Origin of the sequence: Pseudomonas asplenii, from assembly GCF_900105475.1 — a bacterium.
Lineage (GTDB): Bacteria > Pseudomonadota > Gammaproteobacteria > Pseudomonadales > Pseudomonadaceae > Aquipseudomonas > Aquipseudomonas asplenii.
This window is the reverse complement of the sequence record NZ_LT629777.1, coordinates 3210373-3671745: the sequence shown is the minus strand read 5'-3', so window position 1 is coordinate 3671745 and position 461373 is coordinate 3210373. Positions and strand designations below refer to the sequence as shown.

At 59.8% G+C, this 461373-nt stretch carries 419 protein-coding genes, 2 tRNA genes, 1 other RNA gene and 13 pseudogenes (2 of these 435 cut by a window edge); 183 read left to right on the top strand and 252 right to left on the bottom strand.

Going from position 1 to position 461373, the window contains the following annotated elements:
- A protein-coding gene (locus tag BLU37_RS16880) for an ATP-binding cassette domain-containing protein (RefSeq protein ID WP_090206789.1) crosses the window boundary here: on the bottom strand, positions 1-512 show its 5' end (the start). The gene continues 1408 nt to the left of window position 1, outside the view; 512 of the gene's 1920 nt are visible here — the first part of the coding sequence; the start codon lies at positions 510-512; its stop codon lies beyond the left edge, outside the window.
- A gap of 226 nt (positions 513-738) precedes the next feature.
- Here BLU37_RS16880 and BLU37_RS16875 point away from each other — a divergent pair, with 226 nt between their 5' ends.
- Positions 739-2667, top strand: coding sequence for a transglycosylase SLT domain-containing protein (locus BLU37_RS16875; protein ID WP_090206786.1), 1929 nt, complete (start codon positions 739-741; stop codon positions 2665-2667).
- Positions 2668-2703: 36 nt separating this feature from the next.
- Here the strand turns inward: BLU37_RS16875 and BLU37_RS16870 are convergent, their stop codons facing one another.
- Both BLU37_RS16870 and BLU37_RS16865 read right to left on the bottom strand, forming a co-directional pair.
- Positions 2704-3510, bottom strand: coding sequence for an MOSC domain-containing protein (locus BLU37_RS16870; protein ID WP_090206783.1), 807 nt, complete (start codon positions 3508-3510; stop codon positions 2704-2706).
- A 113-nt stretch (positions 3511-3623) separates the two neighbouring features.
- Entirely contained in the window at positions 3624-4559 is a 936-nt protein-coding gene (locus BLU37_RS16865) for a chemotaxis protein CheV (RefSeq protein WP_010449630.1), read from the bottom strand.
- Between the two features lie 574 nt (positions 4560-5133).
- Between BLU37_RS16865 and BLU37_RS16860 the strand changes: the two genes are divergently transcribed.
- The 3 genes from BLU37_RS16860 (at position 5134) to BLU37_RS16850 (ending at position 7625) form a co-directional block, all read left to right on the top strand.
- The gene (locus tag BLU37_RS16860; RefSeq protein ID WP_090206780.1) at positions 5134-5598 is read left to right on the top strand and encodes a hypothetical protein; all 465 of its coding nucleotides are present in this window, start codon (positions 5134-5136) and stop codon (positions 5596-5598) included.
- Positions 5599-6078: 480 nt separating this feature from the next.
- Complete coding sequence (locus tag BLU37_RS16855) at positions 6079-6969, top strand: sensor histidine kinase (RefSeq protein ID WP_090206778.1); 891 nt, start codon at positions 6079-6081, stop codon at positions 6967-6969.
- Positions 6966-7625 carry a response regulator gene (locus BLU37_RS16850; RefSeq protein ID WP_010449636.1) on the top strand — a complete coding sequence of 220 codons (660 nt, stop codon included), beginning with the start codon at positions 6966-6968 and terminating at the stop codon, positions 7623-7625. Before BLU37_RS16855 ends, BLU37_RS16850 begins: the two co-directional genes overlap by 4 nt.
- On the opposite strand, the gene yegS is transcribed toward BLU37_RS16850, so the two are convergent.
- On the bottom strand, positions 7609-8508 hold the full coding sequence (yegS, locus tag BLU37_RS16845) for a lipid kinase YegS (protein WP_019362014.1): 900 nt from the start codon (positions 8506-8508) through the stop codon (positions 7609-7611). The two genes, BLU37_RS16850 and yegS, sit on opposite strands and share 17 nt — an antisense overlap.
- Positions 8509-8946: 438 nt before the next feature.
- Here yegS and BLU37_RS16840 point away from each other — a divergent pair, with 438 nt between their 5' ends.
- The 12 genes from BLU37_RS16840 to BLU37_RS16785 all read left to right on the top strand — a co-directional run bounded on the left by BLU37_RS16840 (position 8947) and on the right by BLU37_RS16785 (position 24090).
- The gene (locus tag BLU37_RS16840; RefSeq protein ID WP_010449639.1) at positions 8947-10383 is read left to right on the top strand and encodes an undecaprenyl-phosphate glucose phosphotransferase; all 1437 of its coding nucleotides are present in this window, start codon (positions 8947-8949) and stop codon (positions 10381-10383) included.
- A gap of 1 nt (position 10384) precedes the next feature.
- Entirely contained in the window at positions 10385-11842 is a 1458-nt protein-coding gene (locus BLU37_RS16835) for a mannose-1-phosphate guanylyltransferase/mannose-6-phosphate isomerase (protein ID WP_090206775.1), read from the top strand.
- 69 nt (positions 11843-11911) lie between these two features.
- Positions 11912-12685, top strand: coding sequence for a polysaccharide biosynthesis/export family protein (locus BLU37_RS16830; RefSeq protein WP_090206773.1), 774 nt, complete (start codon positions 11912-11914; stop codon positions 12683-12685).
- 18 nt (positions 12686-12703) lie between these two features.
- Positions 12704-14698, top strand: coding sequence for a GumC family protein (locus tag BLU37_RS16825; RefSeq protein ID WP_090206770.1), 1995 nt, complete (start codon positions 12704-12706; stop codon positions 14696-14698).
- A complete protein-coding gene (locus tag BLU37_RS16820) occupies positions 14698-15888 on the top strand; it encodes a glycosyltransferase (protein ID WP_010449647.1) in 1191 nt (396 codons plus the stop codon). Before BLU37_RS16825 ends, BLU37_RS16820 begins: the two co-directional genes overlap by 1 nt.
- The gene (locus tag BLU37_RS16815; protein WP_408003678.1) at positions 15878-17212 is read left to right on the top strand and encodes a beta-galactosidase; all 1335 of its coding nucleotides are present in this window, start codon (positions 15878-15880) and stop codon (positions 17210-17212) included. Before BLU37_RS16820 ends, BLU37_RS16815 begins: the two co-directional genes overlap by 11 nt.
- Entirely contained in the window at positions 17209-18429 is a 1221-nt protein-coding gene (locus BLU37_RS16810) for a glycosyltransferase family 4 protein (RefSeq protein ID WP_010449653.1), read from the top strand. The genes BLU37_RS16815 and BLU37_RS16810 overlap by 4 nt, the downstream gene beginning before the upstream one ends.
- Positions 18420-19520 carry a glycosyltransferase family 4 protein gene (locus tag BLU37_RS16805; RefSeq protein WP_090206763.1) on the top strand — a complete coding sequence of 367 codons (1101 nt, stop codon included), beginning with the start codon at positions 18420-18422 and terminating at the stop codon, positions 19518-19520. The genes BLU37_RS16810 and BLU37_RS16805 overlap by 10 nt, the downstream gene beginning before the upstream one ends.
- Positions 19520-20908 (top strand): O-antigen ligase family protein, encoded by a 1389-nt coding sequence (locus BLU37_RS16800; RefSeq protein WP_090206760.1) that lies wholly within the window; start codon positions 19520-19522, stop codon positions 20906-20908. The genes BLU37_RS16805 and BLU37_RS16800 overlap by 1 nt, the downstream gene beginning before the upstream one ends.
- On the top strand, positions 20905-21726 hold the full coding sequence (locus BLU37_RS16795) for an acyltransferase (protein WP_010449660.1): 822 nt from the start codon (positions 20905-20907) through the stop codon (positions 21724-21726). Before BLU37_RS16800 ends, BLU37_RS16795 begins: the two co-directional genes overlap by 4 nt.
- A 9-nt stretch (positions 21727-21735) precedes the next feature.
- Positions 21736-23160 (top strand): lipid II flippase MurJ, encoded by a 1425-nt coding sequence (locus BLU37_RS16790; protein WP_010449662.1) that lies wholly within the window; start codon positions 21736-21738, stop codon positions 23158-23160.
- Positions 23161-23163: 3 nt separating this feature from the next.
- Positions 23164-24090, top strand: coding sequence for a glycosyltransferase family 2 protein (locus BLU37_RS16785; RefSeq protein ID WP_090206757.1), 927 nt, complete (start codon positions 23164-23166; stop codon positions 24088-24090).
- Between the two features lie 86 nt (positions 24091-24176).
- Here the strand turns inward: BLU37_RS16785 and recR are convergent, their stop codons facing one another.
- The 4 genes from recR to BLU37_RS16765 all read right to left on the bottom strand — a co-directional run bounded on the left by recR (position 24177) and on the right by BLU37_RS16765 (position 29318).
- Positions 24177-24779, bottom strand: a complete 603-nt coding sequence (recR, locus tag BLU37_RS16780; RefSeq protein ID WP_010449667.1) for a recombination mediator RecR — start codon at positions 24777-24779, stop codon at positions 24177-24179.
- Positions 24780-24913: 134 nt separating this feature from the next.
- Complete coding sequence (locus BLU37_RS16775) at positions 24914-25252, bottom strand: YbaB/EbfC family nucleoid-associated protein (RefSeq protein WP_010449669.1); 339 nt, start codon at positions 25250-25252, stop codon at positions 24914-24916.
- Positions 25253-25314: 62 nt separating this feature from the next.
- Positions 25315-27441: a DNA polymerase III subunit gamma/tau gene (dnaX, locus tag BLU37_RS16770; protein WP_090206754.1), complete on the bottom strand. Its 2127-nt coding sequence runs from the start codon at positions 27439-27441 to the stop codon at positions 25315-25317.
- Positions 27442-27599: 158 nt separating this feature from the next.
- Positions 27600-29318 carry a putative bifunctional diguanylate cyclase/phosphodiesterase gene (locus BLU37_RS16765; RefSeq protein WP_090206752.1) on the bottom strand — a complete coding sequence of 573 codons (1719 nt, stop codon included), beginning with the start codon at positions 29316-29318 and terminating at the stop codon, positions 27600-27602.
- 439 nt (positions 29319-29757) lie between these two features.
- Here BLU37_RS16765 and BLU37_RS16760 point away from each other — a divergent pair, with 439 nt between their 5' ends.
- From BLU37_RS16760 to BLU37_RS16745, 4 genes are all read left to right on the top strand, one after another.
- Positions 29758-30072, top strand: a complete 315-nt coding sequence (locus BLU37_RS16760; RefSeq protein WP_010449674.1) for a helix-turn-helix domain-containing protein — start codon at positions 29758-29760, stop codon at positions 30070-30072.
- A 172-nt stretch (positions 30073-30244) separates the two neighbouring features.
- Positions 30245-31147, top strand: a complete 903-nt coding sequence (locus BLU37_RS16755; protein WP_010449675.1) for a DUF2167 domain-containing protein — start codon at positions 30245-30247, stop codon at positions 31145-31147.
- Between the two features lie 308 nt (positions 31148-31455).
- On the top strand, positions 31456-32001 hold the full coding sequence (locus BLU37_RS16750) for a kinase inhibitor (protein WP_090206750.1): 546 nt from the start codon (positions 31456-31458) through the stop codon (positions 31999-32001).
- 1 nt (position 32002) lies between these two features.
- Positions 32003-32824 carry a helix-turn-helix transcriptional regulator gene (locus tag BLU37_RS16745; protein ID WP_090206747.1) on the top strand — a complete coding sequence of 274 codons (822 nt, stop codon included), beginning with the start codon at positions 32003-32005 and terminating at the stop codon, positions 32822-32824.
- Here BLU37_RS16745 and BLU37_RS16740 read toward each other — a convergent pair.
- The 3 genes from BLU37_RS16740 to BLU37_RS16730 are packed head-to-tail and all read right to left on the bottom strand — an operon-like array spanning position 32821 to position 34674.
- Positions 32821-33129, bottom strand: coding sequence for a YciI family protein (locus BLU37_RS16740; RefSeq protein WP_090206744.1), 309 nt, complete (start codon positions 33127-33129; stop codon positions 32821-32823). The genes BLU37_RS16745 and BLU37_RS16740 overlap by 4 nt on opposite strands.
- Positions 33130-33155: 26 nt before the next feature.
- Positions 33156-33785: an FMN-dependent NADH-azoreductase gene (locus BLU37_RS16735; RefSeq protein WP_029533050.1), complete on the bottom strand. Its 630-nt coding sequence runs from the start codon at positions 33783-33785 to the stop codon at positions 33156-33158.
- Positions 33786-33813: 28 nt separating this feature from the next.
- Positions 33814-34674, bottom strand: coding sequence for an alpha/beta fold hydrolase (locus BLU37_RS16730; RefSeq protein ID WP_090206740.1), 861 nt, complete (start codon positions 34672-34674; stop codon positions 33814-33816).
- Between the two features lie 128 nt (positions 34675-34802).
- Here BLU37_RS16730 and BLU37_RS16725 point away from each other — a divergent pair, with 128 nt between their 5' ends.
- The gene (locus BLU37_RS16725) at positions 34803-35801 is read left to right on the top strand and encodes a GlxA family transcriptional regulator (protein WP_090206737.1); all 999 of its coding nucleotides are present in this window, start codon (positions 34803-34805) and stop codon (positions 35799-35801) included.
- 241 nt (positions 35802-36042) lie between these two features.
- Here the strand turns inward: BLU37_RS16725 and BLU37_RS16720 are convergent, their stop codons facing one another.
- From BLU37_RS16720 to BLU37_RS16700, 5 genes are all read right to left on the bottom strand, one after another.
- Entirely contained in the window at positions 36043-36570 is a 528-nt protein-coding gene (locus BLU37_RS16720) for a hypothetical protein (RefSeq protein ID WP_090206734.1), read from the bottom strand.
- Positions 36571-36602: 32 nt separating this feature from the next.
- On the bottom strand, positions 36603-38114 hold the full coding sequence (gene tnpC / locus BLU37_RS16715) for an IS66 family transposase (protein ID WP_090202057.1): 1512 nt from the start codon (positions 38112-38114) through the stop codon (positions 36603-36605).
- Between the two features lie 18 nt (positions 38115-38132).
- Entirely contained in the window at positions 38133-38492 is a 360-nt protein-coding gene (gene tnpB / locus BLU37_RS16710) for an IS66 family insertion sequence element accessory protein TnpB (RefSeq protein ID WP_004883347.1), read from the bottom strand.
- 69 nt (positions 38493-38561) lie between these two features.
- Entirely contained in the window at positions 38562-38876 is a 315-nt protein-coding gene (locus tag BLU37_RS16705) for a hypothetical protein (RefSeq protein ID WP_090206731.1), read from the bottom strand.
- A 461-nt stretch (positions 38877-39337) separates the two neighbouring features.
- On the bottom strand, positions 39338-42097 hold the full coding sequence (locus BLU37_RS16700; RefSeq protein ID WP_090206728.1) for a TrlF family AAA-like ATPase: 2760 nt from the start codon (positions 42095-42097) through the stop codon (positions 39338-39340).
- A gap of 282 nt (positions 42098-42379) precedes the next feature.
- Here BLU37_RS16700 and tnpB (BLU37_RS16695) point away from each other — a divergent pair, with 282 nt between their 5' ends.
- The 3 genes from tnpB (BLU37_RS16695) to BLU37_RS16680 all read left to right on the top strand — a co-directional run bounded on the left by tnpB (BLU37_RS16695) (position 42380) and on the right by BLU37_RS16680 (position 45026).
- Positions 42380-42739 (top strand): IS66 family insertion sequence element accessory protein TnpB, encoded by a 360-nt coding sequence (tnpB, locus tag BLU37_RS16695; RefSeq protein ID WP_004883347.1) that lies wholly within the window; start codon positions 42380-42382, stop codon positions 42737-42739.
- A gap of 18 nt (positions 42740-42757) precedes the next feature.
- Positions 42758-44269 carry an IS66 family transposase gene (tnpC, locus tag BLU37_RS16690; RefSeq protein WP_090202057.1) on the top strand — a complete coding sequence of 504 codons (1512 nt, stop codon included), beginning with the start codon at positions 42758-42760 and terminating at the stop codon, positions 44267-44269.
- Positions 44270-44645: 376 nt separating this feature from the next.
- On the top strand, positions 44646-45026 hold the full coding sequence (locus BLU37_RS16680; RefSeq protein ID WP_090206725.1) for a type II toxin-antitoxin system Phd/YefM family antitoxin: 381 nt from the start codon (positions 44646-44648) through the stop codon (positions 45024-45026).
- Here BLU37_RS16680 and BLU37_RS16675 read toward each other — a convergent pair.
- From BLU37_RS16675 to BLU37_RS16635, 8 genes are all read right to left on the bottom strand, one after another.
- A complete protein-coding gene (locus tag BLU37_RS16675; RefSeq protein WP_090206722.1) occupies positions 45023-45562 on the bottom strand; it encodes a hypothetical protein in 540 nt (179 codons plus the stop codon). The genes BLU37_RS16680 and BLU37_RS16675 overlap by 4 nt on opposite strands.
- A gap of 411 nt (positions 45563-45973) precedes the next feature.
- Complete coding sequence (locus BLU37_RS16665) at positions 45974-47674, bottom strand: AIPR family protein (RefSeq protein ID WP_090206719.1); 1701 nt, start codon at positions 47672-47674, stop codon at positions 45974-45976.
- A 331-nt stretch (positions 47675-48005) separates the two neighbouring features.
- An RNA gene (gene ffs / locus BLU37_RS16660) (signal recognition particle sRNA small type) lies at positions 48006-48102 on the bottom strand.
- Positions 48103-48487: 385 nt separating this feature from the next.
- Positions 48488-48802, bottom strand: coding sequence for a DUF6124 family protein (locus BLU37_RS16655; RefSeq protein WP_090206716.1), 315 nt, complete (start codon positions 48800-48802; stop codon positions 48488-48490).
- 628 nt (positions 48803-49430) lie between these two features.
- Complete coding sequence (ligA, locus tag BLU37_RS16650; RefSeq protein WP_090206713.1) at positions 49431-51788, bottom strand: NAD-dependent DNA ligase LigA; 2358 nt, start codon at positions 51786-51788, stop codon at positions 49431-49433.
- A gap of 187 nt (positions 51789-51975) precedes the next feature.
- Entirely contained in the window at positions 51976-52833 is an 858-nt protein-coding gene (gene zipA, locus BLU37_RS16645; protein ID WP_090206695.1) for a cell division protein ZipA, read from the bottom strand.
- Between the two features lie 261 nt (positions 52834-53094).
- The gene (smc, locus tag BLU37_RS16640) at positions 53095-56583 is read right to left on the bottom strand and encodes a chromosome segregation protein SMC (protein ID WP_090206693.1); all 3489 of its coding nucleotides are present in this window, start codon (positions 56581-56583) and stop codon (positions 53095-53097) included.
- Positions 56584-56585: 2 nt separating this feature from the next.
- Positions 56586-57245 carry a GntR family transcriptional regulator gene (locus BLU37_RS16635; protein WP_090206690.1) on the bottom strand — a complete coding sequence of 220 codons (660 nt, stop codon included), beginning with the start codon at positions 57243-57245 and terminating at the stop codon, positions 56586-56588.
- Positions 57246-57646: 401 nt separating this feature from the next.
- Between BLU37_RS16635 and BLU37_RS16630 the strand changes: the two genes are divergently transcribed.
- The 6 genes from BLU37_RS16630 (at position 57647) to guaD (ending at position 65746) form a co-directional block, all read left to right on the top strand.
- The gene (locus tag BLU37_RS16630; protein WP_090206687.1) at positions 57647-58651 is read left to right on the top strand and encodes a terpene synthase family protein; all 1005 of its coding nucleotides are present in this window, start codon (positions 57647-57649) and stop codon (positions 58649-58651) included.
- A gap of 19 nt (positions 58652-58670) precedes the next feature.
- On the top strand, positions 58671-59522 hold the full coding sequence (locus BLU37_RS16625) for a geranyl diphosphate 2-C-methyltransferase (protein ID WP_090206672.1): 852 nt from the start codon (positions 58671-58673) through the stop codon (positions 59520-59522).
- Positions 59523-59766: 244 nt separating this feature from the next.
- Positions 59767-61221, top strand: a complete 1455-nt coding sequence (gene xdhA, locus BLU37_RS16620; protein WP_090206670.1) for a xanthine dehydrogenase small subunit — start codon at positions 59767-59769, stop codon at positions 61219-61221.
- Positions 61214-63598 (top strand): xanthine dehydrogenase molybdopterin binding subunit, encoded by a 2385-nt coding sequence (gene xdhB / locus BLU37_RS16615; protein WP_090206667.1) that lies wholly within the window; start codon positions 61214-61216, stop codon positions 63596-63598. Before xdhA ends, xdhB begins: the two co-directional genes overlap by 8 nt.
- Entirely contained in the window at positions 63591-64433 is an 843-nt protein-coding gene (gene xdhC / locus BLU37_RS16610) for a xanthine dehydrogenase accessory protein XdhC (protein ID WP_090206665.1), read from the top strand. Before xdhB ends, xdhC begins: the two co-directional genes overlap by 8 nt.
- Before the next feature lie 8 nt (positions 64434-64441).
- Complete coding sequence (gene guaD, locus BLU37_RS16605; RefSeq protein WP_090206663.1) at positions 64442-65746, top strand: guanine deaminase; 1305 nt, start codon at positions 64442-64444, stop codon at positions 65744-65746.
- Between the two features lie 141 nt (positions 65747-65887).
- Here guaD and BLU37_RS16600 read toward each other — a convergent pair whose 3' ends face one another.
- Positions 65888-66643 carry a GntR family transcriptional regulator gene (locus BLU37_RS16600; protein WP_010449708.1) on the bottom strand — a complete coding sequence of 252 codons (756 nt, stop codon included), beginning with the start codon at positions 66641-66643 and terminating at the stop codon, positions 65888-65890.
- Positions 66644-66860: 217 nt separating this feature from the next.
- Here BLU37_RS16600 and BLU37_RS16595 point away from each other — a divergent pair, with 217 nt between their 5' ends.
- Positions 66861-68051, top strand: a complete 1191-nt coding sequence (locus BLU37_RS16595; protein ID WP_090206660.1) for a benzoate/H(+) symporter BenE family transporter — start codon at positions 66861-66863, stop codon at positions 68049-68051.
- 240 nt (positions 68052-68291) lie between these two features.
- Here BLU37_RS16595 and BLU37_RS29945 read toward each other — a convergent pair whose 3' ends face one another.
- From BLU37_RS29945 to BLU37_RS16580, 4 genes and pseudogenes are all read right to left on the bottom strand, one after another.
- Positions 68292-68996, bottom strand: coding sequence for a methyl-accepting chemotaxis protein (locus tag BLU37_RS29945; RefSeq protein ID WP_397428755.1), 705 nt, complete (start codon positions 68994-68996; stop codon positions 68292-68294).
- A 204-nt stretch (positions 68997-69200) separates the two neighbouring features.
- Positions 69201-70097 (bottom strand): annotated as a pseudogene (locus BLU37_RS29940) (HAMP domain-containing protein); the annotation flags it as partial.
- 270 nt (positions 70098-70367) lie between these two features.
- Positions 70368-71792, bottom strand: coding sequence for an aminotransferase-like domain-containing protein (locus tag BLU37_RS16585; RefSeq protein WP_010449715.1), 1425 nt, complete (start codon positions 71790-71792; stop codon positions 70368-70370).
- 250 nt (positions 71793-72042) lie between these two features.
- On the bottom strand, positions 72043-72804 hold the full coding sequence (locus BLU37_RS16580) for an SDR family oxidoreductase (protein ID WP_090206657.1): 762 nt from the start codon (positions 72802-72804) through the stop codon (positions 72043-72045).
- Positions 72805-73054: 250 nt separating this feature from the next.
- Between BLU37_RS16580 and BLU37_RS16575 the strand changes: the two genes are divergently transcribed.
- The gene (locus tag BLU37_RS16575) at positions 73055-74059 is read left to right on the top strand and encodes an NADP-dependent oxidoreductase (RefSeq protein ID WP_090206654.1); all 1005 of its coding nucleotides are present in this window, start codon (positions 73055-73057) and stop codon (positions 74057-74059) included.
- A gap of 54 nt (positions 74060-74113) precedes the next feature.
- Here the strand turns inward: BLU37_RS16575 and pyrF are convergent, their stop codons facing one another.
- On the bottom strand, positions 74114-74812 hold the full coding sequence (gene pyrF / locus BLU37_RS16570) for an orotidine-5'-phosphate decarboxylase (protein ID WP_172833029.1): 699 nt from the start codon (positions 74810-74812) through the stop codon (positions 74114-74116).
- Positions 74813-75075: 263 nt separating this feature from the next.
- On the opposite strand from pyrF, the gene eat reads away from it, so the two are divergent.
- From eat to BLU37_RS16555, 3 genes are all read left to right on the top strand, one after another.
- Positions 75076-76440, top strand: a complete 1365-nt coding sequence (gene eat / locus BLU37_RS16565) for an ethanolamine permease (RefSeq protein WP_090206647.1) — start codon at positions 75076-75078, stop codon at positions 76438-76440.
- 121 nt (positions 76441-76561) lie between these two features.
- Positions 76562-76729 carry a DUF2897 family protein gene (locus BLU37_RS16560; RefSeq protein WP_010449721.1) on the top strand — a complete coding sequence of 56 codons (168 nt, stop codon included), beginning with the start codon at positions 76562-76564 and terminating at the stop codon, positions 76727-76729.
- Positions 76730-76828: 99 nt separating this feature from the next.
- Positions 76829-77389: a TetR/AcrR family transcriptional regulator gene (locus BLU37_RS16555; RefSeq protein WP_029533765.1), complete on the top strand. Its 561-nt coding sequence runs from the start codon at positions 76829-76831 to the stop codon at positions 77387-77389.
- A gap of 58 nt (positions 77390-77447) precedes the next feature.
- On the opposite strand, the gene BLU37_RS16550 is transcribed toward BLU37_RS16555, so the two are convergent.
- From BLU37_RS16550 to mtnA, 13 genes and pseudogenes are all read right to left on the bottom strand, one after another.
- Complete coding sequence (locus BLU37_RS16550; protein WP_010449725.1) at positions 77448-77774, bottom strand: ComEA family DNA-binding protein; 327 nt, start codon at positions 77772-77774, stop codon at positions 77448-77450.
- A 111-nt stretch (positions 77775-77885) separates the two neighbouring features.
- Complete coding sequence (locus tag BLU37_RS16545; protein WP_090206644.1) at positions 77886-79880, bottom strand: polysaccharide biosynthesis protein; 1995 nt, start codon at positions 79878-79880, stop codon at positions 77886-77888.
- Positions 79881-79960: 80 nt separating this feature from the next.
- Positions 79961-80980: an MraY family glycosyltransferase gene (locus BLU37_RS16540; protein WP_090206641.1), complete on the bottom strand. Its 1020-nt coding sequence runs from the start codon at positions 80978-80980 to the stop codon at positions 79961-79963.
- A 646-nt stretch (positions 80981-81626) separates the two neighbouring features.
- Positions 81627-81923, bottom strand: a complete 297-nt coding sequence (gene ihfB, locus BLU37_RS16535; RefSeq protein WP_010449731.1) for an integration host factor subunit beta — start codon at positions 81921-81923, stop codon at positions 81627-81629.
- Between the two features lie 130 nt (positions 81924-82053).
- Entirely contained in the window at positions 82054-82335 is a 282-nt protein-coding gene (locus tag BLU37_RS16530; protein ID WP_090206639.1) for a hypothetical protein, read from the bottom strand.
- Between the two features lie 172 nt (positions 82336-82507).
- Positions 82508-84193 carry a 30S ribosomal protein S1 gene (gene rpsA, locus BLU37_RS16525; protein WP_090206636.1) on the bottom strand — a complete coding sequence of 562 codons (1686 nt, stop codon included), beginning with the start codon at positions 84191-84193 and terminating at the stop codon, positions 82508-82510.
- A gap of 120 nt (positions 84194-84313) precedes the next feature.
- Entirely contained in the window at positions 84314-85003 is a 690-nt protein-coding gene (cmk, locus tag BLU37_RS16520; protein WP_010449737.1) for a (d)CMP kinase, read from the bottom strand.
- Between the two features lie 20 nt (positions 85004-85023).
- Positions 85024-85959: pseudogene (locus BLU37_RS16515) on the bottom strand (prephenate dehydrogenase/arogenate dehydrogenase family protein); the annotation flags it as partial.
- Positions 85952-87064 carry a histidinol-phosphate transaminase gene (gene hisC, locus BLU37_RS16510; protein WP_090206633.1) on the bottom strand — a complete coding sequence of 371 codons (1113 nt, stop codon included), beginning with the start codon at positions 87062-87064 and terminating at the stop codon, positions 85952-85954. The pseudogene BLU37_RS16515 and the gene hisC, both read right to left, overlap by 8 nt.
- An 11-nt stretch (positions 87065-87075) precedes the next feature.
- Entirely contained in the window at positions 87076-88170 is a 1095-nt protein-coding gene (pheA, locus tag BLU37_RS16505; protein ID WP_010449743.1) for a prephenate dehydratase, read from the bottom strand.
- 1 nt (position 88171) lies between these two features.
- Positions 88172-89257: a 3-phosphoserine/phosphohydroxythreonine transaminase gene (gene serC, locus BLU37_RS16500; RefSeq protein ID WP_090210956.1), complete on the bottom strand. Its 1086-nt coding sequence runs from the start codon at positions 89255-89257 to the stop codon at positions 88172-88174.
- 203 nt (positions 89258-89460) lie between these two features.
- The gene (gyrA, locus tag BLU37_RS16495) at positions 89461-92259 is read right to left on the bottom strand and encodes a DNA gyrase subunit A (RefSeq protein WP_010449747.1); all 2799 of its coding nucleotides are present in this window, start codon (positions 92257-92259) and stop codon (positions 89461-89463) included.
- A 325-nt stretch (positions 92260-92584) separates the two neighbouring features.
- Complete coding sequence (gene mtnA, locus BLU37_RS16490) at positions 92585-93661, bottom strand: S-methyl-5-thioribose-1-phosphate isomerase (RefSeq protein WP_090206630.1); 1077 nt, start codon at positions 93659-93661, stop codon at positions 92585-92587.
- A 112-nt stretch (positions 93662-93773) separates the two neighbouring features.
- On the opposite strand from mtnA, the gene BLU37_RS16485 reads away from it, so the two are divergent.
- From BLU37_RS16485 to BLU37_RS16465, 5 genes are all read left to right on the top strand, one after another.
- On the top strand, positions 93774-95105 hold the full coding sequence (locus BLU37_RS16485) for a TRZ/ATZ family hydrolase (protein WP_090206627.1): 1332 nt from the start codon (positions 93774-93776) through the stop codon (positions 95103-95105).
- A 65-nt stretch (positions 95106-95170) separates the two neighbouring features.
- Positions 95171-95869 (top strand): bifunctional 2-polyprenyl-6-hydroxyphenol methylase/3-demethylubiquinol 3-O-methyltransferase UbiG, encoded by a 699-nt coding sequence (ubiG, locus tag BLU37_RS16480; protein WP_090206624.1) that lies wholly within the window; start codon positions 95171-95173, stop codon positions 95867-95869.
- A gap of 3 nt (positions 95870-95872) precedes the next feature.
- Positions 95873-96544 (top strand): N-acetylmuramic acid 6-phosphate phosphatase MupP, encoded by a 672-nt coding sequence (gene mupP, locus BLU37_RS16475; RefSeq protein WP_010449754.1) that lies wholly within the window; start codon positions 95873-95875, stop codon positions 96542-96544.
- 141 nt (positions 96545-96685) lie between these two features.
- On the top strand, positions 96686-97426 hold the full coding sequence (locus BLU37_RS16470; RefSeq protein WP_090206621.1) for a YciK family oxidoreductase: 741 nt from the start codon (positions 96686-96688) through the stop codon (positions 97424-97426).
- A gap of 360 nt (positions 97427-97786) precedes the next feature.
- Entirely contained in the window at positions 97787-98713 is a 927-nt protein-coding gene (locus BLU37_RS16465; RefSeq protein WP_090206618.1) for a GGDEF domain-containing protein, read from the top strand.
- Between the two features lie 36 nt (positions 98714-98749).
- Here the strand turns inward: BLU37_RS16465 and BLU37_RS16460 are convergent, their stop codons facing one another.
- From BLU37_RS16460 to BLU37_RS16430, 7 genes are all read right to left on the bottom strand, one after another.
- Positions 98750-99505, bottom strand: coding sequence for a TenA family transcriptional regulator (locus BLU37_RS16460; RefSeq protein WP_397459802.1), 756 nt, complete (start codon positions 99503-99505; stop codon positions 98750-98752).
- An 83-nt stretch (positions 99506-99588) separates the two neighbouring features.
- A complete protein-coding gene (locus tag BLU37_RS16455; RefSeq protein WP_090206616.1) occupies positions 99589-102048 on the bottom strand; it encodes an EAL domain-containing protein in 2460 nt (819 codons plus the stop codon).
- 211 nt (positions 102049-102259) lie between these two features.
- Positions 102260-104059, bottom strand: a complete 1800-nt coding sequence (locus BLU37_RS16450; RefSeq protein ID WP_090206613.1) for an ABC transporter ATP-binding protein — start codon at positions 104057-104059, stop codon at positions 102260-102262.
- Entirely contained in the window at positions 104052-104654 is a 603-nt protein-coding gene (locus tag BLU37_RS16445; RefSeq protein ID WP_172833115.1) for a DsbA family protein, read from the bottom strand. The genes BLU37_RS16450 and BLU37_RS16445 overlap by 8 nt, the downstream gene beginning before the upstream one ends.
- A 36-nt stretch (positions 104655-104690) precedes the next feature.
- Positions 104691-105629, bottom strand: a complete 939-nt coding sequence (trhO, locus tag BLU37_RS16440) for an oxygen-dependent tRNA uridine(34) hydroxylase TrhO (protein WP_090206606.1) — start codon at positions 105627-105629, stop codon at positions 104691-104693.
- Between the two features lie 109 nt (positions 105630-105738).
- A complete protein-coding gene (locus BLU37_RS16435) occupies positions 105739-106038 on the bottom strand; it encodes a BolA family protein (RefSeq protein ID WP_010449767.1) in 300 nt (99 codons plus the stop codon).
- A 12-nt stretch (positions 106039-106050) separates the two neighbouring features.
- The gene (locus BLU37_RS16430; RefSeq protein ID WP_010449768.1) at positions 106051-106572 is read right to left on the bottom strand and encodes a DUF2059 domain-containing protein; all 522 of its coding nucleotides are present in this window, start codon (positions 106570-106572) and stop codon (positions 106051-106053) included.
- A gap of 202 nt (positions 106573-106774) precedes the next feature.
- Here BLU37_RS16430 and BLU37_RS16425 point away from each other — a divergent pair, with 202 nt between their 5' ends.
- Positions 106775-108169, top strand: coding sequence for a class II fumarate hydratase (locus tag BLU37_RS16425; RefSeq protein ID WP_010449769.1), 1395 nt, complete (start codon positions 106775-106777; stop codon positions 108167-108169).
- 97 nt (positions 108170-108266) lie between these two features.
- On the opposite strand, the gene BLU37_RS16420 is transcribed toward BLU37_RS16425, so the two are convergent.
- Positions 108267-109220 (bottom strand): DMT family transporter, encoded by a 954-nt coding sequence (locus BLU37_RS16420; RefSeq protein WP_090206603.1) that lies wholly within the window; start codon positions 109218-109220, stop codon positions 108267-108269.
- 212 nt (positions 109221-109432) lie between these two features.
- Between BLU37_RS16420 and BLU37_RS16415 the strand changes: the two genes are divergently transcribed.
- Entirely contained in the window at positions 109433-109636 is a 204-nt protein-coding gene (locus tag BLU37_RS16415; RefSeq protein WP_090206600.1) for a DUF6316 family protein, read from the top strand.
- A 167-nt stretch (positions 109637-109803) separates the two neighbouring features.
- Here the strand turns inward: BLU37_RS16415 and BLU37_RS16410 are convergent, their stop codons facing one another.
- Together BLU37_RS16410 and pap are read right to left on the bottom strand one after the other, a co-directional pair.
- Complete coding sequence (locus BLU37_RS16410) at positions 109804-110988, bottom strand: thiolase family protein (protein WP_090206598.1); 1185 nt, start codon at positions 110986-110988, stop codon at positions 109804-109806.
- A 102-nt stretch (positions 110989-111090) separates the two neighbouring features.
- Positions 111091-112617 (bottom strand): polyphosphate:AMP phosphotransferase, encoded by a 1527-nt coding sequence (gene pap, locus BLU37_RS16405; RefSeq protein WP_090206595.1) that lies wholly within the window; start codon positions 112615-112617, stop codon positions 111091-111093.
- 139 nt (positions 112618-112756) lie between these two features.
- Between pap and mnmC the strand changes: the two genes are divergently transcribed.
- The gene (mnmC, locus tag BLU37_RS16400) at positions 112757-114757 is read left to right on the top strand and encodes a bifunctional tRNA (5-methylaminomethyl-2-thiouridine)(34)-methyltransferase MnmD/FAD-dependent 5-carboxymethylaminomethyl-2-thiouridine(34) oxidoreductase MnmC (protein WP_090206591.1); all 2001 of its coding nucleotides are present in this window, start codon (positions 112757-112759) and stop codon (positions 114755-114757) included.
- Between the two features lies 1 nt (position 114758).
- Here the strand turns inward: mnmC and BLU37_RS16395 are convergent, their stop codons facing one another.
- Positions 114759-119615, bottom strand: a complete 4857-nt coding sequence (locus BLU37_RS16395; protein WP_232000324.1) for an NEL-type E3 ubiquitin ligase domain-containing protein — start codon at positions 119613-119615, stop codon at positions 114759-114761.
- A 272-nt stretch (positions 119616-119887) separates the two neighbouring features.
- Between BLU37_RS16395 and BLU37_RS16390 the strand changes: the two genes are divergently transcribed.
- The 4 genes from BLU37_RS16390 to BLU37_RS16375 all read left to right on the top strand — a co-directional run bounded on the left by BLU37_RS16390 (position 119888) and on the right by BLU37_RS16375 (position 125082).
- Positions 119888-121660, top strand: coding sequence for an N-acetylglutaminylglutamine amidotransferase (locus tag BLU37_RS16390; RefSeq protein WP_090206588.1), 1773 nt, complete (start codon positions 119888-119890; stop codon positions 121658-121660).
- 4 nt (positions 121661-121664) lie between these two features.
- Positions 121665-123410, top strand: a complete 1746-nt coding sequence (gene ngg / locus BLU37_RS16385; RefSeq protein WP_090206584.1) for an N-acetylglutaminylglutamine synthetase — start codon at positions 121665-121667, stop codon at positions 123408-123410.
- A 136-nt stretch (positions 123411-123546) separates the two neighbouring features.
- The gene (locus BLU37_RS16380; protein ID WP_090206581.1) at positions 123547-124740 is read left to right on the top strand and encodes an osmoprotectant NAGGN system M42 family peptidase; all 1194 of its coding nucleotides are present in this window, start codon (positions 123547-123549) and stop codon (positions 124738-124740) included.
- A gap of 114 nt (positions 124741-124854) precedes the next feature.
- Positions 124855-125082 carry a YheU family protein gene (locus BLU37_RS16375; protein ID WP_010449781.1) on the top strand — a complete coding sequence of 76 codons (228 nt, stop codon included), beginning with the start codon at positions 124855-124857 and terminating at the stop codon, positions 125080-125082.
- A 3-nt stretch (positions 125083-125085) separates the two neighbouring features.
- On the opposite strand, the gene csrA is transcribed toward BLU37_RS16375, so the two are convergent.
- From csrA to BLU37_RS29050, 3 genes are all read right to left on the bottom strand, one after another.
- On the bottom strand, positions 125086-125277 hold the full coding sequence (gene csrA / locus BLU37_RS16370; protein ID WP_010449782.1) for a carbon storage regulator CsrA: 192 nt from the start codon (positions 125275-125277) through the stop codon (positions 125086-125088).
- Positions 125278-125462: 185 nt separating this feature from the next.
- Positions 125463-126278 (bottom strand): SDR family oxidoreductase, encoded by an 816-nt coding sequence (locus BLU37_RS16365; protein ID WP_090206577.1) that lies wholly within the window; start codon positions 126276-126278, stop codon positions 125463-125465.
- A 71-nt stretch (positions 126279-126349) separates the two neighbouring features.
- The gene (locus BLU37_RS29050) at positions 126350-126526 is read right to left on the bottom strand and encodes a hypothetical protein (RefSeq protein WP_157696383.1); all 177 of its coding nucleotides are present in this window, start codon (positions 126524-126526) and stop codon (positions 126350-126352) included.
- Positions 126527-126596: 70 nt separating this feature from the next.
- Between BLU37_RS29050 and BLU37_RS16360 the strand changes: the two genes are divergently transcribed.
- Entirely contained in the window at positions 126597-126749 is a 153-nt protein-coding gene (locus BLU37_RS16360) for a DUF3309 family protein (protein WP_010449786.1), read from the top strand.
- A 113-nt stretch (positions 126750-126862) separates the two neighbouring features.
- On the opposite strand, the gene BLU37_RS16355 is transcribed toward BLU37_RS16360, so the two are convergent.
- From BLU37_RS16355 to BLU37_RS16335, 5 genes are all read right to left on the bottom strand, one after another.
- Entirely contained in the window at positions 126863-128947 is a 2085-nt protein-coding gene (locus tag BLU37_RS16355) for an LTA synthase family protein (protein ID WP_090206575.1), read from the bottom strand.
- A gap of 327 nt (positions 128948-129274) precedes the next feature.
- Entirely contained in the window at positions 129275-129466 is a 192-nt protein-coding gene (locus BLU37_RS16350; protein ID WP_010449788.1) for a PLDc N-terminal domain-containing protein, read from the bottom strand.
- A gap of 73 nt (positions 129467-129539) precedes the next feature.
- On the bottom strand, positions 129540-130070 hold the full coding sequence (locus tag BLU37_RS16345; protein WP_090206573.1) for a hypothetical protein: 531 nt from the start codon (positions 130068-130070) through the stop codon (positions 129540-129542).
- A 92-nt stretch (positions 130071-130162) separates the two neighbouring features.
- Positions 130163-130681 (bottom strand): ankyrin repeat domain-containing protein, encoded by a 519-nt coding sequence (locus BLU37_RS16340; RefSeq protein ID WP_090206570.1) that lies wholly within the window; start codon positions 130679-130681, stop codon positions 130163-130165.
- Between the two features lie 107 nt (positions 130682-130788).
- The gene (locus BLU37_RS16335; RefSeq protein WP_090206568.1) at positions 130789-132627 is read right to left on the bottom strand and encodes a long-chain-acyl-CoA synthetase; all 1839 of its coding nucleotides are present in this window, start codon (positions 132625-132627) and stop codon (positions 130789-130791) included.
- Positions 132628-133045: 418 nt separating this feature from the next.
- On the opposite strand from BLU37_RS16335, the gene BLU37_RS16330 reads away from it, so the two are divergent.
- The gene (locus BLU37_RS16330) at positions 133046-133318 is read left to right on the top strand and encodes a DUF3509 domain-containing protein (RefSeq protein ID WP_090206565.1); all 273 of its coding nucleotides are present in this window, start codon (positions 133046-133048) and stop codon (positions 133316-133318) included.
- Positions 133319-133407: 89 nt separating this feature from the next.
- On the opposite strand, the pseudogene BLU37_RS29750 reads toward BLU37_RS16330, so the two are convergent.
- The 4 genes and pseudogenes from BLU37_RS29750 to aroC all read right to left on the bottom strand — a co-directional run.
- A pseudogene (locus BLU37_RS29750) lies at positions 133408-133587 on the bottom strand (response regulator transcription factor); the annotation flags it as partial.
- 397 nt (positions 133588-133984) lie between these two features.
- Positions 133985-134530 carry an acireductone dioxygenase gene (locus BLU37_RS16320; protein ID WP_090206562.1) on the bottom strand — a complete coding sequence of 182 codons (546 nt, stop codon included), beginning with the start codon at positions 134528-134530 and terminating at the stop codon, positions 133985-133987.
- 25 nt (positions 134531-134555) lie between these two features.
- Positions 134556-135710 (bottom strand): MFS transporter, encoded by a 1155-nt coding sequence (locus BLU37_RS16315; protein WP_090206559.1) that lies wholly within the window; start codon positions 135708-135710, stop codon positions 134556-134558.
- Positions 135710-136801, bottom strand: coding sequence for a chorismate synthase (gene aroC, locus BLU37_RS16310; protein WP_019360559.1), 1092 nt, complete (start codon positions 136799-136801; stop codon positions 135710-135712). Before aroC ends, BLU37_RS16315 begins: the two co-directional genes overlap by 1 nt.
- Before the next feature lie 128 nt (positions 136802-136929).
- On the opposite strand from aroC, the gene BLU37_RS16305 reads away from it, so the two are divergent.
- Together BLU37_RS16305 and BLU37_RS16300 are read left to right on the top strand one after the other, a co-directional pair.
- Complete coding sequence (locus BLU37_RS16305; protein ID WP_090206555.1) at positions 136930-137886, top strand: alpha/beta hydrolase; 957 nt, start codon at positions 136930-136932, stop codon at positions 137884-137886.
- Positions 137887-137985: 99 nt separating this feature from the next.
- Entirely contained in the window at positions 137986-138777 is a 792-nt protein-coding gene (locus BLU37_RS16300) for a hypothetical protein (RefSeq protein ID WP_010449804.1), read from the top strand.
- Between the two features lie 41 nt (positions 138778-138818).
- Here BLU37_RS16300 and prmB read toward each other — a convergent pair whose 3' ends face one another.
- Complete coding sequence (gene prmB, locus BLU37_RS16295) at positions 138819-139727, bottom strand: 50S ribosomal protein L3 N(5)-glutamine methyltransferase (RefSeq protein ID WP_090206553.1); 909 nt, start codon at positions 139725-139727, stop codon at positions 138819-138821.
- A 219-nt stretch (positions 139728-139946) separates the two neighbouring features.
- On the opposite strand from prmB, the gene BLU37_RS16290 reads away from it, so the two are divergent.
- The 5 genes from BLU37_RS16290 (at position 139947) to BLU37_RS16270 (ending at position 142765) form a co-directional block, all read left to right on the top strand.
- On the top strand, positions 139947-140537 hold the full coding sequence (locus tag BLU37_RS16290) for a cysteine hydrolase family protein (RefSeq protein ID WP_090206550.1): 591 nt from the start codon (positions 139947-139949) through the stop codon (positions 140535-140537).
- Between the two features lie 172 nt (positions 140538-140709).
- Positions 140710-141033, top strand: a complete 324-nt coding sequence (locus tag BLU37_RS16285; protein ID WP_090206547.1) for a hypothetical protein — start codon at positions 140710-140712, stop codon at positions 141031-141033.
- A gap of 76 nt (positions 141034-141109) precedes the next feature.
- Positions 141110-141667 carry a Smr/MutS family protein gene (locus BLU37_RS16280; protein ID WP_029534068.1) on the top strand — a complete coding sequence of 186 codons (558 nt, stop codon included), beginning with the start codon at positions 141110-141112 and terminating at the stop codon, positions 141665-141667.
- Positions 141668-141746: 79 nt separating this feature from the next.
- Complete coding sequence (gene folE, locus BLU37_RS16275; RefSeq protein ID WP_010449813.1) at positions 141747-142292, top strand: GTP cyclohydrolase I FolE; 546 nt, start codon at positions 141747-141749, stop codon at positions 142290-142292.
- Positions 142293-142393: 101 nt separating this feature from the next.
- Positions 142394-142765, top strand: coding sequence for a glutathione S-transferase N-terminal domain-containing protein (locus BLU37_RS16270; RefSeq protein ID WP_010449814.1), 372 nt, complete (start codon positions 142394-142396; stop codon positions 142763-142765).
- Between the two features lie 90 nt (positions 142766-142855).
- Here the strand turns inward: BLU37_RS16270 and BLU37_RS16265 are convergent, their stop codons facing one another.
- Positions 142856-143458: a glutathione S-transferase family protein gene (locus BLU37_RS16265; RefSeq protein WP_010449815.1), complete on the bottom strand. Its 603-nt coding sequence runs from the start codon at positions 143456-143458 to the stop codon at positions 142856-142858.
- A gap of 10 nt (positions 143459-143468) precedes the next feature.
- Complete coding sequence (locus BLU37_RS16260) at positions 143469-144635, bottom strand: aminotransferase-like domain-containing protein (RefSeq protein ID WP_090206544.1); 1167 nt, start codon at positions 144633-144635, stop codon at positions 143469-143471.
- An 83-nt stretch (positions 144636-144718) separates the two neighbouring features.
- On the opposite strand from BLU37_RS16260, the gene BLU37_RS16255 reads away from it, so the two are divergent.
- The 3 genes from BLU37_RS16255 (at position 144719) to BLU37_RS16245 (ending at position 147453) form a co-directional block, all read left to right on the top strand.
- Positions 144719-145159, top strand: coding sequence for a MarR family winged helix-turn-helix transcriptional regulator (locus BLU37_RS16255; protein WP_172833028.1), 441 nt, complete (start codon positions 144719-144721; stop codon positions 145157-145159).
- Between the two features lie 256 nt (positions 145160-145415).
- The gene (locus BLU37_RS16250) at positions 145416-146765 is read left to right on the top strand and encodes an NCS2 family permease (RefSeq protein ID WP_090206541.1); all 1350 of its coding nucleotides are present in this window, start codon (positions 145416-145418) and stop codon (positions 146763-146765) included.
- Between the two features lie 61 nt (positions 146766-146826).
- On the top strand, positions 146827-147453 hold the full coding sequence (locus BLU37_RS16245; protein ID WP_090206539.1) for a LysE family translocator: 627 nt from the start codon (positions 146827-146829) through the stop codon (positions 147451-147453).
- Between the two features lie 142 nt (positions 147454-147595).
- On the opposite strand, the gene uraH is transcribed toward BLU37_RS16245, so the two are convergent.
- A complete protein-coding gene (gene uraH / locus BLU37_RS16240; RefSeq protein WP_090206536.1) occupies positions 147596-147949 on the bottom strand; it encodes a hydroxyisourate hydrolase in 354 nt (117 codons plus the stop codon).
- Positions 147950-148353: 404 nt separating this feature from the next.
- Here uraH and puuE point away from each other — a divergent pair, with 404 nt between their 5' ends.
- From puuE to BLU37_RS16165, 15 genes are all read left to right on the top strand, one after another.
- Positions 148354-149280 carry an allantoinase PuuE gene (gene puuE, locus BLU37_RS16235; protein WP_090206533.1) on the top strand — a complete coding sequence of 309 codons (927 nt, stop codon included), beginning with the start codon at positions 148354-148356 and terminating at the stop codon, positions 149278-149280.
- The gene (gene uraD / locus BLU37_RS16230) at positions 149277-149792 is read left to right on the top strand and encodes a 2-oxo-4-hydroxy-4-carboxy-5-ureidoimidazoline decarboxylase (protein ID WP_019362753.1); all 516 of its coding nucleotides are present in this window, start codon (positions 149277-149279) and stop codon (positions 149790-149792) included. The genes puuE and uraD overlap by 4 nt, the downstream gene beginning before the upstream one ends.
- A 78-nt stretch (positions 149793-149870) precedes the next feature.
- The gene (gene alc, locus BLU37_RS16225; protein ID WP_010449825.1) at positions 149871-150866 is read left to right on the top strand and encodes an allantoicase; all 996 of its coding nucleotides are present in this window, start codon (positions 149871-149873) and stop codon (positions 150864-150866) included.
- A 100-nt stretch (positions 150867-150966) separates the two neighbouring features.
- Positions 150967-151479, top strand: a complete 513-nt coding sequence (locus BLU37_RS16220) for an ureidoglycolate lyase (RefSeq protein WP_010449826.1) — start codon at positions 150967-150969, stop codon at positions 151477-151479.
- A gap of 183 nt (positions 151480-151662) precedes the next feature.
- Positions 151663-152973: a urate hydroxylase PuuD gene (locus tag BLU37_RS16215; protein WP_090206529.1), complete on the top strand. Its 1311-nt coding sequence runs from the start codon at positions 151663-151665 to the stop codon at positions 152971-152973.
- 231 nt (positions 152974-153204) lie between these two features.
- Entirely contained in the window at positions 153205-154560 is a 1356-nt protein-coding gene (locus tag BLU37_RS16210; protein ID WP_090206525.1) for a nucleobase:cation symporter-2 family protein, read from the top strand.
- Positions 154561-154742: 182 nt separating this feature from the next.
- Positions 154743-155528: an outer membrane protein OmpK gene (locus BLU37_RS16205; RefSeq protein WP_026007752.1), complete on the top strand. Its 786-nt coding sequence runs from the start codon at positions 154743-154745 to the stop codon at positions 155526-155528.
- Between the two features lie 266 nt (positions 155529-155794).
- Positions 155795-157048, top strand: a complete 1254-nt coding sequence (locus tag BLU37_RS16200; protein ID WP_026007753.1) for an OprD family porin — start codon at positions 155795-155797, stop codon at positions 157046-157048.
- A 200-nt stretch (positions 157049-157248) separates the two neighbouring features.
- Positions 157249-158073 carry an NAD-dependent epimerase/dehydratase family protein gene (locus BLU37_RS16195; RefSeq protein WP_090206522.1) on the top strand — a complete coding sequence of 275 codons (825 nt, stop codon included), beginning with the start codon at positions 157249-157251 and terminating at the stop codon, positions 158071-158073.
- Between the two features lie 33 nt (positions 158074-158106).
- A complete protein-coding gene (locus BLU37_RS16190) occupies positions 158107-158994 on the top strand; it encodes a glucurono-1,5-lactonase (protein ID WP_090206518.1) in 888 nt (295 codons plus the stop codon).
- A gap of 79 nt (positions 158995-159073) precedes the next feature.
- Positions 159074-160045 (top strand): TRAP transporter substrate-binding protein, encoded by a 972-nt coding sequence (locus tag BLU37_RS16185; RefSeq protein ID WP_010449835.1) that lies wholly within the window; start codon positions 159074-159076, stop codon positions 160043-160045.
- Positions 160046-160117: 72 nt separating this feature from the next.
- Positions 160118-160645, top strand: coding sequence for a TRAP transporter small permease (locus BLU37_RS16180; RefSeq protein WP_010449837.1), 528 nt, complete (start codon positions 160118-160120; stop codon positions 160643-160645).
- A complete protein-coding gene (locus tag BLU37_RS16175) occupies positions 160645-161925 on the top strand; it encodes a TRAP transporter large permease (RefSeq protein ID WP_010449839.1) in 1281 nt (426 codons plus the stop codon). Before BLU37_RS16180 ends, BLU37_RS16175 begins: the two co-directional genes overlap by 1 nt.
- A 67-nt stretch (positions 161926-161992) precedes the next feature.
- Complete coding sequence (locus BLU37_RS16170; protein WP_090206515.1) at positions 161993-162904, top strand: EamA family transporter; 912 nt, start codon at positions 161993-161995, stop codon at positions 162902-162904.
- Positions 162905-163070: 166 nt separating this feature from the next.
- Positions 163071-163679 carry a TetR/AcrR family transcriptional regulator gene (locus tag BLU37_RS16165; RefSeq protein ID WP_010449844.1) on the top strand — a complete coding sequence of 203 codons (609 nt, stop codon included), beginning with the start codon at positions 163071-163073 and terminating at the stop codon, positions 163677-163679.
- Between the two features lie 35 nt (positions 163680-163714).
- Here the strand turns inward: BLU37_RS16165 and BLU37_RS16160 are convergent, their stop codons facing one another.
- The gene (locus BLU37_RS16160) at positions 163715-164155 is read right to left on the bottom strand and encodes a GlcG/HbpS family heme-binding protein (RefSeq protein WP_090206513.1); all 441 of its coding nucleotides are present in this window, start codon (positions 164153-164155) and stop codon (positions 163715-163717) included.
- 264 nt (positions 164156-164419) lie between these two features.
- Here BLU37_RS16160 and gcl point away from each other — a divergent pair, with 264 nt between their 5' ends.
- From gcl to BLU37_RS16135, 5 genes are all read left to right on the top strand, one after another.
- Positions 164420-166195 (top strand): glyoxylate carboligase, encoded by a 1776-nt coding sequence (gene gcl, locus BLU37_RS16155; protein ID WP_090206510.1) that lies wholly within the window; start codon positions 164420-164422, stop codon positions 166193-166195.
- Between the two features lie 29 nt (positions 166196-166224).
- Positions 166225-167007: a hydroxypyruvate isomerase gene (hyi, locus tag BLU37_RS16150; protein ID WP_090206506.1), complete on the top strand. Its 783-nt coding sequence runs from the start codon at positions 166225-166227 to the stop codon at positions 167005-167007.
- Positions 167008-167049: 42 nt separating this feature from the next.
- The gene (locus tag BLU37_RS16145) at positions 167050-167940 is read left to right on the top strand and encodes a 2-hydroxy-3-oxopropionate reductase (RefSeq protein ID WP_090206503.1); all 891 of its coding nucleotides are present in this window, start codon (positions 167050-167052) and stop codon (positions 167938-167940) included.
- A 139-nt stretch (positions 167941-168079) separates the two neighbouring features.
- Positions 168080-168904: an ion transporter gene (locus BLU37_RS16140; protein WP_010449854.1), complete on the top strand. Its 825-nt coding sequence runs from the start codon at positions 168080-168082 to the stop codon at positions 168902-168904.
- 92 nt (positions 168905-168996) lie between these two features.
- Complete coding sequence (locus tag BLU37_RS16135; protein ID WP_010449856.1) at positions 168997-169992, top strand: sulfate ABC transporter substrate-binding protein; 996 nt, start codon at positions 168997-168999, stop codon at positions 169990-169992.
- A 251-nt stretch (positions 169993-170243) separates the two neighbouring features.
- Here the strand turns inward: BLU37_RS16135 and BLU37_RS16130 are convergent, their stop codons facing one another.
- The 10 genes from BLU37_RS16130 to ccmA are packed head-to-tail and all read right to left on the bottom strand — an operon-like array spanning position 170244 to position 177518.
- Entirely contained in the window at positions 170244-170645 is a 402-nt protein-coding gene (locus BLU37_RS16130) for a hypothetical protein (RefSeq protein ID WP_090206500.1), read from the bottom strand.
- 10 nt (positions 170646-170655) lie between these two features.
- Positions 170656-171870 (bottom strand): c-type cytochrome biogenesis protein CcmI, encoded by a 1215-nt coding sequence (ccmI, locus tag BLU37_RS16125; RefSeq protein WP_090206495.1) that lies wholly within the window; start codon positions 171868-171870, stop codon positions 170656-170658.
- Complete coding sequence (locus BLU37_RS16120; RefSeq protein ID WP_090206492.1) at positions 171867-172337, bottom strand: cytochrome c-type biogenesis protein; 471 nt, start codon at positions 172335-172337, stop codon at positions 171867-171869. The genes ccmI and BLU37_RS16120 overlap by 4 nt, the downstream gene beginning before the upstream one ends.
- Complete coding sequence (locus BLU37_RS16115; protein WP_010449865.1) at positions 172334-172870, bottom strand: DsbE family thiol:disulfide interchange protein; 537 nt, start codon at positions 172868-172870, stop codon at positions 172334-172336. The genes BLU37_RS16120 and BLU37_RS16115 overlap by 4 nt, the downstream gene beginning before the upstream one ends.
- The gene (locus tag BLU37_RS16110; protein ID WP_090206488.1) at positions 172867-174840 is read right to left on the bottom strand and encodes a heme lyase CcmF/NrfE family subunit; all 1974 of its coding nucleotides are present in this window, start codon (positions 174838-174840) and stop codon (positions 172867-172869) included. Before BLU37_RS16110 ends, BLU37_RS16115 begins: the two co-directional genes overlap by 4 nt.
- Positions 174841-174842: 2 nt before the next feature.
- Positions 174843-175298 carry a cytochrome c maturation protein CcmE gene (gene ccmE, locus BLU37_RS16105; RefSeq protein WP_010449868.1) on the bottom strand — a complete coding sequence of 152 codons (456 nt, stop codon included), beginning with the start codon at positions 175296-175298 and terminating at the stop codon, positions 174843-174845.
- On the bottom strand, positions 175295-175471 hold the full coding sequence (gene ccmD, locus BLU37_RS16100) for a heme exporter protein CcmD (protein ID WP_010449870.1): 177 nt from the start codon (positions 175469-175471) through the stop codon (positions 175295-175297). Before ccmD ends, ccmE begins: the two co-directional genes overlap by 4 nt.
- Complete coding sequence (locus tag BLU37_RS16095) at positions 175468-176226, bottom strand: heme ABC transporter permease (protein ID WP_172833027.1); 759 nt, start codon at positions 176224-176226, stop codon at positions 175468-175470. The genes ccmD and BLU37_RS16095 overlap by 4 nt, the downstream gene beginning before the upstream one ends.
- A gap of 45 nt (positions 176227-176271) precedes the next feature.
- Positions 176272-176940, bottom strand: a complete 669-nt coding sequence (ccmB, locus tag BLU37_RS16090; protein WP_010449874.1) for a heme exporter protein CcmB — start codon at positions 176938-176940, stop codon at positions 176272-176274.
- Positions 176937-177518: a cytochrome c biogenesis heme-transporting ATPase CcmA gene (ccmA, locus tag BLU37_RS16085; RefSeq protein WP_019361184.1), complete on the bottom strand. Its 582-nt coding sequence runs from the start codon at positions 177516-177518 to the stop codon at positions 176937-176939. Before ccmA ends, ccmB begins: the two co-directional genes overlap by 4 nt.
- A 252-nt stretch (positions 177519-177770) precedes the next feature.
- Between ccmA and fliK the strand changes: the two genes are divergently transcribed.
- Together fliK and BLU37_RS16075 are read left to right on the top strand one after the other, a co-directional pair.
- Entirely contained in the window at positions 177771-179342 is a 1572-nt protein-coding gene (gene fliK, locus BLU37_RS16080) for a flagellar hook-length control protein FliK (RefSeq protein ID WP_090206485.1), read from the top strand.
- Positions 179339-179668: an EscU/YscU/HrcU family type III secretion system export apparatus switch protein gene (locus tag BLU37_RS16075; RefSeq protein WP_010449880.1), complete on the top strand. Its 330-nt coding sequence runs from the start codon at positions 179339-179341 to the stop codon at positions 179666-179668. Before fliK ends, BLU37_RS16075 begins: the two co-directional genes overlap by 4 nt.
- 57 nt (positions 179669-179725) lie before the next feature.
- Here the strand turns inward: BLU37_RS16075 and BLU37_RS16070 are convergent, their stop codons facing one another.
- The 63 genes from BLU37_RS16070 to BLU37_RS15760 all read right to left on the bottom strand — a co-directional run bounded on the left by BLU37_RS16070 (position 179726) and on the right by BLU37_RS15760 (position 247776).
- Positions 179726-180118: a DUF2802 domain-containing protein gene (locus BLU37_RS16070; RefSeq protein ID WP_090206482.1), complete on the bottom strand. Its 393-nt coding sequence runs from the start codon at positions 180116-180118 to the stop codon at positions 179726-179728.
- Positions 180119-180601, bottom strand: coding sequence for a chemotaxis protein CheW (locus BLU37_RS16065; RefSeq protein WP_090206479.1), 483 nt, complete (start codon positions 180599-180601; stop codon positions 180119-180121).
- A gap of 81 nt (positions 180602-180682) precedes the next feature.
- A complete protein-coding gene (locus BLU37_RS16060) occupies positions 180683-181549 on the bottom strand; it encodes a CheW domain-containing protein (RefSeq protein ID WP_029379523.1) in 867 nt (288 codons plus the stop codon).
- Between the two features lie 81 nt (positions 181550-181630).
- On the bottom strand, positions 181631-182419 hold the full coding sequence (locus tag BLU37_RS16055; RefSeq protein WP_090206476.1) for a ParA family protein: 789 nt from the start codon (positions 182417-182419) through the stop codon (positions 181631-181633).
- A gap of 52 nt (positions 182420-182471) precedes the next feature.
- Positions 182472-183359: a flagellar motor protein MotD gene (gene motD, locus BLU37_RS16050; protein ID WP_090206473.1), complete on the bottom strand. Its 888-nt coding sequence runs from the start codon at positions 183357-183359 to the stop codon at positions 182472-182474.
- A gap of 10 nt (positions 183360-183369) precedes the next feature.
- Entirely contained in the window at positions 183370-184110 is a 741-nt protein-coding gene (locus tag BLU37_RS16045) for a flagellar motor protein (RefSeq protein ID WP_010449892.1), read from the bottom strand.
- Positions 184110-185252 carry a protein-glutamate methylesterase/protein-glutamine glutaminase gene (locus BLU37_RS16040; RefSeq protein WP_090206469.1) on the bottom strand — a complete coding sequence of 381 codons (1143 nt, stop codon included), beginning with the start codon at positions 185250-185252 and terminating at the stop codon, positions 184110-184112. Before BLU37_RS16040 ends, BLU37_RS16045 begins: the two co-directional genes overlap by 1 nt.
- A 52-nt stretch (positions 185253-185304) precedes the next feature.
- Entirely contained in the window at positions 185305-187578 is a 2274-nt protein-coding gene (locus BLU37_RS16035) for a chemotaxis protein CheA (protein WP_090206467.1), read from the bottom strand.
- A 14-nt stretch (positions 187579-187592) separates the two neighbouring features.
- Positions 187593-188381, bottom strand: coding sequence for a protein phosphatase CheZ (locus BLU37_RS16030; protein ID WP_010449896.1), 789 nt, complete (start codon positions 188379-188381; stop codon positions 187593-187595).
- 22 nt (positions 188382-188403) lie between these two features.
- Positions 188404-188775 (bottom strand): chemotaxis response regulator CheY, encoded by a 372-nt coding sequence (locus BLU37_RS16025; protein ID WP_008006721.1) that lies wholly within the window; start codon positions 188773-188775, stop codon positions 188404-188406.
- A 191-nt stretch (positions 188776-188966) separates the two neighbouring features.
- Positions 188967-189707, bottom strand: a complete 741-nt coding sequence (gene fliA / locus BLU37_RS16020) for an RNA polymerase sigma factor FliA (protein WP_010449901.1) — start codon at positions 189705-189707, stop codon at positions 188967-188969.
- On the bottom strand, positions 189704-190537 hold the full coding sequence (gene fleN / locus BLU37_RS16015; RefSeq protein WP_010449902.1) for a flagellar synthesis regulator FleN: 834 nt from the start codon (positions 190535-190537) through the stop codon (positions 189704-189706). Before fleN ends, fliA begins: the two co-directional genes overlap by 4 nt.
- Positions 190538-190658: 121 nt before the next feature.
- Positions 190659-191987, bottom strand: coding sequence for a flagellar biosynthesis protein FlhF (gene flhF, locus BLU37_RS16010; RefSeq protein ID WP_010449903.1), 1329 nt, complete (start codon positions 191985-191987; stop codon positions 190659-190661).
- A gap of 11 nt (positions 191988-191998) precedes the next feature.
- A complete protein-coding gene (flhA, locus tag BLU37_RS16005) occupies positions 191999-194128 on the bottom strand; it encodes a flagellar biosynthesis protein FlhA (protein ID WP_010449904.1) in 2130 nt (709 codons plus the stop codon).
- Between the two features lie 230 nt (positions 194129-194358).
- On the bottom strand, positions 194359-195498 hold the full coding sequence (gene flhB / locus BLU37_RS16000; RefSeq protein ID WP_090206464.1) for a flagellar biosynthesis protein FlhB: 1140 nt from the start codon (positions 195496-195498) through the stop codon (positions 194359-194361).
- A 2-nt stretch (positions 195499-195500) separates the two neighbouring features.
- Entirely contained in the window at positions 195501-196283 is a 783-nt protein-coding gene (fliR, locus tag BLU37_RS15995; RefSeq protein WP_010449906.1) for a flagellar biosynthetic protein FliR, read from the bottom strand.
- A gap of 1 nt (position 196284) precedes the next feature.
- Positions 196285-196554, bottom strand: a complete 270-nt coding sequence (gene fliQ / locus BLU37_RS15990; RefSeq protein ID WP_010449907.1) for a flagellar biosynthesis protein FliQ — start codon at positions 196552-196554, stop codon at positions 196285-196287.
- A 20-nt stretch (positions 196555-196574) separates the two neighbouring features.
- Positions 196575-197327 carry a flagellar type III secretion system pore protein FliP gene (fliP, locus tag BLU37_RS15985; protein ID WP_010449908.1) on the bottom strand — a complete coding sequence of 251 codons (753 nt, stop codon included), beginning with the start codon at positions 197325-197327 and terminating at the stop codon, positions 196575-196577.
- Positions 197327-197755 (bottom strand): flagellar biosynthetic protein FliO, encoded by a 429-nt coding sequence (gene fliO / locus BLU37_RS15980; protein ID WP_090206461.1) that lies wholly within the window; start codon positions 197753-197755, stop codon positions 197327-197329. The genes fliP and fliO overlap by 1 nt, the downstream gene beginning before the upstream one ends.
- The gene (fliN, locus tag BLU37_RS15975; RefSeq protein ID WP_090206460.1) at positions 197756-198214 is read right to left on the bottom strand and encodes a flagellar motor switch protein FliN; all 459 of its coding nucleotides are present in this window, start codon (positions 198212-198214) and stop codon (positions 197756-197758) included.
- Between the two features lie 56 nt (positions 198215-198270).
- On the bottom strand, positions 198271-199239 hold the full coding sequence (fliM, locus tag BLU37_RS15970; protein WP_090206457.1) for a flagellar motor switch protein FliM: 969 nt from the start codon (positions 199237-199239) through the stop codon (positions 198271-198273).
- A gap of 9 nt (positions 199240-199248) precedes the next feature.
- A complete protein-coding gene (fliL, locus tag BLU37_RS15965; RefSeq protein ID WP_010449912.1) occupies positions 199249-199761 on the bottom strand; it encodes a flagellar basal body-associated protein FliL in 513 nt (170 codons plus the stop codon).
- A 184-nt stretch (positions 199762-199945) separates the two neighbouring features.
- Positions 199946-201370 carry a flagellar hook-length control protein FliK gene (locus BLU37_RS15960; RefSeq protein WP_090206454.1) on the bottom strand — a complete coding sequence of 475 codons (1425 nt, stop codon included), beginning with the start codon at positions 201368-201370 and terminating at the stop codon, positions 199946-199948.
- Positions 201371-201458: 88 nt separating this feature from the next.
- Positions 201459-201818: an Hpt domain-containing protein gene (locus tag BLU37_RS15955; RefSeq protein ID WP_090206451.1), complete on the bottom strand. Its 360-nt coding sequence runs from the start codon at positions 201816-201818 to the stop codon at positions 201459-201461.
- Between the two features lie 29 nt (positions 201819-201847).
- Positions 201848-203554 carry an ATP-binding SpoIIE family protein phosphatase gene (locus BLU37_RS15950; RefSeq protein WP_090206448.1) on the bottom strand — a complete coding sequence of 569 codons (1707 nt, stop codon included), beginning with the start codon at positions 203552-203554 and terminating at the stop codon, positions 201848-201850.
- A 5-nt stretch (positions 203555-203559) separates the two neighbouring features.
- The gene (locus BLU37_RS15945; protein WP_010449917.1) at positions 203560-203865 is read right to left on the bottom strand and encodes an STAS domain-containing protein; all 306 of its coding nucleotides are present in this window, start codon (positions 203863-203865) and stop codon (positions 203560-203562) included.
- Between the two features lie 88 nt (positions 203866-203953).
- Positions 203954-204403, bottom strand: coding sequence for a flagellar export protein FliJ (gene fliJ, locus BLU37_RS15940; protein WP_010449919.1), 450 nt, complete (start codon positions 204401-204403; stop codon positions 203954-203956).
- A 7-nt stretch (positions 204404-204410) separates the two neighbouring features.
- On the bottom strand, positions 204411-205769 hold the full coding sequence (gene fliI / locus BLU37_RS15935) for a flagellar protein export ATPase FliI (RefSeq protein ID WP_090206445.1): 1359 nt from the start codon (positions 205767-205769) through the stop codon (positions 204411-204413).
- The gene (fliH, locus tag BLU37_RS15930) at positions 205759-206541 is read right to left on the bottom strand and encodes a flagellar assembly protein FliH (protein ID WP_010449923.1); all 783 of its coding nucleotides are present in this window, start codon (positions 206539-206541) and stop codon (positions 205759-205761) included. The genes fliI and fliH overlap by 11 nt, the downstream gene beginning before the upstream one ends.
- A gap of 10 nt (positions 206542-206551) precedes the next feature.
- On the bottom strand, positions 206552-207571 hold the full coding sequence (fliG, locus tag BLU37_RS15925) for a flagellar motor switch protein FliG (RefSeq protein WP_010449926.1): 1020 nt from the start codon (positions 207569-207571) through the stop codon (positions 206552-206554).
- The gene (gene fliF / locus BLU37_RS15920) at positions 207564-209351 is read right to left on the bottom strand and encodes a flagellar basal-body MS-ring/collar protein FliF (RefSeq protein WP_090206442.1); all 1788 of its coding nucleotides are present in this window, start codon (positions 209349-209351) and stop codon (positions 207564-207566) included. Before fliF ends, fliG begins: the two co-directional genes overlap by 8 nt.
- 15 nt (positions 209352-209366) lie before the next feature.
- Positions 209367-209696: a flagellar hook-basal body complex protein FliE gene (fliE, locus tag BLU37_RS15915; protein ID WP_010449930.1), complete on the bottom strand. Its 330-nt coding sequence runs from the start codon at positions 209694-209696 to the stop codon at positions 209367-209369.
- Positions 209697-209831: 135 nt separating this feature from the next.
- Entirely contained in the window at positions 209832-211232 is a 1401-nt protein-coding gene (fleR, locus tag BLU37_RS15910; protein WP_090206439.1) for a sigma-54-dependent response regulator transcription factor FleR, read from the bottom strand.
- A 2-nt stretch (positions 211233-211234) separates the two neighbouring features.
- Positions 211235-212425 (bottom strand): sensor histidine kinase, encoded by a 1191-nt coding sequence (locus tag BLU37_RS15905; protein ID WP_172833113.1) that lies wholly within the window; start codon positions 212423-212425, stop codon positions 211235-211237.
- Positions 212426-212554: 129 nt separating this feature from the next.
- Positions 212555-214030, bottom strand: coding sequence for a sigma-54 dependent transcriptional regulator (locus BLU37_RS15900; protein WP_010449935.1), 1476 nt, complete (start codon positions 214028-214030; stop codon positions 212555-212557).
- A gap of 171 nt (positions 214031-214201) precedes the next feature.
- Complete coding sequence (locus tag BLU37_RS15895; RefSeq protein ID WP_090206434.1) at positions 214202-214498, bottom strand: flagellar protein FliT; 297 nt, start codon at positions 214496-214498, stop codon at positions 214202-214204.
- Between the two features lie 13 nt (positions 214499-214511).
- The gene (gene fliS / locus BLU37_RS15890) at positions 214512-214907 is read right to left on the bottom strand and encodes a flagellar export chaperone FliS (RefSeq protein WP_090206430.1); all 396 of its coding nucleotides are present in this window, start codon (positions 214905-214907) and stop codon (positions 214512-214514) included.
- A gap of 131 nt (positions 214908-215038) precedes the next feature.
- Complete coding sequence (gene fliD / locus BLU37_RS15885; protein ID WP_090206428.1) at positions 215039-216520, bottom strand: flagellar filament capping protein FliD; 1482 nt, start codon at positions 216518-216520, stop codon at positions 215039-215041.
- Between the two features lie 82 nt (positions 216521-216602).
- Positions 216603-216989 carry a flagellar protein FlaG gene (locus tag BLU37_RS15880; protein ID WP_029379524.1) on the bottom strand — a complete coding sequence of 129 codons (387 nt, stop codon included), beginning with the start codon at positions 216987-216989 and terminating at the stop codon, positions 216603-216605.
- Positions 216990-217063: 74 nt separating this feature from the next.
- Positions 217064-217924 (bottom strand): flagellin domain-containing protein, encoded by an 861-nt coding sequence (locus tag BLU37_RS15875; protein WP_090206425.1) that lies wholly within the window; start codon positions 217922-217924, stop codon positions 217064-217066.
- A 232-nt stretch (positions 217925-218156) separates the two neighbouring features.
- Positions 218157-218429 carry a hypothetical protein gene (locus tag BLU37_RS15870; RefSeq protein WP_090206421.1) on the bottom strand — a complete coding sequence of 91 codons (273 nt, stop codon included), beginning with the start codon at positions 218427-218429 and terminating at the stop codon, positions 218157-218159.
- Positions 218426-219718, bottom strand: coding sequence for a motility associated factor glycosyltransferase family protein (locus BLU37_RS15865; RefSeq protein ID WP_090206418.1), 1293 nt, complete (start codon positions 219716-219718; stop codon positions 218426-218428). Before BLU37_RS15865 ends, BLU37_RS15870 begins: the two co-directional genes overlap by 4 nt.
- A gap of 74 nt (positions 219719-219792) precedes the next feature.
- Positions 219793-220719 (bottom strand): ketoacyl-ACP synthase III, encoded by a 927-nt coding sequence (locus BLU37_RS15860; protein ID WP_090206415.1) that lies wholly within the window; start codon positions 220717-220719, stop codon positions 219793-219795.
- Positions 220720-220950: 231 nt separating this feature from the next.
- Positions 220951-222003: a pseudaminic acid synthase gene (pseI, locus tag BLU37_RS15855; RefSeq protein WP_090206413.1), complete on the bottom strand. Its 1053-nt coding sequence runs from the start codon at positions 222001-222003 to the stop codon at positions 220951-220953.
- Entirely contained in the window at positions 221996-223501 is a 1506-nt protein-coding gene (gene pseG / locus BLU37_RS15850; RefSeq protein WP_090206410.1) for a UDP-2,4-diacetamido-2,4,6-trideoxy-beta-L-altropyranose hydrolase, read from the bottom strand. The genes pseI and pseG overlap by 8 nt, the downstream gene beginning before the upstream one ends.
- Positions 223498-224208 carry a pseudaminic acid cytidylyltransferase gene (pseF, locus tag BLU37_RS15845; protein WP_090206407.1) on the bottom strand — a complete coding sequence of 237 codons (711 nt, stop codon included), beginning with the start codon at positions 224206-224208 and terminating at the stop codon, positions 223498-223500. Before pseF ends, pseG begins: the two co-directional genes overlap by 4 nt.
- Positions 224205-224825, bottom strand: a complete 621-nt coding sequence (locus BLU37_RS15840; RefSeq protein ID WP_090206404.1) for a pseudaminic acid biosynthesis-associated methylase — start codon at positions 224823-224825, stop codon at positions 224205-224207. The genes pseF and BLU37_RS15840 overlap by 4 nt, the downstream gene beginning before the upstream one ends.
- A 35-nt stretch (positions 224826-224860) precedes the next feature.
- Positions 224861-226030, bottom strand: coding sequence for a UDP-4-amino-4,6-dideoxy-N-acetyl-beta-L-altrosamine transaminase (gene pseC, locus BLU37_RS15835; RefSeq protein WP_090206401.1), 1170 nt, complete (start codon positions 226028-226030; stop codon positions 224861-224863).
- Between the two features lie 130 nt (positions 226031-226160).
- Positions 226161-229103 carry a TIGR00180 family glycosyltransferase gene (locus BLU37_RS15830; RefSeq protein WP_090206398.1) on the bottom strand — a complete coding sequence of 981 codons (2943 nt, stop codon included), beginning with the start codon at positions 229101-229103 and terminating at the stop codon, positions 226161-226163.
- Between the two features lie 97 nt (positions 229104-229200).
- Positions 229201-230058 carry an NAD-dependent epimerase/dehydratase family protein gene (locus tag BLU37_RS15825; protein ID WP_090210953.1) on the bottom strand — a complete coding sequence of 286 codons (858 nt, stop codon included), beginning with the start codon at positions 230056-230058 and terminating at the stop codon, positions 229201-229203.
- 5 nt (positions 230059-230063) lie between these two features.
- Positions 230064-231290 (bottom strand): class I SAM-dependent methyltransferase, encoded by a 1227-nt coding sequence (locus tag BLU37_RS15820; RefSeq protein WP_090206395.1) that lies wholly within the window; start codon positions 231288-231290, stop codon positions 230064-230066.
- Positions 231287-231847, bottom strand: coding sequence for a dTDP-4-dehydrorhamnose 3,5-epimerase family protein (locus BLU37_RS15815; protein ID WP_010449964.1), 561 nt, complete (start codon positions 231845-231847; stop codon positions 231287-231289). The genes BLU37_RS15820 and BLU37_RS15815 overlap by 4 nt, the downstream gene beginning before the upstream one ends.
- Positions 231844-232926 (bottom strand): CDP-glucose 4,6-dehydratase, encoded by a 1083-nt coding sequence (rfbG, locus tag BLU37_RS15810; protein WP_090206392.1) that lies wholly within the window; start codon positions 232924-232926, stop codon positions 231844-231846. Before rfbG ends, BLU37_RS15815 begins: the two co-directional genes overlap by 4 nt.
- On the bottom strand, positions 232908-233681 hold the full coding sequence (rfbF, locus tag BLU37_RS15805; protein ID WP_090206389.1) for a glucose-1-phosphate cytidylyltransferase: 774 nt from the start codon (positions 233679-233681) through the stop codon (positions 232908-232910). The genes rfbG and rfbF overlap by 19 nt, the downstream gene beginning before the upstream one ends.
- Positions 233682-233871: 190 nt before the next feature.
- Positions 233872-237468, bottom strand: coding sequence for a glycosyltransferase (locus BLU37_RS15800; RefSeq protein WP_172833026.1), 3597 nt, complete (start codon positions 237466-237468; stop codon positions 233872-233874).
- A gap of 115 nt (positions 237469-237583) precedes the next feature.
- Positions 237584-239161: a flagellar hook-associated protein 3 gene (locus BLU37_RS15795; protein ID WP_090206384.1), complete on the bottom strand. Its 1578-nt coding sequence runs from the start codon at positions 239159-239161 to the stop codon at positions 237584-237586.
- A gap of 13 nt (positions 239162-239174) precedes the next feature.
- Complete coding sequence (gene flgK, locus BLU37_RS15790) at positions 239175-241235, bottom strand: flagellar hook-associated protein FlgK (protein WP_090206382.1); 2061 nt, start codon at positions 241233-241235, stop codon at positions 239175-239177.
- Positions 241236-241245: 10 nt separating this feature from the next.
- Positions 241246-242547 (bottom strand): flagellar assembly peptidoglycan hydrolase FlgJ, encoded by a 1302-nt coding sequence (gene flgJ / locus BLU37_RS15785; RefSeq protein ID WP_090206380.1) that lies wholly within the window; start codon positions 242545-242547, stop codon positions 241246-241248.
- Between the two features lie 10 nt (positions 242548-242557).
- Positions 242558-243667 carry a flagellar basal body P-ring protein FlgI gene (locus BLU37_RS15780; RefSeq protein WP_010449979.1) on the bottom strand — a complete coding sequence of 370 codons (1110 nt, stop codon included), beginning with the start codon at positions 243665-243667 and terminating at the stop codon, positions 242558-242560.
- 12 nt (positions 243668-243679) lie between these two features.
- Positions 243680-244375: a flagellar basal body L-ring protein FlgH gene (gene flgH, locus BLU37_RS15775; RefSeq protein ID WP_090206376.1), complete on the bottom strand. Its 696-nt coding sequence runs from the start codon at positions 244373-244375 to the stop codon at positions 243680-243682.
- Positions 244376-244428: 53 nt separating this feature from the next.
- Positions 244429-245214: a flagellar basal-body rod protein FlgG gene (gene flgG / locus BLU37_RS15770; protein ID WP_090206372.1), complete on the bottom strand. Its 786-nt coding sequence runs from the start codon at positions 245212-245214 to the stop codon at positions 244429-244431.
- 46 nt (positions 245215-245260) lie between these two features.
- On the bottom strand, positions 245261-246001 hold the full coding sequence (locus BLU37_RS15765; RefSeq protein ID WP_090206370.1) for a flagellar basal body rod protein FlgF: 741 nt from the start codon (positions 245999-246001) through the stop codon (positions 245261-245263).
- Between the two features lie 218 nt (positions 246002-246219).
- Positions 246220-247776 (bottom strand): sigma-54-dependent transcriptional regulator, encoded by a 1557-nt coding sequence (locus BLU37_RS15760; protein WP_090206367.1) that lies wholly within the window; start codon positions 247774-247776, stop codon positions 246220-246222.
- A 321-nt stretch (positions 247777-248097) separates the two neighbouring features.
- On the opposite strand from BLU37_RS15760, the gene phhA reads away from it, so the two are divergent.
- The 6 genes from phhA to BLU37_RS15735 all read left to right on the top strand — a co-directional run bounded on the left by phhA (position 248098) and on the right by BLU37_RS15735 (position 252426).
- On the top strand, positions 248098-248883 hold the full coding sequence (gene phhA, locus BLU37_RS15755) for a phenylalanine 4-monooxygenase (protein WP_090206364.1): 786 nt from the start codon (positions 248098-248100) through the stop codon (positions 248881-248883).
- Between the two features lie 100 nt (positions 248884-248983).
- The gene (locus BLU37_RS15750; protein WP_090206361.1) at positions 248984-249340 is read left to right on the top strand and encodes a 4a-hydroxytetrahydrobiopterin dehydratase; all 357 of its coding nucleotides are present in this window, start codon (positions 248984-248986) and stop codon (positions 249338-249340) included.
- Positions 249340-250533, top strand: a complete 1194-nt coding sequence (locus tag BLU37_RS15745) for an amino acid aminotransferase (protein ID WP_090206358.1) — start codon at positions 249340-249342, stop codon at positions 250531-250533. The genes BLU37_RS15750 and BLU37_RS15745 overlap by 1 nt, the downstream gene beginning before the upstream one ends.
- Before the next feature lie 187 nt (positions 250534-250720).
- A complete protein-coding gene (locus BLU37_RS29695) occupies positions 250721-250852 on the top strand; it encodes a hypothetical protein (protein ID WP_019363465.1) in 132 nt (43 codons plus the stop codon).
- Between the two features lie 85 nt (positions 250853-250937).
- Positions 250938-251120 (top strand): hypothetical protein, encoded by a 183-nt coding sequence (locus BLU37_RS15740; protein ID WP_010449996.1) that lies wholly within the window; start codon positions 250938-250940, stop codon positions 251118-251120.
- 100 nt (positions 251121-251220) lie between these two features.
- On the top strand, positions 251221-252426 hold the full coding sequence (locus BLU37_RS15735; protein WP_090206355.1) for an MFS transporter: 1206 nt from the start codon (positions 251221-251223) through the stop codon (positions 252424-252426).
- 78 nt (positions 252427-252504) lie between these two features.
- Here BLU37_RS15735 and arfB read toward each other — a convergent pair whose 3' ends face one another.
- The 7 genes from arfB to BLU37_RS15700 all read right to left on the bottom strand — a co-directional run bounded on the left by arfB (position 252505) and on the right by BLU37_RS15700 (position 259831).
- Positions 252505-252918 carry an alternative ribosome rescue aminoacyl-tRNA hydrolase ArfB gene (gene arfB / locus BLU37_RS15730; protein WP_090206352.1) on the bottom strand — a complete coding sequence of 138 codons (414 nt, stop codon included), beginning with the start codon at positions 252916-252918 and terminating at the stop codon, positions 252505-252507.
- 86 nt (positions 252919-253004) lie between these two features.
- Positions 253005-254426, bottom strand: a complete 1422-nt coding sequence (locus tag BLU37_RS15725; RefSeq protein WP_090206349.1) for an amino acid permease — start codon at positions 254424-254426, stop codon at positions 253005-253007.
- Between the two features lie 608 nt (positions 254427-255034).
- Complete coding sequence (rluB, locus tag BLU37_RS15720; RefSeq protein WP_029530343.1) at positions 255035-256249, bottom strand: 23S rRNA pseudouridine(2605) synthase RluB; 1215 nt, start codon at positions 256247-256249, stop codon at positions 255035-255037.
- 158 nt (positions 256250-256407) lie between these two features.
- A complete protein-coding gene (scpB, locus tag BLU37_RS15715) occupies positions 256408-257490 on the bottom strand; it encodes an SMC-Scp complex subunit ScpB (protein ID WP_090206346.1) in 1083 nt (360 codons plus the stop codon).
- A gap of 12 nt (positions 257491-257502) precedes the next feature.
- Positions 257503-258201 carry a segregation and condensation protein A gene (locus BLU37_RS15710; protein ID WP_172833111.1) on the bottom strand — a complete coding sequence of 233 codons (699 nt, stop codon included), beginning with the start codon at positions 258199-258201 and terminating at the stop codon, positions 257503-257505.
- A 120-nt stretch (positions 258202-258321) separates the two neighbouring features.
- On the bottom strand, positions 258322-258951 hold the full coding sequence (locus BLU37_RS15705; RefSeq protein WP_026007875.1) for an L-threonylcarbamoyladenylate synthase: 630 nt from the start codon (positions 258949-258951) through the stop codon (positions 258322-258324).
- A 13-nt stretch (positions 258952-258964) separates the two neighbouring features.
- On the bottom strand, positions 258965-259831 hold the full coding sequence (locus tag BLU37_RS15700; RefSeq protein WP_010450011.1) for a PHP domain-containing protein: 867 nt from the start codon (positions 259829-259831) through the stop codon (positions 258965-258967).
- 84 nt (positions 259832-259915) lie between these two features.
- On the opposite strand from BLU37_RS15700, the gene BLU37_RS15695 reads away from it, so the two are divergent.
- The 6 genes from BLU37_RS15695 (at position 259916) to BLU37_RS15670 (ending at position 264077) form a co-directional block, all read left to right on the top strand.
- Positions 259916-260512 carry a septation protein A gene (locus tag BLU37_RS15695; RefSeq protein WP_090206339.1) on the top strand — a complete coding sequence of 199 codons (597 nt, stop codon included), beginning with the start codon at positions 259916-259918 and terminating at the stop codon, positions 260510-260512.
- A 1-nt stretch (position 260513) separates the two neighbouring features.
- Positions 260514-260813 carry a YciI family protein gene (locus BLU37_RS15690; protein ID WP_010450014.1) on the top strand — a complete coding sequence of 100 codons (300 nt, stop codon included), beginning with the start codon at positions 260514-260516 and terminating at the stop codon, positions 260811-260813.
- A 115-nt stretch (positions 260814-260928) separates the two neighbouring features.
- Positions 260929-261336 carry a translation initiation factor 2 gene (locus tag BLU37_RS15685; RefSeq protein WP_010450016.1) on the top strand — a complete coding sequence of 136 codons (408 nt, stop codon included), beginning with the start codon at positions 260929-260931 and terminating at the stop codon, positions 261334-261336.
- 34 nt (positions 261337-261370) lie between these two features.
- On the top strand, positions 261371-262048 hold the full coding sequence (locus BLU37_RS15680; protein WP_010450018.1) for a response regulator transcription factor: 678 nt from the start codon (positions 261371-261373) through the stop codon (positions 262046-262048).
- 159 nt (positions 262049-262207) lie between these two features.
- A complete protein-coding gene (locus BLU37_RS15675; protein WP_090206336.1) occupies positions 262208-262663 on the top strand; it encodes a Spy/CpxP family protein refolding chaperone in 456 nt (151 codons plus the stop codon).
- Between the two features lie 76 nt (positions 262664-262739).
- Entirely contained in the window at positions 262740-264077 is a 1338-nt protein-coding gene (locus BLU37_RS15670; protein WP_010450022.1) for a sensor histidine kinase, read from the top strand.
- Between the two features lie 111 nt (positions 264078-264188).
- Here the strand turns inward: BLU37_RS15670 and BLU37_RS15665 are convergent, their stop codons facing one another.
- Positions 264189-264749, bottom strand: coding sequence for an NAD(P)H nitroreductase (locus tag BLU37_RS15665; RefSeq protein WP_010450024.1), 561 nt, complete (start codon positions 264747-264749; stop codon positions 264189-264191).
- A gap of 119 nt (positions 264750-264868) precedes the next feature.
- On the opposite strand from BLU37_RS15665, the gene BLU37_RS15660 reads away from it, so the two are divergent.
- Positions 264869-266323 carry a TrkH family potassium uptake protein gene (locus BLU37_RS15660; RefSeq protein ID WP_010450026.1) on the top strand — a complete coding sequence of 485 codons (1455 nt, stop codon included), beginning with the start codon at positions 264869-264871 and terminating at the stop codon, positions 266321-266323.
- Here BLU37_RS15660 and BLU37_RS15655 read toward each other — a convergent pair.
- Positions 266280-267341 (bottom strand): AraC family transcriptional regulator, encoded by a 1062-nt coding sequence (locus BLU37_RS15655; protein ID WP_026007890.1) that lies wholly within the window; start codon positions 267339-267341, stop codon positions 266280-266282. The genes BLU37_RS15660 and BLU37_RS15655 overlap by 44 nt on opposite strands.
- Before the next feature lie 160 nt (positions 267342-267501).
- On the opposite strand from BLU37_RS15655, the gene BLU37_RS15650 reads away from it, so the two are divergent.
- Positions 267502-267813, top strand: coding sequence for a DUF962 domain-containing protein (locus tag BLU37_RS15650; RefSeq protein WP_010450030.1), 312 nt, complete (start codon positions 267502-267504; stop codon positions 267811-267813).
- 34 nt (positions 267814-267847) lie between these two features.
- Here BLU37_RS15650 and BLU37_RS15645 read toward each other — a convergent pair whose 3' ends face one another.
- Positions 267848-268669 carry a UDP-2,3-diacylglucosamine diphosphatase gene (locus BLU37_RS15645; RefSeq protein ID WP_090206334.1) on the bottom strand — a complete coding sequence of 274 codons (822 nt, stop codon included), beginning with the start codon at positions 268667-268669 and terminating at the stop codon, positions 267848-267850.
- A gap of 144 nt (positions 268670-268813) precedes the next feature.
- Here BLU37_RS15645 and BLU37_RS15640 point away from each other — a divergent pair, with 144 nt between their 5' ends.
- The 3 genes from BLU37_RS15640 (at position 268814) to BLU37_RS15630 (ending at position 270985) form a co-directional block, all read left to right on the top strand.
- Positions 268814-269572, top strand: a complete 759-nt coding sequence (locus tag BLU37_RS15640; protein WP_090206331.1) for a helix-turn-helix transcriptional regulator — start codon at positions 268814-268816, stop codon at positions 269570-269572.
- A gap of 78 nt (positions 269573-269650) precedes the next feature.
- Positions 269651-270541 carry a DMT family transporter gene (locus BLU37_RS15635; RefSeq protein WP_090206328.1) on the top strand — a complete coding sequence of 297 codons (891 nt, stop codon included), beginning with the start codon at positions 269651-269653 and terminating at the stop codon, positions 270539-270541.
- A 147-nt stretch (positions 270542-270688) separates the two neighbouring features.
- On the top strand, positions 270689-270985 hold the full coding sequence (locus BLU37_RS15630) for a hypothetical protein (RefSeq protein WP_010450038.1): 297 nt from the start codon (positions 270689-270691) through the stop codon (positions 270983-270985).
- A 52-nt stretch (positions 270986-271037) separates the two neighbouring features.
- Here BLU37_RS15630 and BLU37_RS15625 read toward each other — a convergent pair whose 3' ends face one another.
- From BLU37_RS15625 to recQ, 4 genes are all read right to left on the bottom strand, one after another.
- On the bottom strand, positions 271038-271322 hold the full coding sequence (locus tag BLU37_RS15625) for a SelT/SelW/SelH family protein (protein ID WP_010450040.1): 285 nt from the start codon (positions 271320-271322) through the stop codon (positions 271038-271040).
- Positions 271323-271342: 20 nt separating this feature from the next.
- Positions 271343-273568, bottom strand: coding sequence for a FimV/HubP family polar landmark protein (locus BLU37_RS29045; RefSeq protein ID WP_172833025.1), 2226 nt, complete (start codon positions 273566-273568; stop codon positions 271343-271345).
- A gap of 128 nt (positions 273569-273696) precedes the next feature.
- A complete protein-coding gene (locus BLU37_RS15610; RefSeq protein WP_010450047.1) occupies positions 273697-274131 on the bottom strand; it encodes a MarR family transcriptional regulator in 435 nt (144 codons plus the stop codon).
- Between the two features lie 152 nt (positions 274132-274283).
- Complete coding sequence (gene recQ / locus BLU37_RS15605; RefSeq protein ID WP_090206323.1) at positions 274284-276413, bottom strand: DNA helicase RecQ; 2130 nt, start codon at positions 276411-276413, stop codon at positions 274284-274286.
- 421 nt (positions 276414-276834) lie between these two features.
- Between recQ and BLU37_RS15600 the strand changes: the two genes are divergently transcribed.
- Together BLU37_RS15600 and BLU37_RS15595 are read left to right on the top strand one after the other, a co-directional pair.
- Complete coding sequence (locus BLU37_RS15600) at positions 276835-277422, top strand: UPF0149 family protein (RefSeq protein ID WP_010450051.1); 588 nt, start codon at positions 276835-276837, stop codon at positions 277420-277422.
- A 15-nt stretch (positions 277423-277437) separates the two neighbouring features.
- Positions 277438-277833 (top strand): YbaN family protein, encoded by a 396-nt coding sequence (locus BLU37_RS15595; RefSeq protein ID WP_010450053.1) that lies wholly within the window; start codon positions 277438-277440, stop codon positions 277831-277833.
- A 12-nt stretch (positions 277834-277845) separates the two neighbouring features.
- Here the strand turns inward: BLU37_RS15595 and BLU37_RS15590 are convergent, their stop codons facing one another.
- Together BLU37_RS15590 and BLU37_RS15585 are read right to left on the bottom strand one after the other, a co-directional pair.
- A complete protein-coding gene (locus BLU37_RS15590; protein WP_090206319.1) occupies positions 277846-278445 on the bottom strand; it encodes a tRNA-uridine aminocarboxypropyltransferase in 600 nt (199 codons plus the stop codon).
- A 14-nt stretch (positions 278446-278459) separates the two neighbouring features.
- Positions 278460-279353, bottom strand: coding sequence for a LysR family transcriptional regulator (locus BLU37_RS15585; protein ID WP_010450056.1), 894 nt, complete (start codon positions 279351-279353; stop codon positions 278460-278462).
- A 223-nt stretch (positions 279354-279576) separates the two neighbouring features.
- Between BLU37_RS15585 and speB the strand changes: the two genes are divergently transcribed.
- Both speB and BLU37_RS15575 read left to right on the top strand, forming a co-directional pair.
- On the top strand, positions 279577-280527 hold the full coding sequence (gene speB / locus BLU37_RS15580; RefSeq protein ID WP_090206316.1) for an agmatinase: 951 nt from the start codon (positions 279577-279579) through the stop codon (positions 280525-280527).
- A 65-nt stretch (positions 280528-280592) separates the two neighbouring features.
- Positions 280593-281972: a sodium:solute symporter gene (locus tag BLU37_RS15575; protein WP_010450059.1), complete on the top strand. Its 1380-nt coding sequence runs from the start codon at positions 280593-280595 to the stop codon at positions 281970-281972.
- Between the two features lie 202 nt (positions 281973-282174).
- On the opposite strand, the gene BLU37_RS29690 is transcribed toward BLU37_RS15575, so the two are convergent.
- The 4 genes and pseudogenes from BLU37_RS29690 to BLU37_RS15565 all read right to left on the bottom strand — a co-directional run bounded on the left by BLU37_RS29690 (position 282175) and on the right by BLU37_RS15565 (position 284914).
- A complete protein-coding gene (locus tag BLU37_RS29690) occupies positions 282175-282306 on the bottom strand; it encodes a PA1414 family protein (protein ID WP_010450061.1) in 132 nt (43 codons plus the stop codon).
- Positions 282307-282482: 176 nt separating this feature from the next.
- Positions 282483-282914 (bottom strand): annotated as a pseudogene (locus BLU37_RS29935) (methyl-accepting chemotaxis protein); the annotation flags it as partial.
- 108 nt (positions 282915-283022) lie between these two features.
- A pseudogene (locus tag BLU37_RS29930) lies at positions 283023-283796 on the bottom strand (PAS domain-containing protein); the annotation flags it as partial.
- Positions 283797-284077: 281 nt separating this feature from the next.
- Positions 284078-284914, bottom strand: a complete 837-nt coding sequence (locus BLU37_RS15565; RefSeq protein WP_010450063.1) for a CvfB family protein — start codon at positions 284912-284914, stop codon at positions 284078-284080.
- A 132-nt stretch (positions 284915-285046) separates the two neighbouring features.
- On the opposite strand from BLU37_RS15565, the gene BLU37_RS15560 reads away from it, so the two are divergent.
- The gene (locus tag BLU37_RS15560; RefSeq protein ID WP_090206310.1) at positions 285047-285907 is read left to right on the top strand and encodes a DUF6279 family lipoprotein; all 861 of its coding nucleotides are present in this window, start codon (positions 285047-285049) and stop codon (positions 285905-285907) included.
- Between the two features lie 70 nt (positions 285908-285977).
- Here BLU37_RS15560 and BLU37_RS15555 read toward each other — a convergent pair whose 3' ends face one another.
- Both BLU37_RS15555 and BLU37_RS15550 read right to left on the bottom strand, forming a co-directional pair.
- Entirely contained in the window at positions 285978-286370 is a 393-nt protein-coding gene (locus tag BLU37_RS15555) for a hypothetical protein (RefSeq protein WP_010450066.1), read from the bottom strand.
- Between the two features lie 368 nt (positions 286371-286738).
- Positions 286739-288085, bottom strand: a complete 1347-nt coding sequence (locus BLU37_RS15550; protein WP_010450071.1) for a DEAD/DEAH box helicase — start codon at positions 288083-288085, stop codon at positions 286739-286741.
- Positions 288086-288281: 196 nt separating this feature from the next.
- On the opposite strand from BLU37_RS15550, the pseudogene BLU37_RS15545 reads away from it, so the two are divergent.
- From BLU37_RS15545 to BLU37_RS15525, 5 genes and pseudogenes are all read left to right on the top strand, one after another.
- Positions 288282-288983, top strand: a pseudogene (locus BLU37_RS15545) (mechanosensitive ion channel domain-containing protein); the annotation flags it as partial.
- Between the two features lie 1168 nt (positions 288984-290151).
- The gene (locus tag BLU37_RS15540; protein WP_090210951.1) at positions 290152-291522 is read left to right on the top strand and encodes a site-specific integrase; all 1371 of its coding nucleotides are present in this window, start codon (positions 290152-290154) and stop codon (positions 291520-291522) included.
- A gap of 61 nt (positions 291523-291583) precedes the next feature.
- Positions 291584-293416, top strand: a complete 1833-nt coding sequence (locus tag BLU37_RS15535; RefSeq protein ID WP_232000322.1) for an integrase — start codon at positions 291584-291586, stop codon at positions 293414-293416.
- The gene (locus BLU37_RS15530) at positions 293413-295338 is read left to right on the top strand and encodes an integrase (protein ID WP_090206304.1); all 1926 of its coding nucleotides are present in this window, start codon (positions 293413-293415) and stop codon (positions 295336-295338) included. Before BLU37_RS15535 ends, BLU37_RS15530 begins: the two co-directional genes overlap by 4 nt.
- Complete coding sequence (locus BLU37_RS15525; RefSeq protein WP_090206301.1) at positions 295335-295727, top strand: hypothetical protein; 393 nt, start codon at positions 295335-295337, stop codon at positions 295725-295727. Before BLU37_RS15530 ends, BLU37_RS15525 begins: the two co-directional genes overlap by 4 nt.
- A gap of 653 nt (positions 295728-296380) precedes the next feature.
- On the opposite strand, the gene BLU37_RS15520 is transcribed toward BLU37_RS15525, so the two are convergent.
- The gene (locus BLU37_RS15520) at positions 296381-297733 is read right to left on the bottom strand and encodes a HEPN domain-containing protein (RefSeq protein WP_090206297.1); all 1353 of its coding nucleotides are present in this window, start codon (positions 297731-297733) and stop codon (positions 296381-296383) included.
- Positions 297734-298311: 578 nt separating this feature from the next.
- On the opposite strand from BLU37_RS15520, the gene BLU37_RS15515 reads away from it, so the two are divergent.
- The 6 genes from BLU37_RS15515 (at position 298312) to BLU37_RS15480 (ending at position 303728) form a co-directional block, all read left to right on the top strand.
- Positions 298312-299298: a tyrosine-type recombinase/integrase gene (locus tag BLU37_RS15515; RefSeq protein ID WP_090206294.1), complete on the top strand. Its 987-nt coding sequence runs from the start codon at positions 298312-298314 to the stop codon at positions 299296-299298.
- 755 nt (positions 299299-300053) lie between these two features.
- Positions 300054-300371 (top strand): hypothetical protein, encoded by a 318-nt coding sequence (locus BLU37_RS15505; RefSeq protein ID WP_232000321.1) that lies wholly within the window; start codon positions 300054-300056, stop codon positions 300369-300371.
- Positions 300372-300386: 15 nt separating this feature from the next.
- On the top strand, positions 300387-300989 hold the full coding sequence (locus BLU37_RS15500) for a hypothetical protein (protein ID WP_090206288.1): 603 nt from the start codon (positions 300387-300389) through the stop codon (positions 300987-300989).
- A gap of 226 nt (positions 300990-301215) precedes the next feature.
- A complete protein-coding gene (locus BLU37_RS15495) occupies positions 301216-301407 on the top strand; it encodes a hypothetical protein (RefSeq protein ID WP_090206285.1) in 192 nt (63 codons plus the stop codon).
- A gap of 306 nt (positions 301408-301713) precedes the next feature.
- Positions 301714-302640, top strand: a complete 927-nt coding sequence (locus tag BLU37_RS15490) for a DUF6685 family protein (RefSeq protein WP_232000320.1) — start codon at positions 301714-301716, stop codon at positions 302638-302640.
- A 317-nt stretch (positions 302641-302957) separates the two neighbouring features.
- A complete protein-coding gene (locus BLU37_RS15480) occupies positions 302958-303728 on the top strand; it encodes a hypothetical protein (protein ID WP_232000319.1) in 771 nt (256 codons plus the stop codon).
- 137 nt (positions 303729-303865) lie between these two features.
- On the opposite strand, the gene BLU37_RS15475 is transcribed toward BLU37_RS15480, so the two are convergent.
- The gene (locus BLU37_RS15475; protein ID WP_090206282.1) at positions 303866-304084 is read right to left on the bottom strand and encodes a hypothetical protein; all 219 of its coding nucleotides are present in this window, start codon (positions 304082-304084) and stop codon (positions 303866-303868) included.
- Positions 304085-304541: 457 nt separating this feature from the next.
- Between BLU37_RS15475 and BLU37_RS15470 the strand changes: the two genes are divergently transcribed.
- Entirely contained in the window at positions 304542-306638 is a 2097-nt protein-coding gene (locus BLU37_RS15470) for a RecQ family ATP-dependent DNA helicase (RefSeq protein WP_090206279.1), read from the top strand.
- Entirely contained in the window at positions 306635-308002 is a 1368-nt protein-coding gene (locus BLU37_RS15465; protein ID WP_090206276.1) for a DNA-processing protein DprA, read from the top strand. The genes BLU37_RS15470 and BLU37_RS15465 overlap by 4 nt, the downstream gene beginning before the upstream one ends.
- 278 nt (positions 308003-308280) lie before the next feature.
- Here BLU37_RS15465 and BLU37_RS15460 read toward each other — a convergent pair whose 3' ends face one another.
- The 4 genes from BLU37_RS15460 to BLU37_RS15445 form a co-directional block, all read right to left on the bottom strand.
- Positions 308281-308649, bottom strand: coding sequence for a histone-like nucleoid-structuring protein, MvaT/MvaU family (locus BLU37_RS15460; protein WP_090206273.1), 369 nt, complete (start codon positions 308647-308649; stop codon positions 308281-308283).
- 91 nt (positions 308650-308740) lie between these two features.
- A complete protein-coding gene (locus BLU37_RS15455; protein ID WP_090206270.1) occupies positions 308741-309127 on the bottom strand; it encodes a hypothetical protein in 387 nt (128 codons plus the stop codon).
- On the bottom strand, positions 309120-309623 hold the full coding sequence (locus tag BLU37_RS15450; protein WP_090206267.1) for a 3'-5' exoribonuclease: 504 nt from the start codon (positions 309621-309623) through the stop codon (positions 309120-309122). Before BLU37_RS15450 ends, BLU37_RS15455 begins: the two co-directional genes overlap by 8 nt.
- Before the next feature lie 34 nt (positions 309624-309657).
- Complete coding sequence (locus BLU37_RS15445) at positions 309658-311916, bottom strand: nSTAND3 domain-containing NTPase (protein ID WP_090206264.1); 2259 nt, start codon at positions 311914-311916, stop codon at positions 309658-309660.
- A gap of 138 nt (positions 311917-312054) precedes the next feature.
- Here BLU37_RS15445 and BLU37_RS15440 point away from each other — a divergent pair.
- The 4 genes and pseudogenes from BLU37_RS15440 to BLU37_RS15425 all read left to right on the top strand — a co-directional run.
- Positions 312055-312662, top strand: a pseudogene (locus tag BLU37_RS15440) (histidine phosphatase family protein); the annotation flags it as partial.
- A 293-nt stretch (positions 312663-312955) separates the two neighbouring features.
- Positions 312956-313102 carry a DUF7693 family protein gene (locus BLU37_RS30130; RefSeq protein ID WP_456239027.1) on the top strand — a complete coding sequence of 49 codons (147 nt, stop codon included), beginning with the start codon at positions 312956-312958 and terminating at the stop codon, positions 313100-313102.
- Between the two features lie 140 nt (positions 313103-313242).
- The gene (locus BLU37_RS29335) at positions 313243-313773 is read left to right on the top strand and encodes a hypothetical protein (RefSeq protein WP_191626835.1); all 531 of its coding nucleotides are present in this window, start codon (positions 313243-313245) and stop codon (positions 313771-313773) included.
- 64 nt (positions 313774-313837) lie between these two features.
- Entirely contained in the window at positions 313838-314875 is a 1038-nt protein-coding gene (locus BLU37_RS15425; protein WP_157696382.1) for a hypothetical protein, read from the top strand.
- 188 nt (positions 314876-315063) lie between these two features.
- Here the strand turns inward: BLU37_RS15425 and BLU37_RS15420 are convergent, their stop codons facing one another.
- From BLU37_RS15420 to BLU37_RS15410, 3 genes are all read right to left on the bottom strand, one after another.
- Positions 315064-315924, bottom strand: a complete 861-nt coding sequence (locus BLU37_RS15420; protein ID WP_090206255.1) for a DUF5677 domain-containing protein — start codon at positions 315922-315924, stop codon at positions 315064-315066.
- A 67-nt stretch (positions 315925-315991) separates the two neighbouring features.
- The gene (locus BLU37_RS15415; protein ID WP_090206252.1) at positions 315992-317026 is read right to left on the bottom strand and encodes a hypothetical protein; all 1035 of its coding nucleotides are present in this window, start codon (positions 317024-317026) and stop codon (positions 315992-315994) included.
- A 50-nt stretch (positions 317027-317076) separates the two neighbouring features.
- Entirely contained in the window at positions 317077-318207 is a 1131-nt protein-coding gene (locus BLU37_RS15410; RefSeq protein WP_090206249.1) for a hypothetical protein, read from the bottom strand.
- Between the two features lie 171 nt (positions 318208-318378).
- Between BLU37_RS15410 and BLU37_RS15405 the strand changes: the two genes are divergently transcribed.
- Together BLU37_RS15405 and BLU37_RS15400 are read left to right on the top strand one after the other, a co-directional pair.
- On the top strand, positions 318379-319173 hold the full coding sequence (locus BLU37_RS15405) for an NYN domain-containing protein (protein ID WP_090206246.1): 795 nt from the start codon (positions 318379-318381) through the stop codon (positions 319171-319173).
- A gap of 89 nt (positions 319174-319262) precedes the next feature.
- Positions 319263-320384, top strand: a complete 1122-nt coding sequence (locus BLU37_RS15400) for a hypothetical protein (RefSeq protein WP_232000318.1) — start codon at positions 319263-319265, stop codon at positions 320382-320384.
- Positions 320385-320429: 45 nt separating this feature from the next.
- On the opposite strand, the gene BLU37_RS29240 is transcribed toward BLU37_RS15400, so the two are convergent.
- Together BLU37_RS29240 and BLU37_RS29680 are read right to left on the bottom strand one after the other, a co-directional pair.
- Positions 320430-320582, bottom strand: coding sequence for a hypothetical protein (locus BLU37_RS29240; protein ID WP_172833024.1), 153 nt, complete (start codon positions 320580-320582; stop codon positions 320430-320432).
- A gap of 1 nt (position 320583) precedes the next feature.
- Positions 320584-320712, bottom strand: a complete 129-nt coding sequence (locus BLU37_RS29680) for a hypothetical protein (RefSeq protein WP_256898782.1) — start codon at positions 320710-320712, stop codon at positions 320584-320586.
- A 247-nt stretch (positions 320713-320959) separates the two neighbouring features.
- Between BLU37_RS29680 and BLU37_RS15395 the strand changes: the two genes are divergently transcribed.
- The 5 genes from BLU37_RS15395 to BLU37_RS29040 all read left to right on the top strand — a co-directional run bounded on the left by BLU37_RS15395 (position 320960) and on the right by BLU37_RS29040 (position 327911).
- Positions 320960-321292, top strand: a complete 333-nt coding sequence (locus BLU37_RS15395; RefSeq protein ID WP_090206240.1) for a hypothetical protein — start codon at positions 320960-320962, stop codon at positions 321290-321292.
- 179 nt (positions 321293-321471) lie between these two features.
- On the top strand, positions 321472-322452 hold the full coding sequence (locus tag BLU37_RS15390) for a HamA C-terminal domain-containing protein (protein ID WP_090206237.1): 981 nt from the start codon (positions 321472-321474) through the stop codon (positions 322450-322452).
- A 90-nt stretch (positions 322453-322542) separates the two neighbouring features.
- The gene (locus BLU37_RS15385) at positions 322543-325119 is read left to right on the top strand and encodes a DEAD/DEAH box helicase (RefSeq protein ID WP_172833023.1); all 2577 of its coding nucleotides are present in this window, start codon (positions 322543-322545) and stop codon (positions 325117-325119) included.
- A 243-nt stretch (positions 325120-325362) separates the two neighbouring features.
- Complete coding sequence (locus BLU37_RS15380) at positions 325363-327075, top strand: ATP-binding protein (RefSeq protein WP_090206230.1); 1713 nt, start codon at positions 325363-325365, stop codon at positions 327073-327075.
- Positions 327076-327104: 29 nt separating this feature from the next.
- Complete coding sequence (locus tag BLU37_RS29040; RefSeq protein ID WP_154972624.1) at positions 327105-327911, top strand: hypothetical protein; 807 nt, start codon at positions 327105-327107, stop codon at positions 327909-327911.
- A gap of 61 nt (positions 327912-327972) precedes the next feature.
- Here the strand turns inward: BLU37_RS29040 and BLU37_RS29465 are convergent, their stop codons facing one another.
- The 3 genes from BLU37_RS29465 to BLU37_RS15360 form a co-directional block, all read right to left on the bottom strand.
- On the bottom strand, positions 327973-328356 hold the full coding sequence (locus tag BLU37_RS29465; protein ID WP_090206222.1) for a hypothetical protein: 384 nt from the start codon (positions 328354-328356) through the stop codon (positions 327973-327975).
- A 90-nt stretch (positions 328357-328446) separates the two neighbouring features.
- Positions 328447-328737 (bottom strand): hypothetical protein, encoded by a 291-nt coding sequence (locus BLU37_RS15365; protein ID WP_232000316.1) that lies wholly within the window; start codon positions 328735-328737, stop codon positions 328447-328449.
- Between the two features lie 209 nt (positions 328738-328946).
- Complete coding sequence (locus BLU37_RS15360) at positions 328947-329342, bottom strand: DUF6957 family protein (protein WP_090206216.1); 396 nt, start codon at positions 329340-329342, stop codon at positions 328947-328949.
- Between the two features lie 130 nt (positions 329343-329472).
- Between BLU37_RS15360 and BLU37_RS15355 the strand changes: the two genes are divergently transcribed.
- The 6 genes and pseudogenes from BLU37_RS15355 to BLU37_RS15330 all read left to right on the top strand — a co-directional run bounded on the left by BLU37_RS15355 (position 329473) and on the right by BLU37_RS15330 (position 333699).
- Positions 329473-329934 (top strand): helix-turn-helix domain-containing protein, encoded by a 462-nt coding sequence (locus BLU37_RS15355; protein ID WP_090206214.1) that lies wholly within the window; start codon positions 329473-329475, stop codon positions 329932-329934.
- Between the two features lie 303 nt (positions 329935-330237).
- Positions 330238-330846 (top strand): annotated as a pseudogene (locus BLU37_RS15350) (mechanosensitive ion channel family protein); the annotation flags it as partial.
- 382 nt (positions 330847-331228) lie between these two features.
- Entirely contained in the window at positions 331229-331492 is a 264-nt protein-coding gene (locus BLU37_RS15345) for a hypothetical protein (RefSeq protein WP_157696381.1), read from the top strand.
- On the top strand, positions 331489-332055 hold the full coding sequence (locus tag BLU37_RS15340) for a Fic family protein (RefSeq protein ID WP_090206204.1): 567 nt from the start codon (positions 331489-331491) through the stop codon (positions 332053-332055). The genes BLU37_RS15345 and BLU37_RS15340 overlap by 4 nt, the downstream gene beginning before the upstream one ends.
- A gap of 150 nt (positions 332056-332205) precedes the next feature.
- Positions 332206-332574 (top strand): annotated as a pseudogene (locus tag BLU37_RS15335) (IS21 family transposase); the annotation flags it as partial.
- A gap of 216 nt (positions 332575-332790) precedes the next feature.
- Positions 332791-333699: a LysR family transcriptional regulator gene (locus BLU37_RS15330; protein WP_084918785.1), complete on the top strand. Its 909-nt coding sequence runs from the start codon at positions 332791-332793 to the stop codon at positions 333697-333699.
- Positions 333700-333733: 34 nt separating this feature from the next.
- Here BLU37_RS15330 and BLU37_RS15325 read toward each other — a convergent pair whose 3' ends face one another.
- Complete coding sequence (locus tag BLU37_RS15325; protein WP_090206201.1) at positions 333734-334675, bottom strand: cupin domain-containing protein; 942 nt, start codon at positions 334673-334675, stop codon at positions 333734-333736.
- A gap of 184 nt (positions 334676-334859) precedes the next feature.
- Here BLU37_RS15325 and tnpC (BLU37_RS15320) point away from each other — a divergent pair.
- Together tnpC (BLU37_RS15320) and BLU37_RS15315 are read left to right on the top strand one after the other, a co-directional pair.
- Positions 334860-335408: pseudogene (tnpC, locus tag BLU37_RS15320) on the top strand (IS66 family transposase); the annotation flags it as partial.
- A 130-nt stretch (positions 335409-335538) separates the two neighbouring features.
- A complete protein-coding gene (locus BLU37_RS15315) occupies positions 335539-336483 on the top strand; it encodes an asparaginase (RefSeq protein ID WP_232000314.1) in 945 nt (314 codons plus the stop codon).
- Here BLU37_RS15315 and BLU37_RS15310 read toward each other — a convergent pair.
- The 3 genes and pseudogenes from BLU37_RS15310 to BLU37_RS15300 all read right to left on the bottom strand — a co-directional run.
- Positions 336476-337378: pseudogene (locus tag BLU37_RS15310) on the bottom strand (IS3 family transposase); the annotation flags it as partial. The gene BLU37_RS15315 and the pseudogene BLU37_RS15310 overlap by 8 nt on opposite strands.
- Positions 337379-338689, bottom strand: a complete 1311-nt coding sequence (locus BLU37_RS15305; RefSeq protein ID WP_172833110.1) for an IS110 family RNA-guided transposase — start codon at positions 338687-338689, stop codon at positions 337379-337381.
- Between the two features lie 261 nt (positions 338690-338950).
- Positions 338951-339211 (bottom strand): annotated as a pseudogene (locus BLU37_RS15300) (transposase); the annotation flags it as partial.
- Between the two features lie 663 nt (positions 339212-339874).
- Here BLU37_RS15300 and BLU37_RS15295 point away from each other — a divergent pair.
- A pseudogene (locus BLU37_RS15295) lies at positions 339875-340012 on the top strand (mechanosensitive ion channel family protein); the annotation flags it as partial.
- 11 nt (positions 340013-340023) lie between these two features.
- On the opposite strand, the gene BLU37_RS15290 reads toward BLU37_RS15295, so the two are convergent.
- Positions 340024-340413 (bottom strand): NUDIX domain-containing protein, encoded by a 390-nt coding sequence (locus BLU37_RS15290; RefSeq protein ID WP_090206194.1) that lies wholly within the window; start codon positions 340411-340413, stop codon positions 340024-340026.
- Between the two features lie 330 nt (positions 340414-340743).
- Here BLU37_RS15290 and BLU37_RS15285 point away from each other — a divergent pair, with 330 nt between their 5' ends.
- Positions 340744-341394, top strand: coding sequence for an LbetaH domain-containing protein (locus tag BLU37_RS15285; RefSeq protein WP_090206191.1), 651 nt, complete (start codon positions 340744-340746; stop codon positions 341392-341394).
- A gap of 250 nt (positions 341395-341644) precedes the next feature.
- On the opposite strand, the gene BLU37_RS15280 is transcribed toward BLU37_RS15285, so the two are convergent.
- Complete coding sequence (locus BLU37_RS15280) at positions 341645-342994, bottom strand: MFS transporter (protein ID WP_090206188.1); 1350 nt, start codon at positions 342992-342994, stop codon at positions 341645-341647.
- 185 nt (positions 342995-343179) lie between these two features.
- Positions 343180-344217, bottom strand: a complete 1038-nt coding sequence (locus BLU37_RS15275; RefSeq protein ID WP_010450087.1) for a LacI family DNA-binding transcriptional regulator — start codon at positions 344215-344217, stop codon at positions 343180-343182.
- Between the two features lie 295 nt (positions 344218-344512).
- Here BLU37_RS15275 and BLU37_RS15270 point away from each other — a divergent pair, with 295 nt between their 5' ends.
- From BLU37_RS15270 to BLU37_RS15260, 3 genes are read left to right on the top strand one after another with little or no spacing between them, the layout of a single operon-like run.
- Positions 344513-346297, top strand: a complete 1785-nt coding sequence (locus BLU37_RS15270) for an IlvD/Edd family dehydratase (RefSeq protein ID WP_019361653.1) — start codon at positions 344513-344515, stop codon at positions 346295-346297.
- Positions 346298-346327: 30 nt separating this feature from the next.
- Positions 346328-347545: a fumarylacetoacetate hydrolase family protein gene (locus BLU37_RS15265; protein WP_090206185.1), complete on the top strand. Its 1218-nt coding sequence runs from the start codon at positions 346328-346330 to the stop codon at positions 347543-347545.
- A 17-nt stretch (positions 347546-347562) separates the two neighbouring features.
- Positions 347563-349152: an aldehyde dehydrogenase (NADP(+)) gene (locus BLU37_RS15260; protein WP_090206182.1), complete on the top strand. Its 1590-nt coding sequence runs from the start codon at positions 347563-347565 to the stop codon at positions 349150-349152.
- Between the two features lie 83 nt (positions 349153-349235).
- Here the strand turns inward: BLU37_RS15260 and BLU37_RS15255 are convergent, their stop codons facing one another.
- From BLU37_RS15255 to BLU37_RS15245, 3 genes are all read right to left on the bottom strand, one after another.
- A complete protein-coding gene (locus tag BLU37_RS15255) occupies positions 349236-350090 on the bottom strand; it encodes a carboxylate/amino acid/amine transporter (RefSeq protein ID WP_090206179.1) in 855 nt (284 codons plus the stop codon).
- A gap of 287 nt (positions 350091-350377) precedes the next feature.
- Entirely contained in the window at positions 350378-350977 is a 600-nt protein-coding gene (locus tag BLU37_RS15250) for an FMN-dependent NADH-azoreductase (RefSeq protein WP_090206175.1), read from the bottom strand.
- 146 nt (positions 350978-351123) lie between these two features.
- Positions 351124-351438 carry a hypothetical protein gene (locus tag BLU37_RS15245; RefSeq protein WP_010450096.1) on the bottom strand — a complete coding sequence of 105 codons (315 nt, stop codon included), beginning with the start codon at positions 351436-351438 and terminating at the stop codon, positions 351124-351126.
- Positions 351439-351487: 49 nt separating this feature from the next.
- Between BLU37_RS15245 and BLU37_RS15240 the strand changes: the two genes are divergently transcribed.
- The 4 genes from BLU37_RS15240 (at position 351488) to BLU37_RS15225 (ending at position 355716) form a co-directional block, all read left to right on the top strand.
- A complete protein-coding gene (locus BLU37_RS15240) occupies positions 351488-352411 on the top strand; it encodes a LysR family transcriptional regulator (RefSeq protein WP_029530326.1) in 924 nt (307 codons plus the stop codon).
- A 14-nt stretch (positions 352412-352425) separates the two neighbouring features.
- Positions 352426-353229 carry an alpha/beta fold hydrolase gene (locus tag BLU37_RS15235; protein WP_090206171.1) on the top strand — a complete coding sequence of 268 codons (804 nt, stop codon included), beginning with the start codon at positions 352426-352428 and terminating at the stop codon, positions 353227-353229.
- Between the two features lie 3 nt (positions 353230-353232).
- Positions 353233-353799 (top strand): peptidylprolyl isomerase A, encoded by a 567-nt coding sequence (locus BLU37_RS15230; RefSeq protein ID WP_010450102.1) that lies wholly within the window; start codon positions 353233-353235, stop codon positions 353797-353799.
- 84 nt (positions 353800-353883) lie between these two features.
- The gene (locus BLU37_RS15225; protein WP_090206168.1) at positions 353884-355716 is read left to right on the top strand and encodes an ABC transporter ATP-binding protein; all 1833 of its coding nucleotides are present in this window, start codon (positions 353884-353886) and stop codon (positions 355714-355716) included.
- Positions 355717-355821: 105 nt separating this feature from the next.
- Here the strand turns inward: BLU37_RS15225 and BLU37_RS15220 are convergent, their stop codons facing one another.
- The 5 genes from BLU37_RS15220 to aceK form a co-directional block, all read right to left on the bottom strand.
- Positions 355822-356946 (bottom strand): GNAT family N-acetyltransferase, encoded by a 1125-nt coding sequence (locus BLU37_RS15220; protein WP_090206164.1) that lies wholly within the window; start codon positions 356944-356946, stop codon positions 355822-355824.
- Between the two features lie 247 nt (positions 356947-357193).
- On the bottom strand, positions 357194-358558 hold the full coding sequence (locus tag BLU37_RS15215) for an OprD family porin (protein WP_010450107.1): 1365 nt from the start codon (positions 358556-358558) through the stop codon (positions 357194-357196).
- Between the two features lie 294 nt (positions 358559-358852).
- Positions 358853-359974 carry a beta-ketoacyl-ACP synthase III gene (locus tag BLU37_RS15210; protein WP_010450109.1) on the bottom strand — a complete coding sequence of 374 codons (1122 nt, stop codon included), beginning with the start codon at positions 359972-359974 and terminating at the stop codon, positions 358853-358855.
- A gap of 201 nt (positions 359975-360175) precedes the next feature.
- Entirely contained in the window at positions 360176-364087 is a 3912-nt protein-coding gene (gene hrpA, locus BLU37_RS15205; RefSeq protein ID WP_090206161.1) for an ATP-dependent RNA helicase HrpA, read from the bottom strand.
- A gap of 96 nt (positions 364088-364183) precedes the next feature.
- Positions 364184-365905 carry a bifunctional isocitrate dehydrogenase kinase/phosphatase gene (gene aceK / locus BLU37_RS15200; protein ID WP_090206158.1) on the bottom strand — a complete coding sequence of 574 codons (1722 nt, stop codon included), beginning with the start codon at positions 365903-365905 and terminating at the stop codon, positions 364184-364186.
- Positions 365906-366050: 145 nt separating this feature from the next.
- On the opposite strand from aceK, the gene BLU37_RS15195 reads away from it, so the two are divergent.
- Positions 366051-366959, top strand: coding sequence for a DMT family transporter (locus BLU37_RS15195; RefSeq protein WP_090206155.1), 909 nt, complete (start codon positions 366051-366053; stop codon positions 366957-366959).
- 136 nt (positions 366960-367095) lie between these two features.
- On the opposite strand, the gene BLU37_RS15190 is transcribed toward BLU37_RS15195, so the two are convergent.
- From BLU37_RS15190 to cysK, 3 genes are all read right to left on the bottom strand, one after another.
- Positions 367096-367959, bottom strand: a complete 864-nt coding sequence (locus BLU37_RS15190; protein WP_010450117.1) for a DMT family transporter — start codon at positions 367957-367959, stop codon at positions 367096-367098.
- A 361-nt stretch (positions 367960-368320) separates the two neighbouring features.
- Positions 368321-369259 (bottom strand): aspartyl/asparaginyl beta-hydroxylase domain-containing protein, encoded by a 939-nt coding sequence (locus BLU37_RS15185; protein WP_010450119.1) that lies wholly within the window; start codon positions 369257-369259, stop codon positions 368321-368323.
- A gap of 258 nt (positions 369260-369517) precedes the next feature.
- The gene (gene cysK / locus BLU37_RS15180) at positions 369518-370492 is read right to left on the bottom strand and encodes a cysteine synthase A (RefSeq protein WP_090206151.1); all 975 of its coding nucleotides are present in this window, start codon (positions 370490-370492) and stop codon (positions 369518-369520) included.
- 129 nt (positions 370493-370621) lie between these two features.
- Between cysK and BLU37_RS15175 the strand changes: the two genes are divergently transcribed.
- The 5 genes from BLU37_RS15175 to BLU37_RS15155 all read left to right on the top strand — a co-directional run bounded on the left by BLU37_RS15175 (position 370622) and on the right by BLU37_RS15155 (position 374786).
- Positions 370622-371704, top strand: coding sequence for a DUF748 domain-containing protein (locus tag BLU37_RS15175; protein WP_019363744.1), 1083 nt, complete (start codon positions 370622-370624; stop codon positions 371702-371704).
- Positions 371705-372039: 335 nt separating this feature from the next.
- Positions 372040-372309: a hypothetical protein gene (locus BLU37_RS15170; protein WP_090206147.1), complete on the top strand. Its 270-nt coding sequence runs from the start codon at positions 372040-372042 to the stop codon at positions 372307-372309.
- Between the two features lie 294 nt (positions 372310-372603).
- Positions 372604-373323, top strand: coding sequence for a recombinase family protein (locus BLU37_RS15165; protein WP_090210947.1), 720 nt, complete (start codon positions 372604-372606; stop codon positions 373321-373323).
- 448 nt (positions 373324-373771) lie between these two features.
- On the top strand, positions 373772-374215 hold the full coding sequence (locus BLU37_RS15160; protein ID WP_131672176.1) for a hypothetical protein: 444 nt from the start codon (positions 373772-373774) through the stop codon (positions 374213-374215).
- A 148-nt stretch (positions 374216-374363) separates the two neighbouring features.
- Positions 374364-374786, top strand: a complete 423-nt coding sequence (locus BLU37_RS15155; RefSeq protein ID WP_090206141.1) for a hypothetical protein — start codon at positions 374364-374366, stop codon at positions 374784-374786.
- Positions 374787-374827: 41 nt separating this feature from the next.
- Here the strand turns inward: BLU37_RS15155 and tnpC (BLU37_RS15150) are convergent, their stop codons facing one another.
- Both tnpC (BLU37_RS15150) and tnpB (BLU37_RS15145) read right to left on the bottom strand, forming a co-directional pair.
- On the bottom strand, positions 374828-376339 hold the full coding sequence (gene tnpC, locus BLU37_RS15150) for an IS66 family transposase (RefSeq protein ID WP_090202057.1): 1512 nt from the start codon (positions 376337-376339) through the stop codon (positions 374828-374830).
- Positions 376340-376357: 18 nt separating this feature from the next.
- Positions 376358-376717, bottom strand: coding sequence for an IS66 family insertion sequence element accessory protein TnpB (gene tnpB / locus BLU37_RS15145; RefSeq protein ID WP_004883347.1), 360 nt, complete (start codon positions 376715-376717; stop codon positions 376358-376360).
- Between the two features lie 60 nt (positions 376718-376777).
- Here tnpB (BLU37_RS15145) and BLU37_RS29035 point away from each other — a divergent pair, with 60 nt between their 5' ends.
- The 4 genes from BLU37_RS29035 (at position 376778) to BLU37_RS15130 (ending at position 379174) form a co-directional block, all read left to right on the top strand.
- Positions 376778-377086 (top strand): hypothetical protein, encoded by a 309-nt coding sequence (locus BLU37_RS29035; RefSeq protein ID WP_157696380.1) that lies wholly within the window; start codon positions 376778-376780, stop codon positions 377084-377086.
- A 414-nt stretch (positions 377087-377500) separates the two neighbouring features.
- Positions 377501-377821 carry a hypothetical protein gene (locus tag BLU37_RS29030; RefSeq protein ID WP_157696379.1) on the top strand — a complete coding sequence of 107 codons (321 nt, stop codon included), beginning with the start codon at positions 377501-377503 and terminating at the stop codon, positions 377819-377821.
- The gene (locus BLU37_RS15135; RefSeq protein WP_090206135.1) at positions 377818-378186 is read left to right on the top strand and encodes a hypothetical protein; all 369 of its coding nucleotides are present in this window, start codon (positions 377818-377820) and stop codon (positions 378184-378186) included. Before BLU37_RS29030 ends, BLU37_RS15135 begins: the two co-directional genes overlap by 4 nt.
- 13 nt (positions 378187-378199) lie before the next feature.
- The gene (locus tag BLU37_RS15130) at positions 378200-379174 is read left to right on the top strand and encodes a hypothetical protein (protein WP_090206132.1); all 975 of its coding nucleotides are present in this window, start codon (positions 378200-378202) and stop codon (positions 379172-379174) included.
- A 16-nt stretch (positions 379175-379190) separates the two neighbouring features.
- Here the strand turns inward: BLU37_RS15130 and BLU37_RS15125 are convergent, their stop codons facing one another.
- Positions 379191-380651, bottom strand: coding sequence for a DUF6538 domain-containing protein (locus BLU37_RS15125; protein ID WP_090206129.1), 1461 nt, complete (start codon positions 380649-380651; stop codon positions 379191-379193).
- A gap of 275 nt (positions 380652-380926) precedes the next feature.
- Here BLU37_RS15125 and BLU37_RS15120 point away from each other — a divergent pair, with 275 nt between their 5' ends.
- Positions 380927-381772 carry an AAA family ATPase gene (locus BLU37_RS15120; RefSeq protein WP_090206126.1) on the top strand — a complete coding sequence of 282 codons (846 nt, stop codon included), beginning with the start codon at positions 380927-380929 and terminating at the stop codon, positions 381770-381772.
- A gap of 163 nt (positions 381773-381935) precedes the next feature.
- On the top strand, positions 381936-383114 hold the full coding sequence (locus BLU37_RS15115) for a vWA domain-containing protein (RefSeq protein ID WP_090206123.1): 1179 nt from the start codon (positions 381936-381938) through the stop codon (positions 383112-383114).
- A gap of 52 nt (positions 383115-383166) precedes the next feature.
- Here BLU37_RS15115 and BLU37_RS15110 read toward each other — a convergent pair whose 3' ends face one another.
- Genes BLU37_RS15110 through BLU37_RS15085 form a run of 6 tightly spaced genes read right to left on the bottom strand, consistent with a single transcriptional unit; the run spans position 383167 to position 387430 of the window.
- Positions 383167-384084 (bottom strand): 5-oxoprolinase subunit C family protein, encoded by a 918-nt coding sequence (locus BLU37_RS15110; protein WP_090206120.1) that lies wholly within the window; start codon positions 384082-384084, stop codon positions 383167-383169.
- Positions 384081-384800, bottom strand: a complete 720-nt coding sequence (locus BLU37_RS15105; RefSeq protein ID WP_090206116.1) for a 5-oxoprolinase subunit B family protein — start codon at positions 384798-384800, stop codon at positions 384081-384083. Before BLU37_RS15105 ends, BLU37_RS15110 begins: the two co-directional genes overlap by 4 nt.
- The gene (locus BLU37_RS15100; RefSeq protein ID WP_090206113.1) at positions 384797-385549 is read right to left on the bottom strand and encodes a 5-oxoprolinase subunit PxpA; all 753 of its coding nucleotides are present in this window, start codon (positions 385547-385549) and stop codon (positions 384797-384799) included. Before BLU37_RS15100 ends, BLU37_RS15105 begins: the two co-directional genes overlap by 4 nt.
- A gap of 25 nt (positions 385550-385574) precedes the next feature.
- Positions 385575-386108 carry a DUF2937 family protein gene (locus BLU37_RS15095; RefSeq protein WP_010450135.1) on the bottom strand — a complete coding sequence of 178 codons (534 nt, stop codon included), beginning with the start codon at positions 386106-386108 and terminating at the stop codon, positions 385575-385577.
- A 12-nt stretch (positions 386109-386120) separates the two neighbouring features.
- Positions 386121-386897: a class II glutamine amidotransferase gene (locus BLU37_RS15090; protein ID WP_090206110.1), complete on the bottom strand. Its 777-nt coding sequence runs from the start codon at positions 386895-386897 to the stop codon at positions 386121-386123.
- Positions 386898-386929: 32 nt separating this feature from the next.
- The gene (locus BLU37_RS15085) at positions 386930-387430 is read right to left on the bottom strand and encodes a hypothetical protein (protein ID WP_029379529.1); all 501 of its coding nucleotides are present in this window, start codon (positions 387428-387430) and stop codon (positions 386930-386932) included.
- A gap of 90 nt (positions 387431-387520) precedes the next feature.
- Between BLU37_RS15085 and BLU37_RS15080 the strand changes: the two genes are divergently transcribed.
- Together BLU37_RS15080 and BLU37_RS15075 are read left to right on the top strand one after the other, a co-directional pair.
- Positions 387521-389572: a S9 family peptidase gene (locus BLU37_RS15080; protein WP_090206107.1), complete on the top strand. Its 2052-nt coding sequence runs from the start codon at positions 387521-387523 to the stop codon at positions 389570-389572.
- Positions 389573-389656: 84 nt separating this feature from the next.
- Positions 389657-390130 carry a cyclic nucleotide-binding domain-containing protein gene (locus BLU37_RS15075; protein ID WP_029532659.1) on the top strand — a complete coding sequence of 158 codons (474 nt, stop codon included), beginning with the start codon at positions 389657-389659 and terminating at the stop codon, positions 390128-390130.
- Here the strand turns inward: BLU37_RS15075 and BLU37_RS15070 are convergent.
- The gene (locus tag BLU37_RS15070) at positions 390127-390399 is read right to left on the bottom strand and encodes a hypothetical protein (protein ID WP_010450146.1); all 273 of its coding nucleotides are present in this window, start codon (positions 390397-390399) and stop codon (positions 390127-390129) included. The genes BLU37_RS15075 and BLU37_RS15070 overlap by 4 nt on opposite strands.
- A 189-nt stretch (positions 390400-390588) precedes the next feature.
- On the opposite strand from BLU37_RS15070, the gene BLU37_RS15065 reads away from it, so the two are divergent.
- The 3 genes from BLU37_RS15065 (at position 390589) to BLU37_RS15055 (ending at position 391994) form a co-directional block, all read left to right on the top strand.
- The gene (locus BLU37_RS15065) at positions 390589-390963 is read left to right on the top strand and encodes a YajD family HNH nuclease (protein WP_010450148.1); all 375 of its coding nucleotides are present in this window, start codon (positions 390589-390591) and stop codon (positions 390961-390963) included.
- Positions 390964-391083: 120 nt separating this feature from the next.
- Positions 391084-391551, top strand: a complete 468-nt coding sequence (locus tag BLU37_RS15060) for an RNA methyltransferase (protein WP_010450151.1) — start codon at positions 391084-391086, stop codon at positions 391549-391551.
- A 68-nt stretch (positions 391552-391619) separates the two neighbouring features.
- Entirely contained in the window at positions 391620-391994 is a 375-nt protein-coding gene (locus BLU37_RS15055; protein ID WP_090206104.1) for a YgaP family membrane protein, read from the top strand.
- A 141-nt stretch (positions 391995-392135) separates the two neighbouring features.
- Here the strand turns inward: BLU37_RS15055 and BLU37_RS15050 are convergent, their stop codons facing one another.
- Both BLU37_RS15050 and BLU37_RS15045 read right to left on the bottom strand, forming a co-directional pair.
- Positions 392136-393374 carry a hypothetical protein gene (locus BLU37_RS15050; RefSeq protein ID WP_090206101.1) on the bottom strand — a complete coding sequence of 413 codons (1239 nt, stop codon included), beginning with the start codon at positions 393372-393374 and terminating at the stop codon, positions 392136-392138.
- 25 nt (positions 393375-393399) lie between these two features.
- The gene (locus tag BLU37_RS15045; RefSeq protein WP_090206098.1) at positions 393400-393849 is read right to left on the bottom strand and encodes a YcgN family cysteine cluster protein; all 450 of its coding nucleotides are present in this window, start codon (positions 393847-393849) and stop codon (positions 393400-393402) included.
- Positions 393850-394127: 278 nt separating this feature from the next.
- On the opposite strand from BLU37_RS15045, the gene BLU37_RS15040 reads away from it, so the two are divergent.
- A complete protein-coding gene (locus BLU37_RS15040; RefSeq protein WP_090206096.1) occupies positions 394128-394721 on the top strand; it encodes a nitroreductase family protein in 594 nt (197 codons plus the stop codon).
- A gap of 156 nt (positions 394722-394877) precedes the next feature.
- Here the strand turns inward: BLU37_RS15040 and BLU37_RS15035 are convergent, their stop codons facing one another.
- The 10 genes from BLU37_RS15035 to BLU37_RS14990 form a co-directional block, all read right to left on the bottom strand.
- A complete protein-coding gene (locus BLU37_RS15035; protein WP_090206093.1) occupies positions 394878-395810 on the bottom strand; it encodes a D-2-hydroxyacid dehydrogenase in 933 nt (310 codons plus the stop codon).
- Positions 395811-395936: 126 nt separating this feature from the next.
- Complete coding sequence (locus BLU37_RS15030) at positions 395937-396230, bottom strand: YcgL domain-containing protein (RefSeq protein ID WP_019360809.1); 294 nt, start codon at positions 396228-396230, stop codon at positions 395937-395939.
- Positions 396227-397360 carry a ribonuclease D gene (rnd, locus tag BLU37_RS15025; RefSeq protein WP_090206090.1) on the bottom strand — a complete coding sequence of 378 codons (1134 nt, stop codon included), beginning with the start codon at positions 397358-397360 and terminating at the stop codon, positions 396227-396229. The genes BLU37_RS15030 and rnd overlap by 4 nt, the downstream gene beginning before the upstream one ends.
- A 139-nt stretch (positions 397361-397499) precedes the next feature.
- Positions 397500-398174: a class I SAM-dependent methyltransferase gene (locus BLU37_RS15020; RefSeq protein ID WP_090206087.1), complete on the bottom strand. Its 675-nt coding sequence runs from the start codon at positions 398172-398174 to the stop codon at positions 397500-397502.
- Between the two features lie 244 nt (positions 398175-398418).
- Entirely contained in the window at positions 398419-398928 is a 510-nt protein-coding gene (locus tag BLU37_RS15015) for a glycoside hydrolase family 24 protein (protein ID WP_090206085.1), read from the bottom strand.
- Positions 398929-399050: 122 nt separating this feature from the next.
- Positions 399051-401900 carry a hypothetical protein gene (locus tag BLU37_RS15010; protein WP_090206082.1) on the bottom strand — a complete coding sequence of 950 codons (2850 nt, stop codon included), beginning with the start codon at positions 401898-401900 and terminating at the stop codon, positions 399051-399053.
- Between the two features lie 104 nt (positions 401901-402004).
- A complete protein-coding gene (locus tag BLU37_RS15005) occupies positions 402005-402574 on the bottom strand; it encodes a hypothetical protein (RefSeq protein ID WP_090206079.1) in 570 nt (189 codons plus the stop codon).
- Between the two features lie 13 nt (positions 402575-402587).
- Positions 402588-403613 carry a papain-like cysteine protease family protein gene (locus BLU37_RS29330; RefSeq protein WP_090206076.1) on the bottom strand — a complete coding sequence of 342 codons (1026 nt, stop codon included), beginning with the start codon at positions 403611-403613 and terminating at the stop codon, positions 402588-402590.
- 35 nt (positions 403614-403648) lie between these two features.
- A complete protein-coding gene (locus BLU37_RS14995; protein ID WP_090206075.1) occupies positions 403649-404230 on the bottom strand; it encodes a hypothetical protein in 582 nt (193 codons plus the stop codon).
- Between the two features lie 65 nt (positions 404231-404295).
- Positions 404296-404841, bottom strand: a complete 546-nt coding sequence (locus tag BLU37_RS14990; RefSeq protein ID WP_090206072.1) for a hypothetical protein — start codon at positions 404839-404841, stop codon at positions 404296-404298.
- A gap of 313 nt (positions 404842-405154) precedes the next feature.
- Between BLU37_RS14990 and BLU37_RS14985 the strand changes: the two genes are divergently transcribed.
- Both BLU37_RS14985 and BLU37_RS14980 read left to right on the top strand, forming a co-directional pair.
- Positions 405155-407713, top strand: a complete 2559-nt coding sequence (locus BLU37_RS14985; RefSeq protein ID WP_090206069.1) for an ATP-binding protein — start codon at positions 405155-405157, stop codon at positions 407711-407713.
- A gap of 83 nt (positions 407714-407796) precedes the next feature.
- Entirely contained in the window at positions 407797-408363 is a 567-nt protein-coding gene (locus BLU37_RS14980; RefSeq protein ID WP_090206067.1) for a tail fiber protein, read from the top strand.
- Between the two features lie 80 nt (positions 408364-408443).
- Here BLU37_RS14980 and BLU37_RS14975 read toward each other — a convergent pair whose 3' ends face one another.
- The 5 genes from BLU37_RS14975 to BLU37_RS14955 form a co-directional block, all read right to left on the bottom strand.
- Positions 408444-409355, bottom strand: coding sequence for a LysR family transcriptional regulator (locus BLU37_RS14975; protein ID WP_090206064.1), 912 nt, complete (start codon positions 409353-409355; stop codon positions 408444-408446).
- A gap of 154 nt (positions 409356-409509) precedes the next feature.
- Positions 409510-412611 (bottom strand): autotransporter domain-containing protein, encoded by a 3102-nt coding sequence (locus tag BLU37_RS14970; RefSeq protein WP_090206061.1) that lies wholly within the window; start codon positions 412609-412611, stop codon positions 409510-409512.
- Between the two features lie 46 nt (positions 412612-412657).
- The gene (locus tag BLU37_RS14965) at positions 412658-413476 is read right to left on the bottom strand and encodes a sulfotransferase family protein (RefSeq protein WP_090206059.1); all 819 of its coding nucleotides are present in this window, start codon (positions 413474-413476) and stop codon (positions 412658-412660) included.
- Positions 413473-413985, bottom strand: a complete 513-nt coding sequence (locus BLU37_RS14960) for a hypothetical protein (protein ID WP_157696378.1) — start codon at positions 413983-413985, stop codon at positions 413473-413475. The genes BLU37_RS14965 and BLU37_RS14960 overlap by 4 nt, the downstream gene beginning before the upstream one ends.
- A 14-nt stretch (positions 413986-413999) precedes the next feature.
- On the bottom strand, positions 414000-415109 hold the full coding sequence (locus BLU37_RS14955) for a radical SAM protein (protein WP_090206052.1): 1110 nt from the start codon (positions 415107-415109) through the stop codon (positions 414000-414002).
- Positions 415110-415599: 490 nt separating this feature from the next.
- On the opposite strand from BLU37_RS14955, the gene BLU37_RS14950 reads away from it, so the two are divergent.
- From BLU37_RS14950 to BLU37_RS14935, 4 genes are all read left to right on the top strand, one after another.
- Positions 415600-415956 carry an addiction module antidote protein gene (locus tag BLU37_RS14950; RefSeq protein WP_090206051.1) on the top strand — a complete coding sequence of 119 codons (357 nt, stop codon included), beginning with the start codon at positions 415600-415602 and terminating at the stop codon, positions 415954-415956.
- A 595-nt stretch (positions 415957-416551) separates the two neighbouring features.
- Complete coding sequence (locus BLU37_RS14945; protein ID WP_090206048.1) at positions 416552-417037, top strand: LasR-specific antiactivator QslA; 486 nt, start codon at positions 416552-416554, stop codon at positions 417035-417037.
- 337 nt (positions 417038-417374) lie between these two features.
- Entirely contained in the window at positions 417375-417677 is a 303-nt protein-coding gene (locus tag BLU37_RS14940; RefSeq protein WP_090206045.1) for a type II toxin-antitoxin system HigB family toxin, read from the top strand.
- Between the two features lie 3 nt (positions 417678-417680).
- Positions 417681-418052, top strand: a complete 372-nt coding sequence (locus BLU37_RS14935; RefSeq protein ID WP_010450178.1) for a helix-turn-helix domain-containing protein — start codon at positions 417681-417683, stop codon at positions 418050-418052.
- Positions 418053-418180: 128 nt separating this feature from the next.
- On the opposite strand, the gene BLU37_RS14930 is transcribed toward BLU37_RS14935, so the two are convergent.
- From BLU37_RS14930 to dapA, 5 genes are all read right to left on the bottom strand, one after another.
- Positions 418181-418270: transfer RNA gene (locus BLU37_RS14930), tRNA-Ser, on the bottom strand.
- Between the two features lie 84 nt (positions 418271-418354).
- Entirely contained in the window at positions 418355-419068 is a 714-nt protein-coding gene (purC, locus tag BLU37_RS14925; protein ID WP_010450180.1) for a phosphoribosylaminoimidazolesuccinocarboxamide synthase, read from the bottom strand.
- Positions 419055-419855 (bottom strand): MBL fold metallo-hydrolase, encoded by an 801-nt coding sequence (locus BLU37_RS14920; protein WP_090206042.1) that lies wholly within the window; start codon positions 419853-419855, stop codon positions 419055-419057. The genes purC and BLU37_RS14920 overlap by 14 nt, the downstream gene beginning before the upstream one ends.
- Positions 419856-419861: 6 nt before the next feature.
- Positions 419862-420974 carry an outer membrane protein assembly factor BamC gene (gene bamC, locus BLU37_RS14915; protein ID WP_090206039.1) on the bottom strand — a complete coding sequence of 371 codons (1113 nt, stop codon included), beginning with the start codon at positions 420972-420974 and terminating at the stop codon, positions 419862-419864.
- A 17-nt stretch (positions 420975-420991) separates the two neighbouring features.
- A complete protein-coding gene (gene dapA, locus BLU37_RS14910; RefSeq protein ID WP_090206037.1) occupies positions 420992-421870 on the bottom strand; it encodes a 4-hydroxy-tetrahydrodipicolinate synthase in 879 nt (292 codons plus the stop codon).
- 327 nt (positions 421871-422197) lie between these two features.
- Between dapA and BLU37_RS14905 the strand changes: the two genes are divergently transcribed.
- Both BLU37_RS14905 and BLU37_RS14900 read left to right on the top strand, forming a co-directional pair.
- The gene (locus BLU37_RS14905) at positions 422198-422758 is read left to right on the top strand and encodes a glycine cleavage system protein R (RefSeq protein WP_090206034.1); all 561 of its coding nucleotides are present in this window, start codon (positions 422198-422200) and stop codon (positions 422756-422758) included.
- A 9-nt stretch (positions 422759-422767) separates the two neighbouring features.
- Complete coding sequence (locus BLU37_RS14900) at positions 422768-423241, top strand: peroxiredoxin (protein ID WP_090206030.1); 474 nt, start codon at positions 422768-422770, stop codon at positions 423239-423241.
- Between the two features lie 78 nt (positions 423242-423319).
- Here the strand turns inward: BLU37_RS14900 and BLU37_RS14895 are convergent, their stop codons facing one another.
- Positions 423320-424390 (bottom strand): AI-2E family transporter, encoded by a 1071-nt coding sequence (locus tag BLU37_RS14895; protein ID WP_010450192.1) that lies wholly within the window; start codon positions 424388-424390, stop codon positions 423320-423322.
- A 32-nt stretch (positions 424391-424422) separates the two neighbouring features.
- Positions 424423-424662, bottom strand: coding sequence for a sulfurtransferase TusA family protein (locus tag BLU37_RS14890; RefSeq protein ID WP_090206028.1), 240 nt, complete (start codon positions 424660-424662; stop codon positions 424423-424425).
- 129 nt (positions 424663-424791) lie between these two features.
- Between BLU37_RS14890 and BLU37_RS14885 the strand changes: the two genes are divergently transcribed.
- Complete coding sequence (locus tag BLU37_RS14885; protein WP_090206025.1) at positions 424792-426225, top strand: M48 family metalloprotease; 1434 nt, start codon at positions 424792-424794, stop codon at positions 426223-426225.
- Positions 426226-426237: 12 nt separating this feature from the next.
- On the opposite strand, the gene nadA is transcribed toward BLU37_RS14885, so the two are convergent.
- Complete coding sequence (nadA, locus tag BLU37_RS14880) at positions 426238-427296, bottom strand: quinolinate synthase NadA (protein ID WP_090206023.1); 1059 nt, start codon at positions 427294-427296, stop codon at positions 426238-426240.
- Between the two features lie 246 nt (positions 427297-427542).
- Here nadA and coaA point away from each other — a divergent pair, with 246 nt between their 5' ends.
- Positions 427543-428469 (top strand): type I pantothenate kinase, encoded by a 927-nt coding sequence (coaA, locus tag BLU37_RS14875; protein ID WP_010450198.1) that lies wholly within the window; start codon positions 427543-427545, stop codon positions 428467-428469.
- 140 nt (positions 428470-428609) lie between these two features.
- Here coaA and BLU37_RS14870 read toward each other — a convergent pair whose 3' ends face one another.
- The gene (locus tag BLU37_RS14870; protein ID WP_090206019.1) at positions 428610-429152 is read right to left on the bottom strand and encodes a hypothetical protein; all 543 of its coding nucleotides are present in this window, start codon (positions 429150-429152) and stop codon (positions 428610-428612) included.
- 272 nt (positions 429153-429424) lie between these two features.
- On the opposite strand from BLU37_RS14870, the gene gspE reads away from it, so the two are divergent.
- From gspE to gspD, 11 genes are read left to right on the top strand one after another with little or no spacing between them, the layout of a single operon-like run.
- Positions 429425-431128, top strand: a complete 1704-nt coding sequence (gspE, locus tag BLU37_RS14865) for a type II secretion system ATPase GspE (RefSeq protein ID WP_090206017.1) — start codon at positions 429425-429427, stop codon at positions 431126-431128.
- A gap of 2 nt (positions 431129-431130) precedes the next feature.
- Positions 431131-432339 carry a type II secretion system inner membrane protein GspF gene (gene gspF / locus BLU37_RS14860; protein ID WP_090206014.1) on the top strand — a complete coding sequence of 403 codons (1209 nt, stop codon included), beginning with the start codon at positions 431131-431133 and terminating at the stop codon, positions 432337-432339.
- A gap of 12 nt (positions 432340-432351) precedes the next feature.
- Positions 432352-432774 carry a type II secretion system major pseudopilin GspG gene (gene gspG / locus BLU37_RS14855; RefSeq protein ID WP_090206011.1) on the top strand — a complete coding sequence of 141 codons (423 nt, stop codon included), beginning with the start codon at positions 432352-432354 and terminating at the stop codon, positions 432772-432774.
- A gap of 2 nt (positions 432775-432776) precedes the next feature.
- On the top strand, positions 432777-433232 hold the full coding sequence (locus tag BLU37_RS14850; RefSeq protein ID WP_090206008.1) for a GspH/FimT family pseudopilin: 456 nt from the start codon (positions 432777-432779) through the stop codon (positions 433230-433232).
- Entirely contained in the window at positions 433229-433615 is a 387-nt protein-coding gene (locus BLU37_RS14845; RefSeq protein WP_090206006.1) for a type IV pilus modification PilV family protein, read from the top strand. Before BLU37_RS14850 ends, BLU37_RS14845 begins: the two co-directional genes overlap by 4 nt.
- Positions 433612-434235: a prepilin-type N-terminal cleavage/methylation domain-containing protein gene (locus tag BLU37_RS14840; RefSeq protein WP_090206003.1), complete on the top strand. Its 624-nt coding sequence runs from the start codon at positions 433612-433614 to the stop codon at positions 434233-434235. The genes BLU37_RS14845 and BLU37_RS14840 overlap by 4 nt, the downstream gene beginning before the upstream one ends.
- Positions 434232-434957, top strand: coding sequence for a general secretion pathway protein GspK (locus tag BLU37_RS14835; RefSeq protein ID WP_090206001.1), 726 nt, complete (start codon positions 434232-434234; stop codon positions 434955-434957). The genes BLU37_RS14840 and BLU37_RS14835 overlap by 4 nt, the downstream gene beginning before the upstream one ends.
- Positions 434954-436042 carry a PilN domain-containing protein gene (locus BLU37_RS14830; protein ID WP_090205998.1) on the top strand — a complete coding sequence of 363 codons (1089 nt, stop codon included), beginning with the start codon at positions 434954-434956 and terminating at the stop codon, positions 436040-436042. Before BLU37_RS14835 ends, BLU37_RS14830 begins: the two co-directional genes overlap by 4 nt.
- Positions 436017-436640, top strand: coding sequence for a type II secretion system protein GspM (gene gspM / locus BLU37_RS14825; protein ID WP_090205996.1), 624 nt, complete (start codon positions 436017-436019; stop codon positions 436638-436640). The genes BLU37_RS14830 and gspM overlap by 26 nt, the downstream gene beginning before the upstream one ends.
- Positions 436637-437137 (top strand): general secretion pathway protein GspN, encoded by a 501-nt coding sequence (locus tag BLU37_RS14820; RefSeq protein WP_090205994.1) that lies wholly within the window; start codon positions 436637-436639, stop codon positions 437135-437137. The genes gspM and BLU37_RS14820 overlap by 4 nt, the downstream gene beginning before the upstream one ends.
- 23 nt (positions 437138-437160) lie before the next feature.
- Complete coding sequence (gene gspD, locus BLU37_RS14815; protein WP_090205991.1) at positions 437161-439401, top strand: type II secretion system secretin GspD; 2241 nt, start codon at positions 437161-437163, stop codon at positions 439399-439401.
- Between the two features lie 39 nt (positions 439402-439440).
- Here the strand turns inward: gspD and BLU37_RS14810 are convergent, their stop codons facing one another.
- The 18 genes from BLU37_RS14810 to ruvA all read right to left on the bottom strand — a co-directional run.
- Positions 439441-439899 (bottom strand): hypothetical protein, encoded by a 459-nt coding sequence (locus tag BLU37_RS14810; RefSeq protein ID WP_090205988.1) that lies wholly within the window; start codon positions 439897-439899, stop codon positions 439441-439443.
- 238 nt (positions 439900-440137) lie between these two features.
- Positions 440138-440485, bottom strand: a complete 348-nt coding sequence (locus tag BLU37_RS14805; protein WP_232000502.1) for a hypothetical protein — start codon at positions 440483-440485, stop codon at positions 440138-440140.
- Positions 440486-440966: 481 nt separating this feature from the next.
- Complete coding sequence (locus BLU37_RS29025) at positions 440967-441362, bottom strand: DUF6911 family protein (RefSeq protein WP_069665395.1); 396 nt, start codon at positions 441360-441362, stop codon at positions 440967-440969.
- Between the two features lie 2 nt (positions 441363-441364).
- Positions 441365-441799 (bottom strand): cytidine deaminase-like fold-containing protein, encoded by a 435-nt coding sequence (locus BLU37_RS30125; protein ID WP_090205982.1) that lies wholly within the window; start codon positions 441797-441799, stop codon positions 441365-441367.
- Positions 441796-442185, bottom strand: coding sequence for a hypothetical protein (locus tag BLU37_RS29020; protein ID WP_157696377.1), 390 nt, complete (start codon positions 442183-442185; stop codon positions 441796-441798). Before BLU37_RS29020 ends, BLU37_RS30125 begins: the two co-directional genes overlap by 4 nt.
- Positions 442185-452582 carry a two-partner secretion domain-containing protein gene (locus BLU37_RS14790; protein ID WP_090205979.1) on the bottom strand — a complete coding sequence of 3466 codons (10398 nt, stop codon included), beginning with the start codon at positions 452580-452582 and terminating at the stop codon, positions 442185-442187. Before BLU37_RS14790 ends, BLU37_RS29020 begins: the two co-directional genes overlap by 1 nt.
- Positions 452583-452937: 355 nt before the next feature.
- Positions 452938-453013 (bottom strand) — tRNA-Lys (locus BLU37_RS14785).
- A 63-nt stretch (positions 453014-453076) separates the two neighbouring features.
- On the bottom strand, positions 453077-453766 hold the full coding sequence (gene queC, locus BLU37_RS14780) for a 7-cyano-7-deazaguanine synthase QueC (protein ID WP_090205976.1): 690 nt from the start codon (positions 453764-453766) through the stop codon (positions 453077-453079).
- Position 453767: 1 nt separating this feature from the next.
- Complete coding sequence (gene queE / locus BLU37_RS14775) at positions 453768-454415, bottom strand: 7-carboxy-7-deazaguanine synthase QueE (RefSeq protein WP_090210946.1); 648 nt, start codon at positions 454413-454415, stop codon at positions 453768-453770.
- Positions 454416-454579: 164 nt separating this feature from the next.
- Positions 454580-455404 carry a tol-pal system protein YbgF gene (gene ybgF / locus BLU37_RS14770; protein WP_026007631.1) on the bottom strand — a complete coding sequence of 275 codons (825 nt, stop codon included), beginning with the start codon at positions 455402-455404 and terminating at the stop codon, positions 454580-454582.
- 6 nt (positions 455405-455410) lie between these two features.
- Positions 455411-455908: a peptidoglycan-associated lipoprotein Pal gene (gene pal / locus BLU37_RS14765; RefSeq protein WP_010444246.1), complete on the bottom strand. Its 498-nt coding sequence runs from the start codon at positions 455906-455908 to the stop codon at positions 455411-455413.
- Between the two features lie 52 nt (positions 455909-455960).
- Positions 455961-457211, bottom strand: coding sequence for a Tol-Pal system beta propeller repeat protein TolB (gene tolB, locus BLU37_RS14760; RefSeq protein WP_397428638.1), 1251 nt, complete (start codon positions 457209-457211; stop codon positions 455961-455963).
- A 47-nt stretch (positions 457212-457258) separates the two neighbouring features.
- Positions 457259-458335: a cell envelope integrity protein TolA gene (tolA, locus tag BLU37_RS14755; RefSeq protein ID WP_090205973.1), complete on the bottom strand. Its 1077-nt coding sequence runs from the start codon at positions 458333-458335 to the stop codon at positions 457259-457261.
- Complete coding sequence (tolR, locus tag BLU37_RS14750; RefSeq protein ID WP_010444249.1) at positions 458335-458787, bottom strand: protein TolR; 453 nt, start codon at positions 458785-458787, stop codon at positions 458335-458337. The genes tolA and tolR overlap by 1 nt, the downstream gene beginning before the upstream one ends.
- Before the next feature lie 14 nt (positions 458788-458801).
- Positions 458802-459497, bottom strand: coding sequence for a protein TolQ (gene tolQ, locus BLU37_RS14745; protein ID WP_010444250.1), 696 nt, complete (start codon positions 459495-459497; stop codon positions 458802-458804).
- Positions 459487-459954, bottom strand: a complete 468-nt coding sequence (gene ybgC / locus BLU37_RS14740; protein WP_010444251.1) for a tol-pal system-associated acyl-CoA thioesterase — start codon at positions 459952-459954, stop codon at positions 459487-459489. The genes tolQ and ybgC overlap by 11 nt, the downstream gene beginning before the upstream one ends.
- Positions 459955-460092: 138 nt before the next feature.
- Positions 460093-461151, bottom strand: a complete 1059-nt coding sequence (gene ruvB, locus BLU37_RS14735) for a Holliday junction branch migration DNA helicase RuvB (protein ID WP_010444252.1) — start codon at positions 461149-461151, stop codon at positions 460093-460095.
- Positions 461152-461373 carry the final stretch of a Holliday junction branch migration protein RuvA gene (ruvA, locus tag BLU37_RS14730; RefSeq protein WP_019362041.1) on the bottom strand. 393 nt of this gene lie beyond the right edge of the window, so the window shows 222 of its 615 coding nt (coding positions 394-615); its start codon lies off the right edge, out of view; it ends in the stop codon at positions 461152-461154.

Genomic DNA, 461373 nt, shown 5'->3' with positions numbered 1-461373 from the left:
TCGGCCACCAGCGCCTGGGCCAGCAACACACGCCGACGCCAGCCACCGGACAATTCGGCCAGGGTCTTGTCGGCGGGCAGCTGCAGGCGACTCAGCGTGCTGTCGACCAGGGTCTGCAGGCGCCAGCCGTCGCGGGCCTCGAGGTCATGCTGGACGTGCATCAGCTTGTCCAGGTCGGCATCGGTGACGATGTTCTGACTCAGGTGGTGATATTGAGCGAGCAGCTCACCCACACCATCGAGGCCCTGGGCCACCACGTCGAACACGGTGCGGCCGTCGGCCACCGGCAGCTCTTGCGGCAATTCGCCGATCTTGAGCGCGGGGGCACGCCAGACAGAGCCGTCGTCGGGCTTCTGATCGCCCTTGACCAGCTTCAACATGCTGGACTTGCCTGTGCCGTTGCGGCCGATGATGCACACCCGCTCTCCACGGGCGATCTGCCAGGACACCTTGTCCAACAGCGGCATGGCGCCGAAAGCAAGGGACACATCGCTGAATTTGAGCAGGGTCATGAGCTTCTCCAAAAACCGGGCGCGTATTCTACCTGATGTTGAGCGGCGAGACCGCCGCGATTTTTGCCGGTGGTCGAAGCCTGCGATGCCCATTCAGATGACATTTGGTATCAAGTTGCGTACGAGGGCCGGCAAAACTTTCGCCCCGCGCCGGCAAAAGGCTAAGCTACCCGACAATCAGCGCCGGTCTTGCCGGCGCTTGTCTGTTTTTTTGCCCGGAAGTCTCATGCGCAGCCGTCTTTTCAACTTTTTATCGTGCCTGCTTTTTTCCACCTGCGCCGTTCATGCTGCCCAGGCCGCCGACCTCGCCCAGCAACGTCAACTCTACGATGACGCCAAGCGTGCCCTGGCCAAGGGCGATTCAGGCCCCTACTTCCAGAATCGCAGTGCCCTGCTGAGCTATCCGCTGGAGCCCTACCTGGCCTACGACGAGCTGACCGCTCGACTGAAGACCGCCAGCAACGCCGAAATCGAGCAGTTCCTGGCCGAACATGGCGACCTGCCCCAGGCCAACTGGATGAAACTGCGCTGGTTGCGCTGGCTCGCCGAGCGCGGTGAATGGGCGCCCTTCGTCAAGTACTACGACCCGAAACTGAACTTCACCGAACTGGACTGCCTCAACGGCCAGTACCAGCTCAGCCACAACCTGCTCGCCGAGGGCTACGCCACGGCGGAAAAACTCTGGCTGACCGGCAAGACCCAACCCAGCGCCTGCGACGCCTTGTTCGACAGCTGGGCAGCACAAGGCCAACTGACCGAACAAAAACGCTGGCAGCGCGTCAAGCTGGCCGCCGAGGCCCGCAACTACGGATTGGCCACGGCACTCGTCAAGGGCCTCACCACCCTCGGCCCGCAAGGCAGGATGATGATCGAGGTGGCGCAGAAACCCGATCTGCTGAGCCAGCCGGAACGCTTCGTGCCGGCGGATGAGGCGATGTCCGACGTGGTTGGCCTGGGCCTGCGCCGCCTGGCACGCCAGGACCCGGACAAGGCCATGGCGCTGCTCGACGGTTACGCCGCGAGCATGCGCTTCTCCCGTGACGAGAAAGTGTCCATCGCCCGCGAAATCGGCCTGACCCTGGCCCGCCGTTACGACGGTCGCGCCCTGGACATCATGACCCAGTACGATCCGGAACTGCGCGACAACACCGTCACCGAATGGCGCCTGCGCCTGCTGCTGCGCCTGGGTCGCTGGGAAGACGCCTATCAGTTGACCCGCCGCCTGCCCCAGGACCTGGCCACGACCAACCGCTGGCGCTACTGGCAGGCCCGCAGCCTGGAGCTGGCCCAACCGCAGAACCCGCAGGCGCAGGTGCTGCTCAAGAGTGTCGCCCGCGAACGCGACTTCTACGGATTCCTCGCCGCCGATCGCGCGCAGACCCCCTACCAGCTCACCAACCGGCCGCTGGTACTCAGCCAGCAGTTGATCAACAAGGTTCGCAACACGCCCGGCATACGCCGGGCCCTGGAACTGCACGATCGCGGCCAGATCGTCGACGGTCGCCGCGAGTGGTACCACGCCAGCCGCCACCTCAGCCGCGACGAAATGGTCGCCCAGGCCAAGCTGGCCTACGACCTGAAGTGGTATTTCCCGGCAATCCGCACCATCAGCCAGGCACAGTACTGGGACGATCTGGACATCCGCTTCCCCATGGCCCACCGCGACACGCTGGTGCGCGAGGCCCAGGTACGCGGCCTGCATTCGAGCTGGGTATTTGCAATTACCCGCCAGGAAAGTGCCTTCATGGACGACGCCCGCTCCAACGCCGGCGCCACCGGCCTGATGCAACTGATGCCCGGCACCGCCAAGGAAACCGCACGCAAGTTCAGCATCCCGCTGGCCTCGCCGCAGCAGGTGCTGGATCCGGACAAGAACGTCCAGTTGGGCGCCGCCTACCTGAGCCAGGTGCAGAGTCAGTTCAACGGCAACCGCGTGCTCGCCACCGCCGCCTATAACGCAGGCCCGGGCCGGGTACGGCAGTGGCTCAAGGGCGCGAACCACCTGAGTTTCGATGTCTGGGTGGAAAGCATTCCGTTCGACGAGACGCGCCAATACGTGCAGAACGTGCTGTCGTATGCGGTGATCTACGGCCAGAAACTCAACGCGCCGCAGACACTGGTGGACTGGAACGAACGTTTCTTCGACGACCAGTGATCCCTGGAGGGGGAGCCTTCCGCACGGTTCAGTGGGTCATTCCAGAACCGTCACCGGCATCCCCACTTCCAACCGACCCACGCCATCATTGACCAGGTTCTGCCCGAACAGCACATCCCCGCCCTGCTGCCGATAGGTCTTGAGCGTAGTCAGTGGCTCACGGTCATCACTGCGCTGCCCGGACTGCGGGTCGATTGTGGTCAGGATGCACCGCGAGCAGGGCTTGACCAGTCGGAACTCGACTTCGCCAATGCGGATCCGCTTCCACTGGTCCTCGGCAAACGCCGCACTGCCCTCGATGACCAGGTTGGGTCGAAACCGCAGCATCTCCAGCGGACGGCCGACCCTGTGGGAAAGATCGTCCAGCGATGCCTGGCCAATCAGCAGCAACGGAAAACCATCGGCAAACGCCACGCGATCATCTTCCTTGCCATAACCGGCCTGGGTGATCCGCGCCCGCTCCAGCGGCACATGAACCAGGCGCACCGATTTGCCGATGAACTCGCTCAACCAGGCCGCAGCTTCGTCGCCAGCATCCGGCACACGCAAGGTGTCGTTCCAGATGCTCACGCCGCGCAATGATTCATCGGCCGAGGGCACTGCCACATCCAGCGCCGAATACCCGCGGGCGCTCAAGGTCAGACCACCAGTTGTATTCCACAAGGCCGACAACTGGCTCATGCTGGCCACGGCACGCTGGGTCAGGAAACGGCCGCTGTCCTGGTCCACTATCATCCAGCGCCGATCCCCCGTCAGCCCCAACGCATCGAGCGTGACCTGTGACAGCGGTTCGCCCTTCGCGGACTTGACGGGATAACGATACAGCGCACTCAGACGCATCATGGGGATCGGCTCCGGGATAAAAGATCACCCTACACCAGCCGTTCGCACAGTCAAAGATCACATCACGACGACCGGCAGCGGAGCAGGCATTGCACCTGCCCCGTGAAGCGGCATCAGGCCTCGGGATGATCCAGCAGCAGGCGCTGACGAACCACGTCGACGAGCTTGTCCGGCTGGAACTTGGAAAGGAAGTTGTCGCAACCGACCTTCTTCACCATCGCTTCGTTGAAACTGCCGGACAGCGACGTATGCAGCACCACATAGAGGCCACGCAGACGTGGGTCGTTGCGGATCTCGGTCGTCAGGCGATAACCATCCATCTCCGGCATCTCGGCATCGGTGAACACCATCAGCAACTTGTCGGTCATCACCGCACCGGAATCGGCCCAACCCTTGAGCATGTTCAGCGCCTTCAAGCCATCGCTGGCGATGTGCAACTTCACCCCCAACTGGCCCAGGGTATCGCGCAACTGCGACAAGGCCACCTTCGAGTCGTCGACCAGCAGCACTTCGCGCCCGCGAGCATGCTCCATCACCGGATCTTCGAGTTTTTCCCGGGAAACCTTGGCGTTGTACGGCACGATTTCGGCGAGAACCTTTTCCACGTCGATGATTTCCACCAACTGGTCATCAACCTTGCTGATCGCCGTCAGGTAATGCTGACGCCCGGCACTGGTCGGCGGCGGCATGATCGCGTCCCAGTTCATGTTGACGATGCGGTCCACGCCACCGACCAGGAACGCCTGCACCGAACGGTTGTACTCGGTGACGATAATGGTGCTGTCCGGTCCGGGAACCAGCGGTCGCATGCCGATCGCCTGGGACAGATCGATCACCGGCAAGGTCTGCCCTCGCAGGTTGACGACCCCACAGACAAAGGGATGACGCTGAGGCATGAGGGTCAGTTTGGGCAGTTGCAGGACTTCCTGCACCTTGAACACGTTGATTGCGAACAACTGACGACCCGCCAGGCGGAACATGAGAATCTCCAGACGATTCTCGCCCACCAGTTGTGTACGTTGGTCTACCGTGTCGAGAATGCCGGCCATCAATCACTCCAGAGGCGTTGATACAAAAAAACTTCATTGAAAGAGTTATCGGCCGAATCCACCAGACCTTGACCCTCTTGCGTAACATCCGCAAAACAGTTGATGTCACAATAACATCATGCTTTACTGAGTGCACTGTCTGGACTGGCTCCGCCTCGCGCAAGGCGACCACCGGATCTTCCTTTTGTTCCCCTCTATAGGGGAATCCCCTAGTAACAATCAGGCACAACCTGATATTCGCAATATCCAATAGCCATTAATGTGACGCCATTCTCACAAAATGAATGGAGTCGGGCTTTTGCTTTCAATCGCGGGACGGTGGCCACAAAGCCAGACAAGAGACCTCAAAGCTCTGGTTAAAGCGCTCTGGATCGGCCCTTTTCAGCGGTTTTTGCAATCGTCGCGAACGACCTTCTCGAACATCGTCTGCCTGTGTCTGATACTCCCGTGCAATCGGTCAACACCGACACAATCGGAAACAGACTACAGACACTCCCTGTGGGCCGACATTAACTTACCGCCGTTCGCCAAGCGCGACCTTCTATCGCCTGCCGATGTTTCATGGAGATAAAGCATGCTGAACGGTAAAGAACGGCAGACCCACCTGCCGCAATTTCTGGTGGAAGCAGAGGCCCTGCAAGCGAAGATGCGCGAATGTTGCCTGCATCTGGCGCTGATCCGTAACGACCAGGATGCCATCGATTGCCTGCTCGGCGCCCTGCATAAGCTCGGTGGACGTGCCGATGTACTCGGCGTGCGCTGCATGGCGAGCTTTTCGAGACATATTCACGACGTTTTGACGCACGCACCCACTCCGCTCAACCTTCACGACGGAGCGTTGCACGCTCTGCAGAACTGCCTGACACTGCTGGCCTGGCAACTGGAACTGATCGACCCACACACCGGCCAACTGGGCCTCGACGATAGCGAACAGGCCGAACTGATTGCCGCCCTGGCGGCACAGACTGAACTGTCCACCAGTCTGCTCGCCGAGTCGAAGGCCTTCACGCTGATCACCTTTCCCGGGCCCTGCGCCTGACCCTTGGCCCTGACATAGGCATCCGTACCCGATACCCGCACACACCCTGTGTGCAAACCAGCCCATGAGCAAGATGACAAGATCAACTAATGAACAACTTTGGGTGTTTTGAGCAAGCTTTCTTAGTATAGAAAGAATAATGTGTTAAACGGCGAGGACTTCAAAAACAAACGACTTTCTAAACGCCAACCACCTGATTTCCATCAGCTTCGCACAAAAAAACTGACCACTCGGACATATATAAACAGGGACGACCAACCTTAAACCAAGTGCTACTATGCTGGCCGTTTGCTTATGCACTTGATGGTAAAATGAATTGCCTGTGATCCCTACCAGGTTCAACAAAGATACTAGCACTTAGCCAGCTATCACTATATCCAGCTGTATATGAACATTGAACCGTAACCGTTTTTCCAACAGAGTCCTGTCAGCGGTTACGTTCAGACTCTCCGTACCGGACACTCATTGGCTCCACACGCTATGTACGCCAGCCTCAAGTCACTAAAGCCTTGGCTCTCCTCACGAAAGAATGCTCGTCGGCTGACCGTCCTGCTTTGCATTGCCTCGGCCATCACCAGCCTGGTGTTCTATGTCAGAGGCTCGTCTGCGTCCCTGGGATTGCTGTTGCTCAACCTTGCCACCCTGGCCTGCCTCTGGTTGCAGCATCACGACGCGAAAACCTCGATCAACTTCCAGCCCCAGGAACTGGCCGATCGACTGCTGCAGGTGCAGGAGAATGAGCGGCACCGCCTGAGCCGCGAACTGCACGACGACATCGGCCAACTGCTGACCGCCGCCAAGCTGCAGACCCAGTGGTTGCGGGGACGCCTACCGGAAGATCTGCACAGCCACTGCACGGACCTGAACAATACCCTGGACGAAACCCTGGCGAAGGTGCGCGACGTCTCGGCTATCCTCAATCCACGCCAGTTGAGTAGCCTGGGCCTGGAAGCCAGCTTGCGCGCGCATCTGCTCAAGACCCTGGGCAACACCTCGCTGCACTGGAGCCTGGAATGTCATCAGCAACTGGCAGGGTTGTCCGAGGAAATGGCGGTGACCGCGTTCCGCGTGACACAGGAAGCCGTCACCAACGTCCTGCGCCATGCCAAGGCCGGCAACCTGCTGATACGCCTCAAGCGCCTGCCTGAAGGTCTGTCGCTGTACATCGCCGATGACGGCCAGGGCTTTTCCCCAGCGGCCAATCCGGCTGAACAGGGCCAACGTGGCATGGCCGGCATGGCTGAACGCGCCGAACAGTTGGGCGGCCGATTGACAGTCACCAGCGCACCCGGCAAAGGTACACAAATCGAAGCCCTTCTTCCCTGGGCCCCCCGCGCCCTCGAACGAGCCAGTACGAATAAGGTTCCATGACCTGCAATTTACTTCTGGTGGATGACCACTCACTGATCAGGGCCGGTGTACGCGCCCTGGTGCTGGAAATTCCGGGCTATGCCGTGATTGGCGAAGCCAGCGATGGCACCCAGTTGCTCGAAGCCGTCGAACGACTGAACCCGGATATCATCCTGCTCGACCTGTCGATGCGCGATATCGGCGGGCTCGATGCCCTGCGCCAGTTGCAGGCCGTACGCCCGCACAGCAAGGTACTGATCCTGTCGATGCACACCGATCCGCAACTGATCATGCAGGCCCTGGAAGTCGGTGCCCATGGCTACCTGCTCAAGGACACCACCGCCACCGAACTGGCCCAGGCACTGGATGCCTTGCGCAACGACGAACGCTACCTCAGCCCGGCAATTGCCCACACGGTGATCAATCAGGCACTGACCCAGGCTCAACGCCAGGCGCCGACACAGGCCCAGACGCACAACCTGACCGGACGCCAACTGGAAATCCTCAGGTTGATCGTACGCGGCAAGTCCACCCGGGAAATCGCCAACGGCCTGGGCCTTAGCGTCAAGACCGTGGAGACTCATCGCGCGCAGATCATGAAGCGCCTGCAGATTTTCGATGTCGCGGGGCTGGTGCTGTTCGCGGTTCGCGAACGCATCATCAGCCTGGACGACTGAGCAGCGGCGAATCGGTCGGCAGGTGCACCCGCAATGCGCCCGGACGCGCCTCGAAACGCAAGCTGTCACTCTCCAAGGGTTCACCGTCGAGGTTCAGGTACAGGCCCTCGGCGACCTTGATCTCGACCCAGGGCAGGCGTGCCCGGACGAACAGGTTGTCCAGCCCCCAGCCATCGCTCATCAACTGGCGCAAGGTGCCGACCACCTCCTGCGGCGCGGGCAGGATGCTGATATCGAGCAGACCGTCATCGACCAGCGCCTGCGGACACAGCAGATGCCCGCCACCGGCCTGGCGCCCGTTGCCGATACCCAGCGCCAGCAGGTCGCCCTGCCAATGGAAGTCGGGGCCCTGCAACTCGCCATAAGCTGCATGCAACTCACCGAAACGTGTCAGCCCGGTGAACAGATAAGCCGCTCCACCGAGCACTTTTTTCAGGTCTTCAGACGTATTGGCCGTCACCTGGCTGCCAAAACCGCCCGTGGCCATGTTCAAAAATACCTGTTCCCCCACCACGCCAAGGTCGATGGGCCGGGCCGGGGCGTCCAACAGCTGCAACGCTGCGGCCGGTTCCAGCGGCACGCCGGCGGCGCGCGCAAAATCGTTGGCGGTCCCCAGCGGCATCAACACCAGGCTTGCCTGGGTATCGGCCACGGCGAGTGCCTCGGCAATATCGCGCAAGGTGCCGTCGCCACCGCCGGCGATCAACTGCCGGTACCCCATCGCCAGCGCCTCCTGCACCAGGCGTTGCGCATCCCCCGCTTCCCAGGTCAGACGCACGGCCAGCTCCCAGCCCTCTCGGCGCTTGTCCTCGACCGCTACCCTGACGTCCTCGTTGAGAGCCTGCTTGCCATGCAGAATCAGCAATGCCTTGCGCTCGCTCATCGGCGTTTTCTCCTGTGTCGATGGCCTTGCGATATGTGGACCGCGACCGAATGGAAACGACTTGCGTCCCATCGATTTATTTCTTCGCCGTCACCGCCCCCCTCTACGCCGGGCTCAGGCAACAAAACAGACTCCGCGAAATTTTTTTTGGCTACAGACTGTCATTCCATTAGCGACCGACAGTTTCATGAGCTTTACTCAAGCACATGTCAGGCTCACAAGAGGAAAAATATGCACAGAAACGCAGGTTAAATCCATGAAAAAAGTAGGATTTTTCTCTGCCAATGTGCCAGCCGCCTGTAGTTTCAGACGGTGAAAAAACCAGCTGCCAGGGATGGGGTCAGCGCAAAAAAGCCCTGGAAATGCTGCCATAGGAATTACCTACCGAAGTGTTTCGTAGTTGCCATTTTGCAATGGTAGAAAGGGAAGGGGGTCTCAATGCGCTTGCAGCCAGTCGACAGCATGCTGCTTACTCGGCCGAGCATGGTCGAGTACTTTTTGTTCGGCATTCGCCTGGTCCACGGGCTGACCGCTATTCTGCCCGGTCTGTTGATGCTGATTTACCTGCGCGGACAAACCCCGCAAATCACCGAAGGTTATCTGACCATCCTGCTGTTCTTCGGCGTTATCAGTGTGCTGATTTTCCAGGCGCTGGGGATCTATGCCGAGACGATTTTCAGCAACCTGCTGCGCTTTCAGATCACCCTCTTCGCCTGGTCCTCGGCCTTTTGCCTGTTACTGTTCATGCACCATGGCCTGCAACTGTTCAACTACCTGGACAATACCCAACTGCTGGTCTGGTTCGTCGCCAGCCTGACGCTGTTCGGCGTCGAACGGCTGATCCTGCTGGCGTTGTTCCAGCAATTGATGCAACGCGGGATCTTCCTGCAGAACGCAGTGATTCTCGGCGCGACCGAGAACGGCCAGCGCCTGGCCGACTATCTGTCGCAACACCAGGACATTCGCTCCGGGGTGATCGGTTTCATCGACGACCGCATCAGCCGACTGCCGAAAACCATGGTCAACCTGCCACTGCTGGGCAACTCCGACGATCTGGAACGGCTGATCCGCGAAGAGAAGGTCACCCAGGTCCTGGTGGCCCTGCCCTGGTCGGCGGAAAACCGCATGGACTACATCATTCGCGAACTGCGCCGGTTGCCGGTCAATGTGTTGCTGGTGCCGGACATGATCGCCTTCCGGCATGCCCACAACCGCATCACCGAAGTCGCCAACCTGCCGATGTTCAACGCCTCCGAGGTGCCCCTGCGGGGCTGGTCGCCGATGTTCAAGCGTCTGGAGGACATGGTGCTGTCGAGCCTCGCGCTGATTCTGCTGTCGCCGATCATGCTGCTGGTGGCGCTGGCGATCAAACTCGACTCACCAGGGCCGGTGCTGTTTCGGCAGAAACGCTATGGCTACAACAACCGACTGATCGAAGTGTTCAAGTTCCGCTCGATGCATCAACACCAGGCCGACGCCACCGCCGAGAAACAGACCACCCGCGGCGACCCGCGCATCACCCGGGTCGGACGCTTCATCCGCAAGACCAGCCTCGACGAGTTGCCCCAACTGTTCAATGTCTTCGCCGGCAGCATGTCGATGGTCGGTCCGCGCCCCCATGCCACGGCGACCAAGGCCGCCGGCATCCTGTTCGAGGAAGCCGTCAAGGAATACACCTCGCGCCATCGGGTAAAGCCGGGGATCACCGGGCTTGCGCAGATCAATGGGTATCGTGGTGAAACCGACACCCTGGAAAAAATCGAAAAACGCGTGGAGTTCGACCTGGAGTACATCGAGAACTGGTCGATCTGGTTCGATCTCTACATTCTTTTGCGCACTGTCCCGGCAGTGCTCCTGACTCGCGAGGCCTTCTGACATGAGCCTGCTCATTCCCTGCATCATCGCTGGCGGTGCCGGCACCCGACTCTGGCCAGTGTCCCGCGAAGCCATGCCCAAACCGTTCATGCGCCTGCCCGATGGCGAAAGCCTGCTGCAGAAAACCTTCCGCCGGGCCACCGGTCTGGCGGACGTACAGCGCCTGCTGACCGTGACCAACCGCGAGGTGTTCTTTCGCACGCTCGATGACTACCGTCTGCTGAACAAGACCGGGGCAGCCCTGGATTTCATCCTCGAACCCTTCGGTCGCAATACCGCGCCGGCGATCGCCGCCGCCGCCCTGCATGTCGCCCACCTCTATGGCGAGGATGCACAGTTGCTGGTACTTCCGGCGGACCATCTGATCAAGGACCTGGACGCCTTCGCCCAGGCGGTGCAAAGCGCACGCAAACTGGCTGACCAGGGTTGGCTGGTGACCTTCGGCCTGATCCCGACCCGGGCCGAAACCGGCTTTGGCTATATCGAAAAAGGCCAGTCCCTGGGCAACGACAGCTTCCAGATCGCGCGCTTCGTCGAGAAGCCCGACACGGCCACCGCCCAGGGCTATCTCGACGGCGGCCTGCACCTGTGGAACGCCGGCATGTTCTGCATGCGCGCCGACGTGGTACTGCGCGAACTGCAGGAACATGCCCCGGACGTGCTGGCAACCATGACCGAATGCCTGGCCCACAGCCATAGCCGCGAGGGCAAGCAGGAACTGCAACTGGAACTCGACAGCAAGACCCTGGCCCTGGCACCGGATATTTCCATCGACTATGCGTTGATGGAGCGTTCCCACAAGGTCGCGGTGGTGCCCTGCCAGCTGGGCTGGAGCGATATCGGCTCCTGGGCGGCGGTACGCGAACTGAGCCCGGCCGATGCCAACGGCAACCAGTGCAACGGCGAAACCGTGCTGCACGATGTGAGCAACTGCTACATCGATTCGCCCAAGCGTCTGGTCGGTGGTGTCGGTCTCAAGGACCTGATCATCATCGACACGCCCGACGCCCTGCTGATCGCCGATGGCAAGCGCAGCCAGGACGTGAAACTCATCGCCCAGGAACTCAAGCGCCAGGGCCACGATGCCTATCGCCTGCACCGCACGGTAACCCGGCCCTGGGGCACCTATACCGTGCTCGAGGAAGGCAAGCGTTTCAAGATCAAGCGCATCGTGGTCAAGCCCGACGCATCGCTGTCGCTGCAGATGCACCACCACCGCAGCGAACACTGGATCGTCGTCAGCGGCATGGCCCGGGTCACCAACGGCGAGAACGAATTCCTGCTCGACACCAATGAATCGACCTTCATCAAGCCAGGCAAGACCCATCGCCTGGTCAATCCGGGGGTGATCGACCTGGTGATGATCGAGGTGCAGAGCGGCGAATACCTGGGCGAGGACGACATTGTGCGTTTCACCGATATCTACGGAAGGGTTCCCGTCGAAACCGCCAAGTCCTGAAACACCGCCAGTCCAGTACCACCGAACCCGTCAGGAAGCTGTAAACATGCACGACAGGAAGAGCGACCAATGAAAACCCCCTTGCTGATCTTCAGTGTTCTATTACTCAGCGCCTGCAGCATCCCGGCCAAAGTGGTGCTGCCGCAAAAAAACGTGCTGCAGGAAGGTCACAGGGCTGGCGAGGCATTGGCCGGCAAACCCCTGCCTGCCCAACGGATTCGGCCTGGCGATACCTTGCGTATCGTGCGCAACACCGGCGAGGCGCCGTCGATCTCGGCGTTCACCGCCAACTCCATCTATGAGCTGACGTTGTTCACGGTGATGAACGACGGCAGCTTCGCCTACCCCTACATCGGCAACGTCAAGGCCGCTGGCCTGACTCCACAGGAACTGACGCTGTTTCTGCAGGACAAGCTCAAGAACATCTACCAGGACTCGGCCCTGACCGTGAACATTTCCGCGGCGCCGGGCAATACCGTGTTCGTCGGCGGCTCGGTGCGCAACCCGGCCAACCTGCCGGTGACCGTCACCACCACCCTGGAACAGGCCCTGATCGGTGCTGGCGGCCTGCTGCCGGTGGGTGACAGCCGCAACGTCGCGCTGCTGCGTCAGGAAGACGACGGCCGCTACAAGACCTACTTCTTCGACTACCGCGACACCATGCTCGCCGGCGTCAGCAACCGGCCGCCGGTGCTGCTGCAACGCGGCGACGTGGTGTTCGTGCCCAAGTCCCACGTGGGCAATGGCATCGAGTGGGTCGACCTGTACCTGAACCAACTGATTCCGTTCCAGAAATCGATTGGTTTCGGGGTGAACTACAACTTGCGTGAAAACAGCAACTGATCGTTAAGGACAACAGACATGATCAATATCCGCTCCTTCCGCGATTTGTTGCGCCTGTTCTTCATCTTCAAGCGCGAAGTGAAAATCACCGTCCTGGTGACGCTCGCCATCATCCTGCTGGGTGCGTTCCTGCTGCCCAACCGCTACGAATCCACGGCCTTGCTGCTGGTCAAGCCGGGCCGCGACACCAGTACCCTGCCGATCGAGATTTCCGACCGCCAGGCGACCATCATTCCCAGTGCCCAGCGCGATCCGATCCTCGATGAGGAGCGCATGCTCAGCGGACGCCCGATTGCCCGCCTGGTGGCCGAACAGTACCTCAACGAACTGTCCAAGGTACCGCCACAGGAAGGCTTCCTCGGCAGTGTGAAGACCCTGGTCAAGAGCACCCTGCAAGCGCTGGTCGACGCCGGTCGCGGGCTCCTGCAACTGCTCGGGCTGGTGGAAAAACAGACCCCGGTCGAACGCCTCGCCGACCAGTTGCTGAAGAACTTCAACGTGACCCACGCCGCCGGCTCCTCGGTCATGGAAATCAGCTTCACCTGGAACAATCCGGCGGTGGCGCAGATCATCGTCCAGAGCTGGATCGAACAGTACGAACAGGAGCGCACCCGCAGCCTGGGGCGCAAAAGTCTCTACACCTTCTATGAAGCCGAGAGCAAGGCGACCCAGGCACGCATCCTCGACTACAAGAAAAAAATCGAAACGCACCTCAACGAACTGGGCGCGGTGAGCATCGGCGAGCGCCTGAACGATATCTCGCGCAACCTCAACAACCTGCGCGGCGAACACCTGAACACCACCCGCGCCGTGGCCTCGACCCGCAGCGGCCTGGAGCGCATCCAGGCGCAGCTCAACAGCATGCGCAAAGAGATCAGTATCGGCCGGCAGATGAGCATCAACCCCGACCGCCAGGACCTGCAACAGCGGATCAACTCCAAGCAGATCGAGCGCCAGGAAATGCTGCGCACCTTCAAGGAAGGCGCACCGCCGGTGAAGGCCATGGACACCGCCATCGCCAATCTGGAGAAACTGCTCAAGTCGCAGAATGCGGTGGTCCAGCGCTCCGACAACCTGGCACCGAACCCGGTCTACACCCGTCTGCAAAACAGCTTCGCCGACCAGCAGGCCAGCCTCAGCCGCCTGCAGACCCAGGCTGCGCAACAGAAGAGCCAGCTTGAACAACTGGAACAGGACCGCCGCCAGGCCCTGGCCATCGAACCCGAGATGGCGCGCCTGCAACGCGAACTCGACGCCGCCGAGAAGAGCTTCGCGCTGTACAGCGACAGCACCGAGAAAGCGCGGATCGACCGGGAACTGGACAAGAGCCGGATCAGCAACATCGCGGTGATCGAACAGGCCACCCTCAATGAGGGCCGGATCTTCCCCAAGAGCCTGAGCATGATCCTGCTGGCGATTCCGCTGAGCCTGGCAGTCGGCCTGCTGGCGCTGTACTTCTTCTATCTGCTGGACCAGCGCATCCACGACGGCGACAAGATCGAGTCGCGCTTCGGAGTCAAGGTCTGGAGCAGCCTGCAGGACATCAGCGACGGCCAGCCACAGCGGCGCACCGCCTTCACCGCCAGCATGTACCGGCTATACGGGGTACTGCCGCTGGAGCGGGTCGCCGAACATGGCCTGACCATCGGCCTGACCTCGTCCCGTCGTGGCGAAGGGGTCAGCTTCGTCATCGAGCATCTCAGTGAACTGCTACGCCAGCGCGGTCACAACGTGCGTGTCGAAGGTTCCGGCCCCGCTCAACCCGGGGAGATCGTGCTGCTCAACGCCGGCGCCTTCTTCTCCAACCAGGAAGCCTTCGTGATTCTGCGCCAGGCCGACCTGATCACCCTGATCATCGAAGCGGAAAGCACCACCGTACCGATTCTGGAAAATGCCCTGACGACCCTCACCACCGCATTCAAGCGAGTCGACGGCATCATCCTCAATCGTCGGCGCTTCGAGATTCCGGAGCGGGTCCTCCACACCCTGGCACGGTTGCGGAGTCATCCCTGATGCATATCGCCCTGCTCGCCCCGCTGCCACCGGAACAGAATGGCATCGCCGATTATGCCGGCCATCTCAAGGCGGCCCTGGAAAGCCAGGGTGTGCGCGTCAGCACGCCACTGGCCGGCCTGGGCAACGATCCACAGCAGGCGGTTCAGGCGGTGGCCGGTTACGACTGGCAGGGGATCGATCTGGTGCATGCGGAAATCGGCGGCGGCCGCCTCGCCGAATTCCATGCCCTGAAAGCCTTGCGCACGCGCTTTGCGCGGTTACCGCTGACGGCCACCATCCATGATCCGGAGCGCCTGGTCTGGCGCCGCGAGCGCCTGCCCTGGCCGCTGTCGCTGGCCAGCAAACTACCGTCGCCGCTACCGCAAGTGGCCACGGTACTGGCCGATCCCCTGTGTCTGCATGAAGAACGGCAACTGGCCCGCAGCCTGACCCGGCTGATCACCCTGACGCAATCGGGCAGCCACTGCCTGCGCCAGCGCATGGGCCTGCGCGGCGAGCAGATGGCGGTGATCCCCCACGGCAACCTGACAATCGCCCCCGCACCGCTGCCACCGCTGGAGCCGCTGAAACTGCTGTACTTCGGCTTTATCTACCGTGGCAAGGGCATCGAGGACCTGCTCGACGCCCTGGCGATGACCTTCACCCAACACCCGACACTGCGCGGGCAATTGCGCCTGACCCTGGCCGGTGGCAGCGAGCCGGAAATGGCCTTCGGCCCGGCCGGCAGCTACCTCGATCAATTGCGCCAGCACATCCAGCGGCTCGGCCTGCAGGACAGCATCGACTGGCAACTCGACCTGCCGGCCGCCGACATTCCCCTGGTGATCCAGGCACACCACGTGATGGTGTTGCCCTACCGCGAGTCGAGCAAACTCAAACTGCTGGGACAACTGCGTGGCACCAGCGGCGCGCTGTCCTGGGCCGCCGCCTGCGGACGCGGCGTGATCACCTCGGACGCCCGCTCGTTTGCCGAAGAGGTCGCCCACGGCAACGGCGTGATCTTTCCCCAAGGCAATGTCAGTGCCCTGGCGGCCGAGATCAGTCATCTGTGTGCGACGCCCGAACGAGCGATCCGCTGGGCCGAACACGCCAGCATGATCGGCAACCAGCGCGTCTGGAGCCAGACCGCCAACCGTTTCCTGCAGGTGTTCGAGCAGGCGTGTCGAGGGCATGAACATGTGGCGTAAACCGCTGGTCTGGATCCCCCTGTTGGCCATGCTGGCCGGTGTCATCAGCGCCTTGCAGTGGCGGACCACCGACGCCCAGCCCACCTCCCAGACCCTGCTCAAGGCACCACGGGCCATCGAGTGGAAAGATTTCCTCGGGGTCAACGTGCAGTTCCAGTATTTCGAGCCGGACATCTACCAGAAACAGATGAGCCGCCTCGACGAACTGGGCCTGAACTGGGTACGCCTGACCATTCACTGGCCAATGATCGAGCCGCAACAGGGGGTCTATGACGTCACGACCCTCGACGCGGCGATGCAACAGATGCAGGCCCACCGCTACAACGTCATTGCCTACCTGGTGGGCTCGCCGGCCTTCGCCAGCAGTGCGCCGCAAGGCGCTACCGGCATCGACCAGTACCCGCCCAAGGACTTCGACCTGTTCGCCAACCGCATGGCGACCCTGGCCGAACGCTATCCCCAGGTGAACACCTGGCAGGTGTGGAACGAACCGAACATCATCTGGCTGCCCAAGGAAGACCCGGTCGCCTACTACCGGCTGTTGACCACCACCGCCCAGGCGATCCGCGCGAAGGTGCCGAACAAGCCGGTAGCCACCGCCGGGCTGGCCTACTACAGCCAGATGCACAGCACCCCGGGGCTGATGCTCGACAAACTGGTGAGCCAGGGCCTGGCCAGCCAGAACCTGATCGCCGCCTATCACCCCTATTCCGAGCTGCCCGAAGGCGACAGCGCCAAGGACCGCGACTTCCTCGTCAAGGGCAATAGCCTCAACCAATCCCTGCACAGCGCCGGGGTCTCCCAGGTATGGGCCACCGAATGGGGCTGGTCAAGCTACGAAGGCCCCCGGGAAATGCAGGCACTGATCGGCACCGCCGGCCAGCAGGACTACACCCTGCGACGCCTGGCGCTGATGAGTGCCATGGACTACCAGCGGATCTTCCTGTTCAACCTCAGCGACCTCGACGCCCGGGCCACTCCGCGTGACCAGTTCTATGGTCTGGTCGACCTCGATGGTGACCCCAAGCCGGTCTACACGGCGCTGAAGAATTTCTTCGAGGTGACCGGCCCGAAACTGCAACCGGCCGATACTCCCAGCCTGCGCAATGCCCCCGACGACCTGTTCAGTGTCACCTGGACCCGCAACGACGGAGCCCGCGTCTGGATGTTCTGGAGCGCCAGCGGCCGCAGCCTGCAACTGCCCGGGGTGACGAAGGCCGCTCTGTTCGACCCGCTGTCCGGCAGCCGTACCGACCTGAGCGATGCCCAAGCCGTTACCGTCCCGCTGAAAACCAGCCTGCAACTGTTGGTGTGGACGCCATGAAGATACTCTGGACCCTGCCCTACCTGCCCTGGCCCACTACCAGCGGCGGCAAGACCCGACAATTCCATCTGCTGCGCAGCCTGGCCGCCCGTGGGCACAGGATTACCCTGCTGGTGCAGTCCAAGAGCGCGCTCGACGAAGCCACCCGCCAGACCCTGCTGCCGCACCTGGAGCGCCTGATCGTGGTGCCACGGCGTTCGCTGCGTAGCCTGCGCACCCTGTCCACGGTGCTGTTTTCGCCCTATCCGATGCTGGCCGCCGTCAACGGCTCGGCACCCTCGTTGCAACAGCAGTTTCGCAGCCTGCTGGAAGAGCACTGGGACGTGATCCAGATCGAGCACAGCTACAGCTTCCAACCGTTCGAACAGCCGCTGATCGAGGCCCGGCGCGATTTCATTCTCACCGAACACAACGTCGAATCGGCCCTCGGCGCGGCCAGCTACGACCGCCTGCCGGGCTGGTTGAAACCCTTCACCCTGTACGACCAATGGCGCTATCGACGCTGGGAAGCCCGAGTATTCAGCCAGGCCACCGAACTGGTCGCCGTGACCCGCGCCGATGCCGACGTCCTGCACCAGCAGACCGGCAAGCCGGTGGCCGTGGTGGTCAACGGCGTCGACACCGGCCATTACGCCGGCGTGACGCCCGACCTGCACGCCCAACGCCTGCTGTTCATCGGCAACTACGAATACAGCCCGAACCTGGACGCGGTGGAGTGGGCCCTGGAGGAAATTCTCCCGGCGCTCTGGCAGCTCAATCCCCAGGTGCGTTTCGCCATTGCCGGCTACGGCCTGCCGGATGCCTGGCGCGAACGCTGGAGCGATCCGCGCATCGAGTGGCAAGGTTTTGTGCCCGACCTGCGCACCCTGCAAAGCCGTGCCTCGGTGTTCTTTGCGCCATTGCGCCAGGGCGGCGGTTCCAAGCTCAAGGTGCTGGAAGCCATGGCCGCCGGCCTGCCGGTGGTGACCACCGAACAGGGCAGTTCGGGCCTGAAAGTCGAGAACGGTCACCACTACCTGGGCAGCGAAGACCCGCAAGCCCTGGTGCAGCTACTCGCCGACGCCCTCGCACAACCGGAGCGCCTGCAACAGATCGCCGAGGCCGGTCGCGCCTACGTCAAGGCCGAGCACGACTGGTCCGTGGCGGCCGCACAGCTCGAAGCGGTCTACACCCGACTCCCACAGCTCAAAAAAGAAGAAGTGCCCGTATGCGCATAGGACTGGATTACCGCCCGACGGCGGGCTACACCCAAACCGGCATCGGCCGTCAGAACCTGGCACTGGAAGAGGCACTGCGAGCCCATCCCGAGGTACAGTTGCAACTGTTCGGCGTAGCGCCGGAGGACCACCCGCTGCGGCGCCGCGTTCATTGCCCGCGCTGGGAGGCACCGCTGCAATCCATTCACCGCCTGCCCCTGCGCCTGAAGTTCGAAGCCGGCTTCCTGCCCGGCGCGCTGCGCGCGGCCGGGGTGCAGATCTATCTCTGCAACTTCAACATGGGCCTGCCGCTGGGGCGCAAACCGGCCGATATGCGCTATGTGCTGCAACTGCACGACCTGTTCCAACTGACGCTGAAGAACAGCCACGGTTCACGCATCAAGGAGCGGGTCTATCGCATCACCGACCGCCTGTCGATCGGTCACTCGGTCAAGGTCGCCGACCGGATCTGGACCCCGTCGCAGTACACCGCCGACGAAGTGGTCAAACTGTTCCCGCAAGCCCGCGACAAGATCCGCGTGTTGCCCAATCTGGTCGAGGGCTTCAGCGGCGAACCGGCCGATATCAGCGACCTGCAGTTGCCGCCGCGCTACTGGCTGGTGGTCGGCACCCGCGAACCGCGCAAGAACATCCCCTGGTTCGTCAGCGCCTGGCAGACCGCCCGCCAGCAATCGGACCAGGTGCCGGAGCTGGTGCTGATCGGCGTCCCCGAGCATCTGCCCTCGCCGCTACGGCACCTGCCGGGCCTGCACTATCTCAGCGGTATCAGCGATGCCCAACTGCATGCGGTCTACCAACAGGCGCAGCGCCTGTGGCAGCCGTCCTACGCCGAAGGCTTCGGTCTGCCGGTGGTCGAGGCCCTGAGCGTCGGCACGCCGGTGGCGGTCGCCAGTGGCTCGTCGCTGGATGAAATCACCCCGCCGGACAGCCCACGCTTCTCGCCAACCGACAGCCCGGCGCTGACCGCACTGATGCTCGGCCTCGCCCAAGCCCCGGCCGAAGATCCCGCCGTCTTGCGCGCCTGGGCCACCCGGTACGCCACGGCGGCGTACCGGGAACGCTTCAACCAATTGCTCGAGGAACTGCGATAATGCCGATCGCGATGCCCATAGCCCTGCTGCTCAGCCTGGTCTTCGGTGTCCTGGTCTGGCTGTTGCCGGCCGTCAAGGTGCTGGTGCTGCTGTTCGGTATCGCCGGGATCGTGACGATCATCCGTCAGCCGCTCTGGGGTCTGTTGCTGTTCACCGTGCTCGCCACTTTCCTGCCCTACTCGACGGTCCAGATCGGCCTGCGCACCACGGTGTCCGAAGCCTTGATCCTGCTGGTCTGGGGCAGCGTGCTGGTGCAGAGCCTGTTCAACAACCTGCCGCCAAAGCCGCCACTGCTACGCACCGAACGCTTTCTGGTGGCATTGATGCTGTTCAGCGCCTTCCCGTTCATCATCGGCCAGTTGACGGTGAACGCCGAAGGCAACGGCCCGGTGAACTGGGTTCGCTGGCTGCTCAATCTCTCGGTGCTGTTCCTGGTGCCGCGCCTGCTCAATACCCCTCGGGCGCGCGAACAGGCAGTGATCGGACTGCTGCTCGGGACCCTGTTGATGTTGCTGCTGTCGATCCCGGTGTTCCTCAAGAACGGCACGGCCACCAGCATGACACCGATCCTGGAACGCCTGGGCTATGGCGGCATCACGGTACTGGGCGACAGCCTGAGCGCCATGGCCAACCGCATGGGCTCGCCGTGGATGCACCCCAACGTCACGGGCGGCGCCATGGCCCTGCTGATGCCCCTGGCGTTCTGCTTCGGCCTGACACGCCAGAGCTGGCCACGGATGCTGGGTTTTGCCGTTGCCGGCCTGGGCGCGGTCGCCCTGCTGCTGAGCGGCTCGCGCGGTGCGCTGCTGAGCCTGATCGTGGTGCTGGTCTGGCTGGCCCGCAAGCGCGTGCCCTATACCGGCCGCCTGTTGGTGGCCGGCGCGGCCTTCGGCGCCCTGCTGCTGATGTTCTATCCGCCGCTGCAGGATCGCCTGCTGACCATCTTCTCCACCAATGACGCCAGTACCAGCGTGCGTTTCGACGAGTATTCGCACTTCCCGCAGGCCGTCGCGATGTTCCCCTTCGGCATCGGCTTCAAGACTGAACCGCCGGTGCCCGGTACCGGCCTCTGGGGGATCTCCAACCTGTGGCTGAACTTCATCTACAAGCTCGGTATTCCCGGCATGCTGCTGTTCGTGACGGTGATCTGGAGCTGGTGGCGGGAAACCCGCCCCAACCAGGAAAGCATCCGCCTGAGCGCTGACAACGCCCTCTGGCTCGGCACCACCGCAGGTCTCATGGCCGCCCTGCTCAGCGGTATCTTCGACCACTATTTCAGTTTCACCCAGGTGCTGATCGCCCTGTTCTGGCTGTTGCTCGGCCTGAACCTGCACGAAGCCCGACGCCTCAAGCCCAAAGCCTCGAGCCTTTCTGGAGTCCAACCATGAAACACCGTCTGATGCACTCGTTGAACCTGCGAGAGGCCCTGCCCGAATACGCGCAAAAAATGGCCGTCAGCCTGGAAGAGTTGCAGGCTACGTATCAGTGGATGCTGGAGAATGATGTCTGCTTCGAGCAGCCGCTCAAGGGTAACGTGCTGTGTTTCATCAGTTACCTGAACATCGAAACCCGCATCGAACCACCGCTGGCCCGGCGCTTCTATGCCCTGCTCGCCAGCGAACTCAAGGGCGCATTGATTCCGCTCTACGGCATCAACTGGCCGACGCTGCGCGACCGCCTGCTGCGCTGGTGGGAACTGGCCTACAACATCCTCATCTGCAAGATCCCCAGCCACACCCTGCGCCTGCTCTGGCTGCGCATCGGCGGGGCGAAGATCGGCAAGGGTTCGACGGTCTGGCGCAACACCGAGGTGCTGGGCGTCGACAGTCTGCGCATCGGCAACGACAGCACGGTCGGCTGGCACTGCCAGCTGGATGCCAGGGGCGGGCTGATCATCGGCGACCACGTGACCATCGCCTCCCACGTGCTGATCATCGCGGGCGGGCATGATGTCCAGGCGCCGGAGTTCTGGGCCGTGGGCGGCCCGGTGTATATCCGTGACTACGCCTGGATCGCCAGCCGGGCACTGCTGTCCTTCGGTGCCGACATCGGCGAGGGCGCGGTGGTCGGCGGCCAGTGCGTGGTGTCCAAGCCGGTCCCTGCCTATGCGATCGTCGGTGGCCCGGACGCGGCGATCAAGGGCGAACGCTGCCGTGGCCTGAACTACAAGGTGGGCGGCAAAGGCCTGTTCACTTTGTTCCACTGAGTCAGGCCGATGTTCGGTTCGACACTCTGGCTGACCCTGGCGACCCTCACCGGCCTGGCCGCCGGCTTCGCCCGCGAATGGCTGCTGGTTGCCGCGTGGGGCGCGGGCGGGCGCAGCGACAGCTTCCTGGTGGCGCTGTTCCTGCCGGAAGCCTTGCGCATGGCCCTGGCCGCCGGCCTGCTCAGTGCCGCGGCGCTACCGCTGTACCAGCAACGCTCGGCCAGCGAACAGGCCAACTGGCTCGGCGCATTGGCCCCGCGCCTGCTGCTCTGCGGCCTGTTGCTGGGCAGTCTGCTGAGCCTGGGTGCGCCGCTGTGGGTGCGGCTGATCGGCCCCGGTCTCGACAGCCAGGGTTATCAATTGGCCAGCGGCAGCCTCTACTGGCTGGCCTGGTGCGCGCCCGGTTTCATCCTCCATGCGCTGCTCTGCATACCGTTGCAGGCCCGTTCGCGGTTCGTCCTGGCGGGGCTCGGCTCGCTGCTGTTCAACCTGCCGCCGGTGCTGTACCTGGCCCTTCTACGGCATGAGGCCACGCCGACCGGCCTGGCCTGCGCCTGCGTGCTCGGCAGCCTGCTGATGCCGACAGTGCTGTTGCCATCGTTGTTGCGCAGCGGCTGGAAACCCTGGCAGCCGGCGCGCGCTCCCGGGGCCGGACGCGAGTTGCTCAAGCAGATCGGCCCCCTGCTCAGCAGCAATCTGGCGAGCCAGGGCCTGGCCCTGCTGGAGCGGATGGTCGCCTCGCTGCTGGGGGAAGGCGCGGTGACCTGGATCAACCTGGCGCGCAAACTGATCAACTTGCCGCTGATCGCCCTGATGAGCCTTAACCAGGTGCTGCTCGGGCTGATGAGCGGCAGTGCCGGCAGCGAACGCCTGTCGCTATTGCGCAAGGGTCTGGCCAGCGCCACCCTGCTGACCCTGCCGGCCGTTGCCGGGCTGATCGGCGCCGCCGCCGCGCTGGTCAGCCTGCTGTTGCCCAGCCAGGCGGTCGGTAGCCCGTTGCCGGAACTGCTGGCCTGGTTCTGCGTACCACTGCTGTTCGGCGCCTGGAACGCCCTGCTCGCCCGCTATGCCTACGCCGCTGGCGATACGCGTATGCCGCTCAACTGCGAACTGGCCGGCAGCCTGCTCAATGCCCTGCTGCTGGCAGTCTTGCCGTACGTGTTCGGGCTGGTCGGGATCGCCCTGGCGGCCATCTGTGGGGTGATTCTCACCGGTCTGCTGCTGATGCGCCGGCAAGGGTTGCTGAACGAAGTGCCCTGGCGCAGCCACTGGCTGCTCGGGGTCGGCGTGATGCTCATCGCCGCGCTGTTGCTGCACCCTCTCCCGGGTACCTGGCTGCAACTGGGCCTGAGCACCCTCTACGGCCTGGCGTTGCTGATCGCCCTGGCACTCTGGCTGCGCCCGTGGCGGCCGACGGCAATCTCTGGAGGCTGAAGCATGTCGACCCTCAACGTGGCCTGTGTGATCCCCACCTACAACGGCCGTCGGGATCTGGAACGCCTGCTCGACTCCCTGGATCGCCAGACGGCGGTGTTCGACACGCTGATCGTCGACTCCAGCTCCAGCGACGGCACGTTCGAACTGGCCACTTCGCGCTGCCCCAATGTACTGCGGATCGACAGCAAGGACTTCAACCACGGCGGCACCCGCCAGATGATGGTCGAGCGTCATCCCGAATATGACGTCTACGTGTTCATGACCCAGGACGCCTACCTGGAGGACCCCGAGGCACTGGCCAACATCGTCTGGCCCTTTACCGACGACAGCATCGGCGCGGTCTGCGGTCGGCAGTTGGCACATCTCGACGCCAGCCCGCTGGCCGAACACGCGCGACTGTTCAATTACCCGCCCACCTCGCAGGTCAAGAGTATGGAGGACGCCCCCCGGCTGGGCATCAAGACCGCGTTCGCCTCCAACTCCTTCTGTGCCTACCGGCGCCAGGCCTTGATGCAGATCGGGGGGTTCCCGCAGCACGTGATCCTCTCGGAAGACATGTACGTGGCGGCGAAGATGCTACTGGCCGGCTGGAAAGTCGCCTATGAGGGCAGCGCCTGCTGCCGACACTCGCACAACTACACGCTCTGGGAAGAGTTTCGCCGCTACTTCGATATCGGCGTGTTCCACGCACGCGAGCCGTGGATCCGCCAGGCATTCGGCGGTGCTGGCGGCGAAGGCTTGCGCTATGTGCTGTCCGAACTGAAGTTTCTCGGCCCCAGTCGGCTCTCGGCCTGGCCCGGCTCGTTCCTGCGCAATGCAGTGAAACTGTTCGCCTACAAACTCAGCCAGCAGGAGCGCTATCTGCCCAAGGGCCTGAAGAAACGCCTGGGCATGTACAAGCGTTACTGGGACAGCCCGTACGCTTAGTGACCGATGTGGTGACAGGAGCAGAGCATACTGTGTGACGCCTTGAACGCTGGCGGGAACACCCGGCACAGCGCCCCTGACAAGGGTTACAAGGCGATCGGCTTGCGGCCGGCAAACGAGTGCGCGAGGGTACCGCCGTCCACCAACTCCAGCTCACCGCCCAACGGCACGCCATGGGCAATACGCGAGGTGATCAGGCCCTTGTTGGTCAGCAACTGGGCAATGTAATGCGCCGTGGCTTCGCCCTCGACCGTCGGGTTGGTCGCCAGGATCACTTCGGTGAAGCTGCCCTGCTCCTCGATCCGTGCCAGCAATTGCGGAATACCGATGGCCTCCGGCCCCAGACCATCGAGCGGCGACAGATGGCCCTTGAGCACAAAGTAACGGCCGCGATAACCGGTCTGCTCCACCGCATAGACATCCATCGGCCCCTCGACCACACACAACAGGGTGTCGTCACGTCGCGTGTCGGCACATTGCGGGCACAGGTCGTCCTCGGTCAGGGTGCGGCACTGGCGACAGTGCCCAACCCCGTCCATGGCCTGGGCCAACGCCTGGGACAGGCGTGCGCCGCCACTGCGATCACGTTCGAGCAGTTGCAAGGCCATGCGCTGGGCGGTTTTCTGGCCGACCCCGGGCAGTACCCGAAAGGCGTCGATCAGTTGGCGAATCAGGGGGCTGAAGCTCATGGGCGATAGGTCCGACAAAACTGCGAGAGGCGGTTTATACCCGCGGCTTTGGCCAGCGTCAAATGCGCAGGTCCGCAGCCCCGGAAACAACAATGCCAGGCCTGGGGCCTGGCATTGTTCAACAGCAAGCGGCCTTAGAAAGGCATCTTGAAGCCCGGTGGCAATTGCATGCCAGAGGTCATGCCGGACATCTTGTCGGCGCTGTTGGCTTCGATCTTGCGCACGGCATCGTTGACCGCAGCGGCAAACAGATCTTCCAGCACTTCACGGTCATCTTCGCTGACGCCTTCGAGCAGGCTGGGGTCGATGCTCACACGCTTGAGGTCGTGACGCCCGGTCATGACCACGGTGACCATGTCGCCGCCGGCCTTGCCGGTGACTTCGGCGTTGGCCAGTTCTTCCTGCATCTTGGCCATTTTTTCCTGCATCTGCTGCGCCTGCTTCATCAGGCCGGCCATGCCACCCTTCATCATGGGAATCACCTCAAAGTTGCTTGGACAATAGGCGCAAGGCACACACCTCGCGTCTTCAGTTATTAACCCTGGGTCACCAGGGCGTCGACGGGTTCAATAGTACCGTCACGGATCACCGCGCCGAACTGTTGCATCATTTGCTGGATGAACGGATCGGCATGAATCGACGCCACGGCTTCGTTCTGACGCTCGTGACGTCGACGTGCTGCTGCCTGGGCCGGTGTTTCCTGCTCGGGCTTGATCAGCTCGATGGTCACCGTCAGCGTCCGTCCGTGATACTGGTTAAGCGCCTCATTGAGACGCCGTTGTTGCGTCGGATTGAACAGCGCACTGTGGGCCGGGTCCAGGTGCAGCAGCCATTCGTCACCCTTCACCGAGATCAGGGTGCAGTTGGCGGCGATACTGCCGGTCATGCCGGAAATCGGCAGTTTCGGGAACAGTTGCAGCCACTCCAGGGCCAGACCGGTGGCCGGTTGCGCCGCCGGCAACGGCTCGGGTTCAGGCTGCGGCTCCAGCTCGGCGGCATGTTCGGTCGCCAGTTCATCCAGGTAACTGTAGGCCGAATCCATGTCCGGCTCGATGTAATCCTCGTCCAGCGGTGGCTCATCGTCGCGATCGGGGCCGATGGCCGAGCTGAAACCCTGGGTCGGAGTCGGCTCGGGGATGGCCGCTGCGGCCCACTCGGGGGCGGCCGCTGCCACGCTCTCGAGCTTCGGCGCCGGCGTCTCGACGACAGCCGCCGGTACGGGCTCTTCAACCGGCTCCTGAGCCGGTTCTGGCGCCAACTCCTGGGCGGGAACCGGGGCAGGCTCGTTCCATGGCAGGTCGATGTCCTCGACCGCCGCCGCGACCGGCTCAGGTTCAGGCTCCGGCGCCAACTCGACAAGCGGTTCAGGCACCGCCTCGCTCACCGGAGCCGGAGTGGCCACGGGCGCAGCCGGCGGCACCACAGGAGCAGCAGGTGGCACCACCATGGCGGCAGGCGCCGCAGCCACCGGGGCCACCGGCGCTGCGGCGGCCGGACCGGCCACCTTGTTCGCGGAATCAACCGTGGCCTGGCTGATCCCCACTGGCTTTAGTGGCTGCCTGGGGGCCTCTGCACTGTCGGCCGGGCGGAAGGCGAGCATGCGCAGCAACACCATCTCGAAACCGCCACGCGGGTCCGGTGCCAGTGGCAGGTCGCGCCGACCGATCAGGCCCATCTGGTAATAAAACTGTACGTCCTCGGCCGGCAGTGCCTGGGCCAGGGCCAACACCCGGTCACGGTCGCCATGGCCATTATCGACTCCCTCCGGCAGCGCCTGGGCAATGGCCACGCGGTGCAGCACGTTGAGGATTTCCGAGAGCACGCCGTTCCAGTCCGGCCCCTGTTCGGCCAGGTGCCGCACGGCCTCGAGCAGCGCCTTGGCGTCCCCCTCGATCAGTGCATGCAACACATCGTAGACCTGGCCGTGGTCCAGCGTGCCGAGCATCGCCCGCACATCACTGGCCATAACCTTGCCTTCACCGAAGGCAATGGCCTGGTCGGTCAGGCTCATCGCATCACGCATCGAACCGTCCGCCGCGCGCCCGAGCAGCCACAGCGCATCATCTTCAAACGGTACGTTCTCGACCCCGAGGACGTGGGTCAGGTGTTCAACCACCCGCTCCGGCGTCATGTTCTTCAGGGAGAACTGCAGGCAACGCGACAAAATCGTTGCCGGGAGTTTCTGCGGATCAGTGGTCGCCAGGATGAACTTGACGTAGGGCGGCGGCTCTTCCAGGGTTTTCAGCAGGGCGTTGAACGAGTGACTGGAGAGCATGTGCACTTCGTCGATCAGGTAGACCTTGAAGCGCCCACGGCTCGGCGCGTACTGCACGTTGTCCAGCAGTTCGCGGGTATCCTCGACCTTGGTGCGGCTCGCGGCGTCGATCTCGATCAGGTCGACAAAACGCCCTTCGTCGATCTCGCGGCATACCGAACAGGTCCCGCAGGGCGAGGAGGTGATGCCGGTCTCGCAGTTCAGGCACTTGGCGATGATCCGCGCAATGGTGGTCTTGCCCACGCCGCGCGTGCCGGTAAAGAGATAGGCATGGTGCAGCCGCTGGCTGTCCAGAGCGTTGATCAGCGCCTTGAGCACATGGGTCTGGCCGACCATTTCGCGGAACGAGCGCGGGCGCCATTTACGTGCAAGAACCTGATAACTCATCGATAACCGTCGCATCTGGAAAGCGGAAGACCGCTAATGCTAGCGGAGCAGGGGCGAAATTGCATCCGGCGTGTTTCGCGGCACCCGCAGCGCAGCGTTATCCAATGGGATGGACCGAGGCTTCGAGCCGCCGCGAAGCCTTTGACACTCTCAAAGAGCTATTCGCAGACAAATCCTGCCACGGGATCGGGTGGCGCATGCCATAACGGCGAGGGGACAAATGACGCGACCCAGGCCGGCACCGCCTGCGCCGCCATCGGACGAGCAACGAAGCTGCCCTGCGCCACGTCACACCCCAGACTGATCAGCAGCCGTCCCTGCTCAGCGGTCTCCAGCCCTTCGGCGATCACCTCCCGGCCAAAGGCCCGGGCCAGGCCGATCACCGCCTTGGTCAGGGCCAAATCGTCCTGATCGTGGAGAATATCGCGAATAAAGGAACGATCGATCTTGATGGTCTGGGTCCGCAGACGCTTGAGGTAGCTCAGCGAGGAATAACCGGTACCGAAATCATCCAGGGAAAACCGTACCCCCAGCGCCTGGCAGTCTTGCAGACACTGGCTCACCCGCTGAATATTTTCGATGGCCACCGACTCGACGATCTCCAGGTCCAGCATCTGCGCCGGAACCTCGGCATAACGGGCCAGCAACGCCTGTAGCCGAGGGACAAAGTCCGCGCGCTGGAAGTGCCGCGCGGCGATATTCAGGCTCACCGGCCAGTTGTACCCCGTCCGCCGCCAGGCCTGTATCTGCGCCAGGACCCGGTCGATGACCCACTCGCCGATCTCGCCGATGACATCCGTCTGCGCCACCAGCGGCAGGAACTCGTGGGGTTCGAGCAAGCCCCGTTGCGGGCTTTGCCAGTGCACCAGCGCCTCGAAACCGACCACCTGGCCGGTACGCAGGTTGACCTTGGGCTGATAGACCAGACGCAGTTCGTCCGCCTCCAGTGCCCGACGCATGGACGCCACACTCTGGTAAGTCGCCCTGACCTCCCGGTCCAGGGACACATCGAACAGATGGAAACGATTGCGCCCACCCTGCTTGGCCAGGTACATCGCCTGGTCGGCGTGACGCAACAAGGTGTCGGGGTCTTCGTCGTCGTCCGGAAACACGGTCACGCCGATGCTGGCACAGACATGAATGTCCTGTTCATGAATCGCATACGGCGCCGAAACCGCCCATAACACCCGCTGCAATGTGGCCTGCAATTCCTGGCTGTCGCGCACGTAACGCAAAATCAGCACGAACTCGTCGCCCGACAGGCGTGCGACCACATCCTCGCCCCGCATGATGCCGCGCAACCGCGCGGCCACCTCCACCAACAGCGCATCGCCACAAGCATGCCCGTAACTGTCGTTGACCGCCTTGAAGCCATCGAGATCCAGCATACACACCGCCAATGGAATGTGCTCACGCCGGGCAAAGTCCAGGGACTGATTCAACAGTTCGGAGAGAAAGGCCCGGTTGGGCAGGCCGGTCAGCACGTCATGCCCGACCCGCCACTGCAAGGTATGCAGCAGACGCAGCTTTTCACTGACATCGAAGCGGATCGACAGGTACTTGCGCACCTGCCCCGTCGCCTCGTCCAACAGGGGCACCATGGTGCTGTCAAGCCAGTACCGCGAACCGTCCTTGGCGCGGTTGCACACCTCGCCCCTCCAGACCTGCCCAAGGGACAGCGTGCGCCACATCTCGCCAAAAAATTCGGGGGGGTGAAAACCGGAATTGAGCAGTCGATGGTTCTGTCCCAACAACTCCTCACGGCTGTAGCCGGAAATCGCACAGAACCGATCATTGACGTAGGTGATCCGCCCGTTCAGATCCGTCTCGGAAAAAATCGCTGCTGCATCCACTACCTTGCGATACGTTTCGTCCATGAGCTCAGTTCACTTGGGCAGTTACCGGTTGAAGCGCTCGACCAGGGCAGCCCTCCCCAGGGAAACAAGCGTCCGTTCGCCTCGACAACCCGCAACACGCCCAGTCCACGACCGGGCAACGCCACGCTGTTCGGCAGAACTTCGACGAAGATCAACTAGAATTAAACCGAGGTTACCGGCAAATCGAAACATGGCTCGCCGTTAACCCGCGAAATAGACGCCTGAAGGCGCGATCAGGTGCTGGCTGCATAAATTTCCGGGAAATACCAGCATTTCCCGCCTCATAAAAACCGCCATCTGAAACCCGATCACCAAATACCTGTCCGACCCGTCGATTCTACGAATTGCATCACATTATGCAATAGAAGGTGATGAATCATGGTGTTGCGTAATGCAAAGATTTATCGTTAAGTTCTTGATTCTAAATGGGAATCGAGCGATGGAAATTTCAAGTTTGGGTATGGCCATTAGACGCTATCGCAAGGTAGCGGGGCTGACTCAGGCTGAACTTGGCGAGAGAACCGGTTTTGACCCCAAAACCATCAGCCGTTTCGAAACCGGCAGCTACACCCCCAGCGTCGAAACTCTGTTTCTGTTTGCTGATGTATTGGGAGTGAAGCTGAAAACGTTTTTCGCGGACATGGGCGATGAAGACGAACAGCGTGCCTATCTGTTCGGAGTCATCCACAAAACACCCTCAAAGGACTTGGGAAAACTGATCGCCGCGATTGACCTCGCCTTGTCCAAGCCCTGAATCACCTCACCCCAGGTCCACCCCACAAGGTCGGACCCGCGGGTGCTGGGCTCTCGGCCCGACACTTATCAATCCACGACGCCCCGCCAGGGTCAGACACGAAAATCTGGCGATTGACCAGTCCTTTCGGTTATTCTTCCGAACAAATTAATTCAAAATGTAAGGGACTACGATGAAACACCTGCGCCAGTTGTTGGTGGCCGTGTTGCTCAGCGCAACCACTTTGCCCGCCATTGCCGCCACCTCCCCAGCGCCTGCGCCAGCTGCCAGTGAACAACCGCACCAGAGCGCCGAGCAGTGGCTCGCCACGCTCAAGCAGCAACATGGCACCATCACCCTGCCCAGCGGCATTGCCACCCTGCAACTGAACAACGAGTTCTATTACCTGTCGCCGGCTGACACCGAACGCCTGTTGACCGAAGCCTGGGGCAACCCGCCAGGCAACAAGACCTTGGGCATGATCATCCCCACCGCCGTCAGCCCGCTGGCGGACAATGGCTGGGGGGTCATTATCAGCTACAAGAACGACGGCCATATTTCCGACGATGACGCGGCCAAGATCGACTACGCCGACCTGCTCAAGCAGATGCAGGCCGATGACGAGGAAGACAACAAGGAACGTCGCAAGCAGGGTTACGCCGGCCTGCAACTGCTGGGCTGGGCCGAGCCACCGAGCTACGACCAGGCCACCCACAAGATGTACTGGGCCCGCGAGCTGAAGGCCGACGACGCCCAGCAGACCACCCTGAACTACAGCATCCGCGTGCTGGGCCGCGAGGGCGTCCTTGAACTCAACGCCGTGGCGGCCATGGCCGACCTGCAGACCATCAAGCAGGAAACGCCGAAGATCCTCGCTTTCACCAACTTCACCGACGGCAACCGCTACGCCGACTACGACTCCAAGACCGACAAGCTGGCACCGTACGGCCTGGCTGCCCTGGTCGCGGGGGGGATTGCGGCCAAAGCCGGCCTGTTCGCCAAGATCGGCGTCGCCCTGCTGGCGTTCAAGAAGTTCATCATCCTCGGCCTGGTGGCCATCGCCGGCCTCTTCGGCAAGCTGTTCAAGCGCAAATGATCCACCCAGAGCCTGGCCCTGCGCCAGGCTCTCCCCTCCCCAGCCTGACTCCAGCACTGGATGGCAAGCGAGCCAACCTGCGCCATCATGCCAAGACCTCCCCGGTGATCAATGAGCCTGCCACTCCCCTGCGGCGATTGGGCTTGCCCACGCTCGATTGCGCAGCAGTCGCAAACCCAGCCACCCCAATAACCCTGAGTCCGCCCACAAACCTCCGAGCGTTTCGGCACAATCACCGAGCACCCCGGCACAACATGCCTCCCTGCCAGCCCATAGACTCGCCTTATCCCCCCAAAGACGAGCGCACCATGAAAACTCCACTCCTCCTCGCCGCCCTCGGCCTGAGCTTCACCGCCCAGGCCGCCGACTTCACTGTCACCAGCCACGACATCAGCAACGGCAAGCCGCTGACCAGTCGTGAAGTCTTCCAGGGCTTCGGCTGCACCGGCGGTAACACTTCTCCACAGTTGTCCTGGCAGAACGCCCCGACGGGCACCCAAAGCTTCGCCATCACCGCCTACGACCCCGATGCCCCGACCGGCAGCGGCTGGTGGCACTGGACCGTGGCCAACCTCCCCGCCACCACCCACGAACTGCCTTCCGGTGCCGGCAGTGTTGGCGGCCAGTTGCCCGCCGGCGCCGTGCAGGGTCGCACCGACTACGGCCAACCCGGTTTCGGCGGTGCCTGCCCACCGCCGGGTGACAAGCCGCACCGTTACCAATTCACCGTCTGGGCCCTGAAGACGGATAAACTGCCGGTCGACGAACAGTCCAGCGGCGCTCTGGTTGGCTACCTGCTCAATGCCAATGCCCTGGGCAAAGCCACACTCACCGCCACCTACGGACGCCCTTGAGATGAACGCACCTGCCGGCCCCCAACATCACGAAAGCCGCCTCGGCACCAGCGTGATCCAGGCCCGGCAGCCCCATGCGCTGAAACGGGTGCCGGTTTTCGTCACCACCCTGTGCCGGATTCGACAGGGTGAAAAACTGATGAGCTGGGATGACCGGCAGATGCGTGTGGGCTCGAAACACCTGATCTTGCTGCCGGCAGGGCGTGAACTGACGATCAGTAACTTTCCCGGTACGCAGGGCTACTACATTGCCGATACGGTGAGCTTCCCGACGGAACTGCTGCGCGCCTTCAGCGCCCGTCACAGCCAGCAGGTCAATGCCCAACACACCAGGACGGCACCACAGGAACTCTGCGTGCCGCTGGACCGGCACACCAGCCGTGCCTGGGAAAGTCTGCTGGAGGCCATCAACACCGATGCGCCGCAGGCCTTGCGTATTCATTACGCGGAGGCGGTGCTGCTGGCGTTGACGTTGGGTGGTTGGGCCGCCCCGGTGCTGCTGGACCGCCACGATCCGCTGTGCGAACGCGTGCAGCAGATCGTCATGAGCGCACCAGCACGGGACTGGACGGTGGCGGATGTCGCCGAACGCCTGCACCTGGGCGCCTCGACCTTGCGACGCCAGTTGGCGAATGAGGACGACAGCTTCAGCCATATCCTGGAGAACGTCCGCCTGGGCATGGCGCTGCAGTGGTTGCAGACCACGACCAGACCGATTGGCGAGATTGCTGCGGCCTGCGGGTATGCCTCGGCGTCACGCTTTGCCGTGCGGTTTCGCAAGCATTACGGATTGTCGCCGAGGGAGTTACGGGCAGCGATCTAGATCGCCTTCGCCCCCGGCGCCCATTGCTCGGGAAAAGCACTGGAACGGATCGCCGGCTCACAACGCTGGATATCGAACGTCACCAGTTGGTAAACCGCGAAGGGATCCTCGTCCAGTATTTTCTGGATATCGGCAAGGTGCTCCCCTTGCGCGAGAATGAATCCACCGCTCTGCTGCTCAAGAGGCCCGGCGAACAGGATAGTGCCCGCCTGGATATGCTGGACCAGCCACGCCTTGTGGGCATCCAGATGAACCTTGACCTGATCCACAGGGCGGATATAGCTCAGCGTAATGGCAAATATCATGGGGAAATCCTCGTTATCGTGGGAAATCAGGCAGAAACCGACACACCATTGACCACCTCGGCAATCGCGGCCCTGGCCTGTTCGATGCCCTGCTGCCGCACCTGGTCGCCTTTCGACGCCCCTTCGGCGCGGACGAACTGCACATCGCCAATCCCCAGGAAACCGAAGAACGCCTTGAGGTAGTTCTCCTGGAAATCCATGTGGGCAAAAGGACTCTGGGCGTAGAAACCGCCACGCGCCGAAACGACGATCACACGTTTGCCCGCCGACAGGCCGACCGGGCCCTTTTCCGTGTATTTGAAGGTCCGCCCCACTTGAGCGATGCGGTCCAGCCAGGCTTTCAACTGGCTCGATACCGAGAAGTTGTACATCGGCGCACCGATCACCAGCAGATCGCTGTGCAGAAACTCGGTCACCAGCGTTTCGGAAACCTGGTGCTCATGCACCGTAGCCTCATCCCACTCGCCGCCCCCAGGCTGGCGGAAGCCTGCGGCGATGGCGCCGCTCAGATGGCGGATTTCATTTTCGGCCAGGTCGCGGTACGTCACTTTGGCCTCGGGATGGCGGGCACTCAGTTGCGCGACAACGGCGGCAGACAGGTCCCGCGTTACGGAACCGCCACCCAGGATGCTGGAATCGATATGCAGAATATTCATGTAAACCTCACGTTCAGGGACTGATCAATTACTGAAACAGGCTATTTCCAGGCTTTGCGGCTTCCCGTGCCGCTTTATCTATCAACATCGCCACCTCATCGGGATGCGAGAGCAACGACAGGTGACTGGAATCGATCGAAGTGACCTTGGCGCCTATTCGCTGGGCGATGGCCTTTTGCACCGCCGGCCGTAGCGCATGGTCACTCTCCGTTTGCAAATACCAACTGGGCTTGTCGTGCCACGCCGCGTGCTGGATCTTTCCGGAAAAACTGGCAGCAGCGATGGGTTGCTGAATCGAGGCCAATACGTTCACCTGAGCCATGGGCAGGTCTGCGGCCATCACCTGATGAAACGCCTGGGGATCGTCCAGCCAGACCAGGCCCTGGGCATCCGGCACCAGGCCATCCATGGGCGCGTTGAGCGAAGACAGCAGATCCGCCACCGACTCGCCGCTATCGGGCGCCAGCGCACTGAGGTAGACCAGGCCTTTGACCTGCGCGCCGTTGCCCGCCTGAGTGATCACCGCACCTGCCCAGGAATGCCCCACCAACAACACATCGCCCTTCTGCCGACGCAACACCCGTTCGGTAGCGCTGACGTCATCGGCCAACGAGGTCAGCGGATTCTGTACGGCGGTAACGTGGTAGCCCATGGCCTGCAGCCGGCTAATCACCTGCGCCCAACTGGAACCATCGGTAAAGGCCCCATGCACCAGGACGATATTGCGCACAGTCGTGGGAGCGAGAGCTGGAGCGGCAACAGCCGGAACGCTGCCGACCAGGGTCGCCAACCCGACAGCGGCTGCCAGTTGACTCAACCATTTGAAGGCAGAAAAACCATGCTTGGCCTGAAACCCAGCGGAGTGGTGCGAACGAGTGAATGAATTCATGCCAAATTGCTCTGATCTACTGATGGGACAAAGTCTATAGAGCCCCCGGCAATGGCATCAGATGGCAAACAAGACATGTTTCATGTAAAACTCGCCAAACCTGCCACCCTCACCGAGCCAACCTTCCCATGCGCATTGCGATCATCGCGGTAGAAGGCAGCCTGCTGTCTGCGATCACCGGCCTGGCCGACCTCTTCTGGATCACCAATCAGGCGCTGCGCTCGCCGCCGGAAGGAACGGTGGCGAGCCTGCCGGATCCCGACCGGGTGTCCTTCCAGACGAACATCGTCAGCGCGGATGGCCGCCCGCTGCGCGACCCTCAGGGCCGCTTGATTCCGGTGGATGGTTCTTTTCATGAACTGGCCGAGTGCGAGGTCGCCCTGGTGACCGGCATGGCGCTGGGCGCGGATAAATTGCCGCCACTCTCGGATTCGATACGCCAGGCGGCGCTCTGGCTCCAGGAGCAGCACAAGCACGGCGTATTGGTGGGTGCCGCCTGTGCCGGCACCTTCGTGCTGGGCGAAGCCGGACTGCTCGATGGCCGACGCTGCACCACCACCTGGTGGCTGCACCATGCCTTCAAACAGCGTTTTCCCAGGGCACAGACCGTCTGGGGCACGGCGGTTGAAGAACAGGATGGCGTCATCACCACCGGCGGCCCGTTGTCGTGGGTCGACCTGGCCCTGCATGTCATCCGCCGCCAGGCCGGCCCTGCGGTTGCCAAGTTGGCGGCCGATGTCTCGGTGGCCGACAGCCTGCCGCTGCCGCAGGCAATCTATGCGCCCCGGGGGTTTATCAACGCGGCCGATCCCTTGTTGCTGCAGGCCGAACAGATCATCCGCCACATCAACCCGGGCGTGACTGCCGAAGGCTTGGCCGGCGCGTTGAACCTGAGCGAAAGAACCTTGCACCGACGCCTCAAGGAACTGAGCAACGAGTCGCCCAAGACCTTTATCACCCGCGTGCGGATCGAAACGGCGTGCGTGCTGCTGGAGACCCCGGGCGCCAGCGTCAAGCAGGTGGCGCTCAAGTGTGGGTACAGTGAAGAAACCTCGTTCCGACGGGCGTTTATCCAACTGACAGGGATGACGCCGGCGGATTACAAGCGCTGGGCGAGTGCTCGTTAAAACACCCCGATGACGCTGCCCCACCCTGTGGCGAGTGGGCTTGCCCATGCTCGGGTGCGTAGCAGTCGTAGACCGGATCACGCCGAAACCGCAGGGACAGCAGGGACAGCATCACCTTGAAATCCAGAACGCGGAAGCAGCCATGATCGGTGGCTTTATTGTCGACCAAACGGGAACGGATTTATTTCCCAGCAAAAGTAGAAAATAAATCCGTCCCCGTTTCTCCTGAGTAGCATGCTGGTCATTGCCTGGAGCTGGAGACGGCAATAATCTGCTTCACTTTGTTTTGGCTCTCGCCCAGTAGGACGGCTATTTCCTTGTGATCCTTGCCTTGAACCACCATATCCATGATTTTGGAGGGTAGGATTTCCATTTTGTAGATTGAAGCTGATTCCCGCGCAATGCTACCCAAGTCTGATCCGGTAAACTCGTCACCAAATTTCTTAATAGCGAGGCTCGCTCGATCACTAAGATTCTTGGCGAGATAAAAATCATCATCCTCTGCTAGCTTGCGAGAATAGCCAGCTAATTCTTCTCGGGTTTTGTATACATCAGTGAAACCGTGATCCTCATCTAGATCTTCGTCCTCGGGTTCATAAATCGAACAGAGCATCCTGAGCTTCGATTGCGTGACATGCTCGACAATCAATGGCGGATTGTTGAAGATCGCGTACGTGATGAACTCGATATTCTTCCCTGCCGCTTCTGATTGGAGCTTTTTGACCTCTTCCAGACGGTTCTGGCTCTCGGAATATCGTAAGCGCTCCATAAACCCCACTTGGCTAAAGATAGGTAAAGCGCTTAGCTGTGAAGTCGAGGTTCGCAGTTCCACGGCAGCAAGGCTTCGTAATCCTCAACCGAAGTCGCCGTTGGCAGGCGTTCCAGTGCGTGGCGCAGCCACGCATAAGGCTCTTGGCCGTTGGCTTTGGCAGTCTCGACCAAGCTGTAAAGTTGAGCACTGGCCGTCGCGCCCTTGGGCGTGTCGCTAAACAGCCAGTTCTTTCTTCCGATCACGAAGGGGCGGATCGCGCGTTCTGCCGCGTTGTTGTCCATCGGCAAATACCCTTCCTCGACGTATCGCTCCAGCTTGCTCCAGTTACTTGCGAGGTAACTGATGGCTTTGCCCAAGGCATTCTGAGCGGTGACCTGGGGCTGCGTCTTTTCGATCCAGCTTTTCAACTGAGCCAGTATCGGCAGGCTATGTTCGTGACGGCCGATTTTACGATCAGCGTCGCTACTGGCCTTCAAGTCGCGTTCGATCCCATACAGCTTGTTGATCAGATTCAGCGCGATATCCGCACGTCCCGTTTTACCTTTGGGCTGCACTTTCTGTGCTTCAACAAACTTGCGTCGCGCATGCGCCCAGCAGCCTAGACGCTCAACTCCGTCCTGCGCGCCCAAGGCATTGTAACCGGCGTAGTCATCGGTCATCACGTAACCGCGATAACCTTCGAGCAGGCGCGTTGGCACCTCCTGCGCACGGCTGGTGGAGTAGTCAAAAAGGATGACCGGCCTATCCGGTGGGCCGCCGGTTTGCACCCACATCCAGGATTGGCTGCTCGGTTCTCGATCTGGTTCTTTCAGCACTTGCACGCGCGTTTCGTCGCAGTGGATGACGCGGCTTTCCAGTAGCCGGTCGCGCATCAAATTCAGCAGCGGCTGAAAGTGTTCGCCGCACTGGATCACCCAGCGAGCCAAAGTCTGGCGCGGGATATCAATACCGTAGCGACCCAACACTTTTTCAAATCGATGAAGCGGTAAACCGTCAACGTATTTGGTAGTCAGCAACATCGCCAAAACGCTGGGGCTGGCCATGCTTTTTTCAATCAGTTGAGCAGGCTTGTCCGCAGTGACTGGGGCGGCTTCGCATTCACGGCAACCGTAGATCTTGCGCACATGCTTGATCACGCGGATCTGCATTGGCACGATCTCAAGCTGCTCGCTGATTTCCTCACCAATGCTGTGTTTACGGCAACCGCAGGCGCAGGTCAGTTCGTGCTCGGGCAGTTCGTGGATGACTTCGATGCGCGGCAGATCGGCAGGCAGCGGCTTGCGCTTGCCACGGCGCTTGGCGGGGGCGACAACCTCTTCTTCAGCGTTTTCGTCGATAGCTTCGACGACGCTTTCGGCTTCGTTGAAGAGCGCCAACTGCGGTGTGGCCGGATCGGCTGTTTGCTCGGACTTGCGTCCGAACAAGCGCTGGCGCAGCAATGCGTTCTCTTCTTCTAGAAAACCGACCCGCGACTGCATCTTCGCAAGCATTTGCTTGAGCAGTTGGAGATCGTCGGGAAGGTTGTCGGGCATGGATTTCATGCCCTGGATTATACCGAATCAGGCCACGAATCGCGGCGTCAAAACCTGATGGGGACGGTTACGCCAGAGGTCAAAACCGTCGAGCAGCCAGTTCAGTTCCTGGACGGTGAGGACAATCGCCTCGTCGGTGGCATCGGGCGATGTTTTGAATCGCTCTGATTCCAGGCGTTTGAGCCAAAGGCAGAAGCCGTTGCGCTCCCAGTACAAGATTTTCACTCGGTTGCGCGGCTTGTTGAGGAAAACGAAAAGTACCGGGTCGAATACGGCAACCTTGATATCCAGTTCGACCAGCGCAGCCAGTCCGTCGATGGATTTTCGAAAGTCTACAGGTTTGGGGTAGAGGTACACTTTTTCGACTTTGGCGTCGGGTCGCATCATGGCGCACGGGCTCCTGAGAGTATCGGGAGCCCAGCATCCCGCGTTAGCTTAGTGCTTTGAATGTGGGGTTTATGGAGCGCTTACGGAATATCCAATCATAAAATCTAGGATCATTCCCTCCGTCGCGTTGGTGGTTCCTGTGACCAGCTCGACAACCACGAAGGATGGAACGTTAGTTTTGATCCATTCGTGCAGGTCGCCGGTTATGTCCATATCAACTCTCAGATGATTCTTAGAATTGCGCAGCGATCCCATCGTGAACGGAACCTTACCTTCTAGGCAAAAGGCTTCGATAGCCTTGTATGAAGCGGTCAGGGCACTCACCTCAGTCTCAACGTCAAGCGCCAAAATTGTGTCCAGTATTGAATCTAAATCTTTGCTCATATCATTCCCTGACAGTTAGTTAAATTTCCGCATGTATTCCCGCAGAAGCTCGCTGGTCGTTAGGCTTTTCATCGCTACAAGCATGAACACACCGATCATTCGAGCTTCGACCAAACGGGGATGGATTTATTTCCCAGCAAAAGTAGAAAATAAATTCGTCCCAGTTTCTCCTCTCAGCAAGCGGGGCCATTCAAATCAAAAGCACTCTCAAATTCGGTTCTTCACGTCACGCTGGCGGATGTGAATTTGGCTGTATTGTAAGACGAGTGCGGGGCAGTCTAGCAAGACCTTTGTACCATCTAAGTTCCTCACTTTAGTACCACCCGAAAGCCTTCTCGATAATTTCGCCCCTTGACCTCAATGTAAGCCACAACCAACTAGTCCGGTTGAAAGGGCTGTCCCATTTGGTTTGCCATAATCCATTGCACCTTAGCCAGATGACCATTTGTCACACTCATACACTAGATATTCACCATGCGACGATACCGTTGCAGCAAAGCAGCTTCCCCTCCCTCCATGATTTCACACACTTGCCTGCGCACGTCGAGATCCTGAAGGCTTCCACTCGCTGTCAGCTCAATCTGCCCACGATCCTGCAACGCGATGACGTATTCCGAGTCGGCGTTTACTACAATATTTGGGTTATGAGTAACGACGATGACCTGTCTCTCTGCTTTATTTTTCTGAAGTTTACTCACAATCAAGGATGTAATGAGACCGTTATCCAAGTCGTCCTCTGGCTGATCTAGAACTAACGGTTCATCCCCATAAGAAAGCAGAAAAGAAAGAACTGTCGCTGCCTTTTGACCAGCGGAGCCTTGAGATATATCCTTCATCCTCTTACCGTCGTTATATTTCACAACCAACTTATCACCTGGAAACCAAGCTACAATCTGATTCATAACCTCAGGACGTAACAGTCCGACAAAATCAATAAATCGCCTACCAAGCTGAACACCCAGTACCGCACCCTCCTTAAATCTTACAAAATCAACCTTAAATTTATGAACAGCGTCCATTCTCAAGTTCAAAGCAGAATCATCATCTGTGCGAGCGATAGCTAAGACACTTTTGTTAAGTGCATTTAGAATACCAGTCTCTCGCTCAGAATCGAAAATATCACCCGCAAATGCGCCATCGTGCCGTGATATTAGACTCCTAAACTCATAGTCTAGATCCACATCATCCGCCAAGGGCTCAACCTTCAACTCTATAGAGTTATTCCCCTCTATATGCTCCTTGATAAAACCATTACGACGCCGAGTGAGTTCTTTTCTTAGTTCAATCATACGCGCATAAGCAGAGAGGCTTTCAGCGTGAAGCTCATCAACTTTACTTTTGAGCAAATCAAGCGCATCTATACTTGCTTTTAGAGCATCCCGCTGCTTTATCAATTCGTGGTAAATCCCGGGATTAGACACCCCTTTTTCAGTAAGACTCTGTACCAACTCTCCATACTTACTCTTAACATCATTTTGCTTAGCTTGGTACGCACTACCAACCAGCCAATCTTTGAGCGCACCGATCTTACTTTCTGCGTCTCTAACGCAAGCAAGCGCATTTTGCTTGGATAACTCCAGGTCGGACGAAAGGGCGTGAAACTCTTTCAAAACCTCCAACTCGTCTTCCTCCTCCTCCGAAAACCCTTGCAAATTAAAATCATCAAACTGCAAGTCTTCAACTATCTGAAGCGCGCCTGCCCACCCGCCTTCAAGGTTATTAAAGTGCTCTTTAAGCACAGACTGCTGAACAGTAAATTTTTGGAAATTAGAAAGTATCTGTGTATGCCCTGACTTCTCAATAACATCAATCTTTTGATTTACATCAGAAAGTTGCCCAACAAGAGCCGCTCTATTTGTGATTTTTGCTTGAAACTCTCTTTTTTGTACATTCAAGCGAAGGAATTTATTTGTTTCCTCTTCGTACTCCATCTTCCAGGCCAAATGATTAACTTGTTCGGACGAGTCAATCAGACGAAGTAGCGCATTGGGATTTTTCGCAAAATCAAATATTTGCTTCTGGCTAAACACCTTAATTGGAAAGCGGCTAGATGCATCACCCTCTTCAGCGATCCACTCACCGTCAACCAGCTTATCAATTTCAACAATTTCAGATCCGTAGCGCCAACTCAGCTTATATCGCGCACCTTGCTTCATCACTTCGACTTCAAGCAGAGTACTATCCTGCATCACTCCATCGTCATCCCGGCTGAGTGACTTTTTTACAAATCTTTCAAAATTGTTTTTTATTTCATTTCCTTTCGGCAACGAAATCAAATCATTCCCTCTACCAGTCGCCAGTCGTAGAAACTCAAGCAATGAAGATTTGCCGCTACCCCTGCCACCTATAACTGAGTTCAGCCATGGATTAAATTCCACGAAGAACTTCTTGCCACGCCCACAGTATTTAGCATCTGTCACACATAGACTCAGAATCAAGGATTCTGAAGTAGCATTTGGATCTCCGGTGCAATTATCGGAGCGCTTAATTGAGGATTCACCATCAATCAAGGCTAACCGGAGGCCATCAATTGTCGGGGAGGACATTTTCACCCAGGTGAAAGCGCGGCCCACTGTATCCGGCGCATGGGAATCAGAACCTATAACTTCAGGCAAATTGAAATTCAGACTTTTGTAAGGACCAAGCGCTGCCCTATGAGTTTCCGGCGGCTTACCATTAGGGAAAATTATCTCGACAGCTGACGACTTGCTACATAGCTGACTAATCGTGTGAGAAGAATTTATCTGACACATACCTGCTGCCATATCAATGTGAGCGGGTATAGCTACACCACCTGACTTTATAATTTCCTCTACGATTGCTTCAGCACTATCCTCAGCTACAGCATCACTATCCCCTCTGGTTCCTCGATAGTGCGTCGCACCCACTACCCCATTAACGAATTGAGTATCTTTTGAAGGATCAAATATCGCAAGTATGTGAATATTAGAGTTAGCTGTGATTTCTACCCCAGGAAATATAAATATTGAGAAACCTTCTGCTCGCAGCTCTTCAGCCGCCTCTTTCAACCTATCAACCCAATCACCTGAGTTGTGATCCGTAATCGCAACGCACTCGATACCGTTTTCAATGTAAGGCAAGAGCCAATCTCTTGGCGTCATATTTTCTTTTAAGTGAGGTTGGCTTTTCGCATAATCCATCGAGGCAGGGGTATGAGTGTGGAAATCAAATTTCCACCAACGAGCACCAACAAATTCCATTTTTAGCTCCTACCGCAAATTTTGAAAATTCGACAAACATCAAGCTAGCCATTCGCCATCAACATGTCTACTACAGAAATCAACGCCGCTAAAAATGAGCAAAAATTTGTCTGAAGTTAATAGTATTGGGTTCCCAGCCTCTCCCCCCTTCCCCCGCCTCCTTCACGTAATCCACTCGCTATGAACCCCGGTTTAAGGGTAAGCGCTCCATAAACCCCACATTCAAAGCACTAAGCTAACGCGGGATGCTGGGCTCCCGATACTCTCAGGAGCCCGTGCGCCATGATGCGACCCGACGCCAAAGTCGAAAAAGTGTACCTCTACCCCAAACCTGTAGACTTTCGAAAATCCATCGACGGACTGGCTGCGCTGGTCGAACTGGATATCAAGGTTGCCGTATTCGACCCGGTACTTTTCGTTTTCCTCAACAAGCCGCGCAACCGAGTGAAAATCTTGTACTGGGAGCGCAACGGCTTCTGCCTTTGGCTCAAACGCCTGGAATCAGAGCGATTCAAAACATCGCCCGATGCCACCGACGAGGCGATTGTCCTCACCGTCCAGGAACTGAACTGGCTGCTCGACGGTTTTGACCTCTGGCGTAACCGTCCCCATCAGGTTTTGACGCCGCGATTCGTGGCCTGATTCGGTATAATCCAGGGCATGAAATCCATGCCCGACAACCTTCCCGACGATCTCCAACTGCTCAAGCAAATGCTTGCGAAGATGCAGTCGCGGGTCGGTTTTCTAGAAGAAGAGAACGCATTGCTGCGCCAGCGCTTGTTCGGACGCAAGTCCGAGCAAACAGCCGATCCGGCCACACCGCAGTTGGCGCTCTTCAACGAAGCCGAAAGCGTCGTCGAAGCTATCGACGAAAACGCTGAAGAAGAGGTTGTCGCCCCCGCCAAGCGCCGTGGCAAGCGCAAGCCGCTGCCTGCCGATCTGCCGCGCATCGAAGTCATCCACGAACTGCCCGAGCACGAACTGACCTGCGCCTGCGGTTGCCGTAAACACAGCATTGGTGAGGAAATCAGCGAGCAGCTTGAGATCGTGCCAATGCAGATCCGCGTGATCAAGCATGTGCGCAAGATCTACGGTTGCCGTGAATGCGAAGCCGCCCCAGTCACTGCGGACAAGCCTGCTCAACTGATTGAAAAAAGCATGGCCAGCCCCAGCGTTTTGGCGATGTTGCTGACTACCAAATACGTTGACGGTTTACCGCTTCATCGATTTGAAAAAGTGTTGGGTCGCTACGGTATTGATATCCCGCGCCAGACTTTGGCTCGCTGGGTGATCCAGTGCGGCGAACACTTTCAGCCGCTGCTGAATTTGATGCGCGACCGGCTACTGGAAAGCCGCGTCATCCACTGCGACGAAACGCGCGTGCAAGTGCTGAAAGAACCAGATCGAGAACCGAGCAGCCAATCCTGGATGTGGGTGCAAACCGGCGGCCCACCGGATAGGCCGGTCATCCTTTTTGACTACTCCACCAGCCGTGCGCAGGAGGTGCCAACGCGCCTGCTCGAAGGTTATCGCGGTTACGTGATGACCGATGACTACGCCGGTTACAATGCCTTGGGCGCGCAGGACGGAGTTGAGCGTCTAGGCTGCTGGGCGCATGCGCGACGCAAGTTTGTTGAAGCACAGAAAGTGCAGCCCAAAGGTAAAACGGGACGTGCGGATATCGCGCTGAATCTGATCAACAAGCTGTATGGGATCGAACGCGACTTGAAGGCCAGTAGCGACGCTGATCGTAAAATCGGCCGTCACGAACATAGCCTGCCGATACTGGCTCAGTTGAAAAGCTGGATCGAAAAGACGCAGCCCCAGGTCACCGCTCAGAATGCCTTGGGCAAAGCCATCAGTTACCTCGCAAGTAACTGGAGCAAGCTGGAGCGATACGTCGAGGAAGGGTATTTGCCGATGGACAACAACGCGGCAGAACGCGCGATCCGCCCCTTCGTGATCGGAAGAAAGAACTGGCTGTTTAGCGACACGCCCAAGGGCGCGACGGCCAGTGCTCAACTTTACAGCTTGGTCGAGACTGCCAAAGCCAACGGCCAAGAGCCTTATGCGTGGCTGCGCCACGCACTGGAACGCCTGCCAACGGCGACTTCGGTTGAGGATTACGAAGCCTTGCTGCCGTGGAACTGCGAACCTCGACTTCACAGCTAAGCGCTTTACCTATCTTTAGCCAAGTGGGGTTTATGGAGCGCTTACGTTTAAGGCCTCGGTGGTAAAAATTAAAACGGCGACTAATTGGAGATAGGTATCCGGCAGCAATATGCGCAATCAGGTTCTTCACGTAGTTGTTGAACGTCGTGGCGCTGATGGTACTGGTCGCCTCCGCGATGGACTGCTCCAGTGGTTGGTCCGGCACCTGATGCAGGCACGGGGGAAGCTTCAGCGCCGTCTCTCGAAATAGGTGGGCGTCCTTGCGGGTTATCTGGTCGATGGGCATGCCACCGATGATTCTGGTCAACAGCACGGCTACCGCACGCTTGTCGTCTCGGGACTTGACCGCGACGCCCTCGCAGCGCTGGTGGGTTAGTTGTTCATCGAGCACCGCAAGGAAGCCAGACGATTGCTGGGACCAAACGGGGACGGATTTATTTCCCACGTCTCCGTTTCTCGCTTCATTGACAGCACGGAGCTGGAGAGCAATTTCGAACAGTACGTCGAGCAGGCGCACAACGGCGAGGAATTCGTCATCATCCGCAATGGCAAGCCGCTGCCGAGGCTGGTCACGTACCAACCCGAGCTGCGACGCGTTGGGTTCTGTAAGCTGCAAACCGGCGGCGCTGATTTTAACTTTGACGAGTTCCAAGCGGCGGACAAAGGAATCGAAGACCTATTCTTTGCCGGAGAGATATTCCCCGAAGACAGCTCCACCGATGAGCCAGGACCAAATAAGTTAGGAAATAAGGTCTAGCCCCCTATCAACGACGTACATTGGGACTTCAAATATGAATCAAATGGCATATCGGCCGGCCAATGCGCAAGATTCACAACAACACCACCATATTTACTGACCACCCTACCCAGCACCTTCTTCGTATCCGAAGTCAGGATCGCTGAATGGGCCGACCTCGCTGCAAGCGATACGTCAGCTTCATTTTTGTACAGCCCCGTAGGTCGTAGTGTGTCTTTAACGACACCACTCTCTGAACTTAAAATCTTGCTTTCTGCCAAACCAATGAACCTTCCGCAATCAAAACCTCCGACCCGAGACTCACCATCTGAATTTGCTTCAGCAAAACCAAAGTATGTGTCGGTAGTCACTACCCCGCAGGTGACCCATTTCAAGACATAGCTCTTCAAATCCTCGGGCAATGTTCGTATCTCGAACTCAGCTTCGCGAGTAATGGCAAAGACAAAGTCATTCGCAGAAATGTCGACCGCTAAGTCTACTTTTCGAGCAAACAGGTAATCCCAAGCGTTGTTGTCGATGAAAACACTGACGGCCATGTACTGAATCCCTCTAAAGAAGATGGCAATACTGCTCCTGCTACACAAAGTATTCTAGACTTATCAGCCCCACTACGGGCGTCAATACATCCGGCCTGAAGCTCTTACTATACCGTCCAAACGTGATGCCCCCTGTCTGATGCCCCAGCAGCCCACCGACCAGTGACTCAGTAACGCCCTTTTTTTTCAGGTAGTCGGCCAAGGTGTGGCGGAAGCTGGACCAAACGGGGACGGATTTATTTCCCAGAAAAAGTAGAAAATAAATCAGAAAATAAATCCGTCCCCGTTTCTGCTGACCGACACTGTAATGAGTTGGCAGTATCCATCACGGCAGTCGTTATGGCTTCAATTTTCGCCAAATAGAATGCCCTCGCATTTCAGTTCTCCAACTGACACGAGGGCAACTCCACATTAACTAGAAATATTATGAAGCTTTGGTAATTTCCAACGAGCGGAGTTATTTAGCTTCAGAGCAAGTGTTCTCTTCAACTTATCTAGAAAAGGCTTTACACGAATTTCGTTTCGAACACTCGCAGCTTCATCATCCGAACTTACAATACTAACCGCAATTTCGGAGTACAACTCCATCGCCTTTCTAGAATACTTGCCTACTGCATTTTTGAAATCATCACCTACCATCTTGCTTAAGGTCAGTTTCGAAACGTCAGTACCAAGACGGTCAATTAGGAAATTAGTAACAAAAATCCCCCACGGAGTACCATGTATACCTAAAATAACCTTCATCACTTTATCGTCAGGCACACCGGCTGCATTAAGCAATACAGCTCGCTCCACTTCAACTTCGTGAGCTATCAACCACGCAAGAAAAACTTTTTCTGCTGTTAACCCTCGCGGAAATACCATTTTATAAAAACGATCAAACAGCTCCATCTTTCTCGTAACAGCTTCGAGAATGGTATCATCGGACATAGCAGCCAAATACTGAGCGGCTTTATCCAGCTCTATCCTCTTCGAATTTTTCATTACCCTTGCACCCTCTTGCTTGGGCGCATACGTATAGTCGATAGTGGAAAATGTGGTGCGCAAACTTTCTTGAATAGGATCAAGTAATCGAACAGCAGCAAGCTTAACCGGGTTTTGCGTGTTGTTGTACCTAACAATATCTGTAAGCAATGCTTTCTTAGCCGCCACCACCCGCACTAACACCTGCGATTGCCCCGCACTGGGGCTATTTTCAATAGCTTTAGATAGGCTAACTGTGGTTTGACAACCATTGACAATTGAGAAGCTTCTGATTGTGTATTTATTCTCAGCGATCTCCTCAAATGAATCGGCAACTATTGTGATGCCATTATTCAAAGCCCAAAAATCACCATGCCTATTTTCTGCGGTCTCGACTATCTTCTCGTTAATACCGCCCTTTCGCTGACCGATAAAAAGCCGGACATTACCCTCAAATAGTTGATTATCATACTGGCCATATAGGCGAAATAGCTCTCCAGCATATACAGAACCAACTATTGAATACCCAAACTCCCCGCGCAGCTCAGCGATACCACCATTAAACTGCAAGCTATCTTGCGGAACATTACGATCAGCAGCTTTTACTACTAAATATTTATCATATAAAGTATCTTGATATTCATAGAAGAATGAGACATCCCCATAACTTCTGGAACGAACAGTTGCCTCTCTATTTCTTGATATAAGGTCAGATTTAGCTGCGAGCGTTACCAAGCCAAAGACCATACTATAACCGTCTATATCTCCTTCAGTCAATCTATCATATATGTCATTTCGACCCGCATACTGAAACATAATAGGGTCTTTAACGCTAGCGACAGCACCAATTAGCGCATTCCATTTCTTCAAACCAGCACTTTTATCTGCTCTCTCGGAAACATATCCTTGAAGCACATAAATAGTCTGCTGGTCATCGTCGATGTAAATAAAATCACAACCAGCATCTTCCGGGCCGTCTACCGAGGCGGCATCAATTGCCTCGTCTTCGTCAATACCCAAAAGAGTGGACGCGTACCATGCAGCCAGGGCTCTATCACGACTTATACCGCCCCTTTTAGCTAGCGAGTCAATCGCAGCAAGCAGTTCCTTACGTTGGGCAGGAGTTTTTTGAGTGGGTGACAGAGCCATTTGCGTAAGTCCTTTTACAATGTTTGAAAGGCGTTTTCTTTGATATCGCAATGCTATCATGCGTCCTCACGAGGCAGCCAATACAACCGGCTAACCACCCAGCTAGAGCACGCAAAAATGAGTCAGCGAAGCTCGCAGAGCCTCATAGCAGCTATTGGTAGTGGCGCCTCACAGGCGAAACCGCCCACTGAGTGGCTACATTGGTGTGAACAAAATTAACAAAGTAAGATTGCCAGCTCAGTGCACCACTTAGGTGTACCTAAACGCTGTCATACTTCGAAACTTTTTACTGATAAATCCTTTAAAATCAAGGACTTAGAAATGGAGGCAACCCCACCAGCCACACCCCGGCACACAATGTTCCCGCTGTGGCTGCTCCCTTCCGGGCCTGACCAGGTTAACGGGTAATCGTTGCGGGGGGACCGATGGGGTCACCATAACAACACTCGCCTGGCAGCGAGCCGCGCCATTGTACCTAGATAACGGGAAGTTACAACCGCTAGGTGGCGTAAAAATTCGATGAGGGTCAAGCACTTGTCGGCGCGGGGATGTGCTGTCGGACCTTGCGGGGCAGGAAGAACGTAGATGCATGGAGCGCTGCTGGGCCTGTGGGAGCCGGCTTGCTGGCGATGGCGGCCTCGCTGGCGCCGCAAAAGGGGGTGGATGGCCGCCTTTGGCGGATCGCCAGCAAGCCGGCTCCCACAGTGGGGGGATAGGCGTATGACGCAAGCTCGGCAGGAGCAGGCGATGCGGCGATCCGGCTTACGAATAGGCCCCAAGCGCTGCTCGCAGCCATGAGGCCTACCGTCGGGGTCAGGTGGTTACTTGTTTGGCATCCAGAAGCTCATCGACCTGGACCTGGGCCAGGTCGACCAGGTGGACGACGGCCAACGCCAGTTTGCGGGTGGTGCCTTGCAGGTGGTCCGCGCATTCGTAGGCAGTCGCGGAGGCGGATTGGAGGATTTCGTGGATCTGGGCCAGGGTGTCTTCAGCCGTGGGCGTTTCGCGTCGTGAACGTCGTTTGGTCAGGGAAGAAAGTTCGTAGTGGGAGAACGCTCTGTCGACGGCTCGTTGGCCGGCTGGGGATGACAGGTCTTCGGTTGGGGGATTGGGAGTGATCTTGAACATGATTGTGAGCCTCTTTCACGCTGTTTAGGGAAAGACTGTCACCGTTAGCTTGCACGCAAAGAGGGTGGCAGCTGTACGCAGGTGTGCAAGACCGGGGGCGAAGAGGCGCACAAATAACCCGGCAGATCCCGAAGATCTCCCGCGTACAGCCGCCATAACACAGGATTCCAGACACGAAGGTGCTGAAAGTGCATGACATTGATGCGCCTTCTATCGCTTTGCGGACTTGCACGTCCGTATCACCGATTTTGCGGTGACAAGACGCAGACTAGTCCCCAGCTGGAACAGGCGCAACGGGTTGGGATTTTCTAGGAAACTTCACTCAAATTAAAGAGATCTTTCGATAATTGGGGAGATGGCAGAAGGCTTTGCGGCGGCCCTCTCCTGTCAAATGAACCTGAAGCATCGGCAATGCCAAGGAACAGAAATATCAGTCGAAGTTTGGGGGTTTTCTGACTGACACAGGGTGAAAAAGCAATTCGGCAGATGGGTGCCAGGTGGTTCACGTAGCGCTTGTGAGGCCGTCTTCGCGGATGAAGCCGGCTCCCACAGGTCGGCGTCAAGCGTACAGACTGCGTACGCCGCAGTAGCTGCTGGGGCCGACTTGCGGCCCCAGCAGCTATCCGTGTCAGGCTTCGATACCGTGGGTTTTCAGGAAAGCGACGAACGCCTCTTCATCCAGCACCTTGAGGCCCAGTTCGTTGGCCTTCGCCAGTTTTGAGCCAGCGCCCGGGCCTGCGACCACGCAATGGGTCTTGGCCGAAACGGAACCCGCCACCTTGGCGCCCAGGCTTTCCAGTTTGTCCTTGGCCACATCGCGGCTCATCAGTTCCAGCGAGCCGGTCAGCACCCAGGTCTGGCCGGTCAGCGGCAGGCCTTCCACGGTCTTTTTCTCGCTCTGCCAATGCATGCCGAAATCACGCAGTTGCGCTTCGATCGCCAGCGCCCGTTCGGCATTGGCCGGTACATCGAAGAACTCCCGTACCGCCTTCGCCGGCTTTTCGTTCAGCGCCTGGCGCAGGTCCAGCCAGTCGGCGTTGATGATGCCTTCGACCGAGCCGAACTTGGCCGCCAGTTTTTCCGCCGCCGTCGGGCCCACCGAGCTGATGTCGAGCTTGGCGATCAATCCACCCAGGGTGGTGCTGGCAGCGAATTCGGCGCCCAGTTCGCCCTGGTCCTGCAGCACCAGGCCGCGTTCGAGCAGTTGGCCGATAACCGTGCGGTTGTGTTCGTCTTCGAAGAAGCTGTGGATCTCGTGGGCCACTTCCAGGCCGATGTCCGGCAGGTAGGTCAGCACGGCCGGCAACGCCTGCATCACCCGCTCCAGCGAGCCCAGGGAACGCGCCAGGACCTTGGCGGTCTCCTCGCCCACATCGGGAATGCCCAGGGCGTAGATGAAGCGCGCCAGGCTCGGCTGTTTGCTGTCGGCGATGGCTTGCAGCAGGTTGCTGGTCGACAGTTCGGCAAAGCCTTCGAGGTCGACGATGTCTTCGCGCTTGAGGGTGTAGAGGTCGGCCGGCGAGGCGATCAGGTTTTCATCCACCAGTTGTTCGATGGTCTTGTCACCCAGGCCTTCGATGTCCATCGCGCGGCGGGAGACGAAGTGGATGATCGCCTGCTTGAGTTGCGCGCCGCAGGCCAGGCGGCCGACGCAGCGGTACACCGCGCCTTCGCTGACGGTTTCACGGCCCTTGCTGCGCTTGATCAGTTGGGTGCGTTCGACGTGGGAGCCGCACACCGGGCAGCTCTCGGGAATCTGCACAGCGCGGGCGTTTTCCGGGCGGCGCTCGGTGACCACCTGGACCACTTGCGGAATCACGTCACCGGCGCGGCGGATGATCACGCTGTCGCCGATCATCAGCCCCAGGCGCGCCACTTCGTCCATGTTGTGCAGGGTGGCGTTGGAGACGGTGACGCCAGCGACCTTGACCGGCTTGAGGCGGGCCACCGGAGTGACCGCGCCGGTACGGCCGACCTGGAACTCCACGTCGAGCAGTTCGGTGAGTTCTTCCATCGCCGGGAACTTGTGGGCAATCGCCCAGCGCGGCTCGCGGGCACGGAAGCCCAGTTCGCGCTGGGACGCCAGGCTGTTGACCTTGAACACCACGCCGTCGATTTCATAGGGCAGCGCGTTGCGGCGCTCGCCGATAGCGCGGTAGTAGTCCAGGCATTCGTCGATGCCCTTGGCCAGTTTCAGTTCATGGCTGATGGGCATGCCCCAGGCCTTGAGTTGCTGCAGGTTGCCGATGTGGCTGTCGGCGATGTCGGCCGAGACCTGGCCCAGCCCGTAGCAGCAGAATTCCAGCGGGCGGCTGGCGGTGATCTTCGAGTCGAGCTGGCGCAGGCTGCCCGCTGCGGCGTTGCGCGGGTTGGCGAAGGTCTTGCCGCCCGCCTCCAGTTGCGCCTCGTTGAGGCGTTCGAAGCCGGCCTTGGACATGAACACTTCGCCGCGCACTTCGAGGGTCGCCGGCCAACCGCTGCCCTGCAGCTTGAGCGGAATGTTGCGCACGGTACGCACGTTGACGCTGATGTCTTCGCCGGTGGTGCCGTCGCCACGGGTAGCGCCGCGCACCAGCAGGCCATCCTGGTACAGCAGGCTGACCGCCAGGCCATCGAGTTTCGGTTCGCAGCTGTATTCGACGGCGGCGCCACCCCCGAACAGGTCGCCGGCCGGCAGGTCGAGGCCTTCGGTGACGCGGCGATCGAATTCGCGCATGTCGATTTCTTCGAAGGCGTTGCCCAGGCTCAGCATCGGGATTTCATGGCGGACCTGGGTGAACGCGGTCAACGCTGCGCTGCCGACGCGCTGGGTCGGCGAGTCGGCGGTGACCAGTTCCGGGTGTTCGGCTTCCAGGGCCTTGAGCTCGTGGTACAAGCGATCGTATTCGGCGTCCGGGATGCTCGGTTCGTCGAGCACGTGGTAGCGGTAGTTGTGCTGATCCAGTTCAGCACGCAGCTCTAGAATACGGGTCTGGGCGACGGTCATGGGGTCTCTCGGAAAGCAAAAGAGCAGCCGGGGCTGCTCAATATGTTAGTGCGTTTTCGGCGGTGAAGCGTAGGGCCTCTTCGCGGGCAAGCCCGGCGCCTACAGGATCTGCGATGTTCGACTGAGGTCTGCAGGAGCAGGGCTTGCCCGCGAAAGCGGCTTCAAGCCCATCCACAACATTCGCCAATCAGCGCTTCTGGGTCAGGGCGCGACGTTCGAATTCGACGATGCGCTGACGGTAGTGCTCGATGGTCTGGGCGGTCAGTACGCTGCGCTGGTCGTCCTTGAGCTCACCGTTGAGTTCCTGGGACAGCTTGCGCGCGGCGGCCACCATCACGTCGAAAGCCTGCTTGGGATAACGCGGGCCTGGCAGGCCGAGGAAGAAGCTAACGGCCGGGGTGGTGAAGTGGTCGATGTCGTCGAGATCGAACACGCCGGGCTTGACCGCGTTGGCCATGGAGAACAGCACTTCGCCATTGCCGGCCATGCTTTCGTGGCGATGGAAGATGTCCATCTCGCCGAAACGCAGGCCGCTTTCGAGGATGTTCTGCAGTAGGGCCGGGCCCTTGAAGCCGTTGACGTCGCGGCTGATCACGCTGATCACCAGCACTTCCTCGGCAGCCGGCTGCTCTTTGTCCTGACGGTCCTTGTCCTGGCGCGCGGCCGGCTTGTGGTCGTCGGCAAAGTCGTCATCACGGCTGCTGAAGCTCGGACCTTCATCCAGGTCGAGATTCAGGTCACCCTGGCTCGGCTCGCTGGCGCGCTTGCCACGCTTGGACGGCTTTTCCCGTGGCTCACGCGCCGACATGCTCACCGATGGCAGGTCATGCTCATCCAGCTCGGGCTCTTTATGGTTGTCCAGCACGCGGGACGGACCCAGCAGCTCGGCATTGGCATCGTCGTCCGGCAGGTTCGAGAGGCTGCGGTCCAGACGAAACTTGAGCTTGCCCTTGCCGCCGCGCATGCGGCGCCAGCCATCAAAAAGAATACCGGCGATGACAATGATGCCGATGACGATCAGCCACTCGCGCAGACCGATTTCCATGTAATCCCGTGCCTCTAATAATGGTTCTATGAAAAAAGGGCGGAAAACCCTTTAAAGCGTGGCGCCAACTCTATGTTCTGACAGGCGTTTTTCCCCACGCACAAGAAAATTGGACATTAAATTAACACGACCAAAGGTAACTTTACACCGTCTGTCGTACAGGGTACGCATTAATAAGTCCCCAAGGATCGGTGCGAGTTCCCGCAAGACCTTCGGAAAGCACCTTGCGTCTTGAATTCGGGCCATTGGCTGGCCGCCTTTTCAGGCGTCGACCATCGCCATGGCCTCCTCGACATCCACCGCCACCAGCCGCGAACAGCCGGGTTCGTGCATCGTCACCCCCATCAGTTGATCAGCCATTTCCATGGCGATCTTGTTGTGGGTGATATAGATAAATTGCACCGACTCGGACATTTCCTTGACCAACCGGGCATAACGTCCAACGTTAGCGTCATCCAGCGGGGCGTCAACTTCGTCGAGCATACAGAACGGTGCCGGGTTCAACTTGAAGATGGAGAACACCAGGGCCAGGGCCGTCAGGGCCTTTTCGCCACCGGAGAGCAAATGGATGGTGCTGTTCTTTTTCCCCGGGGGCCGCGCCATGATGGTCACGCCGGTATCGAGCAGGTCATCGCCCGTCAGATCGAGATAGGCACTGCCGCCACCAAACACTTTTGGAAACAATGCTTGCAGGCCACCGTTGACCTGGTCGAAGGTGTCCTTGAAGCGATTGCGGGTTTCCTTGTCGATCTTGCGAATGACGTTTTCCAGGGTTTCCAGGGCTTCGACCAGGTCGGCGTTCTGCGCATCCAGGTAATGTTTACGCTCCGATTGTTGCCGGTATTCGTCGATGGCCGCGAGGTTGATCGCGCCCAGGCGCTGGATGCGTCCGGCAATGCGCTCGAGTTCTTCCTCGGCGTCCTTTTCGCTGGCCCCGGCCTCCAGGGTGGCGAGCACGCCGTGCAGGTCGTAGCCGTCTTCCAGCAACTGGTCCTGCAAGGCCTTGCGGCGCACCGTGAGGGCCTGCCATTCCATGCGTTGCTGTTCGAGCTGGCCCCGAATCAGTTGGGCCTGCTGCTCGGCCTGGCTGCGGCGCTTCTCGGCATCGCGCAGTTCGCGGTCGGCATCTTCCAGGGCGATTTGCGCGGTCTTGAGTTCAACGTCGACGCTCATGCGCTTGTCGAGCAGTTCCTCAAGCTTGAGGCGCAACTCTTCGAGCGGGGCTTCACCCTCCTCCAGGTTCAGGCTCAACTGCTCGCGTTTTTCCGTCAGACGCTCGGACTGCATCTCCAGCCGTTCGAGGGCCTGGCGGGTGGAATCGTGCTGGGCCTTCAGCGAACCCAGGCGTACCGCCAGTTGGTGGGCGTGGTCCTTGTGCTGGCGGGCTTCCTGGCGCACGCGATCGAGGCGTTCACGCAAGCTGTCCCGTTCGGCCAGCAGCAGCTCGCGTTGCTCGGCATCGACGGCCATCGCATCGAGCGCGTCCTGCAGTTGCAGGCGCGCCTCGCCGACGTCTTCGTGTTCCTGGGCGCGCTGTACGGCCAGCTCCTCGACTTCTTCGTCGAGCCGGGTACGGCGCAGTTGCAGTTGTTCGACCTTGGCCTTGGCGGCGGACAGCTTGGCTTTCAGTTCGCCCTGCTGGCGGGCCTCGTCCTGCAGCAACCGACGCAGGTGTTCACGGCCGGTTTCCTGCTGGCGCTGGGTGGCGCGCAGGGTTTGCAGTTGGGTTTCGAGCGTCGCCAGGGTTTCTTCCAGCGCTTCGCGATCGAGCTGCAATTGCTCGATTTCCTGCCCACGGGCCAGCACGCCGCTTTCCGCTTCGCTGGCGCGGCGTACCCGCAGGAAATGCCGACCGACCCAGTAACCGTCACGGCTGATCAGGCTTTCGCCGACCGCCAGTTGCCCGCGCAACGCCAGCGCCTGTTCCAGGCTGTCGACCGGTTTGACCTGACCCAGCCAGGGTGACAAGTCGATATCCGCCTCGACCTTTTCCAGCAGGCTGCCGGAAATCCGCGTGCCTTGCGCCGTGGGGGTGAGCAGGCGCAGGTCGCCTTGCTGGAAACCGTTCAGGTCGAGGCCGGCGAAGTTATCCACCAGTACCGCCTGCAAGTCGGCACCGAGCACGGTTTCCACCGCCAGTTCCCAGCCGGGCTGGACCTTCAGGCCCTGGGCCAGCCGTGGACGTTCGGCCAGCTGTTGTTCACGCAGCCATTCGGCGGTGCCGGTACCGGGGTCGAGCGCCGCCTGCTGCAAGGCCTCCAGGGAAGCAAGACGGCCAACCAGCCGTTGCAGATCGCCCTGGGCCTGTTGTTGTTCCTGGGTGGCCTTTTGCAAATCCTGGCGCAGTTGTTCCAGGCGCTCGACCTGGCCCTCTTCGCTGGCCTGCAGGTCTTCCAGGGTCTGCTCGCTCTCGGCCAATTGCTCGGTGAGCTCGAGGATCGCTTCGTCTTCCGGGTCTGCAGCGAGCAAGGCACGCTCGTCGGCCAGGCGCCGCTGACGCTCGGCCAGGCGCTCCATGCTCGCTTCCAGTTGCTGGATGCGCGACTGCTGGACTTCCGCCTGGCGCCGGGGTTCGGCGGAACTCAGGTTGAACGTGTCCCACTGCTCCTGCCAGCCGTGCATGGTGGTCTCGGACTCTTCCAGCGCGGCGGCGGCTTCTTCGGCGGCAGCGCTGGTCAGCTCCTGCTCGGGTTCGAGCATCGCCAGCTCTTCGCCGAGGGTCGCCAGCAGGGTGCGGTCATGCCCCAGGTGCGACTCGGTTTCCAACCGTGCCCGCTCGGCTTCACGCAAGTCGTCCTGCAACTGGCGCAGGCGCTGCTGGCCGTGCTGGATGCTCTGCTCGACCCGGGCGATATCGCCACCCACCGAGTAGAAGCGCCCCTGCACCTGGTTGAAACGCTCCGACAGCTCATGATGGCCGTCACGCAGGCGCTCGATGCTGGCATCGGCGTTGCGCTGTTCGGCCACCAGGGCTTCGAAGCTGATTTCCTGGTTGCCGATGACCGACTCGCGCTGGCCGACCTGATCGTTCAGGGCCTGCCAGCGCAGGGCCGACAGTTGCGCCTTGAGCTGACGCTCCTCGGCCTTGTATTCCTGGTATTTCTCGGCGGCCTGGGCCTGGCGGTGCAGGCGTTCGAGCTGGCGTTCCAGCTCTTCGCGCAGGTCGGTCAGGCGGGCCAGGTTCTCGTGGGTGCGGCGGATACGGTTTTCCGTTTCGCGCCGGCGCTCCTTGTACTTGGAGATGCCCGCGGCTTCTTCGATGAAGTTGCGCAGGTCTTCCGGCTTGGCCTCGATCAGCTTGGAGATCATCCCCTGCTCGATGATCGAGTAGCTGCGCGGCCCCAGGCCGGTGCCGAGGAAGATGTCGGTGATGTCCTTGCGCCGGCATTTGGTGCCGTTGAGGAAATAGCTGTTCTGGCTGTCGCGGGTCACCTTGCGACGAATGGAAATTTCCGCATAGGCCGCGTACTCGCCGACCAGGGTGCCATCGGAGTTGTCGAACACCAGTTCGATGCTCGCCTGGCTGACCGGCTTGCGGCTGGTGGAGCCGTTGAAGATGACGTCGGTCATCGACTCGCCGCGCAGGTTCTTCGCCGAACTCTCGCCCATCACCCAACGCACGGCGTCGATGATGTTCGACTTGCCGCAACCATTGGGGCCGACCACCGCTGCCATGTTACTGGGGAAGCTCACCGTGGTCGGGTCGACGAAGGACTTGAACCCGGCCAACTTGATGCACTTGAGCCGCACGTTTAATCGACCGCCAGGGCAGACAGCACGATGTCACAACTGCGCTGGGCGTAGCTGATCAGCACCGAGCGGATCAGCGGCAGGTCGCGGGCCAGCACCGCCGCCAGCAGCCGGGAGAACAGTTCCAGGTACTCGCTCATTTCCGCCTTGCGCCGCTCCAGTGCCAGGTAGTAGGCGCGGCTCATGGCCGGCTGGAGGTTCTCGACGGTTTCCTGCAGGTACGGGTTGTCGGCAAACGGATACGCGGCACGCATCACGTTGAAGCTGTCTTCGACGAAGGTGCGGATGTCCTGGCGCTCGTAGCTGGCGCTCAGGCGCTGCTGCAGTTGCAGGAAGGGTGCAAGGTCGGCCTGCACCTGCCAGCGCTGGGCCACGGCGTTACCGAGCAGGATGTACAGCTCGCTCATCAGGGTGCACAGGCTCTGCACCTTGTGGGCGGTCAGCTCGGTCACGTGGGCGCCACGGCGCGGCAGGATGGCGATCAGATGGCGGCGTTCGAGGATCAGCAAGGCTTCGCGCACGGAGCCACGGCTGACATTGAGCGCCAGCGTGACCTTCTGTTCCTGGATGCGCTCCCCGGGTTTGAGTTCACCGCGAATGATGCGTTCGGCGAGGTGGTGAGCGATTTGCTCGGCGAGGCTGTCCGGCGCCTTGAACGTCATGGTTTACCTTCAAAAATCTTGGCTCAGTGCAAGCCGTGCAGTGTAACGCAATTGCTACGTGATGGCGCAGGGCCAAGTGTCTGGATGTGGCGGATTCCGGGTGATCGGCACGGTTTGTTGACAGGCGCATTTTCGCCATGCTATGAAATTCCCCTCTCACACCGCCGCACGGTGTCGATGGGTCCATGTGGTCGATCGAACGTTGCGCCCAGAGGATGCTCGCAAGCTTCTCAGGTAGTGTCTGGTGCTGGAGGGTCCTGCATCCGCCGCTCGATGAACGATCCCCCTCCCGCCCTGTGGACCACCATTCGTCCGGTCCGTCGTAGTCGTCAAGCCCTTCGCCTCTTGAGTGCCCGTTGGAAAGTCCGTGATATCGGCTTTTGCAAGGGAGGCAACTGCTCATGCCATGGGTTCCCCAGCCATACCTGCAACAGTCATGGGGCGACGGTACCGCACCACGGCTCTACTGCCCCACCCGCCAACGGCACGACGAAGTGCTGGCGGACGCAATCGACGAGCGCCTGGTTGCGTGGATGCGGCAGGTGGGCTTTGGCAATGAAGCCTTGAATGCGGTGTGCCGGATGAGCCTTGGGCGCTTCGTCGCCTCGTGTTATGTCGGCGCTGGCGACCTCGACCGCCTGCTGCTGTGCGCCCAGTTGAACGCGGCCTGGTGGATGGCCGACGACTACTACGCCGACGACGAAAGCCTGGGGGCGCGGCCCGAATTCCTCTGCGAGAGACTGTCCCGGGCCATGGCAGCCATGAGCCAGCTGGCACCGGCGGGCGATTACACGCGCCAGCTCGAAGAACAGTGGACCGACGACCCGGTACTGATGGCCCTCCGCTCGGCCACCGAGCAGTTGCGCCGACTGGCCTCGCCGGCCCAGGTGGGACGGGTCTGCCACACCGCATTTGGCATGTTCATGAGCTGGACGGTCTATGGCGAATGGAAACGCCGGGGCGTTTGCCCGTCGACCTGGGAATACCTCGCCACCCGGCAGTTCGACAGCTTCCAGACCTCACAGATGCTGATCGACATCGCCGGCGGCTATGAGCTGCCGGCGAATATCTTCTACTCGCCACGGGTACGCCAGGCCCTGCTCCAGGCCGGCCTGGCGGCGGTGATCGTCAATGACCTGTATTCGGCCGGCAAGGAAGCGGCGGACGGGATGCCCATGGGCAACCTGGTGCTGGTAATGGCCGCCGAGCACCACTGTTCGCAAAGCGAGGCCGTCGCCATGGCGGTGGCCCTGCACAATAATCTCGCCCGCGATTTCGAGGTCGCATGCCAAGGGCTCGAAAGCGAGCCGTCGGTAGAGCTGCAACGTTATCTGCAGGAAGTCCGAGCGTGGATGGGAGGTTCACTCGCGTGGCACGACTGGTGCCCGCGCTATCACCAACCGTGACACCGCAAGGAACCGGCACATGACCAGAGATCACGCCATCCAGACGCCCTACCAGCAATCGATCGCCGATTACTGGAACCGCGAGCAGAACCCCGTCAATCTCCTGCTGGGCGATATCGACGGGCTCTATCACCACCACTACGGCATCGGTGACGTCGACACCACGGCCATCGGCGCCGACACGACCGACGGCTACCAGCAACGCGTGACCGCCGAACTGCATCGACTGGAGACCGCGCAGGCCGATTTCCTGCTCGATCACCTCGGGACCATCAGGCCTGGCGATCATCTGCTCGACTCCGGCTCAGGCCGGGGTGGCAGCAGCCTGATGGCCAACCGGCGATTCAGTTGCCAGGTCGATGGCATTTCCATTTCGCAGAAGCAGGTGGATTTCGCCAATCAGTGCGCCACCGAGCGCGGCGTGGCGGACCGGGTGCATTTCCACCTGCGCAACATGCTCGACACGTACTTCGAGGATGCCCGGTTCCAGGCGGTCTGGAACAACGAGTCGACCATGTATGTCGACCTGGCTCCCCTGTTCACCGAATACCGGCGCATCCTTCGCCGGGGTGGACGCTATGTGACAATCACCGGGGCCTGGAGCGAGCGCTTTGGCATGCCGTCGGCGGCGGTCAGCATCATCAATGCACGCTATGGTTGCAACGTACACTCCTACAACGAGTACCTGCGCGAATTGAAGGCACAGGGCTTCCAGGTGGTCGAGGTGGCGGACCTGACAGCCCAGACCCTGCCGTACTGGAAACTGCGGCGAACCTCCTCGCTGGCCACCGGCGTGGAGGACGCCTTTATCGAGGCCTATGAAGAAGGCAGCTTCCATTACCTGTTGATCGCGGCCGACAGGCTGCCGTGAATACCGACCTGGCACGCAATACGCATCTAGACTCTCGGTAGAAGCCGGGTTTGACCGTGAATAGGCGCTCAAACCCGGCCCACGAACCCAGCTTCTCCCTACGCCCGAAACCCAATCGAATAGAACAGGGTTCATCTGCCCCAAAAAACCTGACCTTTAAGTCAGAAATTTATTGACCGAAAAGTCAGACCCCACTAGATTCTGCTCATCGGTCAATAACAATAATGAGTCTGCGAGGCTTTCCGTGATCCAGTTTCTACTCAATCAGGAACTCCGTAGCGAGCACACCCTGGACCCGAACCTGACGGTGCTCAATTACCTGCGTGAACATCTGGGTCGCCCCGGCACCAAAGAGGGCTGCGCCAGCGGCGACTGCGGCGCCTGCACCGTGGTGGTCGGCGAGTTGCACTGCGATGAAACCGGCACCGAGCGCATCCGTTATCGCAGCCTCAATTCGTGCCTGACCTTCGTCGCGACACTGCACGGCAAGCAACTGCTCAGCGTCGAGGACCTCAAGCACCAGGGCCAGTTGCACAGCGTGCAAAAGGCCATGGTCGACTGTCACGGTTCGCAATGCGGCTTCTGCACACCGGGCTTCGTCATGTCGTTGTTCGCCCTGCAGAAGAACAGCCAGGCTCCGGACAGCCACCAGGCCCACGAGGCCCTGGCGGGCAACCTGTGCCGCTGCACCGGCTACCGGCCGATCCTCGCCGCTGCCGAACAGGCCTGCTGCAACAAGCCCGTCGACCAGTTCGACGCCCATGAAGCGCAGACCATCGCCCGCCTGAAAGGCATCGCCCCCCGCGACACCGGCGAACTGAACAGTGGCGACAAGCGTTGCCTGGTGCCGCTGACCGTCGCCGACCTGGCCGAGCTGTACGAATCCTATCCACAGGCCCGGCTGCTGGCCGGCGGCACCGACCTGGCCCTGGAGGTCACCCAGTTCCACCGCCCGCTGCCGGTGATGATCCATGTTGGCCAGGTGGCCGAACTCAAGCGTATCGAGCGTTTCGACGACCGCCTGGAAATCGGCGCGGCCGTGCCGCTGTCCGATTGCCATGCCGTACTGCAAGCCGAATACCCGGATTTCGGCGAGTTGCTGCAACGCTTCGCCTCGCTGCAGATCCGCAACCAGGGCACCCTCGGCGGCAATATCGGCAACGCCTCGCCCATCGGTGACTCGCCGCCCCTGCTGATCGCCCTGAACGCCCAACTGGTCCTGCGCAAGGGCGCCGAAAGCCGCACCCTGGCGCTGGAAGACTATTTCATCGACTACCGGGTGACCGCCCGCCAGGACAGCGAATTCATCGAGAAGGTCATCCTGCCCCGCGCCAGCGCCGACTGGCAGTTCCGCGCCTACAAGGTGTCCAAGCGGCTGGACGACGATATTTCCGCGGTCTGTGCCGCGTTCAACCTGCGGATCGACAAGGGTGTGGTGGCCGAGGCGCGGATCGCCTTCGGGGGCATGGCGGCGATTCCAAAACGGGCCCGGGCCTGCGAAACCGCACTGGTCGGCCAGCCCTGGAGCCAGGCCAGCGTCGAACGCGCCTGCGCGGCACTGGCCGAGGATTTCACCCCGCTGTCGGACTTTCGCGCCAGCAAAGAATACCGCCTGCTCAGTGCCCAGAACCTGCTGCGCAAATACTTCATCGAACTGCAAACGCCGCATATCGAGACTCGGGTGACCGCTTATGTCTAACCATCGTGTTGCGGAAAAAAACCAGGCCGAACTCGCCGAGCTGTTTGCCCGGGACCTGACCACCGGCGTCGGTCGTAGCGTCAGGCACGAGAGCGCCGACAAGCACGTGACCGGCGAAGCGGTGTATATCGACGACCGCCTGGAGTTCCCCAACCAGTTGCATGTCTATGCGCGGCTGTCCGACCGCGCCCATGCGCGCATCCTGCGGATCGACACCACGCCCTGCCTGGCCTTCGACGGTGTACGTATTGTCATCACCCATGAGGATATCCCCGGCCTCAAGGACATCGGCCCGCTGCTGCCCGGCGACCCGTTGCTGGCCATCGACAAGGTCGAGTTCGTCGGCCAGCCGGTGCTCGCCGTTGCCGCTCGGGACATGGAAACCGCACGCCAGGCCGCCATGGCCGCCCTTGTCGAGTACGAGGACCTGGAGCCGGTGCTGGATGTGGTCGAGGCCCTGCGCAAGCGGCACTTCGTCCTCGACAGCCATACCCACCGGCGTGGCGACTCGGCCGCCGCGCTGGCCAGCGCCGAACAGCGGATCCAGGGCAGCCTGCATATCGGCGGCCAGGAGCACTTCTACCTGGAAACCCAGATTTCCTCGGTGATGCCCACCGAAGACGGCGGGATGATCGTCTACTGCTCGACGCAGAACCCCACCGAAGTGCAGAAGCTGGTGGCCGAAGTGCTCGATGTGTCGATGAACAAGGTGGTGGTCGACATGCGCCGCATGGGCGGCGGCTTCGGCGGCAAGGAAACCCAGGCAGCCAGCCCGGCGTGCCTGTGCGCGGTGATTGCGCACCTGACCGGACAACCGACCAAGATGCGCCTGCCTCGGGTCGAAGACATGCTGATGACCGGCAAGCGCCATCCGTTCTACATCGAGTACGACGTCGGCTTCGACAGCCGTGGCCGACTGCACGGGATCAACCTGGAGCTGGCCGGCAACTGCGGTTACTCGCCGGACCTCTCGGCCTCCATCGTCGACCGGGCGATGTTCCACGCCGACAACGCCTATTACCTGGGCGACGCGACGATCAACGGCCATCGCTGCAAGACCCACACCGCCTCGAACACCGCCTACCGCGGCTTCGGCGGCCCGCAGGGGATGGTTGCCATCGAGGAAGTGATGGATCACATCGCCCGCCACCTCGGCCTCGATCCACTGGCGGTACGCAAGATCAACTACTACGGCAAGACCGAGCGTAACGTCACCCATTACTACCAGACCGTCGAACACAACCTGCTCGAAGAAATGACCGCCGAACTGGAAGCCAGCAGCCAGTACGCCGAACGCCGGGAGACCATTCGCCGTTACAACGCCCACAGCCCGATCCTGAAAAAGGGCCTGGCGCTGACCCCGGTGAAATTCGGTATTTCCTTCACCGCCAGCTTCCTCAACCAGGCTGGCGCGCTGGTACACGTCTACACCGATGGCAGTATCCACCTGAACCACGGCGGCACGGAGATGGGTCAGGGCCTGAACACCAAGGTCGCCCAGGTGGTGGCCGAAGTGTTTCAGGTGGAAATCGATCGGGTGCAGATCACCGCGACCAACACCGACAAGGTCCCGAACACCTCGCCCACCGCCGCCTCCAGTGGCGCCGACCTGAACGGCAAGGCGGCGCAGAATGCTGCCGAGATCATCCGGCAACGGCTGGTGGAGTTTGCCGCGCGGCACTACCAGGTCAGCGAGGAGGATGTCGAATTCCGCAGCGGTCATGTGCGGGCCCGCGACCGGATCCTGACCTTCGAGGCACTGGTCCAGCAGGCCTATTTAGCCCAGGTGTCGCTGTCCAGCACCGGTTTCTACAAGACCCCGAAGATCTACTACGACCGCAGCCAGGCCCGTGGCCGACCGTTCTACTACTACGCCTATGGCGCGGCCTGCGCCGAGGTGATCGTCGACACCCTGACCGGCGAGTACAAGATGCTGCGCACCGACATCCTGCATGACGTCGGCGCTTCGCTGAACCCGGCCATCGACATCGGCCAGGTCGAGGGTGGTTTCATCCAGGGCATGGGCTGGCTGACCATGGAGGAACTGGTGTGGAACGCCAAGGGCAAGCTGATGACCAACGGCCCGGCCAGCTACAAGATCCCGGCGGTGGCGGACATGCCGAGCGACCTGCGGGTCAAGCTGGTGGAGAACCGCAAGAATCCAGAGGACACGGTGTTCCATTCCAAGGCCGTGGGTGAACCGCCGTTCATGCTCGGGATTGCCGTATGGTGTGCCTTGAAGGATGCGGTGGCGAGTATCGCCGACTATCGGCTGCAGCCGAAGATCGACGCGCCGGCGACGCCGGAGCGGGTGCTGTGGGGCTGCGAGCAGATGCGCCAGGCCAAGGCTGAACAATCAGGAGGTGCCCATGAATGACTGGCTCAGCGCCCTCGCCGACCTGCAGCACCAGGGGCAACCCTGCGTGCTGGTGACCATCATCGAGGAACAGGGTTCGACCCCTCGCAACGCCGGCTCGAAGATGGTCGTCAGTGCGACCGCCACCTTCGACACCATCGGCGGCGGCCACCTGGAATACAAGGCCACGCAGATCGCCCGCGACCTGCTCGCCAGCGGCCAGCAGAGCACCCGCCTGGAGCGCTTCAGCCTCGGCGCCAGCCTCGGCCAGTGCTGTGGCGGCGCGACGGTGCTGCTGTTCGAACCGATGGGTCGGGTGCAGGCGGAAATCGCCGTGTTCGGCGCGGGCCATGTCGGCCGCGCGCTGGTCCCGCTGCTCGCCAGCCTGCCTTGCCGGGTGCGCTGGATCGATTCCCGTGAGCAGGAGTTTCCCGCGCTGATTCCCGACGGTGTGCGCAAGATCGTCAGTGACGAGCCGCTGGAAGAGATCGACCACCTGCCCGCCGGCAGCTACTGCGTGATCATGACCCATAACCACCCGCTCGACCTCGAGCTCAGCGCCGCCCTGCTCAAGCGCAACGACTTCATCTACTTCGGCCTGATCGGCTCGAAGACCAAGCGGGTGAAATTCGAACACCGCCTGCGCGAACGCGGTTTCGACAACGCGGCGCTGCAACGCATGCGCTGCCCGATGGGGCTGGCCGAAGTCAAAGGCAAGCTGCCGGTGGAAATTGCCATCTCCATCGCCGGCGAGATCATCGCCACCTACAACGCGAATTTCGGCCAGCACAGCGCGAGTGCCGAACCCATTGCCAAACTGCTGCCCGCCTCGCGCCGCAGCCAAGCCACACACTGAGAAAGACCATGCCTGCTACCTGCAAAGCCTACCGCGCCGCCCTGCTGCACAGCCTCGCCGACCCGGCCGAGGTCGGCATCGAAGCCTCCTACGAATATTTCGAGGACGGCCTGCTGGTGGTCGAGGGCGGCAAGATCAGCGCCATCGGCCACGCCAGCGAGTTGCTGCCGACCCTGGCAGCCGACGTCGAGATCAACCACTACCCCGATGCCCTGATCACCCCCGGCTTCATCGACACCCACATCCACCTGCCGCAGACCGGCATGGTCGGCGCCTATGGCGAGCAACTGCTCGACTGGCTGAACACCTACACCTTCCCCTGCGAAAGCCAGTTCACCGACCCGGCCCATGCCGCCCAGGTCGCGGATATCTTCATCAAGGAGCTGCTACGCAACGGCACCACCACCGCGCTGGTATTCGCCAGCGTGCATCCGGAGTCGGTCGAGGCGTTTTTCGAGGCGGCGCACAAACTCGACCTGCGGATGATCGCCGGCAAGGTGATGATGGATCGCAACGCGCCGGATTATCTGACCGACACTGCCGAATCAAGCTACACGCAAAGCAAGGCGCTGATCGAGCGCTGGCACGGCAAGGGCCGCCTGCACTATGCGGTGACCCCGCGTTTCGCACCGACCTCGACCCCGGAACAACTGACCCTCGCCGGCCAGTTGCTCGGCGAGTATCCAGACCTGTACCTGCAGACCCACATCAGCGAGAACCTGCAGGAAATCGAATGGGTCAAGCAGCTGTTCCCGGAGCGCAAGGGCTACCTGGACGTATATGACCATTACCGGTTGCTGGGCGAACGCTCGGTGTTCGCCCACGGCGTGCACCTGTGCGACGACGAATGCGCCCGGCTGGCCGAAACCGGCTCGGCTGTGGCGTTCTGCCCGACGTCGAACTTCTTCCTCGGCAGCGGCCTGTTCAACCTGCCGATGGCCGAGAAGCACAAGCTCAATGTGGGGATCGGTACGGATGTCGGCGCGGGCACCAGCTTCTCGATCCTGCATACGCTGAACGAGGCCTACAAGGTGATGCAGTTGCAGGGGGCGCGGTTGAGCCCGTTCAAGTCGCTGTACCTGGCGACCCTCGGCGGCGCCCGGGCGTTGCGCCTGGAACAGCGGATCGGCGACCTGCAGCCGGGCAGCGATGCCGACTTCCTGGTGCTCGATTATCACGCCACGCCGCTGCTGAGCTATCGCCTGCAGCAAGCCCGCGACATTGCCGAGAAGCTGTTCGTGTTGATGACCCTGGGGGATGACCGCACCGTGCTGCAGACCTATGCGGCGGGAAATCGGGTGCACCAGCGCTGATTACCCATCCAGACTCTCACCCATCTCCCTGTGGGAGCCGGCTTGCTGGCGATTGCGATCAGGCAACCCCATCTCTGTTGCCTGACACGCCGCTATCGCCAGCAAGCCGACTCCCACAAGGGAATGGCGTGGAACGCAAAGTCAGAGCTTGGCTGCTGGCCGCTTGGTCTGCAGCAGGTGCGAGAACACCGCATGCAGATCATCCGACGCACTTTCCTCGTCCAGATTGAGCTTGCTGTCGATATGGTCCATGTGGTGCATCATCAGTTCCACCGCCAACGCCGCATCCCGTGCCTCGATGGCATCTATCAACTGGGTGTGCTCGTCATAGGAGCAGTGCGAGCGATTGCCGCTTTCATACTGGGCAATGATCAACGATGTCTGCGACACCAGGCTGCGCTGGAAGCTGATCAGCGGGGCATTCGTTGCCGCTTCCGCCAGCTTCAGGTGGAACTCGCCGGACAGACGAATCCCTGCCCCGCGATCACCACGGGAAAAACTCTCGCGCTCCTCGCGAACCATCTGCCGCAACTCGGCCAACTGCTCGGCCGTCGCATGCTGCACCGCCAGCTCGGTGATTGCCTTCTCCACCATGCGCCGGGCAAAGAATACCTGGCGGGCTTCCTCGACACTCGGGCTGGCGACCACCGCGCCACGATTGGGCCGCAGCAGCACCACGCCCTCATGGGCCAGGCGCGACAGGGCACGGCGAATGATGGTCCGGCTGACCCCGAAGATTTCCCCCAACGCCTCTTCACTCAGTTTGGTGCCGGGCGCCAGGCGCTGCTCGAGAATCGCCTCGAAGATATGCGCATAGACGATATCGTCCTGGGTCACGCTGCGGCCGGCCTTGCCTGCTCGCGGTTGTTTCTTGAGGGGCTGCAACTGTTCGTTCATGGGCACTCGAGTCGGGAACGGGGCAAGGGACTGTCATAAGCCACAATGGATCGCTGACAAGTATCGCGTAAAGTCATGGCACATTGTACACAACCTCTAGCACCAACACGACTGTACGGCTGTTTGCGGTCACGGCTGTATTGCAATAAACAGTTACCTTTGCGTTTAGGCTGCAAGCGCCATCAACGCCCTGTTTTTTCAGTACAAGGAAAGCTCCATGACCGACCTCACTCAAGCGCGATTGCGCCCCTTGGCCGACACTTCGCCTTCGGCGGTGGTCGCCGGGTTCATCGCGATGATGACCGGCTACACCAGTTCGCTGGTGCTGATGTTCCAGGCCGGGCAAGCCGCCGGCCTGAGCAGCGGACAGATTTCCTCATGGATCTGGGCCCTGTCGATCGGCATGGCGATCTGCAGTATCGGGCTGTCCCTGCGCTACCGTACGCCGATCACTGTTGCCTGGTCGACACCCGGTGCGGCGCTGCTGATCACCAGCCTGTCCGGGGTCAGCTATGGCGAAGCGATCGGCGCCTATATCACCTGCGCCGTGCTGGTCACGATCTGCGGCCTGACCGGCAGCTTCGAGCGTCTGGTCAAGCGCCTGCCCTCCTCGCTGGCTGCGGCGCTGCTGGCCGGCATCCTGTTCAAGATCGGCAGCGAGATCTTCGTCGCGGCCCAGCATCGTACCGGCCTGGTGCTGGGGATGTTCTTCACCTACCTGCTGGCCAAGCGTCTGTCACCACGTTATGCGGTGCTCACCGCACTGCTGGTCGGCACCCTGCTGTCCGGGTTGCTTGGCCTGCTGGACTTCAGCGCCTTCCATCTGGAGGTCGCGATTCCGCTGTGGACCACGCCGTCGTTCTCGCTGGCGGCGACCATCAGCATCGGCATTCCGTTGTTCGTGGTGGCGATGACCTCACAGAACATGCCCGGCATCGCCGTGCTGCGGGCCGACGGCTACAACGTGCCGGCCTCGCCGCTGATCAGCGTGACCGGTATCGCCTCGCTGCTGCTGGCGCCGTTCGGTTCCCATGGGGTCAACCTGGCGGCCATCAGCGCGGCGATCTGCACCGGGCCGCACGCCCATGAAGACAAGAACAAGCGCTACACCGCAGCGGTATGGTGCGGGATTTTCTACGGCATCGCCGGGATCTTCGGCGCCACGCTGGCGGCGCTGTTCGCCGCACTGCCCAAGGAGCTGGTGCTGTCGATTGCCGCGCTGGCGCTGTTCGGTTCGATCATCAACGGCCTGAGCATTGCCATGAACCAGCCCAAGGAACGTGAAGCGGCGCTGATCACCTTCATGGTCACCGCTTCGGGTTTCACCCTGTTCTCGGTAGGCTCGGCGTTCTGGGGCATCGTTGCCGGGGTGCTGACATTGCTGATTCTCAACTGGCGCAAGGCCTGATAGCACAAGGCTTCGCGGGCAAGCCGCGCTCCTGCGGGCCTGCGGTGTACGCCCCCCTGGACTGCCCCACAGGGGTTGGATTAGTGTCCAACCTCTTGGGGGCAGTCCACCCTGGAGCAGGCGGTGCGGCGATCCGACTTGCCGGCGAACAGGCCCTTCAGGCCGCCAGAAGCTTCGCGGGCAAGCCCGCTCCCAGAAAAGCCCGCTGTCACGGAAACAGTCCTTGCAGACAGCATACTGCTAGATTCGGAAGTGCCCGACCATGCCCTTCAACTCCATCCCCAAATGCGCCAGCTCGGTACTCGATGCCGCATTGCCCTGCATCGCCACCGCCGACTGATCGGCGCTCGCGCGAATGCTGGTCACGCTGCGGTTGATCTCTTCCGCCACCGAACTCTGCTCTTCAGCCGCTGCCGCGATCTGCTGGTTCATCTGCTGGATCAACGATACTGCCGAGGCAATGCTGCCCAGCGCGCTTTCGGTCTGCAGCGCATCGCTGACCGCCAGCTTGACCAGGTCGCCACTGCTGCGGATCTGCTCCACCGATGACTGCGCGGCCGAACGCAAGGCGCTGACCAACCGCTCGATTTCTTCAGTCGACTGCTGGGTACGCTTGGCCAAGGCCCGCACTTCATCGGCCACCACGGCGAACCCTCGCCCCTGTTCTCCGGCACGGGCCGCCTCGATCGCGGCATTCAACGCCAGCAGATTGGTCTGTTCGGCGACGCTCTTGATCACACTGAGTACGGTGCCGATATTCTGGATTTCCGCGCTGAGGCTTTCGATGCTTACGCTGGCGGAGTTGGCCGAGTCGGCCAGTTGCTCGATGCGCTGCATGCTCTGACGTACCACCTGCTGGCCGCTGTCGACCTTCTCGTCGGCGGTCTGCGCCGCCAGTGCCGCTTCTTCGGCGTTACGCGCAACATCGTGGACGGTAGCGGTCATCTGGTTCATCGCCGTCGCCACCTGCTCGGTTTCTTCCTTCTGGGTGCTGACTTCCAGGTTGGTCTGTTCGGTCACCGCCGACAAGGAATGAGCCGAACTCGCCAACTGTTCGATCCCGGCCTGCAAACCACTGACGATGCCACTCAAACCGGCAGCCATCTGTTGCATCGCCTGCATCAGTTGACCGATTTCGTCATGGCGCCGAACCTCGATCGTCGCCGTCAGGTCGCCGGCGGCAATCTGCTGGGCCACCCGAATCACGCTCCGCAGCGGCGCAACGATCAGGCGACTGATCACCAGCGCGGCCACCAGGCCAACCAGCAAGGCCAGGGCCGAGGAGCCGATGATCAACAGCGAATTCTTCTTCAGTTCAGCCTGCATCGACTGGTCCTCGGCCCCATAGGCCTGATTGACCCGCTCGACCACCTGGGCCGCGCGTTCATGCAGTTGCTGATAGACCTGCTTTTCCTGCTCCAGCAGGCCGGTGTACTCGGTGAGCTTGTCATTGAAGCTGGCGATATGACCACCGACTTCATTGAGCACCGTCTGGTAGCCGGCGTCCTTGACCGAGGTCTTGAGTTGCTCGACGCCGGCCAGCGCCTGGTCGGCCTGCTCGATCTTGCCCTGACTCTCCTCATCGCCCTTGCGGCTCTGGTCGAGACGCACGCGCGCCTCGTTCATCGCCTGCAGCATCAGTTGCGAGACATGGCTGACCTGCGCGGCCTGTTCGAGGAATTCATTGCCTTCCTGGCCCTGGGACTGCTTGAGGGTGTAGCTGCCGTCATCGGCCAGTCCGGCCTGCAGCACATCCAGATTGTTGGCTACGCTGGACACCGACCAACTGGCCATTTCCAGCGCCAGGTCCTTGGCCTGGGTGATCCCGACGAACTCGTCGAAAGCCTTGCGATAAGCCGCCAGGGCCTGCTCGACATCATTCATGATCGCGACGTTGGCCGGCGATTGCGCCTTGAGTGTCTGCGCCAACGCTGTCAGGCCATCCACGCCCTCATGTAGGGCATCCACGGTCTTGGGGTTCGAATGCAAGGCATAATCCTGCTCCAGCAAGCGCACCTTGAGCAGGCTGCTGTTGAGCGAAGACATTTGCTTGAGCCCGTCGAAACGCAGACTGATAGCCTGCAAGGACCAGACGCCGATTGCCGCCACCAGCCCGGTGAGCAGCAATACCAGGGTAAAACCGATACCCATCTTTTTCGCCATGCCGAGGCTGGCGAAACGTCCTTGCACGGCAGAAATCATGGGGGATTATCTCCAATCGAATGCTGAAGGCGCGCAAGCCATTCAAGATTCATGCAGATTCGCAACCACGACCGGTGTAACACAAGCCTTTGACGCCGGAATAATGGCCTAAAGCTATATCTGCGTCGTTTTCAGAATCGTCGAGGTCGATTCGGCACCTCCCAGCAACCGGAAGAACTTCTGCGCCCGCGAGTCCGTCGCATAGGCCACATTGATCCGCAACCAGCCAGCAGAGGTAGCCCTCGGAGTGAAGGCCGAGTCCTGGGCCAGCAACACCCCGAGCTGCCGGGCACCGGCCTGGACCTGAGCCGCGTTGTACCGCCGACTGCGGGCCCAGACGAACATGCCGGCGGACGGCTCGCTGAATACTTCCCAGCCGCTTTCCTCGAGCATGTCCAGGGTTGCGGCCATCTCCGTCCCCAGACGCTGACGCAGGCGCTGGACCAGCTTTCGATAGGCACCGTTGGCCAACAGCGTGGCAACGACGCACTCGGCAAACCGCGAAGCGCCGAGACTGGTGATCATCTTCACTTCAGCCAGGCGCTGGATGAGCCCGGCATGAGCCCGGATAAACCCGACTTTCAAGGAACTGCTCAGGGTTTTCGAGAAACCACCGAGATAGATCACCCGCTGCTCGCCATCCAGCGCTGCCAATTGCACCCCCGGCCCGCCCTGCAGATCGCTGCAGACACCGTTCTCGATGATCAGAAAGTCCTCAGAACGGGCCAACTGCAGCAACTGCGTGGCGACCGGCAGGGTCAAGCTGCTGCCCGTAGGGTTGTGGCACAGGCTGTTGACGAACAGGCATTTGGGCCGATGGGTGCGCAGGAGGTTGCACAATACCTCGACATCGGGCCCCGACCGCGTTCGGGGTACTTCCAGCAACTCGATACCCTGCAATTGCAGGAGCCGGTAGAGATTCCCATAGCCGGGCGTTTCGACCATGACGCAATCACCCGGCTTGAGTAGCGTGCGTACCAGCAGATCGAGGCCCTGAGTCACGCCCAGGGTGGTCAGCACCTCGCCATCCACCGACTGGATGCCTTTCTGGGTCAGGCACTTGTGCAACTGCTGACGCAAGGCTGGCAACCCCAGCGGCGTGCTGTAGTGGAACAGGCCCTGCATCTGCGTACGACTGACCTCACGCACCGCATAGCCAATATCGTCACTCTCGCGCCAACCCTGGGGGATCCAGCCGCACCCCAGTTTCAACTCGCCCAGCGGGTGTTCGTCGAACTCGCCCCACTTCGCCTCAAGGCCCTCGTACCACTCCTGTTCACAGACCGCCCGGGAAGCGCCCGTGGTTTGCGCCACGATGAACACCGAGCCATTCCGCGACGCCAGCACGCCCTGCATCACCAGACGCTCATAAGCCTCGGTCACATTGGTCTGACTGAGGCAGTTTTCCTTGGCCAACTGCCGTACCGACGGCAGGCGAGTCCCCGGGCAGGCCCGGCTAAGGCGGATCCATTCGACGATAGCGTTGACGATTTGCTGCACGACAGGCACCAGGGCCTGCCGATCAATTTCCAGATCCATTGTATGTGACGCTCCAACGCACGGTTATTTCCCGTTAAACAGTTAAACATACAAAGCCATCCCTTCCGCTTGCACAAAAAGCCTATCCGGCCATCGCTACAAGCCACGCCAACCGTGGCCTGTAGCATTTACCCCACAGAAACAAACGAATACTCCGACTGTATTCGCAACATGGGCGGACATAAAAAAACCCGCCTATGCGGGTTCTTTTTATGTTGGAACTACAGCCCTCGACGAAGAGTGCGACAGATCAAATGGCCGTGGCTCCACCGTCCACGGTCAGTGCATGACCGGTAGTGAAGGCCGCGCCGTCGCTGCACAGATAGAGGACCGCGCTGGCAATCTCCTCGACCTTGCCGATACGCCCGACCGGATGCATCGCCGCAGCGAACTCGGCCTTCCTCGGGTCGGCCTCGTAGGCCCGCCGGAACATGTCGGTATCGATGACGGCCGGGCATACCGCGTTGACCCGAATCCCCCGTTTCGCATACTCGATCGCCGCCGACTTGGTCAGGCCGATCACCGCATGTTTGGAAGCGGCATAGATGCTCATCTTGGGCGCAGCACCGAGACCGGCCACCGACGCGGTGTTGACGATGACGCCACCGCCCTGAGCCTGCATCAGCGGCAACTGGTACTTCATGCACAGCCAGACGCCCTTGACGTTGACTCCCATGATCGCATCGAACTCGTCCAGGGTGCCGTCGGCCAGCTTGCCCTTCTCGATCTCGATCCCGGCATTGTTGAAGGCATAGTCGAGCCGACCGTAGGTACCGACAGCCTGCTCCATCAGCTTCTGCACCTCGGCTTCGCGGGTGACGTCACAGCGAACGAAAATCGCCTCGCCGCCGGCGGCACGAATCGACTCGACAGTACCCTCGCCGCCTGCCACGTCCAGGTCGGCTACCACCACCTTCAAACCTTCGGCTGCAAAAGCCTGGGCGGTTGCCCGGCCAATTCCAGCAGCGGCGCCGGTCACCAGGGCCACCTGGCCGGAAAACGTCATGCTCATGGTGCTTGTCCTCGCTGAGTGCGTGAGTGATCGTCCGGCCTGAGTCTAGCCAGAGGCATGCATGACCGGGCAGCACTATCAGAAGGCCGGTTATCGTCTTATGCGCCAGAGTGATAAGTTAGGGTGATAACCGCCTATGGACTACCATCACCCAATTGGATCGATGCCTATTCGCCCGACCGGCAAGACTTGCCGTGAGTTCGATCAGGGTCTATCTACAAGGCTTCATTGACCGCTTCGAGTATCTGCCATGACCACCCAGAACAACCGTCAATTCCTGCTGGCCAAACGCCCGGTCGGTGCCGCCACCCGCGAAACCTTTACCTACCAGGAAGTCCCCGTGGGTGAGCCGGGCGCCAATCAGATCCTGGTCAGGAACGAATACCTGTCCCTGGACCCGGCCATGCGGGGCTGGATGAACGAAGGCAAGTCCTACATCCCGCCCGTGGGCTTGGGCGAAGTGATGCGGGCTCTGGGTGTCGGCCAGGTGGTCGCCTCGAACCACCCGGGGTTCGCGGTCGGCGACTATGTCAACGGCGCCCTGGGGGTGCAGGACTACTTCCTGGGCGAGCCCCGTGGTTTCTACAAGGTCGACCCGAAACTGGCGCCGCTGCCGCGTTATCTGTCGGCACTGGGCATGACCGGCATGACCGCCTACTTCGCTCTGCTGGAGGTCGGCGCACCGCAGGAAGGTGAAACCGTGGTGATCTCCGGCGCTGCCGGGGCAGTGGGCAGCATCGCCGGCCAGATCGCCAAGCTCAAGGGCTGCCGAGTGGTCGGGATCGCGGGCGGCGCCGATAAATGCCGCTTCCTGATCGATGAGCTGGGCTTTGACGGCACCATCGACTACAAGAACGAGGACGTTCTCGCCGGGCTGAAACGCGAATGCCCCAAGGGCGTCGATGTGTATTTCGACAACGTCGGCGGCGACATTCTCGATGCCGTACTGACCCGCCTGAACCTCAAGGCCCGCGTGGTGATCTGCGGCGCAATCAGCCAGTACAACAACAAGGAAGCGGTCAAGGGCCCGGCGAACTACCTGGCGCTGCTGGTCAATCGCGCGCGCATGGAAGGTTTTGTGGTCATGGACCACGCCGCGAAATTCGCCGCCGCCGGGCAGGAAATGGCCGGCTGGATGGCCAAAGGGCAGCTCAAGAGCAAGGAAGATATCGTCGACGGGCTGGAAACGTTCCCCGAGACGCTGGCGAAGCTGTTCAGCGGCGAGAACTTTGGCAAGCTGGTGCTGAAGGTCTGAAACGCTGCGCAGTAGCGTCGCCTAGGGCGGCGCTACTCGCATCTGACTGCAGAATCAGGCCAGTTCGGCGACCACTGCCGCCAGCGCCTGCGCCGGATCGGTAGCCTTGCTGATCGGCCGGCCGATCACCAGGTAGTCGGAACCGGCGTCCAGGGCCTCGCGCGGCGTCAGGATACGGCGTTGGTCATCCACCGCGCTGCCTGCCGGACGAATTCCCGGCGTTACCAGTTGCAGGCCAGGATGCGCGCTCTTGAGGGCCGAAGCTTCCAGTGCCGAGCACACCAGGCCATCCAGCCCGGCCTTCTCGGCCAGGGCAGCCAGTCGCAGCACCTGTACTTGCGGCTCGACATCCAGGCCGATACCGGCCAGGTCTTCACGCTCCATGCTGGTCAAGACGGTCACGCCGATCAACAGCGGCTTGGGTCCGCTGCGCTGCTCAAGCACTTCGCGGCAGGCCGCCATCATGCGCAGGCCACCGGAGCAATGCACGTTGACCATCCACACGCCCATTTCCGCCGCAGCCTTGACGGCCATCGCGGTGGTGTTGGGAATGTCGTGGAACTTGAGGTCCAGGAACACTTCGAAGCCCTTGTCACGCAGGGTCCCGACAATTTCCGAAGCGCAGCTGGTGAACAATTCCTTGCCGACTTTGACCCGGCACAGTTTCGGGTCCAACTGATCGGCCAGCTTCAGGGCGGCGTCACGGGTAGGGTAATCCAGGGCGACGATGATGGGAGTCTGGCAGGCGGACATGAATGGGCTCTCAGGCAAGTCGAAATCGGCGCGCATTGTAGCGGAACGCGGGAGCGTTCGGGACCCGGTGATCGGCAAATGTAGCGGGCACGCGCCATAAACGCTCGTACTTGCACCAATTAAAGTCGAAATCCGGTGCAACCTCGGCGAAATGTCCTCGATACGACCCTCTTTCCCTCCTTTGCGACACACTCTCCCGCTCTGGCACGCGCGCTGCACTCGCCTGCACCGAGCAGTTATTCAAATGGTTCAGGGAGAAAGACATGAACACTCAACTCAAGCCCACGCTGGGCACATTGCATTTGTGGGGCATCGCGGTCGGCCTGGTGATTTCCGGTGAATATTTCGGCTGGAGCTATGGCTGGGGCGTTGCCGGTACCCTCGGGTTCCTGGTGACCTCGTTGATGGTCGCGGCGATGTACACCTGCTTTATCTTCAGCTTCACCGAACTGACCACCGCCATTCCCCATGCCGGCGGTCCGTTTGCCTACAGCCGACGGGCGTTTGGCGAAAAAGGCGGGTTGATCGCCGGCCTGGCGACCCTGATCGAGTTCGTCTTCGCCCCGCCAGCCATTGCGCTGGCGATCGGTGCCTACCTGAACGTGCAGTTTCCGGCGCTCGATCCCAAGCACGCGGCCGTGGGTGCCTACATTGTGTTCATGGGGCTGAATATTCTCGGCGTGAAACTGGCGGCCACATTCGAACTGGTGGTCTGCGTCCTCGCGGTAGCCGAGTTGCTGGTGTTCATGGGCGTGGTCGCGCCGGCCTTCAGTTTCAGTCATTTTGCCCTGAACGGCTGGGCTGGTGCCGACAGCTTCGGCGCACCGGCGATTGCCGGCATGTTCGCGGCCATTCCGTTCGCCATCTGGTTCTTCCTCGCTATCGAAGGCGCCGCCATGGCTGCCGAAGAAGCCAAGGATCCGAAACGGACCATTCCCAAGGCCTATATCAGCGGCATTCTGACCCTGGTACTGCTGGCCATGGGCGTGATGTTCTTCGCTGGCGGCGTCGGTGACTGGCGAACCTTGTCGAATATCAACGACCCCCTGCCCCAGGCAATGAAAGCCGTGGTCGGCGACAGCTCCGGCTGGCTGCACATGCTGGTCTGGATTGGCCTGTTCGGCCTGGTGGCGAGCTTCCACGGGATCATTCTCGGCTACTCGCGACAGTTCTTCGCCCTGGCCCGCGCCGGCTACCTGCCCGTATCCCTGGCCAAGCTGTCACGCTTCCAGACCCCGCACCGCGCGATCATCGCCGGCGGCCTGATCGGCATCGCCGCCATCTACAGCGACGGCCTGATCAACCTCAGCGGCATGACCCTCACGGCGGCCATGATCACCATGGCGGTGTTCGGCGCCATCGTCATGTACATCATGAGCATGCTCAGCCTGTTCAAGCTACGCAAGACCGAGCCGAACCTGGAGCGCACCTTCCGCGCGCCGGGCTATCCCTTCGTACCGGCCATCGCGCTGTTGCTGGCAGTGGTCTGCCTCGTCGCCATGGCCTGGTTCAATGCCCTGATCGGCCTGATCTTCGTCGGCTTCATGGCCGCAGGCTTTCTCTACTTCCTGCTCACCGGCCAACTGCGGGCGGCAGCCCCGGCGGATGCGATGCTGACCGGGCTGTAAGCACCCTCGGGGCAGAACCGGTTTACAATTGAACCACTGAGAGCGCACTTCACTCAAAGTGGCAAGGACCGACCTCCCGCGCGAATCATTCGCCCGGGCTCGGTCCATCGAGGAGAACCCTATGCCCTGGTATGCCTGGTTGATCCTGCTGGTCGCGATCGGCTCCATCGTTGGCGGCCTGATGATGCTGCGAGACACCGCCAGCAAGGTGGAACTGACGGATGAGCAGCGTCAACGCGTCCAGCAACGCAATGCCGAAGCGGATGCCAAGGACGCTCAGGATCGCTGACTGGCGACACTTGAACGAAATTGAACGACGCCACAAAAAAATCTGGCTAATCACCTCCAAGTCATAGTTATCATTGGCTACAGATTTGGAGGCCCCGCCATGCGCTATTCGCACGACCACAAAGCCCAGACCCACGAGCGCATCATCAAGGAAGCAGCAGCGCGTTTTCGCCGCGACGGCATCGGTGCCACCGGCCTGCAACCCTTGATGAAAGCCCTGGGACTGACCCATGGCGGCTTCTACGCACACTTCAAATCCAAGGATGAGCTGGTCGAAAAGGCCTTGCAGGAAGCGGCGGCGGAACTGGATGTGCATTGCGACATGCTGTTCAGCCAGGACAAGCCCCTGCAGTCGTTCATCGACAGCTATCTCTCCGAATGGCACCAGACCACTCCCGAAAACGGCTGCCCGATTCCGACCATGTGCTCGGAGCTGGGCCAGCGCGGCGAACCGAGCCCGACGACGGATAGAGTGATCGAATCGCGGCTCAAGCAGGTGGAAACGGCGCTGGGCTCGGGGCCGGATGCGCAAGAGCAAAGCATCGTCATGCTGGCGACCCTGGTCGGGGCACTAGTGATGTCGCGCAGTGCGGAAGATCCGGAACTGGCGAGGAAGATCCTGGAAGTGACCAAGGCGCATCTGAAGGATCAGGTCGAGTAAGGCTCATCGAGAAAGGAGGCCGATCCCTTGACCGGCCTCGAGGGTCAGTCAGATCGCGTCAATTGATATCCAACTGATCACGGTTCTTGTCGAGAATCGACTTGCCGATCCCCTTTACCTCAAGCAATTCCTCCACCGAGGAAAAAGGTCCGTTCGCTTCGCGATAGGCAACGATAGCCTGGGCCTTGGCTTCGCCGATGCCGGACAGCTCACGCTGGATAGTCAGGGCATCGGCGGTATTGAGGTTGACCTTGCCAGCCTTGGTCGTAGCCATGGCCTGGCTGGGCGCCGAGGTTTGCGACTGCACGGCTGGTGCGGCATTGACGGCGACAGCAGCACCGAGCAGGAAAGTGAACAACAAGGAAGGAAGAACGCCTGTACGCATAAGTGACACTCCATGACATCGTAGGGGAAAAGCAGCTTTTCCGAAGCTGCCTTTCAAACCTAGGTGATGCCTGGGCCTTGTCAAAAGCGTGGCCGTTACCGGGTGTGTAGCTCAGGGATCCATGCGGCGCTGTTGGTAGATCCAGTCGACGATCTCACCATCTGGCGCATAACCACTCACCGTTTCACGCAACAGTTGCCGGACACGCGCGTAATCATCACTCTCCACGGCCTTGAGCAATTCGGCCAGGCGCAACTTGAGCACATCCCAAGGCAGCATGTCTTCATTGGCAGTCATGATCATGGGATGGCGGGTTGCCGCTACGTTGTCGCCAATCAGCAACTCCTCGTAAAGCTTTTCTCCCGGACGCAGGCCGGAAAACTCAATGGCAATATCGCCATGGGGGTTCTTGTCAGAACGAACGCTCAAGCCGGAAAGGTGAATCATCTTCTCCGCCAGCTCGATAATTCTCACCGGCTCGCCCATGTCCAGGACAAACACATCGCCACCCTGCCCCATGGAGCCAGCCTGAATGACCAGTTGAGCGGCCTCGGGGATGGTCATGAAATAGCGCGTGATCTTCGGGTGAGTCACGGTAAGCGGCCCACCCGCCTTGATCTGCTTGTGGAACAAGGGGATGACCGAACCCGACGAGCCCAGCACGTTGCCAAAACGAACCATGGTGAAACGGGTCTTGTTGACACGCGACACATTCCCCGGCTCCCCAAAAAGCACGGGGGCCTGCTCGCGACTGAGGGCCTGCAAGGTCAGTTCGGCCAGACGCTTGGTACTGCCCATGACGTTGGTCGGGCGCACGGCCTTGTCGGTGGAAATAAGCACGAAATTCGCCACGCCAGCCTGCAATGCCGCCTGCGCGGTATTGAGCGTACCGATCACATTGTTCAGCACACCCTCGGCAATGTTGTGCTCGACCATGGGTACATGCTTGTAGGCGGCGGCGTGATAAACCGTCTCGACTTGCCAGGTCTTCATGACCGACAGCAACTTGCCCTGGTCGCGCACCGAGCCCAGGATAGGCAGCAACCGCACGGACAGCGACTCGCGCGACACACGCCGCTCAAGTTCGGACAAGATCGTGTAGAGATTGAATTCGCTGTGCTCGAAGAGCAGCAGTGTCGTCGGACGCTGGGCCAGAATCTGTCGGCAGAGCTCCGAACCGATCGAGCCCCCCGCCCCCGTCACCAGCACCGAACGCCCCTTGATGCAGTGCTCGAGCAGTTCGGCCTGGGCAGGCACCGCGTCACGTCCCAGGAGGTCGGCGATATCGACCTCCTGGATGTCGTCGACCTTGACCCGTCCGCTGGCCAGGTCCATGAAACCCGGTACGCTTCGTACGTGCAGCGGGTAGCCTTCGAGCAGACCGAGGATCTCACGCCGCCGGGCGCGCGAAGAGGACGGAATCGCCAGGAGAATCTCCTGAGCCCCGGTGGCGTCGATCATCTGCTGGATGTGCCTGGGCTTGTAGACCTGCAAACCCGAGATACTTCGGTCGCAGATACTGCTGTCGTCGTCGATAAAGGCCACTGGCTGCATGACTCGGCCCATTCGCAACGCGGCGACCAGTTGGTTGCCCGCCGCTCCCGCGCCATATACCGCAACTTTCGTCAGGCCATTGTCACGGTTGGCAAAGGGCATGTGCTGGGAGGCGCCGAACCAATCGCCGAGAAAATACTGGCGCATGGCCAAGCGCAGGCCACCGATCATGATCAGGCTCAACCACCAGTAGTTGAACATGATGGAGCGCGGCACCACCGTCTGGTGATTGCTGTAGAGATAAACGACCACCCCGAGAATCAATGAGGACAGGCTGACCGCCTTGATGATCGCTATCAGTGCATCGTTGCCGAAATAACGCATCACCGCCCGGTAAAGACCGAACCGAATGAACAGAGGAATGGCGACAATCGGCGCAGAAACGAACAACCAGCGATGCTGGGTAAAGGGGTTGATCAGATCGTCGACCCCCAGGCGGACGACAAACGACATCCACAGGGCGAACCAGACCAGAAACGTGTCGGCGACCAGTTGCAAAATGCGTTTTTTCCGACGCGGGAGACCCAACAAGCAGGTTCGTATCTTATCCATAACCCCTCTAAAGCCGATATCCGAAAAAGCTGCACGTACCGCCATCAATGCATTTGCCCACAATCTGGGAACGCAGTGGCTCAGCTCGCTTTCTCCAACTCACCCGCATGAAATTTTAATCCCAGAAAAACCAGGGGCACGTAAGCAAGCAGCAGGCCGGTCACACCCTCCAATATCGATAGACCGACACACAAGGCGATTGGCAGCAACCAGCAAAGATTGATCACTGCCACTGCCACTGTCACGGGCAAATGGCTGCCCAACTGCCGTGATGCATACTGATAAGCATGACTGCGATGGGCCTCATAGACCTTGTCGCCGCGCAAAAGACGTCGTGTCAGGGTGAACGTGGCATCGACAACAAACACTCCCAACAGAATGAGCCAGACCCACAGCAGTTGGGGTTTGCTCGATGCGGCATGAATGGAAAGTCCGCCAAGTATCACACCCAGAAAACCGCTGCCGGCGTCACCCATGAAGATGCGCGCAGGTGGAAAGTTCCAGTATAGAAAACCACAGACAGCCATTGCCAACAGCAGAGACGGCCAGACCAGGTCCAAGTCACCGCTGAGTCCGTAGACGAGACAGGCACCCAGACACACCGTGACCGCCTCGATACTGGCGATCCCGTCTATTCCATCCATGAAGTTGTAGAGGTTGAGCATCCAGACCAGATAGAACGCTGCCAGAATCGACCCTGGCACTCCCAACCTGACTTGCATACCCATCACATCAAGCGCAGGCAAACCGCCGAGCCAGAAAAGCAGCCAGGCTGCGCTAGAAAAATGTGCCAGCAAACGCCAGCGGGCAGCGATATGCCCATGATCATCGAGAAAACCGACCAGGGCGACCGCCCCTCCAGCGCCCAGTAACCCCCAGACTGCTGACCAGGACAAAAGATTCATTACTGCCAAAATGGGCAAAACCGCCAGGAAGCTGATGACGATGGCTACACCACCACCACGAGGGGTCGCAACAGAATGAGAGCTACGCTCGTTGGGCACATCCATCAAACTGCGCGCCAATGCATAACGCCGAAGAACACCTGTCAACAAAAACGACACCGTCAAAACGATCAGGCAGCACAAAAAAATCATCATCAGACTCAAGATCCCAACCGCACTCAAAATACGATATTCATGAAAAGCTTGTAGCCCGCTCAGCCCGGCGAGCGCTGGGCAAACCCAGGAAAAAATGAAGTCATGCCCAGAAGACAGCCACCTTGACACCTGCAACCGGCAGCGGGAGCCGGGTGAAGTTGGCCCTGTAGAGACGCGTGCTGGCCACAGTCGCAGTCTCAAGATCTGAGCCGCACGGACCGAACTCGGAGCAACGTGCATTCTACGCAACAACGCAGTGCTTGCCATCACGAACAGGGAAAGCGGCATATAAAAGAAGGAACGGCGGGGGATGCGCATGGACATTCCGAACCACTGTGGCCCCAGCAATACAACTATCACCAGACACCAGCCAAGCCGGAAAAACAATCCAATCAATAACCGCGGGGCAGAAAAGAAAATTCCATCAATATAGAAACTTAATAGAGCGCCAGCAGCGTGAGAACATGAGTAAGGCGAATTGCTTACCAAGCTGGGAGCCCTGTCTCAGGCGCTACTGCAAGATCAGCCACCTGATTTCGATCGAAATATGGCCAATGCCCCCAGAAGACACTTCAGGGAAAGCACCACGACGAGACGTAGCAAAAGGAAAGACGCAAATGAACAGATCGCCTGCTTTGGCAGTTGATCAGCTATCGTCTTCCTCCTCTTCATTCACGCGATCACGCAGCTCCTTGCCCGGCTTGAAATGCGGCACGAATTTGCCATCCAGGCTCACCGATTGACCCGTCTTCGGGTTACGCCCCACCCTCGGTGCACGATAATGCAGGGAAAAGCTACCGAATCCACGAATCTCGATCCGATCCCCAGTCGCGAGGCACTGGGACATCTGCTCAAGCATGGTCTTGATGGCCAGCTCGACATCCTTTGATGAGAGCAAGCCCTGATGGGTGACAATTCGCTCGATCAACTCCGACTTCGTCATATTTTTCCCTTCTTTTTCAAGCAGCTAGGAAAAGCATTTCGAAGGTTTTAGCACGGCTTGCAAGTTTTGAACAGCCCATCCATTGACTATCTGCATACCAGATACGTCAACGTTTGAAGAGAGCCATTGGCTAGTTACAGGTAACCAACAGGGTGCGGGTGACAGCCCCTGCAGGGTTCCAGCCAAACAGGTAATCGCCTTCCTCGTCCCGGGCATCGCTGGACTTGGCGAGCACCCTGTAGCCCTGAGCCTTGCACTCGCGAGCCGCACGCTTGTAGCACTTATCCCATCCGGAGCCGAGCCCCGAGCAGTCTATCTCGATGCCACTGACCCCATGCGTGACATGGGTCTTGGTGTTCGTGGTACACCCTGCGAGCAGTGCCAGGATGATTACCGCCATGAGCTTGCCCATTTACGTCCTTAGTTGGCCTCAAGTGCAAACAACGACTAGGCCAGACGCCTGTATCTTTACACTTTTAAATATGACAACCGCAAGACGGATTTTGTTTCGCGCCTGAAACAGACGAATTCCATCCACAAAAAAGGGCGACCGAAGTCGCCCTTTTTCAACAGTCAGACAGAACTCAGTTCTGTTTGGCCATTGCTTGACGCAGCAGAGCAGCCATGGTGGTGTCAGCTGCTTCACCTTCCGGAGCGGCTTTCAGGCTCTGGATGGCTTCTTTCTCGTCTTCAACGTCTTTCGACTTGATCGAGAGCTGGATTACGCGGCTCTTGCGATCAACGCTGATGATCTTGGCTTCTACTTCTTCGCCTTCTTTCAGGACGTTACGCGCGTCTTCAACGCGGTCACGGCTGATTTCGGAGGCTTTCAGAGTCGCTTCGATATCGTCGGCCAGAACGATGATGGCGCCTTTGGCGTCAACTTCTTTCACAGTGCCTTTAACGATGGCGCCTTTGTCGTTGACCGAGACGTACTCGGAGAACGGATCGCTTTCCAGCTGCTTGATACCCAGGGAGATGCGCTCGCGCTCTGGGTCAACCGACAGAATGACGGTGTCCAGCTCGTCGCCCTTTTTGAAGCGACGTACGGCTTCTTCGCCGACTTCGTTCCAGGAGATGTCCGACAGGTGAACCAGACCGTCGATGCCGCCGTCCAGACCAATGAAGATACCGAAATCGGTGATCGACTTGATGGTGCCGGAGATCTTGTCGCCCTTGTTGAACTGACCAGAGAAGTCTTCCCATGGGTTCGACTTGCACTGCTTGATGCCCAGGGAGATACGACGACGCTCTTCGTCGATGTCCAGAACCATGACTTCCACTTCGTCGCCGACTTGTACGACTTTCGAAGGGTGGATGTTCTTGTTGGTCCAGTCCATTTCCGAAACGTGTACCAGACCTTCAACGCCTTCTTCCAGCTCAGCGAAGCAGCCGTAGTCGGTCAGGTTGGTAACACGAGCGGTCACGCGGGTGCTTTCTGGGTAACGAGCCTTGATAGCGACCCATGGATCTTCGCCCAGTTGCTTCAGGCCCAGGGAAACACGATTGCGCTCGCGATCGTACTTCAGAACCTTGACATCGATCTCGTCGCCAACGTTGACGATTTCCGATGGGTGCTTGATGCGCTTCCAAGCCATGTCGGTGATGTGCAGCAGGCCATCGACGCCGCCCAGATCAACGAATGCGCCGTAGTCAGTGAGGTTCTTGACGATACCCTTGACTTGCTGGCCTTCCTGCAGGGATTCCAGCAGAGCTTCACGCTCGGCGGAGTTCTCGGCTTCCAGGACGCTGCGGCGGGAAACGACAACGTTGTTGCGTTTCTGGTCGAGCTTGATGACCTTGAACTCGAGCTCTTTGCCTTCCAGGTGCGTGGTGTCGCGCACTGGACGGACGTCAACCAGGGAACCTGGCAGGAACGCACGGATGCCGTTAACGTCGACAGTGAAGCCGCCCTTAACCTTACCGTTGATAACGCCCTTGACCACTTCCTCGGCTGCGAAGGCTGCTTCCAGAACGATCCAGCATTCAGCGCGCTTGGCTTTTTCACGGGACAGCTTGGTTTCACCAAAGCCATCTTCAACCGAATCCAGCGCCACGTGAACTTCGTCACCGACGTTGATGTTCAGTTCGCCAGCATCGGTGTAGAACTGTTCCAGCGGGATCAGAGCTTCAGACTTCAGACCAGCGTGGACAGTTACCCAACGAGCTTGGTAATCGATATCAACGATAACGCCGGTGATGATCGAACCAGCTTGAAGATTCAGGGTCTTCAAGCTCTCTTCAAAGAGTTCCGCAAAGCTTTCGCTCATTTTAATTCCTGTTGATGAGGGCGAAGAATACGCCCATCTGCCACACCCCAGACGGTGTGGGTTACGTTCATGTAAAAGAGGCCGTGCAGGACTATGACTGGTCCCCTGCACCCCTCTTGGTCACCCGGCGATATCGCGAATGGCGATCTCGCTCATGATGCGTTCCAGCACCTGCTCGATGGACAACTCCGTGGAATCCAGCTGTATGGCGTCGGCCGCCGGTTTGAGCGGGGCCACCGCACGCTGGGTATCGCGCTCATCACGCGCACGTATCTCATCCAGCAGACTCGACAGACTAACATCATCGCCCTTGGCCTTCAACTGCAAGTAGCGTCGGCGAGCACGCTCCTCGGAGCTGGCGGTCAGGAAAATCTTCAATGGCGCATCGGGAAACACGACGGTCCCCATGTCGCGACCATCGGCCACCAGTCCCGGCGCTTCGCGAAATGCCCGCTGGCGCTGCAGCAGCGCATCGCGCACCGCCGGCAGGGACGCAACCTGAGAAGCACCGGCACCGATGGACTCGTTACGGATATCCTGGGTGACGTCATCACCTTCCAGGATGATGCGCTGCGACTGACCATCGGTCGCGCCGATGAACTGCACGTCGAGATGCGCCGCCAGCAGCTTGAGGGATTCCTCGTTGGTCAGGTCGACGCCATGGTTGCGCGCAGCGAAGGCCAGCAACCGGTACAACGCACCGGAGTCCAGCAGGCACCAGCCCAGACGCTTGGCCAGCAAGCCGGCGATGGTGCCCTTGCCCGAGCCGCTAGGTCCGTCGATCGCAATGACGGGAGCTTGAATATTCACGACTGAGCCTCTTTATGATCATCGTTGGCGTTGATTGTGTCCTTGCTGGCCCGTCGGGCCAAGATCCTGCCGAAATGCTCACGCGCCGCCTGCGCACGCTTGAACACATCCAGCAGTTGATGCCCATCCCCTGCATCGACGGCATCACGCAGGACATCCAGGTCACTGCGGAAGGTATCCAGTGCACGCAGAACCGCCTCGCGGTTGGCCAGGAAGATGTCGTGCCACATGACCGGGTCGCTGCCGGCGATGCGCGTGAAATCACGGAATCCACCTGCGGCGTAACGGAAAATCTCCAGGTTCTCGTTGCGCTTGGCCAACGAATCGACCAGACCGAAAGCCAACAGGTGCGGCAGATGACTGGTAGCCGCCAGCACTTCGTCGTGGCGTTCGACGTCCATCTGCTCGACATCCGCCCCCAGCGCACGCCAAAGCGCATCAACCGTTGCCACGGCATCCGCATCGGTCCCGGCCAGCGGCGTCAGGATCACCTTGTGCCGCCGGAACAACCGGGCATTGGAGGCCTCGACACCGCTCTGCTCGGAACCGGCAATCGGATGCCCGGGCACGAACCGCGCCGGCATGGCACCAAACGCCTCGCCCGCGGCACGCACCACGTTACCCTTGGCACTGCCGACATCCGTCAGAATAGCCCGACCGAGATCCATGCCCGCCAACAGGCCAAGCATCTTTTCCATGGCCAGGATCGGCACTGCCAGCTGGATCACGTCGGCGCCCTGACACGCAACGGCCAGGTCTTCCTCGCAGCGATCGACCACCCCCAACTCCACCGCCAACCGGCGCGACTGCGGATTGAGATCGACCCCCACCACTTCCCGGCACAGCCCGCTTTCACGCAGGCCCTTGGCAAAGGAACCACCAATAAGCCCCAGACCGACCACCACCAGGCGGCCGATCATAGGCGTCACAGATTGCATCGACATGACATCAACCACGAGCCAGAACCTTGCCCAGAGCCTCGAGCAACCGGCTGTTTTCACTGGCCAGGCCGATACTGATCCGCAGATGCCGCGGCAGCCCGTAGCCACCAATCGGCCGCACGATCACACCTTCGCGCAATAGCCCCTGATAGACCGGCGCAGCATCGCGACCGACATCGACGGCAATGAAATTGGCACGCGAAGGAATCCAGTCCAGGCCCAACTGACGGAAACCGGCCTCCAACTGCTGCATGCCCGCCTCGTTCAGTTCGCGACTGCGAGCCACATAGTCGGCGTCATCCAGAGCGGCACGGGCCGCCACCAGGGCCAGGCTGTTGACGTTGAACGGCTGGCGTACGCGATTGAGGATATCCGCCACCGCCGGCGACGACAGCCCGTAACCGACCCGCAACGCCGCCAGGCCATAGGCCTTGGAAAAGGTGCGCGAAACCAGCAGGTTCGGGTAGCTCACCAGGTAGTTCAAGCCATTCGGCAGGTCATCACCCTGGGCATACTCGATGTACGCCTCGTCCAACACCACCAGCACGCGCTCGGGCACCGCGGCGAGGAAAGCCTCCAGCGCCTGCGGCCCGAACCAGGTTCCGGTCGGGTTGTTCGGGTTGGCGATGAACACCACACGCGTGTTCTCGTCGATTGCCGCCAGCATCGCCGGCAGGTCGTGGCCAAAATCCTTGGCCGGCGTCACGCGAGCGTCAGCCGCCACGGCCTGAGTCACAATCGGGTAGATCGCAAAGGCATGCTCGCTGAACACTGCGTTCAGGCCGGGTGCCAGGTAAGCCCGGGCGACCAGCTCAAGAATGTCGTTGGAACCATTGCCCAGGGTTACCTGGCTGGCCTGCACACCGCACAGCTCGGACAGACGCTGTTTCAGTTCAAAGCCATTGCCATCCGGGTAACGGGTCAGTTCCGCCAGTTCGCCGGCAATCGCCGCCAATGCCTTTGGGCTGGCACCCAGCGGGTTTTCGTTACTGGCCAGCTTGATGATATGTGCGGGATCGATATCCAGCTCACGCGCTAACTCGTCCACGGGCTTGCCCGGAACGTAAGGCGATAGTTTTTGCACGCCCGGCTGCGCCAGGGCGAGGAAGTCACCACTCATGCTCAACGCCCTTAGAGAACCGCTTTCGGGTAGGAGCCCAGCACCTTGAGGGCTACCGCTTCCTGGCTGATTTTCTCCAACACGCCCTTGACCAGCGGATCCCGGTGGTGGCCGACGAAATCGATGAAGAAGACATAGGTCCACTTGCCACTACGCGAAGGTCGGGTTTCGATGCGTGTCAGGTCGATGCCGTTATCGTGGAACGGCACCAACAGCTCATGCAGCGCCCCCGGCTTGTTGCTCATGGAAACGATGATCGAGGTCTTGTCGTCGCCGGTCGGCGGCACTTCCTGGCTACCAATCATCAGGAAGCGCGTGGAGTTGTCCGGGCGATCTTCGATTTTCTCGGCAAGACGGACCAGACCATAAAGGCCTGCCGCCATATCACCGGCAATCGCCGCCGAGTTCCACTCACCCTTGACCCGCTTGGCCGCCTCGGCGTTGCTGGACACCGCCACGCGCTCGACATTCGGGTAGTGAGCGTCCAGCCACTTGCGGCACTGGGCCAGGGACTGGGCATGGGAGTAGATGCGGGTGATGCTGTCGGTCTTGGTATTCTCGCCCACCAGCAGATGATGGTGAATACGCAGCTCGACTTCGCCACAGATCACCATGTCGTGCTCGAGGAAACTGTCGAGGGTGTGGTTGACCGCACCCTCGGTCGAGTTTTCCACCGGCACCACGCCGAAGTTCACCGCACCGGCAGCGACCTCGCGGAACACCTCGTCGATGGCTGCCATCGGCTTGCTGATCACCGCATGACCGAAGTGCTTCATTGCCGCGGCCTGGGTGAAGGTACCCTCAGGCCCCAGATAAGCCACTTTCAGCGGCTGCTCCAGCGCCAGGCAGGAAGACATGATTTCGCGGAACAAGCGCGCCATGTCCTCACTGCCCAACGGCCCCTGGTTACGCTCCATCACGCGCTTGAGCACCTGGGCTTCACGCTCGGGGCGATAGAAAACCGGCACTTCGCCTTCAGCCAGCGAGGCCATCTTCACCCGCGCGACTTCCTGGGCACAGCGCGCACGCTCACTGATCAGTTCGAGAATCTTTTCATCGAGACTGTCGATGCGCAGACGCAGCGCCTTGAGTTCCTGTTCAGCCATATCAGCCGTGCTCCTTCTCGAATTCCGCCATGTAGGCCACCAGCGCGTTGACCGCATCGAGGCCCACGGCGTTATAGATGGAGGCACGCATGCCGCCCACGGAACGATGCCCCTTGAGGTTCAGCAGGCCACGCGCCTCGGCGCCCACCAGGAACGGTTTGTCCAGGCGATCATCAGCCAGGCGGAACGGCACGTTCATCCACGAGCGGTTGCTCTGGTTGACCGGGTTGCTGTACAGGCCGCTGGCATCGATGAAGTCATACAGCGTGCGCTGCTTGAGGTCGTTGACCTTGCCGATGGCCTCGACACCGCCCTGCTCCTTGAGCCACTGGAACACCAGACCGGAAAGGTACCAGGCCAGGGTCGGCGGGGTGTTGTACATCGAACCGTTATCGGCCGCGACCTTGTAGTCGAGCATGGTCGGGCAAATCGAGCGGGCACGACCCAGCAGGTCTTCGCGAATGATGTTGACGACGATACCGCTCGGGCCGATGTTCTTTTGCGCACCGGCGTAGATCATGCCGAACCGGGAAACGTCGACCGCACGCGAGAGGATGTTCGAGGACATGTCGGTCACCAGCGGTACGTCGCCGGCTTCCGGAATCCAGTCGAACTCCAGACCACCGATGGTCTCGTTCGAGACATAGTGGACATAAGCCGCGTCTTTCGACAGCTTCCATTCGTTCTGACCCGGAATGGCGAAATAGTCGTAGGGCTTGGCGCTGGCGGCGACATTGACGTTACCGAAACGCGAAGCTTCCTCGATGGCTTTCTTCGACCAGATACCGGTCTCGATGTAGTCGGCCTTGCCACTCTCCGGCAGCAGGTTCAACGCCACCTGGGCAAACTGCTGGCTGGCACCGCCCTGCAGAAACAGCACTTTGTAGTTGGAGGGGATATCCAGCAGATCGCGCAGATCCTGCTCGGCCTGCTCGGCGATGGAGACGAATTCATCGCTGCGATGGCTCATTTCCATGACCGACAGTCCCTTGCCGTGCCAATCCAGCAACTCCGACTGGGCACGCAACAGGACAGCTTCAGGCAGCGCAGCAGGACCTGCGCAGAAGTTATAGGCTCGTTTGCTCACATCCACTCTCGCTATGCTTGAAGATATACACGCCGCCAGGCCTGCCCGGCACCCCGCAGGAACGCATCGCCGAGAACAGGAGAATCTCGATACTCCTGACACGACGAAGCGGCCCGACAACGACCGCTCCACGTTCGATCACAACCCACCGTACAACGATCGGCCGCCCTACAGTAGCTACAACGTCAGGCGCAGGCGTTTAATTAATCCTGCTGTTCAACTTCATCGGCCGCATCGTTCGACGATGAATCGCCGACGACACCGTCGATAGGCATTTCGCCATCGAACTCGCCGCCCACGACACCTTCCAACTCTTCACCCTCGACCTCCGAAGGCTCCTGGACCCGCTCCAGACCCACCAGCGTCTCGTCGGTGACCAGCTTGATCAGGGTCACGCCCTGGGTATTACGACCCAGACTGGAAACTTCGTCGACACGGGTACGAACCAGGGTGCCCTGGTCGGAAATCAGCATGATTTCCTCGCCTTCCTGCACCTGGATCGCACCGATCAGTTGGCCGTTGCGGTCCTTGGTGACCATGGCGATCACGCCCTGGCCGCCGCGCCCACGGCGTGGGAACTTGCTCAGCGGCGTACGCTTGCCAAAACCACGCTCGGAGGCGGTGAGAATCTGTGCGCCCGATTCAGGGATCAGCATGGAAATCAGCTTCTGCCCCTTGCCGATACGCATGCCGCGGATACCACGGGCACCACGACCCATTTCGCGAACCACGCTTTCGGCGAAACGAATCACCTTGCCGGCATTGGAGAACAGCATGACTTCCTTGGCACCGTCGGTGATCGCAGCGGCGATCAGGGTGTCGCCTTCCTTCAGTTTCAGGGCGATCAGGCCACTGGTACGCGGACGACTGAACTGGGCCAGCGGGGTTTTCTTGACCGTACCGAAAGCGGTAGCCATGAAGATATAGGCACCGGTCGGCTCAGCCACCAGCTCGGGAGTATCACCCTCGACCTCTTCGGCGCTGTCGACAGCCTCATCGGCTTCGATCACTTCGCCTTCGATCACCGAATCATCGGCATCGTCCAGTTCATCATCGGCACCGGCACTCTGCTGCAGAGCCTCCAGGTCGATCTGCAGCATGGTGGTGATGTATTCACCCTCATCCAGCGGCAGCAGGTTGACCAGCGGACGACCGCGCGCAGCACGGGACGCCTCGGGAATTTCGTAGGTCTTGAGCCAGTAGACCTTGCCCTTGCTGGAGAACAGCAGGAGCGTGGCATGGCTGTTGGCAACCAGCAGGTGGGAGATGTAGTCCTCATCCTTGACGCCGGTCGCCGACTTGCCTTTACCACCACGGCGCTGGGCCTGATAAGCCGAGAGCGGCTGGGTCTTGGCGTAGCCGCTGTGGGAAATGGTCACCACGCGCTCTTCTTCCGGGATCATGTCGCCCAGGGTCAGGTCGAGGCGCGCATCGAGGATCTCGGTACGACGTGCATCGCCGTACTCGGCGCGGATCACTTCCAGTTCTTCGCGAATCACTTCCATCAGACGCGTGGAGCTGTTGAGGATACGGATCAGCTCGCCGATCTGATTGAGAATCTCCTGGTACTCGGCCAGCAGCTTCTCGTGCTCCAGGCCAGTCAGGCGGTGCAGGCGCAGTTCCAGAATGGCTTGTGCCTGTTCCGGCGAAAGGAAGTACTTGCCGTCACGCAGGCCGTATTGCGGATCGAGGTTTTCCGGACGGCAGGAGTCTGCCCCGGCACGCTCGACCATGGTCATCACCGCGCTGGATTCCCAAGGCGTGCTGATCAACGCTTCCTTGGCTTCCGACGGGGTTGGCGACGCCTTGATCAGGGCAATCACCGGGTCGATGTTCGACAGGGCAACAGCCTGGCCTTCGAGGATATGACCGCGCTCGCGGGCCTTGCGCAGCTCGAACACGGTACGCCGGGTCACGACTTCGCGACGGTGACGGACGAAGGCCTCCAGCAGGTCCTTGAGGTTCAGGATCCGCGGGCGACCGTCGATCAGCGCAACGATGTTGATACCGAACACGCTCTGCAACTGGGTCTGTGCATAGAGGTTGTTGAGGATCACCTCAGGCACTTCGCCACGACGCAGCTCGATCACTACGCGCATACCATCCTTGTCGGACTCGTCACGCAGCTCGGTGATGCCTTCAAGCTTCTTCTCTTTCACCAGCTCGGCGATCTTCTCGATCAGGCGAGCCTTGTTCAGCTGGTACGGCAGTTCGGTGATGACGATCTGCTGGCGACCACCGACCTTGTCGATATCCTCGACAGTCGAGCGGGCACGCATGTAGATGCGCCCGCGCCCGGTGCGATAGGCCTCGATGATCCCGGCGCGGCCGTTGATGATCGCTGCGGTCGGGAAATCCGGCCCCGGAATGAACTGCATCAGTTCGTCGACGGTCAGCTCGGGGTTGTCGATCAGCGCCAGGCAACCGTCGATCACTTCACCGAGGTTGTGCGGCGGAATGTTGGTCGCCATGCCCACGGCAATACCGCTGGAGCCGTTGACCAGCAGGTTGGGAATGCGCGTCGGCATGACCGCCGGGATCTGCTCGGTGCCGTCATAGTTCGGCACCCAGTCCACGGTTTCCTTGTGCAGGTCGGCCAGCAGCTCGTGTGCCAGCTTGGTCATGCGCACTTCGGTGTATCGCATGGCCGCAGCGTTGTCGCCGTCGACGGAACCGAAGTTGCCTTGGCCGTCGACCAGCAGGTAGCGCAGGGAGAATGGCTGCGCCATCCGAACGATGGTGTCGTATACAGCGGTGTCACCGTGCGGGTGATATTTACCGATCACGTCACCGACCACACGGGCAGATTTCTTGTACGGTTTGTTCCAGTCGTTACCCAGCTCGCTCATGGCGAACAGGACACGCCGGTGCACGGGCTTCAAGCCATCACGCGCATCGGGCAGTGCCCGCCCGACGATCACGCTCATCGCGTAGTCGAGGTAGGACTGTTTCAGCTCGTCTTCGATATTGACCGGGAGGATTTCTTTGGCCAGTTCGCCCATGAGAAGCCTGATTCCTTTTTCTGGTGAAACTTCGTCACATCCATATGGGACGAACGAAGCTTGTCGCTGCCGACCTGATGCCTGGCAGCGACTTACGACAAATCAACGAGTTATGCCATGAATCTGCGCAGTAAGGGCAGCCGATTCGGGCCGCGCTGGAAACCGCCGGATGTTATCACAATCGCCGCCACGCACCTATCCCCGGATACACAAGGAACCTGACAGGCGACCAATGAAACTCTTCGAGAGCGCATCTGGAGGGGCTTAAAAGCAAAATGCCGCCATTGGCGCCGCAAAAAACCCACCTGGCCAGAAAAAAACCGGATCAGTGCAAACGCTTGCGACACATCAATTGCGTCAGCTTCGCAGCATCGGGCCGTTCGACAATGCCCTTTTCAGTCACGATGACATCGATCAGATCCGCCGGGGTCACGTCGAAAACCGGATTAAAAGCATCGATCCCGACATCGAGCCGCTTGCCGCCGGCATTCAACAACTCGTCGCCATCACGCTCTTCCTGCACGATATCGTCGCCACTGGCCAGATCCAGATCGATGGCCGAACTCGCCGCCACCACCATGAAGCGCACCCCGTGATGCATGGCGCAGACAGCCAGTTGATAGGTGCCGATCCGGCTGGCCACATCGCCATTGGCGGCAATGCGGTCGGCACCGATGACGACCCAGGTCACGCCTTTGGTCTTCATGACCTGGGCAGCGGCGGCATCGGCGCTGACCGTCACCGCAATGCCCTCGCTGGCCAGTGCCCAGGCCGTCAGGCGCGACCCCGGCAGCCAGGGCCGCGTCTCGTCGACATAGACCCGCTCGACCATGCCCTCGACAAAAGCACCACGAATCACGCCGAGCGCGGTACCGAAACCGCCGGAGGCCAACACCCCGGCATCGCATTGGGTGAAGATCGCCTGGGCATTGCCCTGGTGCTTGCGAATCAGTTCGACGCCCAGTTGCGCCATGGTCAGGTTGGCTTCGCGATCGCTTTCATGAATGGCGATGGCCTCGGCCTCCAGCGCCGCCAGCGGATCGGCCGCCTCACGCACCCGCTCCAGTCGTTCACGCATGCGCCCGAGCGCCCACGCCAGGCTCGGCGCACTCGGGCGTGAGGCGCCCAACAGGGCGAAGTCCGCAGTCAGCGCAGTCACCCAGTCACCGCCTGCGGCAAGCCGCACCCGCGCCGCCAGCACTACACCATATGCCGCGCAGATGCCGATGGCCGGCGCACCGCGCACGACCATCGCGCGAATCGCCTCGGCGACTTCCACGACGCTGTCACAGGACAGCCAGCTCTGCTCGAACGGCAGGACGCGCTGATCGAGCAGGCACAAGGTCCCCTGGCGCCAATCGATGGCCTTGACCTTTTCCGCTGCCAACAACCGATTGCGCATGACTCACTCCGCACTCAAGGAAACAAAAGCCACCGATTATAGCGATCCCCCCGCCTGGACGCTCGGGTATACTTCACCGTCTTATCTGCATGAAGCCTGGAAGCCGTCCTCGATGCCAAACATCGCCGCCCCGCTCGACTTGCTGTTGTTGCCCACCTGGCTGGTGCCTGTCGAGCCCGCCGGCGTGATCTTCAAGGAGCATGGACTGGGCATTCGTGACGGACGTATCGCCTTTATCGGCCCCCGGACCGAGGCCTTGAAACTCAAGGCCGGCGAGGTCCGCGAATTGCCGGGGACGCTGCTCGCCCCCGGCCTGGTCAACGCCCATGGCCATGCCGCCATGACCCTGTTTCGCGGCCTGGCCGATGACCTGCCGCTGATGACCTGGCTGGAAAAACACATCTGGCCGGCCGAAGGCAAATGGGTCAACGAGGACTTCGTCCGTGACGGCACCGACCTGGCCATCGCCGAGCAGCTCAAGGGCGGCATCAGCTGTTTTGCGGATATGTACTTCTATCCGAAAATCGCCAGCGAGTGCGTGCACGAGAGCGGTATCCGCGCACAGATCGCCATGCCGATCCTCGACTTCCCGATCCCCGGAGCCGCCAACGCCGACGAAGCCTTGCGTCAGGCCATCGAACTGTTCGGCGACCTCAAGCATCACCCCCGGATAAAGATAGCCTTCGGCCCGCATGCTCCGTACACCGTGGGTGACGAAAACCTGGAAAAAATCCGTGTCATCGCCGAAGAACTCGATGCGGCGATCCACATGCACGTGCATGAAACCGCCTTCGAGGTCCAACAGGCGCTCGAGCAGCACGGCGAACGCCCACTGGCCCGCCTGGCCCGGCTTGGCCTGTTGGGGCCACGCCTGCAAGCCGTGCACATGACCCAAATCAGCGATGACGACCTGGCTTTGCTGGTAGAAAGCAACACCAGCGTGATTCACTGCCCGGAATCGAACCTGAAACTGGCCAGCGGCTTCTGCCCAGTAGAGCGTCTGTGGCAGGCCGGCGTCAATGTGGCCATAGGTACCGATGGCGCGGCGAGCAACAATGATCTCGACCTGTTGGGAGAAACCCGTACCGCCGCCCTGCTGGCCAAGGCCGTGGCCGGTTCCGCCAGCGCCCTGGATGCCCATCGCGCCCTGCGCATGGCTACACTGAACGGTGCCCGGGCCCTGGGCCTGGACAGCGAAATCGGCACACTGGAACTGGGCAAGGCCGCGGACATCGTCGCGTTCGACCTGAGCGGCATGGCCCAGCAACCGGTCTACGATCCGATTTCCAGCCTGATCTACGCCGGCGGACGCGACTGCGTGCAACACCTGTGGGTCGGTGGCAAACAACTGCTGGACGACCGGCGCCTGACCCGCCTGGATGAACAACGACTGAGCGCCACGGCCCGGGCCTGGGGCCAGCGCATTGGCGGACACGCCCACTGAATTGATCGTCCCGGACGCCAACCGTCCGGGATGCCCCTGATTTTCAAGCTTTAGAGGATACACCCATGAGCAACGTCGACCACGCCGAAATCGCCAAGTTCGAAGCCCTGGCCCACCGCTGGTGGGACCGTGAGAGCGAGTTCAAGCCGCTGCACGACATCAACCCGCTGCGGGTCAACTGGATCGACGAGCGGGTCAAGCTCGCCGGCAAGAAGGTCCTCGACGTCGGCTGCGGCGGCGGTATCCTCAGCGAAGCCATGGCCCAGCGCGGCGCCACGGTAACGGGAATCGACATGGGTGAAGCACCGCTTGCCGTAGCCCGGCTGCACCAACTGGAATCGGGTGTCGAGGTCGAGTACCGGCAGATCACCGCCGAAGCCCTGGCCGAGGAAATGCCCGAGCAGTTCGATGTGGTCACCTGCCTGGAAATGCTCGAACACGTGCCCGACCCGTCGTCGGTGATCCGCGCCTGCTTCCGCATGGTCAAGCCGGGCGGCCAGGTGTTCTTCTCCACCATCAACCGCAACCCCAAGGCCTATCTGTTCGCCATCATCGGCGCGGAGTACATCATGGGCCTGCTGCCACGCGGTACCCATGACTTCAAGAAGTTCATCCGCCCCTCCGAGCTGGGGGCCTGGAGCCGCGACGCGGGTCTGTCGGTCAAGGACATCATCGGCCTCACCTACAACCCGTTGACCAAGCATTACAAGCTGGCGCCTGACGTGGCCGTGAACTACATGATCCAGACCCTGCGCGAGGAGTAACCCATGCGCTTGAGAGCGGTTCTTTTCGACATGGACGGCACGCTGCTCGATACCGCGCCGGACTTCATCGCCATCTGCCAGGCCATGCTGGCTGATCGCGGGCTGCCGCCGATTGCCGACAAGCTGATCCGCGACGAAATTTCCGGCGGTGCCCGGGCGATGGTCGCGGTGACCTTCATGATGGACCCCGAGTCACCTGGCTTCGAGGCCCTGCGCCAGGAGTTCCTCGAACGCTACCTCAAGGCCTGCGCGGTACACAGCAAACTGTTCGACGGCATGGCCGAACTGCTCGAGGATATCGAGAAGGCGCGACTGATCTGGGGCGTGGTCACCAACAAGCCGCTGCGCTTCGCCGAACCGATCATGCAGCAACTCGGTCTGGCCGAACGCTCGGCGCTGCTGATCTGCCCCGACCACGTCAGCAAAAGCAAGCCGGATCCCGAACCGCTGATTCTCGCCTGCAAGATGCTGGATCTGGATCCGGCCAGCGTCCTGTTCGTTGGCGACGACCTGCGTGATATCGAGTCGGGCCGCGATGCCGGAACCCGCACCGCCGCCGTGCGCTACGGCTACATCCACCCCGACGACAACCCCGATCACTGGGGCGCCGACGTGGTTGTCGACCATCCGCTGGAACTGCGCCGGGTGCTGGATAACGCACTGTGCAGTTGCTGAACAACCCGGCGCTAACAACACAGCAACCTGTAGGAGCCGGGCTTGCCCGCGGATGCGTATTGGAGAACGCCAAAAAGCTTCGCGGGCAAGCCCGGCTCCTACAGGGAATGCGCTGCCGATTGAATCTGTTGAGGTTTAGCCATGTTTGATTACTCCGCCCGCCCCGAACTGCTCAAGGACCGGGTAATTCTGGTCACCGGCGCCGGTCGCGGCATCGGCGCGGCCGCCGCCAAGAGCTATGCCGCCCATGGGGCCACTGTGCTGCTGTTGGGCAAGACCGAAGCCAACCTGACCCAGGTCTACGACGAGATCGAAGCCGCCGGCCACCCACAACCGGCCGTGATTCCGTTCAACCTGGAAACCGCCCTGCCCCACCAGTACGACGAGCTGGCGGCGATGATCGAAAACGAATTCGGCCATCTCGACGGTCTGCTGCACAACGCCTCGATCATCGGCCCGCGCACGCCACTGGAACAGCTCTCGGGGGAAAACTTCATGCGGGTCATGCAGGTCAACGTCAACGCGATGTTCATGCTCACCAGCACCCTGCTGCCGCTGCTCAAGCTGTCCCAGGATGCCTCCGTGATCTTCACCTCCAGTAGTGTTGGCCGCAAAGGCCGCGCCTACTGGGGCGCCTATGGGGTGTCGAAGTTCGCCACCGAAGGCCTGATGCAGACCCTCGCCGATGAACTGGACAACGTCGCCCCTGTACGCGCCAACAGCATCAACCCAGGCGCCACCCGCACCAGCATGCGTGCCCAGGCCTACCCCGGGGAGAACCCGCTGAACAATCCGACACCGGAGGAGATCATGCCGGTCTACCTCTACCTGATGGGCCCGGACAGTAGCGGCATCAACGGTCAGGCCTTCAACGCCCAGTAATTTCCCGCCTCTCGCACCGTGCCGGAATACCGGCACGGCCAGCAAAAAATCTCATAAAGCCACTACGGCAAGTCAAACAATTGCCGCCCCTACGTTCTCTTTCCGCCTTCAAAAAAACAAGCCACTGAATTTTAAAGGTTTTTATTTAAATGAACGGATTGGCATGACTTTCGCTCTAACTTCTTTCAAACACGTTGTGTGAGAGCAATGTGCGCTCCATCGGCCAGGCAGCAAAGCCTGGCCAAGGCGGCTAGACTGAAACCCATGGTCCTACAGGACTGAGGACCAGTACGATGCGCAGCCCAACGTCGCTCTCGCCAGCCTGTAAGATTGCATGCTGCGCCCAGGGGGCCCGTCACCATGAAGACACCGATCCAGACCAACACCATCGATTTCGATAGCGCCAAGTTGCAGCGCCTGGGTTTCGGTCAAGCCCCCTCCCTGTTCCATCGCCCGACCACGCTGACCCAATTGCGCCAGCAGTTGGTGCTGCAATTGCAGACCAGCCTGGAGCCGGAGCGCATCCTCGGCCTGTTCTTTCGTGAAGTTCAACGGCTGGTGCCCCTGCATTCACTGAGCTACAGCCATCAACCCAGCGACCTGCGCCTGGAGTTCGGTCAGCGCGGCCATCATTCGGCGGTCTATAGCCTCAGCCATGAAGGCGAACACATGGGGGAACTGCTGTTTCGCCGTAACCAGCGCTTTACCGAACAGGAGCTGGGCAATCTGGAATCCCTGCTGTCCTGCCTGCTCTATCCGATGCGTAATGCCCTGCTCTATCGCGCCGCGACCCAGAGCGCCCTGCGTGACCCGCTGACCGAAACCGGCAACCGCATCGCCATGGAGCAGACCCTGCAACGGGAAATCGAACTGGCAAGACGCCACAACCAGCCACTGTCGCTGCTGATGCTGGATATCGATCACTTCAAGCGCATCAACGACAGCTACGGCCACAGCGCCGGCGACCAGGTACTCAAGGCCGTGGCTGCGGCGATCAAGGAGCAGTTGCGCAATATCGACATGGTCTTTCGTTACGGCGGAGAGGAATTCCTCGTCGTCTTGTCCAACACTGGCCGCGAAGCGGCGGCCCTGGTCGGTGAGCGTCTGCGCCAAGCCACGCATTCACGGGAATATGCCGCGAACGAGCAGAGCGTCACCCTGACCATGAGCCTGGGCTGCGCCACGCTGCTGGCCGGGGAGTCATTGCAGAGCGTGCTGCGACGCGCCGACAGCGCGCTGTATGTCGCCAAACGCGAAGGTCGCAACCGACTGGCAATGGCGGGATAGTCCGAGGGGGACCGTTCCCGCCCTGTTCTTGCCGACTCAGCTTTCAGCGAATTCCGCTTGGCGCTCACGGGCCACCGGTGCCTTCTCCAACTGCATGCAACGCTCCAGAAACAGGAACATGTAGTCGTAGCTCTTGCAGACGGCCTGGCGCAATTCGGTCTGCAGTGCCTCGCTCGGATTCATCCCAGCCAGGGTGCAGACGATCTCCAGGGCCTCCCAGGGATGAGCGTCGTCATACTGGGCATGCATCTTCAGCCACTTCATCGCCCGCTTGCGCTCTTCCTCGGGGAAAGCGGCGGCATACACGCCGCTCGAACAAACCAGTGCCGACCACTCGCCGGTGGCACCTTCGATGGCATAGTTGGTCGCGGCGACAGCCACCACCAGCGAGTCGGCCGAACTGGTATGCCAGCACCAATGGCTCAAGGCATGCAGCTCGGGAGGAACCTGCTGCGCCTGCAGGTCTTCCAGTGTGACCCCATGGGCACGGCTCCAGTGCACCCAATAGTCAGCATGATTGAGTTCCACGCGAATGTTGCGCATCAGCCAACGCCGCGCCATGTCTTCGCCAGGGTGGCGGGCAAAGCGGGTCTTGGTGAGGTTCTGGGCCATGTACAACGCAAACTGCTCTACCACCGGCCAGCCGCCAATCAGGTACTGACGCATGGTTTTCGCGCTCAGTTTGTTGTCGCGCATCCGCTGGTAAAGTTCGTGTTCGACAACGCGGCGCTTGCTCTCGCTGCAATCGCGGATGAGCTGTTGTGCCCAGGCGGGATAGCTGGTGGCTTCCATAAGCGGGCCGGTTCGGCTGAATGTGTCGATCACTGTTGAGCTCCTTTCCTTTTGAGTGGTGATTGTGCAGACCTGGAAGGGTTTCAGCGGAACGTGCCGGGCGCCTTGAACAACAGCGAATGAGGCCGATCAGGGCGACGCAGCAGGCTGTCGCACGTGAACAGTTGCGGGCGTTCGATCACATAACCCTGGGCGTAGTCGACACCGATCTCCCGCAATGCCTGCTCGATCTGCGGCGTCTCGACAAACTCTGCAATTGTTCTTTTCCCCATCACATGGCCGATGTGGTTGATCACTTCGACCATGGCGCGGTTAATCGGGTCGTCCAGCATATCCTTTACAAAACTTCCATCGATCTTCAGGAAGTCTACAGGCAAATGTTTGAGATAAGCGAATGAAGACATACCCGCACAGAAGTCATCCAGAGAGAAGTGACAACCCAAGCCCTTGAGCTCATTGATAAAACGAATCGCGCTACCGAGATTGGAGATAGCGCTGGTCTCGGTGATTTCGAAACAGATCAGCCTCGGCGAAATACCGTGCAACGCAAATTGTTGGTGGAGGAAACCCAGAAAATCCTCGTCGCCAATGGTGGTGCCTGACAGATTGATCGCACACATGGCCATCGAGGCCTCATGCCCCTGGGCACTACACTCGGCTACCACCTTGAACACATTCTGCACCACCCAGCGATCCAACTGGCTCATCAGGCCATAGCGTTCGGCGGCCGGAATAAAGCTGTCGGGCAAAATCATGCGACCCGCCTCATCATGCAGGCGCAGCAGGATCTCTACGTGTCCCTGCGCATGATCGGTCTGACCCAGCGCGGAAATTTCCTGCGAATACAGACAAAAACGGTTCTCTTCCAGGGCCATGTGCAAACGCTGCACCCAGGCCATTTCACCAAACCGCAGGGACAATTCGGAATCGTCAGCGTGATACACCTGAATCCGATTGCGCCCTTTTTCCTTGGCCATGTAACAGGCCATATCGGCCGCACGCAGGGAGGCTTCGAGGGTCGCAGGCATCTGGTGCAGGTGCACCAGGCCGATGCTGACCGTGGTGACGAAAGGCCGGCCCTTCCAGACAAAGTGCAGATTCTGCACAGTCTGGCGTAATCCTTCCGCGATTTTCTCAGCCGCGTCCGACGGACAATTCTCAAGCAAAATTCCGAATTCATCCCCACCCAGCCGCGCAAGAGTATCGCCCTCACGCAGACCGGACTGCAGCAACGCGCAAATATGACGCAGCAACTCGTCGCCAGCCGCATGCCCGCACGTGTCATTGACCAGCTTGAACTGGTCCAGATCGAGGAACATCAGCACATGCCGCGCGGGCTGATGCGCCAGGTCGTGCAATGCCTGCTCCAGTCGATATTCGAACTCGCGACGGTTGGCCAGCCCGGTCAGGGCATCATGGGTGGCCTGCCAAGAGAGATTGGCGATGTACTGGCGCTCCTGGGTCATGTCATGCAGCACCAGCACCGCGCCACTGACCTGACCGGCATTAAGGATCGGCGCCCCGACCAGGGTTACCGACACCGTGCTGCCGTCAAGCCGCTGAATCAGCTTGGAATGCTCGCTGCCACCGCCCAATTGCCCGGTCAGAATATGCTCGATCAGCGTGAAACCTTCCTCCAGCGCATTTTCGTCGAGCAAGTTGAACAGCGCCGCCAGCGGCAAGCCATAAGCCTGTCCGGCCTTCCAGTGAGTCAGTTGCTCTGCAGCGGGGTTCATGTAGACGATGACGCCATCCACATCGGTGGTGATCACACCGTCGCCGATGGACTCCAGGGTGATCTGCGCCCGCTCCTTTTCCACCTGCAACGCATCGGCAAAGGCATGGCGCTGGGCCAACAGCTTATGGGTGCGCAACAAGGCCAGGACGATCAGCACCAGCGCCGTGGTGACGTTGGTCGCCAGCAGCAGGCGCAGAATCACCCGCGAACCTTCGCCCAGGGCATCGCTGAAGGCCTTCGCCGCCGGCGTCACACCGTCGTTGATGGCAAAGATATGGTTTTTCCATCGCTGGATATCGGCAGCGGTGGCTGCGTTGATGGAAATCGCCTGATGCATCTGCCGGGCGACCTCATCCAGTTGCACAAGATAGCTGTCACCCACCGTCCACTTCTCAATAGCCCGCTCGAGGTAACTGAAATGACGGAAATTCAGGTACAGCCAGATGATGCTGGGAACATCGTCAGGATGATTGCCGCCCTGCAGGATGCCCCGGCGCGCCGCCTCGAGGTCCGGCGTCGGGGCATCCAGGGCAATGCGCAATTCATGCCCACCCTGGGGCACGGCGATGGCCTCCTGGTACTTGAGGAATATCGCCTCGTCACGGCTGTCGGCATAGAGGTTGAGGTAATAGATCGCGTCTTTCTGGGCTTTCGACCAGAGACTCTCGCCGGCCACATAGCCGCGCACCGCCGACAGCACATAGAGGCTGAGACATCCCAGCAAGGCCTGAAACAGGACGACGGCGATAAACGGCCAGACGATGCCCAACAGCCGTGGCGTTCCGAGAGTCTGCTTGCGCTTCATGAGTACCCTTGCACCCGTAGAGCCAGATGAACAGCCGAGAGATTTTCGCCCCTGACAGCAGAGCCTAGGCTAATTTCCACAACCTCGGATGGATCGTTGATCGGTGGGAAATCAATGCATTTGGCCCGTTGCATGTCCCTACGGGGGAAAACTCATTACTTGTAATTAATTCAACGACCAAGCACAGAAAATCAAGTGAAACCCAAGCGCGTCAAATTTTTTGCAAATGCCCGTACAGCTTGGCATAGAGACCGCCGTCGGCAATCAGTTGCTGGTGGTCGCCATCTTCGGCAATTCGGCCACCATCGAAGACGAGCACGCGGTCGGCCTGTTTCACCGCCGATAGCCGATGCGCAATGATCAAGGTGGTACGACCGTTGAGAAAACGGCCAAGCGCCTGGTGCAGGTTGTATTCGGTCGCCGCGTCCAGCGCCGAAGTCGCTTCGTCGAGGATCACCACCTTGGGCTCGGCCAGCACCATCCGTGCGATCGCCAGGCGCTGGCGCTGCCCACCGGACAAACGTACACCGGAGCGTCCGACAATGCTGTCCAGTCCCAGTGGCAGGCCGCGGATGGTGCTGTCCAACTGGGCGATCTCCAGCGCCCGCCAGCAGGCTTCATCGCTACGCTCGCGCCCCATGGTCAGGTTGGCACGCACCGTGTCATTGAACAGGGCCGGATGTTGCAACACCACGGCCACCTGCTCGCGCACGGTTTCCAGGCCGATTTCGGCCTGGGACGCACCGCCAAAACGAATGGTGCCGGCTTGCGGCACATAGAGCCCGAGAAGCAACTGCACCAGGGTACTCTTGCCACCACCACTGGCACCGACGATCGCCACCTTTTCACCCGGCGCGATAGACAGGTCGAGCTGGTCGAGTATCGGCTCATCGGCGTAGGCGAAGCTCAGACCGCGCACCTCGATCCCGACCGTTTCACGCCCGACAAACGGATCGATGCCGCCCGGATACGAGGGCTCATCGGCCCGTGCCAACAACTCGTTGATGCGCCTCAGCGCACCACCCGCAGCGTAATAGGCGTACTGCAGGTTCAACAGTTGCTCGACCGGACCGATCATGAACCACAGGTAACTGAAAACCGCGAGCATCTGGCCGATCGACAGGTCCGAGAACAAGACGGTGAGCATCGCCGCCGCCCGGAAAATATCGATACCGAACTGGAACAGCAACGCGCTGGCCCGGCCCGACGCGTCGCTTTTCCATTGCGAGGCCACGGCATAGTCACGCACCTCCCGCGCCCGCTGACCGAGACGACCGAGGAAAAAGCCCTGGCGATTGCCGGCACGGACCTCCTGGATCGCATCAAGGGTTTCCGTCAGCGCCTGGGTGAATCGCGAGGTGCTGTCGTTCTCCAGCTTCTTCAGGTGTTTGACGCGCTTGCCCAACTGCACCGTGAAATAGATCACCAGCGGGTTGAACAGCAGAATCAGCAGCGCCAGCTGCCAGTGCATCCAGACCAGGATGGCGGAAGTTCCCAGCAACGTCAGTATGGCCACCAGAAACCGGCTGAGGGTTTCGCCGACAAACTTGTCGAGGGTGTCCAGGTCGGTGACCAGGTGCGTAGTCACCGTGCCACTGCCCAGGCTTTCATATTCGCCCAGGGAAATCCGCTTCAGGCGTTCGATCAGGCGGATACGAATACGATAGACGATGTCCTTGGCCAACCCGGCGAACAACCGCGCCTGCAGGACGTTGAACAACAGCGCACCACAACGCAGGCTCAACGTGACCAGCAACATCAGGCCAATGTAGCCGAGCGCCGTCTGCCAGGGGCCAGGCAACAGATGGTTCATTACCTGCAGCGCCGCATCGCCGTGCTTGAGCAGCACCTCGTCGACCAACAGCGGCAGCAGCAACGGGATGGGGACGCTGCACAGGGTTGCCAGTACCGCGACAGCATTGGCGACCCACAGGGTTTTGCGATGCTGCAGCGCCAGGCGACGAATTTCCGCCCAGCTCAGGCGGTCCGGCAAGGAGGCCGCCTCAGGCACAGGCCGCGCGCTCCAGCCAGCGGCCGAGCAACGGCGACAACTCGGAAAGCGGCTGGTAGCCATTGGTCAGCAGTGCCAGTTGCCCGTTACGCTCGGCCAACAGGGTCGGAAAGCCTGCGATTCCCAGGTCCTGAACCCAGGTGAAATCGGCGGCGGTTGCCACATGCTGCTCGGCGGTATCGAAGGCGCCAGCAAACTCGATGCGCGGCAAACCGGCTTTTTCCGCCAATTCCACCAGCACCGAGGCTTGCGTGACATCGCGTCCCTCGACATAAAAAGCCCGCTGGATCAGCCCCACCAGGGTCCATGCACAGTCGGGCGCCAGGCTGCGGGCGGTGACCACCGCCCGACACGCAGGCTCCGTGTCGTAGACAAATCCGTCGGGCAAGGCACCCTCAAGCCGGAACGCCTGGCCGGTGGTCTCGGTGACCGCCTGCCAGTGCTCCAGGATGTAGCGCCGGGTGGTGGGCTCCAGCGCAGCACCGCTGCCGGTGCGCAAGCCGCCCATCACCAGGTGCAGTTCGACACCCGCGGCCTGCGCCTGCTTGACCAGCGCCTCGGCCACCGGCGCAAAGCCCCAGCACCAGGAACACATCGGATCCATCACATAGAGCAGGCGCGCGGACATGGCTCAGGCCTCGGAATCTTGACGGTAGTTATAGCCGATCGGGTGCGGTTGGTTGCGCAACTTGGCCAGTTCGATCTGTTTCTGCCGGTCGATAGCGCTACGGCGCGTCTTCTCGCTCAGCGTGTCCCAACAGTGCGGGCAACTGATGCCCGGCACATAGTGCTCCGATGTACGATCCTCGACGCTGACCGGCGTACGGCAGGCGTGGCATTGATCGTAGTCGCCCTCGGTCAGGTCATGACGAACGGTGACCCGGTTATCGAACACGAAACAGTCGCCACGCCACCGGCTTTGTTCCTGGGGCACTTCCTCAAGGTACTTCAGGATGCCGCCCTTGAGGTGATAAACCTCCTCGAAACCCTCGCCGAGCATGTAGCTCGACGCCTTCTCGCAACGAATGCCGCCGGTGCAGAACATGGCGACCTTCTTGTGCCGCGTCGGGTCGAAGTGGGCCTTGATGTAATCGGGGAACTCGCGAAAGCTGGTGGTTTTCGGGTCGATGGCGCCTTCGAAGGTGCCAATCGAGACTTCATAGTCGTTCCGGGTATCGATCAGCAACACCTCGGGATCGGCGATCAGGGCGTTCCAGTCCTGCGGCTCGACATAGGTGCCGACTTTCTTGTTCGGGTCCACGCCTTCGACACCGAGGGTGACGATTTCCTTCTTCAGCTTGACCTTGGTCCGATAGAACGGCTGCTCGTCGCAGTAGGACTCCTTGTGGTCCAGGTCCACCATGCGTGGATCGTTCTTCAGCCAGGCCAGCAGGCCATCGATGCCTTCGCGACTGCCGGAAACAGTACCGTTGATGCCTTCTTCGGCAATCAGCAGCGTGCCCTTGATACCGTTGGCGAGCATCGCCTGCAGCAGCGGCTCGCGCAGGGCGACGTAATCTTCGAGGGTGACGAACTTGTACAGTGCCGCCACGACGACAGGTTGGGTCATGGGTATTTCTCTCCAGGTGGCTGCCCTCGCAAAGGGCGAACCGGATGCAAAAAAAACGCGCCGACTGAGCGGCGCGTTGCGGATTCTAGCAAAAGGCCAGCCAACAGGCCTAGTGCTTGCTACCGCCGGCGCAGGTCGGCGATGCCGGCGCTGCACCGATTTTTACCCACTCTTCAGGGGTGTAGGTATGCAGGGCCAACGCATGGAACTGCCCCATCAGGTCACCCAGCGTGGCATAGACTTTCTGGTGACGCTTGACACTGTTCAGCCCGGCAAACTGCTCGCTGACCAGCACCGCCTTGAAATGGGTCTGCAACCCACGGCTGTGCATGTGGCTTTCATCCAGTACGTCCAGGTGCTCAGGCTGCAAGGCACCCAAGGCAGTCTCGATACGTTGTTGCATGCTCATCTCGCGCCCCGCTTACTTCTTCTTCGCCGGGGCAGCGGCCTTGGCCGGTGCCAGCTCGTTGGTCATGTCTTCCAGCAGCTTGTTGACCACCGGTACCGCGCTTTCCAGCTTGGCCTGGGTCAACTGGGCCGATTGCTGGGTCAGTTGTGGCATTTTCTCCAGGACTTTCTTGCCCAGCGGCGACTGGTAGAACGCAACCAGGTCCTTGAGCTCGCTCTCACTGAAATTGTCGGTGTAGAGCTTGACCATGTCAGGCTTGAGCTTGTCCCAGCCGATGGCCTGGTCCAGGGCGGCGTTGGCCTTGGCCTGGTAGGTATCGAGCAGTGGTTTTTTCGACGCAGGCGCCTGGGTCTGCTCGAAGCGCTGGGCGAACATCTGCTGCACTTGCATGTAGACCGGAGTTCCGAGCTTGTCGGCATGGGCCAGCTTCAGGAAAGTTTCGGCACTGGCGTTGTGGCTGGCGGTATCGGCGAAAACCTGGCCGCTGGCGCATACCAGAGCAACCGCGGTACAGATGGCGCGAAGACGGGTCATCGAATGTCCTTTATAGCAGGCGAGGTAAAACCCCAAGAACGCCCATTCTGCGCCTAACAAAGTGTGTCACTCAACCCCGACACCGATTGTGACAGTTTCAGGCTCGCCCCAGCGGCAAAAAACTGCAAGGGGAACCTCGCCGGTGGATCAGGGCCTAAACTGCACGAGTCAGCCCTTTAAACCTCGAGGAGGAACGCGTCCGATGAGTCGCATCGAAACCGACAGTCTTGGCCAGGTGAATGTCCCGGAAGAAGCCTACTGGGGCGCGCAGACCCAGCGTTCGCTGATCAATTTCGCCATCGGCAACGAAAAGATGCCACTGGCGGTCATGCATGCCCTGGCCTTGATCAAGAAGGCTGCGGCCCGCGTCAACGACCGTAATGGCGACCTGCCCGCCGATATCGCCCGACTGATCGAACAGGCCGCTGACGAAGTGCTGGACGGCAAACATGACCAGCAGTTTCCGCTGGCAGTCTGGCAAACCGGTAGCGGCACCCAGAGCAACATGAACGCCAACGAAGTCATCGCCGGGCGCGCCAACGAGCTGGCCGGCAAGGGCCGCGGCGGTAAATCGCCGGTGCACCCGAACGACCACGTCAATCGCTCGCAGAGCTCCAACGACTGCTTCCCCACCGCCATGCATATCGCGGCGGTCCAGGCGGTGCATCAGCAACTGCTGCCGGCGATCGGCGAGCTGTCCGGCGGTCTCGCTGAATTGGCCGCGCGGCATATGAAACTGGTCAAGACCGGGCGCACCCACATGATGGATGCAACGCCGATCACCTTCGGCCAGGAAGTTTCCGCCTTCATCGCACAACTCGACTATGCCGAGCGGGCGATTCGTGCGGCCTTGCCGGCCGTCTGCGAACTGGCCCAGGGCGGCACGGCGGTGGGCACCGGGCTCAATGCGCCCCAGGGTTTCTCCGAGGCGATCGCGGCAGAAATCGCTGCGCTGGCTGGCCTGCCGTTTGTCAGCGCACCGAACAAGTTTGCCGCCCTCGCCGGACATGAACCATTGACCAGTCTGTCCGGGGCACTCAAGACCCTGGCCGTGGCCCTGATGAAAATCGCCAACGACCTGCGCCTGCTCGGCTCGGGCCCTCGCGCCGGGTTTGCCGAGGTCAGACTGCCAGCCAACGAGCCGGGCAGCTCGATCATGCCCGGCAAGGTCAACCCGACCCAGTGCGAGGCGCTGTCGATGCTGGCCTGCCAGGTGCTGGGCAATGACGTGACCATCGGTTTCGCCGCCAGCCAGGGACATTTGCAACTCAACGTCTACAAGCCGGTGATCATTCACAACCTGCTGCAATCGATCCGTCTGCTGGCCGACGGCTGCAGCAACTTCCAGGCCCATTGCATTGCCGGCCTGGAGCCAGACCCGCAACAGATGGCCGCGCACCTGGAACGCGGACTGATGCTGGTCACCGCACTGAACCCGCATATCGGCTATGACAAGGCAGCGGAAATAGCCAAGAAGGCCTACGCCGAAAACCTCACCCTGCGCGAATCGGCGCTGGAACTGGGCTACCTCACCGACGAAGAGTTCGACGCCTGGGTCCGCCCGGAAAACATGCTGGAGTCGGGCAAGAACGGCTGAGGGACAAACACAGGCCTGCCCTGACAAGCAGGCCTTGCAAGAGGCAAATGGCTGAAGACAAACCTTGTGACGAGTGGACTTCAAGCACTCAAACGGATCAGGCCAACCGTGCGCGCCGGGCCTTGAGCCCGGCGATCAGCGACGGCCCCAGGGCCACCAGCGCCGAACCGAACACCACCACCAGCGCCCCGCCATAGCCCAGGCCATTGATCTCTTCGGCCTGCACGTAGTCTGGCCAGATCCAGGCGGCCACGGCGACCGAACCGAAGGTCACCAGCGGCGTGATCGCCAGGGTCGCACTGACCCGCGAAGCCTCCCAGTGCGCCAGCGCCTCGGCAAACGCACCATAGGCCACCAGGGTGTTCAGGCAGCAGCCCAACAACAGCCAACCCTGCAACGGGCTCAGTTGCAATATTTCCGCCGGATGCGCCCAGGGGCTCAGCAGCAAGGCACAGAACAGATAGATCACCATCATCACCTGCAACGAATTCCAGGCCGTCAGCAGCTGTTTCTGGCTCAGGGCATAGAAGGTCCAGACCGTCGAGGCCAGCAGTACCAGCAGCACCCCGGCGGTGTAATTGCCCAGGGAGGTCAGCAACTCCTCCAGCCGCTGGTTGAAGAACAGCCCGAAACCCAACAGCAGCACCACCAGCCCGATCCCCTGGCCCAGGCTGAAGCGCTCCTTGAATACGAACAGGCTGGCGATCAACAGGAAGATCGGCCCCATCTGCACCACCAGTTGCGCAGTACCCGGGCTCAGCAGTTTGAGGCCCATGAGGTACAGGACGTAGTTGCCCACCAGCCCGAACACCGCCAGCAGCACCAGCCAGCCACCCCGTGGTCCCAACGCACGCCAGCTCGGCAGTCGTTTGCTGAGGGCCAGGTAGAAGAACAGAAAACCACCGGAAACCATCAACCGGCACCAGGTCACGCTGACCGGGTCCATCACCTGCAACACCTGCTTGAGCTTGATCGGCAGGATGCCCCAGAGCACAGCGGTGAGCAGGGCAAGAAACAGCCCGTAGCCCCAACGGCCGGATGAAATATGCATGGAACGTCCCGGGGAGCGATGAATTCAAGGCGCCATTCTAAGCGGCTCACCGCCCACCCTACAGCCGCCCTTGCCTATTAAAAACGACATCGAGCAACGTTCGAACGCCGTCAATAAATTGGCCAATACCACTGGTCGACGAATCGAACAGCGTATCTGCTCAAGATTTATGATGTTTATCTGACATCCCACCCACTCTGGAGCTTTTCTCCATGTTCGGCAAACGCGCCCAGGACAGCACCGAAGCCACGCACTTTCGCAGCGACCGCGTGAGTACAATCAATGGCCAGTATTTTTTCTGCACCCGGGAAAACACCCTGGAAGGACCCTTTTTCAGCCGGGTCGATGCGGAGCAGGGAAGCCAGCTCTACATCAAACGCATGCAGTTGGCCCAGGATATTCAGAATTTTCTCTGACCTTGGCACGCACATCGACCATCGACCTATGGTGGGAGCCGGCTTGCTGGCGATAACGATGTTGTTAACGCCACAGAAGGTGCAGGATGGCCGCCGCTCGCGGATCGCCAGCAAGCCGGCTCCCACAAGGGCGGTGTCGTATACCGATTAGAGGTACGACAGAACCATCAGCGCACGGCTTCGAACAACCCTGTCGCGCCCATCCCGCCACCCACGCACATGGTCACGATGCCATAGCGCAGGTTACGCCGCTGCAGCTCGCGCACCAGGTGCCCGACCTGGCGTGAACCGGTCATGCCGAACGGATGGCCAATGGAAATAGAACCGCCATTGACGTTGTATTTCGCGTTGTCGATTTCCAGCCGATCACGGCTGTACAGGCACTGCGAGGCAAAGGCCTCGTTGAGCTCCCACAAGTCGATATCCGCCACCGTCAGCCCCTTGGCCTTGAGCAGCCTGGGCACCGAGAACACCGGGCCGATGCCCATTTCGTCCGGTTCGCAGCCGGCCACGGTGAAACCCCGGAAAAACGCCTTGGGCTTGAGCCCCAGCGCCAGCGCCCGCTCCAGGCTCATGACCAGAGTCATCGAAGCGCCATCGGACAGTTGCGACGAGTTGCCCGCCGTCACCGAACCGTCCTCGGCGAACACCGGCTTCAGGCCGGCCAGGCTTTCCAGGCTGGTATCCGGGCGGTTGCAGTCATCCCGGTCGACAACACCCTGCAACTGCCGGACCTGCCCGCTGGCCTTGTCCTCGACCGCATAGGTCACCGTCATCGGCACGATCTCGTCGGCGAACAGTCCGGCCGCCTGGGCTGCGGCGGTGCGCTGCTGGCTTTGCAGGGCATAGAGGTCCTGCTGCTCGCGACTGACCTGATAACGCCGGGCGACGATTTCCGCCGTCTGCCCCATCGGGAAGTAGATGCCCGGCACCTGCTCCTTGAGCAATGGATTGATCAGGTTATCGGTGTTGACGCTTTTCATCGTCAGGCTGATGGACTCGACACCACCGGCGACGATGATGTCGCTGCAACCGGAGGCGATCTGGTTGGCGGCAATGGCGATCGCCTGCAGGCCCGAAGAACAGAAACGGTTGAGGGTCATGCCCGCCGTGCCGGTTCCCAGTTGCGACAGTACCGCGACGTTACGTCCGATGTTGTAGCCCTGCGCGCCTTCGTTGGAGCCGGCACCGACGATGCAATCCTCGACGCTGGCCGGATCGATGCCATTGCGTACCAGCAACGCGTTGACGCAATGGGCGGCCATGTCGTCGGGCCGGGTCTGGTTGAACTTGCCGCGAAACGACTTGGCCAGGCCGGTACGTACGCTATCGACGATCACCACTTCACGCATGGGACACCTCATTGTCATTGTCGGTCCAGGAAAGCCTGAGCATAGGCTCGACTGATTCAGGACCGCGATGATCATTCACTCGGCGTATGCGGGGTCATCGTCCTACTTCACCTTGCCAGCCTTCTTGCCTTTCTTGTCCTGCTTGTCGTGCTGGGCGAAGGCCTTCTCGATGGCCTGATTGATCGTGCGCAGCACCTTGACCCGCGCCCAGCGCTTGTCGTTGGCTTCCACCAGCGTCCAGGGTGAAATCTCGGTGCTGGTGCGGTCGACCATGTCGCCCACTGCCGCGCGATAAAGGTCCCACTTGTCGCGATTGCGCCAGTCGTCCTCGGTGATCTTGAAGCGTTTGAAGGGAATGTCCTCGCGCTGCTGGAAGCGCTCCAGTTGGGTCTCTTTGTCGATGGCCAGCCAGAACTTGACCACGATCACCCCGGCATCGCTCAGTTGCTCCTCGAAGTCGTTGATTTCGCCATAGGCGCGCATCCAGTCGTCGGTGCTGCAGAAGCCCTCGACCCGTTCCACCAGCACCCGGCCATACCAGGAGCGATCGAACACGGTGAACTTGCCACGCGCCGGGATCTGTCGCCAGAAACGCCACAGATAAGGCTGGGCCCGCTCGTCCTCGCTGGGCGCGGCAATCGGTACAATGCTGTACTGGCGCGGATCCAGCGCTGCAGCCAGGCGGCGAATCGCCCCGCCCTTGCCAGCCGCGTCGTTACCTTCGAAGACCGCGACCAGGGCGTGCTTGCGCATGCGCTTGTCGCGCATCAGCCCCGACAGTCGTGCCTGTTCGGTGATCAGTTGTTCCTCATAGTAGGCCTTGTCCAGTGCCAGGCTCATGTCCAGGCTGTCGAGCAGGCTCATCTGGTCAACTGCCGATGGCAACGGCGCGGTATTCGGCGCGGAGGTGTTGCGGGATTTTTTCAACGCGGCCTGCAAGCCTTCCAGCAGGATCTTGCCGACGGTCAGGCTGCGGTAGTGCGGGTCGACGCCCTCGATCACATGCCAGGGCGCGTAGTCGCGGCTGGTGCGGCGCAGCACCCGCTCACCGAAATGCACGAAGGTGTCGTAGGTCTGCGACTGCTGCCAATCCAGCGGGCTGATGCGCCAGCTGTGCAGCGGATCGTCCTTGAGGGCCTTGAGCCGAGCCTTCATCTGCTTCTTGGAAAGGTGGAACCAGAACTTGAAGATCAACGCACCTTCGTCGCAGAGCATCTTCTCCAGCCGCTCGGCACCGGCAATCGCCTGATCCAGCACCGCGTCCTTGAACAGGCCGTGTACCCGTCCCTGCAGCATCTGGCTGTACCAGTTACCGAAAAACACCCCCATCCGGCCCTTGGCCGGCAGCAGGCGCCAGTAGCGCCAGGCCGGGGGATGAGCCAGTTCCTCGTCAGTCTGCTGGTCGAAGGTACGCACCTCGATCAGGCGCGGGTCCATCCATTCATTGAGCAGCTTGACGGTTTCGCCCTTGCCAGCGCCCTCGATGCCGTTGATCAGCACGATCACCGGGAAACGCTTCTGCTGCTGCAATTCGAACTGGGCTTCGAGCAAGGCCTCGCGCAGGGCGGGCACTTCGGCTTCGAAGGTGTCTTTATCGATGGCGTGACCGATTTCAGCGGATTCGAACATGGATGGCTCCTTCCAGAATTGAGCAAGGTTAACGGATCGGACCACAGTGTGGGCAGCGAAGTCCCTGACATTTGTCGTGGATCAATCCGACTCGGGCCAATCGGCTAGAATGGCCGACTGTTTGCCGATGAGTTGCTCCATGAACCGCGTACCACCGCACGCCCAGATCGACTGGGACGACCAGGGACGGCCCCGTTCCCGGGCGTTCGATGATGTGTATTTTTCCGATGGCTCGGGCCTGGAAGAAACCCGCTATGTCTTCATCGAACAGAATCGTCTGAAAGAGCGGTTCCAGGCCCTGCCGCCCGGTGGCCGGCTGGTGATCGGCGAGACCGGTTTCGGCACCGGTCTGAATTTTCTCTGCGCCTGGCAACTGTTCGACCAGCATGCGCCGGCGGGTACGCGGCTGCATTTCGTCAGCGTCGAAAAGTACCCGCTGAGCCACGCCGACCTGCAACGCGCCCTGGCGCTATGGCCGGAGCTGGCGCCCTTCGCCGCTGCCCTGCTCAAGCAGTATGTGGCGATCCATGCGGGCTTCCAGCGCCTGCTGCTGGACGACGGGCGGGTCAGCCTGACCCTGCTGATCGGCGATGCCCTGGAACAGTTGCCCCTGCTGGACGCGCAGATCGATGCCTGGTTTCTCGACGGTTTCGCCCCGGCGAAGAACCCCGAGATGTGGACTCCCGAACTGTTCGCCGAACTGGCACGACTGGCGGCCCCCGGTTCGACTCTCAGCACCTTTACCAGCACCGGCTGGGTACGGCGCTCGCTGAACGCCGCCGGCTTCAAGATGAAACGGACACCCGGCATCGGCCACAAGTGGGAGATCCTGCGGGGCGAGTTTATCGGCTGGCCGCAAGACGTGGCGGCGCCCGCGCCGGTGCGCCCCTGGTTTGCCCACCCCGGGCAGGTTGTCGAAACGCGGCGGGCCCTGGTCATCGGCGGCGGCCTGGCCGGGTGTGCCAGCGCCGCGAGCCTGGCCGCGCGAGGCTGGCAGGTAACGCTGCTGGAGCGCCGCGATGCCCTGGCCCAGGAGGCCTCGGGCAACCCCCAGGGCGTGCTCTATCTCAAACTGTCGGCCCACGGCACCGCATTGTCGCAGCTGATTCTCAGCGGCTTCGGTCATACCCGACGCCTGCTCGAACACTTGCACAAGGGCCTCGACTGGGACGGTTGCGGTGTCCTGCAACTGGCCTTCGATGAGAAGGAAGCCGCACGCCAGGCTCAGTTGGCCGCGGCCTTCAGCCCCGACCTGGTGCATCTGCTGGATCGCGAGACAGCCCAGGCACAAGCCGGCGTCGGCCTCGAACACGGCGGGCTGTTCTTTCCCGAGGGTGGCTGGGTGCATCCGCCGGCACTATGCGTCTGGCAGGCCAAGCATCCGCACATCGATGTCCGCCTGCACAGCGACGCCCTGGACCTGCGCCGAGTCGACGGCCAGTGGCAGGCGTGGGATGCCGAGACCCTGCTGGCTAGCGCCCCGGTGGCGATTCTGGCCGGCGCCGCCGAGGTGAAGCGCTTTGCCGCCGCAGCGTCATTGCCGCTCAAGCGCATTCGCGGGCAGATCACCCGCCTGGCCCAGACCGCCGACAGCCGTGCCTTGAGGACCGTGGTCTGTGCCGAAGGCTACGTCGCCCCGGCGCGTCTCGGCGAACATACCCTGGGCGCCAGCTTCGACTTCAACAGCGAGGACCTGACCCCGACCACCGCCGAACACCTCGGCAACCTGGCGCTGCTGGAAGAAGTTTCCGCCGACCTGTCCCGGCGTCTGCATGCCGCCGAGCAGGACCCGCAACAGTTGCAGGGGCGAGCCGCCTACCGTTGCACCAGCCCGGACTACCTGCCGATCATCGGTCCCCTGGCCGACGCCGCGCAGTTCGCCGACACCTACGAGGTGCTGGCCAAGGATGCACGCCAGGTACCACAACTGCCCTGCCCCTGGCTGGAGGGGCTGTACATCAACAGCGGCCATGGCTCACGCGGCCTGATCACCGCGCCGCTGTCGGGCGAACTGCTCGCCGCCTGGCTGGAAAACGAGCCGTTGCCGCTGCCCCGTGCGGTCGCCGAAGCCTGTCACCCGAATCGTTTCGCCTGGCGCGCCCTCACCCGTGGCAAGGCACGCCCCGGCAACAGCGGTTGAATCAGGTGCCAGGTGCTGGCGTGGGATGCTTGTCCAGCTCCAGGCGGGTCAAGCGGGTCAGAAACTGCTGTTCCTCGACCTTGTGGGTGTCCATCAGGGTCGACAGCCGCCGGAAATACTTCTCGCTGAGCATGTCGGGAGACTGGCGCAGCATCAGCTCCTCCTGATCATGGAACGGCTGGTTGAACCGGGAAAACTCACGCGGGTGCTGCTTTTTCAGGTAGTCGATCCAGAAATCGCGCCCGGCGATGAACGCCGTCAGGCTCGGCGTCTGCTCGGCCGCCAGGATGCGCTGTTGCGCCGCCAGGAGCTGCGCCTCGGAAACCGAGGCAAGGGAACTGAACAGCATGTCCTTTGGCTGCCCGGGTAAATGCATCAGGCGCCCCAAGCCTACCCGGTACGCCAGGTGCACCTCGACTTCGTCGACCGAACGGGTCGTGGGCACCTCCGGCTGTTCCTTCAACGCCCGCACATGCTCGCGGGCGATGTCATCGATCTGCTCCAGCCGAAACAGGCCCCGCGCCAACTTGAGCAACTGGCTCGGTTCTTCCTCCTGTGTCGCCTGCGCCCGGGCCTTGGCCTGTAGCACGCGGACTTCCAGATGGCTGAAATTTTGCGCGGCGCTGTCGACACAGGTCATCGGATTGGCCGTCAGCTCGAACAGCTCGCGGCGCAACGCCCCGTCTTCGGCCGCCGCCTCCAGCACCTCCCAGACCCGCCGCACGAGGTCGGCACGGGTCTTGAGGTAGTCCGCACTGCCGCTCAGGCGCCCGAGCAGATCGAACAGTTCCTGGCTACCCGGCTCATGCCACAGGTCCTGCCACAGCGCTTGCAGGCGCGTCCGTCGCTCACCTTCGATATCGGCCAGCCAGCGCAGGCGCGAGCTGTATTCGTCCAGTGCCAGTTCGGACTCGGGTATGCCGAAGGTGATACCGGTGCGCAAGCGGTAGGCGGCCAACGGACTCTGGTTGGCCTGCCCCAGTGGGTTGTAACGCAGGATGATACGCCGAGTGATGGGCCACGGCGCCTCATAGAGTTCACTGGGCAAGGCCTGGATCAGATTGCCGCGCAGGTCCGCCACGGACAGGCTGGTACGCGTCAACAGGCCCGTCGGCAGGTGATCGATGCCCGTCCCGCGCAACAGCAAACGACGCAAATGCGGCAACCGACCGACATCCAGCAGGCCGACATCAGGGTTGCCGTTCAGATTCAGGACCTCCAGGTGGCGCAGATTGGCGATACGGTCGGCCGAGGCCTGGTCGAGAACGATGCGGTTATCCTGCAGGTGCAGTTCCCGTAGTTCGCTCATCTCGGCAATCTCCACCGGCAACGACTCCAGTCGATTGTTGCCCAGCTCGAGCTTGCGCAACTTGGGAAAGCGCCCGAGGAAGCCGCCAGGAAGACTCTGCAGGTCCATGCTTTTCAACGACAGTTCAGTGACATGCTCGAAACTGATGCCTTCGGGCAGATCCGGCAGGCTCGCGACCCGCAGCCCCTCCAGACTCAGGCCATGACCGATCACCACGCCATTGTCGTCATAGGTCTTGGGCGTTTGCCGCCGCCAACAGCGCTCGAGGATCTGCGCGGCCTGCCTGCGGTTTTCCTGCATGCCGCCGAGCCAGATGTAGCGCTCCGGTTGGTCGACGGCGCCACCGTGCCAGTCGCTCAAGGTCGAACAGAGCTGGCGCAGTTCCAATTCCAGCGTGCGGATCCGGTTGTGGACCCGTGCCGAATCGTCGCCCAGCAACAGCAGGAAAGCCTGTGCCTCGGCCTCGCAGAAATCAGGGTACAGCCAGGTCACCCGACGTAGCCTGCGCCGGCTACTCTCGCCCGCTCCGCGCCTGACGCGCGTGCAATCGGCCCGCTCGGCGCGCCGCCAAAAGGCCGGCTGAGCACCTGGTTTTCTCGGGGACAGGCCAAGAGCCTCTTCCTGTGCCGCCTGCGGATGTGCCATTGCCAGGTTGATCAGCGTTTTGTGCAACTGGTCCTCCTCTTCCAGCCTGAACCCCATGGCCATGCGTTCAGCCACGCTCAGCGTGTTCAGCACCACGGCACTCAGGGCATCGGTACCGGAAACCGCTGAGCCAAGCTCCCGGCCTACCCCGTCGAAGGCCTGATAACCGCGCTGAGTCCTGACCAATACCCGCCGCCTGGGCAGCTCAACCTTGCCCATCTCGGCCAGCAACGGACCGGCGACACTGCCTTGGCGTACCTCCAGGCGCAGATCGGCGGGCCAACCCGACAGGTCAGCGAACCGGGGTAACTGCAACCTGGCGGTATCCGGATTGCTCGCCGAACGCAGGAAGCCGCCCTCCAGCGCCCGGTCGACGCGCAGCGTGCAGGCGATGCCGCTGACATCTTCAACCAGTTGCAGGGGCAGCCGTGCGCTGAGCAACAGACGGTCCCGAACGCTGACATCGGACTGCGCGATGGCCTCTCGCAGCACTCCATCCGGCAACTCGGGGAAGCGCTGACGCAAACTTTCCGGTACCCCGCTGTCGATCAGCCAACGCAGCCGGTAGAGCCGCTCGAACAGCGCCTGGCGATGGGTACCGACATGCGCCTGCAACGCACGCTCCAAGTGTGCCACCTCCTGACCGGGCGGCACTGACGTCCCGAGCAGCGTCGCGCACCTGGAAGGCCCTAACTCATCGATGATCACCTGCAACCCGTCAGCCTCGAGCGCCGGGGCCGAAACCCGCATCGGCAATGGTCGCGAGGTCAGGTCCGCGCCGTACTCGTGGATCGACGCGCCGGAACCATCCACCAGCAGGATCGTGCCACTGCGGGGCCAACCCGGCAGGTCCGGCAGGATCTGCAACTGCACGTCCAGCAGCGCACGGGCCGCCGCCGGCGGGGCATCGGCGGGAGCGGCCAGCCAGCTCAATTCGCGGTCCAACCGAAAGCGCCGGATCGAATCGAGCAACGCTGCCGGGATGCCGCGCCGCTCGATGTGCAAACGCCGCAGCAACGGTTCATCGAGCCGATGGATCGCCAGGACCCGTTCGATATCCTCGTCCTCCAGCAAACCGAGCTCCGGTCCGAGTCGACGCATCAGATAGAGCGGGTCCTGCCATTGCCCTGGCCATTCATGAACCAGTTTCCAACCGCCGGCACCGTTGTGTTCCAACAACGGCTCATAGGCTGCCTTACGGCTGCGATGGCGCAGGCGCCAGCCGCCGGCGGCGTCATCCCGATAGGCGCGATACGGTCGACCGGCGATCGCCAGATAACGATGCCCGTCATCGGCGACATCCCCGCGATAGAAGCCCTGGCGATCCGGCTCATGCCGGGTGAAACGCGGCTCGTCGTGCACATAGGGTTCGAGACTTGCCTGCCACAGCCGGTAGCGTCCATCGCTCGAACGCACCGGCACCAGTTCGTCGAAAAACGCCGAGGTCCGCTTAAACAGGTTACCGACCAGCTTGCCGCCCACGTGCAGCGCTGCGCCCAGGGCGAGCATCGTCGCGATGTCCTCGGCGACGGACATCATGTGGGCAATCGCCTCGTCGTGCTCGCCATCCTGCCAATCCTGATACCCCTCATACACCTCGGCCAGCAGTTCGCCGACCGCCACGCCCATCATCAACAGGCCGAGCCAGGGATTGGCGAAGGCGGCCAGGTTGAGCACGGTCAGGCCCACGCCCAGGCGGGCCTGGTAGCGGGCCGTACGGGCCGCCTGATCGACGTCCTCGGTCGGGACCGCGACGTGGCGGGCATCGTCCTGCAAGCGCTGTATCTGCTGCCGACAAAGCAGGGAGAACAGCCCTTCAGTCGTCACCAACAACTTCAATTGCAGGTCGGCCTGTGGGTCCAACACGCTGCTGGGCTTGCCATCGGCACCGGTGACAGGGCGAGCCAGGCATTTGCGCAACGCCGACAAAAACCCTGGCAGTTCGACTTGCCCGACCAGTCCGCTGAAAAACGCCTCATAGGAAGGTTCCCAGAGACGCTGACACAACTCGGCGCGAAAGGCCTCAAGCGAAGGATAATGTTTGAAACGACAGCGCGGATCGTTGGGAACATGCACCAACAGTCCGCGATCGGCGCCCACACCACCGTCCGACGACCCGGCCTGCAGCGTGAACAGGCGGACGCCCGAGAGTTTGATCCCGAGCATGCGCAACTCGTTGACCTGAATCCGCGAACCGTCGGCGGCAACACGGGTGTTGGATTCGATCAGTGCGCACAGCTGTTGATAGGCGTCGGTGTCGATGTCCTTCTTCATACAGGCGCTGCAGGCATCCACCAGCAGGTCGGCCTTGCGTTGCTGCGCCAGGGCGAACTCGATTCGCTGTCCGTCTTCATCCGACTGCTGCCCAGGCTGTATTGGCAGGTGGAAGACGTTGCACAGATGCTGTTGATACAGTCCACCGAGGTCCAACTCGCGTACCAACTCGACCAACGCAGCCGGAGTCAGCGTCGGTTTCGGTTCGCCTGACAGGTGGATATACGATTGCGGAGCAAGCACTTCACCCGCCTCGAAGTTCTGCAACGCCGCCTCCAGCAGGCTGTGACGGGTATACGTTATCGGAACGGCCCCCTGAGGGACGAACGGTGCTGGCAAGTGCGGCCAGCGATCAGCCACGAACAACGCATCCTTGTGCACATCCAGCCCCGGCCCGAAGCGCTTCAGCAGCGCCTGTTCGAGCATCGGCTCGCAGAAGGCACGAACTGGCTTCAGCGCCTTGAGCCGGAACAGTACCTCTTCCTTGAACAACTGACTGTTGCGCAGGTATTCGCGCAATTGCCCGATGTCCTCGGTGCGTGCCTGCAACAACCAGTCGGGGGCGTTTGCCCGGATCACTTCCTCATTTTCGCTGTGCTCGTCGAGCGCGGGCGGGGTCACTGCTGACATTTCCAAGATCCTCATCATCCATGTGCCTTGAGGGTATCAACCCACGCGTCCGGGAAAATCTCAAAAATCTGTTACCTATCAGTTAGTTGAATCAAAAATCCAGGTCCTTCGAATAACCCGCTGGCACCCTTTTTCAGCAACCCCCACCACATCGATCCCACGCCTGCGGCCATGCTCGGCGAAACCCTTATAACGTATTGATATAAAACTCCCCCGTCCTCAGCGAGTCAGTTTCAGGGTCACCCTCCCCAACGGATAACCGGTAAGGACTTATGTGCGGAATTGCTGGAGAACTACGTTTCGATCAACACCCTGCGGACATGGCCGCCCTTGAGCGGATCACCCATCACATGGCGCCGCGTGGCCCCGATGCCTGGGGTTTCTATAGCCAGGGGCCGCTTGCCCTGGGCCATCGTCGCCTGAAAATCATGGACCTGTCGGATGCCTCGGCGCAGCCGATGATCGACCCCGATCTGGGTCTGTCCCTGGCCTTCAACGGGGCGGTCTACAACTTCCCGGAACTGCGCCAGGAACTGGAACAACTGGGCTATACCTTCTATTCCGGTGGCGACACCGAAGTGCTGCTCAAGGGCTATCACGCCTGGGGCGAGGCCCTGCTGCCCAAGCTCAACGGCATGTTCGCGCTGGCGATCTGGGAGCGCGATGCGCAACGGCTGTTCATCGCCCGCGACCGCCTCGGGGTCAAGCCTCTGTACCTGTCGCGTACCGACCAGCGCCTGCGCTTCGCTTCGAGCCTGCCGGCGTTGCTGCAAGGCGGCGATATCAGCACGCTGCTGGATCCGGTCGCGCTCAATCACTACCTGAACTTCCATGCCGTGGTGCCGGCGCCACGTACCTTGCTGGCCGGCATCGAGAAACTGCCACCGGCAACCTGGCTGCGCATCGACACCAATGGCCAGCGCGAACAGCAGACCTGGTGGACACTGAACTACGGTCCGCAGGCCGACGAACTCGACCTGAGCCTGGAGGACTGGCGCGACCGGGTACTCGCCAGCACCCGCGAGGCCGTGGCGATTCGCCAACGGGCAGCGGTGGATGTCGGCGTGCTGCTGTCCGGCGGCGTCGACTCGAGCCTGCTGGTCGGGCTGCTGCGCGAGGTCGGCGTGGAACAGCTGTCGACCTTCTCCATCGGTTTCCAGGATGCCGGAGGCGAACGCGGCGATGAGTTCCAGTACTCGGATCTGATCGCCCGCCACTACGGCACGCAGCATCACCAGTTGCGCATCGACGAACGGGAAATCATCGAGCAGTTGCCAGCGGCGTTCCGCGCCATGAGCGAGCCGATGGTCAGCCACGACTGTATTGCTTTCTACCTGCTGTCGCGCGAAGTGGCCAAGCACTGCAAGGTGGTGCAGAGCGGCCAGGGTGCCGACGAGCTGTTCGCCGGCTACCACTGGTACCCACAGGTCGACGGTGCCGCCGATCCCTGGGCCGCGTACCGCGAGGCGTTCTTCGACCGCAGCTACGACGACTACGCCGCCACCGTGCAGCCGCAATGGCGGGTCGCGGAAGATGCCGCCGGTGAGTTCGTGCGCGAACACTTCAATCGCCCCGGCGCCTCTGCCGCAGTGGACAAGGCGCTGCGCCTGGACAGCACGGTGATGCTGGTGGACGACCCGGTCAAACGCGTCGACAACATGACCATGGCCTGGGGCCTGGAAGCCCGCACACCCTTTCTCGACTACCGGCTGGCGGAACTCTCGGCACGCATACCCGCGCGGTTCAAGCTGCCGGACGGCGGCAAGCAGGTACTCAAGGAAGCCGCCCGGCTGGTGATCCCCAGCGAGGTCATCGACCGCAAGAAGGGTTACTTCCCGGTGCCCGGCCTCAAGCACCTACAGGGCGACACGCTGGAATGGGTACGCGACCTGCTGCTCGATCCGAGCCAGGACCGTGGTCTCTTCAACCCGGCGATGCTCGACCGCCTGCTGACCGATCCACAAGGACAACTCACCCCGCTGCGCGGCTCCAAGCTGTGGCAATTGGCAGCCCTGAACCTGTGGCTCAGCGAACAAGGAATCTGACCCGATGAAAGCTCACGCCACGACCTACAGCCAACGCCTGCTGCGCGGCCAACCGCCGTCCTACGAGCGCCTGCAGGCACGCCTGGCCGAAGACGGCAATGACCCCGCCCCGCAGCCGGTGGCCGTGCATTGCGGCTGGGGCCGGTTGCTGGTCGGCCATACCTTCGCCGACCCTGCCGCTCTGGCGGATGAGTTGCTCAACGAACGGGACGGCGAGCGCGACATCGCCCTGTATGTCGCCGCGCCCCAACAGGTGCTTGCCCAGGCCCCGCAGCAGTTGTTTCTCGACCCGTCAGATACCCTGCGGCTGTGGTTCAGCGATTACCGCCCGGCCACCCGAGTGTTTCGCGGGTTCCGGATTCGCCGGGCGCAGAGCCGCGAGGACTGGCTGGCGATCAACCAGTTGTATGTCGCCCGCGGCATGCTGCCGATCGACCCCGAGCGGCTGACCCCACGTCATCAGGGCGGGCCGGTCTATTGGCTGGCGGAAGACGAAGACAGCGGCGCGCTGATCGGCAGCGTCATGGGGCTCAATCACCACAAGGCGTTTCATGACCCGGAAAACGGTTGCAGCCTCTGGTGCCTGGCGGTCGATCCACAGTGCAGCCGGCCGGGGGTCGGCGAGGTACTGGTGCGCCACCTGATCGAGCACTTCATGAGCCGAGGCCTGAACCATCTCGATCTGTCGGTGCTGCATGACAACCGGCAGGCCAAGAACCTGTACGCCAAGCTGGGGTTTCGCACCCTCAGCACCTTTGCCATCAAGCGCAAGAACGGTATCAACCAACCGCTGTTCCTCGGACCGGGACCGCAAGCCGAGTTCAATCCCTATGCGCGGATCCTGGTGGAAGAAGCCCACCGACGCGGCATCGACGTGCAGGTCGACGATGCCGCCGCCGGGATGTTCACCTTGACCCATGGCGGGCGCCGGGTACGTTGCCGCGAATCGCTGACCGACCTGACCAGCGCCATCAGCATGAGCCTGTGCCAGGACAAGAGCCTGACCCACCGCGTGCTCCGGGACGCGGGCCTGAACGTGCCGCATCAACAACTCGCCGCGACCGCCGAGGACAACCGGGCATTTCTGCGCACGCACCAGCGGATTGTCGTCAAACCGCTGGATGGCGAGCAGGGACAAGGCGTGGCGGTGGACCTGCGCACCCCCGAGGACGTCGAGCAAGCCATCGATGCCGCCCGCGCCTTCGACAAGCGGGTGCTGCTGGAGAGTTTCCACGAAGGGCTGGATCTGCGCATCGTGGTGATCGGCTTCCAGGTGGTGGCTGCCGCGCTGCGCCACCCGGCCCAGGTGATCGGCGACGGCCAGCACAGCATCGGCGCCCTGATCGAAGCCCAGAGCCGCCGACGCCAGGCCGCCACCGACGGTGAGAGCCGGATTCCGCTCGATGGGGAAACCCAGCGCACGCTGCACGCCGCCGGTTATGACTACAACACCATTCTGGCCCAAGGCGAGCAACTGGCGGTGCGACGGACCGCCAATCTGCACACCGGAGGCAGACTTGAGGACGTCACCGGGATCCTCCATGCGACACTGGCCGAAGCGGCCATCCAGGCAGCCCGGGCGCTGGATATCCCGGTGGTCGGCCTGGACCTGATGGTCCCGGCGGCCGACCAGCCGGAGTATGTGTTCATCGAAGCCAACGAGCGCTGCGGGTTGGCCAACCACGAACCCCAACCGACGGCGGAGCGTTTCATCGACCTGCTGTTTCCCCATAGCCGGCCCCTGCAATAAGCGCCTCGGCCGCTGACTCAACTCGAATAATTGTGGGAGCCGTCTTGCTGGCGATTGCAACCCGAGAGTTGGCCTCTGCGCAGGTTGACCCAGCGCTATCGCCAGCACGCCGACGCCCACAGGAACAGGAGTAGCCATGACCACCCCAATCCCCACTCCCGACCTCGACTACCTGCAACGGGTACTGCTGGAAATGCTCGCCATTCCCAGCCCGACCGGATTCACCGACACCATCGTGCGTTATGTCGCCGAACGCCTCGAAGAGCTTGGCATTCCCTTCGAACTGACCCGCCGCGGGACCATCCGCGCCACGCTCAAGGGCCGCCAAAGCAGCCCCGACCGCGCCGTGTCGGCGCACCTGGATACCATCGGCGCCGCCGTGCGGGCGATCAAGGACAATGGCCGCTTGAGCCTGGCGCCGGTCGGCTGCTGGTCCAGCCGTTTTGCCGAAGGCAGCCGGGTCAGCCTGTTCACCGATACCGGGGTGATTCGTGGCAGCGTGTTGCCACTGATGGCGTCCGGGCACGCCTTCAATACTGCCGTGGACGAACTGCCGGTCAGCTGGGACCACATCGAACTGCGCCTGGACGCCTATTGCGCGACCCGTGCCGACTGCGACTCGCTGGGCATCGGCATCGGTGACTTCGTCGCCTTCGACCCGTTACCGGAATTCACCGAGAGCGGCCATATCAGCGCCCGTCATCTGGACGACAAAGCCGGCGTCGCAGCCCTGCTCGCGGCACTCAAGGCCATCGTCGAAAGCGGTGTGCAACCGCTGATCGACTGTCACCCGCTGTTCACCATTACCGAGGAAATCGGCAGCGGTGCGGCGGCGGCCCTGCCCTGGGATGTCAGCGAGTTCGTCGGCATCGATATCGCGCCGGTCGCGCCCGGCCAGCATTCGAACGAACATGCGGTCAGCGTGGCGATGCAGGACTCCGGCGGCCCCTACGACTATCACCTGTCACGCCATCTGCTGAACCTGGCGGCCGCCAATGAACTGCCGGTACGCCGCGACCTGTTCCGCTACTACTTCAGCGATGCCCATTCGGCGGTCACCGCCGGACACGACAGTCGCATGGCGCTGCTGGCGTTCGGCTGCGATGCCACCCATGGTTATGAACGTACCCATATCGACAGCCTCGCGGCGTTGAGCCGCCTGCTCAGCGCCTACCTGCTCAGCCCACCGGTGTTCGCCAGCGATGCGCAACCGGCCACCGGCTCTCTTGAGCGCTTCAGCCGGCAACTGGAGCATGGTACCCAGATGGAAAGCGATACCCGGGTGCCTGCGGTCGACAGCCTGATTGGTCAACGCAGCCCGCTCGACTGAAGCCCGTCGCGCAAGCGCCGGCCCATGGCCGGTTACCCGACTATTGGCCGATTAGCGGTAGCCGGGACCGGCCAGGCGCAGTAGCATCACGCCGATTCCCGAAGAGAGCCTTTCATGCTGATTCCCTACGACCAACTCGAACCCGATACCCTGACCCGGCTGATCGAGGATTTCGTCAGCCGCGACGGTACCGACAATGGCGACGATACCCCCCAGGAAACCCGCGTACTCAGGGTCCGGCAGGCGCTGAGCAAAGGCCAGGCGGTGATTTTCTTCGACCTGGAAAGCCAGCAGTGCCAACTGTTGCCCAAGCATGCGGTGCCCAAGGAGTTCTTCGATTGAAGGTCAGGCCACCGGTTCGCGGACAGGCTCGACCTGGGTCAGGATCCGCCGGTAGATTTCGGCACGATGGACATTGACGTTCTTCGGCGCTTCCACGCCAAAACGCACGTGGTTGCCATTGACGGCGAGAATCCGCACGGTGATGTTGTCGCCGATGGAAATCCTCTCGCCCACGACACGGCTCAATACAAGCATGGCACTCATCCTCAAGGGTTTATGAGTGCCCAAGACTGCCCGGCCAGGTCGGTACCTTCAATGCAGTAGCGGCAAATCAGCCTGCCCTTACCGACACAGCCGATTCGCCCTACAGAATCAGATTTCATACCTTTACCCAGTCAGATCTTTCGCTACCGCCAGAGCTGACCGGGACGTGCCGCCCACTACTGGGCCGACTGCCTGGCCTTGGCCCGCATCTTGTTGGCCATCACGGTCATTTCGTCATAGAGCAACTGCGGATTTTTCTGTTTCAGCGCCCAGGCCATACGGCCCTGCTCATGGGGCAGAATCATGAATTCGCCTTGTACGACACGCTCGAAGATGTAGTCGGCGATATCGCTGGCTGTGATCGGCGAACTTTCCAGCAACTTGCCGACCTGAGCCTTCATGGCCGGTGTCGGCCCCCGGAAGGAGTCCAGCAGGTTGGTCTGGAAAAACGATGGGCAAACCACATGCACAGCGATTTCCTCTTGCGCCAGCTCGGCCAGCAGGCTTTCGGACAAGGCCACCACGCCCGCCTTGGCAACGTTGTAGTTGCTCATGGCCGGGCCCTGCATCAGGGCGGCCATGGAGGCGATATTGATGATCTTGCCCTTGCTCTGCTCCAGCAGCGGCAGGAAAGCCTTGCACCCCTTGACCACGCCCATCAGGTTGATCGCGATCTGCCACTCCCAATCTTCCAGGGACAATTCACTGAAGAAGCCACCGGAGGCCACGCCAGCATTGTTGACGATCACATCGATACCGCCGAACTTGTCCTCACAGGCCTGGGCCAGGGCCGTCAACTGGCTGTAGTCACGCACATCGCAGCGCTGGGTGAAACCATCGCCGCCCGCCTCGCGGACCAGCCCGAGAGTTTCCTGCAACCCGGCTTCGCTGACGTCGGACAAGGCCAGTCGCCAGCCCTCACGCGCCCAACGCAGTGCGATTTCGCGGCCCAGGCCAGAGCCGGCGCCAGTGATCATGATGCGATTTTGCATAGGAGAATGCCTTGTGCGTTCGGAGGAATGAGCCGCAGTGTAGCGAAGGAAGATCACCCGCCCATGCACCATCAGATTGCTGAATAGTTGAGGCAAAGTTGCGCCCGAGAACGACTGTCGCAACCCCGGCGAGTTCCGCCGATAACACTGGAGAAGCGAATCAGCAGCCATTGGGTAAAGGAAATAAACACCCGGAAAAATACCTGGATAAAAAACTGAATTTTCCCGATGACGCTCCAGTCGGACATTTAAAGCGGCTCGTTATCAAACCCACGAAACGAACGCTTTACCGATGGAATAACTCATAAGGAAAACACCATGACCACTATTCTGATTGTCATCCTGATCCTGTTGTTGATTGGCGGCCTGCCAGTCTTTCCACACTCCAGAAGTTGGGGTTATGGCCCTTCGGGTATTCTCGGCACGATCCTGGTGGTGCTGCTGATTCTGCTGTTGCTCGGGAAGATATGACCGCAGGCCGCTTGCGTCGGCCTGCATCGAAAGACACGGCCTGGTAAAGTGCGGCCGGATAATGAAAAACGCCCCGACAGATCGGGGCGTTTTTTCAGGCTATGACGTAACGGTTATTTCTGAACCGGTGCGACACCCGCCGTGTTATCGAGCAGGCTCTTGGTCGCGGTCTGGATGAACGAACCCAGCTTCTGCTTCAACGCAGCCTCGTCCGGCGATTCGGTAATCACCTCGCCGCCCGGGTTGGCGCCCAAGTGGTAGCGCCAGAGCTTGGCCGGCATGTCCTTGGGTTGAACCAGCATGTGATCACCGTTGATGATCGCCACGGTCGGTTCGTTACCCGACGGTTTGATCATGCCGATGCCCTGGTCGCCTTCCGGCAGATTGAGCAGGTCACGTCCCCAGCACTGCTGGCGGAATTCGCCTCCCAGACGGCCCATGATGGTCGGCACGATATCGATCTGGGTGCCAACGGTATCGCGGCGCGCACCGAACTTCTCCTGAATGCCAGGGCCGATCAGCAGCAGCGGGACGTTGAAACGACCCAGATCCATTTCAGTGATCTGCTCGTCATTGCCGAAGCCATGATCGCCCACCACCACGAACAGGGTGTCCTTGAAGTAAGGCTCCTGGCGGGCCTTCTCGAAGAACTGGCCCAGTGCCCAGTCGGCATAACGCATGGCGGTGAGGTGCTCGCTGAGCGTACCGCGATCGGTGACAGGTTCGACCGGCAACGGCGTCGGCAACGCATACGGTGTGTGGTTGGACAGCGTCTGCAGCAAGGCATAGAACGGCTTGCCGCTCGCTTCACGGGCCTTCAGCTCTTCGAGGCTGCGGTTGAACATGTCCTGGTCGGACACACCCCAGGTCGGATCGGAGAACACCGGATTGACGAAGTCGTTGCGGCCAATGAAGGTGGTCATGCCCTGGCTGCCGAAGAAGCCCGACTGGTTGTCCCAGGCAAAATCGCCGTTGTAGACATACACGTCGTCATACTTGCGGGCACTGAGCAGTTGCGGCAGGCCGGACAGTTTGTGGCTGCCCTCCGGCGTCTGCATCAGGTACTCGAAACCAGGCAGGTTCGGAAAGCACGCCATGGTGGCGAACATGCCCTGGTGGGTGTGGGTGCCGTTGGAGAAGAAGCGCTCGAACAACAGGCCTTCCTTCGACAGCTTGTCGAAGTACGGGGTGATGTTGCCGGGACGACCGAGGGCACCGACCGAGTGACCGGCGAAGCTCTCCATCAGGATCACCACCACGTTCTTGATCGGCAGGGTGTTCTGCGCCGGTGGCGTGGTGTCACGGCGGATCGCGGCGATATCGCTGTCGACCAGTTTGTCATTGCTGGTCAGCAGCATGTCGCGAACGGTCTGTTGAGCCAGAGGCTGATCGAGGGTGGCCTTCCAGATGTTGCCGCGATCATCGGACAGACGACTCTGGGCCGCCGAGATCAGCGTCAACGAGCCATTGAGACCCAACTGGTTGGCGAAGTTCGAGCTGGTGGTATAGGCATCACCCCAGCGCAGCGGTGGCCCTTGGCGCAGGGTACCGCGAGCGGCAACGACGCAGATCAGCAACAGCACCACGAACAGCGCGGTGCGCGCATACCACGGCGCAACGGCACGGGCGCCAACGCTGGCACCAAAACCGCTACGGGGACGAGTGATACGGTCGGCACCGCGGAACAACAGGCTCAGGACCACGGTCCCCACGGCCCAGGCCAGCAGGTAGCGGACCACCGGGAAACCGTACCAGAGCATGCTCATGACGGTTTTCGGGTCTTCCTTCACGTACTGGAACACCAGGCCGTTGAGGCGCTGGTGAAACTCGCGGTAGAAGTCCATCTCCATCAGGCCGAAGAACAGCGCCAGACTCGAGGTCAGCGTCAGCCAGAAACGGAACAGGCCACGTGCGGCCATCGCCCGCGCGCTGAGGAAAGCCAGCGTCAGCGGAATGCAGAGGTAGACCACGATGCGGATATCGAAACGCAGACCATTGCCGAACGCTTCGAGGAAGGTAGAGGCCGGTGTGTCAAGAATCATCTCGCGGTTGTAGACCAGCAACGCCACCCGCAGCAGGGTGAACATCACCATCATGATCAATGCGCACAACAGCGTGTAGGCCAGGTGAGACTTAACTGTCGGTTGCGGCAAGCGCGTTGAGGGGCGCTGCTTGCTCAGGGCGTCCGGGTTTGCCATGTCGATTGGGGACTCGTTGGATTCAGTTGAAAAGTCGGGTGCGGCAGCGCCCTGCCCTCAAAATGAATCACGAGGGGGACGCGAAGCCGGCAAATGTTGCACGATCATCGATGGTTTACCACCCCATGTATCGCCATTAGCCGTGGAAATCCGCCCGCCTCCAGACAAAAAATCGTTGCCGGGCAACCATTTTCAGCAGGAAAGGGCCAAATCACAGGGAAGAATTGTCTTAAAGAGAATGTGAAAATTTCGTTTTGAGCATGTTTTGACATACAAAAAAGAATCACTTGCCGAAGCGCCATGCAACGCCTCGGCAAGCCACACCGACTATATCCGCACGTTACCTCGCGGCCCGGCGATCGCCCAGATGATCAGCCCCAATACCGGCAACAGGGCGATCAGCAGCACCCAGAGGATTTTCATCCCGGTTTCGGCACCGCTTTTCAGTACGTTGAGAATGGCCCAGATATCCAGGGCCAGAATAATCAGGCCAACGAGGCCATTGAAGGTTGAACCCATGGTGCTGCTCCGAGTGAGGACTGGCCTTATCTAGGATAGCTGGCCGCGACCAGGGTTCCTTTCATTGCACACCTCAGACGTGCAAGGCGACCCGCAAGGCCTCCAGGGACGGCGCGGCGGCAATACCGACCTGCTCACACAGTTTCAGTACTCGCGGCAGGTCGTTACCGTAGACCAGTACGACCTGCAACTCGTCATCCAGCAGTTGGCTGAAGTTCAGCAGCACATAGCCGCCCATCTCCGGGTTCATGCTGGAAAGCTGGATCTGGATGCGGTTCAGCGCCGTCAGCGCCTCGACCTTGGCCAGTTGCCTGGGCTTGATGTTGAACGTCACGTCCTTGCCAAAGGACTCGACGATCTGGGCAAACAGGTCCATGTAGGTGTCCGCCTGGAACAGCACCGTCTCCGGCAGGCTGCCCACCACCACCCATTCCCCAAGGGGAATCGGGAAACTGTCGTCGTAGTTGATATCCGGATTGGCCGCCAGGAAGCCGGCCTCGTCCGCGTAGGCCTGAACCGCCTCGTCGGCGATCCGCAGGATCTCGGCCTCGCCCATGCAGCCGGAGCTGATTTTAGTGATGAGTTCGATAAGGGCGGTTTTCATGGGGATCCTGCGACCTGGAGCTGTTCGGGGCGAGAAGGATAGCGCAAATGCAGGCGCCGCGCAGGTGCCAGACCTGCGCGGCGCCTGTGGCATCAGGCCTGGAGTTGCTGCAACTGCGCAGCCGTGTCCGTCGCCCCCATGGTCTGGGCCGCCGCCAGTGCCGTGACGCCATTGGCGTCCGTGGCGTGCGGATCGGCGCCCTGACCGAGCAGATACTCGACGATCGCGGTGCGGTTGAACATCGCCGCCATCATCAAGGCCGTGCGGCCGTCCGCCGAAGCCCCCTCGACCTGGGCACCGCCTTCGATCAGCAACTTGACCATCGCCAAGTCACCCTTGAAGGCAGCACCGGCAATCGGGCTCTGGCCATTGGCGTTGCGAATCTCCGGATCGGCCTTGTATTCGAGCAGCACCCGCACCGCATCGGCATGGCCGTGATAGCTGGCGAGCATCAGCAGCGTGTCACCCTTGTGATTGCGCAGGTTGGCCGGCAGCCCCTTGCTCAGCAGGGCCGCGAGCATCGCCGCATCGCCTTTGCGCGCTACGTCGAATACCTGTTCGGCAAATTCGGCGGCTTCTTCTTCGGTCATTTGTCGGGGTTGATCGGACATTTCGGACTCCCTGTGGCTAAACGAGAAACGGCTCATCTATTGAGCCAGTTTCCCGAGCTTGAGTTTCCCTGTCATGCCTTATTTTTCAAGTGTTTCCATAGCCAGAATCAATAACGAAACTTACCGGCATGAATGTCTTCATGGATCTGCCCCGTCACCTGTACATAGGTATCGGAACCCGGCAGCCAGGCATAGATCGGATCATTGCCCGACTTGCCGGGGTCAAAAGCCTCATCCCTGAGCCGCCCCTTCTGATACTTGAACGTCCCGGTGGTTTCCATCTTCAGTTTCACCCGCAGAAACAGCGGGATCGCGTAGGTCGGCATCTGCTGGCGGGCGAAACTCAGCAACTCGGCGAAATCCAGGGTCGCCAGCGATTCGGCCGGGGTGATCGCCGCCATTCCGGCCCGCCCGTTGGTGTTGCTGATCTCAACGCCGTAGGACACCACTTCGGCAATGTGCGGGTGCTGCAACAGGATGTTCTCCACTTCGGTGGTGGAGACGTTCTCGCCCTTCCAGCGGTAGGAGTCACCCAGGCGGTCGACGAATTGCGCATGCCCGAAGCCGATATCGCGCAACAGGTCGCCCGTGTTGAAATAACGGTCGCCCTTTTCGAACACATCACACAACACCACCTTCTGGGTCTTGGCCGACTCGGTGTAGCCATCGAGCGGCGCCTTGTCGTCGATCCGGGCCAGCAGCAGCCCCTGGCCGCCCTTGGGCACCTTGCGCATGAAACCGTCGGTATCACGCAAGGGTGTACCGCAATCCGGGGCATATTCCACCAGCGCCCAGGACATCAGGGAAAAACCGATGGTGTTGTTGAAGTTGAGCGCGTTGGTGAAACCGATGTTGCCATCGCTGGCCGCATAGAATTCGCTGATGTGATCGATGTCGAAACGCTGCTTGAACTCCCGCCAGACGCTGGGGCGCAAACCGTTGCCGATCATTTTCACCACCTTGTTGTGCCTGTCGTTGGGACTGGGCGGCTGGTCCAGCAGGTAACGGCACAGCTCGCCCACATAACCCAGGGTCGTGGCGTTGAAACGCCGCGCCTCGTCCCAGAACTGGCTGGCGCTGAACTTGCGCCGGAAGGCGAATCCCGAGGCGCCGGCAATCGCCGAACCCCAGCACACGCACAGGCCCGTGGCGTGATACAGCGGCAGGGTGCAATAAAGGACGTCCTGCGGGCTCATGTCGAGGGCGATCAGGCCAAAGCTGGCGTAGGTCTTCATCCAGCGACCGTGGCGGAAGATCCCGGCCTTGGGCAGGCCGGTGGTACCGGAGGTATAGATATAGAAGCACGGGTCATCACAGAAGATCTGCTGGCTGCTGGCCGGGTTGGCCTGGTCCTGGCCGACACTCGCTGCCATCAGGTTGATCCAGCCCGCTGGCGCCTCACCCGGGTCGACATCGGTCTCCTGGTCCGCCACGAAGTAGTGCCGGGACGGGTCGACGGATACCTGCTCACGTACCGCCGAATACCCGTCGAGCAACTCTGCACCCACCACCATCGCCACCGGGGACACCAGGGTAATGCTGTGGACCAGGGCGCCCTGGGTCTGGGATGTGTTGAGCATCGCGCAGACGCCGCCGACCTTGGCCACCGCCAACACCGTGATCAGCAACTCGATCCGGTTGTCGACCAGGACACCCACCACATCGCCTTTGCCAAGACCCTGGCCGGTCAGGTAATGGGCAATCCGGTTGGCCCACTGGTTGGCCTGCAGATAGCTCAGGGAGCGATTGCCATACAACAGCGCTGGCCCCGAAGGGTTGCGCGCCACTGCCTGCTCGAAACTCCAGGCAAGCCCGCAAGGCTGGTCGGGCGCCTTCACCTTGGACAGCTTGAGCCCGCGGATGACACGCGGCAGCGCCTTGGCCAAGGTGGGTAGCTTGCGGAGCATCATGCCCCAGGTGATCACGTCATCAGTTTGAACGTTCATGGGTCACATCCTGTCTTTTATTATTATCGAGCGAACGTCGTCCGGGCCGACAACCTCGCAAACCATCCTTGTCGTTGCGGCCCAGGGTGTCGCACCCGGGTTCGAATGATCGCCTGGAGCCCGCCTCGCTTCGAAAAATACGGCAAGCCTGGCGAAGCTGTACATGAAGGTTTTGCAAAGTTTTGTATCCTCGAAGCCCGCGGTAAACGCGGCGGTGGAGGCAACGAAGCGGCGGCATCGATCATTCGGCAAAATGCAGGATGCACGACAGCCTATCTTGCATTTTGCACGACCCCATAAAATCCAAAAAACAGCAAATTATTGATTTTATTGGATTTTATAAAAGTCAGATACTGGCACAATCACTGCAACTATCACTCCATACCTAGCCATCCACGCGCTGACGGAGTTGATAGACATGGACCTGATCCAGGAAAAATTCTCTTCTGTATTCTCCAACTACGAAGTCACCACTCAGCCACGTCCCGACGGCGGAGTGCTGCTGACGCTGCGTGACAGCGACGGCAAGCAGCTCAAACGCTCGATCTCCTACGCCCAGTTGCATACTGCTGAACAACTGACCTGGGTGATCAGCGCGATTCGACGCGACCTCGCCGGCCAGCCCAGCGAACTGCCGTCCATTGCCCTGCTGCAAAGCCAGAACCGTTTCGCCCTGCCGTCCTATCACTGAGCCACGCACTGGGTTATTCACTTAGCTCCTGAATGAGCTTCTGAATGAGTGCCTAACTGAACAGCAGCAGACCGGACCACGCCCGTGCGTCAGACCAGGCCGCGATTGACGGCCTCACCCACGGCGTGGGCCCGGTTGCTCACACCCAACTTGTGATAGATGTTGCGCAGATGGAACTTCACCGTGGCTTCGGATACGTTGCGGATCACGCTGATTTCCCAGACTGTCTTGCCCGCCCTCGCCCACTTGAGCACTTCCAGTTCCTTTTCGCTGAGCGTCTGGGTCTTGGAAAGACGGTTTCGACGATTCTTCTTCAACCCCGGCAGAAGTACCACTTGAACAACATCCTGTTTAAGCGGCTCCCTCTCATCCTTGATATCCACCGACCGATGCCGGGCCGCATGCGCGACAGCGGCCACCCGTCTATCGGGAATGCTCATGTCTGTTTCTCCCTGTGACTTTCAACAGTTCGTACAGTCGTTGTCTGAACAACCGTCGAAAACAGAGAGTTGCACAGAAGCGGGAATTAACAACCAACTACAAACATAAACAGGGATTGCCGACATTTCATTCGGCAGCATCCTACAATTTAAAACATTCACTTCCGACTCAAGTTTTAATCACTCATGCCGTCGGGCACTTGTTTAATGTCGGCAACCTGCCTATTCAGTCGTCAAGACCGGGGAAACGACCGGCCAGATCTTCCTCGACAAAGGTGCTCACCCGCCCTTCAGCCTTGTCGAACAGACGAATCGCCACGCAACGCGGCTCCTCGCCCAGGTCGAACCAGTGCGCGGTACCCGCCGGTATCGAGATCACATCGTTGCGTTCGCACAACACGGCATAAACATAGTCGCCGATGTGCAAGCTGAGCAGGCCCCGTCCGCCCAGAAAGAACCGTACTTCATGGGCATTCTGGTGCTGCGCGCGCAAGAACGCTGCACAGTGCTCGACTCTCTGCGGGTGAGAAGGATCGAGGCTGATGACCTCGCTCGCCACAACACCGAGCCGGCTCATCAACGGCTCGAGTTGTGTCCGACAGGCCTCGAGCACCTGCTCTGCGTCGGTCCCGGGGCGGATCGGCGTGGCCACCGGCAAGCGCTCGAAACGAACGCCCTGCTCCGCCAGCGTCGAGGCAATGTCATCGATGTGGGTCAGCACCTTGTTGGGAAGTTCCGGGCTGCTGACAGGGTAAACGAACAGAATGCTCATGGGCTTCTATTTCCTCGGGAAGGGCTCAGGGCCGGTCCTCTTGCATGCGTGTGGCAATGATCATCGCGGCGGCCAGGGCGGCCAGGCTGGCGATACTGAAGGTCAGGGTCGGCCCCAGGGCATTCCAGCTATAGCCGGCATACAAGGCCCCCAAGGCGCCACCGGTCCCGGACAACGCGGCGTACAGGGCCTGACCCTGGCCTTGCTGACGTGAACCGAAGCTGCGTTGGACGAAATGAATGGCCGAGGCATGAAAACTGCCAAAGGTAGCCGCGTGGAGCAGTTGGGCGAACAGCAACGCCCACAGGTGTTCGGCCAAAGACCCCAGCAGCAGCCAGCGCAAGGCCGCCAGCAGAAAGCTCACCAACAGTACCCGGCGCACGGAAAACCGCGCAAGAATCCGGCTCATGGCCAGGAACATCAGGACTTCGGCTACCACCCCCACGGCCCAGAGCAGTCCGATCAGGCCGCGACTGTAGCCGAGGCTGTCAAGATGCAGGGTCAGGAAGGTGTAGTAGGGACCATGGCTCAGTTGCATCAACGCGACGCAAGCGTAAAAAGCCAGTACGCCGGGTCTGCGCAACTGTTCGAGAAAGCCCTCTCCCGCCGAGCGATTGCCGTGGCTCACGGGTTGCGCAGGGGGGACCCAGGCGGTACTCAGGGCAATACCGGCCATGATCACCACGATCGTCACCGGATAGATGTCCAGGCTCAGCCATTCGAACAACCGCCCCAACAGCACCACGGCCAGGATGAAGCCGATCGATCCCCACAGGCGGATCTGGCTGTAGCGTCCGGGCTGGCCTTGCAGGTGCGCCAGGGTAATGACTTCGAACTGCGGCAGCACGGCATGCCAGAAGAAGGCGTGCAAGGCCATGACCAGCGCCAGCCAGGCATAGCTCTTGTCGAAGATGATCAGCGAAAACGCCAGCAGCGTACAGGCGGCGCCGCACCGAACGATCAGCAGACGCCGGCCGGTGTAATCACCCAGCCAGCCCCAGATATTCGGCGCCACGCAACGCATCAGCATCGGAATCGCCACCAGTTCGCCAATCCGCGCCGGGGCGAACCCCAGGTGGTGGAAGTACAGCGCCAGATACGGCGCCGTGGCGCCGAGCAGGGCGAAGTAGAACAGGTAGAAACCGGACAGCCGCCAGTAAGGGAGCGGCGCTCCCGACATTACAGCTGGCCCAGCACCGGTGTCCCGACACGCACATCCGCATTCTGCGCACGGTGACGCAGCAGGTGATCCGTCAGCACGATTGCCATCATCGCTTCGGCAATTGGCGTGGCGCGGATACCGACGCACGGATCGTGGCGGCCCTTGGTGATGACGTCCACCGGGTTGCCATGGATATCGATGGAGCGGCCCGGGGTGGTGATGCTGGAGGTCGGCTTGAGCGCCAGGTGCGCGACGATCGGCTGCCCCGAGGAGATCCCGCCGAGAATGCCGCCAGCGTTGTTACTGAGGAAACCTTCGGGGGTCAGTTCATCGCGGTGCTCGGTGCCACGCTGGGCCACACTGGCGAAACCAGCGCCGATCTCCACACCCTTGACCGCATTGATGCTCATCAGCGCATGGGCCAGTTCGGCATCCAGGCGATCGAAGATCGGCTCGCCCAGACCGGGCATCACGCCTTCGGCGACGACGGTGATCTTCGCACCGACCGAGTCCTGATCACGGCGCAACTGGTCCATGTAGGCTTCCAGTTCCGGCACCTTGTCCGGGTCGGGGCTGAAGAAGGCGTTCTGCTCGACCGAATCCCAGGTCTTGAACGGAATCTCGATAGGGCCCAACTGGCTCATGTAGCCACGGATGACGATCCCCTGGCTGGCGAGGAACTTCTTGGCGATGGCGCCCGCAGCCACGCGCATGGCGGTTTCCCGAGCCGAGCTGCGGCCACCGCCGCGGTAGTCGCGCTCACCATACTTGTGGTGGTAGGTGTAGTCGGCATGGGCCGGTCGGAACAGGTCCTTGATCGCCGAGTAGTCCTTGGACTTCTGGTCGGTGTTGCGGATCAGCAGGCCGATGGCGCAGCCGGTGGTGCGGCCTTCGAAGACCCCCGAAAGGATCTCCACCTCGTCGGGTTCCTGACGCTGGGTGGTGTGCCGGCTGGTGCCGGGCTTACGCCGGTCGAGGTCACGCTGCAGGTCATCCAGCGACAGCTCCAGGCCTGGCGGGCAGCCATCGACAATGGCGACCAACGCCGGCCCATGGCTTTCGCCAGCGGTGGTGACAGTGAACAGCTTGCCGTAGGTATTGCCGGACATGCAGGGTGCTCCGCGAATCAGATCTAGATAACCGAGTGGCCCAGTATACGCAGGCTGCCCAACTAGTTCATCCTCGAACCTTATCGACGGTTGCGAGTCCAACCGGCACCTTACTCGATGATGGCGTGATGATGCTGCGTGTTCTACTGCTGACCTTGACCCTGTTCAGCGGCCTTGCCCAGGCCGGCGTCGTACTGCAACGGCCAATCGAGCTGGACACCGGCAACGGCCAACTGTTCGGCTCGCTGTTGCTGCCCAAAGCCGACCAGCCAGTGCCGGTGGTCCTGATCGTGGCCGGCTCAGGTCCCACCGACCGCGACGGCAACAATCCGGACGGCGGGCGCAATGACAGCCTCAAGCGCCTGGCCTGGATGCTGGCCCGACATGGCATCGCCAGCGTGCGCTACGACAAACGCGGTGTGGCGGCCAGCCTGGCGGCAACGCCCGACGAGCGCAACCTGAGTGTCGACGCCTACGTGGCCGACACCGTAGCCTGGGGTGAAAAGCTCAAGACCGACCCGCGCCTGGGGCCGCTGATCCTGCTCGGGCACAGTGAAGGTGCGCTGATCGCCACCCTCGCCGCCCCGAAACTGCAGGCTGCGGGTGTCATCTCCCTGTCGGGCAGTGGTCGCCCGGTCGACCAGGTGCTGCGCCAGCAGTTGGCCAAGCGCCTGCCGCCAGCGCTGATGCTGCGCAGTAACGAACTACTCGACAGCCTCAAGGCCGGGCGCCAGGACAACGCCATCCCGCCCCCCCTGGAGCCGATCTTCCGGCCCAGCGTCCAACCCTACCTGATCAGTCTGTTCCGCCAGGACCCGGCGGCGGCCTTCAGCCGCCTGCGAATGCCGGCCCTGATCGTCCAGGGACGCAACGACATCCAGGTCAGCGTCGACGACGCCAAGGCCCTGAAGGCCGCCAAGCCGGATGCGCAACTGGTGATCATCGACGGCATGAATCACATCCTGCGCATCGTGCCCGACGACATCCCGCAACAGCTGGCCTCCTACAACAACCCGCAATTACCACTCGCTGCGGCTCTGGAGCAGCCGATTACGCGCTTTATCGACGGACTTGCTCGCCATTGAGATGATTTTTCCCTCCAGTCCTGGCAGAAACGGCCGATAAGGCCATTGCCGGTATCTATATTGATACCGGCAAGCTGGACACGGACAGGATCTCGCCGAATGACAGAAACTCAAGCGTCACCCGAAAGCACCACCGAAGCCGTCGAACCCGCGCCGGTGGAATTGCCGTGGGCCGATGTGCAACCCGAGCACTTCAAGATGCTGCGTCTGGCCCCGCTGGCCACCGACCGCAACACCGGCGGGCGGCCGTTGCGCTTTGTCCAGTTCGGCTATGCCGAGCGCAACAGCAAGGAACGCAGCCTGCTGCGCATGAACATCCAGTTGCCGGCGCAACGGGTGCGCAAGGAGCAGAACCATCTCGACGTCTGGGTCGACCACAGTACCAAGCGCGTGCACTTCGGGCCCGAGGGCGGCCTGCAGGTGGAGCCGTGGAACCGTGGGATCGGGCGTTTCCTGGTGGCTCAGGCGGCGATCTGGGCGCAGAAGAAATGGTCGCACTATCGCATCGACGGTGCCGCCCTGCAGAACAAGGACGCGCTGAACGAAGACACCCGCCTGCGCCGCGACCATTTCCTGCGGGTCCAGGGGTTCGACGTGGTCTATGCCGATCCCCAGCACCTCAAGGGTAGCTACAAGGACATGCAGGTCGGCGAAATGCTGTCCCAGTGGAACACCGAGAAAGTGCAGTTCGTGGAGATTCTCGAAGCCTCGCAAATGCTCCAGCAGGCCGAGCAGAACCTGCAGGAACAGGAAGTGAAACTGCGCCAGCAGGAAGAACGGGTCAGCAAGTTCAAGCGTGAAGACAGCGGTCTGCGCTTCACCATCACCTGCCTGGTGGCTTTCGCAGTCTTCCAGGCCGGCTTGCTGATCTGGATCGCCACCCACCGCTAACATGGCGCCCCCCACAAAACCTGCGGGGGGCACCCACAGAATCAGACCTTCGAGGCAAACAGCGCCTGGTGCTCGCGGCACTGCTGCGCCGTCAGCATGAACACGCCGTGCCCGCCGCGCTCGAAGTCCAGCCAGGCAAAGTCCACACCCGGATACAACGCTTCGACGTGAACCTGGCTGTTGCCCACCTCGACGATCAGCAAGCCCTTCTCGGTCAGGTGATCCGCCGCTTCGGCCAGCATCCGCCGCACCAGGTTCAAGCCATCGTCGCCGCAGGCCAGGCCCAGCTCCGGCTCATGCTGGTACTCGGCCGGCATGTCGGCGAAGTCCTCGGCATCGACATACGGCGGGTTGGACACGATCAGGTCGAAGCGCTGCCCCGGCAAGCCGTCGAATCCATCACCCTGGACCGTGAACACCCGCTCGTCGACGCCATGGCGCTCGATATTTCGGTTCGCCACTTCCAGCGCATCGAAGGACAGGTCCGCCAGCACCACCTCGGCCTGTTCAAACTCGTAGGCACAGGCAATGCCGATACAACCCGAGCCGGTGCACAGGTCGAGAATTCGTGCAGGTTCGCTCGCCAACCAGGGGGTAAAGCGGCTTTCGATCAGTTCGCCGATCGGCGAGCGCGGAATCAGCACCCGCTCGTCGACGATGAACGGCAGCCCGCAGAACCAGGCCTCGCCGAGCAGATACGCAGTCGGCACGCGATCCTCGATACGGCGCTTGAGCAGATGCTGCAGATGCGTCAGTTCATCGTCTTCCAGGCGGCAATCGAGGTAGCTGTCGGCGATCTCCCAAGGCAGATGCAATGCCCCCAGCACCAGTTGCCGAGCCTCGTCCCAGGCGTTGTCGGTGCCATGACCGAAAAACAGCTCCGCGCCATGAAAACGGCTGACAGCCCAACGGATATGGTCGCGCAGAGTGCGCAGGCGGGAAGTGATCACGGGTAGACTCCTGAAAAAACGACGGACGATTCTAACAGCCAAACGGATGCCGGGTGGAAACAAGGCAAAAAGACATCATTGCGCGCTTTTTCGACCCTCGGCGGTCACCTATTGACACGGCTGCAGGCCAGTAACCACGGTGCTTACGTCGGTAGCGATTCACATAAACGCTCAGCCGGAGGACAATGGGTAAAAGCCCCATGCACAGGAGCCCCCCGAATGTCCGTTCCAAAGACGATGTTTCAACTCAGTGGCCGAGGTTATGCAGCGGCCAATCTGCACCACGCCACCCTGTTGATCATCGATGCCCAGAAAGAATATCTCAGCGGCCCGCTCGCGCTGTCCGGCATGCAGGAAGCTGTCGCCAACATCAAGCAACTGGTCGCTGCCGCCCGCACGGCCGGTCGGCCGATCGTGCATATCCGCCACCTGGGCACCGTCGGCGGTCTGTTCGATCCGCAGGGTGAGCGTGGCGAGTTCATTCCGGGCCTGGAGCCCCAGGGCGACGAAACGCTGATCGGCAAACTGTTGCCCAGCGCCTTCCACGGTACCGGCCTGGAAAAGCACCTGCAGGACTTGGGGCCGCTGGACCTGATCGTCTGCGGTTTCATGAGCCACTCCAGCGTCAGCACCACCGTGCGTGCCGCCAAGAACCTGGGCTTCCGTTGCACCCTGGTGGAAGATGCCTGCGCCACCCGCGACCTCTCCCACAAGGGCCAGATCATCAGTGCCGAGCAGGTCCAGCGGACCGAAATGGCAATCATGGCCGACAATTTCGCTACCCTTGCACTGACCCGGGACCTGATCTGAGCAGGCTGGCCCATGTACGTATCCACCGTACAGGCCACTAGCCTTCACGGGCGGTTCTGACGACCGCCCATCCGCTGGCGCCCCGCTCATTTTCCGATTTCCCCTGCCTGTCCGGAACAAGCCGACCATCTCTCGGTCGAACGGCCGATAATCAAAGAGGAAAATCGGAATAATGAAGATATCCGATGATGGATTCGACGCTCGCCGGCTGCGCCCCAAGGGGCAAAGCAACTGGCGTTCGCGTCTGGGTGCCGGTTTCGCCGCACTGTTGGCGACTTTTGGGGTACTGCTGGCGATGGCCGGCACTGCAAGCCTATTGGGGCATGCCCCGGCCATGGGCGAGTTGAATACCAGCACGGGCGGCTCGGCGACCATTTTGGTGGTTGGCCTGCTGGTGCTGTACGTCGGCGTGTGGCTATGGCGGCGCTGCCGCCGTCGGATGCGCCGTGGCCAGGCGCTGAACATCGCCCCGCACCTGATGAAAAAGCACGACTGACCGCTGTTCTTCCGGGAATCGCCTGTGACTTGAAGCCCGCCACTTGGGTAAACTGGTGATTCCTGCGGAGACTGACATGCAAGACGACGATTTTTCCCTGTTCCAAAGCGAAATCCGCGGTGTAAAGCCGATCAAGCACGATCGTGCCGATACCGGCAAACCCAAGTCTGATCGTACCCAACTGGCCAAGCTGCGCCAGGCGGCAACCGTGCGCAGCGAAGTCACCACGGTGGACGGCCTGTCTGACCAGTTCGTGATCGATGTCGGCCCCGAAGACGATCTGCATTGGTCCCGTGACGGCGTGCAGGAAAGCCAGATGCGCAAGCTCAAGGTCGGCCAGATTCCGTTCGAAGGCAGCCTCGACCTGCACGGCATGACCGTGGAAAAGGCCCGGGAGACCCTCTGGGCATTCCTCGCCGAAGCAACGAAGTTCGAAATCCGCTGCGTGCGCGTCACCCACGGCAAGGCCGTGCGCCTGGACGGCAAGCGTCCGATGATCAAGAGCCACGTCAATACCTGGCTGCGCCAACACGCCCAGGTCCTCGGCTTCACCTCCTGCCAGGCCCGGCACGGCGGCGCCGGAGCGGTGTATGTAATGCTCAAGCGGACGATGATGGAAGGTCGCGACGAGTAACCGGACTGTCATCGAGTTTGCAGGCGGCTGCCAGCCACCGTATCCTTACTCTTTGCGTAAACTCCCCACAGGTAGCTTCATGTCCCTGGAACAGAATTACACCGCGATCCTCGGCCAACTCGGCGAGGACGTCTCCCGCGAGGGTTTGCTCGACACGCCCAAGCGTGCCGCCAAAGCCATGCAGTACCTTTGCCGCGGTTACCAACAGACCCTGGAAGAAGTCACCAACGGTGCCTTGTTCAGTTCCGATAACAGCGAAATGGTGCTGGTCAAGGACATCGAGCTCTACTCGTTGTGCGAACACCACTTGCTGCCATTCATCGGCAAGGCCCACGTGGCCTACATTCCGAGCGGCAAGGTGCTGGGCCTGTCGAAGGTCGCGCGGATCGTCGACATGTACGCCCGACGCCTGCAGATCCAGGAAAACCTCAGCCGCCAGATCGCCGACGCGGTCCAGCAGGTCACCGGCGCCCTGGGCGTTGCCGTGGTGATCGAGGCCAAGCACATGTGCATGATGATGCGCGGCGTCGAGAAGCAGAACTCGTCAATGATCACTTCGGTGATGCTCGGTGAATTCCGCGAAAACGCGGCGACCCGCAGCGAGTTCCTCGCCCTGATCAAGTAGGATCGGGCAACAGAAAAAACCGGCGCTCATCGCCGGTTTTTTTCTGCCTGGGCAAAATCAGGTAAGCTGCACGCCTTCTCCACCGCCCACGAGGCTATCGCGTGTTAGTCAAAGCCCTTCGAGTCGGCCTGGGCCAGCTCATCATCCTCATCGACTTCCTCACCCGCCCGCGCAAGCAGCAACGCAGCGCCCAGGACCAGGCCAAGGTCGATGCCGCCGCCAAGGGACTGACCCTGTATCAGTTCCACGCCTGTCCGTTCTGTGTGAAGACCCGGCGTACCCTGCACCGTCTGAACGTGCCAGTGGCCCTGCGCGATGCAAAGCACAACGAACAGGATCGCCAGACCCTGCTCGAGCAAGGCGGCAAGATCAAGGTTCCGTGCCTGCGCATCGAGGAAAACGGCCAGACCACCTGGATGTACGAATCCAAGGTGATCATCGACTACCTCGACAAGCGCTTTGCCGCAGCCTGAAGCCGTTGCCTGAGCTGAGCACCTGAGAGTCCGACGCCTATCGCAGATAAACCGACACCTCGGTCTATCCGCAAAGCGCCTGCCGCTGGATCAGTCCAGCATACCGACATGCTTGGGATGGCTCGCCACCCGCTGCAGCCAGGCCTGGATGGCCGGGTAGACGCTCAGGTCAAAACCGCCCTGATGTGCGACATGGGTGTAGGCGTACAGCGCAATATCGGCGATCGAATACTGGTCGCCCACCAGATAGGGCGTCTGCTGGAGCTGCTTCTCCATCACCTTCAAGGCCTTGTGCCCACGTTTCTGCAGTTTGAGGTACTCCTCGCGCCGCTCCTCCGGCAAGCCCAGGTAGAACTCGATGAAACGGGCCACCGCGATATACGGCTCATGGCTGTACTGCTCGAAAAACTGCCATTGCAGCACCTGGGTACGCAGCCGCGGCTCGGTCGGCAAAAACTCGCTGCCGTCGGCAAGGAAGTTGAGAATCGCATTGGACTCCCACAGGCAGGTGCCGTCCTCCAGTTCCAGCACCGGCACCTTGCCGTTGGGGTTCTTCGCCAGGAACTCCGGGGTCTCGGTGTCACCCTTGAGGATATCCACCGGGTGCCAGCGATATTCCTGGCCCAACAGGTGCAGCATCAGTTTGATCTTGTAGCAGTTGCCCGACTGGTAATCACCGTAAACCTTGTACATGGCCCTCCCCTTAAGCCGCGTGCGCGGCCTGTGCGTGACGTATGACAGTTGCCAGTCGCTCCAGACCTTCGTCCAGGCGCTGCGGCGCGATATGGCTGAAATTCAGACGCAGATTACCCGGATTACGCTCCGGCTCGGCAAAAAAAGGTTCGCCCGGCATGAAGGCGACATCCCGGGCCAGCGCGGCATCGAGCAGGGTGCGGGTATCCAGCGGCTGCTTGAGGGTCAACCAGAAAAACAAGCCGCCCTGGGGCACCTGCCAATCGGCCAGGTCACAGAAATGCCGATCCAGCGCCTCGGCGAAGGCGTCACGGCGAGCCCGGTAGAAATCCCGCAATTGCAGCAGGTGCTGACGGTATTTTTCCGTACCGATCCACTGCAACGCCTGCCATTGCCCCACACGGTTGGTGTGCAGGTCCGCCGACTGTTTGAGTTTGAGCAGATGCGGGAACAGATCAGGACTGGCGATCAGATAACCGACCCGCAGGCCGGGCGCCAGGGTCTTGGACACCGTGCCGGTATAGATCCAGCTCGCCCGTTTCAGGCGGGCAACGATCGGTACGGCGTCCACGCCATCGTAGCTCAGCTCACGATAGGGCTCGTCTTCGATCAGGGTCACGCCGAACTCATCCAGCAACGCCGCGACGGCCGCGCGCTTGGCCTCGCTGTAGCAGACGCCCGAGGGATTCTGGAAGGTCGGGATCAGGTAGACGAACGCCGGTCGATGTTGTTCCAGGCGAGTGCGCAACTGCTGCAGGTCAGGCCCATCCTGTTCCTGGGCAATAGTCAGGCAATCGGCGCCAAACAACTGGAAGATCTGCAAGGCCGCCAGGTAGGTCGGCCCTTCCAGCAAAATCTCGGTGCCCTGGTCGATATACAGCTTGGCGGCCAGGTCGAGGACCTGCTGGGAACCGCTGACCACCAGCACCTGACTGGCCTGGCAGTCGACCCCCAGGGCCCGTGCCTCGGCCGCCAGCGCTTCACGCAAGGCCGGCTCGCCCTCACTCATGCCGTACTGGCCCATGGCACGCGGCATCTGCTCCCACGCCAACGTCGGCAACATGGCCTCGGCCGGTAGCCCACCGGCAAACGACATCACTTCGGGGCGCTGGGCAGCAGCGAGAATTTCACGAATCAACGAGCTTTTGAGACGCGTAACACGTTCGGAAAAGGCCATGGCAGGTCACCGGTAGCGAAGTCAGAGAAAAATACGTCAAACTGGTTGACCGAAATTACGACGACACGGATCAATACGTCAATATGCTTGACCTTAAAAACTCCAATACCCAGCAGGACGCCATGGAGGCATTCTTCTTCGGCTATCAGGCGTTCACCGCCAAGGCCGACGAAATGCTCGAACGTCGCGGCCTGAGTCGGGTGCACCAGCGGATCGTGTTTTTTATCGGCCGTTACCCGGACCTGAGCGTCAAGGAACTGCTGGATCGGCTGGGCGTCAGCAAGCAGGCGCTGAACATGCCGTTGCGCCAGTTGACCGAGATGGGCCTGGTGCAGAGCCTTGCCTCGCCAACCGACAAGCGCAAACGCCTGCTGTGCCTGACCGTCGAGGGGGCCAGCCTGGAGGAGTCGCTGCGCCGTGAGCAGGTCAAGCTGCTGCAGAAAGCCTTTGCCCAGGCTGGCGAGGCGGCGGTGGATGGCTGGATGGCGGTCAATCGGGCCTTGGGCGACAGTCGCCAGGCCTGATAGCGCTAGAAGCTTGGCGATCCGACTTGCCCGCGAAGCTTCCAGCAATAGAGCAGCAATCCATATAGCCCGTCCCGACGAAATATCGCACACACCATCAAAAACATTATTTGCTTTCTTTGTATACAAAAGCATAATTCACCTCGTGCAAATTCCTGACCTTATGGTCAAAAAACCGCACTCCCTCAAAGAGCCGCTGCCCACGGCAACGTGCCCGGCCCTGGAAATAACAATAAAACTCCCGAGGAGTACTGCTGTGGAAAGCCGCAAATCCGAAGCACCCACGCTGGATCTCTCGCCGCCCGCAAGCACGGGTCTGCTGGAACGCCTGTTCCGCCTCAGACTGCATGGCACCACGGTGAAAACCGAACTGATCGCCGGGGTGACCACATTCATCACCATGGCCTACATCATCTTCGTCAACCCCAACATCATGGCCGATGCCGGTATCGACCATGGAGCGGCCTTCGTCGCCACCTGCATCGCCGCCGCCCTCGGCTGCCTGCTGATGGGCCTCTACGCCAACTGGCCAGTGGGCCTGGCACCCGGCATGGGGCTCAATGCCTTCTTCACCTACACCGTGGTCGGCACCATGGGCTACCACTGGGAAGCCGCCCTCGGAGCGGTGTTCATTTCCGGCGTGCTGTTCATGGCTCTGACCCTGTCGCGGGTCCGTGAATGGTTGCTCAACAGCATTCCGGTCAGCCTGCGTCATGCCATGGGCGCCGGGGTCGGACTGTTCCTCGGTCTCATCGGCCTGAAAACCGCCGGTATCGTCGTCGCCAGCACTGCCACCCTGATCCGCCTCGGCGCACTGCACGAGCCTGGGCCGCTGCTGGCCGCCGTGTGTTTCCTGATGATCGCGATCCTCAGCTACCACCGGGTATTCGGCGCCATCCTGATCAGCATCATCAGCGTCACCCTGATCGGCTGGAGTCTGGGCCTGGTGCAATACCACGGGATCTTTTCCACCCCACCGAGCCTTGCGCCGACCTGGATGGCCATGGATCTGGCGGGCGTATTCAATGTCAGCATGATCAGCGTGGTCCTGGCCTTTCTCTTCGTGCACATGTTCGACACCGCCGGGACGTTGATGGGCGTCGCCCAGCGGGCCGGTCTGGCCAACGCCGACGGTCGCATCGAAAACCTGTCGCGCGCCATGAAGGCCGACAGCGTTTCCAGTGTCTTCGGTGCGGTGGTGGGTGTTCCGCCGGTCACCAGTTACGTGGAAAGTGCTGCGGGGGTAGCCGCAGGTGGTCGGACTGGTCTGACCGCTGTTACTGTAGGCATACTGTTCGTGGCAGCGATGTTCTTTGCCCCGCTGGCTGGCATGATCCCTGCGTACGCGACTGCGGGTGCACTGATTTACGTGGCGATGCTGATGATGGGCAGCCTGGCGCATATCGAGTGGGAAGAGGCGACGGAGAGCATTCCGGCGATCATCACCGCGATCATGATGCCACTGACGTTCTCGGTCGCCGACGGGATCGCCCTGGGCTTCATCACCTACGTGGCGCTCAAGGCAGGGACCGGCAAGTTCAAGGACATCTCCGTCAGCCTGTGGGTACTGTGCGTCATTTTCATCGCCAAGTTCATCTTCCTGTAAGAGAACCCGGCTACTAGCGGCCCCGTTCCGATGGGGCTTTTGCACACAAGGGAAAAACCTGATGAGTCTGGAAACCTGGTTGTTGTTCAGCGCCGCCGCGCTGGTGGTGATCCTTATCCCCGGACCGCTGTCGCTGCTGATGATCAGCAACAGCCTGAACTACGGATTGCGCCGTTCGTATTCGGCCTTTCTCGGCGGTGTCAGTGCCTCGATCTGCCTGCTCAGCGCTTCGGCACTGGGCCTGGGCGCCCTGCTGCTGGCCTCGGAGCAACTGTTCAGCACGCTGAAGGTCGTCGGCGCACTGTACCTGTTCTACCTCGCCTGGCAGAGCTGGCAGCAGTCGCGACAGCCGGCCAGGGCGGCCAATGTGCCCGATGCTGCACCGGCGCCACGCTTTCGTGCCCTGTTTGGGCGCGCTTTCGTGCTGGGCGCGAGCAATCCCAAGGACATCCTGTTCTTTGCCGCCTTCCTGCCGCAGTTTCTCAAGGCCGACCAGCCGTTCCTCGGCCAGTTGCTGGTGATGATCGCCACCTGGACCGTGCTCGACCTGCTGTGCAAGCTGACCTACGGCCTGGGCGCCCATGGAGCGGCGAAGTACCTGCGCAGTGGCAAGGGGCATAGCTGGTTCAACCGGGTCAGTGCCGGGTTGTTCAGTGGGGCGGGAGCGGCGTCCCTGCTGAGCCGGTAGAGCGCGCATCAAGTGATGGCCCTTTCGCGGCGGTTCGGCGCGAAAGGGCCCGAGAGCCCTACACAACAACCGGGCAAAAAAAGGCCCGCAGTGTGAGCGGGCAAGAGAAACGAAGAAGTGCTTGCGCAGTACCCGGGAGGATCTAACTTCCTCTATAGGTCGAATAGCTGTAGGGCGAAATCAGCAAGGGAACGTGATAGTGCTCCTGCTCGGCGCTGATGCCGAAACGCAGCACCACCACATCGAGAAAAGCCGGCTCCGGCAGCGTCACGCCACGGGCCCGATAGTAGTCACCGGCATGAAATTGCAACTGATAGACCCCGGAGCGGTAGTCATCCCCTTGCAGCAGCGGCGTGTCGCAGCGGCCATCGCTATTGGTCAAGACCTCGGCAACCAGCTCCAACGCGGCACCCTCGACCCGATACAACTCGATCCTGATCGAGCTGCCGGGGCAGCCATGCGCGGCATCCAAAACATGCGTAGTCAAACGTCCCATTGCGTCTGCGCACCCGCCCACCTTGTGGCAGACCGGGTTTCGCGCCTCCCGGAGTCAGTGAATGAGAAATCGAACCGCCTGGAAACACCTAGGCAGTGCGACGATGAAATGATTAAGACACTTCCATTGAAAATTGTACACAATAAATTTTACGTTTTTCCGGGTAGGGAGCAGTCCTCTTGAATCTTGACAGAACCTTGTTGATAGACGACCTTGAGTCAATTAGCTGACCAACTGGACAATTTTTAAACCACCCGTATAACCGACGAAATTCGAATGAGATGGGAAAAATCCGGATTACAAATATCCGATAAAGTTGTATACAATTAACTTATCATCGTGATGCTGCCCGACCTGGCCGGGACGCCACGTAACCGCCAACTCGAACAAGAAGGAAGACTGCAGTGAGCGCTGACTACCCACGCGACCTGATCGGTTACGGCAGTAACCCTCCTCATCCCCACTGGCCGGGCAACGCCCGTATCGCCTTGTCCTTCGTGCTCAACTACGAGGAAGGCGGCGAGCGCAATATCCTGCACGGCGACAAGGAGTCCGAAGCCTTCCTCTCGGAAATGGTCGCGGCGCAGCCCCTGCAGGGCCAGCGCAACATGAGCATGGAGTCGCTCTATGAGTATGGCAGCCGCGCCGGCGTCTGGCGGATTCTCAAGCTGTTCAAGCAATTCGATATCCCGCTGACGATCTTCGCCGTGGCCATGGCCGCCCAACGCCACCCGGATGTCATCCGCGCCATGGTCGAGGCCGGCCACGAAATCTGCAGCCACGGCTACCGCTGGATCGACTACCAGTACATGGACGAGGCAAAAGAGCGCGAGCACATGCTCGAGGCCATCCGCATCCTCACCGAGATCAGCGGCGAACGCCCACTGGGCTGGTACACCGGCCGCACCGGTCCGAACACCCGTCGGCTGGTGATGGAAGAAGGCGGCTTCCTCTACGACTGCGACACCTACGACGACGACCTGCCCTACTGGGAACCGAACAACCCGACCGGCAAGCCGCACCTGGTGATCCCCTACACCCTCGACACCAACGACATGCGTTTCACCCAGGTGCAGGGTTTCAACCAGGGCGATGACTTCTACCAGTACCTCAAGGACGCGTTCGACGTGCTCTACGCCGAGGGTGCCGAGGCACCGAAAATGCTTTCCATCGGCCTGCACTGCCGACTGATCGGCCGCCCGGCGCGCCTGGCCTCGCTGCAGCGTTTCCTCGAATACGTGAAGGGTTTCGACCAGGTCTGGTTCACTCGCCGGGTGGATATCGCCCGCCACTGGCACGCCACCCACCCTTACCAGGAGCCGGCACAATGACCGTGTTCCAGACCCTCACGCCATCGACCCTGGATCGCGCAGCCTTCGTCGCAGCGTTCGCCGATATCTACGAACACTCGCCCTGGGTCGCCGAAAAGGCCTTCGACCTGGGCCAGGACACGACGATCGACCAGGTCGAAACGCTGCACCAGCGCATGAGCGATATCCTGTTGAGCGCCGATCATGCCAGCCAGTTGGCGCTGATCAACGCCCACCCGGACCTGGCCGGCAAAGCCGCGATCCAGGGCCAACTGACCGAAGCCAGCACCCATGAACAGGCCGGCGCCGGTATTCATCAATGCACGGCCGAAGAGTTCCAGCGCTTCACCGAGTTGAACGAAGCCTACAAGGCCAAGTTCAAGTTTCCCTTCATCATGGCGGTCAAAGGCAGCGACCGGCAGCAGATCCTCGCTGCGTTCGAAGCGCGCATCCACAACCCGGTGGACACCGAGTTCAAGTGCGCGCTGGCCGAAATCAACAAGATCGCCCTGTTCCGCTTAATGACCCTATAGCGCGCCAGGTCCCGGCGCCGCGGGTGTCCAGGACCAGGTGAATATCCCCAGCCACTTGCTCAAAGGCAGACAAGAAAAATGAAAGCTTACGCCGCACCTTTCGAAAAATTCGTCAACCTGGCCGACGCCCGCCTGGGCACCCGAATCATTTCCGTCACCGACGACTGGTTCGCCGATGCCAACCGCCTGTTCCAGCCGACTCCGGCGGTCTGGAAGGAAGGCGTGTTCGATGACAACGGCAAGTGGATGGATGGCTGGGAGTCGCGCCGCAAGCGTTTCGAAGGCTATGACAGCGCAGTGATCCGCCTGGGCGTGCCCGGCTCGATCAAGGGCGTGGACATCGACACCTCGTTCTTCACCGGCAACTACCCGCCATCGGCGTCGCTGGAGGCCTGCTTCCTGAGCGAAGGCGAGCCGGATGACAATACCCAGTGGGTCGAGGTGCTGCCAGCCGTCGAGCTGCAGGGCAACAGCCACCACTACCATGAAATCAGCAACGAGCAACACTTCAGCCACCTGCGTTTCAACATCTACCCGGACGGCGGCGTGGCCCGCCTGCGGGTGCATGGCATTCCGTACCGCGACTGGTCGGCGGTGGGCGACAACGAGCAGATCGACCTCGCTGCCGCGCTGAACGGCGGCCGGGCCCTGGCCTGCTCCGACGAACACTTCGGGCGCATGAGCAACATCCTCAACCCGGGCCGTGGCGTCAACATGGGCGACGGTTGGGAAACTGCCCGTCGGCGTACACCGGGCAATGACTGGGTGATCGTCGCCCTCGGGCATCCGGGCGAGATCGAGAAGATCATCGTCGACACCCTGCACTTCAAGGGTAACTACCCTGACAGTTGCTCGATCCAGGCCGCCTTCGTCAAGGGCGGCACCGACAGCCAGATCGAAACCCAGAGTCTGTTCTGGCGCGAACTGCTGCCGAGCCAGAAGCTGGAGATGCACGCCGAACATACCTTCGCCGAGCAGATCAAGGCATTGGGTCCGATCACCCACATCCGCCTGAATGTGTTCCCGGATGGTGGCGTGAGCCGCCTGCGGTTGCTGGGCAAGGTCGCGAAGTAACGCACGCGCCCTTGTGTAGGAGCTGGCGATGCGGCGATCCGACTTGCCAGCTCCTACAAGATCACGCCATAACCAAAAATTTCGAGAACAGAAGAACAGCATGCGCACACTGACGATTGAACCGTTGACCAAAGAAGCCTTCGCCCCTTTCGGTGATGTGATCGAAACCGACGGCAGCGATCACTTCATGATCAACAACGGTTCGACCCAGCGCTTCCATCGACTGGCCACGGTAGAAACCGCGACGCCCGACGACAAGGCGATCATCAGCATCTTCCGCGCCGATGCGCTGGAGATGCCGCTGACCGTGTGCATGCTCGAACGCCATCCGCTGGGCAGCCAGGCTTTCATCCCGCTGCTCGGCAACCCCTTTCTGATCGTGGTCGCGCCACTTGGCGATGCACCGGTATCGGGTCTGGTCCGCGCCTTCATCACCAATGGCAGGCAGGGCATCAATTACCATCGCGGCGTCTGGCACCATCCGGTGCTGACGATCGAAAAGCGGGATGACTTCCTGGTGGTTGATCGCAGTGGCAGCGGTAACAACTGCGATGAGCATTTTTTCCAAGAGGATGAGCGGTTGATCCTCGCCCCCCACCAGCGGACGGAGTGAAAACCCTTGTGCCAGACAAGGCCGCACTGAAACCGACTCGGGATACCCGGTGACCCTATTCACCCCGGACATCACGGCGGTTTTCGTTCAGTCCTGCCATCGCTGGCTACGTTTTCACACCGTCTTTCAATAAGAAGAAGCCTGATCGTTCTGCAAAAGAGCGACAGGAGAGAGGTAAAGACTGTGGAAGCACATCTGTTGGAATGGCTGAACCTGAGCGTGCGCTGGGTTCACATGATCACCGGCGTCGCCTGGATCGGCGCGTCGTTCTATTTCGTCTGGCTGGAAAACAACCTCAACCGGGTCAACCCTCGAAGCGGCCTGGCCGGCGACCTCTGGGCCATCCACGGCGGTGGTATCTACCACCTGGAAAAATACAAGCTGGCCCCACCGAGCATGCCGGAGAACCTGCACTGGTTCAAATGGGAAGCCTACTTCACCTGGATGTCAGGTGTCGCCCTGCTGTGCGTGGTGTTCTACTCCAATCCCCTGCTCTACCTGGTCGCTCCCGGCAGCGGCCTGAGCGGTGCCGAAGGCATCGCCATCGGCATCGGCGCCCTGGTCGTCGGCTGGTTCGTCTATGACTTTCTCTGCGACTCACCACTGGGCAAGCGCCCGGTCCTGCTCGGCCTGCTCCTGTTCATACTGCTGATCGCGGCGGCGTATGGATTGAGCAAGGTATTCAGCGGCCGTGGCGCCTACCTGCACGTCGGGGCGATCATCGGCACCATCATGGTCGGCAATGTGTTCCGCATCATCATGCCGGCCCAACGCGCCCTGGTGGCAGCCATCGCCGAGAATCGCACGCCGGACCCGTCCCTGCCGGCCAAGGGCCTGCTGCGCTCGCGACACAACAACTACTTCACCCTGCCTGTGCTGTTCATCATGATCAGCAACCACTTCCCCAGCACCTACGGCAGCCCGTACAACTGGCTGATCCTGGCCGGGATCGCGGTACTGGCGGTGCTGGTACGGCATTATTTCAACACCCGCCACAACAGCCAGAAGTTCGCCTGGACCTTGCCGGTCGCAGCGCTGGGCATGATCTGCCTGGCTTATGTCACTGGCCCGGCACCGATGCCTGCCACGCCCGAAACGGCCAAGGCGGCAACGAAGATCGAGTACCAGCCGCTGCCGGAAACCGCCCTCGGCGGCGGCCTCAAGCCAGCTCCGGCCACTGAGGCCAGTGCACCGGCGCCCCAACCGACGGCAGCGGCTGCAGCGGCCAATGAGGTCGCCTTCGACAAGGTTCACAGCGTTATTCAGGAACGTTGTGCGGTCTGCCACTCGGCCAAACCCACCAGCCCGCTGTTCAGCAGCGCCCCGGCCGGGATCATGTTCGACACCCCGCAGCAGATCCAGCAACTGGCCCCGCGCATCCAGGCCCAGGCCGTCACGACCCAGATCATGCCACTGGGCAACATCACCCAGATGACCCAACAGGAACGTGACCTGATCGGTGCCTGGATCAACCAGGGGGCACGTACCCCCTAAGGGACACCAAGGCCCAGCAGGAGCAGGCGATGCGGCGATCCGACTGGCCCGCGAAAGGGCCCTCAAGGGCGTCAAAGGCTTCGCGAGCAAGCTCGCTCCCACAGGTGGTCAGCGGGCGAACGCGAGATCAGCGACCCGCAGTGAAACGCTTGCGTTACCCGGCAACCCGAAGCGCTGTCCGCAACCACACAGCGCCAAGGCCACAAGAATAAAAAACCTCCGAGGTGTTGCATGTCCGAGCTATCCGAACCGCGCATACCTGAAGCCCCCGCTATTGCGCGCCTGCCCCTGTTGCAACTGCTGCTGGTGGGCCTGCAACACGTCCTGCTGATGTACGGCGGAGCCGTTGCCGTGCCGCTGATCATCGGACAGGCCGCTGGCCTGGGTCGTGAAGAGATCGCCTTTCTGATCAACGCCGACCTGCTGGTTGCCGGCATCGCCACCCTGGTGCAGTCCTTGGGCATCGGTCCGTTGGGCATCCGCATGCCGGTGATGATGGGCGCCAGCTTCGCCGCCGTCGGCAGCATGGTAGCCATGGCTGGCATGCCCGGCATCGGCCTGCCCGGAATCTTCGGTGCGACCATCGCCGCCGGTTTCTTCGGCATGCTGATTGCGCCGTTCATGTCCAAGGTGGTGCGCTTTTTTCCGCCGCTGGTTACCGGCACGGTGATCACCGCCATCGGCCTCTCGCTGTTTCCCGTGGCGGTCAACTGGGCCGGCGGTGGCAGCAGCGTCGCGCAGTTCGGCTCACCGATCTACCTGATGGTCGCGGGCCTGGTGCTGCTCAGCATCCTGCTGATCAACCGCTTCATGCGCGGTTTCTGGGTCAATATCTCGGTACTGATCGGCATGGCCCTGGGCTACCTGCTGTCCGGCGCCATCGGCATGGTCGACCTCAGCGGCCTGGCTCAGGCGCCCTGGGTCAAAGTGGTCACGCCCATGCACTTCGGCATGCCGCAATTCCACCTCGCACCGATCCTCTCGATGTGCCTGGTGGTGGTGATCATCTTCGTCGAATCCACCGGCATGTTCCTCGCCCTGGGGAAAATCACCGGCCAGGAAGTCACCCCACGGATGCTCCGCCGCGGCTTGCTGTGCGATGCCGGCGCTTCGTTCCTCGCCGGTTTCTTCAATACGTTCACCCACTCCTCGTTCGCCCAGAACATCGGTCTGGTGCAGATGACCGGCGTACGTTGCCGTTCGGTGACCCTGGTTGCCGGCGGCTTGTTGATCGTGCTCAGCCTGCTGCCCAAGGCGGCCTTCCTGGTGGCCTCGATTCCACCCACGGTCCTCGGTGGCGCGGCCATCGCAATGTTCGGCATGGTGGCTGCCACCGGCATCAAGATCCTTCAGGAAGCCGACATCTCTGACCGCCGCAACCAGTTGCTGGTGGCCGTGAGCATCGGCATGGGTCTGATCCCCGTGGTCCGCCCAGAGTTCTTCGCCCACCTGCCACAGTGGATGGGGCCGATCACCCACAGCGGGATCGCCATGGCGACTCTCTGCGCAGTAGCCCTGAACCTGCTGTTCAACGTATTCGGCGGTGCCGAACGGGCCGCCCTCAGCGGTCACGTGCCCCCGCACTGAAGACCGGCAATGCCCCACTGCAATGCCTGACGGGTTGCCAGCGACGTACTGTCGCTGGCACTTGAGGCCGGGTGCACGCCTCTGTATCCTGCGCGCCCTCTCGTTTACAGCCGAAAAAAGGCGCCATCTCAGAGCGCCGGACGACCTCAACGTCGAACCTTCTTAACTTTGGGAGCAACCAAATGAAACGTACTTGCACGAGCCTGATGCTCGCGGGGACACTGCTGGCCAGCGGAACGTCTGCGGCCGACGACCTGCTGCAGTGGCAGAACAACAGCCTGACCTACCTGTGGGGCAAGAATTTCGCGGTCAACCCGCAGATTCAGCAGACCGTGACCTTTGAGCACGCCGACGCCTGGAAGTACGGCGACAACTTCTTCTTCCTCGACCGAATCTTCTACAACGGCAAGGCAGACGGCAACGTCGGCCCCAACACCTATTACGGTGAGTTCAGCCCCCGCCTGTCGTTCGGCAAGATCCTCGACCAGAAGCTCGAATTCGGCCCGATCAAGGACGTCCTGCTGGCCATGACCTATGAGTTCGGCGAAGGCGACAACGAGTCCTACCTGATCGGCCCGGGTTTTGACCTGGCGATCCCCGGTTTCGATTATTTCCAGCTGAACTTCTACCAGCGGCAGACCGAAGGCAACCGCCCTGGCGACAACGTCTGGCAGATCACTCCGGTCTGGTCCTATACCATCCCGGTGGGCGACTCCAATGTGCTGATCGACGGGTTCATGGACTGGGTAGTCGACAACGACCAGACCGCACGCGGCACCTACCACGCCAACCTGCATTTCAACCCGCAGATCAAGTACGACCTGGGCAAGGCTCTGCATTGGAGCGCCAAGCAGTTGTACGTCGGTGTCGAGTACGACTACTGGAAAAACAAGTACGGCATCGAAGACTCCGGTGCCTTCAAGACCAACCAGGACACCGCGAGCCTGCTGGTCAAGTATCACTTCTGATGACGAACGGGAGCCCGATGGGCTCCCCATTCGCAGCGCCGCCCAAAGCCTCATCGCCCAAGCGCAAAAAACTCATCCCGGCACAAACACTCCCGACCGCTCTAACTCAAGGGTTCAAGCCGGATCACCGATATTCTCCGGATCTTCCTGCATTTTTCATGTGGCAGCACATTGACAAAGCTTTTTTCAACTGTCGATAATCCGCCCAATGTTGTACGACAACGTATAACGAAAATAACAATAAAAACCGCAGGAGCTTCACCCTCATGATGATTCGTCCCTCTCGATCATTGTTGCTGTCCGGCACCACCAGTCTCGCCCTGATCCTACCGTCCCTGGCCTGCGCCGAAGGTTTCGTCGACGATGCCAGCGCCAACCTGAATCTGCGCAACGCCTACTTCAACCGCAACTTCACCAACCCTGCCTTTACTCAGGGCAAAGCCGAGGAATGGACACAAAGCTTCATCCTCGACGCCAAGTCCGGATTCACCCAGGGCACCGTCGGTTTTGGTGCCGATGTGCTCGGCACCTTTTCCCAGAAGCTCGATGGCGGCAAGGGCACCGGCGGCACGCAACTGTTGCCACTGGACCATGACGGGCGTCCGGCCGACAACTTCGGCCGCCTGGGCGTGGCCCTCAAGGCGAAAATCTCCAAGACCGAGCTGAAGGTCGGCGAATGGATGCCGGTACTGCCGATCCTCCGTTCCGACGACGGGCGCTCGCTGCCGCAGACCTTCCAGGGTGGCCAGATCACCTCGAAGGAAATCGATGGCCTGACGCTGTACGGCGGCCAGTTCCAGAAGAACAGCCCGCGCAACGATTCGAGCATGAGCGACATGTTCATGAACGGCCGGCCCGGCATCACTTCCGACCGTTTCAACTTTGCCGGCGGCGAATACACCTTCAACGACAAGCGCACGATGGTCGGCCTGTGGAATGCCCAGCTCAAGGACATCTACCGCCAGCAGTACGTCAACCTCGTCCATAGCCAACCGCTGGGCGACTGGACCCTCGGTGCCAACCTCGGCTACTTCTACGGCAAGGAAGACGGCAGTGCGCTGGCCGGCGACCTGGAGAACAAGACCTGGTCGGGCCTGTTCTCGGCCAAGTACGGCGGCAACACCTTCTATGTCGGCCTGCAGAAGCTCACCGGCCAGAGTGCCTGGATGCGGGTCAACGGCACCAGCGGCGGCACCCTGGCCAACGACAGCTACAACAACAGCTACGACAACGCCCAGGAAAAATCCTGGCAACTGCGCCACGACTACAACTTCGCCGCGCTGGGGATTCCGGGGCTGACCCTGATGAACCGCTACATCAGCGGTGACAACGTGCACATCGGCGCAATCACCGACGGCAAGGAATGGGGCCGCGAGTCGGAACTGGCCTACACCATCCAGAGCGGCACCTTGCGCAATCTGAACATCCGCTGGCGCAACTCGAGCATCCGCAAGAACTTCAGCACCAACGAATTCGACGAAAACCGTCTGTTCATCAGCTATCCGATTTCGTTGTTGTAACGCGGCTTGGGGGGAGCCCGTTTACGGGCTCCCCCACTGCACCATCCCGACACATCTTGCAAAATCTATACAGCGTAATCACCGCGAATCACCCACCCAGCTGCATTGACAAAGCCGTTTCACGCTGACGATAATCCAGACAGTTGTCGTACGACAACGGACGACAAATACAACAACAAACCTCCGATCAGAGCCAAGCCATGACCTCAGCAACGCCGACCCCGCAACTCTTCAACCGTCTTCTGCTCACTGGCGCGGCCGGTGGTCTGGGCAAGGTATTGCGCGAAAGCCTGCGACCCTATGCACGGGTCCTGCGCCTGTCCGATATCACCGAGATGGCGCCGGCAGTCGACGATCGCGAGGAAATCCAGCTTTGCGACCTCTCCGACAAACAGGCGGTACACCAACTGGTCGAAGGCGTGGACGCCATCCTGCATTTCGGTGGTGTCTCGGTGGAGCGTTCGTTCGAAGAGATCCTCGGCGCCAACATCTGCGGCGTGTTCCATGTCTACGAGGCCGCTCGCCGCCACGGCGTCAAACGCGTGATCTTCGCCAGCTCCAACCATGTGATCGGCTTCTACAAGCAGAGCGAAACCATCGACGCCCGCGTGCCGCACCGCCCGGACAGCTACTACGGCCTGTCCAAGTCCTACGGCGAAGACATGGCCAGTTTCTACTTCGATCGTTATGGCATCGAAACCGTCAGCATCCGTATCGGCTCGTCGTTCGCCCAGCCCCAGAACCGTCGCATGCTCAGCAGTTGGTTGAGCTTCGACGACCTGACCCAACTGATCGAGCGCGCCCTGTATACACCGAACGTTGGACACACCGTGGTCTACGGCGTCTCCGGCAACCGCTATATCTGGTGGGACAACCATCTCGCCGCGCACCTCGGCTACCAGCCCAAGGACAGCTCCGAGCCGTTCCGCGCCGAGGTCGAAGCCCAACCGGCACCACCAGCGGACGACCCGACGCTGGTCTATCAGGGCGGTGCCTTTGCCGTAGCCGGCCCCTTCGGCGACTGAGTACGCCCCCACCCTTCGGGCAATGGAACCGCCATGAACGCTGAATTGATTCTCGACGCGCGCAACGCCACCGGCGAAAGTCCGGTGTGGAGCGTGCATGAGCAGGCACTCTACTGGGTCGACATCCCGGCCCGCCGCCTGCACCGCTGGAGTGCCGATAGCCGTCAGAGCCGCAGCTGGGAAGCGCCAGAAATGCTCGCCTGCATCGCCCGAAACCGGGATGGCAGCTGGATCGCCGGCCTGGAGAGCGGACTGTTCCGCCTGCAGACCGGCGACGATGATATGTTGCACAGCCAGTTGCTGAGCACGGTGCCCCACGCCGTCCCCGGCATGCGCTTCAACGATGGCCGTTGCGACCGCCAGGGCCGTTTCTGGGCCGGCACCATGCTGATGGACATGGGCCCTGGCCGCGCGGTAGGTGCCCTGTATCGCTACGAGGCCGGGCAGACCACCCCGCTCAAGGCGCAGCTGGACGAGTTGGTCGTGCCCAACGGCCTGGCCTTCAGCCCGGACGGCAAGACGATGTACCTCTCCGATTCGCACCCCAGCGTGCAAGCGATCTGGGCCTTCGACTACGACCCTGACAGCGGTACACCGCACAACCGCAGGCTGTTCGTCGACATGCGGCAACACCCCGGGCGCCCCGACGGCGCCGCCATGGATGTCGATGGCGGCTACTGGATCTGCGGCAACGACGACGGCCTGATCCATCGCTTCACCCCCGACGGTCGCCTCGACCGCTCCCTCGCGGTGCCAGTGAAAAAACCTGCGATGTGCGCCTTCGGCGGCAGCGACCTGAGCACCTTGTTCGTCACTTCGATCCGCCCCACCGGCGACCTGCACGACCAGCCTCTGGCTGGCGGCGTATTCGCCCTGCGGCCCGGCGCCCAAGGCCTGGAGGAACCTTTTTTCAACGCCTGACTCCCGGCGCCCGCAGGCGCCTGCAGCGAACTTCTGAACGAAGCAGCCAGACAATAACAACAAGACGGAGATTCACCCCATGGACTTCAAACGCAAGCTTCTTGTCGCCGCACTCCCCCTCGCTCTCGGCTTCGGCCATCTGGCCCAGGCGCTGGAAATCAAGTTCGCCGATGTTCACCCGGCCGGCTACCCGACCGTGGTCGCCGAAGAAAACATGGGCAAGGCCCTGGTCCAGCAGAGCAACGGTCAACTGACCTTCAAGATGTTCTCCGGCGGCGTGCTCGGCTCGGAAAAGGAAGTGGTCGAACAGACCCAGATCGGCGCAATCCAGATGGCCCGGGTCAGCCTCGGCATCGTCGGTCCGGTGGTGCCGGACGTGAACGTGTTCAACATGCCGTTCGTGTTCCGCGACCAGGCGCACATGCGCAAGATCATCGACGGCGAGATCGGCCAGGAGATTCTCGACAAGATCACCCAGTCCGAATTCAACCTGGTCGCCCTGGCCTGGATGGACGGCGGCACGCGCAACCTCTATACCAAGAAACCGGTGCGCAGCCTGGCCGACCTCAAGGGCATGAAAATCCGCGTACAGGGCAACCCGCTGTTCATCGAAACCATCAATGCCATGGGCGGCAATGGCATCGCCATGGACACCGGCGAGATCTTCAGCGCGCTGCAGACCGGGGTGATCGACGGCGCGGAAAACAACCCGCCGACCCTGCTCGAACACAACCACTATCAGAACGCCAAGTACTACGCCCTGACCGGTCACCTGATCCTGCCGGAACCGCTGGTGATGTCCAAGACCACCTGGGAAAAACTCACGCCAGAACAGCAGGCGCTGGTGCGCACGGTCGCGCGCCAGGCCCAGCTGGAACAGCGCGCCCTGTGGGATGCCAAATCGGCCAGCAGCGAAGAGAAGCTCAAGGCCGCCGGCGTCGAGTTCGTCGACATCGACAAGAAGCCCTTCTATGAGGCCACCGCCCCGATCCGCCAGAAATACGGTGCTCCCTACGCCGAGCTGATGACCCGTATCGAAGCGGTCGAGTAACGCCCCCACCCACATGGAAGGTCCGACCGGCGTGCGCCCCCAGCGCGGGCCGGCGGGTAACGGTGAAATCCGATGAAGAATATCGTCCTGCTGATCAATGATCGGCTCTACATGACCTGTGTCTGGGTCGCGGGCCTGGCGATCCTCGCCATCAGCCTGATCATCCCCTGGGGCATTTTCGCCCGCTACATCCTCGGCACCGGCTCCAGCTGGCCGGAGCCGACCGCCATCCTGCTGATGATGGTTTTCACCTTCATCGGCGCGGCCGCCAGTTACCGTGCCGGGGCGCACATGGCGGTAGCCATGCTGACCGACCGCATGAGCCCGGCCCTGCGCTCGGCCGCCGCACTGCTCGCCCAGGTATTGATGGCGACCATCTGTCTGTTCATGACCATTTGGGGCGCAAAGCTCTGTGCCTCGACCTGGAACCAGTTCATGAGCGCGCTGCCGACCTTGCGGGTGGGCATCACCTACATGCCGATTCCCGTGGGCGGTTTCCTGACCCTGGTGTTCGTCCTGGAAAAACTCCTGCTGGGTGACCAGAGCCAGCGCCGCGTGGTGCGTTTCGACCTGGTCGAAGAAAACGAGGAAGCCGCGTGATGGATGCCTTTATTCTGTTGGGCAGTTTTATCGCCCTGATCCTGATCGGCATGCCGGTGGCCTATGCCCTCGGACTTTCCGCGCTGATCGGCGCCTGGTGGATCGACATCCCGTTCCAGGCCCTGATGATCCAGGTCGCCGGTGGGGTGAACAAGTTTTCGCTGATGGCGATTCCGTTCTTCGTCCTCGCCGGCGCGATCATGGCCGAAGGCGGCATGTCGCGGCGTCTGGTGGCGTTCGCCGGGGTGCTAGTGGGCTTCGTCCGCGGCGGCCTGTCGCTGGTGAACATCATGGCCTCGACCTTCTTCGGCGCGATTTCCGGCTCGTCGGTGGCCGACACCGCCTCGGTCGGCTCGGTGCTGATTCCGGAAATGGAGCGGCGTGGCTACCCCCGCGACTTCTCCACGGCGGTCACGGTCAGTGGCTCGGTCCAGGCCCTGTTGACGCCCCCCAGCCACAACTCGGTGCTCTACTCGCTGGCGGCCGGCGGCACGGTGTCCATTGCCTCGCTGTTCATGGCCGGGGTGGTCCCGGGCCTGCTGATGAGCGCCTGCCTGATGGTGCTGTGTCTGATCTTCGCGAAAAAGCGCAATTACCCCAAAGGCGAAGTCATTCCCCTGCGCCAGGCCCTGAAGATCTGTGCCGATGCGCTGTGGGGCCTGATGGCCATGGTGATCATCCTCGGCGGGATTCTCTCGGGGATCTTCACCGCCACCGAGTCGGCGGCGATCGCCGTGCTCTGGTCGTTCTTCGTGACCATGTTCATCTACCGCGACTACAAATGGCGCGAACTGCCCAAGCTGATGCATCGCACCGTGCGGACCATCTCCATCGTGATGATCCTGATCGGCTTCGCCGCCAGCTTCGGCTACATCATGACCCTGATGCAGATTCCGGCGAAGATCACCACGCTGTTCCTGACCCTGTCGGACAACCGCTACGTGATCCTGATGTGCATCAACGCCATGCTGCTGTTGCTCGGCACGGTGATGGACATGGCACCGCTGATCCTGATCCTCACGCCGATCCTGATGCCGGTGATTCTCGGTATCGGCGTCGATCCGGTGCACTTCGGCATGATCATGCTGGTCAACCTGGGGATCGGCCTGATCACGCCGCCGGTGGGCGCGGTACTGTTCGTCGGTTCGGCAGTGGGCAAGGTCAGTATCGAGAAGACCGTGAGCGCGCTGTTGCCGTTCTACGGCGTGCTGTTTCTGGTACTGATGGCGGTGACGTATATCCCCGCGCTGTCGCTCTGGCTGCCGCACCTGGTGCTGTAGCCCCGCTGTTTCCAAGAGCCGCCGAGGTTGGCGGCTCTGCATTTTCGGTGAAGGAAAACCGTCTGCCATGTCCACTTCCCCTGCCTTGCCGCGCCCACTCGCGGTGCTGATTCTCGCCACCCTCGCCTGTGCCTTCGCTGGCAATCACATCGCCGCAAGGATTGCCTTCGACCACGACACCGGCCTGTTGCTGGCGATCCTCTGTCGCTCCGGCATCACCTTGCTGGTCCTCGTCGGCGTGGTGTTCTGGCAACGCGAAAGCCTCAGGCTGAATGCCGGCACCTGGCGCTGGCAGTTGCTGATGGGGGTGCTGATCGCGACCCAGAGTTTCTGTATCTATTCAGCCGTGGCGCGGATTCCGGTGGCCCTGGCCTTGCTGGTGGGCAACACCGCGCCGATTCTGCTGGTGCTGCTCAACTGGGCGTTGGGCGGCCGTGCGCCGAGCCGACAGGCCATGCTGTTGATGGGCATGATTCTGCTCGGTCTGCTGTTCGCCCTGGATGTGCCACACCGCCTGGGCGGCGAGAACACCGATCAAACCCACTGGCTGGAAGGCGTACTGTTCGGCTTCGCCGGCGCCACAGTGTTTGCCTGCGCCCTGTGGATAACCGAGCACAAGCTGGCCCAGGTCCGGGGCAGCGTGCGCAGCCTGCTGACCTTGCTGGTGGTGTTCAGCACCACCGCCCTGCTCGGCCTGAGCGGGCTATTGCCCGGTGGCGTCAGCCTGCCCAATGCGCCATCCGGCTGGCTGGCCCTGGGTTGCCTGGTACTCCTCTACGGCATGGCGTTTTCATTGCTGTTCATTTGCGTGAGCCGCCTGGACATCGTGCGCAATGCGCCAGTGATGAACGTCGAACCGATTGCCAGCCTGCTGTTCGGCTGGCTCATTCTCGACCAGTTGCTGAGCCATATGCAGATCATTGGCGGCCTGCTCGTGGTCAGCGGGATCGTCCTGCTGGCCGTGCGCAAACCGCGCTGAGCCCATCGATCACGACAACCTTGAGGGAAGCTCTCGCTGCCCACCAAGGATTGAAGAAAACCGTTGTGGCGCGCGCCGCAGAGCCTGCGACAGGGCAATCTTGGCCTGTCGCAGACCCGGTGCTACCATGCCGAACCGCCCGGACAGGCAAGGAAAAACCTGGTTTATGAGCACCATCCGCGAACGCAATAAAGAACTGATTCTGCGCGCAGCCAGTGAAGAGTTCGCCGACAAGGGCTTCGCTGCCACCAAGACCAGCGACATCGCTGCCCGGGCCGGACTGCCCAAGCCCAACGTCTACTACTACTTCAAGTCCAAGGACAACCTCTATCGCGAGGTGCTGGAAAGCATCATCGAACCGATCCTGCAGGCGTCGACGCCCTTCAATCCCGACGGCGTGCCCGCGCAGGTGTTGGCCGGCTACATCCGCTCGAAGATTCGCATCTCCCGCGATCTGCCGGCGGCATCCAAGGTGTTCGCCAGCGAGATCATGCACGGTGCCCCGCACCTGAGCCCTGATCTGGTCGAGCAACTCAACGCCCAGGCGCGGCACAATATCGCGTGCATCCAGAGCTGGATCGACCGTGGCCAGATTGCCCCGGTCGACCCCCACCACCTGATGTTCACCATCTGGGCCGCGACCCAGACCTATGCCGACTTCGACTGGCAGATCTCAGCGATCACCGGCAAGGCCAAGCTCGATGAAACCGACTACGAAGCCGCGACACAGACCATCGTGCGCCTGGTGCTCAAGGGCTGCGAGCCCGACCGGTAAATCGAGGCGCTCCTGTTCGCGGGCAAGCCCCCCAATCAGGCTGACACCCCGGCATCCGCCATCAGCCCCAGCGCCTCGATCGCACGGATCGCACACTGCTCGTCGATATCCGAGGTATCACCACTGATACCCATCGCCCCCAGCACCTGTCCGGCCTGATCGCGAATCAGCACTCCACCCGGTGCCGGCACCACGCTGCCCTGCCGCAGACTATTCAAGGCCGCGATGAACGCCGGTCGCTGCTGTGCATCCAGCGCGAGCAGGCGTGAACCCTTGCCGAGGGCAATCGCCCCCCAGGCCTTGCCGATGGCAATCTGCGGACGCAGCAGGCTGGCGCCGTCCTCACGCTGCAAGGTCACCAGATGACCACCACCATCAAGCACCGCAATGGCCAGCGGCGCCGCCGAAATCGTCCGTCCCGCAGCAATCGCCTGGCCGGCCAGGCTGACCGCGACTTGCAAGGTTAAAGCGCCCATGGGGGCCGTCCTCATTATTGTTTTGAAGCGTTTTTGCGCCCCTCGCGAGAGAATTTTCGCACAAATAATAGAACACAATAATTAATATTTTTGTATACATTAAAAACATAAAACGACCGATAAACTGGAAAAACCCCGATTTTACTCGGCCCACCCGAAACCCGGATCGATTCAAGAAAATGGATTGACCTCCGCCATTCGCCATGAATACACTCAGACAAGCTAAACTTGTATACAATTACAAAAATTAATAGGCGCAAAAAAATGAGCAAAATGAGAGCAATTGAAGCAGCAGTGCTGGTGATGCGTCGCGAAGGCGTCGATACCGCGTTCGGCATACCCGGGGCCGCAATCAACCCGCTTTATTCGGCACTGCAAAAGGTCGGCGGCATCGATCATGTCCTCGCTCGTCACGTTGAAGGTGCCTCGCACATGGCCGAGGGTTATACCCGGACCCGGGCCGGCAACATCGGCGTCTGTATCGGCACCTCGGGACCGGCCGGGACTGACATGGTCACCGGTCTGTACAGTGCCAGCGCCGACTCGATTCCGACCCTCTGCATCACCGGCCAGGCGCCGCGCGCTCGACTGCACAAGGAAGACTTCCAGGCCGTGGACATCACCAGCATCGTCAAGCCGGTGACCAAATGGGCGACCACCGTGCTGGAGCCGGGCCAGGTGCCCTACGCCTTTCAGAAAGCCTTTCATGAAATGCGCTCGGGCCGCCCTGGCCCGGTGCTGATCGATCTGCCGTTCGACGTGCAGATGGCCGAGATCGAGTTCGATATCGACGCCTACCAGCCACTACCGCTGGTCAAGCCCAGCGCTACCCGGATTCAGGTGGAAAAGGCCCTGGCCCTGCTCGACCAGGCCGAACGACCGCTGCTGGTGGCCGGCGGCGGGATCATCAATGCCGACGCCAGTGAACTGCTGGTGGAGTTCGCCGAACTGACTGGCATCCCGGTGATCCCGACCCTGATGGGCTGGGGTAGCCTGCCCGACGATCACCCGTTGATGGTCGGCATGGTCGGCCTGCAGACCTCGCACCGCTATGGCAATGCCACCTTGCTCAAATCCGACCTGGTACTGGGCATCGGCAACCGCTGGGCCAACCGCCACACCGGTTCGGTCGAGGTCTACACCGAGGGCCGCAAGTTCATTCATGTCGATATCGAACCGACCCAGATCGGCCGGGTATTCACCCCGGACCTGGGCATCGTCTCCGACGCGGCCTCGGCACTGACGGTGTTCATCGACGTGGCTCGCGAATGGCAGGCCGCCGGCAAACTGAAGAATCGCAGCGCCTGGCTCCAGGATTGCCAGCAGCGCAAGGCCAGCCTGCAGCGCAAGACCCACTTCGACAACGTGCCGGTCAAGCCGCAGCGCGTCTACGAAGAGATGAACCAGGTGTTCGGCAAGGACACCTGCTACGTCAGCACCATCGGTCTGTCACAGATCGCCGGTGCACAGTTCCTGCACGTCTACAAACCGCGCCACTGGATCAACTGCGGCCAGGCCGGCCCCCTGGGCTGGACCATTCCGGCCGCGCTCGGGGTGGTCAAGGCCGACCCGCAGCGCAAGGTGGTGGCGCTGTCGGGCGACTATGACTTCCAGTTCATGATCGAGGAGCTGGCAGTGGGGGCGCAGTTCAAGCTGCCATACATCCACGTGGTGGTGAACAACGCCTACCTGGGGCTGATCCGCCAGGCCCAGCGCGGCTTCGACATGGACTATTGCGTGCAGTTGTCCTTCGACAACCTCAACGCGCCGCAGCTCAACGGCTACGGCGTGGACCATGTGGCCGTCGCCGAAGGCCTGGGCTGCAAGGCCCTGCGCGTATTCGAGCCGGACCAGATCCAGCCGGCGCTGCGCCAGGCTCAGGAACTGATGGAAATGTTCAAGGTACCGGTCGTCGTCGAAATCATCCTCGAACGCGTGACCAACATTTCCATGGGCACCGAGATCAACGCCATCAACGAGTTCGAGGACCTGGCCCTGGTCGGCAACGACGCCCCCACCGCCATCTCGCTGCTCGACTGACACCTGCCATATTTCCACCGGAGACCGCCATGCCACGTTTTGCCGCCAACCTCTCCATGCTGTTCACCGAACAGGATTTCCTCGCCCGCTTCAAGGCTGCTGCCGATGCCGGGTTCACGGGCGTGGAATACCTGTTCCCGTATGACTTCAGCTCTGCCGAGATCAAGGCACAACTCGACACCCATGGCCTCACGCAGGTGCTGTTCAACCTGCCTGCCGGCGACTGGGCCAAGGGTGAGCGTGGCATCGCCTGCCACCCGGACCGCGTCGCGGAATTCCGTGGTGGGGTCGAGCTGGCCATCGCCTATGCGCAGGTACTGGGCAATACCCAGATCAACTGCCTGGCCGGGATTCGCCCGCCGGGTTTCGATGAGGCCTTCCTGGAGGAGACCCTGGTCGAGAACCTCAGGTACGCCGCCGACAAGCTCCAGGCCGCCGGCATCAGAATGGTGATGGAAGCGATCAACACCCGTGACATTCCCGGTTTCTACCTGAACACCACAGCCCAGGCCCTGTCGATTCGCGAGCAGGTCGGCAGGGCCAACCTGTTCCTGCAATACGACATCTACCACATGCAAATCATGGAGGGCGATCTGGCCCGGACCCTGAGCGATCACCTGGGCGAAATCAATCATGTCCAACTCGCCGACAACCCGGGCCGCCACGAGCCGGGCACCGGCGAAATCAACTACCGCTTCCTGTTCGAGCACCTGGACCGCATTGGCTATCCGGGCTGGATCGGCTGCGAATACAAGCCGCTGACCACTACCGAGGCCGGGCTGAGCTGGTTGAAAAGCCACAACGCGATCTGAACACATCCCCTCCTTTGACACATGCGACAAGAGGATCTTCTCATGGCTAAAATCGGTTTCATCGGCACCGGCATCATGGGCCACCCCATGGCTGCGAACCTGCAGAAGGCAGGCCACAGCCTGTTCCTCTCCGAGCACCACGCCAACGCCCCGGCCGACCTGGTCGACGCCGGTGCCGTGGCCCTGGGCAGCCCGAGGGAAGTCGCCCAGGAAGCCGAGTTCATCATCGTCATGGTGCCCGACACGCCGCAGGTGGAAGATGTGCTGTTTCGCGCCGACGGGATTGCCGCCGGCGTCGGCCCGGGCAAGATCGTCATCGACATGAGTTCGATCTCACCGACCGCCACCAAGGCCTTCGCCGCGAAGATCAGCGAAAAAGGCGCGCAGTACCTCGATGCGCCGGTGTCCGGTGGCGAAGTCGGGGCCAAGGCCGCGACGCTGAGTATCATGGTCGGCGGCGACAGCCAGGCCTTCGCCCGCGCCTTGCCGCTGTTCCAGAGCATGGGCAGGAACATCACCCTGGTCGGTGCCAATGGCGATGGCCAGACCGCCAAGGTGGCGAACCAGATCATCGTCGCCCTGAATATCCAGGCAGTGGCCGAAGCGCTGCTGTTTGCGGCGAAGAACGGCGCCGACCCGGCCAAGGTCCGCGAAGCACTGATGGGCGGTTTTGCCTCGTCGAAAATCCTCGAGGTTCACGGCGAGCGCATGATCAAGGGCACTTTCGACCCGGGCTTTCGCATCAACCTGCACCAGAAGGACCTCAACCTGGCGCTGGCCGGTGCCCGTGAACTGGGCATCAACCTGCCCAATACCGCCAACACCCAACAGGTGTTCAGCACCTGCGCGGCCATCGGTGGCGGCAACTGGGACCATTCGGCGCTGATCCGGGGGCTGGAACATATGGCCAACTTCTCGATTCGCGATCAGTGATACCGCTTTCCCGGCAGGCGCCCTGCGAGAGCAGGCCCCTGCCCCCCAGGCACGACTGAAATCTCATGCGCTCGCCCCAGCTTGCGGATTGCTCGCCCTTGCCCCACGCTGACGCCATCCATCACTTGGGCAACACCTCATGAACAGCAACAACGACTGGCGCCAACGGCTCTATGTCATGGTTTTTCAAACCGACACCGCCGCCGGCCGGCGTTTCGACAAGATCCTCCTGCTGATCATCCTCGCCAGCCTGATAACGGTGGTCCTGGACAGCATCGAAAGCATCCACCAGAACTTCGCTGGCCTGCTGGCCGGGATCGAATGGGGCTTCACCCTGATCTTCGCGGTCGAGTACCTGGTACGCCTCTACTGCTCGCCACGCCCGTTGCGTTATGCCTTCAGCTTTTACGGGCTGGTGGACCTGCTGGCGATCGTCCCCGGGATCCTCGCGCTGTACTACAGCGATGCCCAGTACCTGCTGATCATCCGCATCATCCGCATGTTGCGGATCTTCCGCGTGCTCAAGCTCGCGCCCTATCTCAAGCAGGCCCACTACCTGCTCGATGCCCTGCGGGGCAGCAAACAGAAGATCCTGGTGTTCCTGTTTGGCGTCTGCACCCTGGTGACCGTGTTCGGCACCCTGATGTATGTGATCGAAGGGCCCGAACATGGCTTTACCAGCATTCCCAAGGGGATCTACTGGGCGATCGTCACCCTGACCACGGTCGGCTATGGCGATATCGTGCCCAAGACCGTGCTGGGGCAGATCATTTCATCGCTGGTGATGATCACCGGCTACTCGATCATCGCCGTGCCCACCGGGATCTTCACCGCCGAACTGGCCACCGCCATGCGCGGTGAACAGCTCAGGCACCCGTGCCCGGTGTGCCAGAAAAACAACCATGAGTCCGAGGCCTCTTTTTGCTCGCGTTGTGGCAATGCGCTTTTCAAAAAACAGGAATAAGCAAAGTACTTTTTAATCTTTTAGCGACTATGCCCGCACCGTTATAGTTGCTGGCAAATTGCCCTCTCTCTAACTCGAACAAGGAATGCGCAGTGAAAAAACTCTTTGGCGCCTCGCTCCTGGCCGCTGGCCTGGCCTTTGCCGGTATCGCCCAGGCCGCCCCGACCCTGCTGAACGTTTCCTATGACGTCATGCGTGACTTCTACAAGGACTACAACAGCGCCTTCCAGAAGCACTGGCAGGCCGAGCACAACGAAAACGTCACCCTCCAGATGTCCTTCGGCGGTTCCAGCAAACAGGCCCGCGCGGTTATCGACGGTCTGCCGGCGGACGTGATCACCATGAACATGGCGACCGACATCAATGCCCTGGCGGACAACGGCAAGCTGGTGCCGGACAACTGGGTCACCCGACTGCCGAACAACAGCGCGCCATTCACCTCGGCCACCGTGTTCATCGTGCGCAAGGGCAACCCCAAGGCGCTGAAGGACTGGCCGGATCTGCTCAAGGAAGGCGTGCAGGTGGTCGTGCCGAACCCCAAGACCTCGGGTAACGGTCGCTACACCTACCTGTCGGCGTGGGGCTATGTGCTGAAGAACGGCGGCGACGAGAACAAGGCCAAGGACTTTGTCGGCAAGCTGTTCAAGCAGGTGCCAGTCCTGGATACCGGTGGCCGCGCCGCGACCACCACGTTCATGACCAACCAGATCGGCGACGTGCTGGTGACCTTCGAGAACGAAGCGGAAATGATTGCCCGCGAGTTCGGTCGCGACCAGTTCGAAGTGATCTACCCAAGCGTTTCCGCCGAGGCCGAGCCGCCGGTGAGCGTGGTCGACAAGGTGGTCGACAAGAAAGGCAGCCGTGCAGTAGCCGAGGAATACCTGAAGTACCTGTGGTCGCCTGAAGGCCAGGAAATCGCTGCGGCGAACTACCTGCGTCCGCGTGATCCGAAGGTGCTGGCCAAGTTCACCGACCGTTTCCCGAAAGTCGACTTCCTCTCGGTCGAGAAGACCTTCGGCGACTGGCGCACCGTGCAGAAGACCCACTTCAATGACGGTGGCGTGTTCGACCAGATCTACGGCAAGTAAACAGAAATCTCCTCGGTGGGAGACGCCCGTCTACCACCGATCGTTCCCAAGCTCCGCATGCCTCTCTGGAGGCTCAGCGTCCGCACTTGTGACGCAGAGCGTCATGGGCTGCGTTCCCAAGCAGAGCGTGGGAACGATCAAGAATCAGATCCTCAGCCCTGTAGGAACCTGACTCGCCCGCGAAGGCGTACTCACTGACGCCCTCCGGCGGTGAATGGCCGCCTTTGGCGGTTCGCCGGCAAGCCGCGCTCCTACTGGAACTGCTTGCCCAACCCTGGGGGCACGCCGTGGATGTCGGTTTCTTCCCACGGCCCGTTGGGGCTGATCGAGCGACTCCAGCCGTTGTCCCAGCGATAGTAGGTACGTTGGCGGTAGAAGGTGTTCGGCTGGCTATCGAGCACATACACACCCATCTGTCCGTCCCAGTGGCTGCTACCGCCTGGCGGTGGGGCGAAGGTCGCCGAGGTACTCGGGCGAGGCTTGGCCGGCGGGATCGGCTTGCCCGGTGTAGTCGGCGTGCTCGGGGGATAGGGTTGGGTCGCTGGACCGGACGGTGGGATCGTCGGGCCCGTCGGTGTCGACGGGCGATGGACCGTACAGGCGCTCAACCCCAGGACCAGCGTTAACAGGGTGAGGCGAGCGATGGCGGTCATGGCGAGTTCTCTATTTGTCCGGGCTGTCGATGGTCAGGTTCTGTTGCACGGCGGTACTGCTGGCCAGGGGTTGGCTGCGCCCGATCCACTCACCCGCCATCGGCTGGCCGGCGCGGGAGATCCGTGCAACCAGTTGGACTTCAGGAAAGTTCGACAGTTTCAACTGCGGCATCATTGCATCGGCATCCCCCAGCTCGACCGTGGCCGGCAGGTCAGCCACCGTCAGGCGCTTGGCCGCCAGCGGAGCCGGCGGCCCCTGGGTGGCGCGGGCGAAGATGAACACGCTGTCGCCCGGCTGGACCTTGGCCTTGAGATCTGCCGCCAGATCGACCCGCACCTTGAGCACCGCACCCTTCTCGACAGGAGCCTTCTCGACAGGCGCTTTAGCAACCTTGCCACCACCTTCCAGCAACTTCTCGCTGGCGCGATCGATACCGCCCTGCAACGCGATACGCGACTGATCGTCTTCCGGCAGTTGCGCCAACAGACGTTGCCAGTAATCGATCGCCTCCTGGTAACGCTGAGCTTCGAACGCGGCGATCCCCAGCAGACCCAGGCTGGTGACTTCCTTGGGATCGGCCTTGAGTGCCTCGTCGGTCAGCGCCTGGACCTGCGGCGACCACTGCTTGCCGTCAGCGAAGTAGCGCGCCTGCGCCCATTGCCCGAGCAACTCGGGCTGACGCCCGGCGAGCTTGACGGTGCGCTCGAAAATCTTCGCCGCATCCGCTGGCCGGTCCTGGGCCATGTAGGCACGACCGAGAAAGTACAGGCCTTCGGCCGAGTCAGGCTGGGCTGCGACCGCCCGCTCCAGACGCAGGGTCATGTCCTCCATCGACTGCGGTGCCTGGGCGAACTCGCGGGTCAGCTCGACCTTGTCACTGGCGCCGAAATGCAGGTAGAGCCCCAAACCGAGTACCGGCACCAGCAACGCCGCCAGCAACGGCAAGGGCTTGCCCAAGCGTGAGACCGGTGTCGGCGCCACACCCTCGGTATCGGCCAGCAATTCGCGCGCCGCTTCGGCACGGGCGCTCTCCATCTGCTGCGCGGTCAGCACCCCCTCATCATGCTGAGCCTGCAGCACCGCCACACGCTCCTGGTACAGCGCCACGTTCAGCGCGGTTCGATCCTCCTCCTGCTGAACGCGGCGATCACCCAGGATCGGGATCAGCAGGAAACTCAGGGCAATCAGTAACAACAGACCGGTAGCAAGCCAGAAATCAATCATTCGTGGTTTTTATCCAGCAGGTGGTCGAGGCGCTCGCGCTCCTCGGCGGAAAGCACGTCCGGGGTTTCGCTACGCTGGGCGCGGCGACGGCGGACGATCACGGCGATGACGACCAGGCCGCCCAGCAGCAATCCGGCCGGGCCGAACCAGAGCAGTGCGGTCTTGCCGGTCAGGGCCGGCTTGTAGCGGACGAAATCACCATAGCGGTCGACCATGAAGCCGATGATCTGCTGATTGTCCTTGCCTTCGCCAAGCATGCGAAAAATCTCCCGGCGCAGGTCGGCGGCAATCGGCGCGTTGGAGTCGGCGATGTCCTGGTTCTGGCACTTGGGGCAGCGCAGTTCCTTGGTCAATTCGCGAAAACGCTCGCGCTCGGCATCGTTGGCAAACTCGTAGGTGTCGATGGCGGCATGGGCCACGCCGGCCAGGCTCAGCCCCAGAGCGACGGCAGCCAACCAGCGCTTCATGGCCGGGCCTCGTCGACCAGTGCCTGGTAGACCGGCGCCAGTTGCTCACGCCAGACCACTTCGTCGATCACGCCGACGTGCTTGTAGCGAATTACACCCTTGGCATCGATGAAAAAGGTTTCTGGCGCGCCGTACACCCCCAGATCCAGGCCCAGGGTGCCCTGCTCGTCGCGGATATCGAGCTGGTACGGATTGTGGAAATCCTTCAGCCACTTCAGCGCCTCGGCATTGTCATCCTTGTAGTTCACGCCATAGATCCGTACGCCCTGCTGCGCCAGCTTGTTCAGCACCGGGTGCTCGACCCGGCAGGAAATGCACCAGGTGCCCCAGACATTGACCAGCGCCGGCTGGCCGTGCAGGTCGAGCTGGGTCAGGGTTTTCTCGCCCTGCACATCCGGCAGGGAGAACGCCGGGAACGGTTTGCCGATCATCGCCGACGGCAACTCGGCCGGGTCCAGGTACAACCCGCGATAGAGAAACACCGCCACCAGCAGGAACACCGCCAGCGGCATTACCATCATCCAACGCTTCATGCCGTTGCTCCACTCATGCCCAGGGCTTCCTTGACGCGGCTCTTGACCTTGCCCCGGTAACGCCGGTCCAGCGCTGCCAGCGCACCACCCAGGGCGGTCAGCAGGCCGCCGAACCAGATCCAGCGCACGAATGGCTTGACGTGCACGCGCACCGCCCAGGCGCCATCGCCCAGCGGTTCGCCGAGGGCAACATACAGGTCACGGGTGAACCCGGCATCGATCCCTGCCTCGGTCATCATCGATTGCTGCACCGTGTAGAGGCGTTTTTCCGGATGCAGCACGGCCACTTCGCGGCCCTTGTCGATGACCCGGATGGTGCCCCGATCCGAAGTGAAATTCGGTCCTTCGAAGTGCTTGGCGCCTTCGAAGACGAATTGATAACCGGCCAGTTCCATCGACTCGCCAGGTGCCAGGCGCAGGTCGCGCTCGGCGCTTTCCTGGCTCGACAACACCACGCCCAGGGCGCAGACCGCGATACCCAGGTGCGCCAGGTGCATGCCCCAGTAGCTGCGGGTCAGGCTCGGCAATCCCTTGAGCAGGCCCTTGTGACGGGTCTTGTCGAGGATGTCGCGCACGCCCGCCAGCACCACCCAGGCCGCCAGCAGGAACGTCGCCAGCACCGCACAGTTGAAATCGCCATAGACCAGCCCGGCCACCACCGCAAGGGCCACGCTGCCCAGCAGTACCGGCGCGAGCATGCCCACCAGCCATTTCACCGGCGTGTCTTTCCAGCGCACCAGCACACCGACCGCCATCACCAACATCAGCACCGCCATCAGCGGGATGAACAGTGCGTTGAAGTACGGCGGGCCAACCGACAGCTTGGCCCCGCTCAATGCATCGAGCACCAGCGGATACAGGGTGCCCAGCAGGATCATCGAAGCGGCCACCACCAGCACCAGGTTGTTGCCCAGCAGCAGGGTCTCGCGGGACCACAGGTTGAAGCCGACCTGGCTCTTCACCACCGGCGCGCGCAGGGCGAACAGGGTCAGCGAACCACCGACCACGAACAGCAGGAAGATCAGGATGAACACACCACGGGCCGGGTCGGAAGCGAACGCATGCACCGAGGTCAGTACACCCGAACGCACCAGGAACGTCCCCAGCAGACTGAGGGAGAACGCGGCGATGGCCAGCAACACCGTCCAGCTCTTGAATACGCCGCGCTTTTCCGTGACCGCCAGGGAATGGATCAGCGCCGTGCCCACCAGCCAGGGCATGAACGAGGCGTTTTCCACCGGATCCCAGAACCACCAGCCGCCCCAACCGAGTTCGTAGTAGGCCCACCACGACCCCAGGGTAATACCCAGGCCGAGGAAGGCCCAGGCAACAATGGTCCACGGCCGCGACCAGCGCGCCCAGGCGGCGTCGAGGCGACCGCCGAGCAATGCGGCGATGGCGAAGGCGAAGGCCACGGAGAAACCGACATAACCCATGTACAGCATCGGCGGATGGACGATCAGGCCGATGTCCTGCAACAACGGGTTGAGATCGCGACCGTCGGCCGGAATCTGCGGCAGGATGCGCGAGAACGGGTTGGAGGTGAGGATCAGGAACATCAGGAAGCCAGCACTGATCATGCCCATCACTGCCAGCACCCGCGCCAGCATCACCTGCGGCAACTGACGCGAGAACACCGACACAGCAAAGGTCCAGCCGCCGAGGATCATGGCCCAGAGCAGCAGCGAACCTTCGTGGGCACCCCACACGGCACTGAACTTGTAGTACCAGGGCAAGGCGCTATTGGAGTTGTTGGCGACATAGGTGACGGAAAAGTCGTCGGTCATGAACGCGTAGGTCAACACGCCAAAAGCGAAGGCGAGAAAGGTGAACTGCCCCCAGGCGGCAGGCCGCGCCAGACTCATCCACAGGCGATCGCCACGCCAGGCGCCGAGCAGTGGGACGCTGGCCTGCACGAGGGCAAAGCACAGCGCCAGGATCATGGCCAGGTGGCCAAGCTCGGGAATCATGATCAACCCTCCTTCGCGGGCGTCGGTGCGGACTGGCCGCTGTCCTTGAGTGCCTTGGTCACTTCCGGCGGCATGTACTTTTCATCGTGTTTGGCCAGTACCTCGTCGGCCACCACCACGCCCTCGGCATTCAGCTTGCCCAGGGCGACGATGCCCTGCCCTTCGCGAAACAGGTCGGGAAGAATGCCGCGGTAGCTGATGGTCACGGACTTGTTGAAATCGGTGACCACGAATTTCACGTCAAGTGAGTCGCCGGAGCGCACCAGCGAACCTTTCTCGACCATACCGCCCGCACGAATGCGCGTGTCCAGCGGTGCTTCGCCATTGGCGATCTGGGTCGGCGTGTAGAACAGGTTGATGTTCTCCTGCAACGCGCTCAGGGCCAGGCCGACGGCGGCGCCGACCCCGACCAGGATCGCCAGGATGATGATCAGACGCTTCTTGCGCAGCGGGTTCACTTGCTATTCTCCCGGCGCAGACGACGCGCCTCCTGTTGCAGGTAACGCCGGCGGGCCAGCAGCGGCGACGCGACGTTGATGAGCAGTACCGCCAGGCAGATGCCATAGGCCGACCAGACATACAGGCCATGATGGCCCATGGCGAGAAAATCGCCGAATGAAGCAAAACTCATCGCGCCGCCTCCAGTTCCTTCAGAACTTCGGCCTTGACCCAACTGGCCCGGGCCTCGCGCTTGAGCACTTCAAGGCGCATGCGCAAGAGCACTACGGCACCGAAGAAACAGTAGAAACCGAGCACGCTCAGCAGCAGCGGCAACCACATTTCCACCGGCATCGCCGGTTTCTCGGTCAGGGTGAAGGTCGCGCCCTGGTGCAGGGTGTTCCACCACTCCACCGAGTACTTGATGATCGGAATGTTGATCACCCCGACAATCGCCAGCACCGCGCAGGCCTTGGCCGCACTGTCGCGATTGGTGATGGCGTTGCCCAGGGCGATCAGCCCGAAATAGAGGAACAGCAGGATCAGCATCGACGTCAGGCGCGCGTCCCAGACCCACCACGCGCCCCAGGTCGGCTTGCCCCAGATGGCTCCGGTGACCAGGGCCACGGCGGTCATCCAGGCACCGACAGGCGCCGCACACTGCAACGCGACATCGGCCAGCTTCATCTTCCAGACCAGCCCGACCACACCGCAGACAGCCAGCATCACGTAACAGGATTGCGCCAGCATGGCGGCTGGCACGTGGATATAGATGATCCGAAAGCTATTGCCCTGCTGGTAGTCCGGCGGTGCAAAGGCCAGCCCCCAGACCATCGCGCTGCCGATCAGCAGTACGGCGGCGACACTCAGCCAGGGCAGCAGTCGCCCACTGATGCCATAAAACCATTTGGGCGAGCCCAACTTGTGAAACCAGGTCCAGTTCATCACGGTACATCCAAGGGTCTTTGCTGACCGGAAACCGGCCAGACCTCATTATTCGCCGACGCTGATCTTCAGGCCGGCCGCTATTGCAAAAGGTGCCAGGGTCACCGCCAGGGCGGCCAGGCTGCCGAGCCAAAGCAGATAGCCCGTGGCCGGCATGCCCTGCAGCGCGGCCTGCAAGGCCCCGCTGCCAAGAATCAGTACCGGGATATACAGGGGCAGGATCAGCAATGCCAGCAACAGGCCGCCTCGCTTGAGCCCCACCGTCAACGCCGCGCCCACCGCACCGAGCAGGCTCAGCACCGGTGTCCCCAACAGCAGCGATAACAGCAGTACCGGCAGACAGGCGCTCGGCAAACCGAGCATCAATGCCAGCAACGGCGCCAGCAACACCAGCGCCAGGCCGGAAAACACCCAGTGTGCCAGCACCTTGGCCAGAACCAGAAGGGCCAGGGGGTGCGACGAAAGGACCCACTGCTCCAGGGAACCATCCTCGAAATCACTGCGGAAAAGCCCGTCCAGCGAGAGCAGGACGGACAAAAGCGCAGCGACCCAGACCAGTCCCGGAGACAAGGTTTGCAACATATTTGTCTCGGGACCGACCGCCAGCGGGAACAGTGCGATGACAATCGCAAAGAACACCAGCGGGTTGGCCAGTTCGGCCGGACGCCGGAACAGCAACCGCGCCTCGCGGGCGAACAGCAGACCGAAGACACTCATACCGCCCACCGTCCGAGATCGAGGTCGCGGTAGCCGACAGGCACGCGCGTCAGGCTGTGGTGGGTGGTCAGCACGATCATCCCGCCGCGCTCGCAATGACCGGCCAGATGCTCTTCCAACTGCGCCACACCTTGCTTGTCGAGAGCGGTGAAGGGTTCATCGAGGATCCACAGCGGTGGGCTGTCCAGATACAACCGGGCCAGGGCCACACGACGTTGCTGGCCGGCGGACAGCGTGTGACACGGCACGTCCTCGAAACCGCACAGGCCGACCGCCGCCAGCGCCTGCCAGATCGCCTCGCGTTCGGCTGGCCGGTGCAACGCGCAGAGCCAGCGCAGGTTTTCCTCGGCACTGAGCAGATCCTTGATTCCGGCGGCATGGCCGATCCACAGTAGCGTGCGCGCCAACTCGCTACGGTGGCTGTTCAGCGGTTCGCCATTGAGGCGGATCTCGCCGCTGGTGGGCTGCATCAGGCCGGCCAGCAGGCGCAACAGGCTGGTCTTGCCGCTGCCGTTGGGACCACTGATCTGCAACATGTCGCCGGGACTCAAACGCAGTTCAAGATTTTCGAAAAGCATTCGCCAATCACGCTCGCAGGCGAGCGCTACGGCTTCTAGAAGAGGGCTGGTCAAATGATTGAAGCCTTGTTTGCGGTTCTCAAGTCGGCCATGGCGCGGCCGTTAACGTAAGGCAGAATAAATGCTTTTGCGGCTTGTGCCAGAGAGCTGCGTCAATTTATGCGATAGTTTGAGCACGCTTTTGGGTACGGCGCGGCATTATACATGTATCGCCCTACTCCAAAGAGGGCTATTTCCACAGGTTGCGACCCGATGACAGGCGAACTGAACATACCTCCTCTGGCCCAATTGATACCGGCGGCCAGCCGGCCTGCGGTGCTCGCCGGCGAGTTGCTGAAGCTGACGCTGCCGCAGGAAGGGCTGATCGCTGCGGGGCAAAGCGCCAAGGTCGATGTGCTGTCGCTGAAACAGACCGACCAGACTTTCCAACTGCTGCTCAAGCTGACCACCGACAACGGTCGCCAGACTACTGTCCAGGCCACCAGCACCCAGCCACTGCCCCAGGGCGCCCAATTGACGGTTACCCAACCGTCGGCCGGCAACCTGGCGATCACCGTGCAGCAGGCGCTCAGCGCCAGCGCCGCCGCCCTGACCCGCCTGGACACCACGCAACTGCCCGTCGGCACGCTATTGCAGGGCAAGGTCCTGACCAGCCAGGCATTGCCGCAGGTGCCGGGGCAACCGCAGGTCTATCGGTCACTGGTCAGTCTGCTCAACACGTCCCTGAGCGGCACTACCCTGACCCTCGACAGCCCACAGCCACTGCGCATCGGCAGCCTGCTCAGCGCCCTGGTAGACAGCGCGCAGAGCCTGAGTTTCGTGCCACTGGGAGGCCGCCAGGACCAGTTGGCGGTGACCCAGCAACTGCTGGCCCAACAAGGTCGCCAGGGCTCACTGGACAGCCTGGTCAACAGCCTGCTGAACCTGCCGAAAACCGCCGACCTGCCGGCCGAACTGCGTAGCGCCATCGCCACCTTGCTTGACGACCTGCCCGACATCGGCCAACTGAGCAACCCCAAGACCCTGGCCCAGGCCCTGCAAAACAGCGGTCTGTTCCTCGAAGCCAGGTTGCTGCTGGGCCAGAACCCGGCCATGGTCCCCGACCTCAAGGGCAATCTGCTGCGCCTGATCGCCCAACTCACGCCGCAATTGCCGGACACCGCCGTCAGCAACCCGGGAGCCTCGGCCGCCGTACTCGCCCAGGTCATGCCGGGTTTTATCCGCAGTGCCCTGGGGGCTCTCGGCCAGGTCGGCGGCAAGTCCCAGCCGATCAGCTTTCCATTGCCCTCGCGCCTGCTGCAGAGCCTGGCCGGTGAAGGTGATCTGGAAAACCTGCTGCGCCTCGCCGCCGCCGCCGTATCGCGTTTGCAAAGCCATCAGTTGTCGAGCCTGGAACAGACCGGCCGCACGCCCGACGGCGCCCTGCAGACCACCTGGCAACTGGAAATCCCCATGCGCAACCTGCAGGACATCGTGCCCTTGCAGGTCAGGATCCAGCGGGAGGACAGCGAAGAAAGGGCATCGGGCGAAAAGACCGAACAACGCGAGCAGAAAGCCCAGTTGTGGCGGGTGGAGCTGGCCTTCGACCTCGCCCCGTTGGGCCCGCTGCACGTCCAGGCACAGTTGCTGAGCGGCAGCCTATCCGGCCACCTCTGGGCCGAACGTGAGCAAACCGCCAGCCTGATCGAAAGCCAACTGGACGCCCTGCGCGAGCGTCTGCTCGAAGCGGGCCTCAGTATCAGCGAACTCGATTGTCATCAAGGCACACCGCCGCAAGGCAAGCAAACCCGACTGGAACAACGCTGGGTCGACGAAACCGCATGAGAAACCCGAACACCCCACGTCAGGCCATCGCCCTCAAGTACGACGGCCAGCAGGCCCCTACCCTGACCGCCAAGGGCGATGAAGAATTGGCCGAAGCCATCCTCAAGCTGGCCCGCGACTACGAAGTGCCGATCTACGAGAACGCCGAACTGGTGAAACTGCTGGCGCGCCTGGAACTGGGCGACAGTATTCCCGAAGAGTTGTACCGGACCATTGCCGTGATCATCGCCTTCGCCTGGAACCTCAAGGGCAAGATGCCCCAGGGGTTCGAGCCGTTGCCAGGGCCGGTGGAAAAGGACGTGACCGACCGGGGCGACGATTACTGAACGCGCAAGGCAGGCGTTTCAGCCTGCCTGAAACGTGACACCTGCCAACGCCGTGAATCAGCTGCGATGCAGCTTGCTCATCAATTCAGCCTCGGCCTGAGTCAGTCCGCAGGCTTGCGTCAGTTCGTCGATGCTGGCTCCCATGCCGACCAGTCGGGCGGCCTGAGCGAAGGACAGGGTCGAAGGATCGCGCTGCTCCAGTTGGGCCAGCTTGTCCGGCAGGGGCGCGACCACGGCCCGCAACTCGTGCAGATCCTCGCCCATGCGGACCGTGCCGTTCTGGAAGTTGTCGACCCTGCGGGCCAGTTCCTTGATGCGCTGGTCACGCAACGCATCCCCCTCGGCCTGCTGTGCGGCAATTTTCTGCTGGTTGCGCACATGGACCACGAACACTCCCAGCGTCCCGATCCACAACAGGACCAGGAGGATGACTACAACCTCAAGAATCAATCAGATGCTCTCCAGCTCGGACCATTCTTCTTCAGTCATCATTTTGTCCAGCTCGACCAGGATCAACAGTTCGCCGTTCTTGTTGCAGACGTCCTGGATGAACTTGGCCGACTCTTCGTTGCCGACGTTCGGCGCGGTCTCGACTTCCGACTGACGCAGATAAACCACTTCCGCCACGCTGTCGACCATGATCCCGACCACTTGCTTGTCGGCTTCGATGATGACGATACGGGTATTGTCGTTGACTTCGGTCGGCATCAAGCCAAAACGCTGACGGGTGTCGATCACGGTGACGACGTTGCCGCGCAGGTTGATGATCCCCAGCACATAGCTCGGCGCGCCGGGTACCGGAGCGATTTCGGTGTAACGCAGGACTTCCTGGACCCGCATCACATTGATGCCGTAGGACTCATTGTCCAGTTTGAACGTCACCCACTGCAGGATTGGATCATCGGAACCCTGTGAAGACGCTGACTTATTCATACTCCTGCCCCTCGATTACCGTTGATACGGTGTGTGTGCTCTCTGACGCCCTGGCGTACAAACCCGCCGTGACGCTGTTGTTTATGTCGGCTTGTTCAATTGCATTTGCTTGACGGCACCGCTGGCGATCAACTCGGCCAGCTCGGAGACGTCGAGCAATGCACACATGTGTTCGATGACCGTGCCGGCCAACCACGGTCGCTGCCCACGCTGGGTGCGCCATTTGATCTCGTTGGGGTCCAGGCGTAACGAGCGGCTGACCTGGTGTACCGCCAACCCCCACTCATACCCCTGAACCGAAATAACGTATTGCAGCCCCTGCCGGAAGTCGTCGCGATAGCGATCAGGCATCACCCAGCGCGCGGTATCCAGCACCTTCAGGTTGCCGGCCTGGCTCGGCAAGATGCCAAGGAACCACTCCGGCTGCCCGAACAGCGGCGTCAACTCCTGTCCGGCCAGGGCATAAATCGACCCCAGGCAAACCAGCGGCACCGCCAGGGTCAACCCGGCGACGTCGAACAACAGACACTCGAACGGCTCCGCCGCCCAATGCGGGCGCCCATCGCCCTCGACCGGCGGCACCGGCGGACTGCCGACGGGTGGCAGATGCACCTCGACCACCGGCTCCACCAGCACTGCAGCGACCGGCTCGGCCACAGGCACCTCGACCCGGGCCACAGGCACTTCGGCCTTGACCACCGGCGCCGGCGCAACCGCCAGCGCCTGAGCGGCCAAGGCATCGCGGGCCTGCTCTTCCAGAACCGCAGCCTGGAAGTCGTCCAGTTCGCCAACCGCCTCTGGCTCGGGCTCGACCGGTAACGGCACTGCAATCGCCGGTTCTACCGCGAGCTCCACCGGCAAGTCTTCCGTCGCCTCCTGAAGCAATGCATCCAGATAGGACTGCAGTGCCAGTTGCGGACGAGTGGGGATGTCGACGGGACGGATCATCTGAATGCCCATGAAAATGTCCCGCTACAGTGTTCTGTAGGAGTTATCGGCTGAAACAGCGGGTGACTTGAATGCAACACGTCAGGCCACCTGCGGTACGAGCTGCTGGGCCAGCAAATGCTTGAGCAAGGCGCGGTAGGCCAGCACGCCACGGCTCTTGCCGTCGAACTGCGAAGGCGTGACGCCCGCCCGGCTGGCATCGCGCAAGCGCGTATCAACCGGGATATAACCTTGCCAGATGGCCTCGGGGAACTTGTCGCGCAGCACCCGCAAGGTACCCATGGACGCCTGGGTGCGTCGGTCGAACAGGGTCGGCACGATGGTGAAAGGCAAAGCCTGGCGGCGCGAACGGTTGATCATCGCCAAGGTATTGACCATGCGCTCCAACCCCTTCACCGCCAGGTGTTCGGTCTGCACCGGCACTACCAGTTGCTGGCTGGCCGCGAGGGCGTTGACCATCAGTACACCGAGCAGTGGCGGGCTGTCGATCACCGCGTAGTCGAACTCCTGCCACAATTGCGCCAGGCTCTTGGCGATCACCAGCCCCAGACCACTCTGGCCCGGCGAGAGACGCTCGAGGGTCGCCAGCGCGGTGCTCGAAGGCAGCAGCGAAATACGTTCGTCACTGGTCGACAGCAGCAACTGGCCCGGCAAGCCGTCAGGCACCTGGCCCTTGTGCTGGAACAGATCGAAATTGCTGTGCTCCAGGGTGTCGGGATCGTAACCGAAGTAGCTGGTCATCGAACCATGCGGATCGAGATCGACAACGACCACACGCTTGCCCGCCTCAGCCAGTAGACCGGCTAAAGCGATGGAGGAAGTGGTCTTACCGACGCCACCTTTTTGATTGGCTACTGCCCAGACTCTCATTCAGTGTGTTCCTCCCGGCAAGGCATCAGGCCCACCGAGAAATAGCGCTAAGTTATAGAGCAGGTGCCGGAGATTTGACGGAGCTCTCGCGTACCGCTTGCTTTACCGCTGGCGGTGCAGTTTGTGTGCCAGCCCGCTTCAATGCCGCATCGGGTGTTGCATTGGCCGTACCGGTACCGGTCAGGCTGCGCCGGACATCGAGGTTGCGCGACACCACCAGCACCACACGGCGGTTGCGTGCGCGGCCCTCGGCCGTGGCGTTATTGGCCACCGGTTGAAACTCGCCATAACCGACCGACGCCATACGCTGCGGGTTGACTCCTTCCATCGCCATCATCCGCACGATACTCGACGAGCGCGCCGAGGACAGCTCCCAGTTGGTCGGGTACTGCGCCGTGCGGATCGGTTGGTCATCGGTGAAGCCTTCGACATGGATCGGGTTATCGAACGGTTTCAGGATCTTCGCCACCTTGGAGATGATGTCGAATGCCTTGTCGCTGGGCAAGGCATCGCCACTGCCGAACAACAGGCCTGAGTTGAGCTCGATCTCGACCCACAATTCATTGCCACGCACGGTCATCTGATTGGAACTGATGAGGTCGCCGAACGCTGCGCTGATATCGTCGGCGATGCTCTTGAGCGGGTCAGCCGCGCCCTGGCCGAAGGCCGCATCGGTCTGGTCGGCGTCCTTGATCAGCGGGTCGGCCGGCTTGACCGTCACCGGCCGCTCATCACCGATGGGAATCGGCTTGAGACTGCGGTCGGCATCGGTGAACACGCCAACCAGCGCCTGGGAAATGATCTTGTACTTGCCTTCATTGATCGAGGAGATCGAGTACATGACCACAAAGAAGGCGAACAGCAAGGTGATGAAGTCGGCGTAGGAAACCAGCCAACGCTCGTGGTTCACATGCTCTTCCTGGTGGCGACGCCTGGCCATGTCTACTCCATCAGTCCATGAAGCCCTGAAGCTTCAATTCGATGGAACGCGGGTTCTCGCCTTCGGCAATCGACAGGATGCCTTCGAGCAACATCTCGCGATAACGCGACTGACGCACGGCAATCGACTTCAGCTTGCTGGCGATCGGCAGCAGCACCAGGTTGGCACTGGCCACGCCGTAGATGGTCGCGACGAACGCCACGGCAATACCGCTACCCAACTGCGACGGGTCGGCAAGGTTGCCCATGACATGGATCAAGCCCATGACCGCACCGATGATACCGATGGTCGGCGCGTAGCCCCCCATGCTCTCGAAGACCTTGGCGGCTTCGATATCGCGGCTTTCCTGGGTGAAGAAGTCAACTTCGAGAATACTGCGAATGGCTTCCGGCTCGGCGCCGTCGACCAGCAGTTGCAGGCCCTTGCGCGAATAGGTGTCGGGCTCGGTATCGGCCACGCTTTCCAGACCCAGCAGACCTTCCTTGCGAGCGGTCAGGCTCCAGTTGACCACGCGATCGACACCGCCGGCCAGATCGACCCGGGGCGGAAAAAAGATCCAGATGAGAATCTGCATGGCACGCTTGAAAGCACTCATCGGCGACTGCAGCAATGCAGCGCCGATGGTCCCGCCGAGCACGATCAGCGCGGCCGGACCGTTGGCCAGGGCGCCGAGATGACCGCCTTCAAGGAAATTGCCGCCGATAATGGCGACAAACGCCATGATGATGCCAATGAGGCTCAACACATCCATCAGAGACAGGCCTCGACCAGGTGCTTGCCGATATCGTCGAGGCTGTACACGGCGTCGGCCAAGTCAGCCTTGACGATCGCCATCGGCATACCATAGATCACACAGCTTGCTTCATCCTGGGCCCAGACCGCGCTGCCGCCCTGCTTGAGCAGGCGTGCGCCCTCACGACCATCGGCGCCCATACCGGTCAGAACCACCGCCAGAACTTTGTCACCGTAGGATTTGGCTGCGGAGCCAAAGGTGATATCCACACAGGGCTTGTAGTTGAGGCGCTCGTCACCCGGCAGGATTTTCACCGTCCCGCGAGCGTCGACCATCATCTGCTTACCACCCGGCGCCAGCAGGGCCAGGCCCGGACGCAGGATATCGCCATCCTCGGCTTCCTTGACGCTGATCTGGCACAGCTTGTCCAGACGCTCGGCAAATGCCTTGGTAAAGGCTGCCGGCATATGCTGGATCAGCACGATCGGCGCCGGGAAGTTCGCCGGCAGTTGCGTCAGCACCCGCTGCAAGGCCACCGGGCCGCCGGTGGAGGTACCAATCGCCACCAGCTTGTAGGCCTTGCGTTTCGGAGTGCCCGAAGTCGTCGCCGTGGCTGCGGGCGCACGGCTGGGTACCGGCGTACTGCGAACAGGAGCCGGTGCCGGGCTTGGAGCATGGCTGCTGGAGAAACTGCTGGTGCTCGACGGTGCCGGTGCAGCGGTGGGTGCCGCCGCCGGGGAGCTATAGCTGCTGAACCGCCGGTTGCTGCGCGAGATGCTGTGAACCTTCTCGCACAGCATCTGCTTGACCTTCTCGGGGTTGCGCGAGATGTCTTCGAAGTTCTTCGGCAGGAAGTCCACGGCCCCGGCATCCAGCGCATCAAGGGTAACGCGGGCGCCTTCGTGGGTCAGGGAGGAAAACATCAACACCGGAGTCGGGCAGCGCTGCATGATGTGCCGCACCGCCGTGATGCCATCCATCATTGGCATCTCGTAGTCCATGGTGATCACGTCCGGCTTGAGCGCCAGGGCCTGATCAATGGCTTCCTTACCGTTGGTCGCCGTACCGACGACCTTGATGCTCGTATCCGCTGAAAGGATTTCCGAAACACGGCGGCGGAAAAAACCCGAGTCATCCACCACCAGGACCTTGACTACCATAAACACTCCGTTAGGCCCGGCGACGGGCTCACGCCCCACCGCCGTACCAGAATCAAATACGCCGCGCGGCGTAACGCTTGAGCATGCTCGGCACATCGAGAATCAGCGCGATGCGACCGTCACCGGTGATGGTGGCGCCCGACATGCCCGGGGTTCCCTGAAGCATTTTGCCCAGCGGCTTGATGACCACTTCCTCCTGACCAACCAGTTGATCGACGACAAAGCCGATGCGCTGGGTGCCAACCGACAGGATCACCACATGGCCTTCGTGCTGCTCTTCATGAGCGGCGGAGCTGACCAGCCAGCGCTTGAGGTAGAACAACGGCAACGCCTTGTCCCGCACGATCACCACTTCCTGACCGTCGACCACGTTGGTGCGCGACAGGTCGAGGTGGAAGATCTCGTTGACGTTGACCAGCGGGAACGCAAAAGCCTGGTTGCCGAGCATGACCATCAGGGTCGGCATGATCGCCAGGGTCAACGGGACCTTGATGACGATCTTCGAGCCCTTGCCCTTGGTCGAATAGATATTGATGGTGCCGTTGAGCTGGGCGATCTTGGTTTTCACCACGTCCATGCCCACACCACGACCGGACACATCGGAGATCTCGGTCTTGGTCGAGAACCCCGGAGCGAAGATCAGGTTGAAGCAGTCGGTCTCGCTCAGACGATCCGCCGCATCCTTGTCCATCAGGCCCTTCTTCACGGCGATGCTGCGCAGTACGTCGGCATCCATGCCCTTGCCGTCATCGGAGATCGACAGCAGGATGTGGTCGCCTTCCTGTTCGGCCGAGAGCACGACCCGACCGCTGCGTGACTTGCCCATCGCCTCGCGATCGGCCGGCTCTTCGATACCGTGGTCGACCGAGTTGCGCACCAAGTGGACCAGTGGGTCGGCCAGGGCCTCGACAAGGTTCTTGTCGAGGTCGGTTTCTTCACCCACCAGTTCCAGGTTGATCTCTTTCTTCAACTGCCGGGCCAGGTCGCGAACCAGGCGCGGGAAGCGGCCGAAGACTTTCTTGATCGGCTGCATGCGGGTTTTCATCACCGCGGTCTGCAGGTCGGCAGTCACCACGTCCAGGTTGGACACTGCCTTGGACATGGCCTCGTCGCCACTGTTGAGCCCCAGACGCACCAGGCGGTTACGCACCAGCACCAGTTCGCCGACCATGTTCATGATCTCGTCCAGGCGTGCGGTATCGACCCGTACGGTGGTTTCCGCCTCACTGGCAACCGGCTTTTCTCCAGCACCGGCGGCGGCGGCAGGCGCACGCGCCGGGGCTGGAGCGGCAGCCGCAGGGGCCGCTGCCGGGGCAGCCTTGGCCGCTGGTGCAGGGGTTGCCGCCGCAGCCTTGGCAGCAGGAGCGGCAGCTGGCTTGGCTGCCGCTGGCGCAGCGGCAGTCGCCGTTGCAGCCACCTCGGTGAACTTGCCCTTGCCGTGCAATTCGTCGAGCAGGGATTCGAATTCCTGATCGGTGATCAGGTCACCCTCGGCCGCTCCGGTTTTTTCCGCGGCCTGGGCTGCGGCGGCAGTGGTATCAATGGCTTCGACCTTGAACGAACCCTTGCCATGCAACTGATCGAGCAAGGCTTCGAATTCGTCGTCGGTAATATCGCCGTTATCAGGTTCCGCCTTGGCTGCCTTGGCTGACTCGGCGGCCGGCGGTTGGGTCGGGGCTGCCACGGCGTCGGCGGCGAACTGGCCCTTGCCGTGCAGTTGGTCGAGCAGGGACTCGAACTCGGCGTCGGTGATTTCATCACTGTCAGCCCCGCCCTGCGTCTCGGTCGCCTCAGGCGCGCTGGCCTCGGCACCGTCGAGCGAGTCGAGCAGCAGTTCGAATTCGTTGTCGGTGATGTCACCGGATGAGCTTTCGGCAACCGGCTCGGCCACCGGCTCAGGGGCCGCGACCTCGGCCACCGGCTCCGCTTGCGCCCCGGCGGGTTCCGCCAAGCGCGCCAGAGCCGCCAGCAGTTCAGGGGTCGCGGGGGTGATCGGACCACGCTCGCGCACTTCGCTGAACATGCCATTGACGGCATCCAGTGCTTCCAGGACCACGTCCATCAGCTCCGAGTCGACGCGACGTTCACCCTTGCGCAGGATGTCGAACACGTTCTCGGCGATGTGGCAGCACTCCACCAGCTCGTTGAGCTGGAGGAAGCCGGCGCCCCCTTTTACAGTGTGAAAACCGCGAAAAATGGCATTGAGCAGATCTGCGTCGTCTGGTCGGCTTTCCAGCTCAACCAGTTGTTCGGACAGTTGCTCAAGAATTTCGCCGGCCTCAACCAGGAAATCCTGAAGGATCTCTTCATCGGCGCCGAAGCTCATGTGTATGGGTGCTCCTAGAATCCAAGGCTGGAAAGCAAATCGTCGACATCGTCCTGGCCGGACACAACGTCTTCACGTTTATCGGCATGAATCTGCGGACCTTCACCCTTTTCCATTTGTTTTTGTGGATCTTTTTGCGCGAGGATCTCTTCGCGGTCATGTTCGATACCGGCAAAGCGATCCACCTGGCTGGCCATCAACACCAGTTTGAGCAGGTTGCTTTCGACTTCGGTGACCATTTGCGTGACACGCTTGATCACCTGACCGGTCAGATCCTGATAATCCTGGGCCAGCAGAATGTCATTGAGGTCGCTCGAAACGGCCCGGGTTTCCTGCTCGCTACGCGTCAGGAAAACGTCGACCCGCCGAGCCAGTGCGCGAAATTCCTCGGCACCGACCTCACGTCGCATGAACCGCCCCCAATCGGCGCTGAGCGCCTTGGCTTCGTCGCTCAGGCCATTGACCCGAGGCGTCGCACTTTCCACCAGGTCCATGGTGCGATTGGCCGCCGCCTCGGTCAGCCTGACCACATAGGACAGGCGTTCGGTAGCATCGGTGATCTGCGAGACTTCCTCGGCTTGCGGCATCGTGGGATCAATCTGGAAATTGACGATCGCACTGTGCAACTCGCGGGTCAGCTTGCCGACTTCCAGATACAAGCCGCGGTCACGGGTCTGGTTCAGCTCATGGATCATTTGCACCGCGTCGCCGAAGCGGCCTTTTTCAAGGCTTTCAACAAGCTCGCGAGCATGTTTTTTCAGGGTCGATTCAAAATCGCCGAGAGAATATTCGTTGTGCTCCATAGCGCCCCCGTGGCGGACTTCATCAACCGATGCGTTCGAAGATTTTTTCGATCTTCTCTTTCAACGCCTGGGCCGTGAATGGTTTGACCACATAGCCGTTCACACCCGCCTGGGCAGCCTCGATGATCTGCTCGCGCTTGGCTTCGGCCGTGACCATCAGGACCGGCAGGTGCTTGAGCTTTTCGTCGGCACGGACATGGCGCAGCAGATCGATGCCGGTCATACCGGGCATGTTCCAGTCGGTGACCAGAAAATCGATGCTGCCACTATTGAGCACCGGGATAGCGGTAATGCCATCGTCGGCCTCGACAGTGTTGGTGAACCCGAGGTCACGCAACAGGTTTTTGATGATCCGCCGCATCGTTGAGAAGTCATCAACAATGAGGATTTTCATGTTCTTGTTCAATTCGACCTCCAAGCAGTCTTAAACGCGTCTCAGCACCTGGACGCGCTGTTAAATCAATTCGGCACAACACTCGACAAGGCTCTGTACCCTACTGCATGGAAACCCCCACCGGCCGAGTCGCCAATACACCGTCACACGCTGCATCGGTCTCATTCGCAGTGCCCCCCACACACTGCCTGTCAACGCGCTCGCCACTCCCCCAAACGCCCCCGCAAACGGGCTGCGCACTGGCTATGCAACTGGCTGACTCGCGATTCGCTGACCCCCAGCACCTCACCGATTTCCTTGAGGTTCAGTTCCTCGTCGTAGTACAGCGACAACACCAGCCGCTCACGCTCCGGCAAATTGGCAATCGCATCCGCCAGTGCGCTCTGGAAGCGTTCATCCTCCAGATCGCGCGACGGTTCAAGATGAGCACTCGCGCCATCCTCATGCAACCCTTCATGCTCGCCGTCCTGTAACAGGTCGTCGAAACTGAACAATCGGCTGCCCAAGGTATCGTTCAAAATCCCGTAATAATCATCGAGACTCAATTGGAGTTCGGCTGCAACTTCATGATCTTTAGCGTCACGACCGGTTTTCGCTTCAATTGAGCGAATTGCGTCACTGACCATGCGCGTATTGCGGTGAACCGAACGCGGTGCCCAGTCCCCCTTGCGCACCTCATCGAGCATCGCCCCACGGATACGGATACCGGCATAAGTCTCGAAACTCGCGCCCTTGCCTGAATCGTATTTGGTCGAAACCTCGAGCAGGCCGATCATCCCCGCCTGGATCAGATCCTCGACCTGGACGCTGGCCGGCAGCCGCGCCAGCAGGTGATAAGCGATCCGCTTGACCAGGGGCGCGTAGCGCTCGATCAATTCATATTGGCTGTCACGCGACGACTTGGAATACATGCGATAGCCACTTGCAGTCATAGTACCGGTCCCGCACTCGTTTGAAGCACCAAACGTTCGACAAAGAATTCCAGATGTCCGCGTGGGTTGGCGGGCAACGGCCAAGTGTCGACCTTCTGCGCGATAGCCTTGAACGCCAGGGCACATTTCGAACGAGGGAACGCTTCGTAGACCGCACGCTGCTTTTGCACAGCCTTGCGAACGCATTCGTCGTACGGAACGGCACCTACGTATTGTAGAGCGACATCCAGGAAACGATCCGTGACCTTGGTCAATTTGGCAAACAGGTTGCGACCTTCCTGCGGGCTCTGGGCCATGTTGGCCAGCACGCGGAAACGATTCATGCCGTAATCGCGGTTGAGCAACTTGATCAGCGCATAGGCATCGGTGATCGAGGTGGGTTCGTCGCAGACCACCAGCAGCACTTCCTGGGCCGCGCGAACGAAACTGACGACCGAATCACCAATACCCGCAGCGGTATCGATAACCAGCACATCCAGGTTGTCGCCGATATCGCTGAACGCCTGGATCAGCCCGGCATGCTGGGCCGGATTGAGGTTGACCATGCTCTGGGTCCCGGAGGCCGCAGGCACGATACGGATTCCGCCAGGGCCTTGCAGCATCACATCGCGCAGCTCGCAGCGGCCCTCGACCACATCGGCCAGGGTCCGTTTAGGGGTCAGTCCCAGCAGAACGTCGACATTCGCCAGCCCCAGATCGGCATCCAGCAACATGACACGCCGGCCAAGCTCAGCCAGCGCCAGCGACAAGTTCACTGACACGTTAGTCTTTCCGACGCCACCCTTGCCGCCGGTCACCGCAATCACCTGTACGGGATGCATGCTGCCCATGTTCTCTTCTTACCTTGTCTTGCTTAGACGGAAGGCCACATAACTGGCTGCGCGTTCCCCAAGGAACCTAATGCCTGGCAGACCATCGATGTAGATGCATTGCAACGTCTTCATGATTACCTCACCCCACTCGCTTGGACGGGCTGTGGTAGATGTCAGCGAACATATCGGCCATGGCCTCTTCGCTGGGTTCTTCCTGCATTTGCACACTGACCGCGCGGCTCACCAACTGGTGGCGACGGGGCAAATGCAGATCGTCCGGAATCCTCGGCCCATCGGTCAGATAGGCCACCGGCAGTTCATGGCTGATGGCCAGGCTCAGCACTTCGCCAAGGCTTGCCGTCTCGTCCAGCTTGGTCAGGATGCAACCGGCCAGGCCACAACGCTTGTAGCTGTGGTAGGCAGCGGTGAGCACCTGCTTCTGACTGGTCGTGGCCAGCACCAGGTAATTCTTCGCCTTGATCCCGCGACCGGCGAGGCTTTCCAACTGCATGCGCAAGGCCGGGTCGCTGGCCTGCAGGCCGGCGGTATCGATCAGCACCACACGCTTGCGCAGCAACGGATCCAGCGCCTGCGCCAGGGACTGGCCGGGGTCGACGTGGGTCACGGAGACATTGAGAATACGGCCCAGCGTCTTGAGTTGTTCCTGAGCGCCAATGCGGAAGCTGTCCATGCTGACCAGCGCGATGTTCTGTGCGCCATACTTGAGGACGTAGCGCGCCGCCAGTTTGGCCAGCGTGGTGGTCTTGCCCATTCCGGCAGGGCCGACCATGGCGATCACGCCGCCCTCCTCCAGAGGCTCGACCTCGGGGGTAACGATCATTCGGGCCAGGTGCGCCAACAGCATGCGCCAGGCTTGGCGAGGTTCCTTGATATCAGTGATCAGCGCCAGCAGATCCCGCGACAGCGGACCGGACAGACCGATACGTTGCAGGCGCCGCCAGAGATTGGCCTGCTCCGGCTGGCGACCTTGCAACTGGTTCCAGGCCAGCGAGCCGAGCTGTACTTCCAACAGTTCGCGCAGGCCGTTGAGTTCAGAACGCATCGAGTCGAAGACCCGCTGGTCCACCGCTGGAGCCGCCGCAGCGGGAGCTGGAGCGGGACGGCGTGGCTCATCGAACGTCGGCTCGATGAGCGGTTCGGCCGCAGTCAACGGCAGGCCGGCAAACAGTTGGCGGTTGGTGCTCGCATCGCTGTCACCTTCGCTGCGCAGACTCAGTTCGGCCTGGGCAGTGACAATACGCGACTGGGTCTTGCGCAGCTCATCCTCGAGCTCCATGTTGGGAACCCGTGGTGCCAGTGCCGAGAGCTTGTAGTCCAGCGCAGCCGTCAGCTCGACACCGCCCGCGATCCGGCGGTTGCCGATGATGGCTGCGTCCGAGCCCAATTCGTCACGAACCAGCTTCATGGCCTGACGCATATCGGCGGCGAAAAAACGCTTAACTTGCATAACCCACTACCTCAGCCATTGGGCCCTACTGTCGCAACGATGGTCACTTGCTTGTTGTCCGGAATTTCCTGGTAAGCCAGCACATGCAGGCTGGGTACCGCCAGACGCCCGAACCGCGAAAGCATCGCGCGAACCGGACCGGCCACCAGCAGGATCACCGGCTGCCCTTGCATCTCTTGACGCTGGGCAGCTTCAATCAGTGAACGCTGGAGCTTTTCAGCCATGCTCGGTTCCAGGAGAACACCCTCTTCCGAGCCTTGTCCGGCCTTCTGCAGACTATTGAGCAATATTTGTTCCAACCTGGGTTCCAACGTGATCACAGGCAGCTCAGAGTCAAGCCCTACAATGCTTTGGACGATTGCACGAGATAATCCGACGCGCACCGCGGCGACCAAAGCGGCAGTATCTTGACTCTTGGAGGCATTGTTGGCGATGGCTTCGGCAATGGTGCGGATATCGCGTACCGGCACGTGTTCGGCCAGCAGCGCCTGCAACACCTTGAGCAGATGCGACAGGGAAATGATCCCCGGCACCAGTTCCTCGGCCAACTTTGGCGATCCCTTGGCCAGCAACTGCATGAGTTGCTGGACTTCTTCGTGACCAATCAGCTCGCTGGAGTGCTTGTACAGGATCTGGTTGAGGTGGGTTGCCACCACGGTACTCGCATCGACCACGGTATAGCCCAGAGATTGCGCCTGCGAACGCTGGCTGATCTCGATCCAGACCGCCTCCAGACCAAAAGCCGGGTCCTTGGCGGTAATGCCGTTGAGAGTGCCGTAGACCTGCCCCGGGTTGATCGCCAGCTCGCGATCCGGGTAAATCTCGGCCTCGGCCAGGATTACCCCCATCAGTGTCAGGCGGTAGGCACTGGGTGCCAGGTCGAGGTTGTCACGAATATGCACGGTGGGCATCAGGAAACCGAGGTCCTGGGAAAGCTTCTTGCGCACCCCCTTGATCCGCGCCAGCAATTGCCCACCCTGGTTGCGATCGACCAGCGGAATCAGGCGATAACCCACTTCCAGGCCGATCATATCGATCGGGGTCACGTCGTCCCAGCCCAGTTCCTTGGTTTCCATGGCACGGGCCGGCGACGGCAGCAGTTCCTGCTGGCGTTGGACTTCGGCCAGGGCCTGAACCTTGGCGACATTCTGTTTCTTCCAGAGCAGATAGGCACCACCACCCGCTACCAGCGCCAGGCTGAGGAACGAAAAGTGCGGCATGCCCGGCACCAGTCCCATCACCGCCATCAGGCCAGCAGCCACGGCGAGGGCCTTGGGCGAAGCGAACATCTGCCGATTGATCTGCTTGCCCATGTCTTCCGAGCCGGAAGCACGGGTCACCATGATGGCAGCCGCTGTGGATAACAACAGTGATGGCAATTGCGCCACTAAACCGTCACCGATAGTCAGCAGGGCGTAGACCCTGCCTGCGTCGGCGAAGGTCATGTTGTGCTGGAAGATACCGACGGCCATACCGCCGATCAGGTTGATGAACAGGATCAGCAGACCGGCGATGGCGTCACCGCGAACGAATTTGCTGGCACCGTCCATCGAACCGTAGAACTCGGCCTCCTGGGCCACTTCCGCCCGACGCGCCTTGGCCTGCGCCTGATCGATCAGGCCGGCGTTGAGATCGGCGTCGATCGCCATCTGCTTGCCGGGCATCGCATCGAGGGTAAACCGTGCGCTCACTTCGGAAATCCGCCCGGCACCCTTGGTCACCACGACGAAGTTGATGATCATCAGAATCGCGAAGACCACGATACCGACCACGTAGTTACCGCCGATCACCACTTCACCGAATGCCTGGATCACCTTACCAGCGGCGGCATGGCCCTCCTGGCCGTGGAGCATGACCACCCGGGTCGAGGCCACGTTCAGGGCCAGGCGCAACAGCGTGGCGACCAGCAGGATGGTCGGGAAAACTGCGAAATCCAGCGGCCGCAGTGCATAGACGCAGACCAGCAGGACGACGATAGACAGGGCAATGTTGAAGGTGAAGAACACGTCCAGCAGAAACGCCGGCACCGGCAACATCATCATCGCCAGCATGACCAACAGCAACAGCGGCACACCCAGGTTGCCCCGACCGAGGCCTACCAGGTTACTGCGCGCCGTGTTGATAAGTTGAGAGCGATCCACCGGTTTTCCTCGTCACCTTGAAGCAAACTTTTGACGCCAGCGGGCGCCGTGGAGCTGCTTGTGCAAAAAGCTCTCCAACTATGACGAGGATGTTGAAAATGCGGCGGTAGCCGGAGTTTGGCAGCCCATGTGGGAGCCGGCTTGCTGGCGATTCGATCTTCCTGTCGAAATCATTGTTGCCTGGCAAGTCGCTATCGCCCGCAAGCCGGGCCCAACAAGATCCATGGCGATCAGGAATCGCGGCGCAGCTCCGGCGGAATCGGCAGGTCTTCCTTGAGTGGGTCTGGTCGGCGGCCCTTGCCTGCGCGGTACTGACGGATCTGGTAGACATAGGCCAGCACCTGCGCCACCGCCAGGTAAAGACCGGCCGGAATCTCCTGCTCAAGCTCGGTGGAGTAGTAGATCGAACGCGCCAGGGCCGGCGATTCGAGCAACATGATCTCGTGCTCGACCGCGATCTCGCGAATTTTCAGGGCCAGGAAGTCATTACCCTTGGCCAGCAGCATCGGCGCCCCACCCTTTTCAGAATCGTATTTGAGCGCGACCGCATAGTGGGTCGGGTTGGTGATGACCACGTCCGCCTGAGGAATGGCTGCCATCATCCGGCGCTGGGACATTTCACGCTGCAACTGGCGAATCCGCTGCTTGACCTCGGGACGACCTTCCTGGTCCTTGTGCTCGTCACGGACTTCCTGTTTGGTCATCAGCAGTTTCTTGTGGCTTTCCCACAACTGCACCGGTACGTCGACCGCCGCGATCAGCAGCAGGCCGAGGGACATCCACAAAGCGCTCCAGCCCACCAATTGCAGACTGTGAATAATGGCCATTTCCAGAGGTTCATGGGCAATCCGCACCAGATCGTCGATATCCGACGACAGCACAGACAGCGCCACCAGCAGGACGATGACGAATTTCGCCAGGGCCTTGAGCAGTTCCACCAGCGACTTGGTCGAGAACATGCGCTTGAGCCCGGACAAGGGGTTCATCCGGCTGAACTTGGGTGCCATGCTGCCAGCAGCGAACAACCAGCCGCCGAGGGAAATCGGTCCGACGAAGGCGGCGATCAGCAAGGTCAACAGAATCGGCTGAACCGCCAGGATCGCCAGCTTGCCCGACTGCAGCAGGAAGATCGCCATGTAGCGCTGATCGAGCACCACTTCTCGCGACAGGGTGAAATTGAGGCGCATCAGCTCGCCCATTTCCTGCGCCAGAGCCCCGCCAAAGACCAGCAGCCCACCCGCCCCGGCCAGCATCACCACGAGCGTATTGAGTTCCTTGGAGCGGGCAATCTCGCCCTTTTCCCGGGAGTCCTTTTTGCGTTTCTCCGTGGGGTCCTCTGTCTTGTCCTGACCGCTCTCGCTCTCTGCCATGCTCAGCGCGCCCGTGCAAGTTCACGTAAAAACTGCAAGGCCTCGACGACCAGCGGTTGATACTGATTGAGAATGTCCCCCAGGCTGATCCAGAGGATCAACATCCCCAGCGACAGCGTCATCGGGAGACCAATGGAGAAAATGTTCAACTGCGGCGCAGCCCGGGTCATGATGCCCATCCCCACGTTGACCACCAGCAGTGCGGTGATCGCCGGCAACACCAGCATCAACGCCGCGGCGAGCACCCAGCCGAGCTTGCCGGCGATCTCCCAGAAATCCGTGGTCGACAGGCCGCTGCCCACCGGCAGGGTGGTAAAACTTTCGGTCAGTACCTCGAACACCACCAGGTGGCCGTTCATCGCAAGAAACATCAGGGTCACCAACATGGTGAAAAACTGCCCGATGACCGCTGTCGAGACACCGTTGACCGGATCGACCATGGAGGCGAACGCCATACCCATCTGGATCGCGACGATCTGCCCGGCCACCACAAAGGCCTGGAAGAACAACTGCAGGGAGAAACCGAGCAAGGCACCGATGATGATCTGCTCGGCGATCAGCATCAATCCGCTCAGATCAAGCGGATGGACCTCGGGCATCGGCGGCAGGCCCGGCGCGATCGCTACGGTAATGGCCACGACGAAATACAGGCGTATACGCCGCGAAACCATAGCGGTGCTGAAAATCGGCATGGTCATCAACACCGCACCGACCCGGAACAGCGGCAGCATGAAGCTCGCGACCCAGGTACTGATCTGCGTATCGGTCAGCGCAAGCAGCGACATGTCAGCCGATGACCTGCGGAATGCTGCCGTACAGTGACTGGATGTACTCCATGAACTTCTGTACCAGCCACGGCCCGGCGACGATCAGGGTAATCAGCATCACCAACAGGCGCGGCAGGAAGCCCAGGGTCTGTTCGTTGATCTGGGTGGCGGCCTGGAACATCGCCACTATCAACCCGACCACCAGGCTCGGGACCACCAGGATCGAAACCATCAGCGTGGTCAGCCAGAGGGCATCGCGAAAAATATCAACGGCTACTTCAGGCGTCATGGTGTGCTACCCGTAAATATCTAGACACCGCCGAAACTGCTGGCCAGGGTACCGATGATCAGCGCCCAACCGTCCACCAGCACGAACAGCATGATCTTGAACGGCAGGGAAATGATCAGCGGTGACAGCATCATCATCCCCATCGCCATCAACACACTGGCAACCACCAGGTCGATGACCAGGAACGGGATGAAGATCATGAAACCGATCTGGAACGCGGTCTTCAGCTCGGAGGTGACGAAGGCTGGCACGATGATGGTCAGTGGCGCCTGGTCGGGCGTGGCGATGTCGGTGCGCTTGGACAGGCGCATGAACAGCTCCAGGTCACTGCTGCGGGTCTGTGCCAGCATGAAATCCTTGATCGGTCCCTGGGCCTTGAGCACTGCGTCCTGGGCCGTGAGTTTCTCGGAGAGATAAGGCTGCAGGGCCTGCTGATTGATCTTGTCGAACACCGGCGCCATGATGAACATCGTCAGGAACAGCGCCATGCCGGTGAGAATCTGGTTCGACGGGGTCTGTTGCAGGCCCAGGGCCTGACGCAGAATCGAGAAGACAATGATGATCCGCGTGAAGCTGGTCATCAGGATGACAAACGCCGGGATGAAACTCAGCGCCGTCATGATCAGCAGGATCTGCAGGCTGACCGAATATTCCTGCTGGCCGTTGGCCCCCGTACCGAGAGTGATCGCCGGAATCGACAGCGGATCGGCGGCCAATGCCAGCGGCGCGGCCAGGACCAGCGCCAGGGTCAGGATGAAACGCAACGCAACCATCACTTCTTGTCCTTACCCAGCAATTCCATCAGGCGTTGAGCGAACTCAGGCGTCGCCGGCTCGCCACTCGTCACCTTGACCGGCTCCTTGAGCACATGCAGCGGGGTAATCGTGCCCGGCGTCAGCCCCAGCAGAATCTGCTCGTTACCCACCTGCACCAGCACCAGCCGGTCACGCGGCCCGAGCACCCGGGAGCCAACCAGTTCGATCACCTGCCCCTTGCCTGTCGGCCCCGCCTGCTGCACACGCCGAATCAGCCAGGCGAGAACGAAAATCACCCCCAGCACCAGCAACAGCCCCAGCACCACTTGCGTCAATTGTCCGACCATCACGCCACCGGCCGCAGGTGCAGCCGCTGCCGTGACTGCCGGCTCGGCCGCCAGCGCAGAAAGCGGCAACAACAGGAGAGCGCCGAGAAGCCTGCTCATTCAGCGCAACTTCTTGATGCGTTCGCTCGGGCTGATCACGTCCGTCAGACGGATACCGAACTTTTCGTTCACCACCACCACCTCGCCATGGGCGATCAGCGTGCCGTTGACCAGCACGTCCAGTGGCTCGCCGGCCAGACGGTCCAGCTCGATCACCGAACCCTGGTTCAGTTGCAGCAGGTTGCGGATGTTGATATCGGTGCTGCCGACTTCCATGGAAATCGACACCGGAATATCGAGGATCACGTCCAGGTTAGGCCCATCGAGCGTGACCGGATCATGATTCTTCGGCACGCTGCCGAACTCTTCCATCGGCAGGCGGCTGGAGCCCGACCCGGACGCGGCATCAGCCGCCAGCAAGGCGTCGATATCAGCCTGACCGGATTCGCCGGACTCTTCCAGAGCGGCTGCCCATTCGTCAGCCAGAGCCTGGTCGTTCATATCTTGTTCGTCAGCCATCAGTCATCCTCGGCGAGCAGAAATTCAGTTAACACAACACATGCCTGATCGAACGTTCAACGACGCACAATCGGCTCAATCACTTGCAGCGCCAGGTTGCCCTTGTGGGAACCGAGCTTGACCTTGAACGACGGCACGCCGTTGGCACGCATGACCATTTCTTCGGGCAATTCCACCGGAATCACGTCGCCCGGCTGCATGTGCAGGATGTCCCGCAGGCGCAATTGACGACGAGCCACGGTGGCGCTGAGCGGTACCGCCACATCCAGCACGTCCTCGCGCAAGGCCTTGACCCAGCGCTCGTCCTGGTCGTCGAGGTCCGACTGGAAACCGGCATCGAGCATCTCGCGCACCGGCTCGATCATCGAATACGGCATGGTCACATGCAGGTCGCCGCCGCCGCCGTCGAGTTCGATATGGAACGTGGACACCACCACCGCTTCGCTCGGGCCAACGATGTTGGCCATGGCCGGGTTCACTTCCGAGTTGATGTACTCGAAATTGACTTCCATGATCGCCTGCCAGGCTTCCTTCAGATCGATGAAGGCCTGCTCGAGCACCATGCGTACCACGCGCAGTTCGGTCGGGGTGAACTCCCGACCTTCGATCTTGGCGTGACGTCCGTCGCCGCCGAAGAAGTTGTCCACCAGCTTGAACACCAGCTTGGCATCGAGGATGAACAACGCGGTGCCACGCAAAGGCTTGAGCTTGACCAGGTTGAGACTGGTCGGCACATACAGCGAGTGCACGTATTCGCCGAACTTCATCACCTGCACACCGCCTACCGCGACATCGGCGGAGCGACGCAACATGTTGAACATGCTGATGCGGGTATAGCGGGCAAAACGCTCGTTGATCATTTCCAGGGTCGGCATGCGTCCACGAACGATGCGATCCTGGCTGGTCAGGTCATAACTTTTGATACTGCCAGGGTCGGCAGAGCTTTCGGTCTGCACCAGACCGTCATCGACGCCATGCAAGAGGGCATCGATCTCATCCTGGGACAGCAGGTCTTGCACGGCCATGGGGAGATCCTACTGCAGTACGTAGTTAGTGAAGAGCAACTGTTCGACCACGACCTTGCCGACTTCTTTCTGGGCTACTTCCTGCACGCTGGCGGTAGCTTTCTGGCGCAACAGTTCCTGACCGACCGGAGTGGCAAGGGTTTCGTAGGTCTGCCCGGCGAACAGCATGACCAGGTTGTTGCGAATCACCGGCATGTGGACCCGCAAGGCCTCAAGGTCAGCTTGATTGCGTCCCAGCAGGGTGATGCTCACCTGCATGTAGCGCTGGCGACCGCTGGCGTCCTTGAAGTTGGCGACGAAGGCTGGCGCCATCGGCTCGTAGATCGCCGGCTGCTTGCCGGTTGGGGCCGCCTCGGCATGTTCCTGCGCTGCGGGCTTGCTCTGGGCACTGTGCATGAAGTACCAGGTCGCCCCCACGGACGCACCAATGGCCAATAGCAAGGCCACCACGATCACGATAATCAGCTTGAGTTTGCTTTTTCCACCGGGTTCTTTTGTCGCTGCCGCTTCGCTCTTCGCCATGCCAATAATCCGTCACTATTCAATTTTTCATAGTCGTACGGCAAGGCAGGAGCAAGTGTTATGCCAGAGTTGAGACAAAACAACCAAGAGGGTGGCATCGAGCCACAAGAGAGATTCGCCTGATGCCTTGTGGGAAGCCGCTTGCCGGCTCCCACAAGGCTACCCGTCTAGAGGACGGGAAGGGTCAGGCGTAGTAATCGACGGCGCTGGAGCCCACGACCACACTGGTGCTGGCCGCTGCTGCAGCGGCGTCGGTCACGGCAGCGACAGACAGATCGTCATCGGCGCCATCGACGCGACCACCGCCGTTGTTGCTGCCTTTCTGCGCCTGCTGTTGCTGCTGTTGCGGGTCTTGCCCCTGGCCGGTCCAGCCACGCGCCTGATCGGACACACTGACATCGGCCTGACCCAACCCTTGCTGCTGGAGCATGTCGCGCAAACGGAACATGTTGCCTTCCAGCGCTTCTCGAACACCGGCATGGCCGCTGATGAAACTGATCTGGGTGGCCTGGTCGGCCGACATGTTGACCTTGATGTCCAGACGCCCCAGCTCAGCCGGCTCCAACTGGATATCGGCAGACTTGAGACTGGCGCTCGACAGGTACATCACCCGATTGACCACTTCTTCGGTCCAGCCGTTCTGGTGCATGGCCAGCGGCTGATTGACCGGCAGGGCATTGGCGGTCTTGGGCACTGCCGCCTGGGTCAGTGCCGCCAGACGATTGGCGAAATCATCGACGCGCGTGTCGCTGGAGGCACTTTTCAGATCCTTCAGGCCATCCTCGATCAAGCCCTTGAAGGCCTTTTCGCCACCCTGTTCAGTGGTGCCAGCGTCAGTTTTCTGGTCGACCAGCATGGCGACACTGCTGGCCTGGTTCTGCGCCAGGGTCGGATCCTGTTGGTCGGTGCCGCCAGTCTTGGTGGTCGACTGGCTGGAGGCCGAGACATGCCCCCCCTGCTCCATCGCCAGACGCACGGCCGGCAGGTTGTCCAGCGGATCGGCGGCCGGATCGAAGTCGCCATCGGGAGCCGACGACGTCTTCGCAGACTGTGCAGCCTGTGCAGCCGTCGCGCTCTCCAAGGGTGTCTGCGCCACCGGCAGCGTGGCAGGTGCAGGCGTCGACGGCGGCGTCTCGATGACCGGCGCCGGTGGGGTGGCAGCGGCCTGGATCAGCGCCGGATCCACCGCTGGGGGCTGCGCAGCCGCATCGGCTACGGGCGGGGTATCGCCGGTATCCTTGCCACTGTCATCGGCCGCCGCCTGGTCACTACTGCCCGCTGGCGTGCTATCGCTGCCGGCGGTCTTGTCGCCGGCCTTGTCGGCAGGCAAGGAATTGCCGCTATCGGCAACCGCCGGCTTTGCCGCATCGTCCTTATTGCTGGCAACGGTATCCTTTTTTGCCGGTACCGCAGAGGTGCCTTCGCGGGTCGATTTGACCGGCGCTTCGGCTACCTTCGCAGGTTTGCTCTGGCTGTCCTTGTAGACCTGGGCAAAGCTCGCGGCGTTGTCCCTGGGCTGCGCAGCCGGCGTCGGCTGGCTGCTCGCGAGGTCCATCTTGGACTTGGGCGCAGCGCTGGCCTGAAGGAAAGGATTGGGAGCGAGGGGCATAAACACAGTCTCCGCTGCACAGGGATCGTAAATTCAATGCAGAGAGAGCAAGCAAGGTTCAGGCCAGCTTTTCAGAAGCGTTTGCGGATTACTGTTTGACCGGGAATCGCTCGCGCTCGCACGCATACAGATGCCGCACCTGCTCATACTCCCGATCAATGCGCCCGAGCAGTTCCTCGACTTCAATCAACGGCAGCTGCATGGCCTGCTCTTCCAGTTGCCGACAAAGATCCGCCAGGTAAAGGGCTCCCATGTTGCTGCTGCTGCCCTTGAAACTGTGCGCAAGCAATCCCAGCTCAACCCGGTTGTCGGCCTGATGCAACTGGCCCAGGCGTTTTTCCGAATCATTGAGAAAGGTCTCCAGCAGCACCGGATACTCGTCCTCCATGACCTCCTGCAATGCGCTGAGTACCTCGTAGTCGAGGTGTTTTTCCTGATTGAAGTTCACTGATTCGCTCCCTGATCAACACCCGTGAATTATGCCTGAGGCCCCCACGAGAACTCCACGTGGGCACACCGGCCGCCCTTCGACCAACGGGCGCAGTGACTGAGCTGGCGAATCAGGCCAACCCCTCTTCCCGACAACCGCCCGACTTCCAGCGGACGCGCCATGACCCGTTCGAAATCGAAACCGACACCACTGTCCTCGACCTCGATGAACAATCGCCCACCCGCGCCTTCCGGAATAACCCGCAGGCTCACGCGGACAAACCCCTCATCCAGCTCGAACAGACGCTGGCTGCGCTGTTCATAGTATTGCGCAAATCCGCTGACATCCCGCTTGAGACTCGAATCCAGGCCCAGCACGCCATGCTCCAGGGCATTGGAGTAGAGCTCAGCGAGCACGCTGTACAACGCGCCGCTGAGGGCGCGCAAGCCATGCACTTCCATCAGCAATTGCAGCAGGTAGGGCAAGGGGTTGAAGCGCTGCAGGGTCGTGGCGCGGAATTCGAAGTTCACCGACCAGTCCAACGGGCAGGATTCGCCGCTGTCGGAGTAAACCATCGCCACGGGCAACTGCGCGCCCACTTCGGGCAAACCGATTTCGACCAGGCTGATATCGTCGCGCGCCACGCCACCGAACTGCCTGAGCGCTTCCTGAATCTCCTCGAACAGCCGATCCGGGTTCAGGTTGCGTTCGAACACCTGATGCAGGCGCTCCACGCCAAACAATTGCTCCTCGAAATTGCAGGTATCGATCACCCCGTCCGACAGCAGGATAATCCGATCACCCTGGGCCATGGGGTAGACTTCGGTGCGATCGTCGAACGCCTTTACCCCGAGCACCCCCAGCGGCAGATGCCGCGCGATCAGCGGGCGGCGCTCACCCGAGGCAATATCGTGCAGGTAGCCGTCGGGCATGCCGCCATTCCACACCTCGACCACCCGCCGCTGTGGACTCAAGCGCAGCAACGTGGCGCAGCAGAACATGTCCACCGGCAGGATACGCTTGAGCTTGGCGTTCATTTCCCGCAGGGTTTCCGCAAGCCCGTAACCCTTGGAGGTCATGCCATAGAAGACCTCTGCCAGCGGCATCGCACCGACGGCGGCAGGAAGGCCGTGTCCGGTGAAGTCGCCGAGCAGGACCTGCATGTCACCACCCGGGGTGTAGGCCGCCAGCAACAGGTCGCCATTGAATAGTGCGTAGGGCGATTGCAGGTAACGGATATTCGGTGCCCGCAAGCAGCCGGAGTGCGCGACCTTGTCGAACACCGCCTTGGCGACCCGTTGCTCGTTGAGCAGGTAGTCGTGGTGCTGGGCAATCAGGTCTCGTTGCTGCAGTACGGTAGCCTGCAAGCGACGCAGACGATCCATGGCCTTGATCTTGGCCGCAAGGATGACCTGGTTGTAAGGCTTTGCCAGAAAGTCATCACCGCCGGCCTCAAGGCAGCGTACCAAGGCACTGCTTTCGGTCAGAGAGGTGAGAAAAATGATCGGCACCAGCGACTCACCCGCCAGTTGCTTGATCCGACGGGCAGCCTCGAAACCGTCCATCACCGGCATCAGGGCATCCATCAGCACCAACTGCGGGCGCTGCGTCTGGAAGACCTCGACCGCTTCGGCGCCGTTGCTGGCCGTCAGCACCGCATGCCCCTGACGTCGCACGATGCTCGACAACAATAACCGATCAGCCGCGCCATCTTCGGCGATCAGGACCGTCAGCGGCTCGTCTTCAGACTGCATGATGATCAAGCGATGTCGAAAAGCTTGTCGAAATTGGAAATCGCGAGGATCTTGCGCACATCGGAGTTGCTGTTGATCACACGAATGTCGGCGGTATCGCCACCCGCATGATCACGCAACAGCAACAGCATGCCCAGAGCCGAGCTGTCGAGGTAGGTGGCATCCTTCAGATCGACGATAACCGAATCAGGCCTGGTGGGGACCCGCTCGTAGGAATCGCGAAACTCCTGATGTTTGCCAAAATCGAAGCGCCCCTTGATGGCGATCGTCAATTTCTTGCCGTTGTCAGTTACTGCAGACACTACAGCCATGATCCAGCTTCCTTGTCAGAGGCAACGTTTACAAGGTTTAGCACTCCACTGACGGCAGGGCAACCAAGCACGTCAAAATACCTGTGGATCAGTCGATGTTCTGGCGCGGAAGGCGCTGGGACAACTCATCCAGAAGTTTCTGTTCGCGCTTGTCCTCAAGCATGCGGGCCTCCTCGATGTAACGCTGGACCAGCTTGCGCAAGCCTTCGACACGAGCAAAAGCCTCCTGCCAGGTGACCCGCCCCTTGTCGAGGTTGTTCTGGTGCCAGGCCAGACTCTGGCGCTGCTGGGCCACCGCGGTATCCAACTGGCTGAGAAACTGTTGGTAACCCAACAGCCACTGGCTGGAAACCCCGTGCCGGCCACGCTCGATCCACTGCTCCTGGTATTGCAGGCGGAACCCTTCAAGGTCGGCCAGCTTGTTCTGTGCCAGTTGCACCTGCCCCTGGAAATAACCCAGCCGCTGGGCAGCCGTGCGCTCCTTGCTCTCGGCCATCTCGACCACGGGCGCCAGGCGCGCGGCACGACTCTGGGCCATGAGCGGATCAGCCGCCCGCCGCCGGGGCGAAGATGGTCGACAGATGCGCGTCGCTCTCGCCGAGGCTGACGTTGTCGTTGAGGCCCTGGCGCAGGTACTGGACCATCGCCGGCTGCAAGGCGATCGCAGTGTCGGTTTCGCGGTCACCACCGGGCACATAGGCACCCACGCTGATCAGGTCACGGGCCTGTTGGTAGCGCGACCACAGCTGCTTGAAATATTGCGCACGCTTCATGTGCTCGGGGCTGATCACTGCGGGCATGACCCGGCTGATGGAAGCCTCGATATCGATCGCCGGATAATGTCCTTCCTCGGCCAACCGCCGGGACAGCACGATATGACCGTCGAGCACGCCCCGCGCCGAGTCGGCGATCGGGTCCTGCTGGTCGTCACCTTCCGACAGCACGGTATAGAACGCGGTGATCGAACCACCGCCGGCCTCGGCATTACCCGCCCGCTCCACCAGTTTCGGCAGTTTGGCGAACACCGAGGGCGGATAACCCTTGGTCGCCGGTGGCTCACCGATAGCCAGGGCGATTTCCCGCTGGGCCTGGGCAAAACGCGTCAGCGAGTCCATCAGCAGCAGGACATTCTTGCCCTTGTCGCGGAAATACTCGGCGATCCGTGTGCAGTACATCGCCGCGCGCAGACGCATCAGCGGGGCATCGTCGGCGGGCGAAGCGACCACCACCGAACGCTTGAGCCCTTCCTCGCCGAGGATATGCTCGATGAACTCCTTCACCTCACGGCCCCGTTCACCGATCAGTCCGACAACGATGATGTCGGCCTCGGTAAAGCGGGTCATCATGCCCAGCAGCACACTCTTGCCGACGCCGGTACCGGCGAATAACCCGAGACGCTGACCGCGACCGACCGTCAATAAGCCGTTGATGCAACGAATGCCCACATCCAGCGGCTGGTGGATCGGGTCGCGGTTGAGCGGGTTGATGGTCGGTCCGTCCAGCGGCACCCAATCCTCGGCCTTCATTGCGCCTTTGCCATCCAGCGCCCGTCCGGCACCGTCCAGCACCCGACCCAGCATGCCCATGCCCATCGGCAGGCGGCCGGTTTCGGCCAACGGCACAACCCGAGCCCCCGGGGCAATACCGGCAACGCTGCCCACTGGCATCAGAAACACTTTATTGCCGGAGAAACCCATGACTTCGGCTTCGACCTGCACCGGGTGATAACTGTCGTCGTTGATCACCACGCAGCGCGCCCCCATCGCGGCACGCAACCCCTCGGCTTCGAGCGTGAGGCCGACCATGCGTAACAGGCGCCCTTCGAGAATCGGTTGTCCCGGCAGACTGATCGCATCGGCATAAGTGCTCAAGCGCTTGCCGAAGCTGGTTCGATCAAGACGCATCGGCGGGTTCCGGACTGTCGATCGGTATCTGGAACTCCCCCAGATCGACCGCCAGGTCGGGCTGGGCCGGATGCAGCGATTGCTCGTGAAGCTGATCGAACAGCTGCGTAATGGCCTGCTCGATGCGCGTTTCGACGCTGGCGTCGATTCGACTGTGCGCGGTCTCGACCCGACAGCCACCGGCCATCAATGCCTCGTCCTCGACGATGCGCCAACTGGCCTCATGACGTTCGCGCAAAGCCTTGACCTGCTCGAAGTCCTGGGGATTGATGTACAGGCGCACGTTATCGGCATCCAGCGGCAACAGCTTCAGCGCTTCGCGCAGCACGTGTTCGATCTGGCTGGAATCAGTCTTGAGTTCGCGCTGGATGACCTGTCGGGTGATATGCCCGACCAGCCCCACCAAGGTTTTCTCGATCTGCTGGTCCTGGTCGGCGATGGGCTGGAACAGGTTGCTCATCAGCCGCTCGAGATTGGCCAGCTTGACGCCCAAGGCCACCTCGGCCTCCTGACGGACCTTGATCTGGGTACTGTGGAAACCTTCCCGCTCACCCACCGCAAAGCCTTCGTTGTAGGCTTCCTGGCGAATAGTCTCGAGCTCCTCGAGGGTCAGCGGCTGGACTTCCTCCAGCGGCACTTCCTCGATCTCGGCCGGCAGCTCTTCCTCAGGCTCCGGCTCAGGCTCTTCGACGTGCGGGTCGAAACTGGGCAACGACCACAGGTCGAAGCCGCTCACGTCCCGCGCGCGGATCAGATCGGTTGGATCAGTCATGGCTTGATCCTTAGATCATCTCTTCGCCGCCCTTGCCGCCGAGCACGATTTCTCCGGCTTCGGCCATACGGCGGGCGATGGTGAGGATTTCCTTCTGCGCGGTTTCCACGTCGCTGACGCGCACCGGCCCCTTGGCCTCGAGGTCGTCGCGCAACAGTTCGGCCGCACGCTTGGACATGTTCTTGAAAATCTTTTCCTTGACGCCCTCGTCGGACCCCTTGAGCGCCAGCACCAGCACGTCCGAGGACACTTCGCGCAGCAGCGCCTGGATGCCACGGTCGTCGACATCGGACAGGTTGTTGAAGACGAACATGAGGTCTTCGATCTGGGTCGACAGGTCCTCGTCCACCTCGCGGATCGAATCCATGAGTTGGCCTTCGATCGAGCTGTCGAGGAAGTTCATGATATCTGCGGCACGCTTGATACCGCCCAAGGTGGTACGGGCAGCATTGGAGTTGCCGGAGAACTGCTTCTCGAGAATCTGGTTGAGCTCCTTGAGGGCCGCCGGCTGAACGGTGTTCAGCGAGGAAACCCGCAGGATGATGTCCAGGCGCACCTTGTGGTCGAAGTTGTTCAGCACTTCACCGGCCTGGTCAGGATCGAGGTAGGCCACGACGATCGCCTGGATCTGCGGGTGCTCATAGCGAATGACGTCGGCCACGGCACGTGGCTCCATCCACTTGAGGCTGTCCAGGCCGCTGGTGTTGCCACCGAGCAGGATGCGGTCGATCAGGCCGTTGGCCTTGTCTTCGCCCAGGGCCTGGGTCAGCATCTTGCGTACGTAATCGTCGGAGCCAACGCCCAGGCTGGTCTGGTCGCCGACGATATCGACGAACTCGCTCATGACCTGCTCGACCTGCTCGCGATGCACATTGCGCATCTGCGCCATGGCCACGCCGACACGCTGGACCTCCTTGGGCCCCATGTGGCGCAACACCTGTGCGGCATCGGCCGAACCCAGCGACAGCAGCAAAATCGCGGCTTTATCGACCCGGGTCAACTTCTGGGTGACGGCGGCGTTATTACTCATCAGCGTTAATCCACTCTTTGACGACCTGTGCCACACGGCCCGGATCTTCGGCTACCAGACTCTTGATGGCATTCAACTGCGCGTCATAACCTTCGCTCGGGCTCGGCAGGAGAATGCTCTGCGGACCACCCAGGCTTACACGGTCATTCGCCAGTTCGCCATCCAGACCGCCCATGCCACCGAGTTCGACATCGCTGCCGAGACCGGCCAGTTGCTTGTTCCTGCCACCGTTGGTGATGTTGTTGAGCACCGGACGCAGTACCCCGAACACCAGGACCAGGATGAACAACACACCCAATACCTGTTTGACCACATCCCAGAACCAGGGTTGCGAGTAGAACGGGATATCGGCGATCACTTCTCCGCGCTCGGCGGAGAACGGCACGTTGATCACACTCACGCTGTCGCCGCGGCTGGCATCGAAACCGACGGCATCCTGGACCAGACGAGTGAAGCGCGCCAATTCGTCGGCACTCCAGGGGGCCCGGGTGGTTTCGCCGTTGGCCGCGTTGACCTTGACCTGATCGTCGACCACCACGGCCACCGACAGGCGGGTCAGGCGACCCTGCTGCTGCCGGGTATGGCTGATGGAGCGATCAAGCTCGAAGTTCTTGGTCGACTGCTGACGCTTGTCCGATGGATACGGCGCCAGCATTGGCTGGCCGGTCGCCGGGTCCATGATCTGCTGACCATTGGCATCGAGCAGCGGCTGGCCCGGTTGCACGGCACTGGCCGAAGCGCCAGCGCCACCGGTGGTCTGCGGAGCCGAAGCCGGCGCCGGAGGCTGGTTGCTCAACGCGCCAGGAACGCCCTGCGGACCGTTGCTGGCGGTGCGTTGCTCACTGGTCGACTGCTCGCTGCGCAGCGCCGGCTGATCCGGGTTGAACTGCTCGGAGGTCGATTCGACCGCGCTGAAATCGACATCCGCCGAAACCTCGGCCTTGTAGCGATCGTTACCCAGGACCGGTTGCAGGATGTTGTGCACCCGCTGGGTCAACATGCTTTCCATTCGACGGCTGTAGTCGAACTGTTTGCCGGCCATGGTCAATTCGGTGTTCTGCGCCTGGTCGGAGAGCAGGTTGCCCTTCTGGTCGACCACAGTGATCTGCGACTTGCTCAGTTCAGGAACGCTGGTCGCTACCAGGTTGATGATCGCCAACACCTGACCCGGCTCCAGCGAGCGGCCCGGATAGAGTTCAACCAATACCGAGGCGCTTGGCTTGCGCTCGTCACGGACGAACACCGAGCTTTTCGGAATCGCCAGGTGCACGCGCGCGGCCTTGACGTTGTTCAGACTGGAAATGGTCCGTGCCAGTTCGCCTTCAAGACCACGCCGGTAACGGGTCGCCTCCATGAACTGACTGGTACCCAGGCCCTGGTCCTTGTCGAGAATTTCAAAACCGATATTGCCATCGGTCGGGGTCACGCCCGCGGCCGCCAGTTTCAGGCGCGCACGGGACACGTCTTCGGCCTTGACCAACAGTGCGCCAGAGTTCGGTTCAACGGTGTAGGGAATGTCCGCCGCCGCCAGGGTTTCGGTGACCTGTTTGGCATCCATACCGGCCAGGCTGCCATACAGCGGCCGGTAGTCAGGTTGCTGGGACCACAATACCACGGCAAAACCAATCGCCACGCTGGCTGCCAGACCGACCATGAGGCCGACCTGACGCAGCATGGTCATCTCGGAAAGGTTTTCCAGAAAGGACAAACCAAACAGCGGAGGTTTGCTCTCTGCCGCACCGGCCTTGGCCGGGACGTTATCAGCGACTGCTTCTGCCATGACTCAATCTCGCCCTTAAACCGGCATCTGCATGATGTCTTGATACGCCTGGACCAACTTGTTGCGGACCTGGGTCAACGCCTGGAACGAGACACTGGCTTTTTGCGAGGAAATCATCACATCCGTCAGATCGACGCCACTCTTGCCGATTTCGAAGGCATTGGCCAACTGGCTCGAAGCCTGCTGGGTCTCGTTGACCTTGCCGACAGCCTGGCCGAGCAGGTCGGCAAAGCTGCTACCAGCGACTTCCGGCGCGGCCACCGCCGACTTCGGCTGGGCCATGGCGTCCATTTGCATGGCCCGCATGTCCAGCATCAACCGATTAAATTCAATACCCTGGCTCATGAACGACCCTCTCCGGCGACCTGCAATTTTTTGACACTCATACAGCGATTACTGATGGTGTTAGCAACAAGGGTGCCATCTCCTTGTCGCCTCCGAATAAAATCCGATACATCAGCGTAAAGCGGGTAAAGCGACTCAAGTGGCGAACAGATAGGCCTCAACGTCCATACCGGCATCGCGCATCTGCGCCAATTTGTAGCGCAGCGTACGCGGACTGATACCCAGTCGCTGCGCCGCTTCCTTGCGACGCCCACGCTCGGCGCGCAGGGTGTCGATGATCATCTGGAACTCGCGCCGACGCAGATCGTCGCCGAGCGCACCTGCGGATTCGGCCACCGCCATTTCGCTGGCGTCCGCTTCCACCAAAGGTACCCGCATCGCTGGCAATGGCGCACATGCGATCGGCCCGGCCAGACAGAAGTCCTCGGCCTGGATCAAACCGCCCTGTTGCAAAATCAACGCACGCTGGATCGCATTGTCGAGTTCACGCACATTGCCCGGCCAGGCATAACCGACCAGACAGGCCTGAGCCCCAGGCGACAATCTGACGGCAGCATGTTTCATTTTCACGCTGTGCTTGGCCAGCAGGCGCTCGGCCAGCGGCAGGATATCGGCGGTACGCTCGCGCAGCGGGCGCCAGGCCAGCGGAAAAACCGACAGCCGATAATAGAGATCCTCACGGAACCGCCCCGCAGCCACCTCGGCGGCCAGATCGCGGTTGGTGGTCGCCACCACCCGGATATCCAGGGCAATCGGCTTGCGCGCACCCACCCGTTCGACTTCACGCTCCTGCAACACCCGCAGCAACTTTGCCTGCAGCCCCAGGGGCATTTCCGATATCTCGTCCAGCAAGAGGGTGCCGCCGTCGGCCTGCTCGAACTTGCCCGCCTGGGCCGCGATCGCCCCCGTAAAGGAACCCTTCTCATGACCAAATAGCGTAGCTTCGAGCATGTTGTCAGGGATGGCTGCGCAGTTGATTGCGACAAACGGCTGGCTGGCACGCTGGGACTGCTGGTGAATGTAGCGTGCCAGCACCTCCTTGCCGGTCCCCGACTCCCCGGAAATCAGCACCGTCGAATCACTGCGGGCGACACGCGAGGCCAACTCCAGCAATTGCGCACTGGCCGGTTCGGCAGCAATCGGCCCTTCGCTCTCCACCACCCCGGACCGGCCCAGCGCATGGCGCTCCACCAGTTCCATCAGGGCCCTGGGCTCGAAGGGTTTGACCAGGTAATCGGCGGCGCCCTGGCGCATCGCTTCCACCGCACGCTCGACGGCGCCATGAGCGGTCATCAGCAGGACCGGCAACAACGGCTGACGGGCACGCAACAACCCCAGCAACTGATGCCCGTCCATGCCTGGCATGTTCACATCACTGACCACGAGGCTGAACGACTGACGTGCCACCGCCTCCAGGGCCTCCTCGGCACAACTCACCGCGTGGAATTCATACCCGGCCAACAGCAGGGTATCGGCCAGCGCTTCGCGCAATGCCCGATCATCCTCGACCAGCAGGACCTTGATCTGTACAGCCATCACTATGCCTCCGTGGCTCCGGGAATCAGCGGCAGACACAACATCGCGCAGGTGCCGCGCCCCAACCGTGAACGCAATTGCATATCGCCCTGGTGCGCCCGGACGACAGCCTTGACCACCGCCAGGCCAAGGCCGGTACCGGTGGTCTTGGTGGTAAAGAAAGGCTCGCCCAGGCGCGCCAGTACCTGCGGCTCGATGCCACTGCCATTATCACTGACACTCAGACGCAGGGTATTACCACGATTGTAGAGGTGTACCTTCAAACGCAGGTCGGCACCGCTGGCCTGAATGGCGTTTTCGATCAGATTGAGCAGCGCACCGACCAGGGTGTCGCGATTGCACAGCAACTCGCCGTCATGACTGTCGCACTGCCAACGGATCGCTACACCCTGCACATGGGTCTGCGCGGCCGCCTGCAAAGTTTGCAGCAGGGTCGCGGGCGTAAGGCGATCGGTCAGCGGCAGTTCGCCACGGGCGAATACCAGCATGTCGCGCACCTGATGTTCGAGCTCATGCAGACGCTCTTTCAGACGCCCGGCGAACCGCTGCTGGGTTTCCACCGACAGGGTCTGCTCGTTCAGATGGCTGGCATACAACAACGCCGCCGACAGGGGCGTACGGATCTGGTGAGCCAGGGAAGCAACCATTCGTCCCAGGGAGGACAAACGCTCGTGACGGGCCAGTTGATCCTGGAGGCGACGGGTTTCAGTCAGATCATTGAGCAGCACCAACTGGCCCGGCTCGCCTTCCAGCGAACGCGTGGCAATCGACAGGCGGCGACCGTCCTTGAGCGAGATTTCATGACCGTCATCCTCACGCGGCGCGAAGCACCGCGCAATTACCTGCCGCCACAACTCGCCTTCCAGCGGCTCACCGAGCAACTCACGGGCAGCGGGATTGGCCTCGCAGACAAAACCATGGGAATCGATCACGATGACGCCGCCGGGCAACAGGTCCAGAAGATTCTGCAGCCGATTGGCCAAGCGCTCCTTTTCCGCCAGTTCAGCCATGCGCTGGGCGCTGACCACGGCCAGTTCACCCTTGAGTTCGGTGACCCGGGCCTCAAGCATGCTGTAGGAATCGGTGAGCTGCGTAGACATCTGGCTGAACAGTGCAAACGCCTGCTCAAGACCCAGCCGGCTCGTCTGCTCTACGGAAGATGGTTGCCCCCCGGCGTCGGGGACAGGAGACATCTGGGCGGCTTGGGGCATCGTAATCTCTCGCATGACTGACCGTCATTTAAACGGAACGTTGCGGGAGACTTAGCAATACCCGTGCCTAAAAAAAACCGCCTGACTTTTCAGCGACTTGAGAAATAGGCGTCAATCATCTGCCTGTTCATCACCCTCACGACGGCTCATGCCGTACTTGCGCATCTTCTCAACCAGGGTGGTACGGCGAATCCGCAGACGCTCGGCCGCTCGCGCAACGATACCGTTCGCATCGTCCAGCGCCTGCTGGATCAGCCCCTGCTCCAGGCCACCCAGGTAGTCCTTGAGATCGAGCCCCTCGGGCGGAAGCATCGCCGAGGTACTGAAGTCTGGCGTATGGCCATTGATCGCTACGCGCTCCTCAAGGTCGCTGCGCAGGCTATCGACCATCTGCTCGTCTTCATCGTCGACATAACGGAATTTCTTCGGCAACTCCGCCACACCAATCACGCCGTAGGGATGCATGATCGCCATGCGCTCCACCAGGTTGGCCAGCTCGCGGACGTTACCCGGCCAGGCATGACGACACAGCGACATGATCGCGGCCGAGTTGAAGCGGATCGAACCGCGCTTCTCATGCTCCATGCGCGAGATCAGCTCGTTCATCAGCAACGGAATATCCTCGACCCGCTCACGCAACGGCGCCATCTCGATCGGGAAGACGTTCAGACGGTAGTAGAGGTCTTCGCGGAAACTGCCCACCTCGATCATGCTTTCGAGATTCTTGTGGGTAGCCGCAATGATCCGCACGTCGATGCTCTGGGTCTTGTTGCTGCCCACACGTTCGAAAGTACGCTCCTGCAGCACACGCAACAGCTTGACCTGCATTGGCAACGGCATGTCGCCGATTTCATCGAGGAACAGCGTACCGCCATTGGCCAGCTCGAAACGACCGGCCCGACTGGTGATAGCGCCGGTGAAGGCACCTTTTTCGTGCCCGAACAGTTCACTTTCCAGCAGCTCTGCCGGAATCGCCCCACAGTTGACCGGAACAAAGGGCGCATCACGCCGCTTGGAATGGTAATGCAGGTTGCGCGCGACCACTTCCTTGCCGGTGCCGGACTCACCGAGGATCAGCACACTGGCGTCGGTATCGGCCACTTGCTGCATCATCTGGCGCACGTGCTGAATGGCCCGACTGGTGCCGACAAGACTGCGGAACAGGTTCGGCTCGCGCTGACGACCGCGCTCGCGGGCCTGGTCGTACATCTCGCGGTAGACCTGGGCACGGTGCAGGGAATCGAGCAATTTGCTGTAGCTGGGCGGCAGTTCCAGATTGGAAAGCACCCGGCGACGCAAGTCCTCCGACAGCTCGGAGGAACTATTTTCGCCTAAAAGCATGACAGGAAGGAACTCATCCCAGGTTCCCAGTGTCTTAAGCAGGCCCGATAGTCCCGTGGGTGAGTTGAGCGCTCCGATCAGGACACACAACACCTCACGACTGGACGTCAGAGAGTCGACCGCCTGCTGCCAGTCATTACTGCTGCAGGCCAGGTTATCTTCGCCGAGAAAATTTAGAATCACCGCCAGGTCACGGCGGCGAACGCTATCGTCATCGATCAGCAGAATTTTGGTTTCACGCCACATGCAATAGCAACTTCCCTAGTCAACTCGATGCCCCGGATGGGCGGGCAATCTTGACGCCCGAGGTGGGCTATCACCTTCTAGGACGACTGAAATCTGGAAAACAGCACTAGTTAAGTCAAAAAATCGTACACAGTCAAATTTATGGCGCAAGACGGTCAAATTAACTCGATGTCAACCAAATAAATGGTATACCTTCGCCGCATTCTGCGCGTGCTGAAGATGCTGCATCTCCTCAACTATAGCCTGTCTTTCCGCCATTGCCGTCTCCAGTAACTGACGATAGACGTGCAACAGCTCTTCCAGGTTACTGCGCAAGGCGTCCTCATCAACCGAGGCCTCGTTGAGCACGTCCTCCATACAGGCACGACAGGCAAGGTCCAGCTCGGCAATGCTCCCCCAGTCACGTTCGGCCAGGGCCTTCACCAGAGCTTCACGGGTTTCCTGGATACGCTGCAGTACGAGGCTCATGACGCTGTACTCCTTAGAACTGTGGAACGGGCGCGCCGATGGCGTCCCAGCCCTCTTTGACCGTGCTGAGCAGACCAGCGACTTCATCAAGGATCTTCGGATCGGACTTGATGTTGGCCTCGGCCAGACGCTTCATCATGTAGGTATAGAGACTGTCCAGGTCTGCCAGGGCATCAGCCTGCTTCTCCAGATCCAGCCCCTCACGCAGACCACCGACGATACCGATGGCCTTGCTGATCGCCACGCACTTGGCTGCGATATCCTTGCGCTCGATGGCACCCTTGGCCTGAGCAATGCGATCCAGGCCACCTTCCATCAGCATTTGCACCAGACGGTGAGGAGTCGCCTCGGAGGTCTGTGCCTGAGCCCCCACTTTCTGATACTGCCGAAGGGCTAACATCGGGTTCATGTCGTACCTCGCTGCAACTCTAAAAGTTCGTATGACCAGTGTATCGCCTTTAAGTCAAAAAACTTTAACCCAAAAAGGCAAAAACCCGGCGCGCCATAAAGCGTAGCCGGGTTTTTGGCGTCAGCCCAGATTTACTTGGAGGACTGCTGCGCGTTCAGCGAACTGAAGAACGAGGTGATACTGTTCGCCGTCGCCTTCATCTGCCCGACCAGCAGGTCCATGGCGTTGTACTTGGCCGTCAGGGTCTTGGTCATGTTGGCGACACGCAGATCCAACGCAGCTTGCTGGCTGGTCAGGTTCTTGGCCAGAGACTGCAGACTGGTGTTGCGATCATCGAGCACTCCACCCGTGCGCACGCCGCTCGACCCGACCGGCTTGCCCAGGTAGGTGTTGAGCGCACTACCCATGCGCGAGAACAGACCGTTGGTCGAGTTGGTGCCGTTGAACAACTGCTGCACCTGACCACTCATGCCCGGAGCGGCTATCGCCTTGCTGAACGCTGCGGTATCGAAAGACAGGTTCCCGGAGTTGCTGGCGTCATTACCGGCCACCGTCAACACACCCAACTGCGACAGCACCGACAAGGGCCCACCCGCCCCTGTCGCCGTGAGCTGTTCACGCAGATCGGAGATCAGCGAACGCGGCAGCGAGTCGCCGGTGAACGCCGCCGATACTGTCAGATTGCCATCCGCATCCGCCGTCGCTTTGGACAGGGAGGTAATGGTATTCATCAGGGTGTTATAGGAGTCGACAAACGACTGGATAGAAGTCTGCAGACCGGTGGTATTGGTCGCCACGGTGACCGTCGAACTGGCACCGACACCCGCAGAGCCCGCCGACAACAGGTTCAAGGTCAGGCCGCTGATCGCGCCGGTCACGGTATTGCTTTTACTGGTCACCTGCAGACCATCGATAGTCAACGAGGCATCCTTGGCGACAGCACTGACGGCACCGGAATCCGACGCCGAAGGGCTGCTGCTCATGACGTGAGTGCCGTCGATTTCCAGGCCTGCGATACCACTGACCTGCAGGTCCGAACCTGCACCCGTCGCCGTCGAACCGATCACCATGCGTGATGCGCCGGTACTGTCGGTCACGATGTTGGCCGAGATGCCATTGCTACCCAGCTTGCTGTTGATCAGATCCCGGGTGCTCTGCAAGGTGGCATTCGCCGGGATGTCAACGTTATAGCTAGCACCATTTTGACTGCTGATCGTCAGGGTACCCTGCGCAATAGCACTGCTAGCACCACCGGAAAACGAGGCGCTGGCCACTTTCGAACTGGTGGCAAGGCTAGACACGACAACGTTATAGGTACCTGGAACGGCTGTATTGTCGGACGTCGCGGTCAGTGTGGTCGCGGTGCCCGACGTCGCCGTGTAGCCGGCAAATGCAGTGCTGGTCGTAGCACTGAGGTCGGTCATGGTCTTCTGGAACGCCGCAAGGGCACTCTTGAGCGACGCTATGCCGGAAATCTTCAGCGTATTGGTTTTTGTCGCAGTATCGATCTGCGTCTGTTTGGCCGATTTGTCGGCGTTCACCAGCGCAGTAACGATAGAACCGATATCCAGGCCCGAGCCGAGGCCCGTACCCGGTAAAATTGGACTTGCCATGTGCTTCTCCCGTCAGGTTGCTGCCGATCTTTTGACCTTCAAGAGCAGCCAAAGATCCTGCAAACACTATTCATGCCAGCTGTCAGGCTTTCCCATCGAACAGTACGCTACTCGCCGAACTCAGGCTATCGGCCAATTTCATGGCCTCAGCGGTAGGAATCTGCCTGACCACCTCACCCGTATCACTGGCAATCACCTTGACGATGACTTTCCCGGAATGCTCATCAATCGAGAACTCCAGGTTGCGCTTGATCGACTGCACGAACTTCTCGATGTCCTGCACAGCCCGCTTGAGTCTTTCGGAGGAACCTGAATCCTTGTTGTTGGCATCGGTTGCATCGGTAGCCTCTACAGGCTTCACCGTATCAGCCTGAGGCGCCGCAGCCGGCTTATCGACCACTGGGGTATTGCTGGATGTGGCCGGTAGAACAGCTGGGTAAGACAGATTAAGTTTTACACTCATGTCCATCTTTCATCACCTCTCAACGTAAAAAGGCGAGAGAGTGCAACCATCGCACCCCCTCGCCAAAGCTCATCCCGGAATTACTGAAGCAGCTTCAGTACAGCGGAAGGCAGTTGGTTAGCCTGGGCCAGAACAGAGGTGGAAGCTTGTTGCAAGGTCTGTTGCTTGGTCAGGTTAGCAGTTTCTGCGGCGAAGTCGGTATCTTGTACGCGACCCTGTGCAGCAGTGGTGTTCTCGTTGATGTTCTGCAAGTTGGAGATGGTGCTGGTCAGACGGTTTTGCGAAGCACCGAGGCTGGCACGGGTAGCACCGATGGCAGCGATTGCAGCGTCGATCGCGGTGATCGCGTTGTCGATGTTCGATGCGGCCGAACCTGCACCAGTACCGGTGGTACCAGTCAGAACCACGGTGCCGCTACCTACCGACAGGCTGACGGCGTCGAATTTCGAGCTCAGAACCAGGTCGATGTGGTTGGCGCTGCCGGTGTTGGCACCGACTTGCAGGGTCACAGTACCAGCCGAACCGTCCAGCAGGTTTTTGCCGTTCAGGTTGGTGGAAGCCGAGATACGGGTCAATTCGTCAGACATCTGAGCGAATTCAGCGTTGGTAGCGGTCTGGTCGGCGGTGCCGTTGGTGCCGTTACGAGCTTTAACAGCCAGTTCACGCATACGCTGCAGGATGTCGGTCGAAGCTTGCAGAGCGCCTTCAGCGGTCTGGGCAACGGAGATACCGTCGTTGGCGTTCTGGATAGCCTGGGTACCACCACGGATCTGCGAGCTCATGCGAGTAGCGATCTGCAGGCCAGCGGCGTCATCTTTGGCGCTGTTGATTTTCAGACCGGAAGACAGGCGCTGCATGGAGGTAGACAGGGCATCGGAAGCACGGTTCAGGTTCTTCTGAACGTTCAGCGACGTAGTGTTGGTGTTTACTGTTAAAGCCATGACGAATTCCTCGTTGGGTGGTGTACTACGGCTTCCGGCCCTGGCAACCGCCGGGTGTGGCCTAGAGAACCTTCGTAATAGTTATCGTCGGAATAGCAGGTTGCTTGAGGGCTTTTTTCAAAAAATTTGCTAGCAACCTGCCACCCTTAGAAAAACAAGGGCTTAGCGCACGCCCACCCAGGAAAAATGGCGCCAGAGAACCGCACCCTGTCTACCGTTCGTCACCAATATCTCAATGGCTGGCTTCAACCCACTGCAGTAATTGCACCACTTCGTACTCCAGGGTGTCCGCCAAGCCCAACCAATCCTGGCGCTCCTGACAACCAAACATCTGCACCAGCAGTTGCGCCCACACCTGATGCTGCTCGGCAGAGGCCTGGAGCAAACGGGCCTGTATGCCGTCGAACAACTCGACCATCAACAACGCCGCCTCGACCTCACGACCAAAGCGGAACAATGCCGAACAGCGCCGCGCCTCGGCAATGCTGGAATCGAAGACGGTCATTGCACGAACTCCTGATCGAAGGTGCTGCCGATGATTCGCGCACCGGCCCGGCTGCTGTTGAGAAAGCTCACCTGGGGATGTGCGGCGATATAACGTTCCAGCTCACAGAGGTAACGACGAAAGTTCAGTTGCGTCCTGACCTTGTGGCCACGACCGTCCAGCACCCAGTGCCGGGCCTCGTTGACGCCAGGACCGAGTTCTCCGTCCTTCCAGCCGGCATGGGTCTTGTTCATCGGGAAGGCAAAATCGGCGCCGAACAGGGTAATGGTCGCGGCGCCCATCTTCACCGCCAGATCCACCGCCGGGTGCAGAACACTGCCGCCGACATATAGCATGCCTCGCTTGAACTGCTGGCGAACCGCACCATAGACCGGGCTGGCGGAGTACCCTCCATAACGCGGCCCCTGCCAGGCCTGAAGCACTTCAGGATCGCTCATGGGCATGTAGACCAGCGGAATACCTTCGGAAGCCTCGGGTGGCAGATGCCTGAAGCCAATACGCTGATCGATAGTTACCACCAGATCGGGCTTGATGCCCTGCTCATGCAGCGGCCGATAGGCAGTATCGACACTGATGAACAGCGGTCGCTGCGTCTGGGAGCGAACCGCACGCAACTTGTCGAACTGCTGCTCAAGGCTCGGTCCCGTGCCGATCACGTAGATGTGCTGCCCCGTCTGCGTGGCAAACAGCTCGGCAACATCGAGATCGGCGGCAAAGATCTCGGCACTCTCCTGCAGGCGCTGGAGAATTGCCGGAGACTGCGGATCGAATTCGCGGTTGTTGAAGCTGAAGTGCACTTCACCCACCAGCCGATCGCGCATCCGTGCATTGAAATCATCGGCCAGGACCAACTCGGCCGGCAGCGCGAAGAACGGAAAGAGGATTTCCGGATGATCGGCGGCAAAACTCAGTTCGACCCGCGGATCGGTCAGCCAACCGTCCTGTTCCAAGAGTCCGAGCACCCGCTTGAACAACGCGCCATTGAGGATATGCACATTCAGGCGCTGCAACTGCGGCGACTCCAAGAGCACCTGCTGCAAGTCCCCAAGCCCCGTGCCATAGAGATGCAGGACAGCACTGCCAGGCGGCAGGCTGGAAGCCTGCAGCCTGGCCTCGGCGACACGATCATGCCGACTGGTCAACTGCACGCCGCCGACGCCCAGCGTCGAACCCTGCCCTTCGACCAGTTCGACAGCCAGCCCATCGCAATCCTCGGCCAACAGGCGCTGCCACACCATTGGCCAGCGTGCCTCGATGATGCGTGCATTCAGCTCAAGGCTCTCGCTCATCCCGCTTTGCTCCGCGCAAAAAAATAGCGCTCAAGGTTAACCTACCCGGAGCGCTACTTTGCAACCCTGTTGGATCAGGCGCGATGAATGATCGCCGACCCCCACGAAAGGCCAACGCCAAAGCCGCTCAACGCAACGCGTTTCCAGCTCGAGTTCAGCACGTGCTTTTCCAGCAGCAGTGGAATGCTCGAAGACACGGTGTTGCCGGTCTCGACCATATCCTTGATGAACTTCTCGGGTTCACCCTCGAAGCGACGTGCCACGGCGTCGACAATCGCCGCACTGCCCTGGTGAATGCAGAAGGCGTCGATATCGCTCGGCTGCAGGCCCGAGTCGCCAAGCAACTCGTGCAGGTGCGCCGGGACCTTGAGCAAGGCGAAGTTGAACACCTGACGGCCGTTCATGAAGAACACCCCATCGCTGACCTTCAGGTGCGGCGCACCGGAACCGTCGGTGCCGAACTTCGACTTGCCCAGTTGCCAGGGTGCGTCTTCCCCCATCCAGGTCGCAGTCGCGGCATCGCCGAACAGCATGGTGGTGTTGCGGTCTTCCGGATCGACGATCTTCGAGTACGGATCGGCGGTCACCAGCAGGCCGTTCTTCAGACCAGCGGCCTCCATGAAGCCCTTCATGGCATAAATGCCATAAACGTAGCCGGAACAGCCCAGGGAAATATCGAACGCCGCCACGTGGGTCGGCAGGCCGAGCTTGTCCTGAACGATCGCCGCGGTATGCGGCAAGCCTTCCTCGTCACCGTTCTGGGTGACGACGATCAGCGCATCGATACTCTCGCGCTTGAGTTGCGGATTACTGGCGAACAAGGCGTTCACCGCTTCGACACACAGGTCCGAGGTTTCCTGTCCGGCGTCTTTGCGCGGCAGGAAGGCTGAACCGATCTTGCCCAGGATGAACTCTTCATCCTTGGCGAATTTGGCGCCCTGAGCGTAGTTATCCACGCCGGCTGTCGGCACGTAACTGGCAATGCTTTTTATGCCAATCATTATGGCTTCCCAATAATAAACAGCTGAATAACGCCGCTCGCAGGAATCGAGGGGCGTCGACCAACAGGGATTTTCCGTCACCTCAACACGGGGTGAAAACGGCGGATTCAAGGGGCAATCACCGACCGAAAAGGCTCAGGCGCCCGCATCCCCGGCAAATACAATACAGTGAAGATGCGCGTTATGACCCGCAGGTCACGCTTATTTTGCCCGAATCACTGCCAAAGGGGTTTATTCGATTGCCGACCAGACCAGAGGCGTACCGCGTTTCAGGGCCACGCGGGCATTGCGTCCGAGCACAGCGTCGACATGTTTCGGCGCCAGCCCCAGCCCGGGACGGATCGCTCGCACGTTCTGCGCGGTGAACGGTTCGCCCTTGGCCACGTCCTGCACCACATACAACGAACGCCGATAGACCAGGGATTTCTGCTCGGCCTCGGTCGCGCCATACCGCACCTGGCCCAACGCCTGCCAGGCCCGCTCGGTCTCTACCACAAGGCTGGCCAGCTCGGCCGGTTCCAGTGAAAAACTGGCGTCAACACCACCGGCGGCACGATCCAGGGTGAAGTGTTTCTCCACCACGGTCGCACCCAAGGCCACCGCTGCCACCGCGACCCCCACACCCATGGAATGATCGGACAACCCTACCTGGCAGCCGAACAACTGCTGCAGATGGGCAATGGTGCGGATATGGCTGTTGAGCGGCGAGGCCGGATAGGTACTGGTGCACTTGAGCAGCACCAGGTCTCGACAACCGGCCGCGCGGGCGGCACGTACCGTTTCGTCCAGCTCGGCAACGCTGGCCATGCCGGTGGAAATGATCAGTGGCTTGCCCGTCGCCGCCACCCGGCGAATCAGCGGCAGGTCGGTATTTTCGAAGCTGGCGATCTTGTAGGCCGGTACATCGAGACTTTCCAGGAAGTCCACGGCCGTTTCGTCGAACGGCGTGGAGAACGCCAGCATGCCCAACGCCTTCGCCCTGGCGAAGATCGGCGCATGCCATTCCCAGGGTGTGTGGGCCTTCTCGTAGAGTTCATACAACGATGAACCGGCCCACAGGCTGCCGGGGTCCTTGATGAAAAATTCGCCCTCGGCCAGATCCAGGGTCATGGTGTCGGCGGTGTAGGTCTGCAATTTCAGCGCATGGGCGCCGGCCTTGGCCGCCGCCTCGACGATCTGCAGCGCCACCTCCAGCGACTGGTTGTGGTTGCCGCTCATTTCGGCGATGACGAACGGCGGTGCATCCGGGCCAATCACGCGCTGGCCGATCTTGAAGCTAGTCATGGAACTGATCCTTCACTACGCGCTCGAAACGGCTGGCCGACTGGACATAGCCGCTGCTGCGAAACAATTCGATCGAAGCCGGATTATCCGGCAGTACCTGGGCGTCAATTGCCACCACCCCTGGCCAATGTTCACCCATGGCCTGCTCGCCACGGGCCAGCAACGCCCTGCCCCAGCCAAGGCCCATACGGCCTTCGAACAGATACAACGACACCTCGGCACGTTCGCCCGCACGGTCGTAGCGCAGCACACCTATCGGCCCATCCGTCGCTTCGGCAATCAGCAGCAGGCAGTCACGATCCTGCAGCTTCGCCGCCAGCCAGGCTTGGTGGGCCGGCCACTCGATCGGCTCACTGTCAAGCGATGCGCGGCGGACCGGCTCGTGGTTGCGGCCGTCGAACAACCGCTGCGAATCCTCAGGTGTCACCCGTCGCACCCGCAGGCTCGCGCCCAGCAGTGCGACGGCGAAACGCCGGGCGCCGAGCCCGTCGACCAGGCTGCGCGAGCGCTTGGCCAGACTCTGGCGCAGCCCCGGATTGCCCAGCAAGAAACCCACGGCCTGACGCAATTGATCGACATCCACCGACTGGCTAGCCCCAAGGTAGATATGCGCCCCCGCTTCCGCCAGCCGCTCGGCATTGGCCTGCTGATTCTCGGCCACAGCGATGCACAGGGTCGGCAGCCCCAGTGCAGCACGCTCCCAACTGGTACCGCCGCCAGCACCGATGAACAGATCAGCCTCGGCCATCCGTTCGGCAAAATCCTTGACGAAGGTCTGCACCCGCCACAACGGGCGATCCGCCGCCAACGCCTGCAGTTGTGCCAACCGGGGATTGGCGGTACCCGCGATGAAGTCCACCTGCAGATCCTTGAAACCCTCCAGCGCCAGCATGGCCTTCCAGGTTTCCCCGGCGCCGTCGAGCCCGCCGAAGTTCACCAGCACCCGCCCCGCCTGGGCGTTGATCGGCACCGGAGCGCGCCGGAACTCATCGCGAATCAGCGCATAACGCGGACCGAGCAGTTGTCGACAAGGCCCCAGCGCCCGACCGGCATATTCCGGATCGCCCGCGGTGAAGTTCTGGTCGAAGAGGAGATCCACCGCATGCTGGCGGTTGTTCAAGTCATCGATTGCCGCGAGCCGCCGTGCCCAGCGACGCGCTGCAGTCTGCCAGCGATGATCGAGCCCATAGTGATCGACGACAATCCAGTCGAATTCGGCTTCACCCGCCAGGCAATGCTCCAGGGCATCGATATCAGCCTGCCAAGGCAACGGCGCCTCGATGCCCTGCGCCGGATCTTCGCCCGGATAAGCCCCCGGCAGCACCAGACTGCGCACACCGTCATCTGCCAGACGCGCCAATGCGTTACCGGGCAACTCACGGCAGGCGAACAGCACGTCGGCACCGCAGGCCCGCAGGACCGCAGCCAGTGTCAGGCAACGGGCAACATGCCCGCTGCCAATGGCGGCCGAGGCATCGGCACGAAACAACACCCTCACGATTGCAATTCTCCTGCGGCCTGCAGCGCTGAATACAGGTACTCCGCCCGACGCCAGTCTTCGGGCGTATCGATATCCTGGACCAGATGACGCGGCAGCAACACCGGCAGGCTCTTCTCGGAAAACAGCACATCGCCACGCAACCAGGCGGCACTGCGTCCCCAGTAGAACTGCCCGGCGTCCTGGAATGCTGGCGGCAAGTCCTGCGAGCGGGTCTGGCGGTGCTCCGGGTAGAGCGCGGTCAAGGCACCATCGCCTGTCAGGGTCAGGGCCCGTTGGATCGGAAAGCCGAACTCGCAGACGGAGAAGGCGAAGGAACGTTCGGGATGCCGCTCCAGCAACTCGAATCCTTCACGCAGGAAACGCGCTTGCAGCAGCGGCGCGGTGGCGTAGATGCAACAGGCATAGTCGAACACCTGCCCCTGTTGCGCCAACGCGTCGACAGCATGGGCGATCACCGCTGCGGTACCGGTGAAGTCATCGGCCAGCGCCACAGGCCGCATGAACGGCACCTGGGCGCCCTGCTGACGCGCCACCTCGGCGATCTGCGCGTCGTCGGTGCTGACCACCACCTGATCGAACAGACCGCTGTTCAAGGCCATCCGGATCGAGCGCGCGATCATCGGCTCACCATGAAACAGCTTGAGATTCTTGCCTGGGATCCGTTGGCTGCCACCACGCGCCGGAATGATCGCGACAGCGCTCAAGGACGTTTTTCCAGCAGGAACCAGTTCACATCGTCGATGGGAAACTGCCGGTCGCGGTGATAACCGAAGCCATAATCGAGCAACTGCAGGTCGCTGTAGCGATCGAGCATCTCGCCAGCAAAGTCGCGTTTGAACAACTTGCCGCTGTTGCCGCGATAGGACACCTCGACCGGCACCGGGTTGTAGTATTCGGCCAGCAGGATATAACGCCCGCTCAACTGGTAGAGCTGCTCATAGGCCGCCACCAGCAGCTCGGGGGCCAGGTGGATCAATACCCCCTTGCTCAGGGTCAGATCGAAGCAGCGCTCGCGCGGATAATCGAACAACGAGCCGTGCCAGATTTCGGCGATCCCCAAGGCGCTCGCCTGTTCACAGGCCTTGGCATTGATCTCCACGCCCCGCAACAGGCAGCCGGGCAATAACTGGTGCAAAGCCTGCAGGTTGTTACCGGTATTGGTCCCCAATTCCAGCAAACTGCCGATCCGCGCGGTGCGCGCCAGCGCCTTGGTGAACAACGCCAGGTTCGCGGCGACCAGTCTCTGGCCCTGATTACGGCCCACATAGTGATCGCCGAAGTCGCCGCGCCAGAAATGCTCTTGTTCGCTCAGCTCGCGCATGACTGATCCTTCATCCTCGAAGCACTGAACATCGTTTAACCGACCAGGTTTCGCAACTGCTCGACCACGTAATCCTGCTGTTCTTCGGTGAGTAACGGGAACAACGGCAAACTGATCGCCTCACCGAAGTAACGCTCGGCTTCGGGAAAATCACCATCCTTGAAACCCTGCTCACGGTAATACGGCTGCAGATGGACAGGGATGTAATGCAGATTCACCCCGATACCCGCTGCCCGCAAGGCCTCGAAAACCTCGCGTTGGCTTTTGTTGATACGCTCCAGTTGCAAACGCACCACATAAAGGTGCCAGGCCGATTCGGCGCCCGGCTGCGCGACCGGCAGGGTCAATGGCAGGTCGGCCAACAAGCGATTGTAACGCTGCGCCAGTTCGCGCCGCCTGGTGACAAAACTCCCGAGTCGGGCCGTTTGCGATAATCCCAACGCCGCGTGCAAATCGGTCATCCGGTAGTTGCAGCCCAGTTCCAACTGCTGGTAATACCAGAGGCCGTGCTCGGGTACGTTCATCTGTGCCGGATCACTCGTGATGCCATGGCTACGAAGGCGTCGCAAACGCTCGGCCAGCTCGGGGTTGTTGGTCAGCACCATCCCGCCTTCGGCCGAAGTGATGATCTTCACCGGATGGAAACTGAAGATCGTCATCGCCGCATAGGCACCACACCCCACAGGCCGGCCGAGATAAGAAGCCCCCACCGCATGGGACGCGTCCTCGATCAGGGTAAATCCATACTGCTCGGCCAACCTGGCAATCGCACGCATATCGCAACTCTGGCCGGCGAAGGCCACGGCCACCACCACCTTGGGTAGACGGCCGGTCGTCGCGGCGATTTCCAGATTGCGCTCCAATAGTCCGGCGTCAAGGTTCAGGGTCTGCGGATCGATGTCGACAAAGTCCACGTCGGCCCCGCAATAACGACCACAGTTGGCGGAAGCAACGAAGGTATTCGGGCTGGTCCACAACCAGTCCCCCGGCCCCAACCCCGCCGCCAGACAGGCGATGTGCAGGGCCGCAGTGGCATTGCAGACCGCCACCGCGAAGTCGGCCTGGCAATGTTCCGCCAGCGCCGCCTCGAAACGTGGAATCGTCGGCCCCTGTGTCAACCAGGGCGACTTGAGTACCTCGACCACCGCATCGATATCGGCCTGTTCGATACTCTGATGACCATAGGGAATCTGATAAGGCATCATGATTGCACCTCTGGCCGAAATGGCTCGAACAGGCGATCAGGAAGATTGCCAGCGAAAGATTCGCCGGCTGCGGCGATGAGCATCGATTTGCCTTTGCACATACCCTGAGGTCCTTTCTCTGAAAGCCGATCTACACCAGCAACTGCGCCCAATCCACGTGACAGGCTGCGCCCAGGGCGAAGCCTTTGCCACGTAATGCCAGGTTCGAGTTGTACGCCGGGTCGGCCTGGAAGTTCGCCGACCATTTCTCGCGCAAGGCCGCCAGTGCGCCCGGCACCTCGGGCAGTACGCCCGGATGCAGGACCTGCACTTGCGGCGTCCACGACACCAGGTACCCGGCCTGGCCGATACTCAGGCACAGGTCGACTTCGCTGAAGGCCTCGGCGAAATCGCCTTCGTCCAAGCCACCGAGCGCATCGAAGAGTGCCCTGCGCACCATCAGGCACACCGCCGAGACAGCCGAGTAGTTCTGCTCGACCGCCAGACGTTGCATATAGCCCTTGGCATCCTTCTTCTCGCCCACGAACGGTGAATCGATACCTTCATTCAGACCGAGAATCAGACCGGCCTGGGAGATCTTGCCGTCGCGGCTGTAGAACTTGGCACCGACCACTCCGACTTCCGGGCGCAATGCCTGATTGAGCAGGGATTCGATCCAGTTGGGGTTGACCACTTCGCTGTCAGCCGCCAGCAACACCAGGTATTCGCCGCTAGCCTGACGCGCCGCAGCATTGCAGAACGCGGCGGTGCTCGGCCAGTCCGATTGCAACACGCTGACCTTGCTCGCCTGCGGCTGACTCTGCAACCAGTTCGACAGGGCCTCGGTACGGCTCGGGTGATCGGCCACCAGCACTTCGTATTTCAGGTAGCGCGTACGCTGCAGCAATGCACTCAGGCAGCGCTCCAGTTCGTCAAAATCCGCCGCGCCGTGCAGGATGATCGAAACCAGCGGACGTTCGGTGTGGCGGTAGTCGATCATATAGGTCCCCGGCTCCTGCGAACTGACCTGGGCCTTGTAGCCGCGCACGCCAAGGTGACGCAACAGGGTCGAGCGCTCGTGAGCGTTCTCCGCCAGTTCCGACTTCGCACAGATCAGCAGTGGCTCATCCAGGTGTGCCAGCCCGGCCAGGCCATCCTGCTCGATCAATCGCAGCAGCAGGTCGAACTCCAGGGCATTGCTGTAGTCGGCGCTGTAGCCACCGGCATCAACCAGCACTTCACGTCGGATCAACCAGTGCCGCGCCATCAGAACCGGCACGCTCAGCAGCAGATCGGGGTTGAAAGCCGGGCGGAAAACATCGCTCAATGCGCCATTTTCGTCGCGCTGGATTTCATCGATGCACACCGCCCGGCAACCTTCGGCATGGCGCAGCTCCAGACCGGCCTTCAACAGGCCGCTGGCGGTAAACTCGTCACCGACCTGTGCCAGCAGCAACCAGTCGCAGGACGACTGACGGGCGAACTGGTTGAGCTTGTCGACGTAGTTGCCCTCGGTCACCCGAACAAAGTGCAGGGTGTTCTGAACAGTCGTCGCCGCCTGCGGTTCACCAGTGGTGAAGACCACGATGCGGAAGGCCTTGCTGTGGCCCTCCAACAGACTATCGAGGGTTACCTGCAACTTCTCGACATCGTCCGCCAGGTCCAGCAACATCAGGCCGAACAGCGGACCGTTGCCTTGCGCGGCCTGGTAATCGGCAATCGCCTGGCGCTCGCCGGCATCCGGCTCACGCGCCTCCAGCCAATGCAGCAGGCGCCCCGACAGCATGGCATCGAAAGTCGAACGGTTGTCTTCGGTCGACACCGCATCCAGACGCTCACTCCAGGCGGCAATACGCTGCGCCTCGACCTCTTCGCCGACGGTTTCGAGTTGCCGCGCCAGGGCCTTGAGCACCCGACGATTGAACACGTTGCAATCGTGAGCCTGCCACAACCGGTCGAGCACGCTTTCCGCGGTGTCGTTGTTGTGTGGGCGCATCAGCGCCTCCTGGCGGGCCCAGACCGCTTCCAGTCGCTGCAACTGCAGGCGGCCGGCAGGCATGGCATGCAACAGAAACTCGAACTCGGTCAACTTATCGAAGAAAGCCTGATTGTAGAACGGCATTTCCACGTACTGCTTTGGCCCGAAACGTCGCTGTGGCGACTCCTCGATACTGTTCCAGGTCGAGTCGAAAATCATCTCGGCGGTCAATGCCCGACCGCTGCGCAAGCTGTCGACCATCGCTTCGAAACTTGTCAGGGCGAAGGCCTTGGTCTGCGCCTGGTCCAGGCCCTCGATGCCAGTGGGCAGTGTTGCAAGGAAGCCGGCGAACGCCTCGCGCTCGGCGGTCGACTTGGCATCGGTATAGGACACGGCGTGGTAGATCTCGGTGCCATGCTCCGAATCCCCGTAGTTGATCTCCCGAACCACATAGGGAATCGGCAGAATACGCGCCTTGGCCCGCGCCAGCATGTAGTAGACATGGCCGACTTCCTGCCACTGGAAGCTGGTACCCCGCGGCATCGCCGAGTACCAGTCCTGCATCAGTTGGGTACGGTGCACCGCATAGAACGGCGGCACGTATTGGCCCATATAGCTGAGCACGCGATCCTGAGCACTCTCGCTGGAATAGTCTTCGCAGACTTTCTTGTCGCGACGGTAGTAAAGAACATTGTTGGCCAGCGTCAGGTACATCAGGCAATAGCCGTGACACATGCCATAGTCGGGGTGGTCTTCAAGGAAGGCCACCGACTGGTCAAGTGCATCATGGACGAGGAAGTCGTCGTCAGGAGCAAACGTCATATACGGCGTTTTCACGCTCATCACGCCGTGGGTAAACTTGTCCTGCATCTTCCAGTAGTCGTACTGCGGCACGTGCAGGTACTCGACCCGCTCACGTCCCTCGGCGATACCGGCACAGGGCTCGGCCGACGAATCGAGTATCAGCAGCTTGCAAGGCAAGGCACTGTAGTAGACCACCGCGCGGCGCAGGAAAGCCGGCCGATTGTGGGTAACGATCACCACAGTCAACAGATCGCCCAGAGACTCTGCATCCCTCAGGAACCGTGCTTGTTCAGAAACGTACTTGTCTTGCATAACCTATCCCCAAACTGCCAATTCGATCGATGAACTCAGGATGATGTCGCTGCATCGCACTATCCGGCACACCGGCAGACCACCTGCCCGATCACACTCATACGCCATGTTCGACTCCCAGCAACTGCTGCAGCCGATCCGCCACGCCCCAGAACGCCATGGGCTCGTGACTGGGATAACCATAGTGCCCCAGGTTCAGGGCAATCGACGCACCACGCTCGCGCAGGCGCTGTTCGACCAGTGTCCTGACCGCTATAGGCCGGCCGCTGGCACAATTGACCACCCCGGAAAAATCCCGCTGTTCCAGCAGCCGCGCCAGATACCCGGCCGCGACTTCGATCGGCAGGTAATCGCGCAGTTGCTCGCCCGCCGACATGTCGAAGCGCTCGGCACCGGCATCAATGGCCCGATCCAGGCTGGCCAGCAGGCTGTTGGGGTTCTGCCCCTCACCATACAGGTAGAACAGCCGGGCCCATTGCAGGTTGAATGGCAGTTGCTGACGCAGCGTCTCCAGGAACAACCGCAGGGTATTCTTTGCCAGCCCGTAGGGATTGCCCGGTTGCGGTGGCGCCGTCTCGCCTAGCGGACCACTCTGCATGCCATATTCGAAACAGGTGCCCGTGACCAGTACCTGGGACACCCCGGCCTCGACCATCTGTTTGATGAAACGGTAATCGGCGAACAGGTTGTGTTCGAAGTGGAACAGTGCCTGGTAATTCGGCAGCCCAGGCCAGGCCAGATGCGCCAGCACATCGATACCCGCACTCAGGGCGCCGACATCGAGGTCCTCGGCATGCACATCGGCGGCGACGAACTCCACCTGGTCGATCCAGGGCAAAGCTTGCGCCTTGCGGGCATCGCGGGCCACCGCCCGCACCGAATGCCCACGGGCCAGCAGCGCCGCGACCAGGTGACGCCCGACAAAGCCGGTCGCCCCCGTGACCAATACCTTCAGGCCACTCACAGGACGGTCAACTCGGGCACGGCGACGACAAAACGGCCGCCCCACTCACGGACCTGCGCCTGCTGCTGGCTGACTTCCTGCAACAGGTTCCATGGCAGCACCAGCACATAGTCCGGTTGCTCGACAGCGATACGCTCGGGCGAGACCACCGGGATCCGGCTGCCGGGCAGAAACTTGCCCTGTTTGTGCGGGTTGGCATCGGCGACCCAGGCCAACAGGTCCGGACGTACTCCGGCATAGTTGAGCAAGGTGTTGCCCTTGGCCGCTGCGCCATACCCCACCACGCGCTTGCCTTCGGCCTTGGCCTGGAGCAGAAAGCGCAGCAAGTCGTGCTTGATGCGCTCGGCAGCCGGTGCCAGGGTGGCGTAGAACGCTGCAGTCTTGACCCCGGCGGCCAACTCGGCGTCCAGCACCTGGCGTACCACCGGCAGCACGTCGCGCCGCTCACCGTCGGCACGCTGCACGAACACCCGCAGCGAGCCACCGTGGGTTGGCAGGCCACCGACGTCGAAGACCTCCAGACCGTTGCGCTCGCAGAGCGTCTGCACGGCCGTCAGCGACAGGTAGGAGTAATGTTCGTGGTAGAGCGTATCGAACTGGTGCCCGGCCATCAGCGCCAGCAGGTGCGGAAATTCGAAGGTCGCCACGCCCGTCGGCTTGAGCAGGGTAGCGAAGCCTCGGAGGAAATCGTTGATGTCCGGCACATGGGCCAGCACATTGTTGGCCGCCATCAGGTCGGCGGCCCAGCCCTCCTCACGCAACTGCAAGGCGGTATCCCGGCCGAAAAACAGCTCGCGGATCTCCAGGCCCTTGCCCCGTGCCGCCTGGGCGGTGCTGCGGGTCGGCTCGACACCCAGGCAGGGAATGCCACGGCCAGCCACGTACTGCAGCAGGTAGCCATCGTTGGCCGCCACTTCCACCACCCGGCTGCTGCTGTCCAGACCGAAGCGCTCGATCATCTGCGCCACATAATGCTCGGCGTGGGCCAGCCAGGTGCTGGAGAACGAACTGAAATAGGCGTAGTCGGCGTCGAACAGCGTATCGGCGCGGGTGTAGTCCTCGGTCTGCACCAGCCAGCAAGTCTGGCACACCGCGACCTTCAACGGCACCCAGGCCTCGGCCTGCTCCAATTGGTCGGCACGCAGGTAGGCGTTGGACGGCGGCGATGTGCCGAGATCGATCAACGGCAGGACCAGAGGGGTGCCGCAACCTCGGCAATTCATAAACGCACTCCAGGGAAAGACACGTCGATCAGCGGATGGCTGGCATCCCTGGCCGACAGATTTTTGACAGCCTCGGGCCAGGTGATTGCCAGACGCGGATCGAGCACCGACAACCCGCCTTCGCTCTGCGGCGTGTAGTCGGCACTGTGCAGATACAGCAGCTCGGCGTCGTCACTCAGGGCCTGAAAGCCATGGGCGAAACCGGCCGGCAACAGCAGGCTGCGGCCATCGCCGGCACGCAGGTGCTCGGCATGCCAGTGCAGGAAGGTCGGCGAATCCGGCCGCAGGTCCACCGCGACATCCCAGACCTCGCCGCGCAGGCAGGTGATCAGCTTGGCCTCCGGGGCCTGCGCATTCTGATAATGCAGGCCGCGCACACTGCCACGCTCGCGGGTGCAGGAATGGTTGATCTGGCGGATATGAAAAGGCGTGCCAAAGGCCGTCAGGCTACCTTCGCAGAACAGCCGGGAGAATTGCCCGCGCTGGTCGGCGTGATGCTTGTGCTGCACGTTGAACAGCCCCTCGAGGGGCAGGGCCTGGATCAGGAACTCGCTCACTGCGCCCCCCGATAGAGGTCCAGTTGGGCCAGAGTCATGGCACGCATGTCGGCACCTCGTTGCCAGGCCAGATGCCAGTCGAGGGTGTGTTCCAGGCATTGCGGCAATGACCAGCGCGGTTGCCAGCCCAGCAGTTGCCGGGCACGACTGCTGTCCAGGCGCAACAGCCCGGCCTCGTGCAATTCGCTGGGCTCGACCCGCAGCCCCGGAGCCTGCGGCCAACGCGCGGCCAGTCGGCTGACCACGTCACCGACGCTGCACATGTCGTCCTCGCCAGGACCGAAGTTCCAGGCGCCCGCCAGATCCGGCCCGCGCTCATAGAGCGCCGCGGCCAATTGCAGATAGCCCGCCAGCGGCTCCAGTGCATGCTGCCAGGGGCGCACGGCCTGTGGATAACGCAAGGTCACCGGCTCGTTCGCCGACCAGGCGCGCAGCACATCGGGAATCAAGCGCTCCGGCGAAAAGTCGCCGCCGCCAAGGACATTCCCGGCCCGCGCAGTCGCCACGGCCAGGCCATGGACATCGTAGCGCTCGGGCGGAAAAAACGACGCCACGTAGGACTGTGCCAGCAGTTCGCAGCAGGCCTTGCTGCTGCTGTAGGGATCATGACCGCCGAGGGCTTCGTTCTCGCGATAGGGCCAGGCCCACTCCTGGTTGGCGTAGACCTTGTCGGTGGTCACCAGCACACAGGCACTCACGCCGCCGACCTGGCGAATCGCCTCAAGCAGGTTGAGCGTACCCATGACATTGCTTGAATAAGTGCCCAGCGGATCTCGATACGCCTCGCGTACCAGCGGCTGGGCCGCCAGGTGCAGGACGATTTCCGGTTCGGTTTCGGCAATCAGTTCCAGCAGCGCGCCGAGGTCGCGCAGGTCGCCACGGCGATCGTCCATGCCCTCGCCGACCCGCGCCAGCTCGAACAGGTTCGGTTCGGTCGCCGGTGCCAGGGCAAAGCCACTGACCTGCGCCCCGAGGCTCTGCAGCCAGAGCGCCAGCCAACTGCCCTTGAACCCGGTGTGGCCGGTCAGCAGGACCCGCTTGCCATTCCAGAAAGTCGGGCTCAGTCCCATTGTTTCCATGGGGCCTCCCCGCTCTGCCAGAGCTGCTCCAGGTGATTCTTGTCACGCAGGGTGTCCATCGGGTGCCAGAAGCCATCATGCTGAAAGGCATTGAGTTGCCCCTCGGCGGCCAGGCCCATCAGCGGCTCGGCTTCCCAGATGGTCGAGTCGCCGCTGATCAGCGACAGGACCTTGGGTGACAGGACGAAGAAGCCACCGTTGATCCAGCCGCCATCGCCCCGGGGTTTTTCGATGAACCCGCGAACCAGGTCGCCGTCGCGCTCCAGCGCGCCATAGCGACCTGGCGGTTGCACGGCAGTGACCGTTGCCAGTTTGCCGCCGGCCCGGTGGAAGTTCACCAGTGCGCTGATATCAAGGTCCGAAACGCCGTCACCGTAGGTGAAACAGAACGCCTCCTCGTCTTGCAGGTAACGGCCGGCGCGGCGCAGGCGGCCACCGGTCATGGTTTCCTCGCCGGTGTCGATCAGGGTCACGCGCCATGGCTCGCTGTAGTTCTGGTGAACGTCCATGCGATTGTTGCTCATGTCGAAGGTGACATCGGAGGTATGCAGGAAGTAGTTGGCGAAGAAATCCTTGATGGCGTAGCCCTTGTACCCCAGGCAAATCACGAAATCGTGGATACCGTGGGCCGAGTACTGCTTCATGATGTGCCAGAGAATTGGCTTGCCACCGATCTCGATCATCGGCTTGGGCTTGAGGTGCGATTCCTCGCTGATGCGCGTGCCCAGGCCACCCGCCAGAATAACTGCCTTCATCAACGTCCCCTTATTCTTCAGCACAGGACCTACTCAGGCCCTGTGGGGCTTCCCAGACTGCCGGATCCAATCGCGAGCAGTGGCTCAAGGCCAATCGACCTTGGCGCCAAATGCACGATTTATGGCGATATGAAGGGGGACTTGCAGGAAACGCGCCAGCTCCGCGTGGGCATGGGAGCCGGCGTTCACATCAATCGGCCAGCCAGCCCTGCTCCCAGTAACGGACGTTATCGCCGCGCAGCATGTAGTCACGCAGGACAATTTCGCGCAACTCGTCACCCATGCGGTAGCTGGCATCGGGATCGGCCAGGTGCATGCGGATGGCCTGGAGCCACTCCTCGGTGGTGTTGGTCCTGATCCGCGTGCACGGCAGGTAGCCGGCGTAGGCCTTGGTGTCGGTGCAAATCACCGGATAGCCACAGGCCCCGTACTCCAAGAGGCGCAGATTGCTCTTGCAGTCATTGAAGGGGTGGAACTCCAGCGGCGCGAGCGCCAGGTCCAGGTTCAGGCTCGCCAGCTTCATCGGGTAATCCTTGAGGTCGATGACACCATGGAACTGGTGCATATACGGCCGCAGTTCTTCGGGGCACATGCCGAAGAATACCCAATCCACCTCGTTGGCCAGCTCACGCACGACATCGGCAATGACCGCCAGGTCGCCAGCGTGACTGGTACCGCCGCCCCAACCCACCCGAGGTTTTTTCGTGGTCCGGCGCTGACTCTGCAGGCCGGTCCACATGCGTGGCGCCAACATGTTCGGCACCACACGGATATCCTGGTGCATCGACGACAACGCATCGGCCAGTGGCTGGGTCGACACCACCACCCGATCGCACAAACTGATACCGCGGCGGATCAGGCGCTCCATCTCATCGCGTTTCGGCAGGTTGCGGATATGACCGTTCTTGCGCGGTGGATCGATGACATAGTCGTCAAGCTCATAGATGCGCCGGGCATTGCTGTAACTCATCAACACCGCGATTTCTTCAATCGGCAGCGCCGTGTAGCGTCCCTGCTGGACGATAACGTCAGGAGACTGGCGCTCGACCTCGATTATCGACGGCAAGGTGTAATAGGTACGGCCAGTTGCCCGCCCGGAGGCTTCCAGTTCGATCAGCGGCTGGGTGATCCGATAATGGCCGACGGCCGAGGCATTGATCGGCAAGGCCATGATCTTCGGCAGATGCCGGGCGGAAAACGGGCTCCAGCCCTCACGCAAGCCCGGCTCCAGACTGAAGCTCGAGCCGTTCAGGCTGTCCAGCGTCAAGCTCGGGTTATAGGCCGGGTCGCGGGCGACAATCGGCAGCCAGCGCTGATAGAAACTCTTTTCCTCATTCTGGCGCAGCACCTGCTCCTCGACGCCAAGCACCACGCCGGGAACGGCTCCCAGAGCCAACTGCGCGAACGGCGTCCACACCACCAGGTGATTGCTCTGGCCGACACGCAGGCAGAAGTCCACCTCGTTGAGGGTGTGGGCAAAACTCTCCTCATCCAAACCGCCGAGACTGTCGAACAGCGACTTGCGCACCAGCATGCAATCGGCACCGACGGCGCTGAGGTCGTGCACTGCTTGCAGCCGGTACATGTAACCGGCCGACTGCATCACCTCGCCGTAGAACGGTAGACCGGCCGGGCCGCGCAGACCGAGAATCACCCCGGCGTGCAGCACGCGCCCTTCAGGACTGAACAGCTTGGCACCGACCACACCGACTTCCGGACGCTGAGCCTGGGCCAGCATTTCATCCAGCCACTGGCCGTTGGTGATCACCGCATAGGGATTGAGCAGCAGCAGGTATTCGCCACGAGCCTGCTGTGCGGCGAAGTTGCGCACCGCCGCCGCATTGCCCTGCTGTGGATAAGACAGCACTCGCAGACGCTCACCGCCCAACTGAGCCATCCCGTCAAACCAGGCCCGGGCCTCGGCACTCTCACTGCCGTTGTCCACCAGCAGCAGCTCGTACTCGGCATAGGCGGTACGCTCCAGCAAGGTATCGATGCAGCGTTGCAAGGCCGCGCATTGATCCTTGCTGACCAGAATGATCGACACCAGCGGGCGATTGGCATGCAGGTACTCGACGCGCGTGAGCGGCGAGTCATCGCCCGAATCGATCCGATGGGCGATGCCCAGGCGATTCAGATGAGCCTCGGTCACCCGCGCAGCGAGCGCCCGCACCTCGGGCGACGACAGCCATTGGGAGAACGAGGACACCGACTCCAGCTGGACCTCGGCAATATGATGCACAACGCAGGTGCCATCGCTTTCCACCATACGCCAGAGCAGATCCTGGGGTGCCAGTTCACCTTGCACGACATCGAATCCGCCCAACTCGACGAAACCCTTGCGCTGAAAAGCCAGCGCCCGCCCGACGTAGGGGTAGCTGCGCATCAGGTCAAGGTTGAAATCCGGCCTGAACACCGGTGCCGCGGACTCACCATCGCGCAAGGCACCTTCATCGCTGTAGGCGCAACGTATCGCCGGCTGAGCGACGATACGCTCGGCCAGCACCAGCAGCGCCGGCTCACGCAAACGATCGCCGGCCCTTAACAGATAGAACCAGTCGCCACCCTCGAGCTGCGGCAACAGCCCATTCAACTGCTCGCGCCAGTCATCCGCCAGTGGCAGGTGGAACACCTTGCCGTCCAGACTCGCTTCGGTACAGGCGGCAGATAGCACCAGTGTCAGCTCTGGCGCATAGAGCTGCTCGTCCAGGCTGCGCAGGGTGATTCCCAGCATGGCACTGCTGCCTTGCTCGTCGATCACCACCGGCACGATCTTCGGCTGCCAGGCCCAACCCGCCAGGGTATCGGCCAGCAACTTCTTCTGCGGTTCAGGCAGGGTCCGGCAGGACAACCACTCGGTATACAACTGGGTGAAGCTGTCGCTGGCGATACCCACCCGCCAAGGCTGGGTGGTCTGCTTGTTGCCCAAGGTACGGCTCAGCGGCAGCTCATCCCATTCGCGTGGCAGACCACAGGCTTTATCCAGTGGCAGGTAGCGCACCCAGCCGGGGGCCGGCGCCGATTCGCCACTGCGCGCCTTGAGCATCTGCACCAGCCACTCCATTTCGGCTTCAGCGGCGTCCTTCATCGCCTGCTGGCGGTTCATGCGCTCCGGGTACAGACGCTCGATGCTCAATACATTGTTCAGCATCGCCAGGCTGCCGCGGCGGAATAGACAGATATACAAGGCCAGGTCGAGCGAGGCGACAAAACAGTGTCCCGGCTGGGTCAGCGCCGGCAGCAGTTCGAGCAGATCGGAACGCCGAAACATCGCACTGGAGAACCCGCCGAAGAAGTTCACCGGAAAGTTCTCGCAGATGGCGAGCAGGTCTTCGCCCTTGAACAACCCGGAGGCCGGCGACAACGCCGTGTTTTCCAGGCGTGATGGCAGTTGCAGGTCGTCGGCATCCCAGAACAGCCGCTGGGCGAGCACCAGGTTGACGTCCGGTTGCTCGATGAAGACCTGAGTCTGCTGCGCGAGGATATCGGGCAACAACTGATCGTCTTCCATCAGGAACTTGATGTACTCGCCCCGGGCTTGCGCCAGACAGGCCTGCAGGTTACCGATATAACCCAACGGCTGCGGGTTGCGGACATAACGCACGGCCTTGCCACTGCGCTCGCTCAGCGTCAGCACCGCCTGCTCGATCTCGTCACCACGGCTATCGTCGCAGACGATGACCTCGAAGTTGCCATACGCCTGAGTCAACAGCCCACCGAGGGCCCTGGAGAAAAACCGTGGATGGGAGGCGGGAATGACGACACTGACAAGCGGCATAGGGTTCACGGCAGGACTCTCGAGCGGAGGGCACCCTTCCGGCCGGAAGGGCCCCTGAAGCCGCTTAATGCAGCGGCTGACAGACAATACTCAAAAACAGGGGACGCTGGCGCGCCCGCCGTCTTCAGATCTTGTTGAACAGACCCAGCTGGCTGATCTTGCTGAAGGCCAGTTGAGCGGCCTGCAACATGGTCTGCTGCAAGGTCAGGCGGGTCATCACTTCGGCGGGGTCGGAGTCGCGGATCGCCTGCTGGCTGCTGGTGTTGGCCAGGGTCAGGCTTTCGTTGGTAGCCAACTGGTTGTCCAGCGCAGACTGACGCGCACCGACAGTCGTGATTGCCCCACCGGTCTTGTCGAACGCACTGTCAATGTTGCTGATCCCGGCGTTCATCGTCGCCAGTTGCTTCTGCTGAGCCACCGGATCGCCATCGACCGGCGTGTTCAGGGCAGTGATCATCGACGTCAGGGTATCGAGGATATTCTGAGTCTGGTGATTGTTGGACTGGACCATGAATTGGTCGCCCGATGCTGCCGCGCCGCTGAACGTGAAGGTGACCCCGGCCGCAGTGATCGTCTGCGCAGCCGGTGGTGCGGCCATGGTGCCCGAGGAGATCGGCTGGCTGTCCGAGGAAACCGGCGTGGCATACACGTCATAGGCACCAGCAGCGCCGAACTTGATCGTCGCACCGCCGTTGGGGAAGGTGCTGGTGTAGGCGGCCTGGTTGGTCGTGGTTGCCCCGGTGACCACCGTGGTCGACGGATTGCCCGCACTGCGGGTCGTGTTGAAGGTGTCCGGCTGCGCGGTCAGCGTAAAGGTATGACCGGCGATCACGGTGTCCGGCACATCACCCGACTTCAGGTTGATGTTCAATGCCAGGTCGATACCCCGGAAGTTTACCGTCTGGTTGGCACCGTTGCTGTTGCTGACGACCCCGTTCTGGGTCGCCTCCGAGGTCACGTCATTACCGGCGCCATCCGTGATCTTCAGCTGCGTGCTGCTGAGGAAGGTCACGGTGTATGGCTGGCCGGCGGTGAACTTGGCGTCGTAGGTCGCGCTGTTGCTGACCAGGCCATTGGACAGGCTGACGCGACCGTCATCCACTGCCGGCGAGGTCAGGGTGGATTGAGTACGCGCGGTATTGATCGACTGCTGGAAAGCATCCCAGCCATTGATATTGCTACCCAGCGACAGGTTGTCTCCGACTTGCAGGCTCAAGGTCGACTGGTCGCCGTTATAGCTGTAGGTGCCATCGGCATTGGCGGTGTACGGCACGCTGCTGGTCTTCGAACCGGCAAACAGGTAGTTGCCGTTGGAGTCCTGGCTGTTCATCAGGCCGAGGATCGCCTGCTGCAGTTGGCCCAGTTCCTGAGCCGCAGCCTTGCGGTCGGCGTCGGTCTTGGTCCCGGTGTTGGCCGCCAGTGCCAGCTCGCGCGCGCGCTGCATCCCGTCCTGGATCGAACTCAGCGCGGTTTCGCTCTGGCTGTACTGGGTTTTCAGTGCATTGGAGTTGGTGCTGTACTGCGTCAGCGCCGCACTCTGCTGGCCCAATTGCAGCAGGCGAGCGGCACCGACCGGATCGTCGGCGGCGGTGTTGACCTTGGTCAGACTGCTGGCTTCGGCCGCACTCTTGAGCGTGTCGTTGTAGCCACGCTGATAGTTGGCGGCGGTCGTTTCGTAATACTGGGCGGTGGAAATGCGCATGAATTACGACTCCTTAAAGACTGTTGATCAGCACGCTGAAGGTTTCCTGAGCCGCCTTGATGATCTGCGACGAGGCGGTGTAGTACTGCTGGTACTTGACCAGGTTGCCGGTTTCCTCGTCGAGGTTGACCCCCGATAACGAGTCCCGGGCGCCCTTGGCGGTGGTCAGCACGGTAGTGGTCGCATCGCTGTCCGACTTGGCCTGGGAAGCCTTGGTGCCGACATTGGAAACCAGCTTGCCGTAGGCATCCGAAAGGCTGATGCCCTTGCTCGAAGTACCGGTATCGACCGTCTGCTTGGTCTGCAGGGCAATCAGGGCCGCGCTGTTGCGGTTGTCCGAGGACGCCGCACCGGTCATCGAAATGGTGTAGCTTTCGCCGGTTTTAGGGTTGCCGCCCACGGTGGTCTGTACCGTGAAGGTCTTCTGCACGGCTGGCGTGACGGTGTTGTCCATCACCGGGTTACCCGACGAGTCGACCATATTGATCTTCAGGTTCAGGGTATTGTTCTGGCCCGGGACGATGGTGCCGGTGCCCATGAGGTTGCCCTTGGCGTCGGTCAGTGTGTAGCTCTGGGTACCGGCCGCCGCGCCAGTACCGGCGGCGGAGAACACGAGTTTGGCTGGCGTGCCGTACTTGATGGCGTCCTGCAACTGCGCGTTGTTGGTCGCGTTGGGGGTGCCCAACTGGTCGACCAGGATCGGCTGGGTATAGGTCCCGCCATTGCTGGCACTGGTCACACCGGTCAGCGGCGCCGCAGCAGCGATGCTCTTGGAGTCGGTCATGACCATCTGGATATCGCTGGCACCACTGCGGGTCGGGGTGACCTTGAAGCTGTCACCGGCGGTCATCGCCGTGGCACTGCTCGGGCTCAGCGTAAAACCGTCAATGACCGGTGCCGGGGTGGTCGTGGTACTGAAAGACCCCATGCTGGTGCCGTCGGAACGATTGACGGTGTAGTCCGTCCCGTTGATGAAAGTCACCTGGTAGTCATAGGTGGTCAGCGCGCCGGTATCACTGATGTTCACGTTCAGATTGCCGGAAGCCGGGTTGTTGGTCGACTTGGCAATGCTGCGCTGGCTGACCAGAGTGGCGCTGTTGATATCGTTGAAGATGGCCGTGCCGAAGTTGCCGTTCTTGTCGATGCCTTGAGTGTTCTGCTTGTTCATCTGGTCGGCAACGACCATCGCAACACGCCCCAGCTCGTTGAGCGAAGGGTTCAGCACTTCGGTGCGATAACGCAGCAGACCACCGATCTCACCACTGCTCACCGTATCGGTGATATCGATGGTGCTGGAGGCACGGTTCAGTTGCAACGCGTAACGGCTCGGATCGTCCTTGCTCGGTACGGCAGCCAGGGTGTTGGTCGAGTTGCCCATGACCAGCGGCTGACCGTTGGCCAGGTAGACGTCATAGTTGGAACCGCGTTCGGTCACCGAGGTACCGACCAGTTCGGACAACTGGCGCACGGCGTCGTTACGTTTGTCCATCAGGTCGTTGGGCGCACCGGCGGACGGAGAAATCTTGGTGATCTGATCATTGAGCTGGGCAATGCTGGTCGCCAGCTTGTTCACCTGGTCGGTCATGTCCGACAGATTGGTGTTGATCCCGGTGTTCTGATCATTGAGCTGCTTGGCAATGGAGTTGAAGCGATCGCTCAAGGCCTTGGCACTGCTCAGGGTGTTCTGGCGGGAAGCGTCATCGGTCGGCGCGGCCGAAACCGACTGCAGGGCGGTGAAGAAGCTCTGCAGGGACGCAGTCATGCCGGTATTGGTGTCGGACAGCATCGAGTCGGTCGGTGTGACCTGGGCCAGGTACGACGAGGCATCGCTGTTGAGCGAGGTCGCGGTGTGCAGTTGCGATTCCAGGTAGGAACTGTAGACCCGGCGCACATCCGCCAGGGTGGTCCCGGTACCGATGAACACGTTGCCATAGCGCTGCGAGGCCGCGGTGGTCTGCACGGTTTGCTGACGCGAGTAACCGGCCGTGTCAACGTTGGCAATGTTGTTACCCGTGGTCGTCAGGGCCGAGCTGGCAGCGTTCAACCCCGTCATCCCGATATTGAGCAGACTCATGATTCAGACCTTATAAATTCGTGGAAGCGCTCGTCGCAGCAGCGTAGTTCTGGTAGCTCTTCATCTGTTTTGCTATTTGCGTGATCTTGCTGGCGTAATCCGGGTCGGTTGCGTACCCGGCCTTTTGCAGCTCACGCACAAACTGTTCTGGTTTATCGGCCGACTTCAGCACATCTTGATAGCGATTATTGCTCTGCAGCAGCGTCACCAGGTCATGGAAACTGTCCTGATAGGAATCATAGGAACGGAATTCCGCTGTTTCCTTGACCATCTGTCCATCGCGGAACTCACTGGTAATTGCCCGCGCCTGAGGTCCCTGCCAACTGCTGCCGGTCTTGATGCCGAACAGGTTGTGGCTGCTGCTGCCGTCCTGCTGGCGCATGACCGACTTGCCCCAGCCGGTTTCCAGCGCAGCCTGGGCCACTAGGTAACGCGGATCGATACCGATACGCTTGGCGGCCTGTTCGGCCATCGGCAGCATGGTTGCGACGAAGTCGTCCGCCGAACTGAACGCACGCTTGGCCGGTGCCAGCGGCGGCTGAGCCACGGCGCGTCCGAAGACCTGCATGCGCGAGGCCGGCACGGCAAGGCTGCGGGCGGCCATGTTGTCGCTCTTGAGCTGCGCATCGGCAGACGCGCTGTTGCGTTCCGGTACGGCATAACCCGCCGCAGCGACCTGACTGGCATCGGCAGACGGTACCAGGCCGGCCAACAGCCGGTCAGTGAGTTTGCTCGGCAGCGAAAGGCGCCGGGCGTTGAGCTTGGCCACATCGTTGTGCACCGTACCGTCGCTTGCGTTGCCGTGAGCAACCCGCGAAGCCCACAAGGCATGCTGGCCATTGGAGCGAGTGAAAGGCGAGCCCGGCGTCGAGGTAACGGTGCCGGCAGCGATCGGGGTTTCCACTGGTGCTGCGGCCGGAGCGTCGGTCGTCCCAGCGGGCGGCCCGACAGTGAGCCCGCTGTCAGATGGACGGGAATGCTTTTCCTTCGACATCTGACGCATCAGCACATCGGCCAGGCCGATACCACCGCCCTGGCGAGACATGGTCACCGCCAGTTGCTGGTCGTACATTTCCTGATACTGCTTGGCCGCCGGGGTATTGAGCGGGTTGTCCTGCCCCAGCACTTCGGTGGCCGAACGCATCGACTTGAGCATCTGGCTGAGAAACAGCGACTCGAATTCCTGGGCAACCTTGCGCAGGTTACCGTCGCTGGTGCGATCGCCGACCTTCAGGTTGTTCAGGCGATTGAGGTCGGTATAGGCCCCCGAGTCGCTGACATTGACGATCCCGCTGTTACGAATATCAACCATGGAATCGACCTCAGATCACGATCAGATCGGCTTGCAGGGCGCCGGCCTGTTTCAAGGCTTCGAGAATCGCCATCAAGTCGCCTGGCGCAGCGCCCACCTGATTCACCGCACGGACGATTTCGTCCAGCGTGGTCCCCGGGCCGAACTTGAACATCGGCTTGGCTTCCTGCTGGGCATTGATCTTCGAGCGCGGCACGACCGCCGTGGTGCCATTGGACAACGGCCCCGGCTGGCTGACGATCGGATCCTCGGTGATGGTCACGGTCAGACTGCCGTGGGTCACCGCCGCTGGCGAAACCTTGACGTTCTGGCCAATCACGATGGTGCCGGTACGCGAGTTGATGATGACTTTCGCCACCGCCTGACCCGGATCGACCTCAAGATTTTCCAGGATCGAGATGTAGTCGACGCGCTGGCTCGGGTCCAGAGGCGCAGTGACTCGCACCGAACCGCCGTCGATGGCCTGGGCCACGCCTGGGCCGAGCATGTCATTGACCTTATCAACAATACGCTTGGCCGTGGTGAAGTCGGAACGGTTGAGGTTCAAGGTCAGGCTGTTGCCCTGATTGAAACCACTCGGCACCGCTCGCTCGACGGAGGCACCACCGGGAATACGACCCGCCGACGGAACGTTGACGGTGATCTTCGAACCGTCACGGCCCTCGGCATCGAAGCCGCCCACCACCAGGTTGCCCTGGGCGATGGCGTAGACGTTGCCATCGATACCTTTGAGCGGCGTCAGCAGCAGCGTACCGCCGCGCAGGCTTTTGGAGTTACCGATGGAGGAAACGGTGATATCGACCACCTGACCCGGCTTGGCGAACGCTGGCAGATCGGCACTGACCGACACCGCTGCAACGTTCTTCAACTGGACGCTGCCGGAGTTGGCCGGCACCTTGATGCCGAACTGCGACAGCATGTTGTTGAAGGTCTGCAGGGTGAACGGGGTCTGGGTGGTCTGGTCACCCGTACCGTTCAGACCGACCACCAGGCCGTAACCGATCAACTGGTTGGAACGTACGCCGGAAATACTGGCGATGTCCTTCAACCGTTCGGCCTGGACACTGAAGGCGGTCGACATCAGCAGCACAGCCGCCATCAGATGCTTGAAATTGAACATGATGGTCGGCACCTAGAAAGGCCAGAGTGGGCTGAGGAAGAAACGGTCGAACCAGCCTGGCTGACTCGTATCGGCGAACGAGCCGGTACCCGAATAGGTGATGCGCGCATCGGCCACCCGGGTAGACGATACGGTGTTATCGGTAGCGATATCGTCAGCGCGCACCAGGCCGGCAATCCGCACCAGTTCGTCGCCGGTATTGAGGGTCATCCACTTCTCGCCACGGACCGCGATGATGCCATTGGGCAACACATCGGCCACGGTGACGGTGATCGAACCGGTCAGGCTGTTGCTCTGGCCGGCCTTGGAAGTACCGTCGGTGGCACGGTTGCCGCTGTAGCCGGCGTTCAGGCTCAGGTCACCACTGCCCAACGGGTTGTTGGTGTTCGGCACGCTGCCAAACAGCGAAGTCAGGCCAATGCTGGTGGTGCTTTTCTTCGACAGGTTGGAGTTGGCGTTCTTGCTGGCCTGGGTGGCTTCGTTCAAGGTGATGGTGATGATATCACCGACCCGGAACGCCTTGCGGTCGCCATACAGGTTCTGTTCGAAACCGGCCTGGTAGATCGAGCCATTGTTCGCCGCAGCAGGCAGCGGAGTGCGTGGCAACACCGGTGCATAGTAGGGGTCATTAGGCTTGGGCGGCGGGCTCACGCAACCCGCCAGCGCAGCCATCCCACTCAGCGCGAGAACAGAAAACAACCGATTCATGACCCTTCCCTCACGGTGTTGCAGGCGGCCCCGAGGCCGCCACATAGACTTGATTACAGATTCTGCGCGACGAACGAGAGCATCTGGTCGGCGGTGGAAATCACCTTGGAGTTCATTTCGTAGGCACGCTGGGTGGTGATCATGTTGACCATCTCCTCCACGGTGCTGACGTTCGAGGTTTCCAGAGTGCTCTGCTCGGTGGTACCGAATCCATTGAGACCTGGCGTGCTGACCTGTGGTGCACCGCTGGCGGCGGTTTCCAGGAACAGGTTGCCACCCACGGCTTGCAGGCCGGCCGGGTTGATGAAATCGGCGGTCTGCAGGTTGCCGATCACTTGCGAGGCCGGGTTGCCGGCGGTGGTGATCGAGACGGTGCCGTCCTTGCCGACGGTGAAAGTCTGGGCGTTGTTCGGGATCACGATGGCCGGCTGCAGGGCAAAACCTGAGGCGGTGACGATCTGGCCGGTGTTGTCCAGGTGGAAGGTACCGTCACGGGTATAGGCCGTGGTCCCGTCCGGTTGCAGGATCTGGAAGAAACCACGACCGTTGACCGCGATGTCCAGCGGCTGGTCAGTGGTCTGCAGGCTACCGGCGGCGAAGTTCTTCTGGGTGCCGACGATACGCACACCGGTACCCAGCTGCAGGCCCGATGGCAGTTCGCTGTCCTGGGTCGACTGGGCACCCGGCTGACGCTTGATCTGGTACAGCAGGTCCTGGAATTCGGCACGATCACGCTTGAAGCCGGTGGTCGAGACGTTGGCCAGGTTGTTGGAAATGGTGGTCAGGTTGGTGTCTTGCGCCGCCAAACCTGTTTTTGCAACCCATAGAGCCGGAAGCATTCTGTTCTCCTTCGTGCGCCTGTTTTACGGCGCTACGTTGTGGTGATTAGCTGATCTGCAAGACCCGAGCCATTGCCTGGTCATCGTCTTTAGCGGTGTTCATCATTTTGATATGCAGCTCGAACTGCTTGGACAAAGCCAGCACCGCAGTCATCTCTTCGACAGCATTGACGTTGCTAGCCTCGAGGAAACCCGACTCCAGCTTGACGTTGGCATCGGCGACCGCCGGCTTCCCGTCCTTGGTGTGGATCATGCCGTCCAGACCCTTGGTCATGTTCTTGGGATCGGGACTGACCAGCTTGATGCGGTCGACCACGGCCACCACACGCGGCCCCTCGCCCATCGAGCGGATGCTGATGGTGCCGTCCTGGCCGACTTCGATCTTCGACTCGGGCGGCACGGCAATCGGACCGGCGTTGCCGATCACCGGCATGCCGTTGCCCGCACGCAGCACGCCCACCGCGTCAATATTCATGCTCGCGGTGCGCACATAGCCTTCACCACCGTCAGGCGTCTGCACCGCCATCCAGCCATTGCCGCCGACGGCCACATCGAGATCACGGCCGGTCTGCTGCAGCGCGCCCGGCGAGAAATCGGTTGCCGGCCGTTCGGACATGGCAAACGCACGCGCCGGAAAGACGTCACCGAACACCGGCATCGAACGGGCCTGTTCCAGGTCACGCTGAAAACCGCTGGTAGAGATGTTCGCCAGATTGTTGGCATGAGCCTTTTGCGCCAGGGCGTTCTGGCTGGCGCCGGTCATTGCCACGTAAAGGTACTTGTCCACAGTCTTTCCTCTTGCTGACGGACGTTTGCCGCCCACCGCTGTACGGCCAGAGCCTTAGCAATTTCTGCACCAACATTTCATTACACCCCTCAGAACCCCGGCCAGCCGGGACCTGGGTGAGCAGGGGCGGTTTCCCAGTGCGCAGACAAAGACGAAAAAACGGCGCGGTTATGCCGCTAGCGGCAACTATCGGTCAGACAGCCCGCTTCACCCAGCCTTCATTCGCTCTTGCCCATGTCGTAGGCCTTGAGCTTGTTGGCGATGGTGGTATGGGAAACCCCCAGGCGCTTGCCCAGCAAGCGGCTACTCGGATGCTCGGAATACAGTCGCTCCAGCACGGCCTTCTCGAACCGCCCGACAATCTCGTCCAGCCCACCCTCAAGGGAAAAATCCCCCAACGGCTGACGCACGCCGTAATCCGGCAGACGGATATGCTCAGCCTTGACCAGACCGCCATCGCACAACGACACCGCCTGGAACAGCACGTTTTCCAACTGGCGAACATTGCCCGGCCAGTGGTAATGGCTCAACCGCTCCATCGCCGCCGGCGCCAGCTTGGGCAGCGGGCAGCCAATCTGCCGGCTGGCCTGATCGAGAAAATGCTCGACCAGCGGACTCAGGCCATCCAGGCATTCGCGCAAGGGCGGAATGTGCAGCGACAGCACGTTGAGCCGGTGGTACAGGTCCTGGCGAAACTCACCGCGACCACACAACTCCGAGAGGTCGACCTGGGTCGCACAGATCACCCGTACATCGAGATAGACTTCTTCATCACTGCCGACCCGACGGAACCCGCCATCCTGCAGGAAGCGCAGCAGCTTGGCCTGCAGCCTCGGGCTCATCTCCCCGACGCCATCGAGAAACAACGTGCCGCCTGCCGTCAGTTCCAGCAAGCCGAGCTTGCCCTCGGCCCGTGCGCCCTCGAAAGCACCAGGGCCGTAGCCGAACAGTTCGGTCTCGGCCATCGATTCCGGCAAGCCGGCACAGTTGAGCGCCATTAACGGCGCCTGTCCGCGCGGGCTGGCAAGGTGGCAGGCGCGCGCCAGCAACTCCTTGCCGGTACCGGTTTCCCCTTCGATCAGCAACGGCGCATCCAGGGGCGCCATGCGCCGGGCCTCGCGGACCACCGCCGCCATCACCCGGGAGCTCTGGAAAATGCTGTCGAAACCGCGCAACTCCTGCTTGCGCACGTTGTAGATCCGCTCACCAACCTGATCGGCGCGGTGCAGCGTCAACACCGCGCCAGCCATCGCCTCGCTGTCCTCATGCTCGGGCTGCAGCGGGGCGATGTCCGCCAGAAACACGTCACCCTTGACCTTGACCCGCAAACCATTGATGCGCGATTTATTGCTGCGCACCAACTCCGGCAGATCGAAGTCCGATGCATAACGCGACAGGGCAATCCCTGGCACCTCATCGACCCGCACCCCGAGCAACTGCGCCGCTGCCCGGTTCGCCGCGACGATGCAACCCGCCATGTCGATGGACAACACCGGAAACTCCAGCGCCCCCAGCAACGCATTGAGCTCCATATGCCGACGCTCGCTGGGCATCAGCCCGACCCGCTTTACCCCAAAAACCCCGGCGATCGTCTCGAAACGGGGCCGCAGGGCCTGGAATTGCAGATTGATCAGATTGGGACAATGCAGGTAGATCGCGTTGCCCTGGTCGCCGCCAACCTCGCCCCGGGCCACGTTGATACCGTAATCCACCAGCAGGTTGAGGATGTCGCGAAGGATGCCGATGCGGTTCTGGCAGTGCACTTTGATACGCATGGAAAAGCCCGGAAAGGTGAACGAGACGGCTCGGTGGGGGTCAGGACGCCCAACCTCACAGGTTTCGCGGCCCCATCCGACAACTTTTTAAGGGACACCGCAGTTTTTCGTAAAGATTACGTGACAGATATCCACAAAACCATCCCGTAAAAATACCGAATACAGAGCAACTCATGAAATCCGTAACGAATACTTTACATATTCGACCCGCATACCGACCAACTGACGCAGGCATCCCCCGTGCATTCCCTGCCCGCCCGGATCAACATCTGGACACGACGCTGCACATAACAAGAATGATCCCTCTAGCAGGAGAGCAGTATGAAGCAGACGCACTACGTGGCTCGCGAGCCCGATGCGCAAGGGTTTATCGACTACCCGCCCGCCGAGCATGCGGTGTGGAACACCTTGATCACCCGCCAGATGAAAGTGATCGAGGGCCGCGCCTGCCAGGAATACCTGGACGGCATCGAAAAGCTCGGCCTGCCCCATGACCGGATCCCGCAACTGGGCGAAATCAACACCGTGCTGGCCAAGACCACCGGCTGGCAGGTCGCCCGGGTGCCTGCGCTGATTCCCTTCCAGACCTTCTTCGAACTGCTGGCCAACAAACAGTTTCCGGTAGCAACCTTCATCCGCACCGAAGAAGAACTGGACTACCTGCAGGAACCGGACATTTTCCACGAGATCTTCGGCCACTGCCCGCTGCTGACCAACCCCTGGTTCGCCGAATTCACCCACACCTACGGCAAGCTCGGCCTCAAGGCCACCAAGGAACAACGGGTGTACCTGGCGCGACTGTACTGGATGACCATCGAATTCGGCCTGGTGGATACCCCGCATGGCCGGCGCATCTACGGTGGCGGCATCCTTTCCTCACCCAGGGAAACGGTCTACAGCCTGTCCAGCGAGCCCGAACACCAGCCGTTCGATCCGCTGGAAGCGATGCGCACTCCTTATCGCATCGACATCCTGCAGCCGGTCTACTTCGCGCTGCCGGACCTCAAGCGCTTGTTCGACCTGGCCCACGAAGACATCATGGGGCTGGTCGAGCAGGCTTTGCAGTTGGGCCTGCGAGCCCCGAAATTCCCGCCCAGGGCCGCCTGACCGGCGACTTTCGGCTACACCAGGAACCCTCGCGCCAATGCCCGCAACCGGCAGGGCCGAGGGGCGTGCGACGAACAAGAACGACAGACAGGAAGACACCATGAGCACCCTCACCCAAGCCCACTGCGAAGCCTGCCGCGCCGATGCCCCACAGGTCAGTGATGAAGAACTGCCGGCCCTGCTCAAGCAGATTCCGGACTGGAATATCGAAGTTCGCGACGGCATCATGCAATTGGAGAAGGTATATCGCTTCAAGAACTTCAAGTTCGCGCTGGCCTTCACCAATGCCGTCGGCGCCATCTCCGAAGCCGAGGGCCATCATCCGGGCCTGTTGACCGAGTGGGGCAAAGTCACCGTGACCTGGTGGAGCCACTCCATCAAGGGCCTGCACCGTAACGATTTCATCATGGCGGCACGTACCGACGAGGTCGGCAAAACCGCCGAGGGCCTTAAATAATGCATTTCACCGCCATCGCGCGCGTACCCGGCGACCCGATCCTCGGCTTGCTGGAGGCTTATGCCCAGGACCCGAATCCGCACAAGTTCGATCTCGGGGTCGGCGTCTACAAGGACGCCCAGGGCCTGACGCCGATCCTGCGGTCGGTCAAGCTGGCCGAGCAGAAGCTGGTGGACGGCCAACCGAGCAAGTCCTATATCGGCGGCCATGGCGACCTGCGTTTCGGCAGCCTGTTGTGCGAACTGGTGATGGGCACTGACTCACCCCTGATCGCCGAGCGTCGGGTCGGGGCGACCCAGACCCCGGGCGGCACCGGCGCCCTGCGCCTGAGCGCGGATTTCATCGCCCAGTGCCTGCCGGGGCGCGGTATCTGGCTCAGCGATCCGACCTGGCCGATCCACGAGACCATCTTCAACGCCGCCGGCCTGAAAATCAGCCATTACCCTTACGTTGGCGCGGACAACCGCCTGAATGTCGACGGCATGCTCGCCGCACTGGAGCAGGCCCCCAAAGGTGATGTGGTGCTGCTGCATGCCTGCTGCCACAACCCGACCGGCTTCGACCTGTCCCATGCCGAATGGCAGCGGGTGCTGGAGGTCGTGCGTCGACGCGAACTGTTGCCGCTGATCGACTTCGCCTACCAGGGCTTTGGCGATGGCGTCGAGGAAGATGCCTGGGCGGTCCGCCTGTTCGCCCAGGAACTGCCGGAAGTGCTGATTACCAGTTCCTGCTCGAAGAACTTCGGCCTGTACCGCGAGCGTACCGGTGCCCTGTTGGTCTGCAGCGCCGACGCTGAAAAACTGCTGGATGTACGCAGCCAACTGGCGGCCGTGGCCCGTAACCTCTGGTCCAACCCGCCGGATCACGGTGCGGCGGTGGTACTGACCATCCTTGGCGATGCGCAATTGAAAAGCCTGTGGGCCGAGGAAGTCGAAGCCATGCGCGCACGCATCGCGCAACTGCGCAGCGGTCTGGTCGCGGCGCTCAAGCCTCATGGTCTGGCGGAGCGCTTCGCCCATATCGGCGTGCAACGCGGGATGTTCTCCTATACCGGCCTGTCGCCGGCCCAGGTACAACGCCTGCGTGACGACTACAGCGTCTACATGGTCAGTTCGGGCCGAGCCAACGTTGCTGGCATTGACGCAACCCGTCTGGATGCCCTGGCCGAAGCGATTGCCGCAGTCTGCAAGTAAACCGCCGGTGACCACGGACCTGTGCCCGGCAGGTCCGTGGTGAGCAAGCCCGCTCACCACATGACTGTCCCACCTGAGCGATAAAAAATCTTTCTGTCATGTCCAGTGCTGTATCCTGCCCAGGCTTTTTTAAAAGCGCGGATCTACCCAGCGATTTAAAAAACAGACTTTGCAAGGAGCGACGACGATGCACGAAATACCCAACTTCCCCTTCCCGAGCCTGCACGAAACTGAGCAGAAAACTCCGCAACAAGCCAGTGCTGAACAGCCTGAAACAAAAGAGGCTGCGGACAGCCTGAAGGCCGATAGCAAAGACTGAAGCCTGCAATAGCTGACCGTGTGAAAAAACCACTCTTGATGTTTTTTCACACGGCCAGGCAAGCGCGACTCAACAGGAATACACCGTGACCGACACCTTCGACGAATCCCAGGCCAACCGGTTGATCGGTACCGCCGAACAGATGATCACGCTGTGGAACAACCTTTCCGAAGAAAAACAGGCCGCCCTGCTCGCCCGCTTCGGCAGCCAGGAAAACGCTCTCGCCGCCCTGGTGACCACCCGCTTGCTGACACAGCCCCAATCCTGACGCCCTGCCCAACGTTTTTTCGATGGAACACCCCACAACACCCTTAGCAGCGTTATCATAAGCAGCCTATCTTTACCCTTTCCGCTGCCATGGTGAGCCTTTGCCCACGCCAGATTCCCAACGCCCCCTCACGGTCACGTTGCAAGTCGTCTCCATTGTCCTCTTCACTTTCATCGGTTATCTGAACATTGGCATCCCACTGGCGGTCCTGCCGGGTTATGTCCATAGCGAACTGGGCTTCGGCACGGTCATCGCCGGCCTGGTGATCAGCGTGCAGTACCTGGCCACCCTGCTCAGCCGCCCTTATGCCAGTCGGATCATCGACAACCTGGGTGCCAAGCGCGCCGTCATGTATGGCCTGGCGGGCTGCGGCCTGAGCGGAGTCTTCATGCTGCTGCCGAGCTTCCTCCACGCGGCGCCAAGCCTGAGCCTGGCCAGCCTGTTCATTGGCCGGATGATCCTCGGCAGTGCCGAAAGCCTGGTCGGCTCCGGGTCCATCGGCTGGGGTATCGGTCGGGTCGGTGCACAGAATACCGCCAAGGTGATCTCCTGGAATGGCATCGCCAGTTATGGCGCCCTCGCCATCGGTGCGCCGCTGGGCGTATGGCTGGTCCACCAGTTGGGCCTGTGGAGCATGGGCGTCAGCATCCTGCTCCTGGCAGGCCTCGGGCTGTTGCTGGCCTGGCCCAAGCAGGCGGCACCGATCGTTTCCGGCGAGCGCCTGCCGTTCCTGCATGTACTCGGCCGGGTCCTGCCCCACGGTACCGGGTTGGCACTGGGCTCGATCGGCTTTGGCACCATCGCGACCTTCATCACCCTCTACTACGCCACCCAGCACTGGGACAATGCCGTACTGTGCCTGAGCCTGTTCGGCGCAAGCTTCATCGGTGCCCGCCTGCTGTTCGGTAACATGATCAACCGTCTCGGCGGTTTCCGCGTGGCCATCGCCTGCCTGTCGGTGGAAACTCTCGGCCTGTTGCTGCTGTGGCTTGCCCCTGATGCCCAATGGGCAGTAGCCGGTGCGGCGCTGAGCGGTTTTGGTTTCTCGCTGGTGTTCCCGGCGCTGGGCGTGGAAGCGGTCAATCTGGTGCCCGCCTCCAGTCGCGGCGCGGCGGTGGGCGCCTATTCGCTGTTCATCGACTTGTCGCTGGGCATCACCGGCCCACTGGTAGGCGCGGTCGCCGCCGGTTTCGGCTTTGCCTCGATCTTCCTGTTCGCCGCGCTCGCGGCGGTTTCCGGGCTGTGCCTGAGCCTCTACCTGTATCGCCAGGCACCCAAGCGTCGTGAACAACGCGACCACGCCTGAACCTGAATACCTGTGGCGAGCGGGCCCACTCACCACAGGTCTGCTCGCCACAGGTAGTCTTTGACAGGCCACTCAGGCTCAGAAATCGATCTTGCCGCGCCCGGCCTTGATCGCCCCGCGCTGTGACTTGCCGTCCAGGCGGCGCTTTTTCGAGCCCAGCGTCGGCTTGGTCGGCCGGCGCTTCTTCTCGACCCTGGTCGCCACCTGGATCAGTTCCACCAGGCGCAACAGGGCATCGGCGCGGTTCTGCTCCTGGGTCCGATATTGCTGGGCCTTGATCACAACCACCCCGTCACTGGTGATGCGGCTGTCACTCAGCGCCAGCAAACGCTCCTTGTAGAACGGTGGCAGCGACGACGCCGGAATGTCGAAACGCAGGTGCACCGCACTGGAGACCTTGTTGACGTTCTGCCCACCCGCCCCCTGGGCACGGATGGCCGTCCATTCGATCTCGTTGTCCGGCAGTTGCACGTTGTTGGAAATGACCAGCATGGGAAAAACGTCCGACCTCGGGAATATTCAGCATACCGAAATGACAAACCCGGCGCAGGGCCGGGTTTGTCCGTTGCAAACGGCGGTTACTTCAGCGCGGAGCTGGCAGTCGGCAAACCCTGCTGGCTGCTGCGACGGTTTTTGATGCCGTAGCAGATCCACATGAACAGCAACCACACCGGGATCGCATACACCGAGATCTGGATACCCGGGATCATCAGCATGATACCCAGGATGAACACCACGAACGCCAGGCAGAAGTAATTACCGTAGGGGTACCAGAGCGCCTTGAACAATGGCGTCTGTTGCGTGCGGTTCATGTGCTGGCGGAACTTGAAGTGCGAGTAGCTGATCATCGCCCAGTTGATCACCAGGGTCGCGACCACCAGCGACATCAGCAACTCCAGCGCATGTTGTGGAATCAGGTAGTTCATCACCACCGCAATGAACGTCACCAGCGCCGAGGCGAGGATCGAAAGCACCGGCACCCCGCGCTTGTCGATTCGTGCCAGCACCTTCGGCGCATCACCCTGCTCGGCCATGCCCAGCAGCATGCGACTGTTGCAGTAGGTGCCGCTGTTGTACACCGACAGCGCGGCAGTCAGGACCACGAAGTTGAGGATATGCGCGGCGGTGTTGCTGCCCAGCATCGAGAACACCTGCACGAACGGGCTGCCGCTGTAGGCATCGCCGGAGGCATTCAGGGTGCTGAGCAGGCTGTCCCACGGCGTTAGCGACAACAGCACGACCAACGCGCCGATGTAGAAAATCAGGATCCGGTAGATCACCTGGTTGATGGCCTTGGGAATCACGGTCTTCGGCTTGTCGGCTTCCGCTGCGGTGAAACCGAGCATTTCCAGGCCGCCGAAGGAGAACATGATGATCGCCATCGCCATCACCAGACCGCTGACCCCGTTGGGGAAGAATCCACCGTGCTGCCACAGATTGCTCACGGAGGCCTGCGAGCCACCATGACCGCTGACCAGCAGGTAGCTGCCCAGGGCAATCATGCCGACGATGGCAACCACCTTGATGATCGCGAACCAGAATTCAGCCTCGCCGAAGACCTTCACATTCGCCAGGTTGACCAGGTTGATCAGCACGAAGAAGGCCGCCGCCGACGCCCAGGTCGGGACATCCGGCCACCAGTAGTGAACGTACTTGCCGACCGCAGTCAGTTCCGACATGCCCACCAGGATGTACAGGATCCAGCAGTTCCAGCCCGACAGGAAGCCGGCGAAACCGCCCCAGTACTTGTGGGCAAAGTGACTGAAGGAGCCGGCGACCGGCTCCTCGACGATCATCTCGCCCAGTTGGCGCATGATCATGAAAGCGATGAAGCCACAGATCGCATAACCGAGAATCATCGACGGGCCGGCAGACTTGAGCACCCCGGCCGAACCGAGGAACAGGCCCGTACCGATGGCGCCACCCAGGGCGATCAACTGGATATGACGATTTTTCAGGCCGCGTTTCAGCTCGCCCGAAGGGGGGATGTTTCCACTCATTGAAAAAAGTCTCACGCAAGGTTTGATGAGGTTCGTGGAGCGTCGAGGTATCAGCGATAAGCGATAGACGAAACCCTGGAGCCAAACATCAGGCCGATGCATGGACGCCACGTATTCAGAGGGCAGCGATTGCGAGGATTGTTACAAGTCATGCGTCACCTGTTTGTTTTTATCTGTGACGAAATCGAACCCATCGTGCTTGTGACAAGATGGAGTGAACAAGGCGGATAACCTTGAGGGTATTGGCCTTCGGGGCGTCGCAAAGCGGCCACCGGACAGCCAAAATGCGCGATTACGCAAGGAGGTCACAGTTCAAACGGCGCGCATTGTACACCGCCAGACCACGACCGGCAGGTAGGCGGCTATCACACAGGCAGCAGCCCGATGGGGCAAGAGGGCTGGTCGCAGCCAAAGCAGCGACCCGCCGCGCACTCGGCAATTATTCCTTACAGGGCGGCAGAGCCAATGAATCCAGGGTGTTCAGCCGAAAAATCCGTAAGGTTTTCCTGACAGGATGTAACGAAAATTTTCCACCCTGCATGCACTAAAATTTGTGCAAAAAAAAACGCCAATCCGTGGATTGGCGTTTCTTTCAGGGCACGAAGCGCTTATTCAGGCTTGCGCCGTCCAAAGCCTGGACGCTGGCCGGAACCGGACGGTGCACCACGACGCTTGCCCGAAGGCGTACCGTTGTCCACCAGACCGATACCCGGACGCTTGGACTTCGGCGCCGGCTTGGCCGGGCGCTTGCTGTCCACCGGGCGATCTGCCACGGGCGTGCCACGGCTCGATTCGCCACGACCCGCAGCCGGGCGCGGCGCACGTGGAGCACGTTCGCCGTCCTGACGGCCAGCCGGTTTGCGGGCCGGACGCTCGCCCTCAATATGCGGCTCGCGAGCCGGGCGTTCGGCCACGGCCGGTTCGCCCTGGGCTGGACGCAAGGTACGCACGCGCTCGCTACGGGCCATCGGACGCGAGGATTTACGCTGCATCCGCTCCAGCTTGTCCTTGCTCTTGGCGTTCAGTTGCGGCATGGCCACCGGCGTCAGGCCAACCTCGGCACTGAGGACATCGACCTCGTACTGGCTCATTTCACGCCAGCGGCCCATCGGCAGGTCGGAATTGAGGAATACCGGACCGAAACGCACGCGCTTCAGGCGGCTGACCACCAGGCCCTGGGATTCCCACAGGCGCCGTACTTCGCGGTTACGACCTTCCATCACCACGCAGTGGTACCAGTGGTTGAAGCCTTCACCGCCTGGCGCCTGCTGGATATCGGTGAACTTGGCCGGACCGTCTTCGAGGACCACGCCGGCCTTGAGCCGCTCGATCATCTCGTCGTCGACCTCGCCACGAACGCGCACCGCATACTCGCGGTCCATCTCGTAGGATGGGTGCATCAGGCGGTTGGCCAACTCACCGTCGGTGGTGAACATCAGCAGGCCAGTGGTGTTGATGTCCAGGCGACCGATATTGATCCAGCGGCCGTCTTTGGGACGAGGCAGCTTGTCGAATACGGTCGGGCGGCCTTCCGGGTCATCGCGGGTGCAGATTTCGCCGTCGGGCTTGTTGTAGATGATCACCCGGCGCACCGACTCGGCGGCCTCTTCGCGCTTGATGACCTTGCCATCAATGGTGATGGCGTCGTGCAGGTCGACGCGCTGGCCGAGGGTGGCATTGCTGCCATTGACCTTGATCCGGCCCTGGCTGATCCAGCCTTCCACGTCACGGCGCGAGCCTACGCCGATACGGGCGAGGACTTTCTGCAGTTTTTCGCCTGCTGGGCGGATGGGTTGGCTGTCTTGCTGATCGTTGTCACTCATCTGGGCACCTCCCGGTGTGTCGATTCAGGCCTGGCCTGATAGAGATAAAAAACTGTTCTGGACGAATGGGATCGTCGAAGGGCCGCGAATCATACGCGGATCTTCAACGTTGCGCATCAGAGAGTAGCAGTTGTCTGTCGGATAGAGGTCCTGAAACCTCAATCTTCCCACTGACGCCGCTCGTTCTCTATGGCTTCGGCCAACGCCTGGGCCTCGGCCTCTTCTTCGCTCAGTTCAGGCTCCGGATCGGACTTGGCCTTGGCCTTGGCCTGGGTGTCCAGCGCAGCAACTGCGGCCAGCAGGCGCTCGCGGGCTTCGGCGGCGCCGACCCGGTCTTCCTCCGGCTCGTGCGCAGCCTCGTCAGGTTCGGGCTCCGGCTCGAATTCAGGCGCAAACTCAAGCTCGGAGTCCAGTTCAGGCTCCACCTCATCCTCAAACTCGGGCAAATCGAACGCCCCAGGCAGCGGCAATCCAGGCTCTTCCTGAAACTCGCCGACAGGCGCCGGAACATCAGCATCGCGGAGCAAATCGTCGAAGTCGGTCTTGATCCCCTCTTCCATGGAGTCCAACTCCAGCAGCAGGGTGTGGAAGCTGGTCTCCTCCTTCTTAGGCTCGTCCTCCGCCTCCGGGTCGCCACTGGCATCGGCCAGGGCCTGTAGGCCTGCGGGCACCGGTGCGTCGTCGAAGTCGAGCACCGGGTCCGGCTCCAGCTCGCGCAGTTCCGCCAGCGGCGGCAGGTCGTCGAGGTTCTTCAGGTTGAAGTAGTCGAGAAAGGCCTTGGTGGTGGCGAACATCGCCGGCTTGCCCGGCACCTCGCGATAGCCCACGACGCGGATCCACTCGCGCTCCAGCAGAGTCTTGACGATCTGGCTGTTGACCGCCACGCCGCGCACGTCCTCGATCTCGCCCCGGGTGATCGGCTGGCGATAGGCAATCAGCGCCAGGGTCTCCAGCATCGCCCGCGAATAGCGCTGCGGACGCTCCTCCCAGAGCCGGCCGACCCAGGGCGCGAACTTCTCGCGAATCTGCAGGCGATAGCCGGAAGCCACTTCCTTGAGTTCGAAGGCACGGCCCTCGCAGGACTTGGCGAGGATCGTCAGGGCTTTCTTGAAGACCGCTGGCTCAGGCCGCTCGGCCTCCTCGAACAATTCGTACAGGCGTTCCATCGATTGCGGCTTTCCCGAAGCCAACAGAAAGGCTTCAAGCAGCGGGGCCAGCTCGCGGGGTTCAGTCAGGTTCATTGATTAAGCTCGTTATTCGGCTCGGGCACGCACATGGATCGCCGCGAAGGGCTCATTCTGCACCAGCTCGATCAGGGATTCCTTGACCAGTTCGAGGATCGCCATGAAGGTCACCACCACGCCGAGCTTGCCTTCCTCGGCGGTGAACAGCTCGACGAAGGGCACAAAACCACCGCCCTTGAGACGTTCGAGCACATCGCTCATGCGTTCGCGGGTCGACAGTTGCTCACGGCTGACCTGATGGCTTTCGAACATGTCGCCACGGCGCAACACTTCGGCCATGGACATCAGCACTTCCTCCAGGCCGACGTCCGGCAGCAACTTGCGCGCGCGGGCCTCGGGGGCGTCCAACTGCGGCACGATGATCTCGCGGCCGACCCGGCTCAGGCCATCGATGCCTTCGGCAGCGGTCTTGAAGCGCTCGTACTCCTGCAGCCGACGAATCAGCTCGGCCCGTGGGTCGTCTTCCTCCTCCTCGACCTCGGCCGAACGCGGCAGCAGCATGCGCGACTTGATCTCGGCGAGCATGGCCGCCATCACCAGGTATTCGGCGGCCAGCTCCAGGCGCACCGATTGCATCAGCTCGACATAGCCCATGTACTGGCGGGTGATTTCCGCCACGGGGATGTCGAGGATGTCGATGTTCTGCTTGCGGATCAGGTACAGCAGCAGGTCCAGCGGGCCTTCGAAAGCTTCGAGGAAGACTTCCAGGGCATCCGGCGGGATATACAGGTCCACCGGCATTTCCCTGACCGCCTGGCCATAGACCATGGCGAACGGCAGTTCCTGCTGCGCTCCGGCCTGGCTGTCGACCGTTTCAACGGCGGACATTCAGGCCTCGACCATGAAGGGCGCCGGATCGCCACAACCGACCCGCACCACTTGTGGCTCACCATCGGCCAGGTTGATCACGGTGGACGCCTTGAGCCCGCCAAAACCGCCATCGATGATCAGGTCGACCTGATGCTCCAGCAACTGGCGAATCTCGTAGGGATCGATCATCGGCTCGCTCTCGCCCGGCATGATCAGGCTCACACTCATCAGCGGCTCACCGAGTTCGGCCAGCAGCGCCAGGGCGATCGGATGGCTGGGAATGCGCAGGCCGATGGTGCGTTTCTTCGGGTGCATCAACAGCCGCGGGACTTCCCGGGTAGCGTTCAGGATGAAGGTGTAGGGCCCCGGCGTATGCGCCTTGAGCAGGCGAAACAGGCCGGTGTCGACCTTGGCGAACAGGCCGAGTTGCGACAGATCGGCGCAAATCAGCGCGAAGTTGTGCTTGTCGTCCAGTTGCCGCAGACGGCGCACGCGCTCGACCGCATTCTTGTCGCCGATCTGGCAACCGATGGCGTACGAAGAGTCGGTCGGGTAGATCACCACCCCGCCCTTGCGGATAATATCCACCGCCTGCTTGATCAGGCGCGCCTGGGGGTTTTCCGGATGTATCTGGAAAAATTGACTCACGTTGTCTTCCTGTTCAGGCGCGTGTGGTGGATGGCTGATCATGTTTGAACCGACGCCAGAGGGGTGGCAGATCTTCTGGAAGTGGGCGGTACTCACCGATCTCGGACCAGCCCCCGGGGCCATGGAAATCGCTGCCGGCACTGACCAGCAGCCCGAATTCACGGGCCAGGATCGCCAGGCTGCCGACCTGCTCGGCCGGCTGATAACCGTTGACCACTTCGATGGCCTGGCCTCCTGCTTGAATATAGTCGGCAATCAACTTGCGGCGCTTGCTGCGGGTGAAATCATAGTGCCAGGGATGCGCCAGGCTAACCCAGGCCCCCGCCGCGCGCAGGGTGCCGACGGTGTCCTCGAGGGACGGCCAGTGCAACTTGACGTCGCCCAGCTTACCGGCGCCCAGCCACTTGCGAAAAGCCTCGGCCCGATCCTTGACGAAACCCGCGCGCACCAGGAAATCGGCGAAATGCGGACGGGCCGGTGCGTTGCCGCTGTCGCCCAACTCCTGCTGGATCGCCCGCGCGCCCTCCAAGGCCCCGGGCATGCCCTTGAGCGCCAGCTTGCGGGCAATTTCCTCGGAGCGCAGCCAGCGTCCCTCGTGCAACCGGGCCACCGCCTCGACCAGCGGCGGCGCCTCGACATCGAAGCCGTAGCCCAGCACATGGATGGTCGCGCCGCCCCAGGTACAGGACAACTCGACTCCATTGACCAGTTGCATGCCCAAGGCCTGCGCGGCTTCACGGGCCTCGGCCAGGCCTTCGAGGGTGTCGTGGTCGGTCAGGGCCAGGACTCGCACGCCTTTCTCGTGCGCACGGGCAACCAGGGCCGCTGGCGCCAGGGCGCCGTCGGAGGCCGTGCTATGGCAGTGCAGGTCGATTTCCACGGGAACTGAATAACCTCTGGGTGGCGCTTTCGCTGACAAGTATGTTTGTTATTATGCCGCTACATCCTGCTTCTGGCTGCCACTGTGAAACAATTCATCGATTTCATCCCGCTGTTCCTGTTTTTCATCGTCTACAAAATCGAACCCCGTCTGGTCGACATTGCCGGCCAAAGCGTCACGGTCGGCGGTATCTACAGCGCCACGGCGGTGTTGATCATCAGTTCGCTGGTGGTCTATGGCGCGCTGTTCATCAGCCAGCGCAAACTGGAGAAAAGCCAGTGGCTGACCCTGATCGCCTGCCTGGTGTTCGGCAGCCTGACCCTGGCCTTCCACAGCGAAACCTTCCTCAAGTGGAAAGCCCCGGTGGTCAACTGGCTGTTCGCCCTGGCCTTCGCCGGCAGTCACTTCATCGGCGACCGCCTGCTGATCAAGCGCATCATGGGCCATGCCCTGAGCCTGCCGGAGCCGGTCTGGACGCGCCTGAACCTGGCGTGGATCGTATTCTTCGTGTTCTGCGGCGCCGCCAACCTGTTCGTCGCCTTCACCTTCCAGCAGTACTGGGTCGACTTCAAGGTATTCGGCAGCCTGGGCATGACCCTGCTGTTCCTGGTGGGCCAGGGCATCTACCTGTCCCGTCACCTGCACGACGCCGACTCGACTACACCAAAAACCGAGGACTGACATGCTCTACGCGATCATTGCCACAGACGTTGAAAACTCCCTGGAAAAACGCCTGGCGGCACGCCCGGCCCACCTTGAGCGCCTGCAGCAGCTCAACGCCGAAGGCCGCGTGATCCTCGCCGGCCCACACCCGGCCATCGACAGCAACGACCCGGGCGCCGCAGGTTTCACCGGCAGCCTGATCGTCGCCGAGTTCGACTCCCTGGCTGCCGCCCAGGCCTGGGCCGACGCCGATCCGTTCGTCGCCGCGGGTGTCTACGGCAACGTCGTGGTCAAGCCATTTCGCCAAACCCTGCCCTGACCGCCGTCTGCGCGACGCCTCCCCCTCTTGAGAAGACGTCGCGCAGGCAATCGCTCATTATTCCGAACCGACAGCCGACAACATCCTGAATGCCGATTGGAATCAGGAGTTTCCGATGCGTAAAGGTCTGTTGTGTCTACTGTGGGTCACCTTGTCGATGGGGCCACTCGCCCAGGCCGAGGAAGGTGGCGCAGGCAATGCCGTTCCCCTGTCACTGAGTGCCGCGAGCCAGATCAACGATCTGCAGCAACGCCTGAAGGAAAGCGAACGGCTGCGCGAAGACTTGAGCAAGCAACTGGCCAATGCCGAGGCCGGACGCGAAAGCGCCCAGTTGAGCCGCTTGCGCCAGGAGAACCAACGCCTCAATCTGCAACTCAAAGATGCGCAGGCCAACCCGGGCTCACGCCTGCTGACCGATCAGCAGCAATGGTTCGTTACCGGCGCGGGAGTTGCACTTCTGGCCCTGCTCTGCGGTATCTTCGCCAGTGGCGGGCGCAGACAGCGTCGGCAATGGTTGAATTGAGAGCGCCAGAAGGCGATCTGTTATCGAGAATTTCATGAGCGACCTGTTACTGATTGATGATGACCAGGAGCTGTGCGAGCTGCTGAGTAGCTGGCTGAGCCAGGAAGGTTTTCAGGTGCGTGCCTGCCACGATGGTCTCACCGCCCGCAAGGCGCTGGCCGACAGCGCACCGGCAGCGGTGGTGCTGGACGTGATGCTGCCCGATGGCAGCGGCCTGGAACTGCTCAAGCAACTGCGTAGCGACCACCCGGAACTGCCAGTGGTGATGCTGTCGGCCCGCGGCGAGCCGCTGGACCGGATTCTCGGCCTGGAACTGGGCGCCGACGACTACCTGGCCAAACCGTGCGATCCACGGGAGCTGACCGCCCGCTTGCGCGCCGTCCTGCGCCGTAGCCATCCGACTGCGACCTCGAGCCAGTTGGAACTGGGCGACCTGTGCTTCAGCCCGGTGCGCGGCGTGGTCACCATCGACGAGCAGGACTTCACCCTCACCGTTTCCGAGAGCCGTCTGCTCGAAGCCTTGCTGCAACAACCGGGCGAGCCGCTGGACAAGCAGGAACTGGCGCAGATTGCCCTGGGCCGCAAGCTGACCCTCTACGATCGCAGTCTGGACATGCATGTCAGCAACCTGCGCAAGAAGATCGGCCCGCACCCGGATGGCCGGCCACGGATCGTGGCGCTGCGCAGCCGCGGGTACTATTACGCGCCCTGAGATCGTGGATGGCCGCCTTTGACGGCCATCCACCCCCAATGTCAGCTCCCTGGCAAAACCTCTTTACCCAAGCTTTACCCTCCGCTGACCGCCGCTGACCTTGAACTCCTTAATCTGTACTCATCCGGACTGACCGGAATCGAGACAAGGAGAGACACCATGCGCAAGACCCTTATCGCCCTGATGTTCGCTGCTGCACTGCCAACCGTCGCCATGGCCCAGCCTGAGGTCGGCCCGATGGGTGGCCCTGGCGCTCCCGGACTTCATGGAGTCCACGGTGGTCCTGGCGGCGAGCACCACTGGCGCAGCCCTTATGCCAAACTGGATCTGAGCCCCGAGCAGCGCCATCAGATCGGCAGGTTGATGGGCGAGCAGATGCATGCCCGCAAGGCGTTGGCCGAAAAGTACCTGGCCAAGCTTTCGCCAGCCGATCAGACCGCGTTCCAGAACGAAAAGAATGCCGCACGCCAGAAGACCGACGGCGAAATCCGTGCCCTGCTCAAACCTGAGCAGCAGAAGACCTTCGACGACATTCAGAAAAAACGTGCCGAACGTCGCGCCGAATGGGCTGAATTCAAGGCCTGGAAAGCACAGCAGGCGCAAAAAGCGCAATAATCCGCTGCAAACCCCAGCCCGACGGCCTAGGCCGCCGGGCTTTCTCCATGTGTATCCGATTGATTGAGGAACTGCTGTGCGATCACTGTTCTGGCGCATCCTGGCCAGCTTCTGGCTGGCCATTGCCCTTGTTGCGGGGTTGTCGATTCTGCTGGGGCACATGCTCAACCAGGACGCCTGGATCCTCAGCCGCCACCCGGGCCTGACCACCCTGGCCGAGGACTGGACCCAAACCTATGAAAGCCAAGGCGAGGAAGCGGCCCAGGAGATCCTCGAACAACGCAAGAAGCAGTACCACATCGATGTCCAGGTGCTTAACGAAAACGGCGACCCGGTCGTGCGCGGCACCTTCCCGCGTCGTGCGGCCGCCCTGGAGGCACGCCAGCACAACGATGATCGCCGCCTGCCCTGGCGCCGCCTGACGACCGAGTACACCAGCCCGAAAAGCGGCGACACCTACTTGCTGATCTACCGTATTCCCCATCCGGAACTGGATGCCTGGCACCGTGAAAACCTGCTCTGGCCCCTCAGCGCCCTGGGCATCGCCCTGGTGGTCCTGACACTGTTCAGCCTGTTGGTAACGCTGTCGATCACTCGTCCACTGAGTCGCCTGCGTGGTGCCGTGCATGACCTGGGCCAGACCGCCTATCAACAGAACAGCCTGGCCAAGCTGGCTTCGCGCCGCGATGAATTCGGCGTACTGGCCAAGGACTTCAACCTGATGGGCGCGCGCCTGCAAAGCCTGATCGGCAGCCAGCGGCAGTTGCTCCGCGACGTGTCCCACGAACTGCGTTCGCCGCTGGCGCGCCTGAAGATCGCCCTGGCCCTGGCGGAACGCTCGTCGCCCGAAGAGCGCGAGCGGCTATGGCCGCGCCTGACCCGCGAGTGCGATCGTCTGGAATCACTGATCAGCGAGATTCTCGCCCTGGCCCGGGTCGATGCAGACCAGGCCAGCGCCGAACCGGTCGACCTCAATCAGATGCTGACTTCCCTGCAACGCGAAGCCCTGCTCGGCGAACCGCAACATCCCATGCAACTGCAAGCCGAGCCGGAACTGCACCTGCGTGGCTGGCCGACCATGATCGAGCGGGCTGTGGATAACCTGCTGCGTAACGCCCAGCGTTTCAGCCCCGAAGGTCAGGCCATTGAAATATTGGCCCGACGCCAGGGTGAACGGATCGAAATCAGCGTACGCGACCACGGCCCCGGCGCCGAAGCCGAGCACCTGGCGCAACTGGGCGAACCCTTCTTCCGCGCTCCGGGCCAGAGCGCCGCAGGCCACGGCCTGGGCCTGGCGATTGCCCGCCGGGCGGCGGAACGCCATGGCGGCAGCCTGATTCTGGCGAACCATCCGCAGGGTGGCTTCATCGCGACGCTGGATTTGCCGCTGGAGCCGGAAGCAGCAACGGCCTGAAGCCAGACGTTGTGGGGTGTTGGCGGCCCCCTTCGCGGGCAAGCCCTGCGCCTACAGGAGGCGTACACAAGCCATGTGGACGACACGCCTGTGCGAAGAGGCCTGAATATTTCAAGCCGACCAGGCGCTGACGAACTTTTCCAGTTCTACCTTCGGCGCCGCCCGCAGTTCATTCTGCGGCGTGCCCAGGTAGAGGAACGCAATCACTTCCTCGTCGTCGCTCAAGCCCAGGCCTTTGGCCACGTGTCGAGAGTAGGACAACTCACCCGTACGCCAGACCGCGCCAATACCCTGGGCGTGCGCCGCCAACAGAATGCCATGAGCCGCGCAGCCCGCAGCCAGCAGTTGTTCGGACTTCGGCACCTTGAAATGTTCTTGCAAACGCGCGACCACGACCACCACCAGCGGTGCCCGCAGAGGCATCGCGTGGGCCTTGTCGAGCGCGGCCTGAGACACTTCGCCCGCTGTTTGCTCGACCGCTTCGGCCAGCAGTTGACCCAACTGCTCGCGAGCAGCCCCCTCCACCGTCAGGAAACGCCAAGGCTGCAGTTGCCCGTGATCCGGTGCGCGCATGGCCGCCCGGAACAACACTTCGCGCTGGGCCGCCGTGGGGGCTGGATCCAGCAGACGCGGAGCGGAAACACGGTTGAGCAAGTTGTCGAGAGCCTCCATCGGCCACCTCCTGAGGAAAAAAGTGCAGCTATTCTAGCCATATCCGTGTGGCCCCAGGCGGTTTACATGGGCATACCCGCAGGTAGAATGACCGCCCTCCCTTGCCCAGAGCTTATTTCATGGCGTTGCCGACCCTGCGCATCATCGGTTTCATCATCGGCATCTTCCTGATCACCCTGGCCATCAGCATGATCGTGCCCATGCTGACCCTGGTGATTTTCGACCGAACCAACGACCTGCCGTCATTCCTCTGGGCCAGCACCATCACCTTCATTGCCGGCCTGGCCCTGGTCATCCCGGGCCGTCCCGAACAGGTGCACCTGCGCCCAAGGGACATGTACCTGCTCACCGTCTCGAGCTGGGTGGTGGTGTGCATCTTCGCCGCCCTGCCGTTCCTGCTGACCCTGCACACCAGCGTCGCCGACGCCTTCTTCGAAAGCATGTCGGGCATCACCGCCACCGGTTCGACGGTACTCAGCGGCCTGGACGACATGTCCCCCGGCATCCTGATCTGGCGTTCGCTGCTGCACTGGCTCGGCGGCATCGGCTTCATCGGCATGGCCGTGGCGATCCTGCCGCTCCTGCGTATCGGCGGCATGCGCCTGTTCCAGACCGAATCCTCGGACCGCTCGCAGAAAGTCATGCCGCGCTCGCATATGGTGGCCAGACTGATCGTCACCGCCTACGTCGGCATCACCATCCTCGGCACCCTGGCCTTCTGGTGGGCCGGCATGAGCCTGTTCGATGCGGTCAACCACGCGATGTCGGCGATTTCCACCGGCGGCTTCTCGACCTCCGACCAATCCCTGGCCAAATGGCACCAGCCGGCGGTGCACTGGGTCGCGGTGGTGGTGATGATTCTCGGCAGCCTGCCGTTCACCCTGTATGTCGCAACCCTGCGAGGACACCGCAAGGCACTGCTCAAGGATCAGCAGGTGCAAGGGTTGCTGGGGCTGCTGCTGGTGACCTGGCTGGTCCTCGGCACCTGGTACTGGTGGACCACCGACCTGCACTGGCTAGAAGCCCTGCGTCACGTGGCCCTGAACGTCACCTCGGTGGTCACCACCACCGGCTTCGCGCTGGGTGACTACAGCCTGTGGGGCAATTTCTCCCTGATGCTGTTTTTCTATCTGGGTTTCATCGGCGGCTGCTCCGGCTCGACGGCGGGCGGGATCAAGATTTTCCGCTTCCAGGTCGCCTACATCCTGCTCAAGGCCAGCCTCAACCAGTTGATTCACCCCAGGGCGGTGATCAAGCAGAAGTACAACGGCCATCGGCTCGACGAGGAAATTGTCCGCTCGATCCTGACCTTTTCCTTTTTCTTCGCGATCACCATCTGCGCCATTGCCCTGGCCTTGTCGCTGATCGGGCTGGACTGGATGACTGCGCTGACCGGTGCCGCCAGCACCGTGTCCGGGGTCGGACCGGGGCTGGGGGAAGTGATCGGCCCATCCGGCAACTTCGCCAGCCTGCCCGATGGCGCCAAGTGGATCCTCTCCGTGGGCATGCTGCTGGGCCGCCTGGAGATCATCACAGTGTTCGTGTTGTGTATTCCGGCGTTCTGGCGTCACTGACCGCTACCACCGAGCCCTGCAGACGCGCCCGGTATTCGCCGGGCGTGACCTCGAACCAGCGGCGAAATGCCCGGAAAAAATTGCTCGGATCGGCAAACCCCAGCAGGTAGGCAACCTCCAGCAGGGCCATGCGCGGTTGCGCCAGGTACTGCTCGGCCAGTTCGCGACGGGTGTCATCGAGCAGAGTCTGGAAGCTGGTGCCCTCCTCCTGCAAACGCCGTTGCAGGGTACGCTGGGAAAGATGCAGGGTCTGCGCGACGGTCTCACGCTTGGGCTCGCCCTGGGGCAACAGCCGACACAAGACCTGACGAGCCTTGTGGGTCACCCGGCTGCCGGAAAAACGAGCCAGGTACTCCCCCGCGAAACGATCGTGCAGCAGCGCCATGGCTTCATTGGCGGTCGGCAACGGTGCTTCCATGTCGGCTTTCTCGAAAATCAGCGCATCGTAGGGCGCATCGAATACCAGCGGCGCATGGAATGCCTGCTTGTAGGGAGCGACATCCTGCGGCTGCGAGCCCTGGACCAGTACCTTGCGCGGCTGCAAGGTCCGACCGGTCAACCAGCCACACAATGCCAGGGCACACGCCAGCGAGGCCTCGGCACTCTGCCGGGTCGGCGGCAGATGATCGCCGTGCACGGTCAGGATCAGGGCATAACCTTCGGGCAAAAGGCGAAAACTCAGGTCCGCGCTTTCGGCAATGATCCGCTGGTAACGCACCAGACGCATGAACCCTTCGGCCAGGGTGCGACTGGACATCAGCGCATAGCCGGCCACATGGAACGAGGCCGGACGTACCACCTTGCCCATGTTCAGACCGATTGCCGGGTTGCCGGACAGCTCCACCGCACGCTGCCAGAGACGCGTCATCGAGTCCTGGGCAAAGCGCGCATCGGGATCGTCCAGCGCGGCGTAGTCAAGCCCCAACTGCTGGAACAGGGCGCGACAATCCAGCCCCTCCATTTCCAACGTCTTGACTATCCCCATCGCCCAGCTTGCAGAAGTCGTTCTCTCGCCCATGGCCTTTTCTTTACAGGGTATGTCTCATATTACGACTAATGGCTTAAGGATACTAACGTGGCGCATAGTGTCACTGCTGATGAACAATAATGACACTAGACTGGAACAGACTCCCTGTGGAACAGTCCCAGGCGCCCATCCGAAGTACGGAGTGTACTCAATGGAAAACGTCAGAAAATTCAGCAATTTTGCCGAGTTTTACCCGTATTACCTGAACGAGCATGCCGACAGCACCTGTCGCCGCCTGCATTTCGTCGGAACCACCCTGGTGATTTTCATTCTCGCCCTGATCATCGGGCGTTCGGCCTGGGGCCTGCTACCGCTGCTGCCGCTGGCCGGCTACGGGTTCGCCTGGGTCGGGCACTTTTTCTTCGAGAAGAATCGCCCGGCAACCTTTCAGCATCCTTTCTACAGCCTGCTGGGCGATTTCGTCATGTACCGCGACATGCTGCTGGGCCGGGTGCCGTTCTAGCAGCCGGCCGCGGCACGGGAAGGATTGGCCGGTTTCAGCCGGGCTGCGTGACCTTGTGCAGGTCCAGCTTGAGCTGAGCCTCTTTGGCCTGGGCATCGGCCAGTCGATACAACTCGACAGTGCCATCCCAGTGCTCGATCAGCGCAGTGCAGGATTCGACCCAGTCGCCGCAGTTCAAGTATTCCACTTCACCGACCCGACGAATCTCGGCATGGTGGATATGCCCGCAAACCACGCCATCGAGCCCGCGCTTGACGCATTCGTGGGCGATGGCCTCCTCGAAGTCGCTGATGAAGCTGACGGCGGTCTTGACCTTGTGCTTGAGGTAAGCCGACAGCGACCAGTAGCCATAACCGTAGCGAGCCCGCCAATGGTTCAGCCAGCGGTTGAGGGTCAGGGTGAACTCGTAGGCCGAATCGCCGAGAAACGCCAGCCAACGGTGATAACGGGTGATGACATCGAACTGGTCACCATGGATCACCAGCAGCTTGCGTCCATCGGCGGTCACGTGCACGGCTTCATCCACCAACTGGATGTTGCCGAGGATCAGCTTCGAGTAGCGACGCAGGAATTCGTCATGGTTGCCGGTGACGTAGATCACCTCGGTACCGCGCTTGCTCATGGTCAGCAGGCGGCGGATCACGTTGGTATGTGCCTGGGGCCAGTACATGCCGCCGCGCATCTTCCAGCCGTCGATGATATCGCCCACCAGATAGATGCGGTCGGCTTGATAACCCTTGAGAAACTGCGACAGATGCTCGGCCTGACAATCGCGGGTGCCAAGGTGCACATCGGAAATCCACAGGGTTCGCACACGCTGCTTGCGACTGGGTTTGGCGAGCTCCGCACGGGTCATGGGCATTCTCCGGATTTTTCCTGAGCTTGCACTGCGGCGGTGAAATGACCATGACAGTCACACGACACTCTTGTGACAACGATCGATGACAACCGTCGGGCGCAATCATCCGGTGTAGACTGGCAACCTGCCGAGGAGACCGCCATGGGACCGTTCCTGACCCTGCGCCACTACAGCGACGAGTTGATTGTCCACAGCCACGCACACGCTCAACTGGTGTTCGGGCTGTCCGGGCGGCTCGACTTCGAAATCGAGGGGCGCGGCAGCCAAGTCGTGGAGCAGAGCGTCGCGGTCGTCCCCTACGACGCCCATCACACCTGCGGCAGCCCGGATGGCAGCCGCTGTCTGGTGCTGGATGTGCCGGATGAACACTGGCTCGTCCAGTCGCTGGGCGAGCATGCCGATGCCAGCCGGCGCCTGATCGACCGGGCCGGGCCACTGACCCTCAATGCCAGCCAGGGCCGTCTGGTCGACTGGCTCGCCAACGGCCCGGTGGACGACCCGTTGATCGCCCGGCAAGGCGCGGTACTGCTGCTGGCCAGCCTGAATACACCGGCCTCGACCGTCAGCGTGGGCAAACGCCTGCCCATGGCGGCCCTGGACGCCCATATCGACCGTTACGCCGCGCGCCCACTGCAAGTGGCCGATCTGGCACGCGTGGCCGGCTTATCCAACGCGCGGTTACATGCGCGCTTTCTGGCCGAGTGCGGACGGACACCGATGGATTACCTGCGCCATCGCCGTCTACGAATGGCCCTGAGCCTGCTGCGCGAGTCCGGGCTGCCAGTCGGTGAGATCGCCCTGCGTGTCGGCTACAGCTCCCAGAGCGCGTTCTGTGCCGCCATCCTGCGTGAATTCGGCGCCTCGCCCACAGCCCTGCGCCGCGAGCCTGGCGACAACTGACGCGAGTCCCGCGACAGACAGCGCCGTGTCCCACGCCCTAGACTGCCGGCTTGTGCATCACTGTTTTCAAGGATCGCGATGACTCCCCGCTCCGCCCTCGGCGCCCTGCATATCGGCGCACTGATGTTCGGCCTGACTGGCGTATTCGGCAAACTCGCCGCTGCTTCCCCCGCCATCATCGTCTTTGGTCGTGCAACCTTCGCCGTGCTCGCCCTCGCGGTGTTTGCCGGCATCACCCGCAACCACCGCTGGCAACGCCTGCAGACGCAGGACTGGGGCCGCCTGGTGGGCAGTGGCCTGCTGCTGGCCGGTCACTGGGTCAGTTTCTTCCTCGCGGTGAAAGTCGCCGGCGTCGCCATCGCCACCCTGGGGTTCGCCAGCTTCCCGGCCTTTACCGTGATCCTCGAAGGGGTGATTTTTCGTGAGCGCATCCGCCTGAACGAAATCCTTCTGGTGCTGCTGGTCAGTGTCGGCCTGGTGCTGGTCACCCCCGATTTCGACCTTGCCAGCCAAGCCACCAGCGGGCTGCTCTGGTCCGTGTTGTCCGGATTGCTGTTCGCTCTGCTGTCGCTGAACAATCGGGCCGGCTCAGGGCGGGTCGGCGCAGTCCAGGCGGCGCTGTGCCAGAACCTGGTGGTCGCCGCGTGCCTGCTGCCCTGGGCGGCGCCAGACCTCGGCGAAGTCCGCGCACTGGACTGGCTATGGCTGGGGCTGCTCGGCGTGTTCTGCACCGCAGTCGCCCACAGCCTGTTCGTTGCCAGCCTGGCGGTGATCAAGGCGCGCACCGCCGCCGTGGTCTTCGCCCTGGAGCCGGTGTATGGGATTACCGCCGCATGGCTGCTGTTCGACGAAAGCCCAAGCTCACGCATGTTGCTCGGCGGCGCGCTGATCATCGTCGCGATCGTACTGTCGAGTCTGCTGGGCACCAAAAGCCCGCGAAAAAAACTGGAAATCGTCGCAGTCCCTTGATTATCGGCGTCTGTCCTATACTGGATGCATCCGCAACAGCTCAGCCGTCGTTTCCCGGATAGCAGGGCTGCTCGGCGACGGCGGCAGTGATCCAGGTAGTAGCTCGATGCCAGTTGCCCTCCAACTCAAACTGTGGAGGGTTCATCCATGGAATTCATCAGTCTCCTGATTCAACTGGTCAGCGGTGCGGTGGGCGGCAATATCGCCGGCGCAGCCACCGACAAGTACACCCTGGGTCCCTGGTTCAACTCACTGGCCGGTGGTATCGGTGGGGTGGTGCTCAGCCAGGTGCTCTCGGCGGTGACCAACGGCAGTCTCGGCGGTGCGGTCGGCGACATGGACCTGGGTTCGATTGTCAGCGGGATCGCCAGTGGCGGGATCGGTGGCGCGGTGTTGAGCCTGGTCGCCGGTTTTATCAAGGCCAAGCTCACCCGCACTGAGTGAACCGATCCGCCGGGGTCAGGTCGCCAGCCGGCGGCCCTGATCCCGGCGTCGCTCAACGGACCTCGTTATGGCCCAGGTCGCGCTGCGGATCGATCCGGTCGCGTACCCGTTGCTTGAGCACCTTGGCCTCGGGAAAACCGCCATCGAGCTTGCGCTCCCAGATCTGCACCGTGTCGCAGGTGATGCGAAACACGCCGCCAGTCCCGGGTTCCAGCGAAACCTTGCCCAAGTCGTCAGCAAAGGTGCTCAGCAACTCCTGGGCCAGCCAGGCAGCACGCAGCAGCCACTGGCATTGAGTGCAGTAGGTAATGACGATTTCCGGTTTGACGGGGCTCATGACGGACTCGGACTCCACGGCTAGCGGATGCTGGCAAGCAGGGTACGGGCTGTCTGCTTCAATGGCTCGTCCCCCTCCCTGAGCAGTTCGTGCAACAACTGGCTGGCATGGTCCAGGTCACCGACATTGATCAGCGTCTGCGCCTGCTCCAGCTTGCTGGCCGAAGCCTGCTCACGCTCCAGGCTGTCGAAATCCACTTCCAGCGGCTCGATATCCAGGGGCTGACTGTCATCCATGAAACCATCGAGGAACTCGTCATCCAGAGTATCGTCGGCCAGCGGCAGGCTCAGTTCGGTTTCAACCGGCCGCTCGGGCTCAGGGTCGGCGAAGTCGCTGAGAAACTGCTCGTCGGGCATCTCGAACACATGCGGCAGTTCGTTGAGGTTGCTGGCGAACTGCGGATCGCTGCCGGACAACGTCGGCGGCTCTGGCTCTGGCTCGGCCTTGCCGCGCTGCGGCAGTGCATGGTCGAACGGGCTGACCAGATCCCAGTCGGAGTCCATCGACAGGTCATCAAGATTGAGCTGGAATTCGTCATCCAGCGGCGTGGCCTCGGTTTCAGCCTTTGACGCCTCGTTCATCCACTCGGCCGCCAGTACCGGTGTGGCCAGCGTCGCAGCGCCAGCCACGGCGACGGGAGTGCTGACAGGCGCAGGGGCTGGTGCCGGTGCGGGAGCGACGATTGGGGCTGGAGCGGACACCGGAGCAACGGCCTTGGCAATGGCCGTCGGTGCCGGTGCCGTGTGCAGTTTCGGATGCTTGGCCCGCAGGTCACGCAATGTCGACTCGCTGAAACCGGTGTCCAGCAGGTGCTGCTCTTCAACCGTGTAGCCCGCGTTATCACCCTGCTGGGCCAGCACATCCATCAGGCGCAGACGCAAGTCGGTGCGCTGCGGCTCCTTGAGTATGGCTTCGCGCAGGATCCCGGCAGCCTCGTTGAAGCGACCATAGGCGATATAGATACTGACCCCTTCCAGGGCATCCGGGACTTCGCTGGTCTCGCGGCGCGACTCAACCACCGGCTCGACCCGTGGCGCCGGAACGCTGGGCACCACCGTCGGTATGACACGACTGACCAGTGGCGGGTCCTGGAACAGTGGCGCCGGTTCGACCGCCACCTCGGGCAAACGGCGCCGACGGCGCACGATCAAGGCTGCCGCCAACGACAGAAGCAGTACGGCCAGCGCGGCCAGTAGCAGCAAATTCGTCCCTTCGGACGGCTCGGCAACCACCGGCGCCGGAGCCGGAGCTGCAGAAGGAACCACCGGAGCCGGGCTGACGACCGGGGCAGCAGCCTTGGTCTTGAACTCCGCCAACTGCGCCTCCAGCTCGCCCAGATGCTTCTGGTCGCTGGCGATCTGCTCGTCCTGGGACTTCAGGCGAGCCTGCAAATCGTCGACGGTTTTTTGCAACTGCTGGTTTTCCAGCGTCGCTGCAGCCAGTTGTTCGGCGCTACGCTCGGCTTCGACCACTGGGGCCGCTGAGGCCGTGGGGGCCTGAGCAACGGCCGCCGGGGCACTGCCCGGCACCACGGCAACATCCGGCAGCAACAGGCTCTGCCCGACGGTCAGGCGCTCGCTGCCAGGATTGAGGGCACGAATCCCCTGGGACAATTCATTGACACTGGCCTTGCTGCCCGCTTCGTTCAGGCGCTTGGCGATCGTCCAGAGGTTATCGCCCCTGGTCACGGTATAGCGTTTACCTTGCGTCGCCGGCGGCGGCGCCACATCAGCGCTGGGGAGCGGCTGCTCGGCCTGGACCGCACGCGTCGACGGGCTATAGCTGCCGCTGCCCGGCGGATCGAGCAATACCGTGTATTCGCGCAGCAGACGACCGTTAGGCCGGTTGACTTGCACCAGGAAATTCAGGAACGGCTCGCTCACCGGCTTGTTCGACTGCACCCGAATGAAGCTGCGACTGCCTTGCAGGACCGGCGTGAACCGCAGGTCGTTGAGAAAGAACAGCCGCTCGACCCCCGCCTGAGCAAACTCCTCGGGCGTCGCCAGACTGACCGAGAGCTCGCCATCGGCCAGGTCGCCGGGATCGACCAGAGCGATTTGCGCATCGAGCGGCTGGCTGAGCGCCGAATGCAGCGTGATGTCTCCCAAGCCCATGGCCGAAGCCAGTGCCGGATGCAGCGCTGCCAGCGCTGCCAGCGCTGCCAGCGCCATCCAATGCCGACGAACCGGAGTCACCTGGGGCTTTTCAGTGGAACACCGCAACGCGGACTGCAAACTCTCGAGCATGAGTATCCCTTAAGGCCCGACATCCCCCCGCTGCACGCAGGGTCGAAATGCCAACACAATACACAGAACCAGTAGATCTTATAGTCTGCCGGCCAGGGATTCTCCAAATCCGGCAGAGCGGGAATGCCTCAGGACTTTTCCAGGTTCGCCAGGATCCGGCTGTGAACCCGCATGCTGATACGCAACTCCTCCTCGTCGACCCCTGCGAACAACTCATGGCGCAGGGCGGTGGCAATGGTCTCGATCTGCTCGATCAAGGGGCGCGCCGGGGCACAGAGTTCGATCTTCTTGGCGCGGCGGTCCTCGACCACCGCGTGGCGCTGCACCAATCCCTGGGTTTCCAGGCTGTCGAGCAGGCGCGCCAGGGTTGGCCCTTCCACACCGACGCTTTGCGCAAGTTCACGCTGGGTTGGCGCTTCGGAAAAACGTGCCAGGTGCAGCAATACCAGCCAACGGGCCTGGGACAAGCCCAGACCGGCCAGGCGGCGATCCAACTCGGCACGCCAGCCACGGGACATTTGCGCCAGTTGCATGCCAAAACGGTGTTCATCGGTTAACGACATAAAAAACTCATGGTCAGACTGAAAATAGACAAAACTAATTATTAGTCAGCTAAGCATGCCTGACCGATTGGAGGCAAGACTTGAGCTGCGTGTAAACATGACTTGTCGCAAATAAAACAGAGATAGACCGGGGGATATCCATTTCCCATTCCTCAGAGTTCGAATTCGGCTTGCAGGGCTGCCCGCACGCAATACAGCACACCTTCGGGCACGCGCCCGACGAACCGTTCGGCGATCTCGCTCACGGCCGGTAACTCGCCCTCGCCATCGAGAAAGGTATCCTGAATTTCGCCCAGCAGATCCTCGGGCAGATCCAATGCCTGCTCCAGGGACAACTGCTGGCGACCGATGGCCTCGGCCAGCAGCGTGTAGACATTCTTCTCCGAGCACTGCAACTGGCCGGCGATCTGCAACGGGGTCATGCCGGCACGCGCCAGGCTGATCAGTTCGTGGCGGATATCGGCGACCGCCTTGGGCGTCTCCGCCTCGCCCCCCAGGACCTCGAGGAAGGCCTCGCCATAACGCTCCAGCTTGCGTGCGCCGACACCGCTGACCTTGGCCATATGCGCCATGGTCGTCGGTTGGCTGCGGAGCATTTCCAGCAATGTGGAGTCGGGGAAGATGACATAGGGCGGCACGGCATGTTCCTGGGCCAGCTTGCGGCGCAGGGCACGCAGGGCTTCCCATTGTTCGCGCTCCTCGCCACGTACCAGTTGGCTGGCCGGGCTGGCGGAGACACTCTTGGCGGCGGTCTGCGGCTTGAGGTCGCGACGCAGTTCCAGAGTGACCTCGCCCCGCAGCAGAGCCCTGCAGTTGTCACTCAGGCGCAGGCCGCCATAGCCTTCGAGGTCGATATCGGCCAAGCCCCGCGCCACCAGTTGGCGGAACAGCGAACGCCACTCGCCCTCGCTGAGCGCCTTGCCCACGCCGAACACCGCCAGGTGCTGGTGACCGAAGCTGCGAACCTTGTCGTTCTCCTTGCCCAGCAGCACATCGACCAGGTGGCCGACACCATAACGCTGTCCGGTCCGGTAGATCGCCGACAGCGCCTGTCGTGCGGGCTCGGTGGCGTCCCAGGTCTGCACGCCATCGACACAGTTGTCACAGTGACCACAGGGCTGCGGCATGTCCTCGTCGAAATAGGCCAGCAGCGTCTGGCGACGGCAGCGGGTCTCTTCGCACAGTGCCAGCATCGCGTCGAGCTTGTGATGCTCCAGACGCTTGTGGCGTTCGTCACCCTCGGAGTTCTGCAACATCTGCTTGAGCATCACCACATCCTGCAGGCCGTAAGCCATCCAGGCATCTGCCGGCAAGCCATCGCGACCGGCCCGACCGGTCTCCTGGTAATAGGCTTCCAGGGACTTGGGCAGGTCGAGGTGAGCAACGAACCGCACGTTGGACTTGTCGATACCCATGCCGAAGGCAATGGTCGCGACCATGATCAACCCTTCCTCGTTGAGGAAACGCCTCTGGTTGTCCGCCCGGGTTTCAGAAGGCAGCCCGGCGTGATACGGCAAGGCCGGAAAGCCCTGCTCGCAGAGCAGCACGGCAACTTCATCGACCTTCTTGCGCGACAGGCAGTAGACGATCCCCGAGTCGGCACGGCGCTGCGACAGGAACGCCAGCAACTGCTTGCGTGGCTGCTCCTTGGGAACGATGCGGTAGAAGATGTTCGGCCGATCGAAACTAGAGAGAAACCGTTCGGCGTTCTGCAGGTGCAGGCGATTGACGATTTCTTCGCGGGTACGCTTGTCGGCGGTGGCGGTCAGCGCGATACGCGGCACATGGGGAAACAGCTCGGCCAGTTGACCGAGCTGCAGGTATTCGGGCCGGAAGTCATGGCCCCATTGCGAAACGCAATGCGCCTCGTCGATGGCGAACAGGGCAATATCGAGGTTCTGCAGGAACGCCAGCATGCGCGGCTGAACCAGGCGCTCGGGCGCCAGGTAGAGCATTTTCACTTCGCCACGGCGAATGCGCGCCGCCAGCTCGCGCTGCTGCTCGGCGCTCAGCGTCGAGTTCAGTGCCGCCGCTGCAACGCCGAGTTCTTCCAGCGTCGCGACCTGATCGTCCATCAACGCGATCAACGGCGATACCACCACCGCCAAGCCGTCACGCAGCAGGGCCGGAACCTGGAAACACAAGGATTTGCCGCCGCCGGTCGGCATCAGCACCAAGGCATCGCCGCCGCTGGCCACGCGCTCAATAATGGCACCCTGGCGACCGCGAAAGCTGTCGTAACCGAAGATGTCCTTGAGGACGCGTTGAGCCTGTTCGAGCATAGCCACTCCAAAATCACCGGGATACCCTGGGTCAAGGCTGGTCGAAAACTCGCCGCTTTCACGTAAAAAAACGTAAGCGAGGATGTCCGTACCGGCAGGGCACCACAAAACGCGGCAGTATACCCGAGCGTCAGGTGGGTCAGGGGGATGTCGGTCGGTTTGCCATTTGTCCCGAGGAAAATTCGCGGCAGACCAGGACGCCGTACATCCGCGCCGGATCGCAAGATGGCCGTAAACCCGGGGGCTGCGCTCGCTTGGCAGGCCGCACCAAACGGTTTTTTGGGCTCTGCCTACCCCAACGCGGGCAAGCCCGTCCGTCACCTGGAACAGCGCCTCATCCGCAGGAAAGTGTTGCGTTTGCTGGCCTGCGGGCTCAAGAACGCCTAGAATTCAGCATCGTTTATTCCCAAGGTAGCCCCTCATGTCCTTCGCTGAGCAACTCACCCGCCTGCAAGCCTTCCTCGACGCCGACGAGCTGCACGAAGAAGCGCTGGACTACGTGGCCGCCCACGGTTACCTGACTGCGCTGTCGATCTGTGCCGACGTGGTCCCGGATCGCGAATGGATCGACGCACTGTTCGCCGAGGAGCCGCGCTACAAGGATGCTGCCCAGCGCGAAGAGATCGAAGCCACGCTGATCCAGCTCAAGGCCCATATCGCCCGCCAGTTGGCCTCCGACGAGGAGTTCGAGCTGCCGTGTGACCTCGACCTGGGCGACGACCCGGATGACTCCGAACTGCGCGGCTGGTGCATCGGCTTCATGGAAGGGGTGTTCCTGCGCGAGGAAGCCTGGTTTGAAACCGCCGAGGAAGAAGTCAGCGAAATGCTTCTGCCGATCATGGTCGGCTCGGGCCTGTTCGATGAGCAACCGGAGTTCTCCGACATCGCCGCCGATGCCAACTTGATGGACGACATGATCGTGCAGATCCCGGAAGCGCTGACCGCCCTCTACCTGCTGTGCAATGCGCCCGACGAGAAGCCGGCAATCCTCAAGCCTCGCCACCACTGAGTCACGGCGGTGGCGATGAGCCCCACGGGCAGTCGCTCGCCGCTCCTGCGCTACGCACTGCTGGCCATCGGCTGGCTGAGCGTGGCGCTGGGGGTGCTCGGGATTTTCCTGCCGGTCTTGCCGACCACACCTTTCCTGCTGCTGGCGGCCGCCTGCTTCGCCCGCAGTTCGCCACGGTTCTACCGCTGGCTGGTGGAACACCCGCGCCTGGGACCATGGATCGGCGATTACCTGGACGGTAATGGTATTCCGCTCAAGGGCAAAGTCTACGCCATCGGCCTGATGTGGCTGAGCATCGGCTTTTCCTGCTACCTGGTGCCGCTGTTCTGGGCGCGCCTGTTCATGCTGACCAGCGCAGTGCTGGTGACCGTCTACATCCTGCGCCAGAAAACCCTGGAGCCACGGCGCTAGCGCCCCTTGCCCTCAATCGCCGTGATTGCGCCGGTAGGTATCGTTACCCATGGCCTGGATCTGCCCGTCGATCAACGCCTCGAACGGTTTGAGCAGCGCCTCGAACGAAGCCGGCCGTTCGAGCGTCTCCAGCGCCCGGGCAATCGCTTCTACCGTCGACAAGGCCCCCGGCTCCGGTGCCTTGCGCAAGCGATAACGCGAGACCGCACCCGGTCCCAGGGTCACCCTTGGCAAACTGGCCAACAGTGGGTTGAGGTACAGCAGCTTGCGCGCCTTGCGCCAGGTGCCATCGGGGACCACCAGCAACAGCGGCTGCGCCTCTGCTCTCTCTGTGTAGGGTTGCAGCAACTGGGCATCGTCCGCCGGGAACAAGAGCCGCGCCTGATAACCCGGTGGGCTGAGCAGTGTCGACAGGTCATCGAACACCTCCCCCACCCGCAGCTCGGCATTGGTCAGACCAAGGGTCGCCAGCCGCGCGGTATTCAAGGCATGGCCGACTTCGCTCGGGTGTTGCAGGACCAATACCCGGGTGCGGCTGTCGAGCTGTGGGATCAGCGGGCAAAGGCAATGGGTCTGGGGACGCAGGCAGCGTTCGCAGCAGGCTCTGGACATACAGGTCGTTCCGATCAGGGCTGGTTGAGCTGCGCTTTGAGCAGGTCACGGAAGGTCTGGATCAACGGTTCGCGGCTACGGCCACGGCGCAGGATCATCGAAAAGGGTGCCTGGTAACCAAAGGTCGCCGGTAGCAGCACCCGCAAGTCGCCCTTGTCCGCCCAGGGCTGGGCGTAGTGCTCCGGCAGGTAGCCGATGTAGGCGCCGGACAGCACCAGGATCAACTGCGCCTCCATACTCTCCACGGTTGCCGCGCTGTGCTTGAAGCCGTGTCGGGCCAGTTCCGCCTGGCTCCAGTAGCCACGGCCAACCATGCGCTGCTGAGTGATGACCTGTTCGGGAATCCGCCGCTCGTGATACAGCGGGTGACGGTTGCTGCAGTACAGCCAGTGCTGCTCGCGATACAGCGGCTGGTAGACCAGCCCGCTCATGCGCGTGGAAAAGGCACCGATGGCCAGGTCCAGGCGGTTGTCCTGGACGCCGAGCTGCAACTCATAGGGACTCATGACCGACAGATGCAAATGCACCCCCGGATGCTCCTGACTATAGGCACCGATGGTTTCGGCCAGCGGCAAGGCCGGCTCGCTGACGGTGGAGTCGATGACGCCGAGGTTCAGCGTGCCACGCAATTCACCCTTGAGGGCGGCGGCGTACTGTTCGAAACCTTCGAGTTCGCCGAGCAGGCGCAGGGTTTCCTGGTGGAACAGCTCACCCTTGCTGGTCAGGCTGAAACCACCCCGGCCCCGATGACACAGCACCAGCCCCAGCGCCGACTCGAGCTGGCTCATGTAGGTGCTGATGGCTGAAGTCGACAGGTTCAGTTCCTGCTGAGCGTTGGCGAAACCCTGGTGGCGCACCACGCTGACAAAGATGCGCAAGAGTTTCAGGTCGGGTAAAGCGCTGGCCATGGGTACTCCGGAGGCATGAGCATGAGAGTCCGCCGTCCCTGGGCTGGTGATACACCGCCCTGTGGCTGTGACGCCCCCCTTGTGGCGAGCGGGCAGTCTAACGCCAGGAGCCCCCTTAGTTTAGAAAAATCTGAACTAAGTATTTACCGGCAGCGATTTTTCCCGGCCGGCGGGTTTCGCAGAATCGGTCCCCTGATAACAGAACACATGATGAGGCTTACCCGTGGACAAGATTCTTCACCAACCACTGGGCGGTAACGAAATGCCGCGTTTCGGCGGCATCGCCACCATGATGCGCCTCCCCCACCTGCAATCGCCCGCCGGCCTCAACGCCGCGTTCGTTGGCGTACCGCTGGATATCGGGACCTCACTGCGCTCCGGGACCCGTTTCGGCCCACGGGAAATCCGTGCCGAGTCGGTGATGATCCGCCCCTACAACATGGCCACTGGCGCCGCGCCGTTCGACTCGCTGTCGGTCGCCGACATCGGTGACGTGGCGATCAACACATTCAATCTGCTCGACGCCGTGCGCATTATCGAGGAGTCCTACGACGCGATCCTCGAACACAATGTCATCCCGCTGACCCTGGGCGGCGACCACACCATCACCCTGCCGATCCTGCGAGCGATCCACAAGAAACACGGCAAGGTCGGCCTGGTGCATATCGATGCCCACGCGGATGTCAACGATCACATGTTCGGCGAGAAAATCGCCCACGGCACCACCTTCCGCCGCGCCGTCGAAGAAGGTCTGCTGGACTGCGACCGCGTCGTGCAGATCGGCCTGCGCGCCCAGGGTTATACCGCCGAAGACTTCAACTGGAGCCGCAAGCAAGGCTTTCGCGTGGTCCAGGCCGAAGAATGTTGGCACAAGTCCCTCGCGCCGCTGATGGCCGAAGTCCGTGAAAAGGTCGGCAACGGCCCGGTCTACCTGAGCTTCGACATCGACGGCATCGACCCGGCCTGGGCACCGGGCACCGGCACGCCGGAAATCGGCGGCCTGACCACCATCCAGGCCCTGGAGATCGTCCGCGGCTGCCAGGGCCTCGACCTGGTCGGCTGCGACCTGGTGGAAGTCTCACCGCCCTACGACACCACCGGCAACACCTCGCTGCTGGGCGCCAACCTGCTGTACGAAATGCTCTGTGTACTTCCAGGCGTGGCTCACCGCTGAGCCGCCCACAGGCCCCTGAAAACCAACTGTTTCACCATAAAAACTACAATTGGAGACACGCCGTCATGGCCCTGGATATAGTGGTTGTACTCTTTTATGCCGCTGGCATGCTGCTGCTCGGTTACTACGGCATGCGCAAGGCCAAGACCCACGAAGACTACCTGGTGGCCGGCCGCAACCTCGGCCCGACCCTGTACATGGGCACCATGGCCGCCACGGTGCTGGGCGGTGCCTCCACCGTCGGTACCGTGCGCCTGGGTTATGTCCACGGCATTTCAGGTTTCTGGCTGTGTGCGGCACTGGGCCTGGGGATCATCGCGCTGAACCTGTTCCTCGCCAAACCGCTGCTCAAACTGAAGATCTTCACCGTCACCCAGGTGCTGGAAAAGCGCTACACCCCCCTGGCTCGCCAGGCCAGCGCGGTGATCATGCTCGCCTATGCATTGATGATCGGGGTGACCTCGACCCTCGCCATCGGCACCGTGCTGCAAGTGCTGTTCGATCTGCCGTTCTGGATCTCGGTACTGCTCGGCGGCGGCGTGGTGGTGGTCTACTCGACTATCGGTGGCATGTGGTCGCTGACCCTGACCGACATCGTCCAGTTCATCATCAAGACCGTCGGTCTGATGTTCATCCTGTTGCCGATCTGCCTGTACCGCGTCGGTGGCTGGGACGAACTGGTGAGCAAGCTGCCGTCCAGCAGCTTCAGCTTCACCACCATCGGCTGGGACACCATCATCACCTACTTCATGATCTACTTCTTCGGCATTCTGATCGGCCAGGACATCTGGCAACGGGTATTCACCGCCAAGGATGAGCAGGTCGCGAAGTACGCCGGCAGCGTCGCCGGGGTCTACTGCATCGTCTACGGTCTGGCCTGCGCGCTGATCGGCATGGCCGCCCACGTACTGATTCCGCACCTGGATAACGTCAACAACGCCTTTGCCGCGATCGTCAAACTGTCGCTGCCGGACGGCATTCGCGGTCTGGTGATCGCCGCCGCCCTGGCGGCAATGATGTCCACCGCCAGCGCTGGCCTGCTGGCGGCATCCACCGTTCTGACCGAAGACCTGTTGCCCAAGCTGCGCGGCGGCAAGCAGTCGAGCCTGGCGCTCAACCGCCTGTTCACCTGCCTGACCGGCCTGGTAGTGCTGGGTATCGCCCTGGTGGTGAGTGATGTGATCAGTGCCCTGACCCTGGCCTACAACCTGTTGGTGGGCGGCATGCTGATCCCGCTGATCGGTGCCATCTACTGGAAACGCGCCACCACCGCCGGCGCGATCAGCAGCATGACGCTGGGCTTCATCACCGCACTGGTATTCATGTTCAAGGATGGCCTGGATTCCAACACGCCGATCTACTACAGCCTGGCCATCGGCCTGGTCAGCTTCATCGTCATCAGCCTGTTGTCACGGCGCCCGGCAACCCTGGCCAGCGCTATCTGATACGGCGTTTGCTTCAGCGGATGCGGCGTCGATTGTCGCATCCGTTGTTTATCACACCACTCTGCGCCCATGGTTGGGGGATAGGGCAGCGGGTCCATGGAAGCATCGCAAATGTCGAACGGGGCTCGACAACCGTCGTGCCCCTGCGCCAGCGAACGGCATCGATTGCCCCAGCCAATAGGATGTGGTGAGCCTTCGGCGCTTAGCGGCGTGGCTGCTGTTGCCGGCGACGGCGGTCGTCGTCAGTGCGGATCGGCACCGGTTGCAGCGGAGGTTCGATCAGACCGAGGGCCACCCCGAGGTCGTGGAGCCAGGTTTGCAGTTTATCTTTCATAAAGCCCCCTTCAGGGTAATGCGAGCGAGGTGGTTCTTGGCCGCCTCACACAGATCATAGCTCCAAGTCCTGGCGAATGCTTCCTTTACAGAGCTTTCATTACGCTAAATCATGGCAAAAAGCTACAAGCCGACGCGCGAACACCGATCAACCGCGCGCTGGCTTGTCCACGGCACTCATTTCAGCTGATTGGCGAAGCGCCCTACCGCGCCCACCACCTGCTTGGCACCGTCCTGGATCTCGACAATCACCTCGCCCGCCTGGTTGGCCAGGGACAGGCCCTGCTCAGCCTTGACGCGGCTGGTGGACATGTCCCGTACCGCTTCGTCCACCAACTTCTGGTTCTGCTGGACGACCGTGACAATTTCCTCCGTGGCGGCGCTGGTGCGCCCGGCAAGTTGCCGAACCTCATCGGCCACCACCGCAAACCCGCGCCCCTGCTCGCCGGCCCTGGCCGCCTCGATAGCGGCGTTGAGCGCCAGCAGGTTGGTCTGAGCGGCGATGCTGCCAATGGTCTGGACCATCGAGGTGATCAACATCGATTGCTTGCCCAGCGCCTCGATACCTTCAGAGGCCGACTGCATCTCCTCGGAAATTTCCTGCATGGTCGATACCGTGTTCTTCACTACCGTGGCGCCGCGCTGTGCAGTGGTGTCAGTCTGCTGCGAAATGCCATAGGCGATGCCTGCCGCCTCGCTGACCTCTCTCTCGCGTACCACCTGGTCGGTCACCACGCTGGCGAACTTGACCACCTTGTAGAGCTGGCCCTGGGCATCGTGCACCGGGTTGTAGGTGGCCTCAAGCCAGACTTCGCGCCCATGGCTGTCGACACGCATGAAGCGATCGGCGACGTACTCACCACGGTTGAGTCGGCCCCAGAATGCCTGGTACTGACTGGAGGCCGCCTCTTCGCTCGAACAGAACATCCGGTGGTGCTTGCCGACGATCTGCGCCAGCGAATAGCCCATGGCCCGCAGGAACTGGTCATTGGCGGTGATCACTTCGCCGTCCAGAGTGAATTCGATCACCGCAGTAGAGCGCAGCAGCGCCTGGATGAAGGCCTCGTTCTCCTTCATGGTTTCGACCGTATGAGTGACATCGCGGGCAAAGCACCGGATGTGCAGCAGCTCGCCCTTCTCGCTCTTCACGGGCTGCCAACTGCCGTGCATCCAGGACAGGCTGCCATCGGCGCGCAGGAACCGGTAGTTGTCGCTGACCGATACGCCCTTGGCCACCGCCGCTTGCAGGTTATGGAAACAAGGCAGGTTCTTGACGTAGGCCGGGACGAAGTTGTCCAGCGGACGATCCTTGACCTGCTCGGCCTTGTAGCCCAGCAGGTCAAGGAAACGCTGGTTGAAGTCGATAATGCGAAACTGCGGATCAAGCACCACCGAGACCATCTCAGCCGTCATGCCATGGAACAGCTGCTTCAGTTCGAAAAGCTCTTCTTCTTTGCTCTCTAGAATCTTCTTCAGATTAGAATTGAACATGACTGCAAGAATCCCTTTTTGCCTCGCTATTCCAAGGCTATCGGTACCTTCAGGCAATCACTGAGACCATCCGTCGCCTGGACGCCGGCGGCGCAGATTGCTTGAAAGACCGACAGTCCCCTGTCACCGCCCCCGAAGCGTTCAGGCGTAGTAACGAAAACATAGCTGAGTTCGGCAAGACTTGCTGACAGAGAGTGAACACGAAGTTTATTCAGCCGCCCAGGCACGGCAAAAAACCGCCAAGGCCCCGTGCCAGGTGTCGGGGCCTTGGCGGTCAGAGTTCAGCTCAGCTCGATACGATCGGCATGAATGACGATCTGGCCATTCTTGTAGAGGGTGCCGATGGCTTTCTTGAAGTTGCCCTTGCTGACACCGAAGAGGTCGCTGATCAACGCCGGATCACTCTTGTCGCTGACCGGCAACACGCCATTGTTGTCGCGCAGCTTGGCAAGGATCTTCGAGTTCAGGCTGCCGGCGGCTTCTTCGCCGACGGGTTGCAGGCTCAGGCTGATCTTGCCGTCGGCACGGATCTGCTTGATGTAGCCCTTTTCCCGCTTGCCAGACCGCAGGAACTTGAACACCTCATTCTTGTGAATCAGGCCCCAGTGCTTGTTATTGATGATCGCCTTGAAACCCATGTCGGTGGTTTCGGCCACCAGCAGATCGACTTCCTGGCCGACCTTGTAGTTGGCCGGCGTCTTGTCCAGGTAACGATCCAGACGCGCAGTAGCCGTGATACGGCGGGTGTGCTTGTCGAGATAGACGTGCACCACGCAGTAGTCACCGGCATTCAACTGGCGCTTTTCTTCGGAATACGGCAGCAGCAGGTCCTTGGGCAGCCCCCAGTCGAGGAACACGCCAATGCTGTTGACCTCCTTGACCTTGAGGCTGGCGAACTCGCCGACCTGGACTTTCGGGGTCTCGGTGGTGGCGATCAGCTTGTCGTCACTGTCCAGATAGACAAAAACATTCAGCCAGTCTTCGTCTTCGCTGGGGACATCCTTGGGGATATAGCGATTGGGCAGAAGAATCTCGCCATCCTGCGCACCATCAAGGTACAAACCGAAGTGAGTGTGCTTGACCACTTGCAAGCTGTTGTAGCGCCCGATTAAAGCCATTTCCGATACCCTCATTGCGTGGCCGCCATTCTACCCGAGTTTGGATGGGGTGTTTCACGCCGTGCATCTTTGCATTGAACCGCCAGGCCATCCGGTGTTCTATGGGGGTAACGCCCCAGCAAGGATCCGCTCATGTCGTGTCGACGCGCCTTATTGCTCTGCTGCCTGATCCTGAGCCTGGCAGTCGCCGCCTGTAGCCGGGTCGGCCTGGCCTATCGCAATCTCGATGTGATCATCCCCTGGACCCTCGGCGACTACATCGACATGCACCGCGAGCAGAAAGGCTGGCTCAACGAACGCCTCAAGGAACATCTGCAATGGCACTGCACCACGCAACTGCCCGGCTACCTGCAATGGCTGGACCGGGTACAGGGCATGGTCGAGAACGGCCAGGTCAACGACGCCCAACTGCAGGCGCGCACCGCCGAAGCCAGGGCGGCGATTGCCCAGGTGGCCCGGCAAATCACCCCATCGGCCAGCGAACTGCTCAAGGGTCTGGATGACCGGCAAGTTGCGGAGATGAACGCGGCCTTCGCCAAGGAACAGCGCGAACGCCAGGCCGAGTACGTCGCGCCCCCACTGGCTGAGCAGATCCGCGACCGCGGTGAACGGATGAGCAAACGCCTGAAGGCCTGGATCGGCCCGCTGAGCCTGGGCCAACAGCAACGCGTCATCGCCTGGTCGACCGCCCTCGGCGAGCAGAACCGCTTGTGGATCGCCAACCGGGCGTACTGGCAGACGCAATTAAGCGAAGCGGTTGCCGAGCGCCAAAGTGCTGATTTCGAGCAACGGATCGGGCAACTGCTGCAACATCAGAACAGTCTGTGGACCGCCGAGTACCGCCAAGCCTACGAGCATACCGAGCGGGAGACCCGCAGCCTGATCGTCGACCTCATGGCCGAAAGCAGCCCGACCCAGCGGCAGTTGTTGCTCAAGCGCATTGCGGATCTGCGACGGGACTTCAGTGAGATGAAGTGCCTGAAGGACAGTTGAGTGCATGACCTGAGGGCCTCTTCGCGAAAAGGCCCTCACAGCCAACAATCAATGCATTTCAAGCCTTTCGTCAGGCAATCTGGGCCTTGGACGCCAGTTCATCGAACACCTGCGGGTCCAGCGCATCCTGTTGCTCATCCAGGACCCACCGCGGATGCTCGTGACCGGGAATACTGCTGTCGATCAGACTCAACAGGCTGGAGCCACGCGGCGTCAGGACAAAATTCTCGCCATTGCCACCCTCCTCTTCCGGCCGCGGAGCGATAAAGCCGTTCTTGAGCAACAACCGCTCGTAATCGGCGGCCTGGGCCTTGAGTTCATCCAGATTACCCGGCGGCTGACCGGCCGCCGCCTGGGCCGTGGCATGTTGTTCGGCATAGGCCCGCGGAGCGAAGTTATGGCCGGCGCTGTTCTGCACCTCATGGAGCAGACGCTCGATCAGCTCCCAGTTATAAGTCGTCATCCTGATGCTACCTCCCACTGTGGATAGGAAAAGTCTCCCTTATCTGTAGTGACAGGCGACGATCATGGCCGTTCAGCCGGATTGCCCCAGTGCCATGACCGTCGGGCGGAAACGACAAGGGGCAGCCCACGCTGCCCCTTGTCGAATACCGCACCCACAGCCCGACCTCAATTGCGCTTGGCGCGGGACGAACGGCTCGAACTGAAGCTGCGGCTACGGATCTAGCAGGCACCGCCCTCGGCAGCCTTGCGATGCTGCTCTACCTGCTGCTTATCAGGTCCATGGAGACGCCGCCCGGCCTGAAACCAGCCGTCAACTTCGGCCCCCACGACCTGCCCAGCTATCCGCTTCACTCAGCCAGTTGAGCGTTACTCGTCGGCCGAAGCCTGCGGCTTGCGCCGCTTGAGCGGCGCCAGGCCGTCCTGGCTGACGAGTGCGGGAGCATCACTCTTGGGACGGTTGGCGCTCTTGCGCTTGGTCGGTGTCTTGGCCAACGACTTTTTCTTGTCGCCCTTGGCATCGGTCTTTTTCTTCTTGGCGCCCACGGCCTTGCCCGAAGCCTTGACCTTCTTCGGCCCAGCGTAGGTGCCCTTGACCTCCTTGATGACCCGACGCTCGAAACGCTGCTTGAGGTAGCGCTCGATACTCGACATCAGGTTCCAGTCGCCATGGCAGATCAGCGAGATCGCCAGGCCATCGTTACCGGCACGCCCGGTACGGCCGATGCGGTGCACATACTCGTCGCCGCTGCGCGGCATGTCGAAGTTGATCACCAGGTCGAGGCCATCCACGTCCAGGCCACGGGCGGCCACGTCGGTGGCGACGAGAATCTTCACCGCGCCCTGCTTGAGGCGGTCGATCGCCAGCTTGCGATCCTTCTGGTCCTTCTCGCCGTGCAACACGAAAGCCTTGTATTCCTGAGCCACCAGACGGCCGTAGATACGGTCGGCCATGGCCCTGGTATTGGTGAACACGATAGCCTTCTGATAGGTCTCGTTGGCCAGCAGCCAGTTGATGATCTGTTCCTTGTGCTGGTCGTGGTCGGCGGTGATGATCTGCTGACGGGTCGTCTCGTTCATCTGGCTGACGGCGTTGAGCTGCAAGTGCTCAGGGTTGTTCAGCACCTTGGCGATCATCTCGCGCAGGCCGGAGCCGCCGGTGGTGGCGGAAAACAGCATGGTCTGCTGGCGATTCGGACACTCCTCGACCAGGCGCTGCACGTCTTCGGCAAAGCCCATGTCGAGCATGCGGTCGGCTTCGTCGAGCACCAGCACTTCGACGTCCTTGAGGTCCAGGTTGCCAGCGTTCAGTTGCTCGATCATCCGCCCCGGCGTGCCGATCAGGATATCCGGCACCTTGCGCAGCATGGCGGCCTGGACCTTGAAGTCTTCGCCGCCGGTGATCAGGCCGGACTTGATGAAAGTGAACTGCGAGAAGCGCTCGACTTCCTTCAGCGTCTGCTGGGCCAACTCGCGGGTTGGCAGCAGGATCAGGGTCTTGATGCTGACCCGGACCTTCGCCGGACCGATCAGGCGGTTGAGGATCGGCAGGACGAATGCGGCGGTCTTGCCGCTGCCGGTTTGCGCCGTCACCCGCAGGTCACGCCCTTCGAGCGCGAGCGGAATGGCCGCTGCCTGCACCGGAGTGGGCTCGACAAATTTAAGCTCGGCCACGGCTTTGAGCAGGCGTTCGTGCAGGGCGAATTGGGAAAACACGGGAGCTGACCTCGAAGAAATGCAAAATATCAGCTGCATAGGTTAACGGTTTCCAGCGCCGAGGCCGAGTTTCTTTGCACAACGGCCGATAAACAGTGACGTTTTTGTGAACGGGCGTGTCTTCAACGGTCATCTTCACCCGCTTAAATGCTCTAATCCCTTTCGGCCATTTCCTGCAGAAGAATCCTCACCCCCCATGGATATGAAAAAGCTCTGGATCGGCGCCCAGGACCTCTGGGGTGCCCTCGACCAACATCCGCTGCTGCACACCGGGCTGGCCCTGGCACTGCTGCTGATCGTCGCGCTGCTGCTCGGCCGCGTGGCACGCTACCTGATCCTGCACGCCACCCGCCTGCTGGGGCGGCAACCGGCGATGCACTGGCTCAACGACCTGCGCCAGAACAAGGTGTTTCACCGCTTGGCACAGATGACACCGTCGCTGGTGATCCAGTTCGGCCTGTACCTGGTGCCGAATCTGGGCAAGACCGGCCTGCTGTTCCTCGGCAACCTGGCGCTGGCGGTGACCATCCTGTTCCAGATACTGGTCATGAGCGCCTTGCTCAATGCCCTGCTGGACATCTACGCACGGACCGAGCACGCCCGCACCCGCTCGATCAAGGGTTATGTGCAACTGGCGAAAATGGTGTTGTTCGTGCTCGGTGCCATCGTCATCGTCGCCACCCTGATTGACCGTTCGCCGCTGTTGCTGCTGTCCGGTCTGGGTGCCATGTCGGCGGTGATCCTGTTGGTCTACAAGGACACCCTGCTGTCGTTCGTCGCCAGCGTGCAACTGACCAGCAACGACATGCTGCGGGTCGGCGACTGGATCGAAATGCCGCAGGTCGGTGCCGACGGCGACGTGGTGGACATCACCCTGCACACGGTCAAGGTGCAGAACCACCCGTGAGTTATGAAAAACTGACTATGACCCGTAGATAATCTAAAAAATGGACATGCCATTTCACTAGACTCTCTCCTACTCCCTCCCCTTCTTCGCATCCCTTCCGAGCAAAACAGAGCCTGGTAGCATCCCTCCTTTTCAATGCCATCAGCAGAGTGCTGCCCTCACCTACAGTTTCAAGTCCTCACTCACCCAGATTGTCAGCAGGGGCTTCGGTGCAGCCATCGCCTACCAACACCGCCTGCTGCACCCAGTCCGTAAACCCACAGGTGCCTCTAATGACTTAGGGAGGGTAGCCAACCGGTCTCAGCCTACCGATAGCCTCAGCTAATAGTCTGGTAGCAGACTCCCTTAGACCGGTGGGCTTCAGAATGCCGCTTGGAATAAAGCTACTACTGCTTCAGGCAGATGCGAGGTAAGAGGTAAGAGATCAACGATACTCAACCATGCTGCATTGCTCATGATTAGTAGTGTGGAGCGTGCTGACGAGCGAAAAGCTGCACTAGGCCCCCGCCGCCTACCATGCTGCTGGAGCCGTCATCCACGCTTTTAGAGTCGCAACTGCTGCGAGCACAAGCGAACCTAAAACAATCAGTCCCGTGATAAACGCTCCGCCGCCATTGTAGCTAGCCATAGACACCGGTTGAGCTGAGCGTAGGTGGCTACCAGCTTCAGGCGTGAGGTGACCAGAAACCTGAACCTGCCATCAGGGCTTCCAAACTCCCTCCAAGCATCAGGGCAGTAACGTCCAACATGAGGCAGGCCATCAACCGTTCGTCAGCGGTACGACTAATTTCAAGCACGAAAAAAAAAATCCAGAAATGTGTTTATCCAAACATTTAATAATATCCATCCGCACAAAAACTTTTTTGTATGAATACCGCCCTCGCTAACGAGGCCCGCAGGGTTCAAGGCCTGGCAGATAACTCGACAAAGGCAATAGTCAGGCGCGTACAACAAACCAACTTGTCAATTTATCAATAAATTATTATGTATAAACAATCGCACAACTAAGAGTGTACTTTCCGCATACTCTAAATACCTCTTGACAGAGCCTGACAATGAAAACTTAAATCACCCCACATATTTCATGATCGCGCTATTGAGCATGCCGTCAATCGTCAATAAAACCCCGAGAAAATTGCCAGTTAGAAAATACCGGTACGTGACTTTGCCGCTCGTGTCGTTGTTCAGAAAGTCGAACATCGCTGACGATGAGGATGGCTCGGAGCTCAAAGCTACCTTGGTGGGTAAGTATTTCATCACACCGTTCAAGGGTAGTGGTGGAGCTGCAGAAGCCAGGAACGTCCCGGTAATCCTTAACCCCGACGGTTCCATCTGGAAACATGGAACGCTTTACATACTGGCAAGGGCGACGGATTTTGACGCGCCATCAGATCAAACATTGAAAGGCTATGCCAAGGGTCTTGTCGACTATATGAATACGCTTGCACAAGACGGCGTAGATTATCTTGCGACGCCCAAACGAATAGGCGCGCGCCCGACATACCATTACAAGGCAGAGTTAAGCCTTAAGGTCAACCTGAATGAAATTGCAGCCAGCACTGCAAACGGACGAATTTCTGCAGTCGTTAACTTTTATCGCTGGATGCAAGGTCGGTACGACTACCACCCCACCGAAGCATTGTGGCAAGAAGTTGTCCGTAAAATCCCCTATCAGGACAAGAGGGGATTCTATCGAAACAAGCCAGTAGTTACTACTGATCTAAGAATCAAAAAAACTACCGAAGAGTCAACCGGTGAGTATGTCGTTGATGAAGGAAAGCTCTATCCGTATAGCCAAGAGCAGCAAACTGCACTAATCCAAGCATTGGTGGTGAGCGGTAATACCGAAATGTTTTTGACCTTCCTTCTTTCTATATTTACAGGATCAAGACTCAGCACAACTTACACAATACGCTGCTCCAACATTATGGATCCCGAAAACGTAAAAACCAACGAAACCGCAGTAAAGGTAGGTCGTGGGACGCTGGTTGATAACAAACTAGAAAAATCCATGGTCATATATATTCCAGCTTGGTTAAACGCCCTTCTTTACGCTTACATAAACTCGGAGAGACATAAAAGACGAGCAGCCAAGGCTTCAATTAAAAATGATGGCGAGCAGTATGTATTTCTAACTCAACATGGCAACCCATACTACATCTCTAAGAAGGATACTGAGAGGGGTCAAGGCAGGCCAATCCAGGAAGGATATTCAGTCCGTCAATTTTCCTCAAAAAAATTACAGCCTTTAATAAACCAAACAGAGACACCATTCAAATTTAGATTCCATAATCTAAGAGCGTGCTTCTGCATGAATGAAATCGACCAAAAAATGAAAGGGATTCCTAACGGTGATGCCGACCGGATTTATGCTGTGTTAACTCACGTACAAGGAAGAATGGGGCATAGCGACATTACTACAACGCAACGCTACTTCCGCTACCGCGAAATGAAAAATATCGCAATACAGGCGCAGAGCGACTTCGAACTCCATCTTCAGTCCTTGGCGGAAAGCTATGTTTTCTCATAAAGTCCGCTCAATACTACGCAGCAACCCAAACATCGTGCTCATTGACATTATTAATACGTCCATGATCGAAATTCACAGAATCATCGACGTATCAGGGATTCAAAACGTTGCCTTCTTAGCAGTTGACGAAGAAATTTTCCATGTGGGATCACACTGCTTTACACAGAGACATCGGATCAGCGGAAGTTCACTTTATAGCTGTGACTCGAACGACTTTTGCCTTGATAAAGCTAAAGCGCTTGATGGATGGGCCAGAGCCATAATTGACGAAGTCAAAACTGGAGAAATCAGACCTATAACATTAATGGCCAGATCTCGCCAACTGAATCAACATTTCGAATGGGCGTACAGTAATGGTTATCAAAACCTCTTAAAGAGTGATCAAATTTATTACGAATGCTACTCATCATATTCCAATATCGTCTACAACCAGTGGGCATCTGGAAAGTGCGCAGACACAACGGCAGCCGGGAAGCAGGTCTACGCATTCAGCATCATAAAGTCACTTTTTCCCGACACAGAGAGACATTTCAAGCAGGCGCTTCCCAGAGTTTACGTCAACACTAACGCCCCTCCCAAGAATGAGACAAAAGTCCCCAAGGAGGATGAGTTATCGCATGCCCTGGCGATTTCTTCTGAAATCTTTAGCGGAATCACAAATTCACTAACAAACCTCCGGAGATACCCATTTCAAATTAAATTGTTTGGCAAAATGAATTGGATAGTGCCTCACGAAAATTTCTGCCAACCCAGAAATTTCGCTCCGCTCTGGGGGACAAATGAAATCTGGGACTATAACACTGGCACGTTGATTCCAAACCAACCGAAGGTTCGTAAAAAGCGCTACAGAAAAGGTCTAGAATCGCTCGAGATAGAGAATACAAACCCTGCCGTTTTGACCCAACATAGGCACCGACTCGCCAAATGGGCACACGACTGCTTTCTTCTCTTATTCGAGGCCAACACCGCAATTAATGAAAAGCAAATAGCTGACCTTGAGTGGCACACTGGCAAATACGATGTTGTGCCAGCCCAACAAGGATTCAGGACTGTGAAATGGCGGGCAGGAAATAAGCGTCAGAGCTTTACCATCGCTACGCAGTTTATCAAGCAATTTGAAGAGTACCTTGACCTGAGAGCACTAATCACCAGCAACTACCCTTCTAAATACCTCTTCCTGCATGTCCCAGTGATGCCAGAAGATCGGGTCAGACCCTTACAGAGGGGCTGCCTGTCAAAGCTGGTGTCTGCGATGCGGTTATTTATCGACAAAGAGTTTCCAAAAATCGGCTACCGTCAACTGCGCCATTACAAGTCCAACTATCTACTCAAAGAATACGGGCTTATTGTGACAAGTCAACTTCTACAAAGCCGAATTGGCACTATCGCCAAGGCATACTCATCAGCTGAAGATGATGTAGCCACTAAAGAAATCAGCGCGTTCTACAATCTGCTATCGAAGGCCATCAAGGCTGCAACTCGAAAGCGTCAACAAAGCATCCCTTCTGGCCACTGCGTTAAACCCGGCCATTCCATACCTGTGGCGGAGATCGATTCGGAGATTAGCCAACCTGCTTGCAACAACTTTATAACATGTCTTTTTTGCAATAACTTCGTTGTGCACGCTACGGACAATGATCTTAAGAAGCTTTTGAGCCTAAAATATTTTTTGAACGAGATCCGCCAGCAATCCACTACGGTTGAAGAATTCAACAAATTAAATGGCCCCACTGCTGCACGAATTGAATCAATCTTGACAAGCATTAGCAACATATCTCCAGAGCTGGACGACAGAGTCTCGACCATCCAGGCCTCAGTATTCGACCATGAAGATCTCTCTGAATACTGGGCAGCTTTACTTAATCAATTAGTCCATTTCGGAGCCATTCAATGAAACTCTCTTCCACCGTACCACTCCAGCACGACCTCGATGCATACATGGGTATCCCCGCTTGCCTGATCACACCAGCAACCGTGATTAGCAGGGACATACATGGAAATATTCTGAGCATTGTCGGGGATATCGAATGGCAGACGCCGACACTAAGAAGCCACCAGAACCGAAAGGCTTACATCAGCTACCGCAAGTTCAGGCAAACTACCGAACTTGAGATTAAAAATCTGGAGCATGCGCGAAAGATTGTAGCAGTTTGGATCAATCGACCCTCCTCCAGAACCGGTTCCTATCCTAGTATCGATACGGTACGCTCATTCTTAACTGATCTTCGCATGCTCTGCAATCACGCCACGAAAAAAGGCATCACGCTATCTGAACTGCTAGAACATCCTATCCACTTCGAGTCATTTCTTTCCAAAGTAAAATCCTACACTACTCTTAGAACTCTTCAGATGATCATCAACAAGGTGATTTCCGAAGATATATTCTCCGTATCTACAACTGTAACCAAAATACTCGACCGTGCAATTCGCGATTCAGAGGACGAGTCCGAGCAATTCCCCGTTATTCCTGGGCGTATTTTGTTCGAGAAAATCTCCCACTACACCTCTTTGCTTCAAGAGTATCAAGCCAACGAGTCGAACCTCGCTGAACTGAACCGCCGCGTAGGATTAAACCGGTTCTACGGTCGGTTCAAACGAAAGTCTGGAGACCCGAACAAACCTAACGTTCAATTTAAGGTAGCAATGGAAGAATGTGGCCTATCTGAAATTCGTGACAAGTATGAAATGAGGCAGCTTTCAAATGTAAGCAATTTCATCAGCAGGTGTAACTATGCCGCCAAGATGCTGATTCATGTATTCACCGCAATGCGAGAGCGCGAAGCCTACTTATTAAAAGAGGGGTGCATAAAAAAAATCGGGCCTAATACTTATACCGTGTCGGGGCTGACAATCAAGCTAACAAAAGAGCCGCGTCCTGCCAAATGGATTACGTCTAAGTCAATTCTACTCCCTTATCAATGCGCCCTAAGCATAACTCGACTTATAAAAACATACATGCCAGCTTGCATTAACACCGAAAACCGGCTATTCCTTTCAGTATCATATCTCCCGGTAGCCAATGAATATGAAAAAAAACAAAAAGACACTGAGCTATATCAAGGAGCTCTAAACCCCAACCGTATGGAGGAGACCTTCCCCGAGGTAATAATTACAGATAGTGATTACGAGGAACTCGTAATGCTCGACCCACTCAGAAATTGGGCTGCCAACCCAGATTTCCAAGTAGGACAGAACTGGAACCTGACGACCCATCAGTTCAGGCGATCAATGGCCGTATATGCAGCACAGAGCGGCTTGGTATCGCTGCCTTCGTTGAAGCGGATGCTTCATCACACCCTCCTGCAGATGTCCATCTATTACACAAAAGGCTTCACTACTGCCAAGTTCCTTTTCTCCGAGCAAAATCCTGACTTGGCCGAATTCTTCCAAGCCCAGACGGTTAATGCCGAAGCTAGCCTTTTCCTTAAAGACGTTATAATGGAAAAATCTAGATTATACGGTGCTGCTGGCACCTGGTATGAACGCAACGTCAAAAAAGAATATACCACTAACATCGTTACAAACTTCCAAGAAACCCTAACCAAGGTTAAAAAAGGACTCCTTTCATATAAAGAGACGATCCTGGGGGGCTGCTTTAAGATCGGGGAGTGCAAAGAGCGAGCGCACCACAACTACGTTACCTGTGTAGATTGTAATAGCGCCTGCATTAAAGAAAAAAAGCTCGACCAAACCATTCTTATTCAAGCAAAAATCATCGAGAGCACCGCTGAGGGCACATTTGCCCACAACACCGAGCAAACAAAACTCAACATGCTCCTGTTCTTCAAAAATAAAATCTCAAAGGTTGCGGCATGATTTCCGACATCATTAAGCATTACGAAGCAGCTCTTCAACGGTTGATCGACAATGTGCCTATTAAGGTTTCACCGGGGACGAAAATCACCAACGACTCTGTCGCCGTAGAGGCTGGTCGCAACAAAGGCTCAATCAAAAAAACACGGAGCTGCTTTGATCAGCTAATTCCGAAGATCAAGGCCGCTAGGGCCAAGCAGCAACAAGAAGATAGCGCAAAACCTAACAGGGGCGCTCAAAAGCTGTTCAAAGATCTTTATCACGAGAGCTTGGCCAGGGAATTGATGCTTATTTCTCAGATTGATGAGTTGGAGAAAGATCTTTCTGCGTTGAGCAACGTGACGAACATCGCTACGAAGAAGGAAAAGAACAGAAATGCTGCGGAAAAATGAGCTCCCTGGACAAGATCTTCAATTTTTTGTGGCCAGGTAAACGGAGTGGCTGGGAGAAGAAGCAAGAGTGTTCATTCATCGATGCCGTCAACAAAATGGACAACTACTATGTGACTGACCGAGGTGGGCTTTCGATGAATCCTTAGTAAATCCTGGATTAAATCATTGCTCGCCGGCACGAGCTCAACCATCTGATTGGCCCTAGGCATAGAGAAGTACCCGCAGATGACACTACAAGTTATGCATTTGGGGCGTGTGTTGAGCCTGGTTTCCTAGAGACGCCGCAGGAGCCCGAGCGAAACAGATCAGCTCCGCCTGGTTGAACATCGCTGACGAGATCGCCGACACCTAGCAGTTAGTGAATGCTCTCCATGGATTAAGCCTTCTATCTGGGGGCGCCGCTCGGCAAAATTGGAAGGTATGAAGGTGCAGTATGCTGGCACACCTACTGGTAACCCACTCGCTCGAGTATTTGGAACAGCTGTTGAATAACTGAAAAACTGGCATGACATTACAAAATGGCTCGCTCTAGCTGGCCAACCAAGAAGGCCACACGGCTGGTATGCCGTGCCCCGGTGAACGGCCCAGATAACTACCGTGTAAGCCTAAATATCAATCCGAATGCAAAGCACTAGGAGCAACCTAGAGAAGAATCACATATCGCTAAACGCCTTCGCTGAGTCAGACCCTGAATAGGTTAAAAATGCTAGAGCCGACTTAATAAGCGCAATTTTTGAAAAAAACTCCGAAATCCCCCTTAGCGCCTCAAAAGAAGTCATTCTATCAACTTTATTCCCATGTAGAATCTCAGACCGCCCATACTCATATATCTTGGTTATAGTCTCATAGAGAGTCAAATCCCCATCATAATTAGCAACAATCTTATCTTCAGGGATTTTCGTGAGATTTGAAACCATTTTTGATATAGCGCGTGTCTTGCCACCTCCACTGCTCAACACATCCAGGCATGTTCCAAACTTTGCAATCGCTATCTGATCACTTACCTCTCGACATGCCTCACCATGCCAATCAAGTGCGGTTGACCATCTCTGACAAAGGCCCGGGCATCCATCGCTATTACCGATAAGGCCTGTCAAAATTTTGGATACAGCCTCGAAAAATTTAATGTGACTTTGATCCAAATCCTGGGGTCGAAGCAGGAATGGATTTACTTCATCCGACAATGCGAGCCCCGTATTCCAAAGAAATCCATTTGTCTCTACTATGCTATGCGTCAAAATAGGAGGCCTTCTTTCCGTATAAAGAGTGAAGCTCCTAAAATACTTGGGATTACCACTAATCAGTGATGCCGAATCAAGCGCAGTTCGTGCCAGAATCGTAGAGAGCTTACGAGAGAGCGCTTTGCCATAACCTGCAGTAGTCACACTAATCATGCATTTTGACTTAGTCACCACCTCATAAAGCGAAGCACTCAAAGGCTTTAGCTGCAAGTCTTTATCCACTAAAGCCGCTTTTAGATTCTCACGCCAATCAGAATTATCCACTCCCATGTAATCGAGCGCAGAGGGCGGAAAATCAATAGAATCGATCCAGTCTGAACTTTTGGAAATCGTAACAGGGCCAATAACAAAAGGCCCATGACCCTCCAGCCCAGTAAGCGCAGCGGGCAAATGACATGTAAAGTCTCTGGGCAGAGTAGATGAAAACTCTGCTACCAGCTGCTTTATCTCCCCTTTCAAGTAAGCAGGCAGCAGGTATCTGATTGTACACGGCAATGTACCGAAATTCAAAAAGTTGTCATACCTTTCAACGACTGCCTTCTTGACTAAATTATGATGCTCTTTCAAATCAAGTTTAATAGAGCCCGGCCAGTTCAGTTTTAGAAGAGCTGACGATACAAGCTTAATTTTATTCTCGGTAGCGCCACTAACGCTCATTTGCCTGCCACTTTTTGCCGTATCAAAATTCGGCGAAAATGCTTCCTCACGAGTATGCGCCTTGCTAAGTGAGACTAACGCGTCGTAGATTAATATTTCCAGCTTCACAATTACTCCTTGTATAAGACTTTTTGAGATCCTTTCGCCTTTAGGGGATTTTCACTCACGTTGTGATAGGCAGACTGGTGTCGATGACGGCGACTTGATGCCTTTCTACACCAAGATCATCGGACTCACCTGGAAACCAGCTCAGCGGCTCGTAGCCCATCATAGGCCTTCATGCACGACATCTGGATAACACGCAACAGCACCTTCAAATGCGGAGCAATCCGACCTGGGAATCAGCACTGGTAGGTCAGGGTCGTACTTCCCAAGCTCTTCAATAAGCTCGTCCACGTTCACACCTATGTCTTCGAGTAGCAACCTCGTCGAGGCCGATAGCGACCCTTTCAAGGTATACACATGGAAGTGCTCTTTTCTAGTAATGAACGCCAGAGTGGCTACTTATACCCCTCACTGGACAGCTCAAAGATCGACGTGATAGCTTTCGTCGACCGATGTATCTGGATCGGGCGGTCGGCTCGCGAAGGCCTCAGTGCCACAGGTTTGCTACACCCTTCTTCACGCACGCATTTCGACAATAGTCAGCGGGCAGCCGACGCCTCGACGTTATTGGAGAACTGCCAATGCGCGTTCCAGTACATCCAAAAGACCTCATCCGCAACAGTAGCCTGAAGAAGCTCGCCAAGAATCTGCAGAAGCAGTGGTGTGGCCCAAGCCCACTCACCCACACATCAGCCCTGGAGCTCCTTGCCCAGGGTCTTGGTTATAAGGACTACAAGGATCTAGCAGTTTCCACGAGTGAGCAGATGCCAGCAGGTACCTTTCCAAGCCAATCTGCGGTGAGGCAGGCACTGATGCTCGCAATCAAAGCGGCGATGACACCCAGCGAGTGGTTTGCCTCAGACCAGGCGGCACTGGCGCAGATGATCGAGTCGCTGCACCTTAACGCTCTTTCAGCATTCAAGATCCCGAAAAAGATTCATCAACCGCCACGTCATGGTGAACAGTCCACTGGGTCGAATATGTCCGCTTTGAGAACTCAGATGGCGAAGTCTGCACGGAAGCTCTCCTCCCACTTATCAGAGGAAGAACTTGAGTCTCTCAGTCGGGCCGTTGAGACCACGGAGAGCCTGCGAGATCAGGCACTGATGAGCTGCATGATGGCCGGCCTTCGAAAAGGGGAATACTTAAGCGCTAGGCCCAGCGACTTTTCTGGAAATGATGAACGCATCCTCTTTGTGTCTCGGGGCCCCAAAAAAGCGCGAGTCACATTGCCTCGCAAATACTGGACACCCATCAGCCGCTTCATCATCACCGCGAATCTGGCGGGAAACGCCCTTCTGTTCCAATCCAAAAGGAGCCCAGAAATTCCTATGTCGCCTTCGGCGCTTAAAAAACTATGCGAGGCTTGGGCACACAAAGCTGGCATTGATCCTGCCAAAGTCAGTCCACTCACGATTCGCATGTCCTTAAAGTTGAACGCGGCTATGCAGATGGCCACTGTGAGTAGTCCGCTCCCAATCGTGGCAAAACGAATGGGCCACTGGCCAACGGAGTCGATGACGAAGTATTACCTGAGTAGCAGCTTGGACTCCAAACTCAGCGATTGAGACGAGACGTTCAGGGTGGGAGTGACGGTGACCAAGACGGCAATTTTTGACGCGTTCGGGATGGTTGTGCGGATAGGTCGAAGAACAAACCCATACCGCCAATTGCTGCGGGAAGGCATCAAGCAAGGCCGGCGCCCTCACCCTGGTGATGCACACGTCATCATGACGCTAAACTTGGAGCTGCATAAGCTCGCCGAGCACGTCGGCATCCTGCTTTCAGAATCCTGGCGAGTCGAGATGGAGTGCGCTCTGCAGGCCGAACTCAACTCCATCGAGGCATATCCCGAGGCATCGAGGCGGTCGCTATGCTCCGGGAGCGGAGCGTTGCTCTCGGTATCAGCAGCAACCTTGCCAAGCCCTATGGCGCAGCGGTGGAGCAGCTTTTCCCGAGCATGAATACCCAAGCATTTAGCTTCGAGATCGACGCTGCCAAACCCGATCCTCGTATCTACCAAGCCCTACTGGGGAGGCTTGATCCCAGGTCAGGAACGCCTGTCAGAACAGATGCACCTGAAGTTTGGATTGTAGGCGACTCAGCGAGGTGTGATCGGGATGGTGCCCGAGCCAGTGCGCTAGTAACGCCGACTGTATTGAACCAGGCCCGTCGATGCTCGCCGTTGTCCTAACACTGCCGGACTTTCATCCTTACGCCTGCGCGCTCGGCTTGCTGGTTGCGATGAGCCTTCAACCTGGACTGCAGACAAAATCTTCCGCACCAGCTCAAGATTTTCCAAAACCAACCGTTTGTCATAGGTATGTATCCCTTCGAGCGAATCGCTTTGATCCCACCAACAGATGACTACGCACAGCGTTTGAGTGCCGCCATTTCGTTCCCCAAGACGATCCTAGGCAACCGCCAGCGCGGTGCCTGGCAAAGTCTGATCAGCGTCATCAAATCGTCCGACACCCTTTCTGCATTTGATAACGCAGCAGCCTACGTAGAGGGCTACGCACATGCGCTGGTCGACAGCGACCAGATCGACATTTCCATCGAACGAGATGTGTTGATCATCGAGACTGTCGACGCATGGCGGTGCGCCCGTGTTGGCTCCAGCACCTCTACCTATTTGTAGCCACCAGTGAGTACCATGACTTCTATTTTTCAACGCTATGCCGACGACGAACCGTCTGAATTACGCATCCAGATGCCGCAGCGGGTTCTGGCTACAACCGTCAGTCATTACCCAATTGATGTTCTGGTAGGTCACTGGGAAAAGTACCTGGTAGACCCCTCCTCCGCTCGCGACAGATTTCCGTGGGCTGAGCGGTTTGTCATGGGCATGCCAATGCCCAAGTGGGCGCGCGGCGTGAAGTGGAACGCTGGCCAGCAGGCTCGTTTCATTACCGCTGTGTGGTCAGGGAGAGACCTGGGAAGCTACCTTACAAACGACTGGTCGGAGCCGGCGAGCACTGGCAGGGCATTGGCGGAGAACAGCGAGATTCTGGTCGATGGCCAGCAACGGCTCCACAGCCTTGAAGAGTATTTCCTTGATCGTCTTGCGGTGCCAGATGCACAAGGTCAGCCGAGGGTCTGGTCTGAGCTTCGGAACGTTGAACGGAAGCGGTTCCTCTCGACGATCTTTGCCCATTCGAGGGTTTGTTCGGGTGACGAGGCAGCATTACGCAAAACGTATGATCTTTGCGCACAGGGCGTTGTGCCTAGGTCATTCGATCAGCGCACCTTTAGGTAGTCATTGACGCCACAGTTGTCGTGGCATGCCCCTGCGGGGACGACTGTCGTTAACCAAGCCCTGTCTTCGACAGGTCTTGGCCCTTCGGGCTTCCATACTCATGCCTTTCGACCCTCCTGGTCTGCGCGCTCCGCTTGCATAATGACCGAAGGCATCACCTAGCTTGGACATTCCCTGCGGCTACCACATACTAGCTTCCATCCATCGTGGAGTGAGGCTAGGCGAAATGGCATGGTCATTTTGGAAGGACAAACGCCCTGAATGGGTTCAAGCAGAAGAGCGAGATTTCATCAAAGCTGCGAACGGCTTGAAGACACTGCAGGTGACACCACGAGGCGGTATGCGAATTGACCCAGAGGAGATTCGAGACCAGATTGTTTCCGCCCGAGAGCTCTATAAAGGTTTGGTTAAAAAATAGCTTTCGCTAGGGATCATCCACCTTACGGTGAAGATAAAGGCCTGCGAGTCAGGTATAAAACGTCCACGGCCTAAGGCCATACCACGACAGGAGCAGCTAGGCGGCTTTCCGAGAAATGGTCTGCCTTCCCCGCCTGTTTACACAGAGATTTGATCATATCCCCTAGACACGCCCTTCGTGCTCTAGGTCGTATCAGCTTATCCGGAATTTGCAGCTATGTTTCGGTTAGCCTTCCATATCGCAGTGCTGCATCCTGTACTGAGGCATTTCGTGCATCGCGCCGGGGTAGACATATAGGAAGCGCCAATGCTTAAGAAAGCGATCAAATTTCTACGCGACTCTCTACTGGAGGACTTCGGCCAGCCGGCGACCCTCATAAACTTGCTTCGTGCAGACGTCGGCCTGAACAGGCATTTGGTCGAACATGAGAAGGGTATCAGCGCAAGCGAAGTAGTGCGTTGGAACGACTTTGGCGACTTGGGGTATGAGACCAGTCGGATGTACCGCCGGAGGCTCAATGGATGGACACGTTCCCCTGGCTCCTATCAAAACTACGGCTCCACCAGCTTAATCCGAGAGGATCTTCTCAGCTTGGGTACGGTTAGGGAGATCCATCGCTGGAACTGTGACATTCAGCAGGTCGACGGCTTTTCCGCATCGAAGTCAGAGCTGCGCAAGTTCAAAAGCATGGACGCGATGGTTGAGCGCAACTCCCAGCCGATGATCACACCTGTTACCCAAGAAAAGCTTGAAGAGAATCTCCGATGGGACGAGATCCGGATCATCTCTAGAGAAGATCACGATTACTTCTCCACTTGGGAATGGGACGGACGAGTGTTCTTGATCAACAGCGGAGGCTCCCACCACTTCGCTGCGGCTAAGTACATCGCGAAACGGATCGGGGTCAACGTCCCCCTCACAGGTCGGTATAAGGTTTACGGAATTAATCAGGTCGCCTTGGCGAGCCTAAGACGCGATTTCGACATGTTTGTATTGTCGTGGCACTGCAAACAGCAAATGGACTTTCACAGAGCCATGCAGAGATTTGAGGCAACCTATTACTGGAAGGATCTCCCACGTCCATACACTGACCAGGCGGCGATTTTCCTGCCTAAAGCGGAGAAGCGCGCTGGGAAGGTATCTGAGGTACTGCGTGAGGCTGGATTTCAGGATTTAGGCCTTTATCTCCTGAAGCTGGCTAATGCTACGGCTCATCATGTCTCGGTCGTCTAGCAGCCCTATGTGCATTTAAACGCCGCATTTCAGCCTGCCATTGAGTCAGAAATTTGTCCCAGTTATAGGCGTACGGGCCATCGAAACAGACGCGTCGAGCCGGTGCTCGCTTGCAGAAAGCGCTCACGCCATGGCTGGGGAATACCTGCCTTGCGCACAATGCTGATACCGGAGCTGTGGCGCTCAATCAGAACTGCTTTGCGGGCAGCATCCAATCGTCGCATGGATGATTCTGGTTGCCGAGCGCTTGGTCATGTCGGATAGCGGGAAGCCGCTGGATTGGTTTAGCTCTCTCCCGTCTGCCATGGATGGTTGGGATGCAAGCCTCTGACACGCCGCTGGCTTGTCTTGATGACCACCTATTTGATCCTTCCTGCGTCAGCGACTCGCTATCGCAAAATAAGTCTGACCAGTTATGCTGCGGTAGGAACCTGCCAGGGATCGGAGCTGCTATGGCCATGAACGATTATCCAAAGCGTGTCTGGGACAACATCATTCCGCTTTCTGTAGGCGATACCTTGCCAAAAGCCTTTGAGGAATGGTCTTTCACTGAGGTCATCCGCGATCATGAGCATCCTACTGAGACGTGCGAGCTATGTGATCAGGAGTCGCTCCGGTACCAATTTGAGATCCGGAATGCTCTTACGACGCAGACGCTTTGGGTCGGCTCGCAATGCATACTTAGATTCGGCGTATCGGTATTTGAAGCGGGTCAGCGTCTCTCTGCATCCGACACCAAGAAAAAGCTGGAGCGACTCACCGAAAAAATGCGGGGGGAGTCATGCGTGAAGGCGCTACAGCGCTTGGCGATATCGGAACAAAATCCAATTCTCTCTAAGGCACTGGCCTACTACCAGCTCAATAAAAACCTGTCACCGAAGTTTGCGTTCGTGGTCTTCTGGAGGCTCAAGGCCAATCAAATCGATCACAGCCCTTCTTTCTTCAAGGTCAATCTGAAGCGCCTCAAATACCAGCAAGATCTTCAGGCGATGGAGCTACAGCGCGTGCAAATGATCTGGCCAGCGCTGTCATCCTCTCAAAGAAACATGGCAATCCGGATGGGGCATAAAGCACCTGCAGTGCAGTGAGTTGCCCACGGTGAGCCGCTCACTGCCTGCGCATAGCGCTGATCGCGAATATCGATGCCATGCAATCGGTGTTAGCTTTGACTTGATTATGGTCAGACAGGGGTACGGCGCTGCACACCCGAGGGTGACTCGACGAGTCATGGTAAGCGGCGACCTATCCCGCCAGAGCCCTGAAGCATTTCCTCAACGAACTCAATCGAGCTCTCCAGTTCGCTCTGGATCTCGTCGAATACCGGCTCAAGTGCTGGATGGGAACCTGAAGCTCTCAGCTCGGAGATGAGCCGCAGGAATTCTTGCCCCTGGGCCATTGGCATCTGGATGTTGCAGTAGACAGTGTCTTTGGTATCGCGACTCATATGTCCTCCGTTTTCCAAGTCGTACGTTAGCCGAATCGAGAGCAAAAGCGACACAACTGGCTGGGAGCACCCTACGGGACGGCTGTCGTGAACAAAGCCGCTTTCGCGTCTCTGCCCTGCGGGCTTCCATCCTTGCTTCTGTTGCTGCACCGGCGCGCTCCGCTTACATTTAGATCGGTCATGTAGCTAGCGCAACCTCGGAGACTGAAATTTTTAGGGTGCTATGCCTCCGTGTCGAAGTCATCTGCACGCATCAGGCCGGTATCATTCAACATATCTAATGCTGCGCCGCATTTCCAATCAGTGGCGCCAAGAGGCAAAGCCATAGGGTGTTCCTAATGCCGGAGTTTCGTAAACTGCGCTGCAGACGTCATCCAAACCTCTTCGAGGGCTAACCCTCTCCCGTAGGAAATCTTGACCCGATTCTTGTGAAGGGTTGATCAAAAGGACTTAAGCTATGCAACGGAACGATGCAGAGAAATTACTGAAAGTCGCCATCAACAACGGAGCCGCTGCGTTTAGGGATGGGCAATGGGAGGCGATTGATGCTCTGGTCAACCATCGCAAGAAACTGTTGGTCGTTCAACGCACTGGTTGGGGTAAGAGCTCTGTTTACTTTATCAGCACGCGAATTCTGCGTGATCGAGGGCAAGGCCCAACTATAATCATATCGCCACTACTAGCCCTGATGCGCAACCAGATCGACGCGGCTCGGCGGCTCGGGATCAACGCCGTTACCATCAACTCTACCAATACTCACGAGTGGGAAAATGCCCGCCGGGATGTGCAAGCCAACCGAGTAGATTGCCTACTAATCTCGCCAGAGCGGCTAGCGAATGACGGCTTCATGGAAAGCTTTCTGCAGCCCATAGCAGATCGCATTGGCTTGATGGTCATCGATGAGGCGCACTGCATTTCCGATTGGGGGCATGATTTCCGGCCCGACTACCGGCGTATTGTCAACATTCTGCGCTTTCTCCCCGCTAATACGCCCGTTTTGGGAACAACTGCGACTGCAAACACACGGGTGGTGGACGATATTCAGGCTCAGTTTGGAAATATAAACATTATCCGTGGCGCCCTGACTCGCGAAAGTTTGGCGTTACAAAATTTGATCATGCCTGATCAAGCTAGCCGTCTGGCATGGTTAGCGCAAACCATCCCAACCTTAGCTGGAACGGGCATCGTTTATGCGCTCACCCAGCGCGATAGTGAGCAGGTCGCCCGCTGGCTTCGAGCTAACGGAATCGACGCTGCTTCCTACCATAGTGATGTGGCCCACCCCGACTTTGGCAATAGCGATCAATATCGCCAGCACCTAGAAGATGAACTGCTGGCAAACAAGCTCAAAGTGCTTGTGGCGACCACCGCGTTAGGTATGGGCTATGACAAGCCCGACCTCGGCTTCGTAATTCACTATCAGGCACCTAGCTCGATTGTTGCCTACTACCAGCAGGTCGGTCGAGCAGGACGGGCAATCGATTACTCACTCGGCTTGCTCATGTCTGGGGAGGAGGACGAGAAAATTCATGCGTTTTTTAGACGCGCTGCTTTTCCGCCCGCAGGTCAGGTCAATCATTTGCTCAGTGTCCTAGCGAAATCCAATGGGCTGACGATTCGTGAGCTAGAAGAGCACAGCAACCTCTCCCATGGGCAGATTGAGAAAATTCTCAAGCTCCTGAGCGTGGAAAGCCCAGCGCCACTCATCAAGCACCAAAGCAAATGGCTACGCACCCCAATCCATTACGAGCTGGATCAGAATCGTGTTAACAGGCTTACGGAGCTACGCGAGCATGAATGGCAGCAGGTTCTGGCATACTTAAATGAACCAAGGTGCCTTATGGCGTTCCTACGACATGCATTGGATGACGCGGAAAATGATGCTTGCGGGAAATGCGTGCGCTGCCTAGAGAGGGAGTTGGTATCAAGTAAAGTAGACGGTAGATTGGTGCATCAAGCCGCTACCTTTATTCGCCATGCCGAGCTTCCAATCAAGCCCAAGAAGCAAATCGCCAAGGGAGGCTTTGAGCATTACGGCTTCCCGACCAACCTCCCTCTCAACATACAGGCGGCTGAAGGTAGAGTCCTTTCACAATGGCGTGATGGAGGCTGGGGAGAATTAGCTGCCAACGGCAAGGAGCTTGGCCATTTTGACGATGCTCTGGTTTCAGCCATGGCAGAAATGATTCAATCGCGCTGGCAACCGAATCCTAAACCTACGTGGTTGTGCTGCGTGCCTTCTCTAGGACATCCAACGTTAGTACCTAACTTTGCTCAGCGCTTGGCGAATGCATTAGGGGTTCCCTTCGTCAATTGTGTGATCAAGGTAAGGCAAAACGAGCCACAAAAGTGGCAAAACAATCGCTTCCACCAGTGTCGGAATCTAGATGGTGTGTTCGCCGTCAATGCACATATTCCTCCTGGCCCGGTGCTGCTGGTTGATGACATGATCGATTCAGGCTGGACAATGACTGTCATTGCCGCACTGCTCAAACAAGCGGGCAGCGAACACGTCTACCCGCTGGCAATCTCATCTACGGCAAGCAACGCATGATAAATACCAATACTCAGTCGATCCTCCTACTAACGTCTTATTTTTCAAAATCTGTAGGTAATGCCAAACCGCTATCTCCGACGGAATGGGGACGATTTGCCCAATGGTTAAACGCGCAAGGGAAGACGCCTGCGGACTTAGTGACTGCTGAGCCACATGCTGTCCTTGAGGGCTGGCATGATGAAAAAATACCCTTGCTGCGTATTGAGCAGTTGCTCGAGCGAGGCCATGCGCTGGCCTTGGCTTTGGAGAAGTGGAGCCGGGCTGGATTGTGGGTGCTGACTCGATCAGATGCTGACTATCCTAAGGCGCTCAAGCATCACCTACGTAACAGCGCGCCACCGATACTCTTCGGCTGTGGAAATCCGCGACTGCTGAATCAACGTGGAATTGGTGTTGTCGGTGCACGTAAGGCGGATAATGCCGACCTTGCATACGCCACATCTTTAGGTAAGCGCATCGCGATGGCCGGCATGACCGTAGTCTCGGGTGGCGCTCGGGGCGTCGATGAAGCTGCGATGCAGGGCGGATTGAACGAAGAAGGAACTGTAATCGGTATTATGGCTGATAGCCTTTTGTCTGCAGCGCTAGCCAGCAAATGGCGGAATGGGTTGATGAACAACAACCTGGTACTGGTTTCACCATTTTTTCCCGAGGCCGGATTCAACGCCGGCAATGCGATGGCTAGGAACAAATACATTTACTGCCTGAGTCAAGCTGCAGTGGTCGTTCGCTCCGAAACCAAAGGCGGAACCTGGAACGGTGCCATCGAAAACTTGAAAAAAGCTTGGGTGCCCCTGTGGGTTAAGCGAGATACGAAACCGGAATCCGGAAATTACGCGTTGGTAGTACAAGGTGCGCAATGGCTGGAATCAGCAGCGGAGCATGTGGATGTGCACACGCTGAGTGCCCAAGCTAAGCTAGGGGCTGACCCAGAGATGGTGCCGGAGCTAGCACCAACTGACCAAGATGCGTCTATCTCTGAAGAAGAATCCGTCAGATCGGATCCTCCTCGAGAGGAGGCGACACACGAACTCTCCCAAGATAATGGTAGGAGTAGTCAGAATGTTAATTCTGCTTCGACTCACGCTATAGCTATTGGCGACCTGAGTTTTTATCAATTTTTTCTAAGGAAGATGGCATTCCGGGATAGTCCAGCAACCGCTGAGGAGCTAAGCGAGCAATGGGGTATTTCAAAGAAACAGCTGACTGAATGGCTCAAGCAATCAGTCGATGAAAGACACGTTCAAAAGCTGAAAAACCCTGTTCGGTTCCAGTCGTTGGATGTCGGAAAATTCGAGGGCAGCACAGGGAAGAACTTAGACCCTTCATCCGATGGGCAGATGGGGTTCAAGCTGGATTGATGGCTCATGACCGTATCGTTGGGCGAGTGATCCGATGAGCAGTCGGATTACTTCGAGTAGACATGATGACGTACCTTGAATCGCCACTGATCCACGGAACACCTCGAGCCCAATCAGTAATGCATTTAGCATCCAACAAAACGGACTTTAAGAAATTCCGAACAAGTCGTTTTGAACTGTCCAGCCCCCTGTAAAACTAAGGGTTCCAGCGGGCTCTCCGAACGAAAAGTAGACTTGTCCGGAGGATTCCTAGAGAGCTCGATTTGTATTCAAAAGCTTTACTGGGCCAGCCAGCTCTCGACCGTATCGGAGCCATGTTCGGCTTTCCATTCCTTCAAGACTTTGTGGTTCCCACCCTTGGTCTCAACCACTTCACCCGAATGAGGATTCTTGTAGACCTTAACTGCGCGAGCCTTGCGGGTGCTCTTAGTCTCAGCAGCAACTGGGGCGCGGTGGTTATTGGGCTGAGGATCCAGGATGGCGATGATGTTGCGCAAGCTGTAACCATACTCACCTAGCAGATCACGGAGCTTCGTTTCGAACTCCATCTCGCGCTTCAGGCCATCATCGTTTTTTAGTGTTTCAAGCTCGGCCAATTGGGCAGCAAGCTGCTGTTCAAGCGCACGGAATTCAGCAAGACGGGACATGGAGCACCTCGGATATCCAGTGGTGGCAGTATAGTCAGTGCCGTCAAATGTGGACAATCGAAGGTTCGTCTGATGCTAAACGCTGAAGCGCTCACCTTGCATACCTGTGAGCATCCAGGTGCCGCATTTCAACCTGCCACTGAGCCAGAAATTTGTCCCAGTCATGGGCGTATGGGCCATCGACCAAGCGCGTCGATCCGATGCTCGCTTGCAGAAAGCGCTCACGCCAAGGCTGCGGAATACTAGCCTCGTTCACAATGTTGATGCCTGAGCTATGACGCTCAATCTGAACTGCTTTACGAGCAGCATCGATAACAAGGCCTGGATGACTATGGTTCAGGTCGACGCGCTCCTGGCCTTCGATGCCGTCTAGAACATCCAAAATCGCGGCGGCCTTCGGATCGCCTGGCATCAGGTGCGACAGCGTCCACAGCGCTTTGCGCCTGACAGACTCACGCGCACGAAGATCATCAGCCATTTTCAGTGCCTCGATTTGAACCGGCAGTGAGTCGGCGATAACGGTTGGATAAGAGGCGAGCATCCAGCAGCGCGTGATGTGGAAGTTCTGGCAGCGTCAGGCTGGCGATATCATCCGCTTCTAGATGCCTGAATAGCAGGGTCAGGTTGGTTGAGCGATTGGTGACGTGAGCTGGCCAACGGTGATTTACGTACGCCAACTGGCAAAAGAAATCCCAGTCCCAATCCGGAGCGTCCGAGCAAATCTCGAGCGGGCCTTCAAGGTCGGTCAGAAAAGCAAGCAGTGATGCTTGAGCTTCGGACAGAGTTTGCCCATGCAGTGACAGGTCAAGCTGTGGCAGGACGTTTTGAATTACAAAGTCGCTACAGTCCTGAGTCACGTACGTGTCTGTGAGCTCGACGTAGTATTCATGGCCGGCTTCAGAGACTAGGGCCAAGGAAATCACCTTCGTGTCTCGGTTGAGCTGAGTGAACTCACAGTCCAGGAATAGCTTCATCCTCTCCTCCGTAGCCCTTACCTTTTTACCTAGTTTAGAGATCTACATCGTCAAAGATGTCACGTCCTCCACCCGTTGCAGATGGCCGAATCAAATCGCTCCGTCCGACTGCTGGCTCCTCATACCGCTCTTGCGAGACCTCACTCACCCAATCGTCAACTCGACGCCGTTGGGTATCGAGCACATCCTCGATACCGGGCCATTCCGGAAAGGCCGCGTAAATACCCTCTAGCTCATCAATAAAATCACAAAAGTGGTTATCAGGATCGTTTTCGTAGCAATACGATTCCTGCAGGGATTTGCGAACCCTGTCCAGGTCAGGCAGCACATATTTCTGTATATCGCTGTAGAATTCTTCACGCTCGTGGCTAGTGAAAAACTCATGCATCTCGTTATCGTAGATGTGCCCGAGTTCATCATGATCAAAGACAAAGTCCCGAATCTTGGTGGAAATCGCTTCTCGTGCTGACTCAGGTAAAAGCCCTTGCCGTAGCAGGCGGAGCGCTAGATCAGACGACCTCGTGAACAGGTTTATCGCGAAGTCACGAACCAAGCTGGAGTGCAGCTTTTCATCAGTTTTCGAGTAGATATCCAAGAACACGTCATTTGTCCTGCGCTGCAGAAAAGAATACAGCCTTCCCCGCCTGGTGCGCTCCATGTCGCCCTCGCATGCAACGTATTCACAGCACCGGTTCGCGATTTCTGCGAACATACTTGAAGGCAAAATTGTAGCGTTTTGAACCCCTACGTTGCCGCATGTCACCAGTTCCATCAACCGCTCAATCGGTGTTCCATCCACAAAGATCTGCAGATGTTCAGGACTCTGGGCGAGTATCAACGCAAACGCATCCCCAATCGTAGGATGCTTATATCGCCAGAAACGTCCATCAGCTGTATCTGCCATCTGAAGAAAACTTCCCCGGAGGCTCTCAAGAGCTCGGATACACCCGGCCTGGCTACCGCCCAACCTCTCAATTGTCTGCATCTCGCCGCTAGACAGACTCACCGGGCTTTCGATTGCTCCATGCTTCATGTAGAGAAGAGCAAGTGCGGCCTGGCTCTCGTCATCCATTCCCTGCATCGTCTCGACGAGCCATCGCTCCTGCTTCGCGACAAATTCGTCGATATTTTTCTGGTCAATTTTTAGCGCTTTTGTGAATTCAATGCTCCCCAAGCGCCGAGCAGTCTCGGGAGCGAACCGACTGTGAGCTGCCACTGCAGGAAGAAACTCCTTCAAGACCGTCCGAACCCGCTGTGGTTGGTTTCCAAGCTTCACATGGTTGTAGAGGATTTCTGACCTTTCCTGGGAGGTCAGCTCTTTCACGTCGATGACAACCTGGCTCTCTTCCATCAGAGGAAATGCTGTTTTCTTGAGGTCACGTCGTGCGCTGTTGTAAATGTAGTCACGGCTGGTCAGAACTATCCGATGCCCACCTCGGATCATGGTCGTGAGAGCCGGAAGAATCCGGTTCCACTCCATCACCAAGTCTGCCTCGTACTGCATGGCCCCGAAGGCGTCATCAACCCATACCAGCTGCGATGCTTCTTCAGTATTCCAGTGATCTCTTATCTGCTCAGGCCTCTCCAGCTTCAATACTAGGCTTTCCCATTTGTCCATCGCACACATGGCCATGAGTGAGGCAATCGTTGTCTTACCTGCTGCGGGCTCTCCAACCAACAGAACAAAGCCATGCTGCTGAAGGGCTTGAAGCGCTTTGCGATAGGTGCCCGTCACCACGAGCTTTGAAAGGTCGGGAAGCTCCGTCAGCAACGCCTTCGTCTGCTTGTACCGTCTCTCATCCAAGATCTGGCTAAGGTCGCCAAGACCATAGAGTCGGGGCACATTCATGCGCAGATCACTGTTCAGCTGGATCTTCTCGCAGATCCAGGTAGAGCCCAGCAAAAGCACGTGCTTGGCCCCAGCATCCTCAAACGCCAACCGTATTTTGAGGTTGCTATCCCCTGTCCAGCTTGCGTTTGTCATCAGGACATAGACATCACACTTTCCTTTGGCGACGAGTCTGCGCACCTTGACAATCTCACCAGTCACATCAGATAGAGTGAGATTGTGATCACGGCGCGATGTGAACTTGCACTGGATGACGAATTCGCCTGCATACACTTCGTTTGGCTGAGGAGACCACGTTCCCTTGAACCCACCATCGCGGCCTCCGTCATTTCCTTCAAGGAACGTCTCGACTGTTTGACCCAAAACTGTTGAGGCTACTGCCATGCACAGTTGCTGAAAACTATGCCAACCTAAGAGATGAAGGTCGTATCTTGGGGGCGTCATGGGCATTCGATCCTTGCAGCAAAATCCAGAGGTAGGACAGAAAGCCATCATAGCGGAACTGCAATAATGCCGGGGTTGTGGTAGCAGAAACCGCACCTACTCACCTACGGGCGAGATTGAATTGGAGGATATTTGGTTATGAGACAGGTCAGGCTGATCCGCCATGGAGAAAGCGCTGCCAACGCTGGCGATGCCAGCCTGGATCACGCCACAATTCCTCTTACGCCGAAAGGGGTTGAGCAAGCGTACTTGGTGGCCTGCTCCTTTCGCACTGCTCCGATCTGATCGTTACCTCTCCCTTCTCTTGAGCTGCGTCAACAGCTATGGCTACGGTGGCAAAGTTCATAGCCGTCCCGCTTGAGACTTGGCCTACTCAGGAGTTCACGTATCTCGAGCCAGGTAGGTGTGTGGATACGACAGTCGCCCAACGGCGTGAGTGGGTCGACGCGTACTGGTCGAGATCCGATCCTGCATTCAGGGATGGGCTGGGTGCAGAATCGTTTCTGGACTTCATATCCCGAGCTCAGTCTCTGCTGGATCGCCTTTCGGATCATCCTGCTCAAGACATCGTGGTATTTTCACACGGGCAACTGATCAATGCAGTGGCTTGGCTGATTGAATGCACTCCGCAGAGAATCGATGGCCGTGCGATGGCCGACTGGCGTGAGTATGAAATCGCTAACCACGTGCCCAACTGTTCTGGTTACACGCTATCCAAGTATCGCGAGGATACCGGCTGGAAAATATGCCGTAGTGAGCAGCAAATTGAAGTCACCCATCGCGTACCTGGCAGATCCTACCAAGCGGTTCGTGATCTCGAGCGCTTGCTAGTTGAAGAGCGGGCCCAGGAGTTCTCGGCTAAAGGCTATCCACTGCAACTGGATGATGACTCGGCTATGTACACTGAGCAAAGGCTGAATGGGGTCAGGGGGCAGCTCCTTCACCCCAAGTAGATAGCGATAGTGGAAGCACTGCGGGAGAGCTCTCAGCAAGAGAGGTGTGCCAGGTACTACGCGATGCCATCTTCGGGCGACGCGCGATGGTCAGAGTATGCGCTCAAACTTGGGACAAGCTTCATGCCGGGATGTTCACGGTCGACATCGACGGATGGAGCGTGACGATCTTCAACGACTGTGATGAGCTTGATTACTGCGAAGGGTGCGTGAGCCCGGATGGACGGCATTAGTCGTTCGACTCGGGAAATCGATACACACTGACCCTATAGCTCTGCTTAGCACGTGGGAGCATCAAACTCTAGAACGGATGCTGAAACGCCTTCAAATAGCGTGGGGAGCTGAGGGCGCGTCCTAACAGGGGCCGGCTGTCGTGAACCAAGCTGCTGAACCGCCGCGTCTTGGCCCTCCGGGCTTCCATCCGCGCGCCTGCGCGCTCCGCTTGCGATCAGTGGACGTCCATGAGGACATCGATGGCACGCAATCCGGTCACAGAGAGGAATGCCCAGCTTGTCACTCCCCAGGGCTGCTGAACGGTGACCCAATTGGAACCGTCGACGCGCCAATCGGGGATGACGAGGTGATTCAACGTCAAGGCATGCTGCCCTCCACGTTTGAATGTGTAGTTTGTCAGTTGACCATCAGCGGGTTCTCCAGGCTTTCAGCATGCGGAATGGGCAACGTTTTCACCGAGACTTCATCCTACACAGCTACTGAGTATTTCAACCTCTATACAGAGGATGATCTTGAAGACGCTAGGAGGGGCGGACAGGGCTACGAGATGGACAATAACGAGAAAGAGGATCTCAAGATCCAATGGAGATGGTATGGTCAGTGGCCCAATGTGATCAGCCGCAAGGGTGCGAGGAGTGACTACCAGTTTTTGCGTAACGTCAAAAAATAAAGTTTTTTTGCCAACATAAAGCGGGCTTAACCATCCGAAATTTTTACGCCAAACTGGGCTAGCAATGGATTTTTCAAAATTTATGAAGCCGCACTCTCTTGAGGAAGCCAATCCTGACCAGCCCCTGCTTGGATTCGGCATCCATGAGTCCATTACCCACTTTAACAATAGCTTCTTGCAAAGCGGTGCAAAGCTTCTTGACGACTTCATAAAAGAACATGAAGAAACTAAAAAGTGGATTCTATCGTCAGACTATGCCTTTTATGACTCAAAAAAAAATAGCGATGTAGTAACATTCTCTCTTTTCCCGCATCTAGCATCCTTTGAGACAATGTCAGACTGCATAAACATAATGGCTCCATCAGACCTTAAAAAAGTAAGGTCAGTAAATGATACGTTCATTTCATTCCTTAAAGAAGGGCCGGTCTTCAATATCACCTTGATACTAGACCGTGAGCGCCGAATGCACAGTGATGAAAAGCTCTATCACATAAGCCGAATTGACGCCATGATTGACATGCTTGAATGCTGGTGCACATCAACACCAAATGGAAAAGAGAAATATAAAAAAACCATAAAAGAGCTAAAGCAGCTCAAGCAACTTGTCAAGTCATCAAAATTAAATTTACGCATACTCCGAGATATTGAGATTATCGCAAGCCTAGCTGCTTACTTGCTTACAGAAATAAGCGAAAGGGCCAATGTTGAAATTATAGCCTGGCTGTCAGACCGTGACAGCATGCTTACGTTCAAGCATAAATTTATAGGCGACTACTTGCTTGAGCAAGTCAGCAACCTTTACCACATTTTTTGTGTAAACAGTAACATAGACCCTAAAGGAAAATTAATTCTAACAAAGCCCGAAGCCGCAGGAGAACTCGCTTACGATAGCTTCGTTAGAGTTCCTGACTACATTGCCGGAACCTTGGCGGACTTTGATTTTAACAAACAAGAAGCATCACATCCAAAATTCGATACGATCCGCGACGGAGTATTTGCTGCAGAAAAAAGAAACATATTCTACAAGGTATTTTTCCATCCAAACTTTCGAGCCCACAGACTGATGTGGGGAGCGCAAGAGGGCAACACTTCAAACCCTTAAGGCACTGATTATTCTTTCGCAGATTGTAACAAGCCCTTTGTTAAAGGGCTTTCGTAGCAAGCGGAGCGCGCCGGCCAGGAAGGCCGAAGGCGTAAAGAATGTCAGCTCGAAAGTGGCCGAGACGATTCGGAACGCAGAGGCTCCGTTTACGACAGTCCGGCCGCGAAGCGGCATTGCCCTCCCCACTATCACTCGTCAAAAAGGTGATCCATATCTTCACTCGTGAAGCCCCAGAAGTAGACCGCCTTCTGAGCCTCTGCCGGCGCCGACTCCAAGATAGCCCGGCCTCTTGAGAACAGCTCCGCATAGAACGCCACCGTTCTCGCCATGACGTGCACGGAGGTCTGCAAGGCTACTATAGCCAGCATCCGCTGATCCTCCAACGACTGCGCTTCCCCCATCTGCATGGAACTGATGTAGGAGCTATGGGCATACCCGCAGAAATGGGAGTACACGTTCTGGAAATACTTCTTATTGAAGCCCGCCCTCACCGCCTCGTCCGTCCACGACCATCCTACCCTCCACTCCCCCTTAAGCAGCCGCTTTGCTTGCTCCGGCTTGTAGTCTCCAAGGTACGGTGAGGCCTCGATCTCAGCGACTTGCTGTGCAACCTGTAGTCGTGTGGCATCAATCGTTTCCTTGGCCTGCTCTGTTGACGGGTGCAGCCTCAGCCGATCTCTGAGACCACCCAACCGCCAAACCCCCTGCCGGAATTTCCTCAGGCCGGGATCCTGGCTCTGGAAAATCCAATGGAACACAATGAAGGTTTCGAGGCAGGCCCGGGCAAGGATCGTAGCGGAGGAATGATCCACGAAGATGATCTCTTTACCATCCTGGAAATTCAGCTGAGTCGTGTTGATGAGCACTCTGACCGAGCACGCCTGCTTGAACAGCTTCACCGCCAGAATCTGGGCATAGTTGACCCAGGCGTCATCCGGTGTCAGGGGTTGGCCGTACTGTGATTCAATCATCGCCGCAAACAGCTCAGTAAGGGCGGCGAAGTCTTGTTCTGGATCGCGCTGAGACGGAGTGCGGCCAGTCGATGGCATTGGATATCCTCAAATGAAATGAGTTAAGGTTCTTGATCCTGAGGAAGTTTGTACTTGACTACCGTCATCAAGAGCCACTGAACAATTTAGCCAGACCCTCTTGAGTCGTTGGAAATCGATACTCCCAATACACTTCACCTTTTCTTTCAAACCGCTTTAGCTCCTCCTTTGAAATATTTGCCTTTCGCTTATCAAACTGGAGACTCATCGAACCAAGCTCGAACTTAGTATCAACAGGATTGTGATAAACTTTCTTACTTCCTTGCCACGTCCAACTGCGCATAGGTTTACCACAAGTAGAAACCAGAAGCTGCGACCCACGGAGATCGGGGATCGAAAAAATCTTCCCACTGACATCCTCCCAAGTGCGGAACTCCAAACGACCAGTAATCGAATAAGCACCAGTTACTAAGTCTTTTGTGAGCGGAAAGGGCTTTGGCATAAAGTTATCTGCACGCAAATCGCCCAACCCCTTACCGAAATGGTTTATAGGATGATAATCAGAGGCTTCGATAGGATCTTTAAAAAACACAAAACGATAGCACAGGGGAAATACCATTGAGCTTATCTTCTTGCCATCCTTAGTAGAAGGATAATATTTACCACCGGGCTCAACCTCAACGTAGGATGGTCGATAGCCATCTTCTTTCTGCCCAATTCCAAATGGAGCGGAAATATCCCGTTCCTTCATTCGCTCCCGCTGACCTTTTCGCAAATAAATTTCTATTGCCTTCCTCAACCTTTCCTTATATCCATCAAAAGCAGGATCATCCAATGACACATCCGCCTTATAAACAAATACACTGAATTTCCCAAGCGGCTGAAGAGATCGGTTCAGGTCGAACATGATTTGTTGAAGTTTTCGAGCAGACTCCAAACTTTCCGCCTGCGAGACAGCCTGTGACTGACGTTGAATATATGTCTCCAGAATTTGCGAAATCAGAGCAATACACAAGCCAGCGACACTACCAGCGATAAAAATCTTCCCTTTAATCGTCAACTGCCCAGAGGCATCTCTGATTTTCAAGACACTACTCAAGACGCCGAGAACCCCTGACATCAGAATCCCGACAATTTTGAAAGCTACCAGCAGAATCTCCACAGTATGTTTTCCCTGAACCGCACCAAGCAACTTTAGTAAATTTCTACTCTTTAAAACGACTGGCCCATTGCCAAGGCGGCCTCCGCTTCAATCATCCACTCTTTGGGGCGGTGGTCGAGATCGTAAGCCTCGTACTCCTGAACAGGGATTTCCTGCAGCACCTTTAGCGCCGCCCAAGAATCGTAATCATGGAATGGGTTGAGACCCATGACATTACCCAGATTTTGGTCGGCATCGCCTCGGTAGCTGGCGATCTGGGCAAAAAGCGAGGCCGCTTTATTCAGATCCCAGTCGCTCAAAAAAAGCAGAAGAGCGGTAAACGCCATGAGCGGCTTACACGCCTTGACATCGACGTAGCTCCTGCCAAGTGCTTTCTGAATCGGATGATAATGGTTGGAAATAAAGCGAGAGAGCTCAAAGGTCGCGCCGTACTCTACCTTCAGGATGGTTGGATCGAACACGACCCTCGAACTGTTGGCGTTCAGGAGCTTTTCAATTCGACTCACCATAGGCCTCAGCATCACTGTACGTTCGCTCAGGAAAGTCAGTAGCGATTCGTGACGACGACATAGCATCACCTCCATCGCCGTCTTCATCTGGAAGCCTGGTACTCCCAGAAGCTCGTTGCTTATGGTCAGCCATTGCGGCTGATACCGCACAGGCCAGGCAGCCGCTTGCACCGCCGCTACCCACTGGAAAACCTTGGGATCGAGAGTTACCTGAAACCCTGCACTTGCTTTCTTATTATGGAACCATTCACGCATGCTCCTGATCCTCGCCTGATCAAGAAGTCCTAGGTGAATACCTTTGCATACCAGATCTCGGACTGCCCGTGACAAACCATCGCGAGCAGTTGAGCTGAACTGCACCAAGCCTTCCGGAGCCTCCCCAGGTGACAGAGCGGCAAAGTCGCAGAACACATGATGACCACCTGGAAACCGGAAGTAGGCCTGTTTGATGGCCTCCCCAGTGACTTTGGAACTGGTGGCACGAACCAGCTCGGCCCCCTTCGCAAAGCACGCGGGGCATTCAACATCAGCGTGAATGACCTGCTTCCAGATTTCCGGAATGGGCTCAGAGCGCTTCAGCTTCGGTCGCTGGTGTTGGTCAGCAAAAAGCTGGAGCAACTGATCCACATCCAGTTCCTGCTGGCGGGAAACGGAGAAAGCGGTCAACGGCATATCAAAGCTCCAATTAAATGCTAAAACCATCCAGTGGTTCGAACCATATGGTGGCAGGACGACACTGGGTGGCAGCTGATTGCTAGGCTAACTATGGCATCGGCGTTGTCCCATAACCCTATCTCATCGCGCATGCAGTGGTAAGGTGATGCTTTCATTCAAGGATGATCCATGGCCACTCACACCGCCTCCAATGCTCAAAAGCACCTCGCTGTCCTAATCGACGCTGATAACGCTCCAGCAGCAATCGTTGAGGGCCTCTTCGAAGAGATCGCCAAGTATGGCGTAGCCAGCGTCAAGCGCATTTACGGCGACTGGACTGGCCCACAGCTAGGCGGCTGGAAGAAAGTCCTTCTCGATCACTCGATTCAACCAATCCAGCAGTTCGCCTATACCAAAGGGAAAAACGCGACGGACAGCTCGCTGATCATCGATGCAATGGACTTGCTATACACCCGGCGTTTTGATGGGTTTTGCCTAGTGTCCAGCGATAGCGACTTCACCCGCCTTGCCTCTCGCCTACGCGAAGAAGGACTCACGGTATATGGGTTCGGGGAAGAGAAAACACCAAGGCCATTCGTGGCCGCATGCGACAAATTCGTCTACATCGAGCTGCTTCGCGAGGACGGCCTGACGCCGGCTAACGAAGAACCAATTCCCGACCCGAGCCTGCCTGCAGACGCCGTCAAACCTGCCGCGATGGAGAAAACAAAGAAGCCGAAGGCACCGGTCGGATTCATCGCGAAAATTCTGGACGATATCGCTGATGAAGATGGTTGGGCACACCTGGGTGCGCTGGGCGCAAATATCACAAAGCTACGGCCAGAGTTTGATCCTCGCACCCACGGATACAAGAAGCTAAGCGATCTAATCAAAGGCTATCCGCACACCTTCGAAATTCAGGCGCGCGGCGCAACGGGTGGCAGCGCTGCCATGTACGCGCGACACAAACAGCAGTGCAAATGATGAGTCCATCCTCCGTGCCACCCATTGTAACCGTCGAAACGCTCTGCGATTACATTGAAGGGCTAGACGGGCAAAGGACATTTCGGGGTGTGAACAACAATGCCCTGCTGATTCCCTTCGATGCCGTTCTCAAGCTGCTTAATACCTCTCTTCTAGAGCTGATGCGTGCAGCAAGAGTTCACAGGCCCCACCTGCCGGTGGACAAAACGCTTTCAAGATTGCTGAAGGAGCCGCAACGGGTTCCGGCTCGGGGAATGCTTTCACGTCTGCTTAGGGAAGCGCCACATCAGCTAATGCTTCATGCTCTTGTTGATCAAGCCCGACAGGGCTATGTCTGGATAACGGGCGAGGCATGGCACTCACTCTTCCACAGCTCTCTCTTCATTCACCAGACGGCACGGGGCTTCTGGATGGATTTCGTCCAGAACGCGAAAATTCTCAATGCCGTTGATATGCACTCTGACAAGGGGCATTTCGAAAAGCTTTGCGCATACGCCGACTCACCACTGGTTGACCGCTTCGGCTGCTCTGCTGTGCGTGCAGTTTTACACGCCAGGCTGAACTCCGATCCTGCAGAAGAGGTTGCCGAAAATGACCAGATCGTCCAGCACGTTGTCGTTGTGGACAGGCTTGCCGTCCTTTTACGCATCCTTGCGTGGCTTGTCGCAGATATCGTCATAGATATCGGGGAGATGATTCAGCATGACGGCATGCAGGACATCATTCCATTTGATAGCCTGTTACCTGCCATCGATCCGGTCTCTGGCGAGTGGAACAACCCGACAACTAGAGCCCTCGAGCAGTTGGCTAAACGGGCAGGATGGCAAGGCAAACAGCGAGCAATCACATTCCTGGGAAATTTGTGGGATCGTCACGATGCAGAGCAGAAAGAACCAGGCTCGCGCATCAGGTCATTGAGGAATTGGGAGCAACGTAGAAAGGGGCGACCAAAATTCGAAACCTTATGCAGCCTGGCGAATGCAGTGACGGTGGAGCAGGCGCTGCTTGCAGGTGAGTCCCCAGAAGGTCGAGATTACGACACTTGGATGCAAGCTGTAATTCTTCGCATAGGGGAAACGCTTACTGAGACCCTATACGCACTCAACACACTCGGTGTCGAAGCAACTCACATCGTGGGGATCATGGATGCCTATAGGCAGGAGTATCGCATTGCCCGCGAGGCGCTTGGAAAACCTATGAGTCCGCTCTGAGACCGAGACTGCATCTGTGCAGCCTCGATATCTGATGAACATCAATCAGGAGCCTTTACCGCCGCCTTGATTCGGATTCAGTTGCTTGCCGCGATTCCCTTGCGCCTTATCCCAGACTGCATTAGTTCCTAGTGCACCACGATTAGGATTCTTCCGATCAGAGTTAGCATCTTTGGGCGATTTAGGTGTGTTGGCCATCTCAGTTCTCCTCCTCAGAGCGATCTTCCCAATCTTCTGGGCGCTCGTCGTATCCGCGTGATTGCCAGTACGCGTCGTTGTTGTCGTTGAGTTGGTTGGCCCGGTTGTCATCGTCGCTTTTGGTGCTCATAGTTTTGCCTCGCAAGCTGAGTTAACCCCTATGGCGGCTGCCTTAGGACGACTTCATTCTTCAAGGATTGACCGCGAACCAATAGGGAACTGGGAAGGAAATTTGCTCACCCGAGCGTCAGTTCGCCCGGAATCCGCACCGGCTTGCCCCCCTCAGGGAGTGCTAGCGGCTCGGCAGGCCCAACATCCGCACTGCATCATGCAATGCTAGAATCAGTCCCGCGACATCCCTTCCCACGAGAAACCTCATGAACACAGATTTGACCGAAGAAGAGATGCGCCGAGCCCTCTTCGGCAGCCCTGCGCCGGCGACACAAGTGACTATATCCCCAGTATCGACACCGATACTCGATATAGCAGCAGCACCACCGGCAAAACCGCTGACGAAACGGAAGGTCGCGAAAGCGTTCACCCCTCATCTCCGAGTAACGATGCAGGTCGGTAACGAGTTTGAGGGCAAAACATTCGAGATGACCCACGAGACAGATACGTTGAGTACCCTCCTGGCCGAGCACGAAGCAGTGAAGGCAGCTAGGAAAAGATATCGATACGTGGAAGTGGTTGCGGTGAAATCGATGTAGGACAGTTAACTGGTAGGTTTGTGGGCAAGCAGGTCGCTGCCCTTATCGTTGCCGTTAATCACAAACCCTTATCTCAAGGGGAAGCGATGTCCTGTCTTTCATGGGGTCGTGCGGCAGTTACCTAACGAAAATCTTGTAGTATCATTCTGGCATGACGCGACCATCCAGAAGGGATTCAGATGCAGAAGCTGTTCGAAGGTATCACGTGGAGTGAGCACCTCACGGTAAAGACCGAATGGGTAGACAAATTTTTTCATCGAATCCCAGAGGTTGTCGACCTCAAGATTAAGGCTCATGCGCTGTCTCTGAAGTTTTCAGGTAACCGGCAGGAAAGTCTTGCGTTCGCAGAATACGTAGGCAATAGAATTGAAAACTACGTATTTGATCAGCGGACACTTGAGCAATTCAAAAACGAAGAGATCACTGCCTATCCAAAAGCCTCGAGCTTCTTCGGAAACACCAACCCGGTAAAAGACGGAAAATATGGAGAGCTAATCCTCTACCTTTTGGTTGAAGCAATATTTCAGACTCCAATGGTATGCCATAAACTCACGCTCCTGACTAACGTGAACGACCAAGTCAAAGGTGGTGATGGCATATTTTTTGGAACACGAGGTGACAACCTTGCAATATTGATCGGCGAATCAAAAATCTACCAAAGCCTAAGTGGCGCGATAAGCAGCTCATTAGACTCGGTAGATCGGTTCAATCAAGACCATATGGCGAGTTCTTTTGATCACGAGCTATTCATTGCGCGATCCAACATATCGAAAAATTTCAACCTAGCTCAGGCAAACGCCCTTTTTAAAGCTTTCCGCCCCGGAACTGAAGAATATCAATCCTGCAATAAGATTTTCCCTGTTCTTCTGATTTACGATGATGCCAAAATTGACAAAATTGAAGAAGAAGCAACTAACAGAGATCACGCAGAAGAATTAATCTCCGAATGGATATTAGCCCACTCTTCCGAGGCCATAGCCAATATCAGAGGGCGCCTTGAAACTCAGGCAGAGCTTAGAAAGCTGTTTATGGAATTTTTCCTGATTCCGATGAGTAGTGTCGAAAAGTTTAAAAAAACATTGTTCAAACAAATTCACGGCCTCGAGTATAAAGAGCCCCATAAGGAAGCGAAGCCGAAGGCGTCAAGGAAGAATAAGTAGATGTCTCGAGACTCAGATAGCTTGCCAATGGAAGCGTCCCGCGACGTGGATTTTGTGGCCACGTACGACCAACTGTTAAGACACTTGTTCTTGAGCAAACAGAACGGGGCAGCGAACGATCAGATTCGTATTCCGGTTGATAGGCTTCAGCACGCAACCTGGCTTGCCTCAATCATAGCATTGGGCAACTCTGACGCGTTGAAGAACCTAGCCAACTCTTTCGGCGCACTACTTCATTTGTATGCTCCGGAAAACCCGGCATACCAGCGTGCGTGCTATGTTCTTCAATCAAGATCTGGAAATTTGCTGTCCAGTAAGCACGTTCCTAACATCTTCAACAATGGTAGATATGATAATAGCTTTGGGACATTGCTTGATGTCGAGCTTGGATCAACCAGAGGAAGGCTGACGCACAACCTGAAAAGCTCGGGAGAGTTTGTGTTCACAGACTACCAAGCGAAACTTTGGTCGGCTATCCAAAGCGGTTCAAATGTTGCAATTTCCGCACCGACTTCTGCAGGGAAATCATTCATTATAAGAAGGTATATTGTAGAAAGACTCACCGCCAATGCTGCCATCGCAGTCTTCGTGGTACCTACTAAAGCCCTTATCAACCAGGTCAGCATGGATTTCAAGGCAGACCTGAAAGACCTCGCACATGTGTATACCACCTATCGCCAACCCGAAAACTATGAAAAGTCCATAATTTTCGTTTTAACACCGGAACGTTGCAACAAACTCCTCCAAGATAAGACACTAAAAAGCCCTTCAATCATATTTATTGACGAAATTCATAACTTAGAGGCCGAAGGCCGAGGCATGGTTTTCGAGAATTGCCTGTATGGATTAGTTTCCCGCTTCCCTCAAAGCCAGTTCATATTCGCTGGGCCATTCATTGAGGATATCGTTACACCGTTAAAAGAGCTGTCAGGGCTCGAACTTGTGGACGAGACAACCGTCGCCACCCCAGTATTCCAGGTTAGAGCTGCGATCACATTTCTATCCAAGAGTCTTTCAGCTGAGTACCGAATCTTTAGTCAAACGGGAAACGTATTATCTGGACAGACGATATTAAATAAAAAGCTATTTTCCAAAGCAAAAAATAAGAAAGGGGAAGCAATCGCCGCATTTCTGCAGAACCTCAAGCAGGATGAAAGCTGCATTATTTTCGCACCACGAAAAACAACCGCAGAGAATTGGGCTCTTAAGCTACCTAGTTCGATCAGAGCAAATAGTTGTCAGTCTGAGGCGATTGCAGAGCTCATTGAGTTCTTAGCTGAAGAAATTCACCCCGACTACTCACTGATAAGGACACTGAAAAAAGGCGTAGCCTTTCACCATGCTGGCCTTCCTGACATCGCGCGAATAGAAATCGAGGACTTATATTCTCAAGGCGAAATCACCAACTTGGTATGTACATCTACCCTTTTGCAAGGTGTAAACCTCCCTGCAGACAAACTAATTATTATTACTCCCCAGAATGATACCACTCCATTAACGCCATTCGAATTCAAAAATTTGATCGGTCGAGCAGGTAGGATTAGCACCAATTTATACGGTGAAGTGTACTGCCTGGAGGTAAAAGACGAAGAGTGGGGTGAAGAGAGGCTCACCAATAATGACAAGACAAAGATCAAGCCTAATACAACTTCTGTCCTCCAGAAGCATACCGATTCAATAATTCGGCTTGCAGACTCAGACAGGGAGCAAATACTTGCAGACCTTGAGAGTCCGAATTTATACACGACTATATGCTACCTGAGGCATTTATTCGTCTCCGACAAAGTCCATTACGATAGAATCTTGAATACGGCACAATTACAAGATCACCAGCGTGACCAGCTGGAATCGAAGCTTCTCAACATCCAGGTTCAACTTACCATCCCTCTTGATTTACTCAGGCAAAACCCCTACGTTGACCCGTTGCTTCAGGAAGAGCTGTACCGAAGCATTAAAAAAGATCCTTACGCCTGGATCCCAACCAGCTACCCAAACTCTCGAAGAGCATTTACTCCAACGGACGAGATTGACTTTGAGGACAAAAATTTCTACGGACAATTTGAAGAGATTGCCAAGAAACTCGACCGGATATTTTTTATAGAATCTGAAGTTAATTCTCGTTTCGGTGACTACATAGGCATTGGAAACTTAATTTATGATGCATTCCAATGGATGTCCGGAAAATCGCATAGATATTTCATCGAAAAATACTTAGATAATGCTTACACAGGGTTTGGCGAATCCCTTGTTGAGAATAACTCAGAAGAATCGGACGGTCGCAACAAAGTCGACAAAGCTGCCAGGCATGTGACTCAAAACATCAGCAGCAACATAACATTCAAGCTTGTGAAATATTTTTCATTATGGGGTGACATCACAAAGGCATGCATACCAGAAGAAGAGCACGAAACCTTAGCATACTTCCTAAGCCTCCCATCAATGATTGAGCTGGGTAGTTACGACCCCCGAGTTCTTGAGCTTATGTCTTTGGGAATCAATCGTAGCATTGCTCTCAAACTGCGAAAAGATCTTCCAAAAGATGTAGAAAATCTAGAGGAATGGCTGAGGAAGTTTAATACTGCTCGCCTATCGCCGCTACTGCGCAGATATCTCGAGCGCTCAGGACTTACCAAACAACGCGATGAAAGAAGCTTTCCTAGTCGATAATGTGGTTAAGAGGAGCCCAACCTTCTCCTCTTAAGATACACTCAAGTTGATGTAAGAGCTTTAGATTACACCTCGCAGAGGCAGGAGTATCGACCCTGAGAAAATCAGAGATGAGATTGTCACGACCGACAGCGCCTTAAGAGGCCAGTCAAAAATAATGCCTATAACGCTTGTCCGTGGGCTTTTTCTTCATCCGAACCGACTCGATGACCTAAACGCTCTTTCGTCATTAAAAGGAACATAATGAAAGTTATATACTTAGGTAAAGCAAGTCGTCGTTCTAGATATGTGCCTGAAGGTGATGAGGACATACTTGAATTATTATCTAATGACTGGGACGATTACGGCTACGGCACAACTTTTATGACAAGCTGTAGAGTCGACGGAGAGACCATCAACTTAGGTTCAATAAAAATCCTCGTCGAGGACGCGAAATCTACCAGAAGTCACTTAAAAACTTTGTTAGATAACGGCTGGGATGGCGAATTCCCGATACCTGACACACGATATATTTCGGTCGCGGTAGAAATAAGTTTTTACGAACAGCTCGATGCTCTACTTGGCACGGCACCGACCAGAAAAATTGCTAAAAAGCTCAGAGACGCCAGCCTGTTAGTTAGAGTCGAGCAAGATGCAGATTCTCTGGATCTTATCCAAAGCCAAGGATTCAAGGACTCTCTACAGCGTGAACGAGGCGCAATCCAATCTTACCTAGACACATGGAAGATTTTTGCAAAACAAGATATTGCAGTCCTTGACTTGGGATTTAGGTTCCACGACGTTTTCAATCAGACGTCTCTTCTTAGCTTAAAATACCAATCAGATAGCCCACTTCCCCACGATATAAACGTCCTGATTGGAGCGAATGGATCAGGTAAATCGCAACTACTTCATCAGATCGTAAAAAGCTGGATAGATAAAGATGAAACTGGGGAGACCGGCTTTGTCAAGCAGCCAAATCTGAGTCAAGTAGTAGTAGTGTCATATAGTCCATTCGAACAGTTTCCCGTTGATCTTCACGGGAGAAAATTCCAAGATCAGGATGCATATCGTTACTTTGGGTTCCGAGGAAGAGCTACCACCCAAGGGAGCGCTGAAAAGGGCAAAATCAGGCTATCCCAAACAGTTCCAAAGCGAAACGCAGTTACTTCTTTTCTAGACTGCCTTGACCACGACAAGCTGTATATAAATGTCCCTAAGTGGGTAAAAAAAATCGAGGTCGCAGAGAGGGTTTTGAGGGTTGCCTTTGACTTTGACTTTGCTGCCGTCTGCGTCAGCGAATATACCAGGGCTAGCAGATTCTATACTGACAGCGCACCACTAAGCGATCCATTGTATCTCACGACCACCATCAATGGAGTTGAGAAGACCTTTATCCCGATAGCTTCTGCGCAAGTCGCTAACTTAAAGGTTACAGGCCTAAGAAAGTACGTTGAAATAAATGACGGACTAACGTTCTTCAAGAACGGAGAACCAGTTCAACTTAGCTCGGGACAACGACTATTCACGTACATCGTAATTAATATTCTCGGAATAATTAGAAGAAGCAGTTTGATCCTCGTTGACGAACCGGAGCTTTTTCTTCACCCTACCCTTGAAATACAGTTCATAGAAATGCTAAAGGAAATTCTAGCAGAATTTAATTCAAAAGCACTATTAGCTACGCATTCAGTCGTGACCGTACGGGAAATGCCTGCTGATTGCGTCCACGTACTCGAGCGCACCAGGGACGGGCTTACGATCAGTAACCCCCCATTTCAAACATTTGGAGGTGATAATCAACGAATTAGCTCATATGTTTTTAATGATCAAAACACTTCAAAGCCTTTTGAAAAATGGATTAAACAACAAGTCGAGACTTTTGGGTCGGCTGAGCAGTTACTGGAAGAGTGTCGTGACGAACTCAACGACGAAATGGTCATTCAAATTAAAGCATTGGGTAACGATCAATGGTGATGCGATTAACTAAGCCTGACTTTTGTAGCATGCAAATGCTTGATAAGGCTATCCAAGAGCGGCAAAATGGAATTAATCGCGCTTACTTCAACAGCATCTCTGCAGAGTGGAGGTCGAGAGTTTCAGTCTACGTAACGCATGGTGGAACTCCCAATCTGGTTCCAACATGGCCCGCAATTGATGCCCATAAGGTTAAATTTTTAAACCTTTATGACTACCCTGCCGAAGAATCTTCACAGGGCATTATGCTAAAAAGCTTACGAGATGAGCATTTACTCAAGCTCTGTCCGGCCTGTGGAAATATAGGATCTCCAACTACCCTCGACCATTATCTCCCCAAGGCGAAATACCCTCACTTTAGTATAACCCCAGCTAATTTAAGCCCAATGTGCACAAAGTGCCAAGGACTAAAAGGTGAAAAAACCGGAAATAAGAAAGAGCCCCAGTTTTTTATTCATCCGTATTTTCATAAGTTTACTGAGTTTCAGATCCTGACATTAAAGATTTCACCACCTTTTAATCAGCCGTCTTTTATTTTAAGCCCTCACCCACGCTGGACGGGTTGGCGCCTCAAGCTTATTACCTCACACATGCGAGAGCTTGAAATCGAAAAGCGCTACGTAAATTTTTTCAAAGCCGAAAACATAAGACTAATTCGCCACTCAAGTATTAGAAGACGAAAAGGACAGGATGTGTTTGACGCTATCGAATCCAAGTGCGAGGAGCTGGAGTACCCAACTAAAAACTCTTGGGAGTATATCTTCTACTTGTCGGTGCTCGAAAATGAAGAGTTCATAGAGTATCTCTCAAATGAAGAACTGCCCATATACCCTTAGTTGCAGCTTTTTTGCAGCGGCAGCAGCTCAGAGCTACTGCAGCGCCCCTAGCTCCTGAGTGTTACTGCAACACGCGCGGAGTGAGATGGTGCTGCCCCTTTGCGACTCGGAGATAGTCACGTAAGGACGCTCGCCCATTGCCCCTCTGAAACGTTGCTAGGACGTATCTCGAGTTTTCGGTTGTCATCACCCAGAACCGCCCCTCGCGTTCGACCTTCAACACGTCTGAAGTACGAATCAGATGACCATCGCCGAACCGCCCGTACTGGTCTTTTCGCTTGTGGCCAAACACCACACCGATGCCTGCGCGCGCCCTGATGGATACTCTGCAAAGGTACGCAGTGACCGGTATGTCGAAGCCTTGCTCTTGAGCCCTTATAATTCGCTTCAGATCAAAATCTGTATGTCGTTTGCCGTGAAAATTCACATCTAGTGTGTCCAGCATCTTTGGGCTCCGGTTGCGGTCTGTATGGAGTTATCAAGAATTGCACACGCAACCAGGCGCGCTGGTATCGTGGGGGATTACTGGTAAATTTCAGGCTGATCGAATCATGCTTGAGAGAAAGACAGGCCTCAGGTTGGCCAGCGCTTCAATCTTGAAGTCTTGCTGGTGTGAGGTGTGATACACCGCCCCCTTAGCCACTTCCAGCAAGCAAACCTCAGAACCAGACCTGTCCTCACCTACGGTTACTCTGGTTAACCGCTCCATCTGCCAGCCCCCGGACTTATTCATCCAAGATGGCGTCACAGCCATAATCTCGGTGATAGCTAAATCCGCACTTTGGCTTACCAACATTTTTTGAAGCTGGTGGGTGTCGTCAATCATCACCGCGCACTCGCTGGGCCGACCCTCGTTTTCGACGCTAAGGGTTAAGTGATACCAAGGCGTTCGGAGCAGCCTTGAGACTCCGCGCCAATGGGACACGCCCTCCCCGAACATTCCTGGGACGCCTATCAGGTCGTTGTCTAAGGTTCTGAACATGTGTCGCCTCAAACTGCTGGAGCAAGTCAGTTGCCCAGCAGAACCGTGGGAAATCAGAAAAGAGAAAATATCGCTTCGATAGAAGCAGACTCACGATGGCCTGGGCCGAGCAAGACGTAGACCGTGTTGCGTGTTTCGAATAGGTAGCCTTCCTTGAAAGCGGTGCCCATGCTTGAGCGCACCCAATGGCCTGGCTCGAAACGCCTCTGCTCGTCATCCACGACCTTGTGGGCAAACATAAACATTGGCTGGCAGCCTGCAGCGGTAACGTTCGCTCGCTCGGCGTCGGTGACGATGGCGTCTAGGATGATCCACTCTTCTACGGCGCAGAGGGGCATCCATTTGTAGCGCTTTCTGGCCAACGCGACGGCTTCGTCGAGGGAAAGCTCGGAGCCCATTAAACTGATACCAGGATCACCCAGCAGACCGTCCTCGATGATCCCATCCACGGCCCACCCCCTCTCTGTCAATATCCAATAATTAGTAGCTGAGGCACACTACCGCCACGACCACCAATATATCTGTTTGTGTGGCGGCAGGCAAATGCGACATACCGTCTCCTTTTATTGGGATAGTGAAATGTCGCTGCGCAAATCTTATGCAGCAGTAGTTCAACTGCTTCGCACTCAGAAAGGTCTATCTCAGGCAGGTCTTTCGGGCTCCGTCACGCAAACGCACGTGAGCGAGCTAGAGCAAGGAAAAAGCTCAGCGACCGTCGATATGACTGCCCGCCTCGCCTTAGCGCTGAACGTCGAGCCGATCACGTTGCTGGCACTCACTGTTGCATCCCATGAGAAGCGCACGGTGCGTGAAGCTCTTCTGGCTGCGCTGTCTGAGGCGGAATCCTTGGGGCTAGCGGACACTCTTCTTCCAACCGAACCACAAGTTATGGCTCCGTCTAGAGTGGTGGAAGCCAAGAGAAAATGGTTGACCGTGCAGGAGCTGAAGGCGAAAGGGCTCAGTCAGAGTGAGGCAGCGAAAAATCTAGGGATGCCTGAATCGACGCTACGTCGGTTGTGGCATCAAACGCTTAAAGATTAAAGCTGGCGGGGGAATGCCTCACTGCGCAGTCAGCTTACTGAGAAGCTTGCATTGTGGATCAGAAGTCTCGCCAAGCTGGTGCCAAAATCACGCTTTCAGGCGGCAGGAGCGAGGCAGATCTTAAAGGGCCAGCAGGGTCTGGATTTGCCCAGAGAAGCAGCTTTCCGGAAGCCGCAGCTTTCCCCTATCAATAGTGAGATGTTGCCGACCCTGTCCATTTTTCTGGAAAAAGATGGACAGATGCGATTGTCTGTAAGTGTCTGTTTTTCAACATTTTCGATTGTCCATTTTAGGGCCATCTCACGGGTGTCGATGTTCGACAAGACCATCGTCTCGATCCCGACCTGGCGACTGATGTCCGAATCGTTCCGCAACTGGCGCGGCATGCAGCAGTCCGGTGGACGGCGGATCAAGCGCAGCCTGTTCATTGACGCCAGCGGCATCCGCTTCCTGCATGACGATGAAGAACAGCGCCTGACCCAGGTACGTCTGCTCACCGACTACATCGGCCGCAAGCAGGCCGAGCTGAAAACCTGGAACGAGGCACAGGGCAATGTCGCGGCGATGTCGGCCAACCGCCGCCGCATGACCAACCTCGGCACCTTCCGTGCCTATGCCCTGGCGTACATCAAGAACCACCCGGAGATCCAGCAGAACATGACCTGCATGGTCCGCCAGATGCAGACCACCGCCCAGGGCGTACCGCTGGAGATCTACTGCTTCACCCGTACAACCGTGTGGGCCGACTACGAACGGATTCAGGGGGATATCTTCGACTACCTGCTGGCGGTGCTGCCGGAGTTCGGCTTGAATCTTTATCAGCAGCCAAGTGGGGGGGATTTGCGCGCAGGGATGTTGCCGGCGTTGCTGGGGGCCAGCCATATTCCAGAGCAGCAGAGCCGGGCGTTATAGACGCAGGATTGCTGAAGATGGCGTCCCACCGGGACGCCAAGGCTTCCCCTCAGCATGCAGGCATAGACGATTGGCGCACGGCGCCCCCTGAGTTCAGGCGTGTTTCCTCGCTTGCAGTTCATGGTGGCTGTGCGCAGGGCACCTTCGGGTGCGCCGGTTTCTCCAATCTTCCGGTCTACCAACCTGTGTACAGCCGCCACCCAATATCGTTTGGTAGCGATGGCGTGACGGATGGTCGACTCGTTGCTGGAAGAGGAACCGCTGCCGGCAGGCTTTCTCAGTAATCGTCAGGTGTAGGGGGATAACTCCCATTCATCGCTGAGTACCGCGGATTTTGCTAAACTGTGAGCACTTGTGAATGAGATCTTTCGAGATAGCAACCTTGAATATTCCAGACAAAGACATATCCGGTTTCATTCGTGCCCTCGCCGCGCGCAATGGCGTGCATTACAGCGAATCTCGGCTCGACAAGGTAGCCCAAGTTGTCACCCGCTTGGCTGGCGACGATGTGAAGCCGGATGATGTCGAGGGTCTACTGATCAATCTCAGTCGAAAAGGCTGTATAGGCAGCACGGATATGATGCTGCTGCACTCGCGGTATCTGGATGAAATCCATCCAGATACCAAGCACACCGCGACTCGATGAACAAGCGGTCCCCATCGGTTTTCGACCCGTTCGGGACTTTTCATAGCAAAGGCTATTTGGAAAACGCCACCGGCGAAAAAGACCTCGAAAAAGTCAAACGCATGGAACACCTGGCCTTTTCGGCCCGGCTGGAACAGGCGCTCACGATGCTCGCAGCTACAAAAGAAATTACCTATGCAACGGTACTGAAAACGCACAAGGCGCTTTTCCAGGATTTCTATCATTGGGCCGGGCGCGACCGACTTTCTACAACGCCCGATAAGGAAATATCCAAGGGCGATGTAAACTCACCATTTCGAACTGAATTCGAGCGACCTGAGCAGATAAGACTCGCATTCGATTACGGGCTGCAATTGGCCAGTGATCAAAACAGAATGAGAGCGAAAGCCGGGACTATCATGGGCCTATTCGCCTTTTCCCACCCGTTCCTTGATGGTAACGGTCGCACGATTCTGTTGATTCATATGGAGCTTTGCTTTCGTGCCGGATTTTCAATTACCTGGGCTGCAACTGCGGATTCCATAACCATCCGGACACCCATTCCACCGACATCCGGACACTGATTCCACTCTGATCCGGACACTCATTCCACGAGCATCCGGACACCGATTCCACGGCCATCCGGACACTTTCAGGCAGGCAGCAACGCAGGATTATTCCCTACCATCGATCTCTTTTATCGAAGCGAAGAGGTCGTCGTGGAGCGTTTATCCATGCGTAAAATCCGAGAGGTACTACGCCTAAAGTTCGACGCCGGCCTGTCCGTGCGCAAGATCGCCGCCAGCTTATCCATTGGCCATTCGAGTGCAGGGGATTACCTCTGCCGGTTTGCCGCCAGTGGGCTTCAGTGGCCCCTCGATATTTCTGACGCGGAGTTGAATCGACGGCTGTTTCCCCCCGCAGTGCCGGTGCCCACCGACCAGCGCCCGATGCCCGACTGGGCGTGGGTACACGCCGAGTTGCGCCGTCCCGGCGTAACCCTGGCGCTGCTCTGGCAGGAATATCGACTCGCTCAACCACAGGGCTTCCAGTACAGCTGGTTCTGCGAGCACTACCGCCTCTGGGCCGCCAAGGTCGATGTGGCGGCGCTTAGGCTCTGTAAAAAATGATGCTGCACACCGCAAGGTGCGAGCTAGCGAGACCATGGCTCAAAGGTGACTTCACTGAACTCTTGCGATGGGATACCCTTCCGAGATGACCAAGGTTGTGCCTCAGAAGCCACCGAGTTTTTCCAATCGACCTCAAGGCTCAAGTGCCCGAACAGTCGAGCTAGCGACACCAAAAACAGAGAGGCGCACTTGGACTACCTAGCAGCACTGACCGCTTTCGTAGAGTCTGCCAATGGGAATAGCTTCTCCAAAGCAGCAGAGCGTTTGGGGATAAAAGCTTCTACGGTGTCGCGTTACATCAAAGATTTAGAGCAAGATCTTGGCATTGCACTTTTCAATCGATCAACACGAAAACTTGTATTGACGGAGGGTGGGCAAACGTTCTTGTACCATGCCCAAAAAGTTCTCTTTGAATTGTCAGAAGCCAGGGCGGCAACGTCCGCTCTCAACCAAAATCCCCGAGGGAGATTGAAGGTTAGTCTTCCGCCTGCTTTTGCGCGTCATCATATACTCCCTGTAGTGGGCGAGTTTATGGAGCGTTACCCAGACATCACGCTAGATCTATGCATTGAGGATTCACAAGTCGATTTGATCGCCACTGGAATCGATCTTGCGATTCGCATTGGCAGGTTAGCCAACTCCAATCTCAAGGCGAGAAAGCTGGCAGAGGTAAAGACTTTCCTATGTGTGAGTCCAGAATTTGCCACTCGTTATCCTCAACCGGATTCCCCTGATCAACTGCCCGTCGACATGATGATCATTGGACGCCAGTGCCCGGAGGCGTTGATATGGGCCAACGACAACGAGCAGGTTTCGTTGCCCATTGGTGCTGTACTTTGGATAAATGACCTCGACGCTCAGCTAATCGCGGTGAGCAGCGGGTTGGGAATGGCATTGCTCCCAGATTGGCTTGCCAGCGCCAGTTTGCGCGATGGTCGACTGGTGCGTTGGCTGCCTGATTGGGAGGTCAAGGCCTCACATGAATCTGGCGCCATCTGGTTTGTATATCCGCCGAAGCGAATCGTTTCTTCGAAGGTGCGATGCTTCATTGATTTCATTGCTGAGCGCGTGGTTGACCCGCCCACGTGGCAGCGATAATTCCCGGTATGAGCCAGTCATACCGGGAGTCCATTTAGCTGAACCTAATATCGAGTGATCGCAGATATGTCTGTAGACCTGCATCCTGAATCGGGATCAGAAATGCTTCGCGATCCGACTCGTTGAAGTGAGCATGCCAGTAGCCAGGCGGTGTAACGAACGCAAGCCCTGGTGTCCAATCTACGCGTTTTGGATTGCGAATATGGCCATTTTCGTCCAGTTCAGTACCCACGAGCGAATAGCATCCAGTTGGGCAATCAATGATGAAGTCCAGGGCGATGGATTGGTGCCGGTGGGGTTTTTGGATTGAGCCGGCTGGGAGGATGCCGTACATAGCCCACAGCACATGGGTCACTGTGCGTGTCTGAGGGAAGTGACTGTTACCCAGCAGAACGCTGATGCGGCTGCGATCCTGTGCACGTGGATCATCAGCGGCTTCACGAAGCTTTGCAGATGCGACAGCCGCAGGGTAGAGAGTCGGGGTGAAGCGGTCTTCACTTCTGCTTACGCCTAAGTAGCGAAGAAGAGGCTCATCATGTACCCAGTAGAATCGTGCGTCCGCCGATGCCTTGAGAATTGTGCTGTTCATCCCTGGCAGGGCGATAAAACAACCTTTCGTCCATTCAAATGCTGTTTCACCGTACGCAAGGCTGCCGCTACCATCGATTACATACAAGACCTGTGAGGTCGCGTTGGGCGCCAATGTGACGTCATCGCCAGCGTTCAGTCGAATAAAACTAGCGCAAAGACCTGGGCCGGTTGCGGGGCCTTCACACTCTAGTTTTTCGCTCAAATCGAGAGCAACTGTTCGAGATGTGCCCGAATCATAGAGCGAAGCAGGGAAAGTCTGGTACGGGATGCGGGTGATCAAGTTTGCGCTGATCGGATTTGCCGCTTTGCTGTACTCGAAGTATTCGGCATCGATCTCATGTGGAGATACTTCCAGATTTGAATGCGGTTGAATTGCACTGTTCATAATGTGGTCTCGTTTTGGGGTCTCATCATCAGCACGCTGCAGGAGCCAGCACGCCACGGTGGATTCAATATACGAGTCTGGTACGGCGCCATGAAGAACCGAACCGGCACATCACTTGTGTGTAAAGGGGTGTTTACCTCAGTAATGAAGTAGACGATGCGCTAGAAATGGCTGAGCAAACAGAGGTATGACAAGACATGCACGCCGAAAGTTCTTCGACTTGCACGCGACCAACAAGAGCCAGATCGCCGGAAAAGCGCTGCACTACATCGCGGCCTTGTATGAAGTTGAACGAGAGGCACGCGAGCTGGAACCCCGTGATCGGCAGCGAATACGGCGAGAAAAAGCAGCGCCAATCATTGAGGCACTTCATGCCTGGATGATTGCCCAGAAACAGCTTGTGCCTGAAGGATCGGCCATCGCCAAAGCCCTGGATTACAGCCTCAGACGCTGGATACCGCTGACGCGTTATCTCGATGACGGGGCCGTCCCCATTGACAATAATTGGTGCGAGAACCAAATCCGGCCGTGGGCACTTGGGCGCTCGAACTGGTTGTTTGCGGGCTCGTTACGCAGCGGAAAACGTGCGGCTGCGATCATGAGTTTGATCCAGTCGGCGCGGCTCAACGGGCATGATCCGTATGCTTACCTGAAAGACGTTTTGATGCGTTTGCCGACGCAGCGGGCGAGTGAAATTACCGAGTTGCTGCCTCATAAGTGGGCATCAATTTAGCCAGGGTGGCTGGATTAGCTTGAGGCATCACAATGATGCTCTACTGACCGGCATTATTTACTCGCTTCAGGATCCTGTGATGCCATCACCTGCCCATACTCCGATTATCGTAGCAACGCGGAATACTTATGTGGAACGCATCCACTGGGGATCACTCGCCGTGGTGGATGCCACAGGCGCATCAGTTGTGCATGTCGGAGCCCCTGACACCTACGTATTTTCGCGCTCGACATTGAAGCCTTTTCAGGCGGTACCACTGGTAAGGGATGGGGGGCACCATCACTTTGGATTCTCTGCGGCAGAGCTAGCCATTACCTGTGGCAGTCACTCGGGCGAAGATTTTCACGTGATAGCAATCACCCGGCTGCTTGAAAAAATTTCCAAGTCAGAAGCTGACCTGCGTTGCGGATGCCATCTACCGATCCAATACGGTGAACACAACCTTCCACCGCTTGGGAGCACGTTCGATCAGAGACATAACAACTGCTCAGGTAAACATGCGGGATTTCTAGGTTACTGTTCTTTACATGGACATAACCAAAATTACCTTGATCCGGATCACCCTCTCCAAGTAGATATCCGTCAAGGCATTGCGAGGCTGGCAAACCTCCCGTCAAACCAGCTTTGGTCTGGAATAGACGGTTGCAGTGCTCCAAACTACGGCATGTCTTTGTCGCGCCTTGCGTTGCTCTGGGCGCGTCTTGCCACTGGCGAGTCGGGCATCGATAGTGATCACGATAATGCATTGTCTTCGATTGCTTCCGCGATGGCTTCCCACCCCGAGATGGTGTCAGGTACGGGTCGTTGTGATCAGGCCATAGCGCTAGCATCTAACGGCGATTGCATTGCTAAGGTCGGCGCAGATGGTGTCTACACGGTTGGGATTCGTAGTCGCGGCCTGGGTATAGCTATTAAAATTGCAGACGGAAGCCTAGGGCCGCTTTACACGACTGCTGTCAGCGTACTACTACAGCTGGGCTTGATTCGCGAACATGAGCTTCTAAAGCCATGGATTGATCCAGCTGTGAGGAGCATTGCGGGTGAGTGCGTAGGTCAATTTGTAGTGGTCAACTAATCCCGGACACGACGTTAAGTTTTTCCTCGGCCCGCGCTGGGGCCAACCCATCGTTGAATTGATGAGGCCTAATCCAGTTGTAGCGATGCATCAAAAAATGGCTGATATCGCGCTGTGCTTCCTGCGCAGTTCGATAGCCCACGGTCGGTATCCATTCTGTTTTCAAGCTGCGAAATACGCGCTCCATCGGTGCGTTATCCCAGCAGTTTCCTCGTCGGCTCATGCTCTGGCGCATGCGGTATCGCCACAACCGCTGGCGAAAGAGTCGGCTTGCATATTGCGATCCCTGGTCCGAGTGGAATAGCAGATCCGAAGGCCTGCCACGCTGCTCGTAAGCCATATCCAGCGCTTTGATCACCAGCTCAGCGTCTGGCTTTTCCGACAGCGCCCAGCCCACGATCCGACGCGTACAAAGATCCAGGACGACAGCCAGGTAATGCCACTTTCCTTGCGCCCAAATGTAGGTGATATCGCCGCACCAGACTTGATTGGGCGCTGGCACGTCGAACTCGCGGTTCAATGTGTTCGGGATATCCAGTCTTTCTACTGTTGCTCGTTTGTAGGCATGGGAGCCAGGTTGTTTGCTGACTAAATCAAGCTCGCGCATCAAGCTACGCACTTTGAATCGACCGAGTTGCTCACCGTCTTCACGCATCAGCGACAAGATGCTGCGACTGCCCGCAGAGCTGCGACTTTGCGAGAACAGCTCACTGACGCGACTTCGCAATCGAAGCCGTTCAACATCGGGCGTGCGGCGCCGCAGGCGCTGGGCGTAGTAACACGAGCGCGTGACGTCAAACACCTTGCACAGCCAATCAACCGGCTCATGTGCACTCAACTGGTCAATCAGCGCGAACGCTCGTGATCTTCCGACATCAAGAGCGCGGTAGCCTTCCTAAGAAACACCCTCCACTGGTTGCAGTGTAAAACCAAACTCAGCTGCGCGTCGGTGTAGGCCTTTGACGACTCGCTCGCGATATTTTTGCTCATAGTGATCGGCTCCTGGGTCTTGATAATTCATGCCGAAACGCATGGCGTTATAGAACAGGATCGCGATCTTTCGGGCTGTAGCTGTGACGGCCTTGGCTTTGCCGATTCGAGCCGCAAGACGCCGATAAAACGCACCCAATGCCGTGTTCGTTCTGCCGACGGTCACAGCGGCTAAGCGCAGATGGGCGGTCACTCGATTTTTGGTCTTGCGGGTATGGGCCGAAAGTACTTTGCCGCCACTGATGCGACAGCCTGGCGCAAGAGTGAGCCAGGAAGTGAAATGGTGGCAAGTCCGCCATCGACTCAGATCCGTGCCGCACTCGGCGACCAGCCGAAGAGCCAGGTAGGGGCCGATGCCGTGGATCTGGGTCAGATCAACACCGACCAGTTGATAGAGCAAGGTACGTACATCGAAATTGAGCGCGTTGGGTTGCCGAGTGTTATGCCGTGGTTTTGGTAGCGGCTCAGCGGGCAGTGTCTTTTCCTGCGAGAGCTTAATCAGCGTTTGTGCAATCTGCTGGTCGCAAACCAGTAGCTGCGCTTGATAAGCGTCATACATGGACAGCGCCTGCGTCAAAGCGAAAATGTGCTCGGGCTGGTAGTTGCCGACCAGCGATGCCTCAATCACATCAACGCCCGCCTTGCAGCGCTTGTCACTCAGCGCCGCTAACGAGGAGGGGCTGCGCTCGCCTGCGACGATGGCGCGGATTATCCGCATCCCCGACAAGCCGGTGATATCGGCCACGACGTGATGCAATTGCAGGTTCATGTGCGTGAGAGCTTTTTGCATGTGCTGAATATGCGCCGCGGCATAATCGAGATGACGCTCCCGCAGCCGCAAATAGCTGCGCAAAGCCGAAATCTCACGATCTGGGTGAAAGCTGGCTCGAAGCAGCCCACATGCATGAAGTCGTTGAATCCACTGTGCATCATTCACATCGGTTTTGCGTCCTGGCACCGCACGGGCATCACGCGCATTGGCGAGTACGACCTGAAGGCCGTGCGCTTCCAGTATTTCGTAAACCGGAATCCAGTAAACGCCTGTTGATTCCATGGCGACCGTCGTTATCCCAAGACTTACCAGCCAGTTGGCCATGCGCTCGAGATCGGCAGTGAAGGCCTGGAAAGTTTGAACGGATTCTTTGGCCAGGTCTGCAGGAACGGCCACCACATGAAAGCGTGAGCCAATATCAATGCCGGCTGCGTAATCATGAATAACCGGTAACCCACGCTACTTCAGATCATGCTTTTTCATGAGCACCTCCAGTCAAGTTGAACTGGACGGGGACTCGGATCAAATCACCTTCCTAAACGGGGTCACGGAACGTGCCACCACTAACGGGTCCGCAGCTTCCCCTGGGTCAAGTTTTTTGACGGGGTCTAAGCCTCCAAAAAGCCAGCGACCACTGTCCAGTAGGATCAGTGTAGAACGCAGTGTTTCTAATCCAATGGGCCGCGGAGCGCCGGGGAGGCGGTTTTTTAATATTGATTTCTCGCGCTCGAGGCGAGCAATCCGGGCTTCCAGCTCCTGAATTTTTTGCTGTTCCGGAGTCAGAGCCTTGCTCTGCGGGGTGATGCCTTTATGTTCTTTCTGAATCTGGTCAACCCAGCGGCGCAATGCCGACTCACCAATGCCGAGTGAACGGCTGGCTTCGATGTAGCTGTAGTTTTGTTTGAGCACGAGGTCGGCAGCCTCGCGTTTGAATTCGGGAGTAAAGGAGCGGCGTTGTTTGGTCATCTGACACCTCGATCTGGCGAGCATTCTCGCCTAAATGGGTGTCCGGTTTCATTAGACCACTACAGCCCTTCCCTCTTCAGCCCTGTAGCTTGTCGCCCGCGTTTGAATTGAAACCCACATTCAACTGCAAGCGGTTGCTTGGAAGCCCTCTTGCATCAGGCCTACATGGTTACACGTCTGCCTTGACGAAAACCACTAACAGTAAAACATGTGCAAGACATCATAATCAGCAGGGGTGTATGGAGGCCTGGAATTAATTGTTCCCATGAGCGAATATGCATCTTTTAAGCTCACTCTTGATAGAACACAAACTAATTCCTTTACTTTAGAAGGAATCGCCCCTGATACGAAATTGGAAACTTGCAAATATGTCAATCCACTCATATGTGGATGATAGCAATTATGCCGAACAAGAAAGAAGGCAAACCTCAAAAAAGGCCCAGCATGAAATCCAGGGTTGTTAGCCTTGAACCGTTTAAGATCATTTATAAAATGCAACCGCGCAGCTTTATACCTTTCCAACTGCCGCGAGCTACTCGGCCTAGGGGACTTACGAACGAGTACAAGTTGATCAAAAGCACTTTTCAGATTTGCATCAATTGGACAAACAGTCATTTTTTCTCCTTATCGCACCGCTTCCATATCAATAAATATTTCCAAGGCAACCACCTGCTGGCGGTGCTGCCAGAGTTCGGCCTAAATCTTTATCAGCAGCCAAGTGGCGGCGACTTGCGCTCAGGCATGTTGCCGGCGTTGCTGGGCGCCAGCTATATTCCGGAGCAGCAGAGGCGGGCGCTGTAACGTCGCTTTGATCAGGCACAGCGCTTGAGGATGGTCTTGATCGGGCGCCGCACTCGGCGCTTCGATACCTGCCTGGCACTGATCCATCGGCACGCCTCGATCTCGTTGCACGGACGAGGCTTCGAAGCCGCCTTCCGGGCCTCGAACAGGTAGTGAATGACCTTTTCCTCACGGAACTCGGAAATGTACCGCAGTTCATCGAAGGCAAGGCCAGTCTCTTCGGCCATCTCCCGGTGCGCGGCCTGCAGGGGCGTTTCATCGTGCTCGACGGTGCCACCGGGCAGGTTCCACTTGGCATTGCGCTTGCGCACGAAAAGCACTTCCCCGTCCTTGCGATAGATTACCGTCGCGCGGAGCTTGATCCCTTTCCTTTTGGCTGTAGCAGCGTCCATTGCCTTCATGCGTCCTCTCCAGATCAGTAGCCGGACCGGGTTCTATTGAAAGAGCCTTGTCCAAGCATAACGGCTCAAGATGTCGGTTGGATGACGGCCACCTTCTGATTTGTACCCCATCCGTTCAGGGACTCAATGACGGGTACCACTGCGCAAAGTCGTGTTCCCGTGACAGAGAACCGTCCAAGGCTACTGCTTGAAGATCATAGTTCAAAAACGCAAGGATCCCTTTGAAGTTCGGTCCAATCCTGACGCCTCCCTTGAGCCGCTTGATTTCTGAAGGGACTGGAGTGAAGATGGACGTTTTGCGAGCGGGCAACACCCTAATTGAAGAGCGTTATGAAACTGGTTAATAGCAGTCGTCGTGAACTGGTCGAATATACCACTGGGCAGTTGGCTGTCTTTTTTCCGGATGGAAGAAGTGCGCCAATAAAAGGCATTATCGAGCAACATATCGACGAGGCCCTGGCGCGGTTACAACGCTGTATCAACGCTGTGCAAACCTGGGAGCAAGACCACTTCAACTATCTGCACTCCTCCCAGTACTGCACCTACCTGTATTTCCTGGCCAATACCCTGTGGCGCAACACTCAGGAAATCGAAGTACCGACCAAGCTGTTTCTGCTCAACAAGCTCTTGAATGGCATCGACATGTTCTATGAGATCGCCATGCCGGACATTTTTTTCATTGGACACTCAACAGGTATTGTACTGGCCAAGGCCAATTACAGTAACTATCTTGTGCTCTATCAAAACTCAACGGTCGGGAAGAATCACGGCGTGGCCCCTTCTCTCGGCGAAGGGGTCATCCTGTACCCGAACTCGGCAATCATTGGCCGATGCAATATCGCCGCTGATTCCATTATCGCTCAAGGCGTGAGCGTGGTGAATCAGGACACACCAGGACGCTGCATGGTATTCTCTGGAAATCATTCAATTATCTGCAAACCCCTCAAGCGCAATATCATCGAAGACTTCTTTCGGATTTAATATTCTCGAACCTTTCAATTTTTCTGCACAGCCCATTTGAACTGGAAGTCTTGAGCAGACACTGATATGCCCTACCGGCAGGTTTCAGGAACTTGAAAGCACCCCATCATCTTGTAAGAGCCTGGCTTGCCAGCGATAAAGCCCGTGAGGCCGTCAAAAGCTTCGCGGCGATCCGACAAGCCCGGCTCCTGCAAGAATCGCGTTCACCCTAACCCAACACGCTCGCCAGACAGTGCCAAACGACAGCACGTCATGCCTGCTCTTTGGACAGCATCGCTTTGGGGATGAGCAGGATCAGTACGCAGCTGACGAGCAGGCAGCCACCGAGGACATAGGTCCCGTTGTTCATGTCGCCGGTCAACGTCTCTGCGGTGGCGGTGATCATGGAACCGGTAAACCCCGAGAGGTTGCCGATTGCGTTGATCATGCCAATGCCCGCCGCTGCCGCCACTCCGGACAACACCGTGCCCGGCAATGTCCAGAAGATCGGCATCAGACTCAGCAAGCCCGAGGCGGATACGCTGAGAAAGAAAATCGACACGGGCAGGTTGTGGGCAAAGATGGCGCTGCAAATCAGCCCGATCCCGCCAATGAACGCGGGTATAGCCGCATGCAGGCGGCGTTCGCCGGTTTTGTTGGAGTGCCAGGCATTGAGCGTCATGGCCACAATGGCGGTGGCATACGGAATGGCCGTCAGTAAGCCGATGTGCAGGGTATTGGAAATACCCGTGGCCTTGATGATTGTCGGCATCCAGAACGCCAGGCCATAAAAGCCGGTATTGAACGTCAACAGGATCAGTACCAGCAGCCACACACGCCCATTGAGGATGACATCGCGCAGGCTGGATGCCTTTTTCGTGTTATCCCGGTCGAGGTTGTTTTTCAGCAGGCTCTTTTCTGCGGCGTTCAGCCATTTGGCTTTGTCGATGTTATCGACCAGCAACGTCACCACCACCACAGCCATGACCAGCGACGGGATGCCCTCGATGACCAGCATCCACTGCCAACCGGCCATGCCATTCACACCTTGCATCGCCCCCATCAACCAACCGGACAGAATTCCGCCCAGGGTCAGGCTGATCGGCATCGCCATCAGAAAGCCCGCCATTACGCGGCTCTGCCGATGCGTCGGAAACCAGTAGTTGAGGTAGAGAATCACGCCCGGAAAGAAACCGGCTTCGCATATCCCGAGCAGGAAGCGAAGCACGTAGAACATGGTTTCCGGTTCAATGTGGAAAAACTTCGCCAGCGGCACGGTAAACGCAACCGCCATGGAGACAATGCTCCAGGAAATCATGATGCGGGCAATCCAGAGGCGCGCACCAAAGCGGTGGAGGAACAGGTTGCTGGGGACTTCGAAGAGGAAATACCCCCAGAAGAAAATGCTCGCACCCAGGGCGTAGACGGTGTTGCTGAATTGCAGGTCGTTGAGCATATCAAGCTTGGCAAAGCCGATATTGACCCGGTCCAGGTACGCCGCCATGTAGCAGAACAGCAGGATGGGCAACGTCCGCAGGATGACTTTTCGGTAGGTACGATCCTCGAAGGTAAGCTCCGCCGAGCCTTCTCCCTGGAGAGGACGCTGAGATATCGATTCCATGTATTGACCTCAAGGCATGTTGTCATGCCGATTGTTTTTGTTTTGGCTTGCAACCTTGAGTTCCTCGGACCGACCTGGAGCAGTCCGTACGGAGAAAAGACATCTGCAAGCGGGCCTGTTACCGGTAACATTTTTAATTTAGCAATTAGTTTCGGCGCAAAGCAAGCACGCTCGGCTAAAAATCTTCAGGTGCTTTCGCGGTCCAGGATCTTGAATTCGACGACGTCACATTCCCGTGGACGGGGTGACCCGAGGCGCGCCGCTGCGGCACTGGCCACCAGCAATTGACCCGCGCGCCGGCCAATACCATAGGGGTCAACCGATACGGTGGTGATGGTCGGCGTGCAATAGCGTGACACTTCGAAATCACCGAACCCGGCAATGGCGATGTCTGCGGGCACGCGTCGACCTTGTCGATGGCACTCCATGATTGCCCCGAATGCCGACAGGTCACTCACGCACATCACCGCCTCGGTATCCGGCCATTTTTCCAGCAGACGCTTCACGGACTCACCGCCATGACTCATCGTGATCGGCGACTCACCGTACTCCATCACCCGTGGCTCACCCGCCCCCAGCGCGGTGACCGCCTGCAGGTAACCTTGCTGGCGTTGCTGCCCACGGTGGTCGAGAACCGACGCGCCACCGATGTAGCCAATTCGTCGATAGCCTTGCCGATACAGGTGCTCGTACAACGCGGCAGCGGCGGATACGTTACAGAAGCCAACCGATTGCTCGATAGGATCGGTTGGAATGTCCCATGTCTCGACGACCGGAACTTGCGCCTGGCGCAGCAGCTTGCGGGTTTCGTCCAGGTGCGCACTGCCGGTCAACATCACCCCCACGGGACGATGGCGCAGCAGCGTGCGCACCAGCAAGGCTTCCTGCTCCAGGTGATAATCCGTGTCCCCCAGCAACAGGCACAGGCCATGTTCGCTGACGGCATCGTTCAGGCCGCGCACGGTGTCGGCAAAGTTCGAACTGGCCAATGACGGCACCAGGGCAACGATAAACTCCGAGCGTCCGGTCGACAGGGTTCCGGCAGAAGCATCAGGCAGGTAGCCAAGACTTTCAATCGCCGCGTGGACAAGCTTCTGAGTACGCTCTGAAACATCGCGACCGGCCAAGACCCGGGAAACCGTCATCTTCGAAACGCCTGCCAGTTTGGCCACGTCGGCCATTCGCGGCGGCGTGGTGATCTTGCCTGAATCCTCGTGACTCATGAACGTCCTGATTTTCTGGAAAATGACTGGGCGGCTCCTGCAAACAGCGCCGCCAACACGGATGGTTGCTGATTATACATGCGCGTAAACAAGCATACCTCTGCTCCTGCCAGAGTCGCTCTGCGCTCAGACGGACATTGAGCAAGGGCCTTTACAAAACAAATGTTACCGGTAACATAAGATTATTCGAAATAGAGTTATTCGAACGCTGCCGGAGGCTCGGTCATCCCTGTTTTGTCGCCTCACCGGCCCCGTTCAACTTTCCGCTGATACCTTCTAACAAGAGATAAAAACCATGTCTGGAAACGCGCCTCTGCCCCTGCGAAGTCAACAATGGTTCGACGATCCCAGCCATGCGGACATGACCGCGCTCTACGTCGAGCGCTTCATGAACTACGGTATGACCCGCGAGGAATTGCAATCGGGCCGTCCCATCATTGGTATCGCCCAGACCGGTAGCGACCTTGCCCCGTGCAACCGTCATCACCTCGAACTCTCGCAACGCACCAAAGCCGGCATTCGCGATGCGGGGGGGATTCCGATGGAGTTTCCGGTGCACCCAATGGCCGAGCAGACCCGCCGACCGACCGCTGCACTGGATCGCAACCTGGCTTACCTGGGGCTGGTCGAGATTCTTCATGGCTTCCCGCTGGATGGCGTGGTGCTGACGACAGGCTGCGACAAGACCACTCCCGCCTGTCTCATGGCGGCAGCGACGGTGGATATCCCGGCGATCGTGCTGTCGGGCGGCCCGATGCTCGACGGGCACCACAAGGGCCAGTTGATTGGCTCCGGTACGGTGCTGTGGCATGCGCGCAACCTGCTGGCCAGCGGGGAGATCGACTACGAAGGTTTCATGGAAATGACCACGGCCGCCTCTCCTTCGATTGGTCACTGCAATACCATGGGCACCGCGCTGTCGATGAACGCACTGGCCGAGGCGCTGGGGATGTCCCTGCCCGGCTGCGCGAGCATTCCGGCAGCCTATCGCGAGCGTGGCCAGATGGCCTACGCCACCGGCAAACGCATCGTCGACATGGTTCGCCAGGATATTCGTCCTTCCCGGATCATGACCCGTGAAGCGTTTGAGAATGCCATTGCCGTGGCCTCGGCCCTGGGCGCCTCGACCAATTGCCCGCCTCATCTCATCGCGATCGCGCGGCACAGCGGAATCGATCTGAGCCTGGAAGACTGGCAGCGCATCGGTGAAGACGTGCCACTCCTGGTCAACTGCATGCCCGCTGGCAAATACCTGGGCGAAGGTTTCCACCGCGCTGGCGGTGTACCTGCCGTCATGCACGAACTGAAGAAAGCCGGGCGGTTGCATGAAGAGTGCGACACCGTCTCCGGCAAGACCATTGCCGAGATCGTCAGCAACGCAGCCGCCAGCGATACCGATGTCATCCATGCCTATGAAGACCCGTTGATTCAACGGGCCGGGTTCATCGTGTTGAACGGGAATTTCTTCGACAGCGCCATCATGAAAATGTCGGTGGTCGGCGAAGCCTTCCGCAAGACCTATTTGTCCGAACCCGGCGCGGAAAACAGCTTCGAAGCCAGAGCCATCGTTTTCGAGGGCCCTGAGGATTACCACGCGCGAATCAACGATCCCGCCCTGGACATCGACGAGCGATGCATTCTGGTCATTCGAGGTTGCGGCACCGTGGGTTATCCAGGCAGCGCCGAGGTGGTCAACATGGCACCTCCCGCAGCGCTGATCAAACGAGGAATTGATTCCCTGCCCTGCCTGGGTGACGGCCGTCAAAGCGGCACTTCGGCCAGTCCGTCGATTCTGAACATGTCCCCTGAAGCCGCCGTGGGCGGTGGGATAGGTTTGCTCAAGACCAATGACCGTCTTCGCGTCGACCTCAATGCCCGCCGGGTGGATCTGCTGATAGATGAGCGCGAAATGGCAGAACGCCAGGCGGCGTTCAAGCCCAGCATTCCGGCCTCGCAAACGCCGTGGCAGGAAATCTACCGACAGCAGGTTGGGCAACTCTCGACCGGTGGCTGCCTGGAGCCCGCGACCTTGCACATGCGGGTCATAGCGCGTAGCGGCAATCCACGTCATTCCCACTGATTCGTCCACGTTCGGAAGAAGGCTCAGCTCATGTCGCAAACATCCGCTCCAACCTCCTTGTCGCAATTGAATATCCCGGCACAAGACCTCGCTCAAGGCACCTGGATCAGCCGCGTGTGGATTCCTGGCACCCATGCAGGGCCTGCCGTCGTCCTGCTCAAGGACGGGCAGGTATATGACATCAGCGCCAGGGTGGCGACCGTGTCGGCACTGCTTGAACTCGATGATCCGGTGGCTTATCTGCGCAGCCTGCCACTGGAACACGCCCTGATCAGCTTCGATGCCCTGCTCGGTAACAGTGACGCCGGCCAGCGGGATGAATCACAGCCCTGGTTGCTGGCACCGATCGACCTGCAAGCGGTGAAGGCCGCCGGGGTGACCTTTGCCACCAGCATGCTGGAGCGCGTGGTCGAAGAACAGGCCAAGGGCGATCCCGCCAAGGCCGCGAGCATTCGCGCGACACTGGTGGAAAGCATCGGTACCGATCTCGGACAAATCGTGCCGGGGTCAGTACAAGCCGCCGCCCTCAAGGACGTGCTGATCAGCCAGGGCATGTGGTCGCAGTACCTCGAAGTGGGCATCGGTCCCGACGCCGAAGTGTTCACCAAGGCTCAGCCGCTCTCGGCCGTGGGCTACGGTTCGGATATCGGCATTCATCCGAAATCGGGCTGGAACAATCCCGAGCCCGAAGTGGTCTTGGCGGTTTCCAGTCGCGGCAAGGTCCAAGGCGCGACGCTGGGGAATGATGTCAACCTTCGCGACTTCGAAGGTCGCAGTGCCCTGCTGCTGTCCAAAGCCAAGGACAACAACGCATCGACCTCGCTGGGACCATTCATCCGACTGTTTGATGAAACCTTCGGCATCGAAGATGTCCGCTCGGCGGAAGTCGCTCTCAAGGTCGTGGGAGAGGACGGTTTCATCATGGAGGGCAGCAGTTCCATGAACCAGATCAGCCGCGACCCGCTGGATCTGGTCGCGCAAACGCTCAACGAAAACCATCAGTACCCGGACGGCTTTGTCCTGTTTCTCGGCACCCTGTTTGCCCCCAAGCAGGATCGTGATGTACCCGGCGGCGGCTTTACCCACAAGGAAGGTGACCGGGTTGCCATCAGCAGCCCCCGGTTCGGCACGCTGGTCAATAGGGTGACCACCAGCGATCGCGCTCCGGCATGGCAAATGGGTTATCGCGCCCTGCTGGAAAACCTGCACAGCCGTGGACTGATCTCAGCTGCCATCAAGCCTCGCTAGTCATGACGGGAATTTTCATGAACGCTCGCACCGGACACAACTTCATCAACGGCGCACGCAGCGCCAAGGGGCACTCTCGCCTGCACAGTTTCGACGCCCACACGGGCGAAGAACTGCCTGGTTTTTTCATCGAGGCTACACAGGAGGAAGTGGACGCGGCCGCTCGGGCCGCGGCCAGCGCTTACCAGCCTTACCGCACCCTTGCGGCGAGTCGACGCGCCGACTTTCTTGACGCCATTGCCGATGAACTCGACGCGTTGGGAGAAGCGTTCATCACCACGGTCTGCCGCGAAACAGCACTGCCCGTGGCGCGAATTCAAGGTGAACGCGCCCGTACCAGCGGCCAGATGAGATTGTTCGCCAAGGTGCTCAGACGCGGTGATTTCTTCGGCGCACGCATCGACCGCGCCCTGCCCGATCGCCAGCCTCTGCCTCGTCCCGACCTGCGTCAATACCATATCGGCATCGGCCCGGTCGCGGTCTTCGGCGCCAGTAATTTCCCGCTGGCCTTCTCCACTGCCGGCGGAGATACCGCTGCCGCGCTGGCGGCGGGTTGCCCGGTGGTGTTCAAGGCACACCCCGGCCACATGGCCACCGCTGAATGGGTTGCCCTGGCCATCCTCCGTGCTGCCGAACAGACGCACATGCCGGTCGGCGTCTTCAACATGATTTACGGAGGCACCGTCGGTGCCTGGCTGGTGCAGCATCCGGCCATCAAGGCGGTGGGCTTCACCGGCTCGCTCAAAGGTGGTCGGGCACTGTGTGATATGGCGGCGGCGCGACCCGAACCTATTCCGGTGTTCGCCGAAATGTCCAGCGTCAACCCGGTACTGCTGCTGCCAGAGGCGCTTAAAGCCCGCGGTAGCAAGGTGGCAGCCGAACTGGGTGCATCCGTCACCCAGGGTGCCGGGCAATTCTGCACCAAGCCGGGACTGGTGATCGCCCTCCGTTCCCCCGAGTTCGATGGGTTCCTGAAAGAACTCACGCAACTGATCAACGCCCAGCCGACACAGACAATGCTCAACGCCGGCGGGCTCTGCAATTACGCTGATGGTCTTGTCCACTTGCACGATCATCCGCATATCCACCACCGCGCGGGGCATCCTCAAGAGGGTGGCCAGGCTCATCCACAGCTGTTCGAAGCCGATGTCGAGCTACTGATCAACCATGACGAACTGCTTCAACACGAGGTCTTTGGACCCGTCGTTATCGTCGTCGCGGTGAACGACCGGCAGCAACTGGAACAGGCCCTGCAAGGTTTGCAGGGCCAACTGACCGCGACATTGATCGCCGACGCTGCGGATCTGGATGAATTTGCCGAACTGATTCCGCTGCTGGAGATGAAGGCCGGCCGCCTGTTGCTCAATGGCTACCCAACCGGTGTGGAAGTGTGCGACGCCATGGTTCATGGCGGCCCCTACCCGGCCACTTCGGATGCTCGCGGCTCGTCTGTGGGAACGCTTGCGATCAACCGTTTCCTGCGGCCGATCTGCTACCAGAACTATCCGGACAGCCTGCTTCCCGATGCATTGAAAGACGCCAACCCGCTGAATATCCTGCGCTGTGTGGATGGCACCAGTACCTACCAGGCCATAACCAGGCCATAGGTAACTGATCGGGCGGGGACGTTCAGCCGGGGCAGCGGGGCCGTCGTCACGCTCCCCGGCTGTCGAGCCCGCTTGTCACCGTTTCAGAGACGACGAACACCGAAGCGACTGATCCACACTGCCGCGAGAATCACCCCGCCGCCCAGGAACAGCCGTCCCAGGTCTTCGTGCTGATTCCAGATCAGCAGGTTGATCAGCAGCCCCACCGGGACGTGCAAGTTGTTCATCACCGCCAGGGTGCCACCGTTGACCAGGCACGCCCCCTTGTTCCACCAGTACAGGCCCAACGCGGTGCTGACCAGTCCGAGGAACACCAGTACGCCCCACTGCAACGGAGCTTCCGGCAGGTAGTTGGCCTTGCCGAACAGCAGGAAAGCCGGCAACGCCACCGCCAGTGCGCCCAGGTAGAAATAGCCGAAACGCCGGTAATGCGGCAGGTCGCTGGGGTGGCGCGCCACCAGGTGTTTGTAGAGCACCTGGCCGGCGGCATAGGTGAAGTTGGCCAGCTGCAGCAGCAAAAACCCCATGAAGAAGTCCGGGTTGATCCGGTCGTAGCGGATCACCGCCGCACCACCGATCGCGACCAGCGCCGCGACCAGGGCCCAGGAATTGAAGCGCCGGTTCAGGGCGTCTTCGATCAGGGTCACGTGCAACGGCGTAAGAATCGTGAACAGCAGCACTTCCGGCACCGTCAATACCCGGAAGCTCAGGTAAAGGCAGACGTAAGTCACGCCAAACTGCAAGGCGCCGATCAGTAGCATGCCGCGCATGAACGCCGGTTCCACCTGACGCCAGCGGGTCAGCGGGATAAAGACCAGCCCGGCCAGCAACACCCGCACCAGCACGGCAAAGTAGCTGTCGACGTGACCGGCCAGATACTCGCCAATCAGGCTGAAGGAAAACGCCTGGATCAGCGTAACGAAAAGCAGGTAACCCATAAGGCCTCGTAGATGTTGTGGCCAAACACTACTTCTGTAGGAGTGGTGTCAACCCAGGGGGAATCAGGAATTTTGCATAAAAAGAATGGCGGCGACCTTAACGGCTTTCTGCCGCACAAGGAATCCGGGACGAAAAAAAACCCGATCGGGCGCAAGGGCCGGATCGGGTTGCATGCACTCAGGAGCAACGAGTGCAAAGGGAGGTTCGATGCGCAAACAACATGAAGGGGCTGTTTGAGTAACTTGCAAACAGTTGATCACTTCGCGATTAGCTGAAGATTAAGACCTCAGGCAATCTGGGCCAGGCGGGCTTTGGCCTGGTTCAGACCCTTCTCATGGAAGTCACCGCCCATGTTCAGGCCTTCGGCATGGATGAAGTTCACGTCATGGATGCCGATGAAGGCCAGCACCTGGCGCAGGTAGGGTTCCTGGTGATCCTGGGTGCCACCGGCATACAGCCCGCCACGGGCGGTCAGGACGTAGGCTTGCTTGCCGGTCAGCAGACCCTGCGGGCCGGTGTCGGTGTACTTGAAGGTCACGCCGGCACGCAATACGTGGTCCAGCCAGGCCTTGAGCGTGCTGGGGATGGCGAAGTTGTACATCGGCGCGGCCAGTACCAGCACATCCGCAGCCAGCAACTCGTCGGTCAGTTCATTGGAACGTTCCAGGGACGCCTGTTCGATCTCGCTGCGCTGTTCTTGCGGCTTAATCCAGCCGCCCAGCAGGTTGATGTCCAGGTGGGGCACCGGGCTCTTCGCCAGGTCACGCACGGTGATTTCGTCAGCGGGGTGCGCGGCTTTCCACTGGCTGATGAATTGCTGGGTCAGTTGGCGGGAAATCGAATCCTGCTGGCGGGCGCTGCTTTCGATGATCAGTACGCGGGACATGGGAAGTGCTCCATCGGTAAAGGCGTTAAGTCGATGGAGCAGAGATTAAACAGGACTATATCGATTAAAAAGCGGAAAAATCTGCTACAACCTATCTACAAATTTGTTCATAGATAGCGCATGCTGACGTTAATGCACCTGTGGCTTCATTTCGCCGTGCAGCTCAGGTTCATCCGCAGCCGGATGATCTGGCGGTTGAACTTGGCCGTGACGTTCACGGTTTTCCCGGCGGACACTTCCACCTGGCGGGTCCGTGGCGCTTCGGGGCCGTTGATGAACACCACCTTGCACAGCGCGTCGGTCTTGCCGTAGTTGCTCAGTTGAATGGAGCCGATGTCCTGGTCGGTGTCATGGGCCGTGTAGTCGATGCTCAGACCGTTGAGCTGTTTCTCGACATCGATCGGATAGGCAAAGGCGCTGAGCGGCAACAGGGCGAGCAACACACAACAGAACTTTCTCATTCGGCGGTCTCCAATAGGGACCGTCAGCTTAGGACAAGAGGAACCCAACTTGAAAGCGCCCCGCGTGACCCTCGATCAATGGCGAACGCTGCAGGCCGTGGTCGATCACGGTGGCTTCGCCCAGGCGGCCGAAGCCCTGCATCGCTCGCAGTCATCCGTCAGCTATACCGTGGCCCGCATGCAGGATCAGCTCGGCGTGCCGCTGTTGCGCATCGACGGGCGCAAAGCGGTGCTCACCGAAGCCGGCGAGGTGCTGTTGCGGCGCTCGCGGCAACTGGTGAAGCAGGCCAGCCAGCTCGAAGACCTGGCCCACCACATGGAGCAGGGTTGGGAGGCCGAGGTGCGCCTGGTGGTCGACGCTGCCTACCCCAACGCCCGGCTGGTACGTGCCCTGACCGCGTTCATGCCGCAGAGCCGTGGTTGCCGGGTGCGGCTGCGCGAAGAGGTGCTGTCCGGGGTCGAGGAGGTGCTGCTAGAAGGCATTGCCGACCTGGCCATCAGCGGCTTCAATATCCCCGGCTACCTGGGTACCGAAATGAGTGCGGTGGAATTCGTCGCCGTCGCCCACCCGGAACATGCCCTGCATCGCCTGCAACGGCAATTGACCTTCCAGGACCTGGAAAGCCAACTGCAAGTGGTGATCCGCGACTCCGGCCGCCAGCAGCCACGGGATGTCGGCTGGCTCGGCGCCGAGCAGCGCTGGACCGTCGGCAGCCTGGCCACCGCCGCCAGCTTCGTCGGCAATGGCCTGGGCTTCGCCTGGCTGCCGCGCCACCTGATCGAACGGGAAATCCGCGAAGGCCTGCTCAAGCAACTCCCCTTGGACCAGGGCGGCAGCCGCCACCCGACGTTCTACCTGTACTCGAACAAGGACAAACCCCTGGGGCCGGCCACGCAGATCCTCGTCGAACTGCTGCGTACCTTCGATACCGCACCGCTGGATGCGCCGTTCGCCGCCCCGCTGCAAGCCTGACAGGACGTTGACCGATGGCCTATTTCAAACACGATGGTTGCCGGCTGCATTATGAAGAGCATGGCCAGGGCACCCCGCTATTACTGGTTCACGGTCTGGGCTCCAGTGGCCAGGACTGGGAACTGCAGGTGCCGGTACTGGCCGAGCACTATCGGCTGATCGTTGTCGACCTGCGTGGCCATGGCCGCTCCGACAAGCCGCGAGAGCGCTACAGCATCGCCGGCTTCACCGCCGATATCGTCGCGCTGATCGAACACCTGCAATTGGGCCCGACGCACCTGGTCGGCCTGTCGATGGGGGGCATGATCGGTTTCCAACTGGCGGTCGATCGGCCGCTACTGCTGCGCAGCCTGTGCGTGGTCAACAGCGCGCCCGAGGTCAAGGTGCGCAGCCCCGGCGATTACTGGCAGTGGGCCAAGCGTTGGAGCCTGGCACGTCTGCTGAGCCTGAAGAGCATCGGCAAGGCCCTGGGCGCCATGCTGTTTCCCAAACCGGAACAGGCCGACCTGCGCCGCAAGATGGCCGAACGCTGGGCCAGGAACGACAAACGCGCCTATCTCGCCAGCTTTGACGCCATCGTCGGCTGGGGGGTGCAGGAACGACTGTCGGTGATTGCCTGTCCAACCCTGATCGTCAGTGCCGACCACGACTACACGCCGGTCTCACTCAAGCAAAGCTATGTCAAACTTATTCCCGATGCGCGACTGGTGGTTATCGCCGACTCCCGTCACGCTACCCCATTGGACCAACCCACGGTCTTCAACCGGACCCTGCTCGATTTTCTGAGCGCAGTCGAAACCACCCCTCAGGATCACTGAACCATGCTGAAAAAAATTGCCCTGTTCACCGGCTCCGTCCTGTTCGCCGCCAACCTGATGGCCGCCACCGAGGCGGCCAAGGCCCCGCACGTGCTGCTGGAGACCACCAACGGCAGCATCGAAATCGAACTGGACCCGGTCAAGGCGCCGATCAGTACCAAGAACTTCCTGTCCTACGTCGACAGCGGCTTCTACAACAACACGATCTTCCACCGGGTGATTCCAGGCTTCATGGTTCAGGGCGGCGGTTTCACTGCGCAGATGAATCAGAAGCCGACCAAGGAACCGATCAGGAACGAAGCCAGCAACGGCCTGCACAACGTGCGTGGCACCCTGGCCATGGCCCGCACCTCGGACCCGAACTCGGCCACCAGCCAGTTCTTCATCAACGTCAAGGACAACGACTTCCTCGACCCGGGCCGCGATGCCGGCTACGCGGTGTTCGGCAAGGTGGTCAAGGGCATGGACGTGGTCGATATCATCGTCAACTCGCAGACCACCAGCAAAGGCGGGATGTCGGACGTGCCGGCGGACCCGGTGTTCATCAAGTCGGCCAAGCGCATCGACTAACGGCGGTCGCCGGCCGGGGCCTCATGCCCACGGCCGGCACTGCGTCACCTGCAAGGAGAGCCCGGCAGACGGGCATCAGACCCCATGCTCTATCGTCGCTTCGAACAACTGATCGATATCTTTCGCGAACCTCCCACAGCCGCACCGCCGAACCAGGTCCTGCCCTTCTACCTGTATTACCTGCGCCAGGTCTGGCCGAGTTTCGCCGCGCTGCTGGTCGTCGGGCTGTTCGCCGCGCTGATCGAAGTGGCGCAATTCAGCTATCTGAGCCGGATCATCGACCTGGCCCAGGTCACGCCCAATACCGAATTCTTTTCGCAGCATGGCCGTGAGCTGCTGTGGATGGCGGTGGTCGCCCTGATCATGCGGCCGGTCTTCTTCGCCCTGCACGACCTGCTGGTGCACCAGACCATCAGCCCCGGCATGACCAGCCTGATCCGCTGGCAGAACCACAGCTACGTGCTGCGCCAGAGCCTGAATTTCTTCCAGAACGACTTCGCCGGGCGCATCGCCCAGCGCATCATGCAAACCGGCAACTCGTTGCGCGACTCCGCCGTGCAGGCGGTCGATGCGCTGTGGCACGTGCTGATCTATGTGATCAGCGCCCTGGTGCTGTTCGTCGAAGCCGACTGGCGCCTGATGATTCCGTTGCTGCTGTGGCTGGCCTGCTACAGCGGCGCACTCTACTACTTCGTGCCACGGGTGAAGCAGCGTTCGGTGGAGTCTTCCGACGCGCGCTCCAAGCTGATGGGGCGGATCGTCGACGGCTATACCAACATCACTACCCTGAAGCTGTTTGCCCATACCCATTTCGAGCAGCAGTACGCCCGCGAGGCGCTGGTGGAGCAGACCGAAAAGACCCAGTTGGCCTCGCGTGTGGTCACCAGCATGGACGTCGCCATCACCACCATGAACGGCCTGCTGATCGTCAGCACCACCGGACTGGCGCTGTGGCTGTGGACGCAGTCGCTGGTCTCGGTGGGTGCGATTGCGCTGACCACCGGCCTGGTGATCCGCATCGTCAACATGTCCGGCTGGATCATGTGGGTGGTCAACGGCATCTTCGAAAACATCGGCATGGTCCAGGATGGCCTGCAGACCATCGCCCAGCCCATCAGCGTTACCGACCGCGAACAGGCACCACGCCTGGCGGTCAGCCGTGGCGAGGTGCGTTTCGAGCAGGTGGATTTCCACTATGGCAAGCGCAGCGGGGTGATTTCGGACCTCAACCTGACCATTCGCCCGGGCGAGAAGATCGGCCTGATCGGCCCCTCCGGCGCTGGCAAGTCGACCCTGGTCAATCTGCTGCTGCGCCTGTATGACGTGCAGGGCGGCCGGATCCTGGTGGATGATCAGAACATCGCCGACGTTGCCCAGGAAAGCCTGCGCGAAAGCATTGGCATGATTACCCAGGACACGTCGTTGCTGCACCGTTCGATTCGCGACAACCTGCTGTACGGCAAACCCGATGCGACCGATGCCCAACTTCAGGAAGCGGTCATCAAGGCCCGCGCCGACGAATTCATCCCGCTGCTGTCGGATGCCGAGGGACGTACCGGCTTCGATGCGCATGTCGGCGAACGCGGGGTGAAACTTTCCGGTGGTCAGCGACAGCGCATCGCGATTGCCCGGGTGCTGCTCAAGAATGCGCCGATCCTGATCATGGACGAAGCGACGTCGGCCCTGGATTCGGAAGTCGAAGCGGCGATCCAGGAAAGCCTGGAGAGCCTGATGCAAGGCAAGACGGTGATCGCCATTGCCCACCGCCTCTCGACCATTGCCCGTATGGATCGCCTGGTGGTACTGGAGCATGGCCGGATCGCCGAAACCGGCAGCCATGCCGAGCTGTTGGCGCGTGGCGGGCTGTATGCGCGGTTGTGGCAGCACCAGACCGGTGGCTTCGTCGGTATCGACTGAGTACCGGTATTTGCTGAAAGCGTGAGCCCAGGGGCCTGAGTGGTGAACAAGGCTCTTGTGGCGAGCGGGCTTGCTCGCCACAGGACACTACCCGCCCAGGAAACCTCAGGCCTGCCGGTAAGGCAGCGCCGCCCTCGCCTCTTCGGCATACTCCAGGATGCCGACCCGTTCCCGCTCCAGGAAATCCGCTACCGCTGCCTTGAGGCCAGGGTGGCGCAGGTAGTGCCAGGAATGGGTGATCACCGGCTCGAAGCCGCGAATCAGCTTGTGCTCGCCCTGGGCACCGGCATCGAAGCGTTGCAGGCCATAGGCGATGGCGTAGTCCATGCCCTGGTAGAAACAGGTTTCGAAGTGCAGGCGGTCGAACTCGGCCAGGCAGCCCCAATACCGACCATAAAAGCTGTCGCCCCCGATCAGGCTGAAAGCCATCGCCACCGGCCGCCCTCCCTGGTACGCCATGACCACCCGGATAGCCTGCGGCATACGTTCGGCCAGCAGGCTGAAGAACGTCCGCGTCAGGTACGGAGTCTGGCGGCGTACCGCGTAGGTGTTGGCATAGCAGGCGTAGACGAAGTCCCATTGCGCTTCGCTCAGTGCCCCGCCTTCAAGCCACTCGAACTCGAAGCCCTGGGCCGCCACCTGCTCGCGCTCCTTGCGCATCTGCTTGCGCTTGCGTGAACTCAAGGCCTCGAGGAAATCCTGGAAGTCACGGTAGTCGCGATTCTGCCAGTGATACTGGCAACCCAGGCGCTGCAGCCAACCCGGCTGTTCGGCCAAGGCGGCATCGGCCAGGTCGTCGGTGAAGTTGATGTGGGCGCTGGATAGCTCTTCGATTTCCAGATAGCCCGGCAGCGCCGCCAGCAACTCGAACCCGTCCTCGACGCTGGCAGCCAGCAGGCGCGGCCCACCGACCGGACTGAACGGCACGGCGGTCAGCAGCTTGGGGTAGTAGGCGATACCGGCGCGCTGACAGGCATCGGCCCAACCGTGATCGAACACATACTCACCATAGGAATGCCATTTGCGATAGCTGGGCAGCGCGGCGATCAATCGGCCTTGTTCGATGTGCAACAGGTGCTCGGGCTGCCAACCGGAACGCTCGCCGAGGCTGCCGCTGTCTTCCAGGGCGCTGAGGAAAGCGTGGCGCAGAAACGGCTGCCCCGGTGGCACCAGCGCATCCCAATCCGCGGGCGTGATCTCGGAAAGGTTTTGCAGGCGTTGTAGCGGCATCGATATCCCCAGGGCAGGTGCATTCGCCGGGGCAGTATCGCGCAGGGCGAGGAGATTAAAAACTATTTCATTGGACGGGGAACGAGCGCGGGAACACCATGGCGTCACAGGTTCGGGCAGTCATCACCGAGGTGATTCCTGAACGATTGGACAAGATGGATCATGGGGTGATTTTGCAGGCAAAAAAACGCCCCGCTGGCATTGCGCCAAGCAGGGCGTGAAGTGAAAAGAGCCTACAGAAAAGCGCTTACAGCAGTGGAATCGTGTAGCTGACGATCAGGCGGTTTTCGTCCTGGTTGCTGGAAGCCACCGCAGAGCTGGTGCGCCACATGGCGTTCTTCCAGGCAAAGCCCAGGTTCTTGAAGGTGCCTTGCGGAATTACGTAAGCCAAGCTGATGTCGCGTTCCCACTCGCTCTGGTCGCCAGCAGCGTTCTGGATGTTGTCGCCGTGCAGGTAGATCACGCCAGCGGTCAGGCCAGGTACGCCAACCTTGGCGAAGTCATAGGCGTAGCGAGCCTGCCAGGTACGCTCGCCGGCACGGGCGAACTTCTGGATTTGCATGTCGGTGATGGTGCTGTTGGACGAGCCGTCACCCTGGTTCAGCCAAGGGAAGTCGCTGTCGCCCTTGGTGTACTGGTAGCCAGCGCCGAAGGTGTGGCCTTCGACCGAGTACAGCGCCAGGTAGCTGTACAGATCGTTATCGACCTTGCCCTTGGTGGTCGCTGGAGTGCTACCGTCGTAAAAGCCAGTGGTGAAGTAGGCGCTGGTGTCACCGTTCGCACCGTTGTCACGGCTGCGGTAGTAGCGCAGATCACTCTTCAGAACGCCTGGACCGATTGCCCAGTTGTGCACCAGACCCAGGAAGTTCTGCGAGTAGAAGTCCTTCAGCTCACCGTAGTAGTACGAAGCGGTCAGATCCTTGGTGATCTTGTAGTCGGCACCACCGTAGTAGAACTTGTTGCTGCGACGGCCGCTCGAAGTCGGGCTGTTGGCACCGGCGAGGGACAGGTCTTCGTCGTTGCTGGAGTTACGGCCCTTGGCCGATTCCACCTGGCCGGCGGTCAGGGTCAGGTCCTTGATTTCGTTGGACTTCAGCTCGCCACCGGTGAAGGTCTGAGGCAGCAGGCGACCGTCGTTGTACTTGATGACCGGGTTGTTCGGCATCAGGGTACCGATCTTCAGCTCGGTCTGCGAAACACGGACCTTGCCGGTCAAGCCCAGGCTGCCGAAATTGCTGGCCGCCTTGGCGTTGTTGCCGCTGGTGGCCTCAGCCGGGAACATGGTGGTGCCGTAGGAAGTGGTGGTAGCGCCGTTGGTGCCACGACCGGAATCCAGACGGATACCTTCCAGAGCGATGGCATCCAGACCGAAACCGACGGTGCCTTGGGTGTAACCGGAGTTGAAACGCAGGTCGAAGCCCTGGCCCCATTCCGAAACCAGGCTCTGGGCCGGTTTGCCGCTGCGGTTATCGGTGTTGATGTAGAAGTTACGCAGACCCAGGGTCGACGTAGCACCTTCGATAAAGCCTTTGGCGTCAGCCTGGCCTTCGGCAAATGCCTGTTGGGACAAAACGCCTACGGCCACTGCAAGGGCCAAGGTGCACTTGTTCATTGTTTCGCTCCTCTGGATTCAAACGCTTCGGGTCTTTTGGCGACGTCCGTTGTCATCGTGCGGGGGCACGGCTGTTGCCGGAGACTGACCCGCTTTGTTGGGAGGGAATCTTGGCGTGGGCTTATTTCAGGACCGTTGCCGATATATAAAGCTTTTATGACAGCGGAACTTTTTAGAGGGCGAAGAAAAAAACGCAAAGCCCCGGTCTAGGAGGCTTTGCGCTTTCGGTAGTGGCTTTTTGAAATTATTACAGCGCTGTCTTTTTCCCCACGCCGCAGCGCAGGAAACGCACGATCAACGCTTGCGCAGGATCACACTGCCAATCGAATAGCCGGCGCCAAACGAACTGAGCACCGCCAGGGAACCGGCCGCCAGGTCGTCCTGGTTCTTGTGGAACGAAATCACGGAACCGGCCGAACTGGTGTTGGCGTAGCTGTCGAGAATCACCGGTGCTTCTTCTTCCGTGGCCTCGCGGCCCAGCAGCTTCCTGACGATCAGCTGGTTCATGCTGAGGTTGGCCTGGTGCAGCCAGAAGCGCTTCACGTCACCAACGTTCAGCTGGTTCTCCTGCAGGTGCGTGCTGATCAGTTCCGCGACCATCGGGCAGACATCGCGGAACACCTTGCGCCCTTCCTGGACGAACAGCTTGTCACGAGCATCGATCCCCTCTTCCCCGGCACGGTTGAGAAAGCCGAAGTTGTTGCGGATGTTGTTGGAAAACTGGGTCAGCAGCTTGGTGCTGACGATATCGAACTGGTAGGCCGACGTCGCCAGATCCGCCCGCTCGATGATCACGGCCGTTGCCGCATCGCCGAAGATGAAGTGGCTGTCGCGGTCGCGGAAGTTCAGGTGACCGGTGCAGATTTCCGGGTTGACCATCAGGATCGCCCGGGCCTGACCCAATTGCACACTGTTGCAGGCGTTCTGAATACCGAAGGTCGCCGAGGAACAGGCGACGTTCATGTCGAAGCCGAAGCCCTGGATCCCCAAGGCTTGCTGGACCTCGATCGCCACCGCCGGGTAAGGCCGTTGCAGGTTGGAGCAGGCGACGATCACCCCATCGATATCCGCAGCGGTCTTGCCAGCACGTTGCAACGCCTGCTCGGCGGCGGCAGTGGCCATCTGGCAAAGAATCGACCATTCGTCATTGCTGCGCTCGGGCAAACGCGGCTTCATGCGCCGAGGGTCGAGAATGCCGTCCTTGTCCATGACGAAACGGCTCTTGATACCTGAGGCCTTTTCGATGAAGGCGGCGCTGGACTCGGTCAAGGCCTGAACCTCACCACGTTCGATAGCGGCCGCATTTTCGTCATTGAACAGCTGTACATAGGTATTGAAAGAATGCACCAGCTCTTCGTTGGAAATGCTGTTGGCCGGGGTGTACAGGCCGGTGCCGCTGATGACGACGTTATGCACGGTCGTTCCTCTATATTCTGTTCAGGCAGAAGGCATTGGTACACTCGTACCAACATGTAAAAAGGCCACCCCCTGGCAACGGGGATGACTCCATGTGTTTTTCTTCCGGCTCACTCACTGAACCGGGTATTGGTATCGGCGAAGTGTGCCATAAACACGGGGGTTTGGCCCATTGTGAAGATCAATGGGCTATCCGTCCGGCTAGCCCTCGACCTGGCTCCATTGCTTGCTCAGGCGCTTGTCGGAGATCGGTGCCCTGGTCCCCAGTTGCTGGGCGAACAGCGACACCCGGTATTCCTCCAGCCACCAGCGGTACAGTTCCAGTTGCGGGTCGCGCTTGCCTTCCTGCGCATGCTTGGCCGCACGGGTCTGGTACTGGCTCCACAAACCGCCCAGTTCGCTACTCCAGACCCGATCCTTCTGCACCTGGGCCGGCAGTTTCTCCAGGCGCAACTCGATCGCCTTGAGATAGCGCGGCAGTTCCTTCAGCCAGAGCCCGGGTGTTTCCCGAACGAAGCCTGAATAGACCAACTGGCTCAACTGCTGCTTGATATCATTGAGCGCCACCGCCTGGGCCAGGTCGATCTTGCCCTTGAAGCGCTTCTGCAGGCCGTGCCAGAGCTTGAGGATTTCCAGGGTCAGACGCGCCAGACGTTCGGCATGCTCGGTCCAACTGCCACGCTTGCGCTCGGCCAGGGATGCCAGGCCGGCACCATCGCGGGGCAGCGGGTCTTCGCCGTCGAGAATGCAACTGTCGAGGCTGGCCAGCAGGATATCCTCCACCAGCGCCTCGATACGACCCAGCTCGCGGTAGAGCAGGCCCAGTTCGGTCAGGCCCGGCAACTTGCCACGCAGGAACTTCGCCGACTCGGCCAACTGTTGCAACAACAGTCGCTGCAACGCCCGACGGTGCTGGTACTCGGCCTCGGCCGGCGTGGAGAAACGGCTTTCCTTGACCGTGCCGCCCTCTTCCACCAGCGCCGGGTAAACCGTCATCGACAGGCCGGCAATCTTCTGCTGGGTGGTTTCGGCGACAGCGGCAAAGCCCTTGGCTTCCACCGGCTGCTGGCTCTTCGCGGTCTGCGGCACGGCCAAGGCAGCCTGGCTGGCCTGGGCGAAACGTGCGGTCAGTTCCGCCAGATCGCGACCTTCGCCCAGGAACTTGCCCTGGGCATCGACCACTTCGAGGTTCATCTTCAGATGGTTTTCCACCTGCTGCGCCGACTCGGCCCAGGCCTCGTCGCTGACCCGCGCCCCAGTCATGCGCAACAGTTCGCGGCCCAACGCCTGGGGTAGCGAGCCCTCGGCGAACACCATGCGTTGCAGCGCCGCCTTGACGAAGTCCGGCACCGGGACAAAGTTCTTGCGCAGGGCCTTGGGCAGGTTACGCACCAGAGCGATGCACTTGGCCTCGATCAGACCGGGCACCAACCACTCCAGGCGCTCGACGGGCAGCATCGGCAACAGCGGCGCCGGCACGCGCAAGGTCACGCCATCACGGGGATGGTTGGGTTCGAAGTGATAACTCAAGGCCAGAGTCAGGTCGCCCAGATGCAGGGTATCCGGGTACTGCGCGGCGGTGACTTCACTGGCCTCGCGGGCCAGCACATCTTCCTCACGCATGATCAGCAGTTGCGGGTCTTTCTGGCTGTGGACACGGTACCAGTTGTCGAACGTCGCAGTCTGATGGATCTCCGCCGGCAGGCGCGCGTCGTAGAAGGCGAACAGGGTTTCCTCGTCGGCGAGGATATCGCGTCGACGGGCCTTGGCCTCCAGCTCGTCGAGCTGTTCGAGCAGTCGGGTGTTGGCGTCCAGGCACTTGGCCTTGGACTGGATCTCGCCACGCACCAGCGCCTCAAGGATGAACAGCTCACGGGACACCAGCGGATCGACCGGGCCGAAATGCACCGGACGCCGGCCCACCACGATCAGGCCGAACAGGGTGATCTGCTCGAAAGCCACCACCTGGCCGCGCTTCTTCTCCCAATGGGGTTCAAAGTGGTTCTTCTTGATCAGGTGTCCGGCCAGCGGCTCGATCCAGTCCGGCTCGATCTTGGCGACCATCCGCGCATAGAGCTTGGTGGTTTCCACCAGTTCGGCCGCCATCAGCCATTGCGGGCGCTTGCGGCCCAGGCCCGAAGACGGGTGGACCCAGAAACGTCGCTGACGCGCGCCGAGGTAGTCGCCGTCCTCGGTCTTCTGCCCGATCTGGCTGAGCAGGCCAGACAGCACCGCCTTGTGCAGCTTGGGATAGTCGGCCGGCTCCTTGTTGAGGCTCAACTGCAGGTCACGGCAGATCAGCCCGAGTTGGCGATGGGAATCGCGCCACTCGCGCAGGCGCAGGTAGTTGAGAAAGTTTTTCCGGCACCAGTTGCGCAAGGCACTCGCGCCGAGGGCCTGGCGCTGCTCCTCGAAACCGCGCCAGACGTTGATCAGCCCGGCGAAGTCCGAATCGGCGTCCTTCCACTGCGCGTGAGCCTGGTCGGCAGCCTGCTGACGCTCGGGCGGCCGCTCGCGCGGATCCTGCACCGACATGGCACTGGCGACGATCAGCACTTCCTGCAGACTGCCGAGCTTGGCCGCTTCGAGCAGCATGCGGCCCATGCGCGGGTCCACCGGCAGACGGGCCAACTGACGGCCGAGCGGAGTCAGCTGGTTCTCGCGGGTGACCGCCGACAACTCCTGCAGCAGGTTGAAACCATCGCTGATGGCCTTGCCATCCGGTGGCTCGATGAACGGGAACGCGGTGATTTCTCCCAGACGCAGGTGAAGCATCTGCAGGATCACCGCTGCCAGGTTGGTGCGCAGAATCTCCGGATCGGTGAAGGCAGGCCGACCGTTGAAATCCTCTTCGCTGTACAGGCGCACGCAGATCCCCGGTTCGACTCGCCCACAGCGGCCCTTGCGCTGATTGGCGCTGGCCTGGGAGATCGCCTCGATGGGCAGGCGCTGGACCTTGGCGCGGTAGCTGTAACGACTGATGCGGGCGGTGCCGCTGTCGATCACATACCGAATACCCGGAACCGTCAGCGAAGTTTCCGCGACGTTGGTCGCCAGGACGACACGCCGCCCCGGATGGGACTGGAAGATCCGCTGCTGCTCGGCCGGTGACAACCGCGCATATAAAGGAAGGATTTCGGTGTGCTTGAGCTGGGCCTTGCGCAGCATTTCGGCGGCATCGCGAATTTCGCGCTCACCCGGCAGGAACACCAGCACATCGCCCGGGCTCTTGCGCTCGCTGCGTTCATGGGCGGCGATTTCGTCAAGGGTGGCCAGAATCGCCTGGTCGACGGTCAGGTCATCCTCGACCCGGTTGCCCTCCTCGTCCTGCTCGGAAGTCATCGGCCGGTACCAGGTTTCCACCGGGAAGGTCCGGCCCGAAACCTCGACGATCGGCGCATCGTTGAAGTGCTTGGAGAAACGCTCCAGATCAATGGTCGCCGAGGTGATGATCACCTTCAGGTCGGGACGGCGCGGCAACAGGGTCTTGAGGTAGCCGAGCAGGAAATCGATGTTCAGGCTGCGTTCGTGGGCTTCGTCGACGATGATCGTGTCGTAGCGTTCGAGGTGGCGGTCGTTCTGGGTTTCGGCCAGCAGGATACCGTCGGTCATCAGTTTGACCAGGGTATTGGAATCGCTCTGGTCCTCGAAACGCACCTGGTAGCCGACCAGACTGCCCAGCGGCGTCGCCAGCTCCTCGGCGACCCGGCTCGCCACGCTGCGGGCGGCGATCCGACGGGGCTGGGTGTGGCCGATCAGGCCATGCTGACCGCGACCGATTTCCAGGCAGATCTTCGGCAACTGGGTGGTCTTGCCCGAACCGGTCTCACCGGCGATGACCAGCACCTGATGCTTGAGCAGCGCCGCCTTGATCTCGTCGCGCTTGGCGGCGATGGGCAGGCTGTCGTCATAGCGAATCGTCGGCACACTCTGGCGCCGCGCCGTGACCAGGGCACAGGAGGCCTGCATTCTCTCGACCCATTGGGCCAGCTTGGCCTCATCGGGTTTCTTGCGCAGTTCAAGCAGTTGCCGCCGCAGGCGGTGGCGGTCTGCGATCATGGCAAGGTCGAGGTTTTTCAGCAGTTGGTCGATAGCGGGCGATTCGTCGGTCATCGGGTCGGCAAGGGTCGTCTATTTGGGCAGGGGGCGGATTGTCGCAGATTTGCCCCCTTCTGTGGCGAGCTGACCGGCTGTGACGAGCGGGCCGCATCAGTCGCCGTCCAACGCCCGGCGCCGATACGGAAACACATCAATGACCTTGCCTGCGCGAATAGCCTCCTGCAGCCCCTTCCAGTAATCAGCGTCGTACAGCTCGCCATGCAACTGGTCGAACAGCCGGCGCTGCTCGCGGTCAGCAAACAGAAATGGCGGGAACTCCTCGGGAAACACATCCAGCGGTCCGATGGAGTACCAGGGCTCGGAGGCCATTTCGTCCTCCGGGGTCCGCGGCGGCGGGATATGCCGGAAGTTGGCTTCGGTCAGGAAGCAGATTTCGTCATAGTCATAGAACACCACCCGACCATGACGGGTGACACCGAAGTTTTTCAGCAGCATGTCACCGGGGAAGATATTCGCCGCCGCCAATTGCTTGATCGCCAGGCCGTAGTCGTCCAGGGCTTCGCGCACCTGGGCTGCGTTGGCGTTTTCCAGGTACAGGTTGAGTGGCGTCATCCGCCGTTCGGTCCAGCAGTGGCGGATCAGCACCGTTTCGCCTTCGACCTGCACGGTGGACGGCGCCACCTCCAGCAGTTCCTCAAGGCACGCCGGATCGAACTTGCCCAGGGGAAAGCGGAAGTCGGCGAACTCCTGGGTATCAGCCATGCGCCCGACCCGGTCGACGCTTTTCACCAGACGATACTTCTCGATCACCGTGGCCCGATCGACGTTCTTCGAGGGTGAGAAGCGGTCCTTGATGATCTTGAACACCGTGTTGAAGCCCGGCAGGGTGAACACGCTCATGACCATCCCGCGCACACCGGGCGCCATGATGAAACGGTCGTCGGTACTGGCCAGGTGATCGATCAAGGCCCGGTAGAACTCCGACTTGCCGTGCTTGTAGAAACCGATCGAGGTGTACAACTCGGCCACGTGCTTGCCCGGCAGAATGCGCTTGAGAAAGCCGACGAACTCTCCCGGCACCGGCACATCGACCATGAAATAGGAGCGGGTGAAAGAGAAGATGATCGAAACTTCGGCTTCATCGGTGATCAACGCATCGATGCGAATACCGCGGCCCTCACGGTGCAGCAGCGGAATCACCAACGGCCACTGCTCTTCGTGGGTATAGATGCGGCCCACCAGGTAGGCACCCTTGTTGCGATAGAGCACCGAGGAAAACAGCTCGACGCTGAGTTCCGGGTCCTTGCACACCCAGTCCGGCAGGCTTTCGCGCAGTTGCATATCGAGCCGCTGCAGATCCCCAGGCAGGTCGGCGTAGTCTTCGCTGAAACGATAGTCGGTGAAGATCTGTTCGAGCATGCCCGCCAGTTCGCCTTGCGGGCGATAGATCCGGGTCTGTGCCGTCCGTGACCGTCGCAATGACGGCCGGGTGGTGTGGATAAACATGCAGCCGTCGCTGATCAGATCGTGGCTGAACAGGCTGCAGAAGGCCGAGTTGTACCAGGTTTCCGCCAGTTCATCGTCGAAACGCAGGTCGATCAGGCTGATATAGGCGCTTTTCACCAGCGGCCAGATACCGACGTCGAGCAACGCGTCGACCTCGAACCCGGCCCGCAGACGGGCGTTGACCTCTGCAACCTTCTCCTCGTAGAGATTGATCCGTGCCGCCGACGCTGCCTGCGCGTCCTGCCAGCGCGCACCTTCGAAGCGGGCCCGGGCACCATCGGTGATCTGGCGAAAATGCTCGCGATAGTTATCGAAACCCTCCAGGATCATGCGGGCGATATCGGCGGCCGGCCATTGCTGCGGCATAGTCAAACCTCTGCGGGATTTTTCGATAGTTATTCTGAGCGCAAGCCCATTGAGCTTAGAAGCCAGTCCTCCTGTTGTGCAACCTTGCCCTGGCGATAACATCCCGACACACTGGCTCGCCCTACCCTGCCAAGGATGCCCCACCGTGAATCCCGTCGATATTGTGCGCATGTTCAGCCTGGCCGCCATCTGGGGCGCCAGTTTTCTGTTCATGCGTATCATTGCTCCTGTGCTGGGGGCGTTTCCCACCGCGTTTTTTCGTGTGTCGATCGCCGCCGTCGGCTTGCTGGCGATCCTGGCGCTGATGCGGGTCAAATGGGACTTCAAGGGCAAGTTCAAGGTCTGCCTGCTGCTCGGGGTGATCAACTCGGGGCTGCCGGCAACGCTTTACTCGGTAGCGGCCAAAGTGCTGCCGGCTGGATATTCGTCGATTTTCAACGCGACCACACCGTTGATGGGCGTGCTGATCGGCGGCCTGTTCTTTCACGAAAGGCTCAGCCTGAACAAGCTGCTGGGAATTTTCCTCGGGTTGTTCGGCGTCGCGGTACTGACCCGTGCCGGCCCGGTCACTTTCAACCTCGACCTGTTGATCGGCGCGAGTGCCTGCCTGTTGGCCACCACCAGCTATGGGGTCGCCGGATTCCTCACCCGGCGCTGGCTCGATCACCAGGGTGGGCTAGACCCGCGGCTGTCGGCCATGGGCAGCATGTTCGGCGCGACACTGGTGATCCTGCCGTTCTTTGGCGTAAGCGCCATCACCCAGCCGCCAGCCAGCTGGGGCGGCCTGGAAGTCTGGGGCGCGTTGCTCGGCCTGGGTCTGATTTGCACCGCATTCGCCTACATCATGTACTTCAAGCTGCTCAGTAACATCGGGCCGGTCAGATCGATGACCGTGACCTTCATGATCCCGGCGTTCGGGGTCTTATGGGGGGCGTTGCTGCTCGATGAACCGCTGTCGATGGCGCATCTGTATGGCGGGGTGTTGATTGCGCTGGCGTTGTGGCTGGTGCTGAAGCCAGCGGTGGTGAAGGCCAGCGCCGTGGCAGGCCGGTAGCCTTGTAGAGACTCAATGGCCCCTTCGCGGGCAAGTCGGATCGCCGCACCGCCTGCTCCTACAGGATGGCGTCGTCCACCGGATTTGTGGACCTGTAGGAGCGTGGCTTGCCCGCGAATGGGCCGAAACAGACGCCTTAAGCTGCCTTGCGGAACACAAACACCAGGCCGACGATAATCAGCCCCATACCCAGCATGCTCAACCACGCCAATCGATTACCAAAGACCAGGTAATCCATGATCGCCGTTACCGCCGGCACCAGGTAGAACAGGCTGGTGACATTCACCAGGTTGCCCCGAGCAATCAGCCGGTACAGCAACAACGTGGCCAGCACCGACACCACCAGCCCCATCCACAGCGCCGGAATGATGAAGCCGCTATTGGTTTCGACATGAAACGGCTGGAACGGCACGAGCACCCCGCACAACAGCAACCCGGCCAGGTACTGCACCGGCAGCGTGCCCAGGGGATTGTCGGTGATGCGTTTCTGCATGATCGAGCCGAAGGTCATGCTCGCCAGCGCCAGCAGGCCGAAGAACATCCCGGCCAGCGACATGCCCGCCAGGCCGATGCCCTGGTAGACCACCAGGATCAGCCCGGCCAGGCCCAGCCCCAGGCCGAACATCCGGCTCCAGGAGCGCTGGCGCTCCATCAGTACCGCCGTGAGGATCGGCTGCACGCCCATGATCGTCGCCATGACACCCGGCGTGACCTTCAGGTCCAGCGCCAACAGATAGAAGATCTGGTAGGCGCCGAGCAACACCAGCCCCGTCGCCACGGCATGGCGCAGCGGCTTGCCGCTTCTGGGCAGCTTCAACTTGAGCAACGGTACCAGCAACAGCAAGCCCAGCAGGGCTATGGAAAAACGCACCAGCAGAAAGGCGAACGGCGAGGCATGGGCCAGGCCCCACTTGGAGAAGATCGCCCCGCTGCTCCAGAGCAGCACGAACAGACTCGTCGAAGCCGCCGCAGTCGCGGATTGCTTTGAAATGACCAACATGGATACCACCTGTGATTCAGGCAAATGCCAACTCAGCGGTGAAGCTGAAGATTCAGTAGTTTTTTTCAGGCGGGCAGGCAGGAGAACAGCAACGCTTGCTGATCAGCCCCGAATGCCAACAACGCCTGGCGGCGATACGACGGCGCACACCGGCGTGCTACTGACAGGTGGTGGGTAATGACTGATCTGCACGGGTTGCTGGCTCCCGCACGGCACTACGCCAGCGTTGAGCGCTGGAACGACGACCGCGTTGAAGGAGGAAGCCGGCATCTGCAGATCTTCTTTGAAGGGGGAACGACGGTGAATCAGGGGACGCACCGAGCGCTGACTATAACCAGCGCTCGACATCCATTGCAACAGGTCAGCCGAACAGCCAGTAGCCCAAGGCCCAGGCGACCAATACCGCCAGCACCGGACGCATCACGCGGTAGGCCTTGGGATGCTTGCGCTTCCACTGTTTGACCACGCCGCTGAAGCTGTCACTGAAGCGTTTGCTCCAGGCATAGGCCTGGTTGATCCCGCCGACACGCTCTTCATCGACGTTCTGTGGCGCAGTGGCACGCCCGAGGAAGGCACTGACCGAGCGGTTGATCGAGGTCATCAGGCGGTTGCTCAATGGCCGCTCGACGTCACAGAACAGGATGACCCGAGTCTGCTCGGTTTCGTTCTTGACCCAGTGCACATACGTCTCGTCGAACATCACGTCTTCACCGTCGCGCCAGGCGTAGACCTGACCATCGACGAAGATCCGGCAGTCGTCGGAGTTCGGCGTCGACAACCCCAGGTGATAACGCAGCGAACCGGCGAACGGATCGCGATGCGGGTTCAGGTGGCTGCCACCGGGCAACAAGGCGAACATCGCGCCCTTGACGTTGGGGATGCTGCTGACCAGTGCGACGGTTTTCGGGCAGAGCGTTTCGGCCGACGGCAGCGGCTTGTCATACCATTTCAGGTAAAACCGCTTCCAGCCTTTCTTGAAGAACGAACCGAAACCGGCATCGTTGTTCTTCTCGGCGGCACGAATGTAACCCTCGTCGAACAGGTGCATGGCTTCCTCGCGGATCACCTGCCAGTTGTCCCTGAGCACATCCAGCTCGGGGAACTTGTTACGGTCCAGGTACGGCTTGGACGGCACGGCGGAAAACAGGTACATCAGGGCGTTGTACGGAGCGAACAGCGCCGAATGGTTGACGAACTGGCGCAATACCGGCAAACGCGCCTTGCCGCGCAGATGCACGTAAAGCGTACTGCCTACAAACAGCAGCAAGACGGCGGCCTTGGCAGCGAAGGAAAAGGTCATTCAGCACTCCTTGAAAATGGGCAACGTCCGGGTAGGAAAAATCCACGAGACGTGGCAGCCGGCCATGATAAACATTACCGACCGCAGGAAAAACCCGCGCGACTCAACAATCGGTGTCAAGTGCTGCGCAATACCGAGTTAATTAGCATAAAGCGCCTGAATGCGGGCTGATGCAGGTCAGGTGAAGGCATGATCGCACACAGGCCGGTCTCAATCGGATCCGGCCTATGGGCAACAGGCCTTAACCTGCCCAGCGTCTTACTGCTGGTTTTCCTGCTCGGTGAACAGGTCGCTGAACAACATGCTCGACAGATAACGCTCGCCGGAGTCCGGCAGCACGACGACGATAGTCTTGCCCTGCATCTCCGGGGTCTCCGCCAGACGCACGGCCACGGCCATCGCCGCCCCGCAGGAGATGCCGCACAGGATGCCCTCCTCCTGCATCAGGCGCAGGGCCATGGCCTTGGACTCCTCATCGGTGACCAGTTCGACCCGGTCGACCAGCGACAGGTCAAGGTTCTTCGGCACGAAACCGGCACCAATACCCTGGATCTTGTGCGGCGACGGTTTGACCTCCTGACCGGCCAGGGTCTGGGTGATCACTGGCGAGGTCACCGGTTCCACCGCCACCGAAAGGATCGGCTTGCCCTGGGTCTGCTTGATGTAGCGCGAGACGCCACTGATGGTGCCGCCCGTGCCCACGCCCGCCACCAGCACGTCGACCGCACCGTCGGTGTCATTCCAGATTTCCGGCCCGGTGGTCTTTTCATGAATCGCCGGGTTGGCCGGGTTGTCGAACTGCGCCGGCATGAAGTACTGGGCAGGGTCGCTGTTGGCGATCTCGCTGGCCTTCTCGATGGCGCCTTTCATGCCCTTGCCCGGCTCGGTCAGCACCAGTTCGGCGCCCAGGGCCTTGAGTACCTTGCGCCGCTCGATGCTCATCGACGCCGGCATGGTCAGCAGCAGTTTGTAGCCACGGGCAGCGGCGACAAAGGCCAGGCCGATCCCGGTGTTGCCGGACGTCGGCTCGACGATGGTCATGCCCGACTTGAGGCGACCGCTGCTTTCGGCGTCCCAGACCATGTTCGCACCGATCCGGCACTTCACCGAATACCCCGGGTTGCGCCCTTCTATCTTGGCCAGGATGGTCACGCCGCGTGGGGCGATGCGATTGATCTGAACCAGGGGCGTATTACCGATGGAATGAGCGTTGTCGGCGAAAATACGGCTCATGACGAGTCCTTTGGGCGATGGTGAATTGGCTTTCAAGGGTATGTCCCAGTCAGGCAGGCGTCCAGTGATGGCGAACGTATACTGTTGTCGGCGGTCCATCGCTTATGACAGCCTGCCGGAGCATCTGGGATGAAACGTCGTTACCGTTGGCCCTTGTGGGGCCTCGCGACCGTGGTACTGCTGGTGGTGGCCGTGGACCTGGCCTTGCCGTATCTGGTGCGCAACTATCTGAATGAAAAGCTGGCCGACATGGGCGACTACCGTGGCCAGGTGACCGATGTCGACCTGGCACTCTGGCGCGGCGCCTACCGGATCAACGGTCTGGAAATCGTCAAGGTCAGCGGCAAGGTGCCAGTACCGTTCCTCAAGGCCCCAGCGATCGACCTGTCGGTGAGCTGGAAATCCCTCTGGGACAATCACGCAGTGGTGGCCGAAGTGCAGTTCAGCGAACCGGAACTGAACTTCGTCGATGGTGGCGCGAACAACCGGCAGGCGTCCCAGACCGGTGAGGGCACCGACTGGCGCGCGCAACTGGGCAAACTGCTGCCGATCACCCTGAACGAAGTGCGGATCGACAATGGGCGCATCAGCTTTCGCAACTTCAACTCTTCGCCGCCGGTCAATCTGCAGGCCACCGAGGTCAATGCCAGCCTCTACAACCTGACCAATGTCGTCAATCTCAAGGGCCGACGCGATGCCCGCTTCGAAGGCAAGGCCCTGCTGCTCGGCCACGCGCCCCTGGAAACCACCGCCACTTTCGACCCGCTGAGCAACTTCGAGGATTTCGAATTCCGCTTGCGGGCCACCGGCATCGAGTTGCGCAAGGTCAACGACTTCGCTTCGGCCTACGGCAAGTTCGATTTCAACGGCGGCAGCGGTGACGTAGTGATCGAGGCCCAGGCCGAAAAGGGCAAGCTCACCGGCTATATCAAGCCGTTGCTGCACAATGTCGAGGTGTTCGATTGGCAGCAGGATGTCGAGAACCAGGACAAGAGCCTGCTGCGCTCGGTCTGGGAAGCCATCGTCGGAGCCGGCGAGACCCTGCTGAAAAATCAGCAGAAGAATCAATTCGCCACCCGCGTTGAACTCAGTGGCAGCGTGCATCAGCAGGATGTCAGCGCGTTCGCCGCCTTTTTGCAGATATTGCGCAACGGTTTCATCCAGGCCTTCAACGCCCGCTACGAACAACCCAAGCCGACCACTGGCCAGTAGCCCTGACCAGGTCAGGATGTGACGCCCCATTCAGAGACTGGACAAGAGATTTCGGTTTGGACCAATGAATACGGGCACTTTTGCGGTGAACCGTTCAAATGAGCACACCGGGCGCACTGGGCCTGTGCCCCCACCGTCACAGCAAAGCATTACGGCGATTTATGGTGGCAAGTCTCCCCCCCCTGACTGCCCAGCGAATTGCTGGATAAGGTGCGGGGCTGCTGTTGGATTCGCCCGCTGTAGCGATTCGAGAGAGAGAGTAGCCAGATGCCATGACATCTGGCGCTGACTTCGGCTAACCTTGACGCGCTTACAATTCAAGGAGAGGTGAAGGAATGGAGATCATTGCTTTAGTAATCGCGGTGGCCGTTGGTCTGTTTGTGTTCGGTACGATCAGAGGAAGAAAGGCAGTAAGAGCTTATGTGTATTTGGCTTCCCGAAGTGAAGGCGCTAGTGAGGCAGAAGCAAACGACGTGGCCTCTAGAATCGACGCGCATGCAGCAGGACAACTCAATAGACCAATGCGCGAGTTTGCCAATCATTGTTACAGCGGCAGACAGTTGGCGATGATTTCTGCCGCAAGGCTCGACGGGTTTCGCGAATAGGATAGCGAGTGCATGAGCAGCCTAAAATTTGCCATATCCATGCGCGAGGGTCTCTCTGATCCCATCACGTCCCGTTCCCCCGTAGGCCCTCTGTAGCACGCCAGTGGCACCAATCGCCAGGGGGGATTGCCTTCTTACAGTGGCGCGTACGACGCGCATCCTGCGTAAAGCATTGCTGGAAGTGGGCGGCTGGCTGTAACGAGTAGTGCAACGGCTGTTCGTATCGAGTGGTTGACGACCGTCGACTATGTGATACATTGGCGCCACGTTCAGCATTCAGCCGAGACCTGCGCCATGACAGCCACCAAGAACATCGTTGCTTACTACCGAGTATCCACCAAGGGCCAAGGCGATAGCGGCCTGGGCCTGGACGCCCAACGGGAGTACGTGCGCATTGCTGCCGAAGCCGAGGGCTGGACTATCATCGCGGCGTTTGAAGACACGGCGAGCGGCACCATCCCTCCAGCCGAACGCATTCAGTGCAAGGCTGCGCTGGCGGCGTGCAATGAACACAACGCCACGCTGGTAGTGGCGAAGCTCGACCGCCTGAGCCGCGACGTAGAGGACATTGCAGGCTTGGTTAAGCGCGTGCCCTTCAAGGTCGCCACCATGCCCAATGCTGATAGCTTCCAGTTGCACCTGTATGCAGCCCTGGCACAGCAGGAACGGGAGTTCATTGCACAGCGAACCAAGGCCGCATTGGCTACCCTGAAGGCCCGAGCTGAAGCTGGCGATGAAGTAGCTCAAGCCAAGGTAGCGCGCCGGGATGCAGGCCGAGCCATGGGCTCCCAGAAGGGCCTCCAAGCCTCGATAGACGTGAAGCAAGCCAAGGCCCAGGCGGACGCTCAACGCCTGCGTAACGACCTCAAGGCTGCTTGGATGGACGGGGCAAAGACACTGCGTGCAATGGCTGACTGGCTGAATGCTGACGGCAAGCTGACTGCGCAGGGAAGCACGTTCACCGCGATGACTGTGAAGCGGACCATTGATCGCTTGGGCCTGACCTTCCCGTAAGCCCTGCACTCCAAAGTGCAAACACGATAGCTACACGTTAGCAACAAGTTAGACGACGTTCTTTATTGTCACATACGTAGAACAGAGAGCCACCCACCATGCGTGGGAGATACCTGCAAAGAACCAATCCCTATAATTTAAATGTCACATACTCCAGTACAAGAAAGTGACCACAATTGAAAGATCGTTCGCTGGGCACCTGACATTCATCAGGGCACCAGCCATTGATCCAACCTCTCGGCATTGAAGGCTAGCGCAGACTCAAGCGCACCCGGCCGCAATCCCACCTTCTGATACACCCGCCAGCACACACTCTGTGCATCCCTGTGGCGCCATCTGAGCCGTCTTAATCACTCGCCCAACTCACCCTATTCATCCCTGAAAGTCACGGCCTGTATGTGTTTTGGCATTCGGCCACATTGCCCTTCAAAATAGCTTTCGGTGATCCATGAACCGTGCATTCTCAAACCCTATTCGTCCGTCTCATGCGGATGGAAGTAGGTACGTCCGACAGTACAAAGCAGTGCAGTATCACGCCCTTAAAGGTCGATTCCCGCGCTCTAAAGCGTTGGTGGTCCTGGCGTTACAACAGCTCAATCATCTACACCAAGGGCCAGTAACCATTGGTGCGATCCTCAAACACAACACCACTTTGAACCGTACCAGCGTCCACCGGGCATTGGTCGATCTGCATTATGAGGCGCACCTCGTGTGGCTCCCTGTGCCGAACGCTGAGCACATCACCAGTTATCTACTGGGCACCAACCGCGCAATGGTCGGCTTGCCTCCCCTGGGGCCTGCTGAGCAGCGCGAGGCGGTAGCAGCCGAACGGACCCTCAAGCTGATGCTGGATGACCACATCGAGAAGGCAATGCACAAGCGCTCCCGCTGAAGCGTCGCACTCGCGAGCGAAGCAAAGGCCACCCGTGCGGATGGATATTACGTCGTTCCCCTCCTTATATAGTGGCGCAGTTTCGGACCAATGAATCCGGGCACTTCATCCATTTTTCACACCTAAATTTGCAAGGGATTTGCACACCATGATTAGCAAGCTTGAACGCCTGCGGGCTACGCCTGCCCGCGATATGACAACGCCTGTTCCCCTCGACCTACTGGAAGAGTTGACACCTGCACAACTCGCCAAGAAGTACAGCCTGAATCGCAAGCTGTCCGACTTCAACCGCGCCCTGCATCGCAACGCGGATGCGCTCATTAGTAGACAACTAGGGATGGCAAAGCCAATGACAACTAAGAAAGCTGTAACCCGTGGTGCTGGTACTCGTGGCCCTGCTGCTTTTGAAGTTGCAAACACCATGTTCGGTTATATCGACCGTAACGATATGGGCATGTACTGGACGGACGATATTATGTGTGGCGTAGCTGGCGCAGATAACACCGGCAGCACTCGCCCTCTGTCTATCACTACTATGTTCGAACTGCTGGAAGACCTAAAAGTATTGTAAGCGCTCCATAAACCCCACTTGGCTAAAGATAGGTAAAGCGCTTAGCTGTGAAGTCGAGGTTCGCAGTTCCACGGCAGCAAGGCTTCGTAATCCTCAACCGAAGTCGCCGTTGGCAGGCGTTCCAGTGCGTGGCGCAGCCACGCATAAGGCTCTTGGCCGTTGGCTTTGGCAGTCTCGACCAAGCTGTAAAGTTGAGCACTGGCCGTCGCGCCCTTGGGCGTGTCGCTAAACAGCCAGTTCTTTCTTCCGATCACGAAGGGGCGGATCGCGCGTTCTGCCGCGTTGTTGTCCATCGGCAAATACCCTTCCTCGACGTATCGCTCCAGCTTGCTCCAGTTACTTGCGAGGTAACTGATGGCTTTGCCCAAGGCATTCTGAGCGGTGACCTGGGGCTGCGTCTTTTCGATCCAGCTTTTCAACTGAGCCAGTATCGGCAGGCTATGTTCGTGACGGCCGATTTTACGATCAGCGTCGCTACTGGCCTTCAAGTCGCGTTCGATCCCATACAGCTTGTTGATCAGATTCAGCGCGATATCCGCACGTCCCGTTTTACCTTTGGGCTGCACTTTCTGTGCTTCAACAAACTTGCGTCGCGCATGCGCCCAGCAGCCTAGACGCTCAACTCCGTCCTGCGCGCCCAAGGCATTGTAACCGGCGTAGTCATCGGTCATCACGTAACCGCGATAACCTTCGAGCAGGCGCGTTGGCACCTCCTGCGCACGGCTGGTGGAGTAGTCAAAAAGGATGACCGGCCTATCCGGTGGGCCGCCGGTTTGCACCCACATCCAGGATTGGCTGCTCGGTTCTCGATCTGGTTCTTTCAGCACTTGCACGCGCGTTTCGTCGCAGTGGATGACGCGGCTTTCCAGTAGCCGGTCGCGCATCAAATTCAGCAGCGGCTGAAAGTGTTCGCCGCACTGGATCACCCAGCGAGCCAAAGTCTGGCGCGGGATATCAATACCGTAGCGACCCAACACTTTTTCAAATCGATGAAGCGGTAAACCGTCAACGTATTTGGTAGTCAGCAACATCGCCAAAACGCTGGGGCTGGCCATGCTTTTTTCAATCAGTTGAGCAGGCTTGTCCGCAGTGACTGGGGCGGCTTCGCATTCACGGCAACCGTAGATCTTGCGCACATGCTTGATCACGCGGATCTGCATTGGCACGATCTCAAGCTGCTCGCTGATTTCCTCACCAATGCTGTGTTTACGGCAACCGCAGGCGCAGGTCAGTTCGTGCTCGGGCAGTTCGTGGATGACTTCGATGCGCGGCAGATCGGCAGGCAGCGGCTTGCGCTTGCCACGGCGCTTGGCGGGGGCGACAACCTCTTCTTCAGCGTTTTCGTCGATAGCTTCGACGACGCTTTCGGCTTCGTTGAAGAGCGCCAACTGCGGTGTGGCCGGATCGGCTGTTTGCTCGGACTTGCGTCCGAACAAGCGCTGGCGCAGCAATGCGTTCTCTTCTTCTAGAAAACCGACCCGCGACTGCATCTTCGCAAGCATTTGCTTGAGCAGTTGGAGATCGTCGGGAAGGTTGTCGGGCATGGATTTCATGCCCTGGATTATACCGAATCAGGCCACGAATCGCGGCGTCAAAACCTGATGGGGACGGTTACGCCAGAGGTCAAAACCGTCGAGCAGCCAGTTCAGTTCCTGGACGGTGAGGACAATCGCCTCGTCGGTGGCATCGGGCGATGTTTTGAATCGCTCTGATTCCAGGCGTTTGAGCCAAAGGCAGAAGCCGTTGCGCTCCCAGTACAAGATTTTCACTCGGTTGCGCGGCTTGTTGAGGAAAACGAAAAGTACCGGGTCGAATACGGCAACCTTGATATCCAGTTCGACCAGCGCAGCCAGTCCGTCGATGGATTTTCGAAAGTCTACAGGTTTGGGGTAGAGGTACACTTTTTCGACTTTGGCGTCGGGTCGCATCATGGCGCACGGGCTCCTGAGAGTATCGGGAGCCCAGCATCCCGCGTTAGCTTAGTGCTTTGAATGTGGGGTTTATGGAGCGCTTACAAAGTATTCAGTGTGCGCAGTATTGTGAATTACACCGGCACCAGCGTGCGTACAGGGGAACGTTACTTGCAAGCACTGCGTATTGCATTGCCCCACCTGGAACAATCCCGAGTGCTTGAGCGTGCCCGTGCTGTTGCCCGTTGGGGTATGACCTTAGGTGAGGTGGAGCGCTACACGAGTAGTTCGACCGATCTGGCACAGCTGCGTGCCGACATGGGCGACGACGCCTTTGTAAGTGTTGACCACCTGCCACCAGCAGCGAGCCGATTGGCTGTCGCCGCCTAACCAACGAGAACACCATGAATCTGACATTGAATGAGCTGCTGACTGCGTGCGAGCTGCCCCAAGCCGAGTGCCACGCCGTGGATGATCTTGAGCCCGGGCGCCGCCTGGATGCTGAGCCTGGGGCCCTTTACCGCGCTGCCGTTGCCCTGGCTAATGGAGGTGATGGTGGGGCGGCGGGCCAACGGCTCGCCCTACGCGATGACAGGCGTTACAGAGACGCAACCACCCTAGCCCCTAGGCGTGGACTGAACGTGGCTGAGAGAGCCTCGCAAGACCTCACAGGGCGCAAGGCCCGTGGCCGTCTTCGGGACTGACCGACGCTGCACTCTCAGCCTGATTCTGGGCCACACGTATAAACGCACTCTACAACTTCCGGCATCGCTGGAGGATTAACCCTGCCCGTAGGAGTTACCAATGAAGTACTACCCGCGCAACAAAGAACATGTTGGTTTGTTCAAGCAAAGAGGCCGACCACCACTTCACCGCATCCGCTGTATGCATGTTGTTAAAGCGATGTTAGATATCGGTGAACTTATCACAGTCGGCCAAGTGCATAAACGTGTTGCCACTGGCGCACCTGCACAGACTTACACCGTGATGAATTACTTCCTAACTACTGGACTTACAATCGCACCGTTAGTTGGCGCCCCACATATCAACCAATTCAAAGTTTCCTGTGTCGATACCTGGGCTGCAACTATCCGTGAACTTACCGAGATTGAGAAACTGCTATGACCGAACAAACTACCGAGACAACCCGCCGTCGGCGTAAACGAAAGCCCCTGGATGTCCATGCCGAGGGGCTGGCGCTGCTGGCTGAAACCCTGGCCGCATCCCGCAAGAAGTTGGAGTGGTGCGCTGAGAACGACGTGCCTGTCGATGCTGCCCAGGTATCCGCCAACGTCTCGTTGCTGAAACTGCTGGAGACAATGCGCCACGTCGATGACGACGACAAGGACAAAGAGACCGCCGCCCTGGTAGCTGGCTTCCACGCCAAGACTGCCGAACGTGCCGCCCGTCCCACCGCTGCCCCTACCAAGGAAGACCTACTAGCTGAATACGGCCTATCCCCTGATCGCTATCCAACCCCATCAATCTAAAGAGAAGAAACCCATGTTCCGTAAATTCGCTGCTGCCCGCAAATCCGCCAACGCCATTGCACTGTTCGATGCGCTCCAAGCTGCCGTTCCTTTTCATCTGGTCGAAGTGCCAGCCACCAAGTACCCGACTGCCCCGGCCAACCTTCAAGAGCTGCGCAAAGGCATCACCACGATGACCGAGCTGTTCACCTCTGATGAGCGTGCCGCCTCCAAAAAGACCAGCCGTGACGACGTTGAACATGAGCTGATGGCCGTGATGACAACTCTGTCCAACCGTGGCTTTGCATTCGCGGACCTGCCGAACCTATTCGATTTTGAGCAAGATCGTAACCAGCACCTCGACACCGTGACTCGATACACCCGAGCGGCCAACGCGAACACCGAGGCACTGTCGGCCAAGGTGGCCGAATGGTTCTCTGACATCACCGCCGTCCTGAGTGTGGCAAAGGTGGTTGGCGCTGACGTGATGGCCGAGGCTGCCGCTGCTCCGAACAAGACCATGGCGGCGCTGGGTATCGACCTGCACGTTCGCGAGAAGCTGAACGCATCGGCTCAAGCTGGCGTACAAGTCATGGCCGCTGGCCGTGGCCTGATGATCCTCAAAGCTGCCAAGATCGACGCCTTGTCCCTGGACCTGGGCGACGTTGAGCTGGCTGCTGCAATGGCTCTATACAGCTACTTCCCAGACGCTATCGAGGGCGCGTCGATGCAGGAGGCTGGGCTGCGCTTCGGCTCCGTCGTCCTGGGTGCCAATGCTGATGGCGTCGTGGTCTACCGCGAGGCGGTCCAATCAAACGCATCGGGCCTGCTGCCGCACACTGCCCTTGTGGCTGCTGATGGCAAAGCCCTGGCCGCACTGCAATCGAAGATCGACGTTCGCCTGGGTGGCGTAGACCATGCCTTTACCGGCACCGTGGAGAATGGCGGGATGACTGTTGCGGAACGCCGTCTGCGTGACTTCGGCAAGTCTGCTGTTACCACGTACTAAAACCAACCCTGCTTGCCTAACCGGCTTGCAGGGTATTTTGCTTGTCGAGCAGTTCGCGGACTCTAGCCAGAAGTTCCCGCTGCCGTGTGAGCGGAGCCGTTCCGCCATAGACGCCGGTGTGCTTATTCCCAGACTGGGTATGGCCGAGGATACCGCCCACCTCCGCATCGCTCGCACCTGCCGCCCTGAGCAAATCCGCTGCCGTGTGCCGTGCGCTGTACAGACTGACCTGTCCCGTGATGCCCTGTATTTTGAGCAAGGCTGCGCTCACAGCACGACTCAACCGCGTAACGCGCTGTCGTCCCCTCTCCGCTGCGTTGCCATTACCAAAGCCTGATAGCACCAGATTGAACAGAGGGACGTCCTCCGCTGCCACAGGCAAATCCCTGCGACTGGCTGCGTTCTTGGCACCAGATAGGCCAGCCTGGAATACCTGCTCCCTGTTACCCACGATGTCTTCCCGCATGGTCAATGCCGCTGGGCCTTCGCTCAACAGCTCCAGGGGCCGCACACCGTACCGGACAAGCAGACGCATTGCTGCCGCGTCTACTGTATCACCACGGGCGTCCAGGGCGGCCTGCACCTGGGCCACCACGGCTAAAGGCATTGGGTCGCGGGCGTTCTTCTGGAGCGCACCACCTGCACGGATGGCCCTGGCTACTGCGCCCTGCTTCGGTAGGCTAATTCCATCCCACCCTGGCACCTCCCGCAGAATCGTTATCAGCCCTGCCGCCTGGGTGTGGATTGACGACGCCTTGCCACCGCCATCTAGCTTGCCCTCGGCATAGGCCATGATCCGTTGCACCTGCTGCGCCGGGGTGCTGGGCCAGCGTAGAACGTCATTGCAGAGCTTGCGCATGATTCCCACCCGGCCAGCGCTGACTCGCTCACAATAGCCGTCCAGGGCTTCCGCGAACTGCTGGGCGGTACGTCTATCGCCCTGCTGGCTGACAGGCTCCACGGGCGCCTCCACAGGGCCAGGAATGACAGTGCCAAGGGTTGGCGGCTCACCACGCTCCAGGGCTTCCAGCGCCCTCACAGCGGCCATAGATTCGAGTGGGTGAACAGCCTCCATCCCTGGCGGCGGCATCCCCTGCGCGGCCATCGAGTACACCCGCTTCTGCCAATCCAATTCGGTCTGCCAGTTCTTCGTTACCAGCTTCGCCCCGTGCGCCATATCGGTAACCGCACGGAGGGTTACCCGTTCCACCACGGCCTGTAGGCTTGCCAGGACGGCGCGGGGATCAACCGGGACGGATGCCCTGCGCTCGGCTGGATCGTTCGCCACAGGCGCCAGGGCTTCGCTACAGATGCGGTCAAACTCTACTGACACCTGACGGGCAAGGCGCAGGGCTTCTGCGCGATCAGCGGTGCCTAGGGCTTTGCGGTATTCAGAGCGGCCCAGCAGTTCGGCAACTTGTAGCGGGAAGCGGCGGCGATAGTGGTAACGCCCCTCACGGCGGGATAAATAGGACATTCAGAATTCTCCGGGGCACGTGCTACGGTCATGTGGTGGTGTCGCAGGGCACATACAGGCGCTGAATGCTCCGCCATGTGTCACACGACCGAACCGCTGCAAGCCTTATTCTACCTAGCCTGCCGACGACTCGACAGTTTGAAAGTGTACCAACGAGTCAGAGACTGAATAAGCCGTCTGCGTTCACACTCGACCGGACACCGCGTTATAGTCGGGACATGGAATTTCCCCGCCGCCCCGCTGCCGGGCCGGCGCTATCGTTCGAGGAAGCACAGATGAAGTTCGAAGGCACCCAGGCCTACGTTGCCACCGCTGACCTGAAGCTGGCCGTCAACGCCGCCATTACCCTGGAGCGTCCGCTGTTGGTCAAGGGTGAACCCGGTACCGGCAAGACCATGCTCGCCGAACAACTGGCCGAGTCCTTCGGCAGCAAGCTGATCACCTGGCACATCAAGTCCACCACCAAGGCCCATCAGGGGCTCTACGAGTACGACGCGGTCAGCCGCCTGCGCGACTCGCAGCTGGGTGTGGACAAGGTCCACGACGTGCGCAACTACCTGAAGAAAGGCAAGCTCTGGGAAGCGTTCGAATCCGAAGAGCGGGTGATCCTGCTGATCGACGAGATCGACAAGGCCGATATCGAGTTCCCCAATGACCTGTTGCAGGAACTCGACAAGATGGAGTTCTACGTCTACGAGACCGATGAAACCATCAAGGCCAAGCAACGCCCGATCATCATCATTACCTCCAACAACGAGAAGGAACTGCCGGACGCCTTCCTGCGCCGCTGCTTCTTCCACTACATCGCCTTCCCCGATCGCGAAACCCTGCAGAAAATCGTCGATGTCCATTACCCGGACATCAAGAAGGACCTGGTCAGCGAAGCACTCGATGTGTTCTTCGACGTGCGCAAGGTGCCGGGCCTGAAGAAAAAACCGTCGACCTCGGAACTGGTGGATTGGCTGAAGTTGCTGATGGCCGACAACATCGGCGAAGCGGTGCTGCGCGAACGCGATCCGACCAAGGCCATTCCGCCGCTGGCCGGGGCCCTGGTGAAGAACGAGCAGGATGTGCAGTTGCTGGAACGTCTGGCCTTCATGAGCCGCCGAGGCAGCCGCTAGGCCCTGTCCGAAAGCTGCCTGCGCTTCGATCAGGCTGCGTAAAGCGGGCTCGGATGCTCATTTACAACGCGTAAACTGCGCTTCCTCGCCCGCTTTTGCCTTGCCTGATCGCCGTTCGGCGATCTTTCAAACAGAGCCTCTTCACAATGAGAGGGCAATAGCCATGCTGCTCAACCTGTTCAATGAAATGCGTGCAGCCAAGGTGCCGGTATCGGTGCGTGAGCTGCTCGACCTGATCAACGCGCTGAAACAGCGCGTAACCTTCGCCGACATGGACGAGTTCTACTATTTATCGCGGGCGATCCTGGTCAAGGACGAACGGCATTTCGACAAGTTCGACCGAGCCTTCGGCGCCTATTTCAACGGCCTGGAAAAGCTCGATGACTATCTGCAGGCGCTGATCCCCGAAGACTGGCTGCGCAAGGAATTCGAACGTTCGCTGAGCGACGAGGAACGCGCCCAGATCCAGTCCCTCGGCGGCCTGGACAAGCTGATCGAGGAGTTCAAGAAACGCCTGGAAGAACAGAAGGAACGTCATGCCGGCGGCAACAAGTGGATCGGCACCGGCGGCACCAGCCCGTTCGGCTCGGGCGGCTTCAACCCCGAAGGCATCCGCGTCGGCGAGGCGGGCAAGCGCCAGGGCAAGGCGGTCAAGGTCTGGGACCAGCGCGAGTACAAGAACCTCGACGACCAGGTCGAGCTGGGCACACGCAACATCAAGGTGGCCCTGCGCCGCCTGCGCAAGTTCGCTCGCCAGGGCGCAGCGGAAGAACTGGATATCGACGGCACCATCGATCACACCGCCCGCGATGCCGGTCTGTTGAATATCCAGATGCGGCCGGAGCGGCGCAACACCGTCAAGCTGTTGCTGCTGTTCGATATCGGCGGCTCGATGGATGCCCACGTGAAAATCTGCGAGGAACTGTTCTCGGCCTGCAAGACCGAGTTCAAGCACCTGGAGTATTTCTACTTCCACAACTTCATCTACGAGTCGGTGTGGAAGAACAACCTGCGCCGTGGTTCGGAACGCACGTCGACCCAGGACCTGCTGCACAAGTATGGCGCCGACTACAAGGTGATCTTCATTGGCGATGCGGCGATGGCACCCTATGAGATCACCCAGGCCGGCGGCAGCGTCGAGCACTGGAATGAAGAGCCGGGCTACCTGTGGATGCAGCGTTTCATGGAGAAGTACAAGAAGCTCATCTGGATCAACCCGTATCCGAAGGACACCTGGGGGTATACGGCTTCGACCAATATCGTGCGCGATCTGATCGAGGACCAGATGTATCCGTTGACCTTGCGCGGGTTGGAAGAAGGGATGCGGTTCCTGTCCAAGTGATGCGTGGCCTTCCAGGACCTATTCGCGGGCAAGCCCGCGAAGCTTTTGGGACTCAGGCAAACCGGCTCATGAACTCCAGGTGCTGCCGATGCGCCGACTCCTGCACCGTCGGCACCAACCGCACCTCATTCCCCGGCAGGCACTGTGCCAACCGCGCCAGCGACAACGGCGTCAACGCCCCCAAGCGCGGATAACCACCGATGGTCTGCCGATCATTGAGCAACACGATCGGCTGCCCATCCGGCGGCACCTGGATCGCGCCCAGTGGGATCCCTTCGGAAATCATCGGCCGCCCCTGGTATTTCAGCTCTGCACCGAGCAGGCGAATGCCCATGCGGTCGCCACGGCTGTCGAGGGTCCAGGGCGTGTTGAAAGCATCGAACAGGCTCTGCCCGCTGAACTCGCCGATCTGCGCACCGAGCACGACCTGCAACGCGGCTCTGCCCCGAAAATCAGGGATCTGCGCCACAGGCACCACCGCCGATGTCACCACCGTCCCCGAATAACGCAGGCTGTCGCCCTTGCTCAACGGTCGCCCCAGGCCATCCAGGCCGCCCAGTTCCTCGCGCACTACACAGGCACTGCTGCCCAGCGCCTTCGGCGCAGTAAAACCGCCGGGAGCCGCCAGATAGGCCCGCGCGCCCAGCAACGGCTGGGTAAATTGCAACCGCTGCCCGGCTTCAAGGATAAAACTGCGCCAGGGCGCCAGCGCCTGCCCCTCCACCTGGGCACCGAGATCGGCTCCGGCCAGGGCCAGGCAGCAGCTTTCCTGCGCCACCACGGCGAAGCCACCCAGGGCGATCTCCACCACCGGCGCATCCAGCGCGTTGCCCAACAGACGGTTGGCCCAGAACATCGACACCCAGTCCAACGCCCCGCCCTGGGTCACGCCCAGATGACGGACGCCAAACCGTCCCCGGTCCTGTAACAGGCACAGCCGCGTGCTGGCCTCGATCGACAGATGACTCATGCCAGGACCTCCAGCGGCGTATCATCGCCGCCCAACCGGATGAACTCGGCATGCTCGACCGCCGTAAAACGCACCGTATCGCCCGGTTGCATCAGACTGTAGCCATCACGCTCGCGGTCGAACAACTTGCTCGGGGTCCGGCCGATCAGGTTCCAGCCGCCCGGCGACGCGACCGGGTAGGCTGCCGTCTGGCGCTCGGCAATACCGACGCTCCCCGCCGCGACCTGCTTGCGCGGAGTATCGAGCCGTGGCGCCGCCAGTGGTTCCTCAACCAGCCCCATAAAGGCGAAGCCCGGCGCAAAACCGAGGGCGAACACCTGGTACTCGCGCTCGCTGTGATGACGAATGACCTCGCTCACAGACCAACCGCTGCGTTGCGAGAGCAAGCGCAGTTCCGGACCGACGCTCAGGTCGTACCACACCGGCAAGACATGGCACTGTCCGCTGGTCGTGGCATTCGGCTGCAGATCGGCCAGGGCCTCGGCGATCAGCTCCCGCGCTTGAGCCGGGCTCAGTTGCGTCAGGTCGTAGTGAATCATCAAGGTCGTATAGGACGGCACCAGGTCGATCAGCCGGTCGGCAAAGCCAGCGCGCAGACGCTCGCTGGCGGCGAGCATCCACGGCATGTTGGCTTCGGCGATCACTTCGAACAGACGCACCATCAAACAATCGATCGCCACCACTTCGATACGGGGTGTATTCATGGCTGGGCTCATGAGTTCGCCTGCCGTTCGAGGGCCTCACGGATGCGCTGCACGGCCTCGACCGAACTGGCGTTGTCGCCATGTACGCACAGGGTGTCGGCCTGCAAGCGCAGAGCAGTACCGTCGCTGGCGGTCAGGTTGTCGCCACGGGCGATGGTCAGGGCCTGCTCGATGATCCGCTGCGGCTCGTGATGCACCGCCCCCGGCAACTGCCGGGAAACCAGGCGCCCCTCAGGGTCGTAGGCGCGATCGGCAAAGGCTTCGAACCACAGGGTCACGCCGAACTCGTCGGCCAGCGCCTGGGCCGCGCGGTTGTCGCGCATCGCCAGCAACATCAGCGGCAGTTCATGATCGTAGGCGGCGATCGCCTGAATCACCGCGCGCAGTTGCTGCGGGTTAGCCATCATGTCGTTGTACAGCGCACCATGGGGTTTGACATAGCTGACCCGCGCGCCCTGCGCCCGGCAGATGCCGTCCAGTGCACCGATCTGGTAATGCAGCAGGTCCTGGATTTCCTCGGGCGTGCAGGCCATGGAGCGGCGACCGAAGCCGACCAGATCCGGATAGGCGGGGTGAGCGCCGATCCGCACATCATTGGCCAGGGCCAGGCTGACGGTCTTGCGCATGATGCTCGGGTCGCCGGCGTGATAGCCGCAGGCGACGTTGGCGCAGTCGATGAAAGGCATGACCTGCGCATCCAGCCCCATGGTCCAGTTGCCGTAGCTTTCACCAATATCACAATTGAGTAACAGGCGGCTCATGGTCGCTACTCCTTAAAAACCTGTCTTACCAGCCCCGCTCCCGCCTTGCCAGGCGCTCACGCTGGCGTTTGCCGCCCAGCACAACCCAGTCCACCAGCCGGAAGAAACCTTCGATCATGAAGGAAAACAGCAGCGCACCGCCCATCGCCCAGCCGATCGCCTCGGGCGAGAGCAGCACCTGGTAACTGTAGCCCTGCAAGGTTTCCTGGCGAATCGCCGGATCAGCGGCATAGGCCACCTGCAACGCACGCTTGTACCAGGGGCCCTGCATCGCCTGGAACTGATCGTCGAGCAGACGCTGGCGAGTGAGCAGATTACCAAGGCTGTCGGCATCGCTACGGAACACCGGGTCGTCACTGGCACGATAATGTGCCACCAGCTTCTGCAGGTCGCCGTTGAAGAACTGTTCGGCAGTCTTCTGGAAGCCCTGCAGGCTGGTCTGCGCCTCGATCAGGTGGGCTTCGACGCGTTTAGTGTAGTCACTGAGAAAGCCAGGTACCTGAACGCCAATCAGCAGCCCCAGGGTAAACAGTATCAACCGCAGGTAACTCAACCACATGACAGGGTGTCCTTATTCAGTCCGGCCCTGGCTGACGCATTCGCCGCGTCGCCACAGGCTCCATTGACCCGGTTCGTAGCGGGTCCAGGTCTCGTTTTCGGTCAGGGGTTCGGTGGCAATCACCGTCACCACATCGTTGGGTGTGGTCTCGGCCTGGAAGTCGACGATCACGTCGACATCCTTCAGGCGTGCCGGACCAAACGGAGCACGACGGGTAATCTGTGCCAGCTTGGTCGAGCAGTAGCAGAATAGCCAGTCACCGTCGCTGAGCAGGCAATTGAACACACCCTTGCCACGGTATTCGGCGCACGCGGCAACGAGTGACGGTAGCAGCGCTTGCACCTCGACCGGCTCGGGAAACGCCTCGCGGACGCGGTTGAGCAGGTCGCAGAAAGCCGCTTCGCTGTCGGTGTCACCGACCGGGCGATAGAAACTGTTTCGGGGCTCAAAGTCCGCCAACTGGCCGTTGTGCGCGAAGCACCAGTTGCGGCCCCACAGTTCACGGACGAACGGATGGGTGTTGGACAGGCAGACCTTGCCGACATTGGCCTGGCGGATGTGCCCGATCACCACTTCACTCTTGATGGGGTAACGCTGCACCAGTTGCGCCACTTCCGAGTCGCAGCTCGCCGCGGGATCCTGGAACAGACGCAGGCCGCGTCCCTCGTAGAAGCCGATGCCCCAACCGTCGCGATGCGGGCCGGTGCGCCCGCCACGCTGCATCAGCCCGGTAAAGCTGAAAACGATATCGGTCGGCACATTGGCGCTCATGCCCAACAATTCACACATGCTCGGACTCTCGCTTCAATGCTGGAACGCGCTTACAAACGCGGCTCGACCCGTTGCCGAGCGGCACCGCTGGCCGGCGGCGGACGACGTGGACGCTCCTGGCGCTCGGCACCGGCGAACGGTTGGTCGTCGGCCTCGATTTCCGCGCGGGCAGCGGCGGCTGCCGCCTCACTCTGCAGCTTGCGAGCCTTGCTTGCGCGCTCGATCGGCCAGCGGATCAGGACGAAGACCAGATACACGCCCGCAGCGATGACCAGGTACATGAACAGGTCGGAGACCGCGCGCCAGGCGTTGTTGCCCACCTTGAACAGCAGGTCGAGGGCGGTAATGGCCACGGCCGGGGCGAAGCGTTCCTTCACCGGGTCGAGGATGGTCGGGCTGAACAGCAGCACCGCCATCAGCAAGCGCAGTGGTTCGCGCAACCAGCGCCAGGTCCAGCGGGTCAGGCGAAACCACACCAACAGGCAACCCAAGGCGGCAAAGGCGTAGCAACCCCAGGCGATCAGATAGTCGTTCTCGGTCATGGTGTCCATGGCAAGGCTGGCAAGTAGAGGCTTATGATAACGGCTTTTCGCCGGCCCGGCTGCACCGCCGTCAGCGATCCTCAAGATAGAGAGTTGTCCATGTCCCGCAAAGCCGCCGTCAACAGCGCCCCGATTGCCCACAAAGGCCCCGGCCCCGATCCCTACGCCTGGTTGCAGGAGCGTGACAGCAAGGCAGTGCTTGACTACCTCAAAGCCGAAAACAGCTACCAGCAGGCGCAACTGGCCGACCAGGCCGAGCTGCGCGAGACGCTGTTCGAGGAGATCAAGGGGCGGATTCTGGAGACCGACCTGTCCCTGCCCTCGCCCTGGGGCCCGTTCCTGTATTACACCCGCACCACCGCTGGCGACGAGTACGCCCGCCACTATCGCTGCCCTCGTCCAGCCGACGACAGCCTGACAGTGGATGAAAGCGCCGAGCAGTTGCTGCTCGACCCCAACGCCTTGGCAGATGGTGGCTTCCTTTCCCTGGGTAGTTTCAGCGTCAGCCCGAACCACCAGCGCCTGGCCTATAGCCTCGACACCAGCGGCGACGAAGTCTACCGCCTGTACGTCAAGGAACTCGACAGCGGCACGGTCAGCGAACTGCCTTTCGACGATGCGGATGGCAGCATGACCTGGGCCAACGACAGCCGCACGCTGTTCTTCGGTGAGCTGGATGACACCCACCGCCCACACAAGCTGTATCGCCATGTGCTGGGTCAGGATAGCGCCGAAGAAGTGCTGCACGAGCCCGATGGGCGATTTTTCCTGCACTGCTATCGCAGCAGTTCCGAACGGCAACTGGTGGTGCTGCTCAATAGCAAGACCACCAGCGAAGCCTGGGTACTCGATGCCGAAACGCCAGAGCAAGCCTTCGCCTGCCTGGCGCCACGGGTCGAGGGCCACGAGTATTTTGTCGACCACGGCCGTTATCAGGATCAATGGCGCTGGTTCATCCGCAGCAACCAGGACGGTATCAACTTCGCCCTGTTCCAGGCTGCGGACGACGGCATCCCTCGCCGTGAAGACTGGCAGTTGCTGGTTCCCCATGACGATCAGGTGATGCTCGAAGGCGTCACGCTGAATGCCCGGGCCCTGTGCCTGAGCCTGCGCGAAGGTGGCCTGCCGATCATCGAGGTACGTCCCGAGGGCCTGCCGGCCTATCGCGTGCAACTGCCGGACGCAGCCTACAGCCTCTATGTGCAAGACAGCCTGGAGTTCACCAGCGACAGCATCCGCCTGCGCTACGAAGCCCTCAATCGCCCCGCCCAGGTTCGCCAGTTGACCCTGGCCAGCGGCGAGCAGGCGGTGCTCAAGCAAACACCGGTGCTCGGCCCATTCGACGCCGATGCCTACGTCAGCCAGCGCCTGTGGGCCAAGGCGCCGGACGGTACGCGGGTGCCGATCAGCCTGGTGGTCAAGCGTGAACTGCTGGGCCAGACCACCCCGCTCTATCTCTATGGCTATGGCGCCTATGGCGAAAGCCTCGACCCCTGGTTTTCCCATGCCCGCCTGAGCCTGCTCGAGCGCGGCGTAGCCTTCGCCATCGCCCATGTGCGTGGCGGCGGCGAACTGGGCGAGGCCTGGTATCGCGCCGGCAAACAGGAACACAAGCAGAACACTTTCGACGACTTCATCGCCTGCGCCGAACACCTGGTCGCCGAGGGCCTGACCACGTCCGAACAACTGGTGATCAGCGGCGGCAGCGCTGGTGGCCTGTTGATCGGCGCCGTACTCAACCAGAGCCCCGAGTTGTTCCAGGCAGCCATTGCCGAGGTGCCGTTCGTCGATGTGCTGAACACCATGCTCGACCCTGACCTGCCGCTGACCGTGACCGAATACGACGAATGGGGCAACCCGCAGGAGCCGCAAGTGCACGCGCGGCTCAAGGCCTACGCGCCTTACGAAAACGTCAGTGCCCAGGCCTATCCGGCAATGCTGGTGATCGCCGGCTACAACGACAGCCGAGTGCAGTACTGGGAGGCGGCCAAGTGGGTGGCGAAATTGCGCGCGACCCGCACCGATGAAAACCTGTTGCTGCTCAAGACCGAACTGGGCGCCGGCCATGGCGGCATGAGCGGGCGCTACCAGGGATTGCGTGACGTAGCGCTCGAATATGGCTTCGTCTTCAAGGTTCTGGGCATCGCCTGAGGAACTCTGCCCGGCGCCATTGTCATAGACCATGACTCTGCTGCGCCGGGGCCGAGAACGGACCACAACCATAGATCGTGAACCATGTCAGAACCGACCTCACTGAATAACGAAATTCGCGACATGCTGATGGACTGCGGTCTGTTCAATCAGCTGTTGCCCGCCGACTGTCAGGCGGCAGCGGGCTACTTCAGCATCAGCAGCGTGGCCAAGGGCGAAGAAATCTTTCATGAAGGCGATGCCGGGACCTTCATGTGCATCATCCACAACGGCAACGTCAATGTGCAGAAAGACAACGAAGCGGGCCAGCCCGTGGTGATTGCCACCCTGCGTGCCGGCCGGGCCTTCGGCGAGATGGCGGTACTCGACGGCGAACGGCGTTCGGCCAGTTGCGTAGCGGCCAGCGATTGCCAGTTGTTGAACCTGGGCAAGGACTCCCTGGAAAAGATGCTCAACGAGGCGCCGAAAATCGCCGCCAAGATCATTCGTGCCATCGCCATCGCGCTGTCCAAGCGCCTGCGCATGGTCGACGGGCAGTTGCTCTCGCAGCAGGTTTAACTGGAGACCGGCTTGGCCTTGTCGGCCTTGTCGTGCTGTTCCAGGCCAGGCAAGGTCTGGTCCTTGGGCGGCGAAGGCAGTTCGATACTCGGCAGCGGCTCGCCGGGCTTGGGTGGCGTGCGCGGGGTGATTTGCGGGTACGGCGTGGGGGTGGCGGTACCCGGGGAACCCGGGGCTGGTGTCACGGGAGCCGGCGCAATGTCCTCGGCCCATACAGCCGTCATCGTCAGTGCGGCCAACACAGCGGCCGCCAGGGTAATGCCTTTCATCAATAGCTCCAGCAATCTGTCTGTCATCAGGCTACTCGCAACGCGAACATTTTGCCTCGCTCAATGACATTTCGTTGCACACCTGACTCGCCGGATCCCACACACCCGGGTAGCGATCACCGAAAAGCCGGGGAACTGCGCTAGACTTCACGACATAACCGTCATTAACCCATTCCACAAGGTGAACCCATGAGTTCGGCCAACCCTCCCTCCCATACCGCCAAGCTGGACCGCATCCTCGCCGATGCGAAACGCGATAAAGAGATGGGCTATCGTGACAAGGCGCTGAAGATGTACCCGCACGTCTGCGGTCGTTGCGCCCGTGAATTTTCCGGCAAGCGCCTGAGCGAACTGACCGTGCATCACCGCGACCACAACCACGACAACAACCCGCAGGACGGTTCCAACTGGGAGTTGCTCTGCCTGTTCTGCCATGACAACGAACACTCGCGCTACACCGACCAACAGTATTTCGGCGACAGCTCCCTGAGCAGTCCGACGATCGCCAAGGCCACCCACAACCCGTTCGCCGCCCTGGCCGGGATGTTGAAAAAAGACGAGTAAGCTCCCCGTCCGGCTGCCCGCCACGGTGCGGGCAGCTTTCCTGCACCTGATCGAGACAGGCATCACGCCCCGTGGAGTTGCCGGTATACTCGCGTCTTTTTCCTGGAAGGCACCCGGCTCGTGGCAAACAAAAGGTACAGCTGCATTGGTTTGTATAACCCCAAGTCACCGGAAAATGTCGGTTCGGTGATGCGTGCGGCTGGCTGCTACGGCGTGGCCTCGGTGTTCTATACCGGCAAACGCTACGAACGGGCCCGCGACTTCGTCACCGATACCAAGAAGGTGCATCAGGATATTCCGCTGATCGGCATCGACGACTTGAAGAAAATCTTGCCCCTGGGCTGTATCCCGGTCGCCGTCGAACTGGTGGAAGGTGCCCGCCCGCTGCCGGAATACACTCACCCGGACCGGGCGCTGTACATCTTCGGCCCCGAAGACGGCTCGCTGGACAAGGACATCCGCGACTGGTGCGAAGACGTGGTGTACATCCCCACCACCGGCTGCATGAACCTGGCCGCTACGGTCAATGTGGTGCTCTACGATCGCCTGGCCAAGGGCAACAACACCCGTTCTGGCCCCAAATTCTGACTTTTGCGGAACAAGCCGGGCTTTCCTGAAGTCTGCAATTTATCCCCCTGCCACTTTGGAGACAGATCATGAGCGACAGTAAAACCGTGCAGCGCATCGACTCCACCCCATTCCAGTCAGCGACACCCCAACAGAACGTCCAGGGCTGGGAGCGTATCGGCTCTCTGGCCGGCGGCGTGGTGATGATGGGCAAGGGCCTGCGGCGTGGCGGTGTGTTCGGCCTGCTCCAGGTCGCCATCGGCGGCGTGGCGCTGGCCCGCGGCATCACCGGCCACAGCTCGACCAAGAGCCTGCTGGAGAAGGGACGCCAGGACTTGCATGGCGTACGTACGAAGATCGAGCGGGCGGCAGATGAGCTGCGGCAGATGAAAGCCAATGCCGACAGGGCGACACGCACCGCGACGGTGACGGGGAGTGATTCGCTGGAAACGCCGAAGGCCTGATAGTGCCCTTGAGCATGCCTTCGCGGGCAAGCCCTGCTCCTGCAGTACGGTGGTGTGCTCTCGCTTGATGCCTGGCGCTCTACTGCAGGAGCAGGGCTTACCCGCGAATAGGCACTCCAGCTCACCCCAAAGCCCAAGGGCTTACTTCAAAAGGTCCGTCGCCAACACCTTGGACGGTCCACCCAGCACGCTTTCGCTGAGCTGGATGAACTCCTGGGTCGTCACCGTATCCAGGCGCATCGCCGCCCGGCTCACATCGTCCAGCGAGTGCTTGTCGCCGGTCTGCTGACGAATCTCCCGGTCCAAGGCCTGCAGCAACAATACCGCCCGAGCGACCGTCGGCCCGCTGACCTGATCGCCACGCAAGCTGGTGACCGCGTGGCTGATGCGAGCCATCCGCGCCTGCAGCGCCTGGTAGCGCTCCTCGCTGATGCCACCGGCACGGCGGACCAACTCGATCGCGTAGTACTCAGCCAGGCCCTCGCCGATCCAGTCGCTATGATGGCTGTCGTTGATCCTGCCGAACACATGCACCAGTTCACGCACCAGCGGGCTGGCACCGGACTCGCCGATCAGCGGCCCGGTGCTGTGCACATAGATCGAATCATGGGCCGCACGGGCACCACGCGCCATCGACTCTCCTGCCCCCACCACCAGCAGTTTCGGCGGATTGCGTGGAAAAACCTCCTGCACCTTGGGCCAGACGAAGGTGAGCAATGTGAGCACGTCCATCCGCCGCATGCCCTCACCCCGCGCAGCGGCGACCGTCACCTCGGTTTCGCCCAGACGCTCACGCCGGCTGCCCAGATTGCCGGCGAGTATCCAGCCGGTCGGGCGGTCGAACAGGCGTGAGACGTTATCAATGCGAAAGCGGTTCTTGCCAATGCGCGGCCAGGCCGTCTCGACACTCTTCCAGCCAGTAGGCAACTCGAACTCCAGCCGCGACACCAGCTCGGTGCCGTCCTGCTGGTCCAGACGCGCCGGCGGCACCAGTTCCTCGCCACGCAGCAGCGCCCAATGACTGGTCATGCGCGTATCGAAGGTGCCATTGCGGCGCGGATGACTGATGCTCACCCGATAGCTGAGGCTGGCCTTGCCGGCGGCCGGACGCCAGATACCACGGCTGCCGCTACCGGCCTGGTCGGGCTGCGTCAACCATTGGCCGTCGGCCTTGAAATCGGTGTAGTAGCCTTGGGCACCCAGAGCAAAATCCAGGCTGCGTACCGCCGAGCCCTGAGCCAGGGTCAAGCGCACTTCAGCCTGGTCGCTCTGCGGCAACAGCCGTATGTGGTAATCCAGCTCGACTTTTTTCCCGGCCCAGGCGGAACCGGCCAACATCAGCAGCAGCAACCCCGACCACAGTCGGCAACGCACCGGCATACACACTCCTTCGGGTTCGCCAGGATCAACCGGCGCGGAAAATCAGATGGTCTTCCCAGTCGTCCTCGGGCACGCTGCCTTCGGCCAGCATCCGTCCGGACTGGGAGATGCGCTCGTGATGGACCGCATCGGGGTCGCCACAGACCAAGTGATGCCAGAGCGGCAAGTCCTTGCCCTCGCTGACCAGACGATAACCGCAGGTCGGCGGCAGCCACTTGAACTCGTCGGCCTGGCCCGGCGTGAGCTGGATACAGTCGGGTACCGAGGCGCGGCGGTTAGTGTAATCGCTGCACTGGCAGGTCTTGAGATCCAGCAGCCTGCAGGCGATACGCGTGTAGTAGACGCTGTTGTCTTCTTCATCCTCGAGCTTTTGCAGACAGCACAGGCCGCAGCCGTCGCACAACGACTCCCATTCCTCCGGATCGAGTTGATCGAGGGTCTTGCGTATCCAGAAGGGTTCGACTCTTGCGGCCATGGTTCAGACATCTGCATCGGGTAGTGAAAAGGTCGCCAGTCTAGTGCCCGCGCCGCAAAGGGCCAAGCATTGGCGACTGCCGGTTGAAGAAGGCTTGTCAGGCACGCCCGTGCGCAGTAGCTTTATTGACATTGAAACCGCCTAGCCAACTGCCATTAGCGCTCCAGCGCGCCGCACGAAGCACCCTGTAGGCGGGCCAGATATCACGACCGAATACCGCTCCAGCGGCCAGGGTCGACTTACTCCCCGTCACTTCGAACTCTAGTCAGGAATTCTCCATGAGCGCCAACCCACGCGTCGCCGATCATCCTATCGAAGCCCAGTTCACCCAACGCTGGTCGCCGCGCGCCTTCACTGGCGAAACCATTGCGCAAGAAACCCTGCTGAGCTTCTTCGAAGCCGCGCGCTGGGCGCCGTCGGCCTACAACTCGCAACCATGGCGTTTCCTTTATGCGCGTCGTGACACACCGAACTGGGAACGCTTCCTCGGGCTGCTCAACGAATTCAACCGGGGTTGGGCACAGCACGCTTCGGCGCTGGTGATCGTGATCTCGAAGACCACCTTCAAGGTCCCTGGCGCTGCCGAGGAAACTCCGGCCCTGTGGCACACCTTTGACACCGGCTCGGCCTGGGGCTACCTGGCGCTGCAAGCGAGCCTGAGCGGCTGGCACGCCCACGGCATGGCCGGTTTCGATCAGGAACTGACCCGCAAGGAACTGAAGATTCCGGAAGGCTACGCCCTGCACGCGGCGGTCGCCATCGGCAAGCTGGGTGACAAGGCCAGCCTTGCCGAATATCTGCAGGCCCGGGAAGTACCCAGCCCGCGCGAGCCACTGAGCGCGCTGGCGGCTGAGGGTGATTTCAGCCTGTAAGCATGGGAGGCGCTGAGTGCTTGTGAGGGTTTCGGCGCCTTCAAGGCCCTATTCGCGAGCAAGCTCTGATCCGACAGTTCATGGTCGTGCACAAAATTTGTGTACACCACAAGACTGTCAGGAGCAGAGCTTGCTCGCGAAGCTTCTACTTCAAGGCTAGTAACCGCGCTCGAACTCCACTTCGCCCCGCAGCGGTTCACTCGCCTGATACGCCCGCAGGTTCTCGACGAACAATTGCACCATCATCGACGGCGACGTCGGCGCCGAACTGTGGCCGGTCAGCAGCAGTCCCCAGGCGGTCCAGAAGGGATGGCGCTGTGGCAATGGCTCCTGCCGACAGACATCGATAACCGCCCCCGCCAGATGGCCTTCCTTCAAAGCCGCCACCAGGTCCGCATCGACCACCGCGACACCGCGCCCGGCATTGATGAACAGGCCGGTCGGCTTGAAGCGCTTGAACATCGCCGCATCGTACAGATCATGGGTAGCCACCGTGTTGGGCAGCAGGTTGATCACGTAGTCCACCTCGCCGACCCGCTCGCCCAGCGCTTCCAGGCCGTCGACCCGGATAAACGGCGCCTGCTCGCGGGCCTCACTGGCGATCCCGTACAGTTCGACGCCAAACGGTTGCAGAAACTGCGCAACGCTCTGGCCGATGTCGCCGGCGCCGACGATCAGCACCTTGCGTCCGAGCAGCCCCTGGCCAGTGCGGTTATCCCACTTGCGTTCGACCTGGCTGACCAACCGCGCCAGCACCTCACGTTCATGGCCGAGCATGTAGGTAAGAACGTATTCGGCCATGACCTGGCCAAAAATGCCGACCGCACGGGTCAGCCGGTAAGTGCGCGGCAGCCCCTCGGCCAGCAACGGCGTGATCCCGGCCCAGGTCGATTGCAGCCACTGAGGCTGGCGTCCCTGGCGCAACAGACTCGCCATCAGGTCCGGTTGCCCCAGCCAGATCGGGCAGTCGGCCGCCATGCCAGAGAGCGTCGCCGAGTCGCCGCTGGTCATGATTTCTAGTTCGGGCGCCGCCTCTTGCAACAGGCGGGCGTACACGGCGTGGTCGTGTTCGGCAATCAGAACGCGCATGGTTCAAACCTTTCCAAAACAGTGCAGGCGACCGCCGATGAAGCGCTCTCCATCGTGCTCGACGATCGCCAGAAAATGCATTCCATTGAAATGGAGCGCCCTGGACAGGGCGCTCAGGGCTGTTGATCAGACCGGGTCATTACGGCGCAACAACTCTTCCGGCAAATGCTCGATGTACTCGTCCTCGGCCGGGGGCATCTGCAGGTGGTAACCCTGCTTGTCGAGATTATCGAGCACCTTGTGGATATCTTCGCGCGCCAGCGTGCGCTCAGGCGTCAGCACCAGGTCGAAGGCATGCAGCGGCTTGCCGAACGCCTGCAGAAGAGGCTCCGGAACACGCGCCAGGGCTTCGCTCTTGAGCACGTAGAGGTACATTTCGTTCTTGCGGGGGCTGCGATAGATCGAGCAGATATGTTTCAAGGCTGTTCTCCAGCAGTCGCCAGGCTGTCGAGCAAGGCCTGACCCAACCATTCGCGGCGCCAGCCACGCAGCGAATCGGGCAATTGATAAGGTCCGTCAGGAAAGCCGCTCTTGATCAGCGCTTCCAGGGTTTTCTTGCGCAGCATCAGTTCCGGCACGATGCCCATCCGCTCGGCCGCCGCCTGGCCCACGCCCCGCAGGCGCTTGACCAAAGCTCCGGCCTCGATCGGCAGGGGCTCGGGCACCGCAGGTGGCCATTGGTCCATCGGCAGACTGGCCGCACGCTTGATCAGCTCCAGCAGGAACTCGCCATCCTGGCGCACGGTGCGCGGGTGCATGTCTTCGATGCGGGCCAGGCTCACCAGGTTGTCCGGCTGGCTCTTGGCCAAGGGCCACAACGAATGCTCGCGGATGATCCGGTTGCGCGGCAAGTCACGGGCACGAGCCTCGCGCTCGCGCCAGGCGCAGAGTTCACGCAGCACCGCCAACTGGGACCGGGACAGTTTCCAGGCCAGCTTGGCGTCACGATAGACCTCGTAGGGATCGACCTCGCGGCGCAGGTTGGCGACCAGTTCGGCGCCGTCCTCCAGGACCCAGGCGTACTTGTCGTCCGACAATTGCGGACGCAGGCGGCTGTAGACTTCGGCCAGGTGCAATGCATCTTCGGCGGCATAGCTGACCTGGGTCTCAGAGAGCGGACGTTGCAACCAGTCGGAACGGGTCTCGCCCTTGGGCAGGTCGATGCCAAGGACCTCCTGGACCAGTCGCGAATAGCCCATGGAAAAACCCAGGTTCAGGTAACCCGCCGCCAATTGCGTATCGAACAGCGGTGTCGGCAGGCTGCCGGTCAGGCGCAACAGGACCTCGAGGTCTTCGCTGCAGGCGTGCACGACCTTGACCACCGCCGGGTTGTCCAGCAGCGCGGCCAGGGGTTGCCAGTTGTCGATGGTCAACGGGTCGATCAGGTAAGCGCTGGAGCCATCACCAATCTGGATCAGCCCGGCGATGGGATAAAAGGTGTCGACCCGCATGAATTCGGTGTCGAGGGCAACGAAAGGTAATTGCTGCCATTCAGTGCAATGCCGACCGAGGCTATCGTTGTCGCGAATCCAGTGAATATCGATGGCCACACGGCTCTCCCTTGAAGAATGGCGCGCAGTATATATCGCCACAGGCGATTTCCGAGCATTCGCGCTGCAAGAGCGTGGGTGAATGCCCCGCTGCGGTGAAAGAATAGTCTTACTCACCAGGTTCGCCGGATCACGAAGGTCAGTTGTCCTTGCGCAGAACGTAGACCCGACGCATGGCATAACCCGGCAAAAAGTCGCGGTGGCCGACAATCTCGAAGCCGGCTTCATGAAACTCGGCCTCGACCTGGGCCTTGTCCAGCACCACGGGCCTGGGGTCCTGGCCGCTATGGCCTGCTCGCCGACCACGCCAAGCCATTAGATTGCCACTTAGGCACAGGGAGACGATCACCGTGTCACGGCTGACCCGGTGAAACTCGCGCAGTATCGCCAGACGGTGCTCAGCCTCAGCGACATGGGCGAAGAACGGCAGGCAGAAAATGCAATCCACCGCATTTTCCGGCAGGCTGATGGCGAACGTTGAACTGTGGAGCGTCCTGACCCGCTTGAACAGTTCAGGCGCATGATGAACCGCGCAGTGATCAAGCATTTCCCGCGACGAATCCGCTGCCAGCACCACACGATTGCCACGCTGCGCCAGGACCGGCCAGAACCGCCCGGCGCCGCAGGGCAGGTCCAGCACCAGGCCCGGCTCGCCCGCCAGCTTCAGCGCCTGCCGTACCAGGCCCTCCTCGCGCCAGTGTTCCAGGCGCTGCCACACCCCCTGGGGATGAACAGTGCGGCACACCCGAGCATGCTCGCGCGCGTGTTGGCGGGCGAACTCAAGCTCGACGAGGGAAGGCGATGGCGCTGACATGGCTGAGGGACTCTGCTGCATTGACCGGCGATCGGAAACGCTGCCGCAAGTACGGGTAGCACTCGGGGCAGCATTTGAACCTTAGTCAGACGGGCATCAACATTTCGTGAAAAATACGCCGCCACCTCATCAAGCCGTGAGTTTCAGGCCAGGAGCAGAGATCAACACCAACCGGCGCAGCATTTTTCTCCATGACGCTTATTCACGGCAAAGAGGAAATCATCGCGTGCCATTCCCAATGGTACTAAACCTGGCTGGGTGACGTGTTCTCTCCTCCAGCCTTGACATAATCGGCAATCAGGCTGCTATACGTGTCCTCATGCTGATCGTAGTCATTGCCGGGCAGGCTGGCCCAGATATTTGCGCATTTGGTAATCGCGGACACTATGTTACCGGACTGAAGATCATCCAGAGCCTGTCGCTCGCTGATTTGCTGGATAGCGATGCGGTCTTGGCTGAGCGGACCGAAATCAGGCAAATTTAACGAACGGCTGTAATCAGCCCAATAGCGAAAGAGCAGTTGGTATCGACCAGCCGCTGTAGAAACGAGCCCATTGCTGTTGACGTGCACATATATACAGGGGTGAGTTGAATAGTCGCTAAAGGTGTTAGGACTGTTGATACCTCCTACAACGACATCGTATCCATTGTTACGAGTGTATTGACTGGTTGAAGTCCCTTCGGCAATTGCCAGCATATCAAGGAATGCACACACGTTTTGACCACCAGCAGCGTCTGCTGTGATTTCTGGCATGGGGTAACTCCTAAAGGTGAGAGCCAAAAAATGCCAGCCGTGGAGCCAGCGTTCGAGGAGGATTTACTATCAGCAACGTCTATGGGCTTTCGGGCAGGCTGCTCCCGGTTTGACTTTTGACCTCAACACGAGACGGTAAAACCCGGCAAGTCCGTACCCTGCTGCAGATAAAGCATCGACGTGGGCAGACGCACCGTCCAATGTCGAGGTGGCACTTGTTGCTCCGGCGACAACGGATCAGGAACGAGCACTTCCTCCAGCATCATCAGGGTGCTTTCCGTCACGGGAGTACTGGCCGGCTCACCAATCCAGGGTGATGGGAATTGCAAGTTGAACAACAGCCTGGTTTCGTAGCCGCGATTCACGGGGAGTAGAACATTGGCCGCCGATGCTTTGAGAAAGCGCAGGAACAAGCGCTCTGCGACAGGCGCGGTAGACGCCATCGCGATAGCCTTGGGTTGGATGACAGACTTCACGAAAGGCTGAGTGTTGTAGTGCCAATTCATATCGGACCAACTGAACAACGGCTGCAACTGTTGAGCATTACCGGGAGGTGGCGCCAGCAGGTTCAGGCATGCCTGAGCCAATGCATCCTGCTGGATCTCGACCGTCCGATCTTCACTGGCCAGTTTCATGCGCTTGGCGAATTCGTCCTGATAGCGTTGCATCGACGCCTGCCAGGCCTCGAGCAGTCGGCCGTAGCTACGTATTTGCCAAGCCACTACCAGGTGGTCCTTACCTGTGGTCACCACGCGATTGCAGGTGATGTCGACGGTGACACTCAGTAGTGGCGCCGCTGACATCACGGTCAGAGGAATGGGTCCGGTCTTGCCTTGAATGCTGGCCAGTTGCACGGTACTGACCAATGCTGTCGGTGGTGCGGGAGGTGTCACAACGGCATTGCCCACTGTCGTAGAACTTGAGGCTTCCGGGACGGTAACCGTCAGCGTTGTCGCGGATGAGGAGGTGGCCGCTTGCGCAGGTTTAACATCCTCTCCAGCGACCGAACACACCAGGTTGTACTGGGTATCCGCCAGTGCCATGGTGACTGTACCGGACGCCGCCACGTAACCGTCGGGGATCCGTAACATCGAGACATCACCCAGTACCACGCTGTTGACTGTGGTAATCACGCGCAAGGTGTCAATGGGAGGCGGCTCAGGATCACTGATGTCATACAACGCGGAAAGCGCCTGGTAATTGTCCGGTTTTATACGGATGTAACCGAGGCCATGAGCATCGGAAAATGCCGGAATGGCAAAGGGTTTTTCCAGCGGAACGTCGTCCTGCACCGTGATGCCCTGGACCCAGGCCTGCGCTGGCTGGTTGATGACAAAGCCAAATACCAGGCGTCGTCCGGCATCCGCCAGATGAACCTTCATCAACTTGTCGACCCAGTGATAAATACCCACCAGCCGACGGTCACCCGCATTGTCGATGAGATTGCTTTGACGGCGATCGCACAGCTCCTGCCAGACCCGCCCTCGCTGCCGCGTGATTCGATCCCCCATGTACCGGGCTGCTTTCTCCGTCAATTGCTGAACTTGCCGAGAGGTGTCAGCCCCTGACCAAGAGGTGCCACCATTGCCACCTGACCAGGCGCCCGAGAGTATTTCGTTGAGGTTTTCATAGGTCGGTTTGACATTGCTCATGTTACGCACGAGCCCATCGGCGGCCATGATTTCCTGAAGCGCTTCGGTGAGTTCGCTGCTGGCGGATGTCTGTCGCAAGTCATCGGTTTCGCCACGATGCTCGGTGCTCTCGTTGTCGTGTTCCTCTCGGCGGCTCAGCAGGTGTTCCTGCCGCTCCTGGCGCTCGTGGGGCATGACATTGACCACCTCGGCCAGCTCACCCGGTTGATAACCGACAAGGTGCTGACGCGCACGCTTGAGCGTACCTGGCCCCAGCACCTGCCACGAGCCCGCAGTACTGCTGGTGTCGGTGGAGGCGCTCGTCCCGGTGTCGGTACTGGCGGTCGTCGTGGCTACCGGATTGGGCTTGACGTTCAAGCCAAAGGTGGCGACGGCATCAGGAAAGGCCGTGATAGCGTTCAACGCCACATTACGCAACTGTTGTTCCTGAAGAGAAGGCAGGCCCTGTTGCAACAGGTCGAGAAAATGGCCCACCCGCAAGACATCGACCAATTGCGTTGCCAGGGAAGTATTGCCCGGCGTGCCGATCAAGGCCAGGACGAACAGGCTTTGCCACACGGATGCCTGACTGGAGGCCCACTCCGGGCTCTCCAGCAAAGACTTGACCGGCTCACCCAACAAATTTTCCACCTGCTGCGAAATGGCAGGCAAGGTCTGGACACCTGACAAGGTTGTCAGTAGCTGGACACGCAAGCTCGGAAACAGGCAGATCGGCGACGGCAATGTTGCAACATCGCTGACAAGCCCCGTGAACGCTTTGGCGGCGTTTTGCTTGGCGATCGCGGCGTCCGCACCAGTGCATTGAGCAAGGGTTACGTAAAGCGGCAAAAGCTGCGGATTTTGCAGACGAATGAAGCGCAAACTGGCATCGAGTGCCTCCTGTGTCGTAGCCGGGTGCAGCCAGACGAAGGGCGCCAGGTCCATGGCCTCATGAGGCTCATCAATCAGTGGCAGACTGTTTTCACTCGGTTCATCATCGGGCCGACGCAGTACTGACCACTCACCGATGGGGGCGTTGAAAAACTTATTGATGGACAGCGGGACATTGCAATTCAACGAGATGTGTTGCCTGTCAGGAACCAACATCAACGTCACATCGATACTGCCCAATTGCTGAGTGATCTCAAGCACCCGGGGATACACAAGACCGAGTTCGACAGGGTGACTCTCCTGAGTTGTACCATCGCGAATTTCGCCTTTGAGAGACTTACCGTCATCGGCCACAGTCCAGCGTATTTCAACACGCATGCCATTGCGCGCGACAATCCCCCAATAGCCGTTATAACCGCGCTGTACGCCGGTAACGTCCGTGGCACTCATGATGCACTCCTGCTAACAGCCGATATAGATGGCACAGGGTTTGAACCCGGTATAGCCCTGCCAAATTCAAACCCTGTTCCCAGTCCACACTTCAAAGCCTTGAATCAGACCGGCATCTCGACTGGATGAGCATGGGGCAGCACGGCCTTGAGAAAGGTGGCAGGCGTGTACTCCCTAGCTTGCAAGTAGCCTGGAGTGGGCTCCAAGGGAACGATAATGTCCTTGGTTCCGCTCGTCGGCTTGAGCCACAACGCCATGATGTACATCGGCGCGATACGCAGGATGTGACACGCATATTCACCTTTGTGGGGTAGCGACTCCGCCAATCGAACGGCCTTTTCGAACCCCTCGACGAAGGGGCCAACATTGATCAGATGAAAGGCCGCCTTGTTACTTGCGGTATCCATCGTGATTTCGGCTGCGGCCAGGCTTTTCGATCCCTCTGCAACCAGATAACGCGAGCCGCTGAGCGTTGCCGCTTCAAAGCCTTTACCGTCGATGATATCGGCGGGGTTCAGATCATAGATCTGGTGGTGGACGCCAACTCGAAACTGCTTGGGATCGGCTTTTTGCAACTCGAGAGGTGCATGCTTGTTGCGGTGAATATGCTCGAGCGCTGTCCGTATGACCTTTTCGCCGTCTTGAGGGCCATTGATAAACTTGATCTTCAACATGGGTATGGGTCCCTTACTTGGTGGTGTAGCTATGGGTCCAGATACCGCCGCCCTGATACTGTGCAGCGAAATTGGCAATAGCGATAACGGAGCTTCCGTACCATGGGTCGGCTATGGAGATGGTCGGTGACGGCGCTGCGGGTGCGGGTGCGGGTGCGGGTGCGGGTGCGGGCGCAGGTGCAGGTGCAGGTGCGGTGACAGGGCTTGGCGTCGGCGAATTGGTGTTGTAACCGTAGATCAATACAAAGTGACCGCCACCGTTTTTCCATTGAATACGTGCACCCAATGGATGTCCGGCATCGATCTCGCTGATGATTTGCGCCGTGGTGAACACCTGTTCGTAGAACATGTTCAGGTGCCCGACCCACTCAAGCGATAGCTGCAGGTAAAAAGGCAGATTACAGGCTGCAGAGTTGCCGTTCGAACAGCAGTTGTTAGCTTGACCAAAAGCTTGGTTAGCCAGGCCACATTGGGTGGCGGTGCTGGCTACGTCATAAAAAAGCGCCGTGCTAACCGAGACGGCAGCCCAGCACCAATTGGTTTGCAGTTGTGGCTGCATGGACAGCGCCAGCGTTCGAGTTGCCTGAGGCACCAAGGCATTGACCGGGTTGGGGGCATCCCAGTTCTGATTACTGTCCAGCGCTGATATCGGGCTCTGCCCAGAGGAACTGCCATCACCACCCAGTCCCTCGTCGGGTACTGCTGGAACAACCGGCGTGATTGGATTCTTGGGTGGGCTCGGGGCTATGCTGGTTGTTGCCAGCACACCGAAAACCGGATCGACGGCAAATTGAATGATTGCATTGGCATCCGTAACGACCAGGATGGCCGTCTGATCGGAGGCGCTGTCGAGCTGAAGCCCGGCCGCCGTAATGGCCGATACACTCCAGGGGCTGGTTTCTGAGTCGGTGGGATGGGCCACCGTACCGCCGCCGCTTGGGGCTGTTACCTTGCTGATCTTGCCAGAAGCATCAGTAATTTTGAACGTGACCACGGCATCCGCATTCGACACGTTATTGACGAGCGTTAGGTTTGTCATGCTTTTATCCTTTGATGGGCATTGCGCAACAGCCCTTACTGTTCTTTCCTGCGCGGCACCAGACTTACTACCGGAGGACCGTCATGCTTCGATGCCTCGCTATCGATCAACAGATCGCTGCACCACTCCTTGATTGCAATTCGCGCGGTGGTGATACCGTTCATGATTGCGGTCACTTCGACTCCCTTGAAGTTAAGAGTGCTGCTGGCTGAGGCCTCCAGCACTGAGGTCATCACGAAAGGAGTTTTCAGGTAGCGAGCTTCGATCAACACGCTGCTTGAACACAGGTTATGTATTTCAATATCACCAACCGTGTTGCCAGGCTCTATATCAAGCTCGAAGCGCACGCTACCGGCGACGGCCAGCATCTGCGTCATCAGCCTTTTGGCCTTTGAGCAAATGCGGGTCCGAACCCGGTAGGTCACCAGACTGGTTGCCTCGGTAAACACGACATTCATATCGATTTCAGCACGCACCGGATCCGGCACCGACATCTCAGTACCAGAGGTCAGCCAAACGTCCCATATCAAGTGTTTTTCGCGATAAAACCGTAGTTGCACCGGAAAGGCGCTTCGATTGAGCACCTCCAGAACGGATGCCTGGACGTGTGGCGTCATTGGGGTATTCCTGGCAGCATGAAACAGATAAGCTGGCGTTATGCCAGCCCAACTGCTTGATCGGCTTAAGCGGCGGTCAACGAGAAGTAACCACCTTCCAGAATCGAGCCATTGACCGATGCGGTAATGACCGCGTTGGGGTTGCTGGTGACCAGTGTTGCCGTGGTCACGCCTTCGATCACGGCATAGATGTAGAAGGTGTTGCTGATGTCCAGGGTCTGGTTTTGTGTCGAACTATCAACAACAACGCTTTGCAGGGGTTTACCGTCCTTGCGGATAGTGAATGTCACTGGGTTTATGCAAGTCTTTTGAAAGGCCAACTGATCAGCCACTGAGCTTGGAAACTCCTGAACGTCAAACTCATAGGTACCTTGCGCCGGAACCTGCAGCACTTGAGCCAGAAACCCCATGCTGCCGGTTACCGAGATAGGTGCCGATGTGTAAGTGTTGCCATCGATCAGAGTGGTGGCAATGACTTCATAAACGTCATTGGTTGGGACGCTCAGGGTCGCACCGGGAGTAATCGCTGGCAGGCGTGCGATGACTTGAGCACCTTTCTTGATTACATACTGGGCGTCGTAGGTGGTGTTGTTGCGCAATACAAGACTCATGAAAACTCCTTGGAGGCGGGATTTGGCCACAACCTGAATGGTTTGATGGTCTGAACGATGTATCAGGTTTCAATACAAGACTGAGAACCATTGGGTAAGTATTTCGATACAAACCCACAAGAACACCCATCCAGAGGTAAGCCACTGGAGTGATGACCTGATGGCAAGCGAACTTTCCTCCTCCAAGTACGCTTCAGTCCTTAAACAGTCTGAAGCCGATCAAAGGTCAGTGCTGAAAATTTCCTGAAAATCTGTTCTCGATAAGGCACGGGCGAAGGTCGGGTAACGACTGGATGTTTTAACGGAGAGTTCTATGGAGTTGAACTACCGCTTTGGGCGATTTGAGGTTTGGCCCACACAACGGTTGCTGTTTATTGATGGACGCGAGAGAACACTGGGGGCCCGTGCTTTTGATGTGCTGTTGGCCTTGATCGAACGACGCCCGCAACTGGTCACCAAACGCGAGTTACTGGACCTGGTGTGGCCCAACCTCTTTGTTGAAGAGAACAACCTGCAGGTCCAGGTATCAACATTGCGAAAATTGTTGGGGGCCCAGTCACTGGTCACTGTTGCCGGCCAGGGGTATCGCTTTGCAATGACTCTTGATGGTGAGTTGCAGGGACCGGTTTTGCAGGTCCTGACAAAAAAGCTGATGCCCAACCTACCAGCCCCGCCTCGCAAGCTTCTGGGTCGCGACAGTGACCTCACTGAACTCATTGCGCTGATACGTACCTATCCACTGGTATCAATTGTGGGCGCGGCCGGGGTTGGCAAGACTGTCCTGGCTCTGGCTGCGGCTTATGCCCTGCACAATGCCCCTGAGAATGCAAACGTGTGGATAGACTTGTCGGCGGTCAGCGACCCCTCGCTGCTACCTGTCGTTATCTCCCATGCCATAGGGCTTTCGGTGAGTACGAGCGACCCGTCATTGGCGCTGCTTACCGCTCTGGAGTCTCGGCAATTGTTACTGGTGCTGGACAACGCCGAACATCTGCTGGAAGCCGTCGCTCAATTTGCCTGGTTGGTCGGGGTGAACGCCCCGGGCGTGAAATTGCTTGTCACGAGCCAGGCAGCCTTGAAAGTGGAAAGCGAGCGCGTCTTTCGCCTTGGCGGTTTATCGGTACCCAAGGTGGGTATGACTGCCGAGGAAGCCAATCAGCACGGCTCCGTCCGGCTGTTTACCGACCAGGCCCAAGTGGCGGACCGAACGTTCGCGGTCACCGAGGATAACGTTGCGACCGTGATTTCCTTGTGTCGACGGCTGGATGGGCTGGCCCTGGCTATCAAGTTGGCCGCAGCCAGATTGCCGCTGCTGGGCCTCAATGGGGTGGAATCACGATTGCGCGATCGGTTGAAATTGCTGAGCGGCCTCAGCCGTGGTGGTAGCCATGGCATAGTCTCTCGACGACAGACCCTGTCAGAGTCGCTGGATTGGAGCCACAGCCTGCTGTCATCTCTTGAACAGATTATCTTTCGTCGCTGCTCGGTATTCGTCAACGGCTTCACGCTGGAGTTGGCCTGTGTCGTGTGTGGCGACTCGACGCTGGATAAGTGGGAGGTCATCAATGTGCTGGAAGGCTTGGTGGACCGCTCGCTCGTCGATGTGGAAGAAGGCGTTGTCCGCCGGTTTCGGCTTTCGGAATATGCCTGGGAATACGGCAGGATCAAGCTGGAAAAAGCGCAAGAAACCGAGCCACTGCATCACCGCCACGCGGACGCTTTAGCCACCCTCATGGATCGGGCGTATGAAACCTATTGGCATTACGCTGACTTGCTCTGGCTTGAGGCATGGCGGGTGGAAATCGACAACGTGCAAGCAGCACTTGACTGGAGTTTATCGCACCAATCAGAAGTTGCCGTCAGGCTGATGGGGGCAGCCGGCCCTTTGTTCATGTTGCTCGGCATGACAGCTGAAGGCAGGAGGCGCTGTCTTGCGATCGAACCACTCGCTCTTTCGTTGATAGCGCAGGAGTTCCAGCCCCGACGTCTGGAGTTGGAAGGACTGCTGGCAAGATACTGGATGGAGCGAGGCCGATTGTACACTGGCGTATCCCATACCCGAATGAGCCAGTTTGCCTTGACCGCAGCCGCACATTACCGGGCTGTTGATGACCCCCGAGGGGTTTTCCTGGCACTGTGCTGCGCCGTCCAGAGTCATGTACTCCCCGTCACTCAGGCCCAGTGCATATTGGGTGAAATAGTTGACCTTGAGCAGACAGATTGGCCCGCCCGCCCGCGCTCGCATCGGTTATTGGCGGAAGTCAGTTTTTTTCGGCAAACAAATCAATGGGGCGAGGCACGATTCCCCCTGGAATCACTGCACTGGCTTGCCGTATCGGCAGACCTGGAGACCGCCAAAATGGGGGCACTCAGTGGTCTCGCAGAACTCAGCCTGATCGAGGGAGACTACGAGAATGCCTTGCACTTTGGCCGCAAGCTGATCAGCAGTCACCGACACTCTGGAAACAATTTTTTGTTGCAGTCTCTGGCAGTCATCGTGACTGCCTTGCTTTTTTTGGGACATATACACGAAGCCCGAAAAGCGCTGGCCGACTTCATTGCAACCTCAATAAGAAGGGACTGGGAATGGTTTGGCCTTTACTCCGACCTATTTGCTCTGCTGGCAGTACACGAGGGGCGTACCACTGATGCCGCACGCTTGCTGGGCTATGCGGGCACGGCTTGTGACCCGGTAGAGGCAAAGGATATCAGCGTCACCCAGGTTCGTGCCCGCAGCCGCCAGATCATCGACCGTGTGCTCGAACCATCATTGGCTGGGCGCTTGATGTCCGAGGGGGCACGAATGGACCGCGAAACCGCCTGTGCGCTGGCATTGGCGGGGGTTAGAACCGATTTGGCGGTTAGCAGTTGATTGCTCATACGAGGTGATGCTCTGATGATGAACAAGACGCTTCACATGGAAAAAGGCTGCATAACCTTAAAAGGAAACGCTGGATGAAAAGCGATGACTTCTTCCCTGTCGGCTCAGTGATTGCTTATGCTGGACCGTTGGCAGCAACTGACACCGCGCCCGGAATCAACCTGGATCAAATTCGCTCGAATCTTGCCAAATCAGGCTGGCTTTTCTGCGACGGTAGTTCCGTCCCCCGTGATGCTTTCTGGCAGTTGTATGGTGTTATCGGGAGCGCTTTCGGTTCCCAGGATGATAACAGTTTCAACCTTCCAGACCTGCGCGGTCGGTTCGTGCGTGGCGTGGATGGCAACAGCGGCAATGATCTGGCACTGAGCGAACGAACGGTATCCGCCCAGAATGGTAATAGCGGCAACCAGGTCGGATCTCTGCAACTGGATGCTTTTCAGGGCCACGAACACAACTACAAAGACGTGATTTTGGGTCCTGCCACCGCTCAACCCGGCGAAGGCGTACCCGTCTACGTTCCCAACTCGGCCCCGACCCCAACCACCGATATGGATGAAGAGAGTCCCGACGGCAAGCCACGCATTTCAAAGGAAACCCGCCCCGCGAACCTGTACCTCAATTACATCATTCGTTACTGCTGACGTATCGTCCACCAGGACGATTCAACGCCGACATCGAATCCTGGTAGCCATGAAATCTTCCCAGCCGGGGATGACTCACATCAGAGCACGCGATCGCTCATGAATTTTTCCAACCGCGAACGCAACCAGCGCTCTGCCGGATCGGTGTCGACGATGCCGAGCCAGACCATCGACAGATCGAGGGTCGGCACCTTGAACGGCACCGGTTCGGCAAACACCGAGCCCGACGCGGCCATGGCCAGCGCCGCGTAATCCGGTAGCCCGGCGATCAGATCAGTCCCTGCCAGCAGGGCCGGCAAGGCGCTGTATTGCGGTACCGACAGCACCACGTGGCGCTTGCGACCGATTTCCGCCAGCCACTCGTCGGCCAGGCTGCTGATATTCGCCGTGTGGGACACCAGCACATGCGGGCGGGCGCAGTATTCATCCAGGCTCATGGGCGTCGACGAAGCATCGGCGCGCAGGATCATCGGCTGGATATGCCGCAACAGCTTGCGCTTGGCATTGGCCGGCAGGCCACGGGTCTGGCTGATGCCAACGGTGATATCGCCCGAAGCGAGCAGATCCGGGATGCGCCAGTAGTCGACGTGCTGGACCACGATCATCACATTCGGCGCCTCCTGACGCAGGGCGCGCAACAGGTTGGGCAACAGACCGAACTCGACATCGTCCGACAGGCCGATACGAAAAGTCATGGTGCTGCTGGCCGGGTCGAAGTCGTGGGTCAGGCTCAGGGCGTTGGACAACGAATCCAATGCAGGCGACAGATACTGAATGAGTTCTTCGGCGCGAGCGGTCGGTTCCATGCGGTGACCGACACGAATGAACAATGGATCATTGAACATCGCCCGCAGGCGATTGAGTGCCGAGCTGATGGTCGGCTGACCCAGAAACAGTTTTTCCGCTACCCGTGTGACGTTGCGCTCCTGCATCAGCGCTTCGAACACCACCATCAGGTTGATATCGGCCTTGCGCAGTTCGTTGCGATTCATCCGTTACTCCCCTATCCCCAAAACGCCATCAGTTTAGAAAGGCGCCGTCCATGGCGTCCAGATGAAAAAGCCCCTGGTGTCTCACGACGCCAAGGGCTTCAGCCAGCCACACCTTCCGAGCCTTGCACTCGGAGGATGTGCTTGTGCTATCGGTTTAGAAAGCCCAGCGAGCTTCCGCCGACGCGGTCTGGTTGAGGTAGTGGCTACGCTCCTCCAGGTCATAACGCACGGCCAGTTGCAGCTGGCTGTTGACCTTGTAGCTCAGCTCGGTGCCACCACGTACTTGCCAACGCTGAGGGCTGCTGGAGTAGGTGGTGAAGGTGGTGCCCGGGGCACCGGCAAAGCTGGAGGTCAACGAGTCGCGGCTGGCCAGGAAGTCATAACCGACGCCCAGCTTGCCACTCACGGTCACCTGTTGCGTGAAGTCATGGGCCAGCTTGCCGTCCACCCCGAGGATGAACTGGTCGGTACTGCGGCTCTTGACCTGCAGGTTCAGCTCATCGGCGCCCTTCTCGTGATAGGCCTCATCCTTGATCCAGGTGTAATCCGCACGCACCGAAGGGGTGAAACGGGTGTCCGGGGTCAGGCTGAAGGTCCGGTCCAGGCTGGTGCCGACGTGAGCAGTCCAGGAGTCGTAGTTGGACTTGGCCTGCAAGCCGGCAAAGTCCAGGTCACGTTTGCCATCGTTGTGGTTCTGCCCACCGTCGACCTGGAAGTTCAGGTTGGTCCTGTCGTCCAGGTGATAGGTGCCGTAGCCGACCAACTGGTAGACATCGGTGTTCAGTTGCTGGCGAGCGGTATCACCGGTGCTGTGGGTGTCCGCCTTGGCATAGATGAACGCGCTGCCGAGCATCCAGCGATCGTTGAGGCTGCCGTCGAGACCGAACGCCAGGCCGCCCACGCTGGAATTGAAGCCGGCGACACCGCCGGTGCGCTCCTGGTCGGCCCAGGAACCGAACGGTTTGATCCACAGGTGCTGCTCGCTGAGGATGCTGTCGCCGGAAGACAAGCCGCCACGCAGCGAGTCGCTGCGCCCTTCGATCACGCCATTGATGCTACCCAGGGCGGTCTTCGCCGCCTGGGTGGAGCCGCCCGTCATCAGCGGCAACGTCTCGGTCGCAGCCCTGGACACTTCCTCCTGAGTGCTGAGGGAGACGAAATGGCTGGCCAACTGGCCATTGGGGTTGCTGGCAATGATCTGGTCCAGCGCACCTGCCGCGCCTTGGGCGGCGGTATTGCCCAGGGCCTGGATGCTGCCGCGGACCGTGTTGGCGTTGGAGCCCCCGCTACCGCTGCTGGCGGCGATCACGTTCAAGTCGACGCTGCTGTTGTTGTAGGTCGGCGTGAAGTCGAACAGCAGGCTGTTGTCGGTCACCTGGTTGAAGCGACCGGTAAGCGTACCGCTCGTGCTGATCACGCTACTCAACTGATTGCCCACGGCCAGGGTATTGCCGCTCTTCACATTGACGTCCAGGGTACCGCTCAACTGAACATTGCCGTTGGCACTGAGTTGGCTGTATTGCGACGCACTCAAGGCATTGATGCGCAGCGTACCGCTGCTGCCCTGGCTGAACGAGCCGGTGCCGACCGTTGCATAAGGCGTTGCCGTACTGCCCAGCTCCAGCGTGCCGGCGTTGGAGAGGCCGCCGCCAATCGTGGCGCTGCCGACATTCAGGGTGGCGCCATTGGCGACCGCCACGGAGCCCAGCAGGCTCGCACTGTCCGCCAGGGCCAGGGTGCCGGCGTTGACGCTCCAGTTCTTGCCATAGGTATCGGTGCCGTTCAGCGTCCAGGTGCTGTTGCCGTCTTTCTGGAAGCTACCGAAGCCCTGGTACTGCACGGCGGCGCCCTGGGCGCCAGCCGAACCGAGGTCGAAGCTGGTCGAGCCGGTATTGCCACCCAGGGCCAGCACGTCGCTGCCGCCGCTGGTGCTGACGACGTTGCCGTTGATCACCGAACCGCTGGCGAGGGTCAGCTTGTTGTTGCCGCCACTGAGATCGATCGCGTCGGCACGGGCACCGGCGCCACCATTGGCCAGGCCACCGGAAATGGTCCCGGCGTTGTAGATCGTCGAGTCTCCAGTCGCAACGATACCGACACCGCCCGCTCCCGCCGTGCCACTGAGGCCATTGCTCCCCGCGTGGCCAGCCGTCCCCAAGGAAAAGCCAATGCCCGCGACACCGCCTGCGCCGCCCGTGCCGCCAGCGCCCGCAAGACCACCGTTGCCGCCCTGGATCGTCCCGGTATTGGTGACCTGCATCTGGTAACCGCTGATCCCGGCACCGCCGGCACCACCCCTGCCGCCATTACCGCCGTTGCCACCATTGCCGCCGTTACCACCGTACTTGCCGCTGCTGCTGCCGGCACCGCCCTGGCCCCCAGCCCCACCGGTAACGCCATTGCCACCGTTGCCGCCGGAAAGAGTGGCGTTGTTGGTCACGGCAAAAAAACTGCCCGAAAGGCCGGCACCACCGGCGGAAGCAACGCCGCCACTGGCACCCGAGCCGCCGTTACCGCCGGAGCCGCCAACGTTACCCGAGCTGGAAGAACCCGTGCTGCCACCCGCGCCTCCGGCACCACCATTCGCCGCTGTGCCAGTCCCGCCATTGCCCCCTGTCAGGGTCGCATTGTTGACCAGCGCAAAATGGGTTCCGCTGACCGCCGCACCACCTGGCGTGGCAACCATGACGGAGTATTTGCCCGTCGAGCCTGCGCCCCCGATGCCGCCGGTGCCCGAGGCCACGTTCGAGCCCGCAGCCCCCGCCGTGACGGGACTCGGGAACGTCACGACCGTGCCGGTGGCACCCGTGAACTGGCCCGAGATGCCAGTGGAGATCGTTGCCGCCGTCGGCGCGCTGAACGCCAACGAGCCGCCAGCGCCCACCAGGTTGCCCCCGGTGATGGTCACGGGAGCGCTGGTTTGCAGGGTGGTGAGGCCCGCTGCCAGCGGCACATCCGAGTTGAGCGTGATCGCCCCGACCGAAGGACTGATCAGCACCGACCCGCTGCTGGTCAAGCGGTCACGCAGGGACCCCGCACCGGAGTCGGCATCCGTGTAGACGTCATAGCCAGGAGTCGCCCAGGCTGAAGACGCCATGCCCAGCGACAGCAATGCCAGGGGCCAGGCCGGCATCCTGGCCCTGCCCGATGTGAGGCGTGCCCCACCGCCACAGCTCTTAGACCTGGCCACTTCGGAAACAACTTGCAAGGCACCCAGCCCGCTGTTCCAGACCAACCGATAAATACCCTTGTTCATCCAGTCGTACGCTCCAATGTTTTTCTCTAGTTTTTATAGGGGCCGGTCAAAGAACCCGGACTCCTTGAGTGTTGTGTTGCGGGTGTTGCCAGAAAGCGTCATTGCCAAAACGGGCGAACAGGTCCGGCGGCAGCAGCGTCGAACGCGGTACCGCCTGCACACTCGGCCTCACGTGATGCAGGCCAGGTGTGCCAGCACGCCGGTCGAATTCCTCGGCGTCGAACTGGATGTTGAGCAGGTCGTGGTTGAAAGCGGGTTCGCCGATAAAGTCATAGATGCCGTCGAGCACCGCCTGCGGATTGCCGACCAGGCTCTCGTAGCGCACCAGCAGCAGGCGGCTCGCGTGCTCGCCATAGAAGGCCTGCTTGAGGGCGTTGTACGGGTAGCCGAGCATGCCCTCGGCATTCGCCAGGGCATCGGCGCGGCTGTAGACGGTGCCGCCGGCCTGGAAGTTGAAGATCGCCGAAGGCGACAGCACGTTGCGTTGGACCAGCCGTTCGATACTGTCGATGATCCAGGGCACGTCGCGCACGCAGGCGATCACCTTGCTCGCGGGGAACAGGCTGTGCAGCAGCGGCATGCGCGAGCACCAGGAACGGTTACTGTCAAAGATCACCGGCGCCTCGAATTCCTCGCCGTAGAACTGCTCGAACAGGCCACGCAGGATGCGTCCGCGCTGGCGGTCCGAAATGAACAGCGAATACTCGTTGCGCCCGCCCATGCCATTGAGCAGGTCATCGACCAAGCCAGCGACGGGGCTGCTCATGTGCGCATGAAAGCGCGGGTTCTGGCGCAGCAGGGCCGAGAGCAGGGTCGAACCGGAACGGGGCAGGCCGGAAATGAAATGCAGGGTGCGTTCGGTCATCGGGCGGGCTCCTGCTCAAGTGGGCGGAACAGCCGATGCCAGACGCTTTGACCGCTGTCATCGATGCCCAGGTGCTGGAAACCGGCGCGCTCGATCACGCGGATACCGGCGGCGGTGTGCAGCTTGGGGTTCTCGACCACGATCATCACGCCGACCGGCGCCTGCGGCTCATCGGCATAGGCCAGTGCCAGCTGTTCGAAGGTGTGGGCGAACAATCTCGGTGCCAGGCCGACATCGCGGCAGTCCGTACGGATGAAGGTGCGATAGAACCAGTAGAAAGCCCCGGCACCCGGGCTGTAGGCGCAGTACACCGAGCAGACCCCAGCAAGCCGGCCCTCCTCGTCGAGCACCACACTGGCCACTTCGAAGGTTCTGCGCCAGGCCTCGCACGGGTCCGCCAGCGCGCCGTTGTCGGCCCAGAAGGCAATAAGTTCGCTACGCAGTTGCGGGGTGATCTGCCCCCACACCCAGACAATCCGGTGTTTGCTGTTTGAGCTAATGGCCGACACGGCAGCTTCTCGCGTTAGAGGTCAGAAATAGGGTTGGTCGCCCTGCCATCGGCAGGCATGCGCAAGCGATCGTCGTTCAGGAACAGTTCGCACCACAGCCGCCAGAGCTTGACCAGCCGTTGCTGGCCGCCGGCCTGGCGCATCTGCCGGGTGGCCCGCACCAGCACGCTCGCAAACGACTGGGCATAGAGCCGACAGGTGCCGCAGTCGATGTTCGGCGTACAACATTTTCCACGACTCTCGCTCAGGTCGGTGTTGTAGTGGCGCAGGGTCGAGGTCAGCAGCACGCCACAATCGCGAGTCACCTCGCCCGGCCCCTGGGCATCCGGATACAGTCCTGCGGGGTCGTGAATCAGTTGGTTGAAGTCGGCCTCATAGAGGATCCGCAGGCCGGGCTGCTGCAATAGTTCCCCGATGCTGTCCCTGGCGCGGCGCAGGTCATCGGCGGACAGGACCAGGTTGTCGGCTGCCGTGCTGGTGATGTGGTACGGGTCGGCACCGGCCCCGCTGCCGATAAAGTCCAGGTACTTGCTGGTGGGGCTGTAGTGGTTGAAGGTCAGCGCCAGACCGTTGTCCGCGCAGAGCTGGGCGATGTACGGAATATCGTCGAGGTTGCGTGCGGTGAGGGTGAACACGAACACCGCGCGGGGGTCGTTGCGGTAGTTCCGGATCTGCTTGGTCATGGTGTCCGCACCGCGCAGCTCGCGGCTACGTTCGGGATTGCCCCACAGCGACACATGCACGCGGTAGTCGATTTCGGCGCTCAGGCGCTTGATGCCATTGGTGAACACCACGCCGTAGGGAATGTGCCGGTTGGCGATCAGCAGCTTGTTCTCGGCCAGCGACGGCTCCGCCCCGCCGAAGTAGCCATAGCGGACTCCACGCGCCGCTTCGCCGGCGAAGAAGGCCTCGATATTGTTGAGATCCTTTTCATCCTGGTGCCCAAGGTAATCGTCACCGGAGAAAAACAGGCAGCCTTCGCAGGTCAGGTTGCAGACCGAGGTGATGTCGTACTGGCTGGGGCGAAGTGGCAGCAGCTCTTCGCGCAACAGGCGCCAGAATTCGGCGTCACTCAGCGAGCGGGCACACGATTGTGGCCCACAGACAACGTCAAGGACGCTCATGCACGATGGCTCCGGGAGGAATTACGGGTAGGGAGACGACTCCGGAACCTGGGCTCGACCCCGAGCGGCTGCGCCCTAATCAGATAGAGTCAAAATAATGGCCATTATGATGCTTCATTGATAGCAAAATGCCAATTTGTTAATAATTATTTCTGAGGTTTTTTTTGCAATTTCCGCTAAACGGCTGGAAACGCTGGGGCGAACGCCATTAAGACGGCGTTTTTCTCAGTGGAGAAAAAGCCAATAAATTGACAAATCTGAGACAGCACAAGATTTGCGCTTGTGCCGTATGAGCGATGCTTTGCAGAAAAACAGAAAGGAATTTATCTACGCGCTCGGCTAATGGAGCGGGAAAAAGAAGAAAACCTACAAAGTAATAAGATCAGCACTTCTACTGTGTAGCCGATACCTGACTATCAGGCCGGCAGCTTCCCCGCTAGCCTAGCCCGCCCGCCACAGCCTCTCTGGATGACTCACAAGGTGAAAAGAAATGACGACCAGGACTCGCGCCCAAGAAGATAGCGTTCTTGAAATGCTTCGAGACGACGAAACATTTGCCATTGAATACTTATCTGTCGCCCTTGAGGAGATCGACGAGGCTGGCGGGGAAGATACGTTTCTTATCGCTATCCGACGCCTTGTGGAGGCGAGAGGTGGTATGAATAGCCTGTCTCAAAGCACTGGCTTGGCCAGGCCGAATCTCTACAGATCCCTGGCAACCGGCGGCGACCCAAGATTATCGACCGTGCTGAAGGTGCTTCAGGCCCTAGGCATAGGTATGTCCAAAGTGGTATCCCACCGCTCACGCTCAGCAACAGCAGAAGCTGTGCTTGATATCACCGCGTAAAGGGCACCAGTGAATCCCTGATGAAAGTGTTTTAAGCGCGGTATCGCGTCATGGCCGTTTAGCCGCTGCCTATTGGCACCCGGTTAGCACACCTGTGGCGGAGCGTGTGGGGCAGGCTTCAGCCTGGCTGGTTCCCTCGGACACCGGTTTGTCACCCCCACACGGTCTGCCTCCCCAAAAATCCTACAAGATAATAAGACCCGCACTTCCATTGCGTAGCCGATGCCTGACTATTAGATTGGCAGTGCCGCCACTAGCCTAACCTCGCCGCAGTCAATCCTGTGGTCGGGTGTCGCAACCTGCTTTGTGTGTCTGAGGCGCGGTTTCGCGCCATAGCTGTCTGGCTGGCATTTCTGATGTCCGGCTAGTGCATTTCTATGGCGGACTGTGCGGGGCAGGCTTCGGCCTGGCCGGTTTCCTCAGACGCCGGTTTGCGACCCTCGTACGGTCTGCCACCCTTTCCGTGTCGCAACGATGGAAGGCAGTTCCTTAACCCGTCTGAGGAGATAAGGATAATGGCCTCCCCCCCCTTTTATGCACGGGCACCGCCCACTACGCCCAGCTTCGTTACATCGCGATCAAGGAGACCACCTTCATGATTGATCGCTCGCTACTGTCCCGCCTACCTCCGTCGGACCTGATCCGACTGGCCGCCCTGCATCCTCTTGAAGCAGCCGCTCATTTTCGTGTCGCCGCCAGATTCTGCCTCGACGGTGCCCGTTGCGTGGCCTTTCGTAACCTGGAACAGGAACGCCTGGCCCATCGCCTGATCGCCGATGGCATTGCGCTCTACACCCTGGCCTTTCAGCGACTGGAATCGCCACAGCCTCGTGCCATCCACATCCCGGCGACCCGGCGACCCGCCAACGATACCCCCGAACAGCCGACGCCCTGGGACAATCATTACGCCCGACAACTCGCCGATGGCGCCCGCGAGGCCGAACGCTGGCTGCACGGAGCAGATACGTCACCACTCTGGGCCGAACTGGCCCGGCGGCGCCGGCTTTATCGGACTGAACCGTGCCGGGAGGCTTTCGAGACGGGATTTCTGCGGCGGATTCAAGGCTATCTGAAGGCCTGAAGGCAGCAGTCTTGTGGAGGCAGGCAAAACAGCTTTTCTGTATCAGAAACGAAAAAGCCCCTGAGTCTCACGACCTCCGGGGCTTTATCTACATAGTGAGGAAAAATAGAAATTCCCCCCCTCCGGTGTTCAAACAAATTGGCGTTACGCCCACTGCCAACGCGCAGAGTCAATGAAGCGGGAGGCCCCCCTGAGGCTTTGGCACGCCAGAGATTTTCCGAACCGATTTACGTGAAGTAAATATTTCTATCTGGCGATTCCCGGGTTGGCGGTGTATCTGAAATCAGCAAACAGATCTCCTCTTGCGCAAGTCCCACCACGGGACTAGGATAACCCCATGAGAATCATCGCTATCAGCCAACTCAAAACCTTTTGGCAGAAGCACCCGGACTCCGAGCAATCCCTCCTGGCCTGGATTGACGAAGTAAAGCAGGTGCACTGGCAAACACCGGCTGAGATCAACGCCCAGTATCGCCACGCTAGCGTTCTCAAGAGCCGCAGGATCGTATTCAACATAAAAGGTAACGACTATCGGCTCGTAGTTGCCGTGGCATACCGCTACGGCGCCCTCTATATCAAATTCATCGGCACGCATGAGCAATACGACAGCATTGATGCCAATACCGTCGAAATGGAGTAACCCATGAATATTCGTCCGATCCGCACCGAACAGGATTACCAGGACGCGCTGAAGTCCGTATCCCCGCTGTTCGACAATGAACCGGACCCCGGCACCCCGGAAGGTGACTACCTTGAAGTGATGATCACTCTGATAGAAGCCTATGAGGCGAAGCATTTCCCGGTCGACCTGCCCAACCCGGTGGATGCCATCCGGTTCCGAATGGAGCAATCCGGATTGTCGGCAGCTGACCTCGTACCTGCTATTGGCCGTCAGAACAGGGTTTATGAGGTGCTCAATGGCAAGCGCGCGCTTACGCTACCCATGATATGGAAACTTCATGATATGTTTGGGATTCCGGCAGAAAGCCTGATCAGGCCGGTAAAGGCTGGATAAGCAGATAGTAGAAAAATTGTTCGTCGCGCTACCGACTCACTTTTTCCCCTGCAAGCCGAGGCAACAACATTGAGTGCCCGGAACGAAAAAGCCCCTGAAATCTCACGACTTCAGGGGCTTTTCATGTATGGCGGAGAGATAGGGATTCGAACCCTAGGTACCGGTGAAGGTACAACGGATTTCGAATCCGTCCCATTCGGCCACTCTGGCATCTCTCCAATGGCGCGCATCATACCAACACTTTTGCCGGAAGCGAACCCCCTGAGGCAAAAAAATTCCGTGCTATCAGATGCTTGCGTCGATTACAGCGGTACACCCAGGCGATGGGCAACTTCTTCGTAGGCTTCGATGACGTCACCGAGGCCCTGGCGGAAGCGGTCCTTGTCCATCTTCTTCTTGGTGTCCTTGTCCCACAGGCGGCAGCCGTCCGGGCTGAACTCGTCACCCAGGACGATGGAACCGTCGCTGAACACACCGAATTCGAGCTTGAAGTCGACCAGCAGCAGGCCGGCATCGTCGAACAGTTTGCTCAGGATCTCATTGACCTTGAGCGACAGCTCCTTCATGCGTGCCAGTTGCTCGGCGGTGCCCCAACCGAACGCCACGACGTGGGATTCGTTGATGAACGGGTCGCCCTTGGCGTCGTCCTTGAGGAACAGTTCGAAGGTGTAGGGGTTGAGCTTCATGCCCTCTTCCACACCCAGGCGCTTGACCAGGCTACCGGCCGCGTAGTTACGCACGACGCATTCCACCGGGATCATGTCGAGTTTCTTCACCAGCGACTCGTTGTCACCCAGCAGTTTGTCGAACTGGGTCGGTACGCCGGCCGCTTCGAGCTTCTGCATGATGAAGGCGTTGAACTTGTTGTTCACCATGCCCTTGCGATCGAGTTGTTCGATGCGCTTGCCGTCGAACGCCGAGGTGTCGTTGCGAAACAGCAGGATCAAGCGGTCAGCGTCGTCGGTCTTGTACACCGACTTGGCTTTGCCGCGGTAGAGTTCTTCACGTTTTTCCATGATGGGCTCCGCTTGTTAAGTTGTTGGGCCCGGCGATGTGTCGCCAGTCGAGCCCTGAATCTTGATCGGCCAGTTGCAGCCAGTCCGGGTCGCACCCGAGGGTGTCGACAAAACATTGCCGGGCCAGCTGCGGCAGGTTGTTCTTGCTGCTCAGGTGGGCCAGCACCAGGTGTTGCAAGCCCTGCCAGCCCAGCTCGGCCACCAGGTTTGCGGCCTGGTGGTTGTTCAGATGTCCTTCTTCACCGCCAACCCGCTGCTTGAGAAAGTACGGGTAATGCCCCCGTGCCAGCAGGTCGCGGCAATGATTGGCTTCGATCATCAATGCATCGAGGCCACTGTAGCTGTCCATGACGGTCGAGCAGTACGACCCCAGGTCGGTCAGCAGGCCGAAACGCCGTTCACCATCGCTGAACACGTACTGCGTCGGTTCCAGGGCATCGTGGGCCACGGCAACGACGTCGATGTCCAGCGCGCCGATGCGCAAGGTTTCACCTCCTGCCACGAACCCTGCCGGTTCGACAGGTTTGCGCATCCCGCGCAAGGTACCGCGACTGAGGTACACCGGTAGATTGTAGCGCCGAGACAGCAAACCCACGCCATGCACATGGTCGGCATGTTCGTGGGTCACCAGGATCGCGCTCAGTTGCGCCGGGTGCATACCCAGGCGCGCCAGGCGCCGCTCGGTTTCCCGCAAGGAGAAACCACAATCGACCAGTACACAGGTGTCGCCACTGGCTATCAGTGTGCCGTTCCCTTGGCTACCACTGCCGAGAACGGCAAAACGCATCGTCAATCAGCCCAGGTTGTCCTGAATCACACCCAGCACACGGCGCGCCACATCAGCCGGCGCAACGGTGTTGATGTCTTTCTCGACGGTGACCTGCACACTGTCGCCGACCTTGCTCAGGCGAACCTGATAACGCTCGGCACGGGCTTCGATTTCTTCCTTGGCCGGTTTGCTGCCGAACAGCTTGCCGAAGAAGCCAGGCTCTTCGTTCTTGCGCTCGGCCTTTTCCGCCAGGTTGATGTAGTACAGACCCAGGCTGCGGTTAATGTCTTCAACCCGCCATTGCCCCTGTTCCAGGGCACGGCCGACGCTGGACCAGGCACGATCGAGGTCTTCGCCGACGTTGAGCACCGGGTTGCCGCTGCCGTCCTGGCTCAGGCTGACGCGGCTCGGGGTGTCGAAGTCGCGAGCGGCCAGCAGGGAGACCGAACCACCCTTCTCGGCGCTGCGGCTCATGCTCGACAGCATCTCGTCGACCAGGGCCGAGTCCAGCCCGGTATTGACCGAACGGGCAGTGAAGTCGACGTTGGCGCTGCTGCCGACCGGACGTTCGGCGCTGACCACGTAGATTTCGCTGGTATTGCGCTGTACGCCCGGCTCGATACGCACCCGCACGCGGGTTTCGTTGCCGGCAGCGCCACTGCTGCCCAGACGTTTGGCCAGGCTCGCCGACAGCTCGTCGGAGTGCTGCCAGGCGGTGGTGAACTCACCGGTCTGCGGACGCTGCGCGTCGATGCGGAAGCCATTGTCCTGGAAGAACTGCATCGCCACCGACCAGACTTCAGCCGGCGGGTGCTGGCCGAGGATCCAGCTCGAGTCGCCGCTCTTCTGCAGGCTGTAGTCGCTGGCACTGGCCGCGACCTGCAACGGCTGCGGACGTGGCACTTCGTACGGGCCCTTGACGGTTTCGCTGGCGACGTTGCGCGGGATCGGCAACAGCGGGTCAAGCCGCTTGCTGGTGGAAACATCCGGCGGCAGTTGCATGGCTGGCGTCTGTTGCGCCTCCAGGTAATCGCTGCCACGGTCGCGGAAATAACCTTCCGGACCCCAAATCCAGCCGCAGCCGCTGGTACTGCTGATAATCAAGGCAAGTGCGGAAAGTCCGGCCAATCGCTTCATGCGGTGTGTTTCCTCAATTAAACCAGGACGCCGGACTGGCGCATGGCCTGCCGCAGCGGTTCGTGACAGGCAGCGCTGAGCCAGGTGAGCGGCAGACGGATACCGTCCGGCATCAGGCCCATCTCATGCAGCGCCCATTTCACGGGGATTGGGTTGGATTCGATGAACAGGGTCTTGTTCAGCGGCATCAGTTTCTGGTGGATCGCGCGGGCCGTCTCGGCATCACCACGCAGCGCGGCGGCGCACAACTCGCTCATGTCACGCGGGGCAACGTTGGCAGTGACCGAAATATTGCCCTTGCCGCCGAGCAGCATCAGCTCGACCGCCGTGGCGTCATCGCCGGAGTAGACCAGAAAGTCGCTGCTCACACCGGCCAGGATAGCCTTGGCACGCTCCAGGTCGCCGGTGGCTTCCTTGATAGCGATGATGTTCGGCACGCTCGACAGGCGGATCACGGTCTCGGCCTGCATGTCGCACGCGGTGCGGCCCGGCACGTTGTAGAGGATCTGCGCAATGTCGACCGCTTCGGCGATGGTGCGGAAATGCTGGTACAGGCCTTCCTGGGTCGGCTTGTTGTAGTACGGGGTCACCAGCAGGCACGCATCGGCCCCAGCGCTCTTGGCGTTGGTGGTCAGCTCGATCGCTTCACGCGTCGAGTTGGCACCCGTGCCGGCGATCACCGGGATGCGTCCCGCCACCTGGTCGACCACCCGACGAATCACTTCGATGTGCTCGTGCACGTCGAGGGTCGCCGATTCACCCGTGGTGCCGACCGCGACAATGGCATTGGTGCCGTTTTGCAGGTGGAAGTCCACCAGTTTGCTCAGGCTGTCCCAGTCAAGACGACCCTGTGCATCCATGGGTGTGACCAGTGCCACCATACTGCCCGCAATCATGCAACCGCTCCTGCCGGAAAAAGAGAGCGGTAATGGTACTGGCGCCATCAGCCTTGTACAAGCGAAGTACTCGCCATGAGCATTCCCCTTGGCGCCGGTTTTCGCTACCCTTCAGACTTTGATCGGTACTGAGTCAGTCATGTGCCGGGTTCCAGACTCCCTTTTCGCTGCCCGAAACCCGCTCAAACCCTGTCGCCGCCCGCTCTCGCACCTGCTTGAGAGGCTGCTGCAAGCGTTTGATCGATCTCCGGCGGCGACCTGTGCAGGCAAAACCCGATCCATACTGGTCCGAGACGTACCGACCGCTCATCGCTTTAGGAATGCTGCATGTCCACCCCCACTGTCCGCGAACAATTCCTTGTCATCAGTGCCCTCGGCCCCAACCCCATCGAGCTGACCAACGTTCTGTGCCGCGCCAGCCATGAAAACCGCTGTGCCGTCTCGACTTCGCGCCTGACCCGCCATGGCGAGTACAGCGCGCTGGTCCTGCAGATTTCCGGCAGCTGGGATGCCCTGGCCCGACTCGAGGCCGGCTTGCCGAACCTGGCGAAGAAGCATGCCTTCATCGTCAACGTGGTACGCAGCGGCTCCCTGGAGAACCGCCCACAAGCCCTGCCATATGTCGCCTATGTCAGTTCGGCCTACCGTTCGGACATCATCAACGAGCTGTGCCAGTTCTTCATCGATCACAATGTCGAACTGGAGAACCTGACCTGCGATACCTACCTGGCCCCGCACACCGGTGGCACCATGCTCAACGCCACCTTTACCGTGACCCTGCCGCCTGGCGTGCAGATCAGCTGGTTGCGTGACCAGTTCCTGGACTTCGCCGACGCGATGAACCTCGATGCGCTGATCGAACCCTGGCGCCCACAGAACCCCATGTAAGGAGCCAACATGACTGTTGTCATCAATGAAGTTGTCACCGATTTCGAGGCACCGGCCACCAGCGGCCAGACCGTCAGCCTGTCAGGCCTGAAGGGCAAGCAGGTGGTGATCTACTTCTATCCCAAGGACAGCACCCCGGGCTGCACCACCGAAGGCCAGGGCTTTCGCGACCAGTACGCGGCGTTCCAGGCGGCCAATACCGAGGTGTTCGGGGTGTCGCGCGACAGCCTGAAGTCCCACGAGAACTTCAAGTGCAAGCAGGAGTTTCCCTTCGAGCTGATCAGCGACAAGGATGAAGCGGTTTGCCAGCTGTTTGACGTGATCAAGTTGAAGAAGCTCTACGGCAAGGAATACCTGGGCGTCGACCGCAGCACTTTCCTGATCGATGCGAAAGGCGTGTTGCGTGAGGAATGGCGCGGCGTGAAGGTGCCAGGCCACGTGGATGCGGTGCTGGCGGCAGCGCAGGCGCTGAACAAGGCCTGACCGAATTGCCCGCGAAGAGGCCCGCAAGCCCCCCAAAAGCTTCGCGGGCAAGCCCGCTCCCACAAAAAGCCAATCCCTCTACAACAACGGCGCCACGATCGGCTCCTTGCGCGGCCAGGCATCCAGCACGGCCTTGAACAGCGTGGCCAGCGGAATCGCGAAGAACACCCCCCAGAAGCCCCACAACCCGCCAAACAACAGCACCGCGCAGATAATCGCCACCGGATGCAGGTTCACCGCCCCGGAGAACAGCAGCGGCACCAGCACGTTGCCATCAAGCGTCTGGATAATCCCGTAGACCGCCATCAGGTAGATGAACTGGTCGCTCCAGCCCCACTGGAACAGCGCGATCAGCATGACCGGCACGGTCACCACCACCGCACCGACATAAGGCACCACCACCGACACCCCCACCAGCAGAGCTAGCAAGGCCGCATAGTTGAGGCCCAGCGCGACAAAAGCGATGTAGGTCACCCCGCCGCAGATAATGATCTCGATCACCTTGCCACGGATGTAGTTGGCGATCTGATGATTCATTTCTTCCGCCACGCGGGTGATAAGCGCCCGCTCACGCGGCAGGTAGCCGCCCACCCAGTCACGGATCTTCGCCCGATCCTTGAGAAAGAAGAACACCAGGATCGGCACCAGCACCAGGTAGATCATCATGTTGACCAGCAACGGCAGGCTGGACAGCGAGAAGGTCAACGCCCACTGGCCGAACTTGCCGATTTCGCCCCGCGCCACTTCGATCGCCTGCAGCACCTGTTCGTCGGAGACCAGGTGTGGATAACGTTCCGGCAGCAACAGCAACAACGACTGCCACTTGACCAACATCCCCGGCAGTTCGTTGAACAGGGTGATCAACTGATGCCAGAGCAGCGGTACCACCACCAGCATGAACAGCAGCAAGCCGCCCATGAACAGCGCGAACACCAGGCCGACCGCCGCTGCGCCGGGCAGGCGCATGCGCTCCAGACCAAACACCAGCCCCTGCATCAGATAGGCCAGGACCATGCCCGCCAATACCGGAGCGAGCATCTTGCCGAGGGTCAGTACGGCGGTGAACGCCAGAAACAGCAGGACCGCCAATACCACCGCTTCCTCATCGGAGAAATAGCGCTGGATCCAGTCACGTAACACTTTGAACATCAATAATCCTTAACGATTTAAGTGCTGGCGATTCAGGCCTTGCGCAGCCAGTAGCGATAGACCCCGGCCTCTTCCTCTTCGCGCACCAGGGTATGCCCGGCCAGTTTGACGAAGGTGCGGAAGTCGCGTTGTGAGCCGGCGTCGGTGGCAATGACCTTGAGCACCGCGCCGCTCGCCAGGCGATTGAGCTCAAGCTTGGCCTTGAGCAGCGGCAGCGGGCAGTTCAGGCCGCTGGCGTCCAGCTCGGCGTCGTACTCTACAGCGTCGGTCATTGCTTCACTCCTGGCGGCGCGCCGGATCGGTTCGTTCGAGCCGCCTAGGATAACCCAAGCGGCGTCGCCTCTGGTCGTCGGCGTGGTGTGCGGCTACAGTAAGGGCTTTGCCGAACTAGAGCCCTGTGCATGACATTTCTGCGCCCCACACTGCTGACGCTCGCCTGCCTGCTCGCCTCCCCTGGCTTCGCCGACGACCTGCCGTCACTCGGTGACGCCAGTTCCGCCATCGTCTCTCCCCAGCAGGAGTATCAGTTGGGTCGTGCCTGGTTGAGCCTGCTGCGCAGCCAGGTCAAGCAACTGAACGATCCACAGCTCAAGGACTATGTGGAAACCACGGTCTACAAGCTGGTCGAAACCAGCCAGGTCCAGGATCGGCGCCTGGTATTCATCCTGATCGACAGCAACCAGCTCAACGCCTTCGCTGCGCCAGGCGGGATCATCGGGATCAACGGCGGTCTGTTCCTCAATGCCCAGACCGAGGGCGAATACGCGTCGGTCCTGGCCCACGAACTGGCGCACCTGTCGCAGCGTCACTTCGCCCGTGGTGTGGAAGCCCAGCAACGCATGCAACTGCCGATGATGGCGGCGCTGCTGACCGGGATCATCGTCGCCGCCGCCGGCGGGGGTGATGCCGGTATTGCCACCATTGCCGGGACCCAGGCCGCCGCTTTCCAGGAGAAACAGCGCTTCTCCCGCCAGAACGAGCAGGAAGCCGACCGGATCGGCATCCTCAACCTGGAAAAGGCCGGCTACGACCCGCGCAACATGCCGACCATGTTCGAACGCCTGATGCGCATCTACCGCTTCGATGCCAAGCCACCGGAATTCCTCCTGACCCACCCGGTCACCGAATCGCGGATCGCCGACACCCGCAACCGCGCCGAACAGGCCACGCCCGGCGGTATCGAAGACAGCCTGCGCTACCAGTTGATCCGTGCCCGCGTGATGCTCTCCTATGAGGACTCACCGGGGCTCGCAGCCAAGCGCTTTCGCGCCCAGCTGGACGAAAACCCCAAGTCCGAAATCGCTCGTTATGGCCTGGCCATCGCCCAGATCAAGGGCAGCCAGTTGAATGACGCCCGGGAGAACCTCAAGCCATTGCTGGCCAAGTCACCCAACGAGATCATCTACAACCTGGCCCAGATCGAGCTCGACATCAGTAGCGGCCACCTCCCGGATGCCGTACAACGGACCGATCGGATGCTGGCGCTGTATCCTGGCAACTATCCGCTGAAACAGGTCAAGGTCGATCTGCTGGGCAAGCAGAACAAACCGGCCGAGGCCGAGAAGGTGTTGGTCGACCTGCTCAAGACCCGCCCGGACGACCCGGATATCTGGTATCAGATCGCCGAAACCCGCGGCCAGTCCGGTAATATCATTGGCCTGCACCAGGCACGGGCCGAGTACTTCGCGCTGGTCGGCGACTTCAAGCAGGCAATCCAGCAACTGGATTTCGCCAAGCGCCGTGCCCCGAACTTCCAGCTGGCGTCGCGCATCGATGCACGGCAGAAGGAAATGATCGATCAGGAACGGCTGGTCAAGGACATGCTGGGCGGCTGATGCCAAAACGACTCAGGCGTTGCCGCTCAGCTTCATTCGCGCCGCCTGGGTAAAGTCCAGCATGCGCTTGAGCGGACGTACCGCCTTGGGAATGATCGACGGATCGACGAAAATCTCGTTGCTGCCCTCGCGCAGGCATTGCAGGGTGCGCTCCAGGGTGTTCATCGCCATCCACGGGCAATGGGCGCAACTGCGGCAGGCCGCACCATTGCCGGCGGTCGGCGCCTCGATAAAGACCTTGTCCGGGCACAACTGCTGCATCTTGTAGAAGATGCCGCGATCAGTGGCGACGATAAAGGTCTTGTTCGGCAGGGTCTGCGCGGCCTTGATCAACTGACTGGTGGAACCGACCGCGTCGGCCAGGTCGATCACCGACTCGGGGGATTCGGGATGGACCAGAATCGCCGCATCGGGATACAGCGCCTTCATATCTTCCAACTGCCGGGACTTGAACTCCTCGTGAACGATGCAGGCACCGTCCCACAAGAGCATGTCGGCACCGGTCTGCTTCTGGATATAGCGCCCCAGGTGCTTGTCCGGCGCCCAGATGATCTTCTCGCCGTTGTCCATCAGGCTTTCGACGATTTCCAGCGCGCAACTGGAGGTCACCACCCAATCCGCACGAGCCTTGACCGCCGCCGAGGTGTTGGCGTACACCACCACGGTGCGTTCCGGGTGCTGGTCGCAAAAGGCGGAAAACTCGTCCACCGGGCAGCCCAGGTCCAGCGAGCAGGTCGCCTCCAGGGTCGGCATCAGGATGCGTTTTTCCGGCGTGAGGATTTTCGCCGTCTCGCCCATGAACCGAACGCCGGCCACCAGCACGGTCTTGGCCGGGTGGGCGGCACCGAAACGGGCCATTTCCAGGGAGTCGGATACGCAACCGCCGGTTTCTTCGGCCAGGGCCTGAATGATCGGGTCGCAGTAGAAGTGGGCAACCAGTACCGCGTCCCGGGCCTTGAGCCCGGCGGCGATTTCGGCACGCAGCGTTGCCTCCTGCTCGGCACTCAACGGTTTGGGTTGCTTGGCGTCGAGATGGGCTTGAACCAGAAGGCGTTCGGAAATTTGCGTCATGTTCGCAAGACCTGCAGGCGCGTGAGCGCGAAAGTCGAGTATACCCCGGCCCCTGACTCTTTCCGAGACAGGCTATTAGGTGAAGCGCACGGCGACCGGGAAGGTGAATCCATCAGGCATGGAGTGCTTTCAGCGCCGCAAGGCTACAGAATATCCAATCGATTCAAAAGATTATTCTGACCTTCGGACACAGAGGGGCAACTCGTTGGATAATCAGCCGATTGAACAGGATGTGGAAAGTAACCGATGACCGCTGATGACTATCTGGTAATGAGCCGCACGGAGTGGGCCGGCTTGCGCGCCAATACCCCGCTGACGCTGTCGGAAGAAGACCTTGCGGCACTGCGCGGGGTCAACGAAGACATTTCCCTCGAAGATGTTGCCAATGTCTACCTGCCGCTGTCGCGGCTGATCAGCCTGCATGTCGGGGCAGCACGCAACCTGGCCGGGATCAAGGACACCTTCCTCGGCCGGGCCAGCCCACGCGGCCCTTATATCCTGGCCATCGCCGGCAGCGTCGCGGTGGGCAAAAGCACCTTCGCCCGCGTACTGCAGGCGCTGATGGCACGCTGGCCGGACCATCCGAACGTGGCCCTGGTCACCACTGATGGGTTTCTCTACCCCAACAGCAAACTGGTCGCCGACGGCATCATGCACCGCAAGGGTTTCCCGGAAAGCTACGATCGCCGGCAGATGGTCAAATTCCTCGCCGACACCAAGGCCGCCGAAGGCGAAGTGCAGGCACCGGTCTATTCCCATGTCAGCTATGACATCGTCCCGGGCCAGTACCAGACGGTGGATCGCCCGGATATCCTGATCTTCGAAGGCCTGAACGTGCTACAGACCGATGGCACCGACGGACCGAAACCGAGCACCATCGTCTCCGACTTCTTCGACTTTTCGATCTACCTGGATGCCGACGAGCAGGATATCGAGCAATGGTACGTCGACCGTTTCCTGCTGCTGCAGAAGACCGCGTTCCGCGCGCGCGGCGCGTACTTTCGCAAGTTGGCCGACCTGTCGCCGGAAGAGGCCCCCGAAGCCGGGCGGCAGATTTGGCGTGATATCAACCGCGTCAACCTGCTGGAAAACATCCTGCCGACCCGCGAGCGCGCCGACCTGGTGGTACGCAAGTCCCGCGATCATTCGGTCAGCGAGATCTGGCTGCGCTGAAACTGCAGAGGGGAGCTGCGCCCGGGCGCGCGCACGTTGAATGCGCGTCACGACTACCGGACGGCCCCCACCCAGACAGTGGAACAACCCGTTCAACGGCGAGCGGGGCGCAGCCAGGCCGACCCCGCTCGACGACAGGCTCAGATCACGCTGAATGCGATTGGGGCGCCCAGGTGCCAGACGGGCGCAGCGCCTGGAAGCAGACAAGCCAACAATGCCGTACTGACGGGCGGCAGGGCTGAAATGACCATCGTCTTCCCGCTGGCGTGCCCGCTATTGATCAGGAAGTTAGCCGCGAAAGGCCCTGCTGGCAGCCCAAAAGACCCGGGGCTGGAAGGATCATAGGTCGCGGTTCCGGTCGATTTGTCGTCCCAGGTAATCGTCATGCTGGTCCCTGGATTCAGCGCGAAGCCGGTGCATGAGGCGTTGTTGAAACTGGCGGTTATCGCAAGCCTTGCAGGTTGGACTTTCGTTCCCCCCAGCGTGCAGGTAGGAGAGGACGCGATACTGGCCTGCGCCTCGATGGTCACGTTCTGCGGCGTCGCGGTGAACCCCGGTGTCAGCGCAGCGTCGAGAGTTCCCGTACACGACCCAATGACGCTGGCCGAAGCCGGCAAGGCACCCAGGAGGCCCAACAGCAAAAAGACCGGAACCACGATTTTTCTGGCAATGGAATGAAACATGATTATCGCTCCTTCGAATCGGGCAATCGATCGACATGATCGAAAGAATGGAAACAACTGCCTTTCCACTACCCCTAAGCTATCCACCTGCCGAAAACGCTGACTACTGTCATTTCTGACAGTCCTGACCAATGGTTACGGGGCCTTTTCCGACATGGCTGGGCACACCGGCAACCCGACCAACGGTCAGCGGAACTGTCATTTCTGACAGTAGGCGCCCGAGCGCATCGGATTCATGCTGTGCCAGAGGCATGGAGCCTGGAGAGCGCATCATGAACGCCCTGATGTCCCCGAATCCGGACAGGCTGGCCATCGACTGGCTGGTCAACGAAGGTCGCCTGAAATGCATCGATATCGACCGAGCCCAGCAATTGCAGGACGCCAGCGCACGGCACGACTCGACCGAACTGCTCGCGCGCCTGGGGCTGGTATCCGAGCAGGACCTGGCCCAGGCCTGGTCGACCCTGCTGGAAACGCCCCTGCTGACGCTGGCGGACGCGCCCGAACAGTTGGAGGCGCCACCGGAACTGGCGCCGCGCTTTCTCAAGGAACATGGCCTGGTCCCGCTGTCCTCCACGGGCAGCGAGCTGCATGTGTGGATCGCCAATCCGAACCAGCCCGATGCCCTGCAGGCACTGGAATATGCCTGCCAATGCCCGGTGCGCCTGTCCATTGGCCAGCGCAGCGATATCGAGCAACTGATCGAACGCTACTATGGCCGCGGCCGCAGCGCGATGAGCACGCTGATCGAGAACCTGGAAGAAGCACCCGACCACCAGAACACCGATATCGAACACCTCAAGGACCTCGCCTCGGAAGCCCCGGTGATCCGCCTGGTCAACCTGCTGCTGCAACGGGCCGTCGAACAACGGGCCTCGGACATTCATATCGAGCCGTTCGAGAACCAGCTCACCATCCGTTACCGCGTCGATGGCGTGCTACAACTGGCCGAGGCGCCCCCCGTCGGTTCATCGGCAGCGGTGATCTCGCGAATCAAGATCATGGCCCGGCTGGATATCGCCGAGCGCCGCCTGCCGCAGGACGGCCGCATCATGCTCCGTGTGCAGGGCAAGGAGCTGGACCTGCGGGTCTCCACCGTGCCCACCAGTTTCGGCGAGTCGGTGGTGATGCGCCTGCTCGACCGCCAGACCGTGACGTTCGATTTCCAGAGCCTGGGCTTCGACGGCGAGCACCTGGACGCCCTGCTGGCCGTGCTCGAACGCCCCCACGGCATCCTGCTGGTCACCGGCCCCACCGGTTCCGGCAAGACCACCACGCTGTACACCGCGCTGGCCCGGCTGAACACCGCCGAGCGCAAGATCATCACGGTCGAGGACCCGGTCGAATACCAGCTGGAGGGGATCAATCAGATCCAGGTCAAGCCGGGCATCGGCCTGGATTTCGCCAGCGTGCTGCGCTCCATCGTGCGCCAGGACCCGGACGTGATCATGATCGGCGAGATGCGCGATCTGGAAACCTGCCGCATTGCCATCCAGTCTTCACTGACCGGCCACCTGGTGCTTTCCACCCTGCACACCAACAGCGCCGCCGCGAGCATCACGCGCCTGTTGGACATGGGCGTCGAAAGCTACCTGATCGCCTCGACGGTGAACGGCATTCTCGCCCAGCGCCTGGTGCGTCGGCTGGACCCCGAATGGCGGGAGCACTTCGACGCTCCGCCGGAACTGGTCGCCGAGCACCAACTGGAGCGTTTCACCGACGAGCGCCCGATCCGCCTCTACCGTCCCCGCGCGGATGCCCCCGGCAGCGGTTATCGTGGGCGTAGCGCGCTCAGCGAATTGCTGGTGATGAACGACAACCTGCGTTCGCTGCTCATGCGCCATGCCGACGCCATGACGCTGGAGCAGGCGGCCCGCGCCGACGGGCTGCGTACCCTGTACGAGGATGGTTTGCGCCAGGCGCTGGCGGGTATCACCAGCCTGGAAGAAGTCCTGCGCGTCACCCAGGGCGAATAGCCATGGAACGCTATCGCTATCGCGCCCTTGACCCAAACGGCCAGCCCCTCGACGGGGCACTCGATGCAGCGGACGACGACGAGGCCGCCAGCCAGTTGCAGGAGCGAGGCCTGCTGGTCTTGCAACTCGAACCGGCGCTGGCCGGCAGCACCGTCAGCGCGTCGTGGTTCAATCGTGCCCCCCTCGCGGGGCAGGACCTGGAACGGTTCACCCTGCAACTGGCGACGTTGCTCGACGCCGGTCAACCGCTGGAGCGAGCGCTCACTACCCTGGTCCGCCAGCCGGGCAAACCCCAGGCGCGGCGCTTGCTCGAACGCCTCCATGAGCGAGTCAAGGGCGGCCAGCCGTTGTCGGCGGCCATGGCCGTCGAGGGCCCGTCCTTCTCACCGCTGTACCTCAGCCTGGTGCGCGCCGGAGAAGCCGGCGGTGCCCTGGGCGACACGCTGGGACAACTGGCCGCCTACCTGGAACGAACCCAGAAAGTCCGTGGCGAAGTGATCAACGCGCTGATCTATCCGGCCTTCCTACTGGTCGGCGTGCTGGGTTCGCTGGTCCTGCTGCTGGCCTATGTGGTGCCGCAGTTCGTGCCGATCTTCAGCAGCCTGGGCGTGCCCGTCCCGTTGGTCACCGAGGTGATCCTCGCCCTCGGCCAGTTCCTGGGCCAGTACATCCTGCATTTGCTCGGGGCCATGCTTCTGCTGTTCGCCTGGCTGGGCCACCGCCTGCGAACGGCCCGGGGTCGCCTGCAACACGATCGCCTGATGCTCCGGGCGCGGGTCATCGGCCCCTTGCTGCTGCGCCTGGAAACCGCGCGCCTGGCCCATACGCTGGGCACGCTGTTGAGCCAGGGCGTCGCCCTGGTCAGCGCGTTCGACATCGCCCGCCAGGTCTGCCGCAACCAGGTACTGCGCGATGCGGTCGAGCAAACCATCGTCAAGGTCAAGGACGGCAGCCCGTTGTCGACCGCCATGCAGGCCACCGGGACCTTCCCGGAACTGGCGATCCAGATGATTCAGGTCGGTGAGGAATCGGGGCAACTGGAGCGGATGCTGCTCAAGGTCGCGAGCATTTTCGACGCCGAGGCCAAACGCCATATCGATCGCCTGCTCGCTGCCCTGGTACCCGGCATGACCCTGCTGATGGCGGCGCTGGTGGGCGTGATCATGCTGGCCATCATGCTGCCGCTGATGAGCCTGACCAATAACCTCTGAAGGGAGTCCACCATGGCTCGCAAGCGTTCGCCGCACTACCGCCACCGAGGTTTCACCCTGCTGGAAATGCTCGCCGTGATCGTGCTGCTCGGGGTGATCGCTACCATCGTCGTGCGCCAGGTCGGTAGCAATGTCGACAAGGGCAAGTACGGCGCAGGCAAGGCACAACTGGCCAGCCTGTCGATGAAGATCGAAAGTTATGCCCTGGACATCGGCGCGCCGCCCAGGGAACTGGTCGACTTGACGAGCGCGCCCGCCAACCTCCGTAACTGGAACGGCCCCTATGCCAAACCCAGCGACCTGCTGGACCCCTACAGTCATACATTCGGCTATCGCGTCCCCGGTGCCCATGGTCCCTTCGACCTGGTCTTCTTCGGCAAGGACGGACAACCCGGCGGTGACGGCTACAACGCCGATCTGGGCAACTGGGAATAGCCATGAGCGGACTCGGTGGCGCCCGGGGGTTCACCCTGCTGGAAATGCTGGTGGTGCTGCTGATCATCGCGACCGGTCTCAGCCTGCTGGCCCATGGCGTAGCCGGCGGCCTGGAAAACGCCCGCGAACGCCAGGCCAGACGCGAACTGAGCCTGGCCCTGCGCAGTGCCCGCAGCCATGCCGTGCTGAGCGGGCAACCGGCCAGCCTGCACATCGACCTGCTGCGCGACAGTTATCGGCTCGACAACCAGGCCGAACAACGCCTGCCCGAGGGCATGCACCTGCGCCTGACCACCGCCGCCGAACTGTCATCGTCCCGGGAGGGCGCGATCGAGTTCTACCCGGATGGCGGCTCCAGTGGCGGCAACCTTTATCTGCAGCGCGGTGAGAACAGCTGGCGGGTGGATGTCGCCTGGCTGACCGGCAAGGTCAGTTGGCAGGACGGGGCACGACCATGACCGGTGCTCCCCCAAACGGCCCTACCCAAGGTGGTTTCACCCTGCTGGAAATGCTCGCGGCCGTGCTCCTGCTGAGCATCGGTTTTGCCGTCTACCTCAACGCCATGGGCACGACGAGCCGGGCCTTGCTGCACGATGAGCAGAGCACCCGTATGGCCCTGCTGGCCAGGAGTCTTTTCGACGACCAGCGCAGCGGCAAGCTCAAGCCGGGACAATGGCACGGGAGACTGGCGCAGGTGCAATGGCAACTCACGGCGACCGCCCAACCCGGGCCCCCGCCGACCGACCTCTATCGGCTGGAACTGGTTCTGGAACAGGGGAGCCGCCAGGAGCGCTTCGTCACCTGGCGGGCCCAGGGCCAGACAACGGAGACCCGACCATGACCGCACGCCAGCGTGGCTTCACCCTGCTGGAAGTCTTGATCACCCTGGGCCTGCTCGGGATGCTGATGGTGCTGATCGCCTCGGCGCTGACCGCCAGCAGTCGGACGCAGATGCTGGGTGAACGTTATTCCGAGCGTCTGGACGAGATCCGCTCGGCCCAGGACTTTCTCAGAAGCGCAGCACAGCAAGCCTACCCCGCCGTATTTCGCAGCGATGACACCCACAGCGGCCCAGTCTTCGAGGGCGAGCGCGAACAACTGCGCCTGGTCGCCCCACCGCAACTGGCAGGTGGCCTGCCCTTGCAGGTGTTCTCGTTGATCGAAAACCGCAGCGGGTCGAAGGACCTGCAAGTGGCGTTCTTCCAGTTCGACGAGCGTGGCCTGCGGCCCTGGGCAGAACCGCAGGTCCTGTTACACGACCTGGACCACTGGCAGTTGAGCTACCGCGGCCTGGACAATGATGCGCACCCCACCGGCTGGCTGCCACGCTGGCCGTGGCCGGAACGCCTGCCCCAGGCACTGTCTGTCGAATTGCAGCCCCATGGCCCGATCGCCTGGCCGCCACTGGTGATCGCCATCCGCATGAGCCTGGGCATCAATGACGCCCAGGCCCCGTTATGAACACCCCACCCATGGACGACGCACGCGGGGCTGCACTGGTCCTGGCGCTGTGGGCGCTGGCGCTGCTGAGCCTGATGATGGCCGTGGTGGTGGGCACCGTGCGCCTGGAAAACCGCCAGAGCGCCTATGCCTTGCAGCGCACCCGTGCCCTGCTCGCTGCCGAGTCCGGCCTGGCCTGGGTGGTGCGCGACTTGTCGAGCAACCCACCGGCCATGATCGCCGATGGTCGCCGCTATCAGTTGACGATTGAAGACGCCCAACTGAGCATTGAACTGCAAAGCGAACGCGGCAAGATCGACCTGAACCAGGTCAGTGCCAAGGACTTCGACCAGGTCGTGCGGTATCTGGGCGCCAGCCCCGAGCAGGGCCGGCGGTTGAGTGGCGAGCTGTTGGCACGGCGCAGCGCCGCCAACCCGCCAAGGGTCGTCGAGGAGCTGCAGTTGTTCGCTGCCATGGATCGTCGGCTCTACGCACGCCTGGCGCCTAACCTGACGCTCATGACCGGCCTGGCGCAGCCCGACACGAAGCTAGCCACCGCGCCGCTGCGAGCCGCGCTCAAACTGCCGGCCGCTGTGCTCGAAAGTCCCGCCGGACCGATCTATAGCGCCCAGATAACGTCGGCGTTGACCACAGCGGTGTCGGCCACCCTGAACGTGACTTTCCTGCTCAATCCCCAGGCAGGCGGCACGCAACTGTATCGCGTGCTGCGGTGGCAGGAATGAAGCCCCTGGAAAGCCGCTGGCTCGGTGCCCTGCGCCAGACCACGCGGCAACTCTCGCAGCACTGGCACACCTCGCGCCTGCCGCTGTTCCTGCGCTGGTGGCAACGCGAACTGCTCGGCTGCCTGCCCCGGCACTGGCGCGAACGCCTGGCGTCAGCGAACCGCGAACACCTGCTGCATTGGCCCGAAAACGGCTTGCCCGGACCACGCACGGCCGACGAGCCGATGGCGGGCCAGCGCCAGGTGCTGCTGCTGCCCTGCACCCAGGTACTGCTCGCCCACGTGCAATTGCCCCATGCCGCGGCCATGCAGGTTCATGCCGCCCTGGCCTTCGAAATGGACAAGTACACGCCGTTCAAGGCCGCCCAGGTCTATTTCGATACCATCCGCGCTGGGCCCGCGGAGCGCAGCCGAGCCGTGTTCGATCTGACCCTGGTGGTGGCCCTGCGCGAGCGGATCGACAGGATCCTCGACGAAGCCGTACAAAACGGCTGGCGCATCGATGCCATTGATGCGCTGGATCGCAACGGCTCGCGCTTGAACGTCAACCTGCTTGCGCTGCACCGCCGTGCGCAGGGGCGTCACCCGCTCCGCCGACTGCAATTCGGGCTGGCCTTGCTCGGCGCCGGGCTGCTACTGATCGCCATGTTGCTGTGGGTGCAGGGTCGCCAGTCGACGCTGGATGCCATGAGCGCCGAGGTCGACGCGCTGCGCAACGATACCCGGCAGCTTGAAGTATTGCGCCAGCAACTCGGTGAACTACTCGACACCGGGCGCTACGTGCAGGCCCAAAAGGCCCAGTCGCTGCCCAGGACGGCCCTGCTGCAGGAACTGACCGATTGCATACCCGCCGATACCTGGCTGGAACAGTTGGCCATCGATGCCCAGGGCACCCTGACCCTCAGCGCACAAAGCAGCCAGGCCAGTGAGCTGATCGCCAGGATGAAACACTGCACGCACCTGCTGGACCTGCAATTCCAGGGTGCGATCCAGCCCGACGCGAGCACCGGCCAGGACCGCCTCACTCTCACCGCCCGACTGCGACTGCGGGAGGCACCCCATGCCGCTGCGACTGACACACCGTGACCAACGGGCGGCGGCCCTGCTATTGGCCGCGCTCTGCCTGGCCGCCGTCTATTTCATCGGTATCCATTGGTGGTTCACCGCCCCCCTGCAATCGATCGAGGCGAACATGGCAATCCTGCGCGCCCAGCACCAGCGCTACCGGGCGCTTGAAGCCCAGCGCCCGCAACTGCAGGCGCAACTGGCCGAGGCCCGGAACACACCGGCGGGCAATGACAGTCTGCTGCCGGACACCGACACCGGCACCGCGACCGCGCAGCTCATGCAATGGGTGGTGGCCAAGGTGCAGGCCCTGCCGCCGGATAACGGTGGTTGCACGATGAGCAACCGTATCCCGATTGTCGCCGCTGACACCGCGCCCTATCGCCAGGTCAAGGTCAGCGTCAGCCTGGACTGTAGCATCGCGCCGCTGGTGACTCTGCTCCACGGCCTGGAAAACCAGCCGGTGACGCTCTTCATCGAGACCCTCGACATCCGCAGGAATATGCTCCCGGCGAGCGGAGCCACCCAGCGCCTGGCGGTACAGCTGCAAATCAGCGCCTACCTGAACAACCCGCCAGCTAAACCCCTCCCCGCCCGGAAAGGGGTACCGCCCGCATGAAAACCCCGGACCGACTCACGCTCTGCCTGGGCGCTTTCGTGGTGTCGACGGCAACCCTGTGCATGGCCTTGCTCAACGGACTTGGCCCGGGTATCGAATGGGGCGCCGAGCCGGCGGCGCTGCCGCTCGTAGCCCCACCGGCCACCGTGAAGCTCGAAGCGGCACCGGAGTTGTCGTCCCATGCCGGAATCTGGCAGCGACCGCTGTTCAATCGCGACCGCAAACCCGACCCGGCGGACACGGCAACCACGGGCGACCACGAGGCGCAATCACTCGCCGGCCTGTCGTTGAACGGCATCGCCCTCTCCAACGCCCTGCGCAAGGCGCTGTTCAAAACCGCCGACGGCAAGAGCCTGAGCTTCGCGGAAGGCGACGTGCTGCCCAATGGCTGGCGGGTCGACAGGATCACCGCCACCCAAGTCTCGCTGAGCTTCCAGTCCCGCGAGCAGGAATTGAGCCTCCCCGTTTTGAAATTACCGACCACCGCCGCGCATTAGACGCCCTACAAGGATGAATCAATGTGATCGAACGAATCGCCCGTCCCTGCCTGATCGCGGTCATCCTGCTCTCGGGCTGCGCCTCGCCCGTGACCGATGAAGTTCAAGATGACCTGCTGCTGCGCCAGGGTCTGGCGGGCACGGGAACGGATCGACCGCGCCAGGAGACGCTACCCGCGACAATCGCCCCAACGCCCACCACGACGGCGTCGGTTTCGGGGCCGTCGATCATCAGGGGCAGCCGCAATGCGCCAACCCATGACAGCGCCACAGCCAAACCGCATCCGTCAACCGCAGGCGATGCCGGGACGATGCTCAACTTCGCCAACGTCCCGATCCAGGCGGTGGTCAACGTCATCCTCGGTGATGTGCTCAAGGAGAACTACGGTATCGGCCAGGGTGTGACGGGGGACGTGACCTTCTCGACCTCGAAACCGGTGGACAAGGCCCAGGCCTTTTCCATTCTCGAAACACTGCTGTCCTGGACCAACAACGCGATCGTCCGCCAGGGCGAGCGTTATCTGGTACTGCCGGCCAACCAGGCGATCGCCGGCCAACTCATCCCCAGGCAATCCATTGCCCCTCCGGGCAGTGGCCTGAGCGCGCGGTTTTTCGTGCTGGACTACATCTCCGCGCTCGACATGCAGAAACTGCTCAAGCCGTTTGCCCGCGAGAGTGCCTTCCTGGTCGTCGATACCACGCGCAATGTGCTGGTGATGGCCGGCACCCCGGACGAACTGAACAACTACCAGCAGACCATCGACACCTTCGACGTCAACTGGCTCAAGGGCATGTCCATCGGCGTCTTCAATCTCAAGCGGGCCAATGTCACGCAACTGATGCCTGAACTCGATCGGCTGTTCGGTGCCCAGAGCAATACCCCGCTGGCGGGCATGCTGCGCCTGCTGCCCATCGAGCGAACCAATGCGATTGTCGCCATCTCGTCACAAGCGGAATACCTCAACGATGTGCGCCGCTGGATCGACACCATCGACCAGGGCGGCGGCGATGAGCCGCAGATGTATGTCTATGACGTGCGCAACATGAAGGCAACCGACCTGGCCCGTTACCTGCGCCAGATCTATAGCGACGAGCCGATCACCGAGGATACGGCGGCGCAAGTCGCTCCAGGGTTGCGCACCGTGACGCTGACCAGTAATGGTTTCGGCAGTGGGCCGAGCGCAACTGCCGGGTTGCCCGGCAACACCGGTAGCGGCCAGAGTCTGCCGCCGCCGCTGAGAAACGACGCCGAGACCCACGTGTCGCCGGAGCGGGCAGCGGACGAGTTGCAACTGGGGCCCCCCACACCCACCAGTACATCGGGGACGAGGCCCGATGCCAGCAACCCGACGAACTCGGTACGCATCTCCGCGCAAAAAAGCAGCAACCAACTGCTGGTGCGCAGCCGGCCTAGCCAATGGGCCGAGATCCAGTCGGCCATTCAACGGCTCGACAACCCACCGCTACAGGTACAGATCGAAACGCGAATTCTCGAAGTCAACCTGACCGGCTCGCTGAATCTCGGGGTGCAATGGTACCTGGGACGCCTGGCCGGCAACGCCACCACCAAGGGCATCGAGAACGCCTCCGGCAGCCAGGGCGCGCTGGGCCAGGGCGGCGCGGCCCTGGGCAGCACCGACGCGCTGTTCTACTCATTCGTCAGCAATAACCTGCAAGTGGCGCTGCATGCCCTGGAGACCCAGGGCAACACCCGTGTGCTCTCAGCCCCGTCGCTGGTGGTGATGAACAACCAGCAGGCGCAGATCCAGGTCGGCGACAACATCCCGATCAACCAGACCACCATCAACACCAATACCACCACCATCAGTACCAGCTCGGTGCAGTACATCCAGACCGGCGTGATCCTCGACGTGGTGCCCCGGATCAACCCGGGCGGCCTGGTCTACCTGGATATCCAGCAACAGGTCAGCGACGCCAGCAGTACCGTGGATGCCAACGGCAACCCGACCATCTCCACCCGGGCGGTCTCGACCCAGGTAGCGGTACAAAGCGGGCAGACCGTCCTGCTCGGCGGCCTGATCAAGCAGAACGAAAATGGCAGCGACAACAGCGTGCCCTACCTGGGGCGGGTTCCCGGCCTGCGCTGGTTGTTCGGCAATACCCATCGCCAGCGCGGTCGCTCGGAACTGATCGTACTGATCACGCCACGGGTGATCACCAGCAACAGTGAGGCCAGGCAGGTCACTGACGAGTATCGCCAGCAGATGCAATTGATGAAGCCCATTCAGGCCAGGATCAGGTAGGTTCGCTACCGCCTCAAACACTGGACAGCGTGGTCGAGCTCAACCTGGCCGACGAGAGCCCGAACCAGCGCGCCCTCGCATCCAGGTGAGCGCGGTATACAGCGCTCCAGCCAACAAGCCGCATGCCACAAACACGACGGGGCCGACCCAGAATAGCGGCGGTAGGGGCGCGACACCTTTCGGCATCAATGTCGGGCCGCTGACGAAGAGCGGTGCCACGCACCCCAGCCAGATCAGCAAGCCAGTGCCCGCCCCGCCAATGACATACCGCCAGGGCGTGACCAGAAAACGCTCGACCAGCCACAGCACCGGCCAACCGACCAACAGGCCGAGCAATGCCCCGATCAAGAAGAACAGGACAAAAGCCGGCAGAGTTTCCGTCCCACTGAAGAAGAATACACAGGCCGCACCGCCCAGGATCAATCCCCCCGTCAGAGGGAGCGCCATGATCGCCCGCCATCCGCCCCCGAACGCACGACCGTGCGGCAGGGATTTCATTTACTCCCCGCAGGTTGAGGAGTGCTGCTCCAGTTGAACAATGGCGCATTCTTGAGGTATTTGATGACTGGGCTGTTGCTCATGAATTCCTGCCCTTCAATGAATTGAGTATTGCTGACCCAGGCTATACCTGCCATCCAACTGTTAGAGTTGAACAACGGATTACTACATATTTCCCAGATATAAAAAAATGTGACCAAAAAAAATCCGTCACCTTTTTGCGCTCTCAAGCAACCAACTAAAGCCCCATAACAAACCTTCTAATCAACTCCCTGTCCGAGTCATTTCTAGCTGCCCCATCTAAAATTGGAATCAAATAATAAAGCAACAACTCAACTCTTGATGCCTCTGCCGGAATAGCTTCCGCAATACAACCAAGCAATAGTTTTACAGACATAATGGCCGCAAAGGACTCATACCCCCTTGGCCCAGAAAAAGGTAATTTTCTAAAGTAATATTTTGCTAATCGTTTCTGATCAGAACGTTTCCACGTACGATGGGGAATAAGTAGCAATGCTTCTCCCCAATCAGCAGACTCTATCGGGTACTTAGTTATTAGCCAATCAGCAGCTTGATCAGAACTCATGTTGACAAGCTGCGCGCATAGCGCTCTCTGTCGCTCATCCATATCAAACCTACTTCGGACTAAATAAATTTTCTGGCAGACCGGAGTTACTACTCAACGATGCTGGCGGCTTGTAATGCCCGGAACTATTAGTCCATTGACTTATTGTCCCTCGACTTGGACCATCATTATTTCCAAAGCGTATAGAACCTGCATATTTTACCTCTCCTCCACCGCTAAGTCCAAGGTGAGTCGAAAAAGCCTCATTAACATTGGGCCTACTGACTCGAACTGTTCCATCAGGCATTGTTACAAAATCATATGATCCTGATGGCGTTATCTTACTGCCACTTGGAGTTTGCAACCAGTAACGACCAGATGAGTCTTGAACAAGAGTCCTTATTGGTCGTTGCGCAATAGCAGGGTCACTTGGAAAAACATTAGTTAACGTACCGCGCTCAGTAAGATTCGGAACAGCCCCAGGTCCTTTTGCACCAAAGGATTAAGCCATTAGGTTAAAAGAAACCTGACCCCCTTCAAAAAACCGCCTAAAAATATCAACCACAATTTCAAAATCCGTACAAACTCCTGAGGCATCTACAGCATCCCCAAGGATACAAACTGTCTGCCCTGAATTTTCGCCTCCTATGTAAGACCGAACAATGTAATCCTCGCCATTGTCCTCCCCTAAAGTCATCGCATACTTTCCATCATCTGCAATAACTTGCAAACTCAACAGCTCAAACCCATTAAAATTCACAGCCTCTAATGTAACAGAGCCAGACGTCCCGCATACTTCTCTTAGACGAAGTTCAATATCACTCCAAAGAGGTTCTTTAGCTCTACCCCCCTGACATTCAGATCCAAACCCGACAATCCATGATAGAGAAAATTTCATTACTAATTCCTCTCTCTCAGAGCCCGCATTCCAGGCTGCCAATATAGAGTTTTACCAGTTGCAACCTCTTTGACCTCAAGAGAAGTAAGTCCAGATTTCTCCGCCATTGCCGCAATATCTCCTCGACAGTACCCACACACTGCTTTACCAGAGACGGTAAGCTCCATGCTTGCCCCCATAGTTTTACCAGCAGTATATGCCTGCTGAATCACACCTATTTCTGCGTGAGCGTCGGCCATGTTTCCATTTGGCAGGACTTTCCCAGATGCGTCAGCCTTAGCGGTTACCCGATCAGATATCAAGGTTGGTTGACTCGCATTAGCTTCTGAAGCTGGACGTGCAGTCTGATTAAAATCGGTGAATGTTTTTCCGCCAATCTTTCCCTCTGCGGTTACAACTGGAGATACACCTTTTGCACCAAGCTGGCTGACCCTTATTTTTTATAACTTCGCCACATATCATTTAAAACAATTAACACCCTAGAATAAATCAGCAACTGAACCTCAAAAACCACAGCGCCCTTCGATAGATGAATTTCCAAAGGAATTGAAATATTCACATTCTGGCTCGCCGAAGCCTGCGAAAACACCGCCGCAGATAGATGACTAGCAATTTTTAATATATCAGAATAAAGAACACCAACATTTTTTTCCTCAAATTTTATAGCTACGCCTTTTTCAAAAAACTTTAAAGTACAGCCATCTAAATAAATTTCATATACCCCCTGACCCAGCTCAGGGTCACTACTGAGAGGTATATAGCCTCCATAACCAGACACATTGAGGCTTTTCAGATGCTTGCTCACTGAATTTGGATGGCTCACTACTTTAGTCCCTTCAAAAAATCTCTAAGTCCTTCTTTGGTAGCCGGAAAACTAAAAGAGAATTTCTCACCCACTTTCCCGGCCCCTAATGCTGCGCCTTCCTCTGACGCGTAATAACCTTTAAGGGTGACTGTCTTGGCTCCTTGAGACTGAGTGTATTCTAGGAGTTTTTTAAGCGGCCCCACTAACTCGGAAGCCCCGTCCGGACCATAGCCTATAAAACCTTTCGATGTACCTATAGCAAAGTCGTCAAATATAACCTCACCGGCATTCATCGTCACTTTCGGGGAGTATATGGTTCCGACCCCGTTAGCAGCATCAAATGAAACCTTTCCAAGATCGGTCTCCACAGGCAAGGTTGCTTTTGCACCACTTTCAGAACCCGCAACAGGTCGCCCATCAATCGAGCATGGAGCATTAGTACCAGTATTATGAACCCACGTTTTCAGCTTCCCGACATAGAACGTATGCCCGATGTCGACCGTCAGATTATACGTTTCCCCCACTGGAAGAAACAGCTCCAGAGACTCTACCCGCGTCGAAGCCTTCTCACCCTCACCATCACTGAGCGACTGGAGCAAGTCACCCGGTTTCAGGTCTATGGCCGGAATGAAATCTCGCCGCTCTGGTACATAGAACGGGTGAGACGGAGTTACCAGCAGCGTTTCAGTTTCTGCTGCCCCATTCGCACCGACATTCTCCAACTTAAGCCGGTATATTGGCTGATCGTTTCGGTAATGAGTGGCCAAAATAGCCGCAGCAAACGGCTTCCCGCCCTTGTCAGGCTTACTCCAGACGACATCGCCAACCTTGAGCGTCTCAATCGCCCGATCGCCTGACGGAGTCGAAACCATGGTGCCCGCGGCGAAACAGCACGGCCTGCCAGTAGGCTCAGGAGACGATTTTCCATCCGCTATCAGCTTGCGTTCGTTTGCTCCCTTCAGAATATCGTCCAGCTTTTTACCAATCGCCTCACTAACCTTCTCAGTGATTTTCACACTGCCCTTGGCTACACCGGAGGCGCTTGTGACGGCGGAAACCGTACGAAGCAGCAACATCGTCTTCTGCGCGGTGGAGACATCGACCCCGTAAATGGCATTGAGCTTGGCCGTCAGGTCATCGTTAAGGGCTGTAGCTGCTCCCTCCCCGATGGACTGACCACTTTCCTTGAACCCATCAACTACGCCGCCAGGAAGGTCCTTAAGCCCTTCCCACAACCCCTCCAAGGCAGCGCCGGGGTGATCCACCACGAATCGCCCCAGATCCACGGCCCCATTCTTCAAATCCAGCCCGGAATCCTTCATCTCCTTGAGCAAACCTTCGCTCAAGGGACGACTGATACCGCTTTGTACGAACTGCCGATAGAACTTGGGATCAGCTGTGTCGGCGAACATCTCAGGCCTGAACAACTGCTGGCCTTTGGCGGTAAACAGCGCTTGCTGTTCACCCAGATCGTTGGTGAAGGTTTTTCCACTACTTGCCAGGAAACTCGCCGCGGTATCGTCGTTACCGTCACTCAGAAGTGCACGCCACAGATAATCAACATTCTTCAGAGCCTGCTGGGCCAGGCGTTCGGTTGCCTGCTGCTCACTGATCCCCTGACTGGCAGCAAACTCCTTCGCATGCTCACGAATCCATTTGTCTTCGTCTGCATGTAGCTGTCGGTTGTATTGACTTGCATAACTCGCAACCCAGCTACCCTTCTCCATCTTGCTAGCATCGGTATCGCTCTGCGCAGCCGCCGCCAGGACACCCACGATCTGCGAAGACATGGTCAACAGGCCCTTGTCGCCATGGACCAAAGCACTCAGGTGATCGATCAGAAGTTCATTGACCCCAGCCGCCAAGGCACCGGTCTTGAAATCACCTCCGGTGGCTTCAGCCAGCAGGCCGCCGACCATCGCGTGGATGATGACTTTTTGCGGTGAACCCTCCGCGTATTTTCCAAGGGTGTAGTCCCCAACAGCGCTGAAGCTGACCGCTGCCAACGTGTTGAACAATGCTCCTTTCAGCGCATCACTCACGTTTGCATCATTGCCCAAGGCCTTACCTAGTAGCGCAGAAGTACTGCTTTGAAGCGCTTGGTTCGCCGCAAACCTGCCAACGTTAGCCCAAGAATTCAGAGGCATGTTGGCGGTTGCCCCCGTCCAACTTTGGTAATACCCCGAGGCTAGACCCGCGGTAATTCCGGAGATGGCATAACCCTTCATTGCATCGGGCGAGGATAGGTCCTTGAATACTGCCCCCAGATTCCCACCATTGTTGATGAAGCTCGTAGTGGCATTGGTCGCCGCATTTGAAGCGATAGCCGCCACCCCAAAAGCAATTGCAGGACTGGAGCCAGCCATGGCGGTCATAGCCATAGGCCCGACCACCGCCGCCATGACAATCGCGATAATCAATTGCGAAGCCGGCCCAAGCCCCGAATTGCTGTACTTGTAGGAGCTATGAATCTCCTTGACCAAGTGCCAGTCAACATCACCACGACTCTCGGCATCCTTGAGCCAAGCCAACTGCGGATCAGCCTTGACCATCGCATCAATAGCCTGACTCACCGACTCCTGATTGACCTGCTTGATATCAACCTTCAGACCTTCAACGGCCTTGATGGTGATGTTCCCGGCAGCCGTCATTTGGGTCTGGCGCAGGGTTTCATCGGTATTTCCGCGGCCCTTGGATGAATTCCAGAAAGCGTTGTTATTGGTTTTCTCGTGACTCTCCTGGACAAGGTCCTTTACACCTTCGAAAGTGATGCCACCGCCACTATCGATAGTCAGATCCTTTCCACTGTCCAGCTTGGCGACCTGATAGCGCTGATCACCACCGCTTTTGAGCGTCAGATCACCTCCAGTGCTGATTTCACTTCCTACATTCGTCACGCGGGTTATTTCATCGTGACGAGTCTGTAGCCTGCCAAAGCTGCCCTTCTTTTTCTTGTCATACAGCGAGTAGTCACTGTCCTGCGCCGCCAGCACATTCAGCTCACCGGCAGCGACCAGCTTGGCTTCATCACCGGCATTGATCCGGCTGGACACCAAGGTCATGTCCTTGCCAGCATTCAAGTTCACATCGCCACCCGCCGTCAGGCTGCTCATCACCTGCTTGACGTGGTCTTCCTGGATCTTGAGTTTCTTCGACTTGTAGTCGGCATGGCTTTCGTCGGCCGCGGAGCTGACCATCAGGTTCTCGACGGCGTCCATGCTGATGTCGCGCTTGGCATCGATGCGGCTACCAACCACGGCCAGGTCGCGACCGGCTTGAACCTTCAGGTCACGGCCAACCTCCACATCGGAACCGTACTGGCTGACGCTGTTGCTCTTGATACGCCCCTGCATCGTGCTGTTGTGCTGCTCGGCAGAGGCGATGCTCACATCACGCCCAGCCTTGATGTTGGTATCGCCGCCACTCTTGAGCACACCGCCGACGTTTTTGACGTCTTGTGCAGCACTGAGTGTCAGGTCATTTGCCGCCTCGATACGCGCCGCGCTATCCACCACATCGGTGCGATACAGATACCCGTCGATGGTGTTGGTATAGGTACTGACCGTTCGCTCGTTGGTGATATCGCCGGAGACAGAGGTCAGGCTGACGTCACGCCCGGCGATAATGCCGCCGGCCTTGTTGACGACGTTATTGATCGCCAATGCATCCAGGCGATTGCCAGCTTCAGCCAAACCAGCGTTCACCAGGCTGTTGCCGGCAGACATGGACAAGTTGTTGCTGGCACGCAGGGTCCCGCTGTTTTCCAGGTTCGCCCCGGCGATCAGGTTGACGTCTGCGCCCTGGATCAGCGCGCCGTTCGGGGACAGGCGATTGTTGGCCTGGGCCAGGTAGAGCACCGGCACCAGGACCTCTTCGCCGTTGACTACCTGCTTTTCCATCCAGACGATGTCATGGGTCAACGCCGCAACCTGCTCGGAGGTCAGGCTCACGCCGACGCTGAGGTTCAGTTGCTGCTTGCTGCTGATGGCGTTGTCCATCAGGTACTTGAACAGGCCCTCGTCGGAAGTCTGGCCATCGATGAAACGCTGGCCGGTACGGGCGACCACCGCCTGCTGGATCAGCCGCTGCTCATAGAAACCGTCGCCCAGGCGCTTGGTGCTTTCCTGGTCGCTGTAGCCGACTTTCGACAGCAGGTAGTCCGAGTTCACGAACTGCTTGAGATCGGCGAACGCCGGGTTGGTTTCGATCAGGTATTTCTGGGGGCGGGACTGGCCGGCAGTGCTGGGCAGGCCCTGAACACGAACCAGGGCACCCGGTCCGGCGTTGCCGGTCTGGGTATTGTCGGAAAGCTCGACGCTGGTCAGTTGCGAAGTGGGTTGTGTCTGTTGCCGTTGTACGGTGTTCAGGCTGGCACCGCCGAGGCTCCAGCTTTGCGGGCCCTTGTCAGCGGGAGTGCTGCTCGAAGCCTCGCTGAGGCGGAACAGACCGTTCTGCCCTGTCGGCAGGCTGAAACCGGGAAGCGTCAGCGGGTTGACCTGCTGCTGAGCAAGATCCGGGGGGAGCTGTCGATTGATATTGACCAGGGTCGCGGTGCTGTTGCCCACCTGGGTCGAGCCGACATGGGAGGCGACGCCGTCGATGACCACGCCTTCACGGACAACGCTGTTGGTGAGGCTTTTGGTTCCTGTGATGTTTACAGCCCCACCGGCCTGGACTACGGCGTTGGCGTAAGTGGATGGGCTGGTGTAGGTCAAAACATTGCTAAAGGGGGTCGCGGCCTGTATTACTCCCGGCGCTGCCGTGCTTACCCCCGCGCGATAACTAGGCCGAGCAAAATCGACCCATATTTGGTTTCGCGAGACCCACACTGTGCCGAAGTAGATACCATTTTCGAAATTCTTGCCGCCGGAGCGAGGTGAAACCTGGATCAGAGATTCACTTCCCGAAGAGTTCCAAAAATGCATTCTGGGTCGGGAAAAAGTCGGATCACTCCCACCTACAAATCCTAAAGAGCCGGGATCGTACGAGGGATCGTTAATCGCGTTGTAAGCCATGGCCTGAGACCAGAAATCAAAGCCATATCCACCAACGCTAGGAACGGAGTAAGCACGACGTATGCTGTAGTCGCCGACAGATGCCCCTTGGTTTATGAAGTTCTGCAGGTTAAACGTCAGATCATTGCCAGCGCTGAGCGTCGATGCCTGATTGACAAGGTCGCCACCATTGACCGTGAAATTGTGACCTGCGGTCATGGAAGACGACGCTGAGTCTTTGGTGATTTGCGACTTGTAGTTTTCTACCCAGACCACATAGCTATCGACGTTGGTCGCCCTACCAACGTTGCTATCAGCACAGTAGTAGCACTGCACCCCGATATACCCAGAAGTCTGCCCACCGGTAACCTCAAATACATCCTTCCGGTTCTCGATATGAGTAGCCGACAGGCTCAGATCCCCACCACTTTCAATCGTCGACGAAATATTGTTGATCGATGAACTCAGGCCATTGCTGTCGTCCTTGGCAATAGCGAGCTTGCCGAAGCTGTAGAGATCGGCGTAGCGGTTGGTAAACGTATCGGTACGCAGCGCCATATCGCCGCCACTGAAGATCAGCCCCTTGTCATTCAGAAGGCTCGATGTAGTCAGGCGTAGGTTGCCGGTACTCCCCAAAGTACCGTAGTTGTTGATGGCCCCGGCGGTCACGGTCATGCCGGCAGCAGAGGTGATGCGACCAGAGTTGCCAAGCTGGCCGGCAATATTGAGGGTGGTCTCGGCACCACCTGCGATACTCGCGCTGTTGCCCAGACTTACCTGCGCCGCAGTCAACCCAAGGGTCCCCAGACTGGTGTAACGTCCGTTACCCCCATAGCTGCCGCTCAGGTTCAGGCTGGCGCTGCCATCGCTGGCAATCAGGCCATCGTTGCTCCAGTTGCCACCCGTCCCGAGCAGGCTGTTGGAGGCCAACAACTGGGCGCCCGCAAGTTGGTTGAGCGTGCCGATATTCAGTGTCAGCTTGCCGGCCTGGATGACGCTGCTGTTGGTCCATTCATCCGCGGTAAGCGTCAGGTTTCCTCGGGTCACCAGGCTGCCACCCGCTCCCAGTACGTTGGCGGTGGAGATACCCAGCGTGCCGTTACCCAGGTGCAACAGGCTGCCGTCCTGGTTCTGGAAGCCGCTGGCGTTCAGGACCAGGTCGTTGCTGGCGGTTTCCAGGCGGCCATTGCGGTTGTCGAACAGCCCGCCGAGCTGGAACTCGGTCTTGCCCCCGGTTCCCAGCACGCGCAGTTGACCGCCCTGGTTATCGACGCTGGCAGCCGTGACCGAGAGGTCGCGGTCACTTTCCATCACGCCCTTGCGGTTGCTCAGGGTGCCATTGAGCTTGAGGTCGATCTGGCCGGCAGCAACCTGGCCACCGTTGTCGCCACTGCTGTCGAAGTCATTGCTGCTCACCTTGAGCAGGCCATTGGCCTGGATAATGCCGTCACGGTTATTGATGTTCCCGGCCGCGCCGGCATCGATGACGACATCGCCGGTCTGGGCCACAATCCGACCACCGTAGTTGTCGATTCCTCCCTGGGCATTGAGTGTCAAACGCTGGGCCTGGATCAGCCCCCCCTGACGGTTGAGGTCATAACCGTTCTTCAGCACACCGACGACATGGCTCTCGAAGTTGCCCTTGATACTGGAGAGCACGCCTCCCTGGTTATCCAGGTTGCCGGCCTTGATCAGCAGGTCGCCCGTCTGGGCAATGACCTTGCCGCCCTGACTGTCGATATCGCCGCCCACATCGAGGGTGACCGCACCTTGTCCTTGCAGCGAGCCCCTGGCGTTACCAAGGCTGGCGGCCGTCAGTTGCACATCGCCGTTGGCACTGGCGATCAAACCGGCATTGCCGTTCTGCACATCGCCGGTCGAGGTGATGGTGAGCTTGTCCGTGGCGGCGAGCGTGCCACGGTTGCTGTTATCCAGGCTGCCGGTCAGGATGCTCAACAATCCCTGGCTGGAGAGCGCGCCGCCCTGGTTGTTTATTTGGGTACTGCGCTGAATCAGCAGCGGGCCGCCAGCGGACAGTTTGCCGTTGCTGTTGGTCAACGCCCCCAGCAGGTCCAGGGTCACCGCCGTGCTGCCACTGAACGTGCCGTTGCTGTTGTCCAGCGTGGTGCCGGTGTACGTCAGCGCCTGCTGGGCGTTGATCGTGCCGCCGTTGTTCAGTGCCATCGCCTGCAGCGTCAGGGCAGCACCACTGTCGATGGAGCCGCCCGTTGCGTTGTTCAACACGCCACTGACGGTCAGGGTCTGTCCCTGTGCGCTGGAAATGATGCCCTTGTCGCTGTTGTCCAGGCTCGCCGCGTTGACGGTCAGCACCTTCTGGCTGACCAGCGCACCCGCATTGCCATTGAGCAGTGCCCCTGCGAGGGTCAACGCCAGGTTACCGCTACGGCTGGAGACCGTACCGCTGTTGCGGTTGTCCAGGCTGCCGCCATTGACGGTCACACCTTCCCAACCGGACAGCAGACCACCGTTCTGGTTGATCAGGTTGTCCGCTGTCAGGCTCAGCAGGTTGCTGCTGATCAGCTTGCCAGCGTTGCTGTTATCGAGGGTCCGGCCCTGCAGGGTGAGACTCTGGGTGCTGGTCAGTTCACCGCCCTGGTTGTTCAGGTCGCGCAGGTGGTCGATGGTCAGGTTGCCGGCGGTGGTGATATGACCGCCGGCGTTGTTCAGGTCGCCAGTGGCGGCGCCAAAGTCGATGGCGATCGCGCTGCCCAGCAGGCTGCCGCCCTGGTTGTTCACGCCCTTGAGGTTCTTGAGCACCAGCAACGGCGCATTGATCAGGCCGCCCTGGTTATTGAGCTGCCCCTGATTGAGGTCCAGGCTGATCGAGGTGTCGCTGTTGAGCTGACCTCCTTGCTGGTCCAGACCGGTGACACTGGCGGTCAGGGCCTTGGCAGCACCGATACGACCGCCGTCCTGATTCGTCAGCTGGGTTGCGGTAAGGTCCAGTTGATCGGCGCTGCTGACAAACCCGCCGTGGCTGTTGTCAAAATCGCCGGTATTGACCGACACCGCGCCCAGGCCACTGATCGTGCCCTTCTGGCGGTTATCCAGGCTGGCGCTATGCAGTTCGATACCGCCATCGGTGACCAGCCGGCCGCCCTGATTGACCAACGCCCCGACGCTGGTCAGCTGCAACAGTCCGGCGCTGGAGAAACTGCCACCGCTGTTATCCAGGCTGCCAGAATGGGCTGTCAGGGTCCCTTCGCTGCTGATCAGGCCCGCCAACTGGTTGGTCAGGGCACCCTCAAGGGTGATGACCAACCCGGATTGAGCGCTCAACTGGCCGCCGCTGTTGTCCAGCGTGCTGCCAGTCAGCGTCATGCCGCCCTGGCTGACCAGTTGCCCCAGGCTCTGGTTGATCACCTGCACCACCTTGAGACCCAGCGCGGTGTCGGAGAGCACCTTGCCGCCTTCGCTGTTGTTCAGCTTCTGGCCGCTCAGGTTGACCGCCTGTACGCTGGAGATCTCGCCCGCCCGGTTATCGATGCTGTCGACATTGAGGACCAGCAGTTTTTTCGCCGAGACCAGGCCGGCATTGCTGTTGTCCAGGCTACCGCCATTGAGGGTCAGGTTGCCCTCGGTCAGCAAGGCGCCGTCCTGCTGGTTGAAGGTGGTCACGGTGGCCGTCAGGTCATCCTTGCTGGAGATGCGCCCCTGGGCGTTGTCCACGGTGCCTGCGGTGAGGGTAAACGGGCCATTGGTGATCAGCGAACCCGTCGAGTTGTCCAGGTGGGAGGCGCTCAGTTCCAGCTTCTGCTGGGCGGTGATGCGTCCCTTGCCGGTGTTGTCCAGCGACTGCCCCTTGAAGAGCAGGACCTGGTTCGAGCCAATGCGACCGCCCTGGTTGTTCACCGCTCCGCTGGCGGTGATGTCGAGGGTGTTCTCGGCCATGACCAGGCCAGTGAGGTTGTCCATCGTGCCAAGGATCAGCGTGCTGTTGGTCTTGCTGGAGACTTCACCGGCATTGTTGTTCAGGTGGCCGAGGGTGGCGGTCAGCTGACCGACGCTGTTGATCAGGCCGCCCTGCCCGTTCAGTACCGTGTCGGCGCTCAGGTTCAGGCTGTCGGCGCTCAGCACACGGCCCTGGTTCCGGTTATCGAGGGTGCCGGCCGTGACAACAGTCTGCCGCTGAGCGCTCAGGGTTCCGCCCTGGTTATTCAGGGTCTGGGTGGTGGTGACCTTCAGGTCGCGGCTGGCGATGACGCTCTTGCCGGTGTTGCTGAAGCTCTGCGCCGTAACCTCGACGTCGGCTTCGTTATTGCGGCTGTTATCGGCGTTGACCCCGGCTTCGATGATGCCGTTGTTGGTCAACTGCCCGCCGCTGCTCAGGGTGATGCGATCCTTGGCGACCAGGTTGTTCTGGCTGGTCAGGTCACCCTGGGTGGTCACATCCAGGGTAGTACCGGCGTAAACCGGCCCCTTGGCTTCCAGGCTCTGGGCCTTGACGGTGACTGCGCCGGTCGCCGCCGTGTCGACCATGCTCAGGTGGCCGTTGGCGTCGAGCTGGATATCGCCACCGCTGGCAACCATCTTGCCGTCGAGTTTTACCCCGACACCCGCTTCGGTACCCACCAGCTTGATCGCACCGGCGTACATGCCGCCCAGGGCCGAGGAGTCGATCGCCAGTTGCGGCGCAGTGGCCGGATCAGCCGACCGCGCGGTGGCCTTGAGGGTCTTGGCATCGACATCGTTGGCACCGGCGATGATCGCCAGGTTTTTCGCCTGGATCTCGGCATTGAGCTTGGCCGAACGGGTGATGATTTCGAAGCGGTCGATGTTGTTGGCATTCAGTCCCGCGCCTTCGATGGACACACTGCCGCCATCAACCTGGTAACCCGAGACCTGCCCATTGGTGAGCACCGCCTTGCCGGTGGTCAGCGTCGCCTGTGGCGTGTTGATAAAGCCGCAACCGTTACAACTGATGCCATACGGGTTGGCGACAATGACGTGGGCCGACTGCCCCGCCACTTCGGTGTAGCCGCGCAACTGACTGGGGCTACCACCGTTGACCTCGTTGAGGATGGTGGAAGCGGCACGGCCGTTGAGGTTGCTGTTGCCGATGATGTAGCCACCCAACTGGGTGTTCTGCAGGTTCTGCGTCGAGTTGTTGAGAATGACGCCGTTGGTCCCGACGTTGTAGTCATGGAACTGGTTGTGCGACAGGCCACTGGCGTTGGGTGCGGCGATATTGACGACAGGAACCCCGTTCGCCGCCTGTCCCAGAGAGGTCCCCGGTGCACTGACGACAATGCCGTCCGCCTGAGCCCACAACGGTTGCCAAAACATGGCATTCGCCAGGATGAACGCCAGCCCGCGCTTGGGCATACCCAGGAAGGATTCACGCTTTTTCAGGGCCGCAGAAGGCTGCCCCGCCAGGAAGGCGAACTGACGAACGTCCATGTAGTGTCTCGATGCACGGAGGCGATTAGGAGTTCACAGCGCAGGGCTCCCCTTGCAGAGAAGCGAACACCTGCGTGATCCCTCGTAATAGAGAGTGATATCAATATAGTGGCGCCATGGTAGAGAGACGTATCTATGGCGTCAACAAATCTTCAGTAATGTTTCGATACAGATACGTTTGAAATCAACGAAGGCCGATCGAGCTGAGCCAATCACTGAAACCGTGCAGGAGGGGATAGGAGAGGGGCACGGAAAGATGGCGAAAAAACAGCGGACTGGCTTTTCCGCAGACGAAAAAAAATCCGGAAATCCTCACTCTCGTGGGCCTTCCGGATTATTCAATTACCGCCAAATATGGTGGGTCGTGTGGGATTCGAACCTACGACCAATTGGTTAAAAGCCAACTGCTCTACCAACTGAGCTAACGACCCGCTGTGTGGTGGTGCGTATAATACTGATTTATAACAGGAATTCAACACCCTACAGCAAAAAAATCAAAAATAATGCGTTGGATCGTCAATTCCGGCCACATTGAAGCCTTCCGCACGCAGGCGGCAGCTGTCACATTTCCCACATGCAAAGCCATTAGCATCCGCTTGATAGCAGGATACGGTCAGCGAATAGTCGACTCCCAGGCGCACGCCTTCGCGCACGATATCGGCTTTGCTCAGGTTCTGCAGGGGTGCCTGGATACGGAAACCTTCGCCCTCGACTCCGGCCTTGGTCGCAAGGTTAGCCAGGGTTTCGAAGGCCTCGACGAACTCAGGACGGCAATCCGGGTAGCCGGAGTAGTCCACCGCATTCACCCCGATGAAAATGTCCTGCGCACCCAGCACTTCAGCCCAGCCCAGCGCCAGGGACAAGAACACCGTGTTGCGCGCTGGCACGTAGGTGACCGGAATGCCCTCGCTCGGGGCTTCGGGTACGTCGATGGAGCTGTCGGTCAGGGCCGAACCGCCAATGCCATTCAGGTTCAGGCCGATGACCTTGTGCTCGATCGCACCCAGATCCCGCGCCACCCGCTCGGCAGCCTGCAACTCGGCACGGTGGCGCTGGCCATAGTCAAAGCTCATGGTGTAGCAGCTGTAGCCCTGAGCCCGCGCCATGGCCACCACGGTTGCCGAATCGAGACCGCCGGACAACAGGATTACCGCTTTCTTTTCAATATTGGCTTGTGTGGTCATATCAGCGCCCCGGCTCGTCATTCCAAAGATATTTGTGCAATTGCATCTGCAAGCGCACCGGCAGGTTGTCCGCAACGATCCAGTCCGCCAGCTCGCGGGCCGGCAGGTCGTGGTGGCTCGGCGAGAACAACACTTCCCCTGCGCGCTTTTCCAGACCGTACTGAATCAGCTTGGACACCGACCAGTCATAGTCCTCGCGGGAACAGATAACAAACTTGACCTGATCGTTGCGGGTCAGTTGCTCGATGTTCTCGTAGCGATTGCGGTGGACTTCTTTCGAGCCGGGAGTCTTCAAGTCAACGACCCGACTGACGCGAGTGTCCACCGCCGAAATATCCATTGACCCACTGGTCTCCAGGGACACTTCATAACCGGCATCACAGAGCTGCTTGAGCAGTGGAATGACGTTGGGCTGGGCCAGCGGCTCGCCACCCGTTACGCAAACGTAACGTGGGCGGTAACCGGCCACCTGGTCAAGAATGTCGTCCAGCGACAGGAGGCTACCGCCGCTGAAGGCGTAGGCGCTGTCGCAATACTGGCAGCGCAGCGGGCAACCGGTCAGGCGCACGAAAACCGTGGGCAGCCCAGCAGTCCGCGTTTCACCCTGTAACGAGTAAAAAACTTCGGTAATTCTCAATGTGTCTTGCATATCCGCCACGGGCGTAACAGCTAAACAGGCTGTCCGCCTCCGTCAGGCACCGCCATGAACCTGCAATCGCACAGTCCAGAACGGCGTGTTTCATAAAAAGGGCAACTATTCTAACGAAGAAACCCGCGACAAGCGCGGGTTTCTTGAATCGAGCCGACGACGCCTTACATGCGCTGCAGGTCCCGTTGAGCCAATTGGGCTGCCGAGGTCCCCGGGTATTGGGAAACCACCTGCTGCAGAATACCCTTGACCTTGTCGGTGTGACCCAGGCGACGCTCTACGTCAGCCAGCTTGTACAGCGAATCAGGCACCTTGGCATGCTTGGGATACAACTGGCTGACCTTCGCAAAGGCCTGGCCGGCACCTTGCAGGTCACCCTTGGCCAGGTTCACCTCGCCCAGCCAGTACTGGGCGTTGCCGGCGTACTGACTGTTCGGGTATTTGCGCAGAAAGGCGCCGAACGCCTGGCTGGCCTTATCGAAATCCTTGGCTTTGATCAGGTCGAAGGCAGCATCGTAATAGAGCTTTTCCTTCGCCGGATCGCCAGGTTCGCTGCTGGCCGCAGGGGCCTGGGCAGCGGGTGCTGCACCGGCGGCGGCATTCGTGTTGCCACCGCTGGAAGAATTATCAGGAGCCGCAGCCGCCGGAGCGCCACCACTGCCTATGCGCCGGTCAAGATCCTGGTATCGCTCCAGGTTTTCCTGCTTCATGCGCGCTACATCATTTTGCAGAACTTCGATCACGCCCTGTTGCTGCGCAATCTGATCTTGCATGCGTTGCAATTGGTTGAACAGCTCGCCCTGTGCCGAGACAGGAGCCGAAGCCCCTGACCCGGCATAGGCGCCGTTCGTACCGTAACCCGCGGGCGGATAACTTCCACCGCTATTGTTATAGCCGGAGTTGTCATCGACCACAGGAACCGCAGCCCATGCCGCAAGCGGCATGAAGCTGAGAGCCAATACAGTTACAGCACGACGGCACGTTCGCATGACGAATTACTTACGCAGTTCGACGCGACGGTTTTGAGCCCAGGACTGCTCGTCGTGGCCAGTAGCAACTGGACGCTCTTTACCGTAGGAAACCAGCTCCAGTTGAGCTGGGGAAACACCTTGCAGAACCAGGTAGCGCTGAACGGCTTTCGCACGACGCTCGCCCAGTGCCATGTTGTACTCACGAGTACCACGTTCGTCGGTGTTGCCTTCCAGAACAACGCGGTTGCCGTTGGCTTTCAGGTCCTTGGCGTGAACGTCCAGAGCGCGCATGGCTTCTGGCTTCAGGTCCGAGCTGTCGTATTCGAAGTAGAAGGTGGTGATTGCGCGCAGAGCAGCTTCTTCGCTCAGGGAACCGTCAACGGCACCGGTGTTTGCACCGTAGCCAGCGTTAGGATCAACAGCGCCTTGACCTGCGTTGTCGCCGCCTTTGGACGAGCAACCTACAGCTACAGCCATGGCCAGAGCCAGCGCAGCAAATTTACCAAACTTCAGCATTTCCATCGTGAAACTCCTAATGAACCCCAGTGTGTTAAGTAAAACGTATAGCGCCGCGTCAGTTCAGGTAAGGGGACCAGGAAGGTTCTCTGACTTCGCCTTGTGCGGTAGGAAGCGGGAGCCTTACGCGTCCGTTGATGGACACGAGCATCAAGACTCCCCGGCCCTGCTGGGCGGTGGCGTAGATTACCATGGTGCCGTTGGGCGCAACAGTAGCTGACTCATCAAGGTTGGTGTCTGTAAGGATTTTTACGCTACCGCGCTGCAAATCCTGCGCCGCCACCCGGAAATTGGTGAAACCGTCCTGACGATGAATCATCACCAGGGTTTTTTCGTCAGCCGACAGTTTCGGGGCAGCGTTGTAGTTACCAATGAAGGTCACACGCTCGGCGCCACCACCATTAACGTTGGTCTTGTAGATCTGCGGCTTGCCACCACGGTCGGAGGTGAAGTAGATGGTCGAGCCATCCTTGCCCCAGAACGGTTCGGTGTTGATGCCCTGGCCGCTGGTCACTCGGCTGATCTGACGCGAAGCCAGATTCATCACGTAGATATCCGGGTTGCCGTCCTTGGACAGCACAAACGCCAGGCGGTTACCGTCCGGCGACCAGGCCGGAGCGCCGTTCAGGCCTTCGAAGTTGGTCAACTGCTCACGGCGACCGGTGTCGATGTGCTGGATGAAGATGCGTGGACGCTTCTGCTCGAACGAGACATAGGCGATACGCTTGCCATCCGGCGCGAAACGCGGCGACAGGATCGGCTCACGCGACTGCAGCAGGGTCACTGCACGCGCACCGTCATAGTCGGAACGCTGCAAGGTGTAGCGCGTGTTGTTCACCGAAAAGCGTTCGGCCGTCACGTACAGCATACGGGTCGAGAACGCGCCCTTGATGCCGGTGAGTTTTTCGAACGACTGGTCGGAGATGTAGTGCGCCATGTCACGCAGTTGCTCGACGGTGCCCGACACGCTGCCGGTCAGCACCTGCTGCTCGGTGGCAACGTTGAACAGCCCGTACTGCACCTGAAGGCGACCGCCGGCAGGCGTGATACTGCCGACCATGATGTACTGCGCACCCAGGGCCTTCCAGTCACGGTAGATGACTTCGCTGCCCTGCGTTGGCAGGCTGATCATGTTCTGCTTGGGGATCGGCGAGTAGTAACCGGAGTTACGCAGGTCGTCACCAATGATCTGGGCCATGTCGTCGGGCAGGACGCTGCCGCCCTGCCAACCGAACGGTACGACGGCGATCGGGGTAGCCCGATCGCTGCCGCTGGTGACCAGAATGTTCTTTTCATCTGCCACTGCCATCCCTGCCAGGCAGCAGATCAGGACAAGCATTCCTCGAAGAAGGTTTCTCACAAGGCTAGATCCTCAGGTGTAAATGTCATCTTGAACGAACGATAAGGAGCAAAGTCGCTCGGTTTCATTCCCTGCATTTCTGTCAGACGACCAATATTCTTGACCGCCGCTACCGCCGATGCGTCAAACGGACCGTCGCCGCTGGACTTGGCCACCGAGACCGTAGTCACGGTACCGTCCGGCAACATGCCGATCTGCAGCACCACCGTCATACCTTTACGCGCCGAAGGTGGACGAGCCCAGCCTTCCGCTGCTCGTGCGCGAATCAGATCATCGAAACTGCCCGCAGTTTCATCACCCTGCTCATCCGCCAGGGCCTGCTGGCGCTGCGGCGTGTCGGAAAGCAAGTCGGCCAGGGCTTGCGCCTTCTTCTCTTCAGCCGATTTACGTGCGGCGTCCTGCTTCTTCTTGGCCGCATCGGCTGCTGCTTTCTTCTTCGCGTCTTCGGCGATCTTCTTCTTCGCCTCTTCAGCGTCAGCTTTCTTCTTCGCGTCTTCCGCTGCTTTCTTCTTCGCGTCCTCGACGATCTTTTTCTTCGCTTCTTCAGCGGCCTTTTTCTTGGCCTCTTCCTCAGCGGCTTCCCTGGCTTCTTCCTCGGACTTCTTCTTGGCTATATCAGCCAATTTTTTCTCTTCGGCCTTCTTCGCTTCAGCAGCCTTCTTCGCGTCATCGGCTTTCTTGGCTTCATCAGCCTTTTTCGCCTCGTCCGCTTTCTTGGCTTCGTCAGCCTTTTTCGCTTCTTCGGCCTTTTGAGCCGAATCTTCTTTCTTTTGTTCCGCCGCTTTTATCTCTTCCTGCTCGACCTTCTTCTGTTCCATCTGCTCGACTTCGGTCTGACGCGCGGCGGATTTCTTCGCCTCACCCGCAATCTTCTGATTGGTCTGGGTGGTTGCCTGACTTTTCGATTTCAGCTGGTACAGGGTCGCCTGAACGATCGGCTTGGCCGGGGGCAATTCCGGAGTCATGGCAAAACTGACGAACAGCATGCCAAAAATCAGGACGTGCAGACCAATCGCCCAGACGGTAGGCCAGAAGTAGCTTTCCGAGGCGGACGGCTCTCTCTGTTGGTGCATCAGGGCGCCTCGGTAATCAAGCCGACATTACCGACACCGGCTTTCTGCAGACCACCCATGGCACCCATGACGGCGCCATAGTCGACACTCTTGTCGCCACGAATGAAGACCTGAGTGTGCTTGCCGGCTTCGTTGCCAGCACGAATGATCTTGGTGACGGCATCGGTCATCTGCGGCAAGGTCATCGCCTTGTCCTGCTGCTTGTCGGTGTCGACTTCGCTGCCAAGGTTCCAGTAGTAGGTCTTGTCAGCCTTGATCGAAATGGTCAGGACCTGGGTGTTGTTGTCCTGCGGCAAGGCTTCACTGGAAACCTTGGGCAGATCGACCTTCACACCCTGGTTGAGCATCGGTGCGGTCACCATGAAGATAACCAGCAGTACCAGCATCACGTCGATGTAGGGCACCACGTTCATCTCGGCGACCGGCTTGCGTTTGTGGCGAACTCGGGCCATGGGGGTCTACCTGCTCACTCTTCGCTGGTGTGCACTTTACGGTGCAGGATCGCCTGGAACTCGTCGGCGAAGGTGTAGTAACGACCAATCAGGTTTTCACCGCGGGCCGCGAAGCGGTTGTAGGCAACAACCGCCGGGATCGCGGCGAACAGACCGATCGCCGTGGCGACCAGGGCTTCGGAGATACCCGGAGCGACGGTGGCGAGGGTCGCCTGCTGCGCCGTGGCCAGACCACGGAAGGAGTTCATGATCCCCCACACGGTACCGAACAGACCGACGTATGGGCTGACGGAACCGACGGTTGCAAGAAACGGCAGGCTCTGCTCAAGTTTTTCCTCTTCACGGGAAATCGCCACGCGCATTGCACGGGAAACCCCCTCCATGACCGCCTCGGGATCAACGCCCGGTTGCTGGCGCAGACGGGAAAACTCCTTGAAGCCGGCACGGAAGATCTGCTCGACACCCGAGTCCGGGTCCGGATTGCTGCCGGCCTGACGGTACAGCTTGGACAGGTCGATCCCCGACCAGAAGCGCTCTTCAAAGCTCTCCAGGGCACGACGACCGGCTCGCAGCAGATTGCTGCGCTGAAAAATCATGATCCACGAGGTGACTGAAGCAGCCACCAGAATCAGCATGACCAATTGCACCACGATGCTGGCATTGCTGACCAAACTCCACATGGAGGAATGGTCGACGACGTTAGCTTCCACGCTTTATCTCCTGCTCTAAGTGAGTACCCGCGCCGCTTGCGTCGGCAAAGGCCGATCGCAAGGCTTCTGGAATGGCCCGGGGTTTCAAACTGTCGGCGCGCACACAGGCCACCAGGAACTGCCCTTCACAGAGCAGCGTTAAATCCGTTGCGCGCCGTACCTGCTGCCTGAAGCGCAGACTCGCACGGTTCAACTCAATGACATCCGCGCTGACCAGCAGTTCGTCGTCCAGTCGCGCCGGCACGTGATAACGCGCTTCGCTGGAATGCACGACGAACAACAGGTTCTCCCCCACCAACTCGGACTGGGCAAAGCCCAACGCCCGTAGCCGCTCGGTACGAGCCCGCTCCATGAACTTTAGGTAATTGACGTAATACACGATGCCGCCGGCATCGGTGTCCTCGTAATAAACGCGACAGCGATGTGCGAACGACTGAACCCCGTTTTGCGCGCGCATACTCTAGTGCTTACTCCTCAGGTTGCCAATCCGGCCAGGCAACTGTTTTTCATACTTATGCGACTTTTTACATGAAGAATTGTGGCGCCAGCCTCTAGGACAGCACGAACCACGAATAAATCACTTGCCGCCGCCCACTCAACCGTCCAACCCATCGAGAAACTCGTCTGCAACAGGCGTCTCGCCCAATCGTGACGGCACATTCAAACCGAAATGCAGGTACGCATGCCGGGTCACGACCCGGCCACGCGGTGTACGCATGATGTAACCCTGCTGAATCAGGTACGGTTCCAGCACATCCTCGATCGTATGACGTTCCTCACCAATCGCCGCGGCCAGGCTGTCGACCCCAACCGGGCCACCATCGAACTTCTCGATCATGGTCAGCAACAGGCGCCGGTCCTGGTGATCGAAGCCGTGCTCATCGACATCCAGCAGGTTCAACGCCAGGTCCGCCACAGCCTTGGTGATATGCCCCTTGGCCCGTACCTCGGCAAAATCGCGCACACGCCGCAACAGGCGGTTGGCGATTCGCGGGGTACCGCGCGCACGCCGGGCAATCTCGAAGGCACCGTCGGCATCCAGCGGCAGGCCGAGAATGCCCGCCGAACGACTGACGATCGTCGCCAGGTCAGCCGTGTTATAGAACTCAAGACGCTGGACGATACCGAAGCGGTCACGCAACGGGTTGGTCAACATGCCTGCTCGGGTGGTCGCGCCCACCAGGGTGAACGGCGGCAGATCCAGCTTGATCGAGCGCGCCGCAGGACCTTCACCGATCATGATGTCGAGCTGGAAGTCTTCCATGGCCGGATACAGGACTTCCTCGACGACGGGCGACAGACGATGAATTTCGTCGATGAACAGCACGTCATGGGGTTCGAGGTTGGTCAGCAACGCTGCCAGGTCACCCGCCCGTTCCAGCACCGGGCCGGAGGTGCTCTTGATCGACACGCCCATTTCCTGGGCGATGATGTTGGCCAGAGTCGTCTTGCCCAGCCCGGGTGGGCCGAAGATCAGCGTATGGTCCAGGGACTCGCTACGCCCCCGCGCGGCCTGGATGAACAGCTCCATCTGCTCCCTGACCGAGGGCTGGCCGATGTACTCGGCCAGGCTCAGCGGACGAATCGCCCGGTCCTGAACCTCCTCACGGTCGCGTCCGCTGGAAGCGGTTATCAAACGATCGGCTTCAATCACTTAAATCATTCCCCTCAGGGCACGACGAATCATCTCTTCGCTGCTCAAGCCTTTTTCCTTGATGGCCGAAACCGCCTTGCTCGCTTCCTGCGGCTTGTAACCCAGGGAAATCAGCGCACTGACCGCATCGGTCTCGGCACTGGCAACCAGCACTGGCGCGACCCCGTCGGGCTGGTTCGGCACCAGCGCGAACATGCTCGGCACAGTTTCCCAGGCCTTGAA

What these genes read in the sequence shown, in the direction of transcription:
- fleR (WP_090206439.1), bottom strand. Translation starts at nt 211,232, where the DNA reads ATGGCTGTACAGATCAAGGTCCTGCTGGTCGAGGATGATCGGGCATTG.
- xdhC (WP_090206665.1), top strand. Translation starts at nt 63,591, where the DNA reads ATGAATGACTGGCTCAGCGCCCTCGCCGACCTGCAGCACCAGGGGCAA.
- BLU37_RS16220 (WP_010449826.1), top strand. Translation starts at nt 150,967, where the DNA reads ATGCGCACACTGACGATTGAACCGTTGACCAAAGAAGCCTTCGCCCCT.
- BLU37_RS16175 (WP_010449839.1), top strand. Translation starts at nt 160,645, where the DNA reads ATGGATGCCTTTATTCTGTTGGGCAGTTTTATCGCCCTGATCCTGATC.
- BLU37_RS16375 (WP_010449781.1), top strand. Translation starts at nt 124,855, where the DNA reads ATGCTGATTCCCTACGACCAACTCGAACCCGATACCCTGACCCGGCTG.
- BLU37_RS16740 (WP_090206744.1), bottom strand. Translation starts at nt 33,129, where the DNA reads ATGATATTTGCCATTACGCTGAGCTATATCCGCCCTGTGGATCAGGTC.
- BLU37_RS14810 (WP_090205988.1), bottom strand. Translation starts at nt 439,899, where the DNA reads ATGAAATCCCTGCCGCACGGTCGTGCGTTCGGGGGCGGATGGCGGGCG.
- BLU37_RS14950 (WP_090206051.1), top strand. Translation starts at nt 415,600, where the DNA reads ATGACGACCAGGACTCGCGCCCAAGAAGATAGCGTTCTTGAAATGCTT.
- ccmB (WP_010449874.1), bottom strand. Translation starts at nt 176,940, where the DNA reads ATGAGTGTCTTCGGTCTGCTGTTCGCCCGCGAGGCGCGGTTGCTGTTC.
- BLU37_RS16805 (WP_090206763.1), top strand. Translation starts at nt 18,420, where the DNA reads ATGCGCATAGGACTGGATTACCGCCCGACGGCGGGCTACACCCAAACC.
- BLU37_RS15950 (WP_090206448.1), bottom strand. Translation starts at nt 203,554, where the DNA reads ATGCAGTCTGAAGACGAGCCGCTGACGGTCCTGATCGCCGAAGATGGC.
- gspM (WP_090205996.1), top strand. Translation starts at nt 436,017, where the DNA reads ATGCCGCTGCGACTGACACACCGTGACCAACGGGCGGCGGCCCTGCTA.
- aceK (WP_090206158.1), bottom strand. Translation starts at nt 365,905, where the DNA reads ATGCCGCAGCAATGGCCGGCCGCCGATATCGCCCGCATGATCCTGGAG.
- BLU37_RS15110 (WP_090206120.1), bottom strand. Translation starts at nt 384,084, where the DNA reads ATGAGTCATCTGTCGATCGAGGCCAGCACGCGGCTGTGCCTGTTACAG.
- BLU37_RS15275 (WP_010450087.1), bottom strand. Translation starts at nt 344,217, where the DNA reads ATGAGTCACGAGGATTCAGGCAAGATCACCACGCCGCCGCGAATGGCC.
- BLU37_RS29330 (WP_090206076.1), bottom strand. Translation starts at nt 403,613, where the DNA reads ATGACAAACCTAACGCTCGTCAATAACGTGTCGAATGCGGATGCCGTG.
- BLU37_RS16815 (WP_408003678.1), top strand. Translation starts at nt 15,878, where the DNA reads ATGTGGCGTAAACCGCTGGTCTGGATCCCCCTGTTGGCCATGCTGGCC.
- ccmD (WP_010449870.1), bottom strand. Translation starts at nt 175,471, where the DNA reads ATGAGTTTTGCTTCATTCGGCGATTTTCTCGCCATGGGCCATCATGGC.
- BLU37_RS14850 (WP_090206008.1), top strand. Translation starts at nt 432,777, where the DNA reads ATGAGCGGACTCGGTGGCGCCCGGGGGTTCACCCTGCTGGAAATGCTG.
- BLU37_RS16800 (WP_090206760.1), top strand. Translation starts at nt 19,520, where the DNA reads ATGCCGATCGCGATGCCCATAGCCCTGCTGCTCAGCCTGGTCTTCGGT.
- BLU37_RS29035 (WP_157696380.1), top strand. Translation starts at nt 376,778, where the DNA reads ATGTGGGGTTTATGGAGCGCTTACAAAGTATTCAGTGTGCGCAGTATT.
- BLU37_RS16420 (WP_090206603.1), bottom strand. Translation starts at nt 109,220, where the DNA reads ATGCATATTTCATCCGGCCGTTGGGGCTACGGGCTGTTTCTTGCCCTG.
- rluB (WP_029530343.1), bottom strand. Translation starts at nt 256,249, where the DNA reads ATGAGTGACAACGATCAGCAAGACAGCCAACCCATCCGCCCAGCAGGC.
- BLU37_RS16705 (WP_090206731.1), bottom strand. Translation starts at nt 38,876, where the DNA reads ATGAGCAAAGATTTAGATTCAATACTGGACACAATTTTGGCGCTTGAC.
- BLU37_RS16635 (WP_090206690.1), bottom strand. Translation starts at nt 57,245, where the DNA reads ATGACGTTCAAGGCGCCGGACAGCCTCGCCGAGCAAATCGCTCACCAC.
- BLU37_RS15645 (WP_090206334.1), bottom strand. Translation starts at nt 268,669, where the DNA reads ATGACCCGTGCGGAGCTCGCCAAACCCAGTCGCAAGCAGCGTGTGCGA.
- BLU37_RS16025 (WP_008006721.1), bottom strand. Translation starts at nt 188,775, where the DNA reads ATGAAAATCCTCATTGTTGATGACTTCTCAACGATGCGGCGGATCATC.
- BLU37_RS15630 (WP_010450038.1), top strand. Translation starts at nt 270,689, where the DNA reads ATGGAATTCATCAGTCTCCTGATTCAACTGGTCAGCGGTGCGGTGGGC.
- BLU37_RS16580 (WP_090206657.1), bottom strand. Translation starts at nt 72,804, where the DNA reads ATGAGCATGACGTTTTCCGGCCAGGTGGCCCTGGTGACCGGCGCCGCT.
- BLU37_RS15420 (WP_090206255.1), bottom strand. Translation starts at nt 315,924, where the DNA reads ATGCCATCGACTGGCCGCACTCCGTCTCAGCGCGATCCAGAACAAGAC.
- BLU37_RS16830 (WP_090206773.1), top strand. Translation starts at nt 11,912, where the DNA reads ATGAAAACCCCCTTGCTGATCTTCAGTGTTCTATTACTCAGCGCCTGC.
- BLU37_RS16115 (WP_010449865.1), bottom strand. Translation starts at nt 172,870, where the DNA reads ATGAAGCGTTGGATGATGGTAATGCCGCTGGCGGTGTTCCTGCTGGTG.
- BLU37_RS15450 (WP_090206267.1), bottom strand. Translation starts at nt 309,623, where the DNA reads ATGAAGCTATTCCTGGACTGTGAGTTCACTCAGCTCAACCGAGACACG.
- BLU37_RS15650 (WP_010450030.1), top strand. Translation starts at nt 267,502, where the DNA reads ATGGAAAACGTCAGAAAATTCAGCAATTTTGCCGAGTTTTACCCGTAT.
- tolA (WP_090205973.1), bottom strand. Translation starts at nt 458,335, where the DNA reads ATGCACCAACAGAGAGAGCCGTCCGCCTCGGAAAGCTACTTCTGGCCT.
- BLU37_RS16390 (WP_090206588.1), top strand. Translation starts at nt 119,888, where the DNA reads ATGTGCGGAATTGCTGGAGAACTACGTTTCGATCAACACCCTGCGGAC.
- BLU37_RS15390 (WP_090206237.1), top strand. Translation starts at nt 321,472, where the DNA reads ATGCAGAAGCTGTTCGAAGGTATCACGTGGAGTGAGCACCTCACGGTA.
- BLU37_RS14965 (WP_090206059.1), bottom strand. Translation starts at nt 413,476, where the DNA reads ATGACCGAACGCACCCTGCATTTCATTTCCGGCCTGCCCCGTTCCGGT.
- BLU37_RS15380 (WP_090206230.1), top strand. Translation starts at nt 325,363, where the DNA reads ATGAAAGTTATATACTTAGGTAAAGCAAGTCGTCGTTCTAGATATGTG.
- BLU37_RS15665 (WP_010450024.1), bottom strand. Translation starts at nt 264,749, where the DNA reads ATGGAGGCTCTCGACAACTTGCTCAACCGTGTTTCCGCTCCGCGTCTG.
- bamC (WP_090206039.1), bottom strand. Translation starts at nt 420,974, where the DNA reads ATGAAGCGATTGGCCGGACTTTCCGCACTTGCCTTGATTATCAGCAGT.
- BLU37_RS16320 (WP_090206562.1), bottom strand. Translation starts at nt 134,530, where the DNA reads ATGAGCATTCTGTTCGTTTACCCTGTCAGCAGCCCGGAACTTCCCAAC.
- xdhB (WP_090206667.1), top strand. Translation starts at nt 61,214, where the DNA reads ATGTCTAACCATCGTGTTGCGGAAAAAAACCAGGCCGAACTCGCCGAG.
- flgG (WP_090206372.1), bottom strand. Translation starts at nt 245,214, where the DNA reads ATGCTTCCGGCTCTATGGGTTGCAAAAACAGGTTTGGCGGCGCAAGAC.
- BLU37_RS15555 (WP_010450066.1), bottom strand. Translation starts at nt 286,370, where the DNA reads ATGACGACTTATAACTGGGAGCTGATCGAGCGTCTGCTCCATGAGGTG.
- purC (WP_010450180.1), bottom strand. Translation starts at nt 419,068, where the DNA reads ATGGAAAAACGTGAAGAACTCTACCGCGGCAAAGCCAAGTCGGTGTAC.
- BLU37_RS14970 (WP_090206061.1), bottom strand. Translation starts at nt 412,611, where the DNA reads ATGAACAAGGGTATTTATCGGTTGGTCTGGAACAGCGGGCTGGGTGCC.
- BLU37_RS16755 (WP_010449675.1), top strand. Translation starts at nt 30,245, where the DNA reads ATGAAACACCTGCGCCAGTTGTTGGTGGCCGTGTTGCTCAGCGCAACC.
- BLU37_RS15585 (WP_010450056.1), bottom strand. Translation starts at nt 279,353, where the DNA reads ATGGCCAGCGCTTTACCCGACCTGAAACTCTTGCGCATCTTTGTCAGC.
- pheA (WP_010449743.1), bottom strand. Translation starts at nt 88,170, where the DNA reads ATGGCTGAACAGGAACTCAAGGCGCTGCGTCTGCGCATCGACAGTCTC.
- BLU37_RS16255 (WP_172833028.1), top strand. Translation starts at nt 144,719, where the DNA reads ATGCTTGACCTTAAAAACTCCAATACCCAGCAGGACGCCATGGAGGCA.
- BLU37_RS15175 (WP_019363744.1), top strand. Translation starts at nt 370,622, where the DNA reads ATGAAACGTCGTTACCGTTGGCCCTTGTGGGGCCTCGCGACCGTGGTA.
- BLU37_RS14955 (WP_090206052.1), bottom strand. Translation starts at nt 415,109, where the DNA reads ATGAGCGTCCTTGACGTTGTCTGTGGGCCACAATCGTGTGCCCGCTCG.
- BLU37_RS16530 (WP_090206639.1), bottom strand. Translation starts at nt 82,335, where the DNA reads ATGGGCAAGCTCATGGCGGTAATCATCCTGGCACTGCTCGCAGGGTGT.
- BLU37_RS15480 (WP_232000319.1), top strand. Translation starts at nt 302,958, where the DNA reads ATGCAAGCCTCTGACACGCCGCTGGCTTGTCTTGATGACCACCTATTT.
- BLU37_RS16145 (WP_090206503.1), top strand. Translation starts at nt 167,050, where the DNA reads ATGGCTAAAATCGGTTTCATCGGCACCGGCATCATGGGCCACCCCATG.
- BLU37_RS15640 (WP_090206331.1), top strand. Translation starts at nt 268,814, where the DNA reads ATGGGACCGTTCCTGACCCTGCGCCACTACAGCGACGAGTTGATTGTC.
- BLU37_RS16875 (WP_090206786.1), top strand. Translation starts at nt 739, where the DNA reads ATGCGCAGCCGTCTTTTCAACTTTTTATCGTGCCTGCTTTTTTCCACC.
- fliA (WP_010449901.1), bottom strand. Translation starts at nt 189,707, where the DNA reads ATGACTGCAAGTGGCTATCGCATGTATTCCAAGTCGTCGCGTGACAGC.
- BLU37_RS15070 (WP_010450146.1), bottom strand. Translation starts at nt 390,399, where the DNA reads ATGAAAGGCATTACCCTGGCGGCCGCTGTGTTGGCCGCACTGACGATG.
- rfbG (WP_090206392.1), bottom strand. Translation starts at nt 232,926, where the DNA reads ATGGAAACAATGGGACTGAGCCCGACTTTCTGGAATGGCAAGCGGGTC.
- BLU37_RS15250 (WP_090206175.1), bottom strand. Translation starts at nt 350,977, where the DNA reads ATGTCCCGCGTACTGATCATCGAAAGCAGCGCCCGCCAGCAGGATTCG.
- BLU37_RS15220 (WP_090206164.1), bottom strand. Translation starts at nt 356,946, where the DNA reads ATGCCGCTACAACGCCTGCAAAACCTTTCCGAGATCACGCCCGCGGAT.
- uraH (WP_090206536.1), bottom strand. Translation starts at nt 147,949, where the DNA reads ATGGGACGTTTGACTACGCATGTTTTGGATGCCGCGCATGGCTGCCCC.
- ybgF (WP_026007631.1), bottom strand. Translation starts at nt 455,404, where the DNA reads ATGCGAACGTGCCGTCGTGCTGTAACTGTATTGGCTCTCAGCTTCATG.
- hisC (WP_090206633.1), bottom strand. Translation starts at nt 87,064, where the DNA reads ATGAGTGGTGACTTCCTCGCCCTGGCGCAGCCGGGCGTGCAAAAACTA.
- csrA (WP_010449782.1), bottom strand. Translation starts at nt 125,277, where the DNA reads ATGCTTGTATTGAGCCGTGTCGTGGGCGAGAGGATTTCCATCGGCGAC.
- ubiG (WP_090206624.1), top strand. Translation starts at nt 95,171, where the DNA reads ATGAGCAACGTCGACCACGCCGAAATCGCCAAGTTCGAAGCCCTGGCC.
- flgK (WP_090206382.1), bottom strand. Translation starts at nt 241,235, where the DNA reads ATGAGTCTGCTCAATATCGGGATGACGGGGTTGAACGCTGCCAGCTCG.
- BLU37_RS16180 (WP_010449837.1), top strand. Translation starts at nt 160,118, where the DNA reads ATGAAGAATATCGTCCTGCTGATCAATGATCGGCTCTACATGACCTGT.
- BLU37_RS15130 (WP_090206132.1), top strand. Translation starts at nt 378,200, where the DNA reads ATGTTCCGTAAATTCGCTGCTGCCCGCAAATCCGCCAACGCCATTGCA.
- BLU37_RS16595 (WP_090206660.1), top strand. Translation starts at nt 66,861, where the DNA reads ATGACCGACCTCACTCAAGCGCGATTGCGCCCCTTGGCCGACACTTCG.
- trhO (WP_090206606.1), bottom strand. Translation starts at nt 105,629, where the DNA reads ATGACCCAACCTGTCGTCGTGGCGGCACTGTACAAGTTCGTCACCCTC.
- BLU37_RS16065 (WP_090206479.1), bottom strand. Translation starts at nt 180,601, where the DNA reads ATGAATAAGTCAGCGTCTTCACAGGGTTCCGATGATCCAATCCTGCAG.
- flhF (WP_010449903.1), bottom strand. Translation starts at nt 191,987, where the DNA reads ATGCAAGTTAAGCGTTTTTTCGCCGCCGATATGCGTCAGGCCATGAAG.
- BLU37_RS14895 (WP_010450192.1), bottom strand. Translation starts at nt 424,390, where the DNA reads ATGTTCAAAGTGTTACGTGACTGGATCCAGCGCTATTTCTCCGATGAG.
- BLU37_RS15840 (WP_090206404.1), bottom strand. Translation starts at nt 224,825, where the DNA reads ATGCGCGAGCTGAGCGAACAAGAGCATTTCTGGCGCGGCGACTTCGGC.
- BLU37_RS16245 (WP_090206539.1), top strand. Translation starts at nt 146,827, where the DNA reads ATGAGTCTGGAAACCTGGTTGTTGTTCAGCGCCGCCGCGCTGGTGGTG.
- BLU37_RS16810 (WP_010449653.1), top strand. Translation starts at nt 17,209, where the DNA reads ATGAAGATACTCTGGACCCTGCCCTACCTGCCCTGGCCCACTACCAGC.
- BLU37_RS16345 (WP_090206573.1), bottom strand. Translation starts at nt 130,070, where the DNA reads ATGAAAACCGCCCTTATCGAACTCATCACTAAAATCAGCTCCGGCTGC.
- fliM (WP_090206457.1), bottom strand. Translation starts at nt 199,239, where the DNA reads ATGGCCGTGCAAGACCTGCTGTCCCAGGATGAGATCGATGCCCTCTTG.
- BLU37_RS15095 (WP_010450135.1), bottom strand. Translation starts at nt 386,108, where the DNA reads ATGTGGTTGAGTTACCTGCGGTTGATACTGTTTACCCTGGGGCTGCTG.
- BLU37_RS16195 (WP_090206522.1), top strand. Translation starts at nt 157,249, where the DNA reads ATGACCTCAGCAACGCCGACCCCGCAACTCTTCAACCGTCTTCTGCTC.
- BLU37_RS29465 (WP_090206222.1), bottom strand. Translation starts at nt 328,356, where the DNA reads ATGCTGGACACACTAGATGTGAATTTTCACGGCAAACGACATACAGAT.
- BLU37_RS16760 (WP_010449674.1), top strand. Translation starts at nt 29,758, where the DNA reads ATGGAAATTTCAAGTTTGGGTATGGCCATTAGACGCTATCGCAAGGTA.
- BLU37_RS16360 (WP_010449786.1), top strand. Translation starts at nt 126,597, where the DNA reads ATGACCACTATTCTGATTGTCATCCTGATCCTGTTGTTGATTGGCGGC.
- BLU37_RS16110 (WP_090206488.1), bottom strand. Translation starts at nt 174,840, where the DNA reads ATGATTCCCGAGCTTGGCCACCTGGCCATGATCCTGGCGCTGTGCTTT.
- tnpB (WP_004883347.1), top strand. Translation starts at nt 42,380, where the DNA reads ATGATGCGACCCGACGCCAAAGTCGAAAAAGTGTACCTCTACCCCAAA.
- BLU37_RS16140 (WP_010449854.1), top strand. Translation starts at nt 168,080, where the DNA reads ATGAACAGCAACAACGACTGGCGCCAACGGCTCTATGTCATGGTTTTT.
- pap (WP_090206595.1), bottom strand. Translation starts at nt 112,617, where the DNA reads ATGTTCGAATCCGCTGAAATCGGTCACGCCATCGATAAAGACACCTTC.
- BLU37_RS15535 (WP_232000322.1), top strand. Translation starts at nt 291,584, where the DNA reads ATGATCGAAATTCACAGAATCATCGACGTATCAGGGATTCAAAACGTT.
- BLU37_RS15425 (WP_157696382.1), top strand. Translation starts at nt 313,838, where the DNA reads ATGGATTTTTCAAAATTTATGAAGCCGCACTCTCTTGAGGAAGCCAAT.
- BLU37_RS14920 (WP_090206042.1), bottom strand. Translation starts at nt 419,855, where the DNA reads ATGCGTTTTGCCGTTCTCGGCAGTGGTAGCCAAGGGAACGGCACACTG.
- fliN (WP_090206460.1), bottom strand. Translation starts at nt 198,214, where the DNA reads ATGGCTGACGAACAAGATATGAACGACCAGGCTCTGGCTGACGAATGG.
- BLU37_RS15190 (WP_010450117.1), bottom strand. Translation starts at nt 367,959, where the DNA reads ATGTTGGTCATTTCAAAGCAATCCGCGACTGCGGCGGCTTCGACGAGT.
- pal (WP_010444246.1), bottom strand. Translation starts at nt 455,908, where the DNA reads ATGGAAATGCTGAAGTTTGGTAAATTTGCTGCGCTGGCTCTGGCCATG.
- tnpB (WP_004883347.1), bottom strand. Translation starts at nt 376,717, where the DNA reads ATGATGCGACCCGACGCCAAAGTCGAAAAAGTGTACCTCTACCCCAAA.
- fleN (WP_010449902.1), bottom strand. Translation starts at nt 190,537, where the DNA reads ATGGGCAGCATGCATCCCGTACAGGTGATTGCGGTGACCGGCGGCAAG.
- BLU37_RS16745 (WP_090206747.1), top strand. Translation starts at nt 32,003, where the DNA reads ATGAACGCACCTGCCGGCCCCCAACATCACGAAAGCCGCCTCGGCACC.
- BLU37_RS14890 (WP_090206028.1), bottom strand. Translation starts at nt 424,662, where the DNA reads ATGACCGACGCTGTAGAGTACGACGCCGAGCTGGACGCCAGCGGCCTG.
- BLU37_RS16700 (WP_090206728.1), bottom strand. Translation starts at nt 42,097, where the DNA reads ATGGAATTTGTTGGTGCTCGTTGGTGGAAATTTGATTTCCACACTCAT.
- BLU37_RS16825 (WP_090206770.1), top strand. Translation starts at nt 12,704, where the DNA reads ATGATCAATATCCGCTCCTTCCGCGATTTGTTGCGCCTGTTCTTCATC.
- tnpC (WP_090202057.1), bottom strand. Translation starts at nt 376,339, where the DNA reads ATGAAATCCATGCCCGACAACCTTCCCGACGATCTCCAACTGCTCAAG.
- ccmA (WP_019361184.1), bottom strand. Translation starts at nt 177,518, where the DNA reads ATGCTTTTCGAAAATCTTGAACTGCGTTTGAGTCCCGGCGACATGTTG.
- BLU37_RS16720 (WP_090206734.1), bottom strand. Translation starts at nt 36,570, where the DNA reads ATGGAGCGCTTACGATATTCCGAGAGCCAGAACCGTCTGGAAGAGGTC.
- BLU37_RS15560 (WP_090206310.1), top strand. Translation starts at nt 285,047, where the DNA reads ATGTCGTGTCGACGCGCCTTATTGCTCTGCTGCCTGATCCTGAGCCTG.
- fliK (WP_090206485.1), top strand. Translation starts at nt 177,771, where the DNA reads ATGACAGGCGAACTGAACATACCTCCTCTGGCCCAATTGATACCGGCG.
- BLU37_RS16305 (WP_090206555.1), top strand. Translation starts at nt 136,930, where the DNA reads ATGATGCTGCGTGTTCTACTGCTGACCTTGACCCTGTTCAGCGGCCTT.
- BLU37_RS15945 (WP_010449917.1), bottom strand. Translation starts at nt 203,865, where the DNA reads ATGGCTGTAGTGTCTGCAGTAACTGACAACGGCAAGAAATTGACGATC.
- BLU37_RS16290 (WP_090206550.1), top strand. Translation starts at nt 139,947, where the DNA reads ATGTCCGTTCCAAAGACGATGTTTCAACTCAGTGGCCGAGGTTATGCA.
- BLU37_RS15035 (WP_090206093.1), bottom strand. Translation starts at nt 395,810, where the DNA reads ATGCGCGTTCTGATTGCCGAACACGACCACGCCGTGTACGCCCGCCTG.
- BLU37_RS16055 (WP_090206476.1), bottom strand. Translation starts at nt 182,419, where the DNA reads ATGAGAGTCTGGGCAGTAGCCAATCAAAAAGGTGGCGTCGGTAAGACC.
- BLU37_RS16165 (WP_010449844.1), top strand. Translation starts at nt 163,071, where the DNA reads ATGAGCACCATCCGCGAACGCAATAAAGAACTGATTCTGCGCGCAGCC.
- BLU37_RS14845 (WP_090206006.1), top strand. Translation starts at nt 433,229, where the DNA reads ATGACCGGTGCTCCCCCAAACGGCCCTACCCAAGGTGGTTTCACCCTG.
- alc (WP_010449825.1), top strand. Translation starts at nt 149,871, where the DNA reads ATGAAAGCTTACGCCGCACCTTTCGAAAAATTCGTCAACCTGGCCGAC.
- BLU37_RS14885 (WP_090206025.1), top strand. Translation starts at nt 424,792, where the DNA reads ATGACATTTCTGCGCCCCACACTGCTGACGCTCGCCTGCCTGCTCGCC.
- cysK (WP_090206151.1), bottom strand. Translation starts at nt 370,492, where the DNA reads ATGAGCCGTATTTTCGCCGACAACGCTCATTCCATCGGTAATACGCCC.
- BLU37_RS15355 (WP_090206214.1), top strand. Translation starts at nt 329,473, where the DNA reads ATGTCGCTGCGCAAATCTTATGCAGCAGTAGTTCAACTGCTTCGCACT.
- BLU37_RS15085 (WP_029379529.1), bottom strand. Translation starts at nt 387,430, where the DNA reads ATGGACACCATGACCGAGAACGACTATCTGATCGCCTGGGGTTGCTAC.
- BLU37_RS16675 (WP_090206722.1), bottom strand. Translation starts at nt 45,562, where the DNA reads ATGGCCGTCAGTGTTTTCATCGACAACAACGCTTGGGATTACCTGTTT.
- BLU37_RS16840 (WP_010449639.1), top strand. Translation starts at nt 8,947, where the DNA reads ATGCGCTTGCAGCCAGTCGACAGCATGCTGCTTACTCGGCCGAGCATG.
- BLU37_RS16750 (WP_090206750.1), top strand. Translation starts at nt 31,456, where the DNA reads ATGAAAACTCCACTCCTCCTCGCCGCCCTCGGCCTGAGCTTCACCGCC.
- hrpA (WP_090206161.1), bottom strand. Translation starts at nt 364,087, where the DNA reads ATGACCGACGAATCGCCCGCTATCGACCAACTGCTGAAAAACCTCGAC.
- BLU37_RS15465 (WP_090206276.1), top strand. Translation starts at nt 306,635, where the DNA reads ATGATAAATACCAATACTCAGTCGATCCTCCTACTAACGTCTTATTTT.
- tnpC (WP_090202057.1), top strand. Translation starts at nt 42,758, where the DNA reads ATGAAATCCATGCCCGACAACCTTCCCGACGATCTCCAACTGCTCAAG.
- fliJ (WP_010449919.1), bottom strand. Translation starts at nt 204,403, where the DNA reads ATGGCCCAGAGTCGTGCCGCGCGCCTGGCGCCCGTGGTCGAGATGGCC.
- uraD (WP_019362753.1), top strand. Translation starts at nt 149,277, where the DNA reads ATGACCGTGTTCCAGACCCTCACGCCATCGACCCTGGATCGCGCAGCC.
- hyi (WP_090206506.1), top strand. Translation starts at nt 166,225, where the DNA reads ATGCCACGTTTTGCCGCCAACCTCTCCATGCTGTTCACCGAACAGGAT.
- BLU37_RS14975 (WP_090206064.1), bottom strand. Translation starts at nt 409,355, where the DNA reads ATGAATCGCAACGAACTGCGCAAGGCCGATATCAACCTGATGGTGGTG.
- BLU37_RS30130 (WP_456239027.1), top strand. Translation starts at nt 312,956, where the DNA reads ATGGTCAGAGTATGCGCTCAAACTTGGGACAAGCTTCATGCCGGGATG.
- BLU37_RS16415 (WP_090206600.1), top strand. Translation starts at nt 109,433, where the DNA reads ATGTTCGGCAAACGCGCCCAGGACAGCACCGAAGCCACGCACTTTCGC.
- BLU37_RS15600 (WP_010450051.1), top strand. Translation starts at nt 276,835, where the DNA reads ATGTCCTTCGCTGAGCAACTCACCCGCCTGCAAGCCTTCCTCGACGCC.
- fliI (WP_090206445.1), bottom strand. Translation starts at nt 205,769, where the DNA reads ATGCGTCTTGATCGAACCAGCTTCGGCAAGCGCTTGAGCACTTATGCC.
- gcl (WP_090206510.1), top strand. Translation starts at nt 164,420, where the DNA reads ATGAGCAAAATGAGAGCAATTGAAGCAGCAGTGCTGGTGATGCGTCGC.
- BLU37_RS16335 (WP_090206568.1), bottom strand. Translation starts at nt 132,627, where the DNA reads ATGAACGTTCAAACTGATGACGTGATCACCTGGGGCATGATGCTCCGC.
- BLU37_RS15490 (WP_232000320.1), top strand. Translation starts at nt 301,714, where the DNA reads ATGCTTAAGAAAGCGATCAAATTTCTACGCGACTCTCTACTGGAGGAC.
- BLU37_RS16465 (WP_090206618.1), top strand. Translation starts at nt 97,787, where the DNA reads ATGAAGACACCGATCCAGACCAACACCATCGATTTCGATAGCGCCAAG.
- nadA (WP_090206023.1), bottom strand. Translation starts at nt 427,296, where the DNA reads ATGACGCAAATTTCCGAACGCCTTCTGGTTCAAGCCCATCTCGACGCC.
- BLU37_RS15565 (WP_010450063.1), bottom strand. Translation starts at nt 284,914, where the DNA reads ATGGCTTTAATCGGGCGCTACAACAGCTTGCAAGTGGTCAAGCACACT.
- BLU37_RS16555 (WP_029533765.1), top strand. Translation starts at nt 76,829, where the DNA reads ATGCGCTATTCGCACGACCACAAAGCCCAGACCCACGAGCGCATCATC.
- BLU37_RS14840 (WP_090206003.1), top strand. Translation starts at nt 433,612, where the DNA reads ATGACCGCACGCCAGCGTGGCTTCACCCTGCTGGAAGTCTTGATCACC.
- BLU37_RS16655 (WP_090206716.1), bottom strand. Translation starts at nt 48,802, where the DNA reads ATGTTCAAGATCACTCCCAATCCCCCAACCGAAGACCTGTCATCCCCA.
- BLU37_RS15115 (WP_090206123.1), top strand. Translation starts at nt 381,936, where the DNA reads ATGCTGCTCAACCTGTTCAATGAAATGCGTGCAGCCAAGGTGCCGGTA.
- BLU37_RS15090 (WP_090206110.1), bottom strand. Translation starts at nt 386,897, where the DNA reads ATGTGTGAATTGTTGGGCATGAGCGCCAATGTGCCGACCGATATCGTT.
- BLU37_RS16130 (WP_090206500.1), bottom strand. Translation starts at nt 170,645, where the DNA reads ATGACCGCCATCGCTCGCCTCACCCTGTTAACGCTGGTCCTGGGGTTG.
- BLU37_RS15225 (WP_090206168.1), top strand. Translation starts at nt 353,884, where the DNA reads ATGCTCTATCGTCGCTTCGAACAACTGATCGATATCTTTCGCGAACCT.
- BLU37_RS15760 (WP_090206367.1), bottom strand. Translation starts at nt 247,776, where the DNA reads ATGCGTATCAAAGTGCACTGCCAGAACCGCATCGGCATCCTTCGCGAC.
- motD (WP_090206473.1), bottom strand. Translation starts at nt 183,359, where the DNA reads ATGGCCAGGCGTCGCCACCAGGAAGAGCATGTGAACCACGAGCGTTGG.
- BLU37_RS16060 (WP_029379523.1), bottom strand. Translation starts at nt 181,549, where the DNA reads ATGATCCGTCCCGTCGACATCCCCACTCGTCCGCAACTGGCACTGCAG.
- BLU37_RS16430 (WP_010449768.1), bottom strand. Translation starts at nt 106,572, where the DNA reads ATGACCCGTCTTCGCGCCATCTGTACCGCGGTTGCTCTGGTATGCGCC.
- BLU37_RS16790 (WP_010449662.1), top strand. Translation starts at nt 21,736, where the DNA reads ATGTTCGGTTCGACACTCTGGCTGACCCTGGCGACCCTCACCGGCCTG.
- BLU37_RS16600 (WP_010449708.1), bottom strand. Translation starts at nt 66,643, where the DNA reads ATGAACGAACAGTTGCAGCCCCTCAAGAAACAACCGCGAGCAGGCAAG.
- BLU37_RS15455 (WP_090206270.1), bottom strand. Translation starts at nt 309,127, where the DNA reads ATGGCTGATGATCTTCGTGCGCGTGAGTCTGTCAGGCGCAAAGCGCTG.
- fliL (WP_010449912.1), bottom strand. Translation starts at nt 199,761, where the DNA reads ATGGCGAAGAGCGAAGCGGCAGCGACAAAAGAACCCGGTGGAAAAAGC.
- yegS (WP_019362014.1), bottom strand. Translation starts at nt 8,508, where the DNA reads ATGAGCGAGCGCAAGGCATTGCTGATTCTGCATGGCAAGCAGGCTCTC.
- BLU37_RS16545 (WP_090206644.1), bottom strand. Translation starts at nt 79,880, where the DNA reads ATGGATAAGATACGAACCTGCTTGTTGGGTCTCCCGCGTCGGAAAAAA.
- BLU37_RS14990 (WP_090206072.1), bottom strand. Translation starts at nt 404,841, where the DNA reads ATGAGTCTTGTATTGCGCAACAACACCACCTACGACGCCCAGTATGTA.
- BLU37_RS16355 (WP_090206575.1), bottom strand. Translation starts at nt 128,947, where the DNA reads ATGGCAAACCCGGACGCCCTGAGCAAGCAGCGCCCCTCAACGCGCTTG.
- BLU37_RS15880 (WP_029379524.1), bottom strand. Translation starts at nt 216,989, where the DNA reads ATGGACATGAGTGTAAAACTTAATCTGTCTTACCCAGCTGTTCTACCG.
- gyrA (WP_010449747.1), bottom strand. Translation starts at nt 92,259, where the DNA reads ATGGGCGAACTGGCCAAAGAAATCCTCCCGGTCAATATCGAAGACGAG.
- BLU37_RS15015 (WP_090206085.1), bottom strand. Translation starts at nt 398,928, where the DNA reads ATGCCAGAAATCACAGCAGACGCTGCTGGTGGTCAAAACGTGTGTGCA.
- BLU37_RS15160 (WP_131672176.1), top strand. Translation starts at nt 373,772, where the DNA reads ATGAACCGTGCATTCTCAAACCCTATTCGTCCGTCTCATGCGGATGGA.
- BLU37_RS16210 (WP_090206525.1), top strand. Translation starts at nt 153,205, where the DNA reads ATGTCCGAGCTATCCGAACCGCGCATACCTGAAGCCCCCGCTATTGCG.
- BLU37_RS15895 (WP_090206434.1), bottom strand. Translation starts at nt 214,498, where the DNA reads ATGAGCCTCGTACTGCAGCGTATCCAGGAAACCCGTGAAGCTCTGGTG.
- phhA (WP_090206364.1), top strand. Translation starts at nt 248,098, where the DNA reads ATGAAGCAGACGCACTACGTGGCTCGCGAGCCCGATGCGCAAGGGTTT.
- BLU37_RS16560 (WP_010449721.1), top strand. Translation starts at nt 76,562, where the DNA reads ATGCCCTGGTATGCCTGGTTGATCCTGCTGGTCGCGATCGGCTCCATC.
- BLU37_RS16865 (WP_010449630.1), bottom strand. Translation starts at nt 4,559, where the DNA reads ATGGCCGGCATTCTCGACACGGTAGACCAACGTACACAACTGGTGGGC.
- BLU37_RS15045 (WP_090206098.1), bottom strand. Translation starts at nt 393,849, where the DNA reads ATGGCCGCAAGAGTCGAACCCTTCTGGATACGCAAGACCCTCGATCAA.
- BLU37_RS15515 (WP_090206294.1), top strand. Translation starts at nt 298,312, where the DNA reads ATGCGCGTTCCAGTACATCCAAAAGACCTCATCCGCAACAGTAGCCTG.
- scpB (WP_090206346.1), bottom strand. Translation starts at nt 257,490, where the DNA reads ATGAACCTGACTGAACCCCGCGAGCTGGCCCCGCTGCTTGAAGCCTTT.
- BLU37_RS15365 (WP_232000316.1), bottom strand. Translation starts at nt 328,737, where the DNA reads ATGATTGACGACACCCACCAGCTTCAAAAAATGTTGGTAAGCCAAAGT.
- BLU37_RS15575 (WP_010450059.1), top strand. Translation starts at nt 280,593, where the DNA reads ATGGCCCTGGATATAGTGGTTGTACTCTTTTATGCCGCTGGCATGCTG.
- BLU37_RS15525 (WP_090206301.1), top strand. Translation starts at nt 295,335, where the DNA reads ATGATTTCCGACATCATTAAGCATTACGAAGCAGCTCTTCAACGGTTG.
- arfB (WP_090206352.1), bottom strand. Translation starts at nt 252,918, where the DNA reads ATGCTGGTCATTTCCAACAACGTGCAACTGCCGGACAACGAGATCGAA.
- ligA (WP_090206713.1), bottom strand. Translation starts at nt 51,788, where the DNA reads ATGACCGTCGCCCAGACCCGTATTCTAGAGCTGCGTGCTGAACTGGAT.
- BLU37_RS15135 (WP_090206135.1), top strand. Translation starts at nt 377,818, where the DNA reads ATGACCGAACAAACTACCGAGACAACCCGCCGTCGGCGTAAACGAAAG.
- BLU37_RS15460 (WP_090206273.1), bottom strand. Translation starts at nt 308,649, where the DNA reads ATGTCCCGTCTTGCTGAATTCCGTGCGCTTGAACAGCAGCTTGCTGCC.
- BLU37_RS15590 (WP_090206319.1), bottom strand. Translation starts at nt 278,445, where the DNA reads ATGTCCAGAGCCTGCTGCGAACGCTGCCTGCGTCCCCAGACCCATTGC.
- BLU37_RS16870 (WP_090206783.1), bottom strand. Translation starts at nt 3,510, where the DNA reads ATGATGCGTCTGAGTGCGCTGTATCGTTATCCCGTCAAGTCCGCGAAG.
- BLU37_RS15595 (WP_010450053.1), top strand. Translation starts at nt 277,438, where the DNA reads ATGAGCCCCACGGGCAGTCGCTCGCCGCTCCTGCGCTACGCACTGCTG.
- rpsA (WP_090206636.1), bottom strand. Translation starts at nt 84,193, where the DNA reads ATGAGCGAAAGCTTTGCGGAACTCTTTGAAGAGAGCTTGAAGACCCTG.
- BLU37_RS15230 (WP_010450102.1), top strand. Translation starts at nt 353,233, where the DNA reads ATGCTGAAAAAAATTGCCCTGTTCACCGGCTCCGTCCTGTTCGCCGCC.
- BLU37_RS15010 (WP_090206082.1), bottom strand. Translation starts at nt 401,900, where the DNA reads ATGAGTGCCACGGACGTTACCGGCGTACAGCGCGGTTATAACGGCTAT.
- BLU37_RS15505 (WP_232000321.1), top strand. Translation starts at nt 300,054, where the DNA reads ATGTATCCCTTCGAGCGAATCGCTTTGATCCCACCAACAGATGACTAC.
- BLU37_RS15410 (WP_090206249.1), bottom strand. Translation starts at nt 318,207, where the DNA reads ATGCCGTTGACCGCTTTCTCCGTTTCCCGCCAGCAGGAACTGGATGTG.
- BLU37_RS15285 (WP_090206191.1), top strand. Translation starts at nt 340,744, where the DNA reads ATGAAACTGGTTAATAGCAGTCGTCGTGAACTGGTCGAATATACCACT.
- dapA (WP_090206037.1), bottom strand. Translation starts at nt 421,870, where the DNA reads ATGATTGCGGGCAGTATGGTGGCACTGGTCACACCCATGGATGCACAG.
- BLU37_RS29690 (WP_010450061.1), bottom strand. Translation starts at nt 282,306, where the DNA reads ATGAAAGATAAACTGCAAACCTGGCTCCACGACCTCGGGGTGGCCCTC.
- BLU37_RS15255 (WP_090206179.1), bottom strand. Translation starts at nt 350,090, where the DNA reads ATGGGTTACCTGCTTTTCGTTACGCTGATCCAGGCGTTTTCCTTCAGC.
- BLU37_RS15080 (WP_090206107.1), top strand. Translation starts at nt 387,521, where the DNA reads ATGTCCCGCAAAGCCGCCGTCAACAGCGCCCCGATTGCCCACAAAGGC.
- BLU37_RS14945 (WP_090206048.1), top strand. Translation starts at nt 416,552, where the DNA reads ATGATTGATCGCTCGCTACTGTCCCGCCTACCTCCGTCGGACCTGATC.
- BLU37_RS15245 (WP_010450096.1), bottom strand. Translation starts at nt 351,438, where the DNA reads ATGAGAAAGTTCTGTTGTGTGTTGCTCGCCCTGTTGCCGCTCAGCGCC.
- BLU37_RS29695 (WP_019363465.1), top strand. Translation starts at nt 250,721, where the DNA reads ATGCACGAAATACCCAACTTCCCCTTCCCGAGCCTGCACGAAACTGAG.
- tnpC (WP_090202057.1), bottom strand. Translation starts at nt 38,114, where the DNA reads ATGAAATCCATGCCCGACAACCTTCCCGACGATCTCCAACTGCTCAAG.
- BLU37_RS15055 (WP_090206104.1), top strand. Translation starts at nt 391,620, where the DNA reads ATGAGCGACAGTAAAACCGTGCAGCGCATCGACTCCACCCCATTCCAG.
- BLU37_RS16395 (WP_232000324.1), bottom strand. Translation starts at nt 119,615, where the DNA reads ATGTCAGCAGTGACCCCGCCCGCGCTCGACGAGCACAGCGAAAATGAG.
- guaD (WP_090206663.1), top strand. Translation starts at nt 64,442, where the DNA reads ATGCCTGCTACCTGCAAAGCCTACCGCGCCGCCCTGCTGCACAGCCTC.
- BLU37_RS29025 (WP_069665395.1), bottom strand. Translation starts at nt 441,362, where the DNA reads ATGAAATTTTCTCTATCATGGATTGTCGGGTTTGGATCTGAATGTCAG.
- BLU37_RS16340 (WP_090206570.1), bottom strand. Translation starts at nt 130,681, where the DNA reads ATGTCCGATCAACCCCGACAAATGACCGAAGAAGAAGCCGCCGAATTT.
- BLU37_RS29045 (WP_172833025.1), bottom strand. Translation starts at nt 273,568, where the DNA reads ATGCTCGAGAGTTTGCAGTCCGCGTTGCGGTGTTCCACTGAAAAGCCC.
- BLU37_RS15750 (WP_090206361.1), top strand. Translation starts at nt 248,984, where the DNA reads ATGAGCACCCTCACCCAAGCCCACTGCGAAGCCTGCCGCGCCGATGCC.
- fliP (WP_010449908.1), bottom strand. Translation starts at nt 197,327, where the DNA reads ATGGTTGCGTTGCGTTTCATCCTGACCCTGGCGCTGGTCCTGGCCGCG.
- BLU37_RS16350 (WP_010449788.1), bottom strand. Translation starts at nt 129,466, where the DNA reads ATGGGTTCAACCTTCAATGGCCTCGTTGGCCTGATTATTCTGGCCCTG.
- BLU37_RS15075 (WP_029532659.1), top strand. Translation starts at nt 389,657, where the DNA reads ATGTCAGAACCGACCTCACTGAATAACGAAATTCGCGACATGCTGATG.
- BLU37_RS15875 (WP_090206425.1), bottom strand. Translation starts at nt 217,924, where the DNA reads ATGGCTTTAACAGTAAACACCAACACTACGTCGCTGAACGTTCAGAAG.
- BLU37_RS16160 (WP_090206513.1), bottom strand. Translation starts at nt 164,155, where the DNA reads ATGGGCGCTTTAACCTTGCAAGTCGCGGTCAGCCTGGCCGGCCAGGCG.
- BLU37_RS15900 (WP_010449935.1), bottom strand. Translation starts at nt 214,030, where the DNA reads ATGTGGCGTGAAACCAAAATTCTGCTGATCGATGACGATAGCGTTCGC.
- BLU37_RS16280 (WP_029534068.1), top strand. Translation starts at nt 141,110, where the DNA reads ATGCAAGACGACGATTTTTCCCTGTTCCAAAGCGAAATCCGCGGTGTA.
- tolB (WP_397428638.1), bottom strand. Translation starts at nt 457,211, where the DNA reads ATGGCAGTGGCAGATGAAAAGAACATTCTGGTCACCAGCGGCAGCGAT.
- BLU37_RS15445 (WP_090206264.1), bottom strand. Translation starts at nt 311,916, where the DNA reads ATGACGCCCCCAAGATACGACCTTCATCTCTTAGGTTGGCATAGTTTT.
- BLU37_RS29680 (WP_256898782.1), bottom strand. Translation starts at nt 320,712, where the DNA reads ATGAGCACCAAAAGCGACGATGACAACCGGGCCAACCAACTCAACGAC.
- BLU37_RS16820 (WP_010449647.1), top strand. Translation starts at nt 14,698, where the DNA reads ATGCATATCGCCCTGCTCGCCCCGCTGCCACCGGAACAGAATGGCATC.
- BLU37_RS15830 (WP_090206398.1), bottom strand. Translation starts at nt 229,103, where the DNA reads ATGCAAGACAAGTACGTTTCTGAACAAGCACGGTTCCTGAGGGATGCA.
- BLU37_RS15065 (WP_010450148.1), top strand. Translation starts at nt 390,589, where the DNA reads ATGAGTTCGGCCAACCCTCCCTCCCATACCGCCAAGCTGGACCGCATC.
- BLU37_RS16575 (WP_090206654.1), top strand. Translation starts at nt 73,055, where the DNA reads ATGACCACCCAGAACAACCGTCAATTCCTGCTGGCCAAACGCCCGGTC.
- BLU37_RS15050 (WP_090206101.1), bottom strand. Translation starts at nt 393,374, where the DNA reads ATGCCGGTGCGTTGCCGACTGTGGTCGGGGTTGCTGCTGCTGATGTTG.
- BLU37_RS16540 (WP_090206641.1), bottom strand. Translation starts at nt 80,980, where the DNA reads ATGATGATTTTTTTGTGCTGCCTGATCGTTTTGACGGTGTCGTTTTTG.
- BLU37_RS15495 (WP_090206285.1), top strand. Translation starts at nt 301,216, where the DNA reads ATGGCATGGTCATTTTGGAAGGACAAACGCCCTGAATGGGTTCAAGCA.
- BLU37_RS15185 (WP_010450119.1), bottom strand. Translation starts at nt 369,259, where the DNA reads ATGACCTTTTCCTTCGCTGCCAAGGCCGCCGTCTTGCTGCTGTTTGTA.
- queC (WP_090205976.1), bottom strand. Translation starts at nt 453,766, where the DNA reads ATGACCACACAAGCCAATATTGAAAAGAAAGCGGTAATCCTGTTGTCC.
- eat (WP_090206647.1), top strand. Translation starts at nt 75,076, where the DNA reads ATGAACACTCAACTCAAGCCCACGCTGGGCACATTGCATTTGTGGGGC.
- gspF (WP_090206014.1), top strand. Translation starts at nt 431,131, where the DNA reads ATGGAACGCTATCGCTATCGCGCCCTTGACCCAAACGGCCAGCCCCTC.
- BLU37_RS15675 (WP_090206336.1), top strand. Translation starts at nt 262,208, where the DNA reads ATGCGCAAGACCCTTATCGCCCTGATGTTCGCTGCTGCACTGCCAACC.
- BLU37_RS29945 (WP_397428755.1), bottom strand. Translation starts at nt 68,996, where the DNA reads ATGACCGCTACCGTCCACGATGTTGCGCGTAACGCCGAAGAAGCGGCA.
- BLU37_RS16585 (WP_010449715.1), bottom strand. Translation starts at nt 71,792, where the DNA reads ATGGATCTGGAAATTGATCGGCAGGCCCTGGTGCCTGTCGTGCAGCAA.
- BLU37_RS14835 (WP_090206001.1), top strand. Translation starts at nt 434,232, where the DNA reads ATGAACACCCCACCCATGGACGACGCACGCGGGGCTGCACTGGTCCTG.
- BLU37_RS16445 (WP_172833115.1), bottom strand. Translation starts at nt 104,654, where the DNA reads ATGTGTTCCTGGTGCTGGGGCTTTGCGCCGGTGGCCGAGGCGCTGGTC.
- BLU37_RS15215 (WP_010450107.1), bottom strand. Translation starts at nt 358,558, where the DNA reads ATGAACAAGTGCACCTTGGCCCTTGCAGTGGCCGTAGGCGTTTTGTCC.
- BLU37_RS16170 (WP_090206515.1), top strand. Translation starts at nt 161,993, where the DNA reads ATGTCCACTTCCCCTGCCTTGCCGCGCCCACTCGCGGTGCTGATTCTC.
- BLU37_RS15280 (WP_090206188.1), bottom strand. Translation starts at nt 342,994, where the DNA reads ATGGAATCGATATCTCAGCGTCCTCTCCAGGGAGAAGGCTCGGCGGAG.
- flgJ (WP_090206380.1), bottom strand. Translation starts at nt 242,547, where the DNA reads ATGGTTGATATTCGTAACAGCGGGATCGTCAATGTCAGCGACTCGGGG.
- BLU37_RS15270 (WP_019361653.1), top strand. Translation starts at nt 344,513, where the DNA reads ATGTCTGGAAACGCGCCTCTGCCCCTGCGAAGTCAACAATGGTTCGAC.
- BLU37_RS15635 (WP_090206328.1), top strand. Translation starts at nt 269,651, where the DNA reads ATGACTCCCCGCTCCGCCCTCGGCGCCCTGCATATCGGCGCACTGATG.
- BLU37_RS15685 (WP_010450016.1), top strand. Translation starts at nt 260,929, where the DNA reads ATGCGTAAAGGTCTGTTGTGTCTACTGTGGGTCACCTTGTCGATGGGG.
- BLU37_RS16205 (WP_026007752.1), top strand. Translation starts at nt 154,743, where the DNA reads ATGAAACGTACTTGCACGAGCCTGATGCTCGCGGGGACACTGCTGGCC.
- BLU37_RS14935 (WP_010450178.1), top strand. Translation starts at nt 417,681, where the DNA reads ATGAATATTCGTCCGATCCGCACCGAACAGGATTACCAGGACGCGCTG.
- recQ (WP_090206323.1), bottom strand. Translation starts at nt 276,413, where the DNA reads ATGCTCGAACAGGCTCAACGCGTCCTCAAGGACATCTTCGGTTACGAC.
- pyrF (WP_172833029.1), bottom strand. Translation starts at nt 74,812, where the DNA reads ATGTCCGCCTGCCAGACTCCCATCATCGTCGCCCTGGATTACCCTACC.
- BLU37_RS16365 (WP_090206577.1), bottom strand. Translation starts at nt 126,278, where the DNA reads ATGCAAAATCGCATCATGATCACTGGCGCCGGCTCTGGCCTGGGCCGC.
- BLU37_RS14905 (WP_090206034.1), top strand. Translation starts at nt 422,198, where the DNA reads ATGTCCACCCCCACTGTCCGCGAACAATTCCTTGTCATCAGTGCCCTC.
- BLU37_RS14805 (WP_232000502.1), bottom strand. Translation starts at nt 440,485, where the DNA reads ATGAGTTCTGATCAAGCTGCTGATTGGCTAATAACTAAGTACCCGATA.
- BLU37_RS16785 (WP_090206757.1), top strand. Translation starts at nt 23,164, where the DNA reads ATGTCGACCCTCAACGTGGCCTGTGTGATCCCCACCTACAACGGCCGT.
- BLU37_RS14980 (WP_090206067.1), top strand. Translation starts at nt 407,797, where the DNA reads ATGAAAAGCGATGACTTCTTCCCTGTCGGCTCAGTGATTGCTTATGCT.
- BLU37_RS15325 (WP_090206201.1), bottom strand. Translation starts at nt 334,675, where the DNA reads ATGAACAGTGCAATTCAACCGCATTCAAATCTGGAAGTATCTCCACAT.
- BLU37_RS15040 (WP_090206096.1), top strand. Translation starts at nt 394,128, where the DNA reads ATGAGCGCCAACCCACGCGTCGCCGATCATCCTATCGAAGCCCAGTTC.
- BLU37_RS29240 (WP_172833024.1), bottom strand. Translation starts at nt 320,582, where the DNA reads ATGGCCAACACACCTAAATCGCCCAAAGATGCTAACTCTGATCGGAAG.
- BLU37_RS15780 (WP_010449979.1), bottom strand. Translation starts at nt 243,667, where the DNA reads ATGTTCAATTTCAAGCATCTGATGGCGGCTGTGCTGCTGATGTCGACC.
- gspG (WP_090206011.1), top strand. Translation starts at nt 432,352, where the DNA reads ATGGCTCGCAAGCGTTCGCCGCACTACCGCCACCGAGGTTTCACCCTG.
- BLU37_RS15340 (WP_090206204.1), top strand. Translation starts at nt 331,489, where the DNA reads ATGAACAAGCGGTCCCCATCGGTTTTCGACCCGTTCGGGACTTTTCAT.
- BLU37_RS16185 (WP_010449835.1), top strand. Translation starts at nt 159,074, where the DNA reads ATGGACTTCAAACGCAAGCTTCTTGTCGCCGCACTCCCCCTCGCTCTC.
- BLU37_RS16330 (WP_090206565.1), top strand. Translation starts at nt 133,046, where the DNA reads ATGGACCTGATCCAGGAAAAATTCTCTTCTGTATTCTCCAACTACGAA.
- BLU37_RS15125 (WP_090206129.1), bottom strand. Translation starts at nt 380,651, where the DNA reads ATGTCCTATTTATCCCGCCGTGAGGGGCGTTACCACTATCGCCGCCGC.
- tnpB (WP_004883347.1), bottom strand. Translation starts at nt 38,492, where the DNA reads ATGATGCGACCCGACGCCAAAGTCGAAAAAGTGTACCTCTACCCCAAA.
- BLU37_RS16265 (WP_010449815.1), bottom strand. Translation starts at nt 143,458, where the DNA reads ATGTACAAGGTTTACGGTGATTACCAGTCGGGCAACTGCTACAAGATC.
- BLU37_RS15265 (WP_090206185.1), top strand. Translation starts at nt 346,328, where the DNA reads ATGTCGCAAACATCCGCTCCAACCTCCTTGTCGCAATTGAATATCCCG.
- BLU37_RS15470 (WP_090206279.1), top strand. Translation starts at nt 304,542, where the DNA reads ATGCAACGGAACGATGCAGAGAAATTACTGAAAGTCGCCATCAACAAC.
- BLU37_RS16120 (WP_090206492.1), bottom strand. Translation starts at nt 172,337, where the DNA reads ATGAAGCGCTGGTTGGCTGCCGTCGCTCTGGGGCTGAGCCTGGCCGGC.
- BLU37_RS15020 (WP_090206087.1), bottom strand. Translation starts at nt 398,174, where the DNA reads ATGTCAGCGCCATCGCCTTCCCTCGTCGAGCTTGAGTTCGCCCGCCAA.
- BLU37_RS16030 (WP_010449896.1), bottom strand. Translation starts at nt 188,381, where the DNA reads ATGGAGCACAACGAATATTCTCTCGGCGATTTTGAATCGACCCTGAAA.
- BLU37_RS16455 (WP_090206616.1), bottom strand. Translation starts at nt 102,048, where the DNA reads ATGAAGCGCAAGCAGACTCTCGGAACGCCACGGCTGTTGGGCATCGTC.
- BLU37_RS15005 (WP_090206079.1), bottom strand. Translation starts at nt 402,574, where the DNA reads ATGTTGAAGATCAAGTTTATCAATGGCCCTCAAGACGGCGAAAAGGTC.
- BLU37_RS15655 (WP_026007890.1), bottom strand. Translation starts at nt 267,341, where the DNA reads ATGGGCGAGAGAACGACTTCTGCAAGCTGGGCGATGGGGATAGTCAAG.
- BLU37_RS16460 (WP_397459802.1), bottom strand. Translation starts at nt 99,505, where the DNA reads ATGGAAGCCACCAGCTATCCCGCCTGGGCACAACAGCTCATCCGCGAT.
- BLU37_RS15725 (WP_090206349.1), bottom strand. Translation starts at nt 254,426, where the DNA reads ATGAGTGGAAACATCCCCCCTTCGGGCGAGCTGAAACGCGGCCTGAAA.
- BLU37_RS15865 (WP_090206418.1), bottom strand. Translation starts at nt 219,718, where the DNA reads ATGAGCGAGAGCCTTGAGCTGAATGCACGCATCATCGAGGCACGCTGG.
- tolR (WP_010444249.1), bottom strand. Translation starts at nt 458,787, where the DNA reads ATGGCCCGAGTTCGCCACAAACGCAAGCCGGTCGCCGAGATGAACGTG.
- BLU37_RS14790 (WP_090205979.1), bottom strand. Translation starts at nt 452,582, where the DNA reads ATGGACGTTCGTCAGTTCGCCTTCCTGGCGGGGCAGCCTTCTGCGGCC.
- fliS (WP_090206430.1), bottom strand. Translation starts at nt 214,907, where the DNA reads ATGAACCCGATGTTAGCCCTTCGGCAGTATCAGAAAGTGGGGGCTCAG.
- BLU37_RS14830 (WP_090205998.1), top strand. Translation starts at nt 434,954, where the DNA reads ATGAAGCCCCTGGAAAGCCGCTGGCTCGGTGCCCTGCGCCAGACCACG.
- fliD (WP_090206428.1), bottom strand. Translation starts at nt 216,520, where the DNA reads ATGGCAAGTCCAATTTTACCGGGTACGGGCCTCGGCTCGGGCCTGGAT.
- dnaX (WP_090206754.1), bottom strand. Translation starts at nt 27,441, where the DNA reads ATGAGTTATCAGGTTCTTGCACGTAAATGGCGCCCGCGCTCGTTCCGC.
- mupP (WP_010449754.1), top strand. Translation starts at nt 95,873, where the DNA reads ATGCGCTTGAGAGCGGTTCTTTTCGACATGGACGGCACGCTGCTCGAT.
- fliG (WP_010449926.1), bottom strand. Translation starts at nt 207,571, where the DNA reads ATGAGTAATAACGCCGCCGTCACCCAGAAGTTGACCCGGGTCGATAAA.
- fliH (WP_010449923.1), bottom strand. Translation starts at nt 206,541, where the DNA reads ATGACTGATCCAACCGATCTGATCCGCGCGCGGGACGTGAGCGGCTTC.
- BLU37_RS15475 (WP_090206282.1), bottom strand. Translation starts at nt 304,084, where the DNA reads ATGAGTCGCGATACCAAAGACACTGTCTACTGCAACATCCAGATGCCA.
- BLU37_RS16725 (WP_090206737.1), top strand. Translation starts at nt 34,803, where the DNA reads ATGCGCATTGCGATCATCGCGGTAGAAGGCAGCCTGCTGTCTGCGATC.
- BLU37_RS16075 (WP_010449880.1), top strand. Translation starts at nt 179,339, where the DNA reads ATGAGAAACCCGAACACCCCACGTCAGGCCATCGCCCTCAAGTACGAC.
- BLU37_RS15260 (WP_090206182.1), top strand. Translation starts at nt 347,563, where the DNA reads ATGAACGCTCGCACCGGACACAACTTCATCAACGGCGCACGCAGCGCC.
- zipA (WP_090206695.1), bottom strand. Translation starts at nt 52,833, where the DNA reads ATGGAAATCGGTCTGCGCGAGTGGCTGATCGTCATCGGCATCATTGTC.
- BLU37_RS16850 (WP_010449636.1), top strand. Translation starts at nt 6,966, where the DNA reads ATGACCTGCAATTTACTTCTGGTGGATGACCACTCACTGATCAGGGCC.
- ngg (WP_090206584.1), top strand. Translation starts at nt 121,665, where the DNA reads ATGAAAGCTCACGCCACGACCTACAGCCAACGCCTGCTGCGCGGCCAA.
- BLU37_RS16045 (WP_010449892.1), bottom strand. Translation starts at nt 184,110, where the DNA reads ATGGATGTGTTGAGCCTCATTGGCATCATCATGGCGTTTGTCGCCATT.
- BLU37_RS15165 (WP_090210947.1), top strand. Translation starts at nt 372,604, where the DNA reads ATGACAGCCACCAAGAACATCGTTGCTTACTACCGAGTATCCACCAAG.
- BLU37_RS16665 (WP_090206719.1), bottom strand. Translation starts at nt 47,674, where the DNA reads ATGGCTCTGTCACCCACTCAAAAAACTCCTGCCCAACGTAAGGAACTG.
- mtnA (WP_090206630.1), bottom strand. Translation starts at nt 93,661, where the DNA reads ATGCGCAATCGGTTGTTGGCAGCGGAAAAGGTCAAGGCCATCGATTGG.
- ybgC (WP_010444251.1), bottom strand. Translation starts at nt 459,954, where the DNA reads ATGCGCGCGCAAAACGGGGTTCAGTCGTTCGCACATCGCTGTCGCGTT.
- BLU37_RS16200 (WP_026007753.1), top strand. Translation starts at nt 155,795, where the DNA reads ATGATGATTCGTCCCTCTCGATCATTGTTGCTGTCCGGCACCACCAGT.
- BLU37_RS15155 (WP_090206141.1), top strand. Translation starts at nt 374,364, where the DNA reads ATGATTAGCAAGCTTGAACGCCTGCGGGCTACGCCTGCCCGCGATATG.
- flhB (WP_090206464.1), bottom strand. Translation starts at nt 195,498, where the DNA reads ATGGCAGAGAGCGAGAGCGGTCAGGACAAGACAGAGGACCCCACGGAG.
- BLU37_RS16380 (WP_090206581.1), top strand. Translation starts at nt 123,547, where the DNA reads ATGACCACCCCAATCCCCACTCCCGACCTCGACTACCTGCAACGGGTA.
- BLU37_RS15745 (WP_090206358.1), top strand. Translation starts at nt 249,340, where the DNA reads ATGCATTTCACCGCCATCGCGCGCGTACCCGGCGACCCGATCCTCGGC.
- BLU37_RS15610 (WP_010450047.1), bottom strand. Translation starts at nt 274,131, where the DNA reads ATGTCGTTAACCGATGAACACCGTTTTGGCATGCAACTGGCGCAAATG.
- recR (WP_010449667.1), bottom strand. Translation starts at nt 24,779, where the DNA reads ATGAGCTTCAGCCCCCTGATTCGCCAACTGATCGACGCCTTTCGGGTA.
- BLU37_RS16860 (WP_090206780.1), top strand. Translation starts at nt 5,134, where the DNA reads ATGCTGAACGGTAAAGAACGGCAGACCCACCTGCCGCAATTTCTGGTG.
- BLU37_RS14985 (WP_090206069.1), top strand. Translation starts at nt 405,155, where the DNA reads ATGGAGTTGAACTACCGCTTTGGGCGATTTGAGGTTTGGCCCACACAA.
- BLU37_RS16260 (WP_090206544.1), bottom strand. Translation starts at nt 144,635, where the DNA reads ATGGCCTTTTCCGAACGTGTTACGCGTCTCAAAAGCTCGTTGATTCGT.
- BLU37_RS15105 (WP_090206116.1), bottom strand. Translation starts at nt 384,800, where the DNA reads ATGAGCCCAGCCATGAATACACCCCGTATCGAAGTGGTGGCGATCGAT.
- BLU37_RS16190 (WP_090206518.1), top strand. Translation starts at nt 158,107, where the DNA reads ATGAACGCTGAATTGATTCTCGACGCGCGCAACGCCACCGGCGAAAGT.
- BLU37_RS14870 (WP_090206019.1), bottom strand. Translation starts at nt 429,152, where the DNA reads ATGTTTCATTCCATTGCCAGAAAAATCGTGGTTCCGGTCTTTTTGCTG.
- coaA (WP_010450198.1), top strand. Translation starts at nt 427,543, where the DNA reads ATGACCGCTGATGACTATCTGGTAATGAGCCGCACGGAGTGGGCCGGC.
- BLU37_RS16630 (WP_090206687.1), top strand. Translation starts at nt 57,647, where the DNA reads ATGCCATGGGTTCCCCAGCCATACCTGCAACAGTCATGGGGCGACGGT.
- BLU37_RS14820 (WP_090205994.1), top strand. Translation starts at nt 436,637, where the DNA reads ATGAAAACCCCGGACCGACTCACGCTCTGCCTGGGCGCTTTCGTGGTG.
- BLU37_RS15690 (WP_010450014.1), top strand. Translation starts at nt 260,514, where the DNA reads ATGCTCTACGCGATCATTGCCACAGACGTTGAAAACTCCCTGGAAAAA.
- BLU37_RS16485 (WP_090206627.1), top strand. Translation starts at nt 93,774, where the DNA reads ATGCCAAACATCGCCGCCCCGCTCGACTTGCTGTTGTTGCCCACCTGG.
- pseI (WP_090206413.1), bottom strand. Translation starts at nt 222,003, where the DNA reads ATGACTAGCTTCAAGATCGGCCAGCGCGTGATTGGCCCGGATGCACCG.
- BLU37_RS16730 (WP_090206740.1), bottom strand. Translation starts at nt 34,674, where the DNA reads ATGAATTCATTCACTCGTTCGCACCACTCCGCTGGGTTTCAGGCCAAG.
- BLU37_RS16040 (WP_090206469.1), bottom strand. Translation starts at nt 185,252, where the DNA reads ATGGTAGTCAAGGTCCTGGTGGTGGATGACTCGGGTTTTTTCCGCCGC.
- gspE (WP_090206017.1), top strand. Translation starts at nt 429,425, where the DNA reads ATGAACGCCCTGATGTCCCCGAATCCGGACAGGCTGGCCATCGACTGG.
- BLU37_RS16735 (WP_029533050.1), bottom strand. Translation starts at nt 33,785, where the DNA reads ATGAATATTCTGCATATCGATTCCAGCATCCTGGGTGGCGGTTCCGTA.
- BLU37_RS16855 (WP_090206778.1), top strand. Translation starts at nt 6,079, where the DNA reads ATGTACGCCAGCCTCAAGTCACTAAAGCCTTGGCTCTCCTCACGAAAG.
- fliF (WP_090206442.1), bottom strand. Translation starts at nt 209,351, where the DNA reads ATGGCAGAAGCAGTCGCTGATAACGTCCCGGCCAAGGCCGGTGCGGCA.
- BLU37_RS14995 (WP_090206075.1), bottom strand. Translation starts at nt 404,230, where the DNA reads ATGACGCCACACGTCCAGGCATCCGTTCTGGAGGTGCTCAATCGAAGC.
- BLU37_RS16285 (WP_090206547.1), top strand. Translation starts at nt 140,710, where the DNA reads ATGAAGATATCCGATGATGGATTCGACGCTCGCCGGCTGCGCCCCAAG.
- BLU37_RS15860 (WP_090206415.1), bottom strand. Translation starts at nt 220,719, where the DNA reads ATGATTGGCATAAAAAGCATTGCCAGTTACGTGCCGACAGCCGGCGTG.
- fliR (WP_010449906.1), bottom strand. Translation starts at nt 196,283, where the DNA reads ATGTCGCTGCTTGCGCTGACCGATACGCAGATCAGTACCTGGGTCGCG.
- BLU37_RS15290 (WP_090206194.1), bottom strand. Translation starts at nt 340,413, where the DNA reads ATGAAGGCAATGGACGCTGCTACAGCCAAAAGGAAAGGGATCAAGCTC.
- BLU37_RS16300 (WP_010449804.1), top strand. Translation starts at nt 137,986, where the DNA reads ATGACAGAAACTCAAGCGTCACCCGAAAGCACCACCGAAGCCGTCGAA.
- BLU37_RS15820 (WP_090206395.1), bottom strand. Translation starts at nt 231,290, where the DNA reads ATGAATTGCCGAGGTTGCGGCACCCCTCTGGTCCTGCCGTTGATCGAT.
- BLU37_RS16775 (WP_010449669.1), bottom strand. Translation starts at nt 25,252, where the DNA reads ATGATGAAGGGTGGCATGGCCGGCCTGATGAAGCAGGCGCAGCAGATG.
- BLU37_RS16550 (WP_010449725.1), bottom strand. Translation starts at nt 77,774, where the DNA reads ATGCGTACAGGCGTTCTTCCTTCCTTGTTGTTCACTTTCCTGCTCGGT.
- BLU37_RS14940 (WP_090206045.1), top strand. Translation starts at nt 417,375, where the DNA reads ATGAGAATCATCGCTATCAGCCAACTCAAAACCTTTTGGCAGAAGCAC.
- BLU37_RS16435 (WP_010449767.1), bottom strand. Translation starts at nt 106,038, where the DNA reads ATGAGCATGCAACAACGTATCGAGACTGCCTTGGGTGCCTTGCAGCCT.
- folE (WP_010449813.1), top strand. Translation starts at nt 141,747, where the DNA reads ATGTCCCTGGAACAGAATTACACCGCGATCCTCGGCCAACTCGGCGAG.
- BLU37_RS29050 (WP_157696383.1), bottom strand. Translation starts at nt 126,526, where the DNA reads ATGTCCGACTGGAGCGTCATCGGGAAAATTCAGTTTTTTATCCAGGTA.
- fliO (WP_090206461.1), bottom strand. Translation starts at nt 197,755, where the DNA reads ATGAGCAGGCTTCTCGGCGCTCTCCTGTTGTTGCCGCTTTCTGCGCTG.
- BLU37_RS15625 (WP_010450040.1), bottom strand. Translation starts at nt 271,322, where the DNA reads ATGAGCCCCGTCAAACCGGAAATCGTCATTACCTACTGCACTCAATGC.
- BLU37_RS16795 (WP_010449660.1), top strand. Translation starts at nt 20,905, where the DNA reads ATGAAACACCGTCTGATGCACTCGTTGAACCTGCGAGAGGCCCTGCCC.
- BLU37_RS15870 (WP_090206421.1), bottom strand. Translation starts at nt 218,429, where the DNA reads ATGACCGTCTTCGATTCCAGCATTGCCGAGGCGCGGCGCTGTTCGGCA.
- BLU37_RS16625 (WP_090206672.1), top strand. Translation starts at nt 58,671, where the DNA reads ATGACCAGAGATCACGCCATCCAGACGCCCTACCAGCAATCGATCGCC.
- BLU37_RS16835 (WP_090206775.1), top strand. Translation starts at nt 10,385, where the DNA reads ATGAGCCTGCTCATTCCCTGCATCATCGCTGGCGGTGCCGGCACCCGA.
- fliE (WP_010449930.1), bottom strand. Translation starts at nt 209,696, where the DNA reads ATGAGCCAGGGTATTGAATTTAATCGGTTGATGCTGGACATGCGGGCC.
- BLU37_RS15795 (WP_090206384.1), bottom strand. Translation starts at nt 239,161, where the DNA reads ATGCGCATTTCCACCGCCCAGTATTACGAAACGACCGCCGCCAACTAT.
- BLU37_RS15235 (WP_090206171.1), top strand. Translation starts at nt 352,426, where the DNA reads ATGGCCTATTTCAAACACGATGGTTGCCGGCTGCATTATGAAGAGCAT.
- BLU37_RS15120 (WP_090206126.1), top strand. Translation starts at nt 380,927, where the DNA reads ATGAAGTTCGAAGGCACCCAGGCCTACGTTGCCACCGCTGACCTGAAG.
- BLU37_RS16410 (WP_090206598.1), bottom strand. Translation starts at nt 110,988, where the DNA reads ATGCGTGAAGTGGTGATCGTCGATAGCGTACGTACCGGCCTGGCCAAG.
- ihfB (WP_010449731.1), bottom strand. Translation starts at nt 81,923, where the DNA reads ATGACGAAGTCGGAGTTGATCGAGCGAATTGTCACCCATCAGGGCTTG.
- BLU37_RS16470 (WP_090206621.1), top strand. Translation starts at nt 96,686, where the DNA reads ATGTTTGATTACTCCGCCCGCCCCGAACTGCTCAAGGACCGGGTAATT.
- pseC (WP_090206401.1), bottom strand. Translation starts at nt 226,030, where the DNA reads ATGATGCCTTATCAGATTCCCTATGGTCATCAGAGTATCGAACAGGCC.
- BLU37_RS16425 (WP_010449769.1), top strand. Translation starts at nt 106,775, where the DNA reads ATGAGTCGCATCGAAACCGACAGTCTTGGCCAGGTGAATGTCCCGGAA.
- BLU37_RS15530 (WP_090206304.1), top strand. Translation starts at nt 293,413, where the DNA reads ATGAAACTCTCTTCCACCGTACCACTCCAGCACGACCTCGATGCATAC.
- flgH (WP_090206376.1), bottom strand. Translation starts at nt 244,375, where the DNA reads ATGAATCGGTTGTTTTCTGTTCTCGCGCTGAGTGGGATGGCTGCGCTG.
- BLU37_RS15500 (WP_090206288.1), top strand. Translation starts at nt 300,387, where the DNA reads ATGACTTCTATTTTTCAACGCTATGCCGACGACGAACCGTCTGAATTA.
- BLU37_RS15100 (WP_090206113.1), bottom strand. Translation starts at nt 385,549, where the DNA reads ATGAGCCGCCTGTTACTCAATTGTGATATTGGTGAAAGCTACGGCAAC.
- BLU37_RS29040 (WP_154972624.1), top strand. Translation starts at nt 327,105, where the DNA reads ATGCAAATGCTTGATAAGGCTATCCAAGAGCGGCAAAATGGAATTAAT.
- mnmC (WP_090206591.1), top strand. Translation starts at nt 112,757, where the DNA reads ATGAACCGCGTACCACCGCACGCCCAGATCGACTGGGACGACCAGGGA.
- ccmI (WP_090206495.1), bottom strand. Translation starts at nt 171,870, where the DNA reads ATGATTGATTTCTGGCTTGCTACCGGTCTGTTGTTACTGATTGCCCTG.
- BLU37_RS15395 (WP_090206240.1), top strand. Translation starts at nt 320,960, where the DNA reads ATGAACACAGATTTGACCGAAGAAGAGATGCGCCGAGCCCTCTTCGGC.
- BLU37_RS15405 (WP_090206246.1), top strand. Translation starts at nt 318,379, where the DNA reads ATGGCCACTCACACCGCCTCCAATGCTCAAAAGCACCTCGCTGTCCTA.
- BLU37_RS16765 (WP_090206752.1), bottom strand. Translation starts at nt 29,318, where the DNA reads ATGGACGAAACGTATCGCAAGGTAGTGGATGCAGCAGCGATTTTTTCC.
- BLU37_RS15660 (WP_010450026.1), top strand. Translation starts at nt 264,869, where the DNA reads ATGGCGTTGCCGACCCTGCGCATCATCGGTTTCATCATCGGCATCTTC.
- BLU37_RS29030 (WP_157696379.1), top strand. Translation starts at nt 377,501, where the DNA reads ATGAAGTACTACCCGCGCAACAAAGAACATGTTGGTTTGTTCAAGCAA.
- BLU37_RS15680 (WP_010450018.1), top strand. Translation starts at nt 261,371, where the DNA reads ATGAGCGACCTGTTACTGATTGATGATGACCAGGAGCTGTGCGAGCTG.
- aroC (WP_019360559.1), bottom strand. Translation starts at nt 136,801, where the DNA reads ATGTCCGGCAATACCTACGGCAAGCTGTTCACTGTCACCACCGCTGGC.
- rfbF (WP_090206389.1), bottom strand. Translation starts at nt 233,681, where the DNA reads ATGAAGGCAGTTATTCTGGCGGGTGGCCTGGGCACGCGCATCAGCGAG.
- BLU37_RS15170 (WP_090206147.1), top strand. Translation starts at nt 372,040, where the DNA reads ATGGAGATCATTGCTTTAGTAATCGCGGTGGCCGTTGGTCTGTTTGTG.
- BLU37_RS15960 (WP_090206454.1), bottom strand. Translation starts at nt 201,370, where the DNA reads ATGCCCCTCGCTCCCAATCCTTTCCTTCAGGCCAGCGCTGCGCCCAAG.
- fliQ (WP_010449907.1), bottom strand. Translation starts at nt 196,554, where the DNA reads ATGACGCCTGAAGTAGCCGTTGATATTTTTCGCGATGCCCTCTGGCTG.
- BLU37_RS15905 (WP_172833113.1), bottom strand. Translation starts at nt 212,425, where the DNA reads ATGTCTCCTGTCCCCGACGCCGGGGGGCAACCATCTTCCGTAGAGCAG.
- queE (WP_090210946.1), bottom strand. Translation starts at nt 454,415, where the DNA reads ATGCAAGACACATTGAGAATTACCGAAGTTTTTTACTCGTTACAGGGT.
- BLU37_RS14900 (WP_090206030.1), top strand. Translation starts at nt 422,768, where the DNA reads ATGACTGTTGTCATCAATGAAGTTGTCACCGATTTCGAGGCACCGGCC.
- BLU37_RS16035 (WP_090206467.1), bottom strand. Translation starts at nt 187,578, where the DNA reads ATGAGCTTCGGCGCCGATGAAGAGATCCTTCAGGATTTCCTGGTTGAG.
- BLU37_RS16315 (WP_090206559.1), bottom strand. Translation starts at nt 135,710, where the DNA reads ATGTCGGGAGCGCCGCTCCCTTACTGGCGGCTGTCCGGTTTCTACCTG.